Origin of the sequence: Paraburkholderia sp. RAU6.4a (assembly GCF_050435625.1) — a bacterium.
Lineage (GTDB): Bacteria > Pseudomonadota > Gammaproteobacteria > Burkholderiales > Burkholderiaceae > Paraburkholderia > Paraburkholderia tuberum.
Window position 1 is genome coordinate 2,128,541 of the sequence record NZ_JBNDKQ010000003.1, and the last position, 343,960, is coordinate 2,472,500.

Sequence of the window (343,960 nt, forward strand, 5' to 3'; positions counted from 1 at the left end):
GCGGCGCTGCGCGAAGTCGTGGTGGCCGCGGTCAACGCGGGTGTGCCGGTGCCGGCATTCGCGTCGGCGATCGCGTATTTCGACGCCTACCGCTCGGAGCGTCTGCCCGCGAACCTCGTGCAAGCGCAGCGCGACTTCTTCGGCGCGCATACGTTCGAACGCATCGACAAGCCGGGCAGCTTCCACGCGCAGTGGAGCTGAGCGGTTGAAAAAACGGCCCGGCGCGCCATGGTGACAGGGCGCGCCGGGCCGTTGCTCCGTTTGGATCAACAAGGAAACGCCGCATTATTACCAAATGTCTCGCGGGTTAAACGCGGACTTTAAAGAATGCCAAATGATTATTGCGACGGCAGCAATAGAGTTTCACTGGTTTAAGGGTTTACCCTAGATCGAGACACCTCTAAACTTGTTTTCAATCGCTGAGGGATAAGCAGAAACCCGAAGCGCACCACACAACAAGTCCTTTGGAGGTTAATCATGAAGACCCTGATTTCCGCTGTTGCTATCGCCGCCGCCCTCGTTGTTCCGGTCGCGTCGTTCGCTCAAGCGAGTCAGCCGGTGACCCGTGCTCAGGTTCGCGCTGAACTGATTCAACTCGAAAAGGCCGGCTACAAGCCGAGCGCCAGCGACGTGAACTACCCGGCCGACATCCAGGCAGCGCAAGCACGCGTCGATGCGCAACGCGGCACGGCCATCGCGGCCAACCCCGCAGACACCAGTGGCTACGGCGCTCCGGCCGCCGGCACGTCGCAAGCTGGCCACGCTGTCATCCCGGCGAAGGCCAACCGTGACTCGGTGTACTTCGGCAACTAATCGCAGTAGCAGTCCGCAGATGTAGTGGGTAGTTGTAGTGCGCTGTAGACGCCGCTTCGTGGAACAGCGCGAACGCGGCGGGCAAGAAAAAACGCCATCCAGTTCGATCGGATGGCGTTTTGTCGTTTACGGCGCCGTGCTGCGACGTTCCCGTCAATGCAGCGTTCGCTGCCGCCGGCCGATGTCATCGAACAGCGCGCGGCTCGGCTCCAGCGCGAGCAGCCACGATTCGTCGTAGTCGCTCAGGTTGTCGAGCGCCTCGCGCAGCCGTTCGAGCGCCACCGCCGGCAGCTCGACGCTCGCCTCGACCCCGCTCGACAGTCCCGCGATGCTCGCCAGTTGCACGAGCGCATCGGCGGCCTCGGCAACTTCGGCGGCGAAGATCAGATGCGTGTTCAGCAGTTCGACGAGGCCGGCAGACGCCGCCACATCGTCGACGTTGAGTTGCACGGCCAGAAAGGTGGCTTTGTTCATCCTCGATTCCTCCCAGAATCCCAACATTGTCGTGAGCTGCTCCGCGCGGCTTGACTGAGTATAGGCGATGGTCGATCGCCTGCAATGATCGGACGGAACGACCGTGGCGGCTTGCTCGCCCAGACGCGCGGGCCACGCGACCTATAATAGGGCCAGCCGCGCGAGCGCCGACGCCGTGGGCGCACGGCGCCGCCCGCCGGGCTTGCGCGCTTGCCAATTGCTCATCGACCATGAAGATCATCCGCAGCAGAAGCTTCACCGCGTCGCGTGCCTGGGGCGCGCTCGACATCGCGAACATGAACGGCGTCACCACGCGTCTGCATTGGACCGACCAGCCGTACAAGTGGCACGTGAACGACGGCGAGGAGGTATTCGCCGTGCTCGACGGCCGCGTCGAAATGCGCTATCGCGAAGACGGCGTCGAACGCAGGACAGTGCTCGAAACCGGCGACGTGTTCCATGCGTCGGTTGGCACCGAGCATGTCGCGCATCCGCTGGGCGCGGCACGCGTGCTCGTCGTCGAAAAGCAGGGCAGCGTCTGAAGAACACGGCAGTTTGACGGCGCGTGTGTGGCGGTCGCGCACGATATCCAGGCGGCAGCGGACAACCGCGACCGTGTGCAAGCGTGACGGCACGGCAATTGCTGCGGCGTCGATTGAATCGGATTGAGACACAGGTCGAGGAAAAGCAGATGACACAACAATGGCAACCGACGGCGATCCGCCTGCTGATGGCGGCGGCGCTCGGCGTGGCGATCGCCGGCTGCACGACGATGCCGTGGGAAAGCACGCCGTTTTACAGCAACGCGCCGTCGAGCACGACCAGCCTCGCGACCGTCCCGGTGCCCGCCGGCTACTATCGCGTCAATCCGGGCGATACGCTGTCCGGCATCGCTTCGGCCTATGGACGAAGGCCGCAGGAAATCGCGGCCTGGAACGGCTTGCCGGTCAACGCGGCGGTCGCGCCCGGCCAGGTGCTGCGCGTTTCACCGCCGATGGCCTCGGGCAGCGTGGTCACGCCGCCGGTCGCGGTGGCGCCGGGTGCGCCAGCCGCGCCGGGCGCGACGGCGAACGTGCCGCCGGGCGCCGTACCCGGTGCGCCGGCCCCTGCCGCCGTGCCACAGCAGGGCGTGCTGCAATGGCCATTGCGCGGACCGATCCTGCGCGCGTTCGCGCCGGGCAAATCCAACGGCATCGTGATCGGCGGCCAACCCGGTGATCCGGTCAAGGCCGCGGCGACCGGCCGCGTGGTGTACGCGGGCACCGGCATCGAAGCCTACGGCCCGCTCATCATCATCAAGCACAACGATTCGCTGATCACCGCGTACGGCCAGAACAGCCAGCTACTCGTCAAGGAAGGCGATGCGGTGGCGCAAGGGCAGACGATCGGCGAGGTCGGTGTCGATAGCCGCGGCGTCGCGTCGATCCAGTTCGAAGTGCGCGAGAACGGCCAGCCGGTCGATCCGCTCCAGTGGTTGCCGAAGCCTGGCGGCTGAGCGTCCCCGTCGCGACTGTTGGCTCATCGCAGCCGGATCGGCGCGCTTCTCGGGGATGCGCCGATTTTCAGCGTCGTCTGAATTGAATACACTGTATGGCTCGTTTGCCGGCGCGCGCGTTCCTTCCGGAATGCACGGGCGGCCGGTTGCCGTAGGCTGTCATTCATGGACGCACAGGGACACACAATGATCGATTTGCGCAGCGATACCGTTACCCGTCCGACTCCGCCGATGCTCGCGGCGATGTCGGCGGCCGAAGTCGGCGACGACGTCTGGGGCGACGACCCCACCGTCCTGCGTCTGCAGGCCACGCTGGCCGAGCGCACCGGCAAGGAAGCGGGGCTGTTCTTCCCGAGCGGCACGCAAAGCAACCTCGCCGCGTTGATGGCGCACTGCGCGCGCGGCGACGAATACATCGTCGGCCAGCTCGCGCACACCTACAAATACGAGGGCGGCGGCGCGGCCGTGCTCGGCAGCATCCAGCCCCAACCGCTCGAAAACGCCGCCGACGGCTCGATCCCGCTCGACAAGATCGCCGCCGCGATCAAGCCGATCGACGATCACTTCGCGCGCACGCGGTTGCTCGCGCTGGAAAACACGATCGGCGGCAAGGTGCTGCCGGCGCAGTACGTCGCCGATGCGACGCGGCTCGCGCGCGAGCGCGGCCTCGCGACCCACCTCGACGGCGCGCGCGTGTTCAACGCGGCGGTCGCGGCGGGCAAGCCGGTCGCGGCGCTGGCCGAGCCGTTCGATTCGGTGTCGATCTGTTTTTCGAAGGGACTGGGCGCGCCGGTCGGCTCGGTGCTGGTCGGCAGCCGCGCGCTGATCGACGTCGCGCATCGCTGGCGCAAGGTGCTCGGCGGCGGCATGCGCCAGGCTGGCGTGCTCGCGGCGGCGTGCCTGTACGCGCTCGATCACAACGTCGAGCGGCTCGCCGACGACCACGCAAATGCCGCGCATCTGGCGGCGGGGCTGGAGACGATGGAGCAGGTGAAGGTGCAGTCGGTCGCGACGAACATGGTGTTCGCGCAGTTTCCGCAGCAGCATTGCGCGCCGCTCGAGGCGTGGCTCAAGGAGCGCGGCATCCTCACGCAGATGCTGTATGCGTCGCGCTTCGTCACGCACATGGATGTGTCGCGCGACGATATCGACACGTTCATCGCCGCGGTGAAGGGGTATTTCGCGGCACGTTGATCGCGCCGCATGGGTCGGAAGCGAGGCGGCTCGCGTGGTTGCCGCCTCGTCTTCCCGCACTGGCTCCAACTCGTGCGCGCTCGTTCGAGGCACGCTTCATTCAGGCTTCATCCCCGCCTCACGCGCCGTCCGGCGCATCTCTCACTTGACCGCCGCCTTCGCCTGCACGCCCGCGCGATGCGACGGCGCGAGCAGCCGCAAGCCGCTCGCCAGGCTCGCCGCGCCGGCGAAGAACGCGCCGAGGCCGAGCGCGAGCGTCGGCCCATGCTGGCGGCCGGCAATGCCGAAGCACAGCGCGACCAGCGCCGCGCCGGTCGCCTGTCCGAGCAGCCGCGCGGTCGCCACGATGCCGCTCGCGCCGCCGCTGCGCTCCGGCGGCGCGCTCGCCATCAGCGCCTTCAGGTTCGGTGACTGGAAAAAGCCGAAACCCGCGCCGCAGATCGCCATACGGATGCCGATGTCGAGCACGTGCGGATGGGCGGGCAGCAGCGCCAGCGAGGCCATTCCCGCCGACAGCACCGCGAGCCCGATCGCGCCGAGCAGCCCCGGCGGGTAGCGGTCCGACAGGCCGCCCGCGAGCGGCGCGGCGAGCGCGACCACGACGGGCCACGGCGTCATCAGGAAGCCGGTTTCGACCTGGCTGCGCAGCAGCACGTCCTCGAAATAGAACGGCAGCGACACGAACGCGAGGCCCTGCGCGGCGAACGAGCACACGGCCGTCACCGCCGACAGCGCGAACACCGGCCGCTTGAACAGATCGACAGGCAGCATAGGCGCGGGGTGGCCGGCCTCGCGGCGGATCAGCAGCAGCCCGAACACGCCGGCGAGCGCCGCGGCGCTGAGCACGATCTGCAGCGACGCGCGTTGCGCCGCCTCGCCGAGCGCGAAGATCAGCGCGGCGAACGTGACCACGTTGAGCAGCGCCGCCACCGGATCGAGCGGGTGTCGGCTCTGCGCGGTATGCGGCAGCGCCGGCATCGCGAAGCTCAGCGCGAGTACACCGAGCGGCACGTTGACCGCGAACAGCCACGGCCAGGTCGCGACCGACAGAATCAACGACGCCACCGTCGGCCCGACCGCGAACGACACACCGACGATCAGCGCATTGGTGCCAAGCCCGCGACCGAGCCGATGCGGCGGGTACAGATAGCGGATCAGCGCGGTGTTGACGCTCATGATCGCGCTGGCGCCCAAGCCCTGCACGATGCGCGCGGCGGCGAGCAGCGGCAGCGTCGGCGCCATCGCACAGCCGAGCGAGCTGAGCGTGAACAGCGCGATGCCGCCGATATAGATGCGCCGATGTCCGACGATGTCGCCGAGCGCGGCGAGCGGCAGCAGCGTCGCGACCATCGCGAGCTGATATGCGTTGATGATCCAGACCGAGGCGGCCGGCGCCGCGTGCAGGTCGCCGGCGATCGCGGGCAGCGCGGTGTTGGCGATCGCGGTATCGAGCGTGGCGAGCGCGACGGCGAGCATGATCGCGGCCATCGCGCGGCGGTTGGCGGCCGACATCGGGCCGTCGGCGGGGAGAGTCGGCGTGGGGACGCCGACGGCGGGGCTGAGCTTATCGGACAAGGCGTGGCTCGCGGGGTTGGGCATGCCGGTGTCGGTCGCTTCCGGAGAGGCGACGCGCTCGGGCGGCGGTTTCGTCGTGGGTGAGGCGCGCGCTGTCGGTCCACGGGGGATCGGCGTGGCGGCTTGTGCGGCGCAACGTCGCGATTGTTGCAGAGACGGCACGATCGTGCAGGGAGGCGGGCAGGGACCGGAAGGCGGCTTGAAGACGAGGCGCTTTGATCTCAATGAAACGCAACTAACCGCCAATCCCGCCCGCCATCTCCAAATCGGTACACGCCCCGTGTCAAATCCAACACGCATACGACAGAACCGCCCGGCAGAACGGGCCGCCCGATTCGATCGCAAAATCAGGCTATTCGGGGCTTCATCCGCTCGTCACGCATCGGAAAAATAATCGATGTGCGGCTCGCAGATGCTTCGGGCGTTTGCCTTCCCCAACCCGCTTTCGTCACCCGACTCACGCGCGCCGATGCCCACCCCGAGTGCCGCTGCCACGCGGTTTTGCACCGCGTCCGGGCGCCCGCCGCGGCTCGGTCGCGCGGCAGCGGGCGAGCTCGCCGGGCACGCCGTATGCGTTACCGTCCGCTCGCGCGCCAGTGTGCGCGATCCCTAAAATGTCCTACTCTATTTTTTTAAACCGCTCCGACAGGCACGCGCCTCCCGTCCGTCTCTCGTGCGGTTCGCGTTTGCCACGTCGACCTTCCCGGAGGCTTCGATGACAGCCGTCGATCTGGAATTCGACCAGCTCAACAGTACCGTCGACGCGCTACGGCGCTCAATTTCGAATCGCATGATGTACGGCGTCGGCAAGGACGCCGTCACCGCTCACCCGCACGACTGGCTGCACGCGGCCGCGCTGGCCGTGCGCGACCGGCTCGTCGCGCGCTGGATGAAGACCACGCGCCTGCAATACGAGCAGGACGTGAAGCGGGTCTACTACCTGTCGATGGAGTTTCTGATCGGCAGGACCTTTACCAACGCGCTACTCGCGCTCGGCATTCACGATCAGATGAAGGAGGCGCTCGCGAGCCTCGGCGTCGACATGGACGCGCTGATCGATCTCGAACCCGACGCAGCGCTCGGCAACGGCGGCCTCGGCCGGCTCGCGGCGTGCTTTCTCGACTCGATGGCGACGCTCGGCATTCCGGGCTTCGGCTACGGCATCCGTTACCAGTACGGCATGTTCCGTCAGGAAATCGTCAACGGCGAGCAGGTCGAGGCGCCCGACTATTGGCTGCGCGCCGGCAATCCATGGGAATTTCCGCGACCCGAAATCAAGTACATGGTGCACTTCGGCGGCCGCACCGTGCAGCGCGGCGACAAGACCGAATGGATCGACACCGAGCATGTGAACGCGACCGCCTACGACACCGTGATCCCCGGCTACGCGACCGACGCGACCAACACGCTGCGCCTATGGTCCGCGCGCGCGACCGAGGAACTCGACCTCGGCGCATTCAATCGTGGCGACTACCGCAACGCGGTCGACACCAAGAACATGTCGGAGAACGTGTCGCGGCTGCTCTATCCGGACGATTCGACGCCGGCGGGCCGCGAGTTGCGGCTGCGCCAGGAGTACTTCTTCGTGTCGGCGACGATGCAGGATCTGATCCGCCGCTATCAGCGCACGCACAGCACGTTCGGACGCTTCTCGGAGAAGGTCGCGGTGCATCTGAACGACACGCACCCGGTGCTCGCGATTCCCGAGCTGATGCGCCTGCTCGTCGACGAGCATCATGTGCCGTGGGACAAGGCGTGGAAACACTTGACGCAGATCTTCTCGTACACGAATCACACGCTGATGCCCGAGGCGCTCGAAACATGGGATGTCGAAATGTTGTCACGCCTGCTGCCGCGGCATCTCGAGATCATCTTCGAAATCAACGCACAGTTTCTGAAGCACGTCAGCGAGCACTCGGGCCACGACGCCGAGATGATCCGCCGCATTTCGCTCGTCGATGAATATGGGCAGCGGCGCGTGCGCATGGCGTATCTGGCGATCGTCGCGAGTCACAAGGTGAACGGCGTGTCGAAGCTGCATTCGCAGCTGATGACGCGCGACATCTTCGCCGACTTCGCGCGCATCTATCCGGACCGCTTCACCAACGTGACCAACGGCATCACGCCGCGCCGCTGGCTCGCGCAGGCGAGTCCGTCGCTGTCGTCGCTGATCGACGCGCGCATCGGCACACACTGGCGCAGCAATCTGTTCGAGCTCGAGCAGCTGCGTAATCTGCGCAAGGACGACGAGTTCGTCGAAGCGTTCCGCGAGGCCAAACGACAGAGCAAGCTGCGGCTCGTGCACCGGCTCGCGCATCACACGAAGCTGCACTTCGATCCGGACGCGCTGTTCGATCTGCAGGTCAAGCGCATTCACGAATACAAGCGCCAGTTGCTGAACTTGCTGCACGTGATCGTACGCTACAACGAGATTCGCGCGAATCCGGAGCGCGACTGGGTGCCGCGCGTCGTGCTGTTCGCGGGCAAAGCCGCGTCCGCGTACCGGATGGCCAAGACGATCATCAAGCTGATCGGCGACGTCAGCGAGAAGGTCAATCATGATCCGCTGATCGGCGACAGGCTGAAGGTCGTGTTCGTGCCGAACTACGGCGTCAGCGTGGCCGAGCTGATCATTCCGGCGGCCGATCTGTCGGAGCAGATCTCGATGGCCGGCACCGAGGCGTCGGGCACCGGCAACATGAAGCTCGCGCTCAATGGCGCATTGACGATCGGCACGATGGACGGCGCGAACATCGAGATCTGCGACGCGGTGGGGCGCGAGAACATCTTCATCTTCGGTCACTCCGCCGACGAGGTGGACGACCTGCGCGCAAGCGGCTATCGGCCGCGGCGGATTTACGAGGAAAACGAAGCACTGCGCACCGCGCTCGATCAGATTCGCACGGGCTTCTTTTCTCCGGACGATCCGCTGCGCTTCTCGGATATCTTTCACACGCTGGTCGACTGGGGCGATCACTATATGGTGCTCGCCGATTTCGACGCGTTCGCGAAGGCGCAGAACGAAGTGGATGCGCGTTTCGTCGACAAGCACGCGTGGGCCGAAAGCGCGATCGAGAACGTCGCGGGGATGGGGCAGTTCTCGTCGGATCGAACGATCGGCGAGTATGCGCGCAATATCTGGCGCGTGAGTCCGCTCAGTCTCGACTGAGCGCGAGATGACGGCAACGTAGTCGTTGCTTGCGGGCAAGCAGATCGAAAGCCGTGCGAGGCTGGTGCTGATCCGTCGCGCACGGCTTCGTCATGTTCGATCGTCGCCCCGCGTCAAGCCTTCGGCGCGGCAGCCGCGGCCTTCGCCCGATGCACTGCCTCGCCGACGCGTTCGACGAACTCGCGATCCGTACTCATCAGCGCTTCGCGCTCGCCGTCGGCCGTCTTGACCATCAGCCGATGCGTGATGTCCTGGGTCACCCAGGTAAGCCAACCGACCACGATCAGCATCACCCCGCATACGAGTCCCGACGCCGAGTGCAGCAAGCCCCCGACGATTGCGCCGAGCAGCCCGGCCACCGAGATCACGAGCGGCACGACCTTGTTCTTCTGCACGGTCACGACCTGCACGTCGACGATATCGCGCAGCGGGAAGACCTGACCTGCGGATGAGAGGGCGTTGCGCGTGACCGACACGCCGCGATCGTTGAAAGGGCTTTCCATCGTTTCAATGCGAGGGTGGTGAAGCGCGCAGCGTAGCAGACTTCCTTTAAATTTCTAAAGTTACGGACTTTTGTTACGGACTTTTCTATCCCCTCTCAGGCCCGTGTTGCAAGGGAGAGCGATTCCAATGACTAAAAAAACAGTTGGGGGATTTTGACTAAAATATGGCGGCGCGAGTCAAAGAGTGGTTGCGGCAGCCTCGTGGGTCCGGCCGATGCCGCCTACTTCGAATCGCTGCGCGCCCGAGTGCGTACTTCGCGCAAATGACGGCCAAGCCCGTCATCCCAACGCGACTGGCCAAGCAAGACGTAGAAGACGAGCTGACCCACCACCTCGTAGACGAAGGCTCGGAACAGGCAGCGCTCGCGTTCATTGCGGAGATCGAGCAAGCATACGCGCATCTCGCTAACCGCTCCAACATCGGGTCTCCCCGTTACGGGTATGAGCTGGACATACCGGGCCTGCGGGCGTGGCCGCTTGCTCGCTACCCGCATCTGATCTTCTACATTGAGCGCAAGGATCACGTCGAGATATGGCGCGTGCTCAACGGAAAGCGGGATATCCCGGCGTGGCTCGCTGAGCGATGACAGCGAGTTCCATTGACGCCATTTGCACGGCACAGATCCCGCGAGCAGCCACTCGGCATTGACCTGGACACAATCGTCGCCTTCACGATCCCTTCATTTCAAGGTGCCTTGGGCGGGCCGCTTACACAGGCTGTTGAAAAGCGCCCTTCATAAATACCGAAGAGGTGTTCGGGACGTTTGCGCAGGCGAAGGGTATTCCGGACCGTCGTCTTACTCCCCGCGATGCGGCGGACCTGCTGGCCGATGCGGCGCAAAGCGTTCAGGACAGACTTGCGACTCCTGGCACGACCACGACGAAGCACTAACTGGCTCTGTCAGCAATCCAATGAAGGCGGCTTGATGCCGTCTTTTTCAATTGCACGGCGAGAAGCAGACGTTTATTCGTTTTGCATATTGTGTCTGCATATGTTGTCACGCGCGTCCATCAGATAAATCATGTGCCTCCCGACCCGACCCGAACGAAACGCGCGGGGAGATGCTGGCCATGATTGAGCGCATCGCCGAACTTCTGGAGGCGCGCGCTCGCGGCGACGCCACGCTTCTCTCTACCACACTGCGCTATCACGAGCAGCAGGGCTGACCGTTTCCCGCGCGCGATCGACTCGCATGCGTCGTTCGCCATTAGGTGTTGCTGCACCCGTTTATCACGCATTTCCATCTCGAAAAAGCAAAGGATTCCGATTTAACGATCATTCACAAAATCGTTGGCAATTTCGCACAGGGTGAGTGGAGTGATTGACGGGCAGCGGGTACCGCCCTAGATTTTTTCGGTTGACGGTTGCTGACGCAACAGCTGTGCCTCGTTTCTTTAACCATACAGGGATGTGTGGATGAATGCTGTCACGAAAAACTTTACCGCCGCGCTCAGCCATCCGAGCGCGCGCCTGACCCAGCACCTCAGGATCTGGATCGGCTCCCAGCCCCATGACCTCGACGTGCTCGATTTCAAGGCCAGCGGTGGCTTCTGCAAGGACTACCGCGTCGACGTCACGGTTACGTCGCCACGGCTGGAGATCGACGGCAAGCAGTATGTGGGCCGTCGCGCGGGCCTGCAGATCGACGAGCAGGCGGCGGTGCCCTCGGTGAGCTACGTGCAGCCCGTCAGTCACGACGCCGCCACCTTCAACGGCGTGGTGACGAGCTGGAAGCGCATCCGCACGAGCCGCGACGAGTCGGCTTACCAGATACGCATCGAGCCGCGCTTTGTGGCCCTCTGCAAACGCATCATCAAAAGCGACACATTTAAAGATGTGACTTTGCAGGAGCTGATCACCCAGGCGCTGGTGGACCGCAAGAATTTTGATGCCTTCGATGTCGAATTCCAGATCGAAGGGCTGCAGGAGAAGATGGAGCAGGTGGTGATGCTGGAGGAGTCGCTCTGGAATTTCATCGCCCGCCATTGCCGCCGCCTCGGCGTTTTCTGGTTCTACAAGCAGGGACGCGGCAAGGATGGCAAGCTCGACACCATCGTGTTCGCCAACAATCCGCGCGCCTATATCCGCTCGGTCGACGTGCCGCTGCTGGATGCCTCGGGCCTGCACGCGAGCTGGCACGAAGCGGCCCAGGCCGTGCATGAGCAGCGCGCGCTGGTGCCGGCCACCATCGAACTGTGGGAGCGCAACTACTGCACGCCGGACGATTCCCTTCGCGCCACGGCGAATGTCTCCAGCGAGACGGATGACCGCTCGTCGTTCGGGCAGATCAGTCGCAGCGTCGAAGGCCATCTGACGCCAGCGCAGGCCGAAACGTTCGCACAGACCCGGCGCGACGGGCAGATCGCGCGTCAGGCGACGCTGGCGGGCAGGACCGACGCCAAGGGCATCGCGGCGGGCGTGGTAATGAAGCTCACCAATGCGAAGATGCCGAGCGCCGAATACGGCTTCGTGATCACTTCGTTCAAGATGAAGGGCAGCCGCACCAAGCCGGCCTATACGCGCTTCAAGGCGATGCCGGCGAACCTGACCTACCGGCCGAGGTTTGACTTTGAGCGGGACTGGCGTTTTCTGCCTGGTCCCGCTGTGGGCGTGGTCACGACGAGCGACTCCGCCCCCTACGGCGACATGGACGACCACGGGCGTTATAGCGTGCTGCCGAAGTTCCTGCAGGGCACGGGCAACACCGACAACAAGCTGCTGAAGCTGCGCCTGCTGCGTCCGTCATCGTCCTACCAGGGCGGCTTCCACTCGCCCCTGCTGCCGGGGACCGAGGTCCTGCTCGACGCCCAAAATCGCGACGTGGACCGCATCTACATAGCGGGGGCCATGCACGACTACGCCCACCCGGACGTGGTGCGCGGAGACCAGTCGCTGTTTAGCTATGCCATCTGGCGCTCGCCGCTGCTGGGGGCCGAGGTCATTTTTAACGATCTGCAGGGCAAGGAAAGCGCGCGGATCGCGACGGTGTACAGCCAGTCGGCCGTCAATCTCGGTTACCTGCTCAACAGTAAAAAGCTCCTGCGGGGTGAAGGGTCCGAAATGACGACCCAGGGCTGGGGCACGACGCGCGCGGCGAAGGGACTGTTCCTCTCGGCGGATGCGGCGGCCGGGGCCGATACGCCGCACCTTGAGATGCCCGCAGCCGTCGCGCAACTCAAGGCGGCATTGCAGCGTGTAACGGACCTTGCGGCGGCGACGGCGCAGGCTGGGGCCGACCCTGCCGACCGGGCCACGCAGGCGGCGCTCCTCGATGGGCTGAACCAGTTGCGCGACGCGGGGCTGCTCGCGAGCGCCCCCGGCGGCATGGCGTTCGTGACGCCGAAATCGGCGCAGCACTCGGCGGGCCAGAACGTGATCGTTACGGCAGGCCAGGACATGGACGTCAGCGTCGTGAAGCGACTGCGCATGGTGGCGGGTGAGCTGATTTCCTTGTGCGCGCACAAGCTTGGTCTCAGCCTCACGGCGGCGAAGGGGAGGTTTACGGCGGCGGCGCTCACTGACGGCATGGATCTGTTCGCGCAGAAGCAGTTGCGTGTCGCCAGCGAAAGTGCGGATGTGCAGGTGTCGGCGAAGTCGAAGATCACGCTCAACTGCGGCGGGGCCTCGGTTGTCATGGAGGCGGGCAACATCACGTTCCACTGCCCCGGCGCATACACCATCAAGGCCGCCTCGTTCACGTTTGTCGGCCCCGACAACGTGCCGGCCAAGCTGCCCCTCCTGCCGAATAGCGACCTGCAGCTTAACGACCGGTATACCCACACGGACTAATACGCGATGATCATCAGCCCTCCCTTTCTGCCCGAAGCGGGCATCACCTCCACCGATGGCTCGAAGCCGGATCCCATGATGGACGCCGTCGACCAGTTCGAACTGGCGCGCGGCATCTACCCGGTCGCGTCTGACCGGCGCTGGCATTGCGGCAGTCATCTGGCACCGGACACGCACGGCGAGGTTTACGCCATTACCGATGGCGAGGTGGTGGCGTACCGGGTCTGCCAGCACGCGGTGGATCCCTATAGCTGCAATGCAGGCTTCGTCCTGCTCAGGCATTCGACCGAAACGGGTGACGGTCGCAAGCTGACGTTCTATTCGCTCTACATGCATCTGCTGCCGCTCGCGGAGTACCAGTCATTCGGGCACGACGGGACGCGGTTGCCGGAGTTCCTGCAAAAATCCTCCGGCGTGGACAGGAAAGGACAGGTCACGCCTGCGGCGAAGGGCAGTGGCCAGAAGGTCAGGCGCAAGGATGTCCTTGGGTTTGTCGGACGCTACCAGGGCGTGACGCACCTGCACCTCGAAATCTTCATGGTGCCAGACGATTTCACGGCGTATTTCGGGCATACACAGCTCGGCGTGGCATCGCCGGCCACGGCGACAACGCCGGACTGCTGGGGCCACACCTATTACACGATTCCGGCCGGGCAGCAGTTCTTCGCGCAGCCGCCTGGAACCGGGGCGGGCAACAAGCTGCACGGGATCAGGTTCACGCCGGGGCAGACGGACAAAAACGCGCTGCAACTCGTCGTCGAGATGTACTTCAGCAAGGGGGCGAAGTACACCAACGTCTGGAGCATCGCGACGGACGGTTCGCGCACGCTTCTGACGCCGGAGCCCGTCGAGGAAAAGGACTACGAATACGATCTCTACCATCGCGCGACGGCGCTCTACGATGCCTGCCCGAGCGACGGGTACGAGATGCAGCGCTTCGGGCGTGTCCTGTCCTCGGCCGTGACCCCGCCTCCAAACCCGCAGACCTGGGTGCAGGTGACCTACGCTGCGGGGAAGCAGGGGTATATCGATATCAGCAAGGCGGAGATCAGGAAGTTATCCGATGCGGATTTCCCGTCGTTCATGGGCTGGCAGAAGATCAGCGACGCCAACACGCCATTCGATAGTAACGGGATGTGCGATATCAACGCACTGAAGAAACTTGTCAAGGATGCGGGGGATACCGGCGAGCTACCGGTGATAGAGGACATGACGGAGGCACAGAGGGCGCAAGCGCTGTCAACCTACGTGAGGATGAACGATCCGGTGCGTCAGGCACTACGCGGATTTATCTGCAACGCGCCGAGCGAATGGGATAGCAAGAACAACGAGACGCGCTACACGAAGCTGCTCGATGAGGGCGGGTTCTACCACGGCAACCAAACGGGTTACGACGATTTTCTCAAGTACCTCAAGGAAGTCCAGTTCTGGGATGTGACCGGGTTGCCCGCCGGGGAGAAGCTCTGGTTCTTCCATCCGCTCGCGTTTATCCGGCATTTCAGGAAGTGCGGGTGGCTGAGCAAGGAAGAAACGGCTCACTGCATCCGCAAAACGATCAGAGACCATAACCACGAGGTGGTCGCCGTCTCAAAATCAGAAGTAATCGCACGGCTTACGAACGCGACGGATAGGCGACCGGCAAATTTACATCCAAATTTTTCTATCGTTGCGAGGAAGTACGGAATATCGTCCAGTCGTTTGCGCCTCGCTCATTTGTTCGGTCAGTTAACGGCGGAAACAGGTCGCCTGGAGTTTATGCTTGAAGGTGGGCCGCCTTCATATTTTAATAAGTATGAGCCCGGTCACCCGGAAGGGGATAAGCTGGGCAACACACTAGTTGGCGATGGCATTCGATTCAAAGGCCGGGGATTAATTCAAATTACCGGAAGGACGAACTACGAGAACTACGGAAACTATCGAGGCAGCGTGTTTAATACGGATGCAACCAGCTCGTTGCTAATAACTGATTCCTATAATACGTGTGATGCGTCAGGCTGGTATTGGGCATCAAAGCAACGAATGCAACTCATTCACGACCCGGTGACGCATCAAGCGAAATTGGTTCCCCTCGGCAAACTCAGTATTAACTATTGGGCCGATCAAGGATCGGGCGATGATGCGACGCTTCAGGTTACAAAATGCATAAACCCAGCGGGCATGGCTGTGGATTGGAGAAGACAAGGGTTCAAAAATGCACTATACGAACTAAATGATGAAACAGTAGCGAATTCTGATTACAAGCCCGTAGTGTGAGGAATTATGAAACGGATCGTTTTGCTGGTCTTGAGTATTTTGAGCTGCATGGCATGGGCGGGCTCGGCGAATGCCAAAGAATCTGAGGGAGTGACGAGAAATGATTGCCATTTGTCATTTCTTGTTCCAACCAATCTTGAATATGTAGAGGTAGAAGACGCCACAACCATCGGGAAGGATGAATGTTATTTGGCATTTAAATATTCGGCGGATATGCGGATTAAACCGGAGGGACACGTTTCTGCCGTGCCAGAGGATTGGCGCGCAATGACTGATTTTGCTCTAACTGTAAAGAGCATTCCGTTATTGGAAAATATCGCGCAAATCGAGTCAGACGATGGAGCGAAACAACATGGTCTATTCAAGTTGGAAACTAAAGAGCATATCCCATTGCCAGGCGGAGATTTATATATATCCAAATATTCAGCAGTAAAGCCGACACAAAAAATGGTCAATTTGCATCAATTGGAGGAAACGGTTTTTGTTGCGGGTAACAGCGTTCATTCAGTTGCTTTTTTCTTGTATTCCGGAAGCCGGCTAACAAAAAAGGATCAAGAGAAAGTGATGATTTTTAGAGATCTTTTTTCCTCATTTCGTTTTTTTTGATCGATTTTCGACTGGATTGTGCCCTTCTATATAAGTAGGAACCGGAATAGTTTTAAATGAAATCTCCCATCCGCAAAGGCGACAAACTCGAACACGGAGGCGAAGTCACAGGCGGCTCACCGTGGTTCGAGGTCATGGGCCGCCCGCTTGCCCGGAAGGGCGACGAGGCGATCTGCGAGCAGCACGGGCCAACCACGGTTGACGAGGGCTACGCCAAGTTTCCCGACCGAGATGGCAAGGCCGTCGCTTTCCACCACTATCGCTGTGCGTGCGGCTGCAGGCTGGTCTCGTCGCTGATGAACTTCAACATCGCGTAATGCCGGTCGATCTTTCTCCAGCCGGACGCCGGAGCGCCTATCCGCGCCGCCCCAGGTTCTGGCCGTGGTGGTTCTGCATCTGGCTCGCCTGCAATGTATTCGGCGTTGCCATTGCGATGCTGCTTTGGCCGAAGGGAGAAGCGGCGCGCGGCGCATGGTTCTGGCTCTGTTTCGTTGGCTTTCCTAACGGTGCGTTCGTGTTCCTGTTTGCCATTGAGCGCGCTGGCTTCGAGGCGCTCTGGTACCGCGCGCGCTGGCGCAACCATCATCGTAGCCGGTGGCTGGCTGATCGGCTGCGCATCGCGCAGAAGCCACTCCAAGTGCTCGGCGTTGGCTATTGCCTGCCGCTTGGAGGAGAACCCGAACGGACGCTGGCCGGCGTGATAGCCGCCAAACAACGTCTGCCCGCCTCGCAGGTGCCGCGCGCCGGCTCGAAGCCCATCGAACATGCCCGCTTCGAGGAGGCCGACTGGCTGGTCGACGAACCGGTTGTCGCCGATCGCCTTACTGACGACCAAGCGATCGCTGCTCTCGGTCCAGCGAAACAGGTTTCGCTGCTCGCGCTCAAGATGGCCAAGTCGCTTGAGTCTCTGGCGACGAGCCTGCGAGCGCTCACGTGCTATGAGCGGGTCTGGTGGCCGCAGGTCCGCGTGCTGGCCGCGCCGGGCAAGGAGAAGGCGGATGTCGCGCGGGTCATCGATGCCCTGCGCATCGCGGGCCTGCCGCCGCTGGTGGTCCAGGCGGCACCGGCGACGGACGGGTTGATGGTCGCCGACGCATGGCTCGATGCCAAGGAGCGCCGCCCGCTACTCGTCGTGGCAACGGCGTGGCATGAGGACGGGCCACCCGAAGGCAGCACGGAGGGATGTGTCGCCGTGCTGCTCGCACCGGGCTACTTCCATCTGCCCGAGGAGGTCAGGGTGGCCGCATTGCTGCACCGGCCCGTTCAGGGTCTTCCGGGCGAAGCCAAATACGGCTTCGCCAATGCGGCCGTATGGGGCAACGCTGCTTACACCTCGCTCGTGCGTGCCTGGATCACCCGGCCCGCCGACGGCGGCGACAAGGCGCTCAGTGCTGCCCATATGGATGCGATTGCGAAGGACGACGCGCAGCATCGGCCCGACCGCATGGTGGGCGACATGGGCGACGCGAACGGCTGGCTGTCCGTTGCCGCAGCCGTCGAGGCCTGGACTGCCGATGGCCCGCAACTCATCATTGACGGCCTGCAGTCCGCAGTCCTGCGCGTCACGCCCGCAACAACCGATAACAACCGGATTACCGATGACAGACCCCAGGCTTTCCCTGCAACCGCTTGAGTCAGCAACCACAACGGAGGAACCGGCACCCCCGGGCCGTCTGGCGATCTGGGGGCTACCCGTCGCGGCCCTGGTCGTCGCCCTGCTTGCGATCGGCATCGTCTCGGTGCGCGGCGACATGGTGGGCGTCGCGTCCGGCGAGCCGAAGCTGAAGGCGATCATTGCCATCCTCGTCACCTTCGCCATCGTCGTCGTGACCCATCTCGTCCTGTTCGCAACCGGCGCTTACGCCTTCGCGGGACGCCTCTTTCACCGGGAAACCGGCGATCACACGAAGGCAGCCAAGCCGCTCAGGCGCGATGCGCGGCTGCAGCGCGTGTACGAGGAACTGCGCGTCTCGCAGGGCTGGTTCTGGCGGCACCGCCAGCGCTGGCTACTGGTGAACGGTACGGACGAACGCATTGATCAGGTCGCGCCCGGTCTCAGGCAGGCGGGCGTCATGCACGTGGCCGAAACCATTCTCGTGCATGCGTCGCCGGACGGCATCGAGGCGGCGAAGTGGCTCGGCCAGATCCGGCAGTTGCGCCGCCGCTACCCGGTCGATGGCGTCGTGCATGTCGCCCGCGCGGACGTTCGGGATACCGAACTGCCCCGCAAACTCTCGGGCATCGCTACCGCGCTTGGCTGGGCCGCGCCTGTTACGTTCCTGCACCCGGTCGAGGCTCAGGGTAGCCCGTCCGAACGCTTCGACGCGGTCGGCACCTTCATGCCGAACGATTCGCGCAGACAGGCACAGGAAGGCGCCGCCAGGTTGCCGGATCTGCTGAACGAGCTCGAGCAGCGGTCTGCGGACGCGGGCGTACACCTTTGCACCCGCAACAACCTTCGGATGACCTGGTTGATGGAGATCGCGAAGTACGTCGGCGACCATGGCGAGCGCATCGTCGATGGCCTTCGGGGACTGGCTGCATCGAACTGGCTGCGCGCGCCGCTTGCGGGCGTCATGTTCGCGCCGGTTTTTCCGGGGCCCACCGTCGTACCGGTACCGGTTACCAACGGCGACGGGACGCCCGGCGAGCCCGCCGACGCGCCACCGGCAGTAACCGTCCTGCGCGTGCAGCCCGCCGCGTTGCTGCCGGTGTGGCGCGAGATCGCGGCGGGGGTGCCCAACTACCGGGGCCGGCGCGTCGGCTTCTACTGGCCCAACGCGCTCGCCACGCTCGTCACGGCTGCGGCGATCCTGTGGTGCGTATGGATGACGGTGTCCTTCGTCGGCAACCGGCAGTTGATGCGTGAGGCCAGTCAGACAGCGCAGGCCGCTGTCGATGCAAAACCGCAAACCGCCGAGGCCTGGCGCGCCCAGCTCGCGCTCCAGCAGCTGATGGAAAAGCTTGAGTACCGTCGGCAGCATGGCGCGCCCTGGTATCTACGCGCGGGCGTTTCTTCGAACGACGCCCTTCTCGCTGCGATGTGGCCGCCATACCGTATCGCGGCGACCCGCAATCTGCAGGCGCCGGTCGTGCAAACCATCACCGACCTGCTGAAGGCTGCGGGCGAAGCGCGGGCCGACGCGCTGCAGTCGCAGGATGCGCGCGGCAGCACCTACAACGCGCTGAAGACCTACCTGATGCTCGCCGACCCCGCCCGCGCCGACGCCGCATTTCTGCGCCGCTCGCTTGTCGCGTTGTGGCGCCGCCCGGTCGATATGCCGGAAGGCGAGCGCGACGATACCGGCCGCCGGCTCGCCGCGTTTTACGCCGACCACCTGAAGGCCCACCCCGAATGGCGCATCACACCCGACCAGAGCCTCGTGAGCACGACCCGCAACATGCTGGTGACTCAGATGGGTCTCGCATCGGCCGACGACACGGTGTACCAGAGCATCCTCGACGAGGTCAGCGGCAAATACGCGGATGCGTCGCTCCAGACGCTGCTTAACGGTGCGGACGCGCAGGGGCTATTCAATACGTCCCAGACGGTGCCAGGCATCTACACGCGCGCGGCGTGGGACGGCATGATCGCGGAGGCGATCGACCGGACCGCGCGCGAGCGGCGCGTCAGCGGCGACTGGGTACTAACGGGCGCGCAACCGTCACAGACCATCGGTAACACCCTCGCACAGGGGGCGGTCCGCACCGGCGCCGCGATCGACGAAAAGCGCGCGGCGGAGCAACTGAAGCAGCGCCTCACCGCGCGCTACTTCGCGGAATACACCGCGGCCTGGCAGACCATGCTCAACAGCCTCCAGTGGCAGCCGGCATCCAATCTGAACGGCGCGATCGACCAGCTCACCCGCCTCGCCGACGCGCAAACGTCGCCGCTGATCGCGCTGATGAAGTCGGTGCAGTATCAGGCGCAGGCGGGACGACCCTCACAGGCGCTGACCGACACGCTGGTGCGCAAGGCGCAAAGTCTGATTGGCAGCGACGACGCGAACGCACCGGCCGTCAGTCCGCTGGACAAATCATTCGGCCCGCTGCTTGCATTGATGGGAGAGAGCGGCGTTGCAGCGACGAACAGCGGAAACGGCAAGGCCGGTGCATCGACGAACGTCGCGCTGAGTGGCGTCAGCCTGTCGCGCTATCTGACGGCGGTCACCACGATGCGACTGAAGCTTCAGCAGATCGCAGGCAGTCCCGACGCGCAGGCGATGGCGCGCTCGCTCGCGCAGGCGGTCTTCCAGGGCAAGCTCTCGGAGCTGTCTCAGGCGCGTGACGATGCGGCGCTGACCGCAGCAAGTCTCGGCTCCGCATGGGCAGGCTTCGGCAATGCGGTGTTCGCACAGCCGCTCGAAGCCGCGTGGCAGACGATCCTGCAACCGGCGGCGGCCAGCCTGAACGAGGCGTGGCGCGCGAGCGTCGCCGCACCGTTCAATGCCACGATGAGCGGACGCTATCCGTTTTTCGACACGCAGGCTGATGCGTCTTTCGCCGAACTCGGCCGCTTCGTCCGTCCCGACACCGGCCTGGTCGCCCGTTTCATCTCGACGCAACTCGCGGGCGTACTCAAGCTCGAAGGCGATCACTGGACACCGAACGAACTGGCACCACAGGCACTCCAGTTCGATCCGAAGTTCCTTGCCGGCCTGCGCCAGCTCTCGACGGTCGGCGCGCAACTCTACATAAAGGGCGATGCCAACGAGCGCTTCGAGATGATGGCCTTGCCGACGCCGGACGTGACGCGCTCGGAACTGTCGGTGGACGGCAAGCAGATCGCCTACTTTAACCAGCAGGAAAGCTGGACGCCGCTCGCCTGGCCCGGCGACGGCCTGAACGGGCACGCGGGTCTGACGTGGCAGACACTCAACGCGGGCCTGAGGCAGGCGTTCGATTCGACGGGCGACTGGGCATTCCTGCGCCTGCTCGCAAAAGCCGATGTGAAGCAGCTCGACAGTACCCGCTACCAGCTCACGTGGAACGACGCAAATGGCGACCCGTTGCGCTACGTGCTGCGCACCCAGGTTGGAGCCGGTCCGCTCGAACTGCTGAAGCTGCGCGGCTTCCAGATGCCCGAAAGGATTTTTGTTGTCGGCAAGGCTGGTGCCGCAGCGATGCTTCCTCCCCTGCCACCGGAATTGCAACCATGACCGCACCCTGGAAGAAAAACCCGACTGAGCACGAGAATCCGTTCCTCAGGTACTACGACGAAGAGATGCGCTACCTGCGCGAGGCAGGCCGCGAGTTTGCGCAGGCGCAGCCTGACGCCGCGCGTCGCATGGGGATGCTCTACGGCGAACCTGAGGGGGCTGTGCGCGCGGTGAACGAAGCCTTTGCATTTCTCTCGGCGCGGCTACGCATGAAGCTCGACGACGGCATGCCGGAAGTGACCGAAGGGATGCTCGACAACCTTTACGAGCATATGGCGCGGGCGATCCCGTCGCTGTCGATCATCGAATGCTCGCCGCTGAACCGAACGGGCGCAACTGCGGTGCCGATTCCCGCCGGAGCCGTCGTACGCTCAACGCCCGTCGGTCCCGATAAGGTTCAGTGCGTATACCGGACGACGCAGCCCGTCGAGCTGTTACCGCTCTCGGTAGAGGATGCGGTCGTCGCCGTACGTGCCGACGGGCGTACGGTGATCCGCCTGACGTTTGGTCTCTGGCTCGGGGAGCAGCGCGAGCGCATGGACCTGTCGCGTATCCGCCTGTACCTGCATGGCGACCGGCCCGCTGCGGCTACGCTATACGCGGCGCTGACGCGGCAGGTTGCGTCAATCGGGCTGCGTCTGCCGTCAGTACGGGACGGCGCCTTGCAGCCGCTGGACGGGGTGCATGTCGAGGCGGCAGGCTTCGGCCCGTCGACGCGGCTATGGCCAGTCACAGACGCGAAGCGCGACGGGCAACTGGACCGCGAGCAGACGATGCTGGAGTATTTTGTGTTCCCGCAAAAGTTTCACTTCGTCGACCTGTGCGGGTTCGATGCTGCGGCGCTGCCGGCGGGTGAAGCGCAGATGACCTTCGAGATTGAACTCGATGCCCGGATGCCTGGCGACTATCCCGTCAGCCGCGAGAATTTCCGCCTGTTCTGCACGCCTGTCATCAACCTGTTTGAGGTCGATGCGTTGCCGTTGGAACCTGTCGGCTGGCACGACAGGGAGCACTGCATCCGCGTACAGCCTGGCATCGCCTCTCATGTCGAGCCGTACGATGTACTCGCGGTGATCGCCGCCGAGCCGGAGGACAGCGCACGGCACGACTACCGGGCGTTTACGAGTTTCCGGCATCGTGGCTGGGCGTTGCGTCACGAAAAGCCTGAGCGCTACTTCCATACGTCGACGCGTTTCGGTCCGCTTGGGCGGGAACTCTGGGTCACGCTGGCGGGGCAGCTATGGGCCGGAACGTACCGGCACGCAGAGAACGACGAGGACCGTCCCGATCCGGACCGCTACCTGACGGTACGCGCGCTCGCCAATAACGGGCGTCTCCCGCGCATGGCGCTGGCCGAGGCGACGATCACTGAAACCGTATCGGACTTCACCGGGATTGCATCGGTGCGCAACCTCACGGCACCGTCCATGCCGCTCTATCCGCCGCGCTATTACCCGGGCTACGACTGGCGCGTATTGGGGCACTTTACGGCGGGTGGCGCGAACGAACTGAACCGGGTCCATATGGAGGGCGCACCGGCGCTGCGTGAGACGCTGGAACTCTACGACTGGACGCCAGACGACGGGGTCTCGCGTCGTATCGACGCGATCAGGGACGTACGTTTCTCCGAGAAGCAGAAGGTGGAGCGGGCATACGTACAACGTATTGCGTGCGCATATGTCGAACTCGATCCGACCGCGTTCGACGGGCCGGGCGATGCTGCGCTATTCGGCGAAGTGCTCAATCACTTTCTGGGACGCTACGCGAGCCTTCATGTTTCCATGCAACTGGTACTGAGCATCGGTGGCAAGGAGACCGTCTATCCTCGCATCGACTTCGAGGGAGCACCTTTGTGATGAGTGTCCGGATTTTGCGGGGTGCGCTCGGCGTGGGCCTCGCGCTGGCCGTCTCGGCATGCGGGACCTGGCAGTCGGTGAAGGACGGCACCGTGGATGTCACACGCGCGGTGTTCGAGACGAAAGTCAAACAGATGAACCTCGTGGTGACGGCACGCGGCGCACTGAACGAGGATGTGCGTGGCGCGTCGCTTCCGGTTGTGCTGCGCATCTACCAGTTGAAGGACGACAAGCCTTTCGTAACAGCGACCTACGCGCAACTGCTCGCGGGCAACGAGGCGCTGAAGGCCGCGACGCTCTGGAGCCGGGACGTGACGCTGGGGCCGGGGCAGACGCTGAAGATCTCGGAGCCGATCGGCGACGCAGCGAACTACGTAGGCGTGGCGGCGTTCTTCCTCGATACGGCCAACACCGAATGGTCCGTGCTCGTGCCGAAATCACAGTGGAAGAAGACCGATCCAGTGAGGCTGCTGGCAGTGGACCGCACACTGCAAATTGACGCGGAGCATCGATGAGGCTTCTGTACAGCTGGATGGTGGCCGTTACCGCTATCTCGCGCCGGGTGGTAATAGCGTGACCTACGTCGAATACAACGGCAAGGTCTATGTTGGTGACTTGCTTCAGTCCGGCGATATCCATGACGTGCGGCCCGCCGCGTACAACCGCATTGCCGCCGATTTCATCTCCCAGGAGCAGCAGCGGATCGGACTATCGCAGTAGCCCGCCTGAGGGTATTGCTGGAAGCTGAAACGCAACGGGTCGCAACGCGCAATCGCCTGCGGTTCGTCGCCCTGTCATGCCCGGAACGGCAGCGCCTCTCCCCCGGCGCTGCGTTCTTTTACGCCCGCGTCTGAGCAATCCCCAGCGGGCGCGGCACAGATGAGGCCGGCCTTGAAGGCCTCGGACAGGGGCAGGCGATGCCGTCCGTGGCTCAGGAACCGTATCATCGCGTCGCGGCTGGCGGCTAAACCGTTCATGGAGGTCTCCTGCCCTAGCGCGCGGTACCCGGCCTCGCGACCGGTATGACCGTCAGCGACCGGATACCCTGCGCACCGCGAACCAGTACGCCCTCGATGTCCCGCGGTCGCCGACGGGCCGCTCATCAGCACCGCGTAGTTGGCCTCGAAGAATTCCTTGCGGTGATACGCCTGATGCAGATTGCCCACGATATCCGCGGGATCCAGCAACGCGATCAGATGCTGCGACAGGTAGCCGAGTGCATTGACGTTGTATTGCGCTTCGCTCAGCCAGATGGACCCTGTCTCGGCGACCGCAAACGCCGGGCGCACGATCCCGACATCCACGTCATCGAGCGCACGGGGATCGTCAACCAACGCGATGTCACGCGTGCCCGTGAACTCGGGCGTCGCTGAACAGAACACCGTGGCATCGCGGAAACGCGAGCGGACAAATTGCTCGAGGCTGGTGTCCTCCGGCAGTAGGCACCAGACGCCGCCAAGCCGGTCGAGCGATTTGCGGAAGCTCTTTACCTCCGGTGGCAATGCGCTATCGAACATCGGCACCTCCGGCAAGCGGCGCGGCACGGGTGAGACCTCGCGCAAACGGGACAAAATCATATTGCGGCTGCTCATTTGCTGTTCCTCTTGAGATACCAATCGCGAAACGTTTCCTTGGGCGCATCAGGCACCTCACGGTGCCTGCCCCACGCATTAAGCGGGTTGTAGAGCACGGCGCGCGGCAGCACGGAAACGGCCGTCCCGGCTGTCTTGACGGCCGCCCGGTAGAGCGCCGGGTGCGACAGCACCTGGCCGGCCACCTTCATGGCCTCCTGCTTGACGAACGGAAGCTCGTGCTGCTCGGCGACGATCTGCCGCCACTTGTAGATCTGCTCGTGTATGTTGATCCTGACGGGGCACACGCTCGTGCAGCTGCCGTTCATCGTCGAGGCAAAGGGCAACGAGCTGTACTTCTTCAGGTTGAAAGTCGGATTGATGATCGCGCCGATCGGACCCGAATAGACACCGCCATAGCTCAGGCCGCCGCTGCGCCGGTAGACAGGGCAGGTGTTCATGCACGCTCCGCAGCGGATGCACTTGAGCGAATACCAGAAGTCGTCCATTGCCGAGCCGTTCTGAACGGCCGTTGTCGACCAGCACGAAATGCATTTCGCTATCCTTGCGTGGACCGCGAAAGTGCGACGTGTACTGGGTGATCGGCGAGCCGATGGCGTTGCGCGAGAGCATGCGAATAAAGACGCCGAGATGTTCGAGCTTCGGAATCAGCTTCTCGATGCCGATCGACGCTATATGCAGCGGCGGCACGTTCGCGCTCAGGTCCGCGGTGCCCTCGTTGGTACAGACGGTAATGCCGCCCGTTTCCGCAACCGCGAAGTTGCAGCCGGTCATGCCCGCATCGGCGTTGAGGATAAGCGGACGCGTGGCTTTTCGCTGCGCTTCGGCAAGCTTAGGAATGTTGCTCTCGTTCGGGTCGGTGCCAATCTTATCCGAGAAGATCTTCGCTACGTCTGTGGCGAGCTTGTGCACGGCCGGGACCACGATATGCGAGGGAAGCTCGTCATCGAACTGCTGGATTTGTTCACCCAGATCCGTTTCCACGACGGTGATGCCGCGCTCCTCAAGGTACGGGCGCATCTCGCACTCTTCGGTCAGCATCGACTTGCTCTTGACGAGCAGCCTCGCGTGACGCTGACTCAGGATCTCGTAGACGATGCGGTTGTGCTCTTCGGCATCTTTGGCCCAGTGCACAGTCACGCCGTTGGCCGTCGCATTACGCTCGAACTGCTCCAGATAGTCCGCGAGGTGCGTGAGCGTATGCTCCTTGATCCCCGAGGCGAGCGAGCGCAACTCCTCCCACTCGGCGATGCCATGCACCTCTGCGTCGCGTCCGGTGCGCAGCTCCCACAGGCGTTTGTCGTGGAACTGGATGTGCTTTTCGTCAGCGATGAATTTCTCCGAAAAGCCGACATGGTCAACACCTTTCATGCTTGTGCTCCATTGAGAATCTGCGCGATATGGATGAACTTCAGGCCCAGCTCGAGACGGTCCGAGCAACCTTTCTGGTGCATGAGGCACGACGAATCGGCCGACACGATGTACTCGGCGCCATTGCGCTTGTGATCGCGGACCTTGTCGGCGCCCATGCGCGCCGACACCGGCTCCTCCGACACGCAGAACGTGCCGCCGAACCCGCAGCACTCGTCGGGACGGTCAGGCTGGATGAACTCGATGCCCCTGACACCCCTGAGCAGGGTCAATGGCTTCGAGAAAAACGGCTCATCGATCTCTGACATCTTCGCGGTGCGCAGCGAGCGCAGCGTGCCGCAACTGTTGTGCAGGCCGACCTTGTGCGGAAATTCGGCCCACGGGAACTCTCGTACCTGCAGCACGTCGTGCAGGAACTCCACCAGTTCGTAGGTGTTGGACCGCACTGCCAGCGCATCGGGCGTCTGGTCTGCCGCGCTCAAATGGTCACGCACGTGGTGCACGCAACTGCCGCTGGGCGCGACGATGTAGTCGTAGCCGGTGAAGTTGCGCACGAAGAGGTTTTCGGTGGCGACGGCTTCCTTCTCGCAGCCGCTGTTGCCGATCGGCTGCCCGCAGCACGTCTGATCCAGCGGATAGTCGACGTCGCAGCCGAGGCGTTCCAGCAATTGCAGTGTCGCAATGCCCACATCAGGAAAGAACGCGTCAATGAAACAGGGAATGAAAAGTGCGACTTTCATGGTCAACCCTTGAACAAGTTGAGTGGGGAGCGGGCACGTCAGTGATAGGTCTGGTCTTTCGAGACCTCGCCCCGGAACACCGAATACGCGACACACGTGTACAGCACGATGAGCGGTAGCACGAAGAGCCCTGCGCCCCAGAACATGAATGCCTGCGACGCCGGCGGCGCAGCGGCATCAGACAACGTGACTTGAAAAGGAATGATGTAGGGGAGGTAGGACCCCACCAAAGCGAGAAGCAGCAGTACGAAGCTTGCTGCTGTGTAGAGATAAGGAAGCTTCGGTGAGCCGTGCCGCGCAGCCCGACCCGCCGCACAGAAAGCCAGCAATGCGAGTACTGGCAAGAAGAAAAGCACCGGGTGTGCAAACCACCGTGCGCGCACACCGCCTTGCATTACAAGCGTCAGCACGACCACCGAAGCGGCCGCGACGATAACAAGCGGCATGAGCCGACGCGCCGCAGCGCGGCCGAACTCCTGCAACGTGCGGTCACCCTTGAGCACGAGCCAACCCGCGCCGAGCGTGGCATATCCAAGGCTGAGCGCCACACCGCACCACAACGGGAACGCATCGCACCACTCCAAACGACTGCCTGTGTATCGCAGGTTCATAACAGGAATACCCTGAGCGTACGTTCCGACAGAAACGCCCTGCATGAACGCCGCAAGTAGCGAACCCGCAAACAGCATTACATCCCAGACCCATCGCGATCGTTCTGCTTTGTGACTGAACTCGATCGCCACGCCGCGCATGATCAGGCCAGTGAGCATGCCGACCAGAGGACCATGCAGCGCCGGTAGCATGATGGAATACACGGCTGGAAACGCGCCGAACAGGGTCGTGCCGGCAATAACGAGCCACGTCCAATTGCCGTCCCATACCGGCGCGATGGACGCGAGCATCTGGTCTCTCAACGCCCATTTTTTTGCGAACCCGCTCAATACGCCGACCCCGAGATCGAAGCCGTCAAGTGAGACATAGGCGACAAGCGCGAAGATGAATGCTAGTAACCAGAGCCATTCAAGCATGGTTGTTCCCCTAGTTACCAATGCGAATCGGCACGGTCGCCAAGCGTTGCGGTAGGCGACTGTCGCTGCCTGGGAAACGGCTTCGCAGAACTGATAATCTGAAAAATCGCGTTTCCATTCCAGAAGCCAATCACCTCACCTGTCGTCACACCGCTCATCACGATCCGAAGGATGTAGTAGATGCCGAAGCAGAAGATAAACCCGTAGACCGCAACATAAAGCGCCAGCGTCGCAACTGCGAAGTGCGCGGAGAGGCCGGGCGTCAATGCGTTCGCGGTACGCAGAACGCCCCATACGGCCCACGGTTGCCGGCCAACCTCAGCAGTAAACCAGCCTGCCAGGATCGCAATGAAGCCAAGCGGGAAACTCCAGGCTACCGGCCAAAGAAGCCATCGCTGCTTCTGCAGCCTGCGACCTGGCGCCGCGGCGGTACCGATCCATGGTGAGTGGAGGACTGCTTGAACAGATGAACAGCAGTTTCCGTCGCAACATGGCAAAGACAGGCGGCCTGACATGCGGGACGACGATCTCCAAACCATGTGCAGCTAGTGAGATCAGACAGCCGGAGAGAAACAGATAAGCGGTTACTGGATGCAGACTCGACACAGGTCGACCGTTCTCCGGTAAACGTTGCGGTTAAGCCAAGGGACAAACGTATATTCGTCATATGCGTTTGAGCCGATGTAGATCCAGTGGTGTAAGGAGTTGGCCATGTCAGTCACCTTGGCATGAAGTCTGGCGAAAAGTGTTGTCTACGCTTGGGATGCGCGGCGACAGCACGGATAGTGGGCACGCGTGATTACCGGTGCGGTGGCCGCGACCATGGCTTCTCTCTGCGGACACAAAGGCGCAGATGAGAAAGAGCGCTTTTGTTGCGCAGCCGATGAAAGACACGGCCGGTTGGAGCAGCGAGTCGTTGAACTGGAGGGCAATCGTCGGTGCGACCGCCAGTATGCTCATCGCGCAGAGAAGGCAGAAAAAGGGACGTGCGATTCGTGCTTCGAGTACGACCGCGAGCCCGGACCCGGTCACGATCAACCGTGTGCCTATCGTCGTGGCGAGCGCGGTGTCGCCGTCTGTCATTGCGAAGTCCTGAGCTGTCTCGATCAGTGCCCACCAGCAGACGACGAGCGCTGCAATGATGACCGCGCGCCCGGTCGGCTGGCTGCAGCCGCTCGCGTGCGGTTCCGCCTGCGGAAAAAAGCGAGGACCTGTATGTTTGCTGAGCATGGTTCAACCTTCGCGCGGGCATGCTGAGACGAGAATGTGCGTTCGAAAGCAATTTGCGAATTGCTGTCGACGCGTGAACAGCTTGCGACGCATTGCTTCCGACAGACGGGACGGGGGACCTGTCATAACTTCGAAGTAGTCACTGTTCGAGCCGCACCGCCTATGGTTGCCAAGATAGGACGAAGATTGGTATCGAATCCATTCTCCGAATGTTTCGACCTCTGCCAACCGTTGTTTGCCGCAGCTATACGCCGGTATCGCTCGAGCTACCGGCGGACTCGAGGAGAGGTGCCGCAGGTGCAGGGTTCTTTCCCAGTCGCTACAGACGTGGGGTGGCGTCATACGGCCCGATGGCATGTCCACGACATGACTGCTTGTTGGTCAGCAACGGTGGCGTTTCGGGATTGAGGACGACGCGGCCCGCCCGGCATAGGGCGGCTACAACCTCGAACGGACATGGGCAGCGTTTCGAGCGATGGCGCGCACCATAAGCCGCAATGTCGTGCCGAGCTTCGGGCTATCCATTCCGGAAGGGATAGCGGAACATACGCCGGTATGATGGCCAGGTCGATGCTTGCCCTCACGAAGTCCATCCAGACAGCAGCTGCCGACTCCCGTCTTTGGGACGGTCTGGATCATTGACGACGATGAATCGTTGCGCCTCGCAATCGAAAGCCTTGTGCAGTCGATTGGCTATTCGACGCAGGTTTTTCCGCTGGCGACCGACTACCTGGCGGCGCGCACCTCTCACCTGCGCACCCAGAACGGAGTTCTGATTTCCGACATCCGCATGCCCGGGATGTCGGGCGTGGAGTTGCTCGATCGTCTTGTCGCGCTGGGCGCGGCGCCGCCGACAATCTTTGTGAGCGCGTTCCCCAGCGACGGTTGCATTTGCGGGGGGGCAGGCGAGCCCGGTTGTCGCGCTCCTCGACAAACCGGTGCACGCGGTAGCCTTGAAGCGCGAGCTCGCCAAAATCCGGATCTGAATGGTGACGCGCAAGGCCGGAGCTGTGTCGAACTCTTCTGTCACGGTCTCCAGATAGCGCTCAGGGGCGCGGACGTGCCTGCTGGGGGCCGATGTCGAGTGCGGCGGCCTTGAACACGAGGTCCGCGAGTGAGTGCGCGCCCATCTTCTTCATCAACTGACCGCGATGGATCTTGACGGTGATTTCGCTTACGTTGAGCTGGACGGCAATCTGCTTGTTCAGCATTCCGCTGACGACTAGCGCCAGGATGTCGCGCTCGCGCGGCGTGAGCGACTTATAGGCCTCGCGTAGAACATTCAGGCGGAGTTCCTTTTCGAGGCGCTGCGCGTCTTTCGATATTGCCTCGGAGATCGCGTCGAGCATGTCCTGGTCGCGGAAAGGCTTCGGGAAAAAATGGAACGCGCCGGCTTTCATTGCACGCACCGACATTTCCATGTCCCCGTGACCGGTCATAAAAAGCACCGGCATATGTAATGCCTCGCGCGCCATCGCCTGCTGGAAGGCCAGCCCGCTCTCGCCTTTTAGCCTGACATCGAGGATGAGACAGCTAGGACCGCCGGGTTTGCGAAAATCCAGGAATTCGCGGACGGAACCGAACGGCTCGACGCAATACCCCACTGATTCCAGCAAGTCACGCAACGCCAGACGCATGGACTCTTCGTCGTCCACAACGAAAACTGTGGAGCGGGGGATTCCGCTCGTGGACGGCGGCGCATGCCTATCGGTAGCCATAACAAATTCCTTGAAGAGCGCGCCCGAAGGTTCAGACTCTTCGCTTGCCCGATCGGGACGCGTCGCGGCCGATCCAGGCAACGAGACGCCAGGAAGTATGACACGGCATAGCCCCAGGTATGAGGTGAATGTCCAAACGCAGCTTTGCAGCCGCCTGCGGGCATCCGTATGCTGGAATCGACGTCGGAAGAGTCGCACGAGCGGTTGAGCATAAAAACCGGACTGGCTTGCAACATATGGAGAGAAATATGTCGTTCGCATTGCAAGAGTGCTTCAGACCATATCTCTATGCCCGCGGCCAGGCGCGGCCCGCACGGCCCGACCTGGCGCGCGCAATGGCGCGCAGCAGACGATGCAGAACAACCTTCGCGCCTGGCCGATGCATGCTTGGCATCACGAAGGCCGCGGCCAGCCGCTGTTACCGACTGACGAGACGCGGACTGTGAATGGTGGATAAGTCGCCAGCATGCCCGTCGCGGGAGGAGAACGGCGCGTTGCCCTTCGCCGCGTCCCAAAGTCCAGAAGCAATGCTAACCCGATCGCTTTCGCAAGGAGTTTCGACATGCTGGCAAACGCAAACGTGATGGATCCGTGGGCGCAGACCATCTCTCTGCTGGGGACGCCTTCGCGCCTGTTGGCCGCTGTGGAAGGGGCCGAGCAGCGCCGTCAGAAGGCGCACTGTGCCGATGGATGCTTTACCGCCGCAGTGACGCTGATCGACCGTCCGACGTCGTCGACGGCCACGATTGCCTGGCGCGATGCGACGCGCGGCTGTTTCGGCGACCAGGCCTGGCGCATGGCGCGCGCCCGCATGCCGGGCTTCTGCGCGATGAGCGGGCAAGCGATCAATCCCGGTGACGCCGTCTACAAGCCGACCTCACGCCCAACGCCCATCAATGCGGAAGCGATGATCCTGGCCTGCGTGGTGCACGACGCGGCGACTCTCTGAACCGCGCACATCGTTTTTTGCCGCAGCGAACGTTGCCTGCTGCAATTTTGGCCGAGCGGCGTGGATAGCGTGTCCGCGGCTTGCGTACGATGGATTCGGCAGTAGAAGTGTTTGGGGGAAACCCTTGACCGCGTGGGGGTCAAGCCATATGCGCGGGAGCAGCCCCAGAAGATTCATGTCGTTCGACTGGCAGGGTCAACCGGAATACCGCTCCGCAAGGCTGGTTTTGCTCAGCGTCGATGCGTCCGCCGTGGGCCTCCGCAATCGACCTGCAGATTGCAAGGCCCATGCCCATGCCCTCCGCTTTCGTCGTATAAAGCGACTCGAACAGGTGTGGGAGGTCTGCTTCGTTTATTCCGACGCCCGTGTCGCGAACCTGTATGAAGGCATAGCCGTGCCCGTCGACTCCGGTGTAACCGTCAGTACGCGGTGGTTGTCGACGACGCCATGCATTGCCTCGATGGCATTCACGACCAAGTTGATCAGCACCTGCTGCACCTGAACGCGGTCGCCGCTGATCGAGAGCGAGCTTTGCTTGAGTTCGCGCCGTAACTGAATGCCGTTGCGATCGACGCCGTCAACTCGCCCAGGACGAGCACCCGATTCATTCGAACCAGGTCGGACCGCGCCTGCTCCAGCGCGTCCTCGAGCCGTACGCGCTCGGTGATGTCATTGTTGGTCTCGAGGACCATGGAAGCGCGCCCGGCCGCATCCCGCTGCAAAGTGAGACGGCAACTCACGATGCGCGGGGCGCCGTCGGCGCGACGCCTGGCGAACCTGGCCTTCCCAGCTATCGTGCTGATGAAGCCGGTCAACGGTCTGCTGGAGCGGTACGACGAATTGCGTGTTGAGCAATGTGTGCACGACCTTGCCTATGGCCGCTGCCCGGTCGAAGCCGTACAGTGCTTCGGCGCCACGGTTCCAGTAGAGGACCTTCCCGCTCATGTCCCACGTAAAGAAAGCATCGCGCGTCAGTTCGAGCAGGCTGGCCTGATATCGGTGCCGCTGTTCTGTGCGAAGGCTGCGGATAGTGAGAACGGTCGCCAGTGCGATCGTGAGATTGCTGATCACCTCATTTACGATGCCCTCCAGGATGGGGCCGGCAGGGCGCGTGAGCCCCCAACTGATCACCGCGAGCGCGATGCACCCTGCGCCCACCAGCGTGACCGTGCGCGTCGATCCGAATCTCGCCGACAGCAGCACAACAAGCACATACAACGTGGCGACGGCGATGTCGAGAACCGTGACGGTATCGGCGAAGAAGATCAGCAACGCCAGTATCGACATCGCGATCATCGCCCGTCCGTTAGGGAAACGAAGGACATTCATTTTCGTCTGGTCTCTGATGGACGCGCGAAGCACCGACGGACGTAAAGCCGCGTTGGTTCAGTGCTCAATCGACGGTTCAGGAGGGCGCACGAATGAATCTGTCTTGTCGCGACAGTACAGATCGCGCGGCATGTGACCGGATAGGTCACGGTCGCTCGCTCCGTGTTTCCGCGGATCGCTTTGCGCCGCAAAGACAACGGTCGCCGACAGCGCGGAGAACATCGCATATGCCGGTAATGGCAGCTTGTAACGAGGCGCATGATTAATCCGTCGGCAGTAGTCTGGTCATCCACAGTGGCCAAAAGACCGCGATATGGTGCACGTCGCGATGGCTGCACCTGTTGGTGACCTGTGCACCGCGGTAGGTCGTTAGCTACCAGGCTAAGGCACCGATACAGCGGGTTCAGGCCGCGTGCCGGCTGGGTTCAACGAACTCGGCGGACTCTAGCCTTTGTTGGGCTCGCAGCAAGCGCGGCGTGGTGCCTGCATGCCCGAGTCTGGATTGCATGTCGATCTTCGCACACGACGTGGTCGACGCCTGGCGGGTGCTCAAGCCGATGGCCGCGTTCGACGCGCTCGACGGATACGCCGCGTACGTTGCGCCGCGAGGGTGGTCACGTGAACCGTTGCGCGTCGCGCTTCCGGACGCGCTCGAATTCTTCGGCGACGACCAAGTGGCAACGGCGTTCGCGGCATCGCTCGATACGGTCACATCGCGTCTCAGCTTCGAGCCCGCGACGTTCTAGTTCGCGCCGATGCAGCAGGTCGCGTCGCGGCAGTACGACGGCCCCTGCGTCGCAGAACGCCGCGCCGCGCTCAGCGCATTCTTCGATACGCACCGTGAGTCGATCAGCCTGTAGCCTGCAACGGTGGATCAGGCAGCTCCATGAACGCAACGGCTATCACAAACGCTCATCGCCATTGCCAACAAGATGCCCGCATGCTGTGGGTGATGGTCGCGAAGGACTTCGTTGCCCCCATAGCTGCGCCGTTTGCTTCCGGCGGGAGCGGTTGTCGGGCGGCGCTTGCACCCGCTAGAAAGCGCCGCCTTTTCACGGCGCACACCCATTTCAGTCGATTGCACCGCTTGAACGAACGTCTGCACCCGTCGTGACATCGGACGGGCATGGCGCCACGGCCAGGGTGAACTGAAACACGGCGCCGCGGGGCTCGTTCGAGCTCGCCGACAGACGTCCTCCGTGCGCTTCTATAATCGAACGACAAATCGAGAGCCCCATCCCCATGCCGCCAGCCTTCGTCGTGTAAAACGGCTCAAAGAGACGCTCCACGTTGTCGACCGCCAACCCCGGTCCCGAATCGCGCACGGAAACGAGGACGCGGCCCGATTCGTCGTTGGCGGTGCTGATGATCATTTCCCGCCGCCCGTGTTCAACGACGCTCATCGCCTCCACGGCGTTGATGATCAGGTTCAGCATGACCTGTTGGAGTTCGACGCGATCGCCTTCAACGGGCGGCAAGTCCTCCGCAAGCTGCATCCGCGTGGATACGCCGCTTTTCGCAACCTCACTGGACGTGAGGGCAATGACCTCATGGATCGCCTCGTTCATCTGCAGGCTTTGCCTGGACGGCGGGACGTTCCGGACGAGACCGTGAACCCGGTTCGTGACCTCGCTGGCGCGCTTCGCGTCCTTGATGATTCGATCGAACGCTTGCCGGGCTTGCTCGAGGACGGGCGGATTGGCACCTAACCAAAGCAGCCCGGCCTGAGCATTGGCGACGGTCGCCGCGACCGGCTGCTTGATTTCATGGCTGAGCGAGGCCGCGAGGTGCTCCATCGTCGTCACGCGATTCGCCTGCGCCAGCACCGTCTGAACTTCGCGGTAGCGCCGCTCGCTCTCCCGTAGCTCGGCTTCCGCGCGCTTTTGCTCCGTGATGTCGCGTGAGATGCCGAGCAGGAACTGCGGCTCGCCGCGCGCATCGAGGATCGGGATCTTCATCGTGTGTACGAGGCGCGGCCCATTACGCGTTAGAACCCGTTCCTCCGGCACCTCGACCATCCGCCGCGACTCCAGCACGGCACGATCCTTCAGCGCGAAGAAATCGGCCTCCTGGACGGGAAACAGGGCATGGACGGATTTGCCGATGAGTTCCTCGCGGCGGTAGCCGAGCAGTTGCTCTCCTGCCTTGTTAAAGCGCACGAACTGCAGGGTCACTGCATCCTTGACGAAGACTACATCCGGGATGTTTTCGATGATGCTGTCCAGGAAATGTTCGCTCGCTTGCGCTGCCTCTTCGGCGCGCTGTCGTTCGGCGATCTCGGCCGTCCGGCCCGCAAGCGCCGTGGTGAGTTCGGCCGTGCGCTGCGTGACGCGTGCCTCGAGTTCGGCGTTGAGCTCCTTCAGCGCATCCTCGGCCTGCCTGCGCTGGCGCCGGTCTTCGAGGAACTGCTCGACTGCGCGCGCCATATCGGCAATCTCGTCGCCGCCGTGAACGGGGACGCCGGCTTGCACGCTGTCGACGTCACCGTGCCGCAGGAAGTGACTGACTCGGCGCAGCCGTGCCACGACGTGGCGTCCGAGGAATGCGCGGGCGATCAGCCAGGCAAGCAGCAGGCTTACCGCAACTTCGCCGATGACCCATCTGCGCGTGCGGTCCGAGTCTTCGGCCAGAGACTGGACCGCTTTGCGGTAGGCGCGCGTGAAATAATCCGACTGCTGGCGCGCCGCGGCCGCCAAGGCGTCGGCCTGGCGGCGCAGATCGTCGTCCAGGCTGGCCAATGACGCGCCGGGCCGCGACGAGGACGCCGGCGCGGGTGCCGCGCGCAGCGCGGTTTCGCGCACCTGCGCCTCGATGTTGACTGTGTTGCGGAAGCGCTGGCTGGACCGATGCAGCGCCAGCGCATCGACAGTGACGGCCTCGCTCGCCGCGGATGCCAGACGGTCTACCAGGCGGTCAAAGGATGCCAACTGTTCGATGACATGCCGATGCGTCTCGCGCACAGCGTCCACCGTATCGTCACTGGACAACTGTAATGCCAGGCGTTCGATCATCAGCGTGCGCTGCGCCAGGTCCTGTGCATCTTCCTGGCGCGCCAGCCGCTCTTCGGCCAACTGGCGGATCGCGTGGGCCGAACCGGCCAACGAGTAAATGGTCGTGACACCGACCGCGACCACCAGCGCGGCCAGGCACGAAGCGACGAGCGCAAACTGAGCGGTGAGCGACTGGGGGCGCGGTAGTTTCATGGGCGTTGCCAGATGCGGCGATAGATATCGCGGTAGCCATTGGCGGGGTCGTAGAGCAGACGATCGCCGCCGTCCGCGGCGATGTTGTCCGCCGTCACGAGATGCACCGGAAACACGTAACCCGTGACGTCTCCGCCGGCAAAGAGCCGGTTCATCTCGTCGACCAACTGCCAGCCGTGCAGATTCAGGGGTTCGGCCACCGTGCCCGTCTGGAAGGTGCCCGTCCGGATACGCAGGAAGGCGGACTCGCTGCCGTCGCCAGCCGACAGCATGGCCATGGCGGCGTTCGGCATTCCGGCCTGGGTCAGCACCGGGGCGGCGTAGTCGAAGTAGATGTCGTTGACGGCCAGCGCATATGTCCAGCGCTTGCCATACCGCGCGAGCAAGGCGCGTGTCGCGCCCGGCATCAGTTCCTGGCTGCGCGAGATCGCCACGTCGCGCACATCGAGCAAGGTGCAGCCGCTGCACGCGCGAACGACGGCAGCCATTTCATCCGCCTTGCCTTGCGCAATCCGGAAATTGGAGTCGGTGAAGATGACGACTCCCGCATGCCCGCCGGACTGCACGATGGCCGCCAGCGCGGTCACGCGCGCGACCTCGAGCGGATCCGTCGCCACGTTCATCGCCACGGGCGTGCCGGGCACCGGTCCGGCCCGGGCCGCGACATGCCAGCCGACGATCGGAATGCTCCGCTCGGCAAACGGCCGCAGCCCGGGCAGCAGGGCGCGTGCGTCGCCACCGATGATGATCAGGCCGTCTGGACGACTTGCCAGCGCATTCGAAAGCATCTTCAGCCGCAGGTCCGGCGTGCCGCCGGAGTCGAATATCTTTACGCTCCAGCCGATGACCTTGGCCGCCTCCAGCACACCGTCGACCACGCCGACGATGCCGCCGTTGCGCAAATCCTCGGCGACGATGGCGACGCGTTTCCCGGGTTGCGCGCGCGGCCCGTTGCGCGGCCCGTTCCAGGGTGCAGCGGGTTGCGCCGCCGCATCGACCACACGCTTCGCTTCAGCCAGGTAGTTACTCGCGGCGGCGACAATCGCGGCGACCGTGGCGGAAGAGGCGGTGGACACGGGGGGAGTCAACAAACTCTGCGCCGCGATAACCGACGGCATGCATACGCATGCCAGAATCAACGCCCTCATGCTGCTCCCTAACGGTCCGCTCCGGGTCGATCGACCCAATTGAAGACGTACCCAAATGCCGCTCGGAGTGCCATCCAAACAAGATACAGCTCAGGCCGCCGCGAGTCATCGTCGCGCTGGGGCAGCAGCGGACTTGCGGGTCGCCGCAAGGAGCCCGCGCGGTGGCGTATCACCACTTGTGCAGTGCATTGGCGACCGCGGACCATCTGCCGATGCCGGGATAGCCGAGTCGCTGGCGCTGTCCGGCGCAAAGGCCGCCAGCCATGAAGACAAGTCTGCCACACGTGACGCATCGATGATGCTTATCGCAGGCCGGCAATGAAGGGGGATAACCCTGGCAAAACGGGGTCCGCAGCATACCGGCCTGCGCTATTGCAACAGAACCGCAACTCCTCGATGTCGCGCAGGCTTAACTGGAGTCGATAGTACCAACGCGCCGCGCAACTGACGAGGACGGCGAGGAATCGCTGACCGTCGAAGGCGATGAGCTCGATCAGCTAGTGGATGCCCTCAACGCAATGAGGGAGAGGCTGCGGCAGCACGCGATCGAGCTGGGAAACGCGAATGCACGCATGGCGGCAATCCTGGACAACATACCGGACCTTGCGTGGGTTAAGGACGCAAACGGCCGTTTCATCGCAGTCAATCGCGCCGTTGCCGCTGCGAATGGGTTTGCGGAGCCTCACGACATGATAGGCAAGACCGATTTCGATGTTCATCCGCCAGAACTCGCCCGGACTTATCTTCGTGACGACGTCGAAGTGATGGAATCGCACGGGCGCAAGCGGATCGAGGAGCCTCATGTCGATGCGGATGGCAGCATGAGGTGGATCGAGACGATAAAGACAGCGTTGCATGACGGGCAAGGGCGCGTGGCCGGTACTGTCGGGATTGCGCGCGTTGTCACCGAACGCAGGCGTGCCGCGGAAACCTTGCGTGAGACGCAGATGGAATTGGCACACGCAAACCGCGTTGCGACAATGGGACAACTCGCGGCCTCGATCGCCCATGAGGTCAACCAGCCGATCGCCGCGACTGTCACTCACGCCCAGGCTGGGCTTCGGTGGTTGCGCGCCCAGCCGCCTGAAATGGAGAAGGTTGCACAGGGGCTGCGCCGGATCATCAAGGATGGCAATCGGGCGGCGGACGTGATCGGCCGGATCCGGGAACTACTCAGGAAGACGGCGCCACATAACGAAACGTTGGACATTAACGAGGCAATCCGCGAGGTGATGGAGATCACCCGAGGGAAGCAATGAAGCGGGGTGCTCTGGTAAAGACGCAACTGGCCGACGGCTTGCCCTTCATCGAGGGAAACCGTATCGAATTGCAACAGGTCCTCCTTAACCCGGTCATCGACGCGATCGAGGCCATCAGCGGCGCCAGCGACGGCGCGCGGGAAGTGCTGGTCAGCACGGGGAAGGCCGACGCTGGCTGCGTGCTTGTGGCAGTGTGCGATTCGGGGCCAGGCTTTTCCCCGGAAAGCGCCGAGCGCCTTTTCGCCCCCTTCTACACGACGAAGTCCACCGGCTTGGGGATGGGGCTGTCGATCTCCCGTTCGATCATCGAAGCACATGGCTCCGCGGGGCGGGTTCGCGCTTGCCGACAATCGTCCGCCATACCGATGGCCTCGTTTGCCTGCGTCTTTCATCTGCCCCTTGGCGATGCTGTGTCTCAATAAGGCGCTCCGGTAAATTCTGCGGCCCGACGCCGATGCCGGACACGATGGCCAAGACGCAGAAACCGCCCCGCAAAACACTTCCCGCGGACATTGACCGGGCGCTCAGACGTCTACACCTCGGCCACAATGCTCAACGGCAGTAGTACCGGCGCACCGGTCTCGGGATTTGAGGCTGCAGCCCTATGCTCAGGACGTGGTGTATCGAATAGTGCCGCGTCGTTTCGACAGGAAAGTTCGGTTGTTTGCTCTTCGGGCTACGACTCAATATCTCGTCCACTTTAGTTCCCACCAAGTCGTTTATTGGGAACTAAACACTCCTGCGCAAACTGAACAAGACGAGTACTCGGACCTCAGAAAGGCCGACTTGACGTCGAGTGCTGCCGGTGAAATGAGGGAAGTCGGATAGAAATGTATCGACTACTATTGGATGCAAACTCTGCAAAGGTCGACGGTTCTCCGGTAGACGTTCCGCTTAAGCCATGGGACATAGGTGTATTCGTCGTAAGCGTTCGCGCCGACGTAGATCCAGTTATGCAAACAGTTGGACATGAAAGTCACCTCAAAATGAAGGTTGGGGAAAAAGCGTTGTCGGCGCGTCAGTCGCGCGGCGGCAGTACGGCTACTTCAAAAACGTGACTGTGGTTGCACTTGTCACGACCATTCCTGCCCGAGGAGGAAAACGCGCAAGCGAGAAACAATGTTTTCGTTACGCAGTCGATGAACGAGACGGCTGGTACCAGGAGCGAGTCTGTGAGCTCAAGTGGGATGGCCGGACCGACTGCAAGCACGCTCATCGCGCACAGAAAACAGAAAACGGGCCGCGCGAAGGGGGCGTCGCCTACGACCGCGAGTCCAGACACCACCACGATCAGTCTTGTGCCTACTGTCGCGCCGAGTGCCGCGTCGCTGTCGGTCAATGCGAAGTCCAAAGATATCTTGATCAATTCCCACCAGCAGACAACAAGCGCCGAAATGGTGACTGCGAGCCCGGCCGATCCGCCGATGCTGTTGCCGTTGGACGCCTTTGTTTCCGCCCGCGGAAAACAGCGATGACCTGTGCGTTCGCTAAACATGGTTAACCTTTGACGGGCATGCCGAGACGAAAACGTGTGTCTCCAACACGTAACGCATCTGAGCCTGTCGACGCACAGAACGACTTGCAGGTCAACGCTCACCGATAGGCGGGGGCGGGACCTGTCGTGCCTTTAAAGGGAGTCGACTTGTAAGCAGCACCGCCTATGATTGCCAAGATAGACGGCCGGGTGGTATCGAATCCATTCTGCGAGCGTTTGGACTTTCGCCCACCGTTGTTTGTCGAGCTCATACGTCGGTATGGCTCGGCTTACCGTCGGTCTGAAAGATCCGAAGCGTAAAATTTTTGCGTTTGAAGACAACGTCGACGCGGGCCGCCGTGGAGCAGTTCAGTCGCGATAATCGGTAATGGAACTTGCCGGACTGCGCGTCTCGCTCTGCAGAAGACTCTAGCAACCGTAAGGAAAAGATATGGGGACAGTCAGAAGAGGTTCGGGGGCAACATTCCGAGGCAGCACCGCGGCGGTAAGATTAGCCACGAGAGGCGTACTCAAGGTTCCTTGGACGGCGTTCGTACGATGAAACCTTGAGCGAGGGCGCGCCCGGCAAATCTCGATGCGGGGGCCCGACGCACTGCGTCTCGTCATTCCGGAAGGGATAGTCAGACATACGTCGGTATGATGGACAAGTCGACGCTCCAGGGTCTAGATTGAATAAGCAATCATTGGCAAGCGACCTTATGTCCTCCCGAAGCCCCTCGCAACGACAGCCGCGAGCTTCCGTTTCCGGGATCGTCTGGATTGTCGACGACGACGAATCATCCCGCCTGGCGCTCGAAAGCCTGGTGCAATCGCTCGGCTATTCGACCGAAACTTACTCGCTGCCTTCGGACTATCTGGCGGCGCGGGCGTCGCACCTTCGCACCGAAAACGGAGTTCTGCTTTCCGACGTCCGCATGCCCGGCATGTCAGGACTGGAGTTGCTTGACCGTCTTGTCGCACTGGGCGCCGCGCCGCCGACGATCTTCGTGAGCGCGTTTCCCAGCGACGCGTTGCGAGCGCAGGTGCAGTCCAGCACAGCCATCACGCTGCTCGACAAGCCCGTGGACGCGGCGCTCCTGAAGCGAGCACTCGGCAACGTTGGGATTTAGGCAGGGGCGCTCAAAACAGCGTTTTCGGACCTCTTTCCGTCAATGGCGGCTGGCGCGAGCCTAAGGGCGCGGCTTTGTTTGTTGCCGCCCAATTTCGAGTGCGGCGGCCTTGAAGACGAGATCCGGGAGTGAGCGCGCGCCCATTTTTTTCATCAACTGGCCGCGATGGATTTTCACCGTGATTTCGCTCAGGTTGAGTTGCGCGGCGATCTGCTTGTTGAGCATTCCGCTGACCACCAGCGCCAGGATCTCGCGTTCGCGCGGCGTCAGCGAGGCGTACGCGGCGCGTACAGCCGCGAGGCTGTGTTCCTTTTCGAGGCGTTGCGAGTCTTTCGAAATTGCCTCGGAAATCGCGTCGAGCATATCCTGGTCACGAAACGGCTTCGGGAAAAAATGGAATGCACCAGCTCTCATTGCTCGCACCGACATTTCCATGTCGCCATGCCCCGTCATGAAGAGAACCGGCATTTGCAGTCCCTCGCGTGCCATCGCCTGCTGGAACGCCAGACCGCTTTCGCCTTTGAGCCTGACATCGAGGATGAGACAGCTCGGGCCGGCGGGTTTGTGAAACGTCACGAATTCCTGCACGGAACAGAACGTCTCGACGGAATACCCGACGGACTCCAGTAGATCGCACAGCGCGAGGCGGATGGACTCTTCGTCGTCGACGACGAAGACTGTCGAGCCGCGGATTCCACCCGTCGACGACGGTACATGCCGATCGGTAGCCATAAACGAGTCCTCAACACGCCACAATGCGACGGACTGACGAGACATTTCGCCCGCTTGACAGAGACGCATCCCCGCCGTTTTGCGCCCGTAAGACGCGTTTCAAGTATGACACGGTAAAACGGGAGTAGGGTAAATGTCCGAATGGAGGTTTGCCGCCGCCCAAGCGGCCCGCTACCCTTGCATCTACGTCTGCAATGCGTCGCACGAAGCGGCTGGAACTTGAACCGCGGCATGGGGCGAGGGATACACCCTCTGTTCGGAGCTTACTATGTCGTCGATGCCAGAGGCGTGCTGCAGATTTACCTCTGCGCGCCTTCGCAAGCGCAGCCACCCGGCCCCGCTTGACGCGGGGGCAGCACAAAAGCAGGAGATACCGGAAAACAGCTGCTGTTGGCCGCTGCATGCCCCGGCAGCACAAAGGCAGCCGCCAACCGCCCCTGCCGCCGCGGGCTTTAAACCTGCGGTCTTAGGCGCGCTGAGTTGCTGCACGCGGACAATCGTGCCGTTCGACAGCGATGGCGAAGCGAAACACCGCACTGCCAGGCTTGTTCGGCGCCTGCGTCGATGCGCTCGCCATGAGTCTCGGCAATGGACCTGCAAATGGCAAGGCCCATGCCCTTGCCTCCCGCTTTCGTCGTATAAAACGATTCAAAAAGGTGTTCCAGCTCTCCGTCGCGCAGCCCCACGCCGGTGTCTCATGCTTCGAGCGATGGTATCCGGCGCTCGCGGGCAACGATCACGCTCACCATATCGCGGCGTAGAGCCCCCGCTTTGGCGCGGTGACCCGGAAGAGCTGCTCGAGCAGCATGCGGCTACGGCCCCGCAGTCGCCCACTCGCATCGCGTACTCAATCGTTATCGAAATCTCGGAGGCAGGGCCGATACGCCCGTATATTCACGCAACTCTGAACAATGTGCCGCTGCATCCCAACGTAGGGGCGTTCCTTCCTTCCGTGTGATAGCCCAATTTCGGTCGCGGCTGTACCGTAAACCCATGCCCGATGCGGCCGCGCTTTGCGCCTACAACGGCCTCCGGTCTGACTAGCGCAGGCGGCTTCGAGCCAAATCGAGGTTCCGTCAAAACTTCGCGTCGCTTGTATTCGCAGCAGCCCCTTTGCCCCGGCGGCGACGTTTGATACTTAGAGCGCAGGCTGCCCGTTGTCAACGACTGGCCGATGCGAAAGACGCAAAGAGGTGGACATGAAAAGCCGGAGCTTCCTGACACGTCAGGAGATTTTCAACCACGCTGTAGAGCATTTATTCGGCCAGGCGCGAGCCTCCCTGCTGCCTCGCGGCGGCGGCGCCTATCGAGGCTACTGCGGTAGCTGTCCGGTCGGCAGCTTCATTAAGCCGCGCGACTATATGACGGCAATGGAAGGCGTGCCCATCCGCTACGTCGCAAAACCGCCAAAGGACGTGCCGGCTTATATGGATATCGGTGTCGCGGCGCTCAAGCGCGCGCTGCTTCGCTCGCGCATCGATGTGTCCGATCCGGTGACTGTCGAATTGCTTAGTTGTCTGCAGAACGTCCACGATGTATTTGGCACATGGGAATGGAGTGAGCGGCTGGCATCAATTGCGCGACAATTTGCCCTGTCGGCCACGTTTCTGAAAGCCGCTGCTTGAGGGTCGCAGGTGTCGCGATGCAGTGCGCAAGAAAGATCTACGAGCGCGTCAGCGCTCATCTGCTTAACCAAGGGGCCGTCTCGGAGGACGAGAACGGCTCATGCCGGCTGCGCGGCGACAACGACCGCGAGTGCGCAGTCGGATCGCTCGTTAGCGACGAGTTCTATCACCCGGACATCGAAGGGATCGGCATTTCGTACTATCGGCACGCCCGGGACGGCAAGCTACTGCAGGCGCTGTATGCATCCAACGTCAATGCCTACGATCCGGGCATTGTCGATCTGCTGTGCGAACTCGAGGAGATTCACGACGGCGCCAGCGTCGATCAGTGGCCAGATCTTCTCGCCGCTCTCGGTAAGCGGTACGGGTTCGTCTGATGCGAGGGTTCGCGAGTCGTAGCGGCCAGTGGCATGCTGATTGATCAGCCACAGGATAGTGAAGCGTGCGTCGCGACCAGATTCCGTCGTTTGCGAGGAAAACCGACGTCCGTTTTCGCCGCGACCGTCGTCGCGCACTTCCAGGAGGCAGTCGCGGCCGCTTCGCTCCAGTGTATTGGTCACGGTATATGTTGATACCTCGACGGACGCGCCAAACGTTTGGCGCGTCACCGATATCTCGGTAAAACGATAGCTGCTGCGGTGCAGGCGCGAGCGAATGAGATGGCGAAAAAAAGAATCGCTTTATCGCGGCCACCGGAACAACACGCATGGGTACTCGCCGGCTTTCTGCACGCTGCTGAACGACGGTATCGGACCCTGCACCTGAGCGGATTGGTCTTATCCCTGTCGCCGCGTGCGCTATACCGCCGTATAGGCTTTGGACGGGCAGGTAGACGCGCGATAACCGACGGTACGATATCTTCCTGGGTCGCTAGCGTCTATCGTGGGAAATGTGGACAGCGCCTTTGCACAGGGGCGATCGACGGAGTCTGATTCATCCGGCGGCGTCCGAAACGTGATCGTCCAGTGGCATTCGCGCGGCTCGGATGCACGGTAGCGTACGGGTCAGACCTCGATACGCATACTGATAATTGAGAGCCCGTCACCCTCCTGGAGAAGTAATCCATGTTTGACGAACGAGCACGAGTGAAGGCATTGCAGTTTGCGCAAGCACATCCTTGCCGTCGGGACGTCAAACGGCGAAATACCGGATTCGCTGTCACCGCTGCGACGCATGTCGTCTCCTGGCGAACGCTCATCCAGACAGTATCTGACTTCCTGTTGAACATCGGTGACGCTGCGTTCACCTCGGCGGTGTCGACAAGACCGGTGTTGTTGGCCCAGGCATTGCCGCGCTACTCGGCGCTCACCATGCCGCTAAAGTTTTCTCTTTCCTGTGTGCGATGAGTCTTTTTTGCGTTGCCCTATCGACCCCAATGGCGTTTTAGCGTCCACGCGCCTTGGGTTCGCGATAGTCATCGACTGCGAAACCGGGGTATTTCCTCGGCCCGTTTCTGCGCCGAGTCGGTGCACTCCGATTAGCCGTCAGAAATTACCCGCATTGGGCGCCGGAAATCAACATGCGGCTATACACCGGCTTCAGGAGATCGTGGTCTCACCAACGGCTGCTAAGGAAGTGACATGTCAAACATTTTGCGGAACTGGCTCTATGTAGGCACCGATGCCTACCGCGAATATAGCTTCTCGCCTCGTTCGACCGGAAAGCATACCGACGAACCCCGTCCGAACCAGCTCTGCCTTTGATAAGCAGAGCGGCCGCTATTGGCTATTGCGTGTGTTATGCAAGCACTCATCCTTGGCAGGAGTGAATATGGAGATCGGCAGACCAGGTTTCCGGGTCGAATACGATTCGCTGGGCAAGCGGGAAATACCCAAGGAAGCGCGATATGGCATTCACACGCCTGGCGCCGTCGAGAACTGTCCCATATCGGGGACGCCGGTAGGCGCATACCCAAACCTGCGGAATGCGCTGGCGGCAGTCAAGCAGGCTGTCGCAGAAGTGAATGCCGAGTTGCATCGACTCGAACCCCCACTTGGTGACGCAATCGTCGCCTCTTGCGTGGCGGCGCAGAAAGGACGCTTGTGTGACCAGTGCTTCGTCGATGTGACTCAGGGCCGCGCTGACACTGAGAACGACATGAACGCCAACGAGGTGATATGCAACCGCGCTCTTGAACTTCTGGGTCGTCCGCGCGGCGACTATGTTCATCTGGATCCAGGTGCGCGCATGTGTCCCGGAGGCGGCAATGTCTATTCGACCGCACTTCGGATCTCGATCTGCGTTGCGATTGAACACCTATGTGGCGGGTGCGATGCGTTGCGGTCCGCCTTCGTCAGAAAGGCGGAGGAATTCCGCGATTTGCTGCAACTCGACCGAACCACCCAGTTATACGATGCAGTTCACACCACGCTGGGTTTCAAGTTTTTGACGCATGCGCTTATGCTGGACGAACAGATGGTCAGGTTGCGAGCGTCATCCGCGCAGCTTCGTGAAATCTATCTTCGCGCGACGATTGACGCGGGCGCTACGGCCCATTCCGGATATGAAGTCGAAGCGGTTGAAATTGAAGCGGTTGATGCAGTAAACACAATGACCGCGCTCGGTTTGCCTATGGCGTCAACTCCGATTGAAAGAACCCAAGAGTGTGCCGCGTATTTGCGGATTTCCGGCATTTTGACCGACATCGCCGCCGAGCTTTCGAACGCGTGCAGTGACCTCCATCTGATATCCATCCGGGCACTATTCGACGTGCCCGAAATCGATTTCGCGTGGATGCGGACCGACTCCTTTGTCACGCCTGGCAGACCGAATGCGGTGATTTCCGATGTCGTCCGTCAGATGGCACTCCGGATTTTGGCGAGCGACGTCGCGGTCACATTCGCGGCTGAATCGGTTCAGGTGCATCCATGTAAGACGCTGGCCGAGCATTGCATCAGGGAGATCGCGGCCAATTCTGAACAGATCCGGGAGATGCCCGAGTGTCGTCGCGCGATGGCGACTGCGGCAAATCCCTATATTGGCGGCAAGAGTGCTCGCATACCCGGCGCGCATTCCAGATACAGCATGCTAAGAGAGGCGGTGCTGCACCGGCAGCTGATACCCGAGGAGGAACTCGACCGGGCCCTGCGCGCTGGCGCAGGCGATTTATCGGTAGTTTTGTCGATGCCGGGGTAGAGAGCAAAAGACCCGTGAGGCAAGTGTGCATGTAAGCGCGCGAATCAGACGCTGAGTGCGCGCGTCCCATCGGGAGGGCACATGTCGCCGGGATGCCATGGCAATACGTAGGAGTCCAGCGTATTGATAGAGATTGTATGCGCACCCATGCTGACGGCGAACCGTGCTTCATTGCATGGCGGGTCTACAGCATCGGGAAATTTTTTACCTGGATCAATCCTCTGCCTTGTGAACATCGTGAAACATTCCGTTCCTGTCGCGCCTAAAATTGCACGTATCTTTTTATCTTCGTTCATACGATCGCCCAAGCGGACGCACGTGATGGTCGCGGCTTGCAGCGCAATCCTGCTGTCGGCATGCCAGCCGCGCGAAGCCGCCGCTCCTGAGCCGAAGCCCGTGGTCGCCCTGGCCGTCCACGCTGACGGACGCACGGCAAGTGCGTCGCTGCCGGCTCAGGTGCAGGCGCGCTACTCCACGGCGCTTTCGTTCCGGGTGGGCGGCAAGATCATCGAACGGCGCGTTCGCCTCGGCGACGCCGTCAAGGCGGGGCAGGTTGTTGCGCTGCTCGACCCGACCGACCTGCGCAATAACCTGGCCAACGCACGAGCCCAGCTCGATGCCGCCGAACATCGACTTGTCTACGCGAAGCAGCAGCTCGACCGCGATCAGGCGCAGGCGCAGGCGAACCTGATCGCGCCGGCGCAACTTGAACAGACGCAGGACGCCTACGCCTCCGCGCTCGCCCAGCGTGATTCGGCGCTCGCCCAGATGGCGCTCGCCTCGGACAATCTGCGCTATGCGACGCTGACAGCGGACCACGACGGCGTGATTGCCTCGGAGGACGCCGACACGGGCCAGAACGTTCAGGGAACCCAATCGATCTATCACCTCGACTGGACGGGCGACGTAGACATCGTCTGCGACGCGCCCGAGCGCACGCTGAGCTCGCTGACAGTCGGCAGCATGGCGCGCGTAACGCTGCCGGCGCTACCCGGCAAGACCTTCGAGGCGCGCGTGCGCGAGGTATCGGCTGCTGCCGATCGAGAAAGCCGCACCTGGCGCGTCAAGCTGACGCTGGCCGCCCCGAGCCGCGACGTGCGCCTCGGCATGACGGCGAATGTGGGGTTCGATGCCGTCGGCGACGCGCCCGTGGGGCAGATTTTTACGCTGCCTGTGACGGCGCTCTTTCACCAGGGTGAGCACCCCGCTGTCTGGGTGGTGCGCGCCGGCAGCGACACACTCGAACTGCGCCCGGTCACTATCCAGCGATATGACGAGCGCACCGTCTCGATCGGATCGGGCCTCCGCGACGGAGACCGCGTCATGCTCCAAGGCGCACACGCCGTGAGCGCAGGCCAGCATGTGCAGGTGGTGCCCCCGCTTCATCCCGAGGACTTCCCGTCATGAGGGCCCGCGACAGTGAATCCGCAGGCAACAGCGCGCCCGTCCCGCGTTCCGACGCCGAAACGCCGGGTGAAGGTGGCTTTAACCTGTCTGCATGGTCGTTGCGCCATCAGCAGCTCGTGATCTTTCTGATCGGGCTCGCCACGCTTTTCGGCGTGATCGGTTATACGCAACTCGCGCAGTCGGAAGATCCGCCGTTCACCTTCCGCACGATGGTGATCAAGACCTACTGGCCTGGTGCGACTGCGCGCGAGGTGCAGGAACAGATCACGGACCGGATCGGCCGCCAGCTGCAAGCGGCGCCGTATATCGACTACATCAAGAGCTACTCGCGCCCCGGCGAGTCGATGATCTTCTTCGCCATGAAGGACTCCGCGCCCGTCAAGGAAGTGCCGGAAACCTGGTATCAGGTGCGCAAGAAGGTCGGCGACATTGCCGCGACGCTGCCGAAGGGAACCGTTGGTCCGTTCTTCAATGACGAATTCGGCGACGTCTACACCAACATCTATGCGCTTGAAGGCGACGGCTTTTCGCCGGCGCAACTGCACGACTACGCTGACAAGCTGCGCACAGTCCTGCTGCGCATACCCGGTGTGGCGAAGGTCGACTATTTTGGCGACCCGGACCAGCACATCTTCGTCGAGATATCGAATGCGCAGTTGACGCGGCTCGCAATCACGCCGCAGCAACTCGCTCAGGCCATCGACGCGCAGAACACCGTCGCGCCCGTCGGCACCATCACGACCGCCGACGACCGCGTGTTCGTGCGTCCGAGCGGCGCGTTCAAGGACGTGCAGGCACTCGCGGACATGCTGATCACCATCAACAAGCGCACCTTCCGGCTGGGCGACATCGCGAAGATCACAAGCGGTTATGACGATCCGCCGGTGACCCAGATGCGGGTCGGCGGCCAGGCGGTGCTCGGCATCGGCGTGACGATGCAAAAGGGCGGCGACGTGATCGACCTCGGCAAGGCGCTCGACGCAAAAGCCGCCGAACTGCAGGCCACGCTGCCGGCGGGTCTGAAACTCGCGCCGGTGTCGAGCATGCCGCACGCGGTGAAGCACTCGGTGGATGAATTCGTGAAATCGGTTGGCGAAGCGGTGGCGATCGTGCTGGTCGTGAGCCTCGTCTCGCTCGGCTTGCGCACCGGTATGGTCGTCGTGATCACGATTCCGATCGTGCTGGCGGTGACGGCGCTTTGCATGCACATGTTCAATATCGGGTTGGACAAGGTTTCGCTCGGTACGCTCGTGCTCGCGCTGGGCCTGCTCGTCGACGACGCGATCATCGCCGTCGAAATGATGGCGGTGAAGCTGGAGCAAGGCTGGAGCCGGGCGCGCTCGGCAGCGTTCGCGTATACCAGCACGGCGTTTCCGATGCTCACAGGCACGCTCGTCACCGTATGCGGCTTCCTGCCGATTGCGCTCGCCAAATCGAGCACGGGCGAATACACGCGTTCGATCTTCGAAGTGTCGGCCATCGCGCTGATCGTTTCGTGGTTCGCGGCTGTCGTGCTGGTGCCGTTGCTGGGTTATCACCTGCTGCCGGAACGCAAGCCTGAACCCGGCGGTGCGCACCATGATCCGCATGAAATCGGCAACACCGGCTTCTACCGGCACCTGTCGGGATGGGTTGCGTGGTGCGTCGAGCGTCGCTGGGTCGTGCTCGGCGTCACCGTCGTGCTTTTCGCGATTTCCATGCTGGCCTTCACGCGCGTGCCGCAGCAGTTCTTCCCGAACTCGGAACGGCCGGAACTGCTGGTCGATCTGCGATTGCCGGAAGGCGCCTCGTTCGAAGCGACGCTGCGTGAAGCGAAGCGCCTGGAAAAGGTGCTCGACGGCAAAGCCGGGATCGACCACTTCGTCGACTTCGTCGGCACCGGCGCGCCGCGTTTTTACCTGACGCTCGACCAGCAGCTTCAACAGCCCAACTTCGCGCAGTTCGTGATTACCGCTAAGAGCGTGGAAAACCGCGAGGAACTGATGCGTTGGCTCGACGGCATGCTCGAGAAGGACTTCTCCGGCATGCGCACGCGTGTCGCGCGGCTCGAGAATGGTCCGCCGGTCGGCTTCCCGATCAAGTTCCGCGTGAGCGGCGACGATATCGCCACCGTCCGATCGATTGCGCAGACGGTGTCGGACAAGGTCCGCGCCGATCCCCGCACGCGCAACGTCCAGTTCGACTGGGACGAGCCGGCGGAGCGCTCGATCTCGTTCGAGATCGATCAGAACAGGGCGCGCCAGCTTGGTGTCACCTCGGAGGACGTGTCGAACTTCCTCGCGATGACGCTATCGGGCTACACGGTGACGCAGTACCGCGAGCGCGACAAGCTGATCAACGTCGATCTGCGTGCGCCAAAGAGCGAACGTGTCAATCCGGCGCAGCTGACCAGTCTCGCGATTCCGACGCCCAACGGCCCGGTGCCGCTCGGTTCGCTCGGACACGTGCGCAATACGCTCGAGTACGGCGTCATCTGGCAACGTGACCGCCAGCCGACTATCACGGTGCAGGCGGACGTGCGCGGCGACGCGCAGGGCATCGACGTGACCCACGACATCGAACGTGCGCTCGCGGCGGAAACCGCCAGGCTGCCGGTCGGCTATCGCATTCAGGTGGGCGGCGCGGTCGAAGAAAGCGTGAAGGGCCAGACGTCGATCAATGCCGAAATGCCGTTGATGATCATCGCCGTGCTGCTGTTGCTGATGATCCAGCTCAAGAACTTCGCGCGGACCTTCATCGTCGTGCTGACGGCGCCGCTCGGCCTGATTGGCGTCGTGGCCGCGCTGCTGCTGTTCGGCAAGCCCTTCGGCTTCGTCGCGCTGCTGGGCGTGATTGCCATGTTCGGCATCATCATGCGCAACTCCGTGATTCTGGTCGACCAGATCGATCAGGATATCGCGGCAGGGCAACCGCGCTTCGACGCGATTATCGGCGCAACGATAAGGCGTTTCAGGCCGATCATGCTGACGGCCGCTGCCGCCGTGCTCGCCCTCATTCCGCTGCTGCGCTCGGGCTTCTTCGGTCCGATGGCGACCGCACTGATGGGCGGCATCACGATTGCGACGGTACTGACCGTGTTCTTCCTGCCCGCGCTGTACGCGGCGTGCTTCAGGGTCCGGCGCGACGAGCGCGGGATGCAACCGGTCGTGGACGAGCATACGGAGGTTTGATGATGAGCTTCGCCTACAAGACATCCGTGATGGCCGTGGCTGTGGCCGTCGCACTGACGGCCTGCACGTTCGGCCCGAACGGCGCACCTCCGGCGATGCCTTCGCCTGCGCACTACGGCGCAGAGGCGCAGCCTGCCAGGACCGTCACCGCGGGCGGCGTGGCGCAGCAGTTCGATATCGGCGCAGTGGGCGTTCCGCAATGGTGGCAGCTTTACCGGTCGGACGCGCTGAGTGCACTGGTCGAGGAAGGCTTGCGCAACAGCCCCACGCTCGGGGCTGCGCAGCGGACGCTCGCAGCCGCGCAGCAGGAGCTGCGCGCCCAGGTCGGCGCATCGACGCTGCCTTCAATCGATGCTGCCGCACAGGTCGATCGCGGGCGTACACCGCTTGTGCCCGGCATTGGCCCCAGCGAGGTTCGCTATAACTTTTTTGCCGGACAGTTTCTCGCGTCCTACACCTTTGACCTGTTCGGTGCGACGCGTTCGGCGAATGCGGCCAGCGCCGCTCGCGTAGACGTGCAGGCGTATCAACTGGAGGCGGCGCGGCGCGCGCTGGCGGCAAACATCGTCGGTACGACGATCAGCGTGGCGGCACTCGATCGCCAGATCGCGCTCACCGAACGGCTCGTCGCCGTGGCCAGGACGGCCGCGGACGAGGACCAGCACCGCTACGCACTCGGCTCGGTCTCGCGTGCGCAGGCGCTTGCGTCGACGCAGGATGCGGCTTCGGCTGCGGCGAGTCTTCCTGCGTTACGCCAGCAGCGCGCCACAGCCATCCATGCGCTCGCGGTGCTGATGGGCCGCACGCCGGACAACGCCCCGGCCGTTCCCGACCTCGACAGCCTGACGTTGCCCGAACACGTGCCTGTCGAGGTGCCGTCGGTCCTGCTGCGTTCGCGCCCCGACGTTCAGGCAGCCGACGCCGCCCTGAAGGCCGCAGCCGCCGATGTCGGCGCTGCGACCGCGCAGCTCTTTCCGAGCCTGTCGCTGACGGCCTCTATGGGCCGCGGCGGTTTTAGCTGGCCGGCGGTGCTCTCAGGCGCGGGCGGACTCTGGGCCATTGGTGCGAGCCTGACGCAACCGATTTTCCATGGCGGCGCGCTGCTCGCGCACCGCAAGGCGTCGATCGACGCTTACGATGCGGCCGTGCTGAACTACAAGTCCACCGTTCTGTCGGCGTTCCAGAATGTCGCGGATTCGCTTGCCGCACTGGATAACGACGCACAGACACTCGCGTCGACGGAAGCGGCTGCGGAGGCCGCGAGGGCGGCATTCGATGATACGGCGTCGCGCCATCGCATGGGCTCCCTGCCTTCTACGGCACAGTATGCCAGTGAGCAGCGGTTTCTAAGTGCACAGCTCAGTTCGATTCGCGCAGCAAGCCAGCGTATGAGCGATACTGCGGCGCTGTTCCAGTCGATGGGCGAACTGCCGGCCGGTCAGTCGGTAGCCGCGTCAAGAGAATGATCGTCCCTCGATGAGTTCGGGATGAGCGGCCCTTGACCGGGTCGCCATCCATCGAGAGTAGCTGTGGTGCCAGGCGCTAGTTAGGCACCCACAACATAAATGAGCCGGCATTTCAGCCGCGTCGAATGACACCAGAAAATTCATCCTGGTCGGTCCGTATGGAGCGTCAGAAACTGATTGCCTGCCACGAATGCGATCTGCTATTTCGCAAACCTACGCGTCTCAAAGGGCAGGTTGCCAGCTGTTCGCGCTGCGGTGCGAGCCTGAAAGGGATGCATGGCACCGGGCTGCCGCTTGACTGGATCTGCGCTGTGACCCTTGCGGAGTTGATTACTTTTTGTATAGCGCAGGGTTTCCCTGTCATAGAACTCAAAGCTAAGGGTATGGCGTCCGAGGCCATGCTGTTCGGCGTGGTGCGGTCGCTTTGGACACCGAAAGTACCAACGGGGCCTATGCTGGATTCGAGGGGACTCCGCGGCGCCTATGGGCCAAGGAACTCGGCATTGAGTTCGTTCATATCGACCCGCACTGCAACCCCACCGCGCAGTTGCTGGGCGGCCGCTGGATTCCGGTCCGACCGCAAACCGATGCTGCTCTCGCCACCGCCATCATGTATGTGTGGGCCGTGGAGGGCCTGTACGACGAGGATTACATCGCCACCCGCACGACCGGGTTCGACGAGTGGAGGGCCTATCTTCCGGGCGAATCCGACGGCGTTCCCAAGACTCCCGAGTGGCAAGAGGGCGAAACCGGCGGGCCCGCCAAGGAGGTCCGTGCGCTTGCGCGCCTATGGGGAAACAAGAAGGCCCATCTCGCGGTCGGGATGACCGGCGCGGGATTCGGCGGCGCGGGCCGCGGTGCGACCGGAGCGCAATGGGCGCGCTGCATGTCAGGGATGGCACATAACCTCAGACGCCCGTGCGAGGCCAATCACGGCGGCGCACGCATGCGAACACCGGCCATTCGTCAGACATGGTCGGAGCCGAGCCGCTGCAGCTGACTCCTACCCCCAACTGCATCGTTCGCTCATAACACGCACACGCGGACGGCGGAAATCTGCGAGACTACAGGCTGGCTCGTGTTTTGCATGTCGACCCCCGCGGTTCGGGCAAGTTCACCATGGCAATCCGTCTTCTAAAAGTACTCGTCATACTGCTGGTGTCAGGCGCAGGCTTCTGCCCAGTCGCGGCGCACGCGTACGCGCTTGATGGGCAATTCGACTGCAGGGCGAGTCCACACGCGTTTATCGGGCAACTCATCAACAACCAGTACATCAACCCGAATCCGATGCACGTTGAGGCGAATTCGGTCAACGCGTTTCGGCCAACGCAAGGCAGCGACATAACGGCCTTCGGCTTTCGTGTCTACGCCGTGCTTGGGTACGAGCAGGACGACGGGACGTTCAAGAAGGGCCGCGGCAATGCGCTCGCGGGCCCGCTGTACGGCGCTGTGCTGTCCGCTCCCAGCGACGCGGTCGAATCGCGCGTGCGCGATGCTGGCAGCAACGCTACCGTGCGCATGGTGATTCCGTTGTTGCTGACCGCGGTGGTCTGCAGCCCGTCTTGACGCGCGGCGTCCGTACCCTCACGGTGGAAGGCTTCCTGCCTGCCACGCCTCTTCGGCGCCGAAGTCAGGCTGGAGCCTGGAGCCTGCCAATGACCGCTTCTCCAGAGAGCCGAATGGGTACTTCCGACCCATTGAACCCGGCACCCCATCTGCGGCAGCTACTGAACCCCTGAGCTGCCATTCGCCGATTTGCTTATCCATGTTTGTCAAGCGGTGTTGATCGGTTTAACGGAAGACTTCTGGCGGTCTATTTGGCAGACGAATCGTTGGTGGACCACGCCCGCGCCATCGCGATGATCGAGGCGGACAACGGGCACAAGCATGAGCCGGCTCGCCAACGCATCCGCGTTGGGGCGTCCCCGCCTGCTCAACGATCGGAACAGGGACGACTATAATTTTTAGTTCAGGGGATCCGCACCTTTGGCAATGAGGCGAAGCTTGGCTCACCTGCACCTGGACTTGCAAAGTCGCTCACCGATTCTGCGCTACGGCTTATCCGTCGTCTGCGTTGGGGCTGCACTTGGGCTGGCGCTCGTGTTCCGGTTTTTCGGGATCCACGACATCTACGGGTCCCCTTTTAACTTCGCCATCGGGGTTGCTTGCTGGTACGGAGGGGGAGGACCTTCCGTGCTGGCAGTCGTGCTATCGGTGGCATCCTACGATTATTTTCTTTCTGAGCCGCTGTACACCATCGGTCTTCAAAGCAAAGATTTTCCGCGTTTTTTAGTTTTCACGGCATGGGCCTTGATCTTTGCCGGTTTCGTTGCTGCTCGACGGCGAATCGAAACTGAGCTTCGTCACACCAGCGATCGCCTTCAGGCCGAATTGCAACAGAGTCAGCATAAAGAAAGCGAGATTCACAGGCTCAATCAGGAAGTGACCGCGCGGGCTGAGCAGCTTGAAACGAGTAACAAGGAACTGCAATCCTTCGCCTATTCCGTCTCGCACGATCTACGCGCGCCACTTCGCCATGTGATCGGATACTCCGAGCTACTACAAAAACAGGCGGCTTCTTCGCTCGATGATAAAAGTCGTCGCTACATACAAACGATTGTCGACGCGGCAAAAAGAATGAGTAACCTGATCGACGATTTGCTGGCCTTTTCCAGGGTCGGACAGGTGGAGACCACAAAGACGCCGGTGAGCCTCGACCAGCTCGTCAAGGAGGTCGTTGCGGAGATCGGGCAAGAAACGAGCGGGCGAGACATTGTATGGAAAATCAACGCTCTTCCGGTCTGCTACGGGGATCGTCCCATGCTCCGACTGGTTATCGCCAACCTCGTCGCCAATGCGGTCAAATTCACACGCATGCGAACGCGGGCCGAAATCGAGATTGGTTGCGTGGATCCGAATAAAGACGTGGTGGAGGTGTTTGTAAAAGATAATGGTGCAGGCTTTGACATGCGGTATGCGCATAAACTGTTCGGCGTTTTTCAACGTCTGCATCTCCCGGAGCAGTTTGAAGGTACTGGCATCGGACTAGCTATCGTTCAACGCATCATCGTTCGCCACGGAGGCAAGGTCCGTGCAGAGGGGGGGGTGGATCAGGGCGCTACTTTCTATTTCTCAGTGCCTAAAGCACACGGTGCAACGGCAAAGACTGCGAGGACACCATGGACCAACTAGGACGCATTCTGCTCGTCGAGGATGACCCGAGAGACGTCGAACTCACTCTGGCCGCGCTGTCAGACTGTAACTTGGCAAACGAGGTAGTGGTTGCCAGAGACGGACAGCAAGCCTTGGATTACCTCTATTGCAGGGAGGAATTTGTCGATCGCTACAACGAAAACCCTTCAGTAATGTTACTGGATCTGAAACTCCCCAAGGTCGATGGCTTGGAAGTCCTGGACATAGTGAAGTCGGACGAACGTTTGAAGCTCATTCCCGTGGTGGTGCTCACATCGTCGCACGAAGAGAAAGATATGATGCGAAGCTATAAACTCGGCGTAAACGCGTACGTAGTAAAGCCGGTCGACTTTCATGAATTTATAAATGCCATCAAGGAGCTAGGCGTATTCTGGGCACTGATCAATGAGCCGCCGCCAGGCAGCATGAGGAAGGGGCAATAATGTCGGGGCTTCGCATTGTGTTGCTGGAAGATAACGCGAATGACGCCGAACTCATTCAAGAGCTCCTTCAAGCCGATCATCTCTGCTGCGAAATCGTTCGCGTGCAATCGCGTGCGGACTTCGAGGCTGCGTTGAAAACCGTTGGAATCGACCTGATTCTCGCGGATTACAAACTTCCGGCGTTCGACGGCCTCTCGGCATTGGAGGTCACTCTGCGCGAACGTCCCGAGGTGCCCTTTATCCTGGTTTCCGGCACGCTTGGCGAAGAACTGGCGGTAGAGGCGCTAAAGAGTGGCGCTACCGATTTTGTTCTGAAGACGCGACTGTCGAGGCTCGTGCCCGCAGTGCGGCGCGCGCTGCGCGAAGCAGGTGAGCGAGCCGAACGCAAGAACGTCGAGCAGGCGCTACACCGGAGCGAGATGTATCTGGCGGAAGCCCAACGACTGAGCCACACAGGGAGTTTTGGCTGGAACCTGTCGAGCGGCGAGATCTATTGGTCAGATGAGACCTATCGAATATTCGAGCTCGACGCTGCCGTCAAGCCCACCGTGCAGGCCATCATCGACCGGACGCATCCGGACGATCGTGTCCGTCTGCAGCAAATCATTGACCGCGCCGCAAGCGAAAGGAAGGCATTTACGGTCGAGCATCGTCTGCTGATGGCTGATGCTTCTATCAAGTATGTTCGAGCTGTGGCGCATGGCGTGAGCGGCTCTGATCCGGATCGCTTCCGTTTCGTGGGCGCGGTAATGGATATCACTGAGCGCAAACGCACCGAACAAACACTGCTCGAACGCGAGTCGAAGATCCGGCGCCTCGTGGATGCCAACATCATCGGCATCATCGTCTGGAATTTCGATGGTGAGATTCTCGAGGCCAATGACGCATTTCTGCGCATCGTGGGATACGAGCGTGAAGATATAGGCTCAGGTCGCGTAGGCTGGAGGGATCTGACGCCGCAGGAATGGCTCCCGCGCAGCGAACGGGCCCTGGTGGAGGCCGGGCAGACGGGGCGCGCTCAGCCTTACGAGAAGGAGTACATCAGGAGGGACGGTAGCCGTGTGCCCGTTATGGTCGGTTTGGCCACGTTTGACGCGAGCGGGACGGAAGGTGTTGCATTCGTGCTTGATCTGACCGAGCGCAAGCGTGCCGAAACCGAAGCCCACGAGAGCGAGCGGCGTTACCGGGAGGTGCAAAGGGAGCTGGCGCACGCGAACCGTGTCGCAACCATGGGCCAACTCACGGCCTCGATCGCTCATGAAGTCAACCAGCCGATCGCCGCGACGGTCACCAACGCCCAGGCGGCGCTGCGATGGCTCGCCGGCCAGCCTCCTGAAGTCGGGAAGGCCCGGCAGGCGCTCGGCCGGATCGTCAACGACGGTAACAGAGCGGGGGACGTAATCGGCCGCATCCATGAACTGATCAGGAAGACGCCGCCACGGAAGGAACCGGTGGACATCAACAAGGCAATCCGCGAGGTGATTGAGCTCACCCGTGGCGAAGCGGGGAAGCACGGCGCCTCGGTGCAGACGCATCTCGCGGACCGATTACCGCTAATTGAAGGAGATCGGGTCCAGTTGCAACAAGTCCTCCTTAACTTGCTCATCAACGCGATGGAGGTTATGAGCGGTGTCAGCGATGGCGTGCGGGAATTGCTCATCAGCACGGCAAGAGCCGACTCGGGCTGTGTACTCGTGACGGTGCTCGATTCGGGGCCTGGCTTTGCCGCGGACAGTGCCGAGCGCCTTTTCGCTCCTTTCTACACCACCAAGCCGACCGGTTTGGGGATGGGGCTGCCGATCTGCCGTTCGATCGTCGAGGCACACGGCGGCCGATTGTGGGCAAGCGCGAACGTGCCGCGCGGCGCGATCTTTCAATTCACGGTGCCCGCCCATCAAGACGCTTCATCGTAACTGCGAGCAGCACGAGAACTTCCTCGCGCTGCTGTCCGTCCGTTGGCCAAGGCAGAGATGCTATGTGGGACTACCCAAGCCAGACCCGTGTAGGGCAACGCTAATTAAGTCCTCCGAACCGGTACGTCAAGCGTCAGAGATCGGATCGAACGAGGAAGGCGAAACAGGATGAAGCAGGCGAAGTCGGCCAGATTGAACCAGTGCTGCACGAAGTGGATCCGCAGCATGCGCTCAAGACCAATAGGCGGGCGGCCATTGCCGCGCTTCGGATAATTCGGCTCGATCACCGCGCACAGTTGCGCCCATGGCACCTCGGCGTCGCCGGGTGCAAGTCCCTGGGAAAATGAGTCCGATCGAGTGCATGTTCGCGCGCCGCATACTGAGGTGCGCGAACATGCACATTGGCTTCGACGCTAGTAGCGCGCCACTTCGATTATCGCCTCCGCAAACGCCTGCGGTGCTTCTTGCGGCAAATTGTGACCGATCCCGCCTCCGATCGTACGTTGCGTGTATCTGCCGACGAATTTCTTCGCATACGACGCGGGATCCGGATGAGGGGCGCCGTTCGCGTCGCCTTCCAGCGCGATCGTCGGCACATTGATGACAGGCGCTGCCGCGAGACGCTTCTCCAGCGCCTCGTATTGGGGCTCCCCATTCGACAGACCTAGACGCCAACGGTAATTGTCGATCACGACGGCAACGTGGTCCGGGTTGTCGAACGCGCTCGCCGAGCGCTCGAAAGTCGCATTGTCGAAGCTCCATTTCGGCGACGCGAGTTGCCAGATCAGTTTCGCAAAGTCATTCCGGTTCGCTTCATAGCCCTTCCTGCCGCGCTCGGTGGCGAAGTAGAACTGATACCACCACGCGAGCTCCGCCTTCGGCGCCAACGGCTGGGTGCCGACGCCCTGGCTGCCGATCAGATACCCGCTCACCGACACCAGCGCCGTGCACCGTTGCGGCCACAGCGCCGCGACGATATTTGCCGTGCGCGCTCCCCAGTCGAAGCCGCCGAGAATCGCGTGCTGGATCTTTAACGCGTCCATCAGCGCGATGACGTCGACAGCGAGCACGGACTGCTGAGCGTTGCGGATCGTCGCGGACGAAAGAAAACGCGTCGTGCCATAACCGCGCAAGTGTGGAACGATCACCCGATAGCCCGCCGATGCGATCCGCAGCGAAGCGTCGGCGAAGCTGTGGATGTCGTATGGCCAGCCATGAAGCAGTATCACCACGGGACCGTGGGCGGGTCCGACTTCGGCATAGCCGATGTTCAGAACGCCGGCGTCGATCTGCTTGATCGTCGCGAACGATGCTGGTCGCGGCGCGTCGCTACCGTTTGTATTTCCTGCAACAGACTGCGCATTCGCCCAGCCGTTCAAACCGAGACTGAGCGCGCCGACGCCGATGGCGGCGCTCCCGAGAAGGCGTCGACGACGCCTGTTGATTTCATCCGACATTGCGAATCTCCTTCGAACGTTACGCCGTGCGAGACAGCGATCAGCGCAGCGACCTGAAGGCAGCGCGAATTTCTTCCGAGAAAAGTTGCGGTTGTTCCCATGCCGCGAAGTGGCCGCCCTTGTTCACTTCGTTGAACTAGATGAGGTGGTGATAGCTGCGCTCGGTCCAACTGCGGGGCGCCTGATAGATCTCGCCGGGAAACACCGTCACGGCGGCTGGGATCGAGATGTTCACGCTATTGAAGTTGTTCGCGTTGTTGGTCCAGTACAGCTGCGCCGCCGACGTGGAGGTATTGGTCAGCCAGTACAACGTGATGTCGTCGAGCATCTCGTCTTTGGTCAATGACCGTTCAGGATAGCCGCCGCTGTAGGTCCAATCCGCGAATTTGTCGTACATCCACGCAGCCTGCCCGACCGGAGAGTCCGCGAGCGCATAGCCGATCGTCTGCGGACGTGTGACCATCATCGCCGCATAGCCGCCGCCGCGCGTGTACAGATTGTTCAGCGACTGGTAGGCGATTTTCTCCTTGTCGGAAAGCCCGCGCGGCGGCGGATCGCCTGCCTTCAGCCGTTTTGCGATTTCGGGCGGGACAGTCGCTGGCATGTTGACGTGAATGCCGAGCAAGCCCGGCGGCTTTTGCGCGGCCATCTTGTCGGCGATCACCGAGCCCCAGTCTCCGCCCTGCGCGACGTAGTGCTGATAGCCCAACCGCCGCATCAGTTCTTCCCACGCTCGCGCGATGTGATCAGGCGTCCAGTCGGCCGTTGCCGGCTTGCCCGAAAACCCATATCCGGGCATCGATGGCAGAACCAGATCGAACGAATCCTCCGCCCGTCCTCCGTACGCTAGCGGGTCAGTCAACGGTCCGATCACCTTGAGTTCTTCGAAGACCGAGCCGGGCCAGCCATGCGTCATGATGAGCGGCAACGCACCGGGATTTTTCGAGCGTACCCAGATGAAGTGAATATCGACCCCGTCGATCGTGGTCACGTACTGCGGCAGCGCGTTGAGCTTCGCTTCAGCGTTGCGCCAGTCGTAGTCGGTGCCCCAATACTGCACGAGCGCCTGCAGCTTCGCGAGCTGCGCGCCTTGCGACCGATCCGTCACCGTCTCCGGTTGCGGCCAGCGCGTCTGCGCGATGCGTTTCTTCAGGTCGGCTAGCTGCGCGTCGGAAAAGTGCGCCGTGAACGGTCGGATCGCCGTGTCGTCCGTCGACGCAGCAGACGTCGCGGGCGCTTCGGCCGCAAGCGCGGTCGCCGGCAAGTTCGCGATGGCGGGCACCGCCATCAGGGCGGTGACGAGTAGGGATTTGAGGACTTTCATGAGGAGTTCTCCTGACCTGCGATAAGGAAACGGTGACTAGAATGGGAACTGAAAGAGTCGGTCGACCGCTGGTGCGGAAGGATCGTCGAGGGCCGCTTATTCGCGTTCAATCAAATCCGCGCATCCATAGCGCATTTATATGGGCGGCCGCCGAGATCGCAAAGGACGTAGAAACTACGGTTTCAGGACACCACGCAAAGGAATCGCCGTGCCGTCAGTCGCATTCGTCGTGTTCGATGGGTTTCACGCCATGTCGCTCGCCGCGCAGCCGGTGTTTTCGTTTGCCAATCGGAAATTCGGTGAATCGTTCTACGAAGTACTCACGCTGTCGGAACATGGCGCGCCGGTCAGACCGATCGGTGGTCCCACGGTGATGACCGAACCCTTCGAAGAGCGAACGTTCGACACGGTCCTTTTCACGGGCGGCGATCCGGGCGCGGCGCGGCCGTCCCATGGGCTGCTCGCCTACGCACGTCACAGCGCGGCGACGGCCCGGCGCGTCGCCGCTATTTGCACGGGCGCCTTCGTGCTGGCCGAAGCGGGCCTTCTCGACGGCAAGCGCGCCACCACGCACTGGGTCTATGCGTCCGCGCTGCGGAAGCAGTTTCCGCGCATCCGTGTGGAGGAAGACCGGATTTACGCGGTCGACGGTTCGATTTGGACGTCGGCGGGCATGACGGCGGGAATTGATCTCGCGTTGGCGCTGGTCGAGGCCGATCTGGGGGTGGAGGTTGCGAGATCGGTCGCGCAAACGCTCGTCGTTTCTCATCGACGCGCCGGTGGTCAGTCCCAGCATTCGGCGTTGCTGGAACTCGATGCGAAATCGGATCGCATTCAGTCCGCGCTGACGTACGCGCGGAAGAATCTCGCGCAACCGCTGCTGGTGGAACAACTGGCCGAAGTGGCGCGGCTCAGCCCGCGTCAGTTTAACCGCGCGTTCCGGGCGGAGACGGGGCAATCGCCCGCCAAGGCCGTCGAGAGACTGCGTCTCGAAGCCGCGCGGCTCATGCTGGAAAGGAGCCGCCATACGGTCGAACAGATCGCCCAGCAGACCGGATTTTCCGACCCGCGCCGCATGCGCGATGCGTTCACTCGAGCGTTTGGACAACCGCCACAGGCGATACGTCGCAATGCGCGCTGGGCCGCGCCGGGATGATGGGGGCGGCCCAGCGCAGTCTTCGATCAGTAGGTCTGGTCGGCAATGACCCGCGCGACCGTTTGCAGCGACTGCTCGAGCGTCGTCAAGCTGACCGAGCCGAGCGCGAGCCGGATCGCGTGCGGTACGTGCGCCGACGCGGCGAACGGATGCGCGGTCGAAACGGCGATCTTCTCGCGCCTCAGGGCCATGGCGATCGCCTGGCGCAACGCGGCGCATTCGATGCCGAACTCGTCGCCGTCGAAATAGAAGGACGCAAGGGCAGCATCCAGTTCACGCGCAACGAGCAGCCGCGTCCGGAAACGACCGTGGAAACGCTGGCAAAGCTGCGTCCCGCGTTCCGTCCCGATGGCACGATCACGGCGGGCAATGCGCCCGGCCTGAACAGCGGTGCGGCGGCAATGGTCGTGGCCGAGCGCGGTTATGCCGACGCCAGGGGCATCGAAGCGAGTGCGCGTCTTGCGGCTTTCGGCATCGCCGCCGTCGAGCCCGGCATGTTCGGTCTCGGTCCCGTGCCGGCCGTGCATATCGCGTTGGAGCGAGCGGGCTGGAAGCTCACCGATCATCGCTGTGGCGCAGCATGATTCAATTGACCGTCGCCAACGAAGCGGCATATCTTGAGCATTGCCGACGCTACGCTCTCGACCACCTGGGCCAACAGGTCAGATAGCGAGGTATCGGTTGCATGTCCGCGGCAGGTTCGATCTCATCGCTGCACGCGCGATAACCCGCGAGAAGTCACGCGCCTGCATCGAACAACAGGACAGACCAGGCCCATCTTTTGCGGTCTGCGCGCGCACGTCGTTCTTGATTAGGGTGGAAGATCATCATGTCGAGACAGCCCGGTTGGTCAGTCGTCATCGGTGCAATCACACTTGTGTTTCTCGCGCTCACTTCGCTTTACCTCGTGATCGGCGGAGCATGGCTGATTGCCGTAGGCGGGTCGTGGTACTACCTGATCACGGGCCTGCTGCTCGCAGTAGTGACGTGGTTGCTTTACCGGCGCAAGCCCGCTGCGCTCGTTCTCTATGCGCTCGTGATGATTGCGACGGCGGTCTGGGCACTCTGGGAGTCCGGCACGGACTTCTGGGCATTGGCTCCGCGCTCCGGGGTGCTGGTCATTTTCGGCGTGTGGCTACTGCTGCTCGTGAGCTGGCGGATGGAGGGCGCACGCGGGCTCGGCATTGGTTCGCTCGTCGTTGCATTGGCTGTCTGGGCGGGCGTGCTCGTCTACGCGAACTTCAACGATCCGCAAACGGTCAACGGGAGCTTCAGTGCGGCATCGGCGGCCCCCGCAGAGACCGGTGATAGCGCCGCCGACTGGCCGGCCTACGCGCGCACCCAGGCCGGTACCCGCTATTCCCCGCTGACTCAAATCACGCCTGCAAACGTCAAGGACTTACAGGTCGCGTGGACCTTCCGGACCGGGGATAGCAAAGGCCCCAACGACCCCGTCGAGATTACGGACGAAGTCACGCCGATCAAGATCGGCGAGACCTTGTTTCTATGCTCGCCGCATCAGATCCTATGGGCGTTGGATGCGCGGACCGGCAAGTTGAAATGGAAATTCGATCCGCAGCTGAAGGCCGATCCGTCGTTCCAGCACGTGACCTGCCGTGGTGTGTCTTACGTCGATCTTTCCGCGGCCGGTCCCGCGCCGACGGCTGATCAGCCCTCGGGCGCATCGGCCGCTGCGCCGGATCAGCAGGCAGCATCGGCCGCCGCGCCGGAGCAGCAGGCAGCGTCCGCCGCGGCGCCCGCTCAGCAGCAACCGGCGTCTGCGCCCGCTGCGACTGCCGCGACCGCCGGGGCCTGCATGCGCCGCATCTATCTGCCCGTCAACGATGGCCACCTGTATGCGCTCGACGCGGAGACAGGGGCGCTGTGCAAAACCTTTGCCAACGGCGGCGATCTCGATCTCCAGCACAACCAGCCGGTGACGACCCCCGGCATGTATGAGCCGACCTCGCCGCCGGTCATCACGAACGACGTGATCGTCGTCGCGGGCGCGGTCGAGGACAACTATTCGACGCGCGAGCCGTCGGGCGTGATCCGCGGCTTCGATGTGCGTTCCGGCGAACTGCTGTGGGTGTTCGACCCGGGCGCGAAGGACCCGAATCAGAATCCTCCCGCCGGCGGTCACTACACGCTCACGTCCCCGAACTCGTGGGCGCCCGCTGCATACGATCCCAAGCTGGACATCGTCTATCTGCCGATGGGCGTGACCACGCCGGACATCTGGGGCGGCAACCGGACGGCGGAGCAGGAGCGTTTCGCGAGTGGCCTGCTCGCGCTGCACGCGTCGACGGGCAAGCTCGCGTGGTTCTATCAGACGGTCCACCACGACCTGTGGGACATGGACCTGCCATCGCAGCCCACGCTCGCGGACATTACCGACGTCAAGGGCAATACCGTGCCTGTCGTGTATGCGCCGGCCAAAACCGGCAACCTGTTCGTGCTCGACCGGCGCACGGGCGTGCCGGTGGTGCCGGCTCCGGAGCGTCCGGTGCCGCAGGGTGCGGCGCCCGGCGACCATGTTTCGCCTACCCAGCCGTTCTCCGGACTGACCTTCCGGCCATCGAAGGATCTCACCGATGCCGACATGTGGGGCGCCACGATGTACGACCAGCTGGTATGCCGGATCATGTTCCACAAGCTGCGCTATGAAGGCACCTTCACACCTCCATCAGAGCAAGGAACGCTGGTCTTTCCGGGCAATCTCGGCATGTTCGAGTGGGGCGGCATGGCGGTCGACACAGATCGCCAGATTGCGGTCGCCAATCCGATTGCGCTGCCGTTCGTTTCGCGGCTGATTCCGCGTGGCCCGGGCAATCCGATTCAGCCGGTACCGGGCGCGAAAGGTTCGGGGACGGAGACCGGAATTCAGCCGCAATACGGCGTTCCGTTCGGCGTGACACTGAATGCGTTCATGTCGCCGGTCGGTCTTCCTTGCAAGCAACCTGCCTGGGGCTTCATTTCGGCGATCGATCTGAAGACCAACCAGATCGTATGGAAGAAGCGGATCGGAACGGTGCGGGACAGCTCACCGCTTCCGTTGCCGTTCAAGATGGGGATGCCGATGCTCGGCGGCCCGATCATCACGGCGGGCGGCGTGGCGTTCATCGGCGCGACGGCCGACAACTACATTCGCGGCTTCGACGTGAACAACGGCAGGCAGCTCTGGCAGGCGCGTCTGCCCGCCGGCGGGCAGGCAACGCCGATGAGCTATTCGGTCAACGGACGTCAGTTCGTGGTGATTGCGGCAGGCGGTCACGGCTCATTCGGTACGAAGCTCGGCGACTACGTGATTGCCTATGCGTTGCCGCAATAGCAAAGCGGTGAAGCAGGGTGGACGTGCGTGGACAGGACTGCCACGTCCACGCACGGCAATGTGGTCATCTGTTTGTCACTGACTTGCGGCGGACGGCGAACTGCTCGCCGCCGAATCCGCGTTGGCTGTTCCACCCGCCTTATCGGCGGGCTTGCAGCCCGCGCACATCGCGGCGATAGCGATCGTGATCGCGCTCGCGAGAAGCCGGCCGTAGAGAATTGGTTTCATGACATCTCCTGGTTGGGTGGCATCCGATCAATACTTGCGACGCAATCAGACAGCGCTCGTCGGGCTATCCTGCAGAGCTACGCATCTCCTGTTCCCGCTACATTGAATTCACGTCAGTGCGAGAATCTGTCGGTCACTCCGTGTACTGAGAAACCCAATATGGGCTCCGACCTTGCCGGATAAAACCCAAGGAAAATCATACTTTGCCCGGACGGATTGGCTAAGATGTCGCAGGTTCGCGCGCGCTCCGGATGACGACAAAGCCTTGCCGCATTCCGATGCGCCGCGGCGTCGCGCCGGGAAAACAGAAAACGTTGTCACGCTCCCGCTCGGAGGCCATTCATGACTATTGGCGTATATGCCACGCTGGTCGCGACGTCGCTCGTGCTGCTGCTCGGCGAAAAGCTCGTGCAGTGGATCGGCGTGCTAAGGACCTATTCGATTCCGGCGCCGGTGGCAGGCGGGCTCATCGTCGCGATCTGCGTGCTGATCACGCGCCTCACCACCCACGTGCAGGTCAGGTTCGATTCGACGTTGCAGGCGCCGCTGATGCTCGCGTTCTTCTCGACGATCGGTCTGAATGCGCATCTATCGAGTTTGAAGGCGGGCGGCCCGGTGTTGATCCGCTTTCTCGCGCTGGTCTGCGGGCTGCTGATCCTGCAGAACGTGGTCGGCTTGCTGCTCGCGTTCGCCCTCGGCGTCGATCCGCTGCTTGGGATTCTCGGCGGCTCGGTCACGTTGTCGGGCGGCCACGGTACTGGCGCCGCGTGGAGCCAGATCTTTACCGAGCGTCACGGACTGGAGTCGGCGACCGAGATCGCGATCGGCTGCGCGACGTTTGGCCTCGTGATGGGCGGCGTGCTCGGCGGTCCGATCGCACGGCTGCTGATGCGGCGGATCAGCGCCGACGAGTTGCTGCGCGTCAAACAGCTAAAGGACGAAACGCTGGTCTTCGAAGAACCGAAGGCGCAGCAGGCCACCACGCCCGCCGCGATCATCACGACGCTCGCGCTGATCTCGATCTGCCTCGCGGGCGGCGAAATGTTTGCCGACTGGATCGCGGACACCGCGTTCGAATTGCCGACGTTCGTCTGCACGCTGTTCATCGGCGTGATCCTGAGCAACGTGCTCGCGCTCGTGCGTGTGCGGATCGACCAGCACGCGGTCGCGCTTGTCGGCAACGTCGCGCTCGCGCTCTTTCTCGCGATGGCGCTGATGCGGCTCGACCTCTGGGGGCTTGCCGCGCTCGCGGTGCCGATCATCTCGATCCTCGCGGCACAGACGCTGCTGATGGCGCTCTACGCGGTATTCATCACGTTCCCCGCGATGGGCCGCAACTACGACGCGGTCGTCTTGTGCGCGGCGCAATGCGGCCTCGGACTTGGCGCCACGCCGACCGCGATCGCGAACATGCAGGCGATCACGAACCGCTTCGGCCATTCTCATATCGCGTTCCTGATCGTGCCCTTGACGGGCGCGTTTTTCATGGACATCGTCAACGCGATCGTCATCAAACTGTTTCTCGCGCTGCCGTTTTTCCATTGAGCAGCGGTGGCATTGGCACCTCAACCCAAGCGGGCAAATACCATGAGCGATCCACGACACATCGCACCCGACAGCACTGCCGCGCGCGTCGCGTTATGGCGTGCGCTGCACGTGCAGGCCGACGCGCCGCCGCACGTGCTCGAAGACGAAGTCGGCTTGCAGTTGCTGGCGCCCGCCGAAGACTGGCGCAGCCGTGGCGATATGGATCCGCGGTTCACGCGGCCGTTTCGCGCGTCGATCGTCGCGCGCGCACGCTTTATCGAGGATCTGGTCGTCGAGCAGACCCGGGCGCGGTGTGGATCAATACGTGATTCTGGGCGCCGGTCTCGACAGCTTCGCGCAACGCCGGCCCGACATTGCGTCGCGGCTCACCGTGTTCGAGGTCGACCCGCCGGGACCGCAAACGTGGAAGCGTCAGCGGCTCGGCGAGCTGGGTTTCGGCCTGCCGGACTGGCTGCGTTTCGTGCCGGTCGACTTCGAAGCGGGCGATAGCTGGCGGCAGCGTCTCGTCGCCGAAGGCTTCGACGAAAGCAGGCCGGCCGTCGTCGTGTCGACCGGCGTCAGCATGTATCTGACGAAAGAGGCGAATGCGGCGACGCTGCGCGAAGTGGCCGGGCTGGCGCGCGGCTCGACGTTCGCGATGACGTTCCTGTTGCCGCTGGAGATGGCGGACCCGGACGTGCGCCCCGGACTCGAAATGGCAGAGAAGGGCGCGCGTGCGAGCGGTACACCGTTCATCAGCTTCTTCATGCCGCAGCAGATGATCGCCATGGGGCGCGAAGCGGGCTTTGACGACGCGCGGCACGTGTCCGCGGCCGATCTGACGCAGCGCTACTTCGCGGCTCGGACGGATGGGCTGCGACCGCCGGGCAATGCGGAGGAGTTGCTGGTGGCGAACACCTATGGGCGATGACGCCAACCGAAGTTACCAACCCAGCATGTGAGTCGTGAATACGCAATCGCTTTCCCCGCACCGCTATAATCGCGCTCGACCATGGCCTCCGAAGTCTACTCATGAAAAAGATCGCTGCCTTCGCACTCGTCGCATGCGCACTCGCCGCCTGCTCGTCCCCGGAAAAGCAGGCGCAACGCGCCCAGCAGGAGATCCTTCATAGCGAGCCGAACCTTCGCGCCGCGCAACGCGACGCGGTGATCGACTGCACACCGGCGAATTGCGATGCCGCGTGGGCGGCGACGAAACGCTATATCGAGCAGCATTCCGACACGCGCGTGATCCGCGCGGACGCGGTCGCGATCGATACCGACGTGCCCGACGATTCGGGCAAAGCCGCTTTCTCAGCGACCCGCGCGAACAGGAGCACGGGCGGCGCGACGCTGTCGCTGTTCGCGCAGTGCCGCGGCATGTATGGGCCCGACAACGCGAAGGGCGACGACTATGACGAGTGCGCCGAGAAGATCCTGAAGATTCAGAACGGCTACGTGCCTTATCTGCGCTCGCACGCATCGGCGCAATAGGCGGCAAGCTACCGGAACCACGGGGCCCCGAACGCGGCACTCGCGTAGCGATTCGCCGAACCCTCGCCACGATGCGGCGGGAGGCGCTATGCTGATGCGTCTTCGCCTCGCGGAACCTTCTCATGCAAGCTCCTGGCGCAACCGTACCGATCTCGCTCGTCAACGGGTTCCTCGGCAGCGTCGGGACGCGGCCGGATATCGTCGACCGGCATCTGTCGGGCGCGAACATTCCGCGCGCGCTTCTGGACCAGCCTGGAGCGCGCGTCACCGAGGAACAGTTCTCCACGCTCTACCGCTCGCTCGCGATCGAACTCGACGATGAGATGCCGGGCGTTTTCTCGCGCCCGCTGCGCAGCGGCGCGCTCAAGTTTCTCTGCCTGAGCCTGCTGGATGCGCCGAATCTCGAATCCGCGATGCACCGGTTCGGCCAGTTCTTCCATCTCGTGCTGGACGACTTCCGCTTCGAGTCGCGCCGCGGCGACCTCGTCGCGAGCCTGGCGCTGCGTCCGGGAAGCACGGGAGCGCAACCCGGCATGCTGGGCCAGGAGCTGATGCTGAAGCTTGCGCATGGGATCGCGTCCTGGCTGATCGGTCAACGGATTGCGTTGTTGCAGGTGCAGTTCGCCTTTCCCCGTCCCGCTCACGCGCTCGAGTATCTTTATCTGTTTCCCGGACCGGCGAAGTTCGACTGCAATCAGACCTCGATGCAGTTCAGCAGCAGCTATTTCGACCTGCCCGTGCGTCAGCGCAAGGCGAACCTGCGCAGGTTTCTCGCTCGCGCGCCGGAAGACTGGATCTTCGTTTCGTTCAACGAGCAGCTGTTCAGTCATCGCGTGCGGGAACATCTCGCGTCCCGGCTGCCCGACGTCCCGTCCATCGAAGAGGCGGCGGAAGGCCTGCACTGCTCGGTCAGAACGCTGTGCCGTCATCTTGCCGCCGAAGGCACGGCGTTCCAGATGCTCAAGGACGAATTGCGCCGCGACATCGCGATCCAGCGCCTGACGGGCACGCGCGAGCCCATCGCCATCATCGCGGGCGACGTCGGCTTCGGCGACCCCACCGCATTCCACAGAGCGTTCCGTCACTGGACCGGCAGCACCCCGGCGGCCTATCGCCGGGGTGGCTGATCGCGTCATATCGATGCGTCGGCAACACCCGCCGACGCAGTTCCCACGGGGCGCTTACTCCCTCCGACGTGGCCAGAGATGTCAATAGATCGTCCGGTTTGGACAACCGGGCAGGGCCTGTCCGACGCTACGATTCAGCCATACGTTACCCCGGCCGCATCGGTGCCAGACGGGTGACTTTCCCTACGGACTATCTGATCGGAAGAATGGTAATGAGCTACGTCGCGCCTCTCAAAGAAATGTTGTTTGCACTCACGGAACTGGCCGGAATCGACCAACTGGCGGGCTTGCCCGGCTGCGAGGACGCAACCGCCGACACCGCTCGTGCGGTGCTCGAAGAGGCCGCGCGGCTGCACGAAGGCGTGCTCGCGCCGCTGAACGTCGACGGCGACCGCAGCCCGAGCACCTGGAAGGACGGCGTGGTGACCGCCACGGCCGGTTTCAAGGACGCGTTTCGCCAGTTCAGCGAAGGCGGCTGGCAGGGTTTGCAACATCCGTCTGAATACGGCGGTCAGGATCTGCCCAAGCTGCTGTCGACGCCCTGCATCGAAATGCTCAACGCCGCCAACCTGTCGCTGGGGCTGTGCCCGCTCCTGACCGACGGCGCGATCGAAGCGCTGCTGACGGCAGGTAGCGAGGAGCTGAAGCAGCGCTATGTGCCGAAGATGATCGCGGGTGTTTGGACCGGCACGATGAATCTGACCGAGCCGCAAGCCGGCTCCGACCTCTCGCTCGTGCGCACCCGCGCCGAGCCGCAGGGCGACGGCTCGTACCGGATCTTCGGCACGAAGATTTTCATCACCTGGGGCGAGCACGACATGACGGAAAACATCGTGCATCTGGTGCTCGCACGCACGCCGGGCGCGCCTGAAGGCGTGAGAGGCATTTCACTGTTCGTCGTGCCGAAGGTCCTCGTCAACCAAGACGGCTCGCTCGGCGAGCGCAACGACGTGCATTGCGTGTCGATCGAGCACAAGCTCGGCATCAAGGCGAGCCCGACCGCCGTGCTGCAGTTCGGCGATCACGGCGGCGCGATCGGGCAGCTCGTCGGCGAGGAGAACCGCGGTCTGGAGTACATGTTCATCATGATGAACGCCGCGCGCTTCGCCGTGGGGGTACAGGGCGTGGCGATCTCGGATCGCGCGTACCAGCAGGCCGTCGCGTATGCGAAGGAGCGCGTGCAGAGCCGTCCCGTGGATGGCTCCGCGAAGCAGTCGGTCGCCATCATCCAGCATCCCGACGTGCGGCGCATGCTCTCGACGATGCGCGCGCTGACCGAAGGCGCACGCGCTCTGGCCTATGTGTCGGCGTCGCATTGCGATCTCGCGCATCGTCATCCGGACGGCGCGACGCGCGCGAATCATCAGGCGATCTACGAATACCTGGTGCCGATCGTGAAGGGCTGGAGCACGGAGATGTCGCTGGAGGTGACGAGTCTCGGCGTGCAGGTGCACGGCGGCATGGGCTTCATCGAGGAAACCGGCGCCGCGCAGTACTACCGCGATGCGCGCATTCTGCCGATCTACGAAGGCACGACGGCGATCCAGGCCAACGACCTCGTCGGCCGCAAGACCATGCGCGACAACGGCGAGGTGGCCGGGATGCTGCTCGCGCAGATCGACGCGACCCTGGCCGCGGTGCAAGCGCACCCCTCGTATGGTTCGAGCGCGGCTTTTCAGGCGATGCATCGTCATCTGTCCGCCGGCCGCGAGGCGTTGTACAGCGCGGTGCGCTACGTGGTCGAGAACGTCAAAAGCGATCCGAATGCGGTGTTCGCCGGCAGTGTGTCCTATCTGATGCTCGCGGGTATCGTGCTCGCGGGTTGGCAAGTCGCACGGTCGCTCGTGCTGGCGGCCGACAAGCGCGACGAAGATCCGTCCTTCCATGACGCGAAGATCGCGACCGCGCATAGCTACGCGACGCAGGTGCTGCCTCGTGCAATCGCGCTCGAAGCGGCGGTTCGCGGTGCTCGCGATGGCGAAGGCGCGCTGGCGCTGCGCGAAGACCAGTTCTGATCGATCAACGGAAGTAATGTGTCATTCAAAGCGGTAGGGCTCGGCCCTATCGGTGTGGGAAGGAGAGTGTCGTGAGAGTTCTTGTAGCAGTCAAGCGAGTGGTCGACTACAACGTGAAGGTCCGCGTGAAATCGGACGGTACGGGCGTCGATATCGCGAACGTGAAAATGTCGATGAACCCGTTCGACGAAATCGCGGTTGAAGAAGCGGTGCGTCTGAAGGAAGCGGGCGTCGCGACCGAAGTGATCGCCGTGTCGGCCGGTGTTGCGCAGGCGCAGGAAACCCTGCGCACCGCGCTCGCCATCGGCGCGGATCGCGCGATCCTGATCGAATCGAACGAAGACCTGCAGCCGCTCGCCGTCGCGAAGCTGCTCAAGGCGCTCGTCGACAAGGAGCAGCCGCAACTGGTGATCCTCGGCAAACAGGCCATCGACGACGACTCCAATCAGACCGGCCAGATGCTCGCCGCGCTCGCGAATCTGCCGCAGGCGACGTTCGCGTCGAAGCTTGTCGTGGCGGACGGCAAGGCGACGGTGTCGCGTGAAGTGGACGGCGGCGCGGAAACACTGTCGCTGACGCTGCCGGCCGTGGTCACGACCGATCTGCGCCTGAACGAGCCGCGCTACGTAACGCTGCCGAACATCATGAAGGCGAAGAAAAAGCCGCTGGAAACGGTCAAGCCCGAAGACCTCGGCGTCGATGTCACGCCGCGTCTGAAGACGCTGAAAGTCGCCGAGCCGCCCAGGCGCTCCGCCGGTGTGAAGGTGCCGGACGTGAAGACGCTGGTCGAGAAGCTGAAGACCGAAGCGAAGGTGCTGTGAGGAGACCCGAGAAATGACGAACCTGATAATTGCAGAACACGACAATGCGTCGATCAAGGCCGCGACGCTGAACACGATCGCAGCGGCACAGAAGATCGGCGGTGATATTCACGTGCTGGTCGCGGGGCATAACGCGCAGGGCGCGGCCGATGCGGCCGCGAAGATCGCTGGTGTCAGCAAGGTGCTGCTCGCCGATGCGCCGCAACTGGCCGCAGGCCTCGCGGAAAACGTCGAAGCGACGGTCCTGACGCTTGTGCAAGATGCGGCGAAGCACTACACGCACATCCTCGCGCCGGCCACCGCCTCCGGCAAGAACATCGCGCCGCGTATCGCCGCGAAGCTCGACGTCGCGCAGATCAGCGACATCACGGCAGTGGATAGCGCCGACACGTTCGAGCGTCCTATCTACGCGGGCAACGCGATCGCGATCGTGCAATCGGCTGATCCGATCAAGGTCATCACCGTGCGCTCGACCGGTTTCGATGCCGTCGCGGCCGAAGGCGGCAGCGCCGCGGTCGAGAAGATCGAAGCGGCAGCCGACGCAGGCCTCGCGCAGTTCGTGAGCCGCGAAGTGACGAAGCTCGATCGTCCGGAACTGACGAGCGCGAAGATCATCGTGTCGGGTGGCCGTGGTCTGGGCAATGGCGAGAACTACATGAAGGTGCTGGAACCGCTGGCCGACAAGCTCGGCGCGGCACTGGGCGCATCGCGTGCGGCGGTCGACGCGGGGTTCGTGCCGAACGACTATCAGGTCGGCCAGACCGGCAAGATCGTCGCGCCTCAACTGTACGTCGCGGTCGGCATCTCGGGTGCGATCCAGCATCTGGCCGGCATGAAGGACTCGAAAGTCATCATCGCGATCAACAAGGATGAAGAAGCGCCGATCTTCGGCGTCGCCGATTACGGCCTCGTTGGCGATCTGTTCACCCTCGTGCCGGAACTCGAGCAGGCGCTCGGCTAACCGCATCCAGCGGTTAGCGTCCGGCACAACGCGCAGTACGTGCCAGAAGAGAGGGCAAATACGCGCCCAGCAAGCGGAATAATCATGAATGAGCTTAACGGATACGATTTCGAAGACCTGCAACTGGGCATGAGTGCCCGGTTCGCCAAGACCATCACGGAGGCGGACATTCTGCTCTTCGCGGGCGCGTCGGGAGACATCAACGCGGTTCACATCAACGAGGAGTTTGCGCAAACCACACCCTTCAAGGGGCGCATCGCTCACGGCATGTTGACCGCCAGCATCATCTCCGCGGCGATCGCGGGGCGGCTGCCCGGCCCGGGCACGATCTACCTCGGCCAGAACCTGCGCTTCAAGGCGCCGGTTCGACCCGGCGACACCGTGCAGGCCGAAGTGACCGTCAAGGAACTGATTCACGACAAGCGCCGCGTGGTGCTGTCCACCGTTTGCACGGTCGGCGGCAAGGTGGTGATCGAAGGCGACGCCGTGGTCATGCCGACAACCTGCCGCGACCGTGTCGTCGCGGACGCGGCTTGCGCCGTCAGCAAAGCATGATAGCGAGCCCCGCCATGAGAATGCCATTCAGCATGCCACACGAGTTTTCCACGGGCTGGGTCAATGCCGGCTTCGATTTATGGCGTTTTTCGCCGGTCAAGGATGAATACGCGACGACGGTGCCCGACACCGACGGCTCGGACTTCGATTTCAACGGGCCGTTTGCGCGAGGCTCCGTGACCCACACGAGCGCCCACTATCTGCAACAGCAGGCGCAACTGTGGAGCGACGCCGTCGCCGGATTGATCGGCGGGCGCACGGAGTTGAAGGCGGTCGCCGAGCCCGAGCAGGGAGACCGGCGCTTTCACGCCGACGACTGGTCCAGCAACGGCTGGTACAGCCTTCTGAAACAGAGCTATCTGATCAATGCCCGGGCACTCGCGGAGTTCGTCGAGGCGAGCGCGCTCGACGAAAAGGGCAAGCACAAGCTGCGCTTTTTCATGCGCCAGTTCATCGACTTCGCCAGCCCCGCGAATTTCGTCGCGACGAATCCCGAAGTCATCCGGGCGGCGGTGGAATCGGGCGGATCGAGCCTGCTCGCGGGCGTCACGCATCTGCTCGACGATCTGGGCAGCGGCTCGATTTCGATCACCGATCAAAGCGCGTTCGAAGTGGGCCGCAGCGTCGCCACGTCCAGTGGCGCGGTGGTCTATGAGAACGATCTGTTTCAGCTGATCCAGTACGAGCCGCTGACACCGAAGGTCGCCGCGCGGCCGCTCGTGATCGTTCCTCCGTGCATCAACAAGTTCTACATCCTGGATCTGCAGCCGGAGAATTCCTTCGTGCGCTTCGCCTGCGAGCAGGGCCTGACGGTGTTCGTCGTGTCCTGGCGCAACCCGCAGCAGGACATGGCGCAGACCACGTGGGACGCCTACCTCGAGGACGGCGTGATGCAGGCGATCAGCGTCGCGCGTGCGATTAGCCGGGCCGACCAGGTCAATGCATTGGGCTGGTGCGTGGGCGGCACGATGCTGTCGTCGGCGCTGGCGGTCATGCGTGCCAACGGCGATGACTCCGTGGCCAGCCTGACGCTGCTGACGGCGTTGCTCGACTTCACCGACCCGGGCGATCTCGGCGTGTTCATCGACGAGCAGGGCGTGGCGATGCGCGAGCATGCAATCGGTGGCGGTGGGCTCTATCCCGGACGCGAACTCGGCTTCGTATTCCAGTCGCTGCGTGCCAACGATCTGATCTGGCCGTATGTCGTGAACAATTACCTGAAAGGCAAAACCCCGGCCGCGTTCGATCTGCTGTACTGGAACGCGGACACGACCAATCTGCCCGGTCCGATGTACAGCTTCTATCTGCGCAACATGTACCTCGAAAACAGTCTGCGCGTGCCGAACAAACTGAAGTTCTGCGACACGCCGGTGGATCTCGGCAACATCGATATCCCAAGCTATCTGATGGCGGCCGAGGAAGATCACATCGTGCCGTGGCGGTCCGCCTATCAGTCGACGCAACTATTGGGCGGTCAAACCGAGTTCGTGCTGGGGGCAAGCGGCCATATCGCGGGTGTGATCAATCCGGCCTCGAAGAACAAGCGCAGCTACCGAACCAACGATACCTGCGACGAGAACGCCGACGAGTGGCTCGCAACGTCGGTTCAGCAGCGCGGCAGCTGGTGGAATCACTGGATCGACTGGGTCAAGCAGCATTCCGGCGAGCAGGTCGAGGCACGCACGAAGCTCGGCAACAGGAAGTACAAGGCAATCGAGAGCGCACCAGGCCGCTATGTGAAGCTTCGCGCCGAGTGACCGGATGGCGATAGCGGGTGCGGCAACAACGGGGGGTGATGCTCAGTGCATCACCCCCCGTTTTTTTGTCTTTACTGCCACCGGCCGTCACTTCGCATGGCTCGCGCGCCAGTCGCGCGGCGTCATGTGGAAGCGCGACACGAACCAGTTCGTGAACGATCCCTGTTGCGCGTAGCCGAGAAGCGCCGAGACCCGTCCGATGGGATAGGTGGGATTGCTCATGTAGCGCACGGCGAGTTCGCCGCGGACTTCCTCGACCTGATCCGAAAAGCTGGTGCCGGCCGAATTCAACTGCCGTTGCATGGTGCGCACGCTCAGACGCAAATAACGTGCAACCAGCTCGGCGTTCGCCTGCTCGAGCGGCAGCAGCAGGTAGATCGCCTTGCGCACTTCCAGCGCGGCCGATTCCGCGGCGCTCTCGTTCAGCGGAGAGGCGAGGCTTTCCGCATAGCGCACGAGTTCAGGATCGGCCAGTGGATTCGGGTAGTCGAGATCGGCGCTTGCGCAGACGAACCCGTTGAAGTCGCTACCGAACACCAGCGGACAGCCGAAGAAGCGTCGATGAAACGTCAGGTCTTTGGGCGCCGGATGCGTGAAGTGTACCTCGCGCGGTTTCCAGAACTTGCCGAGCAGAGCACCGGAGTGCCGCGCGAGGACACCGAGCGCGAGTTCGATCGCCTGCCTTGTCGGGGTACCCCGTTCGACGACGAGTTCCTCCCGAATGGTGACCGTATTGTCCGCGTCCTCGACGTACACCGCCAGCGCTTCGTTGAGCAGATGGCGGTATTCGGCCGCGGCCAGCAACACTTCGCGCAGCGTGCGTTTGTGCGCGAGCAGGACATTGATCACGCCGCTGCCGAAAGTCTGCCGCGTTTCCGCCATTTGCAGCGCGAGGGTCGGGCACGACGCCTTTTCGGCCGTCATTTCCAGTAGCCGGCAACAGGCGGTGGCCGATACGCGATCGTCCGGATTCGCGAGCGCGCCGGCGTCGATGCCGGCCTGTTTCGCGAGCTCGACCGGATTGAGTCCAAGCCGTCGCGTCACTTCGAAATAACCGCTCATGGCTACCGACGTCACCATCGTTTCCATCGTAGTTTCTCCGGACGGTTCACACGCTGGGTATTTTTTCTAGTCATTAAACACTTGCTTCGCGCAATTATTGGTGTTAACGCGCAGTGGCACGAATCGCTAAAAGGATGGCGTCCAATCATAAAAGTGTAGCGCGCGATTGCCGTATTGTGGGCACATGTCGTTCGATGTGTTCCAGCAAATTTTCATGCGACCTCGCGATAGCGGAACACCGTCACTTCAAAACTGGATGGAGGCAAACAAATGCAATTTCTCGACGATTCGTTGCACCCTGAGAATCAGGACAAGGTAGTCATCACCACCGCCCCTTACGGCCCGGAATGGATGCCGGAGGACTTCCCGGAAGACATCCCCGTGACGATGGACGAGCAGATCCAGAAGGCCGTCGATTGCTACAACGCCGGCGCCACGGTATTGCACCTGCACGTGCGCGAACTGGACGGCAAGGGCTCGAAGCGCCTGTCGAAGTTCAATGAACTGATCGCGGGTGTGCGCGCGGCAGTGCCCGACATGATCATTCAGGTCGGTGGCTCGATTTCGTTTGCGCCGGAAGACGACGGACAAGCCGCGAAGTGGCTGTCCGACGACACGCGCCATATGCTGGCCGATCTCGATCCGAAGCCCGATCAGGTGACGGTCGCGATCAACACCACGCAGATGAACATCATGGAGCTGCTCTATCCGGAGTATCTGGCAGGCACCTCGCTTTCCAACCCCGGGTTCATGGCCGCCTATAGTGAAATGACGGTGCCGGCCGGTCCCGCCTGGGTCGAGGAACACCTGCGCCGCCTGCAGGCTTCGGGCATCCAGCCGCACTTCCAGCTCACCGGCATCCACGCGCTCGAAACGCTCGAACGCCTCGTGCGCAAGGGCGTCTACAAGGGCCCGCTGAACCTGACGTGGATCGGTATCGGTGGCGGCTTCGACGGCCCCAATCCATTCAACTTCTTCAACTTCGTGCATCGCGCGCCGGATGGCTGCACGCTCACCGCCGAGTCGCTGCTGAAGAACGTGCTGCCGTTCAACATGATGGCGATGTCGATGGGCCTGCATCCGCGCTGCGGCATCGAGGACACGATCATCGATCAGCACGGCAAGCGCTTCACGTCGGTGCAGCAGATCGAGCAGTGCGTGCGCGTCGCGCGCGAACTGGGACGCGAAATTGCCACTGGCAAAGAAGCGCGCGAGATCTATCGTATTGGTGTGCAGTACGAGACGGTCGAAGAGACGCTGGTCGCCAACGGCATGGCGCCGAACCGCCAGGCCGGTGTCAGGAACCTGCCGCTTCGCGCGGCGTGATCACCAGGAGCCCGGGCCGGCGCATTGGCCGAGGCCGGGCTTCATGGCTAACGCTTCCGGTGCATAGCGGGGAGCAGATAGCTGAATCCATAACAGTCGTCGGCCCATGCGGGCAAGGCGGCCGCCAGGGAGTCAGCGTGGAAGGAGACAAAATATGCTCGTTCAGCATACAGCGCCCACGACGGGTGAAGTTTCGGCAGCTCAGACGGACGTGCGCGCTTATGCGTGGGTGGTGTTTGCGTTGACGGTCGGATTGCTGCTTTCCGACTATATGTCGCGGCAAGTGTTGAATGCCGTGTTTCCGCCGCTCAAGGCGGCATGGCATCTGTCCGACGCGCAGCTGGGTTCGCTCAGCAGCGTGGTCGCGCTGATGGTCGGCGTGCTCACGTTCCCGCTGTCGGTTCTGGCCGACCGCTGGGGCCGCGTGAAGAGCATCGTGCTGATGGCGGCGATGTGGAGTCTCGCGACGGTGGGCTGCGCGATCTCGGCGAACTATGGGCAGTTGCTGCTGGCGCGTGCCTTTGTCGGAATCGGCGAAGCGGCCTATGGCAGTGTCGGTATCGCAGTTGTTCTGAGCATCTTTCCGGTCCGGCTGCGCTCCACGCTGACCGGCACCTTCATGGCGGGCGGCGCGTTCGGCTCGGTGCTGGGCATGGCGCTCGGCGGCGCGGTGGCGGCTCACCTCGGCTGGCGTTCGGCATTCGGCGCCATGGCGGCGATGGGGGTCGTGCTGGTCGTGATCTACCGCCTCGTCGTCACCGAAAAGCGTCTCGTGCCGCTGCAGCCGGCGAGCGTGACGAGGCAGGCGCAATCGCGCGGCATGTGCATGAGCCTGCGCGCGCTGATGAAGGGGTTGTTTTCGACGAAGTCCGTGGTGTGCGCCTATGTGGGCAGCGGCCTCCATCTGCTGGTTCCCGCCGCTGTGTGGGCATGGATGCCGAGCTTCCTGAATCGCTATTACGGCATGGCCACCGGCAAGGCTGCGATGTGCGCGGCGGTGTTCGTGCTGGTGACCGGGGTGGGCATGGTGGTGTGCGGAAACCTTGCCGACCGGCTCAGCAAGAACATACGGGAACGCAAGTGGAGCGCCGCGATCGCCTTCTGCCTCGCCTGTTTCGTCCTGCTCGCGATTGGCTTGCGGATGCCCGCGGGGCCGTGGCAGCTGGTCGTGATCGGCGCCGGCATGTTCTTCTGCGCCGGTGCGAGCGGCCCGTCGGGTGCGATGGTGGCGAACCTCACGCCGCCGACGATTCACGCCTCGGCGTTTGCGACCCTGACGCTCGCGAACAACCTGCTGGGCCTCGCGCCGGCGGCTGTTCTCACGGGGATCATCGCCGATCGGATCGGACTGCTGGGCGCGTTGCAACTGGTGCCGTTCGCACCGCTCGTCGCGGCCGCCGCATTCATGATCGGCAAACGGAACTACTCGGGCGATCTGGATCGGCTGAACACGCTGCGCGAGCAGGCGGCACGCTGACATCGCATGGTGCCGCGCGGACGGCGCGGAGCACCGAACCTGTAACTGCGCCGCTGGCGCAACGAATTCTGCAAAGTGCAGATCAAGTAAAGAATTGGAGAGTCAACATGGCAAAGGCAGTTCGCTTTCATGAAACCGGTGGTCCCGACGTGCTGCGCTACGAGGACGTCGAAGTGGGCAACCCCGGTCCCGGTCAGGTTCGCCTGCGCCATCAGGCAGTGGGCCTCAATTTCGCCGACACCTACTTTCGCAGCGGCCTGTATCCGGTACCGCTGCCCGCGGGGATGGGCGTGGAGGCCGCGGGCGTGGTCGAGGCCGTTGGCCCGGACGTCACGAAAGTCGCGGTGGGCGATCGTGTGACTTACACGGGCTTCCTCAACACGCTCGGCGCGTACAGCACCGAACGCCTGATTCCGGCCGCGCCGCTGATCCGGCTGCCCAATGCGATCGACTGCGAAACGGCTGCCGGCATGACCATGCGCGGGTTGACCTGCGCGTATCTGATGCGCCGCATTCACGACTTCAAGGCGGGCGACACGATCCTTCTGCATGCCGCCGCCGGCGGTGTCGGCCTGATCGTTTCGCAATGGGCGAAGCTGCTGGGTCTGACCGTGATCGGCACGGTTTCGAACGAGGCCAAGGGCGAGGTGGCTCGCGCGCACGGCTGCGACCACGTCATCAACTACAGCCACGAAGACGTCGCCAAGCGCGTGCGCGAACTGACCGATGGCGTCGGCGTGAACGTCGTGTTCGACAGCGTCGGCAAAGACACCTTCGAGGCCTCGCTCGATTCGCTGAAGCGCCGCGGTCTGCTGGTTTGCGTCGGCACGGCCTCCGGCCCGATCCCGCCGTTCAATCCGCAACTGCTGGCTATGAAAGGCTCGCTCTATCTGACCCGCCCGGCGCTGGCTGACTACATCGCCGACCCGGCCGAGAAGGACGAGCTTGCCGGCGAAATCTTCGGGCTCATCGCCTCGGGACGCATCAAGATCGAGCTGAATCAGCGCTATGCGCTCGAAGATGCCGCGCAAGCCCATCGTGATCTGGAGTCGCGCAAGACGACGGGTTCGTCGATCTTCGTCATCTAAGGAGCTAGCCATGCGAGTCGAACAACTGACGTGCTCGATCGGCGCCGAACTGATAGGGGTGAATCTCGCCCACGCCGTCTACGACGATGGCCTGTTTGCCCAAATCCGCTCGGCGCTGCTGAAGCACCGGGTGCTGTTCCTGCGCGACCAGGACATCACGCGTGCCGAACACGTGGCGTTCGCGCGCCGCTTCGGCGAACTGGAAGACCATCCGGTCGCGGGCAGCGATCCGGAAAATCCGGGCCTCGTGCGGATCTACAAGACCCCCGATCAGCCCAACGACCGTTACGAAAACGCGTGGCATGCCGACGCCACCTGGCGCGAAGCGCCGCAGTTCGGTGCCGTGCTGCGCTGCGTCGAGTGTCCGCCCGTCGGCGGCGACACGATGTGGGCGAACATGGTCGTCGCCTACGAGAAGCTGCCGGCGCACGTGAAGGCTCAGATCGCGGACCTGCGCGCGCGCCACAGCATCGAGGCGAGCTTCGGTGCCGCGATGCCGATCGAAAAGCGTCTCGCGCTGAAGGCGCAATTTCCGGACGCGGAGCATCCGGTCGTGCGCACGCATCCGGAAACGGAGGAAAAGGTGCTGTTCGTGAGCGCTTTCACGAGCCATTTCACGAACTTTCACACGCCGGAGCGAGTGCGCTTCGGGCAGGACGCGAATCCGGGCGCGGGCGATCTGCTGCGCTATCTGATCAGCCAGGCGTACATCCCCGAGTACCAGGTGCGCTGGCGCTGGCAGAAGAACAGCATCGCGATCTGGGACAACCGCAGCACGCAGCACTATGCGGTGATGGACTACCCGCCGTGCCACCGCAAGATGGAACGCGCCGGCATCGTCGGCGACAAGCCGTACTGAACTAGCAGGTAGCTTCCCATGAATTACGAATTGAAACCGACCATTCTGATGGTTCCGGGTCTGCGTGACCACGTCGCGGAGCATTGGCAAACCCTGCTGCAGCAACGGCTGCCGAAAGCGCTGTCGGTGCCGCCGCTCGAGCACGACAAGCTCAGTTGCGCGGCACGCGTCGCGGCGCTCGATGCCACGCTCGCGCGGATCGACGGCCCGGTCATTCTGGTCGCGCATAGCGCTGGCGTGATGATCACCGTGCATTGGGCGGCGCAGCACAAGCGCGAGATTCACGCTGCGCTGCTCGCGGCGCCCGCGGACCTCGAGACGCCGATGCCGGCGGGCTATCCGGAGCTGGATACGCTCGAGCAGAACGGCTGGCTGCCGATTCCGCGCAAGCCGCTGCCGTTTCCGAGCATCGTCGGCGCGAGCCGCAACGATCCGCTTGCGCGGTTCGAGAAGGTGCAGGAGATGGCGCAGGACTGGGGCAGCCGCCTCGTCGATCTCGGCGAAGTGGGGCACCTCAACCCTGCTTCGGGCTTTGGCGAATGGCCGATGGCGGAGACGTTGATTCGCCGCCTGGTACTGATGTGACGCGGCCCGCGTCGGATCAGAAGGAGTCTGGGATGTCGCGTCGGATCGTGGTGGGTGTTGCCGGCGAGCTCGCGCCGGGCCAGCGCAAGCTGGCCTTCATCGACGGCCGCAGCATCGTGCTGTTCAACATCGAAGGCTCGCTTCACGCCATCGACAACACATGTCCGCACAACGGGGCCGCGCTGTCGAGCGGCCAGCTGGAAGGCTGCATGTTGCGCTGTCCGGCGCACGGTCTGCGCTTCGACGTGCGCACGGGCTGCATGGCGGGAACAGGCGGATTGAGCGTGACGACCTTCCCGGTCGACATAGTGGATTCAAAGGTGGTGGTGAGTCTCGACGCGCCGAACGCGACGCCCTCGCAAGCGCGAGCCGGCAGCGCGGCAACGTAAGGCCGGGTAGGCCAGGCGCGAGACGCCACAACCAATCAGGAGACGGAAAGATGCAAGGCTTGATGATGCAGCAGTCGCTGCTGGTTTCCGCGCTGCTCACGCACGCGGAGCGCCATCACGGCGAACAGGAAATCGTGTCGCGACGCGTGGAAGGAGACATCCATCGTTATTCGTATCGGCACCTCGCGCAGCGCGCGCGCCGTATGGCCAACGCGCTGTCGACGCTCGGCGTCGGCCAGGGCGAGCGCGTCGCGACGCTCGCGTGGAACGGCTATCGCCACATGGAGCTCTATTTCGCGGTGTCGGGCTCCGGGTCCGTGCTGCATACGCTGAACCCACGACTGCACGTCGACCAGCTCGCGTACATCATCGAGCATGCGGAAGATCGTGTCGTGTTCTTCGACCTGACCTTTCTGCCGCTGATCGAGAGCGTCGCGCCCCGGGTGAAGAGCCCGAAAGTATTCGTGGCGATGACCGATCGCGCGCACATGCCGCAAGCGAACGACCTGAGCGGCATGCTGATGTGCTACGAGGATCTGCTCGAGCTGCACGACGACGTTTTCGAATGGCCGCTGCTCGATGAAAACAGCGCGTCGTCGCTGTGCTACACGTCGGGCACCACCGGCAATCCGAAGGGCGTGCTGTATAGCCATCGTTCGACCGTGCTGCACACCTACGCGGCGGCGCTGCCCGATTCGCTGAACTGTTCCGCGCGCGACGTGATCCTGCCGGTCGTGCCGATGTTCCATGTGAACGCGTGGGGACTGCCCTATATCGCCTGCATGGTCGGCGCGAAGCTGGTGTTTCCGGGGCCGGCGCTCGACGGCAAGTCGCTCTATGAACTGATCGAAACGGAACACGTGACGCTGTCGGCCGGCGTGCCGACGGTGTGGCAGGGACTGCTCACGCATGTCGATGCGATGGGCGGGACCTTCTCGTCGATGCGACGCACGGTGATCGGCGGCGCGCCGTGTCCGACCGCGATGACCGAGGCGTTCCAGAAGCGCCACCGGGTGGAGGTACTGCACGCGTGGGGCATGACCGAATTGAGCCCGATCGGCACGGTCTGCAGCTTCAAGGCGCATCAGCAGTCGCTGCCGATGGAGGATCAGTACAAGGTTCAGGCGAAGCAGGGACGCGCGCTGTTCGGCATCGACATGCGGATCGTCGACTCCAACGGTAATGAATTGCCGTGGGGCGGCGAGAGCGCTGGCGATCTGCAGGTGCGCGGTCACTGGGTCACGCAGCAGTACTTCGGCGCCGACGTCGAGTCGCCATTGTGCGACGGCTGGTTCCCGACCGGCGACATCGCGACGATCGACCGGCACGGCTTCATGCAGATCACCGATCGCAGCAAGGACGTGATCAAGTCGGGCGGCGAATGGATCAGTTCGGCGGCGATCGAAAACGTCGCTTATCTGCATCCGGAAGTCTCGACGGCAGTGTGTATCGCCGCACGGCATCCTAAGTGGGACGAACGGCCGCTGCTGCTGGTCGTGAAAAAGCCGGGCAGCGAGCTGACCAGCGACGAACTGCTGTCCTTCTTCAACGGCCGGGTCGCGCGCTGGTGGACTCCCGATGCAGTGGTGTTCGTCGACACGGTGCCTATCGGCGCAACAGGCAAGGTCCTGAAGAACCAGTTACGCGATCAGTTCGGCAACTACTACCTGCCCTGACGCACGGCTTTCGCAGCAACGCAGTTCGATTCACGCAACAACGCGACCGGGTACGCCCGGCGCACACAAAACCACCAACCATTTGAAGCGACCGCAGCATCGGCTTTTGCGCCACCGCCGGTACGCGAAGGAGACACAATGAAGTTGAAATCAAGCAGCGCTGTCGTGTTGGCCATTTTCGCCACCGCGGCTCATGCGCAGTCGTCAGTGACACTTTATGGCGTAGTCGATACGGGGCTGCTGTATCAGAGCACATCGGCCGCTACGTTTCTGCCGCACGCGCCGAACACGGGCAAAATTTATCAGCTGAAGGACGGCGGTATCTATTCGAGCTTCTGGGGTATGAAGGGAAGCGAAGACATCGGCGGCGGCTACAAGATCAACTTCAAGCTGCAGGGCGCGTTCAACACCACGAACGGCAAGTTTGGTCTGTCCGACACGCCGGGCACCACGGCGATCTTCAACCAGTTCGCGACGGTCGGCGCATCGGGGCCGTTCGGTACCTTCGACGCCGGCCGGCAGATCATTCCGATGATCTACGCGATGGCGGAAACCGACGTCCGCGGCGCGCAGTATTTCGGCAGTGTTCTGACCGCGTGGCTGGGCATCAATCAGGCGGCCGGCTGGCCTGGCACGAGCACGAACGCGCCGATCGGCGCGCTGTACGACAGCAACGCGCTCGTCTACAACTCGCCGAAATTCCATGGCGCGTCGCTCGCGCTCGAGTACGCGCCGGGCGGCGTCGCCGGTCAGTTCCAGGGCGGTACGCGCGAGTCGGCCGTGCTCAAGTATTCGAACTACGGTCTGAATCTGTCCGCGTTGTATTACAACGGCCACGATACCAACCCGTACCCGATCACCTACCCGGCGGCGCCCGCTATCCCCGCGACCGGGCTTGCGAACAACCGTTTCTACTATTTCGGTGCGTTGTACACGATCGCCGGATTTTCGGTGTCGGCCTCGTACGGCGCCGGCAAGAACCCGGCCCATACCAACACCGCGGACTTCGAAATGATCTCGGGGGGCCTCGGCTACCAGTTCAATCCGCGTTTCAAGATCACGTCCGGGTACTACTACCTGAAAGACAAGAACAACTCGGCGAACCATTCGGGCGAGTTCGCCGTGGGCGCGGAATACAACCTGTCGCAGCGCACCAAGGCTTACGCGCAGGTGGGTTATGTCAACAACAGGGGGACCATGAACCAGACCATCGTCTATGGCGCCCCGGTTGCGCCTGGCGTGTCCACCACGGCGGCCATGGTCGGCATCCGCCATAACTTCTGATTACGTCGCCTATAACAACTGGAGTATTCGATGAAAAGCATTCAGGCACGCGCGTTGGCGATTGCCATATTGATTCTGGCCGCGTCGAGCAACGCATGGTCGCAGTCGGGCCAGACGGCTAGTGCAGCTTCGGGCGCACCCGCGATGTCAGCTAGCGCAGCCGCTCCCGTCAGCTCGAGGCAAGCCAATCGCGCGCTGCGTCGGCAGGTGTATGCCGCGATCGGCAAGCACAAGGAGATCAGCGCCGGCAATATAAGCGTCATCGCAAAAGGCGGCGCGGTGACGCTGAGCGGCACGGTCACCGACGCTTCCCAGATCAATCAGGTCGCGGAGATCGCGAAGGGTGTTCCGGGGGTGACTTCGGTGACCAACAAGCTCACGGTGGAAAAGCCGTTCGGCGGGATGTAAAAAGAGCTCACGCATCGGGGGATTAAGCGCGAGGAGCCCAATATAACAATCCACTAGCTGTCGAACAGCGCCGTGTAACGGCGCTGCATCTCTTCAGGCGTGAGCGCTTCGATCTGCGCGCCGAGCATCCATTCGTGGCCGAACGGATCGCGCACGGTCGCCGAGCGCTCGCCATAAAAATGATCGGTTAGCGGGCGGACCACGGTTGCGCCCGCTGCAACCGCTCGTGCGAACAACTGGTCGACGTCGTCGCAGTGGATATGCAGCAGCACACTCGGCCGAGTGTCGCCGGTCGGTCCGAGCATGTCGTGCTCGGGATATTCATCGGACAGCATCACGGTCGCGGGACCGATCTTCACTTCGGCATGACCGATGCGGCCGCCTGGCTCGGTCAGGCGAAACTGCTCGACGCCGCCGAATGCCTGCGCGTAGAACTCGATAGCCCGTGCGGCGTTGCGCACGCGCAGATAGGGGTAGACCTCGTGGATCGCGTTCATCGTCACCTCCGGGTGGTGGGCGAATATGGGTTGCCGGACATAATAGTCTGCGCCGATCCGCTAAGCGGTCGCTTGGCTACCCACGGGATTCCATCGCCTTTTGACCAACGATGAATCGAGGTCGCTAGCGCTGCTCCTTCTGAATCAAGCCGCACCTGAATCGCGTCACATTTGTCACTCCCACCATTCGATGTCCGGCGGCCTAAACTACCCCATCATCAGCAGCGAGCGATGCCCGGTGAGCGAATCGCCTTCCGACCCGAACGCACAGGACATCGCTCAAACCCGGAGGTCACGATGACGACGATCAAGTCACCTGAGAAACGTGGGAAAGATGGACAGCCTGCCATGAAGACACCACCGATTGTGTCGCGGCAAGAGTGGGAGGCCGCGCGCGAGCAGCTGCTCGTCAAGGAGAAAGCCTTGACACGTGCCCGCGACGCGCTGGCCGCTGAGCGACGGCGGATGCCATGGCTTGCCGTGGATAAAACGTATGCGTTCGACGGGCCGGAAGGCAGGGTAAGCCTGCTCGACCTGTTCAGCGGCCGCCGCCAGCTGGTCGTCTATCGCGCCTTTTTCGAGCCCGGCGTGCACGGGTGGCCAGAGCATGCGTGCATTGGCTGTTCCCTGGGGGCCGATCAGATCTCCCACCTTGCCCATTTGCACGCTCGCGACACTACGCTTGTGTACGCGTCCCGCGCGCCGCAAGCCGATATCGCGCGGCTGAAGACCCGGATGGGCTGGGAGATGATCCCCTGGTACACCATCACCGACAGTTTCGACGCCGACTTCGGCGTGGACGAATGGCATGGCCACAACGCGTTCATCCGGGACGGCGAGCGGGTGTTCCGAACGTACTTCATTAACGGGCGTGGGGACGAGGCGATGGGCACGATCTGGAGCTACCTTGACATGACGGCGCTCGGGCGGCAGGAGACGTGGGAGGATTCGCCGGAGGGCTACCCGCAGAGCCGACCGTACAAGTGGTGGAACTGGAACGACACTTACGTCCCCGGCGCGGCTCCCGATCCGAAGTGGGTCGAGGTGTCAGATGCCGGAGAGGCTGCGTTTCGGAAACGCGACGACTAGCGCCTGACGAATCATCGATCGTTGTCGTTTCTCCGGGTGACTCACTTCGAGCGTAGAGTTTCGAGGTGAAATCTGAGTCTAGGTCCCCGGATGCGAATGAGCAGTATCGCGGTACGTTCGATGTTTGAAATCGCGTCATCCGCCAGCCACGAATCCAGGCGGAGATTACAATGACAGAGTCGTTACGGCATCCTATCGGTTCAACCGCTTCGTTTCCCCGCTTGCGAGGGCCGCACTCCGATGAACGCATCCGAACGTATCGACGAACTGATCACGGGACTCACCGACTGGCGCGGCGCGACCTTCGCTCGCATCCGTCAATGCATGCTCGCGGCGGACCCGGCGATCGTCGAGGAATTCAAGTGGATGGGTAGTCCGGTCTGGTCGCGCGAGGGCATGATTGCGGTCGCCAACGCGCACAAGGGTAAGGTCAAGCTCACCTTCGCGCATGGGGCGGGCCTGGCCGACCCGGACGGCTTGTTCAACGCGGGCCTCGAAGGCAACGCGCGGCGCGCTATCGACTTCTTCGAGAGCGACGGGGTCGATGAGCGCGCACTGAAAGCGCTGGTGCGCGCCGCGATCGACTATAACCAGAATCATCTGAAGACGAACACGCGCGGCGCACTACCGAAAGCCCGCCGTAAGCAGGCGTCCGGCGACGCCTGAGGCCGGCGCAGTCTGCTCGCCAGCCCCGCTGCGCCGCCACCCCCGGCGGATCGATACCAGAACTGATATCGATAGGACCCAAAATATGATTGGAAAGATATCAACTCGCTCCGTACACTTCACCATCCCTGGACACTGAGCGGCAACCTTGCGCCGTAGCGCCGGGCGGGCCGCTTCGGTCAAATTGGCCGGTGAGGGTCCCGGCACATGCATCAAGGACCTAGTATGTCGGAAAAAAAGCGGAAATTGCGCTCGGCCGAGTGGTTCGGCACGGCTGACAAGAACGGCTTCATGTATCGAAGCTGGATGAAGAATCAGGGCATTCCCGATCATGAGTTCGACGGGCGTCCCGTGATCGGTATCTGCAACACGTGGTCCGAGCTGACGCCGTGCAACGCGCACTTTCGCAAGCTTGCCGAGCACGTGAAGCGCGGCGTCTATGAAGCGGGCGGCTTCCCGGTCGAGTTCCCGGTGTTTTCCAACGGCGAATCGAATCTGCGTCCGACCGCGATGCTCACGCGCAATCTCGCGGCGATGGATGTCGAGGAGGCGATCCGCGGCAATCCGATCGACGCGGTGGTGCTGCTGACCGGCTGCGACAAGACGACCCCCGCGCTGCTGATGGGCGCGGCGAGCTGCGACGTGCCGGCGATCGTCGTGACCGGCGGCCCGATGCTGAACGGCAAGCTCGACGGCAAGAACATCGGCTCTGGCACCGCGGTGTGGCAGCTGCACGAATCGCTGAAGGCCGGCGAGATCGATCTGCATCAGTTCCTGTCGGCCGAGGCGGGCATGTCGCGCTCGGCGGGCACCTGCAACACGATGGGCACCGCGTCGACGATGGCCTGCATGGCCGAGGCGCTCGGCACGTCGCTGCCGCACAACGCGGCGATTCCCGCGGTCGACTCGCGCCGCTACGTGCTTGCGCATATGTCGGGAATCCGGATCGTCGAAATGGCGCTCGAAGACCTGAAGCTGTCGAAGATCCTCACGCGCGAGGCGTTCGTCAACGCGATTCGCGTCAATGCGGCGATCGGCGGCTCAACCAACGCGGTGATTCATCTGAAGGCGATCGCGGGGCGCATCGGTATCGATCTTGATCTCGACGACTGGGTGCGCATCGGCCGCGACACGCCGACGATCGTCGACCTGATGCCGTCGGGCCGTTTCCTGATGGAAGAGTTTTATTACGCGGGCGGCCTGCCGGCCGTGCTGCGCCGGCTCGGCGAAGCGAACCTGCTGCCGCATCCGGACGCGTTGACGGTCAACGGCAAGTCGCTGTGGGACAACGTGAAAGATGCACCCAACACCAACGACGAAGTGATCCGTCCGCTCGACAAGCCGCTCGTCGCCGATGGCGGCATCCGCGTGCTGCGCGGCAATCTCGCGCCGCGCGGCGCGGTGCTGAAGCCGTCGGCGGCGACCCCCGAATTGCTCAAGCATCGCGGACGCGCGGTCGTGTTCGAGAACCTGGAGCACTACAAGGCGCGCATCGTCGACGAGACGCTCGACGTCGACGCGAATTCGGTGCTGGTGATGAAGAACTGCGGGCCGAAGGGTTATCCTGGCATGGCCGAGGTCGGCAACATGGGCCTGCCGCCGAAGCTGCTGAGGCAGGGCGTGAAGGACATGGTGCGCATTTCCGATGCGCGCATGAGCGGCACCGCCTACGGCACCGTGGTGCTGCACGTGACGCCGGAAGCGGCGGCCGGCGGCCCGCTCGCCGCGGTGCAGGACGGCGACTGGATCGAGCTCGATTGCGACGCGGGCACGCTGCACCTCGATGTCAGCGACGCGGAACTCGAGCGCCGTCTCGCGCAGCATGTGCCGCCCCAGCCGCCGGAAGGTGGCGGCTACCGGCGCCTGTATATCGATCACGTGCTGCAGGCCGATGAGGGTTGCGACCTCGACTTCCTCGTGGGGTGTCGAGGTTCCGCGGTGCCGCGGCATTCGCACTGACGCGCCGTTGCAACGGCAACGGCTCGGCCCATGACCGTGCGGGCGATGCATTCGTGCATCGCCCGCATTTTTTTATGACCTGTGGTTGGCGTTCGCGGCGCAACTGCCTTGGATGGTGCGCCGCAAATGGCTATTGGCCGAGGTTGTCGACCGCGTCGAGCACGAGTCCGAAGAACTCGTTCGCCGCGGCCGGATTCAGCCAGCGCACGACCACCGTCATGCGCCGCTCCGGTTCGACCCACGTGAACGAACTGCCTGCGCCGACACCGAAATAGCTCGACTCCGGCACGTTCGGGAACACCTTGCGCCCGGTGTTGAGCCACACGAGGTAGCCATAGAACGGCGCGATCGCGCACGGCGTGCGCATGCGCGCGATCCATTCGGACGACAGCACGCGCTGGCCGTTCGCTACGCCGTCGTTGAGCAGCATCTGTGCGACCTTCAACTGATCGTTCGCGCTGACCGACATGCCGCCGCCCCAGTGCGTGCCGCCCGGCACCGACTGCATGCGTCGCCCGTCGATTTCGACCCACGCGTTGTCGTAGCCGACCCATTGCCAGTTTTCGCTCGCGCCCGAAGGCCGCATGATCGCTTCGCGAAACACCTCGGGCAGCGGCTGACGGAACAGATGCAGCAGCGCGAGCGAGAACTGGTTGATGCGGACGTCGTTGTATTCCCAGTACGTGCCCGGCCGTTGCGGCGGACGCAGATCGCCTTTTTTGCCGTCGGGCGGCGCGGCGAAATTGACCGCACGGTAGTGATCCGCCTGATCCGACAAACCGAAGTACGTGCCGCGCCATTCGCTCGTTTGCTGCAGTAGATGCGCCCAGCTGATCGGCGCGTTGTGTTCGTCGTCGAAGCCGATGTCGGGTACGCGCACGCGCACCGGTTCGTCGACGTCGGGCAACAGGCCGCGATCGTGAGCGACGCCGGCCAGCAGCGCGAGGTACATCTTCGCGACACTGAAGGTCAGGTCGGCGCGATCCGGTTCGCCCCAGCTCGTCAGCACGCGGCCGTCGACGGCGATCGCGCCCGACACCGGCCCGCGATCATGCACGGGACCGAGCAGCCTGTTCCACGGCGGCGGGTCGTTTACGTGCACACCCCATGCGCCACCCACATGGCGGTCCCAAAGCGATTCATGATTCACCGCGAACTGCACGGCTTGCTGCAAACGGTCTTGCATGGATAAGTTCCTGTCGGTTCAACGAAGCCCGCGAGGCAGAGACTCAGCGTGCGTGCAGTCGCACGCGTGCCCACATCACGGTGAAAAGGCTGAGCACGGCCGCGAGCATCAGATAGAGTCCGGGCGCGAGATTATTGCCGGTCGCCGCGATCAGCGCGGCAACGGCGAGCGGCGTGAAGCCGCCGAACACGGTGGTGCCGATGTTGTAGCCGAACGCCATGCCGGTCGTGCGCGTGCGGGTCGGGAACAGCTCGGACATCAAGGCCGGAATCGGCGCGAAGTAGGTCGCCTTCAGCAACGCGACCCACGTGACCGCGGCAAGCAACGAGCCGAGCGACGGGCGCGCGTTCATCAGCACGAAGGCGGGATACACGGTCGCGAAGAACAGCACGCCGGCGCCGAGCATGATGCGCACGCGGCCCACCTTGTCGGACAGATGACCGACGACCGGCGTGAGCATCATCATGATCAGACCGGCCGCGAGCGTCGCGATGAAGCCCGACGACGGTGCGAGTCCGAGCTGCCGCGCCGCGTAGGTCGGCATGTAGAGCAGCATGTAGTTGGCCGTGGTGGTCAGCACGAGCACGCCGATCGACACGAGCACCCGTTCCTTTTGCGTCGCGAGCAGTTCTCGCACCGGCGCGGCGGATTTTTCCGCGCGCTCGAACTCCGGCGTTTCGTCGATGCGGCGGCGAATGTAAAGCCCGACCGGACCGATCAGCATGCCGAACAGGAACGGAATGCGCCAGCCCCAGCCTTCGAGTTGCGCGGTCGTCAGCGTGCTCGTCAACACCGCGCCGAACAGCGACGCCAGCACCGTGCTCGCGCCCTGGCTCGAGAACTGCCAGCTCGCCATGAAGCCTTTGCGCTCCGGCGCATGTTCGATCAGAAACGCGGTCGAACTGCCGAACTCGCCGCCCGCCGAGAATCCCTGCAACAGCCGCGACGCAAATACGCCAATCGGCGCGAGCACGCCGATCGCCGCATACGACGGCATCAACGCGATCATGCTGGTGCCGAGCGTCATCATCGCAATCGATAGCGTCAACGATGCCTTGCGGCCTTTGCGGTCGCTGAACGAGCCGAGCGCGAGCGCGCCGATCGGTCGCGCGAGATACGACAGCGCGAAGGTGCCGAGGGTGAGCAGCAGCGATACGGTGCGGTCGTGCACCGGAAAAAACGTGCGCGACAGCACGGCCGCGAAGTAGCCGTACACGACCAGATCGTAGAACTCCAGTGCGTTGCCGATCGAGGTCGCGAGAATCAGCCGCGATACGCTCGAGCGCGAAGTGTGCCGCGCGAGCGCGTCGGCGGCGGTGACGGAGTCCATGCTCATGACGAAATCCTCTGGCGGCATTGGGAGGCGCGCCGGCAGTGTCGCGTGAGCGGCGCGGGCGCGAGATCGAAGCGTGTGACCCGATGTTGGGGTGGACGATATTTATAGACAATTACAATATTTGGCAGATATCGTTGCCGAAACGGCAAAGCGGAATCGAGCTGACCCAGCTATTCGATATCGCATGCAGTCTCGAAGGCCTCGCGTTCGATCCGGCGTTGCTCGACTGATTTCGCGCCGCAAAAGAAAAAGCGCCCCGTAGGGCGCTTTCCATCGATTCGATCAGGCAGGGAACACAGATGTTCCCCACCGCGAACCGTCTGCTTAGAACTTGTGACGCAGACCGAGACGGAACGCCAGCTGATTGTCGGCGCCGACGCCCGACGTGCTGAAGTAGCTCGAGCTCGAACCGATCTGTGCCTGCAGATCCTGCGTGCCGTTGCGGCCCGACGCGATCTGATAGATGCCCAGCACGTACACGTCCGTGCGCTTCGACAGCGCGTAGTCGCCGCTCAGGTCCACCTGGTTCCAGTGACCGACGTTCGCGCCGCTCAGGTGCATGTACGTGTAGCCCGCGCCTGCCGTGATAGCCGGCGTGACCGCGTACTTCGCGCCTGCTTCGTAGGCGGCGAACGTGGTCGACCCACCCGAGATCGGTGCGAGGCGCGTGTTGGTGTACAGGGCCCACAGCGTCGCCGGGCCGAATGCATAGCGGCCGCCAACGCCGACCGTGCGCAGATCCTGGATCTGGCCGTTGCCGATCGTCGGGAAGCTGACGTTAGCCAGCGAAGTCGAGAAGGCCGGCGATGCCTGGCCCGGATAACGGATGTCCGTGTACGCCGCGCCGATACCGAACGGGCCGTTCGCGTAGTTCGCGCCGAAGCTGTAAGCGCGCGACGAACCTGCCACCGGGGCAGTGGACGTGCCCGTACCCGGCGTGCCGGCAAAGCCGCCTGCCGTGTTCGAGAAGCCGTACATCGCGCCGAAGGTCAGGCCGGAGAAGTTCGCGCTGCTGAACTTGACCGAGTTGTTGATACGGCTCGACGTGAGCTGGTCGACGTCGTTGATGTGGTAAGCGTAGTTGCCCGCGACGGTCTGGCCGCCGGTGGCGTAGTTGGAGCCGAGGTAGTCGGTCGAGAACGAGTACTGGCGACCGAACGTCAGCGAGCCGACGTTGTTCTGCGACACGCCGACGTACGCCTGGCGGCCGAACATCGCGCCGCCCTGGCCGGCGGTGCCGTTTCCGCTGTTGAAGCCGTTTTCCAACACGAACAGCGCCTTCAGGCCATTACCGAGGTCTTCCGTGCCACGCAGGCCCCAGCGGCTGCCGTTCGCGACGCCGTCGTCGTACTTGGTCAGGCTGCTGTGGCCGGTGGCCGTTTTCGAGTTGTTCACGTAGCTGATACCGGCATCGATCAGGCCGTACAGCGTGACGCTGCTTTGTGCGTGAGCGGCGGAGGCGAAGACGGCAAACGTAGCGGCGGTCAGGATTTTCTTGTTCAACATACTTCTCCGAGTTAGCAAATTTTGGCGATCGCGACGCGCTGCTCTGTGGCATCGTCGTGCGATGGCCGGCAATTTAAGGGAACGCAGAGTAAGGTATGTGACACTGAAAAATTCTTTTCACGGTGTCGTGTCGGCGCGACACTTTGCGTGTGCACCGGAGGCAGGTGTATCGGTGGCGGGGCGGGTCGGTCGAACCTGGAGCGAGGCTGGACGCGTGGCAGCGAATCGCCCGCCTGGCGGCGGGCGATCGGTTATTTCAGCTGGTGCGTGAAAATTCAGTTACATGGCCGGCCGCGACAGCAGCGACGGTCGCAGCGGCTCTGGCGTCAGTTGCTCAGCAACGAGCCGCTGCGGAACGGCGTCTGGCCGGCGATGCGCGCGAATTCGAGGCCGGCCGTCGCGAAACGCGCCAGATGCCGCGCGTACAGCACGCCGGCCACGGTGTTTTTGATCGTGACGACGCGGTCCGTCAACGGATCGACGATGTCCGCGATTTGCTGGCCCACGTCCACCCACGTGCCGACCTCGCAGCGATAGACGAGCACGCCGCTGATCGGCGCGACGAGCGGCTCGGCGCCCGCGAGCGGCGTCGCGGCGAATTCGAGCGGCGGCATCGGCGCCGGCTCGCCGTCGACCACGCCGCGCAAGGTCAGATACTCGATGATCGCCTGCGCGTCTTTTTCCGCGAGTTCGTGCGACACATCGCGCTGGCCGCGCAGCTCGATCGTGACCGAGATGCCGCCGTTCGGGATCGGGAAGCGCTCGCCGAAACGGCCGCGCAGATCCGACCAGCAGAAGCTGTGGATCTCGTCGAACGGATTGCCGACCGAGTTCAGCGCGAGCAGCGACGCCTTCGCGTCCAGGTAGCGCGCGAGCGGTTCGACTTCGGGCCACAGGTCCGGATTGGTGTACAGGTGCATCGCGGCTTCCCAGTCGCAATGCAGATCGAGCACGACGTCGGCGTCGTACGAGAGCTTTTGCAGCGCGAGGCGTTGCGAGCCGAGTTCGGTGGTCGGCTGCTGCGCGTCGAGCGCTTCACGCATCGCCGCGCGGATGGCGGCGCGGTTCGCGTCGATGTCGCTGGTCAGACGCGATTCGATGAACGGCTGCACGAGTTCCGCGAGGTCGTAGAAGTTGCGGTTGAAGTTCTGCGCGCTGCCGGTTTCGAAGCGGCCGAGCATCTGGCCGAGCAGATGCTGATTAAGGCCGATCGGATTCGGCACCGGCACGACCACGACTTCGCCACGCAGCTTGCCCGCGGCTTCGAGCGTGGCCAGCTTGCGGCGCAGCGACCACGACACCAGCATCCCGGGCAGTTCGTCCGCATGCAGCGACGACTGGATATAGATTTTCTGGCCGCCGCCGGGACCGTAGTGGAAACTCGTCAGTGCACGGGCGGTGCCAAGCGACGGGGCAATCAGCGGATGGGTCTGGGTTTGCATGGTTTTGGCTTCGCGGCCCGTTCGGAGCAGCCGCGCTAGGTGGTTGATTGCAAGGGGAAAGACGCGCGCCGGCAGCGCGCGTGGTCCGCATGCGCGGACTGCGGCAACCTGTCTCAGGGAAGCCGCGTCTCGCACGATCTTAGCCGATATGCCACACGATGTGGCTTGATGCGGCTAGATGTGGAGCCGCAAAAACAAAACGGGCTCCGCGTCGCGGAGCCCGTTTCGGACAAGCTGCCGGCGCGCCGTACGGCGCGCGTGGGCGATTTAGCTGCCGTACACGTCGAAGTCGAAGTACTTCTTCTCGATCTTCTTGTAGGTGCCGTCCTTGATCATGTCGGCGATCGCCTTGTCGACCTTCACCTTCAGATCGGTGTCTTCCTTGCGCATGCCGATGCCGGCGCCATTGCCGAGGATCTTCGGATCGTCGAGATCCTTGCCGACGAACGCGAAGCCCTTGCCGCGCGGCGTCTTCAGGAAGCCCTGGTCAGCCTGCACCGCGTCTTGCAGCGCTGCGTCCAGACGGCCCGAGATCAGGTCGGCGTAGACCTGGTCCTGGTTCTGATACGGCACGACTTTCGCGCCCGCCGGTTCCCAGTAGGTCTTCGCGTAGGTTTCCTGGATGGTGCCCTGTTCGACGCCCACCGTCTTGCCCTTCAGCGATTCAGCGGTCGGCAGGATGCCCGAGCCCTGCTTCGCGACGAGGCGCGTCGGCGTATTGAACAGCTTCGACGAGAAAGCGATCTGTTCGGCGCGTTGCGGCGTCATCGACATCGACGACAGCACGCCGTCGAACTTCTTCGCCTTCAGTGCCGGGATCATGCCGTCGAAGTCGTTTTCCACCCACACGCACTTCGCACCGACGCGCTTGCAGATTTCGTTGCCGAGGTCGATATCGAAGCCAACGAGCTTGCCGTCCGCGCCTTTCGACTCGAACGGGGGATAGCTGGCATCAACACCAAAACGGATCGTCGACCAATCTTTAGCGTGTGCGCCAATCGAGACGGTGGCAAGTAGAGCAACCGTCAAAGCCGCTAGCAGTTTTTTCACTGTTTTAACTCCTCGTGTAGTTCAATTACGCCCTCGGCGGTTGTGCCGCCTTGGGACGCCCGGCGCGTCTCGCAAACGGGCTTCTGGTCAGGATGCAAGCCGGGGTGGCCTGCAACGCGCGCCAAGCTTATCAGTTCAAAAATATTGGGAAGCTAGTAAAACACCGGATGGCGCGGGAGGAGGCCCCTCTAGAGCAACGCTTGCGCCCCAGCCGGTGTGACCGGATCGTACACCGTTGGTAGGGTTTGCGTAACGCGGATGCAATGCACGAGCGGTAATACGAAGGGCCGGCGAGCGTAATCGACCGGGATTTACGCCGGTTTTCTCGCAAGTTCACCGAAAACCGGTTTGAAACGCGAGTTTGAAACGTGGACGGATCGTTAAAGCTCGCGACTGAATTTGCCGTTAATTAAGAACGGCCTCGAGGCTATTGCCCTACACGTTATTACCAGCATCGATATTTTTGCGCCGCCGTTTCGAACCGGTGCAAAAAACAAAGGCTTTGGCGCTATCATCGATGCTCCCTGCGCTGGACGCCGGCCGCCCGCGCAGGCGGGGATCGCTCGGGCGCAGGTCGTCGGACGGCCGTCAAGATTCAAATTCCGCGCGTTTGCGCTCGCTCACATGGCCTTTCTGCTCAACGGTGTTATGCATGCACACGATGTTGTTCACGGCGGATCAAACAGGCTGTTGTAAACAGACTTTCAAGCGACGAATCGCGAGCGCCGGCGTGCGGGCTCGCGCGGCATTATTGCAGCGCCGGTTTTTTGACGGTTTTTTGTCGAGCGTTACATCGGGATTTGCATCGATTGGCTCATCCGGATTTTCGTGCGACGTTTTTTCCGGGGTTTTACCCCGCGTGTCGCGCGTTCTGATAGGCGCATTGCTGTGCGCGGGTTTCGGCGCGGCGACGCCCGCAGCGGCCGCCGAGAAAGTGCTGCACGTTCTCGCATGGCCCGGCTATGCGGACCCGGACGTCGTGAAGGCGTTCGAAGCGCGCTACGGCGCGAAGGTCGAGGTCACGCTCGTCGATTCCGATGAGGCGCTGTGGGCGCAGATGCACAGCAAGGGCGCGCCGCCGTTCGACGTACTCGCCGCCAACACCGCTGAAATCCGCCGCTATACGCAGGCGAATCTGCTGGCGCCGCTCGATCTCGCGAGTCTGCCGAATACGAAGAAGCAGTTGCCGCGTTTCCAGGCGCTCGGCTCGATCGACGGCCTGACCTCGGCGGGCAAGGTATACGCGATTCCGTTCACGTATTCGTCGATGGGACTCATCTACGATCGCAAGCAGATTCCGGTTGCGCCGCATTCGATGCTCGAACTGTGGAACCCGCGCTATCGTGGCAAGGTGCTCGACTTCAATAGCGCGCAGCACAACTTCTCGTTCACCGCGCTTGCGCTCGGCTATCCGCATCCGTTTCAACTCGACCCCGCGCAGATGCGCACGATCGCGCACAAGCTCGTCGATCTGCGCCGCAACCTGCTGACCTACTACACGCTGCCCGAAGAGGCGACCGCATTCTTCATCCAGCACAAGGTCGCGTTGATGTTCGGCAACTACGGCACGCAGCAGGTGCAGTTGCTGCGGAGTGCGGGCGCCGACGTCGGCTACGTGATTCCGGACGAAGGCGCGCTCGCGTGGCTCGATTGCTGGTCGATGACGCGCGCGGCGAGCGACCAGCCGCTCGCGCTCGAGTGGATCAACTACATGCTCGAGCCGAGCGTGAGCGCGTTGCTGACACAGCGCCAGGGGCTCGCGAACACGCTGACCGAGCCGGCCGAAGGCAGCGCCAACGCGCACATCGTCTGGATCAGTCCGGTGGAAGATATCGAGCGCCGCGAGCAACTGTGGACGCGCATCGTGTCGGGCGACCGTTCGGAGCGCTTCTGATGCTGCATCGCGGCCTGACCTTCAAGCTATCCGTGCTGCTCGCGTGCATCGGCGTGCTGGCGTCGGGCGCGACCGGCTATTACGCGTATCGCGCGAATCGCACGATGCTGGTCAACGAAGCGGAGCACAGCCTGCAGACGTCGACGGAGCTGCTCGGCCAGCGCATCGCGGTATCGATCGACGACGTCGCAGCGGATGCGCTCGTGCTCGCGACGATGCCGTCGTCGGTGAGCGTCGCGCAGACCGACGACGGTATCGGCCCGAACCTCGGCCGCGAGCGGCTCGCGCAGGTGTATTCGAGCTTCATGCTGCACCACCCGGAGTATCTGCAGGTGCGGCTGATCACGCGGCAGCATCACGGTCTCGAACTGATCCGATTCGATCGCGACAGCGATGGCCTCGTGCGCGTAGAGGGTGACGATTTGCAGGAAAAAGCTCAGTTTCCCTACGTATTCGAAACGCTCGCGTTTTCGCCGGGCCGCATCTACACGTCGCCGATTTCGGTCAATCACGAATCCGGCACGCATGCGGCGCAAGGCAAGCCGACGCTGCGTCTCGGCACGCCGATCGCGGATGCGCGCGGCACGGTGGTCGGCGTCGTCGTAATCGATGTCGATCTGGCCGGCATGCTGCGGCGTTTGCAGAGCGATCTGCCGAGCGACTATCAGGTCTATCTGGCGAACGAGTGGGGCGACTTCCTGATCCATCCCGACGCGTCGAAAACCTTCGGTTTCGACCGCGGCCGTCGCGTGCTGATGCAGGACAGCTTCCCGGCCACGAAGCAGCTGTTCGAGCAACGCCAAAGCGAGGTGCTCATCAACGGTCTCGCCAGACCCGGCGAGGCGGCCGGCCGTGTGCTCGCGTTCGTGCGGCGGCCGTTCGGCGGTTCCGAGGGCAACCGCTTCATCGTGCTCGGTCTCGCGAAGCCGCTCGAGGACGTGCTGACCGGCGCCAATCAGCTCGGCACGCGGATCATTCGCATGGTGCTGGTGTTCAGCGCATTGTCGGTACTGCTGGCGATCCTGTTCGCGCGAGCGCTGACCAAGCCGCTGCATCTGCTCGCGTATGCGGCGACGCACCTGTTCGCCGACCACGCGATGCACACCTTGCCGCTTAAACGCACCGACGAAATCGGCGTGCTCGCGCGCTGCTTCGAGCGTTTGCGTTGCGAAATCCGCGCGCAGATGGATACGCTGCACAGCAAGCAGAGCGAGCTCGTGCATCTGGCCTCGCACGACGTGCTGACCGGCTTGCCGAACCGCATGCTGTTCATGCAGAAGCTCGAGAACGCGATCGAGGAGGCAAGCTTCCGCCGCGAAGGCCTCGCCGTGCTGTTCGTCGACCTCGACCGCTTCAAGCAGATCAACGATCAGTTCGGTCACTCGGTCGGCGACAAGGTGCTGGTCGCGGTCGCACGCCGTCTGAAGGACGTGCTGTATGCCGGGGACGTGGTCGCGCGGCTCGGCGGCGACGAATTCATCGTGCTGATCGAAGGGCAGCGCGCGGCCGAGGTCACGCCAGAAATCGCCGAGCGCATCATGGACGCGCTGAACGAAACGCTGACCGTCGACGGCAATAGCATGACGGTCGGCGCGAGCATCGGCATCAGCGAGTTCCCGCACGACAGCGGCAATGCCGAGGAACTGCTGCTGAACGCCGATGCCGCGATGTATGCGGCGAAATCGGGTGGCCGTTGCGCGTATCTGCGCTATCAGGATCTGCTCGCCATGCGGCTCGACGAACAGGCTGGGCAGGCGAGGGCTGCCCAGGCCCAGCTCGCCCAGGCGCACGCCGCGCGCGATGCGACCGAGGGGCGCGAGGCGGAGCCCACCGCGTGACGCGGTTTTACCCGCGCCGCTGAGGGTTTTCTATTGCCACGCCGCGATCGCGCCGCGAGTGCCTTCTTGCTGCAACTGTAGCAGCGCGTGATCGAGCGTCAGGCGCGCTCAACCAGCCCACTCAAACGATCCGCCCCCCTGCGCGATAAGTCGCGCGCGGCACCGGCAGCTTGTCGAGCATCGTCACGCGCACGAGATCCGCGCGCAGGCCGGGCTCGATCGCGCCGCGGTCCGTGAGACCGGCGGTGCGCGCCGGCTCGGCCGAGACCGTTGCCATCGCGCGCGGCAGCGACCAGCCCGCTTTTTCGACGAGATCGAACACCGCGGTCAGCAAGCTCGACGGCACGTAATCCGACGACAGGATGTCGAGCAGGTCCGCGCGCGCGAGTTCCAGCGCCGACACGTTGCCCGAATGCGAGCCACCGCGCACGATGTTCGGCGCGCCCATGATCGTCGCGATGCCATGCTCGCGCGCGGCTTGCGCGGCGATCCGCGTGGTCGGGAATTCGGCGAGCACGATGCCCTCGGCCTTCGCCTGTTCGACGTGCTCGATCAGCGTGTCGTCGTGGCTCGCGACCGGAATGCCGAGCCGCCGGCAACGCGCGACGATCTCGCGGCGGTGCTCGTCCGCGTAACGCTCCTGTTCGACCGCGAGTTCGGCGAGCGTGCTCGCGACACGCTCGTCGCTCATCTTGCCGTTGCGCTCCTGGAAGCGGCGCCATTGCTCGCGGTCGTGCCATTGGCGCTGGCCCGGCGTATGGTCCATCACCGACGCGAGCCGCAGCAGCGGATGCGCGCACAGCGAATCGAATACCTCGAGCACGTCGGCGGTCGCGATCTCGCAGCGCAGATGCAGAAAGTGCTCGGCGCGCAGTAGTCGACGCGTGGACAGCCGCAGCAGCGAATCGGCGCATTGCGTTTGCACATCGCGGTTACGCAGCCCCACGCTCGAGCGCGAGCCGATGGCGAGCGCGTCGAATACCGTCGTGATGCCGGCTGCGGCGACCTGCGCGTCGTGAATCACGAAGGCCGCGTCGGTATTCCATTCGACGCCGGGACGCGGCACGAGGTGCTTCTCGAGGTTGTCCGTATGCAGTTCGATCAGACCGGGCAGCAGATAATCGCCGTCCCAGTCTTCGGCGTCGCGCGCCAAACCCGCGCCGCGTTCGACGTCGCGAATCACGCCGTCTTCCACGCGCACGGTGCCAATGAATTCTTCGTCTCGCGTCACGATGCGAGCGTTACTGATCAACATCGACTTGCTCCGTAGTCAGTCGGGACTGGTGTCAATTTAGTGCCGCAGCGGCGGCCGCAGTTCCAGGCGGCGCGTCGCGACCTTGTTGCGGGTCTCTTCGTCGTGAAAGATACCAACGATCGCCGCGCCGCGCTCGCGCGCCTCGACGATCAGATCGGCCACAACGTCGCGGTTTTCCGCATCGAGCGAAGCGGTCGGTTCGTCGAGCAGCAGCAGCGGATGTTCGGCGATCAAACCTCGCGCGATGTTCACGCGTTGCTGCTCGCCGCCCGAAAACGTCGCGGGCGCGAGCGACCACAGACGTTCCGGCACGTTGAGCCGCGCGAGCAATTCAGCGGCGCGCGCGTTTGCTTCAGGTTCGGCGACGCCGTGCAAGACCAGCGGCTCGGCGACGAGCGCAAGCGTCGGCACGCGCGGGATCACGCGCAAAAACTGGCTCACATAGCCGACCACGCGACGGCGCAGCCGCAGCACGTCACGCGCTTCGGCACCGGTGATTGCAATGGGCCGACCGTGATCGCTGGTGTCGCGGATCGCAATCGAGCCGCTGCTCGCCAGATAGTTGCCGTACAGACAGCGCAGCAGCGTGCTCTTGCCCGCACCCGATGGCCCAACCAGCACCACGCATTCACCGCGCTCGACCTCGAGCGACACGTTCGCGAGCGCGTCGATCCGCACACCGCCCTGGCCGTGCAGCGTGAAAGTCTTGCCGATGCCGATGGCGCGCAGCATCAGCGCCGCGTTGTCGGCGAAAGCGCGCTCGCCGTGGCGTGCATCGCTGCCTGCTTCATTGACTACCTCAGTGACTACCTCAGTGGATTGCATCGTGAGCCTCAAACCGGCAGAACCGAGGAAACCAGCGTTTGCGTATACGGGTGCTGCGGATCGTCGAGCACCTGATCGGTCAGACCCGCCTCGACGACTTCGCCCCCTTGCATCACCATCAGCCGATGCGCGAGTAGACGCGCGACGCCGATATCGTGCGTGACGATCAGCACCGACAGATGCAGCGTCGAGCTCAGCGTGCGCAGCAAATCGAGCAGACGCGCCTGCACGGACACGTCGAGACCGGCGGTCGGTTCGTCCATGAACACCAGACGCGGACCGGTGACGAGATTGCGCGCGATCTGCAGACGTTGCTGCATACCGCCCGAGAACGCGGCGGGGAATTCGTCGATGCGAGTGGGGTCGAGTTCGACGCGCTCCATCCATTGCGTGGCTGTGCGGCGAATTTCGCCGTAGTGGCGCGCGCCGACCGCCATCAACGGCTCGCCGATATTGGCGCCGGCCGATACGCCACTGCGCAGGCCGTCGCGCGGATTCTGCTGCACGAAGCCCCACTCGGTGCGCGTCAGCAGACGGCGGCGCGGCTCGGACAGCGCGCGCAGATCGAGCGAGTCGCCATGCGACGCGGTGTAGTGCAGCGAGCCGCTATCGGCCTCGGTCTTCAGCGCCAGCGTGTTGAGCAGCGTGGTCTTGCCCGAACCCGATTCACCGACGATGCACAGCACTTCGCCCGGATACAGATCGAAACTCACGTTGCGGCAACCGTTACGGCCGCCATATTGTTTGGTGAGCGCGCGTGCGCTCAGAAGCGGCGTCATGCGGATTCTCCTTCGCGCGTGCCGTGGGGCAGCGGCGCTTGCGCTTCGATAGCGCCGTCGGCGTCGCTATCGCCATCGCCGCGCCGCCCGTGACAGTAGTCGCTGTCCGAGCAAACGAACATGCGCGTGCCCGCATCGTCGACGATCATCTCGTCGAGAAAGCTCTCCTTCGATCCGCACAGCGCACACGCGTGCTGCCACTTCTGCACTTCGAACGGATGATCGTCGAAGTCGAGGCTGCGCACCGGCGTATAGGGCGGAATCGCGTGAATGCGGCGCTCGCGGCCCGCGCCGAACAGTTGCAGCGCGGCGTTCATATGCATCTTCGGATTGTCGAACTTCGGGATCGGCGACGGCGAGCTCAGATAGCGATGATTGACGATCACCGGGTAGTCGTACGTGGTCGCGATGCTGCCGTGATGCACGATGTCCTCGTACAGCTTCACGCTGATCAGCCCGTAATCGGCGAGCGCATGCAGCTTCTTGCATTCGGCGACGCGCGGTTCGAGCCGGTACAGCGGCTCGGGCATCGGCACCTGATAGACGAGGATCTGCCGCTCGGTCAGCGGCGTTTCGGGAATCCGGTGCCGCGTCTGGATGATCGTCGCTTCGCTCGTGTGCCGCGTGGTCGCCACCCCCGTGGTGCGCGCGAAGAAGCGGCGGATGTTGACGGCGTTGGTGGTTTCGTCGGAACCCTGATCGATGACCTTCAGCGTGTCCGTCTTGCCGATGATCGCGGCCGTCACCTGGATGCCGCCGGTGCCCCAGCCATACGGCAGCGGCATTTCGCGCGACGCGAACGGCACCTGGTAGCCCGGCACGGCGACTGCCTTCAGCAGCGCGCGGCGCAGCATGCGCTTGGTCTGCTCGTCGAGATACGCGAAGTTGTAGCCGTGCGCGGCGGTGTCGCGTGAGGTATTGGCAACAGCGGTGTCGGGCGCGTTCATGCTGCCTGCTCCTTGTCGGTGGCGCGGCTTGTTTCATCGTTGCTGTGATGCTGCGCGCGCAAACGCCGCACCAGTTCCAGCTCCGCCTGGAAGTCGACGTAATGCGGCAGCTTCAGGTGCTGCACGAAGCCCGACGCCTCGACGTTGTCGCTATGCGACAGCATGAACTCGATGTCCTGCGTCGGTGACGCGAGCGTCTCGCCGAGTTCTTCGGCACGCAACGCGCGATCGACGAGCGCCATCGCCATCGCCTTGCGTTCCGAGTGGCCGAACGCGAGGCCGTAGCCCTGCGTGAAGGTGGGCGGCACCGTGCCGCTGCCCGCGAACTGGTTGATCATCTGGCATTCGGTGATGTCGATATCGCCGATGTCGACCGCTTCGCCGAGTTCGTCGAGGTCCATCTCGACCGCGATCGTGCCGAAGCGGATCTCGCCCGCGAACGGATGCGAGTGCGCGTAGCCGCGTTGCGTCGCATAGCCCATCGCGAGCAGAAAGCCTTCGTCGCCACGCGCGAGATTTTGCAGACGCGTCGCGCGGCTCGCCGGAAACGCGAGCGGTTCACGCGACAGGTCGCCGGGTTCCGCGCCGTCGGGAGTCGGCCGCTCCTGTTCGATCAGGCCTTCCTTGTCGAGCAGCGACACGACGCGCGGCATCGATTCCGCCTCGGGCGGCTCTTGCGGAACCGGCCCGCTGCCCCGCGTCACGTCTTGCTGCGCGTCCTCACCATCGGCCAGCAACGCGAAATCGAGCAGACGCTGCGTGTAGTCATAGGTCGCGCCGAGCAGCTGGCCGCCGGGCAGGTCCTTGAAGGTCGCCGAGATGCGCCGCTCGACCTGCATCGTTTCGGTATCGATGGCGCGCGTATAGCCGAAGCGCGGCAACGTGGTGCGATACGCGCGCAGCAGGAAAATCGCCTCGACCAGATCGCCGGCCGCCTGCTTGATGGCGAGCGCCGCAAGCTCCTCGTCGTAGACCGAGCCTTCGGTCATCACGCGTGCGACCGCGAGCCGCAACTGCTCGCGAATCTGCGCGACGCTCAGTTCGGCGATTCGCGTATCGCCGCGGCGCGCTTTGTCGAGCAGGCGCCACGACGCTTCGATCGCGCGTTCTCCACCTTTGACGGCAACGTACATCAGTTCACCTTCGCTTCGGTTGTGCGCGGCAGGCCGATCACGCGCGGGCCGCAAACCAGATAACAGTCGATGCCGCACGGAAACAGCGGCGCGAGCATTGCGCGTTCTTGCCAGAACCGCGCGGGAAGACCGACCGGCGAAATCGTTTCGGCATCCAGAATGCCGGGGCCGCTCAGCGTGACCGCTGCGCCGCCCGTCAGCGCGTCGACGCGGATCAGCAACGTGGCCGATTGTTCCGGTGACTCGGCACTGCCGGGCGCGAAGCTTTCGAGCGACGGCAACGCGTCGGCATCGTGCACATACACGAACGCGGCGTTGCCGGGCGCATCGACGAGCGGCGCGCCGGTATGAAAACGCAACGCCGACGCGAGCGCGGGATCAGGCTGCGCGAGCCACACCGGCGTCGCGTAGTCGCAGAGCGTCAGCAGTGCGGCAAACGCGGCGGGTTCGACCGGCGTATTGCGCAACTCGGGCAGCACGTCGCGGATCACGCCGATCGTGCCGGGCCGCGACAACGCGTCGAGCAGCGTGCGAAACACGGCCTGGGTATCGTGGACCGGGTCCGCGAAACCCGGCGTCAGCGTGGACAACGCAATCGGTGAACGTTCCATCAGTCGCCTCGCACCATCGTGAAGAATTCGACGCGCGTCGCCGCGACGTCCTGTTGCTGTTGCGCGCCCCGGGCCTGCTGTTGCGCGGCGAATGGCTCGATCAATTGACGATGCAGGCTGTCGTGATGCTCGGGCATCTGCAGCAAGGCATCGGCGAGCGCGGCAAGCTCGGCGCGACGGCGGTCGCGTCCCAGATGGCAGGCGACGCCGACGGTGGCTTCGGCGTCGCCGCTGGCATGCAGACGCAGCGTGGCGCGCGTAACCGTGGCTTCGCCGAGATTGAACGGATCGCCGCTGCCGCCGATGCGCCCGCGCACCATCGCGAGGCCGATTTCAGGGGGGCGCAGCCAGTCGTAGGCGGGGGTGGGGCGGCCTTGCAGCGCGCGCTGCAGCGCGGCTTCGAGGTCGGCGCGCGGCGTGCGCGCCAGCACGGCCATCCAGGCGCGCCGCGCCGCCGAAGACACGGCCGGCAATGGCGAGGAGGATGGTCGGGGCGGAACGGAACTCGGGCTCATCGGATTTCCTGTCGATCCAGCGAGTGGGCATTGAAGCATCTATTCATCTAAACGTCTAGACGTTTATAAGCATAGTTGTCTGGACTGTTGCGCGCGGCGGACGTTCATATTTTCATCACGGCTCGCGCACTACAATGCACGTCATGGCGATCATTTGAACCGAAGGGAATGACAGCACCATGACATCGAACGACAGCGCGGCGCCGGCCACGACGCTCGAACGCGGCGCGGGCGTGGCCGTCTGGAGACAGATCGAACAGATTCTCGCCGCAGAGATCACGGCAAGCGGGTTCGGCGAAGAAGGGCGGCTGCCGAGCGAGGGTGAGCTGGCGAAGCGCTTCGACGTCAACCGTCACACGGTGCGCCGCGCGATGCTCGGCCTCGCCGCGCTCGGCCTCGTCAGCGTCGAGCAGGGGCGTGGCACGTTCGTGCAGCCCGGCGCGATCGACTATTCGATCGGCCGCCGTACGCGTTTCACCGAAAACCTGCGTCAACAACACCACTCGCCCGCGGGCACGATGCTGTCGGCCGCGCGCGTGAAGGCCGAGCCCAGTGTCGCGAAGGCGTTGGGTCTGCGCGCGGGCGCGGCGGTCTATCGCATCGAATCGCTGAACGAGTCGGACGGCGTACCGCTCACGTACGCGCGCAGCTGGTATCCGGCCGCGCGTTTTCCGGATTTGCCGGAGGTCGTGCAACGCCTCGGCGGCACGACGAAAGCGCTGGCCGAATTCGGCGTGGACGATTATCTGCGCAAGTGGAGCCGCATCGGCAGCGTGCTGCCCGAGCCGGAAGTCGCGCGGCGGCTCAACATCAACCGTCAGCAGCCGGTGCTGTGGGTCGAGAACGTCGACGTCGATCTGCAGGGCACGCCGGTCAAATACGGCTTCACGCATTTCGCGGCCGATCGCGTGCAACTGCTCGTGGAGCATGACCTGTGAGCGGCCCCGCATGGAGTGCCGAAGCGCGCTTTGCGCTGTACTACGCGCCGTCGGTTGAATCGGCGTGGTGGCAGGCCGGCTCGACATGGCTCGGCCGCGATGCGCGAAGCGGCGAGCGCCGCGCGCAGCCGCAGCCGCCAGGCCTGACGCGCCCGCTCGCCGCGTTGACCGCCGCGCCGCGCCGCTATGGCTGGCATGGCACGCTGGTCGCTCCGTTCCGGCTCGGCGCCGGCGTCACGCAGCCCGACCTGCTCGCGGCCGCGCGAGCCTGGGCGCTCGCGCAGCGGCCGTTCACGTTGCCGGTAGAAGCGGCCACGCTGGGCGACTTCGTCGCGTTGCGACCGGCCGATGCAGATGGCGAGACGCGCATTGGCGAGCTCGCGTCGAACGCGCTGCAGTCGCTCGACAGGCTGTGCGCGCGGCCGTCGGCGGCCGATCTCGAGCGACGGCTCGCCGCGCCGCTCAGCGAACGCCAACGTGCGTTGCTGTTGCAATGGGGCTATCCGTACGTGTTCGACGAGTTCCGTTTTCACATGACGTTGTCCAGTTCGCTCGCCGATGCCGACGAGCGCGCGATGCTGCTCGCATGGTGGCGGGAGCGCGCGCCCGCGCTCGGGCCGCTCGCTGTGGATCAGGCCGCGCTGTTCGTCGAGCCGGCGCCGGGCGAGCCGTTCGTGCTTTGGCAGCCGCTGCCGTTCCGCCACGGCGCGCAACCTGGCGATCGCACTGACGAGCAGCAAGACGAGGTGAGCAGCCAATGACCGGGCGTTTGATCTACGTGATGGGGCCGTCGGGCGCGGGCAAGGATTCGCTGCTGCAGTTCGCGCGCATGCGGCTCGCCGGGGAGCCGCTCGTATTCGCGCATCGTTACATCACGCGGCCGAGCGGCAATGGCGAGGTGCATGTTGCACTAAGCGTCGAGGAGTTCGCCGCGCGCTCGGTGCTTGGCCTGTTCGCGCTCGAATGGTCGAGCCATTCGCTGCGCTATGGCATCGGCATCGAACTCGATGCGTGGCTCGCGCGCGGCTGCACGGTGGTCGTCAACGGCTCGCGGCAGTACCTGCAGCATGCGCTCGCGCGCTATCCACGCGCGGAAGTGGTGCACGTGAGCGCCGCGCCGCATATTCTCGAAGCACGGCTCGGCGCGCGGGCGCGCGAATCGTCGGAGCAGGTCGCGGCGCGGCTCGCGCGGCGCGCGCCGTTTGCGTTGCCGGCCGGCGTGCGCTGCACGACGATCGACAACTCCGGCGCGCTCGAAGAAGCGGGGCACGCATTGATCACGGTGCTCAAGGAGCAGGTGAGCGCGTAGCGCAAGCACGCGGCCTTACTGCACGGCTCCCATCCGCTCCCGCGTCACCTGCCGCAAACATGCGACGAACTGCTGCACGGCCGGCGTCGGCAGCAGATCGCGTCGCGAGATGATGCTCAGATCGTAGTTCGGCAGCGCGTCTTCGATCTGTGCGACGCGAATGCCGAGCGGCGCGACCCTCTGCGCAAGCGGCCGCGTGAAGCAACTGATCACGTCGGTCTGCGACACGAGCCCGAGCGTGACTGCAAACGACGACGGCGCGCGCAGCAAGCGCTTCGGTACCGGCAAGCCGTGCGCGCTGAACATCGCCATCATCACGCTGTGCGGGAAGTGATCGGCGCCGACCGTGACGATCCACTCGGCGTCGAGCAGCTCGGACAGACGCGTGACGTTCGCGAGCGGATGGCCAGCGCGCATCGTGACGACGAACTGCGTCGAGTACAGCGGCACCTGCACCAGATCGTTATCCAATGCCAGAACGTGATGGATCGCCGCGAGATCGAGCGCGCCGTTGCGCAGACGCGCGAGCGCGTCGGGCACCGTCACTTCCTCCAGATGCAGACTCACGAGCGGCATCCGCTCGCGAAAGCTCGACACCGCATGCGGCAGTACCGTCAGCGCGAGCGATGGCATCGTGCCGACGCTGACCTTGCCGGCCAGTTCGCCCTTGACCTGCTCGACGGCCTCGACCGTGCGGCGCATGTCGCCGAGCAACTGCTCGGCGCGCGGCAACAGCGCGAGCCCGCACGCGGTCAGCTCGATGCCGCGCACGCTGCGTACCATCAGCTCGGCGTTGAGCGCGCTTTCCAGCTCGCGAATCGTATGCGTGACGGCCGGCTGCGTGACGCCAAGCTCACGCGCGGCGGCGCGCAGACTGCGGTGATGCGCGGCGGCGACGAAGGCCTGCAACTGCTGCAGCTTCATAAGGGTAACCCCGTATATAAGGCTTGTTAATCAGGGTGAAAAAAATAGCATCTTATTCGAACAAAACAGCGTGGCTATAGTGCGAGGCTACTCACTGGAGCCATACAAACTATGAACGAGACCCCGCGTTTGACCGAAGTGTCCGATCTGGAACCCGCCGCCGCGAGCCTGCGCGAGATTCGCCATCACATTCACCACCATCCGGAACTCGCGTACGAGGAAGTGCAGACCGCGGCGCTCGTCGCGGAAAAACTCGAACAGTGGGGCTGGCAGGTCACGCGCGGGGTCGGCAAGACCGGCGTGGTCGGCACGCTGAAAGAGGGTGACGGCAAGCGCAGCATCGGCATTCGCGCGGACATGGACGCGTTGCCGATCATCGAACAGACCGGCCTGCCGTACGCGAGCGGCACCCACGGCAAGATGCACGCGTGCGGCCACGACGGCCACACCACGATCCTGCTCGGCGCCGCGCAACGTCTCGCGGCCACGCGCAAATTCTCGGGCAGCGTGCATTTGTATTTCCAGCCGGCCGAGGAAAGCGGCATCGACAGCGGTGCGCTGAAGATGATCGACGACGGCCTGTTCGAGCGCTTCCCGTGCGACGCCGTGTTCGGCCTGCACAACCATCCGGGAGCCGAGCCGGGCGTGTTGCTGTTCCGCAAGGGACCGTTCATGTCGGCGGGCGACAAGGCGATCATCACGATCGAAGGCGTCGGCGGCCATGCGGCGCGTCCGCATCTGACCGTCGATCCGGTCGTGGTCGCCGCGAGCATCGTGATGGCGCTGCAAACGATCGTCGCGCGCAACGTCGATCCGTCGCAGCCCGCCGTGGTGACGGTCGGCTCGATGCACGCGGGCACCGCGAACAACGTGATTTCCAGCAGCGCGCGGCTCGAACTCAGCGTGCGCTCGTTCAGCCCCGAGGTGCGCGCGTTGCTGAAGAAGCGCATCACTGAGTTGGCCGAGTCGCAGGCCGCGAGCTATGGCGGCAAAGCGCACGTCGAGTACATCGAAGGCTATCCGGTCGTCATCAATACGGATGCCGAAACGGATTTCGCGGTGCAGGTCGCGCGCGAACTGGTGGGCGACGACAAGGTGGTCGAGCAGACCGACATCCTGATGGGTAGCGAGGACTTCGCATTCATGCTGCAGAAGCGGCCGGGCACGTTCCTGCGCATCGGCAATGGCGTCGGCGAGGACGGCTGCATGGTGCACAACCCGCACTACGACTTCAACGACCGCAGTCTGCCGATCGGCGCGGCGTTCTGGGCACGGTTGGTGGAGCGCTATCTCGCGCAGTGAGCGCTTGATGCAAACGACGCGGCGCGCACGAGGCGTGCGCGCCCGGCTGCTCGTCACCGCGCGGCCAGAGCCACGAAGCGTTCATTAGCCGCGCCGCGCGACCATCTCCGAGACTGTCTGCGCGGCGCGCTGCAGCGGTTCCAGGAACGCCTTCACCATCTGTTTGGCCGAATTGCGCTGTGCGTTGCCGCTGATGTTCATCGCGGCGATCACGCGGCCCTGGCGATTGCGAATCGGCGCGGACAGCGAAATCAAGCCGCCTTCGAGCTCCTGATCGACGATCGCCCACCCCTGGCGACGCACCTGCTCGATCAGCGTCTTCAACTCTTGCTTGTCGGTGACGGTGCGCGGCGTGTGCGCGTAGAGCGGCGTCGAGTTCAGCGTCGCGTCGAGCGTCTCGTCGTCGAGCGAGGCAAGCAGCACGCGGCCCATCGACGTGCAGTACGCGGGCAGGCGGCTGCCGATCGACAGGTTGATCGTCATGATCTTGTGAGTCGGCACGCGCAGCACGTAGACGATCTCGGTGCGATCGAGCACGGCCGCGGAGCAGCTTTCGTGCACCTGCGCCGACAGGCTTTCCATTACCGGTTCGGCGAGATTCCAGAACGGCATCGAGGTCAGATACGCGAAGCCGAGGTCGAGAATCTTCGGCGTCAGCCGGAACAGGCGTCCCTCGGCTTCCACATAGCCGAGTGTTTGCAGCGTCAGCAGGATCCGGCGCGCGCCGGCGCGCGTGAGGCCAGTCGCCGCGGCGACGTCGGTGAGCGTCTGTTCGGGCCGCGTCGCGTCGAACGCGCGGATGACCGCGAGGCCGCGCGCGAACGACTGCACGTACGAGTCGCCCGGTTTCTCCGGGGCCGGTTCGGCGTTGGCGGGCGCGACGGAAGACGGCGGCAGGGCTTTGCTCATGGACCTTGATCGTGGGTTCGGAAGAGTGCGCGCGAAGGACGCGCGACGCGCGTTCGTTTCGATGCGGCGCCGCGTTTTGCGTTGCGGCGCAAAGGCGAGACGATAGCTTAAGCCTTCTATTTCGCCAAATAACGCCGATTTGTGCAAAAAGCCCAGGGTTTGCGTGAATGCGATTCCCACTCCAAATTTGTATGATGACCCGATAACCTGACTAGTTCGCGACACCCTGTCCAACCGATCCGCCATGTTCGACAAGATTCCCGCGCGCGCTTTGAGCGACACAGTCGCGCAGCAACTGCTGAAGCAGATCGACAAGGGCACCTTCGCGCGCGGCGCCAGGCTGCCGACCGAAGCCGTGCTCGCACAACAGTTCGGCGTAAGCCGCACGGTGATTCGCGAGGCGCTGTCGCGACTGAAGAACGAGGGGGTGGTCGAGCCGCGCCAGGGCAGTGGCGTGTTCGTCGCCGGGCACGGCGCGATCCGCCCGCTGCGAATCGACTACGCGCAAGCCGTGGAGCCGGGCTCGGTCGTGCAGATCCTCGCGCTGCGTCGCGCGATCGAGGCGGAGGTCGCGTCGGAAGCCGCGATGCGCCGCAGCGATGCCGACATGGCCGCGATCGACGCCGCGCTCGCGCGCATCGAGCGCGCGGTCGGCAATGGCGAAGACGGCGTCGCCGAAGACGTCGCGTTTCATCGCGCGATCGCGGCGGCTACGGGCAATCCGTATTTCCTGAAGACGCTGACGTTCCTCAATCAGTATCTTGAAGCGGGCACGGTCGTCACGCGCCGCAATGAGGCGCTGCGCGAGGACTTCTCGCGGCAGGTGCGCGAGGAGCACGCGGCGATCGCCGCGGCGATTCGCGCCGGCGATCCGATGGCGGCGCGCAATGCCGCGCAGACGCATCTGTACAACGCGGCGCGGCGGCTTGCCGAGGCGGGCATCGTCTGACGCGCTGAAGGCGCGCGGTGATTCCGACGCGCGCGAACTCACGAATGCGGCACCCATCCATAGAGGTCATGCATGTCGAGAAATGTCGGTGTCATTGGTTTGGGGGCCATGGGACTCGGCGTCGCGCGCTCGCTGTTGCGCGGGGGCTTCAGGGTCCACGCGTGCGACTTGCGGCGCGACGCGCTGCAGGCGTTCGTCGATGAAGGGGGCATCGGCTGTGCGACGCCCGCGGAGCTCGGCGCGCAGTGCGAGGTCGTGATCACGCTGGTCGTGAATGCGGCGCAAACCGAGGCCGTGCTGTTCGGTGAGCACGGCGCGCTCGCGGCCATGAAGCCGGGCGCCGTCGTGATCGCGAGTGCCACGGTCGCGCCGGAGTTCGCGAGCGATCTCGGCAAGCGCGTCGAGGCGGCCGGTCTGCAGATGCTCGATGCGCCGATCTCGGGCGGCGCGGCGCGCGCGGCGTCGGGCGAGATGACGATAATGACGTCCGGTCCCGCGGCCGCTTATGCCGCGTGCGAAGACGTGCTCGCCGCGATCGCCGGCAACGTGTATCGGCTCGGCGCCACGCATGGCGCAGGCTCGAAGGTGAAGATCATCAATCAGCTGCTGGCCGGCGTGCATATCGCGGTGGCCGCCGAGGCAATGGCGCTCGGCCTGCGCGAAGGTGTCGACCCGGACGCGCTGTACGACGTGATCACGCACAGCGCGGGCAATTCGTGGATGTTCGAGAACCGCGTGCCGCATATTCTCGCGGGCGACTACACGCCGCTGTCGGCGGTCGATATTTTCGTCAAGGACCTCGGCCTCGTGCTCGATACGGCGCGTCGCACGAAGTTTCCGCTGCCGCTGTCGGCGGCAGCGCATCAGATGTTCATGATGGCGTCGACGGCGGGCCACGGTGGCGAAGACGACTCGGCGGTCGTGAAGATTTTCCCAGCCATCGAATTGCCGACGGAGCAATAGGCGAGGGAGAGGTCATGACGGCTCAAACGAAACCCGCGCTGCTCGGCTGCATCGCCGACGACTTCACCGGCGCCACCGATGTCGCCAACATGCTCGTGCGCGGTGGCATGCGCACGGTGCAGACGATCGGCGTGCCCACCTCCAACGCAGCCCTTGGCGCCGACGCGCTCGTCGTCGCGCTGAAGTCGCGCACGATCCCGGCCGCCGACGCGGTCGCGCAATCGCTGGCCGCGCTCGCCTGGCTGCGCGCGCAAGGGTGCCGGCAATTCTTCTTCAAGTACTGCTCGACCTTCGATTCGACCGATGCGGGCAACATCGGCCCAGTGACCGATGCGTTGCTGAATGCGCTGTCCGCCGAGTTCGCTGAGCGCGCGTCGTTCACGATCGCGTGTCCCGCGTTTCCCGAGAACGGCCGCACGATTTTTCGCGGTCATCTGTTCGTCGGCGATGCGCTGCTCAACGAGTCGGGCATGGAAAACCATCCGCTGACGCCGATGCGCGACGCGAACCTCGTGCGCGTGCTGCGGCGGCAAACGCAATCGAAGGTCGGCCTCGTGCGTTACGACCAGCTCGCGCAAGGCGATGCGGCCGTGCGTGCCGCATTCGCCGCGTTGCGCGTCGACGGCGTACGCATCGCGATTGCCGATGCGGTGTCCGACGCCGATCTGCACACGCTCGGCGCGGCCTGCGCGGATCTCGCGCTGATCACCGGCGGCTCCGGCGTCGCGCTTGGTTTGCCCGCCAACTTCCGGCGCGCGGGTCTGCTCGGCGAGCAAACCCATGCCGCGCAATTGCCGCGGATAGAAGGTTTGTCGGCGGTGCTCGCGGGCAGTGCGTCGACGGCGACCAACGCGCAGGTCGCCGCCTGGTGCGCGACACGGCCCGCGTTCCGCATCGATCCGCTCGCGGCGGCGCGCGGCGAGGACGTCGTCGGCGAGGCGCTAGCGTTCGCACAACAGCGCTTCGTGCACGCGGAACCGGTGCTGGTCTATGCGACCGCATCGCCCGACGAAGTGCAGGCCGTGCAGCGCGAACTCGGCGTCAACGAGGCCGGGCATCTGGTCGAAAAGACGTTGGCGGCGATTGCGCGCGGTCTGCGCGAACGGGGAGTGCGCAAGTTCGTCGTCGCGGGCGGCGAGACTTCGGGCGCCGTCGTGCAGGCGCTCGACGTGCGCATGCTGCGCATCGGCGCGCAGATCGATCCGGGTGTGCCGGCCACGGCGACGACCGGCGCCGAGCCGCTCGCACTCGCGCTGAAATCCGGCAATTTCGGCACCACGGACTTCTTCGACAAGGCCCTGCGCCATCTCGACGGAGCCGCGCAATGAGCGACGCACCGGCACTTCACACCTGCGCCGAAGCGCGCGTTCGCGAGGAAATCTGCGCGGTCGGCGCGAGCCTGTATCAGCGCGGCTATACGGTCGGCAGCGCCGGCAACATCAGCGCGCGGCTCGACGACGGCTGGCTGATCACCCCGACCGACGCGTGCCTCGGCCGCCTCGATCCCGCCGACATCGCGAAGGTCGATGCAAACGGCCACGCGGTGTCGGGCGGCAAGCCGTCGAAAACGCTGGCGCTGCATCGCGGTATCTATGCGCGCAACGGCGAGGCGCGCGGCATCGTCCATACCCATTCGACGCATCTGGTCGCGTTGACGCTCGCGGGCGTATGGAGCGAAGCGGACGTGTTGCCGCCGATCACACCGTACTACGTGATGAAAGTGGGCCACGTACCGCTGATTCGCTACGAACGCCCGGGTGATCCCCGAGTGGCCGCGCAGATCGCCGCGCTGGCCGATCGAGTGCGCGCGGTGTTGCTCGAACGTCTGGGGCCGGTAGTGTGGGAGCGCTCGGTCGCGCACGCGTCGTATGCGCTCGAAGAACTCGAGGAGACCGCGCGCCTGTGGCTGATGACGAATCCGCGGCCCGCGCCGCTCGACGCCGCCGCGATCGAAGAACTCCGTGCCGTGTTCGGCGCGCGCTGGTAGCAGCGCGCATTGCCGATGAACGCCGCGCACCGTATCGCACTGTCTTGAAGGAGTTGCCGCCATGCCTCGCTTCGCCGCCAATCTGTCGATGATGTACAACGAGCACGCGTTCCTCGATCGCTTCGCCGCCGCCGCGCGCGACGGCTTCAACGCGGTCGAATTCCTGTTTCCCTACGAGTTCCGCCCGGGCGAGCTGAAGGCGCGGCTCGACGCGCATGGCCTCACGCAGGCGCTGTTCAATGCGCCACCCGGCGACTGGAGCGGCGGCGAGCGCGGCCTTGCGTCGTTGCCGGGCCGTGAGGACGAGTTCCGCCGCGGCATCGACACGGCACTCGGGTACGCGCGCGTGCTCGGCAATCGCAAGCTGCATGTGATGGCGGGGTTGATCGCCGGCGATCAAGCGGGTGAAACGCAGCGCAAAACACAACGCGACGTGTACCTGAACAACCTCGCCTATGCCGCGCGGGCCGCGCAAGCCGAACAGATCACGGTCGTCATCGAGCCGATCAATACGCGCGACATGCCCGGCTATTTCCTCAATCGACAGGACGACGCGCAAGCGATCTGCGCCGAAGTCGGCGCGCCGAATCTGAAGGTGCAGTTCGATTGCTATCACTGCCAGATCGTCGAGGGCGATCTCGCGATGAAGCTCAAACGCGATATGGCCGGCATCGGTCACATCCAGGTTGCGGGTGTGCCCGAGCGGCACGAGCCCGACATCGGTGAGCTGAACTACCCGTACCTGTTCGATCTGATCGATGCGCTCGGCTACGACGGCTACATCGGCTGCGAATACCGGCCGCGCGCGGGAACCTCGGCGGGGCTTGGCTGGCTGAAGCCTTATCTCGATGCGGGGCGTTGACTCTTTCCGACAACCACTGACGCACTCGTAACCATGAAAGTACTGATCACCGGCGGTGCCGGTTTTCTCGGCCAGCGTCTCGCGCGCGAGCTGCTCGCGCGCGGCGCACTGAAAGATGCGCACGGCGCACCGCAAGCGATTACCGGGCTCGTGTTGCTCGACGTCGTGCGCGCACACGATTTCGGCGATGCGCGCGTGCGCACCGAAGTCGGCGATATCGCGGAGCGCAGTGTGCTCGAACGCGTGATCGACGATCAAACCTCGGTGATCTTTCATCTCGCTGCGATCGTCAGCGGCCAGGCCGAGGCGGACTTCGATCTCGGCATGCGCATCAATCTCGATGCGTCGCGGCTGCTGCTCGAAATCTGCCGGCAGCGCGGGCACCAACCGCGCGTCGTGTTCACCAGTTCGGTCGCGGTCTACGGTGGCGATCTGCCTGCGGTCGTGCAGGACGACACCGCGCTCAATCCACAGTCGTCGTACGGCGCGCAGAAGGCGATCGCGGAGCTGCTGCTCAACGATTATTCGCGGCGCGGTTTCGTCGACGGCCGCGTGCTGCGGCTGCCGACCATCAGCGTGCGGGCGGGGCGGCCGAATGCGGCGGCGTCGTCGTTCGCGAGCGGCATCGTCCGCGAGCCGCTCAATGGCGAGGAGGCCGTGTGTCCGGTCGCCGGTTCGACGCGGCTGTGGTTGCTGTCGCCGCGCAAGGCGATCGAGGGTCTTATCGCCGGCCTCGAACTCGATGGCGCCGCGCTTGGCAAGCAACGCGTGCTGAACCTGCCGGGCTTGTCGGTCAGCGTCGACGAGATGATCGCGGCACTACGCGAGGTCGCGGGCGAGGCGGTCGCGAACCGCATTGTGCGGCAGCCCGACGAGCGCATCGAGAAGATCGTCGGGAGCTGGCCCGGCGCGTGGGATACGTCGCGCGCCGAACGGCTCGGGCTCGCGGCCGAGCGCAGTTTCGCGGACGTGATTCGCGGCTACATCGCCGATGAAGGAATCGAAGTTCGCTGAAGGTCACCCCCTCCGCGTATTCCCTGGTGTCGCTTGGCACGGCTGCGGCCGTGCTTGACATGCTTTCGCGCCCCCGCCTATTATCGAGGCTGTTTTGTTCGATATATGACCTTGTGTTCGTATATAGAACACAAGGCGGGACGAGGAAGAGGCGACAGCCGTATCGGTCGTCAATCCCAAGCCCATCGTTCACGATCCTGCGCTAAGCTGCTTCGACGTGTCGGCGCGCTACGCCGCCGCCATTTTGCAGTTGCCCGTCCGCGGCCGTTGGCGCCCAGGGCCGATGCCTCGGCGCCTCGAACCGGCCTCATCGGTGCGAAGCCGGCCGAGGCGCAGCGCACGCAGCATCTCAACTGGAGACATCCCATGACCGAAGCATTCCTGTGCGATGCGATTCGCACCCCCATTGGCCGCTATGCGGGTTCGCTGTCGTCGGTGCGCGCCGACGACCTGGGCGCGGTGCCGCTCAAGGCGCTGATGGAGCGCAACAAGAACGTCGACTGGACCGCGATCGACGACCTCATCTACGGCTGCGCCAACCAGGCCGGTGACGACAACCGCAACGTCGCGCGCATGTCGCTGCTGCTCGCGGGTCTGCCGAAGGACGTGCCGGGCTCGACGGTCAACCGTCTGTGCGGCTCGGGCATGGATGCGGTCGGCATCGCCGCGCGCGCGATCAAGTCGGGCGAGGCCGCGCTGATGATTGCCGGTGGCGTCGAAAGCATGAGCCGCGCGCCGTTCGTGATGCCCAAGGCGACCAGCGCGTTCTCGCGTCAGAACGAGGTCTACGACACGACGATCGGCTGGCGTTTCGTGAATCCGCTGATGAAGAAGCTGTACGGCGTCGACTCGATGCCGGAAACCGGCGAAAACGTCGCGACCGACTACAACATCAGCCGCGCCGACCAGGACGCATTCGCGCTGCGCAGCCAGCAGAAGGCGGCGCGCGCGCAACGCGACGGCACGCTCGCGCAGGAGATCGTCGGCGTGACGATCGCGCAGAAGAAGGGCGATCCGATCACGGTCATGCAGGACGAGCATCCGCGCGAAACGAGCCTCGATACGCTCGCGAAGCTGAAGGGCGTCGTGCGTCCGGACGGCACGGTGACGGCCGGTAACGCATCGGGCGTGAACGACGGCGCGGCGGCGTTGCTGCTTGCCAATGAAGAGACCGCGAAGCGCTTCGGCCTCACGCCGCGCGCCCGCGTGCTCGGTGTGGCCACCGCCGGCGTCGAGCCGCGCGTGATGGGCATCGGCCCGGCACCCGCGACGCAGAAGCTGCTCGCGCGTCTGGGCATGACGATCGATCAGTTCGACGTGATCGAACTGAACGAAGCGTTCGCCTCGCAAGGTATCGCGGTGCTGCGCGCCCTCGGCGTCGCCGACGACGATCCCCGCGTGAACCCGAACGGCGGCGCGATTGCGCTCGGCCACCCGCTCGGCATGAGCGGCGCGCGTCTCGTGACGACCGCGACGTATCAGCTGCAACGCACGCAGGGCCGCTTCGCGCTGTGCACGATGTGTATCGGCGTCGGCCAAGGCATCGCGATCGCGATCGAGCGCGTGTGATGCGTGAGCTGGTTTAGCGCCAGCTTCGGTCCCCGCGCCAGGCGGGTCTCCGCGCAAGCTGAATAGTAAAAAGCGGAAGGGCCGGCGTCGAGACACGCCGGCCCTTTGTTTTGATCGCGCCTTGTTGCGCCGGGCGCAGGCGCTATGACGCCGCTTCGACGGTCAGATGCATGACCTCATGCACCGGCGCGAGCCGCGCGCGGATCGTCTCGGCCGTAACGCCGCCATGCGTGCGCACGCTGACGATCGCCGCTCGCGCCTCCGGGCCGATCTGCCAGACGTGCAGGTCGGCGATCTCGGCATCGCCGTGCGAATCCAGGATTTCGCGGATTTCGCCGGCCACGTGCTCGTCGGTTCTGTCGAGCAGCACGTCGGCCGTGTCGCGCATCAGCGTCCATGCCCAGCGCGCGATGACGATCGATCCGACGATGCCCATCAGCGGGTCCGTCCAGACCCACCCGAGATAGCGGCCGGCCAGCATGGCCACGATCGCCAGCACCGAGGTCAGCGCATCGGCGAGCACGTGCACATAGGCCGAGCGCAGGTTGTTGTCGGACCCATGCGCATGGTCGTGATGATGGTGATGATCGTGATGCCCATGGTGCGCATGGCCGCCCGACAACAGCAGCGCGCTGACGATGTTCACGACCAGCCCGATCGCCGCAATCACCGCGGCCTGCCCGAACGCGACACCGGTGGGATGAACGAGGCGGATCGCCGATTCGATGCCGATGCCAAGCGACACCAGCGCGAGAATCAGCGCCGAAGCGAAGCCGGCAAGCTCGCCCACTTTTCCCGTTCCGAAACTGAACGCGCGGTTTGCCGAGTTGCGTCTCGCGAACGCATACGCGAGCGCGGCAATGCCGAGCGCGCCGGCATGCGTCGCCATGTGGAAGCCATCGGCGAGCAGCGCCATCGAGCCGGTCACGTAACCGGACGCGATTTCGCCGATCATCATAACAACGGTGAGCGCGACGACGAAGCGGGTCCGGCGCGCGTTGTCGTCGTGCGAGCTGCCGAGAAACGAGTGCTCGTGTTTGCGGATCAGATGGTCAGTCATACAAACTTACTTCGAATAGCGGCGGATTGCGCCGATCAATGCATCAACTCCCTTCTTGCGCTGGCTGGCCGTCAGGTCCGGATGCGCGACATGTTCGCGCGCGTGCGCCTCGACGATCTCGTCGAGCAGGCCGTTCATTGCGCCGCGGGTCGCGGCCACCAGGTGCAGGACTTTTTCGCAATCGGCGTCCGACTCCAGTGAACGCTCGATAGCCTGAACCTGGCCCGCGATGCGACGAACGCGCTTCAATAAGCCGTCTTTGTGTGTGCTCAGATGTGCCATACATATACCCCCTATGGGTATATAGGATAGCACGGTACTGAGATGGCGTTTCTGATGGCTGTCGGCGGCCATGCCGATGCATACGTCGGCAAATCGTTCGCGTCATACTGTTGGCCGTGGTTGTCCTGTAGGCGCGGAGTTCATGACGCCGGGCACGAATGCTGCGTAGCACGAAGCGATTGCGCTCGACGCGCATGACCGACCGTCAAGCCGTATCGATACCTTGCACGAGGAGAACGCGGATGAAAACAGCGACGATAGCTGCAGCATTGGTCAGCGCGGTGGTGGCCGCGGCCCCGCCGGCGCGAGCGCAGGACGACATGGCGAGCACCGCGCAAGCGATGCTCAGCGCGGCGCAGCCGGTGCATATGACGGCGGAGATCGTCGCCATCGATGCGGGCAACCGTTCGCTGACATTGAAGGGTCCGCATGGCGACGTCGCGATCGTGCTCGTCAGCCAGCAGGTTGCCGGTTTCGATCAGTTGAAGATCGGCGATCGCGTCGACGTGCTGTACAAGAATGCGTTGCTCACCAAGGTCGAGAAGGCTAGCAGCGCGGGCAAGGGGATTCGCGAGCGGGTCGACCGGCGGAGCTATGCGCCGGCGTCGGGCGGGTACGAGTCGGCGCGGCAGACCGAGGTGCTCGCGACCGTGCTGAAGATCGATCGCAAGCAGCGCCTCGTGACGCTGCGCGGCGCGTATCAGACCCAGACCTTCGAAGCAGCGCCCGACGTCGATTTGAGCGACGTGAAGGTCGGCGACACCGTGCATGCGGCGTTCGTGTCGGCCGCCGCGGTGCAGGTGACGCCGGTCGGGCAGTGAGCGGCGGGGCCGCAGTCGATTCCGGCGGCCGCATCTGTTTCGCAAACTATGTCGAAATATGTCACGGCTCCCGCCGAATGCCCGCAAAACCTTGCCTGGCGGGCCCGCGTCGCGGTGAAACAGCGCGACATATGTTCCGTGATGATTTCCGCGGTGTGTCCTTCTATAGTCCGTTCGTTGCCACGCGGCAGTGACGCAAGTGGCCCGAATCCAGCAAGGACATACCGTGAAAAATCGTTCATTCGCAGGTTCCGACAGGGTCTGCGCCAGCATGGCGCGAGGCGCGCTGCGCAAGGCGGTGTTCGGCGCGGCCGCCGCCGTGCTCGCGCTCGGCAGCGCATCGGCGTTCGCGTGGTCGGGTCACGGCACCGCGTACACGTCGCGCGGCGTCTATAACGGCGCGCACTACGGCTCGTGCGGCGGCGGTAGCTGCTCGCATGCGGGCAGCGTGGCCGGCCCCTATGGCGGCGTCGCGAGCAACACTGGCACGGTCACGCGCACGGCGCCCGGCCAGTTCTCGAACTCGGGTACCGCGACGGGCCGCTACGGCAACTCGGTGCAGCACTCGGGCGACACCAGCTGCGCGGGCGGCTCCTGCTCGCATAGCGGCACGCTGACCGGTCCCGACGGCAAAACGGCGACGACGTCCGGCGACGTGACGCGCACCGCGCCGGGCCAGTATTCGTCGTCGGGCTCGATCAGCGGGTCGAACGGCAATACGGTCAATCATTCTGCGTCGACGAATTGCGCGGGGTCGACCTGCGCGCGCTCGGGCACGGTGACGGGTCCGGACAACAACAACGTCTATCACTCAGGCACCGCGACGCGGGTCGCGCCCGGCGTCGTGACGACTTCGACGAGCGTGACCGGCACGCAAGGCCACACGGTGACGTCGAGCGGTACGGTGGTAACAGGCGGCGTGGTGGTCGCGGGCGGGACCACGACGGCGACCGGTACGACCGTGGTCGTTGCGCCGAAGCCGGTGGTGGTCGTGGCGCCGCCTCCGCCGGTCGTCGTGCCGCCGCCGGTCGTGTACGTGCCGCCGCCGGTCGTGGTGACGCCTCCGCCGGCCTATGTTCCGCCGCCGGTGGTGGTCGTGGCGCCGCCCCCGCCGCCGGCCGTCTACGTCGCGCCGCGTCCCGTGTATGTCGCGCCGCGGGCTGCGGTCTGGGTGCCGGGCCATTGGGTCGGGCGCGTGTGGGTGCCGGCGCATTGGGCCTGACGATGAGCGCGGCGATGAGAATCAGAACCTGCGTAGAATCGTGGCGCTCACGTCGCGCCGCGCGGTGCGACGCGATGTGCGAAATGGCGGGCTCGTGTCCACCATCTGCTGAGGGGGAGCGTCACTCGCGAGCGCAAAGGGCTGCGCGGGGCGCGCTCCGCAAAACGGTCGCGCTCGCGACGATCGTCGTGGCGACGTTGCTGGCGGTCAACGCAGTCATCGACGCCGGCGACGCCAACGACGACCTTCGCGCGAACCCCGCCGCCGGCGCGGCGAGCGACTGTTCCGCGCGCTACGCCGCGTTGCTCGATCTGGCCGAACTCGCGCGGCGTGACGGCAAATCGTCCGAGGTGGTCGTGCGTGGCTTGAGCCAGCAGAACGGGGCAATGAGCGAGTGCATACCTGCAGGCCGGGTCAGGCCTGCACCGCCATTACATTGAACGCGGCCGCGTCAGATCGCGTTCCAGAAAAATCGCGCCGGGGATCGGATTGAACACGTAGGCGTCGATGGGCTCGAATCCCAGCGATGCGTAGAGGCCGAGCGCTGCTTGCATCGTCGGCAGCGTGTCGAGACGCATGCGGCGATAGCCTCATCGCGAACAGCGAGAATCCCTTGAAGAGGTATCGGTCCTGATTCTGCGCAATCCAGTTTCTGGCTGATTCGTGAAACAGCCACCGCCAGTGGCGCCACGCCGACGCTGCCGCGCCTGGGTGATGGCACTCTTCTTACTCACAAACGACCCATCGGCCACAGCTAACGCAAGGTCCAGTTCATCGACGACCTCGCTGATTGACTGGTGTGTGGCTGATACCAACTAATGGATTGAATCGCTTGACCGGGTATTTGTGGAGGAGGCGCAAGATCAAACTATGTTTCAGTCAGGACTGGTGCATTGCAGAACATCTTTGTCAAAACGTTGCTCAAAATCGCTTCGGCCGAAGCGTTCGACAGATCATTGGGCATCGTCATGTTGAAGTAGAGGATGCCGTCGACCAATGCGATAACGGCGAGCGCGTGGTCGGCGCAAGGGCCCGGCAACTGTATGTTGAGGCGCTTGCATAGCTGCTCAATGAAGTACGCGATCATGTCGCGCTTTTGCAGGCATAAGGCATTCACATGTTGTCGGAATTTCGCGTCACGCATGGCATGCAAACGTGCCTCAGCCCAGATGATGTAGTTGTTGTCGTCGCGATAGCACTGCGCGTACAACAAGGTGAGCTGCACTTGCAGGTTTTCGCTGGACGGTGCGGCGTCTCGCAGCTTCTGCAAGTTTTCTTGCATGTTCTGGTGATCGAGACGGAGCAGTTCGACGAATAGATCGCTCTTGCTGCTGAAGTTCGAGTAAAACGCGCCGCGGGTATAGCCGGCCTGGGCTGCGATATCCTCCACGCTAGTCGCAGCAAACCCTTTTTCGGCGATGCTCGACGCTGCTGCGTCGAGCAAGCGCCGCCGGGTTCGCTCGCGGCTTTCTGCTCGCGTCATTCGTTTGTGTGGCATGCGGCAAAGCGCTCATCTGGCAAAGAACGATGGCCAAAATCCACGCTCCTGGCAAATCGTTGGGTGCGTAGGGTTGCTATTTGATGGCGACCGCTTCGGATTCGCGAGGTTGCCATCCGCCACCGAGCGCCTTGAAGGCAGCAACGGCTGCGCGTGCGGATTCCGTTTGCGCCTGCACCCGCTCGTCCGAGGCGCGTAGCAGGTTGTCGTCGGCCTGCAAGACTTCGATCAGGCTGACGACGCCTTTTTGATAGGCTGCGAACGAGGCGGCTCGCGCCCGGCCCGAGCGAGTTCACTCCCTGGGCGAGCACCGCGGCCTCTTGCTCGCGCTTCACGAGTGCCGAGAATGAGTTCTCGACGTCTTCGGTTGCATGAAGCGCGGCGAGCCGATACGCGGCCAGCATTTCCGCCTGCTGCCCCTTGGCCTGCCCGATCTGCGCATTGATGCGGCCGAAATCGAACAGACGCCAGCGCAGCCCCAGCACGCCGGCGGCCTGATTGGCGCCGGTACTGAACAGGTTGCCGCTGGCCACCGAGGTGGCGCTGCCGAGCAGTCCACTGAGCGACACCTTGGGGTAATACTCGGCGATGGCCACGCCGATGCGCGCGTTCGATGCGGCGAGGTGACGCTCGGCCACGATCAGGTCGGGCCGGCGCCTGAGCAACTCTCCCGGCGATCCTGTGTCCGCGATCCGCGGGGCGACCGGGATGTCACCAGCTTCGACCAGTTCGGCTCGATGCGTGCCGGGCTGTGAACCCAGCATTACATCCAGCGCGTTCATCGCTGCATCCAGACCCGCCTCGAGGACCGGGACGGATGCCTGAACCTGGGACAGCGCACCTTCGGCCTGGCTCACCTGAAGGTCGGCCGCCAATCCTTTGCTATACAGGAGGTTGATGGTCGAAAGCAGATCCTGCTGCGTCTGCACCTGCCGTCGGGCAACCTTCAGACGGGCCTGCAATCCACGAATCGTGATGTAAATATCGCCAGTCTGCGCCGCCACCGCCAGGCGCGTGGCCACCGCACCGGCTTCCGAAGCCTGGTATTCGGCAAGTGCCGCTTCCCGCCCGCGACGCAGGCCACCAAACACATCCAGTTCCCAGCTCGCGTTGAAATTAGCCTCGTAATCATTGCCGTAGCGATCGAAACCGGGCGTCGAATTCAGGACTCGCCCCAAGGGGGTTTCGACCGACTGGTAGACTCGCGCCGCCTGCCCGCTGACAGTGCCGGACGGCAGCAGCGCGGCATTCGCCGCGCCAAGTCCCGCGCGCGCCTGCGAGACGCGAGCGGCGGCCTGCGCGAGGTCCAGGTTCTGATCCAGTGCGAGCGTGACGAATCGTGTCAGTTGCGGATCATCGAAACCCGTCCACCACGTGACAAGGTCGGCACTGGCCGCCGCGTGCCGGTGATCCACCGCGGCCTGGCCCTGGAACTGCTCGGGCATGGCTACATTGGGCCGGACATAATCGGGGCCTACAGCGCAGCCAGCCGAGAGACTGGCGGCAATAACCGCGGCAAGGATGGGTTTGGGTAGCATGAGCGTCTTCGCAAGATTCCGGTGGTGACTATAATACCAAATAGTCACTGGTTGTCCATTCCTGTATGCTATACCCATGAAAAAAGCCACCAGTTCCCCCATCCCGGCGCGCGGCCCCGCTGACCACGAGGTACGCGATCAGATCGTTGTCGCCGCCACCGAGCACTTCAGCCGGTATGGCTACGAGAAAACGACGGTCTCAGACCTCGCCAAGGCGATCGGGTTTTCCAAGGCCTACATCTACAAGTTCTTCGAGTCCAAGCAGGCCATTGGCGAGATGATTTGCGCGAACTGCCTGCACGAGATCGAAACCGAGGTCAGGTCGGCCGTCGCACAGACCGATCTGCCACCGGAGAAGCTGCGGCGGATGTTCAACGTCTTCACGGAAGCGAGCCTCCGTCTGTTTTTCCAGGACCGCAAGCTCTACGAAATTGCCGCATCGGCGGCCACGGAGAACTGGCAGGCGGTGCTTGCGTATGAAGAGCGCATCCAGAAGTTGCTTCGGGACGTCCTCCAGGAGGGTCGGCAAAGCGGGGACTTCGAGCGCAAAACCCCCCTCGATGAGACTGCGATGGCGATCTATCTGGTGTTGCGCCCCTACCTCAACCCAATGCTCCTGCAGTACAGCTTCGATTACACCAAGGTCGCGCCTGCACAACTGTCGGGTCTCGTGCTCCGCAGTCTGTCGCCTTGATGGAAATCTCGGTTGTGACCATTGACTAAATTGGTCACTAGAACCATAATGAAAGCCCCGATCACTCCGTCAATGGGTCTTTCATGCTCCGGCGTCGCCTTGCTACCTCTACAGTCGTCTGTGCACTGGCACTTGCGCTAGCCGCCTGCGGCGCAAAAGCACCGTCCGATCCGCGCACCGAAGCGCCCCTGGTGCGCACCGCCATCGCTCAGGCGGCGATCCCCGCCTCCCGTTCGTTTACCGGAACCGTCGCCGCGCGTGTGCAGAGCGACCTGGGATTTCGCGTCTCCGGCAAGGTGCTCGAGCGGCTGGTGGATGCCGGGCAAACCGTCAAACGCGGCCAGTTGCTGATGCGCCTCGACCCCATCGATCTGAGGCTTGCCGCGCAGGCCCGGCAGGACGCGGTCACCGCCGCGCGAGCACGGGCGCAGCAGACCGCGCAGGACGAAGAGCGCTACCGCGACCTGCGCGGCACCGGCGCGATATCGGCATCGGCCTACGACCAGATCAAGGCGGCGGCCGATGCCGCCAAGGCCCAGCTCAGCGCGGCCGAGGCTGACGCCGACGTTGCGCGCAATGCGACGGGTTATGCCGAACTGCTGGCGGACGGCGATGGCGTCGTGATGGAAACGCTGGCCGAACCGGGCCAGGTCGTCAGCGCCGGCCAGCCCGTGGTGCGCCTGGCGCACGCCGGGCGCCGCGAGGCTGTCATCCAGCTACCCGAAACCCTACGCCCCGCGATCGGTTCGGCCGCCCAGGCCACGCTGTTCGGCAACGGCGGTGTTAGCGTGCCGGCGACGCTGCGCCAGCTTTCGGATACGGCGGATCCTCGTACCCGGACCTTTGAAGCGCGGTATGTGCTGCAGGGAGAGCTGGCCGACGCCCCACTGGGCGCCACCGTCACGGTCCAGATTCCGGACGCGCGTTCCGCGGTGCAAGGCGGTTTGCAGGTGCCAATCGGCGCGCTGTTTGATGCGGGCAAGGGACCGGGGGTGTGGGTCATCAACGGCGAGCCGGCAAAGGTCGCCTGGCGGCCGGTTACTGTCGAACATCTGGACGACGATAGTGCTCGCGTCGCCGGTGAGATCAGGCAAGGCGACCGGATCGTCGCGCTCGGCGCGCAGCTGCTGCGCGAAGGCGAGCAGGTCCGGGTGACAAGTCAAGCCGTCGCCATGACGGCCGAGGGAGCCCGTCCGTGAGCGAAGGCCGTTTCAACCTGTCGGCGCTCGCCGTGCGCGAGCGCTCCATCACCCTGTTCCTGATCTGCCTGATTTCACTGGCCGGGCTCGTTTCGTTCTTCAAGCTGGGCCGGGCGGAAGACCCCGCGTTCACGGTCAAGGTGATGACCATCATCACCGCCTGGCCGGGAGCCACGGCGCAGGAAATGCACGATCAGGTCGCCGAGAAGATCGAAAAGCGCATGCAGGAGCTGCGCTGGTACGACCGGACCGAGACCTACACACGGCCTGGGCTGGCCTTCACGACCTTGACCTTGCTCGACAGCACGCCGCCGTCGGAAGTGCAGGAGCAGTTCTACCAGGCCCGGAAAAAAATCAGCGACGAGGCAAATAACCTTCCGGCTGGCGTGATCGGGCCGATGGTCAACGACGAATACTCGGATGTCACGTTTGCCCTCTTCGCACTGAAGGCCAGGGGCGAACCGCAGCGCCTGCTGGTGCGCGATGCCGAGACGCAGCGCCAGCGGTTGCTGCACGTGCCGGGCGTGAAGAAGGTCAACATCATCGGCGAGCAGTCGGAGAGAATCTATGTCGAACTCTCACATGACCGGCTTGCAACGCTGGGCGTGAGCCCCCAGGACGTGTTCGCCGCGCTCAACGGTCAGAACGCCCTGACGCCGGCCGGCTCCGTGGAGACCAAAGGTCCGGAGGTGTTCATTCGCCTGGACGGTGCCTTTGACAACCTGCAGAAGATCCGCGACACGCCGGTCGTAGCGCAGGGCCGCACGCTGAAGCTGTCGGACATCGCCACCGTCACACGTGGTTATGAAGATCCGGCGACGTTCATGATCCGCAACAACGGCGAACCGGCACTGCTGCTGGGCATCGTCATGCGCGACGGCTGGAACGGGCTCGATCTCGGCAAGGCGCTGGACAGCGAGGTCGGCGCAATCAACGCCGGGCTGCCGCTGGGCATGAGCCTCACCAAAGTCACCGATCAGGCCGTCAACATTCATTCGGCGGTCGACGAGTTCATGCTCAAGTTTTTCGTCGCGCTGCTGGTGGTCATGCTGGTGAGTTTCGTCAGCATGGGCTGGCGCGTGGGCCTCGTCGTTGCCGCGGCCGTACCGCTGACACTCGCGGTCGTGTTCGTGGTGATGGCCGCAACCGGCAAGAACTTCGATCGCATCACGCTCGGATCGCTGATCCTCGCGCTCGGCCTGCTCGTGGACGACGCGATCATCGCGATCGAAATGATGGTGGTAAAGATGGAGGAAGGCTACGGCCGCATCGCCGCCTCCGCCTACGCGTGGAGTCATACGGCCGCGCCGATGCTGGCGGGCACGCTGGTGACCGCCGTCGGCTTCATGCCCAATGGTTTCGCGCGCTCCACGGCCGGCGAATACACCAGCAACATGTTCTGGGTCGTCGGCATCGCACTGATCGCATCGTGGGTCGTCGCCGTGGTCTTCACGCCCTACCTGGGTGTGAAGATGCTGCCCGACTTCAAAAAGGTCGAAGGCGGTCACGACGCGATCTACGACACGCCGCGCTACAACCGCTTCCGTCAGCTGCTCACGCGCGTCATCGCGCGCAAATGGCTGGTCGCCGGTTCGGTCGTGGGCCTCTTCGTGCTGGCCATCCTCGGCATGGGCGTGGTCAAAAAACAGTTTTTCCCGATCTCCGACCGTCCCGAAGTGCTGGTCGAGGTGCAGATGCCCTATGGCACGTCGATCTCGCAAACCAGCGCCGCCACGACGAAGGTCGAAGCGTGGCTCGCGAAGCAGAAGGAAGCCAGGATCGTCACCGCATACATCGGGCAAGGTGCGCCACGCTTTTACCTGGCGATGGGGCCGGAACTGCCCGATCCGTCGTTTGCCAAGATCGTGGTGCGCACGGACAGCCAGGATGAGCGCGACGCATTGAAGCAGCGACTGCGTCAGGCAGTCGCCAACGGTCTCGCCTCCGAGGCGCGCGTGCGGGTCACGCAACTCGTGTTCGGTCCGTATTCGCCGTTCCCGGTCGCCTACCGTATCTCTGGTCCGGACCCGGACAAGCTGCGCGGTATTGCGGGAGAAGTTGAGCAGGTGATGGACTCCAGTCCGATGATGCGTACGGTCAATGCTGACTGGGGTACGCGCTCGCCCACGCTGCACTTCACGTTGCAGCAGGACCGTCTGCAGGCGGTGGGGCTGACATCCAGCGCCGTGGCGCAACAACTGCAATTCCTGCTAACCGGTGTGCCTGTCACCGCCGTGCGTGAGGATATTCGAACCGTGCAGGTCATCGCGCGTTCGGCCGGCGATGTTCGTCTCGACCCGGCGCGGCTCGGCGACTTCACGCTGGCTGGCGCGAACGGGCAACGCATTCCGCTGTCGCAGGTGGGCAAGGTCGACGTGCGCATGGAGGAACCAATCATGCGCTGGCGCGACCGCGTGCCGACGATCACGGTACGGGGCGACATTGCCGACAACCTCCAGCCGCCGGACGTATCGACGGCCATCACCAGGCAGCTCCAACCCATCATCGCCAGGCTTCCGACCGGCTACCGTATCGAAGAGGCGGGCTCCATCGAGGAATCGGCTAAAGCGACGAAAGCCATGTTGCCGCTCTTCCCGATCATGCTGGCGGTTACGCTCATCATCATCATCTTCCAGGTGCGCTCGATCTCCGCAATGGTGATGGTGTTCCTGACCAGCCCGCTGGGCCTGATCGGGGTGGTGCCGACGTTGATCCTGTTCAGGCAGCCGTTCGGCATCAATGCGCTGGTCGGTCTCATCGCGCTATCGGGCATCCTGATGCGCAACACGCTGATCCTGATCGGACAGATTCACCAGAACGAGCAGGCCGGGCTGGACCCGTTCCACGCGGTCGTCGAAGCCACCGTGCAGCGTGCCAGACCGGTGATCCTGACGGCCATGGCCGCAATCCTCGCGTTCATTCCGCTGACCCACTCGGTGTTCTGGGGCACGCTCGCTTACACGCTGATCGGCGGCACGTTTGCTGGCACGATCCTGACCCTCGTGTTCCTGCCGGCCATGTATTCAATCTGGTTCAAGATTCGACCCGAGCGTATCGCCGGCTTGCGCAAAGATCGGCATGAGCAGGTGCAGCCTTCCGAGCAAACGCTGCAGGACGCGCTCGACGCGGACAGTTAAAAAAACACCATCAATTCACCTGAAGGGAGCTGTTCATGTCGAATTCCACTGTTGTCGTTGTTACCGGCGTGTCATCGGGTATCGGACGCGCCGCCGCCGAGAAGTTTGCCAGGCGGGGGTGCCGCGTATTTGGCACCGTGCGCAGCATCGCAAAAGCCGCGCCTATCTCGGGAGTCGAGCTTGTCGAGATGGATGTTCGCAACGATGCTTCGGTCCAGGCTGGAATCCAGTCCATCATCGATCGCGCCAGGCGAATCGACGTGCTCGTCAACAATGCAGGAACGAGCATGATTGGCGCGGTCGAGGAAACGTCGACTGCCGAGGCCTCGTCTCTGTTCGATACCAATGTATTCAGCATTCTGCGCGCGACACAGGCTGTACTCCCCCACATGCGGGCACAACGCGGTGGAAGGATCGTCAATGTCAGTTCGGTGCTCGGGTTTCTCCCGGCGCCCTACATGGGACTCTATTCGGCGTCCAAGCACGCTGTGGAAGGGCTGACCGAAACCCTGGATCATGAGGTGCGCCAGTTCGGCATACGCGCAACGCTGGTCGAACCGACTTTTACCAGGACCAATCTCGACATCAATGCGCCCCAGGCGGGTTCGAAAATCGCCGACTATGACCGCGAGCGTGCCCTCGCAATGAGCGCAGTCGTGAACAGTGTCAAAGGTGCCCCCGAGCCCGAGGGCGTGGCCAACACTATTGTCGAAGCGGCGCTTGGCGCCTGGCGGATGCGTCGCACGCCTGCCGGACAGGCGTCGTTGCTGAGCAAGTTGCGCCGCTTTATGCCTGCTGGTCCCGTCGATTCAAGCTTGAGGAAAACATTCGGCCTTGGTTGAAGCGTTCGTCCACGCATCACATTGCGGCCAAGGTTCGACGCAGCGGAAACCGGATCTCGAACGTGGTCCCCACGCCCTCGCGCGACGCAAACTCGATCTGCCCATCGAGCACGCGGCATAGCTCCCTGACGATCGCGAGCCCGAGCCCCGTGCCCGGAATCTCGTCGCAGGCCGCGCGCTCGAACTCATCGAATACGCGCTCCGCGTCGGCGGGCGCAATGCCGACGCCGGTGTCGGAGACGCGAATCGCCCAGTGTTCGGCGCCATGCATCGCGAACCGGATTTCGACTTGCCCCGACTTCGTGTACTTGATCGCGTTGGTCAACAGATTGACCGCGATCTGCTTGAGCTTCAGCCGATTCGACGTGACGACCCGGCAGCGCCGCGTCGAACGCGCTGCGCAACGCAAGCCCTTTCGCCTCGATCGACGGTCGCGTCGACGCGACGAGTTCGTCGAAGAGTTCGCGCAAATCGACGTCTTCGAGCACGAGCGGCGCGGAGTCTCCGAGCACGACCGAGTACTCGACCATCTGGTCGACCAGTTGCTTCATGTCGGCAGCCTGACGGTTCGCGAGCGTCAACGCAGTATCCGCTTTCGACGGCGCTCGCTCGATCAGTTGCAGCGCGACCGAAAACGCGTTGAGGAAATTGCGCAGATCGTGCACGACGCTGCGCGTGATCTGCATCCGCGATGCATATAGATCGCCGACCAGCCGTTGCTCGAGCGTCAATTCGTGATTCGCGCGTTCGAGCCGTCCCGTGTATTCGTCGATCCTGCGATCGCGTTCGGCGACCGCTTCCTTGATCGACTCATACCTGACCACGCTGAATGCTTCGGCGATCAGGCGGCGCGCGCGGCTCTCGTGACGGCGCGTGCACGTCCGGTCGCGTTCGACGAACTCTTCGAGCGCTTCGAAGAGCACCTGCTGAAAGAGGTCCAGTTCGCGCACCAGCTCTTCGATCCGGTAGCCCTGCTGCCAACGGACCTTGCCGTGCTTCTTCGCGTCGCGTTCGATCGACGTTTCGACGCGCTCGAGATCTTCTGCATCGAGCCCCCGGCACAGCTCGTCGAGAATATCCGGCAGATGGTCGGCCAGTTGCCGATAAGTGAGCTTGTCCGCTTCGACGAGATCGGCGTCGGCGGAGACGGCATGCATCCATTGCCGCGTCAGGCCGCCCCGTTCGGCGCGGATGAAGTTGGCGAAGTTGCGCAGCGGGCTCACGCGTCTGTCGGTCATGATGGATACCGGAATGGAGTTTCTACAACATACAACGCGCGAACGGTTCGAACGCCTCTATTTGCGCGGGCACCGCAAACCTGTTTCGCTGCCGATCGGCCAGGCGACCCGATGCGCGCCGGCAACCCGCGTCATTATCCGCGCAATTGCCGTTCGTGGAACATCTCTTGCGGGACTCTGATCAGACGAGAAGGCAAATTTTGTCCGCAAAACATGATGTATTCGATATTGCTGGTCGACGACGAACCGGAAATTCTAGCCGCATGGCGGTTGATTCTGGAGAGCGAAGGGTATGAGGTGAGTTGCGCGAGCAACGGCGCCGAAGCACTCGCTTGTGTCGTCGCTCACGTTCCCGACCTGATTGTTACGGACTGGATGATGCCGGTCATGGACGGCGCGGAGTTATGCCGCCGTTTGAAATCGATGCCGTTATCCGTCAGCGTACCGATTCTGGTCCATACCGCGGTGCCGCCTTCGGACAGCGATGCGCATTACTGCAGCGCATGTCTGCTGAAGCCGATCGGCGCGGATCTCTTTCTGACCACGATCGCGCAGCTTTGCGCGCAACGGTGCTGATATGGCACGCGTCGCCGCGATCACCGTCGTGATGAAGTCAACGCCGTGCCACGTCATCGTCCGGCACGCCTGCTGAATCGTCCTTCAGGAAATCGACGAACGCGCGCAGCGGCGCGGGCACATGACGATGGCCCGGATAGTAAAGAAAAGGCCCTGAAAAGCGCTGCCACCACGGTTCGAGAATCGCTTCGAGCGCGCCGCTGTCCAGATGCGGGCGCAGCATGTCTTCGAACAGGTGAATGATGCCGAGGCCCGCGACCGCGCCGCTGACCGCGAGGTCGATCGCGGCGCCGGGCCGCACCAGCAGCGGTCCTGTCGGATTCAATTGCAGCAGTTCGCCGTCGCGCTCGAAGTACCAGGTCGGCAGCGCGCCGCTGGCGAATTGCCCGCGCAGGCAGGCATGCGCGAGCAATTCGCCGGGATGTTGCGGACGGCCGTGCGCGTCGAGATACGCGGGCGCCGCGGCGGTCGCGAAGCGCTGCACGCGCGCGCCGATCGGCACCGCGATCATGTCCTGCTCGAGGCGTTCATCGTAGCGAATGCCCGCATCGCACCCGATCGACAGCACATCGACGAAACCATCCTCGACCACCACTTCGACGCGAATATCCGGGTACTGCTTCAGAAAGCGCGCAAGCACGTCGGGCAGCACGATGCGCGCGACGCTCGACGGCACGTTGAGCTTCAATGTGCCGGTCGGCTTGTCGCGAAAGCCGTTCAGCACGTCGAGCGCCGCTTCCATTTCGCCGAACAGCGGCGTCAGCTTCTCGATCAGACGCAGCCCGGCTTCGGTCGGCGCGACGCTGCGCGTGGTGCGGTTCAGGAGCCGCAGCCCGAGTTTCGTTTCGAGGCGCCGCACCGCGACGCTCAGACTCGACGCCGACACGCCGCTCACGCGCGCCGCGTCGCGAAAGCCGCCGGCGCGGGCGACGGAAACGAAGGCGGCCAGATCATTCAGTTCCATGACGATTGATTGTGCAGAATTTTGAACAACCCGTACACGTTAGACCGCTTTATTCAACAACGCAATTCCGGCGATACTGCCGCTCATCACTTCACAAGGAGATCGTCATGCCGAACTTCAGCTCCATCGACACTTTCGCACTAGCCGGCCGCCCGGTGCGGCGCATGGGCTATGGCGCGATGCAGCTGGCCGGCCCCGGCGTGTTCGGGCCGCCGAAAGACCGCGACGCGGCGCTCGCGGTGCTGCGTGAGGCGGTCGCGTCGGGCGTCGACCACATCGATACCAGCGATTTTTACGGGCCGCACGTGACCAATCAGTTGATCCGCGAGGCGCTCCACCCGTATCCACGCGATCTGACGATCGTGACGAAGGTGGGCGCGGTGCGCGACGGCGCCGGCGCCTGGCTGCCGGCGCAGGAGCCCGCCGACCTCGAGCGCGCGGTGCATGACAATCTGCGCAACCTCGGGCTCGACGCGCTCGACGTGGTCAACATGCGCGTGATGGGCAACGTGCACGAGCCGAGCGAGGGCTCGATCGAAAAGCAGGTCGCGGCGCTTGCCGGGCTGCAGCAGCGCGGGCTCGTGCGTCATGTCGGCCTGAGCAACGTGACGGCCGCGCAGATTGCCGAGGCTCAGCGCATCACGAAGGTCGTGTGCGTGCAGAACCACTACAACCTCGTGCATCGCGACGACGATGCGTTGATCGATGCGCTCGCGGAGCAGGGCATCGCCTACGTGCCGTTTTTCCCGCTGGGCGGCTTCACGCCGATTCAATCGTCCGAGCTGTCGGAGCTTGCGCGCAAGCTCGAGGCAACGCCGATGCAGGTCGCGCTTGCCTGGCTATTGCATCGGGCACCTAACATTCTGCTGATTCCGGGCACGTCTTCGGTGACTCATCTGCGTGAAAACCTGCAATCGGCGCAGTTGAAGCTCAGCGACGAGGTGCTCGATCAACTGAATGCGATCGGCGCCGAAAAGGGCTGATTACACCGATGCCGCGATGAACTCCCGCAACCATTGATGCGCGGGATCGCGATGCACCCGCTCGTGCCATAGCATCGCCATCTCGTAGCCCGGCACCTCGACGGGCGGCTCGACCATCCGCAGCGCGTCCGTGCCGCGCACGAGACGCGCGGGCAGCATCCCCACGAGATCCGTGCTCGCGAGCACCGACTGCATGAACAGAAAGTGCGGCACCGACAGCACGACCTTGCGCGCGAGACCCGCCTTCGCGAGCGTCTCGTCGGTGACGCCGAAAAAGCCGCCGCCATCGGGCGACACGATCACGTGTTCGAGCTTGCAGAACTGCGCGAGGGTGGGCCGGCGCTTCAGCTTCGGATGACCCGCGCGGCCGACCAGCACGTAGCGCTCGGCAAACAGCACGCGACGGCGCAAGCCTTCGCTTTCAGCCAAGGCACGAACGTGTATGCGTCGTATGCGTTGCTGCCCATATAAATCCAATTGCTGAGAATGTTGGACATCACCATCTCCCACTCCTTCCGTCGCTAACGGGCGCCGCCCCGGTTTCGCGGCAAAAGCCGATCCCAGCCACGTTCTCACGCCTCTCGATGCCGCGGCACCGCTCTTGTGCCACGACTACCAAAGGTGCGGATATGCCAGACGGCCACAAATACTGTACACAAAGACTAAGACAGGTATGTTTACAAAATAAAGCAAGGAGGTTCGGACGGCCCGCTCATCGCTTTCGTCCTCGAAGGCGGGACCTCGGCGCCCGAGCTGCTTGCAGGAACAGGAGCCGCGTTCTGCTTCTAACCGTGGCTTGGCATCTTGTGCTCAACCTTGTGAAGGCAGGGAATTCCCTCTCTTTTTTCTTTTTTTAGGTTTTGTATCATGACCTAACTTTGGTAGTATTTTCTATGAAGGTGCCGCGGGAAGCGTTTTGAACCGGGCTGCCGATTGACGATTCAGGAGTTCAGACATGGATGAAGCCACGCGCGAGGCGTTCGCCGAGGACGGCGCCGTTCTGGTCAAAGGTCTTCTCAGCGAGCAGCAGTTGGCCCGGTGCCGGGAGGTCTTCGACTGGGGCATAGAGAACCCCGGGCCTATGGCTTGCAGCCTGTTCGAAGGCACGGTACACAAGACCCACAACGACAACGCCAATCCGTATGCGAAGGGGCGTCTGGACGAGCTGGTTGGCCAACTGCCGTTCGGCCGACTGTTCGCGGACCTGTGGGCCTCGGATCACGTCTGGTATTTCGCAGAGGAGCTGTTTTTTAAAAGTGGAGGCAGGAGCGGTCGCTCGCCGTGGCATCAGGACACGTCCTACCTGCCATGGGAGGGGATGCACCTCAGGAATGCGTGGATCAGCTTTGAGGGCGTCCCCAAACAGAATGCGCTTGAGATTGTGCGGGGATCCCATCGAGGTCCGCGTCACGATGGCACGACCTTTCAAAATGCTGAAGATCCGACTGATCCTCTCCATGGCGGCGATGTCTGGCCGCGCCTGCCGAATATCGAAGCTGAGCGCCGCGATAACCCGGCTGCTTACGACATCATTTCGTGGGCGACGGAGCCCGGCGACGTCCTGCTGCTGCATCCGGGCGTGCTGCACGGCGGCGGCGCGGTGGACAGCGCGTTTCCAGAGCGCCACACGCTCGTGCTGCGCTTCTTCGGCGACGACGCGGTTTTCAGTCCGCTGCCGCAACCGAGCGTCTCGGGCTTCACGTCGTCCGGTGTCTTGCTCATCGAAGAACTTGCCGCGTTGAAAGAAGGGGATCCGTTTCGCGCACCGTGTTTCCGTCAACTCGTCTGACCAAAGGGGCCACCATCATGACAATGTCCACTACGCGGCAATCGATCATCCCGCCGCCGTTCCAGGCGTTCTACGACGCTTACCATTTTTCACCCGCGACCCGCGTGCGGAACACGATCTGGGTCTCCGGCCAGGTCGGCATCGGCACGGATATGAAAGCCGGCGAGGGCATGCCGGCGCAGGCCCGCATCGCCTTCGAGTCCCTCAAAGCCGTGCTCGAGACGGCGGGCGCGAGCCTCTCCGACGTGGTGGAGCTGACCACCTTTCACACGGACTTACGCGGTGAAATGGAGGCCTTTTCGGCGGTCAAGGACGCGTACTTCCCGGCGCGCTATCCGTCGTGGACCGCGGTTGGCGTAACACAATTGGCGCTGCCAGAGTTGTGCATCGAGATTCGGGCTGTGGCCGTGGCAGGCTGCGGCGAGGACTGAGCGGTTCGGCCCCGATGTATAGGGTTTGATTCTAACGATGCGTACTACGAATGAAAATGGGATCGGAAGGAGAGTCATGATGAGAAAGCACACCATCGGAACCATGTCCGCCATCGCGGCTACTTTATTGCTCGTGGCCGGAGTGGCAGTTGCCGACGACCTCACGCCGTCAGGCGCCGAGCGCGCGGCCAGCAAGGACGGACTCGTGCCGGCGTTGGCCGGCAGGGAAGCCACGCCGGCCGGCTGGGAGTGGGGCAAGGTCCGCGGTGACTTCTGGAAGTACAGGAACGAAAAACCCCTGTACACGATCGATGCGTCGAACGTCGACAAATACGCCGAAAAGCTGTCACCGGGGGAGATTCAGCTCGTCAAGCAGTTGAAGGGCTACCGCATGGACGTCTATCCGTCCCACCGCGAATGCCAGCTGCCGGATTTCGCCGAGCAGAATTCGAAGGCAAATCTCACGACGGCGAAACTCGCTTCGGATGGCGAGACGCTGCAGGCAGCGGCGCTACCAGGCGTGGCGTTTCCGCAGCCGAAGAACGGCGCCGAGGCGATCCTCAACTATGAAACACGGTACCGCGGCGAGGGGGTCGAGTGGTCGCCGGTTGTCACGTCCATTTCACCGCGCCCGGGCGGCAGCGACTGGATCGACGCAATCGGTCCCCAGGTGTTCTATTTCCCGGGGGGCAAGGATGGCAGCAGCACGCCGCAGGATGTTGACCAACTCAGTCTCGGTGCCTACTTTTCCGTCGATTCGCCGGCAGCACTGGCCGGGCAGGCCTTCGTGCAGCGGCAGTACTTCGATAAGGATTCGGAAACGTATTACTACTTCCCCGGCCAACGCCGGGTGAGACGCATGCCGGCCTATACGCACGATGCGCCACTGATCGGCTTCGAGAATCAGTATCTGATCGACGAATCCAACATGTTGAACGGCTCAATCGACCGCTTCAACTGGAAGCTCGTAGGCAAGAAGGAAATGATCGTCCCGTATAACGATTTCGGCATGTACACCTTCAAGGACAAACTGCATGACGTCGCCACGCTCAATGGCATCTCGTCCGATCATCGCCGCTACGAGGTGCACCGCGTCTGGGTCGTGGAGGCGACGCTCAAGCCCACGGCGCGCCACGTTGCGTCGAAGAAGGTGTTCTACCTGGACGAGGATAGCTGGCTTGCGCTCGTGGGCGAGGACTATGACGCGCAGGGCAAGCTCTGGAAGGTGCGCGAGAGCTACCCGATCCCGGTGTGGGAACTGGGCGGCGCCTGCGATAACGAGCCGTTCGTGCAGTACGACGTCAACAACGGGCGCTACGTGTTCGACGCCTCGTCGATTGGCCAGGGTAAGGACATTCGCTGGTACCAGCAGGTCAACGACCCGCGTTTCAAGACGGACTTCTTCACGGCTGAATCCTTGCGATCGGTGAGCGAGCGCTGAAGTTCGGCGAAGGACCAGGGACCGGCGTGCATCGGTGACGTGCGCCGGGATCGAGGGTGACGGCAGGGGAGATCCATGAAAACGAAGATCATCGGAAGATATATTGCGGCGTCGCTGGCCATGTTCGGTACGGCTGCGACAAGTGCGTACGGTTATGAGTTCACGACGGGTCTGGGTGATCTCACGGGTTCATGGGTGACCAACCTCACGGGGGGCGCGGGCATCCGCACAAAAACCCCGAGCTGCTCGCTTACCGGCGACCCGAACTCGTTCGGTTGCGGCGCGGCAGCCAACACCAATCAATGGGGCGTGGGTGACGACGGTAATCTGAACTACCGCAAGGGTCAGCCCTTCAGCACCTACATCAGCGCGACGAGCGAACTGCTCTTCAAGATGCCAAGCGAGGGCCTAAAGTTCATGATCCGTGGCACGGGTATGTACGACTTCCTCGCCGGCGACACGAACCGCACGCCGCTGTCGAGCACCGCTGCGGCGCAGGTCGTCTACAACGTGCAACTGCTCGACCTGTGGGGCGAGAAGGATTTCACGATCAACGGGCAGAACGCGCACGTGCGCCTCGGCAACCAGGTGGTCAACTGGGGCGAGAGCATGTTCGCGCAGGGCGGTATCAACGCCACCAACTCGCTCGACGTGCAGAAGCTGCTGATTCCCGGCTCTCAGCTGAAGCAGGCGCTGCTGCCCGCGCCGATGATCAGCTTTGCAGCGGACCTTTCTCATGGCTTTAGTACTGAGGATTACTACCAGTTTTCGTGGAACGGCAACCGCTATCCGCCGGTGGGCTCGTTCTGGTCGGTATCGAACAGCCTGGGCCGGGGAACCAACCCGTATACGGTGAGCACCAGTAATCTGAACGTGGCCGGCCCCAGCGCCGGCACCATCGCGGGGGCCAGCAGCGGCAACCAGAACGTGCTCGACGCCATCAATAACGGCCTCGTCAGCGGTGCGTTTGCGGGGCCTCCCTTTAACGTTGTCGGCCTGCCCGTCAACTGGCAGGCGCCATCGAAGTACCATCCGCAGTTCGGCATGAAGTTCAACTATTCGCCGCGCTCCTTCGATGCGAACTTTGCTGTCTATTACGAGAACTACACCGACAAGTCGCCGGTGCTTTCGTCTCTGGCCAATGGGACGTTGGACTGGTCGTATCTGCAGAACCGTCAGCTCTTTGGCGCCAGCGCGAACTTCGGGATCGGCAACTGGGCGATCGGCACCGAGCTCTCGTACCGGCCGCACGATGCCGTCGCACTGTCGAGCTGCTATGGCGCAGGTGGCCCACTGGACCTGAACACCAACGGCGTGGCCGGCGTGAATTGCCAGCAATGGGCCGACATGAAGAAGCTCCAGTACGACATCAACGGGCTGCTGGCGCTCACGCGCAGCGAGTATCCGTTCCTCAAGCTGCTCGGTGCGGATGAAGCGACGCTGACCTGGGAGCTCACATGGATCTACTACCCTGGCCTGAGCCAGCGCGGCGTCACGCGCTCGGTGGATGGCCAGACGGTCACGCAGGTGCCTCAGGCGGGCTACCTGCCCTGGCTGAACAACGGATCCAGCCTGGGCTACCCGATCGGCATGGCGCAGGGCACGTCGAGCTCCGTGGGCGCAACCATCGATTTCAACTGGACCTACGATGGCACGCTGATTCATGGCTGGCAGGTGACGCCGGGCGTGACGTTCGCCGACGGACTCTACGGCTATACGCCGACGCTTACCGCGAACTACCTGCAGGGCTCGAAGTCGCTGAACCTCTACGTGCTGTTCAACCAGAACCCGACGGTCTGGCAGGCGGGCATCAATTACACGCTGTTCTGGGGTGGGCACAACACCGTAGGCAATCCCTACGCAGACCGCAACTTCGTCGGCATGTTCGTCACCCGGAACTTCTGATGGCCGAAGCGCCGGTGTGGGGTCCGATTCCGCTTGTCGCCGGAGCTGCCGAAATATTTGAAGGGAAAATGCCGTGTTAAATCGTCTGGTAAAAACGCTGGAAAGGGTGTTCTTCGGTCACCGCATGGCGGTGCTGGTGAGCATTGGCCTGTTCACCGTGGTCATGGCATTTTTTGCCGTGCAGTTGCGGATGAATGCGGGCTTCGAGAAGCAGATGCCGATCGGCCACGAATACATTCAGACTTTCCAGAAGTACCGCTCCGACCTGCTCGGCGCGAACCGGATCACCGTGGTCGTGCGTGCACGCAGGGGCTCGATCTGGACGAAAGAAGGGCTTACGCGACTGTACAAGGTGACCCAGGCGGTGACGTACCTGCCGAACGTGGACCGCATTGGCGTGCAGTCGCTGTGGACGCCGAACGCCTACGTGAACGAGATCACCGACGAGGGCTTCCGCGCGGAGCCAATCATCTCCGGCACGATCACGCCCGACCAGCTCACGCCCGACGTTGTCGCGAAGGTGCGCCGTGCGACGACACTCGGCGGCTATATCGGCACGCTCGTTTCGCACAACGAAGACAGCGCCATGATTACGGCCGAGCTCAACGAGCGGGACCGCACTGGCAAGGTGCTCGATTACGTGGCGTTCAACCACCTGCTCGAAGCCCAGATCCGCAAACCGTTTGAAGATGCGGGCTATGAAATCCAGATCATTGGCTTCGCGAAGCAGATCGGCGATATCGCCGATGGCGCGACCGCCGTGCTCGGCTTCTGCGGCATCGCGTTGCTGCTCACGGCGCTTGCGGTCTACTGGTACTGCCATTCGGTGCGCTTCACGGTGCTGCTGATTTCATGCTCGCTGACATCGCTCGTCTGGCAGTTCGGCACGCTGAAGCTGTTGGGCTTTGGACTGGACCCGCTCGCGGTGCTGGTGCCATTCCTGGTCTTTGCGATTGGCGTCTCGCACGGCGTACAGCAGGTCAATTTCATCGTGCGGGAGATTGCGCACGGCAACAGCTCGTTCGATGCGGCGCGGCACAGCTTCAGTGGTTTGCTGATTCCGGGCGTACTGGCACTCGTCACCGCATTCGTATCGTTCATCACGCTGCTGCTGATTCCGATACCGATGGTGCGGGAACTGGCGATCACGGCGTCGCTCGGCGTCGCATACAAGATCGTGACGAATCTGATCCTGCTGCCGGTGGCGGCGTCATGCTTCAACTTCGCGAAGAGCTACGCGGACAGCGCGCTCGAGCGCAGCGAGCGGCGCTCGGCGTGGCTGCGCGGGCTCGCGCGCATCGCCCAGCCGCGTTATGCAGGCGTGACCGTTGCATTGACGCTGGTGGTGTTCGCACTTGCCGCGTGGCAAAGCCGCGACCGTGTGATCGGCACACTGCAGCCGGGCGCGCCAGAACTGCGTGCGGATGCGCGTTTCAACCGCGATGCCACGTCGATCGCTTCGAGCTACGACATCGGCCTCGACTGGCTCACTGTCGCGATCGAGTCGGCGCAAAAGGGCTGCGATAACCCGGCAGTCGGCCTGTACGAGGACGACCTCACGAGCGCGATGCGCACCGAGCCAGGCGTGGTGTCGGTCGAGTCCTACTCGGCGATGCTGCGCCGCTACAACCAGGGCTACAACGAGGACTACCCGAAGATGAATGTCGTGCCGATCGACCCTGGGAACTACGGCGCGGTCTCGGTGGATGTGGGCCGGGTGAAGGGCTTCATGAAGGCGGATTGCAGCATGACGGCCGTGCACCTGTTTCTCACCGACCACAAGGCCAAGACGATCAGCCGGATCCTGGACGACGTGAAGACGTATCGCGCTACGCATCCGTTCCCGGGCATCACTGTGCGTCTCGCGGCGGGCAATGCGGGCGTACTCGCCGCGACCAACGAGGAAGTGGCAGCGAGCGAACTGCCCATGATGCTCTACGTGTATGCAGCGATCCTGATACTGGTGTTCCTCGCCTACCGCGACTGGCGCGCGATGCTCGCGTGCTGCCTGCCGCTCTCGGTGGCGACCTTCATCGGCTACTGGTTCATGAAGGAACTGCAGATCGGGCTCACGGTGGCGACGCTGCCCGTCATGGTGCTGGCGGTGGGTATTGGCGTGGATTACGCGTTCTATATCTACAACCGGCTGCAGGTGCATCTGGCGGGCGGGCAGAACATCGTGAAGGCTGTGCAGCACGCAATGCTGGAAGTGGGTGTGGCGACGATCTTTACGGCTATCACGCTGGCCATTGGCGTGGCGACGTGGAGCTTCTCGGCGCTGAAGTTCCAGGCCGACATGGGCAAGCTGCTGGCGTTCATGTTCCTGGTGAACCTGCTGATGGCGATGACGGCACTGCCGGCGCTGGCCTCTGTGCTGGAACGGTGGTTCCCGAGGCGCAAACCGGCGCGTGCGCCTGGACTCTTCAGCCATTGAACAGGGGAGACGCAGTCATGATCAAGATGCTTGTTGCTTGTGCCGCGCTGTGCGCGAGTGCGGCAGTCTGGGCTCTGCCGCCGGGAGCCATTGCGGAGTGGGCGGCGATGCCCGCACACGCGTGGGCGGCCCCGTCCCACATGATGCTGCTGGACGCCACGCGTGCGGGTAAGCGCATCGTGGCGGTGGGCGAGCACGGCGTCATCGTTATATCGGATGACGAAGGAAAGACGTGGCGCCAGGCGAAAGGAGTGGCTGTTTCGGCGACGCTCTCGGCAGTCACCTTTACCGACGCGCAGCACGGCTGGGCGGTCGGCCAGTGGGGCGTGATTCTCGCAACGGGCGACGGCGGCGAGACCTGGCAGAAGCAGCGGATGGACCTCTCGGTGGACCAGCCGCTCTTCTCAGTGCTGTTCACGAGCCAGAGAGATGGCGTGGCCGTAGGCCTGTGGTCGCTGATGCTCGCCACGCACGACGGCGGCAAGACGTGGACGAAGGTGACTGTGCCGAAGCCGCCGGGTGGCACGAGGGCGGACCGCAACCTGTACCACATTTTTGCCGACAGCAAGGGCGCGCTCTATATCGATTCGGAACAGGGGATGGTGCTGAAGTCCACGGATGGTGGCGCGAACTGGAGCTATCAGGCAACGGGCGGCAAGGGCACGCTGTGGACGGGCGTGGCGCTGCCCGACGGGCGGATCGTGGTGGGCGGGCTGCTGGGCAGCCAGTACCAGAGCAGCGACGGCGGGGCGACGTGGGCGGCGCTGAACGCGGGCACGAAGAGTTCGATCACCGATCTCGTAGCGACTCGAAACGGACTGATGGGCGTCGGGCTCGATGGCCTTGTGTTCCGGCAACGCGAGGGCAGCACGTCGTTCGAGGTTCATCAGCGCGACGATCGCGCAACGCTCACCGCCGCATTGATTGATGGCGCCGGCAAACCGGTGTTGTTTTCGCAGGAGGGGGTGCTGACGATCCATTGAGAAGCGCCAGTCGCTATCTTATTAAGAGTTCTCCTTAAGAGCGGAGAAGAAAGGGGAGAAACAATGAAACTGAATTGGGCATGAAAGATGGATCGGAAACGTAAGCCGGATACACAGACCCGGCGCCAGCTGCTACGCGTTACGGCGATGGGCGCGGCGTCACTCGCGGCCGGCGGCATGTCGCTGGCACAGGCCGCCGTAACGAAGCCCATGAACGGCGACATTCTGGACGTCGCGATCATCGGCGCGGGTCTCGCTGGATTGACCGCGGGCCGTGACCTCAAACTGGCCGGATGCGATTCGTTCGTCGTGCTCGAGGCACGCAACCGCGTCGGTGGACGCACCTATAACCACGACCTCGGACACGGCGTCGTTTCCGAAGCCGGAGGGCAGTGGATCGGTCCCGGCCAGACCGCGATCTTCGATCTGGCACGTCAACTCGAGATCGATACGTTTCCGAGCTGGTACACGGGTAAGACCGTCGTGATGGCGCAGGGCGCTACGGTGGCCCAGGATTTTCATGGCGGCACGGGGGGTGACGACACGATCGGCAACCGGCTTGCCCAACTGTCGCGCGGCGTGCCGTCCGGCGCGCCGTGGAAAGCACCGCATCTGGCGGAACTGGACAAGCTCTCTTACGGCGAGTGGCTCTTGCAGCAGGGCGTGAAATACGAGGACGGCTACTTTCTCGCGCTAGCCGCGAAGCTGACCACGGGCGGTGCGCCGGCGCAGCTGGGTCTGCTGCACTACTTATCGATGATCAACAGTGCAAGCTGCAACTACACGCAGCTCGAAGCGTTCAAGGGCGGCGCGCAGGAAACGCGCATCGTCGGCGGTTCGCAGCGTCTGAGCATCAAGATGGCCGAGCAACTCGGCGACAAGGTCAGGCTGTCCTCGCCCGTGCGCAAGGTCACCGGCTGGGATCGTGACGTCGTGGAGGTGCACACCGATCAGGGCGTGGTTAAGGCGCGTCGTGCGATCGTCGCGATGAATCCGGCCCTGTGCAATCAGGTTGTTTTCGATCCGCCGTTGCCCGGCGGGCGGGCGCAACTCCAGCAGAACTGGCCCACGAACGCCCCCATGCGCAAGACGGTCCACGTCTACGACAAACCGTTCTGGCGCGACGCCGGTTATTGCGGAACGATCTTTCAGGTCGGTGGCCCCGTCTTCATGGCGTACGACAACTCGCCTCCCGATGCATCGCTCGGCGTGATCGCCGCATTCGTCGCGCCCGGGATGTTGCCGGACGATTCCGCGATGGCCGAAAAGACGCTGTCGGCCACTTTTGCCAAGGCATTCGGCGACCGCGCGCTGCATCCGACGCAGTTCCACGACTACGACTGGGGCCGGGTCGATCCATGGACCCTGCATTGCATCAATCCCATGCCGCCGGGCTTCTGGGCCAGGTGGGGCAAGTATCTGCATCCCGAAGTGGGGCGCCTGATCTGGTCAGGGACCGAAACCGCCGACATCTGGGCCGGCGCGATGGACGGTGCCGTGCGTTCGGGCCACCGCGCTGCCTTGCAGGCGCTGGCCGGCTTCACTCGACGCGGCGAGGAGGCGTGAATGAAACGGGCATGGATCGTAAGCGCAGCCGTTGTGCTGGCAGGCGTCGCGGGCGTGGGAGCGCTCTACGGACGCGATTACCTCGACGGTATGCATTTCGAAAAGGCGATGAGCGAGATCGACAAGACGGCAGTGGCCAACGGTGGCCCATGGCCGCAACCGCAGGAGACCTGCTACTTCTGCCACGGTGCGCACGGGCAGTCCGTCAACGCCTGGTATCCGGCGCTGTCCGGACAGCCAGAAGCTTATCTCGTCGCCCAGTTGCACGCGTTTGCCGGCGACCTGCGACCTAACCCCCACATGGGGGCGATTGCGAGGGAGCTTACGGACGAGCAGATCAAGTCGTTGGCTGTCTATTTCGCGCGGCAGACGCCGGCCCAAAGCGAAGCGGTGCACGGCCAGGCGGCGCTCGAAAAGCGCGGGATGGCGCTCGTAGCGGCGAAAAGCTGTCAGGCCTGCCACGGGGCGTCGTTCATGGGCCGCAACCTGGTGCCACGACTGGCGGGCCAGGGCGAAGCCTATCTCGCGAAGCAGCTTGCTGCGTTCAAGACGGGCGAGCGTCGTGACCCGAGCGGCGCAATGAACGGGATGGCGGCCACGTTCTCTGGCGAAGACATCCAGGCGGTGGCCAGCTATCTGGCGAGCCTGACGCCGGCTGGCAGCGCCGCAGGCACGCAATAGCTGCCATGGCGTAACGGGCAGGAACAGTGGGGTGACAGGGGAATACCCCGTATTTCTTCAATTTCGTTAAGTTGTCAATGTGACCTAAGTTGGGTATTGTGTTCTATTAATGAGGCGTGCTTCATCGCAACACTGACTGACGGCGCTGTTTCAGCCGCCGGCGACATCCCCGCATTTGACAGACGCAACATTTAACCAATCACGTTTCAGGAGACAAGCATGGCAAAGCATCCCGTCGTCGTTTATGGCGCAAGTGGTTACACCGGCATGTTGATCATGGACTGGCTCATCGACCAGGACATTCCCTTTACGGCGGTCGCGCGTAACGCGAAGCGCACGCAGGACATGATGGCGCAGCGTGTCGTGCGCCTCGAATCGGCGAACTACGAAGTCATCGAAGCCGAGCACAACGTGGATTCGCTCGTGAATGCCTTTCGCGGTGCAAAGGTCGTGTGCAACACGGTCGGGCCGTTCTTCAATTTCGGCCTTACCGCCGTGGAAGCGGCGCTCAAGACAGGCTGCCATTACCTCGACACCACTGGCGAGCAGCACTATATCCGCCAGGTTCGCGAACAGTTCGGCGAGAAGTTCCGGCAGGCGGGGCTGCTGGTATCGCCCTCGAATGCCTACATGTACACGTTCGCGGAAATCGCCGCCGAACTGGCGCTTGAAACGCCCGGCATCGATGCGCTGGAGACCGCCACGCTCACGCGCGGCCCGCGCGGCGCCGGCGCCGGTGTGAGCGTGGGCTCCACTGCGACCATCTTCGAAGGCTATCGTCAGGAAGCATGCTATCTGTGGGAAAAGAAGCTGGTGCCGCATGACAGCCACGCTTCGTTCAACATCGCCTCTCCCGACTTCCTTCAGCCCGTGTTCGCCCTGCCGTGGGGCGGGACGTCGCTGCCGGTCTACTTCGAGCACGATCCGCGCGTGCGCAGCTGCGTTTCCTGCGTGGGCTTCTACGACAACAATGCGATGCAGATGGTGCACGCGCTCGGACAGAAGTGGGAAGCCGAGTACGCGAACTTGCCGCGCGAGCAGCAGGATGCGGTGCTCAAGCAACTCGTCGACTCGACCACGCCGGCCATGCCGCCGCGCGAACGCACGTCGCTTCATCGCACTGTCGACTTCGCGATCGGTCGCGGCCAGCTCTCGGCCGTACGCGCGACCGTGCACGGCATCACGCCGTACATCGCGACCGGGGCCATCCAGACGGCCGCGGCTATCAAGCTCCTCGACGGCGAGACCGCGAAGGTGGGCTTCGCCTCGGGTTCCAAGGCATTCGGGCATCGCTATCTGCTCGGCTTCCTCGAGCAGCGTGGGCTCGCGCGCGCGACCGTCGCTCAGCTGTAAGCGCCGCGAGCGCGCAGTTTCGGTACAGATTCAGGACAGACAGGGAAACACGGGATATGGCAATCATTGACTTCTTCGACCGCGGTTGGCGCATCAACCCCAACGGCATCGCCTACATCCAGGACGAGCGTAGCTATTCGTTCGATGAGGTGCACACGCTGTCGTGCCGCATCGCTAACGGCCTGCTCGCTGCCGGCTTCGAAAAGGAAGCGAAGGCAGCGGTCTGGGCCGACAACGACGTCACGGCATGGACCTGCACGCTGGCGCTGTGGCGTGCGGGTGTGGTGTGGATCCCGGTGAACGGGCGCAACGCGCCGCAGGAGAACCAGTACCTCCTCGACGCGTTCGATTGCGAAGCGCTGTTTTTCCACCAGGCGTTCGCACCGGCGATCGAAGCGCTGCGTCCCCGTCTGCCCATGGTCAGGCTCTGGGTCTGTATCGATGCCGATCTGCCGTGGGCGCCGTCGCTCGAGAAGTGGAGCGCGGCGCAACCTGCGACAGAGCCGCGCGTCGATTACGACATGGACGACATCGTGACCCTTTCGGCCACGGGTGGAACGACGGGTTTGCCGAAGGGTGTGATGAACACGCATCGCGCGTTTCAAACCTACTTCGCGCAGTTCATGATGGCGTTTCCGTATGGCGTGGAGCGTCCGGTGAATCTCGCCGCCGCGCCCATGACGCATACTGCGGGAATGCTCTCGCTGCCGTGCACCGCGCGCGGCGGCACGGTGGTCGTGTTGCCCAAGCCGGAGCCGGCGCTTCTTCTCGCGGCGATCGCGAAGCATCGGGTCACGGAGTTCTTCCTGCCGCCGACGGTCATCTATCGCCTGCTCGATATCCCCGGCATCGAGGACCAGGATTTTTCGTCGCTCAAGTGCTTCCTGTACGGCGCCGCGCCGATGTCGGTGGAGAAGCTCAGGCGCGCGATCGTGGTGTTCGGTCCGGTTATGGCGGGCGGCTACGGACAGACGGAAGCCCCCGCGTCCATCTCCTATCTCACGCCTGCCGAGCACTTCGTCGACGGCAAGCCTGCGCCGGACAGCCGGCTCTCGTCGGTCGGCAGGCCCAACCCGCTGATCCGCGTCGAAATCATGAACGATCGCGGCGAGATCCTGCCGCAGGGCGAGACCGGCGAAATCTGCGTGCGCGGCGACCTTGTCATGAAGGGCTACTACAAGGCGCCGGAGAAGACCGGGGAAACGATCATCGACGGCTGGCTGCACACGGGCGACGTCGGTCATCTGGATTCCGAAGGGTATCTGCACATCACCGACCGCAAGAAGGACATGATCATCAGCGGCGGCTTCAACGTGTATCCGAGCGAAGTCGAGCAGGTGATCTGGGCCCATCCGGCGGTGCAGGATTGCGCGGTGATCGGTGTGCCCGACGAAAAGTGGGGGGAGGCCGTGAAGGCGGTGGTGGAGCTCAACGCGGGTCAGAGCGTCAATGCCGAAGATCTCGTGGCGTTGTGCAAGGAGAAGCTCGGCTCGATCAAGGCACCGAAGACTGTGGACTTCGTCGCGGCACTGCCTCGCAGTACGGCCGGCAAGGTGCTGAAGAAGGATCTGCGCGAGCAGTACTGGCAGGGTCAAACCCGCCGGATCTGAGTCAGCAACGTTGAGATAAAACACCATGAGCGACATTTACATCGCCGGCATTGCAATGACCGTGTTCGGCCGGCACTTCGAGCGCAGCATCGACGATCTCGCGGGCGAAGCGCTACGCGGAGCATTGAAGGATGCGGGTTGCGATGCTGGGGCGATCGGCGCGGCTTTCTATGCCGGCATCACCAATGGGCCGCTGCAGGGCCAGCTGTCAATTCCGGGGCAGGTCGTGTTCAGCAAGATCGGGATTGAAGGCATTCCGGTCTACAACGTCGAAAACGCCTGCGCATCGGGCAGCACCGCGGTGCATCTCGCAGCGCAGGCACTTCGGTCGGGCGCCTGCGATGTGGCGCTCGCGCTCGGCGCGGAGAAAATGAACGTCGCGGACAAGGCGAAGTCATTCGCCCTGTTCGAGGCGGGCTGGGACGTGTCGCGCGTCGACGAAAACTTCGCCAGGCTGATGAAGCTCGGCGAAGGCATCGAGCCGCCGCCCGGATCGGAGTCCGATCGGCCCTATAGCCGCTTCATGTCGGTCTACGCCGCGCTGTGCCGGTATCACATGAAGACCTACGGCACCACGCAACGCCAGATCGCCGCCGTGTCGTCGAAGAACCATCTGCATTCGGTGCACAACCCGTATTCGCAGTTCCGCCAGCCGTTCACGATCGACGAAGTACTTGCGGCACCGCCGATCACGTATCCGATCACGCTGCCGATGTGCGCGCCGGTTACGGACGGTGCGGCAGCGGCGATCCTCTGCACCACGGAGGGGCTGCGGCGCATCGGCGCCGACCACAAGCGTTGCATCCGGATTGCGGCGAGCGTGATCCGCAGCTTCACGCACCGACGCGCCGACGAGCCGGAAAAGAACATCGGCCGCCTCGCCGCGCTGCAGGCCTATCAACAGGCAGGCCTCGGCCCCGAGGACATAGATGTCGCAGAAGTGCACGACGCGTCGGCAATGGGGGAAATCATCCAGGCTGAAAATCTGCAACTGGTCCCGATCGGCCAGGGCGGCCCCGCAGCCGAGCGCGGCGAGTTCACCCTCGGCGGGCGTATTCCAATCAACACATCCGGCGGCCTCGAATCGAAAGGCCATCCACTGGGTGCGACGGGAATCGCTCAGCTATACGAACTGGTGACTCAACTGCGCGGCGAAGCGGGCGCGCGTCAGGTATCCGGCGCGCGGCACGCAATTCAGGAAAACGGCGGCGGATTTCAGGGTATCGAAGAGGCGGCGCTCGCCGTCCACATTCTGAGCAAGACTTGAAGGAGCGCGCATGAGCGAGACAACGGAAACCCAGGCAGGACAGCAAGGCGACTCGCGCTCCGGAGTGAACCGCCGCACTTTCCTCAAGGGCGCGGCGGCAGTAGCCGTAGTGGTGCCGGCAGTGGCGGCCACGCAATGCGCGCGCGTCGAATCGGCTGGGCCAGTGGAGGAGGCCAAAATGACCGCTGACATGGAGAAGTACCGCGCGCTTGGCGGCTGGGTGGAAAGGCCGGGCGACATACAGCCGGAACTCGTGGGCGACACGAGTGCGGATGTGATCATCGTCGGCGCCGGGTTTGCCGGGCTGTCGGCTGCGCTGGAACTGGTCAGGCACGGAGCGAAAGTGATCGTGCTCGAGCGCGAGTTTGCCGGCTTTGGTGCAAGTGGACGCAACGCTGGCTATCTGGCCGGCGCACTCGCGCTCGAGTACGATCTTTTTCTCAAGGACATAGGCAACCAGAAAGGCAGGGAGATCGTTCGCTACTACGAGGAGGCAGTCCCCTTCGTGGAGGGAAAGCTCGAGGAGCACGAGATCGACTGCGACTATAACCAGACGGGCATTATCCGCGCGGGCATCGATCCCGCGCAGGAAGACAAGGTGCGCGAGGACATGCGAACCGGTGCCGAGCTGGGCTTTCAGTCGGAGTTTCTCGATCAGGCCGAGATGCGTGCGCGTGGCATTCCGCCTGCGTTCCTGTTTGGCAACTACGTGCCGCGCGGGGGCACGCTGCATCCCGGCAAGTACGTGATGGGGCTCAGGCGCGCGGCTCTGCGGGCAGGCGTGAAGATATACGAGAACACGCCGCTGCTGTCTTACATGGAAGGGCCGGTCATCATGGTGCAAACTCCGCGAGGCAGTGCGAGTGCCCCGACTCTGATGCTGGCCACCAACGCCTATACGCCGCAACTCGGCCTGCTTGCAGACAAGGTCGTGCCGTTACGGGTCTCGGCGATCGAGACCGAGCCGCTTTCCGACGCTCAGCGCAAGGCGTTGGGTTGGCTGCGACGCGAAGGCATCGTGACGGCGCACTGGACCATGGAAAGCCATCGCCTGACCGTCAACAACACGCTCGTGGTGACGACCAAGCGCCTCCGTTATCCATACGGCTCCAAAACACCGAACGTACCCGACTATGATTCGTATCGCGAGCTGCGCACGGCTCTGCATGACCGCTTCCCGACCCTCAAAGGCATCGCGCTGCGGGCATGCTGGAGCGGCTATATCAGCTTTGCCAATGACGCGCTGCCGGTCGTCGGGGCAACGGGCGCGCATCAGAACATTTTCTACAGCGCTGGGTGCTCCGGGCATGGCGTGGCCGCCCAGTCCATGGTGGGAAACATGATCGCCGGGCGGATTCGCGGCACCGAAAATCCGCTCCTTTCGGCGCTGGATCACAAGACGCCGTCGACTCTGCCCGAGCCGTTGCGATGGTGCGTCATGAATGGGGCGCTGGGCGTGGTGAACGTGCTCGACGACCGTGTGAACGGCAAGGCGCGTGCCGCGCAAGCGCAGCGGGCGTAATGCGATCAGCGCCACAGAATGCTTTCGGAGACCATGTCGCTCGAGGCCCCGATTGGGGCATTCGGAGAGTCGCTTGATGTTTGACTACTGCGAATTGAGGTGATATTGGGCGAGGACGAACGCTGCATCACGCGCCCGCCATGAGGATGGATGTTCAACCTGGTGTAAGGTATAGTCATGTTTACCTAGAGAACGGTTCGTGTGACCGCGTTGCTTCGCTTCGGCGAGGCGTCATACTTCACTCAGGACGGAAAGCGATGACAGTGCCAAAAGAACCCAGCACCCGTAAGCGGCGCCCGTCGAGCGCAGCACCTTCCACGGGAACCGCACCCGACGGACTGCGGGCCCAGGGCATACGTACGCGCAATGCCATTATTCGTGTGGCGAGGAAGCTCCTGCTCGAGAATGGTCCCATGGACTTCTCGCTGCGTGCCGTTGCGCTGAAAGCGGGAATCAGTGTCAGCAACCTCCAGTACTACTTCCCGACGCGGCCTGACGTCGTGCGGGCGGTGATGGCGCCGGTGATCGACACGTATCTCGATGTTCTGAAACAGGCGCTCCAGAACAATGCCTCGCCACGTGCGGCAATCGACGCCATTCTCGATCAGTCGTTGCGGGACGCGAAGGACTCGAAGAACATCCCGCTATGGTGGCATTTCTTTTCGTTTGCGTCTACAGACCCCGAGTGCGCACAGATGCGAGACGAATGGTACGACACCTTGACAAGCGAATTTGCCCAGCTCATTCGCGCCGTGAATCCGGAGCGTGGGGCGGCCGAGAGTGCACATATCGCCATGTTGCTCATTTCAATGGTGGACGGAATGACACTCCATCTGGGCACCGCGCGCAGCAAGCGCGCATATATGCGAGGGTTCGAAGCGAAATTTCTTCAGGTCGCCCATGAGATGGTGTGGGGGAAGACTGTCGACGCCAAGGCGGCTTAGGGCAGGTCACGCCAGTTCTGGCCCCGGCAGCCACAGCTGCCATGGCAGTGTAGAAAGAGGACAGGGGAATACCCTGTCTTTTTTTTTCAGCTAGTGTTTTGTATTGTTACCTATGTTTGTATTTGTGTTCTATAAGTGAAAGGACCGGGTTGTCGGGCAGTCCGGTCGACATGCGTCCAGGAGAGGAGGAGTACCGAAATGATTCGACTGCACAAGTCCGTAGGGTTGCCGCTGGCAGGATTGACCGGTTTCGAAACGCCGATGAGCGAGGAGGAGCGTGCGATCCAGGACACGGTTCACCGTTTCGCACGGGATGTACTGAAGCCCGTCGGCCGCGAACTCGACCGCATGACGCCGGAGGAAGTGATCGCGCCCGGTTCGCCTTACTGGGCCGCCATGATGGAAAGCGCGAAACTGGGCCTCGATCCGCAGCTTCTCACGCAGCTTCCCCCAGACATGGCGGTGCGCATCGAATCGCTGATCGGCGAAGAGCTCGGCTGGGGTGATGCTGGGCTTGCCGTTTCGATCGGCGTGGCGCCCGCTCCGTTGATGATGGCGCAGTCGGTTGGCAATCAGGAGCTGATCGACATGTGCACCGGCAAGATCGGCTGCTGGATGAACACCCAGCCCGACCGCGGCTCCGATGCCGCGATTCTCTACCGCGACGAGATCAGCGCGGGCGGCAAGCAGCCGGTCGGCAACCTCACGGCGAAGGTGGGCACGGACGAGATCGTCATCAACGGGCAGAGTTCGGCGTGGATCTCGAACGGCTCGGTCGCGCAGGTGGCTCTTGCGTATATGGCTGCAGACTACGGTGACGGCTTCTACGGTACCGGCGAACATGGCATGTTCACCAACGGCGTGGGCATGATCATTCCGCTCGATCTGCCGGGTATCTCGCGCGGCAGGCCGCTCGACAAGATTGGCCAGCGCTCGCTGCCGCAGGGCGAGATCTACTTCGACAACGTGAAGGTGCCCAAGCGTTTCGCCGTTGCATTGCAGGACGATTATCTCGGCAATCTGGCCTCGACCTGGTCGTTCGCCGGCACGCACATGTGCCAGGTGTTCGTGGGTGTGGCCCGCGCGGCGTTCGAACTGGCACTGGCGTATTGCCACGAACGTAAGCAGGGCGGGGCGCTGTTGATCGATCACCAGATGACGCAATTGCGCGTGGGCGAGATGCTACGTCGGCTGGAGATGGCGCGGGCCATTGCGCGACGCAGCCTCGCGTTCTCGCGCCTGTCTCCGAAGAGCCATCCCTACGCGACGGCCCAGGCCAAAGTCAGCGTGACCGAGGAAGCGATGAAGATCACGCACGAGGCCTTCCAGCTCTTCGGCGGCAATGGCACCACCCGCGAATTCCCGATCGAGAAACTGTTCCGCGATGTGCGGTCCGCACTGATCGAAGATGGAGAGAACTACCACCTCACGTTGCGCCTCGGCGTGCTGGCAGGAAAGCTCTACCAGGGCGGGTGGACGAAGGAGTAAAGATGTCGTCGACCCGATGTCGCGGCGTGGCGTCAAGGTAATCGTGGCGGTCAACAAGGACGGAGAAGCGCCCATCTTCAGCGTGGCTGATTACGGTCTCGTCGGCGACCTTTTCCAGGTGGTGCCGGAGTTGGTGTCGTTAATCTGAGCGCATAAAAGGCGGGATGTCGCGAGCAGGCTTCGAGATACAGGGGAATACTCTGTATTTTTTCTGTTTTGTTTGTGTGTATTATGACCTATCTTTGGTTGATTGTACTAACACAGATAAGCGGAGCAGCAGACTTCGCGGTTCCCAGCCAGGCGCCCGAATGAATGTGAAAGGATTCCGAATGATTCTGGCAGCAGGGTGTAGCGATCGGATATGGAGCCTGGAACCTGGCGCCTGAGCAGAGCGGCTTCGGTGAGCCGCAAGGAGCGGGAACCTTCATCACGAGACAGAGGCACTATGGCAAAAAAATCTTCCCCTGACGGCGCTGCAAACCTGCAGCGCAGGCAATGGCTCAAATATGCCAGTGCCTCGGCTGCCGTCGGCACGCTCGCAATGGGTGCCCGACAGTCGCATGCCGCGGTTACCAAGGCCGCGCAAGGCGCGGACGGCATTCTCGACGTCGCCATCATTGGAGCGGGGCTGGCCGGACTGACCGCCGCGCGAGACCTGCGTCAGGCGGGCTGCGAGTCCTTTCTGGTGCTGGAAGCCCGGGATCGTGTGGGGGGACGAACACTCAACTACAACATCCCCGGTGGCTTCGTTTCGGAAGTCGGCGGGCAATGGATGGGGCCCGGCCAGACCGCCGTCGCTGATCTCGCGCGTGAACTGGGCGTCGGGACGTTCCCAACCTACTACGACGGCAATACGGTCATTCTGGGCGGTGCGGGGCGTGTGACAGTCGATCTGAAGGGCACGTTCGGCACCGACGAGGCGGTCGGAGCAAGGCTCGGCAGGCTGTCACGCGACGTACCTTGTGGTGCGCCGTGGACGTCCTCGAAGGTCGGCGAGCTGGACAAGCTCTCGGTCGGCGATTGGCTGGCGAGGCAGGACATCAAGCCTGAAGACCAGGTGGCATGGAATGCCAGCAGCATTCTTTCGGGCGGCGCGGCGCCGGCGAAGATGGGGTTGCTGCATTTCCTTTCGATGATCAATTCGGCGGATTGCGATTATTCGCAGCTCGACAGCATCAAGCACAGCGCCCAGGAAACCCGCTTCGTCGGCGGCTCGCAAATCCTCAGCATCAAGATGGCCGGGCAACTGGGCGACAAGGTGCGACTGTCTACGCCGGTTCGCCAGATTTCCGGATGGGACGGCGACGTTGTCACCCTGCATACCGACCATGGAGAAGTGCGGGCACGGACCGTCGTCGTGGCCATCCATCCGGCTTTGTGTCATCAGGTGCAGTTCGATCCGCCTCTGCCCGACAAGCGCGCGGCCTTGCAGCGCGCATGGCCCGCGCATTCCCCTGCACGGAAGACGGCCATGGTCTATCGCCGCCCGTTCTGGCGCGACAAGGGCATGAACGGCAGCATCTTCCAGGCCAATGGCCCCATCCTCTGGGCCTTCGACAACTCCCCGCCCGCTGGGGAGATCGGGGTGATCAACGCGTTCGTCGAGAATGGGATGGTCCCCTCGGAGCGGGACGCGGCAATGGCCATGCACAAGCAACTCTACGCGCAGGCATGGGGCGACGATGCGCTGTCTCCCATCGCCTACCACGATCAGGACTGGAGCCGGGTCGATCCCTGGACCATTACCTGTATTTCCGCCATTCCGCCGGGCTTCTGGAGCGCCCACGGAGAAGCGCTGCACCCGTCGTGCGGCAAGCTGATCTGGTCGGGGACGGAGACGGCGAATATCTGGGCCGGCTACATGGATGGCGCCGTGCGCTCCGGTCATCATGGCGCGCTTCAGGCACTGAATGCCCTGCGTCGGGCGTAAGAGGGCAGCGATGAAAAAATACCTATTGATAGGCATTCCTCTGGTTATCGTCCTGCTGCTGGCCGTTTTCGGTTCTGATCTGCTAGGTCTCTACAGGCTTCAGGGCTATATCACTACTTCGACAGCAGCCTATCTCGCCGACGGCGGCCCCTGGCCGCACGTGACCGACACCTGCACTGTGTGTCACGGCGTCAAGGGCAATTCGCTTCATCAGGGCTATCCGAGCCTGGCGGGCCAACCGGCCCCCTACCTGGAAACCCAACTCCACAATTTCGCCAGTGAGGCGCGGCGCAATCCGAACATGGGACCTCTCGCGATGACGATGAGCGATCCGCAGATCAAATCCCTCGCTGAGTATTTCGCCGGTGCGACCCCTGTCGCGAATCGCTACTTCAAGCCGGATCAGCAACTGCGCGAGAAGGGACAGCACCTGGTGGCTGCGGGCAACTGTGTCGCATGTCACGGTTCCCAATTGATGGGCCACGAGCAGTTTCCGCGTTTGGCTGGTCAGGGATATGACTATCTGCTCGCGCAGTTCGACGAGTTCGCTTCCGGCACCCGAAGCGAACCCACCGGCGTAATGAAAAGCCTGTCGCAAGGCTTTTCACCGGAAGACCGCAAGGCTATCGCGAGCTATCTGGCAAGCCTCGATCCGAAGAAAAATTGACCAATCAGATGCAACCTGAGTTGGGAGTTTAGTCATGGACCTCAGATCTTTAGTTCTTATGCTCTCTAGTGCTTTGCTGGCATTGAGCTCATTTTTCTACGGCTGGAAGATCGTTAAGAAACGAAACTATCTTCTCGGGCTGGAGATGTGGATTGTCGGTATCTCCGCGACGAACGCCATCGGATTCTTTGCCACTGGCAATGCAGTTTCCTATGAGGTAGCGCACTTCTTCGATGCGTTCTCTCGCGGATTCGGCATGCCCATCATCGCCGTCGCGGGCATGATGGCGATTACGCATGGCTACAAGCCGTCAATTCGCCAGGACGTCGCGGCATTCGTCGCCTCGTTTGCGCTCACATTCGTCCTTGTGGGAGCGGATTTCATCGCTGGCGTTTTGCCCTATTACTATCTGGCGATGTGGATCTGGCTGTCGATCTATCTCGCTTATTTCATCGTGCGATTGCTGAACGTCGGCGCGATGCTTGAGGCGCTGGGCGTGGCAGTGGCGCTGGTGACGTCGCTCGCGATTGCCGGCATCTACGATTTCTACAAGATTCCTGGTGAGGAAACCAACGTCGTGCTCAATTTTTACACGCTTGCGCTGTGCACGTGGGCCTACTTCATGCCGGCGATCTATTACGGCTACTGCGCCCTTGAGCGTGTTCGAAGCGGGAGCGTGGCTTCGAGGAACGCTACTCCCTACTGCAATTGAATGAAGAACGTTGCTGTTGCCGCGGTCCGCGACAACCGGGAGTTATGCGCGGGCGGCGCTGAAGGTTTTATCCTGGAGACTATGATGAATCAGACCTCGCGCAAGGTAATGCGCTTTACGGCTTGGAGTGCCATCATCGGCGGCATTCTGGCGTACGCGAATGTTGGATTGTCTGTCGCGGTGACGGGCCCGGATGCGGACATGGTGCTGCATGGTGTATCGATGCTGGCATTGCCACCGGATATCCGCGAACTGTTCCGCTGGTGCATGGTTGCCGACACGCTTGGCTTCTACCTGCCGTTCCTCGTCATCGGCGGATACTTCGTGCACGTATTTCGTGAGGAGTTGGGCGCGCTCGGCAACATGGTGGCAATGGCAGTCGTGCTGTATGTCATGGTGGGCGTGACAGGCGCAGTTATGCAGTTTGCAATCCTTCACCCGCTGGCACATCTGTATGCGGGCGGGAACGATGCCACGAGAGGCGCAGCGGCGGCAGTATGGACAGCGATAGCCAATGGGACGCAAAACGGGCTCTGGTGGATCGAAGGCCCCCTCGTGCTTTTCTGGACGTTGATTGCGGCCAAACTGCTCAAGAACGCGGGCTGGAAGGGAGCGATTCTGTTGAAGATCGTCGGCTGGGCTTTCGGCTTGTTTTTCGTGTTCGGCTTTTTTCCGGATCTCGACGCGCTTTCGAATGCCAGTGAAATGGTCGTCGTGCTGGTTCTGCCGCTGTGGATGTTGTTGTTCGGCTGGCAGTTGCTCCGCCGCGCACGGACGTTACCGGCACGCTTGCATGGCGTTGGCGCAACCACTTAAGGCATTGCTCGGGTTTGCTCCGCTTGTCCTCTCGGCGTGGGGTGAGTTCGGTCTGCAATCGGCCGAGGTCCTTGGTCAGGAACTGATGCTGAAACTCGCGCACGGCGTGGCGTCCTGGCTCGTCGGCCAGAAGATTCCGCTGCTGCAAGTCCGCTTTGCGTTTCCGCGTCCACCGCATGATATCGGCTTCGATGATCCGACCGCCTTCCAGCGGGCCTTTCGGCACTGGACGGGCAGCACACCTGGCGCGTACCGCCGCGGCACCTGATTCCATTGACAACACCGGGCCTGCACGAGGGGCCGGTGTTGTCGCGCATCGGCCGTGAAAAACGCGCCGCGCCACGGCTACACGACCGGATTGCTCGTATTCCGTGGCCGACTTTGTCAATAGATGGTCCGGTTCGGTCAGCCGGATTCGCCATGTTCGAGGCTACGATGTCCGTCAATCGTTGCCGTGCAGGACCTGGCGTTCCAGTGTCATGGCACCCCTTAAATTCCACCATTGGGAAGACACAGGATGAGCTATTCCGCGCCCGTCAAGGACATGCTGTTCGCCATGAATGAACTTGCAGGTCTCGAACACGTGTCGACGCTGCCCGGCTTCGAGGACGCGACAGTTGAAACTGCGCAGGCAGTCCTCGAAGAAGCCGCCCGCTTTAATGCGGACGTGCTGGCGCCACTGAATGTCGAAGGAGACAGGAACCCGAGCAGCTGGACGGATGGGGCGGTCACCGCCTCGCCAGGCTTCAAGGAAGCATTTCAGCAGTTCGCCGAGGGCGGCTGGCAGGGTGTCGTTCACCCCATCGAATATGGCGGCCAAGGGTTGCCGAAACTGCTTGCCACACCGTGCATCGAAATGCTGAATGCCGCGAACCTGTCGCTTGCGCTGTGTCCGTTGTTGACCGACGGCGCGATCGAGGCGCTATTGACCGCGGGCAGCGAGGAGCAGAAGCAACGCTACGTGCCGAAGCTGATCTCTGGCGAGTGGACCGGTACGATGAACCTCACTGAACCGCAGGCCGGTTCCGATCTCGCGCTCGTGCGCACACGCGCTGAACCCTGCAACGACGGCACATACCGCATTTTCGGAACGAAGATCTTCATCACCTGGGGCGAGCACGATATGGCGGGGAACATCGTGCACCTTGTGCTCGCGCGGATACCGGACGCGCCGCAAGGTGTGAGGGGTATTTCGCTCTTTATCGTCCCGAAGTTCATGATCAACGACGACGGCACGCTTGGCGCGCGCAACGACGTGCAGTGTGTGTCGATCGAACACAAGCTGGGCATCAAGGCGAGCCCCACGGCGGTGTTGCAATTTGGTGATCACGGAGGCGCAATCGGTTACCTGATCGGCGAGGCCAACCGCGGGCTCGAGTACATGTTCATCATGATGAACGCGGCGCGCTTCGGTGTCGGCGTGCAGGGCATCGCTGTTGCCGATCGCGCGTACCAGAAAGCCGTTGCCTATGCGAAGGAGCGCGTGCAGAGCCGGCCGGTTGACGGTTCGGCTAAACAGTCAGTGGCGATTATTCAGCATCCCGACGTGCGCCGCATGCTCGCGACGATGCGCGCGTTGACGGAAGGAGCCCGTGCGCTCGCCTACGTCGCTGCTGCCCACAGCGACATCGCGCATCGTCACGCCGACGAGCCGGTGCGAGCCGACCATCAGGCGATCTACGAATATCTGGTGCCAGTCGTGAAGGGTTGGAGTACGGAGCTGTCGATCGACGTCGCGAGCCTGGGCGTACAGGTGCATGGCGGGATGGGTTTCATCGAAGAGACTGGCGCCGCGCAGTACTACCGCGACGCACGCATTCTGACGATCTACGAAGGTACGACCGCGATCCAGGCGAACGACCTGGTCGGACGCAAGACGCTCCGCGACGGCGGCGCGGTCGCCAAGGTGTTGATTGAGCAGATTGACGAAACGCTTGCGGCGTTGTGGGAGCATGCCTCGTACGAGTCCAGCCCAGCGTTCCAGGTGCTTTACCGTCATCTTGCGGCGGGTCGCGCTGCGCTGGCGAACGTCGTCGAGTTTGTGCTCGCCCGAGCCCAGCAGGAACCGAACGTGGTGTTTGCCGGCAGTGTGTCGTATCTGAGGCTGGCCGGCATCGTGCTGGCTGGCTGGCAGTTCGCCCGGGCGCTACTGGTGGCCACGGAGAAGCGCAGCGACGATCCGTCGTTCTACGACGCGAAGATCGCGACGGCACACTGTTTCGCGACGCAGGTCCTGCCGCAGGCACTCGCGTTGGAAGCGGCCATCGTCGGCGCGCAGGATGACGTGGGCGTGCTGGCGCTGACGGAAGACCAGTTCTGATGCAAGGGGGGATCATGACTGAAGCTCGCCTCATCGAGCAATACGGTCCACGCGAGTCGATGGAATACGACGTCGTGATCGTCGGCGGCGGCCCGGCTGGGCTGTCCGCGGCGATCCGGCTGAAGCAGTTGGCCGCGGAGAAGGGCGTCGAGCTTGGCGTGTGCGTACTGGAAAAAGGCTCGGAGATCGGGGCGCATATCCTCTCGGGCGCGGTGATGGACCCGCGTGCGATCACCGAACTGATTCCCGACTGGAAGGAAAAAGGCGCGCCGCTGACGGTCGACGTGACCGAAGACCGCTTCCTGTTCCTGACGGAAACCGGTTCGAAGAGCGTGCCGACCTGGGCGCTGCCGGACAATTTCAAGAACCACGGCAACTACGTGATCAGCCTCGCGAACGTGACGCGCTGGCTGGGTCAGCAGGCCGAGGCGCTCGGCGTCGAGATATTCCCGGGCTTTCCGGCTGCCGAGATTCTGTACAACGACGATGGTTCGGTCAAAGGCGTCGCGACCGGCAATCTGGGCATCGGCAAGGACGGCGAACCGACCGGGAACTTCCAGCTCGGCATGGAACTGCACGCGAAATACACGCTGTTCTGCGAAGGCGCGCGCGGGCATCTCGGCCGTCAACTGAATGACAAATTCAGGCTGCGCGAAGGCGCCGATCCGCAGGTCTACGGCATCGGCATCAAGGAACTGTGGGAAATCGATCCGTCGAAGCACAAGCCGGGTCTGGTGATGCACACGGCCGGCTGGCCGCTCGAAAACGACACGTATGGCGGCTCGTTCCTCTATCACATGGACAACAACCAGGTGGTGGTCGGTTTTGTGGTCGGCCTCGGCTATTCGAATCCGTATCTGTCGCCGTTCGAGGAATTCCAGCGCTACAAGACCCATCCGGCGATCCGCGCGATTCTCGAAGGCGGCAAGCGCGTGTCCTACGGCGCGCGCGCGATCACCGCGGGCGGCCTGATGTCGTTGCCGAAGCTGGTGTTCCCGGGCGGTGCACTGGTCGGCGACGACGCGGGCTTCCTGAACGCGTCGCGCATCAAGGGGTCGCACGCCGCGATCAAGACCGGCATGCTGGCGGCTGAGGCTGCTTTTGAAGCCGTGCAGGCAGGCCGCACCAGCGATGAACTGACGGCCTATCCGGAGTCGTTCAAGACCTCGTGGCTTCACACGGAATTGCATCGTGCGCGCAACTTCAAGCAGTGGATGAGCAAGGGCCTGTACCTCGGCACGCTGATGGTCGGCATCGAGCAGAAGCTGCTCGGCGGCAACGTGCCGTGGACGCTGCATCACCAGCATTCCGATCACGAGATGCTGAAGCCGGCTTCGCAGTGCAAGCCGATCACGTATCCGAAGCCAGATGGCAAGCTGACCTTCGACCGATTGTCTTCCGTGTTCATTTCGAACACCAACCACGAAGAGAATCAGCCGGCTCACCTGACGCTGAAAGACCCTTCAGTGCCGGTGAATGTGAACTGGCAGACCTATGCCGGCCCCGAGTCACGCTACTGCCCGGCTGCCGTCTACGAGTTCGTCAGGAACGACGACGGCAGCGAACGCCTCGTGATCAACGCGCAGAACTGCGTGCACTGCAAGACCTGCGATATCAAGGACCCGACGCAGAACATCGTGTGGGTGACGCCTGAAGGCGGCGGCGGTCCGAATTATCCGAATATGTGATCGGCAGACAGCGCTTCGTTTCAAGAAGGGCACAGCAACCAATTCAAGGAGCAACTGATGCAGAGGGAAGTCGTTGTTGTCAGTGGTGTCCGCACGGCCGTCGGGAAATTCGGCGGCAGTCTGAAGGATCTGCCACCGACTGAGCTCGGCGCGATCGTCGTGCGCGAGGTGCTGGCGCGCGCGCAGCTCGCAGGCGACCAGGTCGGCCACGTCGTGTTCGGAAACGTGATCGCGACCGAGCCCAAAGACCTCTATCTGGCGCGGGTCGCCGCGCTTAACGGCGGCGTCTCCGAAGCGACGCCGGCCTTTACCGTCAACCGGCTTTGCGGGTCGGGCCTGCAGGCGGTCGTCTCTGCTGCGCAAACCATTCTGCTCGGCGACGCGGATGTAGCGATCGGCGGCGGTGCGGAGAACATGAGCCGCGCCCCGTATGTGACGCCCGATGCGCGCTTCGGTGCGCGCATGGGCGACGCCCGCCTGATCGACATGATGCTCGGCGCGCTGAACGATCCATTCCATGCGGTGCCGATGGGGGTTACCGCGGAGAACGTCGCGCAGAAGTACGGCATCACGCGTGACCAGCAAGACGCACTGGCGCTGGAATCGCACCGCCGGGCCACCCGCGCGATCGCCGAGGGACGCTTCAAGGAACAGATCCTCCCGATAACGCGGAAAGTCAAAGGCAAGGAGGTCGTGTTCGATACCGACGAGCATGTGCGTCAGGACGTCGATCTGGCGGAACTCACCGGGCTGCGCCCGGTGTTCCAGAAAGAGCGCGGCACGGTGACGGCTGGCAACGCCTCCGGGATCAACGATGCGGCGGCAGCGGTCCTGATGATGGAGCGCAAGGAGGCTGAAGCGCTCGGACGCAAACCGATGGCACGCCTCGTGTCGTACGCGCATGCGGGAGTCGATCCGCGTTATATGGGCATCGGCCCGGTGCCTGCCACGCGCATCGCGCTGGCGCGGGCCGGCCTCACTATCGGTGATCTTGATGTCATCGAGGCGAACGAGGCGTTTGCCGCGCAGGCGTGTGCGGTGGCGCAGGAGTTGCAGCTCGATGCAGCTAAAGTCAATCCGAACGGCTCGGGCATCTCGCTCGGCCATCCGATCGGCGCGACAGGCGCGCTGATCACGGTCAAGGCGCTTTACGAACTGCAGCGCATCCGTGGGCGCTATGCGCTCGTGACGATGTGCATCGGCGGCGGCCAGGGCATCGCGGCCATCTTCGAGAACCTTCAGTGAGCGGCACACGAGAACTTGCAGGAGACGACAGATATGGCGATTGAAACGGTAGGAATCGTCGGCGCGGGCACCATGGGCAATGGCATTGCCCAGACTGCCGCGGTGTCCGGACTGAAGGTCATGATGATCGATCTTGCCGAGGCGGCGTTGGTGAAGGGAATGGCGACGCTTACGTCCAGCCTCGAGCGGCTCGTCGCGAAAGAAAAAATCGATGCAGCCACGCGCGACGCGGCGCTCGCCCGCATCGAGACCTCGACCGACTATCAGCGCCTTGCGAACGTCGATCTCGTGATCGAGGCCGCCACGGAAAGCACCGAACTGAAGGTGCGCATCCTGAAACAGATCGAAGCCTCAGCTCGTGCCGACTCGATCATCGCATCGAACACCTCGTCGATCTCCATCACGGCGCTTGCATCTACGCTGTCAGATGCTTCCCGCTTCGTTGGTATGCATTTCTTTAACCCGGTACCGCTGATGCCGCTGGTGGAGATCATCCGTGGCTTGCAGACGAACGATGCCACTGTGCAGGCGATCCGCGAACTGACGACGCGGTTTGGCAAGTCGCCGATCTGCGTCAAGAACGCCCCAGGTTTTGTGGTCAACCGGATTCTGGTGCCGATGATCAACGAAGCGTTCTTCGTGCTTGCAGAGGGCGTTGCCACGGCGGAAGAGATCGACGCCGGCATGTGTCTTGGCGCGAACCACCCAATCGGCCCGCTAGCTCTCGCAGACCTCGTGGGGCTCGATGTCTGCCTGTCCGTGCTAGATGTATTCGCGAAGGATTTCGGTGACCCGAAGTACCGCGCGTGCCCGCTGCTGCGCGAATTCGTGGCCGCCGGCCGGCTTGGTCGAAAGACCGGACAAGGTGTCTACGGCTACGACTGAGCAGCGTGTCGACGAGCGAACTGCAGTTATTGCGGGCCGCCAGCCTCGCGGGCTGCGCGATATGTGGCGGGGTTGTCGAAGAGGACCCGGCCGTGGCTTGTAGTTTTCGATCGTCCGACAGGTACTGGAACTCGACTTTATTATTTTGGAAAACCAGATAGATATGGAACACTCAGCGATCAAGGCGACGTTGTCCTTCAGTGACGAGTCGCCGAGCGTCGAAATGCCGATTTACAAGGGCACGATTGGCCCGGATGTGATCGACATTCGCAAACTGTACGGCCAGACCGGCAAATTCACGTACGACCCGGGCTTCATGTCGACGGCGGCGTGCAATTCGGCGATTACCTACATCGACGGCGACAAGGGCGAACTGCTCTACCGCGGCTACCCGATCGACAACCTCGCGCAAAACGCCGACTTCCTCGAAACCTGCTACCTGCTGCTGAACGGCGAGCTGCCGAACGAGAAGCAGAAGGTCGAATTCGTGAAGACGGTCACGAACCACACAATGGTGCATGAGCAGATGCACTTCTTCTTCCGTGGTTTCCGTCGTGACGCGCACCCGATGGCAATTCTGGTCGCCGCAGTCGGCGCGCTGTCGGCGTTCTATCACGACTCGCTCGACATCAGCAATCCGCGCCACCGCGAAGTGTCGGCCATTCGCATGATCGCGAAGCTGCCGACGCTGGTCGCCATGGCGTACAAGTACAGCATCGGCCAGCCGTTCGCGTATCCGAAGAACGACCTCTCGTACAGCGCGAACTTCATGCGCATGATGTTCTCGAACCCGTGCGAAGAGTACGAGGTCAACGACGTGCTGGTGCGCGCGCTCGACCGCATTCTGATCCTGCACGCGGACCACGAGCAGAACGCGTCGACGTCGACCGTGCGGCTCGCCGGTTCGTCGGGCGCGAATCCGTTCGCGTGTATCGCGGCGGGTATCGCGTGTCTGTGGGGCCCGGCACACGGCGGCGCGAACGAAGCCGCGCTGACCATGCTGGAAGAAATCGGCTCGGTCGACAACATTCCTGAGTTCATCAAGCAGGTGAAGGACAAGAACTCGAGCGTGAAGCTGATGGGCTTCGGCCACCGCGTGTACAAGAACTACGACCCGCGCGCGAAGCTGATGCGCGAGACCTGCTACGAAGTGCTCGAAGAGCTGGGCCTGCACGACGACCCGCTGTTCAAGCTCGCCATGGCACTGGAAAAGATTGCGCTGGAAGACGAATACTTCGTGTCGCGCAAGCTGTACCCGAACGTCGACTTCTACTCGGGCATCGTGCAACGTGCACTGGGCATCCCGACGTCGATGTTCACCTGTATCTTCGCGATGGCACGTACGGTCGGCTGGATTGCGCAGTGGAACGAAATGATCGCCGATCCGGAACAGAAGATTGGTCGTCCACGTCAGTTGTTCGTCGGAAACGGTGCTCGCAGAGTAGCTGATCGCTAGTTCGTATGCGGACATTGTCAACTTGTCCCTGTGATGCGGATTTGCCGTCTCGCGTGACGGCAAATCTGGCTCGTTTCATTTAATAAAACGTTCCCACGACGTCGAAAGAGGGTATATGCACATCGGAGTGCCAGCCGAGACGCGCGCGCACGAAACCCGCGTCGCCGCGACGCCCGAAACGGTCAAGAAGTATGTGACCCAGGGCCACCGGGTCACGATCCAGAGCGGCGCCGGCACCGGCGCCAGCTTTCCTGACGATGCCTTTACGGCCGCCGGCGCGGAGATCGTCGACGCGGCGACCGCGTTCGGCGCCGATCTGGTCCTGAAGGTCCAGTCGCCCACCGACGCCGAATTGCCGTTGCTCAAACGCGGCGCGGTGCTGGTCGGCATGCTCGATCCGTTCAATACCGAAAACTCATCGAAGCTCGCCTCCGCGGGTGTCACCGCCTTCGCGCTCGAAGCCGCGCCACGCACCACGCGGGCACAAAGTCTCGACGTGCTGTCGTCGCAGGCGAACATTGCGGGCTACAAGGCGGTTTTATTGGCCGCCACGCTCTATCCGCGCTTCATGCCGATGCTGATGACCGCGGCCGGCACCGTGAAGGCCGCGCGCGTGCTGATTCTCGGCGCTGGCGTCGCGGGCTTGCAGGCGATCGCGACCGCCAAGCGTCTGGGTGCGGTGATCGAAGCCTCCGACGTCCGCCCCGCCGTGAAAGAGCAGATCGAATCGCTCGGTGCGAAGTTTCTCGACGTGCCCTACGAAACCGACGAGGAGCGCGAAGCCGCGCAAGGCGTCGGCGGCTATGCGCGGCCGATGCCGCCTTCATGGCTGCAACGCCAGTCGGCGCTGGTCCACGAGCGCGCCAAACAGGCGGACGTGGTGATCTCCACCGCGTTGATTCCGGGCCGCGCCGCGCCGACCTTGATTTCAGTGGAAACCGTGCAGGCGATGAAACCCGGCTCCGTACTGGTGGATCTCGCCGCCGGACGCGGCGCGGAGTATGAAGGCCGGTGCGGCGGCAACTGTCCGCTGACCGAAGCGGACCAGGTCGTCACGAAACATGGTGTGATCATCGTCGGCTATACGAATCTGGCCTCGATGGTGCCCGCCGACGCGTCGTCTTTATACGCGCGCAATCTGCTCGACTTCCTCAAGCTGATCATCACGAAGGAAGGGACACTCACCATCGATCTCGCGGACGACATCGTCGCGGCCACGCTGCTGGCCCGTGACGGCGAAGTCACGCGCAAGGCCTGAGCAACCACTAAAGGAGAACGGCGATGGAAATCATCAACCACACCGTCATCAATCTGATCATTTTCGTGCTGGCGATTTACGTCGGCTACCACGTGGTCTGGAACGTCACGCCCGCGCTGCACACGCCGCTGATGGCCGTGACCAACGCGATTTCGGCGATCGTGATCGTCGGCGCAATGCTCGCCGCGGGCCTGACCCTGGGCACGCCCGGCAAGTTCTTCGGCACGCTCGCGGTCGCGCTGTCGGCAGTCAACGTATTCGGCGGCTTTCTCGTCACACGACGAATGCTGGAGATGTTCCGCAAGAAAGAGCCGAAGAAGCTCCCCGCTGACAAGGCACAATCCACGACCCGGGAGAACGCGTAATGAGTCTGAACGTCGTCACGCTGCTTTATCTGGTCGCGTCGGTCTGCTTCATCCAGGCGCTTAAAGGGCTGTCGAATCCGAAGACGGCGCGCATCGGCAATACCTTCGGCATGGCCGGGATGGCGATCGCGATCCTCACCACCATCGCGCTGATCGTCAAGCAGGCGAACGGGCTCGGCTCGAACCTCGGTCTGGGTCTCGGTCTGCTGCTGGTCGCGCTGGTGGTCGGCGGCGCGGTGGGCGCGTTCGTCGCCGCGCGCGTCGAGATGACCAAGATGCCGGAACTGGTCGCGGCCATGCACTCGCTGATCGGTCTCGCGGCCGTGTGCATCGCGTATGCGGTGGTGTCGGAGCCGGCCGCGTTCGGCCTCGTCGATCCCGACGTGCCGATCGAGGGCTTGCTGCCGTACGGCAACCGCATCGAACTGTTCATCGGCACGTTCGTCGGCGCGATTACTTTTAGCGGCTCGGTGATCGCGTTCGGCAAGCTGTCGGGCAAGTACAAGTTTCGGCTGTTTCAGGGCGCACCAGTGGTCTACGCGGGACAGCATCTGATCAACCTGCTGCTCGCGCTCGCGATGCTCGGCTTCGGCGTCCTCTTCTTCCTCACGCAGTCGTGGCTGCCGTTCATCATCATGACGATCATCGCGTTCGTGCTCGGCGTGCTGATCATCATTCCGATCGGCGGCGCGGACATGCCGGTTGTCGTGTCGATGCTGAACTCGTACTCGGGCTGGGCGGCGGCGGGCATCGGCTTCTCGCTGAACAATCCGATGCTGATCATCGCCGGCTCGCTGGTGGGGTCGTCGGGTGCGATCCTGTCGTACATCATGTGCCGCGCGATGAACCGCTCGTTCTTCAACGTGATCCTCGGTGGCTTCGGCAACGAGCCGGGCGCGGCGGTGGGCGGCGCGGCGGAGCAGCGTCCGGTGAAATCGGGTTCGGCTGACGATGCATCGTTCATGCTCGGCAATGCGGAAACCGTGGTGATAGTGCCGGGGTATGGTCTGGCAGTCGCTCGTGCCCAGCATGCATTGAAGGAGCTGACCGACAAGCTGGTCGAAAAGGGTATCGAGGTGAAGTACGCGATTCACCCGGTGGCCGGCCGGATGCCGGGACACATGAACGTGCTGCTCGCGGAAGCCGAAGTCGCCTACGACATGGTCTATGAAATGGACGATATCAACGGCGAGTTCGGCCAGGTCGACGTGGTGCTGGTGCTCGGCGCGAACGACGTGGTGAATCCGGCGGCGAAGAACGATCCGAAGTCGCCGATCGCGGGCATGCCGATCATCGAGGCGTACAAGGCGCGCACGGTGATCGTCAACAAGCGTTCGATGGCAGCGGGCTACGCCGGGCTCGACAACGACCTGTTCTACATGGACAAGACGATGATGGTGTTCGGTGATGCGAAGAAGGTGATCGAGGATATGGTTAAGGCGGCGTAACGCCATTGGCACAACAATTGATACCCCGGAAATTTCCCGGTTTGTCGACAAAAAATTTCCCTGAACGATAAGGACCTGCATGAAAGCATCTCGCCGTACTTTTATGATCACGACTGCCGGTGTCGCTTCGAGTCTGGCACTTTCGCGCCTCGCATTCGCCGATTCGCCAAAGTTATCGGACACTGACTCCACGGCTCAGGCACTCGGCTACAAGTCCGACGCGACCAAGGTCGACAAAGCGAGGTACGCGAAGTACGCGGCCGGTCAGATCTGCGGGAATTGCACCTTCTATCAGGGCAAGCCGAGCGATGCGTTCGCGGCTTGCCCGATGTTCGGAGGCAAGCAGGTCGAGGGCAAGGGCTGGTGCAGTGTCTATAGCAGGAAAGCGTGACGTAGCCGACCGTATCGGCGGTCTCTGAAGCGTCACTTGGCAACGCCAGTAAGGTCTCGCAAGGCTCAGCACCGACATGGGCAGCATGTATTCGGCGAGTACCGTGCCGATCGAAGATCTCGCCGCGATGCAAGCGGCGGCGCTGAAGATCCGCCTGCAGATGCGTTACATCCAGGCGTTGCACGAACAGGAGAGGGCGGCGGATCTCGTGGCAGATATCGGCAAGGAGCAGAAGAAGCTCGATGTGGCTTGGCGTGACTACTATCCGGCAAAGATCGCGACGACGGATGAGCGCAGACTGGCCGACCGGGTAGCGAAGGTCCTGGCCGCCTTCCGGACGCAATCCGACGACATCGTCGAGGTGCTTCGCTCCGGCAATCTGGACATGGGAGGACGTTCGGCGTGCGATCCAGCGCGTGGTCGAAATCAACGACAGCATCTTCGAAGCTTCAGAAGAACAGCGCGGCGGGATCGGGCAGGTGAACGACGCGGTGAATCGCATGGATCAGGTGCTCTCCGCAACAATGCTGCCGTGGTCGAGCAGGCCGCGCAGGCGGCGCTCTCGCTGGAGGACCAGGTCGCCGCCCAGCGGTGTGCGATTGCAGTCTTCGAGGTCCGCTCGCAGGCATGCGGGACAGCGACCTGAGCTTGGGGCGACCGGGGTTTCGGGCGCTAATAGTGCCAAGGCGCTCGACGCGCGTTTCATGGAGACCGCCAACCTCCTCCTGCTGGAGGAATCGTCGGGCGTAAGAAACGGCTAGCAACCGGAATGCCACCACGGCGGCCAGAAAAGACAGGGTATCCCCTGTCTATTTTGTTCGCCATTATTTTGTATCATGACCTATGTTTAGTAACGTTTCATATAGGCGGTGTGTCGGACACGGAGGCTGATGGCAGGAGCCCGGTAGATCGCCGGCCGTGGGTGCTGAAGGTAGAGGAGTAGGAAATGAGCAGCAACGTAGAGTCTTTGCGAAGCCTGATCGAGAAATGGCTTGCCCCCACGCCGGCCTCGCCGATCAGTTTGACCCGGATGAATTACGCGAAGTCGCGGTCTATGCGATGTGTACGTGTGGAGTCGCTTCGGGCGTCGGGAGCCCTGGCGATTATCTTTTTCCGCCACGACGACGGATCGTGGTGCGTGTTTCCTCCCGAGCCGCGGCGGCCGGCAATGCGAGCTTCTCTGTAGCCCGGGTAAGGAAAGCCGGCGCATGCGTCGACATTTGAGTGGAGGTTGCGATGGATATCGAAAAGATTGCGAACGACTCGGGTATGCTGCTCGTGCTCGAAGGCCGGATCGGCCGTGAAGAGTACAAGAGCGTGTACGGATCCCTGCATGCTTTGCAGCGCTTTGCCAACAACATTCGCGAGCTGGTCGCCAGCGAAGCCTGTTCCGAGATGCTGCACACGGAAACGAGCTAAGGCGCCATGCGGCGCGGCGATGCCGCGCCGGCGCAAGGACTGCAAGAGAAAGGTGGTCGCGAACCGCGCCACCAGGGTCCGGCAGCGCCGATCAGGAAATGCCATCGTGCCTTTGTCAAAGATCGATCTGAATCTGTTCGTCGTTTTCGAGGCGATCTACAGGACGCGCAATCTCACGCGCGCCGCGGAGATGCTCTTCATCACGCAACCCGCCGTCAGCAATGCGCTGGCGCGCATGCGCAAATCGCTCAACGATCCGCTATTTGTCAGCACCTCGACCGGCATGGTGCCGACGCCCCTCACGGAGAACATCATTGGGCGGGTGCGCGAAGCGCTGCAGCTGCTTGACTCGAGCGCGCACGCGGGCGAGCAGTTCGACCCGGCGGCTTCTGAACGCGTGTTCCGGCTCAGCATGACAGACCTGACCGAAGCGCTGTTGCTGCCCGGGCTGGAAGAGGTGTTGCAGCGGCTGGCCCCGGGCATCCGTATTGAAAGCTACTTCACTCCCCGAAGCAACATTCCGGACGCGCTGGCCAACGGCGCCGTGAATCTCGCCATCGACGCCCCTCTGATCGATGACCCTCACCTCGAACACGCGCCGCTGGGTGGGGATCGATATGCATGCATGCTGCGCCACGATCAACCGTTCGCACGCAAGAAACTGTCGATGGACGATTACCTCAGGCTCGGCCATATCCACGTCTCGAGCCGGCGGCAAGGCCCGGGGCTCGTCGACGCCGAACTCAACAAGCTCGGCGTCAGGCGAACGATCCTGACGCGCGTGCAGCACTACCTGGTTGCACCGTTGATCGCAATGCGTACGGACCTCGTGCTGACCGCACCGCTCATGCTGCTGCAACGCTACGATGCCCGCATCCTCGAGCTGCCGTTCGACCTGCCCGAGATGGAGTCGCGCTGCTACTGGCACCGCAGTGCCGCTGAAGATCCGGCGCATCGCTGGTTGCGAGAACAGGTCATCCGCCTGATGGGAGAGACGAGCGCATAGCGGGTTAGTGTTATCACCATATTTTATGACGCGTAATCACAATAATAAATTTTTGGAATGGTATCGAGCTGAGTATGCTGTCGATCAGAACTTATGAGGGATCGCATGGCAGAACTCCATTTGATACGGCATGGCCAGGCGTCCTTCGGCGCCGAGAACTATGACCGGCTCTCAGACATCGGAACGCGCCAGGCGCGTTGGCTTGGCGAATACTTTGCCGATTCCAAACTGTGTTTCGATCGCGTCGTCATTGGCACGATGCGGCGCCATCGGCAGACGGCGGATGCGATTCTTGAAGGATTGGGCAGTCCTGTCGTCGAGATGACGCAACATGCCGGACTGAATGAATACGACTTCGATGCGCTCTATCGGGCGGCGCGTGACGACAACCCGGCATTGAACGCGCTCGCGCAAGGCACTGAGCGACATGCAGATCCGAAACAGCAGCGTCTGCCAGTATTTCTTCAACGCTGATGCGATGTCGCTAGCCGGCTTCAATTGCGTGCCTCACCTCGATCGCCCCGAGGGCCGCGAATTCGTCACCTATGGTTGACCCCGTTTCAGGATGTTTTGCACCTCATGAACGATAACCTTTATTTCGACGCCGACAAACTCTCCCACTACCTCGCATCGCACGTGCCGGGCTTCGAAGGCCCCATGACCGTGGAGAAATTCGCCGATGGGCAGTCGAATCCGACGTTCCTGCTGCACGCGCGCAGCGGCCGCTACGTGCTACGCCGGCAGCCGCCGGGAACGTTGCTGAAATCGGCGCATGCCGTCGACCGTGAATTCCGCGTGCTGGCCGCACTTGCAAATACACCGGTGCCGGTCGCCCGAGCGTTGCATCTTTGCGAAGATCGCGATGTGATCGGCAGCCTGTTCTACGTGATGAGCTACAAGGAAGGGCGCATTTTCTGGAATCCGGCGCTGCCAGAAATGGCGGCCAGCGAGCGCGGCTCGCTTTATGAATCGCTGATCGAAACGATGGCAGTCCTGCATGACGTGGACGTTGATGCGGTCGGGCTGTCGGACTATGGCCGCAGCGGCAACTATTTCGAGCGTCAGATCGGTGTATGGACCAAGCAGTATCGCGCCGCAGAGACCGGGACGCTGCCGGCGGTGGACGCGTTGATCGAGTGGCTGCCCGCGCATTGTCCTGCCGAATCGGATCGACCGTCGCTGGTGCACGGCGATTTTCGCCTCGATAACCTTATATTCGAACAAAACGCGCCAACGGTCCGCGCGATTCTCGACTGGGAATTGTCAACGCTCGGCAATCCGCTGGCAGACCTAGCGTACTTCTGCATGTGCCTGCGGCTGCCCCCTGAGGGGTATATCACCGGGCTCAGCGGGCTGAATCGCAACTCACTGGGCATTCCCGACGAACCTGCCCTGGTTGAGCGCTACTGCCGGCGTCGCGGGATTTCGTCAATCGCAGACTGGAACTTCTACCTGGCGTTCAGCTTCTTCCGGCTCGCAGCGATCGCGCAGGGCGTCAAGAAGCGGGCGCTGGACGGCAATGCGTCGAGCGACAAGGCGCGCCAGGTTGGTGAGATGGCCGGTACGCTCGCGCAGATGGGCGTTGATCTTCTTTGACCTTTGATGCGGGCGGGACGTGCACGCGTTGGTGGCGTGTGTGAGGAATCGGCAGGATTCAGGTGACCGCGAATATTGGAGACAGTTGTGACGACGAATTTATTTGATCTGACGGGAAAGATTGCGCTCGTGACCGGTGCGAGCCGCGGCATTGGCGAGGAAATTGCGAAGCTGCTCGCCGAGCAGGGCGCGCATGTGATTGTCTCGAGCCGCAAGCTGGAGGACTGTGAAGGTGTGGTCGGCGGGATCCGGTCGGCCGGCGGGAGCGCGCAGGCGCTTGCATGCCACGTCGGCCGGGTTGACGACATTCTTCTTGCATTCCAGACCATCCGCAGCCAGCACGGGCGCCTGGATATTCTGGTCAATAACGCCGCCGCAAATCCGTATTTTGGGCATGTGCTCGATACCGATCTGGCGGCGTTCGAAAAGACAGTCGAGGTGAACCTGCGCGGCTACTTCTTCATGTCTGTCGAGGCAGGCAAGCTGATGCGCGATAACAGCGGCGGGGCTATCGTCAATACGGCGTCGGTCAACGCGCTGCAACCGGGCGACAAACAGGCCATCTACTCGATCACGAAAGCTGCCGTCGTCAATATGACGCGTGCGTTCGCGAAGGAGTGCGGCCCGCTGGGTATCCGCGTGAACGCGCTGCTGCCAGGGTTGACGAAGACCCGTTTCGCCGGCGCCCTGTTCGAGGATCAGGAAACTTATGATCGTTGGCTCTCGAAGGTTCCACTGCGCCGCCACGCGGAGCCCCGCGAGATGGCGGGAACGGTGCTGTATCTGGTTTCTGATGCGGCCAGTTATACGAACGGCGAATGCATTGTCGTCGACGGCGGTTTGACGATCTAGCCATTGGCGGCAGGCACGGTCTCAGTCGTTTCAAGCGGACATTTTGCAAGGAAGAATCATCATGGATTTTGGCTATACCCCCAAGGTCGAAGCGTTGTGCGAGCAGTTGCGCGCCTTCATGGATAAACACATCGTCCCGCGCATCCGGCAGTGGCACGATGAGGTGAACCAGGGGAAGTACCCTGTGTCGTTCATGGAGTCGCTCAAGGAGCAGGCTCGTGCCGAGGGCCTGTGGAATCTGTTCCTGCCGCATCTGCGGGACGACGAGCCGGGCATGCGGCTGACCAATCTGGAATACGCGCCGCTCGCGGAAATCATGGGGCGGGTGTCGTGGGCGTCGGAAGTCTTCAACTGCAACGCGCCCGACACCGGCAACATGGAACTGCTGCACATGTTCGCTACGCCTGCCCAGCGTGACCAGTGGCTGACGCCGTTGCTCGATGGCAGGATTCGCTCGGCTTTCGCGATGACGGAACCCGAGGTCGCATCTTCGGATGCGACCAACATTACGACCTCGATTCGCCGGGACGGCGACGACTATGTGATCAACGGCCACAAATGGTTCATCACGAACGCCGCGCATCCTCATTGCAAGTTGTTCATCGTGATGGGCAAGACCGACCAGCAGGCACCGGCGCACCGGCAGCAGAGCATGATTCTCGTCCCCAGGGACACCGCAGGTGTCGAGATCGTGCGCAACATAACGGTGGTCAATCACGTTGCGCCGGAAGGGCACTGCGAGATCGTGTTCCGCGATGTTCGGGTACCGGCAGCCAATCTGCTCGGTGAAGAGGGCAGCGGTTTCGCGCTGGCTCAGGCGCGTCTTGGACCGGGGCGCATCCACCACTGCATGCGCTCGATCGGCGCGGCCGAGCTTGCTCTCGAATTGATGGTCGAGCGCGCTCAGTCGCGCACGACGTTCGGCAAGGCGCTGCATGAGCACGGCGCGGTCGGCGAATGGATCGCGAAGTCGCGCATCGAAATCGAGCAGGCGAGGCTGCTCGTGCTGAAGGCGGCCTGGATGATCGACCGGGTTGGGGCCAAAGAAGCACGCAAGGAGATCTCGATGATCAAGGCGCTCTTGCCAACGGTGTACGCCAATGTTTGCGAGCGAGCGATGCAGGTTTTCGGTGCGATGGGACTGAGCCCTGATACGCCATTGGCCGACAACTGGACCTGGGCACGCGCGCTGCGCTTTGCCGACGGTCCAGATGAAGTGCATTTGCAAGGCATTGCGCGCATGGAAATCAAGGCACGGCCGTACGTTGCGGGAGCAACCAATGCCTATCTGATAATGCCTGCACGGGACTGACCGCGGCGAGTGGCCGGGCGATGTCAACGTGTTGCGGCACCTTGCCGCAAAATACTCCTCGTCACGATTTCACGACGCGCATTTTTCATGCCGTCACAGGGCTCTGTCAACTTGGCGGGCGTAGGGCTACTACGTAGCCAAAGCGTAGCTATCCTTATCAGATAACTTCCTCGACCGCGGCAATAACAGTCCAACCATGCCATGTGGCGAAGCGTTCTTTGAGTACGGCACGATGCCATGCCGCGTTCATTTGATGTGTGGGCAACGCGAAGTGCTGCCGTATCGGTCCGAAGCATGAGAGGAATGCCTGCGTGCGACGCGCATAGCGAAAGCCGCACGTCTGGCGTTCGCGCCTGCGGGTCGGCTGACGGCTGTTCTCGGCACGGTTGTTCACGCGTGCAGCCGCCTTGACGAAAACGTGCTTCACATGAGCGAGCTCAGGAATATCAGCCTTCGCCGCCGGATAGCTGCGCAACTGGTCGGTAACGATCTTGCGCGGAACCGGGTTTGAACGCAGCACCCGCCGGAAGAAGCGCTTTGCCGCAGTCTTGTCGCGCCGCTTTTGCACCAGCAATGCTCATTTCTCACTCAAGCATATTGGCGACTATGTTGGCCATCGAAGCATCTCTTCTACCCAGATTTACGGCAAGCTGGCAATCGATCAACTACGCGATGTCGCGCAAGGCGATAGGGAGGATGTGCTATGAGATCTCCCACCCGCTTCCGGAGCTTTCTTGGTCCAGATATCGAACGGTTCCTCGGCTACAAGCGTAAAATCTGACACCCACAGCGCGTTAGGTCGTTCGGCCTTGAACTGCCGCTGCACGCGGTCCAGCGGGCAAGGTCTCGAACTGTCGCTAACGGTCGTCCTGATGAATCTGCCGCGCCGCACACCCCGCAGGCCCAGCTTCTTCAACCGCTCTACCGTGCAGCGGGCCACCTGGATGCCTTCGCGTGCGAGTTGCAGCCAGACCTTGCGGACTCCGTACACTTGGAAGTTCTCCTCCCACACGCGCCGGATTTCCCCGCATAGCATTGCGTCACGCTGGGCCCGCGCCGGCCGGCGTGCTGGATCGGCCCGCCGGGCCACATGCTGGTAATACGTCGACGGGGCGATCGGCAGCACCCTGCAGATCGGCTCGACCCCGTAGACCTGCCGGTGATCATCGATGAACGTGATCATCACTTCGATCGGCGGTCGAGCTCCGCCTGTGCGAAATACGCCGATGCTTTGCGCAGGATTTCATTAACCTGGCGCAACTCGCGAACCCGCTCCTGCAGTTGCTTCTTCCAGTCTGTGATCTGGTTCGGATGGACATCAAATTGCTGCGCCAGCTCTGCCAGGGTTTCTTGTCGCCCTTGAGCGCCGCAAGTGCCACCTTTGCCTTGAACGCCGGTGAATGTGTTCGTCGGTTTCGTTTCGTCATCTTCTGGTTCCTTCGCCGGCCATTATGACCGACTCACTCCCCAGCTTTTCCACTCAATCAACTGTCCGAATTCCCGGAGCCACCTCTGCCAGTGGTCACAGGTCTGCACATTGGTGGTCGGCCATGTGTAGCGAGCTATGAGCGTAGTCGGCTTTCGGCCGGCGCCTCCGCCCGAAGGACAACATGAACATGATTATGGCAAGAGCCGATGCGGCAATGAGTGTTATCGTCGCGACACCTTTAGACCCTCGCGGATTGCGCGATCGCACTGGCGGCAGCATGCGCATCGATCCTGATCGCGCTGTCTTCGCACACCGTCATCTATGTCAGGTGATGGTTAGCACAAGCAGCGCGCCGACGACGAATTGATAGATCGTATGACCCCGCGAAGTCAGCACGATAAAAATGCCGGCTAAAGGCCGCCACGTAATCCGCCACTTTCAGTAGAGAATCGTCCGGTCATTGAGCCCGTCATCGGCGCGCAGAGATTCATATGCATAGCTACGCATCGACAAAGTAACGAGATTCGGCGAATAGTTGCCGGCGTTCTCGCCTAACACGCGTACAAGGAGTGTGGTGGGTTCCGTCAAAATCAAAATCACAATCACAAGCAGATCGAAATCAAAGATCGATTTGCGGTGGTGAAGATATTCCGTAGCGAGACTACGTGCCCTCAGGCCTGCAGGTGACAGACAAAGTGGCATGAAGCAGCAGTCGGCACTTGGGCATTACCCTTTTCCTTCACAGTTTCTCGCCCCGACAGGCGGAAATGCGTGAACCGGGAAGATATGTTGCACATCTTCAGCGACGCGCGCCACACAGATTTCGCAGCACCGATAGCATGCCCACGGGAACGAGACGGATGGGCATGGTTCGCGATGCTTGCATGGCTGTGCGAGTTCGAAAATTCAATCGGAGAGAAACGCTTCATGGCTATCTCCGTGAAAATCTCAATAACATAAATGAGATGGTACGGGAATAACATTTTTCATTGTATCGAACCAGTCAGAAATGATGCTGCTACCAGGAATTTCGACTGCAGCAGGAAATCGTGTGACAACTTCACTGTTCGGCACAGCCATGAACGTGCCCTATCCGAACCTCGCCGCACGCCTGTTCGACACGCCGCTCTCGCGCCAACGGTTCGATGAAAATGGGCGAGCAATGGGTTGGCCACTGTCGATACGGGCAGCCCTATCTGGTCAGACAATCGCGCGCGGAAATCAGTGCTTGTGAAAGACTGCGAACAAAAAATTCGTACCAGTCTCACTGCGTTGTCGCGGCTGTCTGATTTCGCGGGGTCACCGATATCCGGACAATTGGAGCCAGTACGAAATCTCGTGTTTCGTTCACCAAGGTCACCCGAATTAGCCGAATCGATCCTTTAAACGACGAGCATTGCTTCATTGTTTTCTGAGTCTGGATTGCGGTTCAGGTGTCGCACCACATACTTCAATCTAACCGGTTACGATCATGACTCGAAACGATTTTCCTGACGTACAGGCTGCCGCGCTTATCACCAACGGGGACGGCCTCTCCGGTTTGCGGCTCCGCCCCCTGTCATGGCTGGTTTCGTCGCTGCTGGTCGTGCTCGCCTTGCCGGCGAGTGCCATTGCGGGCGCTCAAACGAAGTCTGATCTGGCGCTGGCGAGCGATGCAGCAACTGCAAGCTGGTGCCGAATGGCGGCATCACGCTCCACCACCGTGAACTCGTGCTCGCCTTCTTCCAGCGGCGTATCAGGCGTGAAGCTCCAGTTGCCGTCCTCGTCGACCTGCGTCTCGCCAATCGGCGTGCCGTTGTCGATCACGACGATCGTGTCACCCGGTTCGCCCTTGCCCACCAGTGTCGGCGTCGTGTCGTCCGTGCTGCCGCCATTGTCCACCGGACCCTGGACCAGACCTTCGTCGTCAATCACTTCGCCAATGACCGGCTGGTCCGGCGCAGTCGTGTCCACGATCACCACGTGCGGCTCCGAGGGCCTGCTTTCGTTGCCCGCAGGATCACGCTCCACCACCGTGAACTCGTGCTCGCCTTCGTCCAGCGGCGTATCAGGCGTGAAGCTCCAGTTGCCGTCCTCGTCGACCTCCGTCTCGCCAACCGGCGTGCCGTTGTCGATCACGACGATCGTGTCGCCCGGTTCGCCCTTGCCCACCAGCGTCGGCGTCGTGTCGTCCGTGCTGCCGCCATTGTCCACCGGACCCTGAACCAGACCCACGTCGTCAATCACTTCACCAATGACTGGCTGGTCCGGCGCAGTCGTGTCCACGATCACCACGTGCGGCTCCGACGGCCTGCTTTCGTTGCCCGCGGGATCACGCTCCACCACCGTGAACTCGTGCTCGCCTTCGTCCAGCGGCGTATCAGGCGTGAAGCTCCAGTTGCCGTCCTCGTCGACCTCCGTCTCGCCAACCGGCGTGCCGTTGTCGATCACGATGATCGTGTCGCCCGGTTCGCCCTTGCCCACCACCGTCGGCGTCGTGTCGTCCGTGCTCTCGCCATTGCCCACCGGTCCCTGGATCGGACCTTCGTCGTCAATCACTTCACCAATGACTGGCTGGTCCGGCGCAGTCGTGTCCACGATCACCACGTGCGGCTCCGACGGCCTGCTTTCGTTGCCCGCGGGATCACGCTCCACCACCGTGAACTCGTGCTCGCCTTCGTCCAGCGGCGTATCAGGCGTGAAGCTCCAGTTGCCGTCCTCGTCGACCTGCGTCTCGCCAACCGGCGTGCCGTTGTCGATCACGATGATCGTGTCGCCCGGTTCGCCCTTGCCCACCAGCGTCGGCGTCGTGTCGTCCGTGCTCTCGCCATTGCCCACCGGTCCCTGGATCGGACCTTCGTCGTCAATCACTCCGCCAACTTCCGGCTGGTCCGGCGCAGTCGTGTCCACGACTACCACGTGCGGCTCCGAGGGCCTGCTTTCGTTGCCCGCGGGATCACGCTCCACCACCGTGAACTCGTGCTCGCCTTCGTCCAGCGGCGTATCAGGCGTGAAGCTCCAGTTGCCGTCCTCGTCGACCTGCGTCTCGCCAACCGGCGTGCCGTTGTCGATCACGATGATCGTGTCGCCCGGTTCACCCTTGCCCACCAGCGTCGGCGTCGTGTCGTCCGTGCTGCCGCCATTGTCCACAGGACCCTGAACCAGACCCACGTCGTCAATCACTTCACCAATGACTGGCTGGTCCGGCGCAGTCGTGTCCACGATCACCACGTGCGGCTCCGACGGCCTGCTTTCGTTGCCTGCGGGATCACGCTCCACCACCGTGAACTCGTGCTCGCCTTCGTCCAGCGGCGTATCAGGCGTGAAAGCGTCTGGAGCGGCAGCTACGTGACGCGAAGCAGGCGGCCGACTCCGCCAACGCGGCGAAATCGGCGTTCCTTGCGGCGATGAGCCATGAGATCCGCACGCCGCTGAATGCAATCATGGGAAATCTGGAACTGCTGTCGCGCTCGCAACTGGATGCGTTGCAGCGCGACCGTCTGACGACGATCCGGGCCTCGGCGGACGGACTGCTTGAGGTCGTCAGTGATGTGCTGGACTTCTCGAGGAGCGAGGCCGGCGAGATGAGACTGGAGCGGATCGCATTCGACGCGCAGGAGGTGGCGTCTCGGGCGCTGTTGATGTTCGGACCGCTGGCGCGCGCAAAGGGCGTGAGGCTGTCGGGCGTGTTCGGAACGTCGCCGGTGCTGCCGATGCAGGGTGATCCGACTCGGCTTGGCCAGGTGATGAACAACCTGCTGGCGAATGCCATCAAGTTTACGGCGTATGGGGAGGTGACGCTGCGGTTGCCTTCGCGCCAGGTTACGGATTGCCTGGCGCTTACGGGTAATTGCATGGCCAGTTCCTTCACGGCGATCGGCTCGTGGCCGGGCGCACGGCGCAACAATGTCGGTGGCTTGCCGCGCCCGCTCCAGGGCTTGGGCGGAAGCGGCGCCGTACCTGGTGCCCTTCCTTGGGGACATACAGCTGCCAGGCAATCGGCAGGCTGCCGCGTTGCGTCGCGATCGACAGGCTCACTGCAACCTGGCAGTTGTCCTGCTTTTCGAGTTGCCCACAGTACTGACGTGCCACCCCGACCGAATGACGTCCCTTCTTTGGAAAGCCGGTGTCGTCAATGATCCAGTAGTAGCCGTTTTCTTCAGCACCGTGTTAAAGGAAGAGACGTCTGTCGGCGTAATTGCGGGCGACTAAAGGCGGGTTTGGGACTGTCATTTGCTGAACGCGAGAAGTGTCCGCTCGCCAACATCTGCCTGCGAACGGCAGCGAAGTGACCTGCAGCCTTCGCCGTCAAACGGGCGAGCGTCAGCTTTGGCCGACGTGGCGACCGGATCAGTCGGCGCGCGACCCGCAACGGTGGATCGGATTTGGTCCTTCGGTCGGCGGGGGGGTATGCCGGGAGAGGCGCAATTCGAGCATTCGGAGCGGGTTGCCGCACTGACATCCACCTCCCGATAACGCCTTTGGCTGGGTTGTGCCCGTAAATCGGAGGCTCTACATCTTTCGTTTTGCTTGCATTTTTCGTTCTTTATTGAGTCGCGTCGGCAACGGTTTTTTCATCTTTATTGTTTTCTTTTTTCTTTTTTTTGTGGGCAAACACGAGCGTGACCAGCAGGTTCAGGTCGAGTCTTCTGAGATTAACCACGGCAATACCTGACATATTGGGAATTCATTTCCAATATACCTCGGCGATGCCTATCGTGACTGTTTTCAGCCACGAAGGTCCCATCACGAACGTTCTCATCATCTATGCGCATCCCGAACCGAAATCGTTGAACGGTTCGCTGAAGGACTTCACTGTCCGCCATCTCGAACGCGCCGGCCATACGGTGCAGGTGTCCGATCTGTACGCGATGAACTGGAAAGCGTCGCTAGACGCGCACGACACCAGCGAGCGTCACAGCGGCGAGCGCTTCTTCGCATCGCTCGAATCGAAGCATGCGTTCGAGAACGGCCTGCAGAGCGAGGATATCGCGCGTGAGCAGGACAAGCTGAAGTGGGCCGATGCGGTGATCCTGCAGTTTCCGCTGTGGTGGTTCTCGATGCCGGCGATCATGAAGGGCTGGGTGGAGCGTGTCTATGCGTACGGTCTCGCGTATGGCGTCGGCGAGCATTCCGATGCGCGCTGGGGCGAGCGTTATGGCGAGGGCCGTTTCGCGGGCAAGCGCGCGATGCTGATCGTCACGACGGGCGGCTGGGAGTCGCACTACAGCGCACGCGGCATCAACGGTCCGAACGACGACGTGTTGTTCCCGATCCAGCACGGTGTGCTGTATTACCCCGGCTTCGAGGTATTGCCGCCGTTCGTCGTCTATCGCACGAGCCGCGTCGACGAGGCGAAGTATGCCGAGGTCAGCGAGGCGCTCGGGCGACGGCTCGACACGCTGTGGACGGCCGCGCCGATCGCGTTCCTGCCGCAGAACGGCGGCGCGTATGAGATTCCGGCGCTCACATTGCGGGACGATCTGGCGCCGGGGCGGGTGGGGTTTGCCGCGCACGTTGAAGATGCGGGCGCAGAGACGGCAACTGAAGCCGATGAAGCGACCGAAGCCTGACTGGATCGTATGTTTCCCTGAAATTTGGTTGTAAGTCGCCATTGCTACAGTCGTTCGCGGACATAGGCCGAGGCATGCCGGGGCGCTCTTCTTCGGACGCCTGACGAACGTAAGCAGCCGGAAGCAAGCGCAAGGGGCGACTCACCATGAATCCAGTCCATACGTTCTGGCTCATTCTGATGCTGATCGCATCGCCGGCGTGGGCGTTCCAGTCGCGCGTCGTCACGATTCCGAGCGCGGCGATGCATCGTACGTTCGACGCAACCGTCGTGCTGCCCGATCGATACGCGCGTGGCAACCAGGCCGCGCGCTTTCCGGTCGTCTACGTGCTACATGGCTCGGGCGGCGATTACACGGACTGGACCGCGAATTCGCATATCGGCAAGCTCGCCGACCGCTATCACGTGATCCTCGTGATGCCCGACGGCGGCCGCGACAGCTGGTACATCGATAGCCCCGTCGATCCGCGCAGCCGCTACGAAACCTACGTGGGTACGGAAGTGGTGGCCTATATCGACAGCCATTTCCGCACGATCGCGACGAAGCAGGCGCGCGCTATCACGGGCTTGAGCATGGGCGGCTTCGGCGCGCTACGCATCGCGCTCGACCGGCCCGACGCTTTCGGCGCGGCGGGCAGCATCAGCGGCGCGGTGGACCCGCGCGGCAGCGAGGACGAGCCCGGCATCGAGCGGGTGTTCGGCGACCCGATGCAATATGCGGACTTCTGGAACAGCAAGGCGATCGTCGCGAGTGCGGAGGATTTCGGCCGCGACCATATCGCGCTGACGATCGATTGCGGCGTGAACGACTCGCTCGTGCAGTCGAACCGGCTGCTGCACGAGCGGCTCGTCGAACTCGGCGTGCCGCACGATTACGCCGAGCGGCCCGGCGGCCATACGTGGAAGTACTGGTCGAAAGCGGTCAAATATCAGGTGCTGTTCTTTGCCGGCACGTTCAGGCAGGCGGCGCGCGAAATGCGTGACGCGCGCGCCGCGGCCGCGGCCTGACGGCGGACGGCTATCCGCGTCAATCGATTCCGTGAAACACCGCGTCGTCAGGTCCCAGGTAGACCGGCGGGCGCCACGCGGCATCGCGCATCGAATGCTGGACCTGTTTGTCGACGCCGAGCAGCACCGCGAAAATCGCCATCCGCACCGGAATGCCGTTGTCGGTCTGCCGGAAAATCGCGAGCCGCGAATCGTGATTGAGGTCGGTGCTCAGATCGTTCGCGCCGGGCCGGCTGTCGCGCGGCAGCGGGTGCATGATCAGCGTGTCGGCGCCGCACACGCTATCGACGAGCGCCTGGTTGATCTGGAAGTCGGGCGTGTAGCCTTCGAACGATTCGTCGGTGAAGCGCTCCTTCTGGATGCGCGTCGCGTATACGACGTCGGCGCCGCACAAGCCAGTGCGCAGGTCGTGCGTCTGTTCGATCACGTGAGCGTTGCGCGAAATCTGCTCGATGATATAGCCCGGCAATTCGAGCATCGGCGGCGAAATCAGCGTGAACTTGATGCCGCGATAGAGCGCCAGCAGCTTCACGAGCGAATGCACGGTACGTCCGTACTTGAGGTCGCCGACCAGCGCGATGTGCGCGCCGTCGACGATCTTGCCGAGCCGCGAAAACTCGCGCTGGATCGTGTAGAGATCGAGCAGCGCCTGGCTCGGATGCTCGCCGGGACCGTCGCCGCCGTTGATCACCGGCACGTTGGTCGCGCGCGCGAATTCGGCCACCGAGCCTTGCTCCGGGTGGCGGATCACCAGCGCGTCGACATAGCCGCTCATCACCCGGCTCGTGTCGTAGATCGATTCTCCCTTCGCCATCGACGAAAACGTGAAGCCGGTCGTGTCGCACACCGAGCCACCGAGCCGGCAGAACGCCGCGCCGAAGCTCACACGGGTACGCGTGCTCGCCTCGAAGAACAGATTGCCGAGCACCGCGCCTTCGAGCACGCGCGAGATTTTGCGGCGCCGGGCGATCGGCTGCATGATGTCGGCGACGCGAAAGAGCGCCTCGACCGAGTCGCGCGAAAACTGATCGACCGACAGCAGCTGCGGCTTGCCCTCGAACAGAATCTGGCTTGCTAGCGATTGCGAGTCTACGCTTTGCGTATATCCTTCGCCCGGCTCCGTGTTCGCGACGATCTCCGACACGAAACGCTCGACGATTTCCGGCATCGCCCGCGATTCCTGCGAGTCGTCCGGCAGCAGCCACGTATCCAGTGCCCGGCGCGACACGCCGATGCGGTTAGCGAACGTATCGCGCGTCATGTTCAGGCGACGCATCGCATCGCGTAGGAAGGCTTGTTGCGGAACGCTCATGAGGGCACCTGTCGCAAAAGTGGGGTCGGCGAGAGTAAGGCAGCAAAACGCGTTGATGTACGCGGTGCGTATATTAGTTTCCGGCGCGTAGAAGTCAAGCGTTTTCCTTCGCGAGCTGGTTCGCGAGGCGCCGAAGACCCTGCGACGCGGGTTTCGCGGTTACACTGGGGTCCATGCACTCCGGCCCCACGTTCCCGCTCCGTTCTTCGACCTTCGCCCGCGTCGCTCTGGCGAGCGCGGCGGTCGTACGCGCGATCGGTGTTTCGCGCAACGTCGGCGCCAAAGCCAAAAAACAGCCGCTCATCTGACCGGAGCACGCTGTTCCGTCGTCAGATGTGCGACGGAACGACCGGTCGACCGCCCGCCTGCGGCTTTCTCCTCTGTTCTCCCTCGCACCGCTGACCCGGAATCGATACGGTCGTCATCGAGGTAGAAAACATGTCTGATTTCTCGGGTATCTGGATTCCGCTGATCACGCCGTTCGCCGACGGCGCCGTCGATCACGCCGCGTTGCGTGCGCTGGTGCGTCGCTATGCGGAGGCCGGTGTGGCCGGGCTCGTCGCGCTCGGCACGACCGGCGAGCCCGCCACGCTCGACGCCGCCGAACAGGACGCCGTGCTCGCGACGATTCTCGATGCGGTGCAAGCCGTCAGCGCGTCGCCGCAGCAGCGCGCGTTGCCGGTGCTGGTCGGCGTCTCGGGCAATCACACGGCGAGCATGCGCGCGCGGATCGAGCAGTTGAATCCGTTGCCGATTGCCGGCGTGCTGATCGCCGCGCCGTATTACACACGGCCCTCGCAGGACGGCATCGTCGCGCATTTCAGCGCACTCGCGGACGCGAGCGTGCATCCAGTCGTGCTCTACGATATTCCGCAACGCACCGGCGTGCGGCTCGAGCTCGACACGCTGCTGACGCTCGCCGTGCATCCGCGAGTTCAGGCGATCAAGGATTGCGCCGGTTCGCTCGACACGACGCTCGCGTTGATTCGCGACGGCCGTCTGCAAGTGCTCGCGGGCAACGACCTCGAGCTCTTCTCGACGGTGTGCGCGGGTGGAAGCGGGGCGATCGCGGCGTCGGCGCATTGGCGGCCCGAGCGTTTCGTCGCGCTTTATCGCGCGTTGACGCAGGGGAAGCTCGACGAAGGACGACGCATTTTTCACGCGCTCGTGCCGCAGATCCAGCTCGCGTTCGCGGAACCGAATCCCGCGCCGGTGAAGGCGCTGCTCGCGGCGAGGGGATGGGTGCGCAACGAATTGCGTTTGCCGATGACGCGTGCGAGCGAGGCGTTGACCGAACGGCTCGCGGCGTTGGGGGAGACGCTGCTCAGATAGAGACTCCGCTTGCGGCCATCGTTCTGCCGCGGAGCATTGCGCCAAAGTCGTCGGCGTTGATCGGCTTGCCGAGCAGGTAGCCCTGCACTTCGTCGCACATCATCGAGCACAGCTTGTCGAGTTGCGATTGGGTTTCGACGCCCTCGGCGACCACGTCCATTTCGAGCGAGTGCGCGAGCGCGATGATCGCCGACACGATTGCGCTGCCCGCGGCGCCGTTCGCGTCGAGACCGTTGATGAAGAAGCGATCGATCTTCAACTGCTTCACCTGGAAGCGCTGCAGATACGCGAGGCTCGAATAGCCGGTGCCGAAGTCGTCGATCGAGATGTCGAAGCCGCTCGCCTGAAACGCGCGGATTACTTCGACGGTGCGCGCGGCATCCTGCATCGCTACGGTCTCGGTGATCTCGAACATGATCTGCTCGCACGCGACGCCCTCGCTCCTGACGATGTCGAGGATCGTCTCGACGAGGTCCGGTTGCAACAGCTGACGCGGCGACAGGTTGATCGCCACCTTCATCGCCGGCAGGCCCTGTTCGATCCAGCCGCGAATGCGCCGGCAGGTTTCACGCACGACCCAGTAGCCGATCTGCACGATCTGCCCGGAGCGCTCGGCGACCGGGATGAACTCGGCCGGCATCAGCGCGCCCATCTCCGGATCGTGCAGGCGGATCAGCGCCTCGGCGCCCGCGAGCGCGTCGCCGCCGCGCTCAAACTTCGGCTGGAACAGCAGCGAGAAACGATCATTCGCGAAGGCGTCGTGCAGCACTTGCTGGATCCGCAGCGTGCGCGTGGCGGCCTCGTTCATGCTGCGCTCGAAGAAGCGGTAGGTGCCGCGGCCGGCGCGCTTCGCTTCGTACATCGCGGCGTCCGCGTGCTGGAGCAGCGTCTCGACGCTGTCGCCATCGCGCGGATAGAGCGCAATGCCGATGCTCGGCATCACCTGCAGCGGTTGTTCGTCGCTCCACGTGCCCTGGCGCATCCGGTGAAGCACGCCGTCGGCGAGCGCGGCCGCGTCGTCGCCGCACGTAAGATGTTCCGTGAGCACGACGAACTCGTCGCCGCCGAGCCGCGCGACGGTGTCGCTCGAACGCACGCATTGCTGCAGGCGTTGCGCGAATGCGGACAGCACCGCGTCGCCAGCCGAGTGACCGAGCGAATCGTTGATCGTCTTGAAGCCGTCGAGATCCATGAACAGCACCGCGAACGACGTACGCTGGCGACGCGCGCCGCTGATCGCGCGTTCGATCCGCTCGGTCAGCGTCGCGCGGTTCGGCAGGCCCGTCAGCGCGTCGAGCGTCGCGAGCCGCACGATCTGGCCGTTCAGCCGCGACACCGCGCCGAGCAGGAAGGTGGTGCGCACGTCGAAGCGCGACAGCATCAGCGTGACGATCAGCACCGCGAACGTGAGCAGGATCACCGAGGTGGCGAGCCATCGCGCGTTCATGTCGTTGGCCGCGCCGCAGATCGCGCCCGGCGCGAAGTCGGCGGCGGCCATGCCGGTGTAGTGCATGCCGCTGATCGCGACGCCCATCACCAGCGCCGCGGCGAGACGTTTGCGCGCGATATGGCGCTCGTGTTCGTTGCTGAGCGCGCGCGCCATCCACAGCGCGGCGCTCGACGCACCGATCGCGATCGCGATCGAGGCCGCGAACCATGCCGGCTGGTAGCGGATCGCGGGCGCCATGCGCATCGCCGCCATCCCGGTGTAATGCATGCCGGCGATAGCGATCCCCATCGCCACGCCGCCCATCAGCAGCCGGACCGGCGTCAGGCGCTGCTGGGTCGTCAGCGAGAGCGCCAGATACGAAGCGCCGATCGCGAGGGCCAGCGAGCAGGCGGTCGTCGCCGGGTCGTAGCCGAGCGGGATAGGCAGCGAGAACGCGAGCATCGCGACGAAGTGCATCGACCAGATGCCGACACCGAGCGCGAACGCGCCGCCGAGCCGCCATGCGTGCCGCCGGCGCGTCGAGCCGAGCAGGAAGATGCGGCCCGTCAGATCGAGCGCGGTGTACGACGCGAGGGTCGCGACCGCGAACGAAATCGCGACGAGCCAGAAATTATATGAACTCTGCATATTGGGTCCGCCGGGAAGAGTCCGGCTGGACATGTTATCGGCACCTTTCGAACTTTTGTTTAACTTATTTGCGATTTGCGAACAGGGGGCAAAGCCGACGCGCGGACGGCGGCGGATGCCGCGCTGGAACGCGTGTCGGATTACGAGTCACGCTATGCATCGGAGCGTGGATCGGACGGCGGATCGGCGTCCTCGCGGCTCAGCTGGAAGCCTTCGTCCAGCCAGCCGGTGACGCCGCCCGCCATCAGCTTGACGGGCCGCCCCAACTGCGCGAGCCGCAGTGCGCCGCGCGCCGCGCCGTTGCAGTGCGGGCCCGCGCAGTAGGTGACGAACAGCGTGTCCGGCGCATAAGCCGCGAGCTTCGACGTGACGATCTTGCCGTGCGGCAGATTCAGCGCGCCCGGCACGTGGCCCTGCGCGAACAGCGCGGGACTGCGCACGTCGAGCAGCACGAAGCCGGGCGCGCCGCTCGCGAGCGCGGCGTGAACGTCGGTGCAATCGGTTTCGAAGCGCAGCGACGCCTGGAAGTGCCCGAGCGCGGCGGCGCTGTCGGCGGCGGGGATCGCGGTGACGGCGTTCGGGACGGTGGTGAGGTTGTCGTGAGTCATGGCAGCAGGGGTGAGTTGATTAGGTGGTGGGACGCGCGCTTTTCAGGCACGGTCGATTGTGACGAGCGGCGGGTCGCCCGGTAAGTGGCGTGATCGTCAATCTTCGGTAACATTGCGCCATGCACAATCATCTCGTCGTCGCGCTGGCCTACGACCGGCTTTGCACCTTCGAATTCGGCTGCGTGACCGAACTGTTCGCGCTCGAGCGTCCCGAGCTCGGCGTGCCGTGGTATCGCTTCGCGGTCTGCGCGAGCGAGCCCGGTCCGATCCGCGCGGCGGGCGGCATCACGCTGGCCGCGCCCTACACGCTGAAGCTGCTCGCGAGCGCCGACACGATCGTGATTCCGGGTTGGCGCGATGCCGACGAGGTGCCGCCGGCCGCGCTGCTGCGCAGGCTTCGCGCGGCTTACGAGCGCGGCACGCGGCTCTGCTCGATCTGCTCGGGCGTGTTCGTGCTCGCGGCGGCCGGCGTGCTCGACGGCAAGACCGTGACGACCCACTGGCGCTACGCGGACAAGTTGCAGCAGCGCTATCCGCAACTGCGTGTGCAGCCCGAGGCGCTGTATGTCGATGAAGGGCAGGTGATCACCTCGGCGGGATCGGCGGCCGGGCTCGACATGCTGCTGCATCTGGTGCGGCGCGATCATGGCGGCGCGGTTGCGAATCGCGTCGCGCAACGGCTCGTGGTGCCGCCGCATCGCGAGGGTGGCCAGGCGCAGTTCGTGCCGCGCCCGATGCCGCCCGACGAAAGCGGACGTATCGCGAAGCTGATGGACTGGGTGCGCAGCCATGCGGCCGAGCCGCATACGCTGCGCTCGCTCGCCGGGCGCGCGGCGATGAGCCCGCGCACGCTGCAACGGCAGTTCCGCGACGCGACCGGCATGGCGCCTTATGAATGGCTCGTCAGGGAGCGCGTCGCGCTTGCGCGTGAGTTGCTCGAAGCCGCGACGCCGCTGCCGATGGCGCGCGTCGCCGAGCTGGCGGGGTTCGGGTCGGAGGAGTCGTTGCGGCGGCATTTTCGCCGGATCGCGTTGACGAGTCCGGGGGCGTATCGGCGCAGGTTCGGTGGGGAGGGGTGAGTCCAGCAGATCGTAAGCACAATGGATGCGACACATTGATGACATTGGACATGTATTCGAACCAACATAGCGCGTTCGTCAGCAACAGGAGCGCGGTCGCGTTGAGCGCCAACAACGACGCATAGAACTCGAAGTTCGAGCCTGTCGAGCGCGCCCACTGGCGATACGCGTAGGCAAGCAGCCCACCGATCGCCACTGCCGCGACAAGCAACGACAGCCACGTCACTGCATCCGGGTTGAACCCGCATTGAATTCGCGGCACGCTCCGAGGTCACAGCAGCAGGCATGGAGCTCACGTCGAGCTTGCCCATTCAACGGAACCCGCTATGTCCGATATCGCAAAGATCATCGCCAACTTCAACGCCGGGCGGGACCCCGAACGACTCGCGATGAAATACAAAGCCATGCGCGGCTCGCCGTTCGTATTTCTGCGCGGCACCTGCCATCTGTTCTATGCGCGTCTGCCGCGCGCGAACGTACTCGACGACGCGCCGCACGTGTGGATCTGCGGCGACATGCACCTCGAAAATTTCGGCAGCTACAAGGGCGACAATCGCCTCGTCTACTTCGACAACAACGACTTCGACGAAGCCTGTCTCGCGCCGGTTCCCTGCGAGCTGGTGCGTCTGTTGACGAGCGTGCTGGTCGGCGCGGCCAACCTGAAGCTGAGCCGCGCTGAAGCGCTCGCGCTGTGCCACACCGCTCTCGATGCCTACGGCGCCGCGCTCGCGTACGGCAAGTCGCGCTGGATCGAAGCGGAGACCGCGACCGGCATGGTGCGCGATCTGTTCGTCGCGCTCGTGAGCCGCACGCGCGCCGCGCATCTGGACCGTCGCACGGTGCTCAAGGGCAAAACGCGCATGCTGAAGGTCGACGGCAAGAAAGCGCTGCCCGTCAGCGATGAACGGCGTGCCGCGGTCGCGCAGTTCATGCAGCAGTTCGCGGTGACGGAGCCGAATCCCGAGTTCTACCGCACGCTCGATGTCGCGCGCCGCATTGCGGGGACGGGCAGCCTCGGTGTCGATCGCTATGTGATTCTGGTCGAGGGCAAGGGCTCGCCCGATGGCAACTACCTGATCGATTTGAAAGAGGCGCTGCCGTCATCGGTGAGTGCGCACGTGACGGCGACGCAGCCGAAGTGGCAGACCGAGGCACAGCGTGTCGTCGAAGTGCAGCGGCGCAATCAGGCGGTCTCGCAGGCCTTTTTGCACGCGGTGGAATTCAACCAGCGCTCCTATGTGCTGCGGAGTTTGCAGCCATCGGAAGATCGCGTCGCGCTTGCCGACTGGGACGGCAAGCTGCCGCGGCTCGAGGCAGTGATCAACAGCATGGCCGAGTTGAGCGCGTGGGCGCATCTGCGCAGCGGAGGGCGGCAGAAGTCGGCGATCGCGGACGATCTGATCGCGTTTGGCAGTCGGCGCGATTGGCAACTGCCGTTGATCGATCTTGCGACGCAGTGTGAGGCGCAGGTCGCGGCAGACTGGAAGGCTTATTGCGAAGCTTATGATCGGGGAACCTTCGAGACGAGCGGCACGGGCAACTGAAGCGTTGCATTGGAGGGCCGGCGCGGGCGTCAGGGGTGCGGACGGCGTCGCGGTGATCGGCGGCGATCGATGACGACCGGGGAAGTTGCGCGGGTCATGACCGTTCGCGATTGACGAAGCGGGAAGCGGAGCAGGATCACGTGTGCGCGGGCCGTACGAGCCGCGCGGCGAAAGTCGCGTTGTCTCATACGTGCCCCAGCACCTTCCACCAAAGCGGCCCAACGACCAGCCAGGCCACCATGTAAAACAGGCTCATCAAAAATCCAGCCTTCCACCATTCGCCCTGGGTCACGTAGCCCGCGCCGAACATGACGGGACCGGAGCCGATGCCATATTGCGTCAGGCAGCCGTTCACATTGCTCAGAATCCCGAGCGAGACTGCGGCGACGAAGGGCGGGACGCCGGCGGCGACCATCAGTGCCATGGAGAGCGGAAACAGCGCGCTGATATGCGCGGTGGCGCTGGCGAAAAAGTAGTGAATGTAAACGTAGATCGCCGCCACCATCATATAGACCGCCAGCATCGGAAAGCCCGCGAGATGCGCGCCGAATTCCTTGCCGAACCAGCTCACCATGCCATATTCGTTGAGCTTGGAGGCCAGCATGATGAGCAGGCCGATCCAGATCATCGTGTCCCAGGCGGACTTCTCGTTCAGCGCGTCCTGCCAGGTCAGCACGCCGCTGATGAACAGCAACGAAACGCCGATCGCCGCCGCGAGCGTCGCGCCGACGCCGAGATCGTCGCCGAACACCCACAGCACCAGCAAGCCGACGAAGATGCACGCCATGATGATTTCTTTGACCGAGATGGGCCCCATCGTCGTGAGCTCTCGTTGCGCGAGGTCGGTGGCATCGGGGGTGCGTCTGACCTGCGGCGGGGCGATCCACAGCATGGCGATCGGAATCACGGCGAGGCACAGCAGACCGGGGATCGACGCCGCCACCGCCCAGTCGAGCCAGCTGATCGACACGCCCTGGTCCGCGGCCAGCCTGACCGCCAGCGGATTGCCCGCCATTGCCGTGATGAACATGCCCGCCGTGATGATGTTCGCGTGGAAGGCGCAGAGAATCAGGTAGCGTCCCACCTTCACGCGTGATTCCGGATCGTCGGCGTGACTGCCCAGCACTTCGGAAATGGCTCGTGTGATCGGCAACATCACGCCGCCCGCGCGCGCGGTGATGCTCGGCATCGCGGGGGAGATCACGAGTTCGGTCAACACGAGCCCGTAGCCGAGCCCCGTCGTTCGCTTTCCCAGCAATCGCATGAACAGAAGCGCGATCCGGCGGCCAAGGCCGGTCTTGATCACGCCGCGTGAAATGAAAAACGCGAGCATCACGAGCCATACGAGGTCGGTGCCGGTGGATTTGGTGACGTCGGCAAACGACAGAACGCCGACGAGCACGCCAATGGTCGAGCCGATGATGGCAACCACCGACATCGGCAGCGGGGCGGTCATGATGCCGGCAATGGTCGCGACGAACACGGCGAACATATGCCACGCCTTCGGCTGGAGGCCGGCGGGCGCGGGCAGAAACCACAGCGCGACGCCGACCGCGATCGGTACCAGATATTTCCAGACGCCGGCCGGCAGTCCGACCGAGGGCTTCGGCGTGGCGGGAGGCGAGCTGGTGGGCCGTGAAACCTTGGCAGGTGTAGGAGCCATGATGGACCTCGTGCCGGCGTGGTTGGGTTTTTTCGGAGTGCGCGGGAAGGCGTCACCGCTCGTGGAGCACGCTTTCCGTCGCGTCCTTGACGATGCGCGCGCTACCTAGCAAGGTCTCGCGCTCGATAGGGTCGAGTTCCGGATAGGCGATCAACCGCGCGCCCGCGCCATTGACGACCATTGGCAGCGACACGCACACGTCCGGTACGCCTTCCACTTCGGGCTGGACGATGCCAACCGTGAGGATCAGGTCGGTGTCGTGCACGATGGCCTCGCAGATCCTTCCTATCGCGCTGGCGATGCCGTAATGGGTGGCGCCTTTGCCTTCCTTGATGAGCTTCGCCGCCTCGTGGACGGAGCGCAGGATCAGATCCCTGCTGGCGGGGCCCAGCTCCTTGCCGTTGCGCGTCAGGAAGGTTTCGAGGGGCATGCCGCAGACCGTTGCGGCGGACCACTGGATCACGGCCGATTCGCCGTGCTCGCCGAGCACATAGGCGTGAATCGCGGAGGCCACCACGCCGAGCCGCTCGGACAGCAGGGAGCGCAGCCGCCCGGTATCGAGCGAGGTGCCCGTGCTGATGACGCGCTCGCGCTCGCAACGCAGTTGGTCGTAAACGGCGCCGGTCAGCACGTCGCATGGGTTGGTCGCGATCAGATAGATGGCGTCGGGCGCGAGCGGCGCGATCCGCCCGACGATTTCGGTCGCGATGTCCGCATTGGTTCTGGCAAGGTGCAGGCGAGTCTCGCCGGGTTTGACGCCGGCGCCTGCCGTGATCACGACGATGTCGGCGTCACGCGCGTCTTCGTAGTCCCCTGCGCGAAAACGGCTGTGCCCCCAGAATGCCGCGGCGTGGGCGAGATCGAGAACCTGTCCCTCAGCGCGCACCCGCGCGACATCGATGATGACGACTTTCGCGCTCGGAATGGCCAACGCCACGAACAGGGCTGCCGATCCCCCGACCAGCCCCGCGCCGACGATAACGATCTTGGCCTGCCGCATAGCGAACCTCGTCAAGTTCGGGCTTCAGCCCCCTCGAAGCATAGTCGCATGCGCGCGTTTGTCATCAATCGGACCTTGGTCCTACACGGCCGCGGCGCGTTTTTTCACGCGGTCCGCTCAACCCATTGACTCCGCCAATCCGGGGCCTCGAACGGATCAGCAAAATACTGCGTCTCGTGGACGACCTTGCCTTCGCGGAACTCCATCACGCTGACCGTGTAAGCGATGCGCCCCTGATAGTTGATCGTGTACTCGGTGATCCACAGATTGCCTTCGCCTTGAATTCGCCTGATCGCGAAACCCGATGGCTTGCCGGGATGATGGCCGCGCAGAGCCTGCAAATTGGTTCGTCCGTGGATTCGCTCGCCTGATTGGGGATAGTCGCAGATCGCATCGTCGGCGTAGATAGCGTGTTCGGCGTCGAGATCGCCGTCCGCCGACGCTCGCCAGTGTGCGTTCAAGGCTTCACGTATCGCTTGTTCGTTCATGGAGTGCCTCCAGAGTCGGGTGTTGCAGTCGACCAGCCGCGCGTTGCCGTCGCGTTGAAATTTCGCCGCCAGCGCATAGTCTGCGCCATAAAATCCCTGGCCCCACCCTTGCTGCAAGTACTCCCCCGGACGTGCAAAAAATGTCTGGCGCCTGCAGGGATTGCTCGCCGAGTAGTCCGGTCATTCGGACTGCCGGCCTGCACGCGCGGGCCGCGGCATCCGCTTGCCGTCTCCTTTGTTGCGAACGCTCTGCAGAGAAGGCGAGCGCTCGGTGAGCATTGGCGACATCTGTTGCTCCGCCCGCCGCGCGCCCGCGAACTGCTGCCTGAATTCAACCGGTGTCATGTCCTTGGCGGCTTTGAATTGCCGGTTGAAATTCGCGACGTTCGCGAATCCGGAGCGCGTCGCAATGACGGAAATCGGCGCTTGCGTATCGGTCAACATCCGGCATGCGTGGCCGATTCGTACGCGCGTCACGTAGCGCCCGACGCTCTCGCCAAGATGCTGCGTGAAATGCCGCGTCAACGAGCGCTCGGAAAGCCCCGACGCCTTGGCCAGCGCGGAAAGCCGAAGCGGATATGCGAACTGTGTTTCGATCAATGCGAGCACGCGATTGATCTGATCGGATTCGTGGCCAGTCGGCGTTCCGGTTCGCGCGTCGAATGCGCTTGGGGACGCGAGCGGCGTGGCGGGGAGCGCCGACAGCAGATCCAGTACATCGAGCGCCGCCTGCAAGCGTTCGCGCGGTTTGTCGGACAGCAGGCGGTCGAGGTGTTCGCGCATGCGTGTGCCGGCACCGTCTTCGAACGCGAGGCCGCAGGCCGCTCTGCGCAACAGGTCGCAAAGTCCGTTGTATTCGGGGCAGACATCGGCGAGTCGCCGCACCCACGCGCCGTCGAACCATACGACGATCGCGACCTGCGGGTGCGCCGCGTCGATCGAACGGTTCGAGGCCCAAGTGTGCGGCAGATTCGGCGGCACCAGCACCAGATCGTCCGCGCCGTAGGTCGCGACGGAGTCTCCGATGTACCGCTTGCCCTGACTGTTCATCGTTAGCGTCAGCTCGTACTCGGGATGGTGGTGCCATTCGAAAGGGATGCGGGGCAGCCGGCGGTGGTAAACCCTGACCGAACAGTCCCGGCCAAAATCCACATGTTCAAAAGCGGCTTTCATGTCCGAAATCGTCAAATCTTTGACCGGATAGTATCACGCAGGCGGCGATCGTTCGCGTACGCTTCAAGCATCAGAAACCACATGGAGACGATGCCATGGCCCTGCAAATCGACGACCTGCCGGCAGCCATCCGTCAAGCGAAGCGCGAACTGCGCGCGATGCTGCCGAACTACCGCGACGTGTTCGCCGACGTCGAAGCGGCGATGACGAAGGAGGCGGAGCGAATCGCGACGCTGCGTGAGCGCGGCGAGCCGGTCATTCCGGAAATCCAGTTCGCCGACATCGTGGCGAACCGGGTCACCGACGAGCAGATCGCGCTCGTCAAAGCTCACGGCGCCTGCGTGATCCGCAAGGTGTTCGACCGGTCGCTCGTCGAGCAATGGGATCAGGACATCGCCGACTACGTCGAGCGCAACGACCTCGACGCAAAGCTGCAGAATCGCGCGGAAGACAAGTACTTTGGGCAACTCGCCTCGAGCAAGCCGCAAATCTACGGTGTGTACTGGTCGAAACCGCAGGTGCTCGCGCGGCAATCGACCGAGCTCACGCAGGCCCGCGTGTTCCTGAACCGGCTGTGGCGCACCGAAAGCGAAGGGCGCGTGCATTTCGATCCGAACCATGTGCCGGTGTATGCGGACCGCCTGCGCCGTCGGCCGCCCGGATCGGAATCGCTCGGGTTGTCGGCGCATTGCGACGGCGGTTCGGTGGAGCGCTGGATCGAGCCGAACTTCCGCAAGGTCTATCGCCATGTGTTCTCGGGCCACTGGCGCGACTACGATCCGTTCGACGCCGCGTGGCGAACCGAAGTCGAGGAGATCGCATCGCCGGCCGTCTGCTCGATGTTCCGCACGTTTCAAGGCTGGACCGCGCTGACGCCGCAGGGTCCCGGCGACGGCACGCTGCAGTTGGTGCCAATGGCGAACTCGATGGTCTACATCCTGTTGCGCGCGCTTCAGGATGATGTCGCCGAAGACGATCTGTGCGGAGCGCTGCCGGGGCGCGCGCTGTCGATCAAGTCCGACTATCACGCGCCGCTGTTTCATGCGCTGTCGTCGATTCCGCTGATGCAGGCGGGCGACACCGTGTTCTGGCATAGCGACGTCATTCACGCGGTCGAGGACGCGCATCGCGGCAACGGCTATAGCAACGTGATGTATATCGCTTCGCTGCCGGGCTGCGCGAAGAACGATGCGTATCTGAAGCGGCAACTGCCGGGCTTTCTCGAAGGCAGGAGCCCGCCGGATTTTCCGGCCGATCATTTCGAAGTCGATTTCGTCGGCCGCGCGACGCCAGACGATCTCACCGAGCTTGGCCGTGCGCAAATGGGCTTCGACTTGTGACTGGAACGGGCATGGCCGCGTCTGGATCGGGAGCGGAACTTGCTGCCGCTTCAGCATGGCAACGACCTAAGGAGGACCGGCCATGGCAACCACACCGAACAAGGACGAAAACCCGATCCGCCCGGATCAGTCCGACGTCGTGCAGACGGATCTGCCCGACCTCGGTCCATCGCAGGACCCGGATGAGCCGCCGCTCGATCCCGACATCGACCCCGATAGCGAGGACGACAAGCCATAGACGAGCGCATTCGCCCGATAAAAAAAGAATCGAAGTGAAATGCGGGCGTTTCTGATAACCGCGGCAGTTCCCACATGGCAGAATTGCCGCGCGAGTTCGGTTTTGCCATGAGTGCCGCGCATAGCGACTTCAACGGAGACGGAGGTTTGCCGGAGCGATGCGCTCCGTGACAGCCTCGCTGACGGGGCGTCTCCGCGCGCACAAAAAGATGCACGCGAGCGACACGCGTGTCCCTGAGCCGCTACAACTGACTCTCGATCGCGGCTTTATCGATGACCGACCAGACTTGCTGGATCTTGCCGTCACCAAACTCGTAGAAGACGTTCTCGGAAAACTCCACCCGTTTTCCTTGCACGGGAAGCCCAAGTAACATGCCGATGGGTGTGCAGTCAAAATGCAATCGGCTTGCGATATGTGGCGGCTCGCAAACCAGCATCTGAATCTCGAAGTGCAGGTCGGGAATGTCGCGGAAGTCTCTTTCCAGCATCTCGCGATAGCCCGACAAACCGATTCGTTGGCCGTTGTACTTCACGTCTTCGCCAACGAAGTCTCGCAGCTTTGACCAGTCCTGCGTGTTCAGGCAGGCGATATAGCCGCGGTAGAGTTCCGACAGATTGAATTCGCTCATCGCAATCGTCTTCCATGCTTCAGTGGATAAGCCGATTGTCGGCGATCCGAGACTTTGCGTTGCACGGCTGCCAGGGATTTTCGTCGGAAGCCGTAACTATCCGTTGCAGTGAACACCCCCGATGCGCGCCGCATCACCCACGCACGCATGCCAGAAACCCCTCCAGACAAACCCGGATTGCTGCGCCGATTTCCCCGCTGCTATCGTTCGCTGGACAGTGTGGAAGCGCTTCCACTTAAGCGCTCACAGCAAGTTCGAACGCCAGCGCCTCGAGTTCCACCACACCCGGTTCAACGACCTCATTGGCAGGAGAGAATCCGTGGTAAACGACGCATCCGCAGTCATCGACGCCGCCCGTCCAACCGCTCACGGCGAACCGCATTCCGATCCATTCACCCCGCCCGCCGATTCGTCGCTGTGGCGCCAGGATTTCCTGCTCGGCGCGGCCACCGCGTCGTATCAGATCGAAGGCGCGGTCAACGAAGACGGCCGCCTGCCGTCGATCTGGGACACGTTCTCGGCCACACCGGGCAAGGTGTTGGCCGGCGACACCGGCGCCGTCGCGTGCGATCACTATCATCGCTGGGAACAGGACGTCGACCTGCTCGCGGGCCTCGGCCTCGAAGCGTACCGGCTGTCGACCGCATGGCCGCGTGTGATGGACGAAAACGGCACGCCGAACCGCAAGGGGCTCGACTTCTACAAGCGCCTGCTCGGACGGCTCAAAGAGAAGAACATCACGACTTTCGTCACGCTTTATCACTGGGACCTGCCTCAGCATCTCGAGGATCGCGGCGGCTGGCTCAATCGCGAAACCGCGTACCGTTTCGTCGATTACGCGGATCTGATGAGCCGCGAGCTGCACGGCCTCGTCGATGCGTGGGCGACGCTCAACGAGCCGTGGTGTTCGGCGTACCTCGGCTACGGCAACGGCCATCACGCGCCGGGACTCTCGAACCTGCGCTTCGCCGCGCAGGCCATGCATCATCTGCTGCTCGCGCACGGTCTCGCGATTCCGGTGCTGCGCGCGAACGATCCGCGCTCGCACAAGGGCATCGTCGCGAATGTCGGGCGCGGCACGCCGAATAGCGACAGCGCCGCCGACCGTCGCGCGGCCGAGCTGTTCGAAGTTCAGCACAACGCGTGGATTCTCGATCCGCTGTTCAAGGGCGAGTATCCGCAAGACCTGTTCGAGTTGTGGCCTGGCAGCGAGCCACTCGTGCTCGAAGGCGACATGCAGACGATCAATACGCCGCTCGATTTTCTCGGCATCAACTATTATTTCCGCACCAACGTGGCGAGCGATGGTGGGCACGGTTTCAAGGAGGTGCCGCTCGAGGGTGTCGAGCGCACGCAGATGGGCTGGGAGGTTTACCCTGACGGTCTTCGCGATCTGTTGACCGGTTTCAGGGATACCTATGCCAATCTGCCGCCGATCTACATCACCGAGAACGGCATGGCATCGGACGACAAGGTGATCGACGGCCGCGTCGAGGACACGCAGCGCATCTCGTTCCTGAGGCGCCATCTCGCCGCGGTCGATCAGGCGATCAAGGCGGGCGTCGACGTGCGCGGCTATTTCCTGTGGTCGCTGATGGACAACTTCGAATGGGCTTTCGGCTATGAGCGGCGCTTCGGCATCGTGCACGTCGACTACCAAACGCAGAAGCGTACGGTCAAGCGCAGCGCGGAGCTGGTGTCGAAATTCCTCGAAGATCGCAACGCGCAAGCGCAATAAACACAATTAAAACGACGCAGCAACGATGTAAAGCCGGGTGGAGCTGATTGGTATTTCGACTTGACACACGGGCACTCAGCCTGGAGGAGACGGAATGAACAGCAACAGAATGGTCTTGCGAGGCGTAGTTGCGGCACTGGCGCTGTATGGCGTCGTCGCGCATGCGGAACCGCTCAAGGCTAACGTGATTCACTGGTGGACCTCGGGCGGCGAGTCGGCCGCGATTCGGCAGTTTGCCGTCGCGTACGACAAGGCCGGTGGCCAATGGGTCGACAACGCAGTCGCCGGCGGAGATCAGGCGCGCGCCACCGCGATCAACCGGATCGTCGGCGGCGATCCACCCACCGCCGCCCAGTTCAATACGTCGAAGCAGTTTCACGATCTGATCGACCAGGGACTCCTGAATAACGTCGACGACGTCGCCGCGAAAGAAAACTGGAACGGCATTTTCCCGCAGTCGATTCTCGACAGTATCCGCGTGAAGGGCCATTTCTACGCGGCGCCGGTCGACATTCATATGCCCGCGTGGTTCTTCTACTCGAAGCCGGTGTTCCAGAAAGCGGGCATCGCGAGCGAGCCCAAAAGCTACGACGAATTCATCGCCGATCTCGGCAAGCTGAAGAGCGCGCGGGCGTGATTCCGCTCGCGTTCGGCGGCCAGCCGTGGCAGGAGAAGATCACGTTCGACGCGGTGCTCGCCGATGTGGGTGGCCCGGACCTGTATATGAAGGTCTATCGCGATCACGATCAGAACGCGGTGAACTCCGATGCGTTCAAGAAGGTGCTCGTGTCGTTCAAGCGGCTGCACGATTTCGTCGATCCGGGCTCGCCTGGCCGCAACTGGAACGACGCGACCGCGCTCGTGACTTCGGGCAAGGCCGGCGTTCAGATCATGGGCGACTGGGCGAAGGGCGAGTTCGTCGCGGCGAATCAAACGGCGGGCAAGGACTTCGGCTGCTTCCCGGGCTTCGGTCCGCGTTCGCCGTATCTGGTCGCGGGCGACGTCTTCGTGTTCCCGAAGACCGACAGCGCGTCGGCGATCAAGGCGCAGAATCTGCTCGCCACGGTGATGACCTCGCCGTCCGCGCAGGTCGCGTTCAGCGCGAAGAAGGGCTCGATTCCGATCCGGTCTGACGTCGACGCAAGCAGCCTCGACGTCTGCGCCAAGGAGGGCATCGCGATCATGAAGGACAAGTCCCGCCAGTTGCCGAATCCGGAAATGCTGCTGTCGCCCGATATGCAGGGTGCGCTGACTGACGTCGTGACGAACTTCTGGAACAAGAACGAGTCCGTCGACGACGCGCAGAAAGCGTTCGCCAGCGCGTTGAAGGGCTAGGCCTCGCCATGCACGCGCTCAAGCTGCCAGCCGAGGGTTCGAAACCACAGGACAAGTCGCACCCCAAACCGCGAAACAAGCCGCTGAGCCGGCGGTTTTCGATCGCAGTCTGGCTGGCCTTGCTGCCGATGCTCCTGACCGTCGTGTTCACGTACCTGGGCACGATGGTCTGGACCGCGCGCGTGTCGCTCAGCAATTCGCACACGTTTCCGTCGAACGACTTCGTGGGCTTCACGCAGTACGTGCGGCTCTTTCACAACGACCGCTGGTTGACGTCGCTGCAGAACATCGTGATCTATGGCGCGTGTTTCGTCATCGCGTGCATGGTGATCGGCTTGCTGCTGGCGATCTTTATCGATCAGCGCGTGGTCGCGGAAGGCGCGTTGCGCACGGTGTTTCTGTATCCGTACGCGATGTCGTTCGTCGCGACCGGGCTCGTGTGGCAATGGATCCTGAATCCCGCGCTCGGTGCGCAGCAGGTGCTGCGCAATCTCGGCTTCGCGCACGCGCGCTTCGACTGGATCGTCGATCAGGACTGGGTCATCTACACGATCGTGATCGCGACCGTGTGGCAGGCTTCGGGCCTCGTGATGGCGCTGTTGCTCGCGGGCCTGCGCGGCATCGACGAAGAGTTGTGGAAAGCCGCGCGCATCGACGGCATTCCTCGCTGGCGCGTGTACGCGAGCATCGTGGTGCCGATGCTCGGACCGTCGATCTCGACCGCGTTCGTGCTGCTGTTCGTGATGGTCGTGAAGCTGTACGACGCGGTCGTCGCGATGACGCAGGGCGGCCCCGGCACTGCGAGCGAAGTGCCGGCCAAATTCATCATGGACTATCTGTTCGGGCGCGCGAACATCGGCCTTGCGTCGGCCGCATCGATCGTGCTGCTCGCGACGGTGCTGGCGGTTCTCGCGCCGTTCTTCTATGCACGCAGCCGTGCGGCGCTGCGCGGGGAGAGAGGATGAACACGCTCGATTCCACGCTCAAAGGCGGCATGCCGCATCGCGCGCGCACGCGGCCCCGCCGCTCGGCGTTCTCGCCGGCGCGGCTCGGCATCTACGCGTTTCTGCTCACCGCGGCGGTGTTCTTTCTGCTGCCGCTCTACGTGATGCTGGTCACGTCGGTCAAACCGATGAGCGAGATCCGCCTCGGCAATCTGCTCGGCTTGCCGATGCATTTCACGCTCGACGCGTGGAGCGCCGCATGGCAGTCGGCCTGCACCGGGCTCGATTGCAACGGCATTCGCGTCGGCTTCTGGAACTCGGTGCGTATCGTCGTGCCAAGCACGGTGCTGTCGATCATGGTCGGCGCGGTGAATGGCTACGCGCTGTCGTTCTGGCGGCCGCGCGGCGCGGGATTGCTGTTCGGCGTGCTGCTCGTCGGCGCGTTCATTCCAGTGCAGGTGATGATCTATCCGCTCGTGCGCGTGCTCGCGAGCGTGCATCTGTTCAGCTCGCTGCCGGGCATCGTGCTGATCCATACGATGTTCGGCATGCCGGTGATGACGCTGCTGTTCCGCAACTACTACGCGTCGATTCCGCAGGAGCTGTTCAAGGCCGCGCGCATCGACGGCGGCAGCTTCTGGCGCATCTTCTTTCAACTGATGCTGCCGATGTCGACGCCGATCATCGTCGTCGCGCTGATCATGCAGGTCACGAACATCTGGAACGACTTCATTCTGGGCCTCGTGTTCGCTGGCACGAAGAATCTGCCGATGACGGTGCAGTTGAACAACATCATCAACACGACGACCGGCGAGCGGCTCTACAACGTCAATATGGCGGCGACGATCCTGACGTCGCTGGTGCCGCTCGCGGTTTATTTCATTTCGGGCCGCTGGTTCGTGCGCGGCATTGCGTCGGGCGCCGTCAAGGGGTAGGGCATGGCAAACATGGCTAATACGATCGATGCGGCCGGCGTGCCGGGTGCAAGCGCTGACGTTGACTCCGACGCCGCGGCGCTCACGCATCCCGCCAATGTGGCGGTCCGCAATCTGACGATTCGCCTCGGTTCGAACACGGTGATCGAGAACCTCGATCTCGACGTGCTCGCCGGTGAGTTCGTCGTGCTGCTGGGGCCGTCGGGATGCGGCAAGTCCACGCTGTTGCACAGCATCGCGGGATTGATCGACGTCAGCGACGGCAGCATCGAGATCGCCGGCGAAGACATGACGTGGGCCGATCCGAAGGATCGCCGCATCGCGCTGGTTTTCCAGTCGTACGCGTTGTATCCGACCATGAGCGTCGAGCGCAACCTGTCGTTCGCGCTGCGCATCAACGGCACGCCGAAGGCGGAAATCGCGCGGCGTGTCGCCCGCGCGTCGGAGATGCTGCAACTGGGGCCGCTGCTCAAGCGCAAGCCGTCGCAGTTGTCGGGCGGACAGCGGCAGCGCGTCGCGATCGGCCGCGCGATCGTGCGCGAGGCCGACGTGTTCCTGTTCGACGAGCCGCTGTCGAACCTCGACGCGAAGCTGCGCACCGAACTGCGCCGCGAACTGAAGCAGCTGCATCACAGCCTGGGCGCGACGATGATCTACGTGACGCACGACCAGGTCGAGGCGATGACGCTCGCGACGCGCATGGCGGTGATGCGCGGCGGCGTGATCCAGCAGTTCGGCACGCCGGCCGAGGTCTATGCGCGGCCGAACAATCTGTTCGTGGCGACCTTCCTCGGCTCGCCGGCGATGAATCTGCTGAGGGGCACGCTCGAGACGCGCGACGGTGCGCTTCACTTTTGCACTGGGCAGGTGCGGATCGACGTGTCGGCGTACGCGTTCAAGGGGGCGCCCGCGCAGGGCGTGCGCTGCGTGCTCGGCGTGCGCGCCGAAGACGTGCATATCACGGAAGGCGCCAGCGAGCGCGCGAAAGTTTCGCTGATGGAGCCGATGGGCAACCACCGCGTGATCTGGCTCGACTATCATGGCGAACAGATCGCGTCGATCGATCAGACCAAAGCGCCGATTGCGGAGGATGACACCGTGGCGTTCTCGTTCGACGCCGCGCATGTCTCGCTATTCGACGAAGCGAGCGGCGCGCGCTTATAACGCCGCGGCGCGTCACGCGCGAAGCGGCTCGTCGAGACAGGCTTGATGGAGAACCGCGTGGCAACACTCAAGGACGTCGCGGAACTGGCCGGCGTGGGCATGTCGACCGCCTCACGAGCCATTTCCGGCAAGGGACCGATTTCCGCCGATGCCGCGGCGCGCGTGAAGGCGGCGATCGAGGCGCTGAATTTCCGCCCGTCGTCGATCGGCCGGGCGATGGCGACGCAGCAGCTCGGCATCATCGGCATCTTCGTGCCGACCTTCTTTGGTTCCTACTACGGCACGATCCTGAAGCAGACCGACACCGAGCTGCGCGCGGTGGGGCGCCATGTCGTGGTCGCGACCGGTTGCGGCGAGGTGTCGCCGCGCGAGCAGGCGATCGAGGCAGTGCGCTTTTTGATCGGCCGCGATTGCGATGGCGTGGTCGTGATCAGCCACGATCTGCACGACGAAGACCTGATCATGCTGCATGGCATGCATCCGAAGATGGTGTTCCTGAATCGCGCGTTCGAGCAGTTGCCCGAGGCGTCGTTCAGCGCGGATCATCGGCGCGGCGGCGAACTCGCGGCGCGCACGCTGCTCGATCACGGGCATCGCGACATCGCGGTGATTTCCGGGCCCGCTACCGCGTCGGACAACGTGATGCGGATCGACGGCTTTTTCGCCGAGCTCGCGCGAGCCGGCATTGCGCGCGACGACGTCACGCTGATCGAATCCGACTTTTCGCCCGAAGGCGGCTACGCGGCCGCGCAGAAGCTGCTCGAGACGCAGCGGCGCGTGACCGGCCTGTTCTGCGCGAACGACACGATGGCGGTCAGCGTGCTCGCGCGCTTTCACCAGGCGGGCATTTCGGTGCCGCACGACATCTCCGTGATCAGCTACGACGACGACTACTCGGCCGCCTACGCGGCGCCCGGGCTCACGTCGGTGCATATTCCAACCGGGGAACTTACGCAAAACGCGGTGCGCTGGCTCATCAACCAGTGTTACGGCACCACCTGGGAGATCTTGCGCGAGTTTCCGCTCAGCGTGACGATGCGCGAATCGGTCGGGCCAGCGCCGATGCCAAAGAAAAATACGCGCGGCGCAAAGCGGTAGAAGGGTTTGCCTAATCGTGGCGGTGTGATGCCTGGCGCGCGGACGCGCGCCGTGGCGGCCTATTCGCGTTTTCACTTGCGTATCGACGATCTCTTTAAGGCTCCCGTAATCCTTCGCAATAGTGCTTTGCGGTTTTCCCTCATTAAACTTACTTCAAATTTCTTTACACTTCCCGGTAACAAGTTGTTACGGGGTGAGTGTGATGTTGGCCATCTTTCTGATCGCCTGTCCGATCTGCATCGCTGCGCTGTTCGGTTTCGCGCGCCATGTGGACCCGCAGACAGGGCAATTCAAACGGTAGATCTTCTTCGCGCGTTTTTTTCCGCGGCTGCGCCGTGGAGATTTTCGCTTTGCGATTAACGTCCGTTAGTCTGTTGTGCGCTTGAAAGGAGCAATCGTTTGCGTTCTTTCGGTTTGCTTTCTCGTTTTCGTTTTCGTCAATAGCCCGTTCTCCCTTCCATAAGTCTTGCCTTGGCGCGCCGGTTCGCGGCACGATGCGCGATTACTTTCGTTTTAGGTCAGCATCGCGTATGCAAGATTCTCTGCAAAAAATGGCGGCCCGTGCCAGCGTGCTGAAGGGCGTTCTTCCTTTGAGCCGGATTGCGGCGGCGCGCGATGCGCTGGCCGGTGTGCAGCTTGCGTCGATGGATATTCCTCAGGTCCTCGGCTATGCGCGCATTGCCGGCATGCCGGCCGTCACCGGGCTCTACACGGTGTTCCTGCCGCTCGTCGCGTTCGCGTTCTTCGGTGCTTCGCGGCATCTGGTCGTGGCCGCCGATTCGGCCACCGCGACGATCTTCGCGAGTCGTCTTTCGACGATGGCGCCCGCGTCGAGCGCCGAGTATGCGGCGCTCGCGGCGATGGTCGCGTTGCTGACGGCCGCGTTGCTGTTCGTCGCGCGCATCTTCAAGCTCGGCTTTCTCGCCGATTTCCTGTCGCGTACGGTGCTGGTCGGCTTTCTTGCGGGCGTCGGCGTGCAGGTCGGCATCGCGATGCTCGGCGACATGCTCGGCGTGCCCGGACATGCGGCGAGCAGCGTGAAACAACTGCTGCTCGTCGTGAGCGACGCCGCGCAGATCAATCGGCCGACACTGGCGATCTCGCTGCTCGTGGTGACCGCGATTCTCGTCTGCAAACGTTTCTGGCCGCGTCTGCCGGTGCCGTTGGTCGCGGTCGTCGCGGGCATTGCCGCGAGCGATGTGTTCGGATTCGCCGCGCACGGCATCTCCATCCTCGGACCGGTGGAGGGCGGATTGCCGCCGCTGCGGATTCCGTCGGTGACGTGGCAGCAGATGCTCGATCTCGTGCCGGTCGCGGCGTCGTGCTTCGTGATGATCGTCGCGCAAAGCGCCGCGGCGAGCCGGGTGTTCGCCGACCGCTATCACGAGCCGGTCGATACCAACGCAGACCTGCTCGGCATCGCGGCCGCCAACGCGGCGGCGGCGTTTTCCGGCGCGTTCGTCGTCAACGGCAGCCTGACGCAGACCGCGATGGCCGATCGCGCCGGCACGCGCAGCCAATTCGCGCAGCTCGTGTTCGCGGCGGTCGTGGTGGTCGTGCTGCTGTTTTTCAGCCGCTATCTGCAGTATCTGCCGCACTGCATTCTCGCGAGCATCGTGTTTACGATCGCGGTCGGCCTGATCAATCTGCAGTCGCTCTTTTCGATTCGCCGCGAAAGTCCCGGCGAATTCGCGCTGGCTTTGTTCACGGCGGCGGCGGTCGTGCTGATCGGCGTCGAGCACGGCATTCTGGTCGCCGTCGCGTTGTCGTTGCTGCGTCACGTGCGGCACAGCTACCGCCCGCACACGATGATGCTCGCGCCCAACGGCGACGGCATGTGGGTGCCGGTGCCGGCGGTGCCCGGCGTGGAGACCGCGCCTGGGTTGATCGTCTATCGTTTCGGCGCCGATCTGTTCTACGCGAACGATCATTTTTTCGTCGACGATACGCGCCGCCTGATCGATCACGCACCGAACGCCGTGCGCTGGTTCGTCGTCGATGCGAGCGCGATTACGGATGTCGATTATTCGGCGGCGCGCTCGGTGGGCGAGTTGTGCTCGGCGCTCAAGCGCAATGGGATCGAGGTGGTCTTTGCGCGGGTGAATCGCTATTTGCGCTCGGATATGGATCGGCATGGAATCACGCCGATCGTCGAGGAGCGCTGTATTTTCGGCACGCTGCATGAGGCGCTGAGCATGGCGGGAGTGGAGAATCCGCATGAGCGGGTCAAGGGGGCGCCATAACGGGCCGCCCTGGCTTCGCACTGAGGCGGCGCATGCCGCGAACACCGCCTCGGACGGGCAAATTGCCAGCAAACGTTGTCTGCGCCTCATTTGTTATCGCTTGCCTCAATTATTCTGACGTTCCGCTTCGACTGGCAGATATCGATTACAAGAACATGAACGGCTTCGATTCGACCATCGAAACATATCTGTCCAGCATACACTTCGGTCATTTCGCGACTGCAATGCTGGCCTTCATTTTGTGTGTCGAACTCGTCACGCAGTTCGAAGAACTGCGTGCTCTGGCGTTCGGCGTGTTCAAACATCTATGACCCGCGCGGAGCGCCACGGCGCATGTCGATATTCTTGAGGTTCGCCCTGGCGCCGCCTTTCAGTGAGCTGAGATTAGCGAGCACACTCTATTGCCATCTCATGCAATATTCTGTCTAATGAATTCAGAATAAAACGGCCGATTTATTCGGCTCGCTGACTTAGTCGACGGGGTTCACTTCATGTACTCTCTGCTGCCGCTCAAGGCCCAGGTGCGCCGTCACGCGCGAACGCTCGCCGGGTATTTTCCAGCTCCATTTTCACGCGACGAATCAAGCAGTGTCGACATCCTCGGTGTCATGACCCCCGGGCTGCTGAACGGGAACACCCTGCTGAACCTCAACTACGGCGAAGTGGACCACTTCACCGGCAAAACCCGCGCGACGGGCACCTTATTCGTCGCAATTGGCGACGACTTCGTGCGCGTCGCCACTTCGGTCAAAAGGCAAACCGGCGAGCGGGCCGTGGGCACGGTACTCGACCGCTCGCATCCCGGCTATCGGATGCTGCGCGGCGGGCGACCCTACACCGGTTACGCGACGCTATTCGGCAAGCAATACATGACACGGTACGAGCCGATCCGCGACAGTTCTGGCGAGATAATCGGCGCGCTGTATGTCGGCCTCGACGTCAGTGAGGTGTGGAACCTGTCGATCGGAGCCAGACTCGCGCTGCTTACGCTGGCCGCCAATACCGTACTTCTGCTGGCCTATGGTCGGCTGCTGGAGGCCGTGATCCCCCCCGACCGATCGAGCCCGGGAGCGGCATTGCCCGCTTTCCTGCAAACCGGGGTGATCGGCTTCGGGCTACTCGGCGCGCTGCTGGTCAGCGCGCTGGTCTTCGTGACGACCCGGCGCGGTCTCGGCATGCAACTGCTCGAAGCGAAGGCCGCCGCCGAAAAACTCGCGGCCGGCGATTTGACCGCGCAAGTTCATGTCAGCCGGCGCGACGAACTGGGCCAGTTGATGCAGGCAATGAACGGCATCAGTGTCGGTTTGGCCTCGGTAGTCGGCAACGTCCGACGTGCCTCCGATATGATCGCGCTGGGCGCGCGCGAAATTGCGGCCGGCAACGCGGAGCTTTCGTCCCGCACCGAGGCGCAGGCTGGCTCGCTCGAGGAAACCGCGTCGACGATGGAACAATTGACGGCGATGGTCCGCGCCAATGCCGAACGCGCTTCGCACGCCAACCAACACATCGCCTCGGCCTCCGATCTCGCGGTCAAAGGCGGCACCGTGGTGGGGCATGTGGTGACCACCATGTCGTTGATCCGCGGCAGTTCACACAAGATCGTCGACATCATTAGCATGATCGACTCAATTGCCTTTCAGACCAATATCCTGGCTTTGAACGCGGCCGTCGAGGCAGCACGCGCCGGCGACCAGGGACGCGGCTTTGCGGTCGTCGCCGCCGAGGTGCGCAGCCTGGCCCAACGCAGCGCCATGGCCGCCAAGGAAATCAAGGCGCTGATCACCGACTCGGTCGGCAACGTCAATGCAGGCGGCGAACTGGTCGACCAGGCTGGCCGGGACATGACCGAAATCGTCACGGCTGTCGATAGTGTGGTCACTTTGATGGGTGAGATTACCCACGCGAGCAACGAGCAAAGTACCGGCATCGGCGAAGTCAACCGCGCGATCGGGCAGATGGACGAGATGACCCAGCAGAACGTTGCCCTGGTGGAGCAGGTGGCAGCCGCGGCAGCCAGCATGCAAGAACAGGCGTCCACATTGGAAGATGCCGTGCAGGTATTTCGGCTGGTAGGCGATGGGCAAACTGACATTCGCCCCATACGATGAGCGCTGCGCGCGAGGTGCACGCAGGCGTTTCTCGCACTTTCCTGGACTAGAATGGGTTATTGCCGACGTCGTAGACGTATCTGGTCAGCCCGACGTGCGGGATTCTCGTTGGAGGAATGCCATGCCGACTTACCGGTACAGGTGTGAGAAGTGCGGTGAGATGTTCGAACACGCCGAGCATCTTGCTGAACATGAAAACGCTCATCCGGCTTGCCCAAAGTGCGGAAGCGAGAAGGTTCTGCACACACCGACGCCATTTGTGCCGAAAACCTCCAGAAAGAGCTGAAACCTGTCTGACCGGGCGACGGCAAAATCCGGGCCTTTGCAGCCGTCGCCCATGCTTTCGCGCGGACATTCGTGCGTCGGTTCAGCCCTGCCGGCGGATCTACGCTCGCAGATCCTCCCGTCGCCTTGTGGGATGGCGTAAGGCGGTTACCGACTGTGCGGCGCGTGTTTATCAGGAGCCTGAAACGGGATGTCACACCAAAAACGCCGACTCGTTTGAAATCCTATGCACATCTGCGAGACGTGAGCCGACTTGCGCTCCAGACTCGGGCCGTTTCAAGCTCGTGCCTGCTTACGGGCAGCAAGACGAAGGAGATTGGGTATCTCGATGGGAGCGTGCAAATCTGGAAATAGGCAGTGCGTGCTGCCAGATTGACGGCGCGGTACGCATGATAGGCAACGTCATTTGCGCGTGGTTGCCGTTATGCGGTTGTTTAACTTCAACGGTGCGTAGTTTCCATCCGCTGACCGTCACGGGTCGGGGCGTAGGCTGGCGTAAGAATGGATCACGCGCAGCGCGTCGAGCGTATTCTATGAAGCTTCTTGCCGAATTCGTCGGCAGGCCGTGAGGGTCCCGCTTGTTTACGACGAAGAATCGAAACTCGTCGACCTGAACGCCGACGAACTACTCGAAGCGTTGAGCGCAATCGCGCGCCTCAAGAAGCATTTCCGTGTCATGGACCCGAGCGCTGCGCTGGCCGAGGTCGCGCGTTTCGTGCGCGGCGAACAGCAACTGGTTCCATGCATCGGTGGCAGCAAGTACTTTTATATCGACTGGAACCTCGATGTTTGGCGTTGCGAGGCGTGGCCTGAGCCGATGGGCTCCGTCTTCGACCTCGACCGCCTGCCCGATCAACGGCAACCCTGCAATGACTGCATGATGGGATGCTACCGGCATGCCAGCATTCTGATGCACGGTGCCGTCGCCGTGACCGACTCGGTGTACGCGCTGGGCAAGGGACAGCTTCGGGCTGCTGTCGGCTTGTTGTTCCAGCGCAGCGTTGCGTATTCGCTGTGGGCGCTTTCAGTCGAAGAATTACCTCGGGCGGCGCTCATCTCGTTCGCTAGACGGACTGGCCAACGCCGTTCTATGCCGCAAACTGAATGAGCTCCATTTCCGCGGCTGAGGTCCCTGGGGGGAGACGGCTCGCCCATTCGAACGCCCGTCCGCGTTACTCGACCGGCGCAACCGCGCCTCCCGACAAGGTCTCGACGAGGGCTTTAGATGATTGCGGGCAAGCCGCTTTCACCGCCGAACCCATCGGCTGTGCTCGGCATCGGAAGCGAGAAAACTGTCATTGGACCGATTCCATTGCCTAAGATCAAGCTACGCGCTCCGTGAGGAAAGCACCGCGGCTCGCGAACGGCTTTATTGTCGCGCTCCCCTTTTTCCGCGCGACTTTTCCACAAGGAGGTCACGATGAAATCAGAGGACAAGGGCGACGTGCGCGCTTTCGTGCAAACGGCCGAGCAGAGTGGCGAGCATGTCTGGGTCATCACGCTGGTCGACTTCGCGGCCCGTGAGGTCAAACGCTCGCTCGTTTCGGACGAGACGTATGCGACCTCCGCCGCTGCCAGAGATGCCGGCGAGGCTCATTTGAAGGCATTGGAGCAAGACCGCTAGGCCCACGCACTGCCGCCTTGCTTTCGCGCGTGGACGTACTAACGTTGGACTATAAGTACACGGGCGGTAATGGGGCGGAAGAGGGCAAAGTTCATGGCCAGTACGCAAGGAACCACCGGATCGCCGTTTGCGGCGTCCGTCGAAGCGGGCAGCTATCGCGTCACGCGACCGCAAAGCGCAAGCGATGTGATCGGCCTGCTGCAAGCGCGCGATATTCAGATGGTCGATCTGAAATTCACCGACTTGCCCGGACTCTGGCAGCATTTTTCGATCACGCTTCCCGAGGTTCACGACGACCTGTTCAGCGCCGGCATCGGTTTCGATGGTTCATCGATCCGCGGCTTTCAGGAGATCCACGAGTCCGACATGCTGCTGCGGCCTGACCCGGCAACGGCCTTCGTCGACCCGGCTTGCGGCACACCGACGCTGTCGATCATTTGCGACGTCGTCGATCCCGTGCTGCGGCAGCCGTATTCGCGCGATCCGCGCTACGTGGCGAAAAAGGCGGAGAACTATCTGCGCCAGACGGGCATCGCGACGACGTGTTATTTCGGGCCGGAGCTCGAATTCTTCATCTTCGACTCCATCCGCTTCGGCCAGGATCAGCACTGCGGCTACTACTACGTCGAGTCGGGCGAGGGCGACTGGACCACCGGTCGCGACGAAGGCGCATACGGCGGTGGCAACCTCGGCTACAAGCAGCGCTACAAGGAGGGCTATTTCCCGGTGCCGCCTCATGACACGCTGCAGGAGATCCGCTCGGAAATCGCGCTGACGCTCCAGCAGGCGGGCGTACAGATCGAAGTGCATCACCACGAAGTTGCGACCGCGGGACAGAACGAGATCGACATGCGCTTTGCGACGCTGACCCGCATGGCCGACAACGTGATGATCTACAAGTACGTCTGCAAGAACGTCGCGCGTCGGCACGGCAAGGTCGCAACCTTCATGCCGAAGCCGCTGTTCGCCGACAATGCGAGCGGCATGCATTGTCACCAGAGCCTGTGGAAAGACGAACAGAACCTCTTTTACGACGCGGGCGGCTGGGCGCTGACTTCGGACCTGTGCCGCTGGTACATCGGCGGATTGCTCCAGCACGCACCCGCGCTGATGGCCTTCTGCGCGCCGACGACGAATTCATACAAACGCCTGGTACCCGGATATGAGGCGCCCGTCAATCTGGCGATGTCGCAGCGCAACCGTTCGGCCGCGGCGCGCATTCCGATGTATTCGGATTCGGCGAACGCGCGGCGCGTCGAATTTCGCTGTCCGGACCCGTCGGCCAATGCATATCTCGCTTTCGCCGCGATGCTGATGGCCGGCCTCGACGGCATTGAAAACAAGACCGATCCCGGCGAGCCGCTCGACCGCAACATCTACGATCTGCCCGCCCGAAGAAGCGCGCAATATACGGCAGGTGCCGGGCTCCCTCGACGCGGCGCTGGCCGCGCTCGAAACCGATAACACGTTCCTGCGCAAAGGCGATGTCTTTACCGACGACGTGATCCAGACATGGATCGACTACAAGCGCAGCCGCGAGATCGACACCATCAAATTGCGTCCGCATCCATGGGAGTTTTATCTGTACTTCGATATCTAGAAGAACAACGCAGGCGGTGACTCGGTCTTGGTACTAGAGCGCCTCGATGCGAGCGCCTCGCGACTCAATCGTCCGCGAAAAAATGGCCGATGAAAATGCAGCCAGCCGCGAGCGCGGCGCCCAGCGCCGCGACCGTATAAGCGAGCCTGACACCGTGCCACAAGCTATCGAACCATTGATGCAACTGCGCCATCAGTACCGCCGCGTTGCCGCCGATCTGCTGTAGCTCGATCTGATAGCGCGGATCGACGATGCCGTACATGGCGACCGCGCTATCGGGCGGCGGGACGCAGACGTCAATGAGCACCGCAGCGATCAGGCTAACCATGAGGATCGCCGCGCCGGCGAAATAGAGCCGTCTTTGCAGCGGCGAGCGTTGGTTGGAAGAAGGTGCGTCGTGGTCGTTGCCGTTCATCGTTGCGTGGGTGGGTGCGCTAGCAGCTGTCGTTGATGGAGCCGAACCGCCAGTATCGCAGAGCGCGGCCTCGGGCGACCCAGACGCGCCCGACCCACCTCAACTCTTCGACGTCAACAATTTGACCCCCGCAATGCCGAACATCACCGCGAGCGAGCCATCGAGCCAGCGCCGGATCGCCGTATAGACGCGGCGTGCGGACGCCGTCGAAAACAGCACCGCGTAGCTGCTGAATACCGTCGCGCCGATCACCATGCAGCCCAGCACGACCGGCGTCACGTGCGCGGCGCCGTGTACCGGCGACATCGCGAGCGACACGATCGACAGCCACACCAGCACCGCTTTCGGATTCGTGAGATGCAGCAAAAGGCCACGCAGATAGAGTCGCCCGAGCGGTTCGTCGACGCGCGCCGCGCTCGCGGCCGGCTTGCCGGCGCTCCACGCCGAGCGTGCGGACTTGAAGCCGAGCCACAGCAGATACAAGCCGCCCGCGATCCGGATCGCGACGAGGCATTCCGAGTAGGCGGCGAGCGCCGCCGACAAGCCGAGCGACGCGAGCAGCGCCCATGAGAACGAGCCCGACACCACGCCGAGCGCGAACACCAGTGCCGCGCGTCGGCCCGCGCTCATCGCGAGCGACATGATCGCGAGATTGCTCGGCCCAGGGCTCGCGGTGCCGACGAAATAGGCGCTGTAGGCGATCAGGACATCGGCGGTGAGCAGAGGGCTAACGATCATGGCGGGCAAATGCAAGGGCGGAGCGCGTGTTCGACAATGCAATGCAACGCGCCACAGAGCAGGTTGAATGAAGCAACGATTCTGCGCGCCGTCGCGTGCGATTCACAGATACAGTTGCGCGTACGTATGGCAGCACACTCGATTCGAACCCGAAGCGAACTCGTATCGAATGCGGCGTGCAAAGCGCTCAACCGTGCGCCGCGCTCGCAATACACTCCGCCAACGCATCGGCGACCACCGGCCGGCTATGCCGCGGCCGCAGCACGAGCCCGATCTCGCGCTCGAAGCTCGCATCGCCGAGTTCGAGTGCGACGACGCTCGCTGGCCATTTGCCGAGCCCGGCCGTATTCGGAATCAGCGCGACACCCATGCCGCGCGCGACCAGTTGCACGATCGCCTGCAATTCGTCGAGCTCGACCGCATCGCGCACGCCAAGGCGCGCGCGCCGCAGAAAACGGTCGACGAGCCGTCCGCCGAACGACGCGCGGTCATAGCGGATGAACGGCTCGCTGCGCAGCAGTTCGCGCCACGAGCGGCCGCCGCGCGCAAGCTGTTTCGGCGCGAGCAGCACGAACGGTTCGGCGACGAGCGTGCGCCATTCGAGTTCCGACGGCAGCGCGAACGGCGGTTTGATGATGACGGCCAGATCGAGCTCGCCCGAGTCGACCTGGCCGAGCAGCCCCAGCGACACGCCCGGCACCACGCGAATCCGCCAGCCGGGACGGTCGTCGCGAAAGCGCGCGAGCGCGTCGGCGAGCAGCGACACCTGCGCGGACGCGATCGCGCCGACCCGCAGCATGCCGCTCTCGGCGGCGCCGCCGCTGCGCTCGGAGAGCCGCGCATAGAGCGTCATCATTTCCTCTGCGAGCGCGAGCGTCTCGCGGCCCGCCTCGTTGAGCGTCGCAGAGCGGCCGGTGCGGTCGAATAGCTGAAAGCCGAGTTCCTGTTCGAGCCGCTGCATCTGCGCGCTGACGGCCGATTGCGTGAGCCCGATGCGCGCGCCCGCGCCGGAGAACGTGCCGTACTGGCTGACGGCGATGAAGGTTTTCAACTCGCTGAGCATGATCGATCAATCGATTTTGGTGATGGTCAGGTCAAATATATATCGTTTCTCAACATTTTTATTCATGATTAAACCTTTGCTTCAACTGAACCGGTTGCCAGTCGTGCCAGTCGCAATTCATCCTCACACCCACCCCAGCGAGTCTTCCTATCATGAGCGTTGCCGAAACCGCTTTGCCGCCGTTCCACCTGGCGTTTCCTGTTCATAGCCTCGCCGCCGCGCGCGAGTTCTACGGCGAATTGCTCGGCTGCCCGGAAGGGCGCAGTTCGGACGCATGGGTCGATTTCAATTTCTACGGTCATCAGATCGTCGCGCATCTGGCACCGGACGAAGTCGGTCACCGTCATACCAGCGCAGTGGATGGCGACGCGGTGCCGGTGCGCCACTTCGGCGCGGTGCTGTCGATGGAGCAATGGCAGGCCGCCGCGGACAAACTGCAGAAGGCCGGCATCGAATTCATCATCGAGCCGCATGTGCGCTTCAAGGGCGAGGTCGGCGAGCAGGCGACGATGTTCTTCCTCGATCCGTCGGGTAATGCGCTCGAGTTCAAGGCGTTCGCCGATATGTCGTCGCTGTTCGCCAAATAAGCGTCGCGGGCGTTGACGCCAGGATACGAATGACTGCAAGTGAGGGCCGGTCGACCATTCAGGTTGACCGGCCTATTTTCGTTGAAGGGGATGGCCGCACGGAGCAAAATCGCCCCGTCTTGCGAATCAATCTGAAAGCATGTTTCATATCATTTCGGCCAAAAAACGTGCCGCGTATCAGCAAACGCTTCATTAACTGCGCGTAAATTTATTCAGCAAACGTTTGCTTTGCGGCTAATTCGCAGCTAATTCGGCGAGAGCCCTTCGTCTTCAAAAATGGCGCATTTGCTTTCAACAAGCTTCCTGACGATTTCGCCATTTTCATGCCATGCAGGCGTTGGTACCATCGATCTAGCATAAGCGCAGATTCAATCCCTCCCTCCACCCGCATTTTCTCTGGCCCGTTTCAATGTGGATCGTCAACGTAGCGCTTAAGCGGCCATACACGTTCATCGTGATGGCAATTCTGATCGTGCTGGCGACGCCCTTCGTGCTGTTCACCATGCCCGTCGACGTGCTGCCGGATATCAACATTCCGGTCGTCAGCATCATCTGGACGTATACGGGGCTGTCGGCCGAAGACATGGCCACCCGTATCACGTCGGTCAACGAGCGCAGTCTGACCACGACGGTCAACGACATCGAACATATCGAATCGCAATCGCTCCCCGGCATCGCGATCCTGAAGGTGTTTCTGCAGCCGAACGCGAACATCCAGACGGCGATCGCGCAGACGGTCGCCATCGAGCAGGCGCAATTGAAGCAGATGCCGCCGGGCGCCACCGCGCCGCTGGTCATCAGCTACTCGGCTTCCAGCATTCCAGTCATCCAGCTCGGCCTGTCGAGTCCGAAACTCTCGGAGCAGGATCTCAACGACACCGCGCTGAACTTCCTGCGACCGCAACTGGTGACGATTCCGGGCGCGGCCGTACCGTATCCGTATGGCGGCAAATCGCGGCTGATCTCGGTCGACCTCGACACGCGCGCGCTGCTGGCCAAGGGCCTGACACCTGCCGACGTGGTCAACGCGTTCAACGCGCAAAACCTGATTCTGCCCACGGGCACGGCCAAGATCGGGCCGAAGGAATACACGATCGACATGAACGGGTCGCCGCCGACGTTGGAAGGTCTCAACGACATTCCGGTGCGCACCGTCAACGGCGCGACGACCTACCTGCGTGAAGTCGCGCATGTGCGCGACGGCTTCTCGCCGCAGACCAACATCGTGCGGCAGAACGGTCATCGCGGCGTGCTGATTTCGGTGCTGAAGAACGGCAACGCGTCGACGCTGTCGATCGTCGATACGTTGAAAGCCATTTTGCCGGCCGCGCGCGCCGCGCTGCCGCCGGATCTGCAGATCACCGCGCTGTTCGACCAGTCGGTGTTCGTGAAGGCGGCGGTGCAGGGCGTGGTGCGCGAAGCGCTGGCCGCCGCCGCGCTGACCGCCGCGATGATCCTGCTGTTCCTTGGCAACTGGCGCAGCACCTGCATCATCGCGATCTCGATTCCGCTGTCCATTCTGTCGTCGCTGATCGTGCTGCACGCGCTCGGGCAGACCATCAACATCATGACGTTGGGCGGCCTCGCGCTCGCGGTCGGCATATTGGTGGACGACGCGACCGTGACGATCGAGAACATCGAGCGGCACCTGCACTTGGGCACGAATCTGCACGATGCGATTCTCGAAGGCGCCGGCGAAATCGCAGTGCCGGCGCTCGTCTCGACACTGTGTATCTGTATCGTGTTCGTGCCGATGTTCTTCCTGACCGGCGTCGCGCGCTATCTATTCGTGCCGCTCGCGGAAGCGGTGGTGTTCGCGATGCTCGCTTCGTACATCCTGTCGCGTACGCTCGTGCCGACGCTCGCGATGCTGCTGATGGGCCACGCGCACAAGCCGAAGGCGGGCACGAAGCCGAATCTGTTCATGCGTCTGTATCACCGCTTCGACGCCGGCTTCGAGCGCATGCGCGCGACTTACATCATGATCCTGAGCAGCCTGCTCGTGCGTCGCAAGATGTTCGGCGCGCTGTTCCTCGGTTTCTGCGTGCTGTCGATGGGCCTGTTCTTCACGCTCGGCGAAGACTTTTTCCCGAGCGTCGACGCGGGCGATATCCGCTTGCACATGCGCGCGCCGACCGGCACGCGTATCGAGGAGACCGCGCGGCTTGCCGACGAGGTCGAAAAGGTGATCCGCGAAGTCGTGCCGCCCAGGGAGTTGGGCACGATTCTCGACAACCTCGGCGTACCGTATAGCGGCATCAACCTGTCGTATAGCAATGCGGGCACGATGGGCACGCTCGACGGCGAGATCCAGATTGCGTTGAACGAAGGCCACAAGCCGTCGCAGATCTACATGGACAAGCTGCGCGCGATCCTGCCGCAGCGTTTCCCGGGCGTCGAGTTCTTCTTTCAGCCGGCCGATATCGTCACGCAGATCCTGAACTTCGGCCTGCCTGCCGCGGTGGACGTGCAGATTTCGGGCGCGAATCAGCAGGGCAACCTCGACGTCGCGCGCAAGCTGCTGAAGCAGGTGCGACTGATTCCCGGCACCGTCGACACGCATATCCAGCAGAAGCTCGACGAACCGGTGATCGATCTGCACATGGACCGCACCCGCCTGCAACAACTGAACCTGACCGCGAACGACGTCGCGCAGAACGTGCTCGTTTCGCTGTCGGGCAGCTCGCAGACGTCGCCGGGCTTCTGGGTCAACAACAGGAACGGCGTGGAATACAAGGTGGCGGTGCAGACGCCGCAGTACCAGGTGTCTTCGATCGACGAACTGTTGCGCACCCCGGTCTCGGCCACGATGAACGGGCCGACGCAACTGCTCGGCAACCTCGTGCAGATCTCGCCGAAGAGCCAGTTCGCGGAAGTCACGCATTACAACATCCGTCCGGTGATCGATCTGTATGTGAGCGTTGAAAAGCGCGATCTCGGCAGCGTGGCGAATCAGGTCGACAAGATCGTCGACGAGGTGCGCGGCTCGCTGCCACGCGGCAGCACGATCACCGTGCGCGGCCAGGTACAGACGATGCGCAGTTCGTTCTTTGGGCTCGGCATCGGCGTCGCGATGGCGATCGTGCTCGTGTATCTGCTGATCGTCGTGAACTTCCAGTCGTGGGTCGATCCGCTGATCATCGTCAGCGCGTTGCCGGCGGCGCTCGCGGGCATCATGTGGATGCTGTTCCTGACCGGCACCCATCTGAGCGTGCCGGCGCTGACCGGCGCGATCATGACCATGGGCGTCGCGACCGCGAACAGTATTCTGATGGTCGCGTTCGCGCGCCAGCGGCTGTCGGCCGGCGCACCGCCGCTCACGGCCGCGCTCGAAGCCGGCGCGAGCCGGATTCGTCCGGTGCTGATGACCGCGTTCGCGATGATCATCGGCATGATTCCGATGGCGCTCGGTCTCGGCGAAGGCGCCGAGCAGAATGCGCCGCTTGGCCGCGCGGTGATCGGCGGGTTGCTGTTCGCGACCGTATCGACGCTGTTTTTCGTGCCGCTCGTGTTTGCGGGAATTCATTCGTGGCTCGCGCGCCGTCATAAGAACGGCGGCGACGACGACAACGGCGGTGGCGACGCTGGCGACGATGGCGGTGGCAGTGGCAGTGGCAGTGGCAGTGGCGGCCATAGTGACACCCCCGCACCGGAACCCAGCAGTGCGGCGACGCCCGCGTAAAAGTTAAACGATGGTTGACTGAGATGACCGAAAAAACTCATGCATCGCTAGCGATCCCCGCGCGGGAAACCGAAGAAGGAGAGCACCGGCTGCCGCCGCGCCATCGCGAATGGAAGCGCGCGAAGATCGCCGTCGTGATCGTGCTCGTGCTGCTCGTGGCAGGCACACTTCGCACCGTGATCGCGAACGTGCTGCAAAACCGCGAAGTCGCGGCGATCGCGCAGCAGAATGCCACGCAGTACGTGAACGTCGTCATGCCGACCCAGACCGAGGGCGGCGGCGACACGCTGCTGCCGGGCACGCTGCGCGGCTATGTCGAGTCGCCGATCTATGCACGCGCGACCGGCTATCTGCTGCACTGGTACGCCGACATCGGCACCCACGTGAAGCAGGGGCAACTGCTCGCCGAGCTGGATACGCCGGAAATCGACCAGGAACTCGCGCAGGCTCTGGCACAGCGTCAGCAGATCAATTCGAGCCTCGCGCTCGCGAAGAGCTCGCTGGACCGTTGGCAGCAGCTGCGCCAGCGTGATGCGGTGTCGCAGCAGGAACTCGATGAACGGCAAAGCACCTACACGCAGGACCTCGCGAATCTCGCGGCCGCCGATGCGAACGTCAAGCGTCTGCAGCAGCTCGAATCGTTCAAGCGGATCGTCGCGCCGTTTACCGGCGTGGTGACGCAGCGCAACGTCGACGTCGGCGATCTGATCGACGCGGGCAGTGGCACGAGCCGTGCGTTGTTCGCGCTTGCTCAATCGGACCCGTTGCGCGTCTATGTGCAGTTGCCGCAGGCCTACGCGCAGAACGTCGCGGTCGGGCAGAAGGTCGTGGTCACGCAGGCCGAGCTGCCGGGCCAGCAGTTCAACGGCAAGATCACGCATATATCTGGCGCGATCGACGTACCCACGCGCTCGTTGCAGATCGAAGTGACGCTGCCGAATCCCGACGACAAGCTGCGCCCCGGCGCGTACGTGCAGGTCGCGGTGCCGGCCGCCGCGCATGCGCGTCTCACGGTGCCCGGCAACGCGCTGCTGTTTCGCGCGGAGGGTCCGCGCCTCGCGGTCGTCGATGCAAAAGGCAACGTGAGCCTGCGCAAGGTCGTGATCGCGGTGGACCTCGGACAGCAGCTCGAAATCGAAAGCGGTATCTCGCCGAGCGATCGCATCATCGTCAACCCGAGCGATTCGATTGCCGATGGCGATCACGTGCAGGTGCAGCCGCTGCAGAAGAACGGCAAGGGGGCGTCGTGACGTTCGCGGCTTCACGCGAGGCGCGTACGCGTGGCACTGTCTTCACCGCGCTGAGCGCGTGCGCCGGCGCGGCGCTGCTCGCCGCGTGCACGGTCGGCCCGGACTATCAGCGGCCGCAGGCCGAGGTGCCGCCCGAATGGCACACCGATTCGTTCTGGCGCGTCGCCGCGCCGTCGCATGCGCCGATCGCGCCGGACTGGTGGACGGGCTTCGCCGACCCGACGCTCGCGACGCTCGAAACCCAGGCACTCGCGCAGAACCAGACGCTCGCCGCGGCGAGCGCGCACTACGAGCAGGCGAAGGCGACGCTCGCGAACACCAGCGCGCAGCGCGTGCCGGAAGTCGATTTCAACGCACAGGCCTCACGCTTCCGTATTTCGCACGACCGGCCGCTGACGAACTACGCGACGCCGACCGAATCGACGGTGCAGAACAACCTCCAGCTCGGGCCGACGATCAGCTACGACACCGATCTGTTCGGCCGCATCCGTCGTCAGGTCGAGGGCGCGCAGGCGTCGGCCGAACAGTCGGCGGACGATCTCGCGAACGCGCGCCTCGTGCTGACGACCGACCTCGCCACCGACTACTTCTCGCTGCGTGAGCTCGACCGCGAGATCGACGTGCTGAACCAGTCGGTGAAGCTGCAGCAGAAAGCGCTCGACTACGTGAACACCGAGCACGATCTCGGTTCGGTATCGGGCCTCGACGTGCTGCAGCAGAAATCGCAGCTCGATTCGACGCGCGTGCAGGCGCAACTGCTGCTCAATCAGCGCGCGCAGTTCGAGCATGCGATCGCCGCGCTGGTCGGCGTGCCGGCACCGCAGTTCGCGATCGAGCCGAAGGTGCTCGACATCAAGGCGCCGACCGTACCGCTCGGCGTGCCGAGCGACGTGCTGCAAAGGCGTCCCGACGTCGCCTCGGCGGAACGTGCGATGGCGGCGGCCAACGCGCAGATCGGCGTGGCCAAGGCGGCGTTCTTCCCGAGCCTCACGCTGACGCCGGGCATCGGCTGGGAGAGCACCGAGTTCGCCAATCTGCTGAGCGCGCCGACGCTGATGTGGACGCTCGGCGCGACGGTCGGTCAAGTGATCTTCGACGGCGGCCGGCGCGCGGCCAACGTCCAGTACGCGAGCGCGGGCTACAAGGCGACCGAGGCGAATTATCGGCAGACCGTGCTGAGCGCGTTCCAGCAGGTACAGGACGGCATCACAGGACTGTCGGTGCTCGACGGCGCGGCGAAGCAGTCGCGCGAGGCGGTCGAGGACGCGCAGCGGCTGCTGTCGCTCGCGAACGATCGCTATTCGGGCGGCCTCGTCGCGTATCTGAACGTGATCGACGCGCAGGAGTCGCTGCTGACCAGCGAGCGCACGGACGTGCAGATTCACGGCCAGCAGTTGACGCTGTCGGTGGCGCTCGTGAAGGCGCTCGGCGGCGGCTGGGAGGGCGGCGCGCAAGGTGGCGCAATGGCCGGGAACGAGGCTACCCGTACGAACGCGACAGCGAACGTCGCCAGTGCTACGGCATCGCCGCAGCAAGCGCCAGCCGGCGGCGCGCAGCAGAAGGAGATGCCGGCTCCTGCACACTGAATCGCCCCGGCCGAGCTTCCATGCCGAGGGAGTGGGATCGGCGCGAGGCATTAGGGGGCGTTTCGTATAATGGACAGTTGGCCGCCAAACGTGGCATGGGGACGCGGATGAAATTGCTGATCGTTGAAGACGAGCACAAGGTGGTGGACTACCTGCGCTCCGGTTTGACAGAGCAGGGCTGGGTCGTCGATGTCGCGCTCGACGGCGAGGAAGGCATGCATCTGGCCACCGAATTCGATTACGACGTGATCGTCCTCGACGTGATGCTGCCTAAGCGCGACGGCTTCAGCGTGCTGAAGGCGCTGCGCATGCGCAAGTCGACGCCGGTCATCATGCTGACCGCGCGCGATCACGTGAACGACCGCGTGCGCGGCCTGCGCGAAGGCGCGGACGACTACCTGACCAAACCGTTCTCGTTCCTCGAACTGGTCGAGCGTCTGCATGCGCTCGCGCGCCGCACGCGTTCGCAGGAATCCACGTTGATTTCCGTCGGCGATCTGTTCGTCGATCTGATCGGCCGCCGCGCGACGCGCGACGGCGTGCGCCTCGACCTGACCGCGAAAGAGTTTCAACTGCTCAGCGTGCTCGCGCGCCGTCAGGGCGACATTCTGTCGAAGACCGCGATCACCGAACTCGTGTGGGACGTCAACTTCGACAGCCACACGAACGTCGTCGAAACCGCGATCAAGCGGCTGCGCGCGAAGCTCGACGGCCCGTTCCCGTCGAAGCTGCTGCACACGGTGCGCGGCATGGGCTACGTGCTCGAAGTGCGCGAAGAGGCCGAGACATCATGAACCGTTCGATTGCCCGCCGTCTCGCGTCGATGTTCGCGCTGGTCGCGCTGTTCGTGTTTACGCTCGTCGGCACGGGGCTCTTTCTGGTGCTGCGCACGCAGCTCGAGCATCATCTGCGCGAGTCGCTCGACGATCGCACGCAGATCGCGCGCATCATCGTCTATCACGCGGTGACGCCCGAAAAATGGCGGATGTGCCGCGAAAAACTCACCGACATGACGCCGCACGACGGCAGCACCGTGTACTCGGTGACGAGCGCGGACACGAGCTATCACTTCGGCACGCCGGTGCAGGGCACTGTCACGAAGAGCTGGCCGGGCGGCTATGCGCGCATCGCGCCGGCGGGCGGCGGCCCCGACATGCTGACCTCGACGGTGACCTTGCCCGCCAACGCCGCGCGGCCGCCGGTGCAGTTGCAGGTCGCCTCGAGCTATTCACCGAACCTGCGCACGATGCGCGTGTTCGGCTCGGCGCTCGCGGCGCTGTCCGCGCTCGGCAGTCTCGCGGTGCTGCTGCTCAGCTACTCGGTCACGCGCATCGGTCTCGCACCGCTCACGCGTCTGACGCGCGACGCATCGGCGGTCAGCCCGAACAACCGCTCGCAGCGGCTCAATACGGCGTCGCTGCCGCTCGAACTGAACGACCTCGCGAACTCGTTCAACGGCGCGCTCGAACGGCTCGACGGCGCCTACGGCCGGCTCGAATCGTTCAACGCGGACGTCGCGCATGAACTGCGCACGCCGGTCACGATCCTGATCGGCCAGACCGAGGTCGCGCTGACCCGCAACCGCTCGGTCGACGATCTGCGCCACACGCTGCAATCGAATCTCGAAGAATTCGAGCGGATGCGCACGATCATCAACGACATGCTGTTCCTCGCGCGCGCCGATCAGGGCGAACGCGCGACGGGGCTCGTCGAGGTGTCGCTCGCGGCGGAACTCGCGCATACGCTCGAGTTTCTGGAGATTCCGCTCGAAGAGGCGCACGTGCATGCGCAGTTGCACGGCGATGCGTTCGCGCGCGTGAACCGGTCGCTATTCGGCCGCGCGTGCACGAACCTGCTGATGAACGCGATCCAGCATTGCGAGCCGGGCGCGTCGATCAGCGTGACGATCGCGCGCGGGAAAGGACCGATGCGCGACCAGGTGCGCGTCGCCGTGGCAAATCCTGGCGAGCCGATCGCGCCGGACGTCCTCGAACATCTGTTCGACCGTTTCTATCGCGCGGAAGTCTCGCGCACCAATAGCCGCGAAAACCACGGGCTCGGGCTCGCGATCGTGAAGGCGATCGCGGAGATGCATCGCGGCACCGTGTCCGCGCACAGCGCCAACGGCATCAACACGTTCTCGTTTTCGGTGGCGGCGTCGGCGCTGTCCACGTCAGGCGACGTGCCGGCCATGCGTGCGAACGCGACCGGCGTCGCCGGCGACAGCGCCTATTCGTCGCTCGCGAAAGGCAAGTCGGCCTGAACCGGCAGGCGCGGCTTCAGCGCCTGTTCGCTGGCCGACGTCAGCGTGCTGATGCGCACGCCCAATAGCCGCAGCTTGCGGTTCAACTCCACGCGTCGCAAACATTCGGTCGCCGCGCGGCGGATTTCGGTCGCGTCGGCGGTCGGTTCGTCGAGCGTCAGGTCGCGCGTGACGGTGTGGAAGTCGTCGTAGCGCAGCTTGATGCCGATCGTGCGGCCCACGTAGCCCTTGCGCACGAGATCGTCGGCGACACGCACGCACAGCCCCGTAAACGCGCTCGATAACGCCGGTCGATCGTGGCGCGGATGCAGATCGCGCTCGAACGTGGTCTCGCGGCTGATCGACTTCGGCTCCGATTCGACCACCAGGGGCCGCTCGTCGTGACCCTGCGCGACCTGCATCAGCCAGGCGGAATAGCTGCGCCCGAAGTTGTCCTGCAACAACCCGGCGTCGGCGGCGGCCAGATCGCCGACCGTCGCGAGGCCGAGTGTGGTCAGCTTCTGCGCGGCCTTCGGGCCGATGCCGTTGACCTTGCGCACCTGCAGCGGCCACACGCGCAGCGGTATATCGGCCGGCGTGAGGATCGTCAGGCCGTCAGGCTTGTCGAGTTCGGAGCCGATCTTCGCGAGCAGTTTGTTCGGCGCGACGCAGATCGAACACGTGAGACCGGTGGCCTGATGAACGGCGTCCTTGATGCGCCGGCCGATGTCGGCTGGTTCGCCCGCCAGGTCGGTCAGGTCGATATAGATCTCGTCGATGCCGCGATCCTCGATGCGGTCCGTGAACGTCCTGACGGCGGCCTTGAAAAGACGCGAGTAGTGGCGGTATGAATCGAAGTCGGTCGGCAGCAGGATCGCGTCGGGCGCGAGCGCGGCGGCCTTCATCATGCCCATCGCCGAAAATACGCCGAGCGCGCGCGCCTCGTAGGTCGAGGTGGTCACGACGCCGCGGCCCGCGTAATCACGCAGCTTGGCGAAGCGCCTGCTGCCGTCTTCGAGCACCTGCGGCGCGCTGTTGCGCCCGCCGCCGATCACCACCGCGCGCCCGCGCAACTCCGGATAGCGCAGCAGTTCGACGGACGCGTAAAACGCGTCCATGTCGAGGTGCGCGATGCGGCGGGTTGGCGAATTCATGGGAGTTGAAGCGGGCGATGGCAATGAACGAAAGCGGTGACGGCGCGCGTCGCGACGCCGCCAGCCCGTAATGGTACCTTGCCGCGCTCGCCGCCGGTCAGGGCGGCGCGGCCGGCCGCACGCGTGTCGTTCGACGCGTTGTTGAAAATGCGGGTTCAGAAACTATGCTTGACACTGAACTCCGCCGCTTGCGTACGGGGTCCATGCCGGGCCGCTGCCGCTCCCGGCGGGTTTCGCCGCGACCGCTTCACCACGGGGCTCGACAGATGATCCAGCGCATGTCGCTGATTTCGGCGTATATCGCTCTCGGCTGCGCCGCAACGGTGCTGCCGGTCCTGATCAGCATCTATATCGCGAACGAAGACGTCACACGCCGCGAGCAGCGAGATTTGCGCCAATACGCGGAAAAGGCCGTGATGCGCACGGAACTCGTCACGTATCAGGGTTTTGCGGCGATCGCGGACCTGCAGGCCGAGCACGGCGCGCCGTGTTCCCCGCAATACCTGGAGCGCGCCGCCCATGTGATTTTCAACTACCGCTACGTCCGGGACGCAGGTGCGTACAGCGACGGGCGCTATCTTTGCTCGCCGCTGTTCGGCGACGTTCGGACGCAGAATGTCGAACTGCCGCCGCCGCGCTGGCGAAGCAACGACGGCTACCTGGTCTGGTTCCAGCAAAAGAATCCGCTCAGCGACGTGCGCGAGGACATACAGATCGGGCGCAACGGCGAGTACGTGTCAATCGATCCGCAGTCATACGTCGATGTGATGGATCCGGCGGGGAGGCCCATCGCCACGATCAACACCGAACTGAACTCGATCGTCGCGCTGTCGACGGGCGCGGACCCCGACGAGATGCTCCATGCATGGAAGCGGGCGGGGCGCGTCGATAGCGATGAATGGAACTACGCGGTCGCACGTTCGGCGACGCGCGCGCTTGGCGTCGTCGTCAAGGGCCGGCGCACCAGCCTGCTGAGAGACTGGCCCGGCCTGCTGGCGACGTGGCTGTCGATAGGCGTCGCGATGGGCGCCGGGTTCGGCTGGTTCGCGTTCAAACGGATCTCGCGACAGGTGTCGTTCCGGGCATCGCTCGAATGGGCGATCTCGCGCAAAATCATCGACGTCGCCTATCAACCGATCGTGAGTCTCGTGACCAACGAATGCGTCGGTGTCGAAGCGCTGGCCAGATGGAATCTGAACGGACGCGAGATCTCGCCGCATATTTTCATTGGGTTGGCCGAGCAGCATGGCCTGATCCAGTCGTTGACCGACCTCGTGCTCGCTAAAGCGCTCCACGACCTGACAGAGCTATTGCGTTCGCGGCCGTGGTTCTACGTGTCGGTCAACGTGAGCGGCGAGGATCTGCGCACGCCGCGCTTTCTTAACCTGATCACCGCGAGGCTCGCCGGAACCGGCCTGCGTCCCGCGCAGATCAGGATCGAAGCGACCGAGCGCAGTTGCCTGAACGCCGATGCGACCCGGCAGACGATCGCGGCCTTCCGAAGCGCCGGCCACCCGGTCTATATCGACGATTTCGGCACCGGCTATTCGAGCCTCGCCTATTTGCAGACGTTCATGATCGACGCTCTGAAGATCGACAAATCGTTCGTCGACACGATCGCCCGGGATGCGGCGTCGAGCATCGTTGCGCCGCATATCATCGACATGGCGCACGAATTGGGGGTGGAAGTCGTGGCGGAGGGAATCGAGCGCGACGAGCAGGTCGAGTATCTGCTGCGCCGAGGCGTTCAGTACGGACAGGGCTGGCTGTTCGCGAAGGCCATGCGCCGCGAGGAGCTGGTCGCGTGGCTGGAGGCGCGCCGCGCGTCGCACGCGCCGGCGCAGCCCGCGATCCAGTAGTTCGGCGCCCGGCCGTGCCGGGCGCGATGCGCTTACTGCTTGACGCCTTCGGCCTGGATATGCAGCGTGGTCTTCATGTTGAAGCCGTACGCCTTGCCGAAGTCGATGCCGAAATCGTCGCGATTGAACGTCGCGACCGATTCGGTGCCGCACACTTCGCGCTTCAGCATCGGATGCTGGATGCATTTGAACGATTCGATCTTCAGGTTGACCGGTTTCGTGACGCCGTGCAGCGTCAGCGTGCCGATCACTTCGACCGGCTTGTCGCCGTCGAAGCGGATCTGCGTGCCCTTGTAGGTCGCGGTCGGGAACTTCGCGGTGTCGAAGAACTTGTCGCCGACCAGTTCCTCGTTGAGCTTGTCGTTGCCGATGCCGACCGAGGTCATGTCGATCGTCGCCTCGACCGTGCCGGTCTTCGCCGCGCGATCGAGCACGACGGTGCCGCTGCTTTTCTGGAACTTGCCGCGCCAGATCGACAGGCCGCCGAAGTGGTCGGTCTCGAAGCTCGGCGACGTGTGCGTCGGATCGAGCAGGTAGGTTTCGGCGGCGGCCATCGCGTTGAACGAGCATGCAGCGGCGAGCGCGCCGGCGGCGAGCAGGAAGGATTGCTTCAAGTTGGACTCCAGAGGTCGAAGGGTAAGGCGGTGCTGCGGCGTGGTGGGTTATTTCTTCGCCGCGACCAGATGAAATTTGATGACGACTTCGTCGGCGACCACTGACGTGTCTTTCCATTCGCCGGTGCCGACGTCGAACTGCGTGCGCTTGATCGGCAGCGAGCCGTCGAAAGTTTGCGCGGCGCCTTGGCTCGCGATCACGACCGGCACGACGACCGTTTGCGATTTGCCTTTGATCGTCAGCTTGCCGGTCACCTTGTACTGGTTGCCGCCAGCCGGCGCGATCGAGCTCGACACGAAGGTCGCGCTCGGGAAGGCGCCGCTGTCGAACCATTCCTTGCCTTGCGCCTGCTTGTTGTAGTCGTCGGCGCCGAGGTCGTAGCTCGCGGTGTCGATCGAGACGTTCGCGCTGCCCGCGGCAGGCTTCGCCGGATCGAAATTCAGTTGCGCGGAGAACTTCCTGAACTTGCCGTCGACGGGCACGTTCATCTGTTTGGTCGTGGCGATGACGCTGCTTTTCGCGAGGTCGACGTCGGCGTGCGCGAGATTCGCGCCGAGCAGCGCAAGCACCGCGAAAGAAGCGAGCGTCGCGCGACGAGTGGAGAGATAAAAAGGTGTCTTCATGATGGTACGCATCCTATCCGAGCTTCGCGGCCTGATTGCACACCGCGAGGAATTTGATTGCCAACCAGTCGTAACCAATCGACAGGAGTTATGGCTTGCTTCAAGCCGTCATATCGTTATGCGCGGGTCTTCAGAAACGGCACCATGCGCGCGAGCAATCCGTCGCGATCGACGAACTGATGCTTGAGCGCCGCAAGCGCGTGCATGATCACGAGCGCGAGCAGCGTGTAGTTGAGCAGCACGTGCACCGTGCGCAGCGCGGCCTTCAGCGCGTGATCGGGACCGATGATCGTCGGCAGCGGCACGATGCCCAGATACACGACCTGAATGCCGGCCGCCGAGCTGTAGAAGTAGCCGGACAGCGGAATCGCGAGCATCAGCAGATACAGCAGACCGTGCACCAGATGCGCGGCGGCCTTCTGCCACGCGGGCGTCGCGGCATCGAGCGCGGGCGCGCGATGCGTCGCGCGCCACAGCACCCGCAGCAGCGCCAGCGCGAACACGGTCACGCCAATCCATTTGTGCCACGAGAAGTACTTGAGCTTCGTCGGCGTGAAGCCGGGGATATCGGTCATGATCCAGCCGATGTAGAAGCCGCTGATCATCAGCGCGGCGACCAGCCAGTGCAGTGCGATCGCCGCGCCGTGGTAGCGCGTGGGAGCGCAAGCGTGTGTTTGCATCGTGTTCTATCCGTTGCTCGCGAGAAGCCGCGTGAGAATGCGGATAGTAGGGATGCCAATACAAACCGAATAGGCGGGTGCGCGGGAACAGATCGTTGTCGCGATGATGTTAATCGTGTGGAAAGGCATGCGCGCTGAAGGTCCGCGCATGAAGGCACGCACACTGCTATGGAGCGCTCGCCGTGGTACCGCTGTGGTAATTTGTTGCCCCGAAGAACAAGGTTGCGCGCTTTGCGCAGCCACCGACATAACCCATTATCCGGGCGTCAAGCCGTGAATTCCATTTTTCTTTCCTGAGAGTATTGCCGCGTTCGCCACCGCCGGCGTGATCACACGGCCGTTCAAATGGCCCGAAGCCGTGTGGGCCGTCGCCGGCGCGGTGCTGCTCGTCGCCCTCGGCCTATTGCCCTTGCATCTCGCGGTCGAAGCGATCGGCAAGGGCACCGACGTCTATCTGTTCCTGTTTGGCATGATGCTGCTATCCGAAGTCGGCCGCCGCGAAGGGCTGTTCGACTGGGTCGCGGTGCTCGCTGTCAATCATGCGCGCAGTTCGCCGCGCAAGCTGTTCGTGCTCGTGTATCTGTTCGGCGTGGTGATCACCGCGTTTCTTTCCAACGACGCCACCGCCGTCGTGCTGACGCCCGCCGTGTTCGCGGCGGCGAAGAAAGCGAAGACACCGCCGCTGCCGCTGCTGTTCGTCTGCGCGTTCGTCGCCAATGCGGCGAGCTTCGTGCTGCCGATTTCGAATCCGGCCAACATCGTGCTGTACGGCAATCACACGCCGCCGCTGGGACCGTGGATGCTGCGCTTTACGCTGCCGTCGGTGATGTCGATTGCCGCGACCTTCGTGATGCTGCGCTGGACGCAACGCGAGGCGCTCGCTGGCGTCTGCGAGGCAAATCTCGACGCGGTCGAACTGTCGGCGAGCGGGCGCGTCGCGCTCGCGGGCATCGCGGTGACGGCCGGCGCGCTGCTGACGGTCTCCGCCTACGACATCCAGCTCGGCCTGCCGACCGCGATCCTCGGCACGCTGACCGCGCTCGTCGTGCTGATCAAGGAGCGCAGATCGCCGCTGCCGATGATGCGCGAAATTTCGTGGAACGTGTTGCCGCTCGTCGCCGGGCTGTTCGTGCTGGTCGAGATGCTCGATCACACCGGTGTGATCAACCTGTTCGCGGGTGCGTTGCGCCGCGCGACCGAACACAACGAAATGGAAGCGGCCGGGTGGGCCGGCGCGAGCGTCGCGTTCCTCAGCAATCTGATCAACAACCTGCCGGCCGGCTTGATCGCGAGTTCGACCGTGATGCAGGCGCATAGCCCCGAGCGCGTGATCGACGCGCTGTTGATCGGCGTCGACCTCGGGCCGAACCTGTCGATCACCGGCTCGCTCGCGACGATCCTGTGGCTCAACGCGATTCGCCGTGAAGGCGAAGACGTCAGCTTCATGAAGTTTCTGAAAGTCGGCGCGCTGGTGATGGTGCCCGCGCTCGTGCTGGCGCTTGGGGCGCGGATATTAACTGGCTGAACGGATGCCGGACCCGCCCGCCATCAGCGGGCTTGTGCAGGAACCGACGCGCGTCGCGCCGGCGAGCTCGTCCAGTCGCGCGCCGACCGAGCGCAGCCTTGCTTCGAGGTGGGCGACGCGCTGGCGTTGCGCGGGCACCATCGACGAACGGTTCAACGCATGCAGCCGACGATGCCAGTACGACAACGGAAAACGGTCGCGCCCAGAAAGTGCGTTGAAAACGACTTCGAGGTGGGCGATTTCCTTGTCGATATCTTGGTAGCTCATCACAAAGGTCCAGGAAAGAAGGTGGGATAAGGGGCGCGCGAACCTGACAGGGATCGCAAGGTCCGTTCCATCCCGCCTATATGTAGTCAATATCAGCCGTGCCGGCGCAGAGCGCCACATCGGGCGCGCGCCTGGCGCGGTGCGCGATGGTAAGAAGCGGCAAACTCCATGCAAGCTTTACGCGGCGCTCCACCTTTCAACGGGACAACGGGAATTCACCAGGCGTGCCGGCGAGGCGCGTGTCCTATGCTGAGTCAACGGCGTGGGTCGGTCTCGGGGCGATCGAAACCGCCCGCGCGACGGCCCGGCGCGCGCTTTCAACGCGGCGCGATCACGAGCGGTTGCGCATAGCTGACCGTCGGCGCGGGCACTACCGCATAGTTGAGCGCGGGCGGCACGACCACGGCAGCGGCGGCCGTCGTGCTGGCCGGCTGCCCGGGCGGCGCCGCGACGATGGTCGCGGCCGCCACAGGCACGGCGACAGGCGGTGCCGATACGTACACGGGATTGACCGGCACCGGGTAGTAGACCGGCCGCGGCGGCGGCGCGTAAACGACGGCGGCGGGCAGATAGACGACGACTCGCGCGTAGGCAGCGGAAGAACAGGCGAGACCGATGGCGGTGAAAGTCGAGGCGCAGGCGAGACGGATAGTCATTTGGGACTCCTGATACGTGAATGCCGACGAACGGCAGACGGAACGATACGCAGCAGGCCCGCAAAACGAAACCGCGAACTCATTTCATTCGATGTCAAGCTGCAGCGGCACCCGGTGCCGTGACATGATTCGACATGATTCTCGAATTGCGATCGCGCGGCGTCTGACCAACAATTCGGCCTGTCATCGAAACGGCTCGCGGCACCCAGGCAGGCGACGGTCGATGTTCCAACCGAAGGAGTCAGTCATGAAGAAGTTGCTCGCCACCGTGCTGCTGTGCTGCGCGTCCACCGTCGCGTTCGCTCAGGCCGCCGCGCCGCAAGGTATCAGCCAGCAGCGGATGGAGCGCATGGAGCAGCAGTTGCAAACGCGTTTTTCAAGCGCGAACACCACCCACGACGGCAAGCTGACGCGCGACCAGGCAGCGGCCGGCATGCCGCTGCTCGCGCGTCATTTCGACGAGATCGACACGCAGAAGGCCGGCTACATCACGCTCCCGCAGATCGAGGCATTCATGCAGGAACGCGGGGCCGCACACTGAGCGGCTCGGTTATCGAGGAGCTTTCGGATGGAACGCCCCGCCAGGATCATCGTGCTCGACGACGAAGCCGAATTGCGCAACATGCTGCTGCGCTTTCTGCGCGGTCATGGCTTCGACGTGCGCGCGGCCGAGGACGGCAAGCGCCTGAATCGCTACCTGGAGCGCGAGCCGTTCGACCTGCTGATACTCGATCTGATGATCGGCGAAGAGGACGGCCTCGAGATCTGCGCGAAGCTGCGCGCTCAAGGGCAGACCTTGCCGATCCTGATGTTGACGGCGAAGGGCGATCCGCTCGATCGCGTGACCGGCCTCGAAACCGGCGCCGACGACTACCTCGCGAAACCGTTTCTGCCGCGCGAACTGGTGGCGCGAATCAATGCGTTGCTGCGCCGCCAGAAGATGGCCGCGGGCGACCTCACGCTGACGTCGCAGCGCGTGCGTTTCGGCGACTTCACGCTCGACATCGGCAAGCAGGAGCTGTCGCGCGCGGGCGAGCCGCTCGAGATTCATTCCGCGCAGATGCTGCTGCTGGTCGCGCTCGCGTCGTCGCCGAATCGTGCGGTGAGCCGCGACAACCTGCTCGCGCGTGCGCGAGGGCGCGACCATGACGCGCTCGATCGCAGCATCGACGTACAGGTGCTGCGGCTGAGGCAGATCGTCGAGGACGATCCGTCGAAGCCGCGTTTCATTCGCACCGTCTGGGGCGTCGGCTATATGCTCGTCGCCGATGTCGAATCATGATGCGCTCACTGTCGCGCGCACTGCTGCCGCGCACGCTGCTCGCGCGCAATATCGCGCTGTTGATCGCGCTCGTGATGCTGAGCCAGATCTGCTCGATCGTCGTGCTGCTGCATTACGTGCAGCGGCCACGCGTCGAACGCGCGGCGGCCGTGTTCGCGACCTACGTGACGACGCTCGACAACCTGCTCGCGGCCACTCCACCCGCCTCGCGCGCGGCGCTGACCGCGCGTCTCGACGCGCGCGAGCAGTTGCCGCCCGAAGCGACCGACACACCGCCGCACGATCTGTTGCGGGTGTACAGCACCTATCAGCGCGGCGTTTTCATCGACAGCCTGCAGAAGCATCTGCCCTCCGATATGCCCGTGCGGTGGCAGACCGAGGGCGCGCAGCGGCTGTGGATTCGCATGCATGCGCCGGCTGCCGGGTCCGACCACGCGGCCGGTTCGTTGGCCAGCGCGCCATACTGGATTGCGCTGCCGGTTCCCGAGGACGCGCAGGGCAGCGGCCTCGAAGCGGCGATCTTCCTGTCGTTGGGTCTCGGCGTGCTCGCCGCGCTCGCCGGCTACGCGATCCAGCTGCACCTGAACGAACCGTTGCACGAGCTCACGCAAGCGGCGCGGCGCGTCAGCGCCGGCGACCTGCCCGCGCCGCTGCCCACCGACGGCCCCGCCGAAATCGCCGCCGTGGGCAGCGCTTTCAATCAGATGACGCGCGCGTTACAGGACGCCGAAGCGACGCGCGCGTTGATGCTCGCGGGCATCTCGCACGACATCCGCACGCCGTTGACGAAGCTGCGCCTGTCGATGGCGATGGCGATGCCGCAGGGGGCCGACAGCAGTTTCGTCATCGCCGCCGAATCGTATCTCGATCAGATCGAGACGATTCTGCAGCAGTTCATGGATTACGCGGGCAGCGGCGAGCGCGAGGAAGCGCAGCCCGGCGATCTGAATGCGCTGATCGAACGGCTCGCGGGCGACTTCGCGGGGCTCGGGCACGAGTTCGACCTGTCGCTGGGCAGCTTGCCGGCCGTTCGATATCGGCCGATCAGCATGATGCGGCTGCTGATGAATCTGATGCAGAACGCGATCGTCTACAGCGGCAGCGGGCTTGCGGTGCGCACGTGGGCGACGCAGGACGCGGTCACGGTTGCCGTTGGCGATCGCGGTAAAGGTTTGACGGCGGAGGAGTTGGAGAAGCTGAAGGCGCCGTTCCAGCGCGGCCGCAATGCGCGTGCGCATAGCGGCGGCACGGGGTTGGGGCTGTCGATCGTCGATCGGATCGCGCGGCTGCACGGCGGCGGCCTGCAGTTTCATCCGCGCGACGGCGGCGGCCTCGAAGTGTGGGTCGTATTGCCGGTCGAGGCGGCATGATGGGATGAGGCGGTGGCGTTCTTGCCGCTCACTCGCGATCGAGCCACGCGTCGAGCCCGACCCGAAACGCGACGCCTGCGATGACCGGCACGGTCAGCATCAGGATGATGCCGAAGTTCGGGATCTCGTCGCCGTACATGATCGGGTTGTACAGCACGACGCCCGACACGATCGTGAACATCACGACGCCAATGGCGACCATCAGGAGATTGCGCAGGGACATGGACAGCGTCTTGCGCTTCGGCTTGTCCGTCGTGTCGTGAGCGCCGGGTGCTTCGTCGTGTTGGGCAGGCATGATGGTTCTCGTGGCAAAAAATGCGGCATCGGAAGCGGGTGCGGCGGGCACCGCGCCCGGCATCATACCCGCACCCGCGCGGCTGATGCAGATCGGGGCCGCGCCGTTGCGGTACTCATCCTTACCAACAATATATGCCATTCCAGGCCGCGATTTCAGGCGTCGGCAGTCGACCCCGCCGGAGGCGCCGAATCCGCGCGAGACGCCGATGCAAGCGCGCAACCGCTCAGGCCGAGCTCGTCGAGAATCGCGCTCATCAAGCCCGTGCGGCGCCATTGCAGCCACCTGATGTAGCACGTCTGCGACGGCGGAAACGTGCCGGGCAGCCGATGCCATTTCTCGTTGCGCGTGACGACCCACAGAATCGCGTCCAGGATCTCGCGCGGAGGACGCGCGGGCCGGCCCAGACGTTTCTTCGGGTCCTGCTTGAACAGATGACTGATGCGCGCCCAGGCGTCATCGGAAAGAGGAAGATCTAGCATGCCGCGAACACCTGACTGACCGGTTTATGTCGATCTTACGGTTTGGGCGGTTCCTTCTAATTCCGGATTTACGCGGGGTTTGGCCCGCTGAACCGCGGATTGCTTCGCGTCCGATGATGCTAGCGTTGCTTTTCAAACCTTCATCTGCGACGCGCCGGGGATTACCGCGACCACGTTGAAGGAGCTGACGCTGCTCTCCCTCATAGCATCTAGGACGCCGCTTCGGTGTGGTCGAGCCATTGCGCGAACTCGTGTCGCAACTGCGCGATATCGAGCGGCTTGCCGAGTAGCCGTGCACCCGGAATCGCCGCCCCGATCTCCGCGCTGCGACCGTACCCCGACACCAGCAGCACGCGTATCTCCGGCTGCACTTGCCGCACCGCGCGCGCGAGTTCGTGGCCGGACATGCCGGGCAGCGTGAGGTCGGTCAACAGTACGTCGTAGCGTTGCGTGTTCGCGAGCGGCAACGCTGCTTCCGCGCTCGCGACCGCGGTGCAAGCGAGGCCTAACGCGCCGAGCAGTTCGCCGAGCGCCTCGCGCGATTCGGTGTCGTCCTCGACGAACAGCACGCGCGCGGCTTCGTGGGCCCCACGCGGCTGGATCGGCTTGTGCGGCTTTTTCTTCGGCTCTTTGTTCGACGCTTTCCGCGGGCCCTTCGCAGTGGCGCACGTGTTGGCGCTTTCGTACGCGGCGGGCGGCACGCATGCGGCGATACGCGCTTCGCGCATCCCGGCCGCGAGGTCCGCGCGCGCGGCGCCCGCGCGTAGAACGTTACGCACCAGACGGGCAAGATCGTCGCGCCGGTACGGCTTCGACAGCAGCGTGATACCGGCGTCGAGCTTGCCGTGGTGGACGATTTCGTCGCGCGTATAGCCCGACGTGAACAGCGTAGGCAGCGGTGGCTTGCGCGCGGCCGCGCGTTGCGCGAGCTCGACGCTCTTCAGCTTGCCGGGCATCACGACGTCGGTGAACAGCAGATCGATCGGCATGTCGCTGTCGATGAATTCGAGCGCCGCGTCGCCGTTCGACGCGGTCAGCACCTTGTAGCCGAGCTGCGCGAGCATTTCGACCGCGGTCAGCCGCACGTCGGCATCGTCCTCGACGACGAGTATCGTTTCGCCGCCGCCGACCGGTGCCGCGGTGCCATCGACGGTCTCCGGCGTCTCCGCCTCGCAGCAGCGCGGAAAGAACAGCGACACCGTGGTGCCGTGTCCCACTTCGCTTTCTATCGACACATGCCCGCCGCTTTGCCGCGCGAAGCCGAACACCATGGACAGGCCAAGGCCGGTGCCGTGGCCGTCGGGTTTGGTCGTGAAGAACGGCTCGAACACGCGTTGCAGCACTTCGGGCGGCATGCCCGAGCCGGTGTCGGCAACCGAGAACTCCACGTATTCGCCGGGCGACAACTCCGGCTTGCCGCGGCAGAACGCGGCGTCGAGCGTGCGGTTGGTCGCGCGCACGGTCAGCACGCCGTCGGCGCGCATCGCGTCGCGCGCATTGATCGCGAGATTGAGCAGCGCGTTTTCGAGCTGGTTGCGGTCGACCTGCACGTTCCACAGATCGTCGCTGAGCACCGTGTCGATCCGCACCGTTTCGCCGAGCGCGCGATGCAGCATCTCGCTCATGCCAGTCAGCAGCCGGCGCGGATTCAGCACGGTCGGCGACAGCGGCTGACGCCGCGCGAACGCGAGCAGATGTGCGGCTAGCTTCGCGCCGCGTTTGACGGCATCGGTCGCGGCGGATAGACGCCGCTGCGCGACCGGGTCGTCGTTGGCGTCGGCGGCGAGCATCTGCAGATTGCCGTTGATCACCTGCAGTACGTTGTTGAAGTCGTGCGCGACGCCGCCCGTCAGGCTGCCGATCGCTTCCATCTTCTGCGCCTGGCGCAGCTGTTCCTCGGCGAGCGTGCGCGCCGCGATCGAATCGGCGACGCGCTGCTCGAGCGTTTCGGTCAACTGAAGAAGCTGCTGTTCGGCGATCTTGCGATCGTGAATGTCGATCAGCACGCCCGGAAAGCGCGTCGGTTCGCCGTGTTCATCGAACTGGCAGCGGCCGTTCGCCTGTACCCACATATAGTCGCCGTCAGGCCGCCGGATTCGGTACTCGGCGCGAAACGGCTCGCCGCTGCGGATCGCTTCGGCGGTCAGGCGGTCGTTGAGCGCCTGGTCGTCGGGGTGGATCATCTGCGTCACGGCATCGCGCGCGACGCCCTTCGACGCTTTGTCGCGCGCAAACAGGAAGGTCCGCGCGAAGCGTTCGTCGCCCGTGACCTCGCCGGTGCGCACGTCGAGCACCCAGGTGCCGAGCACCGCGCCGGTGTTCAGAGCGAGCTGCAGGCGTTCGTTGGTCTCGTGCAATTCGGTTTCGGCTTGCTGGCGCATCCGCTCGGTCAGCACGCGCCCGGTGGTCTCGACGACCATCGCGAGCACGCCGGCCGGCGCGCCGCCGTCGCCCGCGACCGGGCTGTAGTACAGATCCATCCACACGTCTTCCGGCTTGCCGTCGCGCAGCAGCATGAGCGCCTTGTCGCGATACGACAGCGAGCCGCCCGCGAGGCAGGTGACCATCACGTGATGGTTGAAATCGGCGACTTCGGGCCAGCCGTCTTCGACCGGACGGCCGAGCAGATATGGATGCCGCCCGCCCGCGAAGACCGCATAGGCGTCGTTGTAGATCATGTAGCCGGGCTCGCCCCACAACAGCACGAGTGGCACCGGCGAGGCGAGCATCATCTGGACCGTCGAGGTCAGACTGCGCTGCCAGTTTTCGATCGCGCCGAGGGTGGTGGCGCGCCAGTCGAATTCGCTGATGCGTCGCGCCATCTCGCCGCGCCAGCCAGCGCAGCCGCAGTCTTGTGCCGGAAAAGGCATGCAGCGCTCCACGTGAAATCACGTCGAAAATGATTGGCTCTTGACCGAAGCTTCGAAGGTTCGCGCGCGTTGCGCAGCCTCGCGAACCCCAAATATTGTAGGGCACAACGCCTTATCGGTGATGCATCGCAGACGCTATTCGGGGTTTTGCCGGGTAAGCACCCGTGTCCGAAACCGTACCAATTTGGCACCTCGTTCGATGCGCGGGCGACATTTACCGCGAGGCGCGTCTGCTGCGCGGCGAAAGCGGAAGAAGCGCCCGCATTTCCGGCGTGGCTCGATACCTTCGCGTAGGGCGTGGTCGTGCCCGCTGTCAGGTGCGAATCGTGCTGTCGTCCCCGATTCCTGCGCGAGCTTCGAACGTCAATGGAACGCACCGTACGGTGGCGAAGAAAAACATCACACGATATCCACTCCCCAAACCCGTCGTCGAGCTCGTGAGCAGCCACGAGGCCGGCTATCTCGAGCATGGCCGGCGCTATGCAATGGAGTGCGAACGAAAGTGAGGGCGGGGGCGACGAGGCTTGCGATTCATCGAATGCAAGCCGCGACCTCACCCAACGAGTGCGTCCGTCAGTTGGACAGCGACAGATACTGCGACGTCAACGGCACCGGCGGGAACGGCTGCAAGCCGGTCTGCTTGTTGAAGCTGTAGCGCACGTACACGGCCGCGAGCCACTCGCGATATTCATAGGCATTGCCGAGCGACGCGGTCGCCCCGACCGCGAGCTGCGGCGCGAGCTGATATTCACCGACGCCGCTGATCGAATACGACACGCCGGTCTTGCTCTGACCCGGGTAGACGGCGGTCAGACCGTTGCCGAGGGATTGCGCGGCGGCCGCCGCGTCGCCTTGCCGCGTCGAGCCGTCGTTCAGCGGGAAGTAGTTCGACGCATCCTCGCGATAATGCTGCACGCCGATCGACCCCTTCACGTCATATGTAAACAGGCCCGCGCGGCCCGACCATTCGACCGGCAGATTCAGGATCACGTACTGCTGCGGACTGAAGTAGCCGCCCTGGCCATAAGTGAAGTACGACAGATTGCGGTTGTAGCCCATGATCGTCGTGTTCACGCCGACCGTCAGCGTCTGGTCGGCGTCTTTCAGCAGACGCGTGTAGACGCCGCCGCCGCCCTTGATCGCGTTGTTGCTCGGCACGTTGGTGCCCATGTAGTGCTGATACGACGCGTTCACGTACAGGCCGCTCGTGCCGTCGTCCCAGCTGAGGCTGGCAAGCGCACCGTTCGACGTGACGCCGCCCCATTCGAGGCCGGCGGCCGCATCGCGCGCGCCCGCGTACGACAGCAGGGTGTCCGTCACCGCGCGTCGCGCGACCGCGATCGAGTACGAGACCTTGTCGGTGATGCCGCCGTTGTATTGCGCGCCACCGACGATGTTGGTCTCGCGCAAGCCGATCGGCGTCACGCCGATATCGCCGCTGATGCTGCGACTGTCATAGCCGACGGACAGGCCCACACCGCTCGCGGTCTGGCTGCCGTAGTTGTTGGTGCCGTTCTGCGCCGCCGATTTCGACGACGCGCTCGAAAGCCCCGCGCCGAAGCGCGCGAGCGTCGACGTGCTGTTCGACGCGGTGCCTGCGTCGAGCGTGACCGGGGTCGCGGTCACGACCACGTGACCGTTGCCCGCCTTGATACGCCCCTGAATCGGCGCCTCGATGTCGGTGAGCGACGACAGTCCGTCCTCGCCGACGCGATTGCGGAAGATCAGGCCGCCCGACACGGTGCTCGACTGCTCGCGATTGACCTGCGCAAGCTCCTCGGCGACGCCGAGCGTCTGCGCGTTCGCGACGTTCGACTGCGGGTTGTTCTGCGCGTTGCTGCCGGGCGGGTAGTACGGCTGCGCGTAGCCGGCCGGCGGTTGCGGAATGTACGGCTGCTGCGCGTAGTAGCCCTGGTTCGGGTAAGGCTGCTGTTGATAGGGCTGTTGCGGCGGGTACGGCTGATACGGCTGCGCGTAGCCCTGCTGCTGCGGATACGGCGGCGGCTGCGCGTAGACGGGCGCGGGTTGGCTCGTTTTCGCCGTGCTCTTCTTGGCGCTCTTCTGCGTGCTCGTGCGTGTCGATCCGTACGGCAGCGCCGTCGTCGACGCGGCGTTGGCCTGCGCTTGGCGCGCGGCTGGCGACATAGGCCACGGTGTGGCCGCATAGCCGTCCTGCGCGCCGTAGGGCTGCTGCCCGTATGCTGGTTGCCCGTATGCCGGTTGCCCGTATGCCGGTTGCCCGTACGCCGGTTGCCCGTATGCCGGTTGCTGCGGATACGCTTGCTGCTGCGCATAGGGCTGCGGCTGCGCATAGCCCGCGTCGTACTGCTGCCGCGGCATCGGCTGCCCGGGCGCCTGACCTTGCCCCGGATAAGGCTGCAACGGCGCGCCCGACTGGCTCGATCCGTTGGATTCCTGTCCGTAGCCGCCGACCTCGACGGCGGAGCGGGGCGCTCCGTACGGTGCGGCGACCGGCGCGGGCTGTGCGGCAGGCGCGTTATAAGGCGTCGCGGCGGGCGCCGTATAGGGCGCGACATAGGGCGCGACATACGGCGCGGGCTGAAGGGGCGGCGGATAGTTCGGCACGGTCTGCGTCGGCGAGGAAGACTGCGTATTCAGGAACGGAAGCGCGGGACGCGCGGCATTGCCGGCGTCGCCCGAAGGGACGATCGCCGTTTTGCCTTCGAATGGATTGGTGCCCGGCAGCGGCGTCGCGCCGATCTGGCCCATCGCCGCTTCCCAGCCGCGCGGCACGTTGGCGCCTGCGTTGCGGGGCGCGTGCGCCGCCAGCGGCGTATTGGCGGCGACCAGCGAGCGTTGCAGATAGGTCGACGCGAGCGACAGCTTGCCTTGGGCGCGATACATGCGCCCCACGGTCGCGAGCACGCCCGGGTCGTTGGGCGCGAGGGCGAGCGCCTGGTTCGCGAGCGTTTCGGCGTAGCTGAACTGCTTCGCGCCGGCCGCGGCCGAGATCGCCGCCTGCAGCAGATTCAGATCGTCGGGGCGGCGCTGCAGCGCGACACGGAAGCTCGTGAGCGCGTTGCGGTCGTCGCCCGCACTCGCATACATGCGGCCGAGCGCGGCCTGCAGGTCGGGGTTGTCGGGCATCGCGGCGAGCCACGGGGCGATCACCTCGTAGGCGCTCGCGAGATCGCCGCGCAGGCGTACCGCGTCAGCTTGTCGGATGACGATGCCGAGATTCAGGTTGTTGAAGTCAGTGCGCTGCTGCGGCGTCAGTTGCATGCCTTGCAACTGGCGCATCACGGCGCCGAGCTCGGCCTGCTGGTTGGCCGCGGACAGAATGCTCGCGTATTGCAGCAGCAGATCGGTGTTGCCGGGCGCCGCGCTCATCGCGCCGCGCACGAGTGCGAGCGCGCGGGCCGGGTCGCCGGCCTGCTGGTACGCGCCGGCGATCACGCCGATCAATTCGGGGTTGTTGCCGGCCACCGGCTCGGCGGCGCGCAACATCGCGATGGCCTGCTGCGTCTGGCCGTTGTTCGCCATGCGCGTCGCGAGGTCGGCCTGCCGATGCACCCACAGCCGATGCTGCAACGTCGTCATCGCATCGGTGCGCTGCGCGGGCGCAATACGGTCGAGCTGCGCGAGACCGGTCGACCAGTCCTGCGTTTCCGCCGACAGCAGCGCGCTCGCGTACAGCGCATCGGTCATGTCCGGATGCGCGGCGAGCAGACCGTCCATCATGCTGCGCGCATTCGCGACCGCGCCCTGGCGCACGTAGATGCGCGCGAGGTCGAGCCGCAGCCACGGATCGTCGGGCTTGTTCAGCAGCGCGTCTTCGAACAGGCTGCGCGCGCTGCCGAGATCGCCGCGCGCTTCGGCCGCGCGCGCCTGCGCTGCCTGCGCGTCGCCGCGCAAACGGTCGATGCCGCCGACCTTCGCCTGTTGCTGCGCGTTCAGCTGATTGGCGAACTGCAGCGCCTCGTCGGCACGGCCCTGCGCGGCGAGCGCACCGACGAGGCCGCGAATCGCGTCCGGGTTGTCGGCCTGGCGGCGCAGTGCCATCCGGTATGCCTGCTCGGCGCCGGCCGGGTCGCCGGTCGTGAGCAGCATTTCACCGAGCTGCACCTGGGCGGTCACGTCGGACGGATTCAGCGCGATCGCGCGCTCGAACAGTGCCTTCGCCTTCGCGAACTCGCCATTGCTGCGCGCGCCGATCGCTTCGCTCGTGTAGGTCCAGTAGGTCGCGCTGTCGAGCGCGGTTTTCCAGCGCGCCGGATTCGGTCCGCGCGAGGCACGCTCGAGGTAGTTGCGCGCCTCGGCGAAACGCTCCTGCTTCAGCGCGGCGATGCCCATGCCGCCGAGCGCGTCGGTATCGTTAGGACTGTTCGCGAGTACCGACGTGAACCTGGCGCGCGCGCTCACGATGTCGTCGCGGTCGAGCGCGGCGAAGCCGTCGGCGATCACGCGGCCGCGCGCGTCGGCGGCGGCGTTTTCCTGCGCGCGGGCGCGCGCCGCGCTGTCCTGCTGCACCATCGATTCGAAGCGCGCCTTCACGGCGGCATCTTCACCAGCGGTCTGGAAGTACGACTCGACGTACAGCGCGGCGTCCGAGGGCCGCGCGTCGAGCCACAGCAGCGCCTGGCGCCAGCTCTTTTTCGCCGCCGCGCCGACCGAGGTGTCGCCCGCGAGCTTTTGCAGCCGCGCGATACCGTCGCGCCGCGTAACGTCGCGATAGGTCAGATGCTGCGCGTACGCGAGTGCGAAGCGCGGGTCGTTGGGATTGTCGTGGGCGAGCTGTTCGAGGCCGCGGCGTGCTTCGTCCCAGCCTTGCGGCGTCGCCGACAGCGCCTGGTAATACTCGAGCTGCAACTGGGGCGTGGCGGGCTTGCCGGCCAGCGCGCGCTGATACTCCTGCGCCGCGCTCGCGCTCTGACCGGCTTGCGCGAGCCGGCGCGCCTCGCTGATGGTCTGGTCGCGCGGGCTCGTTTCGCCAAGGCGGCGGCCGAGCTCATCGAGATTCGGATAGTTCGGCGCGGCCGCCTTCAGCCGCGCGAGGTACTGCTGCGCGCCGGCGCCGTCCTTGCGGTCGGCCAGCACCATGCCCATGCCGAACAGGGCGTCGGGCTGCTTCGGATCGATGCTGAGCACCTTCTGCCAGGCCTGCTCGGCGAGGTCGCCGCGCTGATGCGACTGCCAGTACTTGCCCTGATCGATCAGCACGGTCAGCGGATCCTTGCTCGCCTGCGCGAGCGCATCGGGCGCGGCCGCGGCCGCGCACAAGAGCGCGCCGGCGGACAGCGCGATATGCAGCGACCCGGCGAGGGCGTTCAATCGCATGCGGTCCTCCAGGCGGGCACGAGACCGCCGGCTTCATCGAAGCGATAGCGGCCATCGATGAACCCCGTGCCGAACAGACCCAACACACGATCGTAGTACACCGGTTCACGGCCCGGAACGTTCGCGTCGAGCGCGGCGAGCCGCGTGCGCGCGAGGCCGAGTCCGTGCTCGTCGCCCAGTGTCTTGAAGTACGGCGCGAGCGCGCCCCAATAGCTGAGCGGGCCTTCGCCGCTCGCCGCGCCGGTGGTCGACGACACCTTCTCCGGCGGGAAGCCGTTCTGCGCGACCTTCGCGCGCATGCCGCCGAGCGCGCCGAGCCACGGCTTCGCGAGCGGATCGGCGGGCGAAGCGAGGCCGGCCCACAGATAGACGCGGATCGCATCGTAGCTGCCGACGTCGCCGTTCTTCGGATCGACGACGAACCGACCGTTTTGCCACGCCGCCCAGTCAGGCGCGAAGCCTTGCGGCGACACGGTTTTGACGAACTGATAAGCGTTGTCGGCGAGCTTGGCCCACGGGCCGTCCGGCACCTCGTGCGCGAGCGCGCGCAACACCGGCAGCGGCAGATAGCTCGGATTCAGACGCGTGACGTTGCCGTTCCTGAAGCCCTGCGCCCCCGGCAGCAGCATCGGCCCGAGGCCAGATAGATTCGCGACTTCGTCGTGCGCGATGCGCTCGGCGAGTGCCTGGCCCAGTTGCGTGTAGGCGGGGTTGTGCCACAGGCGGCCGGCCTGCAGCAGATCGTAGGCGATCCAGAGGTCGGAATCCGACGCCGAATTCGGATCGAGCACGCCGTACGAGCCGTCCGGCTTCTTGCCCCATTGCCATGCGGGCAGCCGCAGGTTCTGGGCGTCGAACTGGTTGCCCGCGAGATTCGCGCGGGTCCAGCCGAGCAGCTTGTCGAAGGTCGCGCGGTCGTTGGCGACCAGCGCGAAAAAGAGCGCATAGGACTGGCCTTCCGAGGTGGTCTGCTGGGCCGGCGTCGAGTAATCGATCACGCGGCCGTCGGCCTGGACGAAGCGTTGCACGAAGCTTTGCCAGGCGCCCCAGTCGCCGCATGCAGCGCCGTTCTGCGCGGCCTGAGCGGCGCCGCTCAAACCCGCCAGACTGGCCGACGTCGTCATGCCGATACCGAGCGCCAGCGCAAAAGAGGTTCTTCTGTTGATCCGAAACCGCATACGAGTCATATCCGTTCCATCAGTCCTTCAGCCGACGCGCGGCGATCGCGCGAAGCGTCCGGTAGCACAAGGCCGCGATGATCAGCGCGGCGAGCACGCCGCCGAGCAACAGCAGCAGCGGATGCGACGACAGTGCCCAGCGCAGATACTCCTGCGGCGACAGACGGCCCACGTAGTATGCGGTGCCGTTCGACGTGATGGTGACGGCGCGGCCATGGATCACGGCCATCGCGCCTTGAATCTTCGGCAGCACGTCGGCGTCGAGCAGCGCGGCGGACAGATCGGCATCCGACGGGCCGGCCGCGCTGATCAGCGCAACCGCGCTGCGGCCTCGCTGCAGCGGCGACTCGAAGCCGGTTAGCAGCGCCGCGCCGTTCGAGCTGACCATCGTCAGATCGGCACGCGCGGGCGTGCGCTCGACGCCGCGCTCGCCGTGCCACCAGTCCCGCAGCTTGAACACGAGGTCGGTGAGCTGGAACGTGTGCGCGGCGCCGTCGCTGGAGAACGGCATCGACTTCGACCAGCGCTGCAACAGCGGCTGCTTGCCAGGCGCGCCGAACACCAGCAGGTCCTTGTCGGCGAGGCGCTCGACGTCGGCCGCATGGGTGACGGTCACGCCGGAGACCGGATAGCCGGTCGATTCGCCCATCCGGCCCATCGTCAGCAGATACAGGCTGTAGTCGCTCGCGTCCGGGTCGTCCGGCAGCACGACGGCGGTCTCGGAGAGGTCCGCCATCCGCGTGAACGGAAAGCCGCTGTTGGCGAACGCGGCCAGATCAGGCAGCGCCATGTAGTGCGGGAACGACGACAGGTCGATCGTCGAGTTCGGATCGATCGCGCCGACCACGTTCTGCAGCAGGCGGCCCGCGCATTCGCCGGTGTTCGGGATGTCGTAGTAGAAGTGCAGCCGCAGCTGTATGCGCGGCGTCATCAGCAGCGGCGGGATGCGGATGTTGCGGCGCGCGTCGGCGGTGCCGTCGGGCATGATGAGGTTGAAGTAGCGGCTCATGTCGAACACCGACGCAGGGCGCGCCGGAATCGGCAGCGCCTGCACGAAGCCGTTGTTCACGCTGATGTTCAGCGACGAGCGGTCGCGCGCCGGCCGCACCGTGTAGCGGTAGCGCAGATCGATCGGCACGCCGCGCGTGTGCCACATGAACAGATCGGGCGGCACCCGCATGTTGATGCGCACCGCGTCGGCGTCGTAGCCGAACACGGTCAGGTCTTTCGGATCGGCGAGCTCGCCGAAGCGCACCGCGCGGTCGGTCGGCAGCCAGTTCGGCGCGTCGTACGGCACGCGCGGCGTAATTTCGTTCAGCGACGTGATCGTGGCGCTCGCGCCGGACAGCGCGCTATGGCCGATCCCGAGCGACTTCGCGGCGGTCTTCAGCTCGGCCTCGTTGCGGCCGAGCACGAGCAGCAGCTTGCCGCGCGCGTTCGCGTCGCGCTCGACCACTGCGATGGTCGGCCCGGTGATCTCGGGAATCGTCACGCCGGCCGGATGCTGGTCGCTGGTCGCGAACACGACCGCGTTGCCCGACAGCGGCGCGTTGTCGAGCTGGGTGGGAAACACCGCGCCCGCGGTAGCCGGCGAGCGAGCCGAACCACGACGCGACGATGCCGGCGGCTTCGAGCGTGCCGTTGCCCGGCTTCTGCGCGAGCACGAACGGCAGCTCGAGGCGGCGCACGTCGCGGCGGTCGAAAAACGGCTGCGGCAGCGCGGCCAGCTCCGCTTTCGTCGCGAGCGACGAGTAGGTCAGGTCGAGCGAGCTCGCGTTGCTGATCGTCGCCCACAGCGACGAGTTGGCGGGGTCTTCGCAGGCCGTCGTGTAGTGGCCGATCAGCTGCAGGTTCAGGTGGTTGAAGTCGGTGATGAAGCGCGGATCGATCGTGATCTCGCGCGCGACCAGCATGCCGGCCTGCTCGTGCGGCAGCGGCAGCGTCGCCGCGACTTCGCCGTTGACCAGCACCTTCAGCTGCGACAGGTTCGCCAACAGCGCGGGCGAATAACTGTAGATCAGATGCAGCGTCGCGCCGGTCACGACCTCGTCGCCGCGCACCGAGAACGCGATGCCGTTCTGTCCGTCGACGCCGCGCAATTGCAGCGGGTCGAGCGCGCCGAAGTCGGCGAACGTCAGCGTCTGGCGGCGGCCTCCGGGCACCAGCGTGCCGGGCTCGGCGGTGGTCGGCGTGTGCATGCCGAGCGCCTTCACCGACGCCGCCGCGAGCGCGGGCGTCGGCGTGGCGAGCTGGCCCTGGGCGATCGCGTTCGGATCGAACGGCACCGCCGCGCTCGGCGCGGGCACGTTGCCGACACCGGTCGCGACTTGCTGGGTTTGCGGCGCGCCGGCGGGTGCCGCCGTGTCCGACGCCGGTTTGGCCGCGGCGGCGGCAGGAGTGGCCGCTTCAGCGAGCGGCACGAACGACGCCAGCGCGGTCTGCAGCGCGAGCCAGCAGGCGACGCCGCGCATGATTCGCCGCGAGTGTCGCAAGCCGTGACAAGCAAACAGGCGCGATTGGGGTCCAATGCTGTTGCGCCCGTGTGCCGGGCGTTCGATATTGTCCGTGGCCATCCGGTAGCCCATAGATCAGTCTTTCGCTTTTAGCTTCTTGACGTCCGCGGGACGGCTTTTGATCGAACTGCGCAAGTCGTCGTACAGATGTTCGAACAGCCCCGCGATGCCGCGCACGCCGACCTTCAGCACGTGCGACAGACCGCGCAGCGGTGTGTCCGTCTCGCGTCCCTCGGCCCAGCCGGTCCACGCGTCCGCGCGGGCGAAGGTGGTTTTGACGAACTCGTACTCCTGTTCGCGCGACATCGACGAAAAGCGCAGCCCCACGCGTCCCGGCTCGGTAAAACTGACGGTGGCGGGGAACGCGTACTCTTCGTCGCCGCGGAACAGCGACACGGTCACGCGCTCCTGCATCGGCACTTCGATGGTGCTGGGCAGCGCGACGCCGACGCCGCCTTCCGAGTAGTCGATCGTTTCGCACGCGAGCGTGCGGCCGGTCGAGAACTTCAGCATCACGGGCATCTTCATCGCGACGCGCGGCACCGCGCGGATCTGGCGGCGCTCGCTCGCGGCGGCCACGCTCGCGCCGAGGATCAGCATGTTGTAGCTGGTCCACGCGAGATTGAGCAGTGTGGTCTCGACGATGCTGCGCACGTGCCAGTTCATGTAGATGTGCACCAGACCGGCGAGGAAGCCGAGCAGGTTCAGCAGCAGCAGGAACAGATACGGTCGCGAGATCGACCAGTCGAAGTAGCTCTTCTCGATCACGCCGCCCTTGGCCGTCACGTTGAACTTGCCGAGCTTCGGGTTGATCAGCGCGAGCAGCGTCGGCGCGGTGATGTACGACGCCAGCACCGACTCGTACACCTCGGCCCAGAACGAATGCCGGAACAGGCGCTGCATCCGCGAGTTGGTGATGCTCGCGTGCATCATGTGCGGCAGCGCGTAGATCGCGATCGTGCTGGCCGCCGCCTCGATCACATGCGCGCCGAAGAACAGATACGACAGCGGCGCGGTCAGGAACACGAGACGCGGCACGCCGTAGAAGAAGTGCATCATCGCGTTCAGGTAACACAGCCGCTGGCCGATCTTCAGCCCCTTGCCGGTGAGCGGATTGTCGATGCGGAAGATCTGCGTCATGCCGCGCGCCCAGCGGATGCGCTGGCCGATGTGGCCCGACAGGCTTTCGGTCGCGAGGCCGGCGGCCTGCGGAATCGCCAGATACGCGGTGGTGTAGCCGAGGCGGTGCAGCTTCAGCGCGGTGTGCGCGTCCTCGGTGACGGTCTCCACCGCGATGCCGCCGATCTCGTCGACCATGCTCCGGCGCAGCAGCGCGCACGAGCCGCAGAAGAACGTCGCGTTCCACAGATCGTTGCCGTCCTGCACGAGGCCGTAGAACAGCTCGCCTTCGTTCGGCACCTTGCGGAAAGTGCCGAGGTTGCGCTCGAACGGGTCGGCGGAGAAGAAGTGGTGCGGCGTTTGCAGCATCGACAGCAGCTTGTCGCGCAGGAACCAGCCGAGGCCGATCTGCAGGAACGAGCGGGTCGGGATGTGATCGCAGTCGAAGATCGCGAGGTACTCGCCGCTCGTGATCTTCAGCGCCTCGTTGATGTTGCCGGCCTTCGCGTGGCGATTGTGCGTGCGGATCGTCCAGTTCACGCCGACTTCCTCGCAGAACGCCTTGAACTCGGCGCGGCGGCCGTCGTCGAGCACGTGGATCGACATCTTGTCGGCCGGGTAGTCGAGCGCGAGCGCCGCGTAGATGGTCGGCTTCACGACGGCGAGCGGCTCGTTGTAGGTCGGGATGAACACGTCGACGGTCGGCCATTCGTCGCGATTGGCGGGCAGCGGCATTGGCTTGCGCTTGAGCGGCCACGCGGTCTGGAAGTAGCCGAGCATCAGCACGATCGTCGCGTAGAGCTCGGCGGACACGAGCAGCAGACCCCAGGCGGCGTCGAGCGGATGCTCCCAGTAGGTCGTTTCGGTCAGCCGCCAGTACATGTAGCGGCCCGACGCGACGATCGACAGCATGATCATCACCATCGTCGCGTAGCGGCCGGGACGACGGCGAAACAGCAGCGCGAGCACGAAGCACAGGGTCGCGAAGGTCAACTGCTGATAGAACTCGAGCGGCACCGTGAACACGAAGTACAGCATGTACAGCGCGAGCATCGTGACGAGCCCGGTGACGATGCGGCTGTTCCAGAAGCTTGCGTCGATGAAGCGTTGGAAGCGCGACGGCTCGCCGCCCTCGGGCTCGCGCGAGGAGGCCGGACTGCTCATGCGACGTTCCTTGGCCGGGCGGCGATCGCGTCGAGCGCCGCCATGAGCCAGGCGGCGCATGCGCGGAAATCGGCGGCGGCCTGGCTCAGCGGATCGTAATGGATCAGCGTGGTGTCGCAGGCGAGCGCTTCGCTGACGCCTTCGTCGAGATGGATCACGCCGGGGAACACCTTGCCGGCGAGCATCTGACGCAGCACCTTCAGCACGTCCTTGGTCAACTGGCGGGATTGGTCGATCTGGTTGATCACGTAGCCGACGCCGCCGAAGTCCGCGCGCGGCGCCGCGTAGGTTTCGATCAGCCGCTCCATCTGCGGGATCGCCGCGTACGACGCGGCGTCGGCGAGCACGATGTTCAACGCGAAGGTGGCCGCGCTCAGCGCGGTTCGCACGTAGGTCGACGAGCCGGGCGGCGTATCGACGATCACGATGTCGGACGCATCGAGCCGCAGGTGCTGCAGCGACTGCGCGAGCCATTGCGGATGCTGGTCGATCTGCGCCTCGAGGCGGCGGCGGTCGTCCTCCAGCAGCGCACCGTACGGCAGCACGGTCACGCCGTCGATACCGTCGAACATCACCGTTTGCCACGGGTTGCCCGAGAGAGTCGCGCGCGACAGGCCGTCGATGCTGTCGAGCGGCACGCCGAAGTGCAGCCGCAGGGCGTTCTGAGGATCGAGATCGAGTGCAATCACACGCCGGCCGCTGTTGGCGAGCACGGAGGCGAGATTGGCGGCGAGGGTGGTCTTGCCGACCCCCCCTTTGGCGGACACCACGGCAATGACTTTCATGAGCGACGCGGACCGTTGGTGAGCCACGAGGCGAAGCCGCCGCGCGCGGTGCCGGCGGGTGCTTGCGTGCCTTGGGCGGACGTGCCGCGCAGACGGTCGAACACCGAGTTCAGCGACGCGGCCGCGGCCGCTTGCGGCGGCGCGCTCGGGGTTTGCGCTGCAAACATCTTGCCGAGGATCGACGGCGGTTGGGCCGGTTGCGCGGGTTGGGCCGTATAGGTCGGTTGCGGCGCTGGTGGCGGTGGCATCGACGATGCCGGTGCCGTGCTCGCGCTGCCATGAGCGGGCGCGGCGGGGCGTGTCCTGCCTGGCGCGACAGGCGCAATCGTTTGCGCGGCCGCCTCGTCGAGTTCGTCGGCCGTGCGGAAGCGTGACGCGCCGCTCGGCGCCGCGGGCTGGGCTGCGGCCACAGGTACCGGTGGAATGTCACGCCGGTGCGGGCGCGTGAACAGCGGTGCCTTCGCGCGCGTCACGGATGCCATGTCCTTCGGTGTCGTGTCCTCGTGGACGGCGGCCCGTGGCGCCACGGTTATAGGCGGCTGTGGTTTCGCGTCGCGCAGCTGGCCGATTGCCGGAATGGCCGGTTGCGTCAGATCGAGCGTCACGAGCAGCGGCCAACGAGTGCGCGCGGTGCGCGCGTCGTTCTCGCGGCCGATCTCCTGGTACGCGTTGGCGTCGCCGCCAAATTGCTCGAACAGTTTTTCGATGTCGCTCGATGAACTCATGATGCCGTCGTCTGTTACATACCGTGCATGGCCCCAAAACCGACTGCTCGGGGTGCTGTTTATTTGAACTGCCTTCCCTGATCCTGCGTGGCGGCTGTATCGCCGTCGCACGCTCGTTCGCACGTATGCGTGCAGCACCCGCTGGTGCTCAGGCGGGGTGACGGCCGAGGCGGAATTCGAGCGAGCTGTCCTCGCCGAACGCGCTCGTCTGCACGACCGACAAACCCTGCGCGCCCAACGCGCTCAACCACGTCTGATAGGCGCCTTCGAGAAATGCCGGCGTCCAGGCGAGCGCCGATTCGCCGAAGGCGGGCAGCGGCGCGCAATAGTGAATGATGCGCAGCGACTCCGCCTCATCGGCGAGCGCGACGTAACCCCAATCCATCTGATGCCAGTAAGAATTCAACACCTGCTCGAGCTCGGCCGTCGATGCGCAGGCGGGCAGCGGATACGCGAGCGCGAAACGGCTGCCGACGCGATGCATCAGCTGGCGCAGCTCGTCGTGTCCGATTTGCGCTTCGAACTCGCTCGCCAGCGCGCTCAGCATGCCGCGCCATTGCGGCGAGATTTGGCGTTCGAGCAGATAGTTGAGGATTGGGACCATGTTTTCCGGAAGTGGTCGCGGCCCGTTGCACATTGCGGACGTGACAGCCATTGAGCATTGGAGTCGTCGGCAATCAGGCGCCGACTACGTCATTTCTACCGGGTTGTCTAGGGTGTCCGGCACACATTGCAAGCAGTCTACTTAAGACACAGGCTTTTAGCCACTTTCCATTGCTCGGCTTATACGGTAATAAGCGCGCAATCGAGCCACATGAATTGCGTAATTTTTGCTGCTTAAAAGAAATTGAAAGGTTAATCTTCGCCTGGCGTGCGAAAAGGCTTGCGGAACCATAGGTGTATTAGCCGGCAATCCGGCCTGCTTTGCGCTTTAGTCTTTTAATCACGCATTCGGCGGATGGTGAGTCGCGCGAAAGATCGGCGCGGCGTCGTTCGGCACGCAGGCGCCGAATTTATACGTCGTGTTACGTTAGCCATAAATGTTTATCGAACGTTTGCCGATAACTATTGGCGGAGTGACCGGAAACCCTGATCAACCATCTATGTCTGCCATCCCGACGCAGCACCTGCCCGAGCCAAGCATGCGTGAGCGCTTTCACCGGCGCTCGCTCGACCATCAGCGGCCGCTTTCCCTCGTGACGATGGGCTTCACGGTGGTTGCGTTCCTGTGCATGGTAACGGCGCGCGAACTGGTCGGCGCACCGGCCGGGCCGCTCGCGTACCGGCTGCTATGCGCGCTCCTGCTCGCGCTGCTGGTGCTGGCGATCCCGCGCGCGAAGTCGACGGCGCTGTTCGGCGCGATCGGCGTCGCGTACGAACTGGTGCTGATCGCCGGGCTCGTGCTGAATGCGAAGGGCCTCGCGCATCCGTTGCCGTGGCTATTGCCCGCATTCGTGGTGATACCGATCTGCGCGGCGCCGCTATGGCTCACGCCCGCGCATTTCGTCACCGGCAGCGTGGTCTTCTACGCGGCGGCCATCGCGCTGCTGCGCGGCAAAGCTCATGCGCCCGAGGTCGACGCGGCCGTGTGGACGTGGGTCATCGCGATCGGTGCGCCGACGGCGGTGGTATTCCATTTCGGCTTCTACCGTTTCCGGCGCAATCACTTTCTGCTCGAGAGCCAGCTCGCGCAACTCGCGGCGACCGATCCGCTGACCGGCCTGCAAAATCGCCGCTCGTTCGTCAAGCACGCGGAGGGACGCCTCGAGACGCTGGCGCCAGGGGCGCAGATCAGCGCGATCTTTCTCGACATCGACAGCTTCAAGTCGCTCAACGACCGCTTCGGTCATGCGGTCGGCGACCATGCGCTGTTCCAGGTCGCGCAGGTGCTGAAGGACGCGGTTGCGCTCTACCCAAGCGTGAGCCGCATCGGCGGCGAGGAATTCGCGCTGCTGCTCGACGATGATCTCACCGGCGCGCTGCAGATCGCCGAGCGGCTGCGTCTCGACATCGCCGCGATCGAACGGCCGGACGGCCATCTGACCGCGAGCTTCGGCGTCGCCGAGCATCGGCGCGGCGAAAGCTTCATGATGCTGCTCGATCGCGCGGACGAAGCGTTATTGCGCGCGAAGCAGACGGGGCGCAACCGTGTCTGCGCGGAGCGCGCGCTGCCGTTCGACGCGCTGCAGTCATCGTTCGGCGATCCGGGCGCCGACCCGGCGCGCTACCGCTGGGAAGACTTCTTTCTGATCTCGCACTTTCAGCCGCTCTACAGCCTATCGCATCAGAAGCAGGTCGGCTTCGAGGCGCTGCTGCGCGGAGAGCATGGCGACGGCACGCTGGTGCCGCCGGTCGTGATGTTCGCGCCGAAGCCGTCGAGCGACGAAGGCGCGCTCGACCGCGCGAGCCACGCGGTGCATCTCGGCAACGCGCGTCGCGCGCTGCCCGGCGACGCGTGGCTGTTCCTGAACATCCTGCCGTCCACCTTCGTCGCCGAAGGCTACGCCGACCAGTTGACGAAGATCGTGCGCGCCGCGGGGCTCGAACCCGAGCGCGTGATCCTGGAGATTCTCGAATCGCATGGCGGCAGCGTCGACGAGATGTCGCGCGCGGCGGCGCGCTATCGCCAGCACGGCTTCCTGATCGCAGTCGACGACTTCGGCGCGGGCCAGTCGAATCTCGACCGGCTGCTGCGGATCCGGCCGGACCTCGTCAAGCTCGACGGCGAGCTGATCCGCGCGACCACGCACGGCACGCAGCAGCCGATCCTGCCGAAACTCGTGTCGTTGCTGCACCAGGCGGGGATGCTGGTGGTCGTCGAAGGCGTCGAGACGGCCGACGAGCTGATTCTCGCGGTCGAGTCGAATGTCGATTTCGCGCAGGGCTATCTGCTAGGGCGGCCCGCGGCAGAGATCGCGCCGCCCGACTCGGTGCATCGCCAGATCGACGATGCGTTCGACGTGATCGCGCAGGGCCGTGCGCATCAGCATGCGTTGTTCGAATCCGAAATGGAGCCGTACCGGCTCGAACTGCGGCGCGCGGCCGACGGCTTGCGCGCCGGCGCCATGATGGACGACGCGTTCGCGCTGCTCGCCACCTTCAAGCGTTGCATCAGCTGTTTCATCCTCGACGACACCGGCCGCCAGATCGGTCACGAGGTGCGCGGGCCGGCGTGGTGCGAGGACGCGGCGTCGCTGCAGCCGGTCGCGAATCCGCGCGATGCGCGCTGGGATCATCGGCCGTACTTCCGCAATGCGGTGCTGCTGCCCGGCGAGGCGGTCACCAGTAATCCTTATCTGTCGCTCGCGAGCGGGCGGCCGTGCATCGCAGTGACACTTGCCGTGCAGCTGGCGAGCGGGCGCTGTGTGATGGGGGTCGAGCTGGATTGGTCGGCGCGAGGCTTGCCTTGGCCGGCGGGCGAGTAGGGGAAGTGAAAGGCTTTCGCTTCAATACCCGCCTTTGACCTGCGGCGCGCTCGCCGCCAGGTTCTTGTACGACGCGGCGAGGTCCGCGGCCGCGCGGCTCAGCAAGCCGGTGTCCGTGCCGACCGCGACGAAGGTCGCGCCCGCCGCCAGATACTCGGCCGCCAGCGCGGGATCAGGGGCGAGCACGCCCGCTGCCTTGCCAGCGGCGCGCACGGTGTCGATGCCGTGGCGAATCGCGTCGCGCACGCGCGCGTCGCCCGGCTTGCCGAGCAATCCCATCGACGCGCTCAGATCCGACGGCCCGAAAAACACGCCATCGACGCCATCCACATGCGCGATCTCCACGAGGTTGTCGAGGCTCTGCACGGTCTCCGCCTGCACGATCACGCACAGTTCGTCGGCGGCGGTGTCCAGATAGTCGGACACGCGATTCCAGCGCGACGCACGCGCGAGCGCGCTGCCGACGCCGCGAATGCCTTGTGGCGGATAACGCGTGGCCGCGACCGCATCGAGCGCTTGCGCGGCCGTGTCGATCATTGGCAGCAGCAGCGTTTGCGCGCCGATGTCGAGCAACTGCTTGATCAGCGCGGCGTCGCTGCGTACCGGCCGCACGACCGGATGCGACGGATACGCGGCGACCGCCTGCAATTGCGACAGCGTGCTGCGTACGTCGTTCGGTGCGTGCTCATTGTCGATCAGCAGCCAGTCGAAGCCGGCGGTGGCGAGCAGCTCGGTCACGTAGGCGTCGGCGAGCGCGGCCCACAGGCCGAACTGCGGTCTGCCTTCGGCGAGCGCGCGCTTGAAGGGGTTGTTCGGCAAGGACATATTGATGCGTTCAGATGAAATTCAAACCGATGCCGCCGAGCGGGCCATAGTCGATGTGGAACGTGTCGCCCGCGCGGGCGGGAACCGGGCTCGTGAACGAGCCGCTCAGGATCACGTCGCCCGCATTCAACGATTCGTCATGCGGAGCAATTTTGTTGGCGAGCCACGCGACGCCGGTGGCCGGATGGTTGAGCACCGCCGCCGCGAGCCCGCTTTCCTCGACCGCGCCGTTCTTGTACAGCAGCGCGCCGACCCAGCGCAGGTCGACGTCGAGCGGACGCACCGGCCGGCCGCCGAGCACGACGCCCGCGTTCGCGGCGAAGTCGGAGATCGTGTCATGGACCCTGCGCGGCGCGCGTGTTTCGCGATCGAACTGCTCGATGCGCGCGTCGATGATTTCGACGGCCGGGCTCACGTACGCGGTCGCGTCGAGCACAGCGAACAGTGTGACGCCGGGGCCCTTCAGCGGTTTGTTCAGCACGAACGCGAGTTCCACTTCGACGCGCGGCGCGATGAAGCGATCCACGCGAATGTCCTGGCCACTTTCGATGAACATGCTGTCGAGCAGGGGCGCATAGTCCGGTTCGTCGATCTGCGACGAGCGCTGCATCGCGCGCGACGTCAGGCCGATCTTCCTGCCCTTGATTACGTGGCCTTCGGCGAGTTTCAGCTTGACCCACTCGCGTTGTATCGCGTAGCCGTCCTGTACGGTCATCTCTGGATATTGCGCGGAAAAATGGCGCAGCTGCGTGCGGGTCTTTTCCGCGTGATCGAGTTGCGCGCCGAGGTCGCGAATGGTTTGTTCGTCTAGCATGCTGATGTCAGCCCTTGAACCGCGCGTGCAGATTGTTGTGCTTCCAGGTGCCCGCTTCGCTGAACTCGTTGATTTCGAGCGACAACGCGAGCCCCTGCCGTTCGAACTCAGTGGCGAAGCGCTGCTTGATCAGCGCGAACAGCGCGTCGCCGGTCGCCTTCTTGACGGCCTCCGGGCGGCCCGCGCCGATCTTCAGATTCGCGTGCAGGAACGCGGCGTCGGGCCGCCCATCGGCGATGCAGTACTGGTCGCAGCGCAGCGCGCGCACGCGGATGCCGCCGAGCGGATAGACGCGCTCGCCGTTATCGCGCTGCGCGTCGAGGCACTGCGCGAGGTCTTTGCATAGTTCGCCGAGGCGTTGCGCGTCCGCGAGGTTGGCGCTGTATTCGAGTGTCAAGTGAGGCACGGCGATTCCTTCGCGAGTGTCAGACGGGTAGCGGCGTGACCGGGAAGATCGCGTTGATCTGGCCGGTGCCCGAACTGCCGAAATAAGGCGTGACGACTTCGACCTTGCCGTCGTAACGATCCCAGCCGAGCGCACCGAGCAGCATCGCGGTATCGTGCATGCCGCCTTCGCCCCAACATTTCTCGTTGTAGAGCGGCAGCATGTCGCAGAAGGTCTTCCAGTCGCCGGCTTCCCACATGCGCACCACGCTGCAATCCATCTGTTCGAGGAACGGGCTCCAGACTTTGTGCATGAACTGCTCGGCGGTGCCGTTGTTCGCGAAGTGATGCGACAGCGAGCCGCTCGCGAGAATGGCCACGGTACCGTCGTAGCGTTCTTCGATGGCCTTGCGTACCGCGAGGCCGAAACGCGCGCTGGTCGCGAGGTCGTGCCACATGCACCAGCCCGCCACCGACACCGCCTTGAAGTGCTGATCGCCGTTCATATAGCGCATCGGCACCAGCGTGCCGTATTCGAGCTCGAGCGTGGTCTCGCTGTGCGCGCGGCTTTTCACGCCCATTTCGTTGGCGACGTCCGCGATCAGCTGACCGAGCCCGACATTGCCAGGATACGCGTACGGCATGTTCCTGATGAAATGCGGCAGCTCGTTGCTCGTGTACACGCCTTCGAACTTCGGCGCGCAATTGACGTGGTATTCGCTATTCACTAGCCAGTGCACGTCGAACACGACGATCGTATCGACGCCAAGTTCGCGGCAGCGTCGGCCGATTTCATGGTGTCCGTCGATCGCGGCCTGACGGCAACCCTTGTGCGGACCGTCGAGCTCGGATAAATACAACGACGGCACGTGTGTAACTTTTGCTGCCAACGCGAGTTTGCCCATCGCGGTCTCCAGTGTCGAGCGGAGTTAGAGCGTCAGCTCTTACTCCGGTCCCATGCTTTAGCAATTTCGTTTGACGTCGCGATCAAATGCCCCAGCGCGGAATATGATGCGAGCCGAGCGACACGCAGACGTTCTTCGGTTCGAGGAACACTTCATAACTCCACGTCCCGCCTTCACGGCCCACACCCGACGCCTTCGTGCCGCCGAACGGCTGGCGCAGATCGCGCACGTTCTGGCTGTTCACGAAGCACATGCCGGCTTCGACGGCGGCCGCCACGCGCAACGCGCGGCCCGTGTTCTCGGTCCAGATATAGCTCGACAGACCATACGAAATATCGTTGGCGAGACGGATCGCCTCGGCTTCATCGTCGAACGGAATCAGGCACGCGACCGGTCCGAAGATCTCTTCCTGCGCGATGCGCATACGGTTGTCGACGTCGACGAACACGGTCGGCGCGACAAAATTGCCGTGACGCAAGGCGTCGGGCAACTCGGGCGTATCGAGCCCGCCGCACGCAAGCGTGGCACCTTCCTTCGGGCCGAGCTCGATATAGCTGCGCACTTTGGCGAGATGCCCCTGGCTGATCATCGGGCCGACGATCGTACTGTCCGCGAGCGGATCGCCAACCGTCAGACGCTTCGCGCGCTCGACGAAGCGCTCGGCAAACCGCGCGTAAATGGAGCGCTGCACGAGAATGCGCGAGCCCGCGGTGCAGCGCTCGCCATTGTTCGAGAAGATCATGAACACCGCGGCGTCGAGCGCGCGTTCGAAGTCCGCGTCGTCGAAGATCACGAACGGCGACTTGCCGCCAAGCTCCATCGAGAACTTCTTCAGGCCCGCGGTTTGCACGATGCGATTGCCGGTCGCGGTCGACCCGGTGAACGACACCGCGCGCACGTCGCGATGCGCAACGAGTGGCTCGCCCGCTTCCTTGCCATAGCCGTGCACGACGTTCAGCACGCCCGCCGGGATGCCCGCTTCGAGCGCGAGCTTGCCGAGCATCGAGGCGCTCAGCGGCGACAGCTCGCTCATCTTCAGCACAGCGGTGTTGCCGAACGCGAGGCAGGGCGCGACCTTCCACGTCGCCGTCATGAACGGCACGTTCCACGGCGAGATTAGCGCGCACACGCCGACCGGATGAAACAGCGTGTAGTTCAGATGCGAGTCGGTCGGGTACGTGTGGCCGTCTACGCGCGTGCACATCTCGGCGAAATAGCTGAAGTTGTCGGCCGCGCGCGGCACCAGTTGCTTGCGCGTCTGCGAGATCGTCTGGCCGGTGTCCTTCGTTTCGGTCTCCGAGATTTCCGGCACGTGCTTCGTGATCAGCTCGCCGAGTTTGCGAATCAGCTTCGCGCGTTCCGCGGCGGGTTTCGCGGCCCAGGCGGGGAAGGCGCCTTTGGCCGCTTGCACGGCCGCATCGATCTCCTTCGCGCCGCCGCGTGCGACCTCGGCGAGCACTTCCTGGGTGGCCGGATTGACGGTTTCGAAATAGTCGCTCGAGGTGCACGCCTCGCCGTTGATCAGATGGTCGATCGGCATTGCCTTGTCCTTTCGCTGTTCGGTGGGTTTTTGCTGTCGATCAGGTGCGGCCGAAGTCCGCGTCCGAGGCGATCGTGTTGACGAGACGGCCGAGGCCGTCGATTTCGCAGACGACTTCGTCGCCCGTGTTGACGTTGACGATGCCTTCGGGCGTGCCGGTCAGGATCACGTCGCCGGGCGCGAGCGTCATGAAGCCGCTCAGGTATTCGATCAGTGCGCGGATGCCCGTGACGAGATCGCGCGTATTGCCGCATTGCTGACGCGTGCCGTTGACGAACGTGCGCAGCTCGAGCTGCGTGACGTCGGCGATGTCGGTGGCGTCGACGAACCAGGGGCCGAGCACCGTGCCGCCGTCGCGATTCTTCACGCGCAGATTCGGGCGATAGTAGTTTTCGAGGTAGTCGCGAATCGCGTAGTCGTTCGCGATCATGTAGCCCGCCACGTGCTGCATGGCGTCTTCACGCGCGACGTTTTGCGCGGTTCGCCCGATCACGACCGCGAGCTCGCACTCGTAGTGCATGAACGTGACATCGGCGGGGCGACGCGTGACGCCGCGATGGCCGAGCACCGTGCCGGGCCCCTTCAGAAACACCAGCGGTTCTTCCTGTTTGCTGAACTGCAATTCCTTCGCGTGCTCGGCGTAGTTCAGGCCGAGCGCGAAGATCGTGCCGACTTCGATCGGCGCAAGCCAGACCACTTCGTCCTCGCGACGCACGCGGCCGTCGGCGAGGCGGACACCCTGCTCGTGCGGATACGCTTCGTGAATCGCTCCCGCATAGGCGACGCGGCCGCGCATCATGACGGTTCTCCGTTGTGTTGATCCATGCCGATGAACGATATGGTCAAGGGCGGCAGCGTGCCGATCGACAGCGTGGCCGTATCGCCGACATGTGCGACCGGCGAGCCGTGCCGGACGCCGAGCGTGAGCACGTCGCCCGCGTTCAGCGTCATGAAATCGGTGACGTCGGCGAGCAATTGCGCGACGTTGCGCACCGAGGTTGCGGTGCTTGCCGTGAACGGTTCGGCGCGGTTCAGCGAGACGGCGATGTCGAGCCGATCCGGCGCGGCGACGTGGCGCGCGGCGACGAGCGCCGGTCCGATCACGCAGAAGCCGTCGCATGCGCGCAGTCGCACGTTCGGGCGATACACGTTGGTATGCGGCACGCTCAGATCGCCGACCAGCGTATAGCCGGCGATGTAGTCCGCCGCGCGCTGGACGCCGACGCGCGTCGCGGTACGGCCGATCACGATGCCGAGTGACGCGCCGACCTCGACGCCGAGCGTGTTATCCGGCACGACCACGCGCGCCCGATGCCCGGCCAGCGTGTTGCGCGGCTTCAGATACAGAATCGGCGCTTTCGGGGGTGCCTTGTACGGTGCCGCATGCACTGCGTCGCCCAGCGCGTTCAAGGCGGCGCGATCGTTCAGCAGGGCGCCGTACACGACGCCGCTGACCGGCGCGCGACACGCAACGCCGCGTGCCAGCAACGCGGCCGCGGTGTGCGCGTCCACGTCGCGAGGCAGCGCGTCGCCTTCGGGATGCAGCAGATGATCGGCAAGGGCAAACATAAATGCGCAGCCTCGTGGCGAAAGTTTTGCGAAAACACTAAGATGTTAGTAGTATCCCGCTTGATATCATTGATGGTCAATAGGCTGCCGGTTGATCGCGGGTTTTCCCGTAAGCTTCGACAGCTGTTTTTTTCTGATTCCTTGCCACCATGTCCGCTGCGTCCACCCGAGTTTTGCACCGCAATTTGCCGATGCTGTTGTTACGCGCCCGCGAAAAAATGATGGAGCGTTTTCGTCCGTTGATCACCGCGCATGGACTCACCGAGCAGCAATGGCGAGTGATTCGCGCGCTCAACGAGCACGGCCCGATGGAGCCGCGCCACATCTCCGACATCTGCACGATTTCGAGCCCGAGCATGGCCGGCGTGCTTGCGCGCATGGAGAGCATGGAACTCGTGACGAAAGAACGTTTCGCGGAGGATCAGCGGCGCGTGCTCGTGTCGCTGACCGATACGAGCGTCGAACTGGTGCGCGTGATTTCGAAGGATCTCGAGGCGCACTATCGCGAGCTCGAGCGCAAGGTGGGACCGGAGATCGTCGAGCGCGTGTATCGCGCGGTCGACGATCTGTTGGCGGGGTTGTCGGAAGAGGATGAGTGACCGACGTTTCGCGGCAGGTTTGGGGCTATCTACTCTTTCAGGAGACGCTTCACTTCATCGAGAAATGAGGCGGTCGTGTGACCCCACGGCTCGGGATCAACGTAGAGGCCATAGATTTCCTCAAAATATCCGTCCAGGTTGGCGGAATGGTCGCTTTCAAAACGATCGATTTCATCCACGACTAACTTATGAAGGGTCTTGTCGCTCTCTTTTTTGAAGCACGTGACAATTTCCTGTACGTCGTTGCCCCATAAATCGAAATCTTCATTGAAATAGCCATGAATCAGAAAATCCAGATTCGGGTAAGGTGATTCGTCTTTCACAGTAAGCTCATGGCATCAGGTAGGCGGTCAGGACGTAGTATGGCATGCCGTTATATTCCTTCCGGATCAAGAACATGTGAACCTTGCTCAGATTCACCATCTCCCCCGTCTTGCGAATGACCCCGTACCCTACCTGCCTACCTGCATCGCCCGTCAGTTCCAGTCGTATGGAACCGGTATGAGATTGCGCCCACGTCGTTATCCGGGCCGCGTTGTCCTGTATGACCTTGGAAATCGCCCACTCTGCCGTTTGTAGATCAGTGAACGATGAAACAACCCGGCGCTTTGGTTCGCGCGCCAGTCGCTCACGCAACTGTGCTTCAGTCCGCGCCACATGCTTTTCGAATGTATGCCCGCCAAAGCGGCTGCCAGGCTTTGCTTCATGCTGCATCAGCCTGAACCGGCCCATCGTGATCTCGGACGCCCGTACTGCCTTGATCGATCCCGCCACGCCCACCGAGACTGCTAGATCAAGAAAGAGGCCGATGTTGTTCGCCGCGTCAGGACCCGCCCTCATTGTCTCGGCCAGCTTCGTCGTGCCCAGCTGTGTCAGCGTGGCCGTATCCCGGGCCGTCCAGATTTGACGCAAACCCGCCGACGCCGTATCAGACCCATGTGCGCCGAACACAATACACCCGGCCTTGCTCGCCATGGTCGGTTCTGGCATGACACACAATGCCCCAGCACCGACCATTTCCAGCAAACCGCCGACGAGTTGCAACCCGCCCCATAGCCGGTTAGAAAGCATTTCGGTCTGACTGATCGACTGGCGGGTCAGCACCGCCGCCAGTTGCGGGGCGCTCAGCACGACGCGAACGCCGTCTGGTTCATTCAACTCGGACATGCAAGAATCCTCTGTATTCCTGTGGAGATTCCACGCTAACGGCGGGGATTCACGTCCGTCTATGGGCGATGGATGATTCTGGCAGAAGGCGTTGGTTCTCCTTGAGTGTGCCGAGTGCGCCGGGCATGTTTTGAAGCCGCCGACCTACCAGCCGTAAAATCGCTGCCATTCGACGCTGCTGCCGTCCGGCGCAACCGCGTGATACTCGGGGAACTGCGCGCCGGTCGCACAAGCGTGGTTCGGCAGGATGCGCAGTTTCATACCGATCGGAAAGCGCTGCGCGATGTCGTCGGTCCGTGCATCGGCTCGCGCATCGGCCGGAACCGCCGCAAGAATCCCATGCTCCTGATTGGCGCCGCTCACGACATAGTCCGGCAGCAACGTGCCATTGAGCAAACACGGCTGCCCATAGCCGAAATCGTGCGACTGCCGCGACGTACCGCGATCACGGCTTAACGCCATCCAGCCCGCGTCGAGAATCGCCCAGCCTTTGTCTTCCTGATGACCGATCACGCTCGTGAGTACGCTAAGCGCGATGTCGTCGAGCGTGCAAACGCCCACGTTGTGCATGACCAGATCGAACAGCACGTAGACGCCGGCCCGCACCTCGGTGACGCCTTCGAGATGCCGCGCGGCGAGCGCGGTCGGCGTCGAACCGACGCTGATGGCCGGACACGCGATGCCCGCCTCGCGCAAACGTTCGGCGGCGCGCACGCAGCCCGCGCGCTCCTGCTCCGCGAGCGCGGCGAGCGCCTCAGGCGTATTCAACTCGTAGCTCGAACCCGCATGGGTCATCACGCCGCCGACCTTCACGCCGTTCTCGTGCAGAATCCGCCCGACGTCGAGCAGCGTCTGCTGTTCGGGCTGGATGCCCGAGCGATGTCCGTCTGTATCGACCTCGATCCAGACCTCGAACGTTTCGCCGTGCTGGTCGCCGAACGCGGCGATCGCCGTGGCGGCGGTCGGATTGTCGACCACGAGCTTCAGTTCGCAGCCCTGGCGGCGCAGCGCGAGCGCGCGCGGCAGCTTCGACGGAACCATGCTGACGGCGTACAGGATGTCGTCGACGCCGGCCGCGAAGAACGCTTCCGCTTCCTTCAGCGTCGACACCGTAATGCCGCGCGCGCCGGCGGCGATCTGCGCGCGCACGACGTCGATGCACTTGGTGGTCTTCACGTGCGGCCGGAACGCGACGCCGAGCGCATTCATCAGCCCCTGCATCCGCGCGATGTTCTTCTGCATCCGCGCGACGTCGATCAGCGCGGCCGGGGTTTCGATCTGTTCGAGTTTCATGTTTGCACCTGAGGAGCGAGGTGAGGTTGGAGATTCAGTGACGACGATCGCGGCCAAAGCCTGCGAGCCACGGCACCAGCCCATCGAGCGAGGCCGCTTCGACCTCGGGCGCCTGCGCTCCCGTGACGAGCGGCAGGCCGACGTGGTTGTGCCAGTAGGTCCGCAAGCCGACGGCGGCGGTGCCGAACATGTCGTAGCTCGAGCCGGCGACGAACGCGGCGCGGCGCGGCTCGACGCCGAGCTTGTCGAGCGCGAGGCGGTACGGTTGCGGGTCCGGCTTGTAGACGCCGGCTTCCTCGGCGGTCACGATCGCGTCCCAGCGCACGGGCAAGAGCGCGGCCGCCTGCGAGCCGAGCCGCGTCGAGCAATTGGTGACGACCGCGAGCTTGCAGTGCGGCGCGAGCGCGCGCAACGCACCGAGCGCGCCGGGCCACGGCGTCAGGTTCAGCCAGTTCGCCTCGAGCGCGTTCGCGGCCGATTCGGACAAACCGACTTGCGTGGCGGCCTCGCGCACCAGGTGTTCGTAGGGAACGTAGCGGCCGCAGCCGTATGTCAGACGCAGATAGGCGGCACGCCATGCGCGGCCCGCTTCGTCGGAGCCTGCCGCACGGTTCCATGAGGTCCACGAGTCGAGCAGGGCGGTTAGCAGGTCGAACAGGACCGCGTCGGGGTAGGCGGGGGTGTCGGTGGAATGGGCGGCGGCAGTCATGATTGCATGGGGCCGGCTGTTGAGGATGAGTCAATTATAGGTTTTCGATAGTACTTCAGCGTTCAGATAGGTTGACTGTTAGATTCAGATGGACTGAATCACCGCCGCCACGGTGGCAACGGCCTGAAGCGGCCTTGCAGATACTGCATGAAATGGCGCGTGCGCGCGGGCAGTCCCGCCCGCTGATGCGTGAGCGCGATCACGTTCGCGTCCGGCGCTTTCCAGCCCGGCAGCAGACGCACGAGTTTGCCCTTCGCAAGATCCTCGGCGACGTCCCATTCGGAGCGCAGAATCACGCCGCGTCCCTCGCAGGCCCATTGGCGGATCACGTCACCGTCGTTGCAACTCAGATGCGCGGACACGCGCACGCCGCGGCGCGTGCGGCCCTTGCTGAACTGCCACAGTGACACGTCCTCATTGTTTTCGCGCAGCACGATGCACGGCAGCCGGTTCAACGCATCCGGCGATTCGGGCTGGCCGATTCGCCTGACGAGCGCGGGCGCTGCGCAGACGAAGCGCGCGTTCGGCGCGATCGTATAGCCGACCAGGTTCGACGGCGGCAGCTCGCCGATATGCACGACGATATCGAAGCGATCGAGCGTTTCGGTCAAGGGCCGGTCGGACAGCGTCAGCGCGACGTCGATGTCGGGGTTCTGCTGCTGGAACTCGCCGATCAGCGGCGCCAGATGGCGTCGTCCGAAACCGAGCGGCGCATTGATCTTCAGCGTGCCGACGAGGCCGCCGCGGCGCGTTTGCAGATCGTCGAACAACGCGTCGAACTGCTCGATCAGTTCGGCGCCGCGCTCGCACAGCAGCAGGCCTTCGTCGGTGAATTGCAGGCGGCGCGCGCTGCGGTTCACGAGCTGCATGCCGAGCTTCTTTTCGAGTTGCTGCAGGCGCTGCGTGACCGCCGACGGCGACAGCGCGAGTCGGCGCGCGGCGGCGATCAGGCTGCCGCTCGCGCGCAGCGTGAGCAGGAAGCGGATATCGGCCGAATCGTTCATGGGTGCGAGGTGGGAGCAATGGCGGGAGCGGGGAATCTCGCAGCATAATGCGTCCGGATCGATCACAGGGTAAAGTGGCGCTTCCAGTCTATTGATCCAATCATTGGAAGAGAAGTCCCATGCCGTTGCCTCATGAGTCGTCCGCGTACGACGCCACGCCCAATACTCCGCTGAAACAGGCGGTTTTTCTGCACACGGGCTGGCGCAGCGCGGGCACGTGGGTGTGGTCGCGGCTGCGCGAACACGAGCGCGCGGCCGGTTTTTACGAGCCGCTCAGCAATGTGCTCGCCGATCTCAAACCCGCCGACGTGCCCGCCTCGCGGCCGACCTTGACCTCGGGGCACCCGCCGCTCGCCGCACCCTACTTCGACGAATACCGCCCGTTTCTGCGCGAAGATGCGCGCGGCGTGGCGGGTTACGACCGGCGCTTCAGCATCGATCGCTTTACGCGCGATCCCGATGCGACATTCCCTTCACTGCAGGCCTATCTGCGCGCGCTGAGCGAGCACACGATCGAGCAGGGCCGCGTGCCCGTCTTCAAGTTTTGCCGCACGGGGGGTCGTCTGCCGTGGCTGAAGCGCGCGTTTGCCGAGGCGCTGCACGTGGGCGTGCTGCGCAATCCCGCATCGCAGTTCGCATCGGGTTGGATGCTGCGGCAGCAGTGGAGCAATGCATTCTTTGTCGCCGCGCCGTTTCGCGTGCTCGGTCTGAATCAGATGGACCCGCTGGTGCGCGAAGCGATCGGCGTGTGCGGCGTACGCCTGCCGCCGCTACCGTCGATGCCCGATGACGCATATGCCGTCGCCTGCGAGCAATTCGCGCGCACGGTGGACAGCGACAACGCGTATCGCGCGTTCATTGCGTTGTGGATCCTCTGCGCGCTGCGCATGGGCGAGGGCGTCGATTTGCTGATCGATATGGAGCGGCTCGGCGAGTCGCGCGACTACGCGGCCGGTCTGCGCGCCGCGTTCGACGCGCAATGCGGCTTGTCGCCCGACTTCACGAGCGCGCGCGATCTGGTCGAGGAAACGCGCCGCGGCGCGGCGCGTATGACGGGCATCGACGGCGGCGCGTTGCGCGCCGTGCATTCCGCCGCGCTTAAATTCCTGAAGGCGCGGGCGGGCATCGACGCGGCCTTCGTCGAGGCGGTGCGCCAGAAGATGGTGCTGGCCAACGAGTTGACCGAAACATGGCGCTAGCCGTGCGAGGCCAGCGCCGCGCGGCGCATTCCCGTGGCTAGCCCGCCGCCGATACCGCCGCGCGCAGCCCGAGCAGATAGCTGTCCACGCCGAAGCCGCAAATCTGTCCTTTGACCAGAGCGGCACGCCCGCCTCGGCCGCGAGCGCGGCGGCCGCGGGCGACGGGTCGACGATCGCCGACAGCGTGCACGCGTCGCTTTGCTGCGCGACCGCCAGATGGGCGCGGCCGATGTACCCCGCGCCGGCGACGGCGATCCCGGTGCGGTTCATGAGCGGGTTCCCTGAAAGTCCTGATCAAGACGCGTTAAAGGGCAAGCAGGCTCAAGCAGCGGCCTTTTTCGCGTCGGCCATGCTCTGCGCGCGCATTGCGTCGTAGCTGAGCTTGTCGAGCGGCACGACGTTCTTTTCGCCGAGGTCGCCAAGCCGCACACGGAAGTTCTCACGCGCGCTCCATGCGGCGATCGCGCAGACGATCGTGATGGCGAACGTGATCGCGCCGATCGTCAGCGGCACGTTGTGCGATCCCGGCGGCGCGACGTAGGCGAATAGCGCCGGCAGCAGCGCGGTGATCGTCGTGCCGATGTTCTGGCCGATCGCCATCGCGGAGACGCGCGAACGGGTCGGGAACAGTTCCGGGTAGAAGCTCGGGAAGATCGCGTTGTAGCCTTGATAGATGACGCCCCACATCAGGATCGACACCACCATCGCAAGCGGCACGTTGTGGATGCTGATCGCGTACAGATACGCGAAAGAAAGCAGCCCTGCGCCGAGCGCGCCGACGATGATCGGCAGACGCCGCCCGATCCGGTCGGACAGATTGCCCACGTACGGAATCACCAGCACCGCGACGATGTTGCCGATTACCGGAATCCACAGATACAGGCTCTTCGAAAAGCCGATGCCGTACGACGGCTGCACCGCGTACGCCGCGCCGAAGATCGTCGCGACGACCGGGATCACGTTCATCAGCGAGCACAGCACGACGCGCAGCATGTCGCCCCAGTTGTACTTGAACGCTTCGACGATCGGCGAGCGCGGCACGCCGCCGCTCGCGTCCTCCTTCTCGAACGCGGGCGTTTCCTCGACTTCGCGGCGGATGATGTACCCGGCGATCAGCACGACCGCGCTGAGCAGGAACGGAATGCGCCAGCCCCACGCATTGAACGAGGCGTCGTTCATGAAATAGGCGAGCGGCAGGAAGATCGCGGCGGCCAGAATCTGGCCGGCCTGCACGCCTTGCAGCGTGAAGCTCGCGTAAAAGCCGCGTCGCCCGAATGGCGCGTGTTCGAGGATCATCGAACTGGCGCCCGAGATTTCACCAGCGACCGCGAAACCCTGGATCAGTCGCAGCACGACGAGCAGCACCGGCGCGAGAAAGCCGACGTGCTGATAGGTCGGCAGCAGACCGACCGCCATCGTCGACAGACCCATCAGGAACATGCAGACGAGCAGTACATTCTTGCGCCCGTGTGTATCGCCCCAGTGCCCGAGCACGACCGCGCCGATCGGCCGCGCGACGTAGCCGACGCCGTAGGTTGCGAGCGATGCGACGATCGCGATCTTGGGATTACCGGAAGGGAAGAACAGCTGAGGAAAGATCAGGGCGGCGGCCTGCGCATAGATGAAGAAATCGTAGTACTCGAGTGCCGAGCCGATCCAGCCGCTGGCGGTAGCCTTGCGCGCCTGCGAGCTATGCCCGCTGCTTGCCGATGCGTTCGTTTGCATGACGCCTCCTGAATGGGAAATGTTTTTGTCAGCTTCTACGGCTGAATCATTGGCGCCTTTAAACGGGCGCCGCGCAAGCCAGGATTTTCCTGGTCTCGTTGCCGCGGTGCGGCACAACGGGATGGATCGACGTGTGTCACGAGCTGCCGCGGCGCACTCCGGGTTAACCACGGCCTGAGTGCGCCGGGCATTGCATTCAAACCGGCTTCAAACGACTGCCCCTTGCCCCACTGTTTCGCGGCCGCGACGACCGCTTCGGGGTCTGGCGCCTGAGCGGGCCGCATGGCGAAAGGAGCGTGAAGGTGACGGGCACGGTCGCGTCGAATCTGAGCGACATCGTCGTGCAGTGGGCGAAGGAGGGATACGGGAGTGTGCGCGGTGACGGCCGAGCGCTTGTCGTCGTCGGCGCGGATTCAGGTGTGCATCGAGTTTCTCAGGGAGCAACTGACGCACGGACCGTGTGCACGGGAGACGCGCGGCGTGGGCGGACTCTGAGCTGCGCCTGCCAGGATCCGGTGCTCACACGCTTGCGCTTTTACACGCTCGAAGCCGTATCCTCTTCCGCCTCGTCCAGCTCGCTACGCTGAACCGTCGTTACGGAGTCGGGAACGACCGTGGTGGCCGTGACGGGCCGCGGATCTTCGATGCTGTAACGCAGGCGCCAGCCTTCGCGATAGAAACGCAGTTGCCGGTATCGCATCAGATAGACAAGTCCGACGAGCGCGGCGCCGAAGCCCGATGCAGCGCCGACGCCGAGCGCCCAGCGCGGCCCGAAACGGTCGGCGACCCAGCCGACCACCGGCGCGCCGAGCGGTGTGCCGCCGAGCGCGATCGCGAGCAGGATCGCGATCACGCGGCCGCGCATGGCCGGTTCGGTGGTCAGTTGCACGAGGCTATTGGTCGAGGTGGTGAAGGTCTGCGTCGACACGCCGATCGCGATCAGCACGATGCCGAACAGCACGTAGTTCGGCATCAGCGCAGCCGCCGTGCAGCCGACGCCGAACATCGCGCCGGCGCCGAGCAGCAGCCCCATGGTGGGCCGCGCGCGGCGCGCGGCGAGCAGAGCGCCGGTGACCGAGCCAATCGCCATCGTCGAGCTGAGCACGCCGTACTCGCCCGCGCCCGCACGGAACGCGGTGACGGACATCGTCGAGATGAAGATCGGGAAGTTCAGGCCGAAGGTGCCGATCAGGAACAGCATCAGGAGCGCCGCCTTCAGATCGGGGCGTGTCCAGACATATTTGAAGCCTTCGACGAAGCTGCCGCGCGAGCGCACATTGCGCGGCTTGATATGTAACTGGTCCAGCCGCAGCATGCGCAGTGCACCGAGCACGGCGACGAACGAAAGCGCGTTGATCAGAAACACCCAGCCACTGCCCACCGACGCGATCAACAGACCCGCGACCGCTGGCCCGAGCATGCGCGCGGCGTTGAACGACGTGGAGTTCAGCGCGACGGCATTCGCGAGATCGCGTTCGCCGACGAGGTCGGATACGAAGGTTTGGCGTGCGGGGGAATCGAACGCGGTCACGCAGCCGAGCAGGCCCGCGAATACGTAGACCTGCCATAGCTGCACGAGCCCCGTGACCGTGAGCAGACCGAGCGCGAGCGCCAGCGTACCCATTGCCGCCTGGGTCGCGAACAGCAGCTTGCGGCGGTCGAAGTGATCGGCCGCGTAGCCGGTGAGCGGCAGCAACAGCATCTGCGGTCCGAACTGCAGCGACATCACGATGCCCACCGCCGTCGCGTTGTGATGCGTAAGCTCGGTGAGCACGAGCCAGTCCTGCGCCGTGCGCTGCATCCATGTGCCGATGTTCGAGACGATCGCGCCGCTCGCCCAGACACGATAGTTGAATATGCGCAGCGAACGGAACGTGGTGCTCACGGCAGGGGTTTCCTCAACGCGGTGTGGGTCGCATGCGGGTAGCGGCCCGCTTCAATTCAGGCTTTCCGCGCGCGAACGTTCGAGCAGATCGAGCACTTCCCGCGTCGTGCCGGTTTCGCCGAGGCGCGGGAAGATGCGCGTGATGCTGTTGGTGTGCGCGTCGGCGTTCAGATCGGTCATCGCGTCGACGACGAGCGTGACGTTCAGGCCCGCCTCGCTCGCGAAGCGCGCGGTCGATTCGACGCCGATGCTGGTCGCGACACCGACCAGCACCACTTGCGTGACGCCTTGCTGTTGCAGATACGCGGCCAGGTCCGTGTTCGTGAAGGCGCCCCACGTGCGCTTCGTGACCAGATGGTCCGACGGCTGCTGCTTCAGTTCGGGCAGAAGGTCGGCGAAGCCGGGCGGGAAGTCGGCGGAGCGGCGACCCTGGTCGGTGCGGCCCGGTGCGCCGGCGGTGACGTTCACGAGCACGACGGGCAGGCCGTGGCGGCGGAACGCATCGAGCAGCGTAACCGAGCGTTCGACGATTTCGCTGGCCGGACGGGGGGCGGTGGGCAGCGCGACGATGCCGCGCTGCAGGTCGACGACGACCAGTGCGGTTTTGGCGTCGAGAGTCGTGAGTGCCATGAAGTGCTCCTGCGAGTGGCGAGACGCGTGTGCGCGAATCGCGAGTTACAAATCGACGAGGCGTTTCAGCAGATCGACGCCCGTCGCGAGTTGTTGCTGTTCGGCTGCCGTGAAACGCGTTTGAATCGTGCGGTACAGCCAGTCTTCGCGTGCCGCGCGGCTTGCCTTGACCTTCTTGCGAAAGGAGGGTGTCAGCGACAGAACCGTCTGCCGTCCATCGTTAGGATCGGGCGTGCCGCTGACGAGCCCCGCGGCTTTCAGTACCGCGAGCGTTTCTCCCATCGACTGCGGCCGCATGCCGTGCGCACGCGCGAGCGAGGTGACGGTGGCCGGGCCTTCGCGTTCCAGCAAGTTCAGCACCTGCACCTGCGACGGCGTGAAGTCGCCGACATGCGACTCTTCGCGCAGACGCCGGCGCAGCTTGCCCGCCAGCACGCGCAGATCTTCGGCGAGCGTATGAAGTTCTTCCGGCGTAACTGCGGGAGGGGATTGGGTCATGCGGTGAACTCGTGCGATGACATGATGTGAAGGTTTCCTGATAAGGTTACCTTCGTATCTCGCCCGGGTCAAGTTTTGAGGTGGCGGGAGGCCGTACGCCGAAACGTCGCCACGATGGCCTCAGCGCGCCCGCATGCGCCGGTTGAAAAAGCGCCATACCGCTCCGCCGACGAGCATCGCACCGCCGAGCGCGAGGCCCAGCAACACCAGCGAACTCAGATGCTCGCGCACCACCGGCACGTTGCCGAACAGATAGCCGCCCGCGATCAGCGAGACCACCCACAGCGCCGCGCCGGCGGTGACGAACGCGACGAAGCGTGAGAACGTCATGCGCGACACGCCCGCGGCGAACGGCGCGAACGTGCGCACCACGGCGATGAACGGCGACAGCAGGAAGGTCAGGCGGCCGCGCGTCTCGCTGAACACGTGGGCGCGGCGCAGCGCATCGCGATTGAGCCAGTAGTAGTTGCGGATATAGACCTTGTCGCCGACCGCATGGCCGATCGCGTACCCGACGCTGCTGCCGGCCACCGTCGCGACGAACAGCACGGGCGCGATGATCCACACGTTCAACGCGCCGGTGGCCGCGAGCGCGCCGCAGATGAAGATCAGCGGATCGCCGGGCAGAAAGAACAGCGGCAGAAAACCGTATTCGACGAACACGACGACAAACAGCAGTGCGTAGATTGCCGTGCCGAACTGCACGATCAGCGCGCTCAGGTGCTGGTCGAGGTGCAGCGCGATCTGCAGCACATTCATCAGGTTCATCTTGGCGTGGCCTCGGGTGGCGTTCGGATGTGATGAGTGTAGTCCCGCGAGCGTGCGTGCAGGGCGCTTGCGCGAGTTTATGCCATATGCCGCTTGTCGATGTAGCGGTGCCGATGTCAAACTCGGGCGGTCTTCATCGGACGCAACGCCATGTCGCACGATTCCGCCATCACCTTCCGATTTGCCGCTTTGCACGATGCCGAAACGATTCGTGCCATCGAATTCGAAGCGGGCCTGCGTTTCGTCAGCGTCGGCATGACCGGGATTGCCGACGCGCCGCCTATGGCGCGCGAGGTCGTCGAGCGCAAGATCGAGGCGCGCGAGATCATCGTCGCGCTCGACCAGCAGACGATCTGCGCGGGCTTCGTGATGTTCGAGCCGCAGCCGACGCGCATCTACGTTCAGGAACTCGATGTGCTGAGCTCGCACGCGGGCAGGCGCATCGGCGCGGCATTGATCGAAGAGGTCGCGCGAATCGCGCGCGCGCGACAAATGACACAGCTGGTGCTGTCGACGTATCGCGACGTGCCGTGGAATGCGCCGTATTACCGACGGCTCGGGTTTCGCGATCTCGACACGTCGGAGCTCGACGCGGCGTTGCTCGCGCGGCGCGACGCGCATATCGCGCGCGGACTCGATGAATCGAAACGGGTGTTTATGCGGCGCGAGCTTGTCTAGCGCACAAAAAGCGGCGGGCGTGACTGGAATTCAGTCACGCCCGCCGCTTTGTCATTTCATACAGCGGACATGAGCCCGCTGTCGCTACCGATTACACCGTTTCGAGCGCCGGATAATCGGTGTAGCCGACTTCGCCGCGCGCATAGTACGTCGCCGGGACCGGCTTGTTCAGCGGCGCATCTTCAGCGAAGCGGCGCACCAGATCCGGATTCGCGATGTACAGCTGACCCCAGGCCACCGCATCCGCTTCACCGGAGTCGAGCACCTGCTGCGCGCTTTCCCTGGTGAACTTCTCGTTCGCGATATACGGGCCGCCGAACGCTTCCTTCAACTGCGGGCCGAGGCGGTCGTCGCCGAGCGCTTCACGTGCCGCGATAAACGCGATCTTGCGCTTGCCGAGTTCGCGCGCGACATAGCCGAACGTTGCGGCCGGATCGGAATCGCCCATCGTGTGCGCGTCGCGGCGCGGCGCGAGATGCACGCCGACGCGGTTTGCGCCCCACACGCTGATGCACGCGTCGGTGACTTCGAGCAGCAGACGCGCGCGGTTTTCGATCGGGCCGCCGTAGGCATCGGTACGCTTGTTGGTGCTGTCCTGCAGGAACTGGTCGAGCAGATAGCCGTTCGCGCCGTGCACTTCGACGCCATCGAAGCCCGCGGCCTTGGCGTTTTCCGCGCCCTCGCGGAACGCTTCGACGACACCGGCGATTTCATCGAGCTCGAGCGCGCGCGGCGTCACGAACGGACGCTCGGGACGCACGAGGCTCACGTGACCACCCGCCGCGATCGCGCTCGGCGCGACCGGCAACTCGCCGTTCAGGAACAGCGGATCCGAAATACGGCCGACGTGCCAGAGCTGCAGGAAGATCTTGCCGCCCGCCTCGTGCACGGCCTGCGTGACGAGCTTCCAGCCTTCGACCTGCTCCTGCGACCAGATGCCCGGCGTTTCGGCGTAGCCGACGCCTTGCGGCGTGACCGATGTCGCTTCGCTGAGGATCAGACCGGCGCTCGCGCGCTCGGCGTAGTAGCGCGCCATCAACGCGTTCGGCACGCGGATTTCCTCGGCGCGCTGACGCGTGAGCGGCGCCATGATGATGCGGTTCGGCAGCGTGATATCGCCAATTTGCAGCGGATCGAAAAGAGTCGGCATAAGAGTTCACCTTTGGCGGCGGGCAAGGCCCGAGCCTCAAAAAAAACTGCGTGAAAAAGGAAGCGCGGCGATGCGAATGCGGCGCTCAGAGCTTCGTGTTCATGTATTCGAGGAACGCCTGAATGACGGGCTCGTTGCGTTTGAAAAACACCCATTGACCAACCCGTTTCGACGTGACGAGCCCCGCGCGCTGCAACGCGGCCAGGTGCGCCGACACGGTGGACTGCGACAGACCACAGCGCGAGTCGATCTTGCCCGCGCACACGCCGTGGTCGAGCGGCAACTCCTGATCGGCAAAATGCGCGTGCGGCTCGCGCAGCCAGCCGAGAATCTCCCGGCGGACCGGGTTGGCCAGCGCTTTGTGGATCGCGTCGAAATCGGGCGTCATGTGGATGGTTTTCAGGTGATTCGGCAACCGGCACGCCGCAGGGCGTGCGCGACATGCATCGCTACAGAACGAATCATATATCGGAACTTAACGATATTGGTGAAAACACTACTGCGGATGGGGCGATAGGCATCGAATGCAGCAGGCAATGCTGGCGCTGCATCGCATGCGCGAGCAACTTGTGAAGTTCCGGACCATGCAAATCAACGGCTTGCGCGGACGGCTAACCGAGTACGGCGAAGTTACGGCTAAAGGACGGGCGTCGATTGACAAGGCGATACCCGAGATTCTTGTCCGGGTTGCTGACCGCGACCGCGGCGGTTGCGATGATAGGCGACGCGAAGGCGTTTCGATCGGGGCAGGAGTTTGCCGCGTGGGCGGGACTGGTGCCGAAGCAGACCGGTTCGGGTGGCAAGGTAAACCTTCACGGCATAAGTAAGCGCGGCGACACATATTTGCGAACGCTGCTAATCCACGGTGCACGCAGTGTGTTGATAAATGCGAAAGAACCAGGCGCGTGGGTCGAGCAGCTGAAAAAGCGGCGGCATCCGAACGTGGTGATTGTCGCACTGGCAAACAGAATGGCGCGGACGATCTGGGCGGTACTAGCCAATGATCGTCCGTACCAGAAGGGATACGTGAGCATACATCCAGCGGAAGTGGGAAACGTCTCGTAAGAAATTGACTCTGTTGAAGTGGAGCGAAGGTTGCGTTGGGAATCGAGAGTGATGGCAACACAGGTCGGACCGTGATTCGCTTCCCCGACTACCTGTCAGGTCCGGTCCAGGCTAATACACATTAACTCAAACCAACCAGCCTCCACGATTCCCGGGGCGGTTCACCGGTGCGCTTGACGTGACTCCCCACTTGCGCATCTGGATTGCTGTTCGTACGTCAACTCTTTCGTCGACTCTGCGTCCGGAACTCAGTAGGCGACATCGAGAGCTCTTTACGGAAAAGCTTCGACAGTCTCTCTCCGTTGCTAAGACCGGTTCTACGAGCGATCTTGTCCACCGGAAGATCGCTGTTGGCGAGCAGCTTGCACGTAAGATCGAGCCGCGCACCAAGAAGGTACTTTGAAGGCGTAACACCGAGCTCCCGTTTGAACAGACGCAGGAAATTGCGCTCACTCATCGAAGACGTGCGCGCCGCATCGCCCACCGATATGGGCTTCGCGCAATTCTGGACGATCCAACGCGCCGACGCACGTGCTTTCTCGGCGAGCGTCTTTGCATCCATCTCTTCGAACGCGGGGGCCAATGTACGCCCGCCATCCGAACCGAGACGGTCCGCCACGCGCGCGGCCAACTCCGCTCCCAGATCCATCTTGAGCAGTGCGAGCGAGGTCACCAAAGCCTGATCGCGATCATGCTCCGCAGCGCTCGCGGATAACGATCGGAGACGGATATCATGCTTCACCGAAGGCCAATCGCACCGCGCCACGCCGGCAGCCGACAAAACCATGTGCCCATTCCCGATCGCGGTCACACGGACGCCTCTTGCACAAACCAGTCGCAACAGATCAATGAGGTTGTCGTCGACGGAGGCGTGCGCGACACCACTTCCGCTGGGAACGAAGAGGTTGTCGAGACGATCGAAATCGCGCGTGGAAAAATGCTCTGTCCAAACCATCATCGATGACGAGCACGCAACCGCTCCACCGTCAGCCGAGATGAGGTTCACGCGATATGTCACGGAATGATTCGAACTTTGCGATTGTAATTCATTAGCGACATGCAGAGCTTCGGCGAGCGTACCGGCGTCCAGCAACGAAAATCCGTCATACAAAATAATCGCCACGTGCTTCACGATTGTCGAACACTGAACAGACCGAATGTCCTGTCTCGGACAATCAAGCGGTGCTAGCGCGTCAGATAAGATTGGCGTCATGCGGCCTCCAGTTCGGCAGGTTTCTATTCGTCACACGGAAAAAAGACAGGATTTCCATGTGGTGTCGGACTTCGATTCTCTCGTTTTCAGATTTATCCTTGCCGTTTTTAATCGACAAGGTTTCTGGCGAGAAAAATACGTTGCCGAAGAGCGGTGGTGCAAGCCCGGCATCCAGGTCGCGGCGCGCGATAAAAACGACTGTCAGCAGAAAATGCAGCGGCCTTGCCTCAATGTCGAGATGCAAGGTGTCCGCTTCAAAATAGCGGAGGCGTCACTGCAATATGGGCAGCAACCCGGTAATCAGAAAGAAAATAGTAACAACAAGCATCGACTTCTCGTTTCGTATAACGATATCGGGAGTCTGCGCCTGATGCGAATCAGCGAGGTTCCCATATATCGGTATTCCTGGTTCAAGCGTATTCTTCATATAGTAGACTTTGAAGATAAACTGGCGAGATAATGAGAAGTTGTGCCACGTAAATATCGTTACACGCCATAACTTACCGCGTGAAAAAAAATCCCACCAATTACTTTCAACCTTTATCGGCCGGACAGGGCTAAGTTTTGACTTAATGAAACTACGGCGCGTTCAACTGGCCGCATACCTTGGTGAATTAGTAGGGAAGGTCTGCAAAAGTCCAGGTGTTGACGTCTGGGTGGACGAAAAGCGCTGCAAGGCGAAGCCGCTTCAGATCTAGTCCCGGCTAATACATCTGATTGAATCATCCATGCCCATGGCTTCACCGAGTCTCGTGACCGCAACCATACAAATCCGGTCTCCGGCCTCTTCGAGCGTGATGGTCTGTTCTTTGTAGGCCAGTGCGATCGCCTCCACTGCACGCATAAAGAACTCCGACTCCTCATCCGTCCAGTCCACGGGAAGGTCAGCACTAAGCCATTCTGAATTCATCCCTGCCTCCTTAGGATACCTTGTGAGGTCCACGAAGCAAGCTGGATCTCGCTCATTTGCGCTAGCACCGGATCCGAAGACTGTTAAGTGGGCCTACGTCGTCGCGCGGTCTCCGAGGTCTCGTTTGCCGAGAACTGAGCTGCGAAGCCGTGCCTCAAACTGGAGGAGAATCGTTTCTTTCGAGAAATTGGATGCGGCGTATTGCCGTCCGAGGGTGCCAAGGCGCTCACGAAGCGACGGGTCGTCGGCGAGACGAAGGATGGCGTGTGACAATGCCGTGAAAGAGCCGGGCTCGACTGCGACGCCGACCGAGTTGATGACGCTCCATAACTCGGTACCTTCATTCGCAGTCGCAATTACCGGTCGGCTGCTCGACAGCATTGGGCCAAGCTTCGAAGGCATGACGAGATCCGCGGCGCCCGCAACCTGTGGAAGGACGTGTATGTCCGCAAGCGATAGCAATTCATTGAACCGCTCTTTAGGTTGCAGCCCGAGAAACTTGACGTTCGGTACGTCACGGGCCTTTTCGAGCAGGACATCTTTTGCTGGTCCAGCGCCACAGATCAGGAACATGATGTCCGCGCGCCACGTGAGAAGCTTTGCAGCGTCGACAATGATTTCCAGACCTTGCTTAAGTCCGAGATTGCCTGAGTAGAGGACGACCAGCGCTCCGTGGCCGATGGTGAGCTGTGCGCGATAGGGGTTGTCCGTGCTGTTTGGATGCGCGTGTTGAGTATCGACCCAGTTGGGAAAGGTGAAAGCTTTTTCCGAGGAGACCCCCTTCTGCACGGCGAGCCGTGTCATCGCTGCGGAGGGTGTCGAGACGACGTCGGCGCGTGACATCAACCATCTTTCCACGCGCAAAGCCAGCTTTCTTGCGACATGGCCTTTCAGTATGCCCAGTCGAAACGCTGCGTCGACTTCGTAGTCCTGTACATGAAGCCAACATGAGGCGCTGGCGACGCGGGCGGCGAACAACGCGACGGGAGACGCGAACAAAGGTGGCTCTACGAGCCACACGGCGTGCGGACGCCACGCGATCTGCCATAGGGCGGCCGGACTCGCGAAAACCGCGAAGCTCATCAGATGTAGCACGCGCTTCAGACCCGACGGGCGCTTGGGGCACCAGAAGGGAACGCGTATGACGGAAACGTTGTTGATTTGCTCAGTCGAGTACGTCAACGCGTTATAGCCAGCCTTGATGCGCCACTCAGGATAGTATGGAGACGCGGTTATCACGCGTATCGTGTGCCCCTGTAATGCGAGCCACTCCGCAAGCTCCGCGGAGTACTTTCCCACCCCTGTCACCTCTGGGGCATAGTTGAGCGAGATTATCAGCACTTTCATTGAGTAATCCACATCTTGGGAAAAAGAAGATCAAGTCTGCGTTGGGCACGGGAACGTACGACCCATGCGTTCGGACTCTGATGGAGGCTATCGTGTCAAAGCTGCGCGTTCGCCTTCTTGATTCGAAGATCGCAGATATCAAATTGCCCGGTCGGACAAATGCTTGTCGTGCCTCGCCTAGATGGGCTTCGCCAGCGAGGACATATGATCGCAAGTCGTGTGGGCGCAGGAGGCCTGGTGCCGGTCTCTTGCCACTCGCGGTGGGCGAAAGCCGACAACTTCTTGCCAATTTCCGTCTTGACCGGGGGAATCAGGGCGCGGCGCTTATATTCCTTTCACGTCGACGAGATTCAAGTTCGCCACATGCGATCGCGTGAACACGCTGTGCTAACCCATCCAGTGCCTCGGCACACAGCGGCTTTGACGGAGAGCTCGTACAACCATGCCATGGATACTGACACGGTTAATCTGGCGGACTACGCACAGACCTTACTAAGGAACTGACGTCTTATCGCCGCGGTAACGCTGATCGTCGGTAGAACATTCTCGTCATTCAATTCAAGGCGCGGGCTTGACGAGCATTTAGCGGGAGCTAATCGTGCAAAGCGTTCAGTTGACCGAAACTCCCATCGTACTTTCGAGATTCATATTCGGCACCGCCAGTCTTTTCAACAGTGGCTCCGAAAAAGCAAGGCGACGACTATTATTCTCTGCGGTGGACGCCGGGTTCACCCATTTCGACACGGCCCCCTACTATGGCTTTGGCTTGGCCGAGCGCGATCTTGGCCACGTTCTCAAAGCACGACCGGAGGTCACTGTCACCACCAAAGTCGGTATCTATTCGCCCGGCGGCGAGGAGCAAAGCGGGGCCGCTGTTTTTGTTCGCAAGGCGACAGGGCGCTTCATAAAGGCCATCTCGGGTCCAACGGTGGATTTCTCAGTCGCCCGGGCGAAGAGAACACTCGAGGGCAGTTTGCGTCGTCTGAAGCGTGACTCTATCGACATCTACGCGCTGCACGAGCCTGAAATTTCCCTGCTCAATACTGATGAATGGTTGAAATGGCTCGAGAGTCTCCTACGTGACGGAACGGTCCGTACTTTCGGCCTCGCGCTAACTACGGATAAGGTCGAACCGTTCCTCGCTGCCGGCTCCGAACTGACCCGTTTCATTCAGGTCCACGACAGTCTCACCGGTCGCGAGGCTGACGTACTGACCTGCTACCGCAAGCCCTTCCAGATCACTTATGGTTATGTCTCCGCGTCCCGCAAGGAGGGGTCGCCGCTGTCCGTGACAGAGGTTCTGCGTCGGGCACTACTTCGCAATACCAATGGCGCAATCATCGTGAGCACGAAGCAGTTGGCCAGGCTGCAGCAATATGCCCGGCTCGTGGAGGAAACGGCCGATGCTCAATGACCTGGGCGGGCAGGGCGCGATTTCGCGGGCAGCCGATTTCATAGTCATCGGCGCGGGAACCGTCGGCCTACCGATCAGCGTACTATTGGCGCGGAAGACAGGCGCAACCGTCATCTGCCTGGAAACCGGCGGATTGCGCCAGGAAGAGGACACGCATCCGCTCAATGAAGTCGTCCAGCAGGGGATGTTCTACAAGGGTGCCTCGCACGGGCGTTTCCGATGCCTGGGCGGTACCTCGATGCGATGGGGCGGTGCCCTCATTCCCTTCCAAAACTCTGACCTCTGCAATGCCCACTGGCCGATCTCACTCGATGAACTAACCCCTTTCATCGGTGACGTCGAGCGGCTATTCTCCCTGGAACCGGGCCCGTATTCCGACGTCTCCTTTCCGTTCGAACTCGGTGGGACCCATGTCAATCGTCTCGCCAAGTGGCCAGAATTCCGGAAGCGCAATGTAGCGGCGTTGTTGGACGCTGACGTCGCTGCGGCAGCCAACCTTCAGGTCTGGTTGAATGCCCATGTCGTCAAAATCAAAACTCAGACTGAAGGCGTCCGACTGGAAGCGGTATCGCCAAATGGTGACAGGCTAGCTATTTCGGGGAGGAAGCTCATCGTCGCCGCTGGCGCGATCGAAACAACCCGTCTGGCATTGCTAATCGACCGTCAGAACAATGGAGCCGTCTCGGCCCTTACGCCTGCGCTCGGTCATAACTTCACGGATCATATTTCCGCAGAAGTAGCGGAAATCGTCGCCTCCGAAAGCGCTTTGCTAAATAAGATCGTCGGCTTTCGATTCGGCGCCGCCGGTTCAATGCGCAATATTCGTTTCGAGCTAGCGCCACAAGCGGAGGCGCGGCGGCATCTGCCGCCAGGTTTCTGCCACATCGGGTTCGAGGTTGAGAAACCCGGTGGCTTTGATGTGCTACGGGAGATATTCCGGAGTGTACAGCGTCGTAAGTCACCGCCGCCACGAGTAATGTTCGATTTGATTGCGAATACCCCCTGGCTTGCGCGCGCCATGTGGTGGAGGCTCGTGAACAAACGTCTACTGTTTCCCGCCCACTCGCGCCTGATTGTCCATGCGGTGGTTGAGCAGCTTCCATCTCCCAACAATCGTATCACTCTCAGCGATACGTGCTGCGACCGCTTCGGCTTGCCACTCGCTGAGATCAACTGGAGGTTGTCCACGGAAGACAAAGAAAACGTAATCGAGACATCGGAACTATTTAAAAGAACTTGGAGAACGAGCAAATTCGCCTCGCTTGGCGTATGGAAATCGATCGAGCCACAGCAAATCTGGGCCAACATCGATAACGCAGAGGGCATTTTCCATCCGACAGGTTCGACTCGCATGGGTGCTTGCCCCGCCGATGGCGTGGTGGACAAAAACCTCAACCTCTTCGGTGTCGCGAATGTCCAGCTGCTTGCCACGTCAGTCTTGCCGACGGGAGGTGGGGCGAATCCGACTATGATGCTCCTGCTGCTGGGGATGCGATGTGTCAATCAGCACGCTGCCGGCAGCACCCCGCCAAAAGCTTGATGCTTTCCGCCAACCGCGGGTATTGAGCCGTGTGGACGCTACGATGGTCCGTTGAGAGAGGAGTCTATGCCTAAAGATGCAATCAACCGGGAAGGCGTTCGTCCGAGCATAATCCTGAAAGGCGTGAATTCGAGACAGGGACCTTCATTTTCGTTGTCGAACAGATTTCTGAGGGTTCTTTGGGGCGTCATCTATATCGTCTTCTTCGCGCCGACGCCGCGTGTCTTTCATGCGTGGCGTCGCTGGATTCTGCGACTATTCGGGGCCACTATAGGCGCAGGTGTTCACGTCTATCCGCGTGTGCGCATCTGGGCGCCATGGAATCTTTCGATCGGCGACTTTACAGGCGTTGCCAATGGAGTGAACTTGTATTCCATCGAACGCATCACGTTAGGTGAGCGTTGCACGATATCGCAGGGCGCGCAGCTCTGTACAGGAAGTCACGACTACAACCATCCGACGTTTCAGCTAACTGCAAAGCCGATTATTGTGGGATCGGACGCGTGGGTGTGCTCTGAAGTCTTCGTTTGCCCTGGCATTCATATCGCGCCGGGAGCGGTTGTAGGCGCGCGATCAGTGGTAACGCGGAGTCTGCTGGATGAGTGGACTGTGTATGCCGGCATGCCAGCACGGAAGATTTCTCTTAGAGTCAAGCACGGAGAGCCCAATGAGCAAAGTGTCTGTACTGGTGCTGACGAAGAATGAAGAACAGGATTTGCCTGGTTGTCTTGAGACCGTCATCGGGTGGTGCGACGACATCCACGTATTTGATTCGCTCAGCACAGACGGGACCGTCGCGTACGCTCGCTCGGTATGCGCGAACGTGATCTCCAGACCATTCGACGACTGGTCCACTCACCAGAACTGGGGATTGAAAAACATCCCATTCAAGCACGAATGGGTGCTGTATCTGGATGCCGACGAGCGCGTTCCCCCATTGCTCGTACCGGAGATTGAAACGGCGGTCTCGAACGCCGGCGATGCGGTGGCGTTTCAGATTAGACGCCGCGACTTCTTCGATGACAGGTGGCTCAGGCACGTGCAGGCTTCACCGTACTTCGTTCGGCTTTTCAGGCCCCAGCATATCCACTATGAACGGCTCGTCAATCCCGTCACCGTGGTGGATGGCAAGACTGGCCGGCTCGACGGCTATCTCGATCACTTCCCTTTCAGCAAGGGGCTATCGCACTGGCTTTCACGGCATAACGCCTACAGTTCGCTGGAAGCAGATCAGTTCCTTCGCAATAAGGCGAACGGCAACAAGTTCAGCCTTTCCAAGGCGCTGTTTGCGACCGATTTCCAGACTCGCCGCTATCATCAAAAGCGCCTGTTCTACCAACTTCCATGCCGCCCGGTGATCAAGTTCGTTCTACTTTACTTGGTCCGTCGAGGCTTCCTCGACGGACACCCGGGCTTGGTGTATGCGACGCTGCAGTCGGTCTATGAGTACTTCATCGTTCTGAAAGTCAGGGAGAAGATGAGGGCGGCGAGAACGCAAGTCGATCGCCCTACGTTAAGCGAAGAATTGAAGAGTTGAACCGCGCATGCGCGTTATGATGAATGTCAGTGTCAGCCGGAGATCCCGCCTTGAGAACCCTTCACATTATCTCGTCAATCGAGCGAAGATATGGTGGTCCTGCTGAGGCGCTCAAACGGCTCGCGACGGAGCTCCGGCTTTCCGGACACACTACCGACATTGTCTGTCTTGACTCATCTATTGATGCTGACAAATCGGACGACAATGCTTTCGATCTGGTTGTCAGGCTAGGCCACCACGCTGGCAAATACGCGCTCAACTTCAGGCTTGTTGGGTGGCTGACACAGCATGCGAACCGGTACGATGCAATTATCGTAGACGGCATATGGCAGTTCCACAGCGCGGCGGCCGTTCTCTCGCTTCTTCCGAAAAAGATCCCATATTTCGTGATGCCGCACGGCATGCTCGATCCATGGTTCAACATCGGCCGCCCGTTGAAACATGCCAAGAAGTTAGTCTATTGGATATTTGTGGAGCGTCATGTCATCAGCAATGCGAAGGGGGTTCTCTTCACCACCGACAGTGAGCGCGAACTGGCGCGCTTGGCGTTTCCGCTGTACAGGGCGAAGGAGCTGATGATGATGATTGGCACGGCACCGCCACCTTCGACGGAAACGTTGGACGTTGCGCAGCGGCATTCGCTAGCGACGCCGGGCAAGATTATCCTCTTTCTCGGGCGAATTCACGAGAAGAAGGGCTGCGACTTGCTAATCCAGTCGTTTCACGATCTCCAGAACTTGAGCACCGACTATCGCCTCGTCGTCGCAGGCCCCGACGATCATGGACTCGGGGCGAGATTGCGTCGCGAGGCCGTGCGGCTCGGCATCGCGGATCGTGTTAGCTGGCCTGGCATGGTAACGGGGGCGCACAAGTGGTCCCTGCTGCGCGCTGCCGACGTCATGGTTTTGCCCTCGCATCAGGAAAACTTCGGCGTGGTGGTGGCCGAAGCACTAGCGTGCGGCGTGCCGGTGCTCTTGACCGACAAGGTCGGAATCTGGCAAGAGGTCGTTGCCGATGGAGCCGGGTTCGTGGACGACGACACGCGAGAGGGTATCACCCGCCTTCTGACGCAATGGGCAAGGCTGCCGGACGACGAGAAGGTTGCGATGCAATGTTCGGCAAAGCGGTGTTTCAACAATCGGTTTCATATCTCCAGAGTCGCGCAGAACTATATCGCGTTGATGAGCAAGCAGGTCGCGTAAGCATTTCTGCTTTAACACACGCGTGCAGGATGGCTGTCGCAGGAAGTTGATTTCGTCAGCGCGATTTTACGCTCAACCGTTGCTGCCCCTTCCGGGACATCTCATTCGCGGAAGAGCAGCGTCAGAGGATCACACGCTCCAATGCCGCTTGCAGATAATTTTTTCGTGCGCGCACCGGTCTCCATCCTGCGGCTCTGTTTTCGTCGCTTGCCGTTTGGTATCGGAGCCTCGGAAGGGCGCGACAGGGATCGCTATGTGCGCGCCGCGCGTTCCGCTGCATGCAATGCGGTGAGTGCCGCGATGGGCTTTGCGGTAGTGCTGCTCTCGGTCTCTTTGACGCTTCCGTATCTCGGGCAAGAGCGCTTTGGCATCTGGATGACAATATCAAGCCTCGCAGTGATGTTGTCGGTGCTTGACCTTGGCGTGGCGAATGGCCTCGTCAACCTGGTTGCGGACGCGAAAACGAGCGGTGATCAAGAGAAACTGCAAACGATTGCGACTCGCGGCGTACTGCTGCTCGTGGTGATCGGCGCAGCCGCTGGGGCTGTGCTCGTTGGTGCCGTGAGGTTGCTGGACTTCCAAAGGCTGCTCAAGATCGAATCGGCAGACGTCACAAGAGAAGCGGTGGAGTCAACCGTGGTTTTCGTCACGCTGTTTTGCGTGAACATCCCACTAAGCGGCGTGAGAAAGGTTTTTTATGGTCTTCAGCGAGCATGGGAGCCACATATCGCTGCTGCGATCGGATACTTTTTCTCGCTACCGCTTCTTTATCTCTGCAACCGCTATCGCGCACCGTTGCCGTATCTCGTGCTTTCTACCTATGGCATGCAGGTCGGCACGACGTTGATTCTCGTTTGGCGTCTTCGCCGGGAGCGGATTTTTCGCGTTCATCGCGGCATATGGCTGGGAACGGGGTGGCAAGACTCGAGGCTGCTACTGCGGACGAGCGGCATGTTCCTTATTCTTCAACTTGGCATGATATGCGGCAGCGCATGCGATCCCCTGATCGTTTCAAACATTCTCGGCGCGAAGGAAGTGGCGAGACTGGCCGTTGCGCAGCGGTTGTTCCAGGCGATCACCGTCGGGATGGCCATGCTGTCGGGGCCGCTCTGGGGTCTCTATGCCGACGCACACTCGCGCGGTGAGAAGATGTTCATCAGGCACACGCTGAAGGTGTCCATGGGCGTCACGGGCGGCATCGCGGTGCTGACAAGCGCGCTGATTCTGGCAGCTTCCCCCTGGCTTCTGAAGGTTTGGACGGGCAATCACCTGGCTGTACCTTTCCCATTGCTGTGCGCGGCGGGGGTGCTGGCGGTGGTCGAAGCAATGGGAAACGCTTTCACCATCTTTCTGAATGGAATGAGCGAATTACGCCCCCAGTTGCTTGCCGTGCTGATCTTTAGCGCGGTATCCATTCCGCTCAAGGTATGTCTGCTCTTGAAGTTCGGCACAGTGGAATGGGTGGTCTGGTCCTCCATCATTGCGAGCATCATCGCCGACTATGGCGTCTATATCGGCCTCTGCAGGAAGCAGATTCTTGCGCACGCGTCGCTCGGTCCGCTTTCGTGACTCTCACACCCACCTTCTGAACGTATGGCCGACTTCCAGGAAAAGTTGCGGTTGGCGGGGGACGCGCTCAAAAACAGACGTGGAGCCTTGAGGAGAATCATGGCCGCCTGCTTCGGCCTGTCTGGCGCATCTGCACAAGCGGCGCAGCGGCAGGCATCGGGACTGCAGCCGTCGCACATGCAGAGCGGTTCGACCTCGATGCAGCCCGTGAGCGACTTGTCGCCCGACGACAGGGTGATAGTCAGCAGGTCTTCGCTCGCATACACCGAAATCCGACACCTCGCTGAATTTGTGCTTGCGCAAGGTCCGATTCAGGGCTACGCCAGCTTGCGTGACTACGGCGGACCGCTTACGAGACTGCTCGTGTTTCAGCACGCTGCGGGCGAACGCGATTTGGATGCTGCATATTATTGGCTCGATCCTACCGACGTCTTGAGCCGGGACAATGGTGGCACAGTGCTGGTTTCGAAGAGCGGAAAGCGTTGGAAGCGCGTATTCGAGGGCGACATCCATGCCCGATGGTTCGGTGCACGCGGTGACGGCACGACGGATGACGGTGACGCGATCAATCGCGCCGTCGCATTCGCAGGATCGCTCTATGCATCGACGGGCCGGACTCAGTGCGTTGTGCTTGATAACGGCACGTTCTACCTTGCAGCCGCGCGCGGAACGCTGGCCATCCCTTGTCACGACGATGGCACGGTTAAGCAGGGAAAAGGCAGGAGACTCCCGTCTGAGCCTGCCATGCGACAGCCCTATTGCGTAGGCGTATGGCCGGGGGTCAAACTATATGGACATAACGCCGTGGTGAAGGGCAACTATCGCTACGGCATGGCGGACGCGTCGCAGCCAGTCACTTTCGGCTTGCTAGACCAATTCGACACGGCGATGGATGCAGGGCTCGAGAATCTGACATGCGTGGATTGCTTCATGGCTTTTGGCGCCCTGTCCGCGACGCTCGCAGGCTGCATCTTTGACAGACTTCACTTTATCGGCTGCGGGGTGGGTATCTATGCGGCTGTGCTGGAACAGTGCACGTTCAGCAATATCGAGGCGCTGCGCACGGGCGTCCCTGTTCTTGTCGGAGGGCAATGGGTCGATCGCAACGACGACTACAACGAACGAGGCGGCTTCGCGGACAAGTGCACCATCATCAACGTACGTAACATCTATGACCGCGTCTATGGCGACGATGAGCGCAAGATCGATCAATGGTTCGATGCCACGTTCTTCAAGTCAATCAACAGCGAGCGCAGACTCAGCGCGCCGACTAATGCCGCGTCGCCGGCCAGGGCGTATCCCTATCGGGGCATTTGCGGATTCTGCATACGCGTCATGGCGCGCTATGCGCGCCCGTCGAATAGCAATGTCTTCATGCAAATAACGCACGCTTACTCGCCGCGTCCAGCGGTGCTGGTTGATGCATGCCAATCGGCTGTCTTCAACGGCGTTTATATGGAACGCGTCGGCTATCGCGACCATCGCAAGCGAACCGGTGCCGTTGGCGCCGGATGGGACGATCCTTACCTTGGTCATGGCGTCCTCGTCCCGGGGTTCATCGGAGAACTCGACGTCTCCTCCTGCGTTTCCGGTGTCAACATCCAGCAGTCTTTCGGCGTTTCGGTCGTTCGATCTGACGGCCCTGTCGGATCCGTCCAGTCATCGGACTGTGTTTTCAAAGAACCGCAGCCTCGCTACACCCTGCCTGCCACCACTTTCACCGACGATGTGACGATACGCAGTGGAGCGCTTCGCGCATTGGAGGATGCCAGGCATCGGATCGGTGGATTGGGCCTCTACACCATGCATTTCGATGGCGGCAGTTTCGACACTGAGATTTCCTGCCCGAAGGACGAAGAAGGGCATGCAGTCATGGTGCTGGTGTCACGCGATGCGAACCGCGTAGAGAGCGCGTCGTCCGGTCTCTATCTGCTGCAGCTTTCGCGTAATAGTACGAGCGCTCCGGTTGGAACGCTCGTGTCGGGAAGCGATGTCCTGCGTTTTGCTGTAAGTCCGCGGAACATGCTGGAACTACGAGCTACTGTCCATGGCGCACACCACGTCGTGATGATCGGCAACCGGCCGTTCGAGACTTAGACCGACCCCGCATCTGAACGCCTCTTCAAGCAGCACTTCGTCACCGCTGGCAGCAAAACCGATTAATGAAACGAATTTCCAACTCACGACACCAGGGGTCACGCTACTGGCCAGTGGATCGTTTCATTCTAAACGACCGTCCTATCGGGCCCGACAACATCTTGGCGATTTCGGTCTCGACACGGCGCAAGCAGCAGGCTTATCTAAAATAGACTGCGGCGGCGAATGTTCCGCATTCTCGAATTTCAGTCATTGAAGTAGTAGCAGAGTACCTGTCTAAATGGACGCACGGTCAATGCGTCGCGTCGTCGCTCCCGTAACTGGTTGCCCCTGGCGTTATCCCGCTGGCGGGCGCAAAGCACTCCACCCGAGAAACCATGGCCTCAAGGAAACAGATCACGCGCGATGATCCGCTGCAGGGCGACGAGATCTCCATCTCGGATTACCTTCGCACAATCGGCGAGAGCTGGCGTCTAATCGGCATGATTGCGCTCGGCATTCTCGCGCTGGGATCGTTGTACGGCCTGATGCATCCGACCTTGTACCGGGCCGATGCGCTCATACAGATTGGCACACCCGCGTCCAGCTCTCCCGAAGCCGAAGCGTTGGGCCGGCTCGCCTCGATATTCGATTCGAGGGTGAAAGCCAGTGCAGACGCCGAAATGGAACTCATTCGCTCACGCATGGTGGTCGGCGAGGCGGTGCAGCAACTGAATCTCCAAACTACGGCGCAACCTCGGTACTTCCCACTTATTGGCCGTTGGATTGCGCGACTCCGCAGCGGATCCGCCAGCATGAAACCCCTGTTTGGACTGCGGCAGTTCGCCTGGAGCGACGAGTCGATCGAAGTATCGAAATTCGATGTTCCTCATGCTGCAATCGGCCACGAATTCATCGTAAAGGCGAGACAGGCCCCGTACTTCAAGTTGATTGCGCCTGACGGCAAAACGCTCGGAACAGGAGAAGTCGGCCACGAGCTGGTGGTGCCTTTCGGCGACGGCAAGGTGCAGCTTCTCGTCAATAAGTTATCCGCTTCTCCCGGCGGTGAATTTACACTGAAGTCAAGTTCGATAGAGGCCACGATCCTCGCGCTGAAAGATGCTTTGGTCATTTCAGAAAGAAAGTCGCAAACCGGCATGATTGGTGTTGCCCTGGAGGGACCCGACCCGGTGCGCACTGCGGACATCGTCAATGCGGTTGCTCAGCAGTATCTCGCTCAGGATCTTGCAAGGCGTACGTCCGAGGCCGAACACTCGCTTCTCTTCCTCGAGGGTCAATTGCCGAAGCTGCGGGACGAATTACAGCAAGCCGAGGATAAGTACAACGCTTTTCGTAATAGCAATGGAACCGTCGATCTGAGTGTGGAAAGCCGGTTGTTGCTGCAACAGGTTGTCGATCTCGATACCGCCTTGCGCGGACTCTTGCAGCAGCGCGACGACATCTCGCAGCATTACAAGGAGGGTTACCCGCTACTTACGGCGGTGGACTCGAAGATCGCCCGATTGCAACAAGACCGCGAAGCGCTGAGCCAGCGTGTTGCCAGTTTGCCGGATAAGGAGCAAAACGCAGTGCGTCTGATGCGCAACGTTCAGGTCGACACAGACCTCTATACGAATCTCCTGAACAGTGCGCAACAGCTTCGTGTCGTCAAGGCGGGCAACGTAGGCAACGTGCGCATTGTCGATCTCGCGGTGCCCGCCGAGAAGTCGAGCAAGCCTAACTGGCAGGTACTATTGTCGTTGTCTGCCGTGCTTGGGCTTGTACTGGGAATCGTCACCGCGTTCCTTCGCAAGGCGGTGTCTGGTGGAATCGAGCGAAGCGCCGAGATCGAGGCAGCACTTGGAATACCCGTTTGCGCTGTCGTGCCGCACAGCGAACGGCAAATTCGTTTGCAGGAGGCAATGCGCCGCAAGGCTCCGGGCATACATGTGCTTGCTGCGGTATGGCCGGGGGATGTCGCGGTCGAAGGCGTGCGAAGCTTGCGAACAGCGTTGCAATCGATCGGATCGGAAGTCAGGAACAATGTCGTGATGATCACAAGTTCCCGTCCCGGGGTAGGAAAGTCGTTTGTCGCGGCCAATCTTGCAATCGTGTTGGCGACAGGCGGGAAAAAGGTGCTCCTGATCGATGCCGACATGCGCATGGGCGACATACACAGATCCTTCAACCCGGCTGGCGGCCCCGGCTTGACCGAGTTGCTAAAAGGTGCGGCGTTTGACGACGTGGTCGTGCGCGATGTCATGAATGGCGTCGACCTGATCCCGCGCGGGGGCGAGACGCCAAACGCCGCGGACTTGCTCACGACCCGGAGACTGAGCGAGATACTCGATGTTGCATCGCGGCGGTATGACGCTGTCGTCGTCGATACGCCGCCTGTGCTTGCTGTCACCGATGCAACGCTGATCGGCCGGCAGGCCGGTACAACGCTGCTGGTCGTTCGGCACGGTCGGCATCCGGTGGACGAACTGTATGAGGCGCTCAACCGGTTGCGCAGTAGTGGCGTGAACGTGGCAGGAACGCTCTTTACCGATGTTCCGCTCGACAAGGCGCGATACGGTTCAGGCTACGGCAGGTCGGACGGGTACGGCAAAAGTGGCGGCGAGTCCAATGTCAGGACAGTCTGAACGAATCGCAAGAAGTATCACGCACAGCGAAGTATCAAAACAAGGAGAAGGAACCATGTCGAACAAGGTTGCACTGGTCACCGGTATCACAGGCCAGGATGGCTCTTATCTTGCTCAATTCCTGCTCGACAAAGGATATGAAGTGCATGGCGTCAAGCGGCGCACCTCGCTCTTCAACACGGATCGCATCGACCATTTATACGAGGACGACCATGCGTCGCAGCGCCGCTTTCATCTTCACCATGGTGACCTGACCGACTCGTCGAGCATCTTGCGAATTATTCAGCGGGTGCAACCGGATGAGATCTATAACCTCGCCGCGCAAAGCCATGTTGCGGTTTCGTTTGAAGAGCCTGAGTACACGGCGAACGCGGACGGCCTGGGTGCGCTGCGCATGCTAGAAGCCGTGCGAATTCTGGGCTTCGAGAAGACGGCCCGGTTCTATCAGGCGTCGACATCGGAGTTGTTCGGGCTCGTGCAGGAAGTGCCGCAACGGGAGAACACGCCCTTTTATCCGCGCAGTCCGTATGCGGTAGCGAAGATGTACGCGTACTGGATCACGGTCAACTATCGCGAGGCGTATGGCATATACGCTTGCAACGGCATTCTGTTCAATCATGAATCGCCCGTTCGGGGCGAGACGTTCGTTACGCGCAAAATTACGCGCGCCCTTGCACGTATTGCAATCGGTTCGCAGAATTGCCTTTACCTTGGCAATTTGTCGGCGAAACGCGACTGGGGACACGCGCGCGATTACGTCCAGATGCAATGGCTCATGTTGCAACAGGACGAGCCGGAAGACTTTGTCATTGCATCTGGCGTGCAATACAGCGTGCGCGAATTCGTTCAGCAGGCGGCGTGCGAACTCGGCATCAAGCTTCGGTTTGACGGAAGCGGAGTCGATGAAGTCGCGATCGTCGAAAGTGTGAGCAGCCGGGAATGCCGGGTCGCGCCCGGGACGGTCATCGTGCGAGTGGATCCTCGCTATTTTCGACCGACAGAGGTCGAGACCTTGCTCGGCGATCCGTCGAAAGCCCACGCGAAGCTGGGATGGGCACCGACCGTGACGTTCGGCGCTCTTGTCAGGGAAATGGTGTTGTCCGACTATCAGATCGCCAAGCGGGATGCGCTGATCACGCTGGCTGGCTACAGGGCGTTGGAGCATCACGAGTAAGGACGAAGTTTGGCCGAGTCGGCATGTAACTCAGGAGCGTGTGGAATGTCGCCGCGTTTCGTATTTTCACTTGCAGTCTTTACGGTCTTCGCGGCAGGCTTGGCGCAATACGCGGATCAGGCGCTTGGCGCGCTCGGCACCGGAGCAATCAACGTCTGGAACTTAAATTCGGCCGCCATGGATGACGCAGGTGCTGTCAAGTACGTGAAGGACGCGAGCATCGCCTTGATCGGAGTCGGGTGGCCTCTTGCGCTCGGTTTGAATCGCTTTCGGGGGGGAATGCGTACGTTTATTCTGATGTTCTTCACGTGGATTCTTTGCATCGTATCGGTGGGACTCGTGCCGTTCATCGCAGGTTGGACGCCATTGTTCTTCCTACCTGCGGGATTGCGCTGGGTTCTGCTGATTCATGCGTCATTCGGCCTGTTTGTGTTCGCGAGTTTGCTGCCGGCCGAGAAGCGGGGACAAACGGCCCTCGTCCTCGCGTTGCTCGCGCTTGCCGCATTGGACTTTTACGTTGTCCTGCGACAATGGATACAACTCGGACAAATACAGCAAGTTCTATTTACGCAGGATCGGTACACGGGCCTGTTCAGTAACGCGGCGCTAGCAGGCATGTATGCGATTTCGCTTGCAAGCATGGTGCTCATTCTGGACCGCGCCCGGCTGTGTTATCGGCTTATATTGCTCTGCCTCGCAGTCGCGATTGCCGTCTCTTCGGGAACGCGATTCGCTATGCTCAGTATCGCGTCCATCGTCGGCGTAGTAGTTTGGGAAACGCTTGCGGGACGGCTGAGCCGTAATGATCGGATGCTGCTGGTGGTGACTGCGCTACCGATCGCTATTTGCCTCACAATCGTTGGCTATTCTCACATGGTGGAAGCGGTCGGCCGCGGTGATGTGCTGACTGATCAACTCGACGAAGGCGGTCGTTTATCCAACCTCGGGAAGATAGCGGAGCAGTTGTCAGAGGCAACGCCGGGAGAACTCTTTTTGGGGCGGGGCCTCGGGGTAGGCACGAACACAGCCGTCATGCTCCTCCAGCGTGCGGGCGTCGACCCTGAGCAATACCGGTTCAATCAGATCATCGATAACGCCTTCGTGACGATGCAGTTTCAAATCGGAATTGTGGGTATGCTAATTTTCGCGACGGGTGCGGCGGCCTTTTTCTGGCGCATCCGTCCGCGTCATTCGAGGCGTCAGTCAGTTCGATATGTGGTGTTCGTTGGGATCACGATTGCAGCCTGCATGGACGTCAACCTGTTCGAGCAGTATCCACTGGTGACGACGCTGATGCTCTGCTTTGGGGACATCTACGGGTGCTCTCTCGGCGCGTATTTGTCCACGCGTCGATCACGTGGCGTTGACTTGCCTGGCACTGAAGCAGGAGTCGCTGACGTGGGGCAGCAGAAATGCTTGTTTTCATAGCGCCTTACAGCGCCTCTAACCGTGGGGCGAATGTGAATCTGGGCGCCGCACGCAAGGTGGAGTTTTTTCTGGCGTTGGCATCGCAACTTTCCAAGGATGTTCTTTTGATCAATACGGGCCACATAGAGGCAGGATGGTCACGTAGAAAATGTCGGGATTCCGTCATCGGCACGCAACGCATTCGGGAGATTTCGCTTCGCTGCTACCCTGTAAGGCCCATCGGCAAGCTGCTGAACCTCTTCGAAGTCTTGGCGCTGAGCGATGAGATAGCGAAGGTCGGCAAGCCCGAAGCCGTATGGATCTATAACGCGTACGCGTTCGAGTCGATGCTCGCTCGCGTGCTGACGCACCGGTTCGGTGCGCGTCTGATCCTCCAGTTCGAAGATTGGCTGCTTTCTCGTCGCCGCTGGCATCCGAAGCCGTTGCTCGACTTCATCGCATGGCGATACGTGTTACCCGCTCCATCGTTATGTCTTGCGGTTAACGATCACTTATCGACACGCGAACATCAACGCAGCGGTTGTCCCGTGGTGCTGTGTCCGGGCGTGGTGTCGGACGATCTCATTGAAGCTTGTGGACAGCGGCGTCCATTCTCGCGAACGGCAGATGCTAGAACGATGGTTGGCTATTTCGGTGGGCTGAGCGTCGAGAAGGGTGCTGACGTGGTTCTCGACCTGATCCGGAAGTCCGGCGGACGCCTCATGTTTCACGTCTGCGGAACGGGTCCTCTGGCACGCGAGTTCGTCAGGCTGTCCGCCGAAGATTACCCCGTGCACTTCCACGGTCGGGTGGACGAAAGAGTCTTGTTCAAATTGATTTCCGACTGTGACGTGCTGGTGAACCCGCATGTTTCGATAGAGAAAATGGGTAACGGGGTCTTTCCTTTCAAGGTTGTCGAATATGTCGCGTCGGGAAGATTGGTCATTTCCACCGAACTTCCCCCGATGAGCATGAAGGAGATTCACGACGCCATATGCTTTGTTTCCGCGGATGCAAGGTCCATCGCCGATGCGTTGGCAAACGCAGAGCAGACGTATCGCCGCAAACGCATGAGCATCGAGCGGGCAATGAAAGCAGCCGCCCAACTTCTGACGCGAGACGCGCTGGAAAGGTCGATATCCAGGGCTTTGAGCAGTCGAATCAAGGACTAGGGTCTGTTTACATATGGAACGCACGTGCGAATGCCCGCTATCGGCCGTCCCCCAAGGGGACTTCCTTCGGGGCGTCCCCCAAGGGGACTTCCTTCGGGGCGTCCCCCAAGGGGACTTCCTTCGGGGCGCAGGGCAAGGAGTAAGGAGCGCTGCGTGGCCGCGCCACGTGAGCGACGCACGACGCCGCCATGCGGCCGATAGCGGGCATTCCCCTGGAATGAAATTCAGAACTGGGGTTGCCGCGAGAAGGGCCGCTCGCTGCGTCATGCTCCTTGCGAATACGTCGAGTATTCGCGGCGTCGCAATCCTTGCGAGCGGCCCTTCTCGCGGCAACGCACGTGCGTTCCATATGTAAACAGACCCTAGTCCATTGAACCAATGAAATTGCACTGAGCTAATAGTGCATGGGCAAAATGAATCTGAGTGAAACCGAGCGCGAAGAGCTGATGTCGATGCAGCGCAGCCGCACGATGGCCGTTGGCCAGGTGAAGCGTGCGCGGTTGATCTTGCTGCTCGACGAAGGAGCCTCGCGTGCGGCGATCATGGCGGAATTGCGTTGCGATTCCCGTTTCATTACAACGTGGCAAATGCGTTTCACCTGTGAGCGTTTGGCTGGGTTGTACGGCAGACATCCAGGCCGGGCACCGCGACCTGACCTGGCGGTCCTTGAAGCGAGAGTGCTCGACTACACACTGCGACGTAAGCCGGCCGACGGCTCGACACACTGGAGCAGCCGCAAACTGGCGGCACAGTTGGGCATGGCCTTCGTGACGGTGCAGCGTATTTGGCGCAAGCACGACATTCGGCCACATCGTCTCGATACCCACATGGTGTCCAACGATCCCGACATTGAGGCGAAGGCAGCCGACGTGATCGGGCTGTACCTCAATCCGCCGTTGCATGCGGTGGTGTTCTGCGTGGACGAGAAGACAGCCATCCAGGCGCTGGATCGCAAGGACCTGATGTTGCCGCTCTCGCCTGGACGCGCCGAGAGCCATGGCTTTGAATACAAACGCAACGGCACCCTGAGCCTGTTCGCCGCATTGAATGTTGCCACCGGTGAGGTGCTGGGCGAAACCGCGTCACGCCATACCAGTGCCCAGTTTGTTGCGTTCCTCACGGAGGTGGTATGGGCACAGCCGCGCGGAAAGGAGATTCACGTGATCTGCGACAACGTGAGCAGCCACAAAACCAACGCCGTTCAAACATTTCTGGTTGACCATCCGAAAGTGTCGATACATTACACCCCGACGTATTCGTCATGGCTGAATCAGGTCGAGAACTGGTTTGCACGCATCCAGCGCGACGACATTGCGCGTGACGTATTCACCAGCACCAAGGATCTCAACAAAAAGCTCATGCGTTATATCTGTCAATACAACAAGCAGGCGCGCCCATTGAAATGGAAGTAGTCCGATCCATCGCGGCGAATCCGGTGCAATTCATCCGGTTCAACCGACTAGGCCGACGCTTTGATCAAGCCGCTCTAACTGGAATGACCTGTCGTGGCCTTGAAAGTGACATGATTTGCTGGCATTGAGGGACAGGAACCGCAGTCGGCAGACGGGTACCCTGGATACCAGGGGCGGAACTTCAATCCGTGGTGCAGGATCGCGCACGCCGCGTGAATTCGTCAGGCGCTGGCGAGCCCGGTACGCTGCACGTCATTCTCGAAGTCGGCGTAGGTTGAGGCGATGCCCTCTCTGAGCGTAATCGTGGGCGCCCAACCCAGAGCGGCGAGCTTCGATACGTCGAGCAACTTTCGCGGCGTCCCATCGGGCTTCGACGAGTCGAATCTCAGCGATCCAGAAAAACCGACGACATCGCAGATCAGTCGTGCGAGGTCGGCAATCGCTATGTCCTTTCCATATCCGACATTAAATATGCCCTCGACCAGGTCGTTGCTCAGCAGGACGAGAACCGCGGCCGCCAGATCGTCTACATGAAGGAATTCCCGTCTCGGCGATCCGGAGCCCCATACCGGGAGCGATTCGAGTCCGTTCAGCTTTGCCTCGTGCGCCTTGCGGATGAGCGCGGCCAGCACATGGCTGCCTTGAAGATCATAGTTGTCGTTGGGGCCATAGAGATTCGTGGGCATCACCGATATGAAGCGCGTTCCGTATTGCTTGTTATACGCTTCACAAAGCTTGTGACCCGCGATCTTTGAGATGGCATAGGCTTCGTTGGTTTGTTCGAGAGCGCTCGTGAGCAGGTAATCCTCTTTTATGGGCTGAGGGCAAAGCTTTGGATAGATGCACGATGAACCGAAGAAGACGAGCTTCTGCGTGTGACTCTTGAATGCTGCATGAATCACATTGGTTTCGATGACGAGGTTCTCGTAGAGAAACGAAGCCGGCTGAGTCGAATTGGCATGAATTCCGCCGACTTTGGCTGCGGCCAGGAGGACGACGTCTATATGCTCTCGAGCGAAAAAATCCATCACGGCGCGCTGATCCAGCAAGTCGAGCGACTGTCTCGAGGCCGTGATCACGTGATCATATCCGGAACTGGCAAGGCGCCGAAGGAGAGCCGAGCCGACCATTCCCTTATGTCCGGCGACATAGATGCGAGAGTTTCTGTTCATGTGAATGGCCAATAGTCGAGAGAGACACGTCGGTCGGAACGTGAGTTGCCCCGCCACTTGATTCAAAGGGCTACGACGTGCGGTTTCATCAGCTTAGCAATGCATATGGACCATTCAAGGTCATGGCGGACGGTGCCAATATATTGGCGCGGTCCGTGTGCACCTCTCCGCGGTCGTTGCGGAGGATATAAAGATGCGCGAGGTGACGCTGCAACGTAATACCCCGGTCAGCCAACTTCATTCCGTATTCGGCCATCTGACCGTGTGACCGCCGAACCGATCCTATGCTTCGGGGACACATGAAGGACCTCCGTGGGCCAATTTATGTCGTAAGCGGCCCTGCTCCCGGAAGGTTCGGTGTGTCGGGATACTACCGGCTCTCTTCGAGGAAAAAAATGGAAGCTCTACCGATAACGGGCAACGCAGAGGTCGTTCATGACTCGAATTTCGAAGTAGTCTCGTTCGAAGGTGAAACGCTCGCCATGATCATCCGGGATTCGTTCTCGAGAAGTGGTGTGAGTTTCTTTACTCCGAAGGAGTTTCCTCAGCAACTCGCGTACATGGAACATCCCGCCGGAAAAGTGATCGACGCGCATCTTCACTGCAAGTTGGTGCGGCAGATCGAATGGACGCAAGAGGTGCTCTTCGTCAAGCGTGGCCGTGTCCTGGTGAAGTTCTATACGCCCGATAAGGACTACCTGTCGAGCCGTGTATTGTACGCGGGCGATGTCATCTTGCTGGCGTCGGGCGGTCACGGCTTCGAGATCCTTGAGGACGCGTCTTTCTTCGAAGTCAAACAAGGTCCCTATATGGGAGAGCAGGAAAAATTGCGCTTCGCGTCCGCAAATTTGAGCCGATGCAGTGAAGCGAGCAACGGCCCGGGCGTCGAGCTTGAAGTTAAGGACGGCGCGCGATGATTCCGGTCAACGAACCCCTGCTCGACGGAAAGGAGCGCGTCTATCTGAACGAATGCATTGAAAGCGGGTGGATTTCTTCGGACGGGGCGTTCGTCGAGCGTTTCGAACGTGCGATGGCGGGTTACGTCGGCCGCAGACACGCGATTGCCGTCGCGAACGGCAGCGCTGCGTTGGACGTGGCGGCGGTGGCTCTGCGGCTCGGTCCCGACGACGAAGTTATCATCCCCACGCACACGATCATATCGTGCGCATCGGCCATTGTTCGCACCGGTGCCCGCTTGAGACTGGTCGACTCAAGTCCGGATACGTGGAACATGGACGTGACGAAGATCGAAAGCGCTATCACGAGCCGGACACGGGCGATCATGGCCGTGCACACTTTCGGTCTGCCGGTGGATATGGCTCCGTTGCTGGATATCGCAAGGAAATACGGCCTCGTTGTGATCGAAGATGCTGCGCAGGCAATCGGACAAACCTATAACGAAGCGAAGTGCGGCAGTTTCGGCGATATATCGTGCTTCAGCTTCTACGCCAACAAGCACATCACGACGGGGGAAGGGGGCATGATCGTCTGCGACGACGACGAGCTGGCTACGCGCGCGAGAAGTTTGCGGAACCTGTGTTTCAAGCCAGAGAGGCGATTCGTCCACGAAGAGCTTGGCTGGAATTATCGGATGAGCAACCTCCAGGCGGCTGTCGGGCTAGCGCAATTCGAGAAGCTAGATGCGCACGTCGCGCGAAAGCGCGAGTTGGGCCGCCGCTACGAAAGCCTTTTGCGGGGAGTGCCGGGAATCGGGATGGCGCCGGTGGCATTGCCATATGCCGAGAATATCTATTGGGTCTTCGGTATGGTATTGGACGACAGCTTGCCCTTTGATGCCGACGAGCTCCGGTCCATGCTGGCGGAGGCAGGCGTCAGCGCGCGGCCGTTCTTCTGGCCGATGCACGAACAGCCGGTTTTTCTCAAGCAAGGGATGTTCAAGGGAGAGAATTTCCCGATTGCCGAACGCATGAGTCGCAGGGGATTGTATCTGCCGAGTGGTCTCGCGCTTACCGAAGCACAGCAGGACTACACGGTGGGCGTGGTGCGCGACATGCTGGCCACCGCCTTTTCGCGAAGTTTCTGCAACAGCAGGTCAAGTTCAGCGCGGTGCTGACCGACTGCTCGCCGCAGCGAATATGGCCCGTCACGCAACGGAACAAACACTTGATCCGGGCGGCAGGTGGTGGCACGCGGCTTTCGGCGAGCCGCTTTGACGCGATGCGCTTAGCCAGCGCGGGACTGCCTGGCGGTTCAGCCTCGACTCATCGACGAGGCTGGCTATGACATGCCATTCGTTGTATTTTCCGACGTTTTCTCGCTCGGGCTGTTTCCGAGCATCACCGTTTTCTCGCGACGAATGTCGCTGAGAGATCGGTAGCACTCAACTCGCCGCCCATGCACTTCAAACTGTCCAGGACCTCGAATCCGCTGAGGTCCAGCATCAGTTCGATCTCGGGCTTGAACATGTAGCGCATCACATGCGTCTCGAGGACGGTCTCGACCGACTGCGTTTTCAAATCCGTTAGCAGGACGGTGTAGCTGAACGCGACAGTATTGTCATGAGGACGCATCGTGGGCTCGGCGATTTGTATCACCGCGGTTTCTTCGCTGGAGGCGCGTTTGATGCGTACGTCGGGCGGAGCGGCGAGGACCGCGGGACCGTACCAGCAATCGAACACGAACAGTCCTGATGGCCGCAGGTGCGTCGCGGCGGTGTGACACATCGCCATGAAATCGGAGTTGGTCGTTTGATAGCTCGCAACATAAAAGAGCGACACGACTGCGTCGTAGAGTTCATTCGTGCGGACGATCCGCGCGTCGCCTTGCTGAAACGTCAGTCGCTTCGCTACTGCGCCTGGCAGAGTGGTACACCTGGCAGCGGCTCGGGCAAGCATATCGGCGCTCATGTCAACGCCAGAAACACAAAATCCCGCGGCTGCGAATTCCGCCGCGTGGCGTCCGGTGCCGCAACCTAGATCCATCACGTGACCTCCAACTATTCCGTACCGCCCGAGCAATCCGGTGACAAACGACGCTTCCGCCTTGTAGTTCTTGTCATGATAGAAAAGATCATAGTATTGCGAATATCTCGTGCTGAAGCTCATGAAGCGACTCCATGTCTGGTCGTATGGCGGTGGCGAAGTCACGCGTGACGCGAACGCACTCTTGTTTATCCGAAGGCAACCAAAGCCAAAGCTCAGGGCGCTCATGAGAAAGGGTATCTAGCGGGGATTTTCAGACTACATGCATGACCGTTTTCAGCAAGGTGTTGACGGGTCGTTTCCTTGCTGAAGCATTCGCCGTCTGATGGGTCTATCGCTCAGCAAGTCCAGTGGGTCGGGAAACCCTGATGAGCGGCTTGATGGTTTTCACTTTCAGCGCTGAAGAAATCAGAGGATGTTTTGGTCTTGTCGATACTGGGAGCGACGTTCTCGGCCAGAAACATGCTTTTGGCGGACACCACGGCAATGGTGGATCGAATATGGCACTAAGCTCACGAGGTCATACGCTTTCCACAGCGTTCCAACGCAAGCCAGAGCAGCGATCTAGAACCGAAGCAAAATGGAGGTAACGGCATGTCCCACGCTACTAGCTTAGGCGATGCAGGAGATAACGGTATTTTCCACCGATTTAAAGAACGCGCGGTCAAGCTCATAGGAATTTTGTTGTACGACGGTTTTTCGCTGCTGGAAGCGGGCACCCTTGCCGAGGTGCTTCATATCGCCAACGAGATTCAGTCTCGCAGTCTGAGAAGAAACGCGACTTACAGCGTCCGTCTAGTCTCTGCCTGCGGTGGGATGATAGCCTGTTCGTCATCCGTTTGCGTTTGGACGGAGCGCCTGGGCGGCCAGCGGTTCCAAGGCTTCGACGCACTGTATATTGCGGGCGGACCCGGCGCAAAGCGTGCAGCCGCCGACGAGGTGCTCATTGGGTTATTGACCATAGCATGTTCGCAAACCGGCGTCGTCAACCCTCTCGGCAACGGCGACTTGCTGCTGGCGGCAGCGGGCATTTCTCGCCGCGATTGGGCTTCGGTCGATCCGGGCATCTGGAGTCCGGAGACGTCTAACGTCGCGGCGTCGACCGAAGGCGGCGATGCGCTGATCAACTCGCTCGCGCTCGTGAAGCGGGACCTCGGATACGACATCGCGACAGCGGTTGCCGATCACTTCACCGTCTCCAAAGATCAGAATTTGACAACCATGCTGAGCACCATGGGAACGAACACGCAGGCGGAAAAGGCACAGGAATCCGCGCGCTGGCTCGAGCGAAATTGCGGACGCCCGGTTTCAATAGGCGACGCGGCTCGTACGGTGGCGATGAGCGAGCGGAACTTCCTGCGTCTGTTCAAGCGCGAGATGGGAGTGACACCGTCGCAATATCTTTTGCGAGCGCGCCTCGATCTCAGTTGTGAACTGTTGGCCAGAAGCGACTTGCCGATAGACAAGATCGCTCGCAGGGTTGGACTGACGAATGGCGAGCGGCTTTCGAAAGTGTTCAGGAGGCAATTCTCGATGTCGGCGACGGAATACCGCTGTCGAAAGAAAAGCGGCGCCACGGCCGATCCTGTGGAGAGGTCCGCTTAGGAGCTGGCGAGGGAAAGTTTCGCCGCGAGACAAGGAGGCCTGCGAATCAGTTGGTCGGCATTCAGATTAAAATATTTTTGAGGAGAAACAGATCTTCACGCATCTGTTCGCCTCGGAAGCTCGATGTCCGAGGGCCGCATGAGCGTCATATGAGCCTTGCACAAGGGCTTTTCTCAGGAAGCCGTCGGACCGGCCAAATACCTGCCTTAATCAGTCACGAACGGCACCAGCAAGCTCGCGCAATCTAAATTCGAACAGAGCGCGAAAACCGTTGTCGAGCGCTGCAATCGTCATATAGATAAGCAAGAAACGTGGAGCGAGGAGTGACGAATTCAAACGGTTCCTTGGAACGGCCTATTCGCATGGTCGCGTTTATAGACTATGAACATACCTCGGGTGGGGGTTATCAGCAGGCGAAGAATGCTGCCTTGCTGCTAAAGAGTCTTCCGCCGGAACTTTGCGCGGTTGAGTTTGTGACGACGCGGCGATCCACCATCGATGATCTGCGACGCAGCGGCATTGAACCTATTTTCTTCCCGGTGCCCCGCTTGCGCGGACTGGCGGCGAGACTCGGTTCAATATATAGCCGTGGAGGCCCGCGCGCATTTCTGCGGAAACCGGGCAAGATGGCTTCGGTGGACCGCTTGCTTTCGGTGATGCGCGCGGACATTGCGTACTTCACAACGCCGTCCAACCTCGCACTGGCGATTGATCGATTCAACTACCTGTTCACCGTTTGGGATCTGTCCCACCGCGACGACGTCGAGTTTCCCGAAGTCCGGATCAAGCACGAATTCGAACGTCGCGAATTTCTGTACGGATCTGCCTTGAAGAAGGCCTGCGGCATCTTCGTCGATTCGCAGGCCGGCCGCGAGAAGGTTGTCAGGCGATATGGAGTAGACAGCGAACGCGTGCATTTGATGCCATTCTCGCCCGCCCGCGCGACAGTGCTTTCCGAGGAGGCATACGTGGAGCACTTCGTCGATGTCAAGACGAAGTACAAAATTCCGCGCGATCTGAAATACGTCTACTATCCCGCGCAGTTCTGGTCGCACAAGAACCATGTGTTTCTGTTGAAGGGACTGCACGCGCTGGAGTCCCGCTATGGCATCCGTGTAGGTGCGGTCTTCACAGGAAGCGATTTCGGCAACATGAGATACGTGCGTTCGGTCGCCGCCGATCTCGGTCTGGGCGAGCGTGTGTTCTTTCTCGGTTTCGTTCCGGACGGCGACGTGCCTTACTTGTATCGCGAGTCGATCGCGTTAGTGATGCCCACATATTTCGGCCCGACCAATCTGCCGCCACTCGAGGCGTTCAGTCTGGGCGTACCGGTCCTTTACCCGGACCTCGAGGCGCTGCGCGAGCAAGTCGGCGACGCGGGACTGCTGGTCGATCTGGCTCGGCCCGACAGCATGGCGGATGCGCTTTTCAGTCTGATCGACCAGCCTGCATTGCGCCAGTTGATGATCGAGCGCGGCACGCGGCGTCTTGCGAGCAACGATGACGCAGCCCGCTTGTCGACGCTAGCGCGGGTGCTCGAACGATATCGCACCCGTGCGGTGTGTTGGGGAGAGGAAGTCTGGATGAATTAGCGTACGGTGAGGGTCACAGACGAGACGGGCGAGATCCGCGATTGCAGTGTCCCCGTCCGTATCCGATATTGAACGCGCCTTCGGCCCCGTCGGCGTCGAGCAAGGCCAGTGCGGCGGACCCGGGGTCGTTCTGCAAATCATCGTTGTCGTTCGGACATCACCGATATGTACCGCGTTCCGTGCTGTCGGTTATACCCCTCGCAGAGCTTGAGCCCGGCGACCTTCGCGATAGCGTAGGCTTCGTTGGTATGCCCGAAGCTGCTCGTGTGCAGGTACTCTTCCTTGATGGGCTGCGGGCAACACTTTGGATAAGTGCATGATGAACCAAAGAAGAGCAGATCAGGTGGTGCGTGTGAGACCACCTGGTACCGCGAAACTCGCTTCAGCCAACGTCATGGCATATTCGGTCAACCCGTCTAGTGACCCTGGAACGGCTCCTATGCTTGCAGACGCGTGAGGTCGTTCTCTCTTCATCAAGCGGGGCCCCTATGTGGGAGAGCAGGAGAAAGTGCGCTTCACGGCGAACCCATAACCGATGAATCGAATTGGCGATGCCGGGAAGTACGTGTTCGACGCAAGAGCAGAGGGGTGGATGATGGAAGACGCGGTGAGTTCTGAAGACGCAATGGCAGCGGCGATCGCGGAAGCGTCGCTCGGGCACTCCTGTCGGCGCATCGTCCCGGTCATTCTCGCAGGCGGATCGGGCACGCGCCTCTGGCCGATGTCGCGTGAGCAGTTTCCAAAGCAGTTGATCGATGTGGTCGGACGGGATTCATTGCTGCAGGCTACCGTCACACGGATGGAGGGTTTCGTCGGCGGCTTCGACGTCGACACTCAGCCGATTATCGTGTGTGGGGAGGAACACCGGTTCCAGACAGAAGAGCAGGTGCGGGCGTGCGGCGTCTGCGCGAAGATTATCGTCGAGCCTGCACGGCGCGATACGGCGCCGGCGCTCACGCTCGCGGCGCTCGCAGCCGTTAATCAGGATGACGACGCGATCTTGGTGGTGATGCCGTCTGATCATTCCATCTCAGACATTCCGGCGCTGCATCGCGCGATCGCAATTGCCGCTGAATATGCCGAACGCTCCATGATCGTGACGTTCGGCGTTGCGCCCACACGGCCGGATACCGGCTTTGGCTACATCCGAATCGGCGACGCCCTCGAAAACGGCGCACATCTGATCGACCGCTTCGTCGAAAAGCCCACGACCGAACTCGCCGCGCAGTACGTCGCTGCAGGCACCTACTGGTGGAACAGCGGCATCTTCATCGTGCGAGCGGGCGTGTGGCTCGAAGCGCTAGCCAAGCTCAACGGCGACATGCATGCGGCCTGCACCGCGGCGTTCGCGGAAGGCAAGGCGGACGACAACTTCATTCGTCCTTGCCCGTTTCAGTTCGGCCGTGTGCCGGCGGATTCCATCGACTATGCGGTAATGGAGCACATCGGCGCGGCCGGCTCGCCTTGCCAAGGCGTGGTCGTGCCATTGGCGGCGGGATGGTCGGACCTTGGATCCTGGGATGCCGTGTGGGAAGCGATGGAGAAGGACGGGCTCGGCAACGTCGCGAGCGGGCGTGTCGTTTTCGAAGGCGCGACCTCGAGCTATGTGCGCGCCGAGGGCGGGCGGCTGGTTGCATGCGTTGGCACCTCCAACGTAGTCGTCGTCGACACGGACGACGCCGTGCTCGTCGCCGACCGCTCACACGCGCAGGACATCAAGACGCTGGTAGCGCGCTTTCGCGAGCAGCGCGCGCCTGAAGCCGAGACGCACCGGAAGGTGCGCCGTCCGTGGGGCTTCTACGATGCGATCGAGCGCGGCGAGCGGTTTCAGGTGAAGCGCATCGTGGTTGCGCCAGGCGCTCGCCTGTCATTGCAGATGCACCACCATCGCGCCGAGCACTGGGTCGTCGTGCGCGGCACCGCGCTCGTGACACGGGGCGAGGACCAGTTTCTTCTTTCAGAAAACCAATCGACCTTCATTCCGCTCGGCGTGCAGCATCGGTTGGAGAATCCGGGCAAAGTGCAGCTCGAAATCATCGAGGTTCAATCGGGCAGTTATCTCGGCGAGGACGATATTGTGCGCCTGGACGACTGCTACGGCCGAATTTGACCCTCGGTTGATACGCACGTGAGACACCAACGTCTCACCAACGTCTATCCGCCGGTGTCATGCCGGCCTCATCCTTTATGCGCGCTGCGCCGGACACTGCGATCCGGGAGATGTGCCCCATCTGATTATCGGTTACTTTCAGCAACCCGTCGGCCCTCCGGGCACATCACACTCCAACCTCGTGAATGTCGAACTGCGTGCCATCCGGCTGGTTTCGGCTTCAGCCCTGAATCAGCGGGAGCCTGAGCAAAAGCGTCGACCTTTCTGACGACGCTCCCGGCGTTGGCCAGCGCCTTTGAGGCCGATTTCACCGACGTGCCGTACCCGGCGGCCGTGCAGTTTCCCCTTGATGCCCAAGCGCACGCGACAGATTGCCCACCTCGCGCTTGAGCAACTCCGCGAACTGCGCGACGCGCTCATCGGTTACGCGCACGCTCGGCCCGAAGATGCACACCGAACCTGCCACCTGGTTCGCGCCGTTGAAGAACGGCGCGGCTACCGCGACTGCGCCGGCGATCAGTTCGTGATGGCTGGTACCGAAGCCTCGTGCGCGGACCGCGTCGAGATCGGCGGCTAGCGCCGCGACGTCCTGATCCGGATCGGTCAGATAGCGCCGCAGATCGTCCTCCGACAGCGGCATCTGCGAAAGAATCGTGCGGCCGCTCGCGCCGAGCACGAGCTTCTCGCGATAGCCGACCCCGCGCCGGAAACTCAGCGGCTGCGGACTTTCCAGTTCGGCCACGCAGATCCGGTACGTCCCCTCCGGCACGAACAACGCGACCGTCTCCGATGTCGCTTTCCAAAGCTCACGCAGCATCGGCTGCGCGAGCTGCGCGATCGTATTGTTCGCCATCCAAGCGTGCGCGAGCTGCGCGACCGAACTGCCGAGCCTGAAGCGTTGCGGCTCGCCCGACGAGGCGAGAAAGCCGTTCTGTTCGAGCGTATTCAGCAGGCGGTACAGCGTCGGTCGGCTCAGGTCCACGCGGGTCAGCAGCTCCGCGACGGTCAATTCTTTGTCCCCGGGTCGGAACGCCAGAAGAATTTCTAGCGCCCGTTCGACGGCCCGCACGTTTTCGTGCGGCTTTTTTTCTTCCATTTGAAATTTCCTTTCTGCGGCGGTCCGCGTCGATTGCACATTGTAGTGAAAGTCCCTAGCCGCAAGAACTTGACGTCGATCAATCTGTCCGTACAATGAGACTAGATTCTCATACAACGGACAACAGGATTCGGAGGAATGATGGACAAGAACATGTCGGAAACTCTGGTTCGCACTGGCCCAGGCACGGCGATGGGCGATCTGATGCGCCGCTACTGGGTGCCGGTGCTCCTCGCCAGCGAAATCGCAGAGCCTGATTGCCCGCCGGTGCGCGTGCAGATCCTCGGCGAAAAGCTGCTCGCTTTTCGCGATTCCGACGGCCAGCCGGCGCTGATCGACGAGTTCTGCTCGCACCGCGGCGTGTCGCTGTACTTCGGCCGCAATGAAGAGAACGGCATCCGCTGCTCGTATCACGGTCTGAAATTCGACCGCAACGGCAACTGCGTGGAAGTGCCGTCCGCGCCGCAGGCGTGCAAGCACATGGGCATCACCGCGTATCCGTGCATCGAACGCGCGGGCATCGTGTGGGCGTACATGGGGCCGAAGGACCGCCGGCCGGCGCCGCCGGATCTCGAGTGGTGCAATCTGCCGGAGAGCCACGTGTTCGTCTCGAAGCGGCTGCAGGAATCGAACTACCTGCAAGCGATGGAAGGCGGCATCGACACGAGTCACGTGTCGTATGTACACCGCTACGAAGTCGACGAGGACCCGATGCATCAGGGCACGAAGGCACTCGACTACATCAAGGCGGACGGCAACGTGATCTTCGAGATCGAGAAGCAGCCGTTCGGCCTCACGCTGTTCGGCCGCCGCAACGGCGAGCCGGATTCGTACTACTGGCGCGTCACGCAGTGGCTGTTCCCGTGGTACACGCTGATCCCGCCGTTCGGCGATCACTCGCTCGCGGGCCACGTATGGGTGCCGATCGACGATCACACCTGCTGGGCGTGGAGCATCAACTTCCGCCCGGACCGTCCGCTCGACGAGCAGGAACTGGCCGACCTGAACGCCGGCAAGGGCATTCATTGTGAGTACGAGGAGGGTGGCATGTTCCGGCCGAAAGCGAACAAGGACAACGACTACCTGATCGACCGCCAGGCTCAGAAGGAAAAGCGCGCGTACTCGGGCGTGTTCGGCTTTGCGATGCAGGATGCGTCGCTGCAGGAAAGCATGGGTCCGATTCAGGATCACAGCAAGGAAAAGCTGCTGCCGACCGACCGCGCGATCGTGATGGCGCGCCGCATGATGTACGAGGCGGCAACGGCGCTGGTGCCCGACACCGATCCGCCCGCGATCGACGCCGACCAGCAGCGCGTACGTGCTGCCGGCGTGCTGCTGCCGCGCGATCAGAAGCCGCAGGAATGGGCGGTGATCCATCTGCACGACGGCAAGGACCAGCCGATCTACTCGATCTGATGCACGGCGGCGCCAGACTCTGGTCCGGCCCCGCGTGTCGTCGTCTGGTCCGACTGGACCTTCTGCCCATTCCGCAAAAGGAGGCCGGCTGCGCGCCGGTATGCAATGCAGCAACGTAAAAGACTCGAGGACAAGGTCGCGCTGATCACCGGCGGCGGAGGCGGCATCGGTGCCGCGACCGCGCGCGTGTTCTGCGCGGAGGGCGCCGCGGTGGTGCTCGTCGATGCGAACCCGGAGGCGCTCACGCGCGTCGCCGACGAACTGAAGGCGGCTGATCCGTCCGCGCGTGTCGAGACGTTCGCGGCCGACGTGTCTCACGACGCCGATGCGGTGCGCGCGGCGCAACTCGCCGCCGATTCGTTCGGCCGGCTCGACGTGCTGGTGAACAACGCGGCGATGCGCAACTACAGCGCGCTCGCCGACGCGACGCCGGCCGAGTGGCAGGCGATGGTGTCGGTCAATCTGGTCGGCACATCCAACTATTGCAGGGCAGCGCTGCCGTTCCTGCGTCGCGCGGGCCGCGCGAGCATCGTCAACGTGTCGTCGTGCTACGCGGTGACCGGCCGCAAGGGCATGGGCCTGTACGACGCGACCAAGGCCGGCATGCTCGCGATGACCCGCACACTCGCGTTCGAGGAGACCGCGAACGGCGTGCGCGTGAACGCGGTGTGCCCGGGTTCGACGCTGACCGAATTCCACATGAACCGGGCCATTGCATCGGGCAAAAGCGTCGAAGTGCTGAAGACGCAACGCCAGGACACGTCGTTGATCGGCCGTTGGGCGTCGCCCGAAGAGATCGCATGGCCGATCCTGTGGTTCGCGAGCGACGAGGCTTCGTACATAACCGGCACGACGCTGATGGTCGACGGCGGCCTGTCGGCGATGTGAGCGGAGGAGGTGGCATGAACATGACCGATTCCACGCTGATGGTGCGTGTCGCCGCACGACGCGACGAAGCCGACGGGATTGCCGGCTTCGAGTTCGTCGACATCGACGGCCGCGACCTGCCGCCGTTCGAGGCGGGCGCGCACATCGACGTCTACGTGCCCGGTGGGCCGGTGCGGCAGTACTCGCTGTGCAACGCGTCTCGCGAGCGTCACCGGTATCAGATCGCGGTGTTGCGCGCCGCCGATTCGCGCGGCGGATCGCAGCGCATGCACGACGCGGTGAACGAAGGCGACGCGATTCGCATCGGCGTGCCACGCAATCACTTTCCGCTCGCCCGGCATGACGCGAAGCCGCTATTGCTCGCGGGCGGCATTGGCGTGACGCCGATTCTCTGCATGGCGGAGCAACTGGCGGCAATGGGCGCGGCGTTCGAAATGCATTACTGCGCGCGCTCGAAGAGCCGTGCGGCGTTCGTCGAGCGAATCGCCGCGTCGTCGTGGGCGGACAACGTGCAATACCACTTCGACGACGCGCACGGCATGCTCGATCTGAATGCACTGCTGACGGACGCCGTCGCGGACCGGCATCTATATGTGTGCGGTCCGCAGGGCTTCATGAACGCGGTGCTCGACACGGCCCGCTCGCTCGGCTGGAGTGACGAGCGTCTGCATTACGAATACTTCGCGGCGGCGCAGCCGTCTGGTGATGGCGCGTCGTTCGACGTGCGGCTCGCGCGCTCGGACCGCGTCGTGTCGATTGCGGCCGATTGCACGGTCACCCAGGCGCTCGCGGCGGCGGGCGTCGACGTGCCGGTGTCGTGCGAGCAGGGCATTTGCGGCACCTGCGTCACGCGGGTGCTCGAAGGCGAACCTGACCACCGCGACCTGTTCCTGTCGCCAGAAGAGCAGGCCCGCAACGATCAGTTCCTGCCGTGCTGTTCACGCGCGAAGTCGAGGGTGCTCGTGCTCGATCTGTAACCGTAATCGCCGGCCCGGCCGCCAGGCGCGGTCGGCGCCATCCATCAGAAAGAAAACGGGCGGCCGCTGGCACGCCCGGCATCGGAGGAGTCATGGAGAAGAATCTGGCGTCGTCGGAGGGTATGCCCGCGAGCGTCTGGACCGGGAACGATGCGAGGGCGGCGAGTAGCGCCGACACGAGCCCGTATCGCTGGGTCGCGCTGTTCATCGTCTGGGCCGCGTTTCTGCTCAGCTATGTGGTCCGCGTCGCGTGGAGTACGGTGGCCGCGCCGGTCGGCGCGTCGCTCGGCATCGGCGTGTCGATGCTTGGTGCGTTCGTGACCGCGTTTTACGCGGGCTATGTGATCGCGAACGTGGTTGGCGGCATGCTGACCGATCTGCTCGGCGGTCGCGCGATGCTCACGCTTGCGCTGCTGCCGCTCGGCGTGCTCACGTTCACGTTCGGCTATACGCATTCGCTCGCATTCGGCATCGTGATTCAGGCCGCGATGGGTTTCGCGGCGGGCGCCGACTACTCGGCCGGCATGAAGATCATTCCCGCATGGTTCACGCGCGACCGTGGCCGCGCAATGGGCCTCTACACGACCGCGACGTCGCTCGCCGTCGTGATCGCGAACGCGGTCGTGCCGTCGTTTTCCGCACGGCACGGCTGGTCGAACGCATTCCATATGCTCGGCATCGTCACGTTCGCGTGGGGCATCGTCACGTTGCTGCTGCTGAAGAACCGGCCTTCGAACGAAGCGAAGCCCGCGCGCAACAGCCTCCAGGAAATGCTTGGCCTGTTGCGCAACCGTAACCTGATCGCGCTGTCGATCGCGGGCTGCGGCGGATTGTGGGCGACCGTCGGCTTCGGTGCATGGGGCAACGCACTGATGACGCGCCAATACGGCATTGCGCCGATCGTCGCCGGATCGATCGTCGCCTCGTTCGGCATTGGCGCGGTGATCGCGAAGCCGACGCTCGGCTGGATCTCCGACCTGCCTGGTGTGTCGCGGCGGATGATGTCGATCGGCTGCCTGATCGCCTTCGCGATCGCGCTGCTGGTGTTCGGCTACTGCTCGACGGTGCATCAGTTCTATCTGGTCGCGCCGATTCTCGGTGCGTTCTCGTTCGGCTATCTGCCGGTGCTGATGGCTCAGGTCAGCGACGCATCGGGCAAGCGTCTCGCGGGCGCGAGCGCCGGCTGGACCAATGCTATCTGGCAGTCCGGCAGCGCGGTGTCGCCGATGGTGGTCGGCTCGCTGTATGGCGCGAGCCATTCGTTCATGCTCGCGCTCCTCACACTCGCGATCGGACCCGCTATCGCGGTCATCGCGATGTTCTTCGTCGACCCGCACATCGCACGCGAATGACCGATTCTCCGGTAGCCGACGCGGCCCCGCGCCGGCTACCGCGACGACAGAGGTCGAACGATAACTAATCCGCATCACAAAACAACTCACTTTCCAGCAGGAGATACATGGTGAAGCACAAGCCTCTCGCCAGGCCGTCGAAGGTCCTTTTTGCATGTGGTATTGGTATCGGCATCAGCGCCGCGGCGCATGCGCAGTCGTCGGTCACGCTCTATGGCATCGTCGACTCGGGGGTGACCTACGTGACTCACGCTGTCACGTCGCAGGGATCGTCGGGCACGCAGGTCGCTCTCGGCACCGGCAACCGGCTGAATTCGCGTTGGGGTTTCACGGGCAAGGAAGATCTCGGCGGCGGACTGCGGGCGATTTTCACGCTCGAATCGGGCATGTCGATGAACACCGGTGCCCTGCAGCAAGGAGGGCGGCTGTTCGGCCGGCAGGCGTTCGTCGGACTCGAATCGGACCGCTACGGCGCGATGATGCTCGGCCGGCAGATGACGCCGATGTATCGCTACTTCCTCGCGCTCGACCCGCTCGGTTATTCGAGTTACGGCCTTTCCGCGCAGGACGCGCAGTTCGTCGGTCGCGCGGATAACGCGGTGTCGTATCTCGGCCATGTGGGACCATTCGAGCTGAATGCGCTCTACAGCCTCGGCTACGACGCAGTCACCTACAACGTGCCGGTGGCGGGCTCGTTCCGCGTCGGCAAGCAGTACGACATCGGCGGACGCTATGTGCAGGGGCCGCTGAATCTGACGTTCGTGTACGAGCAGCGGCAAGGCTCGGCCATTGCGTCATCGGGCGACAGCGAGCGCCGCTACGTGGCCGGCGGTTCGTATCAGATCGGCAAGGCGACGCTGTACGGCGGCTACGAATTGCTGCTGAACGACGTCCGGTCGACGCTCGCCGCATCGCCGCCGCAGTCGATGGCGTTCGCGGGCATGCGTTACAGGGTGGCGCCGGCGCTGGACCTCGCAGCCGCGACTTACTACCACGCGTATCGCCAGGTCGACGCGCACGCATTGAGCACCGGTGTCAACGCGGACTACTGGCTGTCGAAGCGCACGGCGCTGTACACCGACATCACGTATGTGATCAACAGCTCGAAGGCGGCGCTGAGTGCGACGGGGTGGGCGACTTCGGTCGCGACGACGACCGTGAAGACCGGCGCGAACCAGCTCGCTGTTGCGGTCGGCGTGCTGCACAAGTTCTGACTGAATGCTGCAAAGAGGGCGACCGAGGGCGCTCTCTCAATCGCTCAGTGCGTCGCGATGATCACGCCGGCCTTTCGCCGACGCGTAATACCGCTGCAAGGCGTCGGTCGAGCGCGCGCTCAACGCGCGGATCTGGGCGTGCCAGTCGGTTTCCACTGGCCACTCACCGGCGATCACGCGTGGATAGATCTGCCGTGCGTAGCGATGCAGTGCCTTCGCGCCGATGTTGCCGCTGACGCCAAGCAACGCATGCAGGCTCGCGTGCGTCGCCTTGATATCGGCGGCCGCGCTGTTGCCTGCGAGGCGCACGACGAGCGAGCGAATCTGTTCGATGCCGTTCAGGAACGATTCGTCAAGCAGATCGAGCGAGACCAGTTCCTTGAGGTGCGCTTCGTCGAGCAGGCTTTCTTCAGCGATGGTGGTGGCCGCGGGCGCGTTCGCAGTGGGGGGCAATGCCACCGGCGTCGCCGCAAAATCCGTTTGCGCGGCTCCGCCCGCGGTTTCCGTGATTCGTTGTGGAGCGTCCGCAACCAGCGCGCCGCGTGTGCCGAACTGCCGCGCGAGACATGCGTACAGCGAGCCGGCCTGCACCGGCTTGATCAACACCTCGTTGATCCCGGCGGCAACGCAGGCCTGCACCGCCTCGGCATCGATGCGACTGGTCAGCGCAATGATAGGCAGCGTCGCGTAGGCATCGGTGCGCGCGCGAATCGACTTCGTCGTCTCGATGCCGTTCATGCCCGGCATGTTCACGTCCATCAGGATCGCGTCGATGAAGCCGTCTTCGTGCAGTTTGGTCAGCACCGCCTGACCGTGGTCGGCCTCGACGACGCTCGCGCCGCAGCGCTCCAGATACGCCTTCGCGACAAGCCGGCTGTAGGTGTCGTCGTCGGCGATCACAAAGGTTCTGCCGGCGAAGACATCGGGCAGTTCGCCCGGCTGATGATGCGCACCGTTGTCGAAGAGGGTCTGCAACGCGGTGAGCAGTTCCTGCACACTCGACGTCTTGCTGATGATCTCGTCCATGCCGGCGCGCCGCGCGCGCAGTCGCACCGCGATGCCCGGTTCGGCGGTATAGGCGGCGATCAGCACGTTGCGGTTCGGGCAGTCTCTGTCGGCGCGGAGGCGCTCGGTCGTCGTGTAGCCGTCCATCGCGGGCATGCTGATGTCCATCAACACGAGGTCGTAGAGCGGCGCGCGCCGCAACGTGGCGAGCGCAAGCTCGCCGCCCGACGCCTCGCTGACATAGGCGCCGGCCTGCGTCAGCACGCGGCGGGTGCGGGCGCGCAGCGTGTCGTCGTCGTCGACGACGAGCACGCGCTTGCCCTTGAACGCCGGCATCGCCCGTTCGAACAGGCGCCGCTCGTGCTCCTCGACCTCGTCGGCCGCTACCGGTGGAAAGCGCAGCGTGAACGCGGTGAACTTGCCGAGTCCCGATTCGCAGTCGATGCTGCCGCCGAACGCGCGCATCGCGCGCTGGCAGTACGCGAGCCCGAGCCCGGTGCCGCCCGAGTTGCCGGCCGTGCGAAACGGCTCGAACAGATGCTGCAGGATTTCCGGCGCGATGCCGGGGCCGGTGTCGCGCACGATCACCGAGTCGCGGTCGACGGTCAATGTGAGCGTCGCCTGCGGATACGCGACGATGTGATGCAGCGCGTTCTTGATCAGGTTGAACAACGTGAACAGATAGACCGTCTCGTCGACCTTGAACACGAAGTCGCGCCTGACGACGACGCTCACCTTCGCGCGTTCCTTGTCGTTGTCGAAGCCGTATTCGGCGAGCGCCTTGCGCGTGGTCGCGCCAGCATGGAGGTAGCTGAGACTATCCGGGCGGATCGATTTCGCGGCGACTTCGTCGAGAGTCATCGCGATGATGCGCAGGCCGCGCTCGATCGACAATTGCCCCTGTGCGAGGTGGTTGTACATCAGCGAGGCCGTGCCGTCGGTCAGCGTCGGCGCCGCGCCCGCTTCGGTCGCCGCGGGCAGCGCTTCCTCGACGCGGTCGAGCACGTGCCGCAACTGGCTCAGCGGATTGCGCATCTCGTGCGCGATGGAACCCGCGAGCGCCTGCAACGCGCGGTTCTTTTCGACGAAGATGCGTCCCTTGCTGATCGCATGACTGAACGCCATGCTGCACAGCACGACCACCGGCAGCAACGCGAGGTTGGACTTGTCCTGCGCGCTGAGAACGACCGGCGTCGGCGCGCTCAACACGCCGGCGAGCCCGCCGGAAAACACGCCAATACCGATGCACGTTATCAGCAGCAGGGGGTTGTCGATACACAGCGCCAGAATGAAGATCATCATGACCTCGGTCATCATCCACATCGTGGAGAAACCGTTTCTGACGGTCAGAAACGTGCAGACGAACGGCAGCACGTAAATCAGACAGCAATGCCAGTAGATCAGCAGCGCAGGGTTGTAGCGCCTCGGCCAGCGCGCCTGGAACAGCAGGGGAACGCAGACGGCCGCCGCGCTGAGCCGCAGCAGCAGGTTGTCGTAAGGCTGCGGAAGGATGTAGGTCCAGACGACGTAATAGATGGGGTGACACAGGAGGCCGAGTGCGCCTCCCCATCGAATTGCGAACCTGCTTCGTTCCAGCATATCCCGCATGCTTTCGCGCGGTATCGCCATCAGGCCTCCGAGTTCATCAGGAACCCATCATTTCATGCGTATTGAATTGCTGTGATTCGACGACTTCGGCGAGCGAATCGCCGTTCTTGCCGTGAAACGGTCCGACCGAAAAGCCATACTTCTTCAGGAGACCATGAGTATAAGAGACCGACCACACGGGCGGGCTGCCAATGATGAAATCGGAGGCGATACCTTCCTGCCATGCCGAATAGCCTTCGGCGAAGCAGGTATAGCAGTCGCGGGTGGATGGCAGCCTGAACGGGAACGCGGTCTCGAGTCCGGCGGGCCCGCGCGCGAAGCATTCAATATAGAGCGTATGACCGCGAGAAGCGAGTTCCGCTGCGACGCTTGCCGCGCGCGGATGCGAGTCGTCGATCCAGAATTGCGCGCGTTTGAGATCGGCGGCGCTCAGGTAAGGCACGCTCGTGCTGCTCGCGAGAATCGCGCCGTCGAAGTCCGGCAGCGGCGTGTCCGGGCTGAACGTATGCACCGAGACTTTCGATTTGCCGAGCAGGTCCGACGCGAGCAGCTCGTTCGCCTGATCGATCAGCAGGTTGATCTTGTCGGGCAGATCGATCAGCACCAGCTCTTTCGGCGCATCCTTGTAGAGCAGATACTTCGCGACCGTCGTGCCGAGCCGGCCGGCCGCGCCGAACAGCGCGAGCTTCGTGTTGCCGAGCTCGAGGTCGAGCTGTTCGCAGCAATGCATCGCCCAGTCCTTCAGCATCGCCGCGGTCGCCGCGTGGCCCGTCGTGATGTGAGGCGGCTTGACCGGCCGGGGCAGCGCGCCGTAGTTGCACGCGTAGGGCGTCGACGCGCCCATCGCGACCATGTTCAAGCCCGCCTTTCGGGCGAGCTCGAGCGCCGGAAAGAATTGCGTCTCGCGAAAGCGCTTGATGCCGCGCGGGCTGCCGAGCCACATTTCGAGCGGCACCGGGCAGGCGATATTCGCGCCGATCACCTGCGCGCCCGAATAGATCGGCGATGCGATGAAAGGCCTGGTTTTCCACAACTCCTCTTCGAACGATTCGCTTCGTTCGCGAACGTTGTGAAAAGAAAATGAAAGGGTTTCCCAATCGGTCGCGTGGAACAGAAAGCCGACTCCCCCCTGACGGGCCGGCAGGCTATCCCGGATCTGTTCCGGGTGAATTTCGTGCTTGAGCGCAAGCGGTGCACTATTCCGATGCAAAAGAAGTCCGGTTGGCTCGTTTGAAACAGGCGACACGTCTTTAAGGAGAGCGGTTTTCATTGGTTTTTCCGTGGTTTTGATTAGACGCTGGAAAAGTCAGCGCGCGGCGTGGCCAGCCGGTTGGACCGGCGACCCTTCAACTCTAGAGAAATCCACACTGATATGCCCGTCTGTTCGTGCACACAGCATTCACGAGCGGTCCATGACGGGTTGCCCGCCGGGTGGAGGGCGGCTTTGGGCAAACTTTTGAAGGATTACGGCAGAAGTTTCGATGTATTACGGCGCGTCGTGGGCCGTCATCGAATGGAAAAGGGCCGCTCGGCGGCCCTTTGCTTGCATGCCGGGCGAATTCCGGATTAGCGTGTGATGCTATAGCCGATTCGTGCGATCCAGCGATGCTGGTTGTAGTCGAGAATGTCCTCGCCATAACCGCTGAAGAAGCCAAGCCACAGATAACCGCCCCAGCGGCTATTGATCAGCTTCGCCAATGGATAGGTGAACTGCGTATCGATGCTGCCTTTGCCGCCTTGCGTTCCTTTGCGCAGCGTCGTGTCCAATTGCGCGCCGTCGGGGCTGCCGTAGATGAACCGCAGGTCCACATAGCCGCGGTAGTCGGCGATGTCGTGGTTCTCGCCGGCGATGTGCGTATAGTAATAAATCTTCGGCTGGATGGTCAGATGGTAGCTGTGAATGTCGCCGAAATCCCAGATCGGCTTGAGGAACACATAGTCGACGCCGCGCGATTCCGGACCGTCGCGTCCATTCGATTCGTGTTCGTAGCCGGCCATCACGCCCATTCTGCTCCACCACGTGGTCTTCCAGCCGGTGTCTTCGAGGTAATAAAAGAGCGCCGGCATATAGCTGGTGTCGCGGAACGGCGCCGAGTACTTCTTGAGATCCCACAGCGAGGTTTGCGTATAGGCGAAGTACAGGTTGTCCGCGAAACCACGCGAGCGCGGGTCGTCCGGAACGACGAGGCGGAACTTGAAGCTGAGCTGGAATTTCGCGAGGGACTCGCTACCGCCGCCATCGGCGAAATACATCGGTTCGAAGGCGGAGAAGCGGCTCAGGAAAGTGTTGATTTGCGGCACGGGCGCATCCGGTCGTGATGGCGCGGGCGACGACGCGATCAGGCTCGTCGACGACGGTGCGCCGCTCGCGGTGCCCGCCGCCGTTGCTCCATTGGCGCTCCCGGCCGACGCGAGCGCCGCGTCCTTGCCGGAGCGCGGTGGACGCGTCAGCAGCACGTACGATGGCGACACGTCGAGATCCGGCACGTCGATCTGCATCGCGCCGCGCGCCCATTCGGGCCACGTGCCGGTATAGCGCACTGCCTTCAGTTCGCCGGCGGCGAGCTTCAGATGCTCGGGTGCGCCGCGTTCGCGCGTGAGCGCGAGCCGATGCGGTACCACGTCGGTATTGCTGATCGCGATATTCAATTGCGCCGGCACGTCGACTTCGGTGCCACCGGGTTGATCGCCGGCATAGACGATCGTCACTTCGAGTGGACTGCTCGATAGCGCTTCGCGCGGCGGACGCAATACGGAAACGCCGGCGACGCTATACACGGAGTAGCTGCCGAGCACCAGCGCAGTCATGCAAAGCGATAACCGGGGGAGAAGCCTGGAAAGCGAGCTGGAAACCGAGCCGGAAAGCGGACTTGAAGATAATCGGGAAACACGCGAGCGGTGGCTGCGAACGGCGGACTGGCGGTCTTTCCTCACGCGAGACATCGATCGATTCCGCACACGAAGCTCCTGGTGGTCTACGAGAGTTCAGGTCGCAAAGAGACGATAGCGTTAATGCGTGCAATTGGGTAGAAAATCGCGGCCGCCGTGTTTCATTGCGGAAATGGCGACGCATGCCGGTTCCCGCTATCTGGCGTTCTGCTCATTCTGCCAGTGCGATTACGGATTGCGTGAGTGGAAAAATGAATTAGGAGCGCTATCGGTGCAAATAGCGGGGGGAAGTGGGGATAATGCCGGTGTGTCGTTGCATTTGCGCAACGAAGGCTTAAATGTCAAATCGATTGTCATTCGCGACCCGGTGTATTCCCGCGGTCGCCTCAGTCATTTCCGTTATGGCAATTGCGCGTCAATTGGCGATTCGCTTTCGTGACAATTCGTTGCGCGGCCAATGCGGCGACTGAATGCTTTCTTCAATAGGCGAATTTCCGGTATTGCTCCGGCGCGCTTGCATTGTCGAGTTCGCTCACGCGCGGCATATGGCGCAGCAGGCGTTTCGCCCGTGGCGCCAATTGCTGATAGACGGCGCCGGGTACGTCGATGTGGACTTCCGAAGCGGCCCACGGTTGTCTCCTTTATCGAATCGTCTGGGGATGCCTAAGATGCCTGAAGTTGCCTGGATGTGCCTGGATGTGCGGCTCATTGCCTCGGCGAGACCAGCAGCGACACCGGCACGCCGTGACAATCGACCTCCGCGAGAACCGTCGCGCCGAGCTCGGCGCCCGACCTGGTGGGCGCGTCGAACGGGCTCGCGTCGTGATCGATGCGCAGAATGTTCAGCGGCCAGGACGGCCGCGTCAGCCGCTCGTGCGCGAACGCGCCGACCCAAAGCGGCGCCGCGGAGGTGCCGTTGTCGACCGCGTAGCCGCTCGGCCAGAAGCGAAGCACGTAGCGTTCCTCGCGCGAATTGCCCGGTCGCATGAAGACCAGCGACGACGGCACGCCATTGTTCAGCTTCGGCAGCACCGGCAGCGACACCGCCGCGACGTCGGGCGAAGCGAGCGACAGCAGGCTGTGCGCGGACACGTCGGTGCCCTCGACCCAGCCCTGCGCGCGCAACTGCTCGCGTATCGAAGCGGGCTCGGAGACCCATTGCAGCGTCAGCGGCTCCTTGCGATCGCCGCCCATGTCGGAGCGAAAGCACGGCAGCCGCTTCCACCCGGAGAGCTTCCACTGCGTCTGCGTGAACTGCACGGGGGGTGGTTGCGGCGCGCCGTCCGGCGGCGTCGGCATTGCGAGGCCGAGCTGCAGGCCGACACTGAGCGCTACGACCGCGAGCACCACGAGCGGCATGAAACGGCGCGGCGGCGGCGGCCGCGGATGCCGCCAGATCGCCGTCAGCGCAATCAGCGCGACCCACACATACGCGAGCGCCGCGCCGCCGATCGCGTCGGACACCCAGTAGCGGCCGAAGTAGACGCCCGCGAGCGCGACCACGATCACGACGATGATGCTGGCGCCGGCAACCAGCACGCCTCCGAGCTTGCCGATCCGGCGCGCGAGCAGAAACGCGAGAAAGCCGTAGATGATCACCGTCGCGGCGACGTGATTGCTCGGAAACACGAAGTGGCCACTCATGAGTTCGTTGGGCGGGGCGCGGCGCATCGCGAGTTGCAGACCGAGAATCAGCAGCTGCGAAAACACGACCGCCGCGAGCCAGTAGACGATCGTGCGCCAGCGCCGCTCCCACACCATCCACAGGGCAACCGTGACGACCAGCGCGAACAGTGTGATGCCGCTGCCGAGCGTCGCGAGCGCCGCGAGCAACGTGTCGCCCCACGGCGTGCGTATCGATTGCAGAAAGTGATAAACGGACAGGTCGATGGTCGTCAGCGGATCGCCGCTGACGACGTCGTCAAGGATCCCGAAGAAAAGCGCGCCGGCCACCAGCACGATCAGCGACGTCGCGAGCAGGTGGGTCGCATCGGGCGTGTCGGGGTCGAGCATGCGGCGCGCGATGCGGCCGAGCGGACCCGGATGGCGGCATGCCCAACTGCCGAGATGACGGCCTGCCGCGCTCGACCAGGCATTCGCGTGCGACACCAGAAACCCAGCGCCGCGAAAGCTGAGCCACACGATGCACGCCAGCATCGCGATGATCACGACGAGCCGGAACGACACCGCCCCCGCGAGCAGCACCGACGCGCCGAACACGACGCCGGGCAGGATGTGCGCGGGCGCCCACAGCAGCGCGGAGAGCACGTTGATCGAGAGGAAGCGCAGCGGCCGCATGCCCATCATGCCCGCGACGACCGGCACGATCGCCCTCAGTGGGCCGATGAAGCGGGCGAGCACGACGCTCTTCGCGCCATGCTTCAGAAAGAAGCGCTGGCCCGCGTCGAGTACGCCGGGGTGTGCGCGGAACGGCCACAGCGTGACGATGCGCTCCCTGTAGCGAGCGCCGAGCCAGAAGCTGGCGCCGTCGCCGGCGACCGCGCCGACGATCGCCCACACGAAGACCCAGGCAAGGCTCAGCGAGCCGGTGCCCGTCAGCGCGCCGGCGAGGAACATCGCGGTGCTGCCGGGGACGAAGGTGCCGATGACCGCGATCGCTTCGAAAAAAGCGGCGAGGAAAACGATCGCGAGCATCCACGTCGAGTGGCCGGCGAGCAGATGCAAAAGGTGGATGTAGGCGTGCTCCATCGTGCGCAATCGGCCGTTCGGGCGTAACGATCGATCATAACGCGCACGGACACGCCGTGGGCGCGGGCGGGAGCGGCGCTGCTGCATCGGTCGCGCGATCGGCTCAGAATAGATATCGTGCTCGGCGGATCGATGCGATTGGGGGTGGCTATGAAGACAGCAACAGGTGGGATCGTGTGGTCGGTGTTGCTTGCGGCGCTGTTGACGGTGGGGGCCGCTGCAACGGTAGAGGCCCAGCAACCGGGCAATCCTGGCGGTAGCCAAAACGGCACTCGTGCGGGCACGAACGCGGGCACCAGCGGGGGCAGCGGGGGCAGCGGCAATGCGGCTGTCGGCGGCGCGATGGGCATCGGTACCGGCGTCAGTCCGAGTGCCATGCCGGGGCCCGGCATGTCGGCGGGCGGCTCGTATGGGCTCGGCTCGGGTGGCGCGACCGGCTCGGGCGCCGCGCTCAACAACATGCGCGCGAACGGCACGGCGCTCTATATGAATCCCGACCCACGCGCGCCGAACGTGACCGGCCGCGCGGCGCCGCCGCGCTAGTGTGGCGCGGATAGAATGCAGGTCCGATCCGACCAAAGGGGAAGCGAATGGCGCACGGCGAGCACAAGTACCACGTATCGGTGAAATGGACCGGCAACCGCGGCAGCGGTACCTCCGGCTACCGCGACTACGACCGCGATCACGTGATTTCTTCCGGCGGCAAGCCCGACATTCCGGGCTCGTCGGATCCGGCGTTTCTCGGCGACGCGACGCGCTGGAATCCCGAGGACCTGCTGGTCGCGTCGGCGAGCGCGTGTCACAAGCTGTGGTATCTGCATCTGTGCTCGGAGGCGGGCATCGTCGTGCTCGACTATCGCGACGACGCCGAAGGCACGATGCTCGATACTGCGCAGGAAGGCCGCTTTTCGCAGATCGTGCTGCGCCCGCGCGTGACGATCCGCGCGAGCGGCGATGTCGAGCTGGCCACGCATCTGCATCACGTCGCGCATCAGAAGTGCTACGTCGCGAACTCCGTCAATTTTCCGATTCTCTGCGAGCCGGTGGTGGAGACGGACGCGCGTTAAGGCGCATGCGGCGGCGCGAAGCGTGCGAGCCGGCTGGCGAGCGGGGCGCCGGCCAGACGCTCGCTAGCGCTCAACGATTGCCGTCGAGCAGATCGCCGAGCAGTTCGTCGAACGCGGCTTGTGCGTCTTCGAGTTCCTGCAGCGCGGCGTCGAAAGTCTGCAACGCAAATTGCGAGGGCTTGCCGCTGCCTGCCGGCGGGAATTGCGATTGCAGCGACGCGAACGCGGTCTGCACCCGCTTGGTGGCGGTCAACACGCGTTCCATTGCGGCGGTTTCTTCGGCTCGCGCCTTGTCGTGATCCATGAGAACTCCGGGGTCGTCGGGTTGCGTCGGAACGGCTCGTGCCGCTTCAAAAGGGGACTAAAGGGGGGACTATGCCACGTTCGCGCTCAGGACAGCGGCAGACCGCCAAACGCTTTCACTTCGCGCAACGATAAGGCCGATTCCACCGACGTCACGCCCGGCAGGCCGCGCAGTTCGTCGCGCATGAACGTGCCGTAGTCGTCGAGGTCGCGCGCGACGATCTGCAGGATGTAGTCGGCGCTGCCCGACACGTTGTGGCACGACAGGATCCGCGGGATCGCCTGCACCTCGCGCTCGAAGCGCGTGGCCACCACGCGGTCGTGCACCGCGAAGCGCACGAGCACGAACGCGATCACGCCCAGACCGAGCCCGGCGCGCGACAGCACCGCGCGGTAGCGGTCGATGTAACCATCGTTCTCCAGACGTTTCAGACGCCGCGCGCAAGGCGTCTCGCTGAGGCCGACCATCTCGGCGAGACGCGCATTCGACATGCGGCCGTCGTTTTGCAGCGCGGCGAGAATCGCGCGGTCGGTTTTGTCGAGATCGTCCGTGGACATGGTCGGGAGGGGGGCTGCAGGGTGGTGGAAGGCGTCGTCAGATGTCGAAATATTAGCGCATTCCGCTATTTTTTGAATGCAGAGGACTGAAAGTCGCCAGCAAACGCTCCGCATCCGATAGCAACATGGAGCCTCGAACAACAAGGAGGCTCCGATGATTTCCGCTCACCTGCTGGCCGTCTACGTGGCGGCATTGATTGTCGTTTATGCGGTGCCTGGGCCGGACATGGCGCTGATCCTGCAAACCAGCATCGCGCGCGGCGTGCGCAGCGGCTTCGCGGCCGCGGCGGGGCTCGGCGTATCGCGCGCGACGCACGTGACGCTGTCGGCGTGCGGCATGGCGGCGCTGCTGCGCAACGCGCCGTGGCTGTACGACGCGGTGCGCTATGCCGGCGCCGTCTATCTCGCGTGGGTGGGGATTCAAATCTTCCGCTCGCCCGGGTTCGCATTGCCGGCCGGGTCGCGCGACGGGCAAGCGGCCGGCGCGCCGCGAGTGGAATCCACTGCTTCGAGCGATGCGGGCAATGCGGTGCGGCCCTTGCGGACCGCGTTCGTCAAAGGTCTGCTGACGAACCTGCTCAACCCGAAGGCGCTACTGTTCTGCTCCGTGCTGTTGCCGCAATTCGCGCGGCCGGAAGCGGGGCCGGTAGCGTGGCAGATGGTCGAGCTTGGTGTCGTGCTGCTCGTGATCGGCGCATGCTTCGACGCGTTGTATGCGATCGGCGCTGCGCGCATCGCCAACTGGATGCGCGTCCATCCTTTGGCGCAGACGGTACAACGGTGGACCTTCTCGGCTGCGTTGATCGGCTTCGCGCTGCGGCTTTCGCTCGATTGAACTTTCGCTGGATTGAAACTTGGAGCTGGCTTTTGCATTCGTCGCGCGTGCGCATACAGCCGATGCAAAGGCCGCGGTGCCAAGTGATTGTGTTAATAAAGCCGATAGCGCGGCCGGCCGCGCGCACGCGCGGCGACACAACCACCTTCTCACGCTCATCGATGCAAACCTTCCTGCTGTATGTCGTGACCGCTGTCGCCGAGATTCTCGGCTGTTACCTGCCGTGGCGCTGGCTAAAACAGGGCGGCTCCGCGTGGCTGTTGCTGCCAGGCGCGGCAAGCCTCGCGCTATTCGCGTGGCTGCTGACGCTGCATGGCACCGCAGCGGGCCGCGTGTATGCGGCCTACGGCGGCGTGTACGTGGCGGTCGCGATTGCGTGGCTGTGGGTCGTGGAGGAGGTGCGGCCCACGCTGTGGGACGCGGCAGGCGTCGCGCTGACGCTGGCCGGCATGGCGGTGATCGCATTCCAGCCGCGCCTGCACACGTGAGGGCGGCCGCGCGATCGACGACCCGCCTGCTCCGTTTACTGCTGCATCCCGCCCAGATAGTCGAGCTTACCGAGCTCGACACCGTTATGACGCAGGATGTCATACGCGGTCGTCACGTGGAAATAGAAGTTCGGCAGCACGAAACCGAACAGATATGACGCTCCGGTGAACTCGATCGAACCCGTCCGCATTTTCAGCGTGATGGTGCGGCTTTCCGAACCGTCGATCTGCGCCGCATTGAATTCCTTCAGGTAATCGATCGTTTTCTGGATACGGGCCTGCAGTTCATCGAAAGTCTGCTCGACGTCGTCGAACTTCGGCGGCTCGACGCCGGCGAGGCGCGCCGCGCAACCCTTCGCGGTATCGCTCGCGATATACACCTGGCGCACGAACGGCAGCATGTCCGGCGCGAGCCGGGCATTCGTGAACACCGACGGTTCGATCTGCTTTGCGGCCGCGTGCGCTTCGGCCTTGCCCAGGATGGCCTGCAGGTTCGTGAGGCCGCGAATCAGCACAGGCAGTGATGCTTGATACATCGAAATTGACATGGGTTCCTCTGATTTCTCGATCGTGCGCGCAGTCGGCGCGCGCGGCAATGAAACGGCGGGAATGCCGCTTGAGCATCATAGCGTGTCGCATCCACGCCGCGCATTAGACCCTGGCCATGCGGACGACTGTCGCGCTGGCCGGAACTGTGTTCGAATGCTTTGGTCGGACGCTTGGACGAAGTTCTTGAACAACCCCTGCCGCGTATCGCCACGATGCGCTTCATGCAGGCGCGTGGCGTGCCTGGCCGCCGCCGGGCCGCGCGGTCGTGCATGACCGCGTGCCAAGCCACGCTAAAAGGAGAGTCGATACCATGGTCACCAAGCATCCATTGCCGGGCAGCGAGCGAAAGGTCGCGCAGGGCACGACGGTCATCGGGCAATGCGATCCCGCCGAGCGGATCGAGGTCTTCGTGATGCTGCGCCGCCAGCAGCAGGCGCAGTTCGACGCCTTGATGAAACGCATCGAAGCCGGCGACGCGAGCGTGAAGCCGCTGTCGCGCGAGGCGCTCGCCCAGGACTACGGCGCCGCGCCCGATGACATCGCGAAGGTCCGCGCGTTCGCGGCCGCGCATGGGCTCACCGTCGCGCGCGAGGATCCGGCGGCGCGCTCGGTGCTGCTGAGCGGCACGATCGCGCAATTCCAGAGCGCGTTCGAGGTCAAGCTCGAGCTCTACCGGCATCACGCGGCCGGCCAGTTCCGTGGCCGCACCGGCACGATCAGCGTGCCGGACGATCTGCATGGCGTCGTGGAGGCGGTGCTCGGACTCGACAACCGGCCGCAGGCGCGTCCGCACTTTCGCATCCGGCCGCCGTTCGTGCCGGCGCGCGCCGGGCAGACGTCGTACTCGCCGCCGCAGCTCGCCTCGCTCTACCAGTTTCCGCAAGGCGACGGCGGCGGTCAGTGCGTCGGCATCATCGAGCTCGGCGGCGGCTACAACACGTCGGACCTCAAGACCTATTTCTCGAGCCTCGGTGTAAGCGAGCCGACCGTGACCCCGGTCGGCGTCGATCAGGCTGGCAACGAGCCGAGCGGCGATCCGAACGGGCCGGACGGCGAGGTCACGCTCGACATCGAGATCGTCGGCGCCATCGTGCCGGGCGCGGCCATCGCCGTGTACTTCACGCAGAACAGCGACGCCGGCTTCATCGACGCGGTGAGCCGCGCGGTGCACGACACAACTAACAAGCCGTCGGTGATCTCGATCAGTTGGGGGGCGCCGGAATCAGTGTGGACCAGCCAGTCGATGCAGGCGCTCAACAGCGTACTGCAATCGGCGGCGGCGCTCGGCGTGACCATCTGCGCGGCCTCGGGCGACAGCGGGTCGAGCGACGGCTCGGGCGGCGGCGACGCGGTCGACTTCCCGGCGTCGAGCCCGTATGTGCTCGCCTGCGGCGGCACGCACCTGAGCTCGTCCGGTTCGGCGATCACGCGCGAGGTCGTGTGGAACGACGGCGAGCAGGGCGGGGCCAGCGGCGGCGGCGTGAGCAGCGCGTTTCCGGTGCCGGCGTGGCAGCAGGGTTTGTCGGCCACGGCGACGGGCGGCGGCGGCCAGCCGCTCGGCGGGCGCGGCGTGCCGGATGTCGCGGGCGATGCCTCGCCGTTGACCGGCTACGACGTGCTGGTCGACGGAATGCAAACGGTGGTGGGGGGCACCAGCGCGGTCGCGCCGCTGTGGGCGGCGCTGATCGCGCGCATCAACGCGGCGAAGGGACAGCCGGCCGGCTTCGTCAACGCTAAGCTGTACAAGGCGCCGGGCGTCTGCAACGACATCACGCAGGGCAACAACGGCAGCTTCGCGGCGTCGAAGGGGTGGGATGCCTGCACGGGACTGGGCAGCCCCAATGGCGGGAAGGTGGCGGGCGCACTATAGTCTGCAACACAGCGCATAACACAACAACGAGACGTAAGAACGAGGACGCATGGCAATTAAAACGAACCCTTGGAGCGATCATGACGAATACAGAATCAGCTTCCGGTAGCCAGCATTCGCCGCACAACACGCATGCCACGGCCTCGGCAGGCGCGTCCACCGCCACGAGCGCGCCGCACAAGGCCGGCGACCAGCCGCTCTTCGACCCGCTCGCCTATGGCAACGGCCCGGACGATTCGGTTACCGATACAGTCGAGACGGCCGCGATCACGCATCATTCGGTGACGATCGGCGCTCACAAGATCGACTACACGGCGACCGCGGGCCATCTGGTGATCGTCGATCCGAGCAGCTCGCAACCGTCGGCGAGGATGTTCTACGTCGCGTTCACGCAGGACAATCAGAAGGAAGAAACGCGGCCGGTCACGTTTTTCTATAACGGCGGGCCGGGGTCGTCGTCGGTATTCGTGCTGCTCGGCTCGTTCGCGCCGCGCCGCATCAAGACGTCGATGCCGGGGTTCACGCCGCCCGCGCCTTATTCACTCGAAGACAATCCGGACAGTCTGCTCGACAAGAGCGACCTGGTGTTCATCAATCCGGTCGGCACCGGCTATTCGGCGGCGATCGCGCCGAAGAAGAATCGCGACTTCTGGGGCGTCGATCAGGACGCGGATTCGATCAAGCAGTTCATCAAGCGTTTCCTGACGAAGAACAACCGCTGGAATTCGCCGAAGTATCTATTCGGCGAGTCCTACGGCACGGCGCGTAGCTGCGTGCTCGCGTACCGGCTGCACGAGGATGGGGTCGATCTGAACGGCATTACGCTGCAATCGTCGATTCTCGATTACACGCAATCGGGCAATCCGGTCGGCGCGCTGCCCACGGCGGCCGCTGACGCGTGGTATCACAAGAAGCTCGGCGTCGCGCCGCGGCCGACCGATCTCGGCGCGTTCGCCGAGGAGGTCGCGCAGTTCGCGCGCACCGACTACCTGGCCGCGCTGCGCAAGTTCCCGACCACAGATTCCGCGACCACCGAAAAGCTCAGCGAATACACCGGCATCGACAAAACGACGCTGCTCGCGTGGAGCCTCGACATCGCGGGCTACGACAGCCGCGGCAATTCGCTGTTCCTGACCACGTTGCTGAAGTCGCAAGGCCTCGCGCTCGGCGCCTACGACGGCCGCGTAACGGCGATCGACACCGGCATCGCCGGCAAGATCGACCCGAACTCCGGCGGCAACGATCCGACGATGACCGCGGTCACCGGCGTCTACACGACGATGTGGAACGTCTATCTGAACGAGCAGTTGAAGTACACGTCGAACTCGTCGTTCACCGACCTCAACGATCAGGCGTTCAAGTACTGGGATTTCGGCCATATCGATCCAACCGGCGCGCAGAAGGGTCTCGACTCGACAGGCAACATCATTCTGTACACGGCCGGCGACCTTGCCGCCGTGATGGCGCTCAATCCCGACCTCAAGGTGCTGTCGGCGAATGGCTTTTTCGATTTCGTCACGCCGTTCTATCAGACCGTGCTCGATCTGCAGCAGATGCCGCTGGTCAGTCAGCAGGTGCGGCAGAACCTGTCGGCACGGTTCTATCCATCTGGGCATATGGTGTATCTCGATGGCGGTTCGCGCACCGCGCTGAAAGCCGACCTCGCAAAGATGTACGAAGAGACGGTGTCGAACGCGCAGGCGCTCGGGCGGATCCGCGCGTTGCAGGCGCGGGTGGCGAAGTAGAGGCGGCGGGGCGCCCCCACTCATCGCGACGTCGCGCTGGGTTGGTCTGTGCCGGCTCGCGGCGGCTGCCGCGAGCCGGCAAACGCCGCGCCCTCATGTCCGGCTTTTGTACTCATCCATATTGAATGTGTTTTAATTGCCTTGCGAATTGAACTACCGCGTGCCGCCGCCGGCGCGCCGACGAATGAACGCAGGCATCGCAGACACCCATCGGCGCGGTCTTTCCCGCGACACGACCAGCAGCAATGACGCGGCCAACGCGCCGCGGCTCGGACGCACGCGCGTCCTTCGTCCGCGCGTGCGCATCACGCACCGTGCGCTGCTCGTCACCGTTGGCGCACTGCTCGCGCTGCGCATCGGAGATGCCGCCGCGCAACCGAGCGCCATGCTCGACGAACGCGTGAGCCAGCAGTCGATCGGCCAGACGATTTGCCGCCCCGGTTATGCGGAAACCGTCGCGCCGCCGTTCGACGAACTGATGGCGCACAAGGATCGCATGCTTGCCGCACGCGGCATCGATGCGGATGACGTCGCCGCGTTCGCGCTCGACCGGCGTGTGCCGATCATGCTCGGCGGATCGCCCGATGCGCCGGCCAATCTCGATCTGTTGCCGTGGTCCGGCCCGCAGGGCGAGCGCCGCAAGGCACGCGCGGCGGCGCTGCTCAAGCGCTGCGTCTGCGAAGGCAAGCTGAGTCTCGCGCAGGCGCAAGCGGTGATCGTCGGCAACTGGTCGGCGGTGTATGCGGGCTTTGGCCAGGCGTCCTGCGACGTGAGCCGGCTCGAGTTCGCGACTCGCGACGACGATGGCGTCGACAGCGAAGACAGCCGACGCGGCGACGCGCATGCCCGCCAGCGTTGAGCGCGCCGCGCGTCCGCACGCTTGCGCATTCCTCGCGGAACCACGGTTCTCTGCCCCTCACTTTTTTCGGAGAAACACGATGACCCATTCCCGTCTCGCCGCCGTCGCGCTGACGATCGGCTGCCTGAGCGGCAGCGCCGCCGCAGTTGCCGTCGCGCCCGCGCATTGCGCGCGCGCCAATGAGCTCGAGATTCGCGGCGACGTGCCCGCGGCGCTCAGCTTCGACGTGTATCGGCAACTGCGCCCGCTGGATGCGCAGCGAATCGCGCTGTTCGAGGCCGCTGGCGAAGTGAAGCGTCTGCCCGACGGCCTGCCGGTATGCCAGATCGCCGATGACGGCGTCGAGGATCCTTCCGCGGTGCTGGTCCGCCTGCCGCAAGGTAAGAATGCGTGGTGGGTGAGCGCGGCGAACGTGCAAGCGGCGGACTGATCGGCGCGATCAGTCCGCCTTTGCCCACGTCCCCCGCACGCTGCCTTCGACGATAGGTCTGCGTGCCGGGCCGGGGCTGGCCAGGCATGCAAGGTGCCGAGGCAGCCGATGTCTTCCCAGGATTGTCGCGACCGATTCAGGTACAGTGCATCGACGGGGACGTTTCGCCATTGCCTACGACGCTGCGTCACAGTGTGTTCGCTGTCGAAGCGGGCTATCCTGAAAACAGGATGCAATTCGCACAGGAGATTTGAACGATGGCCTTTTACTTGTCATGGCTCGCTATGGGGTTGGCCGGCGCGACCGGCGTCGTCGCACTTCGCGCACTCGGCGCGACTCAGACGAAGCAGCGTGCCGCGCTGCGAGCGGTGCGTATCGCAAGCGCTGACCAACGGACGGACCGCCAGGCGCGGCGAGGGTAGGCCGCATGAACCTGACCGTGCGCAATATCGCCGAATCGTGCAGCGAGCAGGACGTGCGGGAATTTCTGAAGCGCGAACTCGGCCGTTACGCGAAACACGTCGAGGTGGTGGACGTCGGCAAGCCCGGCGCCTACGCGACGATCGAACTCGACGCGAGCGTGCCGTATGTCGGCGACGTGATCGCGCGGCAGATTCACGGCAAGCAACTGGGTGGCCAGCCGCTCGAAGCGAGCGCCGATCTGTTCAGCGACGAACCGCCGCCCGAGCAGTAAGCGCCGCGGATGGTGCAGTAAGCTCTATTGTTTTCGAAGGCGGTGGACAGGCGCGACGACGCGAGCATGTCCACCGCCTTTATTCGTTTGAGAGCGCCGTTCGCGGCCGCATCATTGCCCATCCGGCGACGCCGGCCAATCGAACGGCGTATACGGCAGCGCCCGCTTGTGACGCGTCGCGTTGTAAAACTGCAGGACCACGTCACGCACGGTATCGCTGACCGGATTGCCTTCGAGAAAATCGTCGATCGCGTCGTATGGGATGCCATATGCGTCTTCGTCGGGACGAAGCGGCCGCAGCATCTCGAGGTCGGCGGTCGGCACCTTATGCGCCAACGCGTCGGGCGCGCCGAGCGTATTCGCGACCGCACGCACGCGGCGCTTGCTGAGCCCGGCGAGCGGCAGCACGTCGGCGCCGCCGTCGCCGAACTTCGTGAAAAAGCCCATCACCGATTCGGCCGCGTGGTCCGTTCCGATTACGACGCCCGAGCGCGCGCCAGCCACCGCGTATTGCGCGATCATCCGCTGGCGCGCCTTGATATTGCCGTGCACGAAATCCCGCTGGGATTCGTCCTTGAACGACACGCCGCTTTTATCGAGCGACTCGAGCATCGCATCGGCTGCGGGTTTGATATCGATAGTCAGATTTTCGTCGGCGCGAATGAAGCGTAATGCCTCGAGCGCATCCGCTTCATCGCGTTGTTTGCCGTAAGGCAGACGGACGGCGACGAAACTCGCGTCGTAATGGTTCGCCCGCAAACGCTCGACCGCGAGTTGCGCGAGACGCCCGGCCGTAGTCGAATCGACGCCGCCGCTAATGCCGAGCACATAAGTTCTCAGGTGGCTGTTGCGCAGATAGTTCGCCAGAAAATCGACCCGGCGCTCGATTTCGCGGCTTGCGTCGAATTCGGCGGCGACGTGCATTTCGGTCGCGATGCGGGCCTGGCGCGCGGCTGGATCGGATTGAGCCATGATCGTTGTTGTCCTCGCGAGAGAAAAAGCGATTGAAGTGGCTTGAAACAGATTGCAAGCAGGTTGAAAAACGGCGTGAGTATCGGCACGTGCCGCCGTCTTCTGTCTACCTTTCGTCGAACGAAATCGTATATTGCCTTTTGGGGTTTGATTTTCCGATGACCGATTTAATTGCGTATTAATTGCGTTTTCGCTGGCATGTCGATTGTCGAAAACTAGCCGATCATTTTTGAAGAGTTCGCAGGTTAGAAGGTATTTTCATCGACACGCCTCGCTTCGCTGAGTAACATCGGTCGTGCCGAACGCCGCAGGGACCCGGCGTGCGATCAATAATAATCATGTTTGCTCCAAGACGCGATGAGATACCCAGATCGGCCTGGCCAGCCTGGATTGAACCGCCTGAGGATTTGCGCGTGGGTTTGCGCAGCCGTCGTCTCGAGTGCCGGTGCGATGGCGGCGCCGGTTCATGCGGCGGCGCCCGGTGGCGCTCAGTCACCTGCATCCGCGACATCAGCGGCGCATACGGTGAATCTGGCCAATCCGGGCAACGCATGGAATGGCGCGAGCCGGCCGTTGCCCACGATCGACGCCGCCACCATCGCCGCGCCCGACGCGGCTGGCGTCGTCGATCCGCGCCGCGCGTTCCTGCTGCGCGACGTATTCGCGCGGGACGTGACGCGCCGGCTCAGACTGCCCGTCGCGGCGCAGCGAGCGTACGCCGATCGTCTGGAGACGGCGCTCAATGAGAACGAGCTTGGCAATCTGTCGGGCGAGTACGTGGTGCTCGTCGATCGCAATGCGAACGTGCAGGCGCTCCTGATTTACTTCCGCCCGGCGCCCGCCGACAACTGGCAGATGATCGGCGCATCGCCGGTATCCACGGGACGGCCCGGCGAGTACGACCACTTCATCACGCCGCTCGGCGTGTTCGAACATACGCCCGACAACATGGATTTTCGCTCCGAGGGCACGCAGAACGAAAACCATATTCGCGGCTACGGACGGCGCGATATGCGCATCTTCGACCTCGGCTGGGCGCTGGGTGAGCGCGGCTGGGGCAAGGGCGGCATGTCGCAGATGCGCTTCCAGATGCACGCGACCGACCCCGAGCGGCTCGAACCGCTGCTCGGCATTCGTCATTCGAAGGGCTGCGTGCGGATTCCCGCATCGCTGAACACGTTTCTCGATCGCTACGGGATTCTCGACGCAGCATATGCGCAGCTCGTCGATTCCGGCCAATCGCTGTGGGTGCTGAAAAGCGACCGGCAGATCATGCCGTGGGCGGGGCGTTTTATCGTCGTGGTCGATTCTCAGCGCAAGAGTCGGCCGGCGTGGTCGCCAGCACCGGGCGCGGTTGCGCGAGCGAAAATGCCCGCGCGCGCGGATACGGCCGACTGACGGGCGCTTGGTGGCAATACTGGCGCGCGGCGCCCCTCACGACCTCGCCAACGACACGCCAGCCAGCGCGACCGCAAATCCGGCGATCTGCACTGGCAGCAGCGTTTCGCCGAACCCCAGATACCCTTCGAGCGCGGCAAGCGGCGGCGCAAGAAACAGCAGAGCAGTCGCGCGCGCCGCATCGCCGCGCCGGACCATCCAGACGAGCAACGTGACGCTGATGCCGGACAGCATCACGATGCCCCACGCGAGCGATGCCCACAGCGTCGGCGACGCGATCCAGCGATGCTCACCGAGCGCCAGCGCCAGCACCCCAGCGACGATCGCCGCGCCGACGTTCTGCACGGCGCTCGCGCTGCGAATATCGGCCTTTGCGAGCGAGGTCTTCTGGAACAGCGTGCCCGCCGTGATCGCCCCCACCGCGACGATCGATATCAGCACGACCAGCCACGCGGGTGCGTTGCCGTGCGTGGGCGGCGTCGCGGCAGCGAGCTTCGGCGCGAGCACCAGCACGACGCCGGCGAGGCCGAGCGCCATGCCGCTCCAGCCGCGCCGCGACAAGCGCTCGCCGAACAGCGGCGCGGCGACGGCGGCCGTCGCGAGCGGCTGCAGCGCGCCGAGCAGCGCCATCACGCCGGCGCTCAGACCTTGCGCGACGGCCCAGTAGCCGGCGCCGAGATAGACGCCTTGCAGCAGCGCGCCCGCGGCCAGGTGCTTGCCGAAGTCGCGTCCGGTCGGCCAGGCTGCGCGCGCGACCAGCGTGGCCAGCGCGAAGACCAGCGCGGTGCCGCCGAAGCGGGCAAGCAGAAACAGATTGGGATCGGCGTAAGGCGTGATCGCGCGGGCGACCACGAAACCGGTCGACCACAGCACGACGAAGACGGCGGCAAGAAAGGAAGCGAGCATCGAGGCGGGAGGCGTGAAAAAGCCGCCATGTTGGCGGCACGGGCGGCGCGCGTCTTGTTCAAAGCTGCAAGGCGCGCGCGGGACCGTCACCACGCGAGCAGCGTCATCCCCGCTCCGAGCACGCCGCCACAGACGACGCATGCCCACAGCAGCCAGCGCGTGCGCCGGTATTCGCGCGCGAGATCCGCGAGCAGTTGCGCGTTCTGCTGCGGGGTGCCGGTGCGTTCGTGCTGCTGCAGATAGCGCACCGCCAGTTGCGGCACGCGCGGCAGCATATGCGCGAGATGCGGCAGCTCGTGTGACAGTCGCTTGAGCCAGCCGCGATGATCGAGATCGCGTCGCGCGATATCGGCGAGCACGCCGCGCGCGATGTTCCATGTATCGATGCCCGGATGCAGCGCCCGCGCGAGCATCTCCGCCTGCTGGAACGAGCGCTGCGCGGTCGCGAGCGCGCCCGGCACGTGGCCGTCGAACGGTTGCACGCCGTGCAGCAGATGGTGAAACAGCGAACCCGCCGAGCGATCCTCGGGCGCCGCCGCGAAGTGCGCTTCGGCGCGCGTGCGCAACTCGGCTTCGAGCAGCTCGGCGCGCGTGTCGTCCGGCACGTGGCCGGCCTCGCGATGCATGTCGGCGAGCCGCCCGTAGTCCTGGTCGAACAACGCGGTCGCGCCGTGCACGAAAAATTCGCGCTCGTCGCTCGACAGCGTCGCCATGATCGAGAACTCCGCGAGCACGAGGCGCCCGAGCGTGTCCGGCTCGATGCTGACGCGCACGCGGCGCGCATCGAGCGTCGCGTGGAAGAAGCCATGCTCGAATGCCTGCTCGGTGACGACCTCGACGATATGCGCGGCGAGCGGCGCCAGCTTGATGCCGTGCGCGTGCAGACCGGGCAGGTCGTTCGCGGACAGCGTGTTGACGCGCTGCATCGTCAGCGTGTGGTCGGTGCACAGCTCCCAAATCACGTCCGGCACGACGATGCGCTTGTCACCGTCGAAATGGTGGCCGGTCTGGCTCAGATTCGCGGCTTCGGCGCGCAGGTCGAAGCGGCGCAGGATGTCGTCGGTGAAGGTTTGCGCGAGCGCGCGCAACTGCAGCCGGCGCGCGACGCGCGACAGCTTTTCGAGCCAGCGCGCGACCCAGCGCAACAAAGCGAGTTCATCGCCGATCTGTTGCAATTGCTGCGCGCGCACGAGCTTGACGGCGACTTCGTGATGACCTTTGAGCGGCATCGCGAGCCGCGCGAAATGGGTCTGCTCGGCGAAGCCGCTGCGTACCGGCACGAGGTCGACCGCGCTGAACAGCTCGCCGAGCGGCCGGCCGAACGCGCGAGTCAAAGCCAGCGCGGAGTCGTCCGGCGACAGCGGCACTTCCATGTGATCGATGGCGTCCAGCGCGTCATGCAGCGTGCCGCTCGCGAGCTCGGGGCGCCTGGCGAGCGTCTGCGCGAAGCGGCTCGCGAGCGGACCGAGCGCCGGCAGCAGACCATGCAACTGCGCGCCGCTGCGCTCCGACGCATGCACGCGGCCGATCAGTTCGATCATCCAGTGCAGCTTGTGGTCGGGCGGGGCGGCGAGCCAGATCAGGCGCGCGCCGTAACGCAGCGCATGGAACAGCAGCAGTAGACGGCGAAACAGTGGCGGCATCGGCGGTTCGGTTGACGGGCGAGGCGTTGTGCGCGGGACTCGGCCGGGCGGCGGCGTTGCGTTCGCCGCATGGCCGGCGAGTCCAGCCGTCAAGGTTAGCAGGTCGGCGCGATGGCTGGCGTGTTCGCGCGCAAGGGCGGCTCGATGCAAGCCGAGCGCGCCATGAACGCGCCCCCACGCCACCCTGAGCGCCACCTGCACGCCAGCACCGACGACGCTCAATACGCGTAATACAATACGGCGGCCTTCCTCAACCACGGCGAAACCCAAGCGTGCCGGCTTCCGGCCTTCTCAGATGCTCGCAGAACAACGTCATCAATACATCCTCGCGCAAGTCGCAAAGAACGGCGCGCTGTCGGTCGCCGAACTGGTGCGCGAACTGAACGTATCGCGCGAAACGATCCGTCGCGACCTCAACGCGCTGGCCGGCCGCGGCCTGCTCGTGACGACACACGGCGGCGCGTTGTCGAGCGATCGGCGCGAGCCCGATCTCGATACGCGCGAAGCCGAGAACGCCGGTGCGAAGCGTGCGATCGGCGAGCGCGCGGCCGAGTTCGTGCCGGACGGCGCATCGCTGATCATCGATTCGGGCAGTACTACGCAGTCGGTCGCGCGGGCGCTGCTCGACCGGCATCGGCTGACGGTCTACACCAACGACTGGCGCATCGCTTTGCTGCTCGGCCGACGCAACGACAATCGCGTGACGTTGCTCGGCGGCGAGCTGTCCGATATCGAAGACGCTACCTTCGGCCTCGACACGGTTCAGCAGCTCACGCAGTACCACGCCGATTTCGCGTTCATTGGCGCGGGCGGAATTTCGCCGGACGGCTATCTCACCGACTACAGCCGCATGGCGGCCGAAGTACGCAGCCGCATGATCGCCGCGGCCGACATGGTGGTCGTCGTCGCCGATCATTCGAAATTCGGACGCGTGACGCCGGTGCGCATCAACGGGATCGAGTCGGCGCGGTATCTGGTCACCGAACTGGCGCCCGAGCGCGCGCTTGGCACGGCGATCACCGCGCATGGTCCGGAGATTCTGATCGCCTGAGACGGGCTGGCAGGGCGGTTCCCGCCGCGTTCGTACGCCGCTCGCGCTGAGCGACATTCCGCGCCCGCCAAAATCTAAATACAAAAAAGCCACCCGCCCCCTCCGCATTTTCCCGACGCACCGTGCATACATCGTCATTTTCGCCATGTACGATCCACACGGGATCGGCGCGCGGGGTCCGCTTTGGGGTGGCGCGACGAATTCCATCGGTTGGCGGGAGTTGGCAATTTGTGTCGTTTTTTGGGATTCGGCGCAATCGTCATGGCCTTGTCATCGAAACCTGTGATTCTTGCCGTGCCGCGCTCAGGCGCGGCAGGCAGCGCGGGTATGGTAGGGGGCTGTCAGTCAGGCTGGGCGAGAAGCGGCAAAGTTGTCGGCAATCTGCAATCCACGACAGACCGGCGCGGCAACCGCAGCGGGCAACACGCAAGCGGCGCGTGCCGCCGTTCAATCACTACAGGTATGGGTTATCCCGACCGTCTGGTTTTTAGCTTCGGAGAGAGCGACATGAAAAAGACGAATTCCCTTCACGCCGCGGCCGGCCTCGCGCGCAAACTGCTGCCGGCGCTGGTCGCCGCGGCCGCGTTCGGCGGTGCCGCGATGCAGGCTCATGCGGCCGACGCCGTCGTGCTGTACACGGCCGACGGCCTCGAAAATCTGTACAAGGATGTGCTGCCGGCCTTCGAAAAGAAGGAGGGCGTGAAGGTCAATATCGTCACGGCGGGTAGCGGCGAAGTCGTGAACCGCGCGACCATCGAGAAGGATCAGCCGAAGGCCGACGTGCTCGTCACGCTGCCGCCGTTCATTCAGCAGGCCGACCAGAGCGGTCTGCTGCAGGCGTACCAGAGCGCCAACTACAAGAACGTGCCGGCCATCGCGAAGGCGCCGAACGGCGCGTGGGCGACCTTCGTGAACAACTACTTCTCGTTCGCGATCAACCCCGAAGTCACGAAAACCGAGCCGAAGACGTTCGCGGACCTGCTGCACCCGGACTTCACCGGCAAGGTCGCGTATTCGAATCCGGCGACCGCCGGCGACGGCATGGCGGTGATCATCCTGACCTCGTCGCTGATGGGCGAAGACCAGGCGTTCGACTATCTGAAGAAGCTCGAACAGAGCGCCAAGTTCCACACCAAGGGCACGGGCTATCTCGACGTGCTGCTGTCGCGTAACGAGATCGCGGTCGCCAACGGCGATCTGCAGATGGATCTCGACGACGCGGCCAACGGCGGCCTGTCGCTGAAACCGGTGTTCCTCGCCGCCACGCCCGGCGGTCAGCCGACCACGTTCCAGCTGCCGTACGCGATCGCGCTGATCAAGAACGGTCCGAACCAGGCCGAGGGCAAGAAGCTGATCGACTATCTGATGTCGACGCAAGTGCAGTCGAAGGTGCCGGACATCTTCGGCATTCCGGGTCGCAGCGACGTGCCGCTCGCCGGCAAGAACGGCGAAGCGGTCAAGCAGGCGATCAGCGGCGTCAAGCTGATTCCGGTCGACTGGAACCACGTGATGGCGAAGAAGGCCGACTGGACCGCGCGCTGGAAGAGCGACGTGATCGGTTCGTCGGGCAAAGAGATCGAAGTGGTCAAGCCGAAGTAAGTCGATTCAGGCGGCGCTTCGCACGTAATGCGCGGCGCCGCATCAGCATTAATCCTGTTGGAGGACGACTCCGGTGAATACGGCCAGTCTCGCTCACCCCAATGCGCCTGGCGCTCCGCTGGATGCGCTCGACGCTGCGCGTTCGGACGCGCCGGGCGGCGTGCAGATCGATCACCTGACGGTGCGCTTCGGCGCGCGCACGGTGCTCGACGATCTGTCGTTGACCATCCGGCGCGGCGAGTTGCTCACCGTGCTCGGGCGCAGCGGCTGCGGCAAGACGACCTTGCTGCGCTTCATCGCGGGCTTCATCGAGGCCGACGGTCTGGCCGGCACGCTGACGGTGGCCGGCCGCGATCTGACGCACATGCCGCCGCACAAGCGCAACCTCGGACTGCTGTTCCAGAGCTACGCGCTGTTTCCGCATCTGACGGTATTCGAGAACGTCGCGTTCGGGTTGCGCGCGCGGCGTATTCCGGCGCGCGACGTCGCGCGCCGCGTCGCCGAGGTGCTGAAGCTCGTGCAGCTCGGCGATGCCGGTCACGTGATGCCCGCGCAACTGTCGGGCGGCATGCAGCAGCGCGTGGCGCTCGCCCGCGCGCTCGTGATCGAGCCCGACGTGCTGCTGCTCGACGAACCGCTGTCGGCGCTCGATGCCAATCTGCGCGCGTCGGTGCGCTCCGAACTGAAGGCGCTGCATGAACGCCTGCCGAATCTGACGATCGTCTGCGTGACGCACGATCAGGACGACGCGCTCGTGCTGTCCGACCGCACGCTGCTGATGCGCGATGGCCATATCGCGCAGCTCGGCACGCCGCAGCAGCTGTACGACTCGCCGGCCGACGGCTTCGTCGCGCGCTACCTCGGCGCGGCCAATCTGCTGCCGCCGCAGGTCGCGTTCGGCATGGACGACGCGCGCTACAACGAGCGCGAACGTGTCGCGTGTCTGCGTCCGGAGGCGCTGCGCATCGTGCCGCTCGGAGAGGGGCAGTTGCACGGCGCGATCGCGTCGGTCGAGTGGTACGGCGCGGCCTTGTCGGTATCGGTCGTGCTCGATGCGCTGCCGAACGACCCCGTGCTCGTCACGCTGCAGCGTGGTCTCGGCATGACGCCGGAGAAGGGCGCGCGTGTTTCCCTGCGTTACGAGGCTGGCGATGTCGTCCTTATCAAGCCCTGATACGTCCAACCCGCTCGACCTTGCCGCGCAAGCCGAGGTCGAAGCCGCCGCCGCGCGCCGTCTCGCGAGCGCGGCGGCGCACGCGGCCGCCGTCAAGCGGCGCGAGCGCCTCGCGCAATGGCATCTGCTGTTCATTGCAGTCGTGGTGCTCGGACCACTCGTCATCTATCCGCTGGTGCGGCTCGTGATGCTGAGTCTGACCGGCGCGCATGGCCTGTCTGGCCACGCGTACGTAACGTTCTTCGGTAACCCCGAAACGCGCGGCGTGATCGGCACCACGCTCGGCATCCTGTTCGCGAGCGCGAGCCTGGCGTCGCTGCTCGGCGTGGCGCTCGCGTCGCTGCTGTTCTTCAAGCCGTTTCCGGGCGCGCGCATGGTCACGCGCTTTCTCGAACTGTTCGTCGCGTTCCCGTCGTTTCTGGTCGCGTTCACGCTGATCTTTCTGTACGGCTCGCAAGGCTCGGTCAGCATCGGGCTGCAGCGGCTGTTCAATCTGCAGGCGCCGCCGCTCGATTTTCTGTTCGGCATCGGCGGCGTGATTCTCGCGGAAGTCGTGTTCTATACGCCGTTCGTCGTGCGTCCGACGTTGGCGTCGTTCGCGCTGCTCGACCAGCGACTGATCGAAGCCGCGCGCAGCCTCGGCGCGAACGGCCTGATGGTCGCGTTCAAGGTGATCCTGCCGCTCGCGTGGCCGGGCATCGCGGCCGGCACGATCCTGTGTTTTCTGCTGACGCTCAACGAGTTCGGCATTCTGCTGGTGCTCGGCAGCGCCCATCTGATCACGCTGCCGGTCGCGATCTACAGCGCCGCCACCGTCGATCTCGATCTGCCGACCGCCGCCGCCGGCGCGGTCGTGATGCTGCTGATGTCGTTGTCGTTGTACGCGTTGTACCGGCGCGTCAATCGTCGCAAGGTGAAAGGAGCCGGTCATGGCCGTTGAACTCGATCCGACCGTGCTGCCGGTCATGCACAAGAAGGGCCGGCCGGTGCGGCACAGCCTCGCGGTGCGACTGCTCGGCGGTCTGTTTCTCGGCTTTGCCGCGCTGCTGTGCTTCTGGCTGTTCGTGCTGCCGGTGTTGGTCGTCGCGCTATCGAGCGTCGCGTCGCACTGGTCCGGCACGATCCTGCCCGACGGCTTCAGCATGCGCTGGTTCGAGCGCCTCGGTTCGAGCGACTTCGACGCGCTGACCACCAGCCTCGAAGTCGGCATGGGCGTCGCGGTGCTCGGCACGATCCTCGGTTTGTGGCTCGCGCTCGCGCTCGAAGGACGCGACCGGCGCGGCCTTGGCGCCGTCATCGACACGATCGCGATGATGCCCAACGGCGTGCCGAGCGTCGTGCTCGGCCTCGCGGTGCTGATCGCGTATCACAAACGGCCGCTCGATCTGTCGAGCTCGGCGGCGATCGTGGTGTTCGTGCAGCTCGCGCTGGTACTGCCGTTCTGCTACCGCTGCGCGGCCGCCGCGCTGCGCCCGGAGCTGACCGTGTTGCGCGAAGCGGCCGCGAGCCTCGGAGCGCCGCCGTCGATGGTGCTGCGCCGCGTCGTGTTGCCGCAACTGGTGCCGGCGATACGCGCGAGTCTCGCGCTCGGCTTTGCGCTGTCGCTCGGCGAACTCGGCGCGACGCTGACCGTATATCCGCCAGGCTTCGCGACGGTGCCGATCGTCGTCGTCGGGCAGGTGGAACGCGGCTATTACCTGCCGGCTTCCGCGCTGTCGCTGATTCTGCTGCTGGTCTCGCTGGTCGCTCTGCTGCTGATCGCGGCGCGCGCTCCGCGGCGCCGGATCGACTGAGCCGACTGAGCCCCGACTGAGCCGAGTGATCGGCGAGCGATTTCGTTGATCTGAAGCACGCGCGCGAACCGGTGAGCATCGATGTAGATGTGGCAAAAGTTGTCAAAATGACAGAATATATGCACTCTGCTTCCGTCGATCCGATCGAGGTCCTGCGCCGCCATTCGCTGACGACGCTGGTGCGCGACGAGATCGAGCGACATATCGTCGGCGGCATGCTGGTGCCGGGCGACAAGCTCAACGAAGCCGACTGGGCGGCGCGATTGCAGGTGTCGCGCGGGCCGGTGCGGGAGGCGTTTCGCGCACTAGAGCAGGCGGGTCTGGTGCGCACCGAGAAGAATCGCGGCGTGTTCGTGCGGACGGTGTCGCTCGCGGAGGCGGACGAGATTTACGCGGTGCGCGCGGTGCTCGAAGAGGGGGCGTGCCGGATGCTCGCGTCGAGCATCGATGCGGGCAAGCTCGCGGTGCTGCGCGACTGGGTCGACGCGATGCGCGCGGCGCTCGCGTCGCACGATCACGATGCGTATGCGCGCGCGAACGTCGCGTTTCACGATGCGCTGGTCGCGGCGGCGGGCAACACGAAGTTGTACGACACGTATCGCAGGCTCGTCAGCGAGCTGAGCCTGTTTCGGTGTGCGGCGCTAGTCGTGCAGGCCGACGCGATGGCGCGCTCGCTCGCCGAGCATCGCGCGATTCTGACAGCGCTCGCGTCGCGCGATGCGGAGCAGGCCGCGCAGTTGATGCGCGCGCATGTGCAGGGCGGGTTGCAGCGCGCGCATGCGGCCTGCGAGGCGGCGGGCGATGCGGCGCACGAGCAGCGCCTCCCGGCAGGCGCGGGTGCGGCCGGCTCGCGCGGGCGATGACGGCGCGGCGATGAAGCCGAGGCAAGCGTACCGGCAAACGCCGCGGCAGCTTCGCCCCACGAACAGACAACCCGGCGATGAAGCTTTTGCAATGACAACCCCGGCAATGGAAAACCACGCGATGACACACCCCGAGCAACGCACGATCGAGGTCAACGGCCGGAGCTACCGGCTGCCTTCGCAACCGACGGTCGTCGTCTGTGTCGACGGCTGCGAGTTTGCGTATCTGGAAGCGGCGGTCGCGGCCGGCGTCGCGCCGTTCATCGGTTCGATGCTCGAGGGCTGCGCGGCGTTTCGCGGCGACTGCGTGATCCCGTCGTTCACGAACCCGAACAACCTGTCGATCGTGACCGGCGTATTGCCGTCCGTGCACGGCATCAGCGGCAACTACTTCTGGGACACCCACGCGAACGACGGCGCGGGCGCGGCGGTGATGATGAACGATCCCGCCTACCTACGCGCGCCCACGCTGCTCGCGGCCGCCGCCGACGCGGGCGCCGCGGTCGCCGTCGTCACCGCGAAGGACAAACTGCGCGGGCTGCTCGGCTCGCAGTTGAAGGGCATCTGCTTTTCGGCGGAGAAAGCCGACGAGGTGACGCGCGAGGAAAACGGCATCGACGACGTGCTCGATCTGGTTGACCTGCCATTGCCCGACGTGTATAGCGCGGGGTTGTCGGAATTCGTGTTCGCGGCCGGCGTGCGGCTCGCGCAGACGCGCAAGCTCGACCTCATGTATCTGTCGACGACCGACTATATCCAGCACAAATGGGCGCCCGGCACCGAAGGCGCGAACGCGTTCTACGCGATGATGGACGGCTATCTCGCGAAGCTCGACGCGCTCGGCTGGGTGATCGGCCTCACCGCCGATCACGGCATGAACGCGAAGCACGATCCGCAAACCGGCGAGCCGAACGTGATCTATCTGCAGGACTTGCTCGACGACTGGCTCGACGCGTCGACGGTGCGCGTGATTCTGCCGATCACCGATCCGTACGTCGTGCATCATGGCGCGCTGGGTTCGTTCGCGACGGTCTATTTGCCGCGCGAGGTCGATGCTGCGTCCGTGATTGCGCGGATCGGCCGCCTGCCGGGAATCGAAGTCGTGCTCGATCGACGCGCCGCGTGTGCGCGCTTCGGGCTGCCTGAGGATCGCATCGGCGATCTGGTCGTGATCGGCACGAAGCATGTGGTGCTCGGCACGCGGCGCGACGAGCACGACCTGTCCGGGCTCACCGTGCCGTTGCGCTCGCACGGCGGGATTTCCGAGCAGGAAGTGCCACTGCTGTTCAACCGGCGCGTTCAGCCGTCAGCCACCGGCAGCGAAGGCAAACGGCTGCGCAATTTCGATATCTTCGACGTCGCGCTCAATCGCGTGTCGACATCATGAACACGGCGCCGCGGGACCATCCTGAGTTCCGCGCCGAAGCGCTGCGGCTGAGCGGCGAGCGCGCGACGCGCGCCCGGACGCTCGACGTGTTCGATCCTTATACCGGCATGCGCGTCGGCACGGTGCCCTTCGCCAGCATCGACGATGTGCGCGCCGCGTTCGACTACGCGCTCGCGTATCGGCCGACGCTGTCGCGCTACGAGCGTTCGCAGATTCTCGAGCGCGCGGCGGTGCTGCTGCGTGAGCGGATCGAACCGGCGTCGGATCTGATTTCGCTCGAGTCGGGTCTGTCGAAGCAGGACTCGCGCTACGAGATCGGCCGCGTCGCCGACGTGTTCCGCTTTGCCTCGTTCGAGGCGTTGCGCGACGACGGTCAGAGTTTCTCGTGCGATCTGACGCCGCATGGCAAAAGGCGCCGCGTGTTCTCGCAGCGCGAGCCGCTCGCGGGCGTGATCGTCGCGATCACACCGTTCAATCATCCGATGAACCAGGTCGCGCTAATGAGGCGGTGGCCGCGGGCGCGCGCCTGCGCCTCGGCAACGAGCGCCGCAGCGCGTTGTATGCGCCGACCGTGCTCGACAACGTCGATCCGTCGATGACGCTCGTGCGCGAGGAAACCTTCGGGCCGGTGTCGCCGGTCATCGCGTTCGACACGCGCGACGATGCGATTCGCATCAGCAACGGAACACCGTTCGGGCTGTCGTCGGGCGTGTGTACGAACCGGCAGGACGCAATCACGCGTTTCATTAATGAGCTGCGCGTGGGCACCGTCAACGTGTGGGAAGTGCCAGGCTATCGGATCGAGCTGGCGCCGTTCGGCGGCATCAAGGATTCGGGGCTAGGCTACGAGGAAGGCGTTCAGGAAGCGATGAAGAGCTTTACCAATCTGAAGACGTTTTCATTACCTTGGGAGTAACAGGTGGCATTGAGTCTCGACGATATCCGTGTGCTCTTCGAGCGACACGGCAGCCTCGCGTATAGCGGCGAGCCGGTGACGCAGCTCGAGCACGCGTTGCAGAGCGGCGCGCTCGCCGAGGCGGAAGGCGCG

General features: G+C 63.3%; 288 protein-coding genes, 27 pseudogenes and 1 other annotated feature (2 of these 316 cut by a window edge). Of the genes and pseudogenes, 196 read left to right on the top strand and 119 right to left on the bottom strand.

The annotated features are described in order from the left end of the window. Both gndA and OKW40_RS34420 read left to right on the top strand, forming a co-directional pair. Positions 1-201, top strand: partial view of an NADP-dependent phosphogluconate dehydrogenase gene (gene gndA / locus OKW40_RS34415; protein ID WP_429403522.1) — the end only. 1,209 nt of this gene lie to the left of the window's left edge; the window shows 201 of its 1,410 coding nt (coding positions 1,210-1,410); the start codon falls outside the window, past its left edge; its stop codon occupies positions 199-201. Between the two features lie 276 nt (positions 202-477). Beyond that, complete coding sequence (locus OKW40_RS34420; protein WP_429403521.1) at positions 478-813, top strand: DUF4148 domain-containing protein; 336 nt, start codon at positions 478-480, stop codon at positions 811-813. A gap of 153 nt (positions 814-966) precedes the next feature. Here OKW40_RS34420 and OKW40_RS34425 read toward each other — a convergent pair whose 3' ends face one another. Further along, positions 967-1,287 (bottom strand): hypothetical protein, encoded by a 321-nt coding sequence (locus OKW40_RS34425; protein WP_184060543.1) that lies wholly within the window; start codon positions 1,285-1,287, stop codon positions 967-969. A gap of 230 nt (positions 1,288-1,517) precedes the next feature. On the opposite strand from OKW40_RS34425, the gene OKW40_RS34430 reads away from it, so the two are divergent. The 3 genes from OKW40_RS34430 (at position 1,518) to ltaE (ending at position 3,976) form a co-directional block, all read left to right on the top strand. Beyond that, positions 1,518-1,829: a cupin domain-containing protein gene (locus OKW40_RS34430; protein WP_429493537.1), complete on the top strand. Its 312-nt coding sequence runs from the start codon at positions 1,518-1,520 to the stop codon at positions 1,827-1,829. 149 nt (positions 1,830-1,978) lie between these two features. Then, positions 1,979-2,782, top strand: coding sequence for a peptidoglycan DD-metalloendopeptidase family protein (locus tag OKW40_RS34435; RefSeq protein ID WP_184037114.1), 804 nt, complete (start codon positions 1,979-1,981; stop codon positions 2,780-2,782). Positions 2,783-2,968: 186 nt separating this feature from the next. Further along, positions 2,969-3,976: a low-specificity L-threonine aldolase gene (ltaE, locus tag OKW40_RS34440; RefSeq protein WP_429493538.1), complete on the top strand. Its 1,008-nt coding sequence runs from the start codon at positions 2,969-2,971 to the stop codon at positions 3,974-3,976. A gap of 141 nt (positions 3,977-4,117) precedes the next feature. Here ltaE and OKW40_RS34445 read toward each other — a convergent pair whose 3' ends face one another. After that, positions 4,118-5,488 (bottom strand): MFS transporter, encoded by a 1,371-nt coding sequence (locus OKW40_RS34445; RefSeq protein ID WP_429354158.1) that lies wholly within the window; start codon positions 5,486-5,488, stop codon positions 4,118-4,120. A gap of 778 nt (positions 5,489-6,266) precedes the next feature. Here OKW40_RS34445 and OKW40_RS34450 point away from each other — a divergent pair. Further along, positions 6,267-8,720 (top strand): glycogen/starch/alpha-glucan phosphorylase, encoded by a 2,454-nt coding sequence (locus OKW40_RS34450; protein WP_187613623.1) that lies wholly within the window; start codon positions 6,267-6,269, stop codon positions 8,718-8,720. Between the two features lie 113 nt (positions 8,721-8,833). Here OKW40_RS34450 and OKW40_RS34455 read toward each other — a convergent pair whose 3' ends face one another. Then, positions 8,834-9,223, bottom strand: coding sequence for a DUF6232 family protein (locus tag OKW40_RS34455; RefSeq protein WP_429352299.1), 390 nt, complete (start codon positions 9,221-9,223; stop codon positions 8,834-8,836). Positions 9,224-9,486: 263 nt separating this feature from the next. Between OKW40_RS34455 and OKW40_RS34460 the strand changes: the two genes are divergently transcribed. From OKW40_RS34460 to OKW40_RS34505, 10 genes are all read left to right on the top strand, one after another. Continuing rightward, positions 9,487-9,810, top strand: a complete 324-nt coding sequence (locus OKW40_RS34460) for a type II toxin-antitoxin system RelE/ParE family toxin (RefSeq protein WP_184060549.1) — start codon at positions 9,487-9,489, stop codon at positions 9,808-9,810. Positions 9,811-10,640: 830 nt separating this feature from the next. Further along, positions 10,641-13,013, top strand: coding sequence for a DUF2345 domain-containing protein (locus OKW40_RS34465; protein ID WP_429493539.1), 2,373 nt, complete (start codon positions 10,641-10,643; stop codon positions 13,011-13,013). 6 nt (positions 13,014-13,019) lie between these two features. After that, positions 13,020-15,266: a peptidase M23 gene (locus OKW40_RS34470; protein ID WP_429493540.1), complete on the top strand. Its 2,247-nt coding sequence runs from the start codon at positions 13,020-13,022 to the stop codon at positions 15,264-15,266. 6 nt (positions 15,267-15,272) lie between these two features. Beyond that, positions 15,273-15,872 (top strand): hypothetical protein, encoded by a 600-nt coding sequence (locus tag OKW40_RS34475; protein WP_429493541.1) that lies wholly within the window; start codon positions 15,273-15,275, stop codon positions 15,870-15,872. A gap of 56 nt (positions 15,873-15,928) precedes the next feature. Beyond that, on the top strand, positions 15,929-16,189 hold the full coding sequence (locus OKW40_RS34480) for a PAAR domain-containing protein (protein WP_429493542.1): 261 nt from the start codon (positions 15,929-15,931) through the stop codon (positions 16,187-16,189). Continuing rightward, the gene (locus OKW40_RS34485; protein WP_429493543.1) at positions 16,189-17,505 is read left to right on the top strand and encodes a hypothetical protein; all 1,317 of its coding nucleotides are present in this window, start codon (positions 16,189-16,191) and stop codon (positions 17,503-17,505) included. Before OKW40_RS34480 ends, OKW40_RS34485 begins: the two co-directional genes overlap by 1 nt. Further along, on the top strand, positions 17,471-21,031 hold the full coding sequence (locus OKW40_RS34490; protein WP_429493544.1) for an ImcF-related family protein: 3,561 nt from the start codon (positions 17,471-17,473) through the stop codon (positions 21,029-21,031). Before OKW40_RS34485 ends, OKW40_RS34490 begins: the two co-directional genes overlap by 35 nt. Continuing rightward, entirely contained in the window at positions 21,028-22,887 is a 1,860-nt protein-coding gene (gene tssF / locus OKW40_RS34495; RefSeq protein WP_429491704.1) for a type VI secretion system baseplate subunit TssF, read from the top strand. The genes OKW40_RS34490 and tssF overlap by 4 nt, the downstream gene beginning before the upstream one ends. Next, on the top strand, positions 22,887-23,402 hold the full coding sequence (tssJ, locus tag OKW40_RS34500; RefSeq protein ID WP_184060567.1) for a type VI secretion system lipoprotein TssJ: 516 nt from the start codon (positions 22,887-22,889) through the stop codon (positions 23,400-23,402). The genes tssF and tssJ overlap by 1 nt, the downstream gene beginning before the upstream one ends. A gap of 58 nt (positions 23,403-23,460) precedes the next feature. Continuing rightward, complete coding sequence (locus tag OKW40_RS34505) at positions 23,461-23,607, top strand: hypothetical protein (protein WP_184072472.1); 147 nt, start codon at positions 23,461-23,463, stop codon at positions 23,605-23,607. A 74-nt stretch (positions 23,608-23,681) separates the two neighbouring features. On the opposite strand, the gene OKW40_RS34510 is transcribed toward OKW40_RS34505, so the two are convergent. The 6 genes and pseudogenes from OKW40_RS34510 to OKW40_RS34535 form a co-directional block, all read right to left on the bottom strand. After that, complete coding sequence (locus tag OKW40_RS34510) at positions 23,682-24,479, bottom strand: LutC/YkgG family protein (protein ID WP_429493545.1); 798 nt, start codon at positions 24,477-24,479, stop codon at positions 23,682-23,684. Continuing rightward, a pseudogene (locus tag OKW40_RS34515) lies at positions 24,476-25,850 on the bottom strand (lactate utilization protein B). Before OKW40_RS34515 ends, OKW40_RS34510 begins: the two are co-directional and overlap by 4 nt. Continuing rightward, positions 25,847-26,590 (bottom strand): (Fe-S)-binding protein, encoded by a 744-nt coding sequence (locus tag OKW40_RS34520; protein ID WP_429493546.1) that lies wholly within the window; start codon positions 26,588-26,590, stop codon positions 25,847-25,849. The pseudogene OKW40_RS34515 and the gene OKW40_RS34520 overlap by 4 nt, the downstream one beginning before the upstream one ends. Positions 26,591-26,628: 38 nt before the next feature. After that, entirely contained in the window at positions 26,629-27,618 is a 990-nt protein-coding gene (gene cydB, locus OKW40_RS34525) for a cytochrome d ubiquinol oxidase subunit II (RefSeq protein WP_429493547.1), read from the bottom strand. A 14-nt stretch (positions 27,619-27,632) separates the two neighbouring features. After that, on the bottom strand, positions 27,633-28,133 hold the full coding sequence (locus OKW40_RS34530; protein WP_429493548.1) for a cytochrome ubiquinol oxidase subunit I: 501 nt from the start codon (positions 28,131-28,133) through the stop codon (positions 27,633-27,635). Between the two features lie 199 nt (positions 28,134-28,332). Next, the gene (locus OKW40_RS34535) at positions 28,333-28,848 is read right to left on the bottom strand and encodes a hypothetical protein (protein ID WP_429493549.1); all 516 of its coding nucleotides are present in this window, start codon (positions 28,846-28,848) and stop codon (positions 28,333-28,335) included. A 679-nt stretch (positions 28,849-29,527) separates the two neighbouring features. On the opposite strand from OKW40_RS34535, the gene OKW40_RS34540 reads away from it, so the two are divergent. Beyond that, entirely contained in the window at positions 29,528-29,947 is a 420-nt protein-coding gene (locus OKW40_RS34540) for a response regulator (protein WP_429493986.1), read from the top strand. On the opposite strand, the gene OKW40_RS34545 is transcribed toward OKW40_RS34540, so the two are convergent. After that, positions 29,895-30,566 (bottom strand): response regulator transcription factor, encoded by a 672-nt coding sequence (locus tag OKW40_RS34545; RefSeq protein WP_429493550.1) that lies wholly within the window; start codon positions 30,564-30,566, stop codon positions 29,895-29,897. The two genes, OKW40_RS34540 and OKW40_RS34545, sit on opposite strands and share 53 nt — an antisense overlap. 562 nt (positions 30,567-31,128) lie before the next feature. Here OKW40_RS34545 and OKW40_RS34550 point away from each other — a divergent pair. Continuing rightward, on the top strand, positions 31,129-31,515 hold the full coding sequence (locus OKW40_RS34550; protein ID WP_429493551.1) for a DUF3331 domain-containing protein: 387 nt from the start codon (positions 31,129-31,131) through the stop codon (positions 31,513-31,515). 139 nt (positions 31,516-31,654) lie between these two features. Here the strand turns inward: OKW40_RS34550 and OKW40_RS34555 are convergent, their stop codons facing one another. Further along, complete coding sequence (locus tag OKW40_RS34555) at positions 31,655-31,897, bottom strand: ATP-binding protein (RefSeq protein WP_429493987.1); 243 nt, start codon at positions 31,895-31,897, stop codon at positions 31,655-31,657. 287 nt (positions 31,898-32,184) lie between these two features. After that, the gene (locus tag OKW40_RS34560) at positions 32,185-32,811 is read right to left on the bottom strand and encodes a PAS domain-containing protein (RefSeq protein ID WP_429493553.1); all 627 of its coding nucleotides are present in this window, start codon (positions 32,809-32,811) and stop codon (positions 32,185-32,187) included. 539 nt (positions 32,812-33,350) lie between these two features. Between OKW40_RS34560 and OKW40_RS34565 the strand changes: the two genes are divergently transcribed. Further along, a complete protein-coding gene (locus OKW40_RS34565; protein WP_429493555.1) occupies positions 33,351-33,590 on the top strand; it encodes a hypothetical protein in 240 nt (79 codons plus the stop codon). 324 nt (positions 33,591-33,914) lie between these two features. On the opposite strand, the gene OKW40_RS34570 is transcribed toward OKW40_RS34565, so the two are convergent. Both OKW40_RS34570 and OKW40_RS34575 read right to left on the bottom strand, forming a co-directional pair. Continuing rightward, positions 33,915-36,047, bottom strand: coding sequence for an ATP-binding protein (locus tag OKW40_RS34570; RefSeq protein ID WP_429493556.1), 2,133 nt, complete (start codon positions 36,045-36,047; stop codon positions 33,915-33,917). Then, positions 36,044-37,195: a substrate-binding domain-containing protein gene (locus tag OKW40_RS34575; RefSeq protein ID WP_429493557.1), complete on the bottom strand. Its 1,152-nt coding sequence runs from the start codon at positions 37,193-37,195 to the stop codon at positions 36,044-36,046. The genes OKW40_RS34570 and OKW40_RS34575 overlap by 4 nt, the downstream gene beginning before the upstream one ends. Before the next feature lie 572 nt (positions 37,196-37,767). On the opposite strand from OKW40_RS34575, the gene OKW40_RS34580 reads away from it, so the two are divergent. Together OKW40_RS34580 and OKW40_RS34585 are read left to right on the top strand one after the other, a co-directional pair. After that, positions 37,768-38,454 (top strand): sensor histidine kinase, encoded by a 687-nt coding sequence (locus OKW40_RS34580; protein WP_429493558.1) that lies wholly within the window; start codon positions 37,768-37,770, stop codon positions 38,452-38,454. Next, positions 38,451-38,876 carry an ATP-binding protein gene (locus OKW40_RS34585; RefSeq protein WP_429493559.1) on the top strand — a complete coding sequence of 142 codons (426 nt, stop codon included), beginning with the start codon at positions 38,451-38,453 and terminating at the stop codon, positions 38,874-38,876. Before OKW40_RS34580 ends, OKW40_RS34585 begins: the two co-directional genes overlap by 4 nt. A 596-nt stretch (positions 38,877-39,472) precedes the next feature. Here OKW40_RS34585 and OKW40_RS34590 read toward each other — a convergent pair. Then, entirely contained in the window at positions 39,473-39,949 is a 477-nt protein-coding gene (locus OKW40_RS34590) for a hypothetical protein (RefSeq protein WP_429493560.1), read from the bottom strand. 668 nt (positions 39,950-40,617) lie between these two features. On the opposite strand from OKW40_RS34590, the gene OKW40_RS34595 reads away from it, so the two are divergent. Continuing rightward, positions 40,618-41,058: a response regulator transcription factor gene (locus tag OKW40_RS34595; RefSeq protein WP_260330610.1), complete on the top strand. Its 441-nt coding sequence runs from the start codon at positions 40,618-40,620 to the stop codon at positions 41,056-41,058. Between the two features lie 60 nt (positions 41,059-41,118). Here OKW40_RS34595 and OKW40_RS34600 read toward each other — a convergent pair whose 3' ends face one another. Both OKW40_RS34600 and OKW40_RS34605 read right to left on the bottom strand, forming a co-directional pair. Beyond that, positions 41,119-41,790, bottom strand: coding sequence for a response regulator transcription factor (locus OKW40_RS34600; RefSeq protein ID WP_429493562.1), 672 nt, complete (start codon positions 41,788-41,790; stop codon positions 41,119-41,121). Positions 41,791-42,242: 452 nt separating this feature from the next. Beyond that, positions 42,243-42,476 (bottom strand): ATP-binding protein, encoded by a 234-nt coding sequence (locus tag OKW40_RS34605; protein ID WP_429493563.1) that lies wholly within the window; start codon positions 42,474-42,476, stop codon positions 42,243-42,245. Between the two features lie 513 nt (positions 42,477-42,989). Between OKW40_RS34605 and OKW40_RS34610 the strand changes: the two genes are divergently transcribed. From OKW40_RS34610 to OKW40_RS34670, 13 genes and pseudogenes are all read left to right on the top strand, one after another. Further along, positions 42,990-43,415 (top strand): hypothetical protein, encoded by a 426-nt coding sequence (locus OKW40_RS34610; RefSeq protein WP_429493565.1) that lies wholly within the window; start codon positions 42,990-42,992, stop codon positions 43,413-43,415. 17 nt (positions 43,416-43,432) lie between these two features. Beyond that, complete coding sequence (locus tag OKW40_RS34615) at positions 43,433-43,792, top strand: hypothetical protein (RefSeq protein ID WP_429446951.1); 360 nt, start codon at positions 43,433-43,435, stop codon at positions 43,790-43,792. Positions 43,793-44,479: 687 nt separating this feature from the next. Next, entirely contained in the window at positions 44,480-44,761 is a 282-nt protein-coding gene (locus OKW40_RS34620) for a hypothetical protein (RefSeq protein WP_429493567.1), read from the top strand. A 424-nt stretch (positions 44,762-45,185) separates the two neighbouring features. Then, on the top strand, positions 45,186-46,550 hold the full coding sequence (locus tag OKW40_RS34625) for a lyase family protein (RefSeq protein WP_429493568.1): 1,365 nt from the start codon (positions 45,186-45,188) through the stop codon (positions 46,548-46,550). A 321-nt stretch (positions 46,551-46,871) separates the two neighbouring features. After that, a complete protein-coding gene (locus OKW40_RS34630; RefSeq protein WP_429493988.1) occupies positions 46,872-47,957 on the top strand; it encodes an efflux RND transporter periplasmic adaptor subunit in 1,086 nt (361 codons plus the stop codon). Next, positions 47,954-51,127, top strand: coding sequence for an efflux RND transporter permease subunit (locus OKW40_RS34635; RefSeq protein WP_429493569.1), 3,174 nt, complete (start codon positions 47,954-47,956; stop codon positions 51,125-51,127). The genes OKW40_RS34630 and OKW40_RS34635 overlap by 4 nt, the downstream gene beginning before the upstream one ends. Before the next feature lie 2 nt (positions 51,128-51,129). Next, complete coding sequence (locus OKW40_RS34640) at positions 51,130-52,593, top strand: efflux transporter outer membrane subunit (RefSeq protein ID WP_429493989.1); 1,464 nt, start codon at positions 51,130-51,132, stop codon at positions 52,591-52,593. Positions 52,594-52,865: 272 nt separating this feature from the next. Further along, positions 52,866-52,967 (top strand): annotated as a pseudogene (locus OKW40_RS34645) (paraquat-inducible protein A); the annotation flags it as partial. A 53-nt stretch (positions 52,968-53,020) separates the two neighbouring features. Continuing rightward, positions 53,021-53,482 (top strand): annotated as a pseudogene (locus OKW40_RS34650) (molybdopterin-dependent oxidoreductase); the annotation flags it as partial. Positions 53,483-53,712: 230 nt separating this feature from the next. After that, the gene (locus OKW40_RS34655; RefSeq protein ID WP_429493571.1) at positions 53,713-54,159 is read left to right on the top strand and encodes a hypothetical protein; all 447 of its coding nucleotides are present in this window, start codon (positions 53,713-53,715) and stop codon (positions 54,157-54,159) included. A 438-nt stretch (positions 54,160-54,597) separates the two neighbouring features. Continuing rightward, positions 54,598-55,785 carry an ATP-binding protein gene (locus tag OKW40_RS34660; protein ID WP_429493572.1) on the top strand — a complete coding sequence of 396 codons (1,188 nt, stop codon included), beginning with the start codon at positions 54,598-54,600 and terminating at the stop codon, positions 55,783-55,785. After that, positions 55,773-56,228 carry a response regulator gene (locus tag OKW40_RS34665; protein WP_429493573.1) on the top strand — a complete coding sequence of 152 codons (456 nt, stop codon included), beginning with the start codon at positions 55,773-55,775 and terminating at the stop codon, positions 56,226-56,228. Before OKW40_RS34660 ends, OKW40_RS34665 begins: the two co-directional genes overlap by 13 nt. Next, entirely contained in the window at positions 56,228-58,141 is a 1,914-nt protein-coding gene (locus tag OKW40_RS34670) for an ATP-binding protein (RefSeq protein ID WP_429493574.1), read from the top strand. The genes OKW40_RS34665 and OKW40_RS34670 overlap by 1 nt, the downstream gene beginning before the upstream one ends. Positions 58,142-58,314: 173 nt before the next feature. On the opposite strand, the pseudogene OKW40_RS34675 reads toward OKW40_RS34670, so the two are convergent. The 3 genes and pseudogenes from OKW40_RS34675 to OKW40_RS34685 form a co-directional block, all read right to left on the bottom strand. Further along, positions 58,315-58,452 (bottom strand): annotated as a pseudogene (locus OKW40_RS34675) (transposase); the annotation flags it as partial. Positions 58,453-58,554: 102 nt separating this feature from the next. After that, a complete protein-coding gene (locus OKW40_RS34680; protein WP_429493575.1) occupies positions 58,555-59,598 on the bottom strand; it encodes an alpha/beta fold hydrolase in 1,044 nt (347 codons plus the stop codon). Positions 59,599-59,638: 40 nt separating this feature from the next. Beyond that, positions 59,639-60,922: pseudogene (locus tag OKW40_RS34685) on the bottom strand (epoxide hydrolase family protein). Between the two features lie 208 nt (positions 60,923-61,130). Between OKW40_RS34685 and OKW40_RS34690 the strand changes: the two are divergent. Next, positions 61,131-62,078 carry a GlxA family transcriptional regulator gene (locus tag OKW40_RS34690; RefSeq protein WP_429493577.1) on the top strand — a complete coding sequence of 316 codons (948 nt, stop codon included), beginning with the start codon at positions 61,131-61,133 and terminating at the stop codon, positions 62,076-62,078. Positions 62,079-62,104: 26 nt separating this feature from the next. Here the strand turns inward: OKW40_RS34690 and OKW40_RS34695 are convergent. Next, positions 62,105-62,278: pseudogene (locus tag OKW40_RS34695) on the bottom strand (PLP-dependent aminotransferase family protein); the annotation flags it as partial. 9 nt (positions 62,279-62,287) lie between these two features. Here OKW40_RS34695 and OKW40_RS34700 point away from each other — a divergent pair. Together OKW40_RS34700 and OKW40_RS34705 are read left to right on the top strand one after the other, a co-directional pair. Continuing rightward, positions 62,288-62,641, top strand: a pseudogene (locus OKW40_RS34700) (acetyl-CoA C-acyltransferase); the annotation flags it as partial. A gap of 266 nt (positions 62,642-62,907) precedes the next feature. Beyond that, positions 62,908-65,409: a glucose/quinate/shikimate family membrane-bound PQQ-dependent dehydrogenase gene (locus OKW40_RS34705; RefSeq protein ID WP_429493578.1), complete on the top strand. Its 2,502-nt coding sequence runs from the start codon at positions 62,908-62,910 to the stop codon at positions 65,407-65,409. A 75-nt stretch (positions 65,410-65,484) separates the two neighbouring features. On the opposite strand, the gene OKW40_RS34710 is transcribed toward OKW40_RS34705, so the two are convergent. Further along, complete coding sequence (locus OKW40_RS34710; RefSeq protein WP_429493579.1) at positions 65,485-65,637, bottom strand: hypothetical protein; 153 nt, start codon at positions 65,635-65,637, stop codon at positions 65,485-65,487. 342 nt (positions 65,638-65,979) lie between these two features. Between OKW40_RS34710 and gltS the strand changes: the two genes are divergently transcribed. From gltS to phaC, 9 genes and pseudogenes are all read left to right on the top strand, one after another. After that, positions 65,980-67,182, top strand: a complete 1,203-nt coding sequence (gene gltS, locus OKW40_RS34715; RefSeq protein WP_429493580.1) for a sodium/glutamate symporter — start codon at positions 65,980-65,982, stop codon at positions 67,180-67,182. Positions 67,183-67,224: 42 nt separating this feature from the next. Beyond that, positions 67,225-68,095, top strand: a pseudogene (locus tag OKW40_RS34720) (class I SAM-dependent methyltransferase). Positions 68,096-68,196: 101 nt separating this feature from the next. Continuing rightward, entirely contained in the window at positions 68,197-68,658 is a 462-nt protein-coding gene (locus tag OKW40_RS34725; protein ID WP_429493581.1) for a hypothetical protein, read from the top strand. A 122-nt stretch (positions 68,659-68,780) separates the two neighbouring features. Next, a complete protein-coding gene (locus OKW40_RS34730; protein WP_090809441.1) occupies positions 68,781-69,785 on the top strand; it encodes an AraC family transcriptional regulator in 1,005 nt (334 codons plus the stop codon). 212 nt (positions 69,786-69,997) lie between these two features. Further along, a complete protein-coding gene (locus tag OKW40_RS34735; RefSeq protein ID WP_429493583.1) occupies positions 69,998-71,800 on the top strand; it encodes an acyl-CoA dehydrogenase in 1,803 nt (600 codons plus the stop codon). 71 nt (positions 71,801-71,871) lie between these two features. After that, positions 71,872-72,621 (top strand): electron transfer flavoprotein subunit beta/FixA family protein, encoded by a 750-nt coding sequence (locus tag OKW40_RS34740; protein WP_429352285.1) that lies wholly within the window; start codon positions 71,872-71,874, stop codon positions 72,619-72,621. A gap of 13 nt (positions 72,622-72,634) precedes the next feature. Continuing rightward, positions 72,635-73,582 (top strand): electron transfer flavoprotein subunit alpha/FixB family protein, encoded by a 948-nt coding sequence (locus OKW40_RS34745; RefSeq protein ID WP_429493585.1) that lies wholly within the window; start codon positions 72,635-72,637, stop codon positions 73,580-73,582. Positions 73,583-73,666: 84 nt separating this feature from the next. After that, the gene (locus tag OKW40_RS34750; RefSeq protein WP_429493587.1) at positions 73,667-74,137 is read left to right on the top strand and encodes a MaoC family dehydratase; all 471 of its coding nucleotides are present in this window, start codon (positions 73,667-73,669) and stop codon (positions 74,135-74,137) included. Between the two features lie 14 nt (positions 74,138-74,151). Further along, the gene (gene phaC / locus OKW40_RS34755; RefSeq protein WP_429354156.1) at positions 74,152-75,894 is read left to right on the top strand and encodes a class I poly(R)-hydroxyalkanoic acid synthase; all 1,743 of its coding nucleotides are present in this window, start codon (positions 74,152-74,154) and stop codon (positions 75,892-75,894) included. An 87-nt stretch (positions 75,895-75,981) separates the two neighbouring features. On the opposite strand, the gene OKW40_RS34760 is transcribed toward phaC, so the two are convergent. Next, complete coding sequence (locus OKW40_RS34760; RefSeq protein ID WP_429352283.1) at positions 75,982-76,983, bottom strand: AraC family transcriptional regulator; 1,002 nt, start codon at positions 76,981-76,983, stop codon at positions 75,982-75,984. 243 nt (positions 76,984-77,226) lie between these two features. On the opposite strand from OKW40_RS34760, the gene OKW40_RS34765 reads away from it, so the two are divergent. The 9 genes from OKW40_RS34765 (at position 77,227) to OKW40_RS34805 (ending at position 86,048) form a co-directional block, all read left to right on the top strand. Continuing rightward, positions 77,227-78,282: a 3-keto-5-aminohexanoate cleavage protein gene (locus OKW40_RS34765; protein WP_090809455.1), complete on the top strand. Its 1,056-nt coding sequence runs from the start codon at positions 77,227-77,229 to the stop codon at positions 78,280-78,282. A gap of 154 nt (positions 78,283-78,436) precedes the next feature. Next, the gene (locus OKW40_RS34770) at positions 78,437-79,759 is read left to right on the top strand and encodes an MFS transporter (protein ID WP_429493589.1); all 1,323 of its coding nucleotides are present in this window, start codon (positions 78,437-78,439) and stop codon (positions 79,757-79,759) included. Between the two features lie 107 nt (positions 79,760-79,866). Then, positions 79,867-80,847: a quinone oxidoreductase family protein gene (locus OKW40_RS34775; protein WP_429493590.1), complete on the top strand. Its 981-nt coding sequence runs from the start codon at positions 79,867-79,869 to the stop codon at positions 80,845-80,847. 10 nt (positions 80,848-80,857) lie between these two features. Next, entirely contained in the window at positions 80,858-81,706 is an 849-nt protein-coding gene (locus tag OKW40_RS34780) for a TauD/TfdA dioxygenase family protein (RefSeq protein WP_429493591.1), read from the top strand. An 18-nt stretch (positions 81,707-81,724) separates the two neighbouring features. Continuing rightward, entirely contained in the window at positions 81,725-82,291 is a 567-nt protein-coding gene (locus tag OKW40_RS34785) for an RBBP9/YdeN family alpha/beta hydrolase (protein WP_187613938.1), read from the top strand. A 32-nt stretch (positions 82,292-82,323) separates the two neighbouring features. Next, positions 82,324-82,680 (top strand): Rieske (2Fe-2S) protein, encoded by a 357-nt coding sequence (locus tag OKW40_RS34790; protein WP_184060600.1) that lies wholly within the window; start codon positions 82,324-82,326, stop codon positions 82,678-82,680. Between the two features lie 50 nt (positions 82,681-82,730). Beyond that, entirely contained in the window at positions 82,731-84,356 is a 1,626-nt protein-coding gene (locus OKW40_RS34795) for a 3-(methylthio)propionyl-CoA ligase (protein ID WP_187613937.1), read from the top strand. A gap of 138 nt (positions 84,357-84,494) precedes the next feature. Continuing rightward, complete coding sequence (locus OKW40_RS34800) at positions 84,495-85,640, top strand: porin (protein WP_429493592.1); 1,146 nt, start codon at positions 84,495-84,497, stop codon at positions 85,638-85,640. A gap of 30 nt (positions 85,641-85,670) precedes the next feature. Then, entirely contained in the window at positions 85,671-86,048 is a 378-nt protein-coding gene (locus OKW40_RS34805; protein WP_187613935.1) for a BON domain-containing protein, read from the top strand. 53 nt (positions 86,049-86,101) lie between these two features. Here OKW40_RS34805 and OKW40_RS34810 read toward each other — a convergent pair whose 3' ends face one another. After that, the gene (locus tag OKW40_RS34810) at positions 86,102-86,545 is read right to left on the bottom strand and encodes a VOC family protein (protein WP_429493594.1); all 444 of its coding nucleotides are present in this window, start codon (positions 86,543-86,545) and stop codon (positions 86,102-86,104) included. A 297-nt stretch (positions 86,546-86,842) separates the two neighbouring features. Between OKW40_RS34810 and OKW40_RS34815 the strand changes: the two genes are divergently transcribed. The 3 genes from OKW40_RS34815 (at position 86,843) to OKW40_RS34825 (ending at position 90,259) form a co-directional block, all read left to right on the top strand. Next, positions 86,843-87,634, top strand: a complete 792-nt coding sequence (locus OKW40_RS34815) for a DUF899 domain-containing protein (RefSeq protein ID WP_429493596.1) — start codon at positions 86,843-86,845, stop codon at positions 87,632-87,634. Positions 87,635-87,874: 240 nt separating this feature from the next. Then, positions 87,875-88,300: a DUF1801 domain-containing protein gene (locus tag OKW40_RS34820; protein WP_429493597.1), complete on the top strand. Its 426-nt coding sequence runs from the start codon at positions 87,875-87,877 to the stop codon at positions 88,298-88,300. A 225-nt stretch (positions 88,301-88,525) separates the two neighbouring features. Beyond that, a complete protein-coding gene (locus OKW40_RS34825) occupies positions 88,526-90,259 on the top strand; it encodes an IlvD/Edd family dehydratase (protein WP_090809494.1) in 1,734 nt (577 codons plus the stop codon). A gap of 130 nt (positions 90,260-90,389) precedes the next feature. On the opposite strand, the gene OKW40_RS34830 is transcribed toward OKW40_RS34825, so the two are convergent. The 5 genes from OKW40_RS34830 to OKW40_RS34850 form a co-directional block, all read right to left on the bottom strand. Further along, entirely contained in the window at positions 90,390-91,445 is a 1,056-nt protein-coding gene (locus tag OKW40_RS34830; RefSeq protein WP_429352276.1) for a serine hydrolase domain-containing protein, read from the bottom strand. 43 nt (positions 91,446-91,488) lie between these two features. Then, positions 91,489-92,781: an MFS transporter gene (locus OKW40_RS34835; RefSeq protein ID WP_429493598.1), complete on the bottom strand. Its 1,293-nt coding sequence runs from the start codon at positions 92,779-92,781 to the stop codon at positions 91,489-91,491. 324 nt (positions 92,782-93,105) lie between these two features. Beyond that, positions 93,106-94,284 carry a porin gene (locus OKW40_RS34840; RefSeq protein WP_429493990.1) on the bottom strand — a complete coding sequence of 393 codons (1,179 nt, stop codon included), beginning with the start codon at positions 94,282-94,284 and terminating at the stop codon, positions 93,106-93,108. Positions 94,285-94,613: 329 nt separating this feature from the next. Then, the gene (locus tag OKW40_RS34845; RefSeq protein ID WP_429493599.1) at positions 94,614-95,729 is read right to left on the bottom strand and encodes a succinylglutamate desuccinylase/aspartoacylase family protein; all 1,116 of its coding nucleotides are present in this window, start codon (positions 95,727-95,729) and stop codon (positions 94,614-94,616) included. Between the two features lie 267 nt (positions 95,730-95,996). Beyond that, positions 95,997-96,779: an ABC transporter substrate-binding protein gene (locus OKW40_RS34850; RefSeq protein WP_184049411.1), complete on the bottom strand. Its 783-nt coding sequence runs from the start codon at positions 96,777-96,779 to the stop codon at positions 95,997-95,999. A 652-nt stretch (positions 96,780-97,431) separates the two neighbouring features. Between OKW40_RS34850 and OKW40_RS34855 the strand changes: the two genes are divergently transcribed. After that, positions 97,432-98,673, top strand: a complete 1,242-nt coding sequence (locus OKW40_RS34855) for an extracellular solute-binding protein (RefSeq protein WP_429493600.1) — start codon at positions 97,432-97,434, stop codon at positions 98,671-98,673. Continuing rightward, entirely contained in the window at positions 98,673-100,511 is a 1,839-nt protein-coding gene (locus OKW40_RS34860; protein WP_187613752.1) for a diguanylate cyclase domain-containing protein, read from the top strand. The genes OKW40_RS34855 and OKW40_RS34860 overlap by 1 nt, the downstream gene beginning before the upstream one ends. A gap of 121 nt (positions 100,512-100,632) precedes the next feature. Here the strand turns inward: OKW40_RS34860 and OKW40_RS34865 are convergent, their stop codons facing one another. The 7 genes from OKW40_RS34865 to phnG are packed head-to-tail and all read right to left on the bottom strand — an operon-like array spanning position 100,633 to position 106,576. Continuing rightward, positions 100,633-101,766: an alpha-D-ribose 1-methylphosphonate 5-triphosphate diphosphatase gene (locus tag OKW40_RS34865; RefSeq protein WP_429493601.1), complete on the bottom strand. Its 1,134-nt coding sequence runs from the start codon at positions 101,764-101,766 to the stop codon at positions 100,633-100,635. 36 nt (positions 101,767-101,802) lie between these two features. Then, positions 101,803-102,591 carry a phosphonate C-P lyase system protein PhnL gene (gene phnL / locus OKW40_RS34870; protein WP_429493602.1) on the bottom strand — a complete coding sequence of 263 codons (789 nt, stop codon included), beginning with the start codon at positions 102,589-102,591 and terminating at the stop codon, positions 101,803-101,805. Between the two features lie 8 nt (positions 102,592-102,599). After that, positions 102,600-103,370: a phosphonate C-P lyase system protein PhnK gene (gene phnK / locus OKW40_RS34875; RefSeq protein WP_184039285.1), complete on the bottom strand. Its 771-nt coding sequence runs from the start codon at positions 103,368-103,370 to the stop codon at positions 102,600-102,602. Further along, the gene (locus tag OKW40_RS34880; protein WP_429493604.1) at positions 103,367-104,317 is read right to left on the bottom strand and encodes an alpha-D-ribose 1-methylphosphonate 5-phosphate C-P-lyase PhnJ; all 951 of its coding nucleotides are present in this window, start codon (positions 104,315-104,317) and stop codon (positions 103,367-103,369) included. Before OKW40_RS34880 ends, phnK begins: the two co-directional genes overlap by 4 nt. After that, the gene (locus tag OKW40_RS34885) at positions 104,314-105,450 is read right to left on the bottom strand and encodes a carbon-phosphorus lyase complex subunit PhnI (protein ID WP_090809515.1); all 1,137 of its coding nucleotides are present in this window, start codon (positions 105,448-105,450) and stop codon (positions 104,314-104,316) included. Before OKW40_RS34885 ends, OKW40_RS34880 begins: the two co-directional genes overlap by 4 nt. Further along, the gene (gene phnH, locus OKW40_RS34890; protein WP_184060655.1) at positions 105,450-106,061 is read right to left on the bottom strand and encodes a phosphonate C-P lyase system protein PhnH; all 612 of its coding nucleotides are present in this window, start codon (positions 106,059-106,061) and stop codon (positions 105,450-105,452) included. The genes OKW40_RS34885 and phnH overlap by 1 nt, the downstream gene beginning before the upstream one ends. Continuing rightward, entirely contained in the window at positions 106,061-106,576 is a 516-nt protein-coding gene (gene phnG / locus OKW40_RS34895) for a phosphonate C-P lyase system protein PhnG (protein WP_187613756.1), read from the bottom strand. The genes phnH and phnG overlap by 1 nt, the downstream gene beginning before the upstream one ends. Positions 106,577-106,755: 179 nt before the next feature. Between phnG and phnF the strand changes: the two genes are divergently transcribed. Genes phnF through phnN form a run of 3 tightly spaced genes read left to right on the top strand, consistent with a single transcriptional unit; the run spans position 106,756 to position 108,823 of the window. Beyond that, a complete protein-coding gene (phnF, locus tag OKW40_RS34900) occupies positions 106,756-107,514 on the top strand; it encodes a phosphonate metabolism transcriptional regulator PhnF (RefSeq protein ID WP_090809521.1) in 759 nt (252 codons plus the stop codon). Then, the gene (locus OKW40_RS34905; protein WP_429493606.1) at positions 107,511-108,275 is read left to right on the top strand and encodes a DUF1045 domain-containing protein; all 765 of its coding nucleotides are present in this window, start codon (positions 107,511-107,513) and stop codon (positions 108,273-108,275) included. Before phnF ends, OKW40_RS34905 begins: the two co-directional genes overlap by 4 nt. Next, positions 108,272-108,823 (top strand): phosphonate metabolism protein/1,5-bisphosphokinase (PRPP-forming) PhnN, encoded by a 552-nt coding sequence (phnN, locus tag OKW40_RS34910; RefSeq protein ID WP_090809526.1) that lies wholly within the window; start codon positions 108,272-108,274, stop codon positions 108,821-108,823. Before OKW40_RS34905 ends, phnN begins: the two co-directional genes overlap by 4 nt. Positions 108,824-108,838: 15 nt before the next feature. Here the strand turns inward: phnN and OKW40_RS34915 are convergent, their stop codons facing one another. Then, entirely contained in the window at positions 108,839-109,747 is a 909-nt protein-coding gene (locus OKW40_RS34915; RefSeq protein WP_184039306.1) for a LysR family transcriptional regulator, read from the bottom strand. A gap of 111 nt (positions 109,748-109,858) precedes the next feature. On the opposite strand from OKW40_RS34915, the gene OKW40_RS34920 reads away from it, so the two are divergent. Beyond that, positions 109,859-111,049: a M20 aminoacylase family protein gene (locus OKW40_RS34920; protein ID WP_429493607.1), complete on the top strand. Its 1,191-nt coding sequence runs from the start codon at positions 109,859-109,861 to the stop codon at positions 111,047-111,049. A gap of 84 nt (positions 111,050-111,133) precedes the next feature. Here the strand turns inward: OKW40_RS34920 and OKW40_RS34925 are convergent, their stop codons facing one another. Beyond that, a complete protein-coding gene (locus tag OKW40_RS34925; protein WP_429403478.1) occupies positions 111,134-111,958 on the bottom strand; it encodes an IclR family transcriptional regulator in 825 nt (274 codons plus the stop codon). A gap of 244 nt (positions 111,959-112,202) precedes the next feature. Here OKW40_RS34925 and OKW40_RS34930 point away from each other — a divergent pair, with 244 nt between their 5' ends. The 7 genes from OKW40_RS34930 (at position 112,203) to pcaF (ending at position 119,302) form a co-directional block, all read left to right on the top strand. Further along, positions 112,203-112,907, top strand: coding sequence for a FadR/GntR family transcriptional regulator (locus OKW40_RS34930; RefSeq protein WP_429354144.1), 705 nt, complete (start codon positions 112,203-112,205; stop codon positions 112,905-112,907). Positions 112,908-112,979: 72 nt separating this feature from the next. Next, positions 112,980-113,870, top strand: a complete 891-nt coding sequence (ltnD, locus tag OKW40_RS34935) for an L-threonate dehydrogenase (RefSeq protein ID WP_429493608.1) — start codon at positions 112,980-112,982, stop codon at positions 113,868-113,870. A gap of 14 nt (positions 113,871-113,884) precedes the next feature. Continuing rightward, positions 113,885-115,198, top strand: coding sequence for a 3-oxo-tetronate kinase (otnK, locus tag OKW40_RS34940; RefSeq protein WP_429493609.1), 1,314 nt, complete (start codon positions 113,885-113,887; stop codon positions 115,196-115,198). Continuing rightward, positions 115,195-115,857: an aldolase gene (locus OKW40_RS34945; protein ID WP_429403475.1), complete on the top strand. Its 663-nt coding sequence runs from the start codon at positions 115,195-115,197 to the stop codon at positions 115,855-115,857. Before otnK ends, OKW40_RS34945 begins: the two co-directional genes overlap by 4 nt. 61 nt (positions 115,858-115,918) lie before the next feature. After that, positions 115,919-116,719: a 2-oxo-tetronate isomerase gene (gene otnI, locus OKW40_RS34950; protein ID WP_429493610.1), complete on the top strand. Its 801-nt coding sequence runs from the start codon at positions 115,919-115,921 to the stop codon at positions 116,717-116,719. A 33-nt stretch (positions 116,720-116,752) separates the two neighbouring features. After that, complete coding sequence (gene denD / locus OKW40_RS34955; protein ID WP_429493611.1) at positions 116,753-117,733, top strand: D-erythronate dehydrogenase; 981 nt, start codon at positions 116,753-116,755, stop codon at positions 117,731-117,733. A gap of 366 nt (positions 117,734-118,099) precedes the next feature. After that, a complete protein-coding gene (gene pcaF, locus OKW40_RS34960) occupies positions 118,100-119,302 on the top strand; it encodes a 3-oxoadipyl-CoA thiolase (protein ID WP_429403472.1) in 1,203 nt (400 codons plus the stop codon). Between the two features lie 142 nt (positions 119,303-119,444). On the opposite strand, the gene dmeF is transcribed toward pcaF, so the two are convergent. Both dmeF and OKW40_RS34970 read right to left on the bottom strand, forming a co-directional pair. Continuing rightward, positions 119,445-120,362 (bottom strand): CDF family Co(II)/Ni(II) efflux transporter DmeF, encoded by a 918-nt coding sequence (gene dmeF / locus OKW40_RS34965; RefSeq protein WP_429493612.1) that lies wholly within the window; start codon positions 120,360-120,362, stop codon positions 119,445-119,447. Between the two features lie 6 nt (positions 120,363-120,368). After that, complete coding sequence (locus OKW40_RS34970; RefSeq protein WP_429466037.1) at positions 120,369-120,716, bottom strand: metal/formaldehyde-sensitive transcriptional repressor; 348 nt, start codon at positions 120,714-120,716, stop codon at positions 120,369-120,371. A 170-nt stretch (positions 120,717-120,886) separates the two neighbouring features. On the opposite strand from OKW40_RS34970, the gene OKW40_RS34975 reads away from it, so the two are divergent. From OKW40_RS34975 to OKW40_RS34985, 3 genes are all read left to right on the top strand, one after another. Further along, on the top strand, positions 120,887-121,465 hold the full coding sequence (locus OKW40_RS34975) for a hypothetical protein (RefSeq protein ID WP_429493613.1): 579 nt from the start codon (positions 120,887-120,889) through the stop codon (positions 121,463-121,465). 271 nt (positions 121,466-121,736) lie between these two features. Next, positions 121,737-122,687, top strand: a complete 951-nt coding sequence (locus tag OKW40_RS34980; RefSeq protein ID WP_429493991.1) for a hypothetical protein — start codon at positions 121,737-121,739, stop codon at positions 122,685-122,687. Positions 122,688-122,875: 188 nt separating this feature from the next. Continuing rightward, positions 122,876-123,127 (top strand): hypothetical protein, encoded by a 252-nt coding sequence (locus tag OKW40_RS34985; protein WP_429354136.1) that lies wholly within the window; start codon positions 122,876-122,878, stop codon positions 123,125-123,127. Here OKW40_RS34985 and OKW40_RS34990 read toward each other — a convergent pair. The 3 genes and pseudogenes from OKW40_RS34990 to OKW40_RS35000 form a co-directional block, all read right to left on the bottom strand. Continuing rightward, positions 123,119-123,265, bottom strand: a complete 147-nt coding sequence (locus OKW40_RS34990) for a hypothetical protein (protein ID WP_184060679.1) — start codon at positions 123,263-123,265, stop codon at positions 123,119-123,121. The genes OKW40_RS34985 and OKW40_RS34990 overlap by 9 nt on opposite strands. A 290-nt stretch (positions 123,266-123,555) precedes the next feature. Further along, positions 123,556-124,170: a TetR/AcrR family transcriptional regulator gene (locus OKW40_RS34995; protein ID WP_429493992.1), complete on the bottom strand. Its 615-nt coding sequence runs from the start codon at positions 124,168-124,170 to the stop codon at positions 123,556-123,558. Positions 124,171-124,261: 91 nt separating this feature from the next. Further along, positions 124,262-125,723 (bottom strand): annotated as a pseudogene (locus tag OKW40_RS35000) (efflux transporter outer membrane subunit). A 76-nt stretch (positions 125,724-125,799) separates the two neighbouring features. On the opposite strand from OKW40_RS35000, the gene OKW40_RS35005 reads away from it, so the two are divergent. The 4 genes from OKW40_RS35005 (at position 125,800) to OKW40_RS35020 (ending at position 131,595) form a co-directional block, all read left to right on the top strand. Then, positions 125,800-126,417 (top strand): TetR/AcrR family transcriptional regulator, encoded by a 618-nt coding sequence (locus OKW40_RS35005; RefSeq protein ID WP_429493614.1) that lies wholly within the window; start codon positions 125,800-125,802, stop codon positions 126,415-126,417. Between the two features lie 83 nt (positions 126,418-126,500). Continuing rightward, positions 126,501-127,616, top strand: a complete 1,116-nt coding sequence (locus OKW40_RS35010; RefSeq protein ID WP_429493615.1) for an efflux RND transporter periplasmic adaptor subunit — start codon at positions 126,501-126,503, stop codon at positions 127,614-127,616. Further along, positions 127,613-130,753: an efflux RND transporter permease subunit gene (locus OKW40_RS35015; protein ID WP_429493617.1), complete on the top strand. Its 3,141-nt coding sequence runs from the start codon at positions 127,613-127,615 to the stop codon at positions 130,751-130,753. Before OKW40_RS35010 ends, OKW40_RS35015 begins: the two co-directional genes overlap by 4 nt. Before the next feature lie 35 nt (positions 130,754-130,788). Beyond that, entirely contained in the window at positions 130,789-131,595 is an 807-nt protein-coding gene (locus tag OKW40_RS35020) for an oxidoreductase (RefSeq protein WP_429493618.1), read from the top strand. Between the two features lie 16 nt (positions 131,596-131,611). Here the strand turns inward: OKW40_RS35020 and OKW40_RS35025 are convergent. Continuing rightward, a pseudogene (locus OKW40_RS35025) lies at positions 131,612-132,833 on the bottom strand (sensor histidine kinase). A gap of 111 nt (positions 132,834-132,944) precedes the next feature. On the opposite strand from OKW40_RS35025, the gene OKW40_RS35030 reads away from it, so the two are divergent. Further along, complete coding sequence (locus tag OKW40_RS35030) at positions 132,945-133,409, top strand: response regulator (RefSeq protein ID WP_429493619.1); 465 nt, start codon at positions 132,945-132,947, stop codon at positions 133,407-133,409. Positions 133,410-133,446: 37 nt separating this feature from the next. On the opposite strand, the gene OKW40_RS35035 is transcribed toward OKW40_RS35030, so the two are convergent. Further along, positions 133,447-134,373: a LysR family transcriptional regulator gene (locus OKW40_RS35035; RefSeq protein WP_429493621.1), complete on the bottom strand. Its 927-nt coding sequence runs from the start codon at positions 134,371-134,373 to the stop codon at positions 133,447-133,449. 107 nt (positions 134,374-134,480) lie between these two features. On the opposite strand from OKW40_RS35035, the gene OKW40_RS35040 reads away from it, so the two are divergent. Further along, complete coding sequence (locus tag OKW40_RS35040) at positions 134,481-135,356, top strand: aldo/keto reductase family oxidoreductase (protein ID WP_429493623.1); 876 nt, start codon at positions 134,481-134,483, stop codon at positions 135,354-135,356. On the opposite strand, the pseudogene OKW40_RS35045 reads toward OKW40_RS35040, so the two are convergent. Next, positions 135,357-135,767 (bottom strand): annotated as a pseudogene (locus OKW40_RS35045) (LysR substrate-binding domain-containing protein); the annotation flags it as partial. Positions 135,768-136,311: 544 nt separating this feature from the next. Between OKW40_RS35045 and OKW40_RS35050 the strand changes: the two are divergent. The 36 genes and pseudogenes from OKW40_RS35050 (at position 136,312) to OKW40_RS35225 (ending at position 176,136) form a co-directional block, all read left to right on the top strand. Beyond that, positions 136,312-137,145: a phytanoyl-CoA dioxygenase family protein gene (locus tag OKW40_RS35050; protein WP_429493625.1), complete on the top strand. Its 834-nt coding sequence runs from the start codon at positions 136,312-136,314 to the stop codon at positions 137,143-137,145. Between the two features lie 17 nt (positions 137,146-137,162). Continuing rightward, entirely contained in the window at positions 137,163-137,576 is a 414-nt protein-coding gene (locus tag OKW40_RS35055; RefSeq protein WP_429493626.1) for a RidA family protein, read from the top strand. Between the two features lie 76 nt (positions 137,577-137,652). Continuing rightward, positions 137,653-139,017, top strand: a complete 1,365-nt coding sequence (locus tag OKW40_RS35060) for a DUF1329 domain-containing protein (protein ID WP_429493627.1) — start codon at positions 137,653-137,655, stop codon at positions 139,015-139,017. 75 nt (positions 139,018-139,092) lie between these two features. Next, positions 139,093-140,922, top strand: a complete 1,830-nt coding sequence (locus tag OKW40_RS35065; protein ID WP_429493628.1) for a DUF1302 domain-containing protein — start codon at positions 139,093-139,095, stop codon at positions 140,920-140,922. A 73-nt stretch (positions 140,923-140,995) separates the two neighbouring features. After that, the gene (locus OKW40_RS35070) at positions 140,996-143,356 is read left to right on the top strand and encodes an efflux RND transporter permease subunit (RefSeq protein ID WP_429493630.1); all 2,361 of its coding nucleotides are present in this window, start codon (positions 140,996-140,998) and stop codon (positions 143,354-143,356) included. Positions 143,357-143,373: 17 nt separating this feature from the next. Then, positions 143,374-144,339 (top strand): WD40/YVTN/BNR-like repeat-containing protein, encoded by a 966-nt coding sequence (locus OKW40_RS35075; RefSeq protein ID WP_429493631.1) that lies wholly within the window; start codon positions 143,374-143,376, stop codon positions 144,337-144,339. A gap of 87 nt (positions 144,340-144,426) precedes the next feature. Beyond that, complete coding sequence (locus tag OKW40_RS35080) at positions 144,427-145,905, top strand: flavin monoamine oxidase family protein (RefSeq protein WP_429493632.1); 1,479 nt, start codon at positions 144,427-144,429, stop codon at positions 145,903-145,905. After that, entirely contained in the window at positions 145,906-146,586 is a 681-nt protein-coding gene (locus OKW40_RS35085) for a c-type cytochrome (RefSeq protein WP_429493634.1), read from the top strand. Between the two features lie 219 nt (positions 146,587-146,805). Then, entirely contained in the window at positions 146,806-147,939 is a 1,134-nt protein-coding gene (locus OKW40_RS35090; protein WP_429493635.1) for a saccharopine dehydrogenase family protein, read from the top strand. A gap of 56 nt (positions 147,940-147,995) precedes the next feature. After that, positions 147,996-149,549 (top strand): class I adenylate-forming enzyme family protein, encoded by a 1,554-nt coding sequence (locus OKW40_RS35095; protein WP_429493636.1) that lies wholly within the window; start codon positions 147,996-147,998, stop codon positions 149,547-149,549. A 25-nt stretch (positions 149,550-149,574) separates the two neighbouring features. Next, on the top strand, positions 149,575-150,816 hold the full coding sequence (locus OKW40_RS35100) for a thiolase family protein (RefSeq protein WP_429493638.1): 1,242 nt from the start codon (positions 149,575-149,577) through the stop codon (positions 150,814-150,816). Positions 150,817-150,994: 178 nt separating this feature from the next. Continuing rightward, positions 150,995-152,338, top strand: coding sequence for an NAD(P)/FAD-dependent oxidoreductase (locus tag OKW40_RS35105; RefSeq protein ID WP_429493993.1), 1,344 nt, complete (start codon positions 150,995-150,997; stop codon positions 152,336-152,338). Positions 152,339-152,718: 380 nt separating this feature from the next. Next, on the top strand, positions 152,719-153,282 hold the full coding sequence (locus tag OKW40_RS35110; protein WP_429354247.1) for a TetR/AcrR family transcriptional regulator: 564 nt from the start codon (positions 152,719-152,721) through the stop codon (positions 153,280-153,282). Positions 153,283-153,480: 198 nt separating this feature from the next. Beyond that, complete coding sequence (locus OKW40_RS35115; RefSeq protein ID WP_429493639.1) at positions 153,481-154,770, top strand: acyl-CoA dehydrogenase family protein; 1,290 nt, start codon at positions 153,481-153,483, stop codon at positions 154,768-154,770. Between the two features lie 34 nt (positions 154,771-154,804). Beyond that, positions 154,805-154,918 (top strand): annotated as a pseudogene (locus OKW40_RS35120) (electron transfer flavoprotein subunit alpha/FixB family protein); the annotation flags it as partial. A gap of 297 nt (positions 154,919-155,215) precedes the next feature. Continuing rightward, positions 155,216-156,700 carry an FAD-dependent oxidoreductase gene (locus tag OKW40_RS35125; protein ID WP_429493640.1) on the top strand — a complete coding sequence of 495 codons (1,485 nt, stop codon included), beginning with the start codon at positions 155,216-155,218 and terminating at the stop codon, positions 156,698-156,700. Positions 156,701-156,710: 10 nt separating this feature from the next. Then, positions 156,711-157,367 (top strand): c-type cytochrome, encoded by a 657-nt coding sequence (locus OKW40_RS35130; protein ID WP_429493641.1) that lies wholly within the window; start codon positions 156,711-156,713, stop codon positions 157,365-157,367. Positions 157,368-157,401: 34 nt separating this feature from the next. Continuing rightward, a complete protein-coding gene (locus OKW40_RS35135; RefSeq protein WP_429493642.1) occupies positions 157,402-158,079 on the top strand; it encodes a hypothetical protein in 678 nt (225 codons plus the stop codon). Further along, positions 158,080-158,895: a hypothetical protein gene (locus tag OKW40_RS35140; RefSeq protein ID WP_429493643.1), complete on the top strand. Its 816-nt coding sequence runs from the start codon at positions 158,080-158,082 to the stop codon at positions 158,893-158,895. It abuts the gene before it with no gap. A 70-nt stretch (positions 158,896-158,965) separates the two neighbouring features. After that, positions 158,966-159,079 (top strand): annotated as a pseudogene (locus OKW40_RS35145) (AraC family transcriptional regulator); the annotation flags it as partial. A 333-nt stretch (positions 159,080-159,412) separates the two neighbouring features. Next, positions 159,413-161,215, top strand: coding sequence for an acyl-CoA dehydrogenase (locus tag OKW40_RS35150; protein WP_429493645.1), 1,803 nt, complete (start codon positions 159,413-159,415; stop codon positions 161,213-161,215). Next, entirely contained in the window at positions 161,215-162,903 is a 1,689-nt protein-coding gene (locus OKW40_RS35155; protein ID WP_429493646.1) for an electron transfer flavoprotein-ubiquinone oxidoreductase, read from the top strand. Before OKW40_RS35150 ends, OKW40_RS35155 begins: the two co-directional genes overlap by 1 nt. Before the next feature lie 57 nt (positions 162,904-162,960). Continuing rightward, a complete protein-coding gene (bktB, locus tag OKW40_RS35160; protein WP_429493647.1) occupies positions 162,961-164,148 on the top strand; it encodes a beta-ketothiolase BktB in 1,188 nt (395 codons plus the stop codon). 33 nt (positions 164,149-164,181) lie between these two features. Beyond that, positions 164,182-165,033, top strand: coding sequence for a 3-hydroxybutyryl-CoA dehydrogenase (locus OKW40_RS35165; protein WP_429493649.1), 852 nt, complete (start codon positions 164,182-164,184; stop codon positions 165,031-165,033). 163 nt (positions 165,034-165,196) lie between these two features. Further along, a complete protein-coding gene (gltA, locus tag OKW40_RS35170; protein ID WP_429493650.1) occupies positions 165,197-166,489 on the top strand; it encodes a citrate synthase in 1,293 nt (430 codons plus the stop codon). Between the two features lie 115 nt (positions 166,490-166,604). Continuing rightward, complete coding sequence (locus tag OKW40_RS35175; protein ID WP_429493652.1) at positions 166,605-167,747, top strand: Re/Si-specific NAD(P)(+) transhydrogenase subunit alpha; 1,143 nt, start codon at positions 166,605-166,607, stop codon at positions 167,745-167,747. A 23-nt stretch (positions 167,748-167,770) separates the two neighbouring features. Then, complete coding sequence (locus OKW40_RS35180; RefSeq protein WP_184060740.1) at positions 167,771-168,112, top strand: NAD(P) transhydrogenase subunit alpha; 342 nt, start codon at positions 167,771-167,773, stop codon at positions 168,110-168,112. Next, positions 168,112-169,560 (top strand): NAD(P)(+) transhydrogenase (Re/Si-specific) subunit beta, encoded by a 1,449-nt coding sequence (locus OKW40_RS35185; protein ID WP_429493653.1) that lies wholly within the window; start codon positions 168,112-168,114, stop codon positions 169,558-169,560. The genes OKW40_RS35180 and OKW40_RS35185 overlap by 1 nt, the downstream gene beginning before the upstream one ends. A 79-nt stretch (positions 169,561-169,639) precedes the next feature. After that, positions 169,640-169,951, top strand: coding sequence for a high-potential iron-sulfur protein (locus tag OKW40_RS35190; RefSeq protein WP_429493654.1), 312 nt, complete (start codon positions 169,640-169,642; stop codon positions 169,949-169,951). A gap of 70 nt (positions 169,952-170,021) precedes the next feature. Next, positions 170,022-170,597 (top strand): annotated as a pseudogene (locus OKW40_RS35195) (MCP four helix bundle domain-containing protein); the annotation flags it as partial. Positions 170,598-171,187: 590 nt separating this feature from the next. Continuing rightward, on the top strand, positions 171,188-171,370 hold the full coding sequence (locus OKW40_RS35200; protein ID WP_429354101.1) for a hypothetical protein: 183 nt from the start codon (positions 171,188-171,190) through the stop codon (positions 171,368-171,370). Between the two features lie 106 nt (positions 171,371-171,476). Continuing rightward, a complete protein-coding gene (locus OKW40_RS35205; RefSeq protein ID WP_184060796.1) occupies positions 171,477-172,376 on the top strand; it encodes a LysR family transcriptional regulator in 900 nt (299 codons plus the stop codon). Positions 172,377-172,469: 93 nt separating this feature from the next. Further along, positions 172,470-172,850: a histidine phosphatase family protein gene (locus OKW40_RS35210; RefSeq protein WP_260321157.1), complete on the top strand. Its 381-nt coding sequence runs from the start codon at positions 172,470-172,472 to the stop codon at positions 172,848-172,850. 105 nt (positions 172,851-172,955) lie between these two features. Further along, on the top strand, positions 172,956-173,972 hold the full coding sequence (locus OKW40_RS35215; protein ID WP_429493994.1) for a phosphotransferase: 1,017 nt from the start codon (positions 172,956-172,958) through the stop codon (positions 173,970-173,972). A gap of 87 nt (positions 173,973-174,059) precedes the next feature. After that, entirely contained in the window at positions 174,060-174,824 is a 765-nt protein-coding gene (locus tag OKW40_RS35220) for an SDR family oxidoreductase (protein ID WP_429493995.1), read from the top strand. Positions 174,825-174,885: 61 nt separating this feature from the next. Next, positions 174,886-176,136, top strand: coding sequence for an acyl-CoA dehydrogenase family protein (locus OKW40_RS35225; protein ID WP_429493655.1), 1,251 nt, complete (start codon positions 174,886-174,888; stop codon positions 176,134-176,136). Positions 176,137-176,293: 157 nt separating this feature from the next. Here OKW40_RS35225 and OKW40_RS35230 read toward each other — a convergent pair. The 5 genes and pseudogenes from OKW40_RS35230 to OKW40_RS35250 all read right to left on the bottom strand — a co-directional run. Next, positions 176,294-176,710, bottom strand: a pseudogene (locus OKW40_RS35230) (DDE-type integrase/transposase/recombinase); the annotation flags it as partial. A gap of 195 nt (positions 176,711-176,905) precedes the next feature. Beyond that, positions 176,906-177,563: pseudogene (locus OKW40_RS35235) on the bottom strand (transposase); the annotation flags it as partial. Then, positions 177,245-177,361, bottom strand: a sequence feature (AL1L pseudoknot). Its footprint overlaps the pseudogene before it by 117 nt. A 326-nt stretch (positions 177,564-177,889) precedes the next feature. Continuing rightward, complete coding sequence (locus OKW40_RS35240; RefSeq protein ID WP_184060798.1) at positions 177,890-177,994, bottom strand: BCCT family transporter; 105 nt, start codon at positions 177,992-177,994, stop codon at positions 177,890-177,892. A 242-nt stretch (positions 177,995-178,236) separates the two neighbouring features. Continuing rightward, positions 178,237-178,494: a hypothetical protein gene (locus OKW40_RS35245; RefSeq protein WP_429354097.1), complete on the bottom strand. Its 258-nt coding sequence runs from the start codon at positions 178,492-178,494 to the stop codon at positions 178,237-178,239. A 691-nt stretch (positions 178,495-179,185) separates the two neighbouring features. Further along, complete coding sequence (locus OKW40_RS35250; protein WP_429493656.1) at positions 179,186-180,823, bottom strand: Ig-like domain-containing protein; 1,638 nt, start codon at positions 180,821-180,823, stop codon at positions 179,186-179,188. A 53-nt stretch (positions 180,824-180,876) separates the two neighbouring features. On the opposite strand from OKW40_RS35250, the pseudogene OKW40_RS35255 reads away from it, so the two are divergent. After that, a pseudogene (locus tag OKW40_RS35255) lies at positions 180,877-181,113 on the top strand (histidine kinase dimerization/phospho-acceptor domain-containing protein); the annotation flags it as partial. A 221-nt stretch (positions 181,114-181,334) separates the two neighbouring features. On the opposite strand, the pseudogene OKW40_RS35260 reads toward OKW40_RS35255, so the two are convergent. Further along, positions 181,335-181,696, bottom strand: a pseudogene (locus OKW40_RS35260) (transposase); the annotation flags it as partial. Between the two features lie 394 nt (positions 181,697-182,090). After that, positions 182,091-182,222, bottom strand: coding sequence for a hypothetical protein (locus OKW40_RS35265; RefSeq protein WP_260321389.1), 132 nt, complete (start codon positions 182,220-182,222; stop codon positions 182,091-182,093). Positions 182,223-182,262: 40 nt separating this feature from the next. On the opposite strand from OKW40_RS35265, the gene OKW40_RS35270 reads away from it, so the two are divergent. Beyond that, positions 182,263-183,117 (top strand): NAD(P)H-dependent oxidoreductase, encoded by an 855-nt coding sequence (locus OKW40_RS35270; RefSeq protein ID WP_429493657.1) that lies wholly within the window; start codon positions 182,263-182,265, stop codon positions 183,115-183,117. 146 nt (positions 183,118-183,263) lie between these two features. Continuing rightward, positions 183,264-184,124: an alpha/beta hydrolase gene (locus OKW40_RS35275; protein WP_429493658.1), complete on the top strand. Its 861-nt coding sequence runs from the start codon at positions 183,264-183,266 to the stop codon at positions 184,122-184,124. Between the two features lie 19 nt (positions 184,125-184,143). Here the strand turns inward: OKW40_RS35275 and OKW40_RS35280 are convergent, their stop codons facing one another. Next, positions 184,144-185,436 carry an aspartate carbamoyltransferase gene (locus OKW40_RS35280; protein WP_429493659.1) on the bottom strand — a complete coding sequence of 431 codons (1,293 nt, stop codon included), beginning with the start codon at positions 185,434-185,436 and terminating at the stop codon, positions 184,144-184,146. A 438-nt stretch (positions 185,437-185,874) separates the two neighbouring features. On the opposite strand from OKW40_RS35280, the gene dapA reads away from it, so the two are divergent. Beyond that, complete coding sequence (dapA, locus tag OKW40_RS35285) at positions 185,875-186,768, top strand: 4-hydroxy-tetrahydrodipicolinate synthase (RefSeq protein WP_187618911.1); 894 nt, start codon at positions 185,875-185,877, stop codon at positions 186,766-186,768. On the opposite strand, the gene OKW40_RS35290 is transcribed toward dapA, so the two are convergent. Together OKW40_RS35290 and OKW40_RS35295 are read right to left on the bottom strand one after the other, a co-directional pair. Beyond that, positions 186,761-188,845, bottom strand: a complete 2,085-nt coding sequence (locus OKW40_RS35290; protein ID WP_429493660.1) for a putative bifunctional diguanylate cyclase/phosphodiesterase — start codon at positions 188,843-188,845, stop codon at positions 186,761-186,763. The two genes, dapA and OKW40_RS35290, sit on opposite strands and share 8 nt — an antisense overlap. A 152-nt stretch (positions 188,846-188,997) precedes the next feature. Then, on the bottom strand, positions 188,998-189,453 hold the full coding sequence (locus OKW40_RS35295) for a rhodanese-like domain-containing protein (RefSeq protein ID WP_429493661.1): 456 nt from the start codon (positions 189,451-189,453) through the stop codon (positions 188,998-189,000). A 119-nt stretch (positions 189,454-189,572) separates the two neighbouring features. Between OKW40_RS35295 and ftrA the strand changes: the two genes are divergently transcribed. Next, entirely contained in the window at positions 189,573-190,532 is a 960-nt protein-coding gene (gene ftrA, locus OKW40_RS35300; protein WP_429493662.1) for a transcriptional regulator FtrA, read from the top strand. A 326-nt stretch (positions 190,533-190,858) separates the two neighbouring features. Next, positions 190,859-192,076, top strand: coding sequence for a DUF2252 domain-containing protein (locus OKW40_RS35305; protein WP_429493664.1), 1,218 nt, complete (start codon positions 190,859-190,861; stop codon positions 192,074-192,076). A 184-nt stretch (positions 192,077-192,260) separates the two neighbouring features. On the opposite strand, the gene OKW40_RS35310 is transcribed toward OKW40_RS35305, so the two are convergent. The 4 genes from OKW40_RS35310 to OKW40_RS35325 form a co-directional block, all read right to left on the bottom strand. Continuing rightward, on the bottom strand, positions 192,261-193,739 hold the full coding sequence (locus tag OKW40_RS35310) for a DASS family sodium-coupled anion symporter (protein WP_184065364.1): 1,479 nt from the start codon (positions 193,737-193,739) through the stop codon (positions 192,261-192,263). A 52-nt stretch (positions 193,740-193,791) separates the two neighbouring features. Continuing rightward, positions 193,792-194,739, bottom strand: coding sequence for a lactate/malate family dehydrogenase (locus tag OKW40_RS35315; protein WP_187613962.1), 948 nt, complete (start codon positions 194,737-194,739; stop codon positions 193,792-193,794). Positions 194,740-194,843: 104 nt separating this feature from the next. Beyond that, positions 194,844-195,227 carry a nuclear transport factor 2 family protein gene (locus OKW40_RS35320; protein WP_090810122.1) on the bottom strand — a complete coding sequence of 128 codons (384 nt, stop codon included), beginning with the start codon at positions 195,225-195,227 and terminating at the stop codon, positions 194,844-194,846. A 180-nt stretch (positions 195,228-195,407) separates the two neighbouring features. Then, complete coding sequence (locus tag OKW40_RS35325; RefSeq protein WP_429493665.1) at positions 195,408-196,400, bottom strand: helix-turn-helix domain-containing protein; 993 nt, start codon at positions 196,398-196,400, stop codon at positions 195,408-195,410. Positions 196,401-196,495: 95 nt separating this feature from the next. Here OKW40_RS35325 and OKW40_RS35330 point away from each other — a divergent pair, with 95 nt between their 5' ends. Both OKW40_RS35330 and OKW40_RS35335 read left to right on the top strand, forming a co-directional pair. Then, the gene (locus OKW40_RS35330; RefSeq protein WP_429493666.1) at positions 196,496-197,740 is read left to right on the top strand and encodes a DUF1479 domain-containing protein; all 1,245 of its coding nucleotides are present in this window, start codon (positions 196,496-196,498) and stop codon (positions 197,738-197,740) included. 82 nt (positions 197,741-197,822) lie between these two features. Next, a complete protein-coding gene (locus OKW40_RS35335; protein ID WP_184065349.1) occupies positions 197,823-197,978 on the top strand; it encodes a hypothetical protein in 156 nt (51 codons plus the stop codon). A gap of 241 nt (positions 197,979-198,219) precedes the next feature. Here the strand turns inward: OKW40_RS35335 and OKW40_RS35340 are convergent, their stop codons facing one another. After that, positions 198,220-198,606, bottom strand: coding sequence for an ester cyclase (locus tag OKW40_RS35340; RefSeq protein WP_429493667.1), 387 nt, complete (start codon positions 198,604-198,606; stop codon positions 198,220-198,222). A gap of 319 nt (positions 198,607-198,925) precedes the next feature. Between OKW40_RS35340 and OKW40_RS35345 the strand changes: the two genes are divergently transcribed. From OKW40_RS35345 to glnA, 13 genes and pseudogenes are all read left to right on the top strand, one after another. Then, positions 198,926-200,344, top strand: coding sequence for a GH1 family beta-glucosidase (locus OKW40_RS35345; protein ID WP_429493668.1), 1,419 nt, complete (start codon positions 198,926-198,928; stop codon positions 200,342-200,344). A 94-nt stretch (positions 200,345-200,438) separates the two neighbouring features. Further along, positions 200,439-201,679, top strand: a pseudogene (locus OKW40_RS35350) (ABC transporter substrate-binding protein). An 8-nt stretch (positions 201,680-201,687) separates the two neighbouring features. Then, on the top strand, positions 201,688-202,644 hold the full coding sequence (locus tag OKW40_RS35355) for a carbohydrate ABC transporter permease (protein ID WP_429493669.1): 957 nt from the start codon (positions 201,688-201,690) through the stop codon (positions 202,642-202,644). Further along, positions 202,641-203,558 carry a carbohydrate ABC transporter permease gene (locus OKW40_RS35360; protein WP_090806412.1) on the top strand — a complete coding sequence of 306 codons (918 nt, stop codon included), beginning with the start codon at positions 202,641-202,643 and terminating at the stop codon, positions 203,556-203,558. Before OKW40_RS35355 ends, OKW40_RS35360 begins: the two co-directional genes overlap by 4 nt. Before the next feature lie 3 nt (positions 203,559-203,561). Next, the gene (locus OKW40_RS35365) at positions 203,562-204,722 is read left to right on the top strand and encodes an ABC transporter ATP-binding protein (protein WP_429354079.1); all 1,161 of its coding nucleotides are present in this window, start codon (positions 203,562-203,564) and stop codon (positions 204,720-204,722) included. A 45-nt stretch (positions 204,723-204,767) separates the two neighbouring features. Next, complete coding sequence (locus OKW40_RS35370) at positions 204,768-205,820, top strand: LacI family DNA-binding transcriptional regulator (protein ID WP_184049508.1); 1,053 nt, start codon at positions 204,768-204,770, stop codon at positions 205,818-205,820. A 530-nt stretch (positions 205,821-206,350) separates the two neighbouring features. Then, positions 206,351-208,063: a SulP family inorganic anion transporter gene (locus OKW40_RS35375; RefSeq protein ID WP_429493670.1), complete on the top strand. Its 1,713-nt coding sequence runs from the start codon at positions 206,351-206,353 to the stop codon at positions 208,061-208,063. A gap of 218 nt (positions 208,064-208,281) precedes the next feature. After that, positions 208,282-208,374: pseudogene (locus OKW40_RS35380) on the top strand (phosphatase PAP2 family protein); the annotation flags it as partial. 180 nt (positions 208,375-208,554) lie between these two features. Beyond that, positions 208,555-210,171 (top strand): methyl-accepting chemotaxis protein, encoded by a 1,617-nt coding sequence (locus OKW40_RS35385; RefSeq protein ID WP_429493671.1) that lies wholly within the window; start codon positions 208,555-208,557, stop codon positions 210,169-210,171. 121 nt (positions 210,172-210,292) lie between these two features. Beyond that, on the top strand, positions 210,293-210,457 hold the full coding sequence (locus OKW40_RS35390; RefSeq protein WP_184049514.1) for an FmdB family zinc ribbon protein: 165 nt from the start codon (positions 210,293-210,295) through the stop codon (positions 210,455-210,457). Positions 210,458-211,132: 675 nt separating this feature from the next. Continuing rightward, on the top strand, positions 211,133-211,564 hold the full coding sequence (locus tag OKW40_RS35395) for a hypothetical protein (protein WP_429493672.1): 432 nt from the start codon (positions 211,133-211,135) through the stop codon (positions 211,562-211,564). A 312-nt stretch (positions 211,565-211,876) separates the two neighbouring features. Next, entirely contained in the window at positions 211,877-212,080 is a 204-nt protein-coding gene (locus tag OKW40_RS35400; RefSeq protein ID WP_090806402.1) for a hypothetical protein, read from the top strand. 93 nt (positions 212,081-212,173) lie between these two features. After that, a pseudogene (glnA, locus tag OKW40_RS35405) lies at positions 212,174-213,680 on the top strand (type I glutamate--ammonia ligase). A gap of 64 nt (positions 213,681-213,744) precedes the next feature. On the opposite strand, the gene OKW40_RS35410 reads toward glnA, so the two are convergent. The 3 genes from OKW40_RS35410 to OKW40_RS35420 form a co-directional block, all read right to left on the bottom strand. Continuing rightward, positions 213,745-214,095 carry a hypothetical protein gene (locus tag OKW40_RS35410; protein WP_429493674.1) on the bottom strand — a complete coding sequence of 117 codons (351 nt, stop codon included), beginning with the start codon at positions 214,093-214,095 and terminating at the stop codon, positions 213,745-213,747. Between the two features lie 99 nt (positions 214,096-214,194). Beyond that, complete coding sequence (locus OKW40_RS35415) at positions 214,195-214,833, bottom strand: LysE family translocator (protein ID WP_429403406.1); 639 nt, start codon at positions 214,831-214,833, stop codon at positions 214,195-214,197. Between the two features lie 187 nt (positions 214,834-215,020). Beyond that, entirely contained in the window at positions 215,021-215,896 is an 876-nt protein-coding gene (locus OKW40_RS35420; RefSeq protein ID WP_187613976.1) for a LysR family transcriptional regulator, read from the bottom strand. A 152-nt stretch (positions 215,897-216,048) separates the two neighbouring features. Between OKW40_RS35420 and OKW40_RS35425 the strand changes: the two genes are divergently transcribed. The 6 genes from OKW40_RS35425 (at position 216,049) to OKW40_RS35450 (ending at position 225,264) form a co-directional block, all read left to right on the top strand. Beyond that, positions 216,049-216,483 (top strand): VOC family protein, encoded by a 435-nt coding sequence (locus tag OKW40_RS35425; protein ID WP_008918388.1) that lies wholly within the window; start codon positions 216,049-216,051, stop codon positions 216,481-216,483. Between the two features lie 409 nt (positions 216,484-216,892). Next, a complete protein-coding gene (locus OKW40_RS35430; protein WP_429493676.1) occupies positions 216,893-220,165 on the top strand; it encodes an efflux RND transporter permease subunit in 3,273 nt (1,090 codons plus the stop codon). Positions 220,166-220,188: 23 nt separating this feature from the next. Beyond that, positions 220,189-221,415, top strand: coding sequence for an efflux RND transporter periplasmic adaptor subunit (locus OKW40_RS35435; protein WP_429354071.1), 1,227 nt, complete (start codon positions 220,189-220,191; stop codon positions 221,413-221,415). 50 nt (positions 221,416-221,465) lie between these two features. Beyond that, the gene (locus OKW40_RS35440) at positions 221,466-223,001 is read left to right on the top strand and encodes an efflux transporter outer membrane subunit (protein ID WP_429493996.1); all 1,536 of its coding nucleotides are present in this window, start codon (positions 221,466-221,468) and stop codon (positions 222,999-223,001) included. A gap of 107 nt (positions 223,002-223,108) precedes the next feature. Beyond that, positions 223,109-223,795 (top strand): heavy metal response regulator transcription factor, encoded by a 687-nt coding sequence (locus OKW40_RS35445; protein ID WP_018424874.1) that lies wholly within the window; start codon positions 223,109-223,111, stop codon positions 223,793-223,795. Then, positions 223,792-225,264 carry a heavy metal sensor histidine kinase gene (locus OKW40_RS35450; RefSeq protein WP_429493677.1) on the top strand — a complete coding sequence of 491 codons (1,473 nt, stop codon included), beginning with the start codon at positions 223,792-223,794 and terminating at the stop codon, positions 225,262-225,264. Before OKW40_RS35445 ends, OKW40_RS35450 begins: the two co-directional genes overlap by 4 nt. Here OKW40_RS35450 and dinB read toward each other — a convergent pair. Beyond that, positions 225,231-226,397, bottom strand: coding sequence for a DNA polymerase IV (gene dinB / locus OKW40_RS35455; RefSeq protein WP_184065303.1), 1,167 nt, complete (start codon positions 226,395-226,397; stop codon positions 225,231-225,233). The genes OKW40_RS35450 and dinB overlap by 34 nt on opposite strands. A 278-nt stretch (positions 226,398-226,675) precedes the next feature. Here dinB and OKW40_RS35460 point away from each other — a divergent pair, with 278 nt between their 5' ends. Further along, positions 226,676-228,256, top strand: coding sequence for an EAL domain-containing protein (locus tag OKW40_RS35460; protein WP_429493678.1), 1,581 nt, complete (start codon positions 226,676-226,678; stop codon positions 228,254-228,256). A 32-nt stretch (positions 228,257-228,288) separates the two neighbouring features. Here the strand turns inward: OKW40_RS35460 and OKW40_RS35465 are convergent, their stop codons facing one another. From OKW40_RS35465 to OKW40_RS35475, 3 genes are all read right to left on the bottom strand, one after another. Next, a complete protein-coding gene (locus tag OKW40_RS35465; protein WP_090806381.1) occupies positions 228,289-228,870 on the bottom strand; it encodes a YceI family protein in 582 nt (193 codons plus the stop codon). A gap of 48 nt (positions 228,871-228,918) precedes the next feature. Continuing rightward, a complete protein-coding gene (locus tag OKW40_RS35470) occupies positions 228,919-229,494 on the bottom strand; it encodes a YceI family protein (protein ID WP_429493679.1) in 576 nt (191 codons plus the stop codon). Positions 229,495-229,610: 116 nt separating this feature from the next. After that, positions 229,611-230,174, bottom strand: coding sequence for a cytochrome b (locus OKW40_RS35475; RefSeq protein WP_429493680.1), 564 nt, complete (start codon positions 230,172-230,174; stop codon positions 229,611-229,613). 325 nt (positions 230,175-230,499) lie between these two features. Here OKW40_RS35475 and OKW40_RS35480 point away from each other — a divergent pair, with 325 nt between their 5' ends. Further along, the gene (locus OKW40_RS35480; RefSeq protein ID WP_429493682.1) at positions 230,500-231,699 is read left to right on the top strand and encodes an arsenic transporter; all 1,200 of its coding nucleotides are present in this window, start codon (positions 230,500-230,502) and stop codon (positions 231,697-231,699) included. Here OKW40_RS35480 and OKW40_RS35485 read toward each other — a convergent pair. Together OKW40_RS35485 and OKW40_RS35490 are read right to left on the bottom strand one after the other, a co-directional pair. Then, the gene (locus tag OKW40_RS35485) at positions 231,688-231,966 is read right to left on the bottom strand and encodes a hypothetical protein (protein ID WP_184071519.1); all 279 of its coding nucleotides are present in this window, start codon (positions 231,964-231,966) and stop codon (positions 231,688-231,690) included. The two genes, OKW40_RS35480 and OKW40_RS35485, sit on opposite strands and share 12 nt — an antisense overlap. Before the next feature lie 317 nt (positions 231,967-232,283). Next, on the bottom strand, positions 232,284-232,622 hold the full coding sequence (locus OKW40_RS35490) for a hypothetical protein (RefSeq protein ID WP_429493683.1): 339 nt from the start codon (positions 232,620-232,622) through the stop codon (positions 232,284-232,286). 247 nt (positions 232,623-232,869) lie between these two features. Here OKW40_RS35490 and OKW40_RS35495 point away from each other — a divergent pair, with 247 nt between their 5' ends. The 3 genes from OKW40_RS35495 to OKW40_RS35505 are packed head-to-tail and all read left to right on the top strand — an operon-like array spanning position 232,870 to position 235,274. Then, on the top strand, positions 232,870-233,163 hold the full coding sequence (locus tag OKW40_RS35495) for an EF-hand domain-containing protein (protein WP_184065271.1): 294 nt from the start codon (positions 232,870-232,872) through the stop codon (positions 233,161-233,163). Between the two features lie 27 nt (positions 233,164-233,190). After that, a complete protein-coding gene (locus OKW40_RS35500) occupies positions 233,191-233,904 on the top strand; it encodes a response regulator (protein ID WP_090806371.1) in 714 nt (237 codons plus the stop codon). After that, the gene (locus OKW40_RS35505; RefSeq protein WP_429493684.1) at positions 233,901-235,274 is read left to right on the top strand and encodes an ATP-binding protein; all 1,374 of its coding nucleotides are present in this window, start codon (positions 233,901-233,903) and stop codon (positions 235,272-235,274) included. Before OKW40_RS35500 ends, OKW40_RS35505 begins: the two co-directional genes overlap by 4 nt. A gap of 28 nt (positions 235,275-235,302) precedes the next feature. On the opposite strand, the gene OKW40_RS35510 is transcribed toward OKW40_RS35505, so the two are convergent. The 10 genes and pseudogenes from OKW40_RS35510 to bcsD all read right to left on the bottom strand — a co-directional run bounded on the left by OKW40_RS35510 (position 235,303) and on the right by bcsD (position 252,307). Next, complete coding sequence (locus OKW40_RS35510; protein ID WP_429493686.1) at positions 235,303-235,569, bottom strand: hypothetical protein; 267 nt, start codon at positions 235,567-235,569, stop codon at positions 235,303-235,305. A gap of 155 nt (positions 235,570-235,724) precedes the next feature. Continuing rightward, complete coding sequence (locus OKW40_RS35515; protein WP_090806367.1) at positions 235,725-236,051, bottom strand: transposase; 327 nt, start codon at positions 236,049-236,051, stop codon at positions 235,725-235,727. Between the two features lie 209 nt (positions 236,052-236,260). Beyond that, positions 236,261-238,921, bottom strand: a complete 2,661-nt coding sequence (locus tag OKW40_RS35520) for a response regulator (RefSeq protein WP_429493687.1) — start codon at positions 238,919-238,921, stop codon at positions 236,261-236,263. 573 nt (positions 238,922-239,494) lie between these two features. Continuing rightward, positions 239,495-244,219: a cellulose synthase subunit BcsC-related outer membrane protein gene (locus OKW40_RS35525; RefSeq protein WP_429493689.1), complete on the bottom strand. Its 4,725-nt coding sequence runs from the start codon at positions 244,217-244,219 to the stop codon at positions 239,495-239,497. Further along, on the bottom strand, positions 244,210-245,397 hold the full coding sequence (bcsZ, locus tag OKW40_RS35530; RefSeq protein WP_429493690.1) for a cellulose synthase complex periplasmic endoglucanase BcsZ: 1,188 nt from the start codon (positions 245,395-245,397) through the stop codon (positions 244,210-244,212). The genes OKW40_RS35525 and bcsZ overlap by 10 nt, the downstream gene beginning before the upstream one ends. A gap of 19 nt (positions 245,398-245,416) precedes the next feature. Beyond that, a pseudogene (gene bcsB, locus OKW40_RS35535) lies at positions 245,417-247,982 on the bottom strand (cellulose biosynthesis cyclic di-GMP-binding regulatory protein BcsB). Positions 247,983-247,985: 3 nt separating this feature from the next. Next, positions 247,986-250,193, bottom strand: a complete 2,208-nt coding sequence (gene bcsA, locus OKW40_RS35540) for a UDP-forming cellulose synthase catalytic subunit (protein WP_429493692.1) — start codon at positions 250,191-250,193, stop codon at positions 247,986-247,988. Continuing rightward, a complete protein-coding gene (gene bcsQ, locus OKW40_RS35545) occupies positions 250,190-250,978 on the bottom strand; it encodes a cellulose biosynthesis protein BcsQ (RefSeq protein ID WP_090806355.1) in 789 nt (262 codons plus the stop codon). Before bcsQ ends, bcsA begins: the two co-directional genes overlap by 4 nt. Further along, entirely contained in the window at positions 250,975-251,703 is a 729-nt protein-coding gene (bcsP, locus tag OKW40_RS35550) for a cellulose biosynthesis protein BcsP (RefSeq protein WP_429334096.1), read from the bottom strand. The genes bcsQ and bcsP overlap by 4 nt, the downstream gene beginning before the upstream one ends. A 148-nt stretch (positions 251,704-251,851) precedes the next feature. Continuing rightward, on the bottom strand, positions 251,852-252,307 hold the full coding sequence (gene bcsD, locus OKW40_RS35555) for a cellulose biosynthesis protein BcsD (RefSeq protein ID WP_090806351.1): 456 nt from the start codon (positions 252,305-252,307) through the stop codon (positions 251,852-251,854). Positions 252,308-252,806: 499 nt separating this feature from the next. Between bcsD and OKW40_RS35560 the strand changes: the two genes are divergently transcribed. Continuing rightward, positions 252,807-255,128, top strand: coding sequence for an EAL domain-containing protein (locus OKW40_RS35560; protein ID WP_429493694.1), 2,322 nt, complete (start codon positions 252,807-252,809; stop codon positions 255,126-255,128). Between the two features lie 21 nt (positions 255,129-255,149). On the opposite strand, the gene hpaI is transcribed toward OKW40_RS35560, so the two are convergent. From hpaI to OKW40_RS35595, 7 genes are all read right to left on the bottom strand, one after another. Continuing rightward, positions 255,150-255,953 (bottom strand): 4-hydroxy-2-oxoheptanedioate aldolase, encoded by an 804-nt coding sequence (hpaI, locus tag OKW40_RS35565; RefSeq protein ID WP_429493695.1) that lies wholly within the window; start codon positions 255,951-255,953, stop codon positions 255,150-255,152. 10 nt (positions 255,954-255,963) lie between these two features. Then, the gene (gene hpaH / locus OKW40_RS35570; RefSeq protein ID WP_429493696.1) at positions 255,964-256,767 is read right to left on the bottom strand and encodes a 2-oxo-hept-4-ene-1,7-dioate hydratase; all 804 of its coding nucleotides are present in this window, start codon (positions 256,765-256,767) and stop codon (positions 255,964-255,966) included. 7 nt (positions 256,768-256,774) lie between these two features. Then, positions 256,775-257,173: a 5-carboxymethyl-2-hydroxymuconate Delta-isomerase gene (locus tag OKW40_RS35575; RefSeq protein ID WP_090806343.1), complete on the bottom strand. Its 399-nt coding sequence runs from the start codon at positions 257,171-257,173 to the stop codon at positions 256,775-256,777. Between the two features lie 19 nt (positions 257,174-257,192). Continuing rightward, positions 257,193-258,056 carry a 3,4-dihydroxyphenylacetate 2,3-dioxygenase gene (gene hpaD / locus OKW40_RS35580; protein ID WP_429493697.1) on the bottom strand — a complete coding sequence of 288 codons (864 nt, stop codon included), beginning with the start codon at positions 258,054-258,056 and terminating at the stop codon, positions 257,193-257,195. An 82-nt stretch (positions 258,057-258,138) separates the two neighbouring features. Further along, positions 258,139-259,596, bottom strand: coding sequence for a 5-carboxymethyl-2-hydroxymuconate semialdehyde dehydrogenase (gene hpaE / locus OKW40_RS35585; protein WP_429493698.1), 1,458 nt, complete (start codon positions 259,594-259,596; stop codon positions 258,139-258,141). Between the two features lie 40 nt (positions 259,597-259,636). Next, positions 259,637-260,395, bottom strand: a complete 759-nt coding sequence (locus OKW40_RS35590) for a fumarylacetoacetate hydrolase family protein (RefSeq protein WP_429493699.1) — start codon at positions 260,393-260,395, stop codon at positions 259,637-259,639. Beyond that, on the bottom strand, positions 260,392-261,165 hold the full coding sequence (locus OKW40_RS35595) for a fumarylacetoacetate hydrolase family protein (RefSeq protein WP_429354048.1): 774 nt from the start codon (positions 261,163-261,165) through the stop codon (positions 260,392-260,394). Before OKW40_RS35595 ends, OKW40_RS35590 begins: the two co-directional genes overlap by 4 nt. A gap of 191 nt (positions 261,166-261,356) precedes the next feature. Between OKW40_RS35595 and hpaR the strand changes: the two genes are divergently transcribed. Beyond that, a complete protein-coding gene (gene hpaR, locus OKW40_RS35600; RefSeq protein WP_018424961.1) occupies positions 261,357-261,764 on the top strand; it encodes a homoprotocatechuate degradation operon regulator HpaR in 408 nt (135 codons plus the stop codon). Between the two features lie 29 nt (positions 261,765-261,793). Here hpaR and OKW40_RS35605 read toward each other — a convergent pair whose 3' ends face one another. From OKW40_RS35605 to OKW40_RS35625, 5 genes are all read right to left on the bottom strand, one after another. Beyond that, positions 261,794-262,087: a contact-dependent growth inhibition system immunity protein gene (locus OKW40_RS35605; protein ID WP_429493700.1), complete on the bottom strand. Its 294-nt coding sequence runs from the start codon at positions 262,085-262,087 to the stop codon at positions 261,794-261,796. A 7-nt stretch (positions 262,088-262,094) separates the two neighbouring features. Next, positions 262,095-262,931, bottom strand: a complete 837-nt coding sequence (locus OKW40_RS35610) for an RNase A-like domain-containing protein (RefSeq protein ID WP_429354046.1) — start codon at positions 262,929-262,931, stop codon at positions 262,095-262,097. Between the two features lie 144 nt (positions 262,932-263,075). Further along, positions 263,076-264,224: a DSD1 family PLP-dependent enzyme gene (locus tag OKW40_RS35615; protein ID WP_429354045.1), complete on the bottom strand. Its 1,149-nt coding sequence runs from the start codon at positions 264,222-264,224 to the stop codon at positions 263,076-263,078. 34 nt (positions 264,225-264,258) lie between these two features. Next, positions 264,259-264,933 (bottom strand): HAD-IA family hydrolase, encoded by a 675-nt coding sequence (locus OKW40_RS35620; RefSeq protein ID WP_429493701.1) that lies wholly within the window; start codon positions 264,931-264,933, stop codon positions 264,259-264,261. Between the two features lie 98 nt (positions 264,934-265,031). Next, positions 265,032-265,937, bottom strand: coding sequence for a LysR substrate-binding domain-containing protein (locus OKW40_RS35625; RefSeq protein ID WP_429493702.1), 906 nt, complete (start codon positions 265,935-265,937; stop codon positions 265,032-265,034). Positions 265,938-266,056: 119 nt separating this feature from the next. On the opposite strand from OKW40_RS35625, the gene OKW40_RS35630 reads away from it, so the two are divergent. Beyond that, a complete protein-coding gene (locus OKW40_RS35630) occupies positions 266,057-267,136 on the top strand; it encodes a hypothetical protein (RefSeq protein WP_429493703.1) in 1,080 nt (359 codons plus the stop codon). Between the two features lie 37 nt (positions 267,137-267,173). Here OKW40_RS35630 and OKW40_RS35635 read toward each other — a convergent pair. The 3 genes and pseudogenes from OKW40_RS35635 to OKW40_RS35645 form a co-directional block, all read right to left on the bottom strand. Further along, positions 267,174-267,260, bottom strand: a pseudogene (locus OKW40_RS35635) (type II 3-dehydroquinate dehydratase); the annotation flags it as partial. Further along, positions 267,251-267,406: pseudogene (locus OKW40_RS35640) on the bottom strand (Gfo/Idh/MocA family oxidoreductase); the annotation flags it as partial. The pseudogenes OKW40_RS35640 and OKW40_RS35635, both read right to left, overlap by 10 nt. 51 nt (positions 267,407-267,457) lie before the next feature. Continuing rightward, positions 267,458-268,861, bottom strand: a complete 1,404-nt coding sequence (locus tag OKW40_RS35645) for an MFS transporter (RefSeq protein ID WP_090806323.1) — start codon at positions 268,859-268,861, stop codon at positions 267,458-267,460. Between the two features lie 230 nt (positions 268,862-269,091). Here OKW40_RS35645 and OKW40_RS35650 point away from each other — a divergent pair. Beyond that, positions 269,092-269,356, top strand: a pseudogene (locus tag OKW40_RS35650) (LysR family transcriptional regulator); the annotation flags it as partial. Positions 269,357-269,396: 40 nt separating this feature from the next. Here the strand turns inward: OKW40_RS35650 and OKW40_RS35655 are convergent. The 4 genes from OKW40_RS35655 to OKW40_RS35670 all read right to left on the bottom strand — a co-directional run bounded on the left by OKW40_RS35655 (position 269,397) and on the right by OKW40_RS35670 (position 272,642). After that, a complete protein-coding gene (locus OKW40_RS35655; RefSeq protein ID WP_429493704.1) occupies positions 269,397-270,746 on the bottom strand; it encodes an MFS transporter in 1,350 nt (449 codons plus the stop codon). Positions 270,747-270,797: 51 nt separating this feature from the next. Next, entirely contained in the window at positions 270,798-271,376 is a 579-nt protein-coding gene (locus OKW40_RS35660) for an isochorismatase family protein (protein WP_429493705.1), read from the bottom strand. A 45-nt stretch (positions 271,377-271,421) separates the two neighbouring features. Beyond that, positions 271,422-271,874: a MarR family winged helix-turn-helix transcriptional regulator gene (locus OKW40_RS35665; RefSeq protein WP_184065162.1), complete on the bottom strand. Its 453-nt coding sequence runs from the start codon at positions 271,872-271,874 to the stop codon at positions 271,422-271,424. Positions 271,875-271,994: 120 nt separating this feature from the next. Then, entirely contained in the window at positions 271,995-272,642 is a 648-nt protein-coding gene (locus OKW40_RS35670) for a VTT domain-containing protein (protein WP_187613097.1), read from the bottom strand. 150 nt (positions 272,643-272,792) lie between these two features. On the opposite strand from OKW40_RS35670, the gene OKW40_RS35675 reads away from it, so the two are divergent. Further along, entirely contained in the window at positions 272,793-273,320 is a 528-nt protein-coding gene (locus tag OKW40_RS35675; protein ID WP_429493706.1) for a GNAT family N-acetyltransferase, read from the top strand. Between the two features lie 91 nt (positions 273,321-273,411). Here the strand turns inward: OKW40_RS35675 and OKW40_RS35680 are convergent, their stop codons facing one another. Together OKW40_RS35680 and OKW40_RS35685 are read right to left on the bottom strand one after the other, a co-directional pair. Next, on the bottom strand, positions 273,412-274,470 hold the full coding sequence (locus tag OKW40_RS35680; RefSeq protein ID WP_429493707.1) for an alkene reductase: 1,059 nt from the start codon (positions 274,468-274,470) through the stop codon (positions 273,412-273,414). An 85-nt stretch (positions 274,471-274,555) separates the two neighbouring features. Beyond that, the gene (locus OKW40_RS35685; RefSeq protein ID WP_018424976.1) at positions 274,556-274,858 is read right to left on the bottom strand and encodes an ArsR/SmtB family transcription factor; all 303 of its coding nucleotides are present in this window, start codon (positions 274,856-274,858) and stop codon (positions 274,556-274,558) included. Between the two features lie 139 nt (positions 274,859-274,997). Between OKW40_RS35685 and OKW40_RS35690 the strand changes: the two are divergent. Next, positions 274,998-275,535, top strand: a pseudogene (locus OKW40_RS35690) (IS110 family transposase); the annotation flags it as partial. Between the two features lie 217 nt (positions 275,536-275,752). Here the strand turns inward: OKW40_RS35690 and OKW40_RS35695 are convergent. The 4 genes from OKW40_RS35695 to OKW40_RS35710 all read right to left on the bottom strand — a co-directional run bounded on the left by OKW40_RS35695 (position 275,753) and on the right by OKW40_RS35710 (position 279,005). Beyond that, positions 275,753-276,658, bottom strand: a complete 906-nt coding sequence (locus tag OKW40_RS35695; RefSeq protein ID WP_429493708.1) for a GlxA family transcriptional regulator — start codon at positions 276,656-276,658, stop codon at positions 275,753-275,755. Between the two features lie 70 nt (positions 276,659-276,728). Then, on the bottom strand, positions 276,729-276,992 hold the full coding sequence (locus OKW40_RS35700) for a hypothetical protein (RefSeq protein ID WP_429493709.1): 264 nt from the start codon (positions 276,990-276,992) through the stop codon (positions 276,729-276,731). A 450-nt stretch (positions 276,993-277,442) separates the two neighbouring features. Further along, on the bottom strand, positions 277,443-277,658 hold the full coding sequence (locus OKW40_RS35705; protein WP_184067996.1) for a hypothetical protein: 216 nt from the start codon (positions 277,656-277,658) through the stop codon (positions 277,443-277,445). A 93-nt stretch (positions 277,659-277,751) separates the two neighbouring features. Next, positions 277,752-279,005, bottom strand: a complete 1,254-nt coding sequence (locus OKW40_RS35710; protein WP_184068000.1) for a glycosyltransferase WbuB — start codon at positions 279,003-279,005, stop codon at positions 277,752-277,754. Between the two features lie 598 nt (positions 279,006-279,603). Here OKW40_RS35710 and OKW40_RS35715 point away from each other — a divergent pair. From OKW40_RS35715 to OKW40_RS35770, 12 genes are all read left to right on the top strand, one after another. Further along, a complete protein-coding gene (locus OKW40_RS35715; protein WP_429493710.1) occupies positions 279,604-280,419 on the top strand; it encodes an aldo/keto reductase in 816 nt (271 codons plus the stop codon). Continuing rightward, positions 280,409-281,959 (top strand): GMC oxidoreductase, encoded by a 1,551-nt coding sequence (locus tag OKW40_RS35720; RefSeq protein WP_429493711.1) that lies wholly within the window; start codon positions 280,409-280,411, stop codon positions 281,957-281,959. Before OKW40_RS35715 ends, OKW40_RS35720 begins: the two co-directional genes overlap by 11 nt. A 66-nt stretch (positions 281,960-282,025) precedes the next feature. After that, positions 282,026-282,664 (top strand): putative colanic acid biosynthesis acetyltransferase, encoded by a 639-nt coding sequence (locus tag OKW40_RS35725; protein WP_429493712.1) that lies wholly within the window; start codon positions 282,026-282,028, stop codon positions 282,662-282,664. Next, positions 282,627-283,496 (top strand): glycosyltransferase family 2 protein, encoded by an 870-nt coding sequence (locus OKW40_RS35730; protein ID WP_429493713.1) that lies wholly within the window; start codon positions 282,627-282,629, stop codon positions 283,494-283,496. Before OKW40_RS35725 ends, OKW40_RS35730 begins: the two co-directional genes overlap by 38 nt. A gap of 50 nt (positions 283,497-283,546) precedes the next feature. Continuing rightward, positions 283,547-284,698: a glycosyltransferase gene (locus tag OKW40_RS35735; RefSeq protein ID WP_429493714.1), complete on the top strand. Its 1,152-nt coding sequence runs from the start codon at positions 283,547-283,549 to the stop codon at positions 284,696-284,698. A gap of 141 nt (positions 284,699-284,839) precedes the next feature. Continuing rightward, positions 284,840-286,267 carry a lipopolysaccharide biosynthesis protein gene (locus OKW40_RS35740; protein WP_429403321.1) on the top strand — a complete coding sequence of 476 codons (1,428 nt, stop codon included), beginning with the start codon at positions 284,840-284,842 and terminating at the stop codon, positions 286,265-286,267. A gap of 99 nt (positions 286,268-286,366) precedes the next feature. Then, on the top strand, positions 286,367-288,364 hold the full coding sequence (locus tag OKW40_RS35745; RefSeq protein WP_429493715.1) for a hypothetical protein: 1,998 nt from the start codon (positions 286,367-286,369) through the stop codon (positions 288,362-288,364). Between the two features lie 377 nt (positions 288,365-288,741). Then, on the top strand, positions 288,742-290,988 hold the full coding sequence (locus OKW40_RS35750) for a polysaccharide biosynthesis tyrosine autokinase (RefSeq protein ID WP_429493716.1): 2,247 nt from the start codon (positions 288,742-288,744) through the stop codon (positions 290,986-290,988). Between the two features lie 55 nt (positions 290,989-291,043). Continuing rightward, positions 291,044-292,162 carry a GDP-mannose 4,6-dehydratase gene (gene gmd / locus OKW40_RS35755; RefSeq protein WP_429493717.1) on the top strand — a complete coding sequence of 373 codons (1,119 nt, stop codon included), beginning with the start codon at positions 291,044-291,046 and terminating at the stop codon, positions 292,160-292,162. Between the two features lie 45 nt (positions 292,163-292,207). Then, positions 292,208-293,590: a hypothetical protein gene (locus OKW40_RS35760; RefSeq protein WP_429493718.1), complete on the top strand. Its 1,383-nt coding sequence runs from the start codon at positions 292,208-292,210 to the stop codon at positions 293,588-293,590. Between the two features lie 32 nt (positions 293,591-293,622). Then, positions 293,623-294,741, top strand: coding sequence for a glycosyltransferase (locus OKW40_RS35765; RefSeq protein ID WP_429493719.1), 1,119 nt, complete (start codon positions 293,623-293,625; stop codon positions 294,739-294,741). Positions 294,742-295,145: 404 nt separating this feature from the next. Then, positions 295,146-296,153, top strand: a complete 1,008-nt coding sequence (locus OKW40_RS35770; RefSeq protein ID WP_429493720.1) for an IS630 family transposase — start codon at positions 295,146-295,148, stop codon at positions 296,151-296,153. 221 nt (positions 296,154-296,374) lie between these two features. Here OKW40_RS35770 and OKW40_RS35775 read toward each other — a convergent pair whose 3' ends face one another. After that, positions 296,375-297,325 carry a GDP-L-fucose synthase family protein gene (locus OKW40_RS35775; protein WP_429493721.1) on the bottom strand — a complete coding sequence of 317 codons (951 nt, stop codon included), beginning with the start codon at positions 297,323-297,325 and terminating at the stop codon, positions 296,375-296,377. Positions 297,326-297,720: 395 nt separating this feature from the next. Between OKW40_RS35775 and OKW40_RS35780 the strand changes: the two genes are divergently transcribed. After that, entirely contained in the window at positions 297,721-298,242 is a 522-nt protein-coding gene (locus OKW40_RS35780; RefSeq protein ID WP_184068038.1) for a hypothetical protein, read from the top strand. Further along, positions 298,239-299,399: a DegT/DnrJ/EryC1/StrS family aminotransferase gene (locus OKW40_RS35785; protein WP_429493722.1), complete on the top strand. Its 1,161-nt coding sequence runs from the start codon at positions 298,239-298,241 to the stop codon at positions 299,397-299,399. The genes OKW40_RS35780 and OKW40_RS35785 overlap by 4 nt, the downstream gene beginning before the upstream one ends. A gap of 223 nt (positions 299,400-299,622) precedes the next feature. Here OKW40_RS35785 and OKW40_RS35790 read toward each other — a convergent pair whose 3' ends face one another. Beyond that, a complete protein-coding gene (locus OKW40_RS35790) occupies positions 299,623-300,390 on the bottom strand; it encodes a class I SAM-dependent DNA methyltransferase (RefSeq protein WP_429493723.1) in 768 nt (255 codons plus the stop codon). A 471-nt stretch (positions 300,391-300,861) separates the two neighbouring features. Here OKW40_RS35790 and OKW40_RS35795 point away from each other — a divergent pair, with 471 nt between their 5' ends. Next, on the top strand, positions 300,862-301,872 hold the full coding sequence (locus tag OKW40_RS35795; protein ID WP_429493724.1) for a GlxA family transcriptional regulator: 1,011 nt from the start codon (positions 300,862-300,864) through the stop codon (positions 301,870-301,872). Positions 301,873-302,195: 323 nt separating this feature from the next. Continuing rightward, positions 302,196-303,464 carry a glycosyltransferase family 4 protein gene (locus tag OKW40_RS35800; RefSeq protein WP_311734917.1) on the top strand — a complete coding sequence of 423 codons (1,269 nt, stop codon included), beginning with the start codon at positions 302,196-302,198 and terminating at the stop codon, positions 303,462-303,464. Between the two features lie 137 nt (positions 303,465-303,601). Here OKW40_RS35800 and OKW40_RS35805 read toward each other — a convergent pair whose 3' ends face one another. Beyond that, positions 303,602-303,826, bottom strand: coding sequence for an NAD-dependent epimerase/dehydratase family protein (locus OKW40_RS35805; protein ID WP_429348395.1), 225 nt, complete (start codon positions 303,824-303,826; stop codon positions 303,602-303,604). Between the two features lie 263 nt (positions 303,827-304,089). Here OKW40_RS35805 and OKW40_RS35810 point away from each other — a divergent pair, with 263 nt between their 5' ends. Beyond that, on the top strand, positions 304,090-305,574 hold the full coding sequence (locus OKW40_RS35810) for a mannose-1-phosphate guanylyltransferase/mannose-6-phosphate isomerase (protein WP_429493997.1): 1,485 nt from the start codon (positions 304,090-304,092) through the stop codon (positions 305,572-305,574). Positions 305,575-305,881: 307 nt separating this feature from the next. Here the strand turns inward: OKW40_RS35810 and OKW40_RS35815 are convergent, their stop codons facing one another. Next, complete coding sequence (locus OKW40_RS35815) at positions 305,882-306,670, bottom strand: IclR family transcriptional regulator (RefSeq protein ID WP_184068051.1); 789 nt, start codon at positions 306,668-306,670, stop codon at positions 305,882-305,884. Between the two features lie 141 nt (positions 306,671-306,811). On the opposite strand from OKW40_RS35815, the gene OKW40_RS35820 reads away from it, so the two are divergent. The 5 genes from OKW40_RS35820 (at position 306,812) to OKW40_RS35840 (ending at position 312,517) form a co-directional block, all read left to right on the top strand. Continuing rightward, complete coding sequence (locus OKW40_RS35820) at positions 306,812-308,086, top strand: Rieske 2Fe-2S domain-containing protein (protein ID WP_429493998.1); 1,275 nt, start codon at positions 306,812-306,814, stop codon at positions 308,084-308,086. Between the two features lie 105 nt (positions 308,087-308,191). Continuing rightward, positions 308,192-308,974 (top strand): SDR family NAD(P)-dependent oxidoreductase, encoded by a 783-nt coding sequence (locus OKW40_RS35825; protein WP_090806258.1) that lies wholly within the window; start codon positions 308,192-308,194, stop codon positions 308,972-308,974. 14 nt (positions 308,975-308,988) lie between these two features. Next, complete coding sequence (locus OKW40_RS35830) at positions 308,989-309,951, top strand: PDR/VanB family oxidoreductase (RefSeq protein WP_429493725.1); 963 nt, start codon at positions 308,989-308,991, stop codon at positions 309,949-309,951. A gap of 92 nt (positions 309,952-310,043) precedes the next feature. After that, positions 310,044-311,303, top strand: a complete 1,260-nt coding sequence (locus OKW40_RS35835; RefSeq protein WP_187613121.1) for an MFS transporter — start codon at positions 310,044-310,046, stop codon at positions 311,301-311,303. Positions 311,304-311,410: 107 nt separating this feature from the next. Next, entirely contained in the window at positions 311,411-312,517 is a 1,107-nt protein-coding gene (locus OKW40_RS35840; protein WP_429493726.1) for a porin, read from the top strand. Between the two features lie 36 nt (positions 312,518-312,553). Here OKW40_RS35840 and OKW40_RS35845 read toward each other — a convergent pair whose 3' ends face one another. From OKW40_RS35845 to OKW40_RS35860, 4 genes are all read right to left on the bottom strand, one after another. Next, positions 312,554-315,151 (bottom strand): response regulator, encoded by a 2,598-nt coding sequence (locus OKW40_RS35845; protein WP_429493727.1) that lies wholly within the window; start codon positions 315,149-315,151, stop codon positions 312,554-312,556. A 16-nt stretch (positions 315,152-315,167) separates the two neighbouring features. After that, on the bottom strand, positions 315,168-316,400 hold the full coding sequence (locus OKW40_RS35850; protein ID WP_429493728.1) for a hypothetical protein: 1,233 nt from the start codon (positions 316,398-316,400) through the stop codon (positions 315,168-315,170). A gap of 296 nt (positions 316,401-316,696) precedes the next feature. Then, a complete protein-coding gene (locus tag OKW40_RS35855; RefSeq protein WP_429493729.1) occupies positions 316,697-317,938 on the bottom strand; it encodes a phospholipase A in 1,242 nt (413 codons plus the stop codon). A 786-nt stretch (positions 317,939-318,724) separates the two neighbouring features. Beyond that, positions 318,725-320,728 carry a VTT domain-containing protein gene (locus OKW40_RS35860; RefSeq protein WP_429493730.1) on the bottom strand — a complete coding sequence of 668 codons (2,004 nt, stop codon included), beginning with the start codon at positions 320,726-320,728 and terminating at the stop codon, positions 318,725-318,727. A gap of 150 nt (positions 320,729-320,878) precedes the next feature. Here OKW40_RS35860 and OKW40_RS35865 point away from each other — a divergent pair, with 150 nt between their 5' ends. Beyond that, the gene (locus OKW40_RS35865) at positions 320,879-321,271 is read left to right on the top strand and encodes a hypothetical protein (protein ID WP_429493731.1); all 393 of its coding nucleotides are present in this window, start codon (positions 320,879-320,881) and stop codon (positions 321,269-321,271) included. Between the two features lie 47 nt (positions 321,272-321,318). Beyond that, entirely contained in the window at positions 321,319-321,795 is a 477-nt protein-coding gene (locus tag OKW40_RS35870) for an OsmC family protein (protein WP_090806238.1), read from the top strand. A 70-nt stretch (positions 321,796-321,865) separates the two neighbouring features. On the opposite strand, the gene OKW40_RS35875 is transcribed toward OKW40_RS35870, so the two are convergent. Both OKW40_RS35875 and OKW40_RS35880 read right to left on the bottom strand, forming a co-directional pair. Then, positions 321,866-322,099 (bottom strand): hypothetical protein, encoded by a 234-nt coding sequence (locus tag OKW40_RS35875; protein ID WP_013091435.1) that lies wholly within the window; start codon positions 322,097-322,099, stop codon positions 321,866-321,868. 86 nt (positions 322,100-322,185) lie between these two features. Further along, positions 322,186-322,656 carry an Lrp/AsnC family transcriptional regulator gene (locus OKW40_RS35880; RefSeq protein ID WP_018425024.1) on the bottom strand — a complete coding sequence of 157 codons (471 nt, stop codon included), beginning with the start codon at positions 322,654-322,656 and terminating at the stop codon, positions 322,186-322,188. Between the two features lie 154 nt (positions 322,657-322,810). Between OKW40_RS35880 and OKW40_RS35885 the strand changes: the two genes are divergently transcribed. Together OKW40_RS35885 and OKW40_RS35890 are read left to right on the top strand one after the other, a co-directional pair. Beyond that, the gene (locus OKW40_RS35885; protein ID WP_429493732.1) at positions 322,811-323,491 is read left to right on the top strand and encodes a LysE family translocator; all 681 of its coding nucleotides are present in this window, start codon (positions 322,811-322,813) and stop codon (positions 323,489-323,491) included. A 161-nt stretch (positions 323,492-323,652) separates the two neighbouring features. Then, positions 323,653-323,979: a YnfA family protein gene (locus OKW40_RS35890; protein WP_429493733.1), complete on the top strand. Its 327-nt coding sequence runs from the start codon at positions 323,653-323,655 to the stop codon at positions 323,977-323,979. Positions 323,980-324,014: 35 nt separating this feature from the next. On the opposite strand, the gene OKW40_RS35895 is transcribed toward OKW40_RS35890, so the two are convergent. After that, positions 324,015-324,527 carry a DUF1993 domain-containing protein gene (locus OKW40_RS35895; RefSeq protein ID WP_184068086.1) on the bottom strand — a complete coding sequence of 171 codons (513 nt, stop codon included), beginning with the start codon at positions 324,525-324,527 and terminating at the stop codon, positions 324,015-324,017. 311 nt (positions 324,528-324,838) lie between these two features. Here OKW40_RS35895 and OKW40_RS35900 point away from each other — a divergent pair, with 311 nt between their 5' ends. The 5 genes from OKW40_RS35900 (at position 324,839) to OKW40_RS35920 (ending at position 330,126) form a co-directional block, all read left to right on the top strand. Then, positions 324,839-326,398, top strand: a complete 1,560-nt coding sequence (locus OKW40_RS35900; protein ID WP_429493734.1) for a S53 family peptidase — start codon at positions 324,839-324,841, stop codon at positions 326,396-326,398. 80 nt (positions 326,399-326,478) lie between these two features. Beyond that, entirely contained in the window at positions 326,479-328,143 is a 1,665-nt protein-coding gene (locus tag OKW40_RS35905) for a S10 family peptidase (protein WP_429403296.1), read from the top strand. 184 nt (positions 328,144-328,327) lie between these two features. Beyond that, positions 328,328-329,002, top strand: coding sequence for a hypothetical protein (locus OKW40_RS35910; RefSeq protein WP_429353935.1), 675 nt, complete (start codon positions 328,328-328,330; stop codon positions 329,000-329,002). A 79-nt stretch (positions 329,003-329,081) separates the two neighbouring features. Next, on the top strand, positions 329,082-329,432 hold the full coding sequence (locus tag OKW40_RS35915; protein ID WP_018425032.1) for a hypothetical protein: 351 nt from the start codon (positions 329,082-329,084) through the stop codon (positions 329,430-329,432). A gap of 427 nt (positions 329,433-329,859) precedes the next feature. Next, on the top strand, positions 329,860-330,126 hold the full coding sequence (locus OKW40_RS35920; protein ID WP_429493735.1) for an RNA recognition motif domain-containing protein: 267 nt from the start codon (positions 329,860-329,862) through the stop codon (positions 330,124-330,126). Between the two features lie 111 nt (positions 330,127-330,237). Here the strand turns inward: OKW40_RS35920 and nadE are convergent, their stop codons facing one another. Next, positions 330,238-331,098, bottom strand: a complete 861-nt coding sequence (nadE, locus tag OKW40_RS35925; protein ID WP_429493736.1) for an ammonia-dependent NAD(+) synthetase — start codon at positions 331,096-331,098, stop codon at positions 330,238-330,240. A gap of 450 nt (positions 331,099-331,548) precedes the next feature. Here nadE and OKW40_RS35930 point away from each other — a divergent pair, with 450 nt between their 5' ends. Beyond that, positions 331,549-332,496, top strand: a complete 948-nt coding sequence (locus OKW40_RS35930; protein ID WP_184068100.1) for a L,D-transpeptidase — start codon at positions 331,549-331,551, stop codon at positions 332,494-332,496. Positions 332,497-332,532: 36 nt separating this feature from the next. On the opposite strand, the gene OKW40_RS35935 is transcribed toward OKW40_RS35930, so the two are convergent. Next, complete coding sequence (locus OKW40_RS35935; RefSeq protein ID WP_429493737.1) at positions 332,533-333,402, bottom strand: DMT family transporter; 870 nt, start codon at positions 333,400-333,402, stop codon at positions 332,533-332,535. Positions 333,403-333,488: 86 nt separating this feature from the next. Continuing rightward, complete coding sequence (locus tag OKW40_RS35940; protein WP_429493738.1) at positions 333,489-335,045, bottom strand: ABC1 kinase family protein; 1,557 nt, start codon at positions 335,043-335,045, stop codon at positions 333,489-333,491. 295 nt (positions 335,046-335,340) lie between these two features. Between OKW40_RS35940 and OKW40_RS35945 the strand changes: the two genes are divergently transcribed. From OKW40_RS35945 to OKW40_RS35985, 9 genes and pseudogenes are all read left to right on the top strand, one after another. Beyond that, positions 335,341-336,096 carry a DeoR/GlpR family DNA-binding transcription regulator gene (locus OKW40_RS35945; protein ID WP_184068108.1) on the top strand — a complete coding sequence of 252 codons (756 nt, stop codon included), beginning with the start codon at positions 335,341-335,343 and terminating at the stop codon, positions 336,094-336,096. Between the two features lie 507 nt (positions 336,097-336,603). Beyond that, positions 336,604-337,695, top strand: a complete 1,092-nt coding sequence (gene phnS / locus OKW40_RS35950) for a 2-aminoethylphosphonate ABC transporter substrate-binding protein (RefSeq protein WP_429353931.1) — start codon at positions 336,604-336,606, stop codon at positions 337,693-337,695. A gap of 73 nt (positions 337,696-337,768) precedes the next feature. Next, the gene (gene phnT / locus OKW40_RS35955) at positions 337,769-338,869 is read left to right on the top strand and encodes a 2-aminoethylphosphonate ABC transport system ATP-binding subunit PhnT (protein ID WP_429493739.1); all 1,101 of its coding nucleotides are present in this window, start codon (positions 337,769-337,771) and stop codon (positions 338,867-338,869) included. After that, positions 338,847-339,809 carry a 2-aminoethylphosphonate ABC transporter permease subunit gene (locus tag OKW40_RS35960; RefSeq protein ID WP_184068117.1) on the top strand — a complete coding sequence of 321 codons (963 nt, stop codon included), beginning with the start codon at positions 338,847-338,849 and terminating at the stop codon, positions 339,807-339,809. Before phnT ends, OKW40_RS35960 begins: the two co-directional genes overlap by 23 nt. Further along, positions 339,799-340,662: a 2-aminoethylphosphonate ABC transport system, membrane component PhnV gene (phnV, locus tag OKW40_RS35965; RefSeq protein ID WP_184068119.1), complete on the top strand. Its 864-nt coding sequence runs from the start codon at positions 339,799-339,801 to the stop codon at positions 340,660-340,662. The genes OKW40_RS35960 and phnV overlap by 11 nt, the downstream gene beginning before the upstream one ends. Positions 340,663-340,769: 107 nt before the next feature. Continuing rightward, positions 340,770-341,525: a phosphonate utilization associated transcriptional regulator gene (locus OKW40_RS35970; RefSeq protein WP_184068122.1), complete on the top strand. Its 756-nt coding sequence runs from the start codon at positions 340,770-340,772 to the stop codon at positions 341,523-341,525. Positions 341,526-341,631: 106 nt separating this feature from the next. Next, the gene (gene phnA / locus OKW40_RS35975; RefSeq protein WP_429493999.1) at positions 341,632-342,912 is read left to right on the top strand and encodes a phosphonoacetate hydrolase; all 1,281 of its coding nucleotides are present in this window, start codon (positions 341,632-341,634) and stop codon (positions 342,910-342,912) included. Then, a pseudogene (locus OKW40_RS35980) lies at positions 342,909-343,828 on the top strand (aldehyde dehydrogenase family protein). Before phnA ends, OKW40_RS35980 begins: the two are co-directional and overlap by 4 nt. 3 nt (positions 343,829-343,831) lie before the next feature. After that, positions 343,832-343,960, top strand: the beginning of a protein-coding gene (locus OKW40_RS35985; protein ID WP_184068126.1) for a phosphonate degradation HD-domain oxygenase. Its footprint extends 432 nt past the window's final position; 129 of the gene's 561 nt are visible here — the first part of the coding sequence; the start codon lies at positions 343,832-343,834; the stop codon falls past the right edge of the window.

What these genes read in the sequence shown, in the direction of transcription:
- OKW40_RS34420 (WP_429403521.1), top strand. Translation starts at nt 478, where the DNA reads ATGAAGACCCTGATTTCCGCTGTTGCTATCGCCGCCGCCCTCGTTGTT.
- OKW40_RS34425 (WP_184060543.1), bottom strand. Translation starts at nt 1,287, where the DNA reads ATGAACAAAGCCACCTTTCTGGCCGTGCAACTCAACGTCGACGATGTG.
- OKW40_RS34430 (WP_429493537.1), top strand. Translation starts at nt 1,518, where the DNA reads ATGAAGATCATCCGCAGCAGAAGCTTCACCGCGTCGCGTGCCTGGGGC.
- OKW40_RS34435 (WP_184037114.1), top strand. Translation starts at nt 1,979, where the DNA reads ATGACACAACAATGGCAACCGACGGCGATCCGCCTGCTGATGGCGGCG.
- ltaE (WP_429493538.1), top strand. Translation starts at nt 2,969, where the DNA reads ATGATCGATTTGCGCAGCGATACCGTTACCCGTCCGACTCCGCCGATG.
- OKW40_RS34445 (WP_429354158.1), bottom strand. Translation starts at nt 5,488, where the DNA reads ATGTCGGCCGCCAACCGCCGCGCGATGGCCGCGATCATGCTCGCCGTC.
- OKW40_RS34450 (WP_187613623.1), top strand. Translation starts at nt 6,267, where the DNA reads ATGACAGCCGTCGATCTGGAATTCGACCAGCTCAACAGTACCGTCGAC.
- OKW40_RS34455 (WP_429352299.1), bottom strand. Translation starts at nt 9,223, where the DNA reads ATGGAAAGCCCTTTCAACGATCGCGGCGTGTCGGTCACGCGCAACGCC.
- OKW40_RS34460 (WP_184060549.1), top strand. Translation starts at nt 9,487, where the DNA reads ATGACGGCCAAGCCCGTCATCCCAACGCGACTGGCCAAGCAAGACGTA.
- OKW40_RS34465 (WP_429493539.1), top strand. Translation starts at nt 10,641, where the DNA reads ATGAATGCTGTCACGAAAAACTTTACCGCCGCGCTCAGCCATCCGAGC.
- OKW40_RS34470 (WP_429493540.1), top strand. Translation starts at nt 13,020, where the DNA reads ATGATCATCAGCCCTCCCTTTCTGCCCGAAGCGGGCATCACCTCCACC.
- OKW40_RS34475 (WP_429493541.1), top strand. Translation starts at nt 15,273, where the DNA reads ATGAAACGGATCGTTTTGCTGGTCTTGAGTATTTTGAGCTGCATGGCA.
- OKW40_RS34480 (WP_429493542.1), top strand. Translation starts at nt 15,929, where the DNA reads ATGAAATCTCCCATCCGCAAAGGCGACAAACTCGAACACGGAGGCGAA.
- OKW40_RS34485 (WP_429493543.1), top strand. Translation starts at nt 16,189, where the DNA reads ATGCCGGTCGATCTTTCTCCAGCCGGACGCCGGAGCGCCTATCCGCGC.
- OKW40_RS34490 (WP_429493544.1), top strand. Translation starts at nt 17,471, where the DNA reads ATGACAGACCCCAGGCTTTCCCTGCAACCGCTTGAGTCAGCAACCACA.
- tssF (WP_429491704.1), top strand. Translation starts at nt 21,028, where the DNA reads ATGACCGCACCCTGGAAGAAAAACCCGACTGAGCACGAGAATCCGTTC.
- tssJ (WP_184060567.1), top strand. Translation starts at nt 22,887, where the DNA reads ATGAGTGTCCGGATTTTGCGGGGTGCGCTCGGCGTGGGCCTCGCGCTG.
- OKW40_RS34510 (WP_429493545.1), bottom strand. Translation starts at nt 24,479, where the DNA reads ATGAGCAGCCGCAATATGATTTTGTCCCGTTTGCGCGAGGTCTCACCC.
- OKW40_RS34520 (WP_429493546.1), bottom strand. Translation starts at nt 26,590, where the DNA reads ATGAAAGTCGCACTTTTCATTCCCTGTTTCATTGACGCGTTCTTTCCT.
- cydB (WP_429493547.1), bottom strand. Translation starts at nt 27,618, where the DNA reads ATGCTTGAATGGCTCTGGTTACTAGCATTCATCTTCGCGCTTGTCGCC.
- OKW40_RS34530 (WP_429493548.1), bottom strand. Translation starts at nt 28,133, where the DNA reads ATGTCAGGCCGCCTGTCTTTGCCATGTTGCGACGGAAACTGCTGTTCA.
- OKW40_RS34535 (WP_429493549.1), bottom strand. Translation starts at nt 28,848, where the DNA reads ATGCTCAGCAAACATACAGGTCCTCGCTTTTTTCCGCAGGCGGAACCG.
- OKW40_RS34545 (WP_429493550.1), bottom strand. Translation starts at nt 30,566, where the DNA reads ATGGCTACCGATAGGCATGCGCCGCCGTCCACGAGCGGAATCCCCCGC.
- OKW40_RS34550 (WP_429493551.1), top strand. Translation starts at nt 31,129, where the DNA reads ATGCTGGCAAACGCAAACGTGATGGATCCGTGGGCGCAGACCATCTCT.
- OKW40_RS34560 (WP_429493553.1), bottom strand. Translation starts at nt 32,811, where the DNA reads ATGATCGCGATGTCGATACTGGCGTTGCTGATCTTCTTCGCCGATACC.
- OKW40_RS34565 (WP_429493555.1), top strand. Translation starts at nt 33,351, where the DNA reads ATGTCGATCTTCGCACACGACGTGGTCGACGCCTGGCGGGTGCTCAAG.
- OKW40_RS34570 (WP_429493556.1), bottom strand. Translation starts at nt 36,047, where the DNA reads ATGAAACTACCGCGCCCCCAGTCGCTCACCGCTCAGTTTGCGCTCGTC.
- OKW40_RS34575 (WP_429493557.1), bottom strand. Translation starts at nt 37,195, where the DNA reads ATGAGGGCGTTGATTCTGGCATGCGTATGCATGCCGTCGGTTATCGCG.
- OKW40_RS34580 (WP_429493558.1), top strand. Translation starts at nt 37,768, where the DNA reads ATGGCGGCAATCCTGGACAACATACCGGACCTTGCGTGGGTTAAGGAC.
- OKW40_RS34585 (WP_429493559.1), top strand. Translation starts at nt 38,451, where the DNA reads ATGAAGCGGGGTGCTCTGGTAAAGACGCAACTGGCCGACGGCTTGCCC.
- OKW40_RS34590 (WP_429493560.1), bottom strand. Translation starts at nt 39,949, where the DNA reads ATGTTTAGCGAACGCACAGGTCATCGCTGTTTTCCGCGGGCGGAAACA.
- OKW40_RS34600 (WP_429493562.1), bottom strand. Translation starts at nt 41,790, where the DNA reads ATGGCTACCGATCGGCATGTACCGTCGTCGACGGGTGGAATCCGCGGC.
- OKW40_RS34610 (WP_429493565.1), top strand. Translation starts at nt 42,990, where the DNA reads ATGAAAAGCCGGAGCTTCCTGACACGTCAGGAGATTTTCAACCACGCT.
- OKW40_RS34615 (WP_429446951.1), top strand. Translation starts at nt 43,433, where the DNA reads ATGCAGTGCGCAAGAAAGATCTACGAGCGCGTCAGCGCTCATCTGCTT.
- OKW40_RS34620 (WP_429493567.1), top strand. Translation starts at nt 44,480, where the DNA reads ATGTTTGACGAACGAGCACGAGTGAAGGCATTGCAGTTTGCGCAAGCA.
- OKW40_RS34625 (WP_429493568.1), top strand. Translation starts at nt 45,186, where the DNA reads ATGGAGATCGGCAGACCAGGTTTCCGGGTCGAATACGATTCGCTGGGC.
- OKW40_RS34630 (WP_429493988.1), top strand. Translation starts at nt 46,872, where the DNA reads ATGGTCGCGGCTTGCAGCGCAATCCTGCTGTCGGCATGCCAGCCGCGC.
- OKW40_RS34635 (WP_429493569.1), top strand. Translation starts at nt 47,954, where the DNA reads ATGAGGGCCCGCGACAGTGAATCCGCAGGCAACAGCGCGCCCGTCCCG.
- OKW40_RS34640 (WP_429493989.1), top strand. Translation starts at nt 51,130, where the DNA reads ATGAGCTTCGCCTACAAGACATCCGTGATGGCCGTGGCTGTGGCCGTC.
- OKW40_RS34655 (WP_429493571.1), top strand. Translation starts at nt 53,713, where the DNA reads ATGGCAATCCGTCTTCTAAAAGTACTCGTCATACTGCTGGTGTCAGGC.
- OKW40_RS34665 (WP_429493573.1), top strand. Translation starts at nt 55,773, where the DNA reads ATGGACCAACTAGGACGCATTCTGCTCGTCGAGGATGACCCGAGAGAC.
- OKW40_RS34670 (WP_429493574.1), top strand. Translation starts at nt 56,228, where the DNA reads ATGTCGGGGCTTCGCATTGTGTTGCTGGAAGATAACGCGAATGACGCC.
- OKW40_RS34680 (WP_429493575.1), bottom strand. Translation starts at nt 59,598, where the DNA reads ATGTCGGATGAAATCAACAGGCGTCGTCGACGCCTTCTCGGGAGCGCC.
- OKW40_RS34705 (WP_429493578.1), top strand. Translation starts at nt 62,908, where the DNA reads ATGTCGAGACAGCCCGGTTGGTCAGTCGTCATCGGTGCAATCACACTT.
- OKW40_RS34710 (WP_429493579.1), bottom strand. Translation starts at nt 65,637, where the DNA reads ATGAAACCAATTCTCTACGGCCGGCTTCTCGCGAGCGCGATCACGATC.
- gltS (WP_429493580.1), top strand. Translation starts at nt 65,980, where the DNA reads ATGACTATTGGCGTATATGCCACGCTGGTCGCGACGTCGCTCGTGCTG.
- OKW40_RS34725 (WP_429493581.1), top strand. Translation starts at nt 68,197, where the DNA reads ATGAAAAAGATCGCTGCCTTCGCACTCGTCGCATGCGCACTCGCCGCC.
- OKW40_RS34730 (WP_090809441.1), top strand. Translation starts at nt 68,781, where the DNA reads ATGCAAGCTCCTGGCGCAACCGTACCGATCTCGCTCGTCAACGGGTTC.
- OKW40_RS34735 (WP_429493583.1), top strand. Translation starts at nt 69,998, where the DNA reads ATGAGCTACGTCGCGCCTCTCAAAGAAATGTTGTTTGCACTCACGGAA.
- OKW40_RS34745 (WP_429493585.1), top strand. Translation starts at nt 72,635, where the DNA reads ATGACGAACCTGATAATTGCAGAACACGACAATGCGTCGATCAAGGCC.
- OKW40_RS34750 (WP_429493587.1), top strand. Translation starts at nt 73,667, where the DNA reads ATGAATGAGCTTAACGGATACGATTTCGAAGACCTGCAACTGGGCATG.
- phaC (WP_429354156.1), top strand. Translation starts at nt 74,152, where the DNA reads ATGAGAATGCCATTCAGCATGCCACACGAGTTTTCCACGGGCTGGGTC.
- OKW40_RS34760 (WP_429352283.1), bottom strand. Translation starts at nt 76,983, where the DNA reads ATGGAAACGATGGTGACGTCGGTAGCCATGAGCGGTTATTTCGAAGTG.
- OKW40_RS34765 (WP_090809455.1), top strand. Translation starts at nt 77,227, where the DNA reads ATGCAATTTCTCGACGATTCGTTGCACCCTGAGAATCAGGACAAGGTA.
- OKW40_RS34770 (WP_429493589.1), top strand. Translation starts at nt 78,437, where the DNA reads ATGCTCGTTCAGCATACAGCGCCCACGACGGGTGAAGTTTCGGCAGCT.
- OKW40_RS34775 (WP_429493590.1), top strand. Translation starts at nt 79,867, where the DNA reads ATGGCAAAGGCAGTTCGCTTTCATGAAACCGGTGGTCCCGACGTGCTG.
- OKW40_RS34780 (WP_429493591.1), top strand. Translation starts at nt 80,858, where the DNA reads ATGCGAGTCGAACAACTGACGTGCTCGATCGGCGCCGAACTGATAGGG.
- OKW40_RS34785 (WP_187613938.1), top strand. Translation starts at nt 81,725, where the DNA reads ATGAATTACGAATTGAAACCGACCATTCTGATGGTTCCGGGTCTGCGT.
- OKW40_RS34790 (WP_184060600.1), top strand. Translation starts at nt 82,324, where the DNA reads ATGTCGCGTCGGATCGTGGTGGGTGTTGCCGGCGAGCTCGCGCCGGGC.
- OKW40_RS34795 (WP_187613937.1), top strand. Translation starts at nt 82,731, where the DNA reads ATGCAAGGCTTGATGATGCAGCAGTCGCTGCTGGTTTCCGCGCTGCTC.
- OKW40_RS34800 (WP_429493592.1), top strand. Translation starts at nt 84,495, where the DNA reads ATGAAGTTGAAATCAAGCAGCGCTGTCGTGTTGGCCATTTTCGCCACC.
- OKW40_RS34805 (WP_187613935.1), top strand. Translation starts at nt 85,671, where the DNA reads ATGAAAAGCATTCAGGCACGCGCGTTGGCGATTGCCATATTGATTCTG.
- OKW40_RS34810 (WP_429493594.1), bottom strand. Translation starts at nt 86,545, where the DNA reads ATGAACGCGATCCACGAGGTCTACCCCTATCTGCGCGTGCGCAACGCC.
- OKW40_RS34815 (WP_429493596.1), top strand. Translation starts at nt 86,843, where the DNA reads ATGACGACGATCAAGTCACCTGAGAAACGTGGGAAAGATGGACAGCCT.
- OKW40_RS34820 (WP_429493597.1), top strand. Translation starts at nt 87,875, where the DNA reads ATGAACGCATCCGAACGTATCGACGAACTGATCACGGGACTCACCGAC.
- OKW40_RS34825 (WP_090809494.1), top strand. Translation starts at nt 88,526, where the DNA reads ATGTCGGAAAAAAAGCGGAAATTGCGCTCGGCCGAGTGGTTCGGCACG.
- OKW40_RS34830 (WP_429352276.1), bottom strand. Translation starts at nt 91,445, where the DNA reads ATGCAAGACCGTTTGCAGCAAGCCGTGCAGTTCGCGGTGAATCATGAA.
- OKW40_RS34835 (WP_429493598.1), bottom strand. Translation starts at nt 92,781, where the DNA reads ATGAGCATGGACTCCGTCACCGCCGCCGACGCGCTCGCGCGGCACACT.
- OKW40_RS34845 (WP_429493599.1), bottom strand. Translation starts at nt 95,729, where the DNA reads ATGCAAACCCAGACCCATCCGCTGATTGCCCCGTCGCTTGGCACCGCC.
- OKW40_RS34855 (WP_429493600.1), top strand. Translation starts at nt 97,432, where the DNA reads ATGCACACGATGTTGTTCACGGCGGATCAAACAGGCTGTTGTAAACAG.
- OKW40_RS34860 (WP_187613752.1), top strand. Translation starts at nt 98,673, where the DNA reads ATGCTGCATCGCGGCCTGACCTTCAAGCTATCCGTGCTGCTCGCGTGC.
- OKW40_RS34865 (WP_429493601.1), bottom strand. Translation starts at nt 101,766, where the DNA reads ATGTTGATCAGTAACGCTCGCATCGTGACGCGAGACGAAGAATTCATT.
- phnL (WP_429493602.1), bottom strand. Translation starts at nt 102,591, where the DNA reads ATGCAATCCACTGAGGTAGTCACTGAGGTAGTCAATGAAGCAGGCAGC.
- phnK (WP_184039285.1), bottom strand. Translation starts at nt 103,370, where the DNA reads ATGACGCCGCTTCTGAGCGCACGCGCGCTCACCAAACAATATGGCGGC.
- OKW40_RS34880 (WP_429493604.1), bottom strand. Translation starts at nt 104,317, where the DNA reads ATGAACGCGCCCGACACCGCTGTTGCCAATACCTCACGCGACACCGCC.
- OKW40_RS34885 (WP_090809515.1), bottom strand. Translation starts at nt 105,450, where the DNA reads ATGTACGTTGCCGTCAAAGGTGGAGAACGCGCGATCGAAGCGTCGTGG.
- phnH (WP_184060655.1), bottom strand. Translation starts at nt 106,061, where the DNA reads ATGGAACGTTCACCGATTGCGTTGTCCACGCTGACGCCGGGTTTCGCG.
- phnG (WP_187613756.1), bottom strand. Translation starts at nt 106,576, where the DNA reads ATGAGCCCGAGTTCCGTTCCGCCCCGACCATCCTCCTCGCCATTGCCG.
- phnF (WP_090809521.1), top strand. Translation starts at nt 106,756, where the DNA reads ATGACATCGAACGACAGCGCGGCGCCGGCCACGACGCTCGAACGCGGC.
- phnN (WP_090809526.1), top strand. Translation starts at nt 108,272, where the DNA reads ATGACCGGGCGTTTGATCTACGTGATGGGGCCGTCGGGCGCGGGCAAG.
- OKW40_RS34915 (WP_184039306.1), bottom strand. Translation starts at nt 109,747, where the DNA reads ATGAAGCTGCAGCAGTTGCAGGCCTTCGTCGCCGCCGCGCATCACCGC.
- OKW40_RS34920 (WP_429493607.1), top strand. Translation starts at nt 109,859, where the DNA reads ATGAACGAGACCCCGCGTTTGACCGAAGTGTCCGATCTGGAACCCGCC.
- OKW40_RS34925 (WP_429403478.1), bottom strand. Translation starts at nt 111,958, where the DNA reads ATGAGCAAAGCCCTGCCGCCGTCTTCCGTCGCGCCCGCCAACGCCGAA.
- OKW40_RS34930 (WP_429354144.1), top strand. Translation starts at nt 112,203, where the DNA reads ATGTTCGACAAGATTCCCGCGCGCGCTTTGAGCGACACAGTCGCGCAG.
- ltnD (WP_429493608.1), top strand. Translation starts at nt 112,980, where the DNA reads ATGTCGAGAAATGTCGGTGTCATTGGTTTGGGGGCCATGGGACTCGGC.
- otnK (WP_429493609.1), top strand. Translation starts at nt 113,885, where the DNA reads ATGACGGCTCAAACGAAACCCGCGCTGCTCGGCTGCATCGCCGACGAC.
- OKW40_RS34945 (WP_429403475.1), top strand. Translation starts at nt 115,195, where the DNA reads ATGAGCGACGCACCGGCACTTCACACCTGCGCCGAAGCGCGCGTTCGC.
- otnI (WP_429493610.1), top strand. Translation starts at nt 115,919, where the DNA reads ATGCCTCGCTTCGCCGCCAATCTGTCGATGATGTACAACGAGCACGCG.
- denD (WP_429493611.1), top strand. Translation starts at nt 116,753, where the DNA reads ATGAAAGTACTGATCACCGGCGGTGCCGGTTTTCTCGGCCAGCGTCTC.
- pcaF (WP_429403472.1), top strand. Translation starts at nt 118,100, where the DNA reads ATGACCGAAGCATTCCTGTGCGATGCGATTCGCACCCCCATTGGCCGC.
- dmeF (WP_429493612.1), bottom strand. Translation starts at nt 120,362, where the DNA reads ATGACTGACCATCTGATCCGCAAACACGAGCACTCGTTTCTCGGCAGC.
- OKW40_RS34970 (WP_429466037.1), bottom strand. Translation starts at nt 120,716, where the DNA reads ATGGCCGCCGACAGCCATCAGAAACGCCATCTCAGTACCGTGCTATCC.
- OKW40_RS34975 (WP_429493613.1), top strand. Translation starts at nt 120,887, where the DNA reads ATGAAAACAGCGACGATAGCTGCAGCATTGGTCAGCGCGGTGGTGGCC.
- OKW40_RS34980 (WP_429493991.1), top strand. Translation starts at nt 121,737, where the DNA reads ATGGCGCGAGGCGCGCTGCGCAAGGCGGTGTTCGGCGCGGCCGCCGCC.
- OKW40_RS34990 (WP_184060679.1), bottom strand. Translation starts at nt 123,265, where the DNA reads ATGCGTCTCGACACGCTGCCGACGATGCAAGCAGCGCTCGGCCTCTAC.
- OKW40_RS34995 (WP_429493992.1), bottom strand. Translation starts at nt 124,170, where the DNA reads ATGACGCGAGCAGAAAGCCGCGAGCGAACCCGGCGGCGCTTGCTCGAC.
- OKW40_RS35005 (WP_429493614.1), top strand. Translation starts at nt 125,800, where the DNA reads ATGAAAAAAGCCACCAGTTCCCCCATCCCGGCGCGCGGCCCCGCTGAC.
- OKW40_RS35010 (WP_429493615.1), top strand. Translation starts at nt 126,501, where the DNA reads ATGCTCCGGCGTCGCCTTGCTACCTCTACAGTCGTCTGTGCACTGGCA.
- OKW40_RS35020 (WP_429493618.1), top strand. Translation starts at nt 130,789, where the DNA reads ATGTCGAATTCCACTGTTGTCGTTGTTACCGGCGTGTCATCGGGTATC.
- OKW40_RS35030 (WP_429493619.1), top strand. Translation starts at nt 132,945, where the DNA reads ATGCGCGCCGGCAACCCGCGTCATTATCCGCGCAATTGCCGTTCGTGG.
- OKW40_RS35035 (WP_429493621.1), bottom strand. Translation starts at nt 134,373, where the DNA reads ATGGAACTGAATGATCTGGCCGCCTTCGTTTCCGTCGCCCGCGCCGGC.
- OKW40_RS35040 (WP_429493623.1), top strand. Translation starts at nt 134,481, where the DNA reads ATGCCGAACTTCAGCTCCATCGACACTTTCGCACTAGCCGGCCGCCCG.
- OKW40_RS35050 (WP_429493625.1), top strand. Translation starts at nt 136,312, where the DNA reads ATGGATGAAGCCACGCGCGAGGCGTTCGCCGAGGACGGCGCCGTTCTG.
- OKW40_RS35055 (WP_429493626.1), top strand. Translation starts at nt 137,163, where the DNA reads ATGACAATGTCCACTACGCGGCAATCGATCATCCCGCCGCCGTTCCAG.
- OKW40_RS35060 (WP_429493627.1), top strand. Translation starts at nt 137,653, where the DNA reads ATGATGAGAAAGCACACCATCGGAACCATGTCCGCCATCGCGGCTACT.
- OKW40_RS35065 (WP_429493628.1), top strand. Translation starts at nt 139,093, where the DNA reads ATGAAAACGAAGATCATCGGAAGATATATTGCGGCGTCGCTGGCCATG.
- OKW40_RS35075 (WP_429493631.1), top strand. Translation starts at nt 143,374, where the DNA reads ATGATCAAGATGCTTGTTGCTTGTGCCGCGCTGTGCGCGAGTGCGGCA.
- OKW40_RS35080 (WP_429493632.1), top strand. Translation starts at nt 144,427, where the DNA reads ATGGATCGGAAACGTAAGCCGGATACACAGACCCGGCGCCAGCTGCTA.
- OKW40_RS35085 (WP_429493634.1), top strand. Translation starts at nt 145,906, where the DNA reads ATGAAACGGGCATGGATCGTAAGCGCAGCCGTTGTGCTGGCAGGCGTC.
- OKW40_RS35090 (WP_429493635.1), top strand. Translation starts at nt 146,806, where the DNA reads ATGGCAAAGCATCCCGTCGTCGTTTATGGCGCAAGTGGTTACACCGGC.
- OKW40_RS35095 (WP_429493636.1), top strand. Translation starts at nt 147,996, where the DNA reads ATGGCAATCATTGACTTCTTCGACCGCGGTTGGCGCATCAACCCCAAC.
- OKW40_RS35100 (WP_429493638.1), top strand. Translation starts at nt 149,575, where the DNA reads ATGAGCGACATTTACATCGCCGGCATTGCAATGACCGTGTTCGGCCGG.
- OKW40_RS35105 (WP_429493993.1), top strand. Translation starts at nt 150,995, where the DNA reads ATGACCGCTGACATGGAGAAGTACCGCGCGCTTGGCGGCTGGGTGGAA.
- OKW40_RS35115 (WP_429493639.1), top strand. Translation starts at nt 153,481, where the DNA reads ATGATTCGACTGCACAAGTCCGTAGGGTTGCCGCTGGCAGGATTGACC.
- OKW40_RS35125 (WP_429493640.1), top strand. Translation starts at nt 155,216, where the DNA reads ATGGCAAAAAAATCTTCCCCTGACGGCGCTGCAAACCTGCAGCGCAGG.
- OKW40_RS35130 (WP_429493641.1), top strand. Translation starts at nt 156,711, where the DNA reads ATGAAAAAATACCTATTGATAGGCATTCCTCTGGTTATCGTCCTGCTG.
- OKW40_RS35135 (WP_429493642.1), top strand. Translation starts at nt 157,402, where the DNA reads ATGGACCTCAGATCTTTAGTTCTTATGCTCTCTAGTGCTTTGCTGGCA.
- OKW40_RS35140 (WP_429493643.1), top strand. Translation starts at nt 158,080, where the DNA reads ATGAAGAACGTTGCTGTTGCCGCGGTCCGCGACAACCGGGAGTTATGC.
- OKW40_RS35150 (WP_429493645.1), top strand. Translation starts at nt 159,413, where the DNA reads ATGAGCTATTCCGCGCCCGTCAAGGACATGCTGTTCGCCATGAATGAA.
- OKW40_RS35155 (WP_429493646.1), top strand. Translation starts at nt 161,215, where the DNA reads ATGCAAGGGGGGATCATGACTGAAGCTCGCCTCATCGAGCAATACGGT.
- bktB (WP_429493647.1), top strand. Translation starts at nt 162,961, where the DNA reads ATGCAGAGGGAAGTCGTTGTTGTCAGTGGTGTCCGCACGGCCGTCGGG.
- OKW40_RS35165 (WP_429493649.1), top strand. Translation starts at nt 164,182, where the DNA reads ATGGCGATTGAAACGGTAGGAATCGTCGGCGCGGGCACCATGGGCAAT.
- gltA (WP_429493650.1), top strand. Translation starts at nt 165,197, where the DNA reads ATGGAACACTCAGCGATCAAGGCGACGTTGTCCTTCAGTGACGAGTCG.
- OKW40_RS35175 (WP_429493652.1), top strand. Translation starts at nt 166,605, where the DNA reads ATGCACATCGGAGTGCCAGCCGAGACGCGCGCGCACGAAACCCGCGTC.
- OKW40_RS35180 (WP_184060740.1), top strand. Translation starts at nt 167,771, where the DNA reads ATGGAAATCATCAACCACACCGTCATCAATCTGATCATTTTCGTGCTG.
- OKW40_RS35185 (WP_429493653.1), top strand. Translation starts at nt 168,112, where the DNA reads ATGAGTCTGAACGTCGTCACGCTGCTTTATCTGGTCGCGTCGGTCTGC.
- OKW40_RS35190 (WP_429493654.1), top strand. Translation starts at nt 169,640, where the DNA reads ATGAAAGCATCTCGCCGTACTTTTATGATCACGACTGCCGGTGTCGCT.
- OKW40_RS35200 (WP_429354101.1), top strand. Translation starts at nt 171,188, where the DNA reads ATGGATATCGAAAAGATTGCGAACGACTCGGGTATGCTGCTCGTGCTC.
- OKW40_RS35210 (WP_260321157.1), top strand. Translation starts at nt 172,470, where the DNA reads ATGAGGGATCGCATGGCAGAACTCCATTTGATACGGCATGGCCAGGCG.
- OKW40_RS35215 (WP_429493994.1), top strand. Translation starts at nt 172,956, where the DNA reads ATGAACGATAACCTTTATTTCGACGCCGACAAACTCTCCCACTACCTC.
- OKW40_RS35225 (WP_429493655.1), top strand. Translation starts at nt 174,886, where the DNA reads ATGGATTTTGGCTATACCCCCAAGGTCGAAGCGTTGTGCGAGCAGTTG.
- OKW40_RS35245 (WP_429354097.1), bottom strand. Translation starts at nt 178,494, where the DNA reads ATGAAGCGTTTCTCTCCGATTGAATTTTCGAACTCGCACAGCCATGCA.
- OKW40_RS35265 (WP_260321389.1), bottom strand. Translation starts at nt 182,222, where the DNA reads ATGTCAGGTATTGCCGTGGTTAATCTCAGAAGACTCGACCTGAACCTG.
- OKW40_RS35275 (WP_429493658.1), top strand. Translation starts at nt 183,264, where the DNA reads ATGAATCCAGTCCATACGTTCTGGCTCATTCTGATGCTGATCGCATCG.
- OKW40_RS35280 (WP_429493659.1), bottom strand. Translation starts at nt 185,436, where the DNA reads ATGAGCGTTCCGCAACAAGCCTTCCTACGCGATGCGATGCGTCGCCTG.
- dapA (WP_187618911.1), top strand. Translation starts at nt 185,875, where the DNA reads ATGTCTGATTTCTCGGGTATCTGGATTCCGCTGATCACGCCGTTCGCC.
- OKW40_RS35290 (WP_429493660.1), bottom strand. Translation starts at nt 188,845, where the DNA reads ATGCAGAGTTCATATAATTTCTGGCTCGTCGCGATTTCGTTCGCGGTC.
- OKW40_RS35295 (WP_429493661.1), bottom strand. Translation starts at nt 189,453, where the DNA reads ATGACTCACGACAACCTCACCACCGTCCCGAACGCCGTCACCGCGATC.
- ftrA (WP_429493662.1), top strand. Translation starts at nt 189,573, where the DNA reads ATGCACAATCATCTCGTCGTCGCGCTGGCCTACGACCGGCTTTGCACC.
- OKW40_RS35305 (WP_429493664.1), top strand. Translation starts at nt 190,859, where the DNA reads ATGTCCGATATCGCAAAGATCATCGCCAACTTCAACGCCGGGCGGGAC.
- OKW40_RS35310 (WP_184065364.1), bottom strand. Translation starts at nt 193,739, where the DNA reads ATGGCTCCTACACCTGCCAAGGTTTCACGGCCCACCAGCTCGCCTCCC.
- OKW40_RS35315 (WP_187613962.1), bottom strand. Translation starts at nt 194,739, where the DNA reads ATGCGGCAGGCCAAGATCGTTATCGTCGGCGCGGGGCTGGTCGGGGGA.
- OKW40_RS35320 (WP_090810122.1), bottom strand. Translation starts at nt 195,227, where the DNA reads ATGAACGAACAAGCGATACGTGAAGCCTTGAACGCACACTGGCGAGCG.
- OKW40_RS35325 (WP_429493665.1), bottom strand. Translation starts at nt 196,400, where the DNA reads ATGAAAGCCGCTTTTGAACATGTGGATTTTGGCCGGGACTGTTCGGTC.
- OKW40_RS35330 (WP_429493666.1), top strand. Translation starts at nt 196,496, where the DNA reads ATGGCCCTGCAAATCGACGACCTGCCGGCAGCCATCCGTCAAGCGAAG.
- OKW40_RS35335 (WP_184065349.1), top strand. Translation starts at nt 197,823, where the DNA reads ATGGCAACCACACCGAACAAGGACGAAAACCCGATCCGCCCGGATCAG.
- OKW40_RS35340 (WP_429493667.1), bottom strand. Translation starts at nt 198,606, where the DNA reads ATGAGCGAATTCAATCTGTCGGAACTCTACCGCGGCTATATCGCCTGC.
- OKW40_RS35355 (WP_429493669.1), top strand. Translation starts at nt 201,688, where the DNA reads ATGCACGCGCTCAAGCTGCCAGCCGAGGGTTCGAAACCACAGGACAAG.
- OKW40_RS35360 (WP_090806412.1), top strand. Translation starts at nt 202,641, where the DNA reads ATGAACACGCTCGATTCCACGCTCAAAGGCGGCATGCCGCATCGCGCG.
- OKW40_RS35365 (WP_429354079.1), top strand. Translation starts at nt 203,562, where the DNA reads ATGGCAAACATGGCTAATACGATCGATGCGGCCGGCGTGCCGGGTGCA.
- OKW40_RS35370 (WP_184049508.1), top strand. Translation starts at nt 204,768, where the DNA reads ATGGAGAACCGCGTGGCAACACTCAAGGACGTCGCGGAACTGGCCGGC.
- OKW40_RS35375 (WP_429493670.1), top strand. Translation starts at nt 206,351, where the DNA reads ATGCAAGATTCTCTGCAAAAAATGGCGGCCCGTGCCAGCGTGCTGAAG.
- OKW40_RS35385 (WP_429493671.1), top strand. Translation starts at nt 208,555, where the DNA reads ATGTACTCTCTGCTGCCGCTCAAGGCCCAGGTGCGCCGTCACGCGCGA.
- OKW40_RS35390 (WP_184049514.1), top strand. Translation starts at nt 210,293, where the DNA reads ATGCCGACTTACCGGTACAGGTGTGAGAAGTGCGGTGAGATGTTCGAA.
- OKW40_RS35395 (WP_429493672.1), top strand. Translation starts at nt 211,133, where the DNA reads ATGGACCCGAGCGCTGCGCTGGCCGAGGTCGCGCGTTTCGTGCGCGGC.
- OKW40_RS35400 (WP_090806402.1), top strand. Translation starts at nt 211,877, where the DNA reads ATGAAATCAGAGGACAAGGGCGACGTGCGCGCTTTCGTGCAAACGGCC.
- OKW40_RS35410 (WP_429493674.1), bottom strand. Translation starts at nt 214,095, where the DNA reads ATGAACGGCAACGACCACGACGCACCTTCTTCCAACCAACGCTCGCCG.
- OKW40_RS35415 (WP_429403406.1), bottom strand. Translation starts at nt 214,833, where the DNA reads ATGATCGTTAGCCCTCTGCTCACCGCCGATGTCCTGATCGCCTACAGC.
- OKW40_RS35420 (WP_187613976.1), bottom strand. Translation starts at nt 215,896, where the DNA reads ATGCTCAGCGAGTTGAAAACCTTCATCGCCGTCAGCCAGTACGGCACG.
- OKW40_RS35425 (WP_008918388.1), top strand. Translation starts at nt 216,049, where the DNA reads ATGAGCGTTGCCGAAACCGCTTTGCCGCCGTTCCACCTGGCGTTTCCT.
- OKW40_RS35430 (WP_429493676.1), top strand. Translation starts at nt 216,893, where the DNA reads ATGTGGATCGTCAACGTAGCGCTTAAGCGGCCATACACGTTCATCGTG.
- OKW40_RS35435 (WP_429354071.1), top strand. Translation starts at nt 220,189, where the DNA reads ATGACCGAAAAAACTCATGCATCGCTAGCGATCCCCGCGCGGGAAACC.
- OKW40_RS35445 (WP_018424874.1), top strand. Translation starts at nt 223,109, where the DNA reads ATGAAATTGCTGATCGTTGAAGACGAGCACAAGGTGGTGGACTACCTG.
- OKW40_RS35450 (WP_429493677.1), top strand. Translation starts at nt 223,792, where the DNA reads ATGAACCGTTCGATTGCCCGCCGTCTCGCGTCGATGTTCGCGCTGGTC.
- dinB (WP_184065303.1), bottom strand. Translation starts at nt 226,397, where the DNA reads ATGAATTCGCCAACCCGCCGCATCGCGCACCTCGACATGGACGCGTTT.
- OKW40_RS35460 (WP_429493678.1), top strand. Translation starts at nt 226,676, where the DNA reads ATGTCGCTGATTTCGGCGTATATCGCTCTCGGCTGCGCCGCAACGGTG.
- OKW40_RS35470 (WP_429493679.1), bottom strand. Translation starts at nt 229,494, where the DNA reads ATGAAGACACCTTTTTATCTCTCCACTCGTCGCGCGACGCTCGCTTCT.
- OKW40_RS35475 (WP_429493680.1), bottom strand. Translation starts at nt 230,174, where the DNA reads ATGCAAACACACGCTTGCGCTCCCACGCGCTACCACGGCGCGGCGATC.
- OKW40_RS35485 (WP_184071519.1), bottom strand. Translation starts at nt 231,966, where the DNA reads ATGAGCTACCAAGATATCGACAAGGAAATCGCCCACCTCGAAGTCGTT.
- OKW40_RS35490 (WP_429493683.1), bottom strand. Translation starts at nt 232,622, where the DNA reads ATGACTATCCGTCTCGCCTGCGCCTCGACTTTCACCGCCATCGGTCTC.
- OKW40_RS35495 (WP_184065271.1), top strand. Translation starts at nt 232,870, where the DNA reads ATGAAGAAGTTGCTCGCCACCGTGCTGCTGTGCTGCGCGTCCACCGTC.
- OKW40_RS35500 (WP_090806371.1), top strand. Translation starts at nt 233,191, where the DNA reads ATGGAACGCCCCGCCAGGATCATCGTGCTCGACGACGAAGCCGAATTG.
- OKW40_RS35505 (WP_429493684.1), top strand. Translation starts at nt 233,901, where the DNA reads ATGATGCGCTCACTGTCGCGCGCACTGCTGCCGCGCACGCTGCTCGCG.
- OKW40_RS35510 (WP_429493686.1), bottom strand. Translation starts at nt 235,569, where the DNA reads ATGCCTGCCCAACACGACGAAGCACCCGGCGCTCACGACACGACGGAC.
- OKW40_RS35515 (WP_090806367.1), bottom strand. Translation starts at nt 236,051, where the DNA reads ATGCTAGATCTTCCTCTTTCCGATGACGCCTGGGCGCGCATCAGTCAT.
- OKW40_RS35520 (WP_429493687.1), bottom strand. Translation starts at nt 238,921, where the DNA reads ATGCCTTTTCCGGCACAAGACTGCGGCTGCGCTGGCTGGCGCGGCGAG.
- OKW40_RS35525 (WP_429493689.1), bottom strand. Translation starts at nt 244,219, where the DNA reads ATGCGATTGAACGCCCTCGCCGGGTCGCTGCATATCGCGCTGTCCGCC.
- bcsZ (WP_429493690.1), bottom strand. Translation starts at nt 245,397, where the DNA reads ATGCGGTTTCGGATCAACAGAAGAACCTCTTTTGCGCTGGCGCTCGGT.
- bcsA (WP_429493692.1), bottom strand. Translation starts at nt 250,193, where the DNA reads ATGAGCAGTCCGGCCTCCTCGCGCGAGCCCGAGGGCGGCGAGCCGTCG.
- bcsQ (WP_090806355.1), bottom strand. Translation starts at nt 250,978, where the DNA reads ATGAAAGTCATTGCCGTGGTGTCCGCCAAAGGGGGGGTCGGCAAGACC.
- bcsP (WP_429334096.1), bottom strand. Translation starts at nt 251,703, where the DNA reads ATGAGTTCATCGAGCGACATCGAAAAACTGTTCGAGCAATTTGGCGGC.
- bcsD (WP_090806351.1), bottom strand. Translation starts at nt 252,307, where the DNA reads ATGGTCCCAATCCTCAACTATCTGCTCGAACGCCAAATCTCGCCGCAA.
- OKW40_RS35560 (WP_429493694.1), top strand. Translation starts at nt 252,807, where the DNA reads ATGTCTGCCATCCCGACGCAGCACCTGCCCGAGCCAAGCATGCGTGAG.
- hpaI (WP_429493695.1), bottom strand. Translation starts at nt 255,953, where the DNA reads ATGTCCTTGCCGAACAACCCCTTCAAGCGCGCGCTCGCCGAAGGCAGA.
- hpaH (WP_429493696.1), bottom strand. Translation starts at nt 256,767, where the DNA reads ATGCTAGACGAACAAACCATTCGCGACCTCGGCGCGCAACTCGATCAC.
- hpaD (WP_429493697.1), bottom strand. Translation starts at nt 258,056, where the DNA reads ATGGGCAAACTCGCGTTGGCAGCAAAAGTTACACACGTGCCGTCGTTG.
- hpaE (WP_429493698.1), bottom strand. Translation starts at nt 259,596, where the DNA reads ATGCCGATCGACCATCTGATCAACGGCGAGGCGTGCACCTCGAGCGAC.
- OKW40_RS35590 (WP_429493699.1), bottom strand. Translation starts at nt 260,395, where the DNA reads ATGATGCGCGGCCGCGTCGCCTATGCGGGAGCGATTCACGAAGCGTAT.
- OKW40_RS35595 (WP_429354048.1), bottom strand. Translation starts at nt 261,165, where the DNA reads ATGTTTGCCCTTGCCGATCATCTGCTGCATCCCGAAGGCGACGCGCTG.
- hpaR (WP_018424961.1), top strand. Translation starts at nt 261,357, where the DNA reads ATGCTGTTGTTACGCGCCCGCGAAAAAATGATGGAGCGTTTTCGTCCG.
- OKW40_RS35610 (WP_429354046.1), bottom strand. Translation starts at nt 262,931, where the DNA reads ATGTCCGAGTTGAATGAACCAGACGGCGTTCGCGTCGTGCTGAGCGCC.
- OKW40_RS35615 (WP_429354045.1), bottom strand. Translation starts at nt 264,224, where the DNA reads ATGAAACTCGAACAGATCGAAACCCCGGCCGCGCTGATCGACGTCGCG.
- OKW40_RS35620 (WP_429493701.1), bottom strand. Translation starts at nt 264,933, where the DNA reads ATGACTGCCGCCGCCCATTCCACCGACACCCCCGCCTACCCCGACGCG.
- OKW40_RS35625 (WP_429493702.1), bottom strand. Translation starts at nt 265,937, where the DNA reads ATGAACGATTCGGCCGATATCCGCTTCCTGCTCACGCTGCGCGCGAGC.
- OKW40_RS35630 (WP_429493703.1), top strand. Translation starts at nt 266,057, where the DNA reads ATGCCGTTGCCTCATGAGTCGTCCGCGTACGACGCCACGCCCAATACT.
- OKW40_RS35645 (WP_090806323.1), bottom strand. Translation starts at nt 268,861, where the DNA reads ATGCAAACGAACGCATCGGCAAGCAGCGGGCATAGCTCGCAGGCGCGC.
- OKW40_RS35660 (WP_429493705.1), bottom strand. Translation starts at nt 271,376, where the DNA reads ATGGCACTCACGACTCTCGACGCCAAAACCGCACTGGTCGTCGTCGAC.
- OKW40_RS35665 (WP_184065162.1), bottom strand. Translation starts at nt 271,874, where the DNA reads ATGACCCAATCCCCTCCCGCAGTTACGCCGGAAGAACTTCATACGCTC.
- OKW40_RS35670 (WP_187613097.1), bottom strand. Translation starts at nt 272,642, where the DNA reads ATGAACCTGATGAATGTGCTGCAGATCGCGCTGCACCTCGACCAGCAC.
- OKW40_RS35675 (WP_429493706.1), top strand. Translation starts at nt 272,793, where the DNA reads ATGTCGCACGATTCCGCCATCACCTTCCGATTTGCCGCTTTGCACGAT.
- OKW40_RS35680 (WP_429493707.1), bottom strand. Translation starts at nt 274,470, where the DNA reads ATGCCGACTCTTTTCGATCCGCTGCAAATTGGCGATATCACGCTGCCG.
- OKW40_RS35685 (WP_018424976.1), bottom strand. Translation starts at nt 274,858, where the DNA reads ATGACGCCCGATTTCGACGCGATCCACAAAGCGCTGGCCAACCCGGTC.
- OKW40_RS35705 (WP_184067996.1), bottom strand. Translation starts at nt 277,658, where the DNA reads ATGAATTCAGAATGGCTTAGTGCTGACCTTCCCGTGGACTGGACGGAT.
- OKW40_RS35710 (WP_184068000.1), bottom strand. Translation starts at nt 279,005, where the DNA reads ATGAAAGTGCTGATAATCTCGCTCAACTATGCCCCAGAGGTGACAGGG.
- OKW40_RS35720 (WP_429493711.1), top strand. Translation starts at nt 280,409, where the DNA reads ATGCTCAATGACCTGGGCGGGCAGGGCGCGATTTCGCGGGCAGCCGAT.
- OKW40_RS35725 (WP_429493712.1), top strand. Translation starts at nt 282,026, where the DNA reads ATGCCTAAAGATGCAATCAACCGGGAAGGCGTTCGTCCGAGCATAATC.
- OKW40_RS35730 (WP_429493713.1), top strand. Translation starts at nt 282,627, where the DNA reads ATGAGCAAAGTGTCTGTACTGGTGCTGACGAAGAATGAAGAACAGGAT.
- OKW40_RS35740 (WP_429403321.1), top strand. Translation starts at nt 284,840, where the DNA reads ATGCCGCTTGCAGATAATTTTTTCGTGCGCGCACCGGTCTCCATCCTG.
- OKW40_RS35745 (WP_429493715.1), top strand. Translation starts at nt 286,367, where the DNA reads ATGGCCGCCTGCTTCGGCCTGTCTGGCGCATCTGCACAAGCGGCGCAG.
- OKW40_RS35750 (WP_429493716.1), top strand. Translation starts at nt 288,742, where the DNA reads ATGGCCTCAAGGAAACAGATCACGCGCGATGATCCGCTGCAGGGCGAC.
- gmd (WP_429493717.1), top strand. Translation starts at nt 291,044, where the DNA reads ATGTCGAACAAGGTTGCACTGGTCACCGGTATCACAGGCCAGGATGGC.
- OKW40_RS35760 (WP_429493718.1), top strand. Translation starts at nt 292,208, where the DNA reads ATGTCGCCGCGTTTCGTATTTTCACTTGCAGTCTTTACGGTCTTCGCG.
- OKW40_RS35770 (WP_429493720.1), top strand. Translation starts at nt 295,146, where the DNA reads ATGGGCAAAATGAATCTGAGTGAAACCGAGCGCGAAGAGCTGATGTCG.
- OKW40_RS35775 (WP_429493721.1), bottom strand. Translation starts at nt 297,325, where the DNA reads ATGAACAGAAACTCTCGCATCTATGTCGCCGGACATAAGGGAATGGTC.
- OKW40_RS35780 (WP_184068038.1), top strand. Translation starts at nt 297,721, where the DNA reads ATGGAAGCTCTACCGATAACGGGCAACGCAGAGGTCGTTCATGACTCG.
- OKW40_RS35785 (WP_429493722.1), top strand. Translation starts at nt 298,239, where the DNA reads ATGATTCCGGTCAACGAACCCCTGCTCGACGGAAAGGAGCGCGTCTAT.
- OKW40_RS35790 (WP_429493723.1), bottom strand. Translation starts at nt 300,390, where the DNA reads ATGAGCTTCAGCACGAGATATTCGCAATACTATGATCTTTTCTATCAT.
- OKW40_RS35795 (WP_429493724.1), top strand. Translation starts at nt 300,862, where the DNA reads ATGTCCCACGCTACTAGCTTAGGCGATGCAGGAGATAACGGTATTTTC.
- OKW40_RS35810 (WP_429493997.1), top strand. Translation starts at nt 304,090, where the DNA reads ATGGCAGCGGCGATCGCGGAAGCGTCGCTCGGGCACTCCTGTCGGCGC.
- OKW40_RS35815 (WP_184068051.1), bottom strand. Translation starts at nt 306,670, where the DNA reads ATGGAAGAAAAAAAGCCGCACGAAAACGTGCGGGCCGTCGAACGGGCG.
- OKW40_RS35820 (WP_429493998.1), top strand. Translation starts at nt 306,812, where the DNA reads ATGGACAAGAACATGTCGGAAACTCTGGTTCGCACTGGCCCAGGCACG.
- OKW40_RS35825 (WP_090806258.1), top strand. Translation starts at nt 308,192, where the DNA reads ATGCAGCAACGTAAAAGACTCGAGGACAAGGTCGCGCTGATCACCGGC.
- OKW40_RS35830 (WP_429493725.1), top strand. Translation starts at nt 308,989, where the DNA reads ATGAACATGACCGATTCCACGCTGATGGTGCGTGTCGCCGCACGACGC.
- OKW40_RS35835 (WP_187613121.1), top strand. Translation starts at nt 310,044, where the DNA reads ATGGAGAAGAATCTGGCGTCGTCGGAGGGTATGCCCGCGAGCGTCTGG.
- OKW40_RS35840 (WP_429493726.1), top strand. Translation starts at nt 311,411, where the DNA reads ATGGTGAAGCACAAGCCTCTCGCCAGGCCGTCGAAGGTCCTTTTTGCA.
- OKW40_RS35845 (WP_429493727.1), bottom strand. Translation starts at nt 315,151, where the DNA reads ATGGCGATACCGCGCGAAAGCATGCGGGATATGCTGGAACGAAGCAGG.
- OKW40_RS35850 (WP_429493728.1), bottom strand. Translation starts at nt 316,400, where the DNA reads ATGAAAACCGCTCTCCTTAAAGACGTGTCGCCTGTTTCAAACGAGCCA.
- OKW40_RS35855 (WP_429493729.1), bottom strand. Translation starts at nt 317,938, where the DNA reads ATGACTGCGCTGGTGCTCGGCAGCTACTCCGTGTATAGCGTCGCCGGC.
- OKW40_RS35860 (WP_429493730.1), bottom strand. Translation starts at nt 320,728, where the DNA reads ATGGAGCACGCCTACATCCACCTTTTGCATCTGCTCGCCGGCCACTCG.
- OKW40_RS35865 (WP_429493731.1), top strand. Translation starts at nt 320,879, where the DNA reads ATGAAGACAGCAACAGGTGGGATCGTGTGGTCGGTGTTGCTTGCGGCG.
- OKW40_RS35870 (WP_090806238.1), top strand. Translation starts at nt 321,319, where the DNA reads ATGGCGCACGGCGAGCACAAGTACCACGTATCGGTGAAATGGACCGGC.
- OKW40_RS35875 (WP_013091435.1), bottom strand. Translation starts at nt 322,099, where the DNA reads ATGGATCACGACAAGGCGCGAGCCGAAGAAACCGCCGCAATGGAACGC.
- OKW40_RS35880 (WP_018425024.1), bottom strand. Translation starts at nt 322,656, where the DNA reads ATGTCCACGGACGATCTCGACAAAACCGACCGCGCGATTCTCGCCGCG.
- OKW40_RS35885 (WP_429493732.1), top strand. Translation starts at nt 322,811, where the DNA reads ATGATTTCCGCTCACCTGCTGGCCGTCTACGTGGCGGCATTGATTGTC.
- OKW40_RS35890 (WP_429493733.1), top strand. Translation starts at nt 323,653, where the DNA reads ATGCAAACCTTCCTGCTGTATGTCGTGACCGCTGTCGCCGAGATTCTC.
- OKW40_RS35895 (WP_184068086.1), bottom strand. Translation starts at nt 324,527, where the DNA reads ATGTCAATTTCGATGTATCAAGCATCACTGCCTGTGCTGATTCGCGGC.
- OKW40_RS35900 (WP_429493734.1), top strand. Translation starts at nt 324,839, where the DNA reads ATGGTCACCAAGCATCCATTGCCGGGCAGCGAGCGAAAGGTCGCGCAG.
- OKW40_RS35905 (WP_429403296.1), top strand. Translation starts at nt 326,479, where the DNA reads ATGACGAATACAGAATCAGCTTCCGGTAGCCAGCATTCGCCGCACAAC.
- OKW40_RS35910 (WP_429353935.1), top strand. Translation starts at nt 328,328, where the DNA reads ATGAACGCAGGCATCGCAGACACCCATCGGCGCGGTCTTTCCCGCGAC.
- OKW40_RS35915 (WP_018425032.1), top strand. Translation starts at nt 329,082, where the DNA reads ATGACCCATTCCCGTCTCGCCGCCGTCGCGCTGACGATCGGCTGCCTG.
- OKW40_RS35920 (WP_429493735.1), top strand. Translation starts at nt 329,860, where the DNA reads ATGAACCTGACCGTGCGCAATATCGCCGAATCGTGCAGCGAGCAGGAC.
- nadE (WP_429493736.1), bottom strand. Translation starts at nt 331,098, where the DNA reads ATGGCTCAATCCGATCCAGCCGCGCGCCAGGCCCGCATCGCGACCGAA.
- OKW40_RS35930 (WP_184068100.1), top strand. Translation starts at nt 331,549, where the DNA reads ATGGCGGCGCCGGTTCATGCGGCGGCGCCCGGTGGCGCTCAGTCACCT.
- OKW40_RS35935 (WP_429493737.1), bottom strand. Translation starts at nt 333,402, where the DNA reads ATGCTCGCTTCCTTTCTTGCCGCCGTCTTCGTCGTGCTGTGGTCGACC.
- OKW40_RS35940 (WP_429493738.1), bottom strand. Translation starts at nt 335,045, where the DNA reads ATGCCGCCACTGTTTCGCCGTCTACTGCTGCTGTTCCATGCGCTGCGT.
- OKW40_RS35945 (WP_184068108.1), top strand. Translation starts at nt 335,341, where the DNA reads ATGCTCGCAGAACAACGTCATCAATACATCCTCGCGCAAGTCGCAAAG.
- phnS (WP_429353931.1), top strand. Translation starts at nt 336,604, where the DNA reads ATGAAAAAGACGAATTCCCTTCACGCCGCGGCCGGCCTCGCGCGCAAA.
- OKW40_RS35960 (WP_184068117.1), top strand. Translation starts at nt 338,847, where the DNA reads ATGTCGTCCTTATCAAGCCCTGATACGTCCAACCCGCTCGACCTTGCC.
- phnV (WP_184068119.1), top strand. Translation starts at nt 339,799, where the DNA reads ATGGCCGTTGAACTCGATCCGACCGTGCTGCCGGTCATGCACAAGAAG.
- OKW40_RS35970 (WP_184068122.1), top strand. Translation starts at nt 340,770, where the DNA reads ATGACAGAATATATGCACTCTGCTTCCGTCGATCCGATCGAGGTCCTG.
- phnA (WP_429493999.1), top strand. Translation starts at nt 341,632, where the DNA reads ATGGAAAACCACGCGATGACACACCCCGAGCAACGCACGATCGAGGTC.